General features: G+C 40.3%; 461 protein-coding genes, 7 tRNA genes, 2 other RNA genes and 6 pseudogenes (2 of these 476 only partly in view). 202 read left to right on the forward strand and 274 right to left on the reverse strand.

The window, feature by feature from the left end:
• The 10 genes from TES1_RS07805 to TES1_RS07850 form a co-directional block, all read right to left on the reverse strand.
• Positions 1–12, reverse strand: the 5' portion of a protein-coding gene (locus TES1_RS07805) for a proton-conducting transporter transmembrane domain-containing protein (RefSeq protein ID WP_042681683.1). 2,061 nt of this gene lie to the left of the window's left edge; only the first 12 of its 2,073 coding nucleotides appear in the window; the start codon lies at positions 10–12; the stop codon falls past the left edge of the window.
• A gap of 2 nt (positions 13–14) precedes the next feature.
• Positions 15–1,229 carry a complex I subunit 5 family protein gene (locus tag TES1_RS07810; RefSeq protein ID WP_042681685.1) on the reverse strand — a complete coding sequence of 405 codons (1,215 nt, stop codon included), beginning with the start codon at positions 1,227–1,229 and terminating at the stop codon, positions 15–17.
• Between the two features lie 6 nt (positions 1,230–1,235).
• Positions 1,236–2,687: a hydrogenase 4 subunit D gene (locus TES1_RS07815; protein ID WP_042681687.1), complete on the reverse strand. Its 1,452-nt coding sequence runs from the start codon at positions 2,685–2,687 to the stop codon at positions 1,236–1,238.
• A 10-nt stretch (positions 2,688–2,697) separates the two neighbouring features.
• A complete protein-coding gene (locus TES1_RS07820; RefSeq protein WP_042681689.1) occupies positions 2,698–3,198 on the reverse strand; it encodes a 4Fe-4S dicluster domain-containing protein in 501 nt (166 codons plus the stop codon).
• 5 nt (positions 3,199–3,203) lie between these two features.
• Entirely contained in the window at positions 3,204–5,339 is a 2,136-nt protein-coding gene (gene fdhF / locus TES1_RS07825) for a formate dehydrogenase subunit alpha (protein ID WP_042681691.1), read from the reverse strand.
• Between the two features lie 285 nt (positions 5,340–5,624).
• Positions 5,625–6,404, reverse strand: a complete 780-nt coding sequence (fdhD, locus tag TES1_RS07830; protein WP_042681693.1) for a formate dehydrogenase accessory sulfurtransferase FdhD — start codon at positions 6,402–6,404, stop codon at positions 5,625–5,627.
• 36 nt (positions 6,405–6,440) lie between these two features.
• The gene (locus TES1_RS07835; RefSeq protein WP_042681695.1) at positions 6,441–7,646 is read right to left on the reverse strand and encodes a nickel-dependent hydrogenase large subunit; all 1,206 of its coding nucleotides are present in this window, start codon (positions 7,644–7,646) and stop codon (positions 6,441–6,443) included.
• A 43-nt stretch (positions 7,647–7,689) separates the two neighbouring features.
• Entirely contained in the window at positions 7,690–8,523 is an 834-nt protein-coding gene (locus tag TES1_RS07840; RefSeq protein ID WP_042681697.1) for a Coenzyme F420 hydrogenase/dehydrogenase, beta subunit C-terminal domain, read from the reverse strand.
• Positions 8,520–9,197, reverse strand: a complete 678-nt coding sequence (locus TES1_RS07845) for an NADH-quinone oxidoreductase subunit B family protein (protein ID WP_042681699.1) — start codon at positions 9,195–9,197, stop codon at positions 8,520–8,522. Before TES1_RS07845 ends, TES1_RS07840 begins: the two co-directional genes overlap by 4 nt.
• Positions 9,198–9,202: 5 nt before the next feature.
• On the reverse strand, positions 9,203–10,423 hold the full coding sequence (locus TES1_RS07850) for a nickel-dependent hydrogenase large subunit (protein WP_227738478.1): 1,221 nt from the start codon (positions 10,421–10,423) through the stop codon (positions 9,203–9,205).
• Between the two features lie 279 nt (positions 10,424–10,702).
• On the opposite strand from TES1_RS07850, the gene TES1_RS07855 reads away from it, so the two are divergent.
• Entirely contained in the window at positions 10,703–10,930 is a 228-nt protein-coding gene (locus TES1_RS07855; protein WP_042681703.1) for a TRAM domain-containing protein, read from the forward strand.
• Here TES1_RS07855 and TES1_RS07860 read toward each other — a convergent pair.
• Entirely contained in the window at positions 10,923–11,660 is a 738-nt protein-coding gene (locus TES1_RS07860) for an ATPase domain-containing protein (RefSeq protein ID WP_042682810.1), read from the reverse strand. The genes TES1_RS07855 and TES1_RS07860 overlap by 8 nt on opposite strands.
• 133 nt (positions 11,661–11,793) lie before the next feature.
• On the opposite strand from TES1_RS07860, the gene TES1_RS07865 reads away from it, so the two are divergent.
• The 9 genes from TES1_RS07865 (at position 11,794) to TES1_RS07905 (ending at position 17,773) form a co-directional block, all read left to right on the forward strand.
• On the forward strand, positions 11,794–13,068 hold the full coding sequence (locus TES1_RS07865) for a tRNA (N(6)-L-threonylcarbamoyladenosine(37)-C(2))-methylthiotransferase (protein ID WP_042681706.1): 1,275 nt from the start codon (positions 11,794–11,796) through the stop codon (positions 13,066–13,068).
• Between the two features lie 375 nt (positions 13,069–13,443).
• The gene (locus TES1_RS07870) at positions 13,444–13,716 is read left to right on the forward strand and encodes a hypothetical protein (protein ID WP_042681708.1); all 273 of its coding nucleotides are present in this window, start codon (positions 13,444–13,446) and stop codon (positions 13,714–13,716) included.
• On the forward strand, positions 13,717–14,196 hold the full coding sequence (locus TES1_RS07875) for a DUF2178 domain-containing protein (protein WP_042681710.1): 480 nt from the start codon (positions 13,717–13,719) through the stop codon (positions 14,194–14,196).
• 42 nt (positions 14,197–14,238) lie between these two features.
• On the forward strand, positions 14,239–14,607 hold the full coding sequence (locus TES1_RS07880) for a hypothetical protein (protein ID WP_042681712.1): 369 nt from the start codon (positions 14,239–14,241) through the stop codon (positions 14,605–14,607).
• Positions 14,604–14,801 (forward strand): helix-turn-helix transcriptional regulator, encoded by a 198-nt coding sequence (locus TES1_RS07885; RefSeq protein WP_042681714.1) that lies wholly within the window; start codon positions 14,604–14,606, stop codon positions 14,799–14,801. Before TES1_RS07880 ends, TES1_RS07885 begins: the two co-directional genes overlap by 4 nt.
• A gap of 1 nt (position 14,802) precedes the next feature.
• A complete protein-coding gene (locus TES1_RS07890) occupies positions 14,803–14,985 on the forward strand; it encodes a hypothetical protein (protein ID WP_042681716.1) in 183 nt (60 codons plus the stop codon).
• A complete protein-coding gene (locus tag TES1_RS07895; protein WP_042681718.1) occupies positions 14,966–15,697 on the forward strand; it encodes an ABC transporter ATP-binding protein in 732 nt (243 codons plus the stop codon). Before TES1_RS07890 ends, TES1_RS07895 begins: the two co-directional genes overlap by 20 nt.
• On the forward strand, positions 15,694–16,986 hold the full coding sequence (locus tag TES1_RS07900; RefSeq protein ID WP_042681720.1) for an ABC transporter permease: 1,293 nt from the start codon (positions 15,694–15,696) through the stop codon (positions 16,984–16,986). Before TES1_RS07895 ends, TES1_RS07900 begins: the two co-directional genes overlap by 4 nt.
• Positions 16,970–17,773: a hypothetical protein gene (locus TES1_RS07905; RefSeq protein WP_042681722.1), complete on the forward strand. Its 804-nt coding sequence runs from the start codon at positions 16,970–16,972 to the stop codon at positions 17,771–17,773. Before TES1_RS07900 ends, TES1_RS07905 begins: the two co-directional genes overlap by 17 nt.
• Here the strand turns inward: TES1_RS07905 and TES1_RS07910 are convergent, their stop codons facing one another.
• Positions 17,774–18,181 (reverse strand): RNA-binding domain-containing protein, encoded by a 408-nt coding sequence (locus TES1_RS07910; protein WP_042681724.1) that lies wholly within the window; start codon positions 18,179–18,181, stop codon positions 17,774–17,776.
• A gap of 94 nt (positions 18,182–18,275) precedes the next feature.
• On the opposite strand from TES1_RS07910, the gene TES1_RS07915 reads away from it, so the two are divergent.
• Positions 18,276–19,085, forward strand: coding sequence for a ZIP family metal transporter (locus TES1_RS07915; protein ID WP_042681727.1), 810 nt, complete (start codon positions 18,276–18,278; stop codon positions 19,083–19,085).
• Here the strand turns inward: TES1_RS07915 and TES1_RS07920 are convergent.
• From TES1_RS07920 to TES1_RS11230, 4 genes and pseudogenes are all read right to left on the reverse strand, one after another.
• Entirely contained in the window at positions 19,071–19,631 is a 561-nt protein-coding gene (locus tag TES1_RS07920; protein ID WP_042681729.1) for a dephospho-CoA kinase, read from the reverse strand. The two genes, TES1_RS07915 and TES1_RS07920, sit on opposite strands and share 15 nt — an antisense overlap.
• Before the next feature lie 44 nt (positions 19,632–19,675).
• Positions 19,676–20,890, reverse strand: a pseudogene (locus TES1_RS11220) (helix-hairpin-helix domain-containing protein); the annotation flags it as partial.
• A gap of 180 nt (positions 20,891–21,070) precedes the next feature.
• Positions 21,071–21,751, reverse strand: a pseudogene (locus TES1_RS11225) (LAGLIDADG family homing endonuclease); the annotation flags it as partial.
• A gap of 309 nt (positions 21,752–22,060) precedes the next feature.
• Positions 22,061–23,098, reverse strand: a pseudogene (locus TES1_RS11230) (DEAD/DEAH box helicase); the annotation flags it as partial.
• A gap of 52 nt (positions 23,099–23,150) precedes the next feature.
• Here TES1_RS11230 and TES1_RS10995 point away from each other — a divergent pair.
• Positions 23,151–23,321: a hypothetical protein gene (locus TES1_RS10995; RefSeq protein WP_158505960.1), complete on the forward strand. Its 171-nt coding sequence runs from the start codon at positions 23,151–23,153 to the stop codon at positions 23,319–23,321.
• Between the two features lie 20 nt (positions 23,322–23,341).
• On the forward strand, positions 23,342–23,584 hold the full coding sequence (locus TES1_RS07935; protein ID WP_042681731.1) for an Lrp/AsnC family transcriptional regulator: 243 nt from the start codon (positions 23,342–23,344) through the stop codon (positions 23,582–23,584).
• On the opposite strand, the gene TES1_RS07940 is transcribed toward TES1_RS07935, so the two are convergent.
• A complete protein-coding gene (locus TES1_RS07940; RefSeq protein WP_042681733.1) occupies positions 23,585–23,896 on the reverse strand; it encodes a signal recognition particle protein Srp19 in 312 nt (103 codons plus the stop codon).
• A gap of 58 nt (positions 23,897–23,954) precedes the next feature.
• On the opposite strand from TES1_RS07940, the gene TES1_RS07945 reads away from it, so the two are divergent.
• The 4 genes from TES1_RS07945 to gltA all read left to right on the forward strand — a co-directional run bounded on the left by TES1_RS07945 (position 23,955) and on the right by gltA (position 27,883).
• The gene (locus tag TES1_RS07945; protein ID WP_042681735.1) at positions 23,955–24,581 is read left to right on the forward strand and encodes a DUF257 family protein; all 627 of its coding nucleotides are present in this window, start codon (positions 23,955–23,957) and stop codon (positions 24,579–24,581) included.
• A gap of 12 nt (positions 24,582–24,593) precedes the next feature.
• A complete protein-coding gene (locus TES1_RS07950) occupies positions 24,594–25,355 on the forward strand; it encodes a tRNA (adenine-N1)-methyltransferase (RefSeq protein WP_042681737.1) in 762 nt (253 codons plus the stop codon).
• 219 nt (positions 25,356–25,574) lie between these two features.
• The gene (locus TES1_RS07955) at positions 25,575–26,441 is read left to right on the forward strand and encodes a sulfide/dihydroorotate dehydrogenase-like FAD/NAD-binding protein (protein WP_042681738.1); all 867 of its coding nucleotides are present in this window, start codon (positions 25,575–25,577) and stop codon (positions 26,439–26,441) included.
• A complete protein-coding gene (gltA, locus tag TES1_RS07960; RefSeq protein ID WP_084340065.1) occupies positions 26,441–27,883 on the forward strand; it encodes an NADPH-dependent glutamate synthase in 1,443 nt (480 codons plus the stop codon). Before TES1_RS07955 ends, gltA begins: the two co-directional genes overlap by 1 nt.
• A gap of 134 nt (positions 27,884–28,017) precedes the next feature.
• Here gltA and TES1_RS07965 read toward each other — a convergent pair whose 3' ends face one another.
• From TES1_RS07965 to TES1_RS07975, 3 genes are read right to left on the reverse strand one after another with little or no spacing between them, the layout of a single operon-like run.
• Positions 28,018–28,359, reverse strand: coding sequence for a DUF7132 family protein (locus tag TES1_RS07965; RefSeq protein WP_042681742.1), 342 nt, complete (start codon positions 28,357–28,359; stop codon positions 28,018–28,020).
• A gap of 46 nt (positions 28,360–28,405) precedes the next feature.
• The gene (gene gcvH, locus TES1_RS07970) at positions 28,406–28,810 is read right to left on the reverse strand and encodes a glycine cleavage system protein GcvH (protein WP_042681744.1); all 405 of its coding nucleotides are present in this window, start codon (positions 28,808–28,810) and stop codon (positions 28,406–28,408) included.
• A 57-nt stretch (positions 28,811–28,867) separates the two neighbouring features.
• Positions 28,868–29,740 carry a DMT family transporter gene (locus tag TES1_RS07975; RefSeq protein ID WP_042681746.1) on the reverse strand — a complete coding sequence of 291 codons (873 nt, stop codon included), beginning with the start codon at positions 29,738–29,740 and terminating at the stop codon, positions 28,868–28,870.
• Positions 29,741–29,894: 154 nt separating this feature from the next.
• Between TES1_RS07975 and TES1_RS07980 the strand changes: the two genes are divergently transcribed.
• Positions 29,895–30,488, forward strand: coding sequence for a regulator of amino acid metabolism, contains ACT domain protein (locus tag TES1_RS07980; protein ID WP_042681748.1), 594 nt, complete (start codon positions 29,895–29,897; stop codon positions 30,486–30,488).
• Here the strand turns inward: TES1_RS07980 and TES1_RS07985 are convergent.
• Positions 30,485–30,760 (reverse strand): acylphosphatase, encoded by a 276-nt coding sequence (locus TES1_RS07985; protein ID WP_042681750.1) that lies wholly within the window; start codon positions 30,758–30,760, stop codon positions 30,485–30,487. The two genes, TES1_RS07980 and TES1_RS07985, sit on opposite strands and share 4 nt — an antisense overlap.
• An 81-nt stretch (positions 30,761–30,841) precedes the next feature.
• On the opposite strand from TES1_RS07985, the gene cutA reads away from it, so the two are divergent.
• From cutA to TES1_RS08005, 6 genes and pseudogenes are all read left to right on the forward strand, one after another.
• Positions 30,842–31,147: a divalent-cation tolerance protein CutA gene (gene cutA, locus TES1_RS07990; protein WP_042682816.1), complete on the forward strand. Its 306-nt coding sequence runs from the start codon at positions 30,842–30,844 to the stop codon at positions 31,145–31,147.
• Entirely contained in the window at positions 31,144–31,731 is a 588-nt protein-coding gene (locus TES1_RS07995; protein ID WP_042681751.1) for an endonuclease dU, read from the forward strand. Before cutA ends, TES1_RS07995 begins: the two co-directional genes overlap by 4 nt.
• Before the next feature lie 127 nt (positions 31,732–31,858).
• An RNA gene (gene ffs, locus TES1_RS10830) (signal recognition particle sRNA) lies at positions 31,859–32,171 on the forward strand.
• 71 nt (positions 32,172–32,242) lie between these two features.
• Positions 32,243–32,525 (forward strand): annotated as a pseudogene (locus tag TES1_RS11135) (dihydroorotate dehydrogenase); the annotation flags it as partial.
• A gap of 47 nt (positions 32,526–32,572) precedes the next feature.
• On the forward strand, positions 32,573–33,292 hold the full coding sequence (gene queC, locus TES1_RS08000; RefSeq protein ID WP_042681753.1) for a 7-cyano-7-deazaguanine synthase QueC: 720 nt from the start codon (positions 32,573–32,575) through the stop codon (positions 33,290–33,292).
• Between the two features lie 254 nt (positions 33,293–33,546).
• On the forward strand, positions 33,547–34,017 hold the full coding sequence (locus TES1_RS08005; RefSeq protein ID WP_042681755.1) for an Lrp/AsnC family transcriptional regulator: 471 nt from the start codon (positions 33,547–33,549) through the stop codon (positions 34,015–34,017).
• Here TES1_RS08005 and TES1_RS08010 read toward each other — a convergent pair.
• Positions 34,014–34,508: a THUMP domain-containing protein gene (locus TES1_RS08010; RefSeq protein ID WP_042681757.1), complete on the reverse strand. Its 495-nt coding sequence runs from the start codon at positions 34,506–34,508 to the stop codon at positions 34,014–34,016. The two genes, TES1_RS08005 and TES1_RS08010, sit on opposite strands and share 4 nt — an antisense overlap.
• 65 nt (positions 34,509–34,573) lie before the next feature.
• Between TES1_RS08010 and TES1_RS08015 the strand changes: the two genes are divergently transcribed.
• The 5 genes from TES1_RS08015 to TES1_RS08035 all read left to right on the forward strand — a co-directional run bounded on the left by TES1_RS08015 (position 34,574) and on the right by TES1_RS08035 (position 39,541).
• Positions 34,574–35,782 (forward strand): AAA family ATPase, encoded by a 1,209-nt coding sequence (locus TES1_RS08015; RefSeq protein WP_042681760.1) that lies wholly within the window; start codon positions 34,574–34,576, stop codon positions 35,780–35,782.
• Positions 35,779–36,309: a metal-dependent hydrolase gene (locus TES1_RS08020; protein ID WP_042681761.1), complete on the forward strand. Its 531-nt coding sequence runs from the start codon at positions 35,779–35,781 to the stop codon at positions 36,307–36,309. The genes TES1_RS08015 and TES1_RS08020 overlap by 4 nt, the downstream gene beginning before the upstream one ends.
• A gap of 73 nt (positions 36,310–36,382) precedes the next feature.
• A complete protein-coding gene (gene trxB / locus TES1_RS08025) occupies positions 36,383–37,372 on the forward strand; it encodes a thioredoxin-disulfide reductase (protein WP_042681763.1) in 990 nt (329 codons plus the stop codon).
• Positions 37,373–37,476: 104 nt separating this feature from the next.
• Positions 37,477–38,814, forward strand: a complete 1,338-nt coding sequence (locus tag TES1_RS08030; RefSeq protein ID WP_042681765.1) for an ornithine aminotransferase — start codon at positions 37,477–37,479, stop codon at positions 38,812–38,814.
• Positions 38,815–38,938: 124 nt separating this feature from the next.
• A complete protein-coding gene (locus TES1_RS08035) occupies positions 38,939–39,541 on the forward strand; it encodes an ECF transporter S component (protein WP_042681766.1) in 603 nt (200 codons plus the stop codon).
• 88 nt (positions 39,542–39,629) lie between these two features.
• Here the strand turns inward: TES1_RS08035 and deoC are convergent, their stop codons facing one another.
• From deoC to TES1_RS08050, 3 genes are all read right to left on the reverse strand, one after another.
• A complete protein-coding gene (gene deoC, locus TES1_RS08040; RefSeq protein ID WP_394296073.1) occupies positions 39,630–40,292 on the reverse strand; it encodes a deoxyribose-phosphate aldolase in 663 nt (220 codons plus the stop codon).
• 114 nt (positions 40,293–40,406) lie between these two features.
• Positions 40,407–41,363, reverse strand: a complete 957-nt coding sequence (locus tag TES1_RS08045) for a DUF4349 domain-containing protein (protein ID WP_042681770.1) — start codon at positions 41,361–41,363, stop codon at positions 40,407–40,409.
• Between the two features lie 83 nt (positions 41,364–41,446).
• The gene (locus tag TES1_RS08050) at positions 41,447–42,661 is read right to left on the reverse strand and encodes a CGP-CTERM-anchored Cys-rich protein (RefSeq protein WP_042681772.1); all 1,215 of its coding nucleotides are present in this window, start codon (positions 42,659–42,661) and stop codon (positions 41,447–41,449) included.
• A 119-nt stretch (positions 42,662–42,780) separates the two neighbouring features.
• Here TES1_RS08050 and eno point away from each other — a divergent pair, with 119 nt between their 5' ends.
• Both eno and TES1_RS08060 read left to right on the forward strand, forming a co-directional pair.
• Positions 42,781–44,073: a phosphopyruvate hydratase gene (gene eno, locus TES1_RS08055; protein WP_042681773.1), complete on the forward strand. Its 1,293-nt coding sequence runs from the start codon at positions 42,781–42,783 to the stop codon at positions 44,071–44,073.
• Positions 44,074–44,175: 102 nt separating this feature from the next.
• Positions 44,176–45,054, forward strand: a complete 879-nt coding sequence (locus TES1_RS08060) for an ADP-dependent ribose-1-phosphate kinase (protein ID WP_042681775.1) — start codon at positions 44,176–44,178, stop codon at positions 45,052–45,054.
• Here the strand turns inward: TES1_RS08060 and TES1_RS08065 are convergent.
• The 3 genes from TES1_RS08065 to TES1_RS08075 are packed head-to-tail and all read right to left on the reverse strand — an operon-like array spanning position 45,051 to position 47,639.
• Positions 45,051–45,872, reverse strand: a complete 822-nt coding sequence (locus TES1_RS08065; protein ID WP_042681777.1) for an ABC transporter permease — start codon at positions 45,870–45,872, stop codon at positions 45,051–45,053. The two genes, TES1_RS08060 and TES1_RS08065, sit on opposite strands and share 4 nt — an antisense overlap.
• Positions 45,859–46,662, reverse strand: a complete 804-nt coding sequence (locus TES1_RS08070) for an ABC transporter permease (RefSeq protein ID WP_042681778.1) — start codon at positions 46,660–46,662, stop codon at positions 45,859–45,861. The genes TES1_RS08065 and TES1_RS08070 overlap by 14 nt, the downstream gene beginning before the upstream one ends.
• Before the next feature lie 2 nt (positions 46,663–46,664).
• Positions 46,665–47,639, reverse strand: a complete 975-nt coding sequence (locus TES1_RS08075; RefSeq protein WP_042681780.1) for a daunorubicin resistance protein DrrA family ABC transporter ATP-binding protein — start codon at positions 47,637–47,639, stop codon at positions 46,665–46,667.
• A 160-nt stretch (positions 47,640–47,799) separates the two neighbouring features.
• On the opposite strand from TES1_RS08075, the gene TES1_RS08080 reads away from it, so the two are divergent.
• From TES1_RS08080 to TES1_RS08090, 3 genes are all read left to right on the forward strand, one after another.
• Positions 47,800–48,081 carry a hypothetical protein gene (locus TES1_RS08080; RefSeq protein ID WP_042681783.1) on the forward strand — a complete coding sequence of 94 codons (282 nt, stop codon included), beginning with the start codon at positions 47,800–47,802 and terminating at the stop codon, positions 48,079–48,081.
• 157 nt (positions 48,082–48,238) lie between these two features.
• On the forward strand, positions 48,239–48,754 hold the full coding sequence (gene tfe / locus TES1_RS08085) for a transcription factor E (protein ID WP_042681784.1): 516 nt from the start codon (positions 48,239–48,241) through the stop codon (positions 48,752–48,754).
• A gap of 40 nt (positions 48,755–48,794) precedes the next feature.
• Complete coding sequence (locus TES1_RS08090) at positions 48,795–49,526, forward strand: DUF2110 family protein (RefSeq protein ID WP_042681786.1); 732 nt, start codon at positions 48,795–48,797, stop codon at positions 49,524–49,526.
• Here the strand turns inward: TES1_RS08090 and TES1_RS08095 are convergent.
• The 9 genes from TES1_RS08095 to TES1_RS08135 all read right to left on the reverse strand — a co-directional run bounded on the left by TES1_RS08095 (position 49,513) and on the right by TES1_RS08135 (position 57,208).
• A complete protein-coding gene (locus tag TES1_RS08095) occupies positions 49,513–50,520 on the reverse strand; it encodes a hypothetical protein (protein ID WP_227738479.1) in 1,008 nt (335 codons plus the stop codon). The two genes, TES1_RS08090 and TES1_RS08095, sit on opposite strands and share 14 nt — an antisense overlap.
• Before the next feature lie 66 nt (positions 50,521–50,586).
• Positions 50,587–51,465, reverse strand: a complete 879-nt coding sequence (locus tag TES1_RS08100) for an Mrp/NBP35 family ATP-binding protein (protein WP_042681789.1) — start codon at positions 51,463–51,465, stop codon at positions 50,587–50,589.
• Positions 51,466–51,626: 161 nt separating this feature from the next.
• Positions 51,627–52,574, reverse strand: a complete 948-nt coding sequence (gene porB, locus TES1_RS08105; RefSeq protein ID WP_042681791.1) for a pyruvate synthase subunit PorB — start codon at positions 52,572–52,574, stop codon at positions 51,627–51,629.
• A 10-nt stretch (positions 52,575–52,584) separates the two neighbouring features.
• On the reverse strand, positions 52,585–53,769 hold the full coding sequence (gene porA / locus TES1_RS08110) for a pyruvate synthase subunit PorA (protein ID WP_042681793.1): 1,185 nt from the start codon (positions 53,767–53,769) through the stop codon (positions 52,585–52,587).
• A 10-nt stretch (positions 53,770–53,779) separates the two neighbouring features.
• Positions 53,780–54,097, reverse strand: coding sequence for a pyruvate synthase subunit PorD (gene porD, locus TES1_RS08115; protein ID WP_042681794.1), 318 nt, complete (start codon positions 54,095–54,097; stop codon positions 53,780–53,782).
• A 76-nt stretch (positions 54,098–54,173) separates the two neighbouring features.
• Entirely contained in the window at positions 54,174–55,109 is a 936-nt protein-coding gene (locus TES1_RS08120) for a 3-methyl-2-oxobutanoate dehydrogenase subunit beta (protein ID WP_042681796.1), read from the reverse strand.
• Between the two features lie 5 nt (positions 55,110–55,114).
• On the reverse strand, positions 55,115–56,287 hold the full coding sequence (gene porA, locus TES1_RS08125; protein WP_042681798.1) for a pyruvate ferredoxin oxidoreductase: 1,173 nt from the start codon (positions 56,285–56,287) through the stop codon (positions 55,115–55,117).
• Positions 56,288–56,297: 10 nt separating this feature from the next.
• A complete protein-coding gene (locus TES1_RS08130) occupies positions 56,298–56,615 on the reverse strand; it encodes a 3-methyl-2-oxobutanoate dehydrogenase subunit delta (protein WP_042681800.1) in 318 nt (105 codons plus the stop codon).
• A 35-nt stretch (positions 56,616–56,650) separates the two neighbouring features.
• Complete coding sequence (locus TES1_RS08135) at positions 56,651–57,208, reverse strand: pyruvate/ketoisovalerate ferredoxin oxidoreductase subunit gamma (RefSeq protein WP_042682818.1); 558 nt, start codon at positions 57,206–57,208, stop codon at positions 56,651–56,653.
• A gap of 319 nt (positions 57,209–57,527) precedes the next feature.
• Here TES1_RS08135 and TES1_RS08140 point away from each other — a divergent pair.
• A pseudogene (locus TES1_RS08140) lies at positions 57,528–58,489 on the forward strand (anion permease).
• On the opposite strand, the gene hflX reads toward TES1_RS08140, so the two are convergent.
• From hflX to TES1_RS08175, 7 genes are all read right to left on the reverse strand, one after another.
• Complete coding sequence (hflX, locus tag TES1_RS08145) at positions 58,486–59,784, reverse strand: GTPase HflX (protein ID WP_042681802.1); 1,299 nt, start codon at positions 59,782–59,784, stop codon at positions 58,486–58,488. The pseudogene TES1_RS08140 and the gene hflX overlap by 4 nt on opposite strands.
• A gap of 67 nt (positions 59,785–59,851) precedes the next feature.
• Positions 59,852–60,184 carry a nascent polypeptide-associated complex protein gene (locus TES1_RS08150; RefSeq protein ID WP_173391315.1) on the reverse strand — a complete coding sequence of 111 codons (333 nt, stop codon included), beginning with the start codon at positions 60,182–60,184 and terminating at the stop codon, positions 59,852–59,854.
• Positions 60,185–60,263: 79 nt separating this feature from the next.
• Positions 60,264–61,412 carry a cation:proton antiporter gene (locus tag TES1_RS08155; RefSeq protein WP_096325225.1) on the reverse strand — a complete coding sequence of 383 codons (1,149 nt, stop codon included), beginning with the start codon at positions 61,410–61,412 and terminating at the stop codon, positions 60,264–60,266.
• A 5-nt stretch (positions 61,413–61,417) separates the two neighbouring features.
• Positions 61,418–61,888 (reverse strand): CBS domain-containing protein, encoded by a 471-nt coding sequence (locus tag TES1_RS08160; RefSeq protein WP_227738480.1) that lies wholly within the window; start codon positions 61,886–61,888, stop codon positions 61,418–61,420.
• Positions 61,889–62,211: 323 nt separating this feature from the next.
• The gene (locus TES1_RS08165) at positions 62,212–63,243 is read right to left on the reverse strand and encodes a tetratricopeptide repeat protein (RefSeq protein WP_042681808.1); all 1,032 of its coding nucleotides are present in this window, start codon (positions 63,241–63,243) and stop codon (positions 62,212–62,214) included.
• Complete coding sequence (otg, locus tag TES1_RS08170; RefSeq protein WP_042681810.1) at positions 63,231–63,758, reverse strand: methylated-DNA--protein-cysteine methyltransferase; 528 nt, start codon at positions 63,756–63,758, stop codon at positions 63,231–63,233. The genes TES1_RS08165 and otg overlap by 13 nt, the downstream gene beginning before the upstream one ends.
• Positions 63,745–64,482, reverse strand: coding sequence for an RNA methyltransferase (locus tag TES1_RS08175; RefSeq protein WP_042681812.1), 738 nt, complete (start codon positions 64,480–64,482; stop codon positions 63,745–63,747). Before TES1_RS08175 ends, otg begins: the two co-directional genes overlap by 14 nt.
• A gap of 52 nt (positions 64,483–64,534) precedes the next feature.
• Between TES1_RS08175 and TES1_RS08180 the strand changes: the two genes are divergently transcribed.
• The 7 genes from TES1_RS08180 (at position 64,535) to TES1_RS08210 (ending at position 70,095) form a co-directional block, all read left to right on the forward strand.
• Positions 64,535–65,209, forward strand: coding sequence for a hypothetical protein (locus TES1_RS08180; RefSeq protein WP_042681814.1), 675 nt, complete (start codon positions 64,535–64,537; stop codon positions 65,207–65,209).
• Positions 65,210–65,213: 4 nt separating this feature from the next.
• Positions 65,214–66,119 (forward strand): 2-dehydropantoate 2-reductase, encoded by a 906-nt coding sequence (locus TES1_RS08185; protein ID WP_042681816.1) that lies wholly within the window; start codon positions 65,214–65,216, stop codon positions 66,117–66,119.
• Positions 66,120–66,153: 34 nt separating this feature from the next.
• Positions 66,154–66,801, forward strand: a complete 648-nt coding sequence (locus TES1_RS08190) for a TIGR00153 family protein (protein ID WP_042681817.1) — start codon at positions 66,154–66,156, stop codon at positions 66,799–66,801.
• A gap of 1 nt (position 66,802) precedes the next feature.
• On the forward strand, positions 66,803–67,726 hold the full coding sequence (locus tag TES1_RS08195) for a D-2-hydroxyacid dehydrogenase (RefSeq protein ID WP_042681819.1): 924 nt from the start codon (positions 66,803–66,805) through the stop codon (positions 67,724–67,726).
• Positions 67,727–67,804: 78 nt separating this feature from the next.
• A tRNA-Ala gene (locus TES1_RS08200) sits at positions 67,805–67,881 on the forward strand.
• Positions 67,882–68,061: 180 nt separating this feature from the next.
• Positions 68,062–69,165 carry a M20 family metallopeptidase gene (locus TES1_RS08205; RefSeq protein ID WP_042681821.1) on the forward strand — a complete coding sequence of 368 codons (1,104 nt, stop codon included), beginning with the start codon at positions 68,062–68,064 and terminating at the stop codon, positions 69,163–69,165.
• 66 nt (positions 69,166–69,231) lie between these two features.
• Positions 69,232–70,095, forward strand: coding sequence for a fumarate hydratase (locus tag TES1_RS08210; protein WP_042681823.1), 864 nt, complete (start codon positions 69,232–69,234; stop codon positions 70,093–70,095).
• Here TES1_RS08210 and TES1_RS08215 read toward each other — a convergent pair.
• From TES1_RS08215 to TES1_RS08225, 4 genes are all read right to left on the reverse strand, one after another.
• Entirely contained in the window at positions 70,079–72,355 is a 2,277-nt protein-coding gene (locus tag TES1_RS08215) for an NB-ARC domain-containing protein (protein ID WP_042681824.1), read from the reverse strand. The two genes, TES1_RS08210 and TES1_RS08215, sit on opposite strands and share 17 nt — an antisense overlap.
• Before the next feature lie 261 nt (positions 72,356–72,616).
• Positions 72,617–72,775: a hypothetical protein gene (locus tag TES1_RS11035; protein WP_173391297.1), complete on the reverse strand. Its 159-nt coding sequence runs from the start codon at positions 72,773–72,775 to the stop codon at positions 72,617–72,619.
• Positions 72,772–73,392, reverse strand: a complete 621-nt coding sequence (locus TES1_RS08220) for a hypothetical protein (RefSeq protein WP_042681826.1) — start codon at positions 73,390–73,392, stop codon at positions 72,772–72,774. Before TES1_RS08220 ends, TES1_RS11035 begins: the two co-directional genes overlap by 4 nt.
• Before the next feature lie 5 nt (positions 73,393–73,397).
• A complete protein-coding gene (locus tag TES1_RS08225; RefSeq protein WP_042681828.1) occupies positions 73,398–75,017 on the reverse strand; it encodes a cysteine protease in 1,620 nt (539 codons plus the stop codon).
• 112 nt (positions 75,018–75,129) lie between these two features.
• Between TES1_RS08225 and TES1_RS08230 the strand changes: the two genes are divergently transcribed.
• A complete protein-coding gene (locus TES1_RS08230; protein ID WP_042681830.1) occupies positions 75,130–75,654 on the forward strand; it encodes a FumA C-terminus/TtdB family hydratase beta subunit in 525 nt (174 codons plus the stop codon).
• Positions 75,655–75,736: 82 nt separating this feature from the next.
• Here TES1_RS08230 and TES1_RS08235 read toward each other — a convergent pair whose 3' ends face one another.
• Entirely contained in the window at positions 75,737–76,579 is an 843-nt protein-coding gene (locus TES1_RS08235; RefSeq protein ID WP_042681831.1) for a universal stress protein, read from the reverse strand.
• 85 nt (positions 76,580–76,664) lie between these two features.
• Between TES1_RS08235 and TES1_RS08240 the strand changes: the two genes are divergently transcribed.
• The 4 genes from TES1_RS08240 to gcvT are packed head-to-tail and all read left to right on the forward strand — an operon-like array spanning position 76,665 to position 81,658.
• Positions 76,665–77,360 carry an ABC transporter ATP-binding protein gene (locus TES1_RS08240; RefSeq protein WP_042681833.1) on the forward strand — a complete coding sequence of 232 codons (696 nt, stop codon included), beginning with the start codon at positions 76,665–76,667 and terminating at the stop codon, positions 77,358–77,360.
• Positions 77,357–79,207, forward strand: coding sequence for a COG1361 S-layer family protein (locus tag TES1_RS08245; RefSeq protein ID WP_042681835.1), 1,851 nt, complete (start codon positions 77,357–77,359; stop codon positions 79,205–79,207). The genes TES1_RS08240 and TES1_RS08245 overlap by 4 nt, the downstream gene beginning before the upstream one ends.
• Positions 79,197–80,420, forward strand: a complete 1,224-nt coding sequence (locus TES1_RS08250; protein ID WP_042681837.1) for an ABC transporter permease — start codon at positions 79,197–79,199, stop codon at positions 80,418–80,420. Before TES1_RS08245 ends, TES1_RS08250 begins: the two co-directional genes overlap by 11 nt.
• A gap of 41 nt (positions 80,421–80,461) precedes the next feature.
• The gene (gcvT, locus tag TES1_RS08255; RefSeq protein WP_042682821.1) at positions 80,462–81,658 is read left to right on the forward strand and encodes a glycine cleavage system aminomethyltransferase GcvT; all 1,197 of its coding nucleotides are present in this window, start codon (positions 80,462–80,464) and stop codon (positions 81,656–81,658) included.
• A gap of 49 nt (positions 81,659–81,707) precedes the next feature.
• Here gcvT and taw3 read toward each other — a convergent pair whose 3' ends face one another.
• Positions 81,708–82,325 (reverse strand): tRNA(Phe) 7-((3-amino-3-carboxypropyl)-4-demethylwyosine(37)-N(4))-methyltransferase Taw3, encoded by a 618-nt coding sequence (gene taw3, locus TES1_RS08260; RefSeq protein ID WP_042681839.1) that lies wholly within the window; start codon positions 82,323–82,325, stop codon positions 81,708–81,710.
• A 142-nt stretch (positions 82,326–82,467) separates the two neighbouring features.
• On the opposite strand from taw3, the gene TES1_RS08265 reads away from it, so the two are divergent.
• Positions 82,468–82,544: transfer RNA gene (locus TES1_RS08265), tRNA-His, on the forward strand.
• Between the two features lie 295 nt (positions 82,545–82,839).
• Here TES1_RS08265 and TES1_RS08270 read toward each other — a convergent pair.
• The 12 genes from TES1_RS08270 to TES1_RS08325 form a co-directional block, all read right to left on the reverse strand.
• A complete protein-coding gene (locus TES1_RS08270; protein WP_144080605.1) occupies positions 82,840–83,235 on the reverse strand; it encodes a hypothetical protein in 396 nt (131 codons plus the stop codon).
• Positions 83,236–83,760: 525 nt separating this feature from the next.
• Positions 83,761–84,192, reverse strand: coding sequence for an EVE domain-containing protein (locus TES1_RS08275; protein WP_042681842.1), 432 nt, complete (start codon positions 84,190–84,192; stop codon positions 83,761–83,763).
• 15 nt (positions 84,193–84,207) lie between these two features.
• Positions 84,208–85,272, reverse strand: coding sequence for a transglutaminase domain-containing protein (locus TES1_RS08280; RefSeq protein ID WP_042681844.1), 1,065 nt, complete (start codon positions 85,270–85,272; stop codon positions 84,208–84,210).
• A complete protein-coding gene (locus tag TES1_RS08285) occupies positions 85,232–85,768 on the reverse strand; it encodes a hypothetical protein (RefSeq protein ID WP_042681846.1) in 537 nt (178 codons plus the stop codon). The genes TES1_RS08280 and TES1_RS08285 overlap by 41 nt, the downstream gene beginning before the upstream one ends.
• Before the next feature lie 9 nt (positions 85,769–85,777).
• Positions 85,778–86,095, reverse strand: a complete 318-nt coding sequence (locus TES1_RS08290; RefSeq protein ID WP_042681848.1) for a M48 metallopeptidase family protein — start codon at positions 86,093–86,095, stop codon at positions 85,778–85,780.
• Positions 86,076–89,399, reverse strand: a complete 3,324-nt coding sequence (locus tag TES1_RS08295; protein ID WP_051408202.1) for a type I restriction endonuclease subunit R — start codon at positions 89,397–89,399, stop codon at positions 86,076–86,078. The genes TES1_RS08290 and TES1_RS08295 overlap by 20 nt, the downstream gene beginning before the upstream one ends.
• Entirely contained in the window at positions 89,383–89,592 is a 210-nt protein-coding gene (locus TES1_RS08300; RefSeq protein ID WP_042681849.1) for a hypothetical protein, read from the reverse strand. The genes TES1_RS08295 and TES1_RS08300 overlap by 17 nt, the downstream gene beginning before the upstream one ends.
• Positions 89,567–90,514 (reverse strand): MarR family winged helix-turn-helix transcriptional regulator, encoded by a 948-nt coding sequence (locus TES1_RS08305; RefSeq protein WP_042681851.1) that lies wholly within the window; start codon positions 90,512–90,514, stop codon positions 89,567–89,569. Before TES1_RS08305 ends, TES1_RS08300 begins: the two co-directional genes overlap by 26 nt.
• 116 nt (positions 90,515–90,630) lie before the next feature.
• Positions 90,631–91,974, reverse strand: coding sequence for a restriction endonuclease subunit S (locus TES1_RS08310; RefSeq protein ID WP_042681853.1), 1,344 nt, complete (start codon positions 91,972–91,974; stop codon positions 90,631–90,633).
• Complete coding sequence (locus TES1_RS08315; protein ID WP_227738482.1) at positions 91,967–93,826, reverse strand: HsdM family class I SAM-dependent methyltransferase; 1,860 nt, start codon at positions 93,824–93,826, stop codon at positions 91,967–91,969. Before TES1_RS08315 ends, TES1_RS08310 begins: the two co-directional genes overlap by 8 nt.
• 258 nt (positions 93,827–94,084) lie before the next feature.
• Positions 94,085–94,483, reverse strand: a complete 399-nt coding sequence (locus tag TES1_RS08320) for a hypothetical protein (RefSeq protein ID WP_042681854.1) — start codon at positions 94,481–94,483, stop codon at positions 94,085–94,087.
• Between the two features lie 401 nt (positions 94,484–94,884).
• Complete coding sequence (locus TES1_RS08325) at positions 94,885–98,220, reverse strand: bifunctional DNA primase/polymerase (protein WP_158505961.1); 3,336 nt, start codon at positions 98,218–98,220, stop codon at positions 94,885–94,887.
• A gap of 536 nt (positions 98,221–98,756) precedes the next feature.
• On the opposite strand from TES1_RS08325, the gene TES1_RS08330 reads away from it, so the two are divergent.
• Complete coding sequence (locus TES1_RS08330; protein WP_042681858.1) at positions 98,757–99,218, forward strand: hypothetical protein; 462 nt, start codon at positions 98,757–98,759, stop codon at positions 99,216–99,218.
• A 163-nt stretch (positions 99,219–99,381) separates the two neighbouring features.
• On the opposite strand, the gene TES1_RS08335 is transcribed toward TES1_RS08330, so the two are convergent.
• Positions 99,382–99,930, reverse strand: a complete 549-nt coding sequence (locus tag TES1_RS08335) for a site-specific integrase (protein WP_042681860.1) — start codon at positions 99,928–99,930, stop codon at positions 99,382–99,384.
• 162 nt (positions 99,931–100,092) lie between these two features.
• Here TES1_RS08335 and TES1_RS08340 point away from each other — a divergent pair, with 162 nt between their 5' ends.
• The 3 genes from TES1_RS08340 (at position 100,093) to TES1_RS08350 (ending at position 103,050) form a co-directional block, all read left to right on the forward strand.
• Complete coding sequence (locus tag TES1_RS08340) at positions 100,093–100,509, forward strand: hypothetical protein (protein WP_042681861.1); 417 nt, start codon at positions 100,093–100,095, stop codon at positions 100,507–100,509.
• Between the two features lie 161 nt (positions 100,510–100,670).
• The gene (locus TES1_RS08345) at positions 100,671–101,834 is read left to right on the forward strand and encodes a tyrosine-type recombinase/integrase (protein WP_042681863.1); all 1,164 of its coding nucleotides are present in this window, start codon (positions 100,671–100,673) and stop codon (positions 101,832–101,834) included.
• Between the two features lie 133 nt (positions 101,835–101,967).
• On the forward strand, positions 101,968–103,050 hold the full coding sequence (locus TES1_RS08350; RefSeq protein ID WP_042681865.1) for an AAA family ATPase: 1,083 nt from the start codon (positions 101,968–101,970) through the stop codon (positions 103,048–103,050).
• A 5-nt stretch (positions 103,051–103,055) separates the two neighbouring features.
• Here the strand turns inward: TES1_RS08350 and TES1_RS10750 are convergent, their stop codons facing one another.
• The 21 genes from TES1_RS10750 to TES1_RS08455 form a co-directional block, all read right to left on the reverse strand.
• Positions 103,056–103,979: a tyrosine-type recombinase/integrase gene (locus TES1_RS10750; protein WP_051408204.1), complete on the reverse strand. Its 924-nt coding sequence runs from the start codon at positions 103,977–103,979 to the stop codon at positions 103,056–103,058.
• Positions 103,980–104,418: 439 nt separating this feature from the next.
• The gene (locus TES1_RS08360; protein WP_042681868.1) at positions 104,419–104,628 is read right to left on the reverse strand and encodes a hypothetical protein; all 210 of its coding nucleotides are present in this window, start codon (positions 104,626–104,628) and stop codon (positions 104,419–104,421) included.
• A gap of 223 nt (positions 104,629–104,851) precedes the next feature.
• The gene (locus tag TES1_RS08365; RefSeq protein ID WP_042681869.1) at positions 104,852–105,682 is read right to left on the reverse strand and encodes a carbohydrate ABC transporter permease; all 831 of its coding nucleotides are present in this window, start codon (positions 105,680–105,682) and stop codon (positions 104,852–104,854) included.
• The gene (locus TES1_RS08370) at positions 105,679–106,557 is read right to left on the reverse strand and encodes a carbohydrate ABC transporter permease (protein ID WP_042681871.1); all 879 of its coding nucleotides are present in this window, start codon (positions 106,555–106,557) and stop codon (positions 105,679–105,681) included. The genes TES1_RS08365 and TES1_RS08370 overlap by 4 nt, the downstream gene beginning before the upstream one ends.
• A 14-nt stretch (positions 106,558–106,571) precedes the next feature.
• Entirely contained in the window at positions 106,572–107,885 is a 1,314-nt protein-coding gene (locus TES1_RS08375) for an ABC transporter substrate-binding protein (RefSeq protein ID WP_042682828.1), read from the reverse strand.
• Between the two features lie 326 nt (positions 107,886–108,211).
• Entirely contained in the window at positions 108,212–108,907 is a 696-nt protein-coding gene (locus TES1_RS08380; RefSeq protein WP_084340035.1) for a diacylglycerol/polyprenol kinase family protein, read from the reverse strand.
• A 57-nt stretch (positions 108,908–108,964) separates the two neighbouring features.
• Positions 108,965–110,017, reverse strand: a complete 1,053-nt coding sequence (locus tag TES1_RS08385) for a M29 family metallopeptidase (protein ID WP_042681873.1) — start codon at positions 110,015–110,017, stop codon at positions 108,965–108,967.
• A 12-nt stretch (positions 110,018–110,029) separates the two neighbouring features.
• Positions 110,030–110,707: an aspartate/glutamate racemase family protein gene (locus TES1_RS08390; protein WP_042681875.1), complete on the reverse strand. Its 678-nt coding sequence runs from the start codon at positions 110,705–110,707 to the stop codon at positions 110,030–110,032.
• A gap of 32 nt (positions 110,708–110,739) precedes the next feature.
• A complete protein-coding gene (locus tag TES1_RS08395) occupies positions 110,740–111,825 on the reverse strand; it encodes a DUF917 domain-containing protein (RefSeq protein ID WP_042681877.1) in 1,086 nt (361 codons plus the stop codon).
• A gap of 4 nt (positions 111,826–111,829) precedes the next feature.
• Positions 111,830–112,510: an aspartate/glutamate racemase family protein gene (locus TES1_RS08400; protein ID WP_042681879.1), complete on the reverse strand. Its 681-nt coding sequence runs from the start codon at positions 112,508–112,510 to the stop codon at positions 111,830–111,832.
• Positions 112,510–113,469, reverse strand: a complete 960-nt coding sequence (locus TES1_RS08405; RefSeq protein ID WP_084340036.1) for an ABC transporter ATP-binding protein — start codon at positions 113,467–113,469, stop codon at positions 112,510–112,512. The genes TES1_RS08400 and TES1_RS08405 overlap by 1 nt, the downstream gene beginning before the upstream one ends.
• The gene (locus TES1_RS08410; protein ID WP_042681882.1) at positions 113,462–114,430 is read right to left on the reverse strand and encodes an ABC transporter ATP-binding protein; all 969 of its coding nucleotides are present in this window, start codon (positions 114,428–114,430) and stop codon (positions 113,462–113,464) included. The genes TES1_RS08405 and TES1_RS08410 overlap by 8 nt, the downstream gene beginning before the upstream one ends.
• Positions 114,427–115,281 (reverse strand): nickel transporter permease, encoded by an 855-nt coding sequence (gene nikC, locus TES1_RS08415; RefSeq protein ID WP_051408249.1) that lies wholly within the window; start codon positions 115,279–115,281, stop codon positions 114,427–114,429. Before nikC ends, TES1_RS08410 begins: the two co-directional genes overlap by 4 nt.
• A 9-nt stretch (positions 115,282–115,290) precedes the next feature.
• Positions 115,291–116,310, reverse strand: a complete 1,020-nt coding sequence (locus TES1_RS08420) for an ABC transporter permease (RefSeq protein WP_042681885.1) — start codon at positions 116,308–116,310, stop codon at positions 115,291–115,293.
• A gap of 35 nt (positions 116,311–116,345) precedes the next feature.
• Positions 116,346–117,962: an ABC transporter substrate-binding protein gene (locus TES1_RS08425; protein WP_042681887.1), complete on the reverse strand. Its 1,617-nt coding sequence runs from the start codon at positions 117,960–117,962 to the stop codon at positions 116,346–116,348.
• Between the two features lie 337 nt (positions 117,963–118,299).
• Positions 118,300–118,860: an Lrp/AsnC family transcriptional regulator gene (locus TES1_RS08430; protein WP_051408206.1), complete on the reverse strand. Its 561-nt coding sequence runs from the start codon at positions 118,858–118,860 to the stop codon at positions 118,300–118,302.
• Between the two features lie 97 nt (positions 118,861–118,957).
• Complete coding sequence (locus TES1_RS08435) at positions 118,958–119,245, reverse strand: DUF6092 family protein (protein ID WP_084340037.1); 288 nt, start codon at positions 119,243–119,245, stop codon at positions 118,958–118,960.
• A complete protein-coding gene (locus TES1_RS08440; protein WP_227738484.1) occupies positions 119,223–119,741 on the reverse strand; it encodes a nitroreductase family protein in 519 nt (172 codons plus the stop codon). Before TES1_RS08440 ends, TES1_RS08435 begins: the two co-directional genes overlap by 23 nt.
• A 67-nt stretch (positions 119,742–119,808) precedes the next feature.
• A complete protein-coding gene (locus tag TES1_RS08445; RefSeq protein WP_051408207.1) occupies positions 119,809–121,122 on the reverse strand; it encodes an NAD(P)-dependent malic enzyme in 1,314 nt (437 codons plus the stop codon).
• A complete protein-coding gene (locus TES1_RS08450; protein ID WP_042681893.1) occupies positions 121,112–122,341 on the reverse strand; it encodes a M20 family metallopeptidase in 1,230 nt (409 codons plus the stop codon). The genes TES1_RS08445 and TES1_RS08450 overlap by 11 nt, the downstream gene beginning before the upstream one ends.
• Before the next feature lie 53 nt (positions 122,342–122,394).
• Positions 122,395–123,909 (reverse strand): DUF819 family protein, encoded by a 1,515-nt coding sequence (locus TES1_RS08455; RefSeq protein WP_042681895.1) that lies wholly within the window; start codon positions 123,907–123,909, stop codon positions 122,395–122,397.
• Between the two features lie 224 nt (positions 123,910–124,133).
• On the opposite strand from TES1_RS08455, the gene TES1_RS08460 reads away from it, so the two are divergent.
• From TES1_RS08460 to TES1_RS08480, 5 genes are all read left to right on the forward strand, one after another.
• Complete coding sequence (locus TES1_RS08460; protein ID WP_042681897.1) at positions 124,134–124,382, forward strand: hypothetical protein; 249 nt, start codon at positions 124,134–124,136, stop codon at positions 124,380–124,382.
• A gap of 2 nt (positions 124,383–124,384) precedes the next feature.
• On the forward strand, positions 124,385–125,740 hold the full coding sequence (locus TES1_RS08465) for a tripartite tricarboxylate transporter permease (protein ID WP_051408208.1): 1,356 nt from the start codon (positions 124,385–124,387) through the stop codon (positions 125,738–125,740).
• A gap of 262 nt (positions 125,741–126,002) precedes the next feature.
• Entirely contained in the window at positions 126,003–127,625 is a 1,623-nt protein-coding gene (locus TES1_RS08470; RefSeq protein ID WP_042681899.1) for an ABC transporter permease, read from the forward strand.
• On the forward strand, positions 127,619–128,620 hold the full coding sequence (locus TES1_RS08475) for an ABC transporter ATP-binding protein (protein ID WP_042681901.1): 1,002 nt from the start codon (positions 127,619–127,621) through the stop codon (positions 128,618–128,620). The genes TES1_RS08470 and TES1_RS08475 overlap by 7 nt, the downstream gene beginning before the upstream one ends.
• 137 nt (positions 128,621–128,757) lie before the next feature.
• Positions 128,758–130,122, forward strand: a complete 1,365-nt coding sequence (locus TES1_RS08480; protein WP_173391298.1) for an NCS2 family permease — start codon at positions 128,758–128,760, stop codon at positions 130,120–130,122.
• On the opposite strand, the gene TES1_RS08485 is transcribed toward TES1_RS08480, so the two are convergent.
• Positions 130,072–130,554, reverse strand: a complete 483-nt coding sequence (locus TES1_RS08485) for a metal-dependent transcriptional regulator (protein WP_042681903.1) — start codon at positions 130,552–130,554, stop codon at positions 130,072–130,074. The two genes, TES1_RS08480 and TES1_RS08485, sit on opposite strands and share 51 nt — an antisense overlap.
• 97 nt (positions 130,555–130,651) lie before the next feature.
• Between TES1_RS08485 and TES1_RS08490 the strand changes: the two genes are divergently transcribed.
• A complete protein-coding gene (locus TES1_RS08490) occupies positions 130,652–131,242 on the forward strand; it encodes a membrane protein (RefSeq protein ID WP_042681905.1) in 591 nt (196 codons plus the stop codon).
• Positions 131,239–131,835, forward strand: a complete 597-nt coding sequence (locus tag TES1_RS08495; protein ID WP_042681907.1) for an aldolase — start codon at positions 131,239–131,241, stop codon at positions 131,833–131,835. Before TES1_RS08490 ends, TES1_RS08495 begins: the two co-directional genes overlap by 4 nt.
• Here the strand turns inward: TES1_RS08495 and TES1_RS08500 are convergent.
• The 3 genes from TES1_RS08500 to TES1_RS08510 all read right to left on the reverse strand — a co-directional run bounded on the left by TES1_RS08500 (position 131,818) and on the right by TES1_RS08510 (position 134,426).
• The gene (locus TES1_RS08500; RefSeq protein ID WP_013467885.1) at positions 131,818–132,078 is read right to left on the reverse strand and encodes a UPF0147 family protein; all 261 of its coding nucleotides are present in this window, start codon (positions 132,076–132,078) and stop codon (positions 131,818–131,820) included. The two genes, TES1_RS08495 and TES1_RS08500, sit on opposite strands and share 18 nt — an antisense overlap.
• Before the next feature lie 89 nt (positions 132,079–132,167).
• A complete protein-coding gene (gene cobO / locus TES1_RS08505; RefSeq protein ID WP_042681911.1) occupies positions 132,168–132,701 on the reverse strand; it encodes a cob(I)yrinic acid a,c-diamide adenosyltransferase in 534 nt (177 codons plus the stop codon).
• A gap of 84 nt (positions 132,702–132,785) precedes the next feature.
• Entirely contained in the window at positions 132,786–134,426 is a 1,641-nt protein-coding gene (locus TES1_RS08510) for a DUF4932 domain-containing protein (protein ID WP_042681913.1), read from the reverse strand.
• A gap of 120 nt (positions 134,427–134,546) precedes the next feature.
• Here TES1_RS08510 and TES1_RS08515 point away from each other — a divergent pair, with 120 nt between their 5' ends.
• The gene (locus tag TES1_RS08515; protein ID WP_042681914.1) at positions 134,547–135,632 is read left to right on the forward strand and encodes a DmpA family aminopeptidase; all 1,086 of its coding nucleotides are present in this window, start codon (positions 134,547–134,549) and stop codon (positions 135,630–135,632) included.
• A gap of 117 nt (positions 135,633–135,749) precedes the next feature.
• Here TES1_RS08515 and TES1_RS08520 read toward each other — a convergent pair whose 3' ends face one another.
• The 4 genes from TES1_RS08520 to TES1_RS08535 are packed head-to-tail and all read right to left on the reverse strand — an operon-like array spanning position 135,750 to position 139,121.
• Positions 135,750–136,598: a deoxyribonuclease IV gene (locus TES1_RS08520; protein WP_042681916.1), complete on the reverse strand. Its 849-nt coding sequence runs from the start codon at positions 136,596–136,598 to the stop codon at positions 135,750–135,752.
• A 42-nt stretch (positions 136,599–136,640) separates the two neighbouring features.
• A complete protein-coding gene (locus tag TES1_RS08525) occupies positions 136,641–137,705 on the reverse strand; it encodes a hypothetical protein (RefSeq protein WP_042681918.1) in 1,065 nt (354 codons plus the stop codon).
• Positions 137,674–138,801: a DUF373 family protein gene (locus TES1_RS08530; RefSeq protein WP_084340066.1), complete on the reverse strand. Its 1,128-nt coding sequence runs from the start codon at positions 138,799–138,801 to the stop codon at positions 137,674–137,676. The genes TES1_RS08525 and TES1_RS08530 overlap by 32 nt, the downstream gene beginning before the upstream one ends.
• A 17-nt stretch (positions 138,802–138,818) precedes the next feature.
• Positions 138,819–139,121, reverse strand: coding sequence for an MTH1187 family thiamine-binding protein (locus TES1_RS08535; RefSeq protein ID WP_042681921.1), 303 nt, complete (start codon positions 139,119–139,121; stop codon positions 138,819–138,821).
• Between the two features lie 94 nt (positions 139,122–139,215).
• Between TES1_RS08535 and TES1_RS08540 the strand changes: the two genes are divergently transcribed.
• Positions 139,216–139,842 carry a TIGR00296 family protein gene (locus tag TES1_RS08540; RefSeq protein WP_042681923.1) on the forward strand — a complete coding sequence of 209 codons (627 nt, stop codon included), beginning with the start codon at positions 139,216–139,218 and terminating at the stop codon, positions 139,840–139,842.
• Between the two features lie 6 nt (positions 139,843–139,848).
• Here TES1_RS08540 and TES1_RS08545 read toward each other — a convergent pair whose 3' ends face one another.
• Complete coding sequence (locus TES1_RS08545; protein ID WP_042681925.1) at positions 139,849–141,204, reverse strand: RsmB/NOP family class I SAM-dependent RNA methyltransferase; 1,356 nt, start codon at positions 141,202–141,204, stop codon at positions 139,849–139,851.
• 82 nt (positions 141,205–141,286) lie between these two features.
• Between TES1_RS08545 and TES1_RS08550 the strand changes: the two genes are divergently transcribed.
• A complete protein-coding gene (locus tag TES1_RS08550; RefSeq protein WP_042681927.1) occupies positions 141,287–145,231 on the forward strand; it encodes a DNA polymerase domain-containing protein in 3,945 nt (1,314 codons plus the stop codon).
• 110 nt (positions 145,232–145,341) lie between these two features.
• Here the strand turns inward: TES1_RS08550 and TES1_RS08555 are convergent, their stop codons facing one another.
• The 3 genes from TES1_RS08555 to TES1_RS08565 are packed head-to-tail and all read right to left on the reverse strand — an operon-like array spanning position 145,342 to position 147,512.
• Positions 145,342–146,034: an HAD family hydrolase gene (locus tag TES1_RS08555; protein WP_042681929.1), complete on the reverse strand. Its 693-nt coding sequence runs from the start codon at positions 146,032–146,034 to the stop codon at positions 145,342–145,344.
• Positions 146,031–147,035, reverse strand: a complete 1,005-nt coding sequence (locus TES1_RS08560; protein WP_042681931.1) for a DUF3226 domain-containing protein — start codon at positions 147,033–147,035, stop codon at positions 146,031–146,033. The genes TES1_RS08555 and TES1_RS08560 overlap by 4 nt, the downstream gene beginning before the upstream one ends.
• Positions 147,036–147,512 carry a DUF2391 family protein gene (locus tag TES1_RS08565; protein WP_051408210.1) on the reverse strand — a complete coding sequence of 159 codons (477 nt, stop codon included), beginning with the start codon at positions 147,510–147,512 and terminating at the stop codon, positions 147,036–147,038. It abuts the gene before it with no gap.
• Positions 147,513–147,633: 121 nt separating this feature from the next.
• Here TES1_RS08565 and TES1_RS08570 point away from each other — a divergent pair, with 121 nt between their 5' ends.
• Positions 147,634–149,097 (forward strand): S-layer protein, encoded by a 1,464-nt coding sequence (locus tag TES1_RS08570; protein ID WP_042681933.1) that lies wholly within the window; start codon positions 147,634–147,636, stop codon positions 149,095–149,097.
• On the opposite strand, the gene TES1_RS08575 is transcribed toward TES1_RS08570, so the two are convergent.
• Positions 149,094–149,675 (reverse strand): DUF998 domain-containing protein, encoded by a 582-nt coding sequence (locus TES1_RS08575; protein ID WP_084340039.1) that lies wholly within the window; start codon positions 149,673–149,675, stop codon positions 149,094–149,096. The genes TES1_RS08570 and TES1_RS08575 overlap by 4 nt on opposite strands.
• A 223-nt stretch (positions 149,676–149,898) precedes the next feature.
• On the opposite strand from TES1_RS08575, the gene TES1_RS08580 reads away from it, so the two are divergent.
• The 4 genes from TES1_RS08580 to TES1_RS08595 are packed head-to-tail and all read left to right on the forward strand — an operon-like array spanning position 149,899 to position 154,828.
• Complete coding sequence (locus tag TES1_RS08580; RefSeq protein ID WP_042681937.1) at positions 149,899–151,092, forward strand: MFS transporter; 1,194 nt, start codon at positions 149,899–149,901, stop codon at positions 151,090–151,092.
• A gap of 22 nt (positions 151,093–151,114) precedes the next feature.
• Positions 151,115–152,308 carry an MFS transporter gene (locus TES1_RS08585; protein WP_042682840.1) on the forward strand — a complete coding sequence of 398 codons (1,194 nt, stop codon included), beginning with the start codon at positions 151,115–151,117 and terminating at the stop codon, positions 152,306–152,308.
• A 25-nt stretch (positions 152,309–152,333) separates the two neighbouring features.
• Positions 152,334–154,559: a DHH family phosphoesterase gene (locus TES1_RS08590; protein WP_042681939.1), complete on the forward strand. Its 2,226-nt coding sequence runs from the start codon at positions 152,334–152,336 to the stop codon at positions 154,557–154,559.
• 50 nt (positions 154,560–154,609) lie between these two features.
• The gene (locus TES1_RS08595; RefSeq protein WP_042681941.1) at positions 154,610–154,828 is read left to right on the forward strand and encodes a hypothetical protein; all 219 of its coding nucleotides are present in this window, start codon (positions 154,610–154,612) and stop codon (positions 154,826–154,828) included.
• A gap of 106 nt (positions 154,829–154,934) precedes the next feature.
• Here the strand turns inward: TES1_RS08595 and TES1_RS08600 are convergent, their stop codons facing one another.
• The 3 genes from TES1_RS08600 to TES1_RS08610 form a co-directional block, all read right to left on the reverse strand.
• Positions 154,935–156,113 carry an MFS transporter gene (locus TES1_RS08600; RefSeq protein WP_042681943.1) on the reverse strand — a complete coding sequence of 393 codons (1,179 nt, stop codon included), beginning with the start codon at positions 156,111–156,113 and terminating at the stop codon, positions 154,935–154,937.
• Positions 156,106–156,414 carry a PadR family transcriptional regulator gene (locus tag TES1_RS08605; protein ID WP_042681945.1) on the reverse strand — a complete coding sequence of 103 codons (309 nt, stop codon included), beginning with the start codon at positions 156,412–156,414 and terminating at the stop codon, positions 156,106–156,108. Before TES1_RS08605 ends, TES1_RS08600 begins: the two co-directional genes overlap by 8 nt.
• 75 nt (positions 156,415–156,489) lie before the next feature.
• Positions 156,490–156,879 (reverse strand): PaaI family thioesterase, encoded by a 390-nt coding sequence (locus tag TES1_RS08610; protein ID WP_042682841.1) that lies wholly within the window; start codon positions 156,877–156,879, stop codon positions 156,490–156,492.
• Between the two features lie 100 nt (positions 156,880–156,979).
• Between TES1_RS08610 and TES1_RS08615 the strand changes: the two genes are divergently transcribed.
• Genes TES1_RS08615 through TES1_RS08625 form a run of 3 tightly spaced genes read left to right on the forward strand, consistent with a single transcriptional unit; the run spans position 156,980 to position 158,599 of the window.
• A complete protein-coding gene (locus TES1_RS08615; RefSeq protein ID WP_042681947.1) occupies positions 156,980–157,615 on the forward strand; it encodes a hypothetical protein in 636 nt (211 codons plus the stop codon).
• Positions 157,616–157,660: 45 nt separating this feature from the next.
• Positions 157,661–158,059 carry a DUF2240 family protein gene (locus tag TES1_RS08620; protein ID WP_042681949.1) on the forward strand — a complete coding sequence of 133 codons (399 nt, stop codon included), beginning with the start codon at positions 157,661–157,663 and terminating at the stop codon, positions 158,057–158,059.
• A gap of 3 nt (positions 158,060–158,062) precedes the next feature.
• Positions 158,063–158,599, forward strand: a complete 537-nt coding sequence (locus TES1_RS08625) for a nicotinamidase (RefSeq protein WP_084340040.1) — start codon at positions 158,063–158,065, stop codon at positions 158,597–158,599.
• On the opposite strand, the gene TES1_RS08630 is transcribed toward TES1_RS08625, so the two are convergent.
• Positions 158,589–159,572, reverse strand: coding sequence for an AI-2E family transporter (locus TES1_RS08630; RefSeq protein ID WP_042681951.1), 984 nt, complete (start codon positions 159,570–159,572; stop codon positions 158,589–158,591). The two genes, TES1_RS08625 and TES1_RS08630, sit on opposite strands and share 11 nt — an antisense overlap.
• Positions 159,573–159,691: 119 nt before the next feature.
• Between TES1_RS08630 and TES1_RS08635 the strand changes: the two genes are divergently transcribed.
• Both TES1_RS08635 and TES1_RS08640 read left to right on the forward strand, forming a co-directional pair.
• Complete coding sequence (locus tag TES1_RS08635; RefSeq protein WP_042681954.1) at positions 159,692–160,009, forward strand: hypothetical protein; 318 nt, start codon at positions 159,692–159,694, stop codon at positions 160,007–160,009.
• A 141-nt stretch (positions 160,010–160,150) separates the two neighbouring features.
• On the forward strand, positions 160,151–160,834 hold the full coding sequence (locus TES1_RS08640; RefSeq protein ID WP_042681956.1) for a DUF4152 family protein: 684 nt from the start codon (positions 160,151–160,153) through the stop codon (positions 160,832–160,834).
• A 14-nt stretch (positions 160,835–160,848) separates the two neighbouring features.
• Here TES1_RS08640 and iorA read toward each other — a convergent pair whose 3' ends face one another.
• The 3 genes from iorA to TES1_RS08655 form a co-directional block, all read right to left on the reverse strand.
• Positions 160,849–162,693 (reverse strand): indolepyruvate ferredoxin oxidoreductase subunit alpha, encoded by a 1,845-nt coding sequence (iorA, locus tag TES1_RS08645; RefSeq protein WP_042681958.1) that lies wholly within the window; start codon positions 162,691–162,693, stop codon positions 160,849–160,851.
• 126 nt (positions 162,694–162,819) lie between these two features.
• Entirely contained in the window at positions 162,820–163,026 is a 207-nt protein-coding gene (locus TES1_RS08650; protein ID WP_051408212.1) for a hypothetical protein, read from the reverse strand.
• A gap of 6 nt (positions 163,027–163,032) precedes the next feature.
• Positions 163,033–163,302 (reverse strand): hypothetical protein, encoded by a 270-nt coding sequence (locus TES1_RS08655; RefSeq protein ID WP_320406862.1) that lies wholly within the window; start codon positions 163,300–163,302, stop codon positions 163,033–163,035.
• Positions 163,303–163,396: 94 nt separating this feature from the next.
• Here TES1_RS08655 and TES1_RS08660 point away from each other — a divergent pair, with 94 nt between their 5' ends.
• The gene (locus TES1_RS08660) at positions 163,397–163,684 is read left to right on the forward strand and encodes a hypothetical protein (RefSeq protein ID WP_042681962.1); all 288 of its coding nucleotides are present in this window, start codon (positions 163,397–163,399) and stop codon (positions 163,682–163,684) included.
• Positions 163,674–164,423, forward strand: a complete 750-nt coding sequence (locus TES1_RS08665) for a YbaK/EbsC family protein (RefSeq protein ID WP_042681963.1) — start codon at positions 163,674–163,676, stop codon at positions 164,421–164,423. The genes TES1_RS08660 and TES1_RS08665 overlap by 11 nt, the downstream gene beginning before the upstream one ends.
• Positions 164,424–164,430: 7 nt before the next feature.
• Here the strand turns inward: TES1_RS08665 and TES1_RS08670 are convergent, their stop codons facing one another.
• The 4 genes from TES1_RS08670 to trmBL1 all read right to left on the reverse strand — a co-directional run bounded on the left by TES1_RS08670 (position 164,431) and on the right by trmBL1 (position 167,821).
• On the reverse strand, positions 164,431–164,742 hold the full coding sequence (locus TES1_RS08670) for a hypothetical protein (protein ID WP_042681965.1): 312 nt from the start codon (positions 164,740–164,742) through the stop codon (positions 164,431–164,433).
• Between the two features lie 122 nt (positions 164,743–164,864).
• Positions 164,865–165,314, reverse strand: coding sequence for an HIT family protein (locus tag TES1_RS08675; RefSeq protein WP_042681967.1), 450 nt, complete (start codon positions 165,312–165,314; stop codon positions 164,865–164,867).
• Positions 165,315–165,417: 103 nt separating this feature from the next.
• Positions 165,418–166,788: a glycogen synthase gene (locus TES1_RS08680; protein WP_042681969.1), complete on the reverse strand. Its 1,371-nt coding sequence runs from the start codon at positions 166,786–166,788 to the stop codon at positions 165,418–165,420.
• Positions 166,789–166,798: 10 nt separating this feature from the next.
• Positions 166,799–167,821, reverse strand: a complete 1,023-nt coding sequence (trmBL1, locus tag TES1_RS08685; protein WP_042681971.1) for an HTH-type sugar sensing transcriptional regulator TrmBL1 — start codon at positions 167,819–167,821, stop codon at positions 166,799–166,801.
• A gap of 83 nt (positions 167,822–167,904) precedes the next feature.
• Here trmBL1 and TES1_RS08690 point away from each other — a divergent pair, with 83 nt between their 5' ends.
• The 8 genes from TES1_RS08690 to glmM all read left to right on the forward strand — a co-directional run bounded on the left by TES1_RS08690 (position 167,905) and on the right by glmM (position 180,654).
• Positions 167,905–169,869 carry an alpha amylase N-terminal ig-like domain-containing protein gene (locus TES1_RS08690; RefSeq protein ID WP_042681972.1) on the forward strand — a complete coding sequence of 655 codons (1,965 nt, stop codon included), beginning with the start codon at positions 167,905–167,907 and terminating at the stop codon, positions 169,867–169,869.
• 120 nt (positions 169,870–169,989) lie between these two features.
• Positions 169,990–171,330 carry an extracellular solute-binding protein gene (locus TES1_RS08695; RefSeq protein WP_042681974.1) on the forward strand — a complete coding sequence of 447 codons (1,341 nt, stop codon included), beginning with the start codon at positions 169,990–169,992 and terminating at the stop codon, positions 171,328–171,330.
• 40 nt (positions 171,331–171,370) lie between these two features.
• On the forward strand, positions 171,371–172,264 hold the full coding sequence (locus TES1_RS08700) for a carbohydrate ABC transporter permease (RefSeq protein WP_042681976.1): 894 nt from the start codon (positions 171,371–171,373) through the stop codon (positions 172,262–172,264).
• Positions 172,261–173,520, forward strand: a complete 1,260-nt coding sequence (locus tag TES1_RS08705) for an ABC transporter permease subunit (RefSeq protein WP_042681978.1) — start codon at positions 172,261–172,263, stop codon at positions 173,518–173,520. Before TES1_RS08700 ends, TES1_RS08705 begins: the two co-directional genes overlap by 4 nt.
• Positions 173,521–173,530: 10 nt before the next feature.
• A complete protein-coding gene (locus TES1_RS08710) occupies positions 173,531–177,586 on the forward strand; it encodes a glucodextranase DOMON-like domain-containing protein (RefSeq protein WP_042681980.1) in 4,056 nt (1,351 codons plus the stop codon).
• 110 nt (positions 177,587–177,696) lie between these two features.
• The gene (locus TES1_RS08715; protein ID WP_042681981.1) at positions 177,697–178,824 is read left to right on the forward strand and encodes an ABC transporter ATP-binding protein; all 1,128 of its coding nucleotides are present in this window, start codon (positions 177,697–177,699) and stop codon (positions 178,822–178,824) included.
• Between the two features lie 33 nt (positions 178,825–178,857).
• Complete coding sequence (locus TES1_RS08720; protein ID WP_042681983.1) at positions 178,858–179,265, forward strand: UPF0146 family protein; 408 nt, start codon at positions 178,858–178,860, stop codon at positions 179,263–179,265.
• A 30-nt stretch (positions 179,266–179,295) separates the two neighbouring features.
• Positions 179,296–180,654, forward strand: coding sequence for a phosphoglucosamine mutase (gene glmM, locus TES1_RS08725; protein ID WP_042681985.1), 1,359 nt, complete (start codon positions 179,296–179,298; stop codon positions 180,652–180,654).
• On the opposite strand, the gene TES1_RS08730 is transcribed toward glmM, so the two are convergent.
• Complete coding sequence (locus TES1_RS08730) at positions 180,641–181,453, reverse strand: MBL fold metallo-hydrolase (RefSeq protein WP_042681987.1); 813 nt, start codon at positions 181,451–181,453, stop codon at positions 180,641–180,643. The two genes, glmM and TES1_RS08730, sit on opposite strands and share 14 nt — an antisense overlap.
• 136 nt (positions 181,454–181,589) lie before the next feature.
• On the opposite strand from TES1_RS08730, the gene TES1_RS08735 reads away from it, so the two are divergent.
• Positions 181,590–182,837 (forward strand): M20 family metallo-hydrolase, encoded by a 1,248-nt coding sequence (locus tag TES1_RS08735; RefSeq protein WP_042681989.1) that lies wholly within the window; start codon positions 181,590–181,592, stop codon positions 182,835–182,837.
• A gap of 117 nt (positions 182,838–182,954) precedes the next feature.
• Positions 182,955–183,680 (forward strand): RlmF-related methyltransferase, encoded by a 726-nt coding sequence (locus TES1_RS08740; RefSeq protein ID WP_084340067.1) that lies wholly within the window; start codon positions 182,955–182,957, stop codon positions 183,678–183,680.
• A gap of 178 nt (positions 183,681–183,858) precedes the next feature.
• Here TES1_RS08740 and TES1_RS08745 read toward each other — a convergent pair whose 3' ends face one another.
• Positions 183,859–185,049, reverse strand: coding sequence for a class I SAM-dependent rRNA methyltransferase (locus tag TES1_RS08745; RefSeq protein ID WP_042681992.1), 1,191 nt, complete (start codon positions 185,047–185,049; stop codon positions 183,859–183,861).
• A 73-nt stretch (positions 185,050–185,122) separates the two neighbouring features.
• Here TES1_RS08745 and TES1_RS08750 point away from each other — a divergent pair, with 73 nt between their 5' ends.
• A complete protein-coding gene (locus TES1_RS08750; protein WP_042681994.1) occupies positions 185,123–185,431 on the forward strand; it encodes a DUF5748 family protein in 309 nt (102 codons plus the stop codon).
• 1 nt (position 185,432) lies between these two features.
• Here the strand turns inward: TES1_RS08750 and TES1_RS08755 are convergent, their stop codons facing one another.
• From TES1_RS08755 to TES1_RS08770, 4 genes are all read right to left on the reverse strand, one after another.
• The gene (locus TES1_RS08755) at positions 185,433–186,587 is read right to left on the reverse strand and encodes a tripartite tricarboxylate transporter permease (RefSeq protein WP_042681996.1); all 1,155 of its coding nucleotides are present in this window, start codon (positions 186,585–186,587) and stop codon (positions 185,433–185,435) included.
• Positions 186,557–187,762, reverse strand: coding sequence for a hypothetical protein (locus tag TES1_RS08760; RefSeq protein WP_042681997.1), 1,206 nt, complete (start codon positions 187,760–187,762; stop codon positions 186,557–186,559). The genes TES1_RS08755 and TES1_RS08760 overlap by 31 nt, the downstream gene beginning before the upstream one ends.
• 137 nt (positions 187,763–187,899) lie before the next feature.
• Complete coding sequence (locus tag TES1_RS08765) at positions 187,900–188,667, reverse strand: RAD55 family ATPase (protein WP_084340041.1); 768 nt, start codon at positions 188,665–188,667, stop codon at positions 187,900–187,902.
• Between the two features lie 27 nt (positions 188,668–188,694).
• Complete coding sequence (locus tag TES1_RS08770; RefSeq protein WP_042681999.1) at positions 188,695–189,444, reverse strand: ATPase domain-containing protein; 750 nt, start codon at positions 189,442–189,444, stop codon at positions 188,695–188,697.
• Between the two features lie 284 nt (positions 189,445–189,728).
• Here TES1_RS08770 and priL point away from each other — a divergent pair, with 284 nt between their 5' ends.
• Genes priL through TES1_RS08785 form a run of 3 tightly spaced genes read left to right on the forward strand, consistent with a single transcriptional unit; the run spans position 189,729 to position 192,818 of the window.
• Positions 189,729–190,925, forward strand: coding sequence for a DNA primase large subunit PriL (gene priL, locus TES1_RS08775; protein ID WP_042682001.1), 1,197 nt, complete (start codon positions 189,729–189,731; stop codon positions 190,923–190,925).
• Positions 190,918–191,955: a DNA primase catalytic subunit PriS gene (gene priS, locus TES1_RS08780; RefSeq protein ID WP_042682003.1), complete on the forward strand. Its 1,038-nt coding sequence runs from the start codon at positions 190,918–190,920 to the stop codon at positions 191,953–191,955. The genes priL and priS overlap by 8 nt, the downstream gene beginning before the upstream one ends.
• 2 nt (positions 191,956–191,957) lie before the next feature.
• On the forward strand, positions 191,958–192,818 hold the full coding sequence (locus TES1_RS08785; protein ID WP_042682004.1) for a DMT family transporter: 861 nt from the start codon (positions 191,958–191,960) through the stop codon (positions 192,816–192,818).
• On the opposite strand, the gene rnpB is transcribed toward TES1_RS08785, so the two are convergent.
• The 5 genes from rnpB to TES1_RS08805 form a co-directional block, all read right to left on the reverse strand.
• An RNA gene (rnpB, locus tag TES1_RS10770) (RNase P RNA component) lies at positions 192,819–193,143 on the reverse strand.
• Between the two features lie 58 nt (positions 193,144–193,201).
• On the reverse strand, positions 193,202–194,815 hold the full coding sequence (locus TES1_RS08790; protein ID WP_051408213.1) for a COG1361 family protein: 1,614 nt from the start codon (positions 194,813–194,815) through the stop codon (positions 193,202–193,204).
• A 42-nt stretch (positions 194,816–194,857) separates the two neighbouring features.
• On the reverse strand, positions 194,858–195,124 hold the full coding sequence (locus TES1_RS08795) for a hypothetical protein (RefSeq protein WP_042682008.1): 267 nt from the start codon (positions 195,122–195,124) through the stop codon (positions 194,858–194,860).
• 6 nt (positions 195,125–195,130) lie between these two features.
• Entirely contained in the window at positions 195,131–195,538 is a 408-nt protein-coding gene (locus TES1_RS08800) for a DUF61 family protein (protein WP_042682009.1), read from the reverse strand.
• Between the two features lie 36 nt (positions 195,539–195,574).
• Positions 195,575–196,531, reverse strand: coding sequence for an NAD-dependent epimerase/dehydratase family protein (locus TES1_RS08805; protein WP_042682011.1), 957 nt, complete (start codon positions 196,529–196,531; stop codon positions 195,575–195,577).
• Between the two features lie 299 nt (positions 196,532–196,830).
• On the opposite strand from TES1_RS08805, the gene glnA reads away from it, so the two are divergent.
• Positions 196,831–198,153 carry a type I glutamate--ammonia ligase gene (gene glnA, locus TES1_RS08810; RefSeq protein WP_051408214.1) on the forward strand — a complete coding sequence of 441 codons (1,323 nt, stop codon included), beginning with the start codon at positions 196,831–196,833 and terminating at the stop codon, positions 198,151–198,153.
• On the opposite strand, the gene TES1_RS08815 is transcribed toward glnA, so the two are convergent.
• The 8 genes from TES1_RS08815 to TES1_RS08850 form a co-directional block, all read right to left on the reverse strand.
• Complete coding sequence (locus TES1_RS08815; protein WP_042682013.1) at positions 198,150–198,998, reverse strand: EamA family transporter; 849 nt, start codon at positions 198,996–198,998, stop codon at positions 198,150–198,152. The genes glnA and TES1_RS08815 overlap by 4 nt on opposite strands.
• A 9-nt stretch (positions 198,999–199,007) precedes the next feature.
• Positions 199,008–199,772: an NAD+ synthase gene (locus TES1_RS08820; protein ID WP_042682015.1), complete on the reverse strand. Its 765-nt coding sequence runs from the start codon at positions 199,770–199,772 to the stop codon at positions 199,008–199,010.
• 5 nt (positions 199,773–199,777) lie between these two features.
• On the reverse strand, positions 199,778–200,266 hold the full coding sequence (locus TES1_RS08825) for a hypothetical protein (RefSeq protein WP_042682017.1): 489 nt from the start codon (positions 200,264–200,266) through the stop codon (positions 199,778–199,780).
• A gap of 38 nt (positions 200,267–200,304) precedes the next feature.
• Positions 200,305–201,312, reverse strand: a complete 1,008-nt coding sequence (locus TES1_RS08830) for an ABC transporter ATP-binding protein (RefSeq protein WP_042682018.1) — start codon at positions 201,310–201,312, stop codon at positions 200,305–200,307.
• Between the two features lie 10 nt (positions 201,313–201,322).
• Positions 201,323–202,282, reverse strand: coding sequence for an ABC transporter ATP-binding protein (locus TES1_RS08835; protein WP_042682020.1), 960 nt, complete (start codon positions 202,280–202,282; stop codon positions 201,323–201,325).
• 10 nt (positions 202,283–202,292) lie between these two features.
• Positions 202,293–203,735 carry an ABC transporter permease gene (locus tag TES1_RS08840; protein ID WP_042682022.1) on the reverse strand — a complete coding sequence of 481 codons (1,443 nt, stop codon included), beginning with the start codon at positions 203,733–203,735 and terminating at the stop codon, positions 202,293–202,295.
• A gap of 10 nt (positions 203,736–203,745) precedes the next feature.
• Positions 203,746–204,807, reverse strand: coding sequence for an ABC transporter permease (locus TES1_RS08845; RefSeq protein ID WP_042682024.1), 1,062 nt, complete (start codon positions 204,805–204,807; stop codon positions 203,746–203,748).
• A gap of 244 nt (positions 204,808–205,051) precedes the next feature.
• Positions 205,052–207,826, reverse strand: coding sequence for an ABC transporter substrate-binding protein (locus TES1_RS08850; RefSeq protein WP_042682026.1), 2,775 nt, complete (start codon positions 207,824–207,826; stop codon positions 205,052–205,054).
• A gap of 351 nt (positions 207,827–208,177) precedes the next feature.
• On the opposite strand from TES1_RS08850, the gene TES1_RS11190 reads away from it, so the two are divergent.
• The 5 genes from TES1_RS11190 to TES1_RS08870 all read left to right on the forward strand — a co-directional run bounded on the left by TES1_RS11190 (position 208,178) and on the right by TES1_RS08870 (position 211,348).
• On the forward strand, positions 208,178–208,300 hold the full coding sequence (locus tag TES1_RS11190) for a hypothetical protein (RefSeq protein WP_265100801.1): 123 nt from the start codon (positions 208,178–208,180) through the stop codon (positions 208,298–208,300).
• A 33-nt stretch (positions 208,301–208,333) separates the two neighbouring features.
• The gene (locus TES1_RS08855; protein WP_042682027.1) at positions 208,334–208,561 is read left to right on the forward strand and encodes an amidohydrolase family protein; all 228 of its coding nucleotides are present in this window, start codon (positions 208,334–208,336) and stop codon (positions 208,559–208,561) included.
• A gap of 336 nt (positions 208,562–208,897) precedes the next feature.
• Positions 208,898–209,800, forward strand: coding sequence for a radical SAM protein (locus TES1_RS08860; protein ID WP_051408250.1), 903 nt, complete (start codon positions 208,898–208,900; stop codon positions 209,798–209,800).
• 6 nt (positions 209,801–209,806) lie between these two features.
• Positions 209,807–210,493, forward strand: a complete 687-nt coding sequence (locus TES1_RS08865) for a hypothetical protein (protein WP_193789293.1) — start codon at positions 209,807–209,809, stop codon at positions 210,491–210,493.
• 30 nt (positions 210,494–210,523) lie between these two features.
• Entirely contained in the window at positions 210,524–211,348 is an 825-nt protein-coding gene (locus TES1_RS08870; RefSeq protein ID WP_042682031.1) for a 7-cyano-7-deazaguanine synthase, read from the forward strand.
• Here TES1_RS08870 and TES1_RS08875 read toward each other — a convergent pair.
• The 13 genes from TES1_RS08875 to TES1_RS08935 form a co-directional block, all read right to left on the reverse strand.
• Positions 211,325–212,551, reverse strand: a complete 1,227-nt coding sequence (locus TES1_RS08875) for an alanyl-tRNA editing protein (protein WP_042682033.1) — start codon at positions 212,549–212,551, stop codon at positions 211,325–211,327. The two genes, TES1_RS08870 and TES1_RS08875, sit on opposite strands and share 24 nt — an antisense overlap.
• Positions 212,552–212,610: 59 nt before the next feature.
• Positions 212,611–213,258, reverse strand: coding sequence for a V-type ATP synthase subunit D (locus tag TES1_RS08880; RefSeq protein WP_042682035.1), 648 nt, complete (start codon positions 213,256–213,258; stop codon positions 212,611–212,613).
• 28 nt (positions 213,259–213,286) lie between these two features.
• Positions 213,287–214,675 carry an ATP synthase subunit B gene (locus tag TES1_RS08885; protein ID WP_042682037.1) on the reverse strand — a complete coding sequence of 463 codons (1,389 nt, stop codon included), beginning with the start codon at positions 214,673–214,675 and terminating at the stop codon, positions 213,287–213,289.
• A 5-nt stretch (positions 214,676–214,680) separates the two neighbouring features.
• Positions 214,681–216,438, reverse strand: a complete 1,758-nt coding sequence (locus TES1_RS08890; protein WP_042682038.1) for an ATP synthase subunit A — start codon at positions 216,436–216,438, stop codon at positions 214,681–214,683.
• 5 nt (positions 216,439–216,443) lie between these two features.
• A complete protein-coding gene (locus tag TES1_RS08895) occupies positions 216,444–216,752 on the reverse strand; it encodes a V-type ATP synthase subunit F (RefSeq protein WP_042682040.1) in 309 nt (102 codons plus the stop codon).
• A complete protein-coding gene (locus TES1_RS08900; RefSeq protein ID WP_042682042.1) occupies positions 216,749–217,861 on the reverse strand; it encodes a V-type ATP synthase subunit C in 1,113 nt (370 codons plus the stop codon). Before TES1_RS08900 ends, TES1_RS08895 begins: the two co-directional genes overlap by 4 nt.
• 6 nt (positions 217,862–217,867) lie before the next feature.
• A complete protein-coding gene (locus tag TES1_RS08905; RefSeq protein WP_042682044.1) occupies positions 217,868–218,479 on the reverse strand; it encodes a V-type ATP synthase subunit E in 612 nt (203 codons plus the stop codon).
• 32 nt (positions 218,480–218,511) lie between these two features.
• Positions 218,512–218,997, reverse strand: coding sequence for an ATP synthase subunit K (locus TES1_RS08910; RefSeq protein WP_042682046.1), 486 nt, complete (start codon positions 218,995–218,997; stop codon positions 218,512–218,514).
• Between the two features lie 18 nt (positions 218,998–219,015).
• On the reverse strand, positions 219,016–220,986 hold the full coding sequence (locus TES1_RS08915) for a V-type ATP synthase subunit I (RefSeq protein ID WP_042682048.1): 1,971 nt from the start codon (positions 220,984–220,986) through the stop codon (positions 219,016–219,018).
• Between the two features lies 1 nt (position 220,987).
• Entirely contained in the window at positions 220,988–221,299 is a 312-nt protein-coding gene (locus TES1_RS08920) for a V-type ATP synthase subunit H (RefSeq protein ID WP_042682050.1), read from the reverse strand.
• Positions 221,300–221,427: 128 nt separating this feature from the next.
• On the reverse strand, positions 221,428–222,114 hold the full coding sequence (locus TES1_RS08925) for a potassium channel family protein (protein ID WP_042682051.1): 687 nt from the start codon (positions 222,112–222,114) through the stop codon (positions 221,428–221,430).
• A 5-nt stretch (positions 222,115–222,119) separates the two neighbouring features.
• Positions 222,120–223,643, reverse strand: a complete 1,524-nt coding sequence (locus TES1_RS08930) for a preprotein translocase subunit SecD (protein ID WP_042682053.1) — start codon at positions 223,641–223,643, stop codon at positions 222,120–222,122.
• Entirely contained in the window at positions 223,640–224,569 is a 930-nt protein-coding gene (locus TES1_RS08935; RefSeq protein WP_042682055.1) for a protein translocase subunit SecF, read from the reverse strand. The genes TES1_RS08930 and TES1_RS08935 overlap by 4 nt, the downstream gene beginning before the upstream one ends.
• A 152-nt stretch (positions 224,570–224,721) precedes the next feature.
• Here TES1_RS08935 and speD point away from each other — a divergent pair, with 152 nt between their 5' ends.
• Positions 224,722–225,138 carry an adenosylmethionine decarboxylase gene (speD, locus tag TES1_RS08940; RefSeq protein WP_042682056.1) on the forward strand — a complete coding sequence of 139 codons (417 nt, stop codon included), beginning with the start codon at positions 224,722–224,724 and terminating at the stop codon, positions 225,136–225,138.
• Between the two features lie 4 nt (positions 225,139–225,142).
• On the opposite strand, the gene TES1_RS08945 is transcribed toward speD, so the two are convergent.
• The 6 genes from TES1_RS08945 to TES1_RS08970 form a co-directional block, all read right to left on the reverse strand.
• Positions 225,143–226,093, reverse strand: a complete 951-nt coding sequence (locus TES1_RS08945; protein WP_042682058.1) for a transcriptional regulator — start codon at positions 226,091–226,093, stop codon at positions 225,143–225,145.
• Between the two features lie 13 nt (positions 226,094–226,106).
• On the reverse strand, positions 226,107–226,850 hold the full coding sequence (locus TES1_RS08950) for a KaiC domain-containing protein (RefSeq protein WP_042682060.1): 744 nt from the start codon (positions 226,848–226,850) through the stop codon (positions 226,107–226,109).
• 102 nt (positions 226,851–226,952) lie between these two features.
• Positions 226,953–227,465 (reverse strand): PUA domain-containing protein, encoded by a 513-nt coding sequence (locus TES1_RS08955; RefSeq protein WP_042682062.1) that lies wholly within the window; start codon positions 227,463–227,465, stop codon positions 226,953–226,955.
• 39 nt (positions 227,466–227,504) lie between these two features.
• Complete coding sequence (locus tag TES1_RS08960; protein WP_144080607.1) at positions 227,505–228,089, reverse strand: hypothetical protein; 585 nt, start codon at positions 228,087–228,089, stop codon at positions 227,505–227,507.
• Between the two features lie 27 nt (positions 228,090–228,116).
• A complete protein-coding gene (locus tag TES1_RS08965; RefSeq protein WP_042682066.1) occupies positions 228,117–228,626 on the reverse strand; it encodes a YkgJ family cysteine cluster protein in 510 nt (169 codons plus the stop codon).
• Positions 228,627–228,635: 9 nt separating this feature from the next.
• A complete protein-coding gene (locus tag TES1_RS08970) occupies positions 228,636–230,405 on the reverse strand; it encodes a tRNA uridine(34) 5-carboxymethylaminomethyl modification radical SAM/GNAT enzyme Elp3 (protein ID WP_042682068.1) in 1,770 nt (589 codons plus the stop codon).
• Between the two features lie 108 nt (positions 230,406–230,513).
• Here TES1_RS08970 and TES1_RS08975 point away from each other — a divergent pair, with 108 nt between their 5' ends.
• Positions 230,514–231,272: a Nif3-like dinuclear metal center hexameric protein gene (locus TES1_RS08975; protein WP_042682070.1), complete on the forward strand. Its 759-nt coding sequence runs from the start codon at positions 230,514–230,516 to the stop codon at positions 231,270–231,272.
• Here the strand turns inward: TES1_RS08975 and TES1_RS08980 are convergent.
• Together TES1_RS08980 and alaS are read right to left on the reverse strand one after the other, a co-directional pair.
• Complete coding sequence (locus TES1_RS08980) at positions 231,259–231,648, reverse strand: hypothetical protein (RefSeq protein WP_042682071.1); 390 nt, start codon at positions 231,646–231,648, stop codon at positions 231,259–231,261. The genes TES1_RS08975 and TES1_RS08980 overlap by 14 nt on opposite strands.
• A gap of 12 nt (positions 231,649–231,660) precedes the next feature.
• Positions 231,661–234,396, reverse strand: coding sequence for an alanine--tRNA ligase (alaS, locus tag TES1_RS08985; protein WP_042682073.1), 2,736 nt, complete (start codon positions 234,394–234,396; stop codon positions 231,661–231,663).
• Between the two features lie 585 nt (positions 234,397–234,981).
• Between alaS and TES1_RS08990 the strand changes: the two genes are divergently transcribed.
• The 4 genes from TES1_RS08990 to TES1_RS11195 all read left to right on the forward strand — a co-directional run bounded on the left by TES1_RS08990 (position 234,982) and on the right by TES1_RS11195 (position 239,028).
• Entirely contained in the window at positions 234,982–236,529 is a 1,548-nt protein-coding gene (locus TES1_RS08990; protein ID WP_042682075.1) for an alanine/glycine:cation symporter family protein, read from the forward strand.
• An 85-nt stretch (positions 236,530–236,614) separates the two neighbouring features.
• Positions 236,615–237,997, forward strand: a complete 1,383-nt coding sequence (locus tag TES1_RS08995) for an acetyl ornithine aminotransferase family protein (RefSeq protein WP_042682077.1) — start codon at positions 236,615–236,617, stop codon at positions 237,995–237,997.
• 47 nt (positions 237,998–238,044) lie between these two features.
• The gene (locus TES1_RS09000; RefSeq protein WP_051408215.1) at positions 238,045–238,866 is read left to right on the forward strand and encodes a phospholipase D-like domain-containing protein; all 822 of its coding nucleotides are present in this window, start codon (positions 238,045–238,047) and stop codon (positions 238,864–238,866) included.
• 33 nt (positions 238,867–238,899) lie between these two features.
• Entirely contained in the window at positions 238,900–239,028 is a 129-nt protein-coding gene (locus TES1_RS11195; RefSeq protein WP_265100812.1) for a hypothetical protein, read from the forward strand.
• A 2-nt stretch (positions 239,029–239,030) separates the two neighbouring features.
• Here the strand turns inward: TES1_RS11195 and TES1_RS09005 are convergent, their stop codons facing one another.
• The 6 genes from TES1_RS09005 to dph2 all read right to left on the reverse strand — a co-directional run bounded on the left by TES1_RS09005 (position 239,031) and on the right by dph2 (position 243,511).
• Positions 239,031–239,348 carry a hypothetical protein gene (locus TES1_RS09005; RefSeq protein ID WP_042682078.1) on the reverse strand — a complete coding sequence of 106 codons (318 nt, stop codon included), beginning with the start codon at positions 239,346–239,348 and terminating at the stop codon, positions 239,031–239,033.
• 56 nt (positions 239,349–239,404) lie between these two features.
• Complete coding sequence (gene hisS / locus TES1_RS09010) at positions 239,405–240,718, reverse strand: histidine--tRNA ligase (protein WP_042682080.1); 1,314 nt, start codon at positions 240,716–240,718, stop codon at positions 239,405–239,407.
• 52 nt (positions 240,719–240,770) lie between these two features.
• Positions 240,771–241,385, reverse strand: coding sequence for a MarC family protein (locus TES1_RS09015; RefSeq protein WP_042682082.1), 615 nt, complete (start codon positions 241,383–241,385; stop codon positions 240,771–240,773).
• Between the two features lie 74 nt (positions 241,386–241,459).
• Complete coding sequence (locus TES1_RS09020; protein WP_042682083.1) at positions 241,460–242,086, reverse strand: METTL5 family protein; 627 nt, start codon at positions 242,084–242,086, stop codon at positions 241,460–241,462.
• Between the two features lie 2 nt (positions 242,087–242,088).
• Entirely contained in the window at positions 242,089–242,466 is a 378-nt protein-coding gene (locus tag TES1_RS09025) for a hypothetical protein (RefSeq protein WP_042682085.1), read from the reverse strand.
• 4 nt (positions 242,467–242,470) lie between these two features.
• Positions 242,471–243,511 carry a diphthamide biosynthesis enzyme Dph2 gene (gene dph2, locus TES1_RS09030; protein WP_042682087.1) on the reverse strand — a complete coding sequence of 347 codons (1,041 nt, stop codon included), beginning with the start codon at positions 243,509–243,511 and terminating at the stop codon, positions 242,471–242,473.
• A gap of 165 nt (positions 243,512–243,676) precedes the next feature.
• Between dph2 and TES1_RS09035 the strand changes: the two genes are divergently transcribed.
• From TES1_RS09035 to TES1_RS09050, 4 genes are all read left to right on the forward strand, one after another.
• On the forward strand, positions 243,677–244,258 hold the full coding sequence (locus TES1_RS09035; RefSeq protein WP_042682088.1) for a YiiX/YebB-like N1pC/P60 family cysteine hydrolase: 582 nt from the start codon (positions 243,677–243,679) through the stop codon (positions 244,256–244,258).
• Positions 244,259–244,353: 95 nt separating this feature from the next.
• Positions 244,354–245,454 carry a DUF3887 domain-containing protein gene (locus TES1_RS09040; protein WP_042682090.1) on the forward strand — a complete coding sequence of 367 codons (1,101 nt, stop codon included), beginning with the start codon at positions 244,354–244,356 and terminating at the stop codon, positions 245,452–245,454.
• The gene (locus tag TES1_RS09045) at positions 245,444–245,815 is read left to right on the forward strand and encodes a PadR family transcriptional regulator (RefSeq protein ID WP_042682092.1); all 372 of its coding nucleotides are present in this window, start codon (positions 245,444–245,446) and stop codon (positions 245,813–245,815) included. The genes TES1_RS09040 and TES1_RS09045 overlap by 11 nt, the downstream gene beginning before the upstream one ends.
• Entirely contained in the window at positions 245,796–246,626 is an 831-nt protein-coding gene (locus TES1_RS09050; protein WP_084340042.1) for an SdpI family protein, read from the forward strand. The genes TES1_RS09045 and TES1_RS09050 overlap by 20 nt, the downstream gene beginning before the upstream one ends.
• A gap of 11 nt (positions 246,627–246,637) precedes the next feature.
• On the opposite strand, the gene TES1_RS09055 is transcribed toward TES1_RS09050, so the two are convergent.
• The gene (locus tag TES1_RS09055; RefSeq protein ID WP_042682093.1) at positions 246,638–247,432 is read right to left on the reverse strand and encodes a nitrilase; all 795 of its coding nucleotides are present in this window, start codon (positions 247,430–247,432) and stop codon (positions 246,638–246,640) included.
• Between the two features lie 58 nt (positions 247,433–247,490).
• On the opposite strand from TES1_RS09055, the gene TES1_RS09060 reads away from it, so the two are divergent.
• The 3 genes from TES1_RS09060 (at position 247,491) to TES1_RS09075 (ending at position 250,594) form a co-directional block, all read left to right on the forward strand.
• Positions 247,491–249,359 carry a COG1361 family protein gene (locus tag TES1_RS09060; RefSeq protein ID WP_042682095.1) on the forward strand — a complete coding sequence of 623 codons (1,869 nt, stop codon included), beginning with the start codon at positions 247,491–247,493 and terminating at the stop codon, positions 249,357–249,359.
• 189 nt (positions 249,360–249,548) lie between these two features.
• Positions 249,549–250,199, forward strand: a complete 651-nt coding sequence (locus TES1_RS09070) for a metallophosphoesterase (protein WP_042682099.1) — start codon at positions 249,549–249,551, stop codon at positions 250,197–250,199.
• A 56-nt stretch (positions 250,200–250,255) separates the two neighbouring features.
• Positions 250,256–250,594 (forward strand): transcriptional regulator, encoded by a 339-nt coding sequence (locus TES1_RS09075; RefSeq protein ID WP_042682100.1) that lies wholly within the window; start codon positions 250,256–250,258, stop codon positions 250,592–250,594.
• Here the strand turns inward: TES1_RS09075 and TES1_RS09080 are convergent.
• Complete coding sequence (locus TES1_RS09080) at positions 250,591–252,273, reverse strand: DUF4910 domain-containing protein (protein ID WP_042682102.1); 1,683 nt, start codon at positions 252,271–252,273, stop codon at positions 250,591–250,593. The genes TES1_RS09075 and TES1_RS09080 overlap by 4 nt on opposite strands.
• Positions 252,274–252,330: 57 nt before the next feature.
• Positions 252,331–253,395 (reverse strand): glycosyltransferase, encoded by a 1,065-nt coding sequence (locus tag TES1_RS09085; protein ID WP_042682104.1) that lies wholly within the window; start codon positions 253,393–253,395, stop codon positions 252,331–252,333.
• 73 nt (positions 253,396–253,468) lie between these two features.
• Here TES1_RS09085 and TES1_RS09090 point away from each other — a divergent pair.
• The 3 genes from TES1_RS09090 (at position 253,469) to TES1_RS09100 (ending at position 255,607) form a co-directional block, all read left to right on the forward strand.
• A tRNA-Pro gene (locus TES1_RS09090) sits at positions 253,469–253,546 on the forward strand.
• 428 nt (positions 253,547–253,974) lie between these two features.
• Positions 253,975–254,598 (forward strand): DUF257 family protein, encoded by a 624-nt coding sequence (locus tag TES1_RS09095; RefSeq protein WP_042682106.1) that lies wholly within the window; start codon positions 253,975–253,977, stop codon positions 254,596–254,598.
• A 262-nt stretch (positions 254,599–254,860) separates the two neighbouring features.
• Positions 254,861–255,607, forward strand: a complete 747-nt coding sequence (locus TES1_RS09100) for an ATPase domain-containing protein (protein WP_042682108.1) — start codon at positions 254,861–254,863, stop codon at positions 255,605–255,607.
• 440 nt (positions 255,608–256,047) lie between these two features.
• On the opposite strand, the gene TES1_RS09105 is transcribed toward TES1_RS09100, so the two are convergent.
• The 5 genes from TES1_RS09105 to TES1_RS09125 form a co-directional block, all read right to left on the reverse strand.
• A complete protein-coding gene (locus tag TES1_RS09105) occupies positions 256,048–257,124 on the reverse strand; it encodes a thiamine ABC transporter substrate-binding protein (RefSeq protein WP_042682110.1) in 1,077 nt (358 codons plus the stop codon).
• An 86-nt stretch (positions 257,125–257,210) separates the two neighbouring features.
• Positions 257,211–258,125, reverse strand: coding sequence for a calcium/sodium antiporter (locus tag TES1_RS09110; protein WP_042682112.1), 915 nt, complete (start codon positions 258,123–258,125; stop codon positions 257,211–257,213).
• 42 nt (positions 258,126–258,167) lie between these two features.
• Positions 258,168–258,695: a TIGR00288 family NYN domain-containing protein gene (locus TES1_RS09115; protein ID WP_042682113.1), complete on the reverse strand. Its 528-nt coding sequence runs from the start codon at positions 258,693–258,695 to the stop codon at positions 258,168–258,170.
• On the reverse strand, positions 258,646–259,203 hold the full coding sequence (locus TES1_RS09120; RefSeq protein WP_042682115.1) for a TIGR00288 family NYN domain-containing protein: 558 nt from the start codon (positions 259,201–259,203) through the stop codon (positions 258,646–258,648). The genes TES1_RS09115 and TES1_RS09120 overlap by 50 nt, the downstream gene beginning before the upstream one ends.
• Before the next feature lie 73 nt (positions 259,204–259,276).
• Positions 259,277–261,730 (reverse strand): tRNA(Met) cytidine acetyltransferase TmcA, encoded by a 2,454-nt coding sequence (locus tag TES1_RS09125; protein WP_042682117.1) that lies wholly within the window; start codon positions 261,728–261,730, stop codon positions 259,277–259,279.
• Between the two features lie 141 nt (positions 261,731–261,871).
• Here TES1_RS09125 and TES1_RS09130 point away from each other — a divergent pair, with 141 nt between their 5' ends.
• Entirely contained in the window at positions 261,872–263,797 is a 1,926-nt protein-coding gene (locus tag TES1_RS09130; RefSeq protein WP_042682119.1) for a S9 family peptidase, read from the forward strand.
• On the opposite strand, the gene TES1_RS09135 is transcribed toward TES1_RS09130, so the two are convergent.
• A complete protein-coding gene (locus TES1_RS09135; RefSeq protein ID WP_042682121.1) occupies positions 263,794–265,770 on the reverse strand; it encodes a TrlF family AAA-like ATPase in 1,977 nt (658 codons plus the stop codon). The genes TES1_RS09130 and TES1_RS09135 overlap by 4 nt on opposite strands.
• Complete coding sequence (locus TES1_RS09140) at positions 265,743–266,414, reverse strand: PHP domain-containing protein (protein ID WP_042682123.1); 672 nt, start codon at positions 266,412–266,414, stop codon at positions 265,743–265,745. Before TES1_RS09140 ends, TES1_RS09135 begins: the two co-directional genes overlap by 28 nt.
• 123 nt (positions 266,415–266,537) lie before the next feature.
• Here TES1_RS09140 and TES1_RS09145 point away from each other — a divergent pair, with 123 nt between their 5' ends.
• Complete coding sequence (locus TES1_RS09145; RefSeq protein WP_042682125.1) at positions 266,538–267,653, forward strand: hypothetical protein; 1,116 nt, start codon at positions 266,538–266,540, stop codon at positions 267,651–267,653.
• 49 nt (positions 267,654–267,702) lie between these two features.
• On the opposite strand, the gene TES1_RS09150 is transcribed toward TES1_RS09145, so the two are convergent.
• The 3 genes from TES1_RS09150 to ppcA are packed head-to-tail and all read right to left on the reverse strand — an operon-like array spanning position 267,703 to position 270,021.
• Positions 267,703–268,164 (reverse strand): DUF1931 family protein, encoded by a 462-nt coding sequence (locus tag TES1_RS09150; RefSeq protein WP_042682127.1) that lies wholly within the window; start codon positions 268,162–268,164, stop codon positions 267,703–267,705.
• A gap of 49 nt (positions 268,165–268,213) precedes the next feature.
• The gene (locus TES1_RS09155) at positions 268,214–268,552 is read right to left on the reverse strand and encodes a hypothetical protein (RefSeq protein WP_144080609.1); all 339 of its coding nucleotides are present in this window, start codon (positions 268,550–268,552) and stop codon (positions 268,214–268,216) included.
• A gap of 38 nt (positions 268,553–268,590) precedes the next feature.
• The gene (gene ppcA / locus TES1_RS09160) at positions 268,591–270,021 is read right to left on the reverse strand and encodes a phosphoenolpyruvate carboxylase (protein ID WP_042682131.1); all 1,431 of its coding nucleotides are present in this window, start codon (positions 270,019–270,021) and stop codon (positions 268,591–268,593) included.
• A gap of 113 nt (positions 270,022–270,134) precedes the next feature.
• On the opposite strand from ppcA, the gene mobA reads away from it, so the two are divergent.
• Entirely contained in the window at positions 270,135–270,740 is a 606-nt protein-coding gene (mobA, locus tag TES1_RS09165) for a molybdenum cofactor guanylyltransferase (protein ID WP_042682855.1), read from the forward strand.
• Here mobA and TES1_RS09170 read toward each other — a convergent pair.
• Positions 270,737–271,252, reverse strand: coding sequence for a biotin transporter BioY (locus tag TES1_RS09170; protein ID WP_042682134.1), 516 nt, complete (start codon positions 271,250–271,252; stop codon positions 270,737–270,739). The two genes, mobA and TES1_RS09170, sit on opposite strands and share 4 nt — an antisense overlap.
• Before the next feature lie 113 nt (positions 271,253–271,365).
• Between TES1_RS09170 and TES1_RS09175 the strand changes: the two genes are divergently transcribed.
• The 4 genes from TES1_RS09175 (at position 271,366) to TES1_RS09190 (ending at position 275,201) form a co-directional block, all read left to right on the forward strand.
• Positions 271,366–272,118 carry a biotin--[acetyl-CoA-carboxylase] ligase gene (locus TES1_RS09175; RefSeq protein ID WP_042682136.1) on the forward strand — a complete coding sequence of 251 codons (753 nt, stop codon included), beginning with the start codon at positions 271,366–271,368 and terminating at the stop codon, positions 272,116–272,118.
• A gap of 97 nt (positions 272,119–272,215) precedes the next feature.
• Positions 272,216–273,580 (forward strand): nuclear transport factor 2-like protein, encoded by a 1,365-nt coding sequence (locus TES1_RS10755; protein ID WP_051408217.1) that lies wholly within the window; start codon positions 272,216–272,218, stop codon positions 273,578–273,580.
• Between the two features lie 71 nt (positions 273,581–273,651).
• Positions 273,652–274,446, forward strand: a complete 795-nt coding sequence (locus TES1_RS09185; protein ID WP_042682138.1) for an energy-coupling factor ABC transporter ATP-binding protein — start codon at positions 273,652–273,654, stop codon at positions 274,444–274,446.
• The gene (locus TES1_RS09190) at positions 274,443–275,201 is read left to right on the forward strand and encodes an energy-coupling factor transporter transmembrane component T family protein (RefSeq protein ID WP_042682140.1); all 759 of its coding nucleotides are present in this window, start codon (positions 274,443–274,445) and stop codon (positions 275,199–275,201) included. Before TES1_RS09185 ends, TES1_RS09190 begins: the two co-directional genes overlap by 4 nt.
• Here TES1_RS09190 and TES1_RS09195 read toward each other — a convergent pair.
• Positions 275,193–275,843 carry a hypothetical protein gene (locus TES1_RS09195; RefSeq protein ID WP_227738486.1) on the reverse strand — a complete coding sequence of 217 codons (651 nt, stop codon included), beginning with the start codon at positions 275,841–275,843 and terminating at the stop codon, positions 275,193–275,195. The genes TES1_RS09190 and TES1_RS09195 overlap by 9 nt on opposite strands.
• Positions 275,844–275,906: 63 nt before the next feature.
• Positions 275,907–276,281, reverse strand: a complete 375-nt coding sequence (locus TES1_RS09200) for a hypothetical protein (protein ID WP_042682143.1) — start codon at positions 276,279–276,281, stop codon at positions 275,907–275,909.
• A gap of 118 nt (positions 276,282–276,399) precedes the next feature.
• Between TES1_RS09200 and TES1_RS09205 the strand changes: the two genes are divergently transcribed.
• Entirely contained in the window at positions 276,400–277,194 is a 795-nt protein-coding gene (locus TES1_RS09205; RefSeq protein WP_042682145.1) for a DUF63 family protein, read from the forward strand.
• On the opposite strand, the gene TES1_RS09210 is transcribed toward TES1_RS09205, so the two are convergent.
• From TES1_RS09210 to TES1_RS09230, 5 genes are all read right to left on the reverse strand, one after another.
• Entirely contained in the window at positions 277,191–279,695 is a 2,505-nt protein-coding gene (locus TES1_RS09210) for a DUF5814 domain-containing protein (protein ID WP_042682147.1), read from the reverse strand. The genes TES1_RS09205 and TES1_RS09210 overlap by 4 nt on opposite strands.
• Before the next feature lie 23 nt (positions 279,696–279,718).
• On the reverse strand, positions 279,719–280,210 hold the full coding sequence (locus TES1_RS09215) for an Lrp/AsnC family transcriptional regulator (protein ID WP_042682149.1): 492 nt from the start codon (positions 280,208–280,210) through the stop codon (positions 279,719–279,721).
• A 44-nt stretch (positions 280,211–280,254) separates the two neighbouring features.
• Positions 280,255–280,953 (reverse strand): uracil phosphoribosyltransferase, encoded by a 699-nt coding sequence (gene upp, locus TES1_RS09220; RefSeq protein ID WP_042682151.1) that lies wholly within the window; start codon positions 280,951–280,953, stop codon positions 280,255–280,257.
• A 5-nt stretch (positions 280,954–280,958) separates the two neighbouring features.
• Positions 280,959–282,230 carry a uracil-xanthine permease family protein gene (locus TES1_RS09225; protein WP_394296074.1) on the reverse strand — a complete coding sequence of 424 codons (1,272 nt, stop codon included), beginning with the start codon at positions 282,228–282,230 and terminating at the stop codon, positions 280,959–280,961.
• Between the two features lie 84 nt (positions 282,231–282,314).
• Positions 282,315–282,686 (reverse strand): cupin domain-containing protein, encoded by a 372-nt coding sequence (locus TES1_RS09230; RefSeq protein WP_042682155.1) that lies wholly within the window; start codon positions 282,684–282,686, stop codon positions 282,315–282,317.
• A 57-nt stretch (positions 282,687–282,743) separates the two neighbouring features.
• On the opposite strand from TES1_RS09230, the gene TES1_RS09235 reads away from it, so the two are divergent.
• The 4 genes from TES1_RS09235 to TES1_RS09245 all read left to right on the forward strand — a co-directional run bounded on the left by TES1_RS09235 (position 282,744) and on the right by TES1_RS09245 (position 286,661).
• Positions 282,744–284,408 carry a metallophosphoesterase family protein gene (locus TES1_RS09235; RefSeq protein ID WP_042682157.1) on the forward strand — a complete coding sequence of 555 codons (1,665 nt, stop codon included), beginning with the start codon at positions 282,744–282,746 and terminating at the stop codon, positions 284,406–284,408.
• A gap of 73 nt (positions 284,409–284,481) precedes the next feature.
• The gene (locus tag TES1_RS11040; RefSeq protein WP_167886323.1) at positions 284,482–284,646 is read left to right on the forward strand and encodes a hypothetical protein; all 165 of its coding nucleotides are present in this window, start codon (positions 284,482–284,484) and stop codon (positions 284,644–284,646) included.
• Between the two features lie 172 nt (positions 284,647–284,818).
• Positions 284,819–285,985 (forward strand): inorganic phosphate transporter, encoded by a 1,167-nt coding sequence (locus TES1_RS09240; RefSeq protein ID WP_051408253.1) that lies wholly within the window; start codon positions 284,819–284,821, stop codon positions 285,983–285,985.
• A 1-nt stretch (position 285,986) separates the two neighbouring features.
• Positions 285,987–286,661, forward strand: coding sequence for a TIGR00153 family protein (locus TES1_RS09245; RefSeq protein WP_042682162.1), 675 nt, complete (start codon positions 285,987–285,989; stop codon positions 286,659–286,661).
• Positions 286,662–286,673: 12 nt separating this feature from the next.
• Here the strand turns inward: TES1_RS09245 and TES1_RS09250 are convergent, their stop codons facing one another.
• Positions 286,674–286,901 carry an Lrp/AsnC family transcriptional regulator gene (locus tag TES1_RS09250; RefSeq protein WP_010884736.1) on the reverse strand — a complete coding sequence of 76 codons (228 nt, stop codon included), beginning with the start codon at positions 286,899–286,901 and terminating at the stop codon, positions 286,674–286,676.
• Between the two features lie 170 nt (positions 286,902–287,071).
• On the opposite strand from TES1_RS09250, the gene TES1_RS09255 reads away from it, so the two are divergent.
• Positions 287,072–287,722, forward strand: a complete 651-nt coding sequence (locus tag TES1_RS09255) for a serine/threonine protein kinase (protein ID WP_042682165.1) — start codon at positions 287,072–287,074, stop codon at positions 287,720–287,722.
• Here the strand turns inward: TES1_RS09255 and TES1_RS09260 are convergent.
• Positions 287,699–288,016: a hypothetical protein gene (locus TES1_RS09260; protein WP_042682167.1), complete on the reverse strand. Its 318-nt coding sequence runs from the start codon at positions 288,014–288,016 to the stop codon at positions 287,699–287,701. The two genes, TES1_RS09255 and TES1_RS09260, sit on opposite strands and share 24 nt — an antisense overlap.
• Before the next feature lie 74 nt (positions 288,017–288,090).
• Between TES1_RS09260 and TES1_RS09265 the strand changes: the two genes are divergently transcribed.
• Positions 288,091–289,989, forward strand: coding sequence for an alpha/beta hydrolase family protein (locus TES1_RS09265; RefSeq protein ID WP_042682169.1), 1,899 nt, complete (start codon positions 288,091–288,093; stop codon positions 289,987–289,989).
• Between the two features lie 2 nt (positions 289,990–289,991).
• Here TES1_RS09265 and TES1_RS09270 read toward each other — a convergent pair whose 3' ends face one another.
• Together TES1_RS09270 and TES1_RS09275 are read right to left on the reverse strand one after the other, a co-directional pair.
• The gene (locus TES1_RS09270; protein ID WP_042682171.1) at positions 289,992–290,843 is read right to left on the reverse strand and encodes a class I SAM-dependent methyltransferase; all 852 of its coding nucleotides are present in this window, start codon (positions 290,841–290,843) and stop codon (positions 289,992–289,994) included.
• A gap of 48 nt (positions 290,844–290,891) precedes the next feature.
• On the reverse strand, positions 290,892–291,827 hold the full coding sequence (locus tag TES1_RS09275; RefSeq protein WP_042682173.1) for a dipeptidase: 936 nt from the start codon (positions 291,825–291,827) through the stop codon (positions 290,892–290,894).
• Positions 291,828–291,978: 151 nt separating this feature from the next.
• Between TES1_RS09275 and TES1_RS09280 the strand changes: the two genes are divergently transcribed.
• The 5 genes from TES1_RS09280 (at position 291,979) to TES1_RS09300 (ending at position 295,374) form a co-directional block, all read left to right on the forward strand.
• On the forward strand, positions 291,979–292,521 hold the full coding sequence (locus tag TES1_RS09280; RefSeq protein WP_042682175.1) for a DUF531 domain-containing protein: 543 nt from the start codon (positions 291,979–291,981) through the stop codon (positions 292,519–292,521).
• Complete coding sequence (locus tag TES1_RS09285) at positions 292,506–292,979, forward strand: signal peptidase I (RefSeq protein ID WP_042682176.1); 474 nt, start codon at positions 292,506–292,508, stop codon at positions 292,977–292,979. The genes TES1_RS09280 and TES1_RS09285 overlap by 16 nt, the downstream gene beginning before the upstream one ends.
• A gap of 159 nt (positions 292,980–293,138) precedes the next feature.
• A complete protein-coding gene (locus tag TES1_RS09290; protein WP_042682178.1) occupies positions 293,139–293,888 on the forward strand; it encodes a lipoate--protein ligase family protein in 750 nt (249 codons plus the stop codon).
• A 13-nt stretch (positions 293,889–293,901) separates the two neighbouring features.
• A complete protein-coding gene (locus tag TES1_RS09295; RefSeq protein WP_042682180.1) occupies positions 293,902–294,729 on the forward strand; it encodes a radical SAM protein in 828 nt (275 codons plus the stop codon).
• Positions 294,730–294,741: 12 nt separating this feature from the next.
• On the forward strand, positions 294,742–295,374 hold the full coding sequence (locus tag TES1_RS09300) for a hypothetical protein (protein WP_042682181.1): 633 nt from the start codon (positions 294,742–294,744) through the stop codon (positions 295,372–295,374).
• Here TES1_RS09300 and TES1_RS09305 read toward each other — a convergent pair.
• Entirely contained in the window at positions 295,371–295,664 is a 294-nt protein-coding gene (locus tag TES1_RS09305; RefSeq protein ID WP_042682183.1) for a DUF2103 domain-containing protein, read from the reverse strand. The genes TES1_RS09300 and TES1_RS09305 overlap by 4 nt on opposite strands.
• Positions 295,665–295,758: 94 nt before the next feature.
• Between TES1_RS09305 and TES1_RS09310 the strand changes: the two genes are divergently transcribed.
• Positions 295,759–297,027: a PEGA domain-containing protein gene (locus TES1_RS09310; RefSeq protein ID WP_042682185.1), complete on the forward strand. Its 1,269-nt coding sequence runs from the start codon at positions 295,759–295,761 to the stop codon at positions 297,025–297,027.
• A 165-nt stretch (positions 297,028–297,192) separates the two neighbouring features.
• On the opposite strand, the gene TES1_RS09315 is transcribed toward TES1_RS09310, so the two are convergent.
• From TES1_RS09315 to coaD, 6 genes are all read right to left on the reverse strand, one after another.
• A complete protein-coding gene (locus TES1_RS09315; protein ID WP_042682187.1) occupies positions 297,193–298,302 on the reverse strand; it encodes a CGP-CTERM sorting domain-containing protein in 1,110 nt (369 codons plus the stop codon).
• A 133-nt stretch (positions 298,303–298,435) separates the two neighbouring features.
• A complete protein-coding gene (arcS, locus tag TES1_RS09320) occupies positions 298,436–300,145 on the reverse strand; it encodes an archaeosine synthase subunit alpha (protein WP_042682188.1) in 1,710 nt (569 codons plus the stop codon).
• A 3-nt stretch (positions 300,146–300,148) separates the two neighbouring features.
• Entirely contained in the window at positions 300,149–301,051 is a 903-nt protein-coding gene (locus tag TES1_RS09325) for a coiled-coil protein (protein ID WP_042682859.1), read from the reverse strand.
• 238 nt (positions 301,052–301,289) lie between these two features.
• Complete coding sequence (arcC, locus tag TES1_RS09330; protein ID WP_042682190.1) at positions 301,290–302,240, reverse strand: carbamate kinase; 951 nt, start codon at positions 302,238–302,240, stop codon at positions 301,290–301,292.
• Between the two features lie 120 nt (positions 302,241–302,360).
• Positions 302,361–303,620: a phytoene desaturase family protein gene (locus TES1_RS09335; RefSeq protein ID WP_042682191.1), complete on the reverse strand. Its 1,260-nt coding sequence runs from the start codon at positions 303,618–303,620 to the stop codon at positions 302,361–302,363.
• A gap of 4 nt (positions 303,621–303,624) precedes the next feature.
• Positions 303,625–304,095, reverse strand: a complete 471-nt coding sequence (coaD, locus tag TES1_RS09340) for a phosphopantetheine adenylyltransferase (RefSeq protein ID WP_042682193.1) — start codon at positions 304,093–304,095, stop codon at positions 303,625–303,627.
• Between the two features lie 65 nt (positions 304,096–304,160).
• Between coaD and TES1_RS09345 the strand changes: the two genes are divergently transcribed.
• From TES1_RS09345 to TES1_RS09355, 3 genes are read left to right on the forward strand one after another with little or no spacing between them, the layout of a single operon-like run.
• Positions 304,161–305,258, forward strand: a complete 1,098-nt coding sequence (locus TES1_RS09345; protein ID WP_042682195.1) for a CGP-CTERM sorting domain-containing protein — start codon at positions 304,161–304,163, stop codon at positions 305,256–305,258.
• A 4-nt stretch (positions 305,259–305,262) separates the two neighbouring features.
• Positions 305,263–306,594: an acetate--CoA ligase family protein gene (locus TES1_RS09350; RefSeq protein WP_042682196.1), complete on the forward strand. Its 1,332-nt coding sequence runs from the start codon at positions 305,263–305,265 to the stop codon at positions 306,592–306,594.
• A 36-nt stretch (positions 306,595–306,630) separates the two neighbouring features.
• Entirely contained in the window at positions 306,631–307,149 is a 519-nt protein-coding gene (locus TES1_RS09355) for a flavin reductase family protein (protein WP_042682198.1), read from the forward strand.
• Positions 307,150–307,152: 3 nt separating this feature from the next.
• Here TES1_RS09355 and TES1_RS09360 read toward each other — a convergent pair whose 3' ends face one another.
• Both TES1_RS09360 and TES1_RS09365 read right to left on the reverse strand, forming a co-directional pair.
• Positions 307,153–307,824 (reverse strand): DUF257 family protein, encoded by a 672-nt coding sequence (locus TES1_RS09360; RefSeq protein ID WP_042682200.1) that lies wholly within the window; start codon positions 307,822–307,824, stop codon positions 307,153–307,155.
• Positions 307,825–307,857: 33 nt separating this feature from the next.
• Entirely contained in the window at positions 307,858–308,529 is a 672-nt protein-coding gene (locus TES1_RS09365; RefSeq protein ID WP_158505962.1) for a DUF257 family protein, read from the reverse strand.
• Positions 308,530–308,728: 199 nt separating this feature from the next.
• On the opposite strand from TES1_RS09365, the gene TES1_RS09370 reads away from it, so the two are divergent.
• A complete protein-coding gene (locus TES1_RS09370; protein ID WP_042682203.1) occupies positions 308,729–309,703 on the forward strand; it encodes a bifunctional N(6)-L-threonylcarbamoyladenine synthase/serine/threonine protein kinase in 975 nt (324 codons plus the stop codon).
• The gene (locus tag TES1_RS09375; RefSeq protein ID WP_042682208.1) at positions 309,697–310,446 is read left to right on the forward strand and encodes a DUF835 domain-containing protein; all 750 of its coding nucleotides are present in this window, start codon (positions 309,697–309,699) and stop codon (positions 310,444–310,446) included. The genes TES1_RS09370 and TES1_RS09375 overlap by 7 nt, the downstream gene beginning before the upstream one ends.
• Positions 310,447–310,453: 7 nt before the next feature.
• Here TES1_RS09375 and TES1_RS09380 read toward each other — a convergent pair whose 3' ends face one another.
• The 8 genes from TES1_RS09380 to TES1_RS09410 all read right to left on the reverse strand — a co-directional run bounded on the left by TES1_RS09380 (position 310,454) and on the right by TES1_RS09410 (position 320,137).
• Positions 310,454–311,290: an NAD(+) kinase gene (locus TES1_RS09380; RefSeq protein WP_042682209.1), complete on the reverse strand. Its 837-nt coding sequence runs from the start codon at positions 311,288–311,290 to the stop codon at positions 310,454–310,456.
• Positions 311,259–311,447 carry a Trm112 family protein gene (locus TES1_RS11250; protein ID WP_394296075.1) on the reverse strand — a complete coding sequence of 63 codons (189 nt, stop codon included), beginning with the start codon at positions 311,445–311,447 and terminating at the stop codon, positions 311,259–311,261. The genes TES1_RS09380 and TES1_RS11250 overlap by 32 nt, the downstream gene beginning before the upstream one ends.
• Positions 311,413–312,438 carry a flippase-like domain-containing protein gene (locus TES1_RS09385; RefSeq protein ID WP_042682211.1) on the reverse strand — a complete coding sequence of 342 codons (1,026 nt, stop codon included), beginning with the start codon at positions 312,436–312,438 and terminating at the stop codon, positions 311,413–311,415. The genes TES1_RS11250 and TES1_RS09385 overlap by 35 nt, the downstream gene beginning before the upstream one ends.
• Positions 312,435–313,589 (reverse strand): RsmB/NOP family class I SAM-dependent RNA methyltransferase, encoded by a 1,155-nt coding sequence (locus TES1_RS09390; protein WP_042682213.1) that lies wholly within the window; start codon positions 313,587–313,589, stop codon positions 312,435–312,437. Before TES1_RS09390 ends, TES1_RS09385 begins: the two co-directional genes overlap by 4 nt.
• Before the next feature lie 9 nt (positions 313,590–313,598).
• Positions 313,599–314,111 (reverse strand): DUF3201 domain-containing protein, encoded by a 513-nt coding sequence (locus tag TES1_RS09395; protein WP_042682214.1) that lies wholly within the window; start codon positions 314,109–314,111, stop codon positions 313,599–313,601.
• 46 nt (positions 314,112–314,157) lie between these two features.
• Entirely contained in the window at positions 314,158–315,051 is an 894-nt protein-coding gene (locus tag TES1_RS09400) for an LEA type 2 family protein (protein ID WP_042682216.1), read from the reverse strand.
• A 68-nt stretch (positions 315,052–315,119) separates the two neighbouring features.
• Positions 315,120–317,879: a COG1361 S-layer family protein gene (locus tag TES1_RS09405; protein WP_042682218.1), complete on the reverse strand. Its 2,760-nt coding sequence runs from the start codon at positions 317,877–317,879 to the stop codon at positions 315,120–315,122.
• Positions 317,876–320,137 (reverse strand): hydrophobe/amphiphile efflux-3 (HAE3) family transporter, encoded by a 2,262-nt coding sequence (locus TES1_RS09410; protein WP_042682219.1) that lies wholly within the window; start codon positions 320,135–320,137, stop codon positions 317,876–317,878. The genes TES1_RS09405 and TES1_RS09410 overlap by 4 nt, the downstream gene beginning before the upstream one ends.
• Positions 320,138–320,212: 75 nt before the next feature.
• Here TES1_RS09410 and TES1_RS09415 point away from each other — a divergent pair, with 75 nt between their 5' ends.
• The 5 genes from TES1_RS09415 to TES1_RS09435 all read left to right on the forward strand — a co-directional run bounded on the left by TES1_RS09415 (position 320,213) and on the right by TES1_RS09435 (position 322,538).
• Complete coding sequence (locus TES1_RS09415; RefSeq protein ID WP_042682221.1) at positions 320,213–320,440, forward strand: Lrp/AsnC ligand binding domain-containing protein; 228 nt, start codon at positions 320,213–320,215, stop codon at positions 320,438–320,440.
• A 5-nt stretch (positions 320,441–320,445) separates the two neighbouring features.
• A complete protein-coding gene (locus TES1_RS09420) occupies positions 320,446–320,973 on the forward strand; it encodes a GbsR/MarR family transcriptional regulator (protein WP_042682223.1) in 528 nt (175 codons plus the stop codon).
• Positions 320,974–321,006: 33 nt separating this feature from the next.
• Complete coding sequence (locus tag TES1_RS09425) at positions 321,007–321,513, forward strand: CDP-2,3-bis-(O-geranylgeranyl)-sn-glycerol synthase (protein WP_042682225.1); 507 nt, start codon at positions 321,007–321,009, stop codon at positions 321,511–321,513.
• Positions 321,514–321,574: 61 nt separating this feature from the next.
• Positions 321,575–321,838 carry a ubiquitin-like small modifier protein 1 gene (locus TES1_RS09430; RefSeq protein ID WP_173391299.1) on the forward strand — a complete coding sequence of 88 codons (264 nt, stop codon included), beginning with the start codon at positions 321,575–321,577 and terminating at the stop codon, positions 321,836–321,838.
• A 1-nt stretch (position 321,839) separates the two neighbouring features.
• Complete coding sequence (locus TES1_RS09435) at positions 321,840–322,538, forward strand: ThiF family adenylyltransferase (protein WP_042682228.1); 699 nt, start codon at positions 321,840–321,842, stop codon at positions 322,536–322,538.
• Here the strand turns inward: TES1_RS09435 and TES1_RS09440 are convergent.
• From TES1_RS09440 to TES1_RS09465, 7 genes are all read right to left on the reverse strand, one after another.
• Positions 322,535–323,545, reverse strand: a complete 1,011-nt coding sequence (locus TES1_RS09440) for a hypothetical protein (protein WP_042682230.1) — start codon at positions 323,543–323,545, stop codon at positions 322,535–322,537. The genes TES1_RS09435 and TES1_RS09440 overlap by 4 nt on opposite strands.
• Positions 323,542–324,699, reverse strand: a complete 1,158-nt coding sequence (locus TES1_RS09445) for a M48 family metalloprotease (RefSeq protein WP_042682231.1) — start codon at positions 324,697–324,699, stop codon at positions 323,542–323,544. The genes TES1_RS09440 and TES1_RS09445 overlap by 4 nt, the downstream gene beginning before the upstream one ends.
• The gene (locus tag TES1_RS09450; protein WP_042682233.1) at positions 324,696–325,013 is read right to left on the reverse strand and encodes a hypothetical protein; all 318 of its coding nucleotides are present in this window, start codon (positions 325,011–325,013) and stop codon (positions 324,696–324,698) included. Before TES1_RS09450 ends, TES1_RS09445 begins: the two co-directional genes overlap by 4 nt.
• Positions 324,997–325,179, reverse strand: coding sequence for a hypothetical protein (locus tag TES1_RS10935; protein ID WP_144080611.1), 183 nt, complete (start codon positions 325,177–325,179; stop codon positions 324,997–324,999). The genes TES1_RS09450 and TES1_RS10935 overlap by 17 nt, the downstream gene beginning before the upstream one ends.
• Before the next feature lie 71 nt (positions 325,180–325,250).
• Positions 325,251–325,646, reverse strand: coding sequence for a helix-turn-helix domain-containing protein (locus TES1_RS09455; RefSeq protein ID WP_042682234.1), 396 nt, complete (start codon positions 325,644–325,646; stop codon positions 325,251–325,253).
• Positions 325,639–326,355, reverse strand: coding sequence for a hypothetical protein (locus TES1_RS09460; RefSeq protein ID WP_042682236.1), 717 nt, complete (start codon positions 326,353–326,355; stop codon positions 325,639–325,641). Before TES1_RS09460 ends, TES1_RS09455 begins: the two co-directional genes overlap by 8 nt.
• A 5-nt stretch (positions 326,356–326,360) precedes the next feature.
• Positions 326,361–327,041: a hypothetical protein gene (locus TES1_RS09465; RefSeq protein WP_144080612.1), complete on the reverse strand. Its 681-nt coding sequence runs from the start codon at positions 327,039–327,041 to the stop codon at positions 326,361–326,363.
• Between the two features lie 136 nt (positions 327,042–327,177).
• On the opposite strand from TES1_RS09465, the gene TES1_RS09470 reads away from it, so the two are divergent.
• The 3 genes from TES1_RS09470 to TES1_RS09480 all read left to right on the forward strand — a co-directional run bounded on the left by TES1_RS09470 (position 327,178) and on the right by TES1_RS09480 (position 329,477).
• On the forward strand, positions 327,178–327,996 hold the full coding sequence (locus TES1_RS09470) for an SAM-dependent methyltransferase (protein WP_042682240.1): 819 nt from the start codon (positions 327,178–327,180) through the stop codon (positions 327,994–327,996).
• 2 nt (positions 327,997–327,998) lie between these two features.
• The gene (locus TES1_RS09475) at positions 327,999–328,433 is read left to right on the forward strand and encodes a molybdenum cofactor biosynthesis protein MoaE (RefSeq protein ID WP_042682241.1); all 435 of its coding nucleotides are present in this window, start codon (positions 327,999–328,001) and stop codon (positions 328,431–328,433) included.
• A 114-nt stretch (positions 328,434–328,547) separates the two neighbouring features.
• A complete protein-coding gene (locus TES1_RS09480; RefSeq protein ID WP_042682242.1) occupies positions 328,548–329,477 on the forward strand; it encodes an SPASM domain-containing protein in 930 nt (309 codons plus the stop codon).
• Here the strand turns inward: TES1_RS09480 and TES1_RS09485 are convergent.
• Positions 329,474–330,376 (reverse strand): Lrp/AsnC family transcriptional regulator, encoded by a 903-nt coding sequence (locus TES1_RS09485; protein WP_042682244.1) that lies wholly within the window; start codon positions 330,374–330,376, stop codon positions 329,474–329,476. The genes TES1_RS09480 and TES1_RS09485 overlap by 4 nt on opposite strands.
• A 59-nt stretch (positions 330,377–330,435) precedes the next feature.
• Here TES1_RS09485 and TES1_RS09490 point away from each other — a divergent pair, with 59 nt between their 5' ends.
• The 3 genes from TES1_RS09490 to TES1_RS09500 all read left to right on the forward strand — a co-directional run bounded on the left by TES1_RS09490 (position 330,436) and on the right by TES1_RS09500 (position 332,168).
• The gene (locus tag TES1_RS09490; RefSeq protein WP_042682246.1) at positions 330,436–330,924 is read left to right on the forward strand and encodes an adenosine-specific kinase; all 489 of its coding nucleotides are present in this window, start codon (positions 330,436–330,438) and stop codon (positions 330,922–330,924) included.
• 172 nt (positions 330,925–331,096) lie between these two features.
• Entirely contained in the window at positions 331,097–331,651 is a 555-nt protein-coding gene (locus TES1_RS09495) for an XTP/dITP diphosphatase (RefSeq protein WP_042682247.1), read from the forward strand.
• Between the two features lie 64 nt (positions 331,652–331,715).
• Positions 331,716–332,168, forward strand: a complete 453-nt coding sequence (locus tag TES1_RS09500) for an Lrp/AsnC family transcriptional regulator (protein WP_042682249.1) — start codon at positions 331,716–331,718, stop codon at positions 332,166–332,168.
• A 271-nt stretch (positions 332,169–332,439) separates the two neighbouring features.
• Here TES1_RS09500 and TES1_RS09505 read toward each other — a convergent pair.
• Positions 332,440–332,580, reverse strand: a tRNA-Trp gene (locus TES1_RS09505).
• Positions 332,581–332,685: 105 nt separating this feature from the next.
• Between TES1_RS09505 and TES1_RS09510 the strand changes: the two genes are divergently transcribed.
• From TES1_RS09510 to tpiA, 4 genes are all read left to right on the forward strand, one after another.
• Positions 332,686–332,919, forward strand: a complete 234-nt coding sequence (locus TES1_RS09510; RefSeq protein ID WP_042682251.1) for a hypothetical protein — start codon at positions 332,686–332,688, stop codon at positions 332,917–332,919.
• A gap of 160 nt (positions 332,920–333,079) precedes the next feature.
• Positions 333,080–334,204 carry a fructose-1,6-bisphosphate aldolase/phosphatase gene (fbp, locus tag TES1_RS09515; RefSeq protein ID WP_042682253.1) on the forward strand — a complete coding sequence of 375 codons (1,125 nt, stop codon included), beginning with the start codon at positions 333,080–333,082 and terminating at the stop codon, positions 334,202–334,204.
• Between the two features lie 121 nt (positions 334,205–334,325).
• Complete coding sequence (gor, locus tag TES1_RS09520) at positions 334,326–336,284, forward strand: glyceraldehyde-3-phosphate:ferredoxin oxidoreductase (protein ID WP_042682255.1); 1,959 nt, start codon at positions 334,326–334,328, stop codon at positions 336,282–336,284.
• A 54-nt stretch (positions 336,285–336,338) separates the two neighbouring features.
• Positions 336,339–337,016 carry a triose-phosphate isomerase gene (gene tpiA, locus TES1_RS09525; RefSeq protein WP_042682257.1) on the forward strand — a complete coding sequence of 226 codons (678 nt, stop codon included), beginning with the start codon at positions 336,339–336,341 and terminating at the stop codon, positions 337,014–337,016.
• Positions 337,017–337,065: 49 nt separating this feature from the next.
• Here tpiA and TES1_RS09530 read toward each other — a convergent pair whose 3' ends face one another.
• The 7 genes from TES1_RS09530 to TES1_RS09560 form a co-directional block, all read right to left on the reverse strand.
• Positions 337,066–338,091 (reverse strand): TrmB family transcriptional regulator, encoded by a 1,026-nt coding sequence (locus tag TES1_RS09530; protein WP_042682259.1) that lies wholly within the window; start codon positions 338,089–338,091, stop codon positions 337,066–337,068.
• Positions 338,092–338,099: 8 nt separating this feature from the next.
• Positions 338,100–339,212, reverse strand: coding sequence for an ABC transporter ATP-binding protein (locus TES1_RS09535; protein ID WP_042682261.1), 1,113 nt, complete (start codon positions 339,210–339,212; stop codon positions 338,100–338,102).
• Positions 339,213–339,221: 9 nt separating this feature from the next.
• The gene (locus tag TES1_RS09540) at positions 339,222–340,055 is read right to left on the reverse strand and encodes a carbohydrate ABC transporter permease (RefSeq protein ID WP_042682263.1); all 834 of its coding nucleotides are present in this window, start codon (positions 340,053–340,055) and stop codon (positions 339,222–339,224) included.
• Positions 340,052–340,906: a carbohydrate ABC transporter permease gene (locus TES1_RS09545; protein ID WP_042682265.1), complete on the reverse strand. Its 855-nt coding sequence runs from the start codon at positions 340,904–340,906 to the stop codon at positions 340,052–340,054. The genes TES1_RS09540 and TES1_RS09545 overlap by 4 nt, the downstream gene beginning before the upstream one ends.
• A gap of 9 nt (positions 340,907–340,915) precedes the next feature.
• A complete protein-coding gene (locus TES1_RS09550) occupies positions 340,916–342,253 on the reverse strand; it encodes an ABC transporter substrate-binding protein (RefSeq protein WP_042682267.1) in 1,338 nt (445 codons plus the stop codon).
• Between the two features lie 122 nt (positions 342,254–342,375).
• Positions 342,376–343,380 carry a Gfo/Idh/MocA family protein gene (locus TES1_RS09555; RefSeq protein WP_042682268.1) on the reverse strand — a complete coding sequence of 335 codons (1,005 nt, stop codon included), beginning with the start codon at positions 343,378–343,380 and terminating at the stop codon, positions 342,376–342,378.
• The gene (locus TES1_RS09560) at positions 343,377–344,408 is read right to left on the reverse strand and encodes a Gfo/Idh/MocA family protein (protein ID WP_042682270.1); all 1,032 of its coding nucleotides are present in this window, start codon (positions 344,406–344,408) and stop codon (positions 343,377–343,379) included. Before TES1_RS09560 ends, TES1_RS09555 begins: the two co-directional genes overlap by 4 nt.
• A 92-nt stretch (positions 344,409–344,500) precedes the next feature.
• Here TES1_RS09560 and TES1_RS09565 point away from each other — a divergent pair, with 92 nt between their 5' ends.
• A complete protein-coding gene (locus tag TES1_RS09565) occupies positions 344,501–345,643 on the forward strand; it encodes a glycosyltransferase (RefSeq protein WP_042682272.1) in 1,143 nt (380 codons plus the stop codon).
• A 71-nt stretch (positions 345,644–345,714) separates the two neighbouring features.
• On the opposite strand, the gene TES1_RS09570 is transcribed toward TES1_RS09565, so the two are convergent.
• From TES1_RS09570 to TES1_RS09595, 6 genes are all read right to left on the reverse strand, one after another.
• Positions 345,715–345,790: transfer RNA gene (locus TES1_RS09570), tRNA-Gln, on the reverse strand.
• 90 nt (positions 345,791–345,880) lie between these two features.
• Positions 345,881–346,564: a hypothetical protein gene (locus TES1_RS09575; RefSeq protein WP_042682274.1), complete on the reverse strand. Its 684-nt coding sequence runs from the start codon at positions 346,562–346,564 to the stop codon at positions 345,881–345,883.
• A gap of 39 nt (positions 346,565–346,603) precedes the next feature.
• Positions 346,604–351,865: a DNA-directed DNA polymerase II large subunit gene (locus TES1_RS09580; protein WP_042682276.1), complete on the reverse strand. Its 5,262-nt coding sequence runs from the start codon at positions 351,863–351,865 to the stop codon at positions 346,604–346,606.
• A complete protein-coding gene (locus tag TES1_RS09585; RefSeq protein ID WP_042682278.1) occupies positions 351,862–353,895 on the reverse strand; it encodes a DNA-directed DNA polymerase II small subunit in 2,034 nt (677 codons plus the stop codon). The genes TES1_RS09580 and TES1_RS09585 overlap by 4 nt, the downstream gene beginning before the upstream one ends.
• Complete coding sequence (locus tag TES1_RS09590; protein ID WP_042682279.1) at positions 353,895–355,157, reverse strand: ORC1-type DNA replication protein; 1,263 nt, start codon at positions 355,155–355,157, stop codon at positions 353,895–353,897. The genes TES1_RS09585 and TES1_RS09590 overlap by 1 nt, the downstream gene beginning before the upstream one ends.
• Before the next feature lie 302 nt (positions 355,158–355,459).
• Positions 355,460–356,077, reverse strand: coding sequence for a hypothetical protein (locus tag TES1_RS09595; RefSeq protein WP_042682281.1), 618 nt, complete (start codon positions 356,075–356,077; stop codon positions 355,460–355,462).
• A 922-nt stretch (positions 356,078–356,999) separates the two neighbouring features.
• Here TES1_RS09595 and radA point away from each other — a divergent pair.
• Together radA and nucS are read left to right on the forward strand one after the other, a co-directional pair.
• Entirely contained in the window at positions 357,000–358,067 is a 1,068-nt protein-coding gene (radA, locus tag TES1_RS09600; protein ID WP_042682282.1) for a DNA repair and recombination protein RadA, read from the forward strand.
• 54 nt (positions 358,068–358,121) lie between these two features.
• Positions 358,122–358,883, forward strand: coding sequence for an endonuclease NucS (gene nucS / locus TES1_RS09605; protein WP_084340045.1), 762 nt, complete (start codon positions 358,122–358,124; stop codon positions 358,881–358,883).
• Here nucS and TES1_RS09610 read toward each other — a convergent pair.
• Together TES1_RS09610 and TES1_RS09615 are read right to left on the reverse strand one after the other, a co-directional pair.
• Positions 358,873–359,253 carry a DUF473 domain-containing protein gene (locus TES1_RS09610; RefSeq protein ID WP_042682286.1) on the reverse strand — a complete coding sequence of 127 codons (381 nt, stop codon included), beginning with the start codon at positions 359,251–359,253 and terminating at the stop codon, positions 358,873–358,875. The two genes, nucS and TES1_RS09610, sit on opposite strands and share 11 nt — an antisense overlap.
• A gap of 10 nt (positions 359,254–359,263) precedes the next feature.
• Positions 359,264–359,986 (reverse strand): proteasome assembly chaperone family protein, encoded by a 723-nt coding sequence (locus TES1_RS09615; protein ID WP_042682288.1) that lies wholly within the window; start codon positions 359,984–359,986, stop codon positions 359,264–359,266.
• A 118-nt stretch (positions 359,987–360,104) separates the two neighbouring features.
• Here TES1_RS09615 and TES1_RS09620 point away from each other — a divergent pair, with 118 nt between their 5' ends.
• The 4 genes from TES1_RS09620 (at position 360,105) to TES1_RS09635 (ending at position 364,302) form a co-directional block, all read left to right on the forward strand.
• Positions 360,105–360,878: an S-methyl-5'-thioadenosine phosphorylase gene (locus tag TES1_RS09620; RefSeq protein WP_042682290.1), complete on the forward strand. Its 774-nt coding sequence runs from the start codon at positions 360,105–360,107 to the stop codon at positions 360,876–360,878.
• An 80-nt stretch (positions 360,879–360,958) separates the two neighbouring features.
• Positions 360,959–362,236 (forward strand): amidohydrolase family protein, encoded by a 1,278-nt coding sequence (locus TES1_RS09625; protein ID WP_042682292.1) that lies wholly within the window; start codon positions 360,959–360,961, stop codon positions 362,234–362,236.
• A gap of 4 nt (positions 362,237–362,240) precedes the next feature.
• Positions 362,241–362,810 carry a [protein ADP-ribosylglutamate] hydrolase gene (locus TES1_RS09630; RefSeq protein ID WP_042682293.1) on the forward strand — a complete coding sequence of 190 codons (570 nt, stop codon included), beginning with the start codon at positions 362,241–362,243 and terminating at the stop codon, positions 362,808–362,810.
• Between the two features lie 49 nt (positions 362,811–362,859).
• Positions 362,860–364,302 (forward strand): bifunctional ADP-dependent NAD(P)H-hydrate dehydratase/NAD(P)H-hydrate epimerase, encoded by a 1,443-nt coding sequence (locus tag TES1_RS09635; protein ID WP_042682295.1) that lies wholly within the window; start codon positions 362,860–362,862, stop codon positions 364,300–364,302.
• Between the two features lie 12 nt (positions 364,303–364,314).
• Here the strand turns inward: TES1_RS09635 and TES1_RS09640 are convergent, their stop codons facing one another.
• The 3 genes from TES1_RS09640 to TES1_RS09650 are packed head-to-tail and all read right to left on the reverse strand — an operon-like array spanning position 364,315 to position 365,791.
• Positions 364,315–364,872, reverse strand: a complete 558-nt coding sequence (locus TES1_RS09640) for an ArsR/SmtB family transcription factor (protein ID WP_042682297.1) — start codon at positions 364,870–364,872, stop codon at positions 364,315–364,317.
• Positions 364,873–364,880: 8 nt separating this feature from the next.
• Positions 364,881–365,186: a DUF211 domain-containing protein gene (locus tag TES1_RS09645; RefSeq protein WP_013468156.1), complete on the reverse strand. Its 306-nt coding sequence runs from the start codon at positions 365,184–365,186 to the stop codon at positions 364,881–364,883.
• Positions 365,187–365,212: 26 nt separating this feature from the next.
• On the reverse strand, positions 365,213–365,791 hold the full coding sequence (locus TES1_RS09650) for a winged helix-turn-helix domain-containing protein (protein ID WP_042682299.1): 579 nt from the start codon (positions 365,789–365,791) through the stop codon (positions 365,213–365,215).
• A 154-nt stretch (positions 365,792–365,945) separates the two neighbouring features.
• On the opposite strand from TES1_RS09650, the gene TES1_RS09655 reads away from it, so the two are divergent.
• The 5 genes from TES1_RS09655 (at position 365,946) to TES1_RS09675 (ending at position 372,064) form a co-directional block, all read left to right on the forward strand.
• Positions 365,946–367,265 (forward strand): SLC13 family permease, encoded by a 1,320-nt coding sequence (locus TES1_RS09655; RefSeq protein WP_051408218.1) that lies wholly within the window; start codon positions 365,946–365,948, stop codon positions 367,263–367,265.
• 63 nt (positions 367,266–367,328) lie between these two features.
• A complete protein-coding gene (locus TES1_RS09660) occupies positions 367,329–368,720 on the forward strand; it encodes an acetate--CoA ligase family protein (protein ID WP_042682303.1) in 1,392 nt (463 codons plus the stop codon).
• Between the two features lie 148 nt (positions 368,721–368,868).
• Positions 368,869–370,026 (forward strand): tryptophan--tRNA ligase, encoded by a 1,158-nt coding sequence (locus TES1_RS09665; protein ID WP_173391316.1) that lies wholly within the window; start codon positions 368,869–368,871, stop codon positions 370,024–370,026.
• 127 nt (positions 370,027–370,153) lie between these two features.
• Positions 370,154–371,311 (forward strand): ATP-binding protein, encoded by a 1,158-nt coding sequence (locus TES1_RS09670; RefSeq protein WP_042682306.1) that lies wholly within the window; start codon positions 370,154–370,156, stop codon positions 371,309–371,311.
• 75 nt (positions 371,312–371,386) lie between these two features.
• Positions 371,387–372,064, forward strand: a complete 678-nt coding sequence (locus TES1_RS09675; RefSeq protein WP_042682308.1) for a fumarylacetoacetate hydrolase family protein — start codon at positions 371,387–371,389, stop codon at positions 372,062–372,064.
• Here the strand turns inward: TES1_RS09675 and TES1_RS09680 are convergent.
• From TES1_RS09680 to TES1_RS09695, 4 genes are read right to left on the reverse strand one after another with little or no spacing between them, the layout of a single operon-like run.
• Positions 372,050–372,442: a hypothetical protein gene (locus tag TES1_RS09680; RefSeq protein WP_042682310.1), complete on the reverse strand. Its 393-nt coding sequence runs from the start codon at positions 372,440–372,442 to the stop codon at positions 372,050–372,052. The two genes, TES1_RS09675 and TES1_RS09680, sit on opposite strands and share 15 nt — an antisense overlap.
• A gap of 40 nt (positions 372,443–372,482) precedes the next feature.
• Positions 372,483–373,580: a tRNA (guanine(6)-N2)-methyltransferase gene (gene trm14 / locus TES1_RS09685; protein ID WP_042682311.1), complete on the reverse strand. Its 1,098-nt coding sequence runs from the start codon at positions 373,578–373,580 to the stop codon at positions 372,483–372,485.
• A gap of 5 nt (positions 373,581–373,585) precedes the next feature.
• A complete protein-coding gene (locus TES1_RS09690; protein ID WP_042682313.1) occupies positions 373,586–374,656 on the reverse strand; it encodes a GTPase in 1,071 nt (356 codons plus the stop codon).
• Positions 374,610–374,945 (reverse strand): TIGR04076 family protein, encoded by a 336-nt coding sequence (locus TES1_RS09695; RefSeq protein WP_042682315.1) that lies wholly within the window; start codon positions 374,943–374,945, stop codon positions 374,610–374,612. The genes TES1_RS09690 and TES1_RS09695 overlap by 47 nt, the downstream gene beginning before the upstream one ends.
• A 105-nt stretch (positions 374,946–375,050) precedes the next feature.
• Between TES1_RS09695 and TES1_RS09700 the strand changes: the two genes are divergently transcribed.
• From TES1_RS09700 to TES1_RS09720, 5 genes are read left to right on the forward strand one after another with little or no spacing between them, the layout of a single operon-like run.
• Positions 375,051–376,472: a DUF515 domain-containing protein gene (locus tag TES1_RS09700; RefSeq protein ID WP_042682317.1), complete on the forward strand. Its 1,422-nt coding sequence runs from the start codon at positions 375,051–375,053 to the stop codon at positions 376,470–376,472.
• A gap of 6 nt (positions 376,473–376,478) precedes the next feature.
• Positions 376,479–377,342 (forward strand): hypothetical protein, encoded by an 864-nt coding sequence (locus TES1_RS09705; protein WP_042682318.1) that lies wholly within the window; start codon positions 376,479–376,481, stop codon positions 377,340–377,342.
• Positions 377,284–380,661, forward strand: a complete 3,378-nt coding sequence (locus TES1_RS09710) for an ATPase, T2SS/T4P/T4SS family (RefSeq protein ID WP_042682320.1) — start codon at positions 377,284–377,286, stop codon at positions 380,659–380,661. Before TES1_RS09705 ends, TES1_RS09710 begins: the two co-directional genes overlap by 59 nt.
• 17 nt (positions 380,662–380,678) lie before the next feature.
• The gene (locus tag TES1_RS09715; protein WP_227738487.1) at positions 380,679–381,740 is read left to right on the forward strand and encodes a type II secretion system F family protein; all 1,062 of its coding nucleotides are present in this window, start codon (positions 380,679–380,681) and stop codon (positions 381,738–381,740) included.
• Positions 381,741–381,747: 7 nt separating this feature from the next.
• Complete coding sequence (locus tag TES1_RS09720) at positions 381,748–382,665, forward strand: type II secretion system F family protein (protein WP_042682325.1); 918 nt, start codon at positions 381,748–381,750, stop codon at positions 382,663–382,665.
• Positions 382,666–382,712: 47 nt separating this feature from the next.
• Here the strand turns inward: TES1_RS09720 and TES1_RS09725 are convergent, their stop codons facing one another.
• On the reverse strand, positions 382,713–383,189 hold the full coding sequence (locus TES1_RS09725) for an FKBP-type peptidyl-prolyl cis-trans isomerase (RefSeq protein ID WP_042682327.1): 477 nt from the start codon (positions 383,187–383,189) through the stop codon (positions 382,713–382,715).
• A gap of 129 nt (positions 383,190–383,318) precedes the next feature.
• Between TES1_RS09725 and TES1_RS09730 the strand changes: the two genes are divergently transcribed.
• Complete coding sequence (locus tag TES1_RS09730; protein ID WP_042682329.1) at positions 383,319–383,615, forward strand: hypothetical protein; 297 nt, start codon at positions 383,319–383,321, stop codon at positions 383,613–383,615.
• Here the strand turns inward: TES1_RS09730 and TES1_RS09735 are convergent.
• A complete protein-coding gene (locus TES1_RS09735; protein ID WP_042682330.1) occupies positions 383,612–384,109 on the reverse strand; it encodes a DUF2118 family protein in 498 nt (165 codons plus the stop codon). The two genes, TES1_RS09730 and TES1_RS09735, sit on opposite strands and share 4 nt — an antisense overlap.
• A 73-nt stretch (positions 384,110–384,182) precedes the next feature.
• Between TES1_RS09735 and TES1_RS09740 the strand changes: the two genes are divergently transcribed.
• Genes TES1_RS09740 through TES1_RS09760 form a run of 5 tightly spaced genes read left to right on the forward strand, consistent with a single transcriptional unit; the run spans position 384,183 to position 388,043 of the window.
• A complete protein-coding gene (locus TES1_RS09740; RefSeq protein WP_227738521.1) occupies positions 384,183–385,022 on the forward strand; it encodes a DUF4129 domain-containing protein in 840 nt (279 codons plus the stop codon).
• A complete protein-coding gene (locus TES1_RS09745) occupies positions 385,012–385,446 on the forward strand; it encodes a hypothetical protein (protein WP_042682333.1) in 435 nt (144 codons plus the stop codon). The genes TES1_RS09740 and TES1_RS09745 overlap by 11 nt, the downstream gene beginning before the upstream one ends.
• Positions 385,424–386,377, forward strand: coding sequence for an AAA family ATPase (locus TES1_RS09750; RefSeq protein WP_042682337.1), 954 nt, complete (start codon positions 385,424–385,426; stop codon positions 386,375–386,377). Before TES1_RS09745 ends, TES1_RS09750 begins: the two co-directional genes overlap by 23 nt.
• Before the next feature lie 11 nt (positions 386,378–386,388).
• Complete coding sequence (locus tag TES1_RS09755) at positions 386,389–387,627, forward strand: DUF58 domain-containing protein (RefSeq protein ID WP_042682339.1); 1,239 nt, start codon at positions 386,389–386,391, stop codon at positions 387,625–387,627.
• Entirely contained in the window at positions 387,624–388,043 is a 420-nt protein-coding gene (locus TES1_RS09760) for a hypothetical protein (protein WP_042682341.1), read from the forward strand. Before TES1_RS09755 ends, TES1_RS09760 begins: the two co-directional genes overlap by 4 nt.
• Here TES1_RS09760 and TES1_RS09765 read toward each other — a convergent pair.
• A complete protein-coding gene (locus TES1_RS09765) occupies positions 388,040–388,870 on the reverse strand; it encodes a carbohydrate kinase family protein (protein ID WP_042682342.1) in 831 nt (276 codons plus the stop codon). The genes TES1_RS09760 and TES1_RS09765 overlap by 4 nt on opposite strands.
• A 150-nt stretch (positions 388,871–389,020) precedes the next feature.
• On the opposite strand from TES1_RS09765, the gene TES1_RS09770 reads away from it, so the two are divergent.
• Complete coding sequence (locus TES1_RS09770) at positions 389,021–390,517, forward strand: carboxypeptidase M32 (RefSeq protein WP_042682343.1); 1,497 nt, start codon at positions 389,021–389,023, stop codon at positions 390,515–390,517.
• A 178-nt stretch (positions 390,518–390,695) separates the two neighbouring features.
• Here TES1_RS09770 and TES1_RS09775 read toward each other — a convergent pair whose 3' ends face one another.
• From TES1_RS09775 to TES1_RS09785, 3 genes are all read right to left on the reverse strand, one after another.
• The gene (locus tag TES1_RS09775) at positions 390,696–391,643 is read right to left on the reverse strand and encodes a hypothetical protein (RefSeq protein WP_042682344.1); all 948 of its coding nucleotides are present in this window, start codon (positions 391,641–391,643) and stop codon (positions 390,696–390,698) included.
• A 214-nt stretch (positions 391,644–391,857) separates the two neighbouring features.
• Positions 391,858–392,184, reverse strand: coding sequence for an ASCH domain-containing protein (locus TES1_RS09780; protein ID WP_042682345.1), 327 nt, complete (start codon positions 392,182–392,184; stop codon positions 391,858–391,860).
• A gap of 11 nt (positions 392,185–392,195) precedes the next feature.
• Positions 392,196–393,311, reverse strand: a complete 1,116-nt coding sequence (locus TES1_RS09785) for a geranylgeranyl reductase family protein (protein WP_042682346.1) — start codon at positions 393,309–393,311, stop codon at positions 392,196–392,198.
• A gap of 63 nt (positions 393,312–393,374) precedes the next feature.
• Here TES1_RS09785 and pcp point away from each other — a divergent pair, with 63 nt between their 5' ends.
• Positions 393,375–393,974 carry a pyroglutamyl-peptidase I gene (gene pcp / locus TES1_RS09790; protein WP_042682347.1) on the forward strand — a complete coding sequence of 200 codons (600 nt, stop codon included), beginning with the start codon at positions 393,375–393,377 and terminating at the stop codon, positions 393,972–393,974.
• Between the two features lie 86 nt (positions 393,975–394,060).
• Positions 394,061–396,046 carry a DUF460 domain-containing protein gene (locus TES1_RS09795; protein ID WP_042682348.1) on the forward strand — a complete coding sequence of 662 codons (1,986 nt, stop codon included), beginning with the start codon at positions 394,061–394,063 and terminating at the stop codon, positions 396,044–396,046.
• Here TES1_RS09795 and TES1_RS09800 read toward each other — a convergent pair.
• A complete protein-coding gene (locus tag TES1_RS09800) occupies positions 396,043–396,336 on the reverse strand; it encodes a transcriptional regulator (protein WP_042682349.1) in 294 nt (97 codons plus the stop codon). The genes TES1_RS09795 and TES1_RS09800 overlap by 4 nt on opposite strands.
• 4 nt (positions 396,337–396,340) lie before the next feature.
• A complete protein-coding gene (locus TES1_RS09805; protein WP_051408219.1) occupies positions 396,341–396,949 on the reverse strand; it encodes a hypothetical protein in 609 nt (202 codons plus the stop codon).
• A 119-nt stretch (positions 396,950–397,068) separates the two neighbouring features.
• Here TES1_RS09805 and TES1_RS09810 point away from each other — a divergent pair, with 119 nt between their 5' ends.
• Complete coding sequence (locus TES1_RS09810; RefSeq protein WP_042682351.1) at positions 397,069–397,362, forward strand: hypothetical protein; 294 nt, start codon at positions 397,069–397,071, stop codon at positions 397,360–397,362.
• 269 nt (positions 397,363–397,631) lie between these two features.
• On the opposite strand, the gene TES1_RS09815 is transcribed toward TES1_RS09810, so the two are convergent.
• Entirely contained in the window at positions 397,632–398,597 is a 966-nt protein-coding gene (locus tag TES1_RS09815) for a TIGR00269 family protein (RefSeq protein ID WP_042682352.1), read from the reverse strand.
• Positions 398,598–398,733: 136 nt separating this feature from the next.
• On the opposite strand from TES1_RS09815, the gene TES1_RS09820 reads away from it, so the two are divergent.
• On the forward strand, positions 398,734–399,468 hold the full coding sequence (locus TES1_RS09820; RefSeq protein ID WP_042682354.1) for an RAD55 family ATPase: 735 nt from the start codon (positions 398,734–398,736) through the stop codon (positions 399,466–399,468).
• Here the strand turns inward: TES1_RS09820 and TES1_RS09825 are convergent.
• The 6 genes and pseudogenes from TES1_RS09825 to TES1_RS09850 all read right to left on the reverse strand — a co-directional run bounded on the left by TES1_RS09825 (position 399,465) and on the right by TES1_RS09850 (position 405,327).
• A pseudogene (locus TES1_RS09825) lies at positions 399,465–399,979 on the reverse strand (TIGR00725 family protein). The gene TES1_RS09820 and the pseudogene TES1_RS09825 overlap by 4 nt on opposite strands.
• A 4-nt stretch (positions 399,980–399,983) precedes the next feature.
• Positions 399,984–401,117, reverse strand: a complete 1,134-nt coding sequence (locus TES1_RS09830) for a site-2 protease family protein (RefSeq protein ID WP_042682356.1) — start codon at positions 401,115–401,117, stop codon at positions 399,984–399,986.
• 169 nt (positions 401,118–401,286) lie between these two features.
• Positions 401,287–402,633, reverse strand: a complete 1,347-nt coding sequence (locus tag TES1_RS09835; RefSeq protein WP_042682357.1) for a nucleotide sugar dehydrogenase — start codon at positions 402,631–402,633, stop codon at positions 401,287–401,289.
• A gap of 1 nt (position 402,634) precedes the next feature.
• Positions 402,635–403,585, reverse strand: coding sequence for a UDP-N-acetylglucosamine 3-dehydrogenase (locus TES1_RS09840; protein WP_042682358.1), 951 nt, complete (start codon positions 403,583–403,585; stop codon positions 402,635–402,637).
• A 22-nt stretch (positions 403,586–403,607) separates the two neighbouring features.
• The gene (locus TES1_RS09845) at positions 403,608–404,711 is read right to left on the reverse strand and encodes a DegT/DnrJ/EryC1/StrS family aminotransferase (RefSeq protein WP_042682360.1); all 1,104 of its coding nucleotides are present in this window, start codon (positions 404,709–404,711) and stop codon (positions 403,608–403,610) included.
• 10 nt (positions 404,712–404,721) lie between these two features.
• Positions 404,722–405,327, reverse strand: a complete 606-nt coding sequence (locus tag TES1_RS09850; RefSeq protein ID WP_173391301.1) for an acyltransferase — start codon at positions 405,325–405,327, stop codon at positions 404,722–404,724.
• Between the two features lie 60 nt (positions 405,328–405,387).
• Between TES1_RS09850 and TES1_RS09855 the strand changes: the two genes are divergently transcribed.
• Genes TES1_RS09855 through TES1_RS09875 form a run of 5 tightly spaced genes read left to right on the forward strand, consistent with a single transcriptional unit; the run spans position 405,388 to position 410,520 of the window.
• Complete coding sequence (locus TES1_RS09855) at positions 405,388–406,362, forward strand: glycosyltransferase (protein ID WP_042682364.1); 975 nt, start codon at positions 405,388–405,390, stop codon at positions 406,360–406,362.
• Positions 406,363–406,366: 4 nt separating this feature from the next.
• Positions 406,367–407,455 carry a glycosyltransferase family 4 protein gene (locus TES1_RS09860; RefSeq protein ID WP_042682366.1) on the forward strand — a complete coding sequence of 363 codons (1,089 nt, stop codon included), beginning with the start codon at positions 406,367–406,369 and terminating at the stop codon, positions 407,453–407,455.
• On the forward strand, positions 407,452–408,516 hold the full coding sequence (gene wecB, locus TES1_RS09865) for a non-hydrolyzing UDP-N-acetylglucosamine 2-epimerase (protein ID WP_042682367.1): 1,065 nt from the start codon (positions 407,452–407,454) through the stop codon (positions 408,514–408,516). The genes TES1_RS09860 and wecB overlap by 4 nt, the downstream gene beginning before the upstream one ends.
• Positions 408,517–408,533: 17 nt before the next feature.
• Positions 408,534–409,676 carry a glycosyltransferase gene (locus TES1_RS09870; RefSeq protein ID WP_042682368.1) on the forward strand — a complete coding sequence of 381 codons (1,143 nt, stop codon included), beginning with the start codon at positions 408,534–408,536 and terminating at the stop codon, positions 409,674–409,676.
• On the forward strand, positions 409,660–410,520 hold the full coding sequence (locus tag TES1_RS09875) for a class I SAM-dependent methyltransferase (RefSeq protein WP_042682370.1): 861 nt from the start codon (positions 409,660–409,662) through the stop codon (positions 410,518–410,520). Before TES1_RS09870 ends, TES1_RS09875 begins: the two co-directional genes overlap by 17 nt.
• On the opposite strand, the gene TES1_RS09880 is transcribed toward TES1_RS09875, so the two are convergent.
• A complete protein-coding gene (locus TES1_RS09880; protein ID WP_042682372.1) occupies positions 410,466–411,701 on the reverse strand; it encodes a flippase in 1,236 nt (411 codons plus the stop codon). The two genes, TES1_RS09875 and TES1_RS09880, sit on opposite strands and share 55 nt — an antisense overlap.
• Positions 411,702–411,945: 244 nt before the next feature.
• Here TES1_RS09880 and TES1_RS09885 point away from each other — a divergent pair, with 244 nt between their 5' ends.
• Positions 411,946–412,806 (forward strand): cation diffusion facilitator family transporter, encoded by an 861-nt coding sequence (locus TES1_RS09885; protein ID WP_042682374.1) that lies wholly within the window; start codon positions 411,946–411,948, stop codon positions 412,804–412,806.
• Here the strand turns inward: TES1_RS09885 and mfnA are convergent, their stop codons facing one another.
• Genes mfnA through TES1_RS09900 form a run of 3 tightly spaced genes read right to left on the reverse strand, consistent with a single transcriptional unit; the run spans position 412,807 to position 415,433 of the window.
• Positions 412,807–413,967, reverse strand: coding sequence for a tyrosine decarboxylase MfnA (gene mfnA, locus TES1_RS09890; RefSeq protein WP_042682376.1), 1,161 nt, complete (start codon positions 413,965–413,967; stop codon positions 412,807–412,809).
• Between the two features lie 34 nt (positions 413,968–414,001).
• Positions 414,002–415,186, reverse strand: coding sequence for a cation:proton antiporter (locus tag TES1_RS09895; RefSeq protein ID WP_042682378.1), 1,185 nt, complete (start codon positions 415,184–415,186; stop codon positions 414,002–414,004).
• Between the two features lies 1 nt (position 415,187).
• Positions 415,188–415,433, reverse strand: a complete 246-nt coding sequence (locus TES1_RS09900) for a TIGR00304 family membrane protein (protein WP_042682380.1) — start codon at positions 415,431–415,433, stop codon at positions 415,188–415,190.
• Positions 415,434–415,512: 79 nt separating this feature from the next.
• On the opposite strand from TES1_RS09900, the gene TES1_RS09905 reads away from it, so the two are divergent.
• Positions 415,513–416,205 (forward strand): HAD family hydrolase, encoded by a 693-nt coding sequence (locus tag TES1_RS09905; RefSeq protein ID WP_042682863.1) that lies wholly within the window; start codon positions 415,513–415,515, stop codon positions 416,203–416,205.
• Positions 416,183–416,803, forward strand: a complete 621-nt coding sequence (locus tag TES1_RS09910) for a diacylglycerol/polyprenol kinase family protein (protein WP_042682381.1) — start codon at positions 416,183–416,185, stop codon at positions 416,801–416,803. The genes TES1_RS09905 and TES1_RS09910 overlap by 23 nt, the downstream gene beginning before the upstream one ends.
• A gap of 28 nt (positions 416,804–416,831) precedes the next feature.
• Here the strand turns inward: TES1_RS09910 and TES1_RS10760 are convergent, their stop codons facing one another.
• Complete coding sequence (locus tag TES1_RS10760) at positions 416,832–418,592, reverse strand: CARDB domain-containing protein (RefSeq protein ID WP_051408220.1); 1,761 nt, start codon at positions 418,590–418,592, stop codon at positions 416,832–416,834.
• 74 nt (positions 418,593–418,666) lie between these two features.
• Positions 418,667–419,368: a DOMON domain-containing protein gene (locus TES1_RS11235; RefSeq protein ID WP_051408221.1), complete on the reverse strand. Its 702-nt coding sequence runs from the start codon at positions 419,366–419,368 to the stop codon at positions 418,667–418,669.
• Between the two features lie 111 nt (positions 419,369–419,479).
• On the opposite strand from TES1_RS11235, the gene jtg reads away from it, so the two are divergent.
• Positions 419,480–421,453 (forward strand): 4-alpha-glucanotransferase, encoded by a 1,974-nt coding sequence (jtg, locus tag TES1_RS09925; protein WP_042682382.1) that lies wholly within the window; start codon positions 419,480–419,482, stop codon positions 421,451–421,453.
• A 107-nt stretch (positions 421,454–421,560) separates the two neighbouring features.
• On the opposite strand, the gene TES1_RS09930 is transcribed toward jtg, so the two are convergent.
• The 4 genes from TES1_RS09930 to TES1_RS11200 all read right to left on the reverse strand — a co-directional run bounded on the left by TES1_RS09930 (position 421,561) and on the right by TES1_RS11200 (position 424,035).
• Positions 421,561–422,823, reverse strand: coding sequence for an RNA-guided endonuclease InsQ/TnpB family protein (locus TES1_RS09930; protein WP_051408222.1), 1,263 nt, complete (start codon positions 422,821–422,823; stop codon positions 421,561–421,563).
• On the reverse strand, positions 422,771–422,908 hold the full coding sequence (locus TES1_RS11045) for a DUF7557 family protein (RefSeq protein ID WP_173391302.1): 138 nt from the start codon (positions 422,906–422,908) through the stop codon (positions 422,771–422,773). The genes TES1_RS09930 and TES1_RS11045 overlap by 53 nt, the downstream gene beginning before the upstream one ends.
• An 83-nt stretch (positions 422,909–422,991) precedes the next feature.
• Positions 422,992–423,903 (reverse strand): tRNA-5-methyluridine(54) 2-sulfurtransferase, encoded by a 912-nt coding sequence (ttuA, locus tag TES1_RS09935; RefSeq protein ID WP_042682383.1) that lies wholly within the window; start codon positions 423,901–423,903, stop codon positions 422,992–422,994.
• A gap of 9 nt (positions 423,904–423,912) precedes the next feature.
• Positions 423,913–424,035: a hypothetical protein gene (locus tag TES1_RS11200; RefSeq protein WP_265100802.1), complete on the reverse strand. Its 123-nt coding sequence runs from the start codon at positions 424,033–424,035 to the stop codon at positions 423,913–423,915.
• A gap of 58 nt (positions 424,036–424,093) precedes the next feature.
• Here TES1_RS11200 and TES1_RS09940 point away from each other — a divergent pair, with 58 nt between their 5' ends.
• Positions 424,094–424,825, forward strand: a complete 732-nt coding sequence (locus TES1_RS09940; protein ID WP_042682384.1) for a hypothetical protein — start codon at positions 424,094–424,096, stop codon at positions 424,823–424,825.
• Positions 424,826–424,829: 4 nt separating this feature from the next.
• Here the strand turns inward: TES1_RS09940 and TES1_RS09945 are convergent, their stop codons facing one another.
• The gene (locus TES1_RS09945; protein WP_173391303.1) at positions 424,830–426,317 is read right to left on the reverse strand and encodes an NAD(P)/FAD-dependent oxidoreductase; all 1,488 of its coding nucleotides are present in this window, start codon (positions 426,315–426,317) and stop codon (positions 424,830–424,832) included.
• Between the two features lie 106 nt (positions 426,318–426,423).
• Here TES1_RS09945 and TES1_RS09950 point away from each other — a divergent pair, with 106 nt between their 5' ends.
• From TES1_RS09950 to TES1_RS09960, 3 genes are read left to right on the forward strand one after another with little or no spacing between them, the layout of a single operon-like run.
• The gene (locus TES1_RS09950) at positions 426,424–426,930 is read left to right on the forward strand and encodes a CBS domain-containing protein (RefSeq protein ID WP_051408254.1); all 507 of its coding nucleotides are present in this window, start codon (positions 426,424–426,426) and stop codon (positions 426,928–426,930) included.
• A 15-nt stretch (positions 426,931–426,945) separates the two neighbouring features.
• The gene (locus TES1_RS09955) at positions 426,946–428,088 is read left to right on the forward strand and encodes a cation:proton antiporter (RefSeq protein WP_042682869.1); all 1,143 of its coding nucleotides are present in this window, start codon (positions 426,946–426,948) and stop codon (positions 428,086–428,088) included.
• Position 428,089: 1 nt separating this feature from the next.
• Positions 428,090–429,217 (forward strand): cation:proton antiporter, encoded by a 1,128-nt coding sequence (locus TES1_RS09960; RefSeq protein WP_042682390.1) that lies wholly within the window; start codon positions 428,090–428,092, stop codon positions 429,215–429,217.
• A gap of 150 nt (positions 429,218–429,367) precedes the next feature.
• Here TES1_RS09960 and TES1_RS09965 read toward each other — a convergent pair.
• The 3 genes from TES1_RS09965 to rlmD form a co-directional block, all read right to left on the reverse strand.
• A tRNA-Gly gene (locus TES1_RS09965) sits at positions 429,368–429,445 on the reverse strand.
• Positions 429,446–429,480: 35 nt separating this feature from the next.
• Positions 429,481–429,906 (reverse strand): HTH-type transcriptional regulator LrpA, encoded by a 426-nt coding sequence (gene lrpA / locus TES1_RS09970; protein WP_042682392.1) that lies wholly within the window; start codon positions 429,904–429,906, stop codon positions 429,481–429,483.
• Between the two features lie 68 nt (positions 429,907–429,974).
• A complete protein-coding gene (gene rlmD, locus TES1_RS09975) occupies positions 429,975–431,228 on the reverse strand; it encodes a 23S rRNA (uracil(1939)-C(5))-methyltransferase RlmD (RefSeq protein ID WP_042682394.1) in 1,254 nt (417 codons plus the stop codon).
• 111 nt (positions 431,229–431,339) lie between these two features.
• Between rlmD and TES1_RS09980 the strand changes: the two genes are divergently transcribed.
• Complete coding sequence (locus TES1_RS09980) at positions 431,340–431,555, forward strand: helix-turn-helix domain-containing protein (RefSeq protein WP_042682396.1); 216 nt, start codon at positions 431,340–431,342, stop codon at positions 431,553–431,555.
• A 140-nt stretch (positions 431,556–431,695) separates the two neighbouring features.
• Here TES1_RS09980 and TES1_RS09985 read toward each other — a convergent pair whose 3' ends face one another.
• From TES1_RS09985 to TES1_RS10020, 8 genes are all read right to left on the reverse strand, one after another.
• Positions 431,696–433,381 (reverse strand): ATP-dependent DNA ligase, encoded by a 1,686-nt coding sequence (locus tag TES1_RS09985; protein WP_042682397.1) that lies wholly within the window; start codon positions 433,379–433,381, stop codon positions 431,696–431,698.
• Between the two features lie 41 nt (positions 433,382–433,422).
• Complete coding sequence (locus TES1_RS09990) at positions 433,423–434,328, reverse strand: pantoate kinase (protein WP_042682403.1); 906 nt, start codon at positions 434,326–434,328, stop codon at positions 433,423–433,425.
• Between the two features lie 4 nt (positions 434,329–434,332).
• On the reverse strand, positions 434,333–435,262 hold the full coding sequence (locus TES1_RS09995; protein ID WP_042682404.1) for a hypothetical protein: 930 nt from the start codon (positions 435,260–435,262) through the stop codon (positions 434,333–434,335).
• Positions 435,222–436,160, reverse strand: coding sequence for a DNA-methyltransferase (locus tag TES1_RS10000; protein WP_042682406.1), 939 nt, complete (start codon positions 436,158–436,160; stop codon positions 435,222–435,224). Before TES1_RS10000 ends, TES1_RS09995 begins: the two co-directional genes overlap by 41 nt.
• Complete coding sequence (locus TES1_RS10005; protein ID WP_144080613.1) at positions 436,150–436,425, reverse strand: hypothetical protein; 276 nt, start codon at positions 436,423–436,425, stop codon at positions 436,150–436,152. The genes TES1_RS10000 and TES1_RS10005 overlap by 11 nt, the downstream gene beginning before the upstream one ends.
• 139 nt (positions 436,426–436,564) lie before the next feature.
• Positions 436,565–438,157, reverse strand: a complete 1,593-nt coding sequence (locus TES1_RS10010; RefSeq protein WP_042682410.1) for a Na+/H+ antiporter NhaC family protein — start codon at positions 438,155–438,157, stop codon at positions 436,565–436,567.
• 319 nt (positions 438,158–438,476) lie between these two features.
• On the reverse strand, positions 438,477–439,061 hold the full coding sequence (udg, locus tag TES1_RS10015; protein ID WP_042682412.1) for a type-4 uracil-DNA glycosylase: 585 nt from the start codon (positions 439,059–439,061) through the stop codon (positions 438,477–438,479).
• On the reverse strand, positions 439,030–439,416 hold the full coding sequence (locus TES1_RS10020; RefSeq protein WP_042682413.1) for a hypothetical protein: 387 nt from the start codon (positions 439,414–439,416) through the stop codon (positions 439,030–439,032). Before TES1_RS10020 ends, udg begins: the two co-directional genes overlap by 32 nt.
• Positions 439,417–439,550: 134 nt before the next feature.
• Here TES1_RS10020 and tes point away from each other — a divergent pair, with 134 nt between their 5' ends.
• The 4 genes from tes (at position 439,551) to TES1_RS10040 (ending at position 442,293) form a co-directional block, all read left to right on the forward strand.
• Positions 439,551–441,302, forward strand: coding sequence for a tetraether lipid synthase Tes (tes, locus tag TES1_RS10025; RefSeq protein WP_042682415.1), 1,752 nt, complete (start codon positions 439,551–439,553; stop codon positions 441,300–441,302).
• 4 nt (positions 441,303–441,306) lie between these two features.
• On the forward strand, positions 441,307–441,609 hold the full coding sequence (locus TES1_RS10030; RefSeq protein ID WP_227738488.1) for a DUF3213 domain-containing protein: 303 nt from the start codon (positions 441,307–441,309) through the stop codon (positions 441,607–441,609).
• Between the two features lie 98 nt (positions 441,610–441,707).
• Entirely contained in the window at positions 441,708–442,013 is a 306-nt protein-coding gene (locus TES1_RS10035) for an ArsR/SmtB family transcription factor (protein ID WP_042682419.1), read from the forward strand.
• Complete coding sequence (locus tag TES1_RS10040) at positions 442,003–442,293, forward strand: hypothetical protein (protein WP_042682421.1); 291 nt, start codon at positions 442,003–442,005, stop codon at positions 442,291–442,293. The genes TES1_RS10035 and TES1_RS10040 overlap by 11 nt, the downstream gene beginning before the upstream one ends.
• On the opposite strand, the gene TES1_RS10045 is transcribed toward TES1_RS10040, so the two are convergent.
• From TES1_RS10045 to TES1_RS10070, 6 genes are read right to left on the reverse strand one after another with little or no spacing between them, the layout of a single operon-like run.
• Positions 442,294–443,235 carry a carbohydrate kinase family protein gene (locus tag TES1_RS10045; protein WP_042682423.1) on the reverse strand — a complete coding sequence of 314 codons (942 nt, stop codon included), beginning with the start codon at positions 443,233–443,235 and terminating at the stop codon, positions 442,294–442,296.
• Between the two features lie 58 nt (positions 443,236–443,293).
• Entirely contained in the window at positions 443,294–444,748 is a 1,455-nt protein-coding gene (locus TES1_RS10050; protein WP_042682424.1) for a DUF2139 domain-containing protein, read from the reverse strand.
• Positions 444,738–445,940, reverse strand: coding sequence for a glycoside hydrolase 5 family protein (locus TES1_RS10055; protein WP_042682426.1), 1,203 nt, complete (start codon positions 445,938–445,940; stop codon positions 444,738–444,740). The genes TES1_RS10050 and TES1_RS10055 overlap by 11 nt, the downstream gene beginning before the upstream one ends.
• Positions 445,941–445,972: 32 nt before the next feature.
• Positions 445,973–446,797: a carbohydrate ABC transporter permease gene (locus tag TES1_RS10060; RefSeq protein WP_042682428.1), complete on the reverse strand. Its 825-nt coding sequence runs from the start codon at positions 446,795–446,797 to the stop codon at positions 445,973–445,975.
• The gene (locus TES1_RS10065; protein WP_042682430.1) at positions 446,797–447,678 is read right to left on the reverse strand and encodes a carbohydrate ABC transporter permease; all 882 of its coding nucleotides are present in this window, start codon (positions 447,676–447,678) and stop codon (positions 446,797–446,799) included. The genes TES1_RS10060 and TES1_RS10065 overlap by 1 nt, the downstream gene beginning before the upstream one ends.
• Before the next feature lie 10 nt (positions 447,679–447,688).
• On the reverse strand, positions 447,689–449,008 hold the full coding sequence (locus TES1_RS10070; RefSeq protein ID WP_042682432.1) for an ABC transporter substrate-binding protein: 1,320 nt from the start codon (positions 449,006–449,008) through the stop codon (positions 447,689–447,691).
• 258 nt (positions 449,009–449,266) lie between these two features.
• On the opposite strand from TES1_RS10070, the gene treT reads away from it, so the two are divergent.
• From treT to TES1_RS10095, 5 genes are read left to right on the forward strand one after another with little or no spacing between them, the layout of a single operon-like run.
• Positions 449,267–450,505 (forward strand): trehalose synthase, encoded by a 1,239-nt coding sequence (gene treT / locus TES1_RS10075; protein WP_042682434.1) that lies wholly within the window; start codon positions 449,267–449,269, stop codon positions 450,503–450,505.
• Positions 450,506–450,514: 9 nt separating this feature from the next.
• Positions 450,515–451,534: an HTH-type sugar-sensing transcriptional regulator TrmB gene (gene trmB / locus TES1_RS10080; RefSeq protein WP_042682436.1), complete on the forward strand. Its 1,020-nt coding sequence runs from the start codon at positions 450,515–450,517 to the stop codon at positions 451,532–451,534.
• Positions 451,535–451,544: 10 nt separating this feature from the next.
• The gene (locus tag TES1_RS10085; protein ID WP_042682437.1) at positions 451,545–453,023 is read left to right on the forward strand and encodes an L-fucose/L-arabinose isomerase family protein; all 1,479 of its coding nucleotides are present in this window, start codon (positions 451,545–451,547) and stop codon (positions 453,021–453,023) included.
• A gap of 37 nt (positions 453,024–453,060) precedes the next feature.
• Positions 453,061–453,402, forward strand: a complete 342-nt coding sequence (locus TES1_RS10090) for a CidA/LrgA family protein (RefSeq protein ID WP_042682439.1) — start codon at positions 453,061–453,063, stop codon at positions 453,400–453,402.
• Positions 453,399–454,073, forward strand: a complete 675-nt coding sequence (locus TES1_RS10095; protein WP_042682440.1) for a CidB/LrgB family autolysis modulator — start codon at positions 453,399–453,401, stop codon at positions 454,071–454,073. Before TES1_RS10090 ends, TES1_RS10095 begins: the two co-directional genes overlap by 4 nt.
• Here TES1_RS10095 and TES1_RS10100 read toward each other — a convergent pair.
• Positions 454,017–454,472 carry a Tfx family DNA-binding protein gene (locus TES1_RS10100; RefSeq protein WP_042682442.1) on the reverse strand — a complete coding sequence of 152 codons (456 nt, stop codon included), beginning with the start codon at positions 454,470–454,472 and terminating at the stop codon, positions 454,017–454,019. The two genes, TES1_RS10095 and TES1_RS10100, sit on opposite strands and share 57 nt — an antisense overlap.
• 106 nt (positions 454,473–454,578) lie before the next feature.
• On the opposite strand from TES1_RS10100, the gene TES1_RS10105 reads away from it, so the two are divergent.
• Positions 454,579–456,261: a hypothetical protein gene (locus TES1_RS10105; protein WP_144080614.1), complete on the forward strand. Its 1,683-nt coding sequence runs from the start codon at positions 454,579–454,581 to the stop codon at positions 456,259–456,261.
• A gap of 106 nt (positions 456,262–456,367) precedes the next feature.
• Here TES1_RS10105 and TES1_RS10110 read toward each other — a convergent pair whose 3' ends face one another.
• The 3 genes from TES1_RS10110 to TES1_RS10120 all read right to left on the reverse strand — a co-directional run.
• A complete protein-coding gene (locus TES1_RS10110) occupies positions 456,368–457,066 on the reverse strand; it encodes a hypothetical protein (protein ID WP_042682445.1) in 699 nt (232 codons plus the stop codon).
• 170 nt (positions 457,067–457,236) lie between these two features.
• Positions 457,237–457,314: transfer RNA gene (locus tag TES1_RS10115), tRNA-Tyr, on the reverse strand.
• 83 nt (positions 457,315–457,397) lie between these two features.
• Positions 457,398–457,993, reverse strand: partial view of a mechanosensitive ion channel family protein gene (locus tag TES1_RS10120; RefSeq protein ID WP_173391304.1) — the 3' portion only. The gene runs 472 nt beyond the window's last position; 596 of the gene's 1,068 nt are visible here — the last part of the coding sequence; its start codon lies off the right edge, out of view — the gene reads right to left on this strand; it ends in the stop codon at positions 457,398–457,400.

A 457,993-nucleotide genomic window follows, 5' to 3' on the forward strand; every position in this document is an offset into this window, starting at 1 on the left:
CAGCTCCTTCATTTTCACCACCTCGCCCATATGAAGTCACACATGAATTGGCTTATCAATGAGAGCACAAGCAACACCACAATGCTGAAAGCCAAGCTTGCTGGTAATTTGCGCTTAACTTCTGGCTCTCCTTCGCTTATCACGTAAGCGTGGAATATCTTGAGGAAGATTATGAACGCTATGACCCATTCCACAGCAACGAATATGGCCAAGCCTTGACTGACCTCAAGCAGAGTTTTAATGATGTTGAGCTTGTTGAAGAACAAGTTGAACGGTGGCACACCTTCTAAGGCGAAGATTGATGCGGCAAAGAGTCCAGCGGTAAAGGCATCGCTGTTCATGAAGCCCTTCATCTTGCTCAAACTCTTGGTTCCAAAGACATAAAGCAAAGCTCCGGCTGATATGAAAGCTGCTGCTTTAGCCAACCCATGGGCTACCACATAATAGCTAATGTCCTTCTCAACTCCCGTAATTCCCAACAATCCCGCAAAGATTAGCAGAAACATCCATCCCATGTTGTCTATTGTCGACCAAGCAAACAGTCTCTTAACGTCGTCTTGAAGTGGATAGCTGAGTATAGCTGAGACCATACTAAGCATTGCCATTAAACCAATTGCATAAATTACCCAGCTTGAAACTCTCCAGTCAACCAAATCGAGAATTCTGATTGTTCCGTAAACACCAAGCTCAACCATTGCACCACTCAATATAGCAGAGACTGGACTTGGAGCCGCAGGGTGGGCATCAGGCAACCAGAAGTGCATTGGGAACAAACCACACTTTGTAGCAAATCCAAAGAACATCAAGAAGACTATAATGTCCTTATACTGTGTAAATTGAGTGAAGTTGAAAGTCCCGGTTACCGCATAGTATAGGACTATTGCAAAGATTAATGGTGTAGTATCAAAGAGGTGCATAGTTACAAAATACTTCCATCCAGCCTTCTTAGCACTCTCTTCAGGATAGTCATAGATAATCAAGAAGTAGGAAGCCAGAGTCATGACTTCCCAAAGGAACAGGAAGCTAAACCAATCTCTAACCATTGGTATTAACAACATTGAGATTATAAAGACAAGTAAGGTTGGATAGTAGGGAATTTTAGGCTTAAACTCATAGATGTCCATATACTTGAGTGAGGCTACTATCGCTGCTAGCCCAAGTATCCCTACGTTAAGAGCAAAGAGTAGTGAAACTTTATCGAGAGTGAGTGTGAAGTCAAAGGCGAACATTTCCTCTCACCACCCTATCTTAGTTATGAATGGGTATGATATGAGCGGAGCTATTATTCCAAGTATAAGCAGGAGAATCATTGAAAGCTTCATCAAGTCAGAGATATCGTATTTTTCGTTACATTCACAAACACTAAATGCCATGCCATGTATTCTCTTCAGTGCAACCATCAGGAAGACTCCAGCATCTATTAAAACCATGACAAGCAAAGCTAATGCTAGTGGGTTTCCTAATGCCCCCTTGATGTTCGTTAGTATTGCAAGCTTGCTGAAGAAGACTGCAAATGGTGGAACTCCAGCTAACCCTATCAATGCAAAAGTCCAGCTGTAAGCTGAAATTGGCAGTGATTTAATCAGACCCTTGATTTTATCCATTTCGAGAGTTCCAATAGCATAACTGAAAGTTCCCGCTGTGAGGAATGCCAAACCTTTGATGTACGCGTGATTGAAGAGCTGGAACATTGATGCTTGTAAGCCAGTCTTTAAGCCTAAAACGGCAAACGCTAAACCAACATACATTAAGCCAGATTCAGCGATTGTTGAATATGCTAAAAGTCTCTTTGCATCCTTCTGTAGAGGATACATGAATATACAAATTACCAACGTTGCCAGGAGCAATGACGCCATTACGTAAAATGCCTGAATCGGAAGTGGCTGCATAAATTGAATTGCCCTTGCTAAGAGATAGACACCCATCTCAACCATTGCTGCACCATGGAGGAAAGCAGACGCTGGAGTTGGGGCTACCATAGCATCCGGAAGCCAGGAGTAAAGCGGGAACTGAGCGCTCTTGGTGAAAGCAGCGATCATTATTGCAATGAAGACAATAAGTTTCATGTCCCCTGATAAGTTTGATAGTGCAAATAAGCTCAAGTCATGTAGCTTTGTTATGCCAATAGCAACTGCTGTATAAAGACCAACCATTGCACCAAAGTTAGTCACAATTAGAGCCTTGTAAGCTGAGCGCTCTGCTTTTTTGCCCCCATAATAGCTGACAACACCCCAACATGCAAGGCTCATAATTTCAAAGAATATTAGGAGTTGGAGTATTGATGAGGAGTATATGAAGGCCAAAGTTGCACCAATGAAGAGAACCATCCAGGCATAGAACCTTCCCTTATCAGAGTAGACAGGGTGCTCCTTATTTCTTGGACTCATGTAATCCTTAGCATATAACATGAAAAGCAAGCCAGCTGTTATAACAACAAATCCAACAGAAACGCTCATTGGGTCAATTATCAGACCATAAACCTCTCCAAAGGATTTTGTTTTAAAGAGAACCTTATGAATAGTTGGCATACCTGCTGTGTAATAACTCACAACACCTGCCAAATTTAAAATCGCTGCAATTATCACAGAGATGAGCATGACGTAATCAGCTCTTCTACCATCTAACCTAAACAATATCACGCCCGCAATTAAAGGAATTAAAAAAGAAAGGATAAAAAATTCTTTCATTTTAACCACCTCAAACCCCGAGGAGTGAGATCTTCTCAGCTTTTTTCGCAACTTCAATAGCTCTTTCTGTGAATTTCTCCCTTCTCTTCCTCTGTATCTCGTCAAAGTCACCAAAGATTAATGCATCAGTTGGACATGTTGCAGCACAAGCAGGCTCTTTTCCTTCAGCTCTCCTCTGAGCACATAGGTCACACTTACCCATTACTTTGTTAATTAAGTCAAGCTCTGGAATTCCAAAAGGACAGACTATCCCACACATGAGACAACCGATACATCTCTGAGGAGCCAAGATGACAGCGCCGTCTTTATCCCTGTAAAGAGCGTTAGTTGGACAGACTTCCACACATGGAGCAGTTTCACAGTGCCTACAGTTTAAGGCCATTGCGGCCATTTCTTGCCACTCAAAGACGTTAATGAAAGATTTACCATTGTGCTCTCTTTCACATGCTACTTCACAGGCTCTACACTCAATACATTTGGAAAAATCAATAAAGATAGTCTTGCGGGCCATTTAAATCACCCCTTAACAACCTCAATTCTTGGTACAATTGATGGTAATTTCTCCATGAGCTTCTTTGCCTCCTCTTCACTGATCTTTGCAACTCTACATGCACATGCTTTTGTCTCGGGTATCTTTGCTACTGGGTCGAGAGCATCGTTTGTGAGAACGTTAGCAGCCCAGTGCCATGGAACACCGACAACACCTTTCTTGATGGTTCTTGTGACCTTGACTTTGATTGGATAAACTCCTCTTCTTGTTTCAATCTTAATCCAGTCCCCTGTCTTTATGCCAAGCTTAGCGGCATCATCTGGGTGAATTTCAGCTAATGGCTCTGGCCATCTCTTATTCAATGCATCACTTCTTGCAGTCATTGTTAATGTGTGGTACATTCCAACGTATCTGTAGGTTGTGAGAAGGAATGGGTATTCTTCATCTGGTAATTCAACCGGACCCTTGTACTCTGGAACAGCTGCAAGGTGAGCTTTTCCATCCGGAGTCAAGAATCTCTCCTTGTAGAGGACTCTTGTTCCTGGGTGGTCTGGGCTTGGGCATGGCCAGTGAATTCCAGCCAAGTTAGCCTTGAGTCTCTCTGGGGTTATGCCCCTATATTGTGGGGTACATGCGTTGATTTCTCTAAGAACATCAGCTGCATCGTTGTAAATGAATCCCTTTGATCCATCCTTATCGAAGCCAACAGCTTTACCGATTTCACTGATAATCCACCAGTCAGGTCTTGCTTCTCCAGGTGGCTTAGCTGCTTGGAAGCTCCACTGCACTCTTCTCTCTGTGTTTGTAAGAGAACCCTCGTTCTCAAGCATTGCAGCTGCTGGCAGAACAATGTCAGCAAACTCCATTGTTGGTGTTGGAACTATGTCCTGAACAACCATAAATTCAAGCTTCTCTAAGACGTGCATTACGTGATTTGCATTTGCCTCACTGATAACTGGGTTCTCACCCATAACGTAATATGCTTTGACCTTTCCTTCATCCACTGCATAAGCTGCCTCAACTGTTGTAAGTCCAACTTCCCCGCTCAGTTCAACACCCCAGAATTCCTCAAAGAACTTTCTCTTCTCTTCGCTTGTAACTGCCTGGTAGCCTGGGAACACATTTGGCAGAGCTGCCATATCACATGCTCCCTGAACGTTGTTCTGTCCTCTCATTGGAGAACAACCAGCACCTTCTTTGCCCTGATATCCACAGATAGCTGCAAGTGTTCCGAGAAGCTTGACGTTTTCAGTTCCATGAGTGTGCTGAGTGAGACCCATTGCCCAGGTTATAACACCCTTTCCTGCTGTTGCAAATGTTCTTGCTGCCTCAACTATAAGCTCAGCTGGAACACCAGTTACCTTCTCGACAAACTCTGGTGTGAATTTCTCAACTGCCTTGACTACCTCATCGAAACCAACACACCTCTCCCTTACGAACTTTGGATCATAGAGCTTCTCTTTGATTATGACGTGAATGAGACCGTTTATCAGTGCAACATCACTTCCTGGATAGTGTTGAAGGAATATGTCAGCATGCCATGCTGTTCTTGTAAATCTCGGATCTGCAACAATAACCTTTGCTCCTCTCTCCTTAGCCTTGAGGACATATCTAAATCCAACTGGATGGGTTTCCGCATAGTTGTGGCCAATGATAAAGATGACATTCGCTTCTTCTATGTCCTTGTATGTGTTGGTCATTGCACCTGCTCCAAACACTTGCTTCAATCCAGTAACTGTTGGAGCATGACAGAGACGAGCACAGTGATCAACGTTGTTTGTGCCAAGCATTCTTGCAAGCTTTTGGATGAGGTAGTTTGGCTCGTTAAATGTTCTTGCAGAACCGAAGAACATCAATTGATTTGGATCATCCTTTGCATATGCCTTCAATCTCTCAGCAACTTCTTTAATCGCTTCACTCCAGCTAATTTCGACGAATTTTCCTTGCTCTTTAGCCTTTAATGGCTTCTTAAGCCTGTCCTTTGCTAAGAGGTATTCAACCGCTGCGTTTCCTTTTGGACAGAGCTTACCATTTTCATTTGATATTCCAGGTATGTCAGTTGCATACTCGATACCCACTGGATACCCATCTACGGTTTTGATATAGAACCTACATCCAACACCACAGTACGGACACACTACAGGCACTAATTTCTCCGCCAAGCGGAACACCTCCCAATGGTAGTGTACATATATGTTCTTTAATGCACTATTACATTTTGGTGCTCATGTCTGCTTCAAAAGTCCGTTAAACGATTTCCTTTAAAACCCTTTTCTTATAGCTTAGTTCTTAACAAAAGGTTGTAATCGTTGGGATATAGCAAAATAAAATGCTGAGAATCCTTTTTTTAAATTGTTTTGTATAATTTCTAAAAGAGAGTTTAAACAAACACACTTATAAATAAAATTGTTTAACATATTTGCTAACGTTAAAATAATAGTAAAGTGTTAAGTTCTGTTTTCAAATGATATTCTATGTTCACCGCTATATATATTAAACCTTTTTCCTCGAGCAAATCCAATCAATGTTATGTTGTATTTCCTTGCAAGCTCGACACCTTTGTCAGTTGGTGGGGACTTGGTTATCACAATAGGCATGCCTGCATTGACAACTTTTTTCACCATGCCGTAGGGCATTCTACCACTTGAGGCTAAAATTAACTCACTCAAGTTTAGTCCATTGAGAACTGCATAACCAACTACTTTATCAACGGCATTATGTCTGCCTATATCCTCACTAAACGCAACTATCTTGCCGTCTTTATCAAAAAGGGCTGCCCAGTGAGTTCCCCCAGTTTTTTTCCACGTTTCTGCAAGCTGAGTCATAGAGGAGGATATTCTCAAGATAAGCTCAGGATGGACTCTCATTTCTCCCGTTTTTCCCTCGATGACTTTACTCTCCCTAGCTTTATACGGATCCCCACAGGGGGTGTGCCTTATAGTCAGCTCACTTCCGAAGCGACCGATATCTGTATCTTTAACCTTTACGTAAATTTTCTTTCCCTCAATCCAGCTGTCAACAATCCTCTCGGCTTTCTCATATCCCTCACAAATAACGAAACCAACTCCAAGTTCTCTAAGTTGACTTGGTGAAGCTGGAAGCTCAGCAAGAAACTCTTCAAATTCATTATAAACGAGATAAACCTCAAATCTCTCTTCAATGCAGACATAATCCTCAATAGTTTTCAAACCGTTATCCCACTTGAAGATATTTATCTTTTTTATCATTTAACCACCAGAGTTAGAATATATAAGTAGTTTTTTTCAATTTTTCTGTATATGCTCCACATGAGTGGCACATGGTATGCATGGGTCAAACAGTCTAACAGCAGCTTCAGCAGCTTCAACCGTCAATCCCTTAACAGCATTTTCAATCACTGGGATATTAAACATTGTAGGAGTGACTATTTTTAGCCCACTAATCTTTCCTTCCTCATCAAGTTCTACATAGTGTAATAAAGTCCCTCTCGGAGCTTCATAAGCTCCAATACCTCTACCAGGTCCAAAGATAATGTTTTGCCTTCTAAAGGGTTCCTTTATGTTAATATTATTGAAAAGTTCTTTCATCCTTTCAAAGGCTAGCTCTATTTCTAGTATTCTCGCAGCATAGAGCCCAAATAGAGATATTCCCTTAAAGGGGGTGAGAAGTGTGAGCCTTGCCCTAGGGCCGACTTCAACTGGTTTTCCTTTGTAGAATGCAACCATAACTGTGGCTTCATTCACAAGCTTCCTTGGTTCTTCTCTATATTCCCAATAAGGAACAGTTTGAATTTCTTTAAAAGAAATTTTATACTTATCTCCAAAAAATAAGTCCGACGCTAGAAACTCATTTCTAACCATTTTTGCTCTTAGCTCATCTGCAATTTCTGTGAGATTATCTTCATCCAAGAGAGAATACCTAATATCTTCCCACTCTTTTTTAATTCTTGGGAGTTTTGCTTTTAAATGATTCCAGACACTCCATTTTGGCACCCTCGAAATGCCACCTATCGTTAAATAAGGTGGATGAGTTGCTCCTCCTCCCAATTTAAGTAGATAGTCACTGACTTTATCATACAACCTAATTAGGCAGAGAATTAACTCATTTCTCTTTTCCTTAACAATCATATCTGCACTAACCATAAGGAGGAGAAGAATATGCGTCTGAATCCTGTTCACCAAACCCAGCAACTCTCTTACCAATAAAGCGTTTCTTGGGGGAGAAATGCCAACTGCACTCTCTATAGCCTCAGCAGCAGCATTTGCATGAGCAACGTGACAAACACCACAAATCCTCATAACAGCTTTAATTGTAAAAAGTGAGTCTTTTCCAATGACTAGTTTTTCAAAACCCCTTAACGGAGCAGTTGATATAAAAAAAGCATCTTGAACTATGCCATCCTCCTGTTGGAAAACCAGCTTAGCTTCACCCATTATTCTTGTAATACTTTCAAGGGGTATGTAGTTTGGTGTACTCTTAAATTCATTCATGTCTTAAGATTTTGAAGCTAAAAATAAAAAACTTTCTAAAAAACTAAAGCAAATACATCATGTTTTGTTGAGCTCTTGCAAGTTTTTCCCTTGCCTTTTTCAAAACTTCTCCAATTAAATGAGAACCTTCTCTTAGTTCTAAATATCCCTCTTTCTCTGCATTTTTAATGAGTTCCTCAGCCTTAGGATTCCTCGCTATAAGGAGTGTCCATCCAGGTTCACTCTCTACAAAACCCGCTGAGATGTCGCTCCATGTTCCAGTGTAATCTGTACACACCAAACAGCCAGCTTGGAGATAGGAATAAACCTCCTCAATTGGTAAATCAAGCTTTGTGTCATTGTATACTATTTCAAGGAAATCTTTTTTAAGATGAATATCTTTTATTTGCTCTGCTTTTATCCCGTATTTCATTCTGAGGTAGTTTAGAAAAGCCTCAAAAGCAAATGTTCCCATACAGAACAGACTTACTATGTACTTTATTCTTTCACCGAAATCAGTCTCTAATAGAGGAAAATCCCTCATTTGGGCAAAAAACTGTGCCTGACATGGCAAACATACTAAAGCAACTCTTTTCAAATCTTCTTCCTCAATCTTTGCTTTCATTCTCGCTGCAAACGGGACTATGCTCCATTTGTTTCCTGCCGTTTCTAATAACTCCTCTTTATTATGAGCAACAATTGCCTGCCCTTCAAATCCTTTTGTTCTCTTTGCTGTAACAACGCCATCAACTATGCCCTTTTCAAGGGCATAAGTTAGTAAAGCCGTAACTGCTCCACCACTTGCAACTTTTCTCTTCCTTATCTCTTCGTCCTTGGCCCTTGCTAAATAAACTCCAAAGACAGTCCCTAAAAGGTTTTCTGATGGTAAACCAATCATATCCTACCCCCCATACAAAGCAGTTGAGATGCACGAGGACATCTCACATAGCACGTTCCACAGCGAATACATTTTTCAGCTATAAGGTTAGGCCTCTTATCTATCATTTTAATTGCTTGTGTTGGACATGATAGCTCACATGCACCACAGCCAATGCAGAGACCTGTTAAAACGATGTCATCAATCAAGTCGAAACCGCTGAGCTTCTTGATATCCGCACAAACTTTGAACAATCTGAGTCTCCTTTCATCACCCGCTATAAAGAACTTGAAGAATGATTGGACCATTTGAGGGGTTGGGGGACAACCAGGAATTGAATAATCAACCTTGACAACACTATTTATAGGCTGGAAGTTTCTGTGGTCTGGCCTAGGTTCTTGCCCACCCCTACAGAACCTTAAAATTCCTCCAAATGTTGCGCATGAACCAAAAGCAACGAGAGTGCTTGCCTTCTCTCTAAGACTTTTTACCTTTTCAATTATATGAGGTTCATTCATGCAAACTCCACCAGTTATTATGACAATGTCATATTTGTCTCCGGCACAGGTTTTCTTTGCTAAGTATTTCATGTCCAAATCAACGAACTCTTGAATATTTGGAAGTGCTCTTAAAATGCTAACATTACAGCCTTCACACCCTCCAATATCAACATGAAGGACCTTCAATTTCTCCATTTTACTCACCTCAACTCAACAACGTGGGTTGTACATGGTATACAAGGATCATATAAGCGCATAACAGCCTCTGCAGCTTGAATACTAAGTCCCTCCGCTGCTTTTTCCATAATTGGGATGTTAAACATCGTCGGAACCACTATCTTAAAGTCTTGAATTCTGCCCTCTTCTCCAAGCTCTACATAGTGGAACAACGTACCCCTTGGGGCTTCATAAACCCCAACTCCTCTCCCAGGTCCAAAGATTATGTTCTGAGTTCTGAAGGGTTCATTCATATTGATTTGGTCAAGAATTTCTTCCAGCCTTTCAAGTGCTATTGTTATTTCTTCAATCCTAGCCAAGTGAATACCAAAGAGAGAGTTGTCTCTGAAAGATCTATAAATGGCCATTCTTGCTCTGGGACCAACTTCAACCGCTTTTCCTTTATAAAATGCGACCTGTGTTGTAGCCTCTTTTGCTACATCTTCTTTCTCACCTTTGTAGTCCCAGTAAGGAACTGTCTTCACGGCATCTGGAGAAACATTATATTCATCACCATAGAACATGTGCGAAGCTAGATATTCGGGAGCGAACTTCTTTTCTTTAAGCTCCATAGCAATCTCAGTTAAGTACCCTTCATCCACTAAATAAGCCATTATCTCGGCCCAGAGTGACTTAAGCTCTGGGAGTCTTGCCTTAAGATTATTGAATACACTCCACTTTGGAACTCTTAAAAGACCACCAACCGTCAAATAGGGTGGATGTGTTGCAGCACCACCCAGCTTGAGCAAATAATCACTTATCTTTCCATGAAAGGTCATCAGCTTAAAGATGACTTCCATTCTCTTCTCTTCAATTATGAAGTCTCCCGCCATCATTGCCAATTGAAGAATGTGGCTCTGAATTCTGTTTATCAAGCCAAGTGCTTCTCTAATTAGTAAACCATTTCTAGGGGGCAAAATTCCTAAAGCATTCTCTATTGCCTCTGCAGTTGCGTTTCCATGTGATGCATGGCAAAGTCCACATATTCTCATGACTGCTTCAACAGCAAAGAGAGGATTTTTTCCTATGACTAATTTTTCAAATCCTCTCACTGGAGCAGTAGCAATGAAATTAGCTTGTTTAACTTCCCCATTTTCGTGATAAAGTACTAACTTAGCCTCACCAGCAATTCTGCAAAGCTCATCTATCTGAAGATACTCGCTCATTAATATCCCTCCCTCTCCAAACTTTCTTCTTGTTGTCACTAGGTTATTATGAAAACTAAAATAAAAGGGTTTTCTGAACCAAAAGTTTAGAACGTAAAAGTTTCGGATCAAAATGGCATCATCAGAAAGAAAAATGGCAAATAAACTGGTAGAATATTTTTAAGTGTTTCAAAGAATTCCCTACAATTTATTTTAAATTGTGAGTGCAGTTTTGCAGTATTCAAGAGCACTATGATGCAAAGCTTTATAAAGGCACAAGTATAGTAAGGATGACGCTCTTCTAAGGAGCGTTGAAATATTTGAAAGGAGATATTGAAAATGTATGGAGATAGATTTGGCGGAAATAGAGACAGATTTAGTGGAGTAGCCCCAGTTAAAGTTGGAGAAAGATACACTGTTAAAATCGAAAGTATAGGAAAAGGCGGAGACGGAATAGCTAGGATTAAGGGCTTTGTTGTGTTTGTTCCAAACACAAAAGTAGGTCAAGAAGTTGAGATCGTAATTAACTCTGTCAAGCGAAAATTCGCTTTTGGAGAGGTTATTTAATTAGACTACTCTCGAACATCACTACACCATTACTGTCAATTTCAAAGGGAATATATAAGAGTGAGTGTTTTGTTCCTCTCATTTTTCTTATTAAAGCTTCTCTACGATATTCCGTGACACCTCCCACGGATTTAACTTCTCTAATCCTCAACTCTATAATACCAGAAAATAAAAATTCGGCACCTATATCTGACAGCTTTCTAAAACTTGGAGATGAAATTACAAACGTCGTTATATTGAGTTTCTTAAGAAATACAATTAAGTTAAGCAGAGCATCTCTCATGTTGCTCTCTGTCAATCTAAACATTAAAAGTGGTAACGAATCTATCACCAATCTCTTAGCATTAACAAAAGATACTGCTCGATAAAGATACCGAAAGAAGGTTTCTAAGCTAAATTCCTTTTCCTCTATTATCAGCAAAGAGGTACCCAAAGGTAATCCCATGCCTACTGAAACACCATCAACAACTAAAAGCCTCCCAGCTTTCTCAAGTTTGTCAAAATCCCATCCAAAAGAGCGCATATACCTTTTAAACATCTGAGCAGGTTCTCTAAAGATAACATAAACTCCAGGCTCGCCATATTTAACAACACCATTGTACAAGAATTGTGCCGAAAGCACAGTCTTACCTGTACCACTCTCGCCAAGTATTAAAACTGTAGAGCCTTCGGGGATACCACCATGAAGTGCATCATCAAGAATTTTTAAGCCCGTCTTTACTCGTTTCATTATTTCCAATATAAATCTGCCAATATATAACCGTTTTCATTACTACAAGAGGTTTTTCTATAGTAACATTCGCCAGAAAAGGGCAGTTTCGTCCAATTAACTTTTTAAATTAATATCCTTAAGTTAGTTCGCAATGAAAATCCACATTGAAACGTATGGATGCACAAGAAATAAAGCAGATGCAGAAATTATGGAAGCCATTTTGGTTAGTGCAGGTTATGAGATAGCCGATTTGGATAGTGCAGAGTATATAATCGTGAACACTTGTGCTGTAAAAGATCCCACAGAAAAGCACATGAAAAAGAGAATTAAAGAACTCCTCGATTCTGGCAAAAAGGTTATTGTCACCGGCTGTTTGCCCCATATTAACATTGAAGCAATAGATGAAAGAGTATCAGCAATCTTAGGAGTTAAGAGCATAAATAGGATTGTTGAAGCTATTGAGCTAGCAGAAAGAGGGGTAAAGCTCATTGACGTGGAGCAGAGAAAGATAGACAAGCTTGAGCTTCCAAGAATGTGGAAGAGCAAAGTAGTTTTTGTTGTGCCAATTAGTGAGGGCTGTTTGAATGCGTGCACCTACTGTGCGACTCGCTTTGCAAGAGGAATTCTGAAGAGCTACTCCCCAGAGAAAATTGTCAGATGGGTTAAAGAGGCATTGGCTAAAGGATATAAGGAGATACAGCTCTCAAGCGAAGATACCGGCTGCTATGGTTTTGATATTGGGACAAACTTAGCTGAGCTTTTAGACGAACTCACGTCCATAGAAGGAGAGTTTAGAATTAGAGTCGGCATGATGAACCCAAATCATGTCATAAAGTTTCTCGATGAGCTCATTGATGCTTACAAAGATGAAAAGATTTACAAATTCTTGCATTTGCCCGTTCAGAGTGGAGATAATGAAATTCTAAGGAAAATGGGCAGGACGTACACAGTTGGAGATTTTGAGGAAATTGTAAATGCCTTCAGGAAAGAGTTCCCAGAGCTGAACTTAAATACAGATATAATTGTCGGGTTCCCTGGAGAAAGCGAAGAGGCTTTCCAGAATACTGTTGAGCTTATAAAGAGAGTCAAGCCAGATAAGATAAACGTTTCAAGATTCTCTCCGAGACCCGGAACTTTAGCGGCAAGAATGCCAAACCAGATAGTTGGCTGGCGTGTTAAAGAGCGCTCCCGCTATCTTCACCGCTTGAGGTTAGCCATAAGCTACGAGATAAATCAGAAATATGTTGGAAGAGAAGCCCTAGTTTTAACACATGGCGAAGGAAAGAAAGGAGGAATCGAAGGTAGAACAATGAACTATAAGGAAATAATTCTGCCAGAGGCCTCAATTGGGAAATTCGTGAAAGTAAAAGTCACAAAGGCAACTGCAACTTATCTGATGGGAGAGCTTGTTACATCCATTCTTTGAAAATACGAAAGCCGTATTAACTTTGGGAGATACTAATCCTCGGATGAAGAAAAAATGAAAGTATACTGCTTATTCAAGGTTTTAGAGGATGTGAGGGGCTTATTGATTACTATTTGAAAATACATAGTCTATCCCAAGAGATTTTTCTTGTTAAGGGTGAATACAATATCATTGCAGAAATCGAATATGAAGACTACGAGAGCTTCAAAAAGCTGGTTTCTGAACTCTGTAAACTTCATGAAATCTCCAAAATAACAATCCTAGATGTAAAAGGTATCTTCTAAATTTCAGATAGCAGTTTAGGCACAATCACAAAACTTATAAGTAATGTAAAGTAAACTTTACGTAAAGGAAACTTTACATGAGGGATTCACGATGGAGGTTGTTGGCATACTTGGAATGATAATAATTCTGAGTTATGTCTATCTAACCATAAAGTATGAAAATAGGGACGAGCGTTTCCATATGATAAATGTAAAGAGTCATGTATGGGCAGTGAGCTTCCTTCTCTTCGGAAATTTGCTTGTGCAGATTCTCAACTATCTTGGTAAAGTTGACAAGATGTTTACACTGGGATTTACAATTGCAATAATAACAGTGAGCCTAGGGTATATTCTAGGGTTTGTGTACTATTCAAAGGTGATGTAAATGAACGAGCTGATAGTTAATTTCCTTATCTGGGCACTAATCGTAGTTAGCCTCACATCCATTTGGCTGTATCTTTCGAAAAAATTTGGTGATGAGGAAAAGAAGAAAGCCCTAATTCCAGCTGTGATTGTAATCCTAACAATGGGTTACATCATGGGATGGGCAGTCAGTAAGGAGAACTTAGCTACAGCTTTTGCAACGTTGATAGTTGGTGCTTTGATTATTCAACTCTATTACAGCTCCTTGAGAAGGAAAGGATATGTTCTCGAAGATGAAAGAACTCTGAGAATCGAAGAGATTTCAGCAAGGAGAACCCTTCAAGTGTTCATAATAACCCTAGCTTTTATCGTGATTTATCTCTCGGTAGCCCAGCAGAGAAATCCAGCACTTAGGGATGCATTTATTTTGGCTGAAGTTTTGCTTGCAGCTGTGATGCTTCTCCACATGGCATTTAGAGCTTATTATAGCAGGGTGATGTAATGTGAATCCGCTGATAGTCTATTACTATGGGAGGGATCAGCTATGAACAGAAAAATATGGCTCATGGCAGTTACCCTCATGTTTCTCTTTGCCATGCTTTCGATACACTTCATAAAATCGGCTAATCCATATGGAGCATTAATCTCAGCTGGATTTGCAATCCTAACAATTCATGTTGGAATGAAACTTGCTGGAATTAAAGAAAGCGAAAAAGAGCTCAAAATTGCAGCAACGACCCTTTATATTTATGTTGTCTTCGCTATACTCTGGTTCGCTTGGAAGTTAGCAAAGCTCTATGGGAGCCAAGAGTTCAAACCGTTCGTATTGGAAGCTTCAAGGGTAATTACAATCGCAATCTCAATAAATCTTGGAGTTAGAGCTTATTATACACTTAAAGGTGATGTAACGTGAAAAACAAGCTGAGAGAGCTTAGAGAGGCAAGAGGATTGACTCAGGAAGAGCTGGCAAAAATATTAGGGGTTACAAGGCAGACGATAATAGCAATTGAAAAAGGTAAGTATGATCCCTCATTAAGGTTAGCATTCAAAATAGCCCGGTTCTTTGGGGTTAAGATCGAGGATATCTTCATCTATGAAGGTGATTAAGATGTTTAGGAACAAATACAGAGAAAAGGCTTGGTGGTCAATTTTTGTTGGACTTCTTTTTGCATTTTCTGGCGCTTATGTGAAGTTCAAGCCCATGACCATCGTTGGAATACTGTTTGCGACCTTTGGAGTTATACTCCTTGAATATGATCGGAGGGTTGCACATGACAGCGATAAAAGTTGAAAACCTTGAAAAAGACTATGGAAAAGTTAAAGCCCTAAAAGGAATAAGCTTTGAAGTTGAAGAGGGAGAGATTTTTGGCTTGATTGGACCTAACGGTGCTGGAAAGTCAACAACCCTCAAGATCTTGGCTACCCTTCTAATACCAACCGGAGGAAGAGCTGAGGTTTATGGGCATGACGTTGTGAGTGAGGCTGATGAAGTCAGAAAGCTCATCAGTTACCTCCCAGAAGAAGCTGGAGCATACAAAAATCTCACTGGATACGAATACCTTGAGTTCATGGCAAAGCTATACTCAAAGACTGGAAAAAGCGTTGAAGAAATGCTGAAGCTTGGCATTGAAATCGCTGGACTAGGGGAGAGAATTCACGACAAAGTTGCAACTTATTCAAAGGGTATGACAAGAAAACTTCTGCTTGCGAGGGCTTTAATGGTCATACCAAAGCTTGCAATTCTTGACGAGCCTGCAAGCGGTCTTGATATAGTGAATGCTTATGCAATTAGGCAGACAATCAAGAGATTTGCAAGAGATGAGGGCGTTACATTCCTAATTTCCAGCCACAACATGCTTGAGGTAGAGTTTCTGTGCGATAGGGTGGCTTTGATAAACAAGGGGATTATCATTGATATCGGAACACCAAAGGAACTGAAAGAGAAGTACAACGCTGAGAACCTCGAAGAAGTCTTTATGAAGGCTGTGGGGGTGAAATTATGAGTGACTTTTTTATAATAGTCATGAAAGAGCTCAAGGATTTAATGAGGAATAAGCAGATCATAGTTGGGATGATAATCGTCCCGCTCATTCTCTTTCCCGCTTTGGGGAAGATGATAAGCTTTGGAATAAGTGAAGCAAAGGAAGAAACTAAAGTCATCCTCGTTAACTTTGACGAGGGCAAATACGGTGATATTCTCATAAGCGCCCTTAAAGCCGCTCCAAACGTTACTGTTACCCTTATAGATGCCCAGACAGTGCAAGAGGCAATTCAAAAGGCTCAGACAGAAGGATATAATGTCGTCGTAATAATTCCAAAGGATTTCTCCAAAAACATTGAAGCAAACGAAAAGACGTATGTTGAGGTTTACGCTGTGTTTAAAGGAATAAGTGCAGGAATCAAAGAGAGCGTGAGCGAAGGCAGAATTAACGCTGTTCTACAAGTCCTTAATGAGGAGCTGGCAAAGCTGAAGATAAAAGAGGCAGTGAAAGGCAATCCCGAAGCAATTTTGCACCCAATAGATGCAAAAAGCTACTCGGTGATTCAAGGGAGAATTGTAAATGTCCCTCCCTCCGTCGTCTCTGGGATAATCTACTCCCAAGCATTCTCCATTCCACTGGTGCTCTTCATAATGATAAGCTATGTTTCCCAGATGGCTGCAACAACAATGGCGGCTGAAAAAGAGAACAAGACACTTGAAACACTTCTAACACTCCCAGTTAGAAGGGTAACAATAATAACCGGCAAAATGGTAGGAACAGCGATAATAGCCCTCATTGCATCAATTGCTTACATGATTGGTCTGAAATATTATATAAGCTCATTTTCCCCCGAAAATATGACTCAAATCGGAATTACCCTGAAAGACCTCGGACTTGAGATGACGCCCAAAGGAGCTCTGCTCTTCGGGATTTCACTGTTCCTAAGCATAGTCTTCGCCTTAAGCTTGGCAATGCTCATTTCAGTGTTTGCAGAGGACATAAGGAGTGCAGGAACAATGGTCAGCATGATTATGATGCCTCTCCTCTTCCCAATCTGGATTTTGATGTTCAAAGATGTCTCAACCCTTCCACCAGCCGTTAAATACTTCCTTTATGCAATTCCATTCAGCCACCCAGTAATAGCTTCAAGAGCCGTTCTTTTGAAGCAGTACGGAATAGTTTACGCTGGAATAGCTTATCTTCTATTCATCAGCGGAGCAATGCTCTACATAACTGCAAAATTCTTCTCAACGGAAAAAGTGCTTACGGCAAAGCTGAAGTGGGGGAAGAGGCGTGGAGCTGAGAAGTGAATTTGTTCTACTTCTTTTGCTTTTAGCACTCCTTTTATTTTCTGCTCTTTCAACTAATACACCAGAACAAAGAAAGAGAGACGTAAACATCACTATAGCGAATCTTACAATTATAAAAGCTCCTCTTCCAAAGTACTGTTCATACACTATTGAAGCAAAGGGCTTGTTCTGGGAAAACAGTCTTAACAACGTGAGCTTTAAAATCTTTGCAAACGGCACACTTGTCAAAAGCATCATCATGAACGGCATAAATGGCGAATATCTGTGCAAGGACAATAGAATTTTGCTCTACACATATTATCCCAGCGATGCATTGGGAGTCAGTAGATACATGCTTCTGGAAAACATGAGTGTCAAATGGGAAAAGGAGTTTCCAAGCTTTACATTACCAAAATTCTACATCAATGGAACTCTCATTCTCATCAAGCATGGAGATATGGAAAAGAATGTCGAGCCTTGCTTGATATGGCTTGACTTTGAAAGCGGAAAAGTTGGGAGGAAGTTCTGCCATGAGTTCCCAAGCGACATTCTTGACGTGAAGCTTACAAACAAAGGAGTTTACCTCACGACTTCTGATGGTTTTCTGATATGGATTCACAAAGAAGGTGTCAAACAGACTTTTGTGGATAGGATAGATGGAATTATACTCGGAGCGAGAATGCGGATTATAATTGAGAACAATCTAATCCATGTCTCATACAGCTTTGCAAACGAAAGAGGTGAATCTAAGAGAGGAGAGTGTATTTTCACTTCCAAATTGATAAAAATTAGATGCGAGAAAAGCTGATTACTCTATCGGAACTCCATCTTTTGTCCTCGGAGCGAGCCATTTCATAAGCCTTTGGGGGTCTTTAGTCCTTATTGTAATTGTTATTGGCCCCAGAGGGGACTCCTCGTTGAAGTTCACCTTTCCAGCATAAGCTACCTGCTTGTGGACTTTGATTATAATTTCCTCACCAAAGTAGCCGTCCTCAAGAAAAGCTCTCGCTGTGTCAAGAATAGCCTGTCCTCTAAAAAGCTCATACAACCTTTGTAAAGCTTTTTTGTTCTTTGTTTTCCCAACTAAAATTATGTAGTCCCCCTTATCAAACGCTTCAAACTCCAAACCGGGGATTAAATTCAACATAGCCTTCTTTACTTTCTCAATGTCCTCAGTGGGATAAACATAAGCTTCAACTTCAACTTCTTCAAACATCTCTCTCACCATTGCTGCTCTTCTCTATGGCGGTTTTAAAGTTTTGGGCAACGTTTATAAGTTTAGGAGAACCTAAAATATTTAGGTGTAGTGTATGCTAGAAAACTTCATTCAAAGTTTAGCAAGCTATATACTCTCAGCATCAAACGGAAACATCATTCTCATTGCATTCTATGCCGGGTTGTTCGTTGCTTTAATGACTTCTCTCGGTTCTTTAGTTGCAATATTTGCTAAAAACCTCCCAGAATGGAGCGTTGAGTTCAGCTTAAGCTTTGCCGCTGGAGTTATGATTGTTGCGAGCTTTACAAGCTTAATTTTGCCAGCGATAGAATCAACCAACAGCTTTACTCCAGCTGGGATTGGAATTCTCTTGGGAGTCATGCTGATTTGTATAGTAGACAAACTCATTCCACATGAACATATTGTCAAGGGATACGAAGGTCCAAAGGAGTTTAAAGATAAGTTAAAAGTGGTCTGGCTAATTGTTCTCGCTATGATAATTCACAACCTTCCAGAAGGTCTGGCTGTTGGAACTTCGATAGTTTACAATCTTGAGACAGGACTTATTACAGCTTTAGCGATAGGGATTCAGGATTTTCCAGAGGGTGTTGTTGTTGCCCTTCCTCTAGCAGTGCTTCAGAAGAAAAGGTTGCAGCCAATACTTATTGGAGTTCTGAGTGGAGTTGCTGAAATGATTATGACAGTTATTGGAGCACTGCTGTTTGTCAAACTTAACTGGCTTCTGCCCTATGGTCTGGGTTTAGCTGGAGGGGCAATGCTATATATTACAGTTAAAGAAATGATCCCCGAAATTTACAAAAAAGAGGAAAATGAAACCCTCATAACAATTGGCTTTTTCTTGGGCTTTTACGTGATGCTGTTCTTAGACTCAATGCTTGGCTAATCCAAGCCTTTTCGCTAATTCTTCAATCTCCTTTCTGTAATCATCAATGTGGTTGTCGTTCACTATCATGTAATCTGCAAGAGCTATAACATTCCCGATGCCAAATTTAAGCTCCTTCCAGTCTCTAGCTTCAAAGTCTGCCCAGGTTTTGGGATCGTCACTCCTGCCTCTCCGCTTTAAACGCTCAAATCTCTTCTTCGGAGATGAATGGACAGCTATTATTATAATCTCATGGTCTGGAAAAGCGTCTTTGAATGTCTGAATTTCATCCAAAGAACGGACGCCATCAATGATAACTGCCTTATGCTTCTTTAAAAGCTCTTTAACCCTTGGAACCGTCAGCTTTGCAACAGCGTTGTCTCCTAATTCCTGCCTTAGCTGAATGCTGATTTTATTCATTCCATCTGGAGTCCTTGGGATTCCTCTCTTATCTGCCTCTTCCCTCACAATATCTCCCATTGAAACGTGAGGAACGCCATATTTTGAGAAAATCCTCACAACTTCACCTTTACCAGAACCGGGCATACCTACTACACAGATTATCATTGCCCATCCTCAGCTAAATGTGGAGGGTTTAAAAGGTTAACTAATCACTTTAAAAAGTAGTCTAAAGTCCCCTTCTTTGGTTTGGATTTTGCTTCGGATTTCTTTTCCTCTGATTTGTCAGAATCTTTAATATTTTTCAACAATGGAAGCTCAACCCCAAAATGCTTGTAGATTCTCTCCAGAACTTTAACACCAATGCCTTCAACGGCTAAAAGCTCACTCGGCTTAGCCTTTACAATGTCATTAACGGTTTTAAAGCCCGCATTGTATAAAGCCCTTGCTCTCTTCCTTCCAATCATTGGAAGCTCTACCAGTTCCAACAGCTCTTCTCTAACGCCATGCTTAAGTCTCAGATGAAGCCTCCTGAGGTATTTAATCGTCTCACTGCTTGCATTGAGAACCTTCGCAAGCTCAATGAGAGAATACATTAACCAGTCTGCAAGCTCAATAATCCTATACAAGTCTCCAGTATCAATTCCATAAGCTTCAATCAGCTTTGCTTCACTCACTTCATTGATCCAATCCAAGAGCAGCTTGGCCGTCTTGATTTCACTCAAAAACTTTTGAAATTCGTAGTCCTCCCAGTAAGGAATTGAGCGGTACAAATAATCCTCCATCTCATAAGCATAATCGAGATAATCCTCCTGCTCCTTCCTCTTTATGCTGAGCGTTCCCATATCTGGAGTTGATGCCAAAAGCTGGAAGATGCCGAGAGGATTTGGATTTCCCTCTATCTGGGGCAGAGCGTCTTTGAATTTTTTAGCTGTGAGAGGGTCAAGATAGAGCTGGGAAGTTCTTATACCAAAGGGCAAGGCAATGAAGCGATCATTTAAGTCAATATCTATGAACTCGTTCTCAAGGAGGAAGTAGACTATGCTCTTCGCTTTGCCTTCAAGAATTTCCAAGTCTTTTCTCTGGTGATAATAGAAGGTCTTCTCCAAAAACCCTATCAACTCGCGGAAGCTTTCAACTCCAAAGTTTGTAATTAATGCTAAAACTTGGCTTCTAAAAGCGGCATCGTTGGAGAGCATCGAGAACAGCTTTTCAGGCTTTCCAAATATATATTTCTCCATGAGTTCTTCTAGCTTTTCTGTTTTTGCAACGATAATAGCCTCGCCTTCTTTGTCGTATTTAGGCCTTCCAGCCCTTCCCATCATCTGCTGGATTTCAAGAACAGGAATATCAGACCAGCCAAAAGTTGAGTACCTCTTTGTATCGCGGATTATAACCCTAAATGAGGGAAGATTTACACCTGCTGAATTATGAACAATGAAACCAACGCTGTAGCTTTCATTATCTTCAACTTCAAGATTAAAGACTTCTCCCTTATATTCCTGCTCTTCAATTCTCCGAACTTTCAGAAGGAGATATCCATTCCAAATCTTATTGACTTGATAAACTCTATTTCCTAGCTTTGGCAAGGGATAACCTAATTCTTCAAGAAGTGAGTAGTAGCTTTTTCCGCTTATTCTTACTTCATACAATCCTTTTCTGCTCCATCTTTTATCCTTTCTATTAAAATAACGAACACTAGAGACATACCCCAATGAAGCAAGTAAAAGTTGAAGTTGATAAGCAAGATGAGGAGAAACTGTAGAGTAGGTTATATAATTTGATCTGTCCCTCGCATTTATCCTTACATATCCATCGCCTTCTATTAATCCCTTTAATAACCCAAGTTTTACTTCCCTGTTTCCATTAAATAGGATTACTTCAGGTATTCTTTTATTATCTGCATGAGCCCCTATATTTTTCCTCAGCCATTCAGCAAATCTTTTGTTGCAGAATCTAATTCTACGCCTATTTCTCTCTTTATCTTCTACAACAATCTTAGCTTTTGGGAAATACTTAGATATCGTCTGAATTAGAAAACTGGTTATATCATCTTCATATGAAGCAATGTCAAAAAATATAGCGCCTGTTTTTGAAGTAGATCCCTCCGCAATCCATAAACCAATTAAACGTGCTGTTTCAAAATTCAATGGTAAAAATTCCGGAGTTTTCTCAAGTGCTGGATGATCCCTATTAGTAACTCCAAATTGATTAACTACTTTGGATGGTTTTCTGAGAGGTATTTTATCAACGGTAACAACAAGTTTAGGGATTGGTTGGAGTAGCATATATGAAATTTTTGGGTCATTATTCTGTTCTATGAGTTCCTTCAAATCTCTTGCAGTAACCCAAAATGGCCCTTCATACTCCCACCAAATTACTTGACGACCATTAGAATAGTGAGATTTGTGCCGAATCTGCTTTATAACAAAAACTTTATGTTCAGGCGTTATTTTTATAGGGACTGTTCCAAAAGCTTTGATCACAAGCAATTTACCTCTATACTGCCTCTTCAATGGCGTAATAACTTGCTTAAATTCTCCCGTATGGGTTAAAACAAAGTCTCCTCTTTTAAGTTCAGAAACCTTTTTCACACCATCTCTTGTTATAACCAGAGTATCTGGGTGCATACATAATGTCGGCGTCGCAGTTAAGACTTTTATCAATCCTTCCCTAAATGCATCCTCAATCAAAGTTCTCTCCGCTCTTCCTAATCCAGCATGATGAAATGCAGCACCGTTAACTAAAACCCCCTTAAGCTTATCATTGGTTGGATTGCTCTCCAATGACTCAGCCAGCTCTTTTAATCTTCTCGCCTCAGGTTTTGTTAAAAGTCGTCTAACTTTCTTGCCAAGCATTGCCGCTTCTTTTTCCGCTGACCTCCTAGTGTTTACAAAAACCAGAGATTGCTTGCCCCTTTTGACAGCATCAATTACGAGAGAGTCCCACTGGGCTGGAAACTTATCAATTTTACCATCTTCCCAAATCAGCTGACCGTGAGCAAAGACACCTTTCCTAAGTTTCACAGGGCGCCACTCGCTAACCACAAGCTTTGCGTTCAGCCATTCAGCTAACTCCTCAGCATTTCCAACGGTTGCGCTCAATCCCAAAATTTGGGCTTTGCCAAGCATATGTGATAATATCATCTCTAAAGTTGCTCCTCTATCATAAGAGCCGAGGAGGTGAATTTCATCCGCAACGATGAGCTTTACATCTTTAATCCATCTCGATTTATGCCTCAAAAGAGAATCGAATTTCTCTGATGTTGCTATGATTATGTCATATCTTCCAAGCCATTCTTCACTGCTGTCATAATCTCCAGTCGTTACAGCAACCCTAACCCCCAAGTCCTCCCATGTTTTGAACTCTCTGTATTTTTCTTCAGCCAAAGCCTTAAGAGGGACTAAATAAACTGCCTTCCCTCCTTCAGTAAAGAGCTTGTGGAGCATCACAATTTCAGCGACGAGGGTTTTTCCGCTCGCTGTTGGAATTGCCAAAAGCAAATTCTCTCCATTGAGAACACCGCTTTTCAAAGCCTCAGCTTGGGGGGGATACAACTCGCTAATGCCACGCTCTTTAATTTTCCTGACTATCCTTTCATCCACACCAAATCTTGAAAGCTCATCAACCTGCATTGCATATCCACTAAGGGAAAAGCGTTTATAGACTTTTGGTCTAGCTGATAGCATGAAAGTTGAGGTACCGTATTTAATCTTTGAGGTAAATGGAAAAGAGTACATGATTGATGCTTACTTTTCAAAGAAGCTTGAGCGGATTGAAAAACCTGTAAATACTGTTTTAGTTTTTAAATTTCCTACGAAAAACTTAAATGAGATGAAATGCAAGTACCATCTGTAAAAACTGCTCTGGTGGTGTAAATGGTTAGGGCTTATGTTTTATTGACGGTTGAAATTGGAAAAGTTGAGAAAGTTATAGAAGAGCTCAAAAAGATACCAGGAGTTACAAAAGCAGATGCTGTTACTGGACCATATGATGCAATAATACACATCGAAGCAACAGACCTCGGAGAGCTCACAAGAAAAATATTGCATGACATACATAACATTGACGGTGTAATTGACACAACAACAGCAATAGTAGTTGAATTAGAGGGAGAATAACTACTTTTTCCTCCTCCTAGACTTCCTAAGTTCCCTAATCTTTTGGGCAATTAATCTTAGGCTTTTTGACTTCCCATATTTGCTTTCAATAATGACCATTCCTCTCGTTTTAAGTGCTTCATCTAGTCCAGATAATCTCGGATTCAACTTGTTCCACTTAACTTCAACAACTTTCATACCAATAGTCTCAGCTGCTTCAATGATTTCATTAAGTTTGGGAGACTCAACTGCTAAATTTTTGGAAACCTCTCGTCCATATTTCCTTGATAACCTTGCATCCAGTTCACTTGTCCATACTACAAATTTCCTCATTCTCAACACCTAAAAGGTTTAAAAGCATAGGAATGTTAAAAATTCTTTGGTGGGTAGTATGAGAATTCACTCTATTGGGAAATTTCTAAAAAGTCAAGTGCGAGGAGGGGATGTTGTTTTAATAGAATATCCTAGTGCCTATCCTTTTGAAAATCTTGCATGGGGAGAGATTATTCCCGAGATTTCTCATGATACCCAGACAGTTGTTGATGACTTCTTTGGTATTGGGGATTTAAGCTTCAGGAATTACATTAGAAGAGTTTCTCCAAAAGAGTATAGAAAAATTATTGATATAACAAAGCATATAAAAGTAATTAAAATAGGCTCTGGAAGGGCCAGTTATGGCTCAATCGTAGATGAAATACCCTTAACATACGAAATATCTGAATTTATGAAAAACTACTACGATGCGATTAGAAAAGCTCTCGTAGACTCTATCAAGCCCCTATACTTTCTAAGCTTTGGATTAGCGGAGTACTTCTACTTTGGAAAGGAAAAAGCAATTCAGGCAATTCTCTTCAGCAGAAGCAATCTTCCAGTAGAGGACTGGACATCAATTTATCTGATAAACAAAACCTTAATAGAAGAGCCCCAATTAGCAGTTTTAGAGGACATTTCAGCGTGGATTCTTGATATAACCCAAGAAGAGGGAGAGTACATAATCAGACTCAAAAAAGGAAGCTGATGGTGAGAAGAAGTGATAACAGAAGGAGAAAAGGTTCTATTAGTTGATCCTAGGGGAAAGAGATATTTAATAACTGTGAAAAGAGACGAATTTCACACAGATTTAGGAAAGATAAACCTTGAGGATATAATTGGAAAGAATTTCGGAGATATTGTTGAATCTCACAAAGGGTATAAGTTCAAAATTCTAAAACCCAGAATAGTTGATTTCATTGATAAGATGAAGCGTGGTCCTCAGATAATCCATCCAAAAGATGCTGCTCAAATTGTGGCATTTGCTGGGATTTCTCCAGGAGATTTTATAGTTGAAGCAGGAGTTGGAAGTGGCGCACTAACTCTTTTCTTGGCAAATATAGTTGGACCTAACGGAAGGATAGTCAGTTATGAAGTTAGAGAAGATTTTGCAAAGCTTGCATGGAAAAACATTGAATGGGCAGGTTTTGATGATAGAGTTACTATAAAGCTCAAAAGCATTTACGACGGAATAGACGAGAAAGACGTTGATCACATAATTCTCGACTTGCCCCAGCCAGAGAGAGTTGTTGAGTATGCTATAGAAGCATTAAAACCCGGAGGATATTTTGTCGCTTATACCCCATGTATAAATCAAGTTGCTCGTCTTTATGAAAAGCTGAGAGAATTTAAGGAGCATTTTATGAGGCCTAAAACTATTGAATGTTTGGTTAGAGAGCAGGAAGTAAAGAGAGAGTGCATAAGGCCGAGAACTAGAATGATTGCACACACAGGCTATATCACATTTGCAAGGAAGATTTAATCAGCAGAGAGGGAGGTTCATCATCACCTCAGCGTACCGTGAGGCTCATCCCCAATTCTGAAATTTAGACTCCTCTTTTTAGGATTTTTGGTTAAGTGTTGCTGTTCTCAAATTTTTTTCGATGTTGTTAACCTTTGGTTAACAATACTTTTATAAATACTTAATGTTCAAAACCTTTGTAAATGCTCAAGAATGAGCACATGTACGGAGGTGTTCATTGTGTATAAGATACTCGAAAGGAAAGAAATCGCAATGAGAAATGTTTGGTTTAAAGTTTATGCTCCTCATGTAGTCAAAAAGCTCCAACCAGGACAGTTTGTGATTGTTAGAGCCTTTGAGAATGGCGAAAGGATCCCTCTGACCCCAGTAATGTGGGACAAAGAGGAAGGATGGATGGGACTTGTGGTATTCACAAGAGGAAAAACAACAATGCAGATAAATACTGAACTCAAAGAAGGGGATTACTTCCTTAATATTGCTGGTCCTCTTGGAAATCCGGCCCCAATGAAAAAATATGGAAAAATATTAGCCATAGGGCTGTACACTGGTATAGTTGAAGTGTTTCCAATAGCCAAAGCATGGCAAGAGATTGGAAACGAAGTTCACACCCTCCAAGTCACTTTTGAACCCATGATTATCTTAAAGGATGAACTTGAGAAGGCTGTTTCAAAACACACTGCTGTAGGTGTTCCAATTGATCCCGAAAAGAGCTTTCCCGAAAATATGAAAAATGTGACTGCTAAAGCCAGAGAAGTAGTTAGAGATATGATAAAGGAGATCAATCCTGATTTGGTATTTATGGTTGGGCCAGTTGGTGATCAAAAAGCAATTTTTGAAGTTGTCAGAGAATTCAACGTCCCAATGCTTGTTGATTTACATCCTATCATGGTTGACGGGACTGGTATGTGTGGCGCTTGTAGAGTAACAGTAGGAGGAAAGGTGAGATTTGCCTGTGTTGATGGCCCAACATTCAACGCATATGAGGTTGATTTTGACGAGCTGATCAAGAGGTCTAGCTATTATAGGGATTTGGAGATGAGAGCTATGCAAGAATATATGCAGAAGCTTCAAGGGGGTGCACAATGATGGCAAAAAGAAAGCTTATGAAAAATAGGGTTCCTACTCCAGAGAAACCAGTTTATGAGAGAATCAAGGGTTTTGAAGAAGTTAATCTTGGTTATGACTTTGAACTTGCTTTAATGGAAGCTGAACGCTGTTTGCAGTGTCCAGAGAATTATGCCCCATGTATCAAAGGCTGCCCCGTAAATATAAACATTCCCGGCTTCCTAGCTAAACTCAAAGAGCATAGAGACAATCCATACTTGGCAGTTAAAGAGGCTTTAAGAGTTATTTGGGCTTGTAATTCTTTGCCTGCTATTACTGGTAGGGTTTGTCCCCAAGAAGACCAATGTGAAGGAGTCTGCGTAATGGGCAAAGTAGGAGACCCAATAAACATAGGAAAACTAGAAAGATTCGTAGCAGACTACGCAAGACAACACGAAATAGACGATGAGCTTTTGATGGAGATTGTCCCCAAAATTGAAAAGAAAGAGCAAAAAGTAGCTGTTGTTGGAGCAGGCCCAGCGGGTCTAACATGCGCAGCAGAACTCGCAAAAATGGGCTACAATGTTACAGTATTTGAGGCTTTGCATTATCCCGGCGGAGTTCTCCTCTATGGTATTCCAGAGTTCAGACTTCCAAAAGAAATCGTGAAAAATGAACTTAAGAAACTTGAGCTTTTAGGTGTTGAGATAAAGACAGACCACATAGTTGGAAGAACGATCACAATTCCAGAACTTATTGAGGAATACGATGCAGTGTTTATTTCTACAGGAGCTGGAACACCCAAACTTCCAGAAGTGCCAGGAATAAATCTCAACGGAATTTACTCAGCCAACGAGTTTCTTACAAGAGTTAATTTGATGAAGGCATATAAGTTCCCAGAATACGACACTCCAATAAAACTCGGCAAGAAGACGATAGTGATTGGAGCTGGAAACACAGCAATGGATGCTGCAAGGACAGCTCTAAGACTGGGAAGTGAAGTTATAATAGCATACAGAAGGGGAGAGGAAGATATGACAGCAAGAATAGAAGAGATAGAGCACGCCAAAGAAGAGGGAGTTAAGTTCATGTTCTTTGTGAATCCCATCGAGTTCATCGGAGATGAAAACGGCAATGTCAAGGCTGTTAAGTTCATGAAAATGAAGGTTCTTAATGAGAGAGATTCCAATGGAAAGAGGAAGATCATTCCAACAGGTGAAACAATAACAGTCGAAGCTGATACAGTGATTATAGCAATTGGGCAGATTCCAAACAAGATAATCTGGAAGACAACACCAGGGTTAGAAGTTGGGAAAAATGGAACCATTGTTGTGGACGAGAATTTGATGACTTCGATTCCTGGGGTTTTTGCTGGTGGGGATGCAATAAGAGGAGAAGCAACCGTAATCCTAGCAATGGGAGACGGAAGAAAAGCCGCAAAAGCAATACACGAGTATCTCACAAAGAGAGAAAAGAATGCCTAACTTTCTCTTTTAATTCCTTGTTATCTATCACTCCAGAAGTTGACGGTAGATTTATGAAGACAATATATGTAATAAGGACACAAGCGATGACGAGCTCTAGGGTATCTGAAATGTGATGAAAAAAGAAAGCCGAGCTACTCCTTTTCCTCTTCTTCAATCTCCTCAAGGATATGTTCAAATTTCTTGAAGTCCTCGCTTTGTGCAACGAGAGTTATGAACTCGTCAATCTCCTCCTTCTCGAGGAATGAACCAACTAAGAGCCTTCCAGTGTAACGGTTGTTCTTAATCTCCCAGAACATGTAGAATTCAGGGAATTTGTTCTTGATTTTTCTATAAGCAACTCCATACTTAGAATCCTTAAGAGGATTCTGCTCAAGGAAGAAATGATTTTCAGAGAGCTCAATCTTATGGAGAATAGCTCCACGCTTAGTTCTCACAAGCTTAACCTTAACATCCCATTCCTTTAGGGTTTTCATAAATAGCACCTCCAACGAAATTATGAAAAAACAAACCCAAACAAAATCAGAGACTCTTCAAATACTCAGCATACTGCTCGGCAGTCATGAGATTATTTAAGTCCTCCTCAAGGTTTGATGGCTTAATCTTCGCAATCCATGCTCCATATGGATCCTCGTTGATTTTTTCTGGAGAATCCTCAAGCTCTCCATTAACTTCAACAATTTCACCGCTGACTGGAGCGTAAACTTCGCTCACAGCCTTGACGCTCTCAATTTCACAGAGAACATCACCCTGTGAGACCTCTTTTCCAACTTCTGGAAGCTCAACGTATGCAACATCGCCAAGCTCTTTTTGAGCATAATCGCTTATTCCAACAAGAACAGTTCCATCATCTAAAACTTGAACCCATTCATGCTCCTTTGTGTAGTATAGTCCTTCCTTAACCTTGTATTCGCCTACCTCAATCATGAGAACCACCAGAGTGTTTTACGGCTGAAAAACATTTAAACCTTTCTACATTTTTGGTTATCCTCTCCTAGTACCGCCATAAATAATTCCAGCCACTATTAAAGCAAGGCCGATTATTGTTGAAATCAAAATCTTCTCCCCCACTGCAAAGTGAATTATAATCAGAGAGATGAACGGGGTTAGGTAAACAAGGTTTGCTATTTGGGCTGTTGTTTCTGATAATTCCAGCGCTTTAAGCCACAAGAGAAAAGTAATGCCCATTTCAAAGGCACCTATGTAGACTGCACCAGCTAAGCCTTTGAGGGGAGGGGATGTAAGACCATGAACGAGGAGTACAAAAACTAAAGTGTAAATAAAACCAAAGACAAAGTTAAAGAACATTTTAATCACTGCCTCTCTTTCATCTTTCAGATTCAAAATCCAATAAGTTGCCCAAATCAGTGCGCTCATTAAACCCAAGAAAGCTCCGTAAGGATTAGCAAACTTAAGAGCTGTTATATTTCCCCGCGTAGAAATTATCAAGACCCCACAAAAGCTGATGAGAACACCTAAAAAGTTTCTAAGCCTAACTTTTTGTTTCAGTAGTGGAATTGAAAGCAAAGTCAGCATTATTGGCCAAGTATAGTTCAAAGCCTGAGCTTCCTGAGCTGGGAGGAGGGAATACGCTTTGAAAAGGACGAGATAGTAGAGGAAAGGGTTGATTAATCCGAGAACTGCCGAGTATCTGTGAGCAGACAAGTCTTTCAAGGCATGAACTTTTCCCTGAACTACAGTCAAAATAGAAAATATGAGAAGAGATGCTAGTGAGGCATAGAGCAGAAGATTTGCATAGTCAAGATATCTAAGGGAGAGCTTAAAAGCTGAGGCAACAGTTGACCACAGCAACACCGCAAGGAAGGCATAGAGATAAGCTGATTTTTGAGTGCTCATGCATGTTAATGCGTAGCGCAGAGTTATAAGGATTATCCGATGCTTATTCGACATTAAGAGAGCAAAACACACACTTAATCAAACTTTCCTAAAGTTTGGTAGAGAAAGGTTTAAATATGCATTTCTACACATTTATGAGTAAGAGGTGGCAAAAATGATGCTCATATTAGAAGCTTACTTTAAGAATTATCCGGCAAGAAGGAAAGTCGCAGAGTTTTTATTTGAGAACGGGCTGAGTGTTAAAAACGGAAAGATATATCTAAGAGACGTAGAGGTTCCAATAAGTGAATTATCAAGGGTCATCGGAGTAAATAGAAAGATAATCTACCATACTATTGAATACATCGAGAAAACCTACCCATTAAAGCTTATTTTCGAGCGATTGACTCCACTACCAAGCCTAATTGATGTTGCTCCAATAATGGGCTGGGAAGTTCTTGAGATAGAACTTGAGAAAGACCTTTATTCCCAAGCAATTTCAAGCGTTCTCCAGATTCTCTCAGGTAACAACGTTCCAATAATGGAGATTTTCAGCAGAAATTTGAGACAAGAAGACAGCAAAGCATACATAGTTATAGATGGGACTCTGCCAGTTGACGTATTTGTAAAAATCAAAGATATACCAGGATTCAAAAAGCTCATTCTCCACACGCCAGAGAAGAGAAAAGAAAACTTTGTATGTGCCTACTGTGAAGTTCGCTACTGTCCAAAAAAAGTGGTTTTAGAAAAGATTGGTTCAAAGGCTTAACCAACAACTTTAAATCCTTTTTCTCCTTTTGGATCTTCCCATTTTATCTCAACTCTTGTGACTCTTGCAAATGGAGGCCCTTGATGTGCCCAGCCGATTAATGCCTCAACCCTTTCCCTTTCTCCTTCTATTACAGCTTCAACACTCCCATCGGGTAAGTTCCTTACCCACCCATGCACTCCAAGCTTTCTTGCCTCTCTTTGCATGCTCCATCTAAAGCCAACACCCTGAACTCTGCCATAAATTCTCAGGTGTGCTCTTACAATTTCCATCTCAACCCCCAATAAAAATAACTCAACGTAAGATTTAAGTTTATCTTGTAGGAGGTTATAAATGGTGGTAGTATGAGTGAGATGATACTTGTTTATACAACATTTCCAGACTGGGAAAGCGCGGAAAGGATTGTCAAAGAGCTTTTAGAGAAGAAACTCATAGCGTGTGCTAATCTAAGAGAGCACAAAGCATTCTACTGGTGGAAAGGAAAAATAGAGGAAGATAACGAAATCGGCGCAATTCTTAAGACAAAAGTTGAGCTTTGGGACGAGCTTAAAAAGGAACTCAAGGAAAAGCACCCCTACACAGTTCCAGCAATAATCAGAATTGATGTTGATGCCGTAAATAAGGAATACCTCAAGTGGCTGTTAGAGGTTACAAAATGATTAGAAAGGTAAAACCGCAAATTAGAGTCATCGGTTTCGATGACGGTACTTTTTCTTTTAAATCCAAGATTGAAAGAGACAAAACTATTCTGATTGGAGTCATCATGAAGGGATCGCAGGATGTTGTTGGAATTTTGTCAAGATGGATCGAAGTTGATGGAATGGATGTAACAGAAAAGATGATTGATGCCGTTGTAAACTCCCGCTTTAAAGATCTTAGAGTCATAATGCTGAAGGGCATAACCTATGCTGGTTTTAATATTGTTGACATAGAAAAGCTCAGCAGAGAGACGGGTTTACCCGTGATTGTTGTTATTAGGAAGAAACCGGATTTAAGAGCCATGGAGGATGCCTTGAGAAAGCATTTCTCTGATGCTGAAGAGAGAATTAGGCTGCTGAGGAAGGGCGGAGAAATAAGAGAGTTAATACCCGAGAGGCTGTTCTATCAAACCTATGGAATTAAACCAAAAATAGCAGAGGAAATAATTAAAATAACCCAAAAAAGCTCTCTAATTCCAGAGCCTCTCAGATTAGCCCACATGATAGCTTCAGCAGTTATGACTGGGGAGTCGAAGAAGGAGTAGATCCTTTTCTCTTCATTGGTTGAATTTTTGTTCTAAATAGTCCTTCAATGGCTTCTTCTTAGTAAGGTTGTTGAAATCTTCTAGGATACCAAACCTTTATATAACCTTCATATCTATTTTTAAATGGCGGCGGACTAGGCCGGGGGGTTCGGCGTCCCCTGTAACCCGAAACCGTCGATATGCGGGGGCCGAAGCCCGAGGGGCGGTTCCTGAATCCAGCGGCAGAAGCCGGGGTAAACAATGAGCCCTCGTCCCACGGGGCCGGCGGTGGGCGAGGCGGAGCTGAAGGGCTCCGCTAACGCCCTTTGCCCGCCGAACCCCGCAAGGCCCGGAAGGGAGCAGCGGTAGGCGGGACGTTCGGCGCTCGTGGGGTAGCGGGGGCGAGGGAGTCCCGGTGGAAGTCGCTGGAGGAGGGTTCCCACCCTCGGGCGTGTCCGCCGCCGTAAGAATTCTCTTGCTTTACAATTAACGAGGCAAAACTTATTAAACAGTGAACCCCTTTTAGCACTTTATTGCAATTGATATCTATGCAAGAAGGCCAATTTCAAGCACAAGATTGGCAGTTATTCGAGGCTAGAAATTAAATCAGTTGCTTTAGGAGGTGTCTATGATCTAGCAAAAGTTCTGGACGTTGACCTCATCAGAATTGGAGAAATAACGACATGGTAAGATGCAGTTGAATTCCTAATAGCTAGTGCAAAGGCTATACAAATTGGGACTGCTGTCTCGTTGAGAGAATTTAAAGTTTTTAAAGAATCAGCGAAGGGATAGAGAGATTTTTAAAGGAAGAATAGTCTAATGGCATAGACGAGATAATAGGAATAGCTTTGGAGGGATAAAAATGAAAAGAGCAGTTGTCTTGTTTAGTGGTGGTTTGGACTCAACAGCTTGCCTATACTGGGCAAAGAAAAATTACGATGAAGTCATTATGCTCACTATAAACTATGGCAGCAATGAGGAAAAAGCAACAAACAAAGTAGCAGAATTCTTCTCAAAAGAGCTGAACGTTCCACTTAAAATTATTAAACTCGACTTTTTAGAAGAGTTCTCCAAGCTTAGAGGGACTACATTAGTTGGAGGAGAAACGCCAAAAGTCACAGCAAAGGAACTGGAAAACTTAGAGTACGCACAGGAAACAGCTAAAAGTGTCTGGGTTCCAGCAAGAAATGTTGTGTTAATTTCCATAGCTGCTTCACTTTTAGATGCCTTAGGAGGGGGAGAGATAATAGTCGGCTTCAATGCAGAGGAAGGAGTAACGTTTCCTGATAACACCCCAGAATTCGTTGAAAAAATGAACGAGATGCTGAAATATGGAACACTCAGTGATGTCAAAGTTGTTGCACCACTGATAAACCTTGATAAAAAGGGTATTGCAAAGCTTTTGAAAGAGCTAAATGCAAAGTATGAATACTCAAATTCATGTTACATGCCCAAAGGGTTTACAGAGGATGGAAAGCCAATTCACTGCGGAGAATGTGAGAGCTGCGTAAGGAGACACCGTGGACTAATCGAAGGGATTGGGGAAGACAAGACAGTTTATGCCATTGAGCCTAAGATTTGAATGCCCTCTTCTTCTGTTTTTTTAATATTTACGAAACTTGAAAAGGTTAACAAAACTATTTACAAACGCAAGTATTTACTTGCACAGTTCAAGGCATACAACTCAATTTACAAAAAAGGCATAACAAAGCTTTATTTTGCAATATTTCAAATATTTTAACCTTTTGTTAAAAACTAAGCTGTAAGAAAAGAGTTTTATACAAAAAACACTAGGATAATGTGAAAATAGTAATTTAACAAATCGGAGGTGAGAAAATGGAAGATGGTGTAAAGCTTACCTCAAAGCAAATTGAACTTTTAAGGAAGTTATACAATGAAGGAAAGCCTATCGAAGTCCATACAGTTGAAAAGAGCCAAGATGAACTTGCAAGAGAACTTAAAGTTACAAGACAAGCATTAAGCTTTCACTTAAAGACCCTCAAAGAAATGGGATATGTAAGAACTGGAAGAGGATTCATAGACCTAACCAAAAAGGCAATCGAGTTTCTTGAGAATGGCAAGAACAACAAAGCATTTATTTTTGTAAAGATTGATCCTACAAAAAGAAAAGAGGTATACGAAAAGATAAAGGAACTCAGTAGCATAAGGGCATATAGAGTTACAGGGAACATCGACATGGTAATTGAAGTCGATAGGACAAAATTTGAGGAGATTCTAGATAAGGTATCCTCAATTGATGGGGTTAAAGAAACAGTAACTCACTTTATAATCGAATCAGTTGCCTAAAGCCTAACTTCTTTTTTAATTATCTCTTCTGGCTTGATAACACTTATTGCTGTTCTGTTCCCCAAAACCTCAATCCACACATACCAGTCAGGGTCATCAAGATTAACCTTGGCATTTAAGCTCTCCTTAATCCTTGCGCCAAGCTCTATCTCTATCTCCTTGCTTGAACGTATCCAGTTTCCCCTTCTCTTACAACGAACAGCAAAACTTTCTCCTTCTTTAATCCTAGCCTTTGCAAGTTTGAGCCCTTCTTCAATAATCCTATCTTTTTTGCTCTTGACAAATTTCTCGAGAGGAACAATCTTGAAAATTGCAGTTGTCTCAAAGTCCTTTAAAACCCTCAAAGCTTCTTCTTTTGTCAAGTTAGTTCTAACGATTAAGACTCCTCGCCATCTCATCCTCCTAATTTTAACATCTCCTAGTGCCCACTCAAGCTCTAGACTAGCATCACCTTCTCTACCTGAAGGTACAGTGACGAGTAGTGTTACCATTTTTTCACCTCCCACGGACAAGCTTTTATATCTATACATTTCAAAATTTAAACTTGGTGGATGAAATGGAAAAGTCAAGCACACTTAAAGTTTATCCCTCTCCTTCCTATGAAGTCTATGGCCTATCGAGAAATCCCTTTGGAGAACTGGCAAGCGAAGGCATTGAAGACATAGAGAGTATTCATGTTTATCAAGAAATTGATATGAAATTATCGATGATGATCTCCGAAGTTATTGGAAATAAGAGCTCAATTGCTTTTTCTATTGTAGGACCTTTGGGAATGGGAAAAACTCAAAGGTTAAAGAGTATCGCCAAAGCTATAAGTGAGCAAGGAGGAAAGGCCATTTACGTTAAAGTTGACACCAATGACATTTTGAAAATTACACGTGACATTTTCAATTCAATAAAACCTCCAAAGAGCAAAACAAATATTTTCTTAGAAAATCTCTCAAGGAAACTCGGTTTCATAGATCGATTAGAAAAAATGTTATCTTCAACTCAAGAATATAAATCCAGAGACATAGCTGAAATGCTAACAAAAGAGCTAAATAGATATCCATATTCGGCTCTACTTTTGGATGAGCTTGAGAACATGCAAACTGCAAAAGAACAAGAAAAGATTCAGTTTTTTGAAATGCTAAGACATTTCATAAGCAACATGCCTCAAGGATGTATATTTGCATTCGCATGCATTCCAGAGGCATATGAAGAATATACAAAGATTTTCCCGGCATTTTTCATGCGTCTGCACTATGAATTTAAACTCAGACCTATGAGTCTTGAGGAGACATTTGAGCTCGTTAAGAAGAGATTAAACAAAGTTAGGATTAGAGATACTGACGACCCAATTTATCCTTTTACAGAGGGTGCAATAAAGCTTATTCATGAACTTGGAAAAGGAAATCCAAGACAGATTTTAAGATTACTCCATTACGTACTGAGTGAAGCCAGCAAACATAAGTTTGATCCAATCGATGATTACGTTGTTACGACAATTCTTGAAGAGCCAAAGAGCCTAGAAGAATATCTTATGAGAATTCCAAAGGACTATAGGGATTTAGTTGAAGCAATAGTTTACAAGTTTAACGGAGGACCAGTAAGTTATATCCAAATTGCAAAGGAAGTCAAAAAGCCAGGTATTCAGGTTTATGAACAGCTTGAAGAGCTTATAAGACTGGGATTCTTAATTGGTGATCCAAAAGGCAACTATAAAGTTCCAGATTATGTAAGAAAATTCTTAGAGGAGAGGAAACAAGAGGAGGAAAGTGAATGAACTATGATGAACATGTACTTGGAGGGATTATTACATATCCCCTCTCCATTTTAATTGCATCTCTTCTCAAATATTACTTGGCCGTTCCTTTTCAGCTTAGTTTTATAGCGATGATACTGGGATATGCTTTCTATGTTCTGGGAAGTGACTTACCAGACATGGATCATCCAGATGCTCTCATTCACCGAGGAACAAAGCCACTTGTGGCAGTTGCTATGGGCACTTCAGCTTTTCTGAAGTTTAGCGGAATTTCTATAACAGAGTATGAATGGGCAAATCTAACGATAGCATGGGGAATTGCTTCACTCTTTGCATTTGCTTCTTGGTACGTTTTCTCAGCAGTAATTCCCAAACACAGAGGTATAATCCACTCAGTAAGTTTTGCTATCATATACGGTTTACTAAGCTTTGCAATAACTGTTTATGGCCTAGGATTGAAGTTTGGAGAGGGTCTTTTTGTAGGATTTGCAGCATTCATGGGGTATCTGCTTCATTTAATCTTAGACAAACATATTAAACTAATCTAAGATAAAATCACCCAAATTTGTCCAATAATGCTTTTAAATTGTTCAATTAAGAAGCAGGTTGGAGGTGAGAAAGATGTTCAGCTTAACTGGATTTTCAAAAGGAAAAGAAGAAAAAACAACTTGGGATGTCATAATTATCGGCGCTGGACCAGCTGGATATACAGCGGCAATCTATGCAGCGAGATTTGGGCTTGAAACAATCATAATAAGCAGAGATTTAGGAGGAAATATGGCATTAACGGACTTAATCGAAAACTACCCAGGATTTCCAGAAGGAATAAGCGGTTCAGAGCTCAACAGAAGAATGTACGATCAAGTTAGAAAATACAATGTTGACATAGTTTTTGATGAGGTCGAGAGAATTGACAAAGGGGAGTGCCCATACTATGAGGGTAAGTGCTACTGGCTTGTTTACACCAAAAACGGGAAAGTTTACAAGGCAAAGACTGTTATCATAGCGGTTGGAGCAGAGCCGAGGAAGCTCAACGTCCCCGGAGAGAAAGAGCTTACAGGGAGAGGAGTAAGCTACTGTGCAACTTGTGACGGGCCCTTATTTGTTGGGAAAGAAGTGATAGTTGTCGGTGGTGGAAACACAGCACTTCAAGAAGCATTATATCTCCACAGCATTGGCGTTAAAGTTACACTGGTTCACAGGAGAGACAAGTTCAGAGCGGACAAGATTCTCCAAGATAGATTCAAAGAAGCCGGTATCCCAACGCTTTTAGACACTGTTGTAATTGAAATAAAAGGCAAAGAGAAGGTTGAGGCCGTTGTGCTTAAGAATGTAAAGACTGGGAAAGTCTTTGAGAAGAAAGTTGATGGTGTATTCATTTTCATTGGATATGAGCCAAAAACAGACTTTGTTAAGCATCTCGGCATTACAGATGAGTGGGGCTACATACCTGTGGACATGCACATGAGAACAAAGGCTCCGGGTATATTTGCCGCAGGAGATATAACAAACGTTTTCAAACAGATTGCTGTGGCAGTAGGTCAGGGGGCAATTGCAGCAAACTCTGCAAAAGAATTCATTGAGAGCTGGATAGAAAAGAACGGTGCCTAATTTCAACCTTTTTTACTTTTTCTCGAAACTTTTTCGAACAAAGCTGTTCACTAATGAGCATAGAATTATATAGCATAATTACAACTCTTCTTTGGTGAGCTAAAATGGTGAAGAGACCAGTTGTTAAAGAGCTTCCTGGACCGAAGGCAAAAGAAGTTATTGAGAGGAACTTTGAACTTTTAGCAGTTACAACCCAAGATCCAGAGGCATTGCCAATTGTTATCGAGAGAGGAGAAGGGATAATGGTTTACGACGTTGATGGCAACGCTTTCTATGACTTTGGAAGCGGTGTTGGTGTTCTTAATGTCGGTCACACACACCCAAGGGTTATTGAGGCCATAAAGAAACAAGCCGAGAAATTCACTCATTTCGCATTAAACGACTTCTTCTATGAGAACGCTGTAATCTTGGCCCAAAAGCTTGCTGAGCTTTCTCCAGGAGAGTTTCCAAAGAAGGTAGTTTACCAAAACAGCGGTGCTGAAGCTAACGAAGCTATGATGAAGCTCGTCAAGTACGGAACAGGAAGGAAGAGGTTCATAGCTTTCTACCATGCATTCCACGGAAGAACACAAGCTGTTCTTAGCTTAACAGCAAGCAAATGGGTTCAACAGGAGAGATTCTTCCCAACAATGCCAGGCGTTGAGCACGTTCCATATCCAAACCCATACAGAAACCCATGGCACATTGACGGTTATGCCGATCCAAAAGAGCTCGTGAACAGAGTCATTGAGTTCATTGAAGAGTATGTCTTCAGGCATGTTCCACCAGAGGAGGTTGGAGCAATTGTCTTTGAACCAATACAAGGTGAAGGAGGCTATGTAGTTCCACCAAAGGAGTTCTTCAAGGAGCTCAAGAAACTTGCAGACAAATACGGCATACTCTTGGCGGATGACGAAGTTCAGATGGGCGTTGGAAGAACTGGAAAGTTCTGGGCAATTGAGCACTTTGGCATCGCACCAGACACAATCCAGTTCGGTAAAGCTATTGGTGGAGGAATTCCATTAGCCGGTGTTGTGCACAGGGCTGACATAGCTTTTGACAAGCCAGGAAGACATGCATCAACATTCGGTGGAAACCCATTAGCAATCGCCGCTGCACTTGAAGTCGTTGAAATTGTCAAAGAGTTACTACCTCATGTCCAAGAAGTTGGTGATTATCTCCACAAGAGACTTAAGGAGTTTGAGGAGAAATATGAAGTTATCGGCGATGCAAGAGGTCTTGGCTTAGCTCAAGCAGTAGAATTCGTTAAGAACAAGGATACAAAGGAAAAGAACCCAGAGGTTAGGAACAAAGTTGTTAAGGAAGCCGCAAAGAGAGGACTAATCCTTCTCGGCTGTGGTGATAATTCACTGAGATTCATTCCACCACTGATCATTACCAAGGAAGAGATTGATATCGCCATGGAAATCTTTGAAGAAGCTCTCAAAGCCGCTCTTAAGTGATTTTTCTATTCCCTTTAGGTTTTATTAATTTCTTTCAAATTTTAAACTGCCACTTTTGCAAAAAGCTTTTAAACATCAATTTCAAGTTTTAACTTGAAATTAATGTAAAGTGGAGGTGCGAAATATGGAATTTGAGGCAATTGGAGCATATGCAAAACCAATACTAACGCTTGCTGTTTTGGTCTATCTCGTGTACATTTTCGTTATTAAAAAAGAGGAATTCAAAAAAGCTCAAGTTGTGGCAATCTCAGCAATTATGACAGCTCTGGTAACAGTCGCGACAATCGTGATTCAGGTTCCAACCCCCCCAACAAGAGGTTATATCAACCTTGGAGATACAATGGTTATGCTGAGCGGTGTGCTGTTTGGTCCTCTCGTTGGAGCGTTCGCTGGAGGTTTTGGTTCAGCTTTGGCTGATGCAATCACTGGCTATGCCCACTGGGCACCTTTTACATTGATAATCAAAGGTCTTGAAGGTTTAGTTGTTGGACATATAGCTTATAAGAGAGAGGACTTTACAGGAATACTCATAGGAACAATAATTGGTGGATTTATCATGGTCTTTGGCTACTTCCTTGTTGAAGTGTTCTTCTATGGATATCCAAGTGCAGTAGTCGAAATCCCAGGAAATACGCTCCAAGCAGTCAGCGGAATTATAGTTGGAGGAGGAGTAGGGTACATAATAAAGAAAAGATACCCAGACATAGTAAGCCTTATACAGACTTAAACTTTTTATATTTCTTCCCACACTTCCTTTCTTTTCATTTGAATATAGGAAATAGTAGACTTTGGAGATACTCCACAAACCTGCCTCCTCACTTTTTAGCACCTTCCACAATCTTTACCCCACTTGAAGTGCCAATTCTGTTTGCTCCTGCCTTAATCATTTCTAAAGCCTGCTCGTAACTCCTTATTCCTCCAGCAGCCTTAACTCCGAGCTTGTCTCCAACAACCCTTCTCATTAGCTTAACGTCCTCCACCGTGGCCCCTCCTGTTCCAAAGCCCGTTGAAGTCTTTACAAAGTCAGCTCCAGCTTCCATTGCCAATCTGCATGCTATTTCCTTCTCTTCATCTGTTAGGTAGCACGTTTCGATAATTACCTTCACTATTGCTCCTTTCTCGTGAGCTACTTTGACGACTTCTTCTATGTCCCTCTTGACATAGTCGTAATCCTTGTCTTTCAGTGCTCCAATGTTTATAACCATGTCAAGCTCATCAGCACCATCTTCAAGCGCTTTTTTTGCTTCAAAGACCTTAACCTCTGTAGGTGTTGCACCTAGCGGAAAGCCTATAACCGATGCGACCTTTATGTCTGTGCCTTTCAATTGCTCCTTTGCAAGCTTCACGCGGTAGGGATTAACACAGACAGCATAAAAGCCGTATTTCTTAGCTTCCTCACACAGCTTGATTATATCTTCCTTCGTTGCATAAGGCTTCAAATTGGTGTGATCAATGTACTTGGCAATATCAATTTTCATCCACATCACCAAAAACTAAGTATTCTCATCCTATATTTAGAGCTTTTCCCTAAGGATGGAGCAGTCTGATTGGGAAATTTAAGATTTCAAAAACAAGAAGAAAATGATAACATTTTATTCTTCCTTAGTTTCTACAACTTCTTTTAGAGGTTTCCCTCCATACTTTTTGTACAGCTTTCTTCCAACCAGATAAAGCACTGCAAACGGAGAGACTATTATGAGTAAAGCAATAATACCCCTAATTATCATGAGCAGTATTGTCACAGCTTGATATATTGTCTTTCTGAAGCCTAAATCAATCTCGAACACAGGCTTTTCTTTGCTCTCTATTGTGACGTGATAAGTTATATAATCCGTGACTTTCTCATAGTAATCCTTCTGAAAATACAAATAGTTTAAGCGGGAGTTTATGCTGCTTATTCTAGATTCAATTCTCATTAAATCATCGATATCCTTTGAAAGATTGTAGAATTCGAGGAGCTTATTTTTCTCAGCCTCAAGGCTTTCAATCTCAGCAAGAATCTGGTTGTATTTGCTTGTAACATCTTGGGTATCTAAGCGGAGGCTTTTGACGTTATATTTCTCCAGAAGTGTCCCAACTTTATTTTCATTTTCTGCCGTGTTTGGAATCCTAAACTCAATGTAATAAACAACCCTTTCTTCACTCTTGTCAAGATTTTCAGAAATCACGTATCCTCCTAATGAATAAATCTCAGCTTTTATTTCATTAGCAACCTTTTCTGGACTCTCATCTTGGATAACGACATAATAGTCCTTCTTTGGTCTCTGGACTACTCCCTTAGGCTTTTCATTATTTGCAAGTCCTGAGGAAGCTTGAGTAGCAGCAGTAACAGTTGGTCTTGTATAAGTCGGAGCATATGCCATTGTTTGGGTGTATGTAATCCTTTCAGCCTCAATGCCCCAGCCTTTCTCTTCATAAACCGAAGGCTGGTACTTTAGCTCATTCCCAACTCTAAAAGAAGCTCCGCTCTGAAAAATCTTTGAGACAACAAACCCAGCGACTATTATCACCACAACCAAAAGAACTATCCGAATATTTCTTTTATACATAGCCCTCACCAAAAATATTACTCATGATTACATTTAAGAGTTGTTAAAGCTTCAAAATGATTTGAAGTGAAAGAAAAATTAAGTCAATGTACTCTCCTCCAAATGAGAGGCAAAATAGACACTAGGCTTAAGAATGCAGGGCCGCAGATTGTTCTGGAAGAAGTGGTTGGTGACAATGGTGAATACTCCGAGGTTGTTGTAGTGGATGATGCTATCTTTACTGTTCCCTTCGGCAATCTATAAGCTAACGGCTCAGCAGTGCACTTTAAAAGCTTGGCATCTTTGCTCTCATAATAAGGAATCCACGCATACTTTCCATCTTTAGTCTCATACCATCCTATATGAGAGTTGTAACCAGCTTTTCCTCTTTCAGCGACTTTTACGATTTCTTCAATATCTTCATCGCTTATACCCAAAATTCCATTTTCTTTGAGCCATTCAATTTCAACTCTCAGCGCTTCTTTAAAGTTGAATGTATATGGATCAACAACTCCCTCCGGCATGCTGGTAACCCGCTTCTCAAACTTTATATTCTCCAAAACACAGCTTATCCCCAAAACTGAAAACAGCTCTTTTATCTCAGCTCTTTTTTCCTCACTTAATTCTTTTTGTCCATAAATTGCAATGTAAACATCTGCTTGTGGCATCTTTATAACTTTACTTGGATCAATTCCATGCTCCTTAAGGCATCGTTCAAAAGCATCATTCGGCTTCCAAGTGCACACACCATTCACACAGCCACAAGTTGTAAGCTTCAAACACTCATACCAGTCCTTATAAACACAAATTGAGATTACTTTTGTTGCGTTTTCTCTAGTTGTGCATATCTCTCCAGAACATCCTCCCGTAGCGCAGTCGGAATCTTTTGAACACTCTCTTCCCTTTTGAGGTGTTATCTGAACCAAAATGTTCTCTTTTCTGAAAGTATATTTTCCTTCAACTTTCCATCCAAGCTCTTTAGCTTTCTCGATGCTGTTTTCTAGGAGTATAATTGATGTTGTAAACTTTGCAGAGAGAACAGTTGAGTTCCAGCTTTTTACTGGGATTTCAATTCTTAAGTGAAGCCCTTTATTTTCCCAAAGCATGACGGCTACTCTCTCATCATAATGAGAGCGGTAAATTAGTCTTCCATTTTCAATTAAGACATTTTCCGCATTCTTAAGCGGTTCAAGATTGTACGCAATCCCAGGCTTGTTGAAGTAGACTTCAACAGCCAAGTTATCAGTTGGGCTAAAGCATGCCTGAGCGAAAGGGAGTAATGCTAAGATTAAAATGAAAATCATAGCATACCTTCTCATAATTCTCACCTAGTTCTAGTTAATGTTCCCAAAGTATTTATCTTTGCTCATAGCTTCAAACCAATTTGAAGTGCAAAAGCTTTAAGTTCTAAAAGTCAACATCACTCGAGGTGATTAAGATGGAGAACCCATTTGAAATTACTGCAATTGTAGCAAGAGAAATCTTAGACTCAAGAGGAAATCCAACTGTAGAGGTAGATGTCTACACCCCAGTTGCCATGGGAAGAGCCGCTGTGCCAAGTGGAGCATCAACAGGAACTCATGAAGCTTTAGAGCTTAGAGACGGCGGAAAGAGATTCCACGGAAAAGGAGTTAGGAGAGCTGTTGAGAACATCAACAAGATTATTGCTCCAGAACTCATTGGAATGGATGTAACATTACAGAGAGATATTGATATGCTCATGATTGAGCTTGACGGAACTGAGAATAAGTCAAACCTTGGAGCAAACGCTATTTTGGGGGTTTCACTTGCAGTTGCTAAGGCAGCTGCAAACAGCCTAGGTTTGCCACTTTACCAGTACATCGGTGGAACTAATGCTTATGTGTTGCCAGTTCCAATGAGCAACGTCATCAACGGTGGAGTTCACGCCGGAAATGATTTGGACTTCCAGGAGTTCATGATCATGCCTGTTGGTGCTAAGAGCTTTAAAGAAGGTATCCAGATGGTCAGTGAAACATACCACACACTCAAAAAGATTCTCATGGAGAAATACGGCAAGTTAGCAGTTAACGTAGGTGATGAAGGCGGATTTGCACCCCCAATGAAAGAGGTTACAGAGCCGCTGGAAGCTCTCGTCAAGGCAATTGAAGAGACAGGATACAAAGTTGGAGATGAAATCGCATTTGCATTAGATGCCGCATCTAGTGAGTTCTACAACGCTGAAAAGGACAGATATATTGTTGGAGGAAAAGAATACACAAGGGAAGAGCTCATTGACCTTTACAAAGAATTAGTCAGCACTTATCCAATAGTATCAATTGAGGACCCAATGCACGAGGAAGACTTTGAGGGCTTTGCAATGATAACAAAAGAGCTTGGAAAGAAGATACAGATTGTTGGCGACGACATCTTTGTTACAAACGTGAAAAGGCTAAAGAAGGGCATTGAAATGGGTGCAGCAAATGCTCTGCTCTTAAAAGTCAACCAGATCGGAACCTTAAGTGAAGCAATCGATGCAGCTTACTTAGCTTTCAGAGCTGGCTACGGAGTTGTCGTTTCACACCGCTCTGGAGAAACCGAAGATGCAACAATTGCAGACCTAGCGGTAGCAATAAACGCTGGGCAGATTAAGACAGGTGCTCCAGCAAGGAGTGACAGAAACGCAAAGTACAACCAGCTCATCAGAATTGAGGAAGAGCTTGAGGGCATAGCATATTATCCTGGAAGGAAGTTCAGAAACCCATTCTTCTGAACTTTCTTTTCTTTTCATTGATTCTAAGGTAAAAGTTGTGGGAAAATTTTAAAGACTTCTTCTTCGAAATCCAATAAAATAAAACCTACCGGAGGGATGGCAATGTTTGACGTGGTTGCAATAGGGAACCTCAACTACGACATAATAATGCTCGTTGACCGCTTTCCCGAATTCCATGAAAAGATACCAGCGAAAGATGCCTACTTTGGACTCGGAGGGGCAGCGGGAAATACAGCGACATGGTTAGCTAATATGGGCCTTAAAGTGGGATTTATAGGGGCTGTAGGGAAAGACGAAATTGGAGATGCCCACATAAACTTCTTCAAAAAAATTGGCGTGGACGTGGAAGGGATAAGAATCGTTGATGTTCCTTCAGGTGTTGCCGTGGCAATAATAAAGGGCGAAGACAAGAGAATCGTGAAGTATTTGGGAGCCAATGCATATAGAGAACTTGATTTTGAATATTTAGCTAAGACAAGACACATCCATCTTTCATCAAATCCGGAAAAGCTCATCATCGATGCAGTAAACTTTGCTTATGAGCGTGGAATTACAGTTTCACTCGATATCGGAGAGGCAAAAATCCCAGAGGAAATTGAAGAGAAAATAACATATCTGCTCATGAACGAGGATGAGTTTAAGAGAAAGTTCGGAAGCTTGGAGAAGATTACAGAAGTTAAAGCAAAAAACGTAATTGTGACATTAAATGGAGGAGGTGCTTTAGTTAGAGATGAAAGTAAGAATGTCTTTGAAGTAAGAGGCTTGAGTGCCGAAGTTATAGATTCTACAGGTGCTGGAGATTCCTTTGATGCTGGACTTATTTATGGAGTCCTCAACGGCTGGAGCTTAAAGGATGCTGCAAAGCTTGGAATGTTATTAGCTTATCTGACTGTTCAGAAAGTCGGTGCAAGGAGTGCCGTGGTTCCTCTTGAAGAGATAAAGAAGAAAGCAAAAGAATTAAACCTCAACCTGCCTTTCTAGTAGCTCTTTAACCCAACTATTTTTGCCTGCTTTTCACTCCATTTATACGCGAGATAGCCGAGAAGAGCATACAGTGTTGAGATAAAAACGAGGTAAGTAATCTCATTAGTCGCATTTGAGTATCCAAAAGCAACAACTTTTCTCACTGCTTCACTCGTTGGAGCATATGGCATTGCCTTGGCCAAAACTTGGAGGGGTTTTGGAAGGATTTTTATCGGATACATCGCTCCGCTCAAGGCAAAAACAAGCATTTCTAAGATGTTTATGAACGGCCCAGGGTCTTTTAAGTAGAGCACAATCCCAGCAGCTGTCATTCCAAGGCCGATCATTCCCACGGTTCCAAGGAGAAGAACTGGTATGCCTTTGAAAAAACCAACCGGGTCTATGTGAACGCCAAACACAAGGACAAAGAGCGGAATATAAACTGCCATATAAACGAACGATAGAAAAATTCTGACTAAAACGTTGCCCAAAAAGAATGTTATTCTCCTCATTGGAGCTGCAAAGGAATATTCAAGAGTTCCAGCATAGAGCTCATCAACAACGCTCCACACAAAGCCACTCATAAAAGTTAAGCCAAAGCCAAGAACCATGAACCCCAAAACGGCAAAAGTCAGATAGTCAGAATAGCCAGTCATCTGCTGCAAAGCTGGTGAGTTCCTCTGTCCCGTTAGTCCAATTCCTATTAGCAAAGCCTGTCCCACGAAGAAGAATCCAAGCATTATGTCGCTAATCATCCACAACTTGTAACTAAGGAAAATTCGCCAGCTCTTCACTGCAACTCCATAGAGCGCTCTCAGTTCCTCAGTAACCACCATAACCCATCACCTTTGTTATTCTCTCAGCCCATCTAAAGAGGATATAACCCACTAGCCAGTAAACGAGAACTAGAAGAAGAAGCCAAGTTATTGATGAAGCGATTTCAGCGTAGGTCTTTCCAACAAAAATGCCTCTAATGGCAGTTATTGAATGAGTCAAAGGAAGAATTTTAGAGAATTCTATTATTGCTCTAGGCATTACATTGAGCGGGAAGAAAACCCCAGAGAAGAAAAGCATTGCAAATTCAAAGATTTGGGCAAAGGGTCCTATGTGCTTGAGCATCATGACTAACCCAGCGAAAATAAAGCCGAAGCCCAAGAAAGCTAAGAAAGAAAGTAATAGAATGGGCAAAGACTTTAGCAGAATGGAGAATGTTAAAGAAATGTCAAAAATTAAAACTCCAAATGCAAAGACTATAACCATTAAAACAGAATCCATGATGAGCCAGCTCACAGCTAAGCCAAGTAAAAGCTCAGTAATTCTTATCGGAGCAGCTATGTTGGTTTCAAAAGTTCCTCTTTGGAGTTCTCTTCTAATTCCCCAGACATAAGCCTCCATCGGAGAAACAGACAGCCACCACAAAACATATCCTATTAGTGCATAAGTTGGATAGTCTCCAATTCCAGTTGAAGATGCTAAAAGCTGAGAATATCTTCCCCCAAGAACTGCCTGCCCAAAGAAAACAAACTGGATGAGAAAGATAATACCAACTAAAACTGCACTGAAAACCCTTAATGGATAGCGGAAGAACATTCTAAGCTCCTTCTCAATTATAGCAATAAGAGGCATCTTCAATCCCTCAACGCCCTACCTGTAAGTTTTATGAAAACATCCTCAAGAGTTGGCTCTTTTTGTTCAACGCTTAAGATCCTAGCGCCGTTCTTTACTAAAAGCTCAACAACTTTTGGCAAATCTTCTTCGGTAATCTGGCCTCTAAGTGTTGTTATTCCTCTCTCGGCATCTTCCTTTATGACGGCAAGCTTCCAAGGAAAGTTTTCCAGCTTTTGAACTGAAAAGTCTCTAACCTTTATTTCAACAACATCCTCTCCTTTTACAAGCCTTTTCAAGCCTTCTGGAGTGTCAAGGGCAATTATTTTCCCATGATCAATTATCGCAATTCTATCACAGAGCTCTTCAGCCTCAACCATATAATGGGTTGTCAAAAGAACAGTCTTTTTCTGCTCATCAACAAGCTTTCTTATGAATTCCCGCACAAAGATTGCACTTTGGACATCAAGTCCCAAAGTAGGTTCATCAAGAAAGAGAACTTCGGGGTCATTTATTAGAGCTTTTGCTATAGCTAGCCTTTGTTTCATTCCTCGAGAGTAGTTCATTACCAAATCATCTTTCCTCTCCCACAGTCCAACGAGCTTCAAAAGACTTTCAATTCTCTCTTTTTCCTCACTCTTGGGAACATAATAAATCCTCGCAAAATACTTCAAGTTTTCATATGCTGATAAGCGCCAGTAGAGAGTTCTCTCCCCTTCAGCAACCAAGTTAATTCTTTTCCTGATCTCTCTTGCATCTTTTCTAATATCATATCCGAGAATTTTTGCTGTTCCTCCGCTTGGCTCAAGGAGGGTTGTGAGCATTTTAATCGTGGTGGTTTTTCCAGCGCCGTTAGGTCCTAAAAGTCCGAAAAGCTCTCCCTTCTTGACCTTGAAGCTTATTCCTTTAACAGCCTCAATCCACTCAACTTTCCTGAAAGGCAAGGGGATTTTCTTGGGATAACTTTTTCTGAGTTCACTGACGTCAATTGCATACATTTTACTCACCTTAATTTTATAGCTCTGCTCAATTGATATAAACTTAGTGCTCACAACTTTTAAAAAGAGATTCACAAAGAAATACTTAAAAATCAAAAAACTAAAAAGATTTAGAATGACCAAAAATTTTTAAACTCTCAGCATTTCGGAGGTGGCTTCATTGGAAATCATAGTTGAGAAGTTTAAACCGAAAATAACGAGACCGTTCAAGAGAAAGAATGAGTACTGGGTCAAGCTCATTGATGAAAGTGGCGAGTATATTATGAAGTTTAAAAGCCCATTGGAAGCTGAGGATGCGATTTATGGTCTGCTAGATTTACAAGTTTATGGTGGCAAAGTGAAGCTCAGGCTTAGAGAAGGCAACGTTATTGAAGACATTGAGATTCTAGAGCTTTATAAGCCTTCAGCAAAAGAACTTGTTGATGAATATTTTACTGACTAATCTTCTCAATTTTCAATGTCCACTAATGTGCACTACTAAGCCAATTTTAACAAAAACATATATATATCACGGCAAACATAATACATTATTGAGAGACTTCCTCCCTGGATCACAGGAACTAAATTTTGCTAAAATAAGCTGCTAAGGAGGTTTTTTCATGCCAAGACGGAAAAACAAGGAGCTCATAGAACTTGCAATGGACATTGGAGGGGAAGAAGCCGTTGAGATAATTAAGGCTCTTGAGAAAAAAGGTGAAGCCACAGATGAAGAACTCGCTGAAATGACAGGCATAAGGGTAAATACAGTTCGCAAAATCCTCTATGCCCTTTATGATCATCAGCTTGCAGAGTTTAGGAGGACAAGGGACAAAGAGACCGGTTGGTACTACTATTATTGGCATCTAGAAACTAAGAGACTACCTGAAATAATAAGGACAAGAAAAATGCAAGAGCTCAAAAAACTCAAGCAGATGCTTGAAGAGGAAACAAGCGAGATTTATTATCACTGCGGTACCCCTGGGCATCCAAAGCTGACTTTTGATGAGGCTCTAGAATATGAATTTCAATGTCCAATATGTGGCAAAATGCTCCAACAGTACGACAATACCAAAATTGTAGAAGAACTTAAAAAGCGAATTGCACAGCTTGAGAAGGAGTTAGGAATTAAGAAATAGTTTTTGTGTTTATTGACTTATGAACTTCGGGGATGGTAAAATGCAAGAATTAGTGATTTTGGAGAAGATTTATGGAGATAGAAGTGGCTTTGAAAAGCTTAATCGAAAATTAAAATCATTAATTGGAGATTTAGAAGTTGAATGGAAAATAGGAATCACCCAGAAGCAATGGGTCAAGATTAGGCTTGAAGGAGAAGACGAGGAAATCTCTGCCAACCTAATAAGGGAGGAATTTGGAGAAGTTCCTTACAAGCTTAGCAGCGTAAAAGAAGGACAAATTTACAAGGGACGGTTTATTGACTTAGGAAAAGTTGGATATGGAGTTTATGTGGACATAGGAATCTTTTCTCCAACCCCTAAAGATGTCCTAGTCCCGCTCTACTACTTAAAGAAAGAATTTGGAGAAAAACCCGTGAGGCAGATGATTAGGGAGTTTGGATGGGTTGACTATCTACCTGTTGAAGTTAAAATTGAGAGAGTGGAATTTGGTGCAAGGGAAGTTGAAGCACACTTTACAGAAAAACAACTGAAGAGAATTAAATCATGGATAAGCGACGGATATGACAAGCTTTTCATTGTGGGAACAATAAGTGAAAAAGTTGAAGAAGCGCTGATAAAAACCGGACATTCAAGAGACATCAAAAGGCTAGAAGAACTTGGTCTTATGGAAACACTTCTAGTTCTGAAAAAAGGAACACAAGCACCAGGAATAATAAAGGAAATTGGACCATACATAAGGTCAGCAGTAATTGGGGCAATTAAGTTTGAGTAACTAGATAAAGCTTATGAGTCAACCTAATGGAGAGAGTGGACACAATAACAATAAGCGGGGCAAAAAGCGGGGAATAAATAGTTAAAAGTGGGAGATACACAACTGTTAAAATCAACAAAAATAGAATTTGCCCCCTCATTCTAATTGCTATTTTAAAATTAGTAACAAACAGATAGCAAAGAAGAACAAGCTGAACTAAACTTTCCTTTATAAATCTTGTCAACATAAATGGACTGTTTTTAGTGACTAATTTCGTTAAGGTAGACGCTCCAAATATATTTAACAGGACTATTGTCCCAATTACCATTAATCCAATGTAAATATAATCCTTCCTGTACCCTTTTGGAAGGGTAATTATAAATGCCAATAGAATTATTGAAGCATAAATATTCAGTGCAACAGTAACTGCGGCAAAAATATACAACAAAAATGTTTCTGAGGTTATTCTAGAAGTATTCAAAGTAAAAGAGAAGTTCATAATGACAGCTAAAGTTAATATAAAGAAAAAGAGAGCAAAGAAGTTTCTGTCAAAGGTTTTTATTGTTTCCCTGAAAGTTGGAGATGCAAAAGTTAATCCGTAAATTAAGAAACCAAACTCTCGGGATGGCTTCGGTGCAAGGTAGAAGACAAAACATGACAAAAGAAGCAAAAAGGAAAGATGAATTAGAGAAGAAGAATAAGAATCCAAAAAAACTAAACGTATAACAAATTCCTCCGAGTCAAAAAACCATAGGACACTCATGAAGAGCACTAAAAGATATAGGACAAAAGCATCGCGACTCTCTTTAAACAGATTGTAGATTAAGCCAGAGAGGATAAGGAATAGGATAAATAAAACAATAATACGTGCAGTAGCAGGATGAAGTTGAAGCCAACTAGATACAAATGGAAAAAGTTGACCTAGTGAAGTACTTACTTGAATACCCATCACCTTTCTGATTTTAATTTCAGCACCATTAAAAAAGTTATGTAGCCCGGTCCAGCGCGGCATCACAGTTACGGGTTCCCCCGACCTCAGCCGCGCATGCCATTAGAATATAAAGGAGAGAAAATTTAAGCTTTACCCCTCTTTTTTCATCTCTTCAAGCTTTTTCACAAACCTCTGGGTGATTTCCATAAATGCCTTAGCTGCTAGAGTGTCTTCATAAAGGACAATTGGAATTCCCAAATCACTTGCTTCCCTAGCTTTTAAGTCAATTGGAACTTTCCCAAGGAAGTCAACTCCTTCTTTCTGAGCTAACTTTTCTCCTCCACCTTCACCAAAGAGATCAATCTTGTTTCCGCAGTGTGGACAAATGAGGTAACTCATGTTCTCAACAACAGCAATGTAGGGCACTTCCATCTGTTTCATCATGTTTACAGCCTTCCCTGTATCTAGCAGAGCAACCTCTTGGGGAGTTGTAACAACAATAGCAGCATCAAGCTGAATAGTCTGGACTACCGTTAGGATCTGGTCTCCAGTTCCTGGAGGGAAGTCTATTATCATGAAGTCAAGCTCGCCCCATTTGACATCTCCCAAAAGCTGCTTGAGTGCTTTTGTAACCAATGCTCCTCTCCAAATGATTGGCTGATCTTCCGGAACCATCATACCCATGCTCATGACCTTAATCGGCGTCACCTGACCCATGAAATCTGCAGTTGGGGGTATCATTTCAAAGTGATCATCCACTTTTTCAGCTAGGATTTCAGCCTTCTCAACGCCAAGCATTTTGGCTATGTTTGGACCATGAACATCAGCATCCAGGACTCCAACAAAGTAGCCGAGCTTAGCTAAAGCTGCTGCCAGATTAACAGCGACTGTACTTTTTCCAACACCACCCTTACCACTGAGAACAGCTATCTTGTACTTCCATTTCTTTTCCTTCTCCTTAATTCTCTGGGTTAACGGATCAACACCCAACCCAGGCACATTAAATGAGGGAGGAGTTTTTATTGTCATCATCATCACCTCTTCAATTGTTAAAATTAGATTATCCTAACAACTTATAAGCTTTGTCATAAATAAATGCACTATTGGACAAAAATGTATAACAAGAAAAGCTTAGAATTCAGAGTACTAGAAATAATAACGACTTCATAGAAATAAAAACTTAAAAAGAATCAAGGAAGCTCAACTTCCTTTCCAAGAACTCTCCACATCTCCTTGATCTGCTCTTTTAACTCCTGTATTGCCTCTGGGTTCTTGAGTAAGTGCTTGAATCTTCCTTGCAACTTAAGGTATTCTTCAATTGGCTTCTTGAACTTTCCATCCTTGGGGAATCTCTGGAACTTGATGTTCCTGATGTCACCGTTTTCAATTTCAAACAGTGGCCAGACACCTGTCTCAATTGCCAATTTTGCAACTTCAACTGTCTTCTCTGGCGGAATACGCCATCCTGGGACACAAGGGCCATGTATCTGGAGGAATGCTGGACCATCGATCTTTGCTGCCTTCTTAACTTTCCTATAGAGGTCATATGGATCTGCAATGCTTGCCGTTGCGACGTATGGAATTTGGTGAGCGGCTGCAATTAGAGCAACCCACTTCTTCGGCTTGTCCTCACCGATTGAGTACTTTCCTGGTGGTGAAGTGGTTGTCCATGCTCCGTATGGTGTTGAACTTGATCTCTGAATACCAGTATTCATATAAGCCTCATTGTCATACATAATGTAAACGACGTTGTGCCTTCTTTCAAGCATTCCAGAGAGTGCTTGTAATCCTATATCAGCTGTACCACCATCTCCACCGAATGCAAGTATCTTTCCTTTGTAACCGAGCTTCTTCCATGCTGCCTCAACACCACTTGCAACAGCTGCGGCGTTTTCAAATGCCACATGGATCCATGGAGCCTTCCAAGCTGTGTATGGGAAGACTGCAGACACAACTTCCATACATCCAGTTGCATGAGCTATTGCGAAGGCATCTGGGTCGCCATATTTCTCTTCCATAGCTTCGCTAAATGCTTTGGTAGCCAAACGCATGATTATTGCACATCCACATCCAGCACATGCAGCGTGACCAGGTGCCCAGTACTCGCGAGTTGTGATAGGGGGTTTTCTTACGGCCATTTTAATCACCTCACAAAATCTCCTTCCTTAAGCCGATCCAATAAACATCCTCCTCGACACCCTCTTTTATGGCCTTCTCTGCAATGCCTAATGCCTCTTCAAGCTGCTCGAATGTGACGTCTCTTCCACCAAGACCGATTATGAAGTCGAGAATTATTGGCTTCTCCTTCTCGTTGATGAGTGATCTTGCAACATCAGCAAAGACTGCTCCACCTGAGCCAAAGCTGACATCCTTCTCAAGGATTGCCAAGACCTTTGCCTTCTTAGCCAGAGCCCTAATCTCCTCAATTGGGAATGGTCTGTAGACTGTAATCTTTGCAGCACCGATCTTAACTCCTTCTTCTCTCTTCTTATCAACGAATTCCTTGAGAGTTCCAGCGAGTGAACCCATTGTTATCATGATAATCTCAGCGTCATCAGTCTTGTACTCCTCAACCATCTGGTACTTTCTTCCGAACTTCTTCTCGAACTCCTCAAAGGCTTCCTTAATGACTTCTCTCGCATTTTCCATTGCTTCCCATACCTTATATCTTGCCTCCATGTAGTGAGCTGGGAATCCAAGTGTTCCCTGAGTGATGGGTCTCTTTGGATCGAGGTAGGCGTGCTTTGGCTTGTATTCGCCTAAGAATTCATCGACAAGTTCTTGGTCTGGGATTTCGACAGGCTCAACTGTGTGGGTCAGGATGAATGCATCGAATCCAGTCATTGCTGGAAGTAAAACCCTCTCATCCTCAGCAACCTTGAATGCAATTAAGATTAAGTCCAAAGCCTCTTGGTTGTTCTCAGCATAGAATTGAATCCATCCAGTGTCTCTCTCACTAATTGTGTCCTGCCAGTCATTCCAGATGTTAATTGGAGCTGAAAGTGCTCTGTTACCAATAGCCATAACGATTGGCAACCTCATACCAGCTGCAATGAAGAGGATCTCGTGCATTAAAGCTAAACCTTGTGAAGCTGTTGCTGTGAATGTTCTTACTCCAGCGGCTGAAGCACCAACACACGCTGAAATTGCAGAGTGCTCGCTCTCAACTTTGATGAATTCGGCATCTAATTCACCGTTGGCAACGAATTCACTAATCTTCTCTGGAACAAGAGTTGATGGTGTAATTGGGAATGCTGCAATGACTTTTGGCTTAGCCAACTTTGCAGCCCAAGCAGCTGCCTCATTACCTTTCATAACCTTTTTCATGGGCATCTAAATCACCTCACTTAACCTCTCTAACCATTGTGATTGCCTTAGTCGGACACTCATTCGCACAAATACCACAGCCCTTACAATAGTCGTAGTCAAAAACTGGGTAGTTTTCCTCATCCAAGTAGATTGCCGGCTCTGGACAGTATGTGTAGCACAAAAAGCATCTTACACACTTGTCCTTGTTGAACTCAGGCTTGAAGACTCTCCAAGAACCGGTCTTGTTTATTACGCTGCTTCCTGGGATGTATGCAATTGCTCCCGGTGTCATTTTTTCAGTCAGCTCCTTCTGGGCTCTTTCAATATCGGCCTTAAACGGACTCTCAGCCATATATATCACCTCAAGTGAGTTTTTATTCTGGGACTTTAAATTTTTTCAACACTCATCAAACAAAGGAAAGGGGAAATCAGCCAAAGATTTCGGCTTTTTTCTTAAGCTCCTCCCATTCTTTGAGTACCCACTCTTGAAGTATCTGGATATCTTCCTTAGTCATGTACTTGAATCTTCCCTGGAGCTTGAGGAACTCTTCAATTGGCTTTGGCTCTTTCTTTGGATTTGGCATGTTTATTTTGTACTTGCCGTTTTCATATTCGAAAAGCGGGAAGTATGCTGTCTGAACAGCCAACCTTGCAAGTTCAATGGACTTGTCAGTTGGACTTCTCCATCCAGTTGGACATGGAGCAAAGAGCTGGATAAAGCTTGGCCCTGGTATCTTTTGGGCTTTCTTGAGCTTCCTTATGAAGTCTTCTGGGAATGCAATGCTTGCCGTTGCTGCATAAGGTATTTTGTGAGCGATAACGATGTCAATAACCTTCTTCTTGTGTCTTTTCTCAACAAAGTGCTTCTTTCCACCAGGTGTATTGGTTGTCCATGCTCCATATGGTGTTGATGAAGACCTCTGAATACCAGTATTCATATAAGCCTCGTTGTCATACATAATGTATAATGCATCATGTCCTCTCTCAAGGAATCCGCTCAATGCCTGAAGTCCAATGTCAGCAGTCCCACCATCTCCAGCCCAACCTACGACCATTACTCCATCTTCGCCCTTGACCTTGTATCCCTTAGCCTTTAAAGCAGCCTCAATCCCGCTTATAACTGCACCTGTAGTCTCAAAAGCTGTATGGAATAGGTTAGCGTTAATAGCGGAGTATGGCCATGGACCAGCTATGATTGTTGAACAGCAAGCTGGAATTGCAAGGATTGTTTTCTTTCCATAGGCCTTAAGGACATATCTCAATCCAAGAGCAGCCCCACAACCTTGGCATGCAGTGTGTCCGGCAAAGAAGTTCTCCTCAAACGGTATGCTCAATCTTTTCTTAACATTCTCTGGAATCTCCATTCCTCTCACCTCTTGAGATGATACCATTCAATCTCTCTATCAAGCTTGCCTTTCTCGATTATTTCCTTCATGTTCTTAGCTATTATCTTGATATCGCTGACAGTAAAGTCCCTTCCACCAAGTCCAACGATGTAATTCTTCATTATTGGGTGAGCGTCAGTGTTGTATAAGACACCCTTGGCCTCGTTGAAGAGTATCCCCTCCTGTCCAAAGGAGAAGTTTCTGTCAAGGACTGCAATTCCTTCAACGTTCTTAGCCAATTCATAAAGCTCCTTCTTCGGGAAGGGTCTGAACCATCTCACTTTAGCTGCACCAACTTTGTATCCCTCTTTTCTGAGTAAATCAACAGCCTCTTTGACTGTTCCCATGAGTGAGCCCATTCCCATGAAGATGAACTCTGCGTCGTCTGTTTTGTAGAGTTCAATCATCTGAGAATAGTCCCTTCCAAATCTTTCACCAAACTCTTTACCTACTTCCTTGATAACCTTCCTTGCCTCTTCCATTGCCTTCTCAATCTTGTATCTGAATTCATAGTAATCAGCTGGAGTTCCCAAAGCTCCAACTGCTATTGGATTGTCAAAGTCTGTAAGTGTGTAAAGTGGCTTCCTTGGTGGTAAAAACTCGTCAATCTCTTCTTGTGGAGGCATATCCACAATGTCATAAGTGTGACTCAATATGAATGCACTTTCAACTATCATCGCTGGAAGATTAACTGTCTCAGCAATCTTAAACGCCATCAGAACTCCGTCGTAAACCTCTTGGTTGTTTTCAGCATAGAACTGCATCCAGCCAGTGTCTCTTTGAGATAAGCTGTCGGTCTGATCATCCCAAACGCTCCATGGTGGGGCCATTGCTCTGTTGACATCAACCATGACTACCGGCAATCTAGCTCCACTTGCCCAGTGAAGCATCTCATGCATTAAAGCTAAACCTTGAGCTGATGTGGCAGTGAAAGCTCTCGCACCGGTAGCGGCGGCACCTATACAAGCAGCCATAGCTGAGTGCTCGCTCTCAACAGGTACGTACTGTATTTCAGCTTCACCATTTGCAATGAACTCAGCAATCTTCTCAATTATTGATGTTTGTGGAGTAATTGGGTAAGCGGCAACAACTTCAACTCTCGCGTGTTTGGCTGCATAAGCAGCTGCATAGTTTCCACTCACAACTTTCTTCGGCATAATTATCACCTCACTTCTCTTCCCTTACCATTGTGATTGCCTTAGTCGGACACTCATTTGCACAAATACCACAGCCCTTACAATAGTCATAGTCTATTGCCACATAGCCATCCTCCTTGATGTAAATTGAAGGCTCTGGACAGAACTTCCAGCAGATATAACACTTGATACACTTGCTCTCATCCACTACTGGAATAAAGGTTCTCCAATCACCCGTGAAGTTTATTAAAGTGGTTCCAAGGCTTATTGGAGCCTCGGGATATTCATCAACAGATTTAAATACTAACTTCTCCGCTTTTGTCTTCTTCTCCCCAAATAAAGTGTTCAAAGTGTTCACCCCTAAAGGATTTTAAAGGAAAGAAATCAGAGCTCATAAACAACAGTTTTCTCAAAAGCTTCCCTTGCAGCTTTTGCGTTCTTCTCTCCGAGTTCCCCAGAGAACGTTTCCTTAATTGCTGTTTCAACGCTTTCAATTTTAACTATTCCTGTTGCCTTTGCGAAAGCCCCGAGAATAGAAGTGTTCGTAATTGGCAATCCAAGAATCTCAAGTGCTATTCCAGTTGCATCAACTAAAGCAAGTTTTGCTGGCTTCTTCTTGAGCTTTTCTAAAACCTCCTCTTTGCTCTTTTCTGTATTGACTATAACAATTCCACCCTCCTTGAGACCAGCTGTAACGTCAACGGTCTCCAGTAGTGATGGGTCCAAAACAACGACTATATCCGGCTCATAAATCTGGGTCTTTATCCTGATTGGCTTTTCATCAATTCTTGTGAATGCTGTAACTGGTGCTCCCCTTCTCTCAACACCGAAGAATGGGAATGCCTGCACATACTTGCCCTCTAAGAAAGCTGCCTCAGCCAAAATGTTTGCAGCAGTAACTGCACCTTGTCCACCTCTACCATGAAAACGAACTTCTATCATCATCTTTGCCCCCTAAAGTTTTTCGGTATTAGTTTTGAAAGAATGCATTTATTTAGTTTTCGGTATAGAAAGAAGAAGCTTTCACTAGGTGTCTTTGGGTAAGAATGAACACGCTTTGTGGTTGGTGTCTATAAAGGAACATCAAGCACCACTAAAATGATAGTTTACATTTGTAAAGATGTTGGAAGTTGAGGTTCCAATCTCTGTAGCTACGTAAACTTCACAGACTTTGATGAGGTCAGAAAGCAAAATCTTTTAAATAATCTGGAGTCTATATAGACTATATACTCTATAGATTCAGAGAGGTGGAGGTGACGACATGAATGGACTGGTGATAGCAGCATTGGCAGTTGGATTCTACATTGCATGGAATATTGGAGCAAATGATTCAGCCAACGCAATGGGAACAGCAGTTGGAGCTGGAGTTTTAAGCTTCAGACAGGCCACTTTTACAATTGCAGTGTTTGTTCTTCTGGGTGCTTACCTCAAAGGCTACAAAGTCATGAAAACAGTAGGAAAAGGAATTGTCCCTGAAGGATATCTAACGATTGAGATGGCCGTAATAGCCCTCTTAGCTGCTGGTGTTTGGGTAACTATTGCAACTATTAAGGGCTTGCCAGTTTCCACTACCCAAGCAATTGTTGGTGGAGTTGTGGGAGTTGGTTTGGCTATTCATGCTCCCATAAAGTGGTTCACCCTCTCTAAAATCGCCGCAGCATGGTAGTTTCACCCATCGTTGCTGGTATTCTTGCAATGATTTTGTACAAGTTTTATGGGTATCTCATAAATCAGATGAAGACTATCGGTCGTATTGAGCTTCTGTATAAGTGGTTGGCTGTTCTTGGTGGTTCTTACATGGCTTTCAACTTTGGAGCAAATGAGGTTGCAAATGCTACTGGACCACTAGTTGGAGCAGGGTTTTTGGAGCCAAAGGTTGCTGGTATTTTTGGTGCGATAAGCTTAGCTTTGGGATCATTAACGTTCAGTTATGCTGTGATGTACACCGTTGGAAAAAAGATAACCGCTTTAGGACCGGCTTCAGCTTTCGCTGCCCAGTTTGGCTCAGCTATTGCTGTAAGTTTAGCTAACATCCTAGGATTGCCTGTTAGTTCAAGTCAGGCAATTGTTGGTGGGGTCGTGGGGGTAGGTATAATAACAGGAGAAGGCATTGATAAATCGACTATAAAAGATATTATCTTCGGATGGGTTGCAACGCCAACGACGGCTATAATAATTGCACTTGGAATTTTCAAGCTGTTCTCTGTATTTGGATTGATTTAGCTTTCTACTTTACTCTCTTCTACTGGCGAATACCTCACCTCCACCCCTAACTTTGTTAGGCTCTTAATCATTCCCACCTGAATGTAAGCTAAAATCTTTGTAAATTCCCCATATTCAATATTGAGAACTTCTCCAATTGAGTTTATCAGAGCAACCACCTGGGGAACTTTATCCCTCTCCTTAACAACAATCTCAAAGGGCTTATACTTTGGCAGAGTTAGTATTGCCCTTTCAAGGGCATTGTAAAGCTCTTCCAACTGATTCAGCTTTGCTGATATGCTGATAACATCAAAAATAACCACTCCTCTCTTATCCGCAAGCTCTTTAATTGCCTTCTTTTTATCTTCAACGTCAACTTTTGTCGTTAAGTCCTGCTTATTCAAGACAACAATTATAGGCTTATCTAAAGCCCTAAGCTCTCTCAGAATTTTGAGAGAAGCCAAAAACTTTCGCTTAATTTCTCCCCAAGGTTCACTAACGTCCAAAACGAGAAGGATTATATCAGCTTTTGTTATCTCCTCAAGGGTTGAGTGAAAAGCTTCAACAATGAAAGGGGGTAAGTCATCTATAAACCCGACTGTATCAGTCACCAGAACCCTCTTTTGTCCAACTTTAAATCTCCTCGTTGTGGTGTCGAGGGTTGTGAACATCTGATCTTTGGCTGGGATTTCCTCTCTCGCTAAGGCATTCAAAAGCGTTGATTTTCCAGCATTGGTGTATCCAGCAAGGGCTATAAGGATAAATCCCACTTCCTCTCTCCTTTTTCTCTTAACCTCCCTATCCTCTCTAACTCTCTCAAGCTCTTTCCTTATTTTACCCATCCTATAGCGAATGTGCTTCAGATACTGGTGGATTTGATACTCACCCATACCCTTAAAACCTGGCTGCTCACCCATTTTAGTCCTTCTAATTGCTTCTCTAACGAGGGGTAGTTCATATCTCAAATTAGCAAGCTCGACTTGAAGCTTTGCCTCTTTAGAATGAGCTCTCTTTTCAAAAATCTCAAGGACGAGTTGCCACTTATCCATAATTTCAATTCGAAGCTCCTTCGCAATGTTAAAAGCTTGAGAGGGTGTAAGCTGGTTTGCAAAAATTATTTTATCTGGTTTAAGCTCCTTAATAAGCTCTTTGATCTGTTGAAGCTTTCCCGGACCGATGTTGTACTTTGGATGCTCCTCTCTAACCTGCTCAACTATTGCAAGAACTTCATAGCCTGCACTACGCAGAAGATCTTCAAACTCCGCTTTATTTACCCTTTTTCTGGGTGAATGTCTAATAACACCAATTACTTTCATCGGATTGAGCTAATGTATAGGGGTTTATATTCTTTTGGAAGAAAGAGAACATAAAGCAAAAGAGTGATTAAGCTTCCTGAAGTTTGAGGATAGCCTCTGCCAAATCTCCCTTTGCTTCTTCCAACGCTTTTTTAGCAGTTTCATAATCTACACCGGTCTGCTCCATGACGAGCTTAATGTCCTCCTCTGGAATGTTCAATATTTCCCTAACCTCCTCTTTGCCAACTATCTGATAGCTTTTCTCTCCCATTGCCTCAATTACTGTAACTATCGGCTCGCTGATTATAATCTCCTTGTTTTCAAAGCGTATTATGACTTCCTTAACCCCCTCAAGCTCCTCCATCTTAATTCCAAGTTGTTTCATCATTTTTTTCATCTGCTTTGGATTCATGCCCTTCATTGGAAACATTTACACCACCTACAAAAGCTCAGAGGTTTGGGGTATTTATAGTTAGCGTGAAAATTAGGATAAAAAGTGTCTAGGTTTCTTCCGAGTTCTCTCTGCTGAAGGACATCTTAAGGAGAGGCGGAGTGACAAGAGTGCTGAGGAATATCATGAGTACTATAACAACATAAGCATCTTCCCCGACTATGCCAGCATTCATGGCTATGGCAAGCATTGCAAGCTCAACTCCCATTCTTGGTATCATACCGATGCCTATTCTGAGTGACTGCCTTAAATTAAGTCCAGCAATAAACGCTCCAAGACCACAGCCAATTATTTTACTAACTATTGCTCCAACTGTAAAGATAAGGGCAAAGATTCCAACATGAGATATGTTTTTGAGCGGAATGTTCATTCCAACATCAACGAAAAATAGCGGGATAAATATTGAGTGCGCCACAATTCTTGTATGCTCGAATATTGGCTTCCTAAATTCAGTCTCACTTAAGGCCAAGCCAAAAAGGTATGCCCCAAGGATTGATGCAAGGTTCATGTGCTCAGCTAGATAAGCAAATGCAAAGAGAACTGCCATCGAAAGGGTTATAGTTGAATCAGCAAAGCCAAGACGAACGACCTTCCTGAGTAGCCAGTCAATTGCCGGCGGAGTTATATAGATGGATGCCACCAGAAAAGCCATAACTTTGAGCAATATAATCCCTATGCCAATGGAATTTGCCCCTCCTTGAACTAAGATTGAAATAACAACGCTGAGAATTATGATTCCAAGGATGTCATCAACTATTGCGGCAGTTATTATTGCATTACCCTCCACTGTCTTCAAAGCATCAAGCTCCATGAGGACCCTAACCGTTAAACTGACACTAGTTGGAGTTGTCAATGCACCGTAGAGAAGGGCCTGCTTAAAGCCCTTAAACGGGTATACAACAGCAAATCCGATTAAGAAAGCAACTACAACACCTACAACAGCCGTTAAAAATCCAACCTTACCAGCTTCTTTAAGTTCATCAACACTACTCTCAAGACCAGCCATGAAGAGAAGGAAAAGCACCCCCAGCATTGAAATGTCTATCACTTCAGTAGTTGGTGGGAAGAGCATCCCGAGAAGTATTCCACCGATTATCTGGCCTAAAACGATAGGCTGTCCTATTCTTGCAAATATCCACCCAAAGGTCTCAGCAGTCATCAACATAAGTGCTAAATAAAGTATAAGCTCCAGTTCCATCAAGATCACCGAGCGAAAATCCTGAGGAGCCTTATGACGTTTTGGGCAGAAAACGTTCCAACCACGATTTTATTCTTATCCACAATAGGAAACTGTCTGACACCAGTTTCAAGCATCATCTCAAGGGCATAGCCAAGACTGTCGTTGGGACTTAGGATTATTGGACGAGTGTTCATGATCTCTTTTACCGGCCTGTCCCAATCAAAGTGTGCCTCTTTAATTGCATCCAGACCAACGAGAATATAGTCGGAAGGCGGAAGCATAAAATTAATTATTTCATCAATCGAAATAAACCCAAGGAGCTTTCCTTTATCATCTGTAACAACAGCACAGGTTTCATGCTCAAGCTCCTTAATAAGCTTCTCAATCTTGTCTTCTGGAGAGAGTCTTAGAAAGTTCCTTTCCATTGCAAGTTTTATTGGCATCTTCGAGAGCTTAAACACGTTTAGCTTAGGTTTTTCCTTATCTTCCGGCAACGCCGACACCCTCCGCTCCTTAGTCTACGGTGGAGCTTCTTATAAAGGTTAAATCAAGCTGCTTTCATTGCTAGTGAAGACCTTTATACCTTTCAAGGATTTTAAATTTTATGATACGACACTCACAAAGCATTTTCGCCGGTTATAGATTTCATGTTATTCTTGGTTCTGCCTTCTGTTGCTACTCCGAACTTCTTACGAGCATCTCAAAAAAAGACCATTAAATCCGTTGTGATAGAGTCCAATTTCCTTCCATCCTAAAAGATGAGGCTTCCAGCCCACAAGAGAGATGTGAAAAGTGCTTTAAGAAGAAAAGAAAAAGTTCACTCGCTCTTCTCTTCTTTCGGCTCTGTCCAGGTCTCTTCGTTGGTCTGCATTATCTTTTTCCTATACTCCTCGTACTTTTTCCTAGCTTCTTCGGCCTTCTCCTTCTCACCCAAGTACTCGTAAGCCTCAGCCACATGTTTCCACCACATTGGATCCTCTTCTGCCTCTTTCAAGCAGTACTCAAGGAACTTCTGATATGCCTCTCTGGCAAGCTCTTCGTTGCCAAGTTTTCTCGCTATGTTTCCAACATCCTCCCAAAATACACCCTCCTCTTGAGCCTCTTTCATATAGTATTCCAAAGCCTTCTGCCATGCTTCTCTCGCTTTCTCTTCGTTGCCCAACTCCTCATAAAGCTTTGCAACATCCTCCCAGAACCAAGGTTCTTCTTCAGCGTAACGCTCCAAAGCCTTTGCAGCCCGCTCCATGTTCCCAGCTTTCTTCCAGTATTCATGAGCTTCTTTGAGATAGTATGTGTCCTTCTCCTTCTCATAGAGTTGCTCATAAATTTCAGCGGCTTTTTCATATTTCTCAGCTTTCTCATATGCCCATGCCGCACTTTCCATCCAGCCAAGCTTTTCATACATCTCAGCAGCCTTCAGATAGTTTCCTTTCTTTTCATACTTCCTTGCAGCTGCCTTATAGTTGCCTTCCCTTTCCAGCTTTTCAGCACTTTTAAAGCGGTCAATTAAGCCTAAGTCTGGCTCACTAATATACCATATTCCAAAAGCCAATCCTAAAATGAACAGAACTATTATTCCTCCAACAATCTTGAGCTTCTGCCAAGTTATGCTTAGGTAAGTCGCATAGGCACTGAGAGCTGTTGGGACTAATAGGTAAGCTGCATACTTCCAGCTCTCTGCATAGAGAGTCAGCACAAGGAAGAAGCCTAGCATCAAGGTTAGTCCCAAAAATCCTAGGCTTAGGACAATTCTAACAAGCATCCAAAAGCCCCATTTGTAGATTATCCCTCCAGCTATCGCAATTATTAGGGCCAAAAATCCTATGATATAAAGTTTCAACTTGTCCATACTTTCACCCCCTCTAGCTCAAGTAAAACCTTCTTGTACTCCTTTTTTGGTGTGTAGTTTCCTAGACCTGATTTTAAAACAACTCTATGACATGGAACAATTATTGGGTATGGATTTCTCCGCATTGCATTGCCTATAGCCCTCGGAGATGTCGATAACATCTTGGCAAGCTCTCCATAGGTTATAACGCTTCCTCTTTTAACCTTTTTTGTTAAAATTTCATAAACTTTCCTCTCAAAAGGAGTGATACCTCTGAAGCTTAGAAATTCCAAAGCATCTTCGTTTTCAATTCTACCAACCAGCGCATTATAAACAATCTCCGGGTAATCCGTTTTTTCTTCAACTAAATTTACCAAAACCTTTCTGTGCTCGAGAAGTGCTTTTAATGAGTTTATTCGCTCCTTGAGATATTCATATCCATCAAGAGAAAAAGTCAATCCATCAATTTTCTGCTCAAAAATTACAGCAATCCAGATTTCTCTTCCAAGAATTTCAAACTTTTCAATGCTTATCATTTTCACACCTCTTGATCTTTTCCATTGCCAGCCTTAAAGGTCCGTATAGGGAATAAATTTCCCTTGCATATATGAACGATCTACCAATGACACGGCGGAACATTATAGTATAGTATTTCCGCCTTATTGGGTCTTTTGGGTAGTTTAGAGTTTCCAAAAGCTCGCTCCAGTATCTAACTAAAATGTCTTTTTCTTCCCTAGTAGCTTTTCTTAAATGTCTGTTTTCTTCTGTGGAAGTTTCTGCTTTAATCTTCTGCTTGTAAACCTCATAGAGAACAACAGCAACAGCATGGCTTAGGTTCATTATTGGATACTCCTCACTTGTTGGAATTGTAACTGTAAAGTCCATTTTTTCCAGTTCATCATTGCTTAAGCCTTTACTCTCTCTGCCGAAGAAAATCCCAATTTTACCGCTGTAAAGAAAAGATCTCTTTGCAAATTCTTCAGGACTTATTGGTGTCCTCTCCGGAAGATAAACTTTCCCACTTACCCCAGTTGTTCCCACAGCCACATCAACCATTTTCAGCGCTTCATCCAGAGTTGTGACTATTTTCGCATTCTCTAGAACATCTTTGGCATGCATTGCAAATTTGTATGCCTCACCAGTAAGTTCTGGTGGATTAACTAATATTAATTCTCTAACACCAAAGTTTTTCATAACCCTTGCAACAAAACCAATGTTCATCTGATACTCCGGCTCCACTAAAACTACCGCAACTTTCATTTTTATCGGAAAGGATTTAAGGTAAGGGATTAAAAATGCTTGCGGTGGGAGAATGAAAAGAGAGAAGCTTGCATTATTCATTTACCTTTCAGCTTTTGTAATCCCGCTCTACATGATGCTTGGTATTGTGATGGTAATTCTAACAAATGAGGCAATAGTTTTGGGGAGAAGTGTAGAAGGAAATACCTTGCTCATGATGGAAGCACCAATTATCGCTTTAGTTCTCCTGTCTTTGGCATTCTTCAAGAGAAAAGCGAGGTTTTTTGCTAGTATCTCTCTCTTTTCAGCATTTGTCTTAATGATAGTTCAAAGAGCAGATATTACCATCTATGTGATTCCACTTGCTGGACTCGTGCTTTCTCTATTTGCACTCGTAGTTGGTTTTCCAAAAGATAAGCAGCAGGTCAGCCTAAATGAGAGGATAATAAATGCTGTCATAGGAGTAGCATCCATATTTGCACTAGCAGAGGCATGGAATTTTGTCTGGCCCAATAAGGTGAAGCTATTGATATTTCTACTCGGAGCAATTGGTGCTTTATTGATGTTCTCCAAGAACAGGGTAATAGCGAGCGGCGGAATTCCTCTCCTAGCAACGTTTTACTGCTCAGCCGCATACGCTCTATATGCTCTCAACTATAATCCACAAATAAGCTGGCAGACTTTTTGGGCAGCTTCAGTTGTTCTGATTACATATTCCCTAATTCCCTTAAGAAAGCTTTTGAGGTGAGAAAATGGAGATTTGCATACTTGGAGCTGGTTCAATTGGCTCCCTTTTCGGCGCTTTATTAGCGAAAGCTGGAAATGAAGTAACACTCATAGGAAGAGAAGAACACGTGAAGGCAATAAATGAGAAAGGACTCAGAATTGTTGGTGTTGAAGAGTTTACAGTTTATCCAAAAGCCGTAACTTATGCTCCCGAGAATGAGCCTGATTTGATAATACTGGCAACAAAATCATATTCAACAGCCCATGCTTTGAGCTGTGCCAAACACTGCATTGGAAAGAAAACTTGGATTTTGAGCATACAAAATGGACTTGGCAATGAAGACTTGGCATTAAAGTATACAAAAAATGTTCTTGGAGGAATAACTACAAACGGAGCAATGCTTGAGGAATGGGGAGTTGTTAGGTGGACGGGTAAGGGAATAACAAAAATTGGCGTCTATCCTAAGGGGAAGAATGAAATGGCTGAAAAAGTAGCCAGAGTATTTAATAATGCTGGCATTGAGACTCAGGTGAGTGAAAACATAATAAGCTGGAAGTGGGTTAAAGCACTGGTAAATTCAGCCATTAACCCTGTTGGGGCTTTGCTTGAAGTTAAAAACGGATTCCTGCTTGAAAATGAATATCTGCAGGCAATTTTGATGGAAATTGTAAAAGAAGGCTGTAGAGTCGCAATGCAGTGGGGGATTGAGTTCGAAGAGCATCCTCTTGAAGTTCTCATAGACACACTTGAGAGAACCAAAGACAATTACAATTCCATGCTTCAAGATTTGAAGAGGGGCAAAAAAACAGAGGTTGATTACATAAACGGCAAGATAGTTGAATATGCCGAGAATATTGGACTTTCAGCACCCATGAATAATTTGCTGTGGAGTTTAATAAAAGCGAAGGAACATCTGACGCAAAGTAAATAAAGCAACTAATGAATATTAATATGGGGGAATGAAGATGGCAATATTTGGAGGAAAAGAAAGCAATGTGTTTGAGACAATAAACAAACACTTAGAGATGGTAAAGCTTACATTGGAAAAATTCAAAGAAATGATGGAAGTTTACCTTGAAGGAGATTTTGAAAAAGCAGAAGGATTAATGAGAGAAGTTGAACAGTATGAAAGGGAAGCAGATCACCTCAGAAGAGAGATTGAAACAATGCTTTATCAAGGGGCATTTCTACCTGCAAACAGGGGAGATTACGTTAGACTTTCAGAACTTATAGATAATACAGCTGATGCAGCTGAAAGTGCAGCTCATGTGCTTATTTTGGCAAAACCAAGAGTTCCAAAGGAGCTCAAAGAGGAAATAATGCAGCTTGTTAATGAATCTCTTAAAACCTATGAACTAGTAAAGAAGGCAACAGAACTGTTGAATGAGGATGTAAATGAAGCTCTCGAGTATGCAAAGAGAACAGAGGAACAGGAAGAAGAAGCAGACAAGCTTGAGTATGATATACTCAAAAAGATATTTGAAAGCGAAAAAGTAACAACCTATGCAAAGCTAATTTGGAATCAAGTCATAACTAAAATCGGAGACATCGCAGATAGGGCTGAAGATGCCTCAGACCAAGTTATGTTGATGGCAATAAAGAGGAGGGGTTGATGTGAAAATCTTAGTTGCCGCACCATTGCACCCAAAGGCCATCGAACTTCTAAAGAGCGAAGGTTTTGAGGTTATCTATGAAGAATATCCGGATGAAGAGAGACTCATTGAACTTGCAAAGAACGTTGATGCTATAATCGTCAGAAGCAAGCCAAAAGTTACAAGAAAAGTAATTGAAGCCGCAGAGAAACTCAAGGTAATTGGAAGAGCTGGAGTTGGCTTGGATAACATTGACCTTGAAGCTGCAAAGGAAAAGGGAATTGAAGTCGTAAATTCACCAGCAGCATCAAGCAGGAGCGTTGCTGAGCTAACTTGGGCTTTAATTTTAGCAGTTGCAAGAAAAGTTGCCTTTGCCGACAGAAAGATGAGGGAAGGAGTTTGGGCAAAGAAGCAGTGCATGGGAATTGAGCTTGAAGGTAAGACGATTGGAATCATAGGATTTGGAAGAATTGGCTACAACGTTGCGAAAATAGCAAAGGGCTTCGGAATGAGAATTCTTCTCTACGATGTCATCAAGAACTATGAGAAAGCTGAAGAAGTTGGTGGAAAGTTCGTCGAGCTTGAGGAGCTTTTGAGAGAGAGTGATGTTATAACAATTCACGTTCCGCTCTTAGACAGCACGTACCATCTCATTAACGAGGAAAAGCTCAAGCTCATGAAGAAGAATGCAATTCTGATCAACCCAGCGAGAGGCCCAATAGTTGACACAGAAGCTCTGGTTAAGGCACTCAAAGAAGGCTGGATTTATGGTGCTGGATTGGATGTATTCGAGGAAGAACCACTTCCAAAAGACCATCCGCTAACAAAGCTTGACAATGTTGTCCTAACACCTCACATTGGAGCAAGCACCTGGGAGGCTCAAGAGAGAGCTGGCGTCCAAGTTGTAGAAAAGGTCATAGAGATCCTCAAGCAGAAAAAGGGATGATATTTTCTTAATTTTCTTTTTATACCCTTCCTCGGCGAAATATTTAAATAGCCAGTTTTGGTTTTCATCAATGGGTGTGGGCCGGTAGCTCAGCCTGGGAGAGCGCTGCCCTCGCAAGGCAGAGGCCGCGGGTTCAAATCCCGCCCGGTCCACCAATACTTTGTCTTTTCTGAAAATTCAAAAAGAAGAATTAGCCATAGATCATATCAACTTACTTTCCCAGCTGTATTGAATTTTAAAGTCTATTTCTTTGATCTCTGAGTCTAGTAGAGATGAAATAAAACATAGGACAAACGTTAATAAACTTAATAACGTAATAACACATGGTGATATTTGTGGAAGTTGAATTGTTGAAAAAACTTGTTTCTATACCATCCCACTTTGGTAAAGAAGAAAGGATTTCTGAATTCATAGCTTCGTTTCTTGAGCCTTATGCCAAAGTCGAAGTTCAAAAAGTCAATGGATTTGGGAACAATGTTATTGCATATTTAAAAGGTGTGAAAAATACAGTTGTGCTTAATGGTCATATGGATACGGTTGGATTGAGTAATGGATGGACAAAAAACCCATGGGGGCAAATTGAAGAGGACAGATTTTACGGCCTCGGAAGCGCTGACATGAAAGGAGGCTTAGCAGCATTAATGAGCGCTTTTGTTGAAATTGCAGAGCTTTCACGGCGTGAAAGACCCAATATAATATTTACTGCCGTCGTTGACGAAGAAGGTTATTCTCGAGGTGCTTGGGAATTGATCAAAAGTAAAAAACTTAACAAGGTGGATGTTGTTTTATTAGGAGAACCTACAAATGAAAAACTCATGTTAGGGGCAAGAGGAAGGTTTGTTATTCAAATTGAAGCATTTGGTAAGAAAGCTCATGCTGCAAGGCCTGATCAAGGTATCAACGCAATAGAAGAGCTTTCAAAGCTTCTAGCGAATTTAGGTAAGGCAAAACTAAAAAAGCATCGAAAACTGGGGGAAGGAGGTTTCTGCACACTTGAAATTGAAGGAAAAGCAGATGGACTAAGTGTTCCCGAATATGCAAAGGCAATAGTTGACAGGCATACGGTAGTTGGAGAAGACTGGGAATTTGTCAAGGGGACACTTGAAAAGCTTGCTCAGAAACTTAAAATAAAAGCCCAGCTGAAAATTGAGAAATTCAAGAGACCTACTCCAGAAATGCTACCCTACTATGTTAAAGAGAACCTTAAGATTGTAAAAACATTTAGGCGTATATTTAAACAGAAAACAGGCAGAGAAGTGGAAATAACCTATGGAAAGAGTGTTGGAGATTTTAACTACTTTGGCACTTATTTAGGAAAGCCGACGTTAGTTTTTGGCCCAATCGGAGGAAACTGGCACTCTGCCGACGAATGGGTCAGTATAAGCTCAGTGAAGAGAGTTAAGAAAATATATTTGAGCTTCTTGAAAGCCTTAGTTTGATCCCCTTCTTTGTCTTTCAAGAAGTTTATAACTGAAAGTTAGGAGCTTAATTATGGGTGTTAGATATTGGAAGAAAACCTTATCAAAGCAACTGTTGAAGCAATTCAGCTGGCTGTGACAAATCTTCCCAAAGACGTTGTTAACGCAATAAAAGAAGCATATGAAAGAGAAGAAAGCAAAATTGCAAAATTTAACCTCGAGAACATTCTTAAATCGATTGAAATCAGCAAATCCGAGAAAATTCCAATCTGCCAAGATACTGGAACGATAACTTTTTTCGTTGAAGCCGGGATCAAAAATCCGTATCTTAGCGAAATTAGAGAAATTTTAGTGGAAGCGACAAAACAGGCCACACAGAAAATTCCTTTAAGACCTAATGCTGTCGATATTCTCACAAACAAAAATTCCGGAGATAATACCGGTAGATTTACTCCAATACTCCACTGGGAACTTGTTGATGGAGATAAGATCAGAATCGCAGTTCTGCCTAAGGGTGGCGGGAGTGAAAACTGCTCCGCTTTGGCAATGTTGAACCCAGGTGAAGGCTTTGAAGGGGTTAAAAAGTTTGTTATAGAAAGAGTCAAAGAATGCGGAGGAAAACCATGTCCTCCAATTGTTTTAGGCATTGGAATCGGGGGAAGTGCAGATTTGGCTTTAAAGCTTGCTAAAAAATCACTTTTAAGACCTCTTGGAATAAGGCATGAGAATGAAAAAATTGCCCAATTGGAGAAAGAAATCCTGGAAGAGATTAATTCACTTGGAATTGGGCCGATGGGTATGGGAGGTAGAACAACGGCTTTGGACGTTAAGATAGAATACGCTCACAGACATCCAGCATCTCAGCCCGTTGGATTGATAGTTCAGTGCTGGGCTCACAGAAAAGCGTTCATAGAGATAGACAAAGAAGGGAGTACTAAGATCTGGCAGTAATTTTTGAGACATCAAATACCTTCCCAAGTTCCTCCAAAACAGCATCATAAAGCCAGGTGTACTCTTTCAATCTCTTCTTTCCAATTACAAAATACTCTTTTCCACCTTCTCCGTTAAGGTCCTTAACGGCACCTAAAAAGATGTACCCAGCCCAGCCAAGAGGATAATTCGTGCTTTGAGCAATTCTTATCATTTCTTCAGCATCTTTTTCAGCATCATCAAGCTTCCCTAGTGCTATGTAAGCAAGGCATCTATATGAAAGAGTATCAGCGGCCCTACGGTAGTTTCTGACTCTGATGAAATAATCCACAGCTTTCTTTCCATATTCAACAGCTCTTTCGTAGTCTTTGAGGAGGAAATAAGCTTTTATAAGTTCCATATAGGACATATGCTCCAAAAACAACAGATTGTATGCCCTTGCAACTTCCAGTGCCTGTAAGTAATACTTTAGCCCATCTTCAAGTTTTTCCATTTCTGTATAAATATCTCCGATATGAAGCAATACAACGGCTTCAAGTTCTGGATACAGCTCCATTTTCCTTATTATCTCAAGCTCTTTAAAAGCACTTTTGAAGGCATCTTCAAGCTTTTCCATATAGAAATAGAACTTCGTGAGTTGCACATAATACCAGAGCTCGATCTCTGCATCATCTATACCTTTTACAATGCTTTCAAGCTCTTTCAAGTATTTTTCCGCTTTCTTGAAGTCATTAAGCTCCATGTAAACATCCGCCAGGGAGCTTATGACATCTGCCCTGTGAATCCCATCAATATCATCCTCAATTTCAAGCCAGAGCTTGAGAGCTTTTTCAAAGAAGCCCTTCTGAAAGTATATATTCCCCAGTTCTTTTTTAGCGTAGGGATTATCTTTGATCTGAAAGAGAATCTTCATGTATGCATCAGGAAAATCTTGGACAACTCTCTTAAATTTCCTCACTCTCAACTCAGTCAGATCTTTAATTCTCTTTTCATCGCCAAGCTTAACCGCATATCTAAATGCCGTCAAGAAATTCTTGGCAGTATTCCTTTTCAGCAGATAATCTAAATACTCCAAATAGTATTCCTTTTCATCAATTTCTCTTAGTTCCCTTGCAAAACCTTTGAGCAAATCATGGAGAAAGTAAACTTCCCCTCTCTTTTCGATTATTCCTTTGTTCAACAAAGAATACAGGACAACAAATGAGTTCTTCTTTCCATATAGTGCCTTAATTGCCTCATATTCAAGAGGTTCATCAAACAAAGAAATTATCTGGAGCATTAGCTTTTCATCGGAGTTCAACTGCTGATATACCTCACTGAAGAGGAAATCAAAAACGTTGTCTGCTTTTATTCTTTTATTTTCTTTATATGCTTCCCCAAAGAGAGTTAGAGCCAGAGGGTGGCCCTTCTTTAAATTGTAAATCTCAACGAAGTCAGATACATCAAGATTCAAGCCCTTCGCTCTTAAGAGGGTATACGCATCCTTAAGACCGAGACCCTTTAAGTGGAAATACAAAATATTTTCACTAGCACCAAGATGTAACCTTTCTCTGGATATCAAAACAAGCCTTCCCTTTCTTATCCTCAGAGCTAAAAATGAAAGTAACTTGAGTATCTTTTCATCAGAGCACTTATACACATCATCAACGACAATTTTGGCTTTTGTATTTTCCACCCCTTCCAGCATCAGCTCAAATATATCCCTTTCCTCCTTACCTCCACTCCTCAAGTACTCCAAAAGCAGAGAATAATCAAGGGTGTTTAAAAACAAACCAATTTGCCAGACAAAATAATCAAAACTATCAATCTCGCTCATCTGGTACCAGAAAGCGTCTCCAAAAACTTTTGCTGCCAAAGTCGTTTTTCCAATTCCTGCTATTCCGTAAATCACTATTACAGATTTTTCTGAGGATAACAATGTCTCTACCTCAGTCTTTCTTCCGAAGAATTTCTCCACATTTGGTATCTTGCTTTCAAGGAGGGACACTTCATAGCTTTTATTCTCAGAAGTTTTGATTATCACTTCTCCAGGTTCAAAGCTAATTTTAACTTCCCTAACTTTTAAGGAGTAAACTCTGATATTCTTTCCCCTAACTCTCGTCCATTTGCCTTGAACAAATCCCAGTCTCTCTAGCATCTTTAAACGTCTTGAAATGTCAGTCTCATCCTTTTGAAGAATCCTGGCAAGTTCTCTGGGGTTGAATGATCCAGATTTAAGAATAGACAAAATCTGGAGATTTACTTCACTGGAGAGAACTTTCATTAGTTGAGGAGTGTCCATTACCTACACCTTTCCTTGTTTAATTATGCATTATTATGTTTTTATATTCATCGCTGGATAATTTGAAACATACATTGAATTAAACCTTTCATAAATTACATTCAGAATTGCTAAAGCTAAAAAAGTTGAGGAAGAGGAAAAAATAAAAACCACGTTTGGAAGGTTTGAATCATCTCCATAGTTGGTTTATATAGATTTACACTTTCTTATATGTATCAGTTCTTGATATCTAGTTGATTACATATGCCACCATGCCAAAATTTAAAGAGGAGGAGAACCGTTTTTCTTTTCAAGAGCCTTTTTAATCTGCATCATGAAAAAAGCTTCTTCAGCCCTCAGTACCTCAATAACAGTCCTCTTATCGACCCCCGTACTTCTGCTTATGTACTCCACAAGCTCCTTCTTTATCTCCCTGATCATTGCTTTTCCCTCTTCAGAGGAATATTGAGAATTACAAGACCAGCTATTGCAAGCCCAGCAAGGGCCAAGAAAACAGGATTCTTGCTGCTCTCATTGTATGGGAGTTCATACTTAATGACCCCATTTTCAAAGCGAATGTTCTTTGCATCCTCAGGCAGGACGATTGTGATTGTCTCAACCAGTCTTCCCTGCCCTCCAAAGAGCGGCTGAACTGCTGTGAGAACAACGGTGTTTCCAGTTTGCGTTGAAAGGGTCAAGTCACTTTCTCCAAGCTTGAACTCCCAATATGAGCCTTTATTTACAGCTGCTCCAAGCATTACATAGCTTGCTTTAATCTGATTGTTTGAATCATCCCACTCAATCTTCATATTCTTGTACTCTGTGTCGCTTCTCTTGTTTTCAAACTCCCTCCTCAGCATGTATGTAGTTGGATAAGCTTGCTTCATCTGGAGGTAAAGGTTTGGGGTGAACTTCCACATCTCAGTAACGTGGGCATTACCAACCTTATCAACCGTGACCTTCATTGTTCCATCAATTTTGTACTCAACAATCTTAATCTCCTGAGCCACAGCGAGAGGAAGGAGCAGGAGGAAGAATAAAACCAGGACCTTCCTCATTTTCATCACCCCAGCTTAAAGGTACTCACAATGTACTCACCCAGCTGGTTGTACTCACTGTTGCCAGCCGGGAAGTCGTAAACAACCGCAAATCCCATTCCATTCGCTGTGAAGTACCTTGCAACTGCTGAGTAGTCCCCATAACCTGTGTCAATTGTGTAAAGAACTGTGTAAACTGTTTGACCAGCTATGCTTGCCTGAGTTTCCTGCCTATCTTTTATCGTTGCTCCTATATCAGCTAAGCTCTGCTCAAATGCATAAACCATGTCCTGAACACTTGCCCCATGAGAGTAAAGCACCATGAACTCAAACTCCCCATCAGGGCTCATCAGATAGACGTAGCCGCCATAATCTTCAGGAGCATCCCAGTTGGCTGGATAGTCAAAGGAGAAGTAGTCGCTAAGATAGGTGTTCCATTGGGTCTGTGTGCCTCCACTAGTTTCTCCGCCCGTTCCGCCTCCTGTACCTCCAGTACCCCCAGTTACACCACCAGTTGTCCCTCCCGTAGCTCCTCCACCAGCAGGCTGCAGTGTTATCCCCCACCTGCTGAGGATATCAGCTGGCAGCTGTGGAAGCTCCGGGGGTACTATGCCTTCACTGTGAAGCTTAGCTATGTCGATTATTATGTGGGGTCCGCTCATGGCCTCCTGCCAGGTCTTTTGTATGCCAACTTGAACAGCTTGCTGGAATGAAACGCCCGCGTTTATCGCCGTTGCTTCAACAGGAATTATTGCTCCACTGGGCAGCTCTATCAGAGGGAAGGCATGCCCTGGCATCAGGACTATGTATGCCTTAAGTCCCTGGGACATGGCCAAAGAAGCAAACCACAGTGCTAGATCAATGCATGTCCCGCTCTTATCCCTGATTACGTCACGTGGAAACATTACGTGCTGGGAAGCTTTGCCTGTCCAGTATCCTGTGGGCTCTGTCTTGTAGGAGAAGCCGTTCATCACCGCTAGAGCCCACATGCCGCTGAGGCTTTTGATGGCTTCTTCATCACTTAAACTTGCACCTGCTCCTCCAGCCAGTTTATTACCCATATCAGCGAACTCTCTAACGATGGGATCACTCGGCGTCACCCATGCCGTCAAAAGCGGAGCGTTGCTGAAGGTGTCATAAAAGCTACCGGTGCTTTCCTCCGGACTGAGTGAAGAGAACACAAAGTCGTTAACTCCCAGTATGTTCAAAGGCTTTGTTATACTCTCCTCTTTGATCTCTCCGTTCACTTCGTAGGTTATGGTTATCCTGAGATTCGATGGGGTCGCCGCTGTCAGTTTTGTAACCTCACTTGAGAGAATCGGATAGTAAAGATCAACTATCGTCCCGTTGGGCACAAGAATTGGGTAACTTTTCTCAGTCTCCGAAGCATAGTTGTCAATAAAGTACCTTATTTTTATGTTCTTTATCGCACCGTTTCCTGAATTGTGAAGAACGATCTTTGCAACCCAAAAGCCGAGTTTTGGATTGCCGTAGACTTTGTATGCTCCAGACATTATTTGCTCCTTTGAGTAAACTTTGTACTCAAGCTTTCCTTCTCCTCCGCCTCCAAATGCTCCGACGTAACCCGCTATGGAAAACACAAGCAGTGCAACGAGAACTCCCGAACCAATAATTTTGGCATTCATGGTATCACCTACGTTAAATTGCCTAAACTGGTACTTACGAGCTGGGTTTGAAAGAATTAGTCAAACCCAAAAAAGCTTTAAGGTTGGAGTTAAACCTTATTATGGTGATGTCATGAAGCTAAAAGTCCCTTTGAGCGAGAAAGATGTCCTAAAACTTAAAACTGGCGACATCGTTCATCTTTCTGGAATCATATACACGGCAAGGGATTTAGCCCACAGAAAGATCATCGAGCTTGCTAAACGAGATGAACTGCCCTTTAACTTAGAAGGCACTGTTATTTACCACTGCGGACCTGTTGTCCGAAAAAATGAGGGAGAATTTGAAATAGTCTCAGCTGGCCCAACAACAAGTGCAAGGATGAACTACTATCTCGACGAAATTCTGTCCTTGGGAGTTAAGGGAGTTATCGGGAAGGGAGGAATGAACCCAGAGCCTTTCAAAAGACACAAAGCCGTTTACTTTGCCTTCACAGGCGGAGCTGGATCTTTAGCAGCCAAAAGTATTAAGAGAATCCTAGATGTTTACTGGCTCGATGAACTTGGCATCCCTGAGGCAGTTTGGGTTTTAGAGGTTGAAAAGTTTCCGCTTTTAGTTGCCATTGATTCACATGGAAATTCGATCTACAAAAAGAGTTAAAAGCTAAACAAAGCTATTCACTATAGCCGATGATGGCAACAGGGTAGCTGCCGATTGATGACGAAGCCGTTCCAGTCTGAGGCTATTCGCACGGCACCAAAAGCACAGGCAGCTTTGAATCTCTTATGACCCTTTCTGCCGTGCTTCCAAGGAGCAAATCTTTAATGATGCTTCGCCCCTTCTTGCCCATTACAATAAGCGTTGCACCTTTTGCTATTGAGAATCCAATTATTCCCTGAGATGCGACGCCAGCAAAGACCTCCCTTTCAACCGGGAACTTCACGATTTTTGCATATTTCTCAAGGTTCTGCTTAGCCTTTGCTATATTTTCTTCAAGCTCCTCAGCTTTACCATAATCAACAATATGAAGAAGGATTCCTTCCTTAACAAGCTCCTCAAACTTCTTAACAGCCTCCATTATCCGTATTGAACATGGTGAGAAATCCAAAGCCACCAGTGGTTTGTCAAAAATTTTCTCGCAGTCACTCAGACACTTTATCCTCTTCTCTTCCTCATCCCATTCGTATCTAATTAAGAGAACAGGCTTTTTAGTTGCCCTTACAAGATTTGAGGCAGTACTGCCTAAAAACATCTGGCGCAAGATGTTTTCTCCTTTTGAGGGGCTTATAATAAGATCAACATTCTTTTCTTTGGCAATCTCCGCTATCTCCAATGAAGGAATTCCAAGCTTTACAATTGGTTCAACTTCTATTCCTCTCCCTCTAAGCTCATCCGCCAAGTTGTTTAGTTGTTCCTCATCAATCTTCATAAGCTCAAGAGCTTCAATATCGGTTGCAGTAATATCAACTATGTGTACAAGGTAGAGCTTTTTAGCTCCAAGCTCAAAGAACTTTGGGACACAGTTCCTTAAAGCATGTAAGGACACTTCAGAAAAATCCGTTGGGAAAAGTATCTTCTCAAACATCGGATTCACCATAATATTTTATGCTGTTGAAGTATTTAGGTGTTGCCGAAGGGAATATAAACACTCACACGTATTATCCTTTGTAATGGAGCGAAGAGTCGTCTTAGAGACCGTCAATCTTGTTAAGAATTATTACATTGGGAGAAAGATAGTGGTTCCAGCTCTTAGAGGGGTTAGTCTAAAGATTTATGAAGGAGAATTTGTTGCAATAATTGGACCCAGCGGAAGCGGAAAAACTACACTTCTTAATATGCTCGGCCTATTAGACAGACCCACAAGCGGAAAAGTGTATATTGATGGAATTGATGTTAGCAATCTTAACGATAATCAGCTTTCTGAAATCAGATTGAGGAAAATTGGCTTTGTTTTCCAATATTACAACTTGGTTCCCATTTTGACAGCATTAGAAAACGTTGAGCTACCAATGCTTCTAGCAGGAATCCCAAAGAAGAAGAGGATCAAAAGAGCAAAAGAGCTTCTCAAATCCGTTGGATTGGAAAAGTTCATGCATCACAAACCAAATGAAATGAGCGGAGGACAACAACAAAGAGTTGCTATTGCAAGAGCTTTAGCTAATAATCCAAGCATAGTCTTAGCAGATGAACCAACTGGAAATCTTGACACCCAGACATCGAAAGAGATAATAGCTTTAATGAAGAAAATAAATCAAGAGAAAGGAACAACCTTCGTAATAGTGACTCACGATGTTGAGATCGCAAAAGAAGCAGAAAGAATTCTTCAAATAAGAGATGGGAAGATTAGTGGGGTGGAAAAGTTATGAAAAAGATCACCATCATGCTGTTAATATTCATGTTAACTGTATCAAGCATAATCAATGCCCAGCGTCAAGAAGAAGATGGAGAGGAATATTTACTGACCTTTTCTGGTTATTTAGGAATCGGAGATGTCTTAACTTTCGGGAACTACACCTTGACTGTTATAGACGTACTCTCCAGCCCCAAAACTGGAGTTGCCAGTAGTGTTTTGTTTAAGCTTAGAGATAATACTGCGTTTGAGGAGACCACATTCTCCCTTAAAGAAGGTGAAGAGTATCAGTACAAAGACGTGAAGATTAAGCTCGTTGTTATAACTCTTGAGGATAATCCCAGGGCATTAATCAGAATTTACTCAAAAGCCGTTGATGTGTTTTATGGAGATGCCTACGAGAGGTCAATCTTTAGATACGGGCCTATAAAGTTCATAATCCTTGAAATAGAAAATGAAACATTTCTGGCGAGATATGAGAAGAAGGGAGAGGCCGACTACCGTTATTTTGGAACTGGTTATTACTACTGGAATGATCTTTCCATCTATGTGGAAAACATAACAAACAAGACAGTGAGACTGAAAATTAGAGCACCAAAATATGCCCAGTATGCAATTATCAGAGGAGCGGAAATAACTATTGAGAAAGTTGATTTTGGAGAGGTTGAAATAGGTTCACCCTTTAAGCTGACTATAACGCTGAGAAATGTAGGGAACAAAAACGCCCGATTCATAAGCATCTATTTGTATTCCAAAGAGCAGATCCAAGAAGAACAAGTCCAAACGATTCTCCCAACAATCACGATTCCCCAATTTGAATCTTCTTTGCCCTTCGCTGCCTACAGAGAAAGTCCAATTAAATATCTCGAAGTTTTAGCTCCAGGAGATGAGAAGACAATTGTTTTCACATTAATTTCCTCAAAGAACCTCAAAGAAGATGTTTATCCACTTTACATTAGGATTGAATACCAAGACGAAGATGGAGCAAAGAAAAGCAAGGAAGTTCAGGTGGGAATTCCGGTTGAGGACAAGATAAGACCAAAAGTCATTATCGAGGAGTTTAAAGTAATTCCGTCTGTTGTTCAGCCCGATTCAAACTTCACAGTTAGAATAAAGCTCAGAAATATTGGAAATTCAATTGCTAAGCATGTTAAAGTCAAAGTTACGAGTGAAAAGCCGGAAGAAGAAAGGCAGGTAACCTATCCATACTTCCCCTCCAGCGAAGGAACAGTGCAGCAAGAGATTGACATATTCCCCATAAGCAGACAAAACCTCCTTTACTTCTCTGAAGTCAATACGACCGCTGAAGGGGAACTATACTTCAAGATAAAGCAGGTTCAGAGAGGGATCTATCCCCTCTATGTCACAATCACCTACGAAGATGAAAATGGTGTTATCTATAAGGAAAAAACTATGTTTGGGGTTGAGGTGAGTGCCTATCCTCTTCTCGACCTTTATATAGGGAACATCTGGGAGAGTGGCGGAAGATATAACTTTGAAGTTTATGTTGTCAATGAAGGCAAAGACGTTGCAAGAGGGGTAACTCTTGATGTCACTTCAGAGCAGCTTGAGCTGTTTCCAGTTGGTCAAAGATACGTGGGGAGTATTGCTGGATTGGACTACGACAGTGTAAACTTCCAAATTCTAAACAGGACTATTCCGAAGGGAGAATACGTTATTCATGCCAAGGTATATTATAAAGACGAAAAAGGTCAGGAAAAGAGTTTCGAAAAAGATTTAGTCATTAGAATCCCCGAAACTTTAACATATTCAGAGAAAAAGCCCTATGAGTACTACATCGGTGGAGGAATTCTATTGCTGCTCATAATAATCCTTCTGTGGAGGAGAAAAGGTGTGGAGTGAGCTAGTTAAAATTGCAGTTAGAAACTTAACAAGAAGAAAGCTTAGAACACTCTTCACAATGTTAGGAATTATAATAGCCGTTGGCTCAGTTACTGCCTTAGTTTCCATAACTCAAGGTTCTCGAATGGCAATAGAGCAGGAACTTGAGAGCACAAGCAATGTTCTCATGGTGATGCCCGGAGTGAGTGTTTCCATAATTAGAGCAGCAACTAGTACAATGAGCGAGGACATAGTGAAGAAAATAGAAAAAATCGACCATGTCGAAGCTGTAAACCCCGCTTTAATAAAGTTTACGACGATTAAGTATGATGACTGGATTCTTGAGCTCACAATCATGGGAGTTGATCCAAAGCGGGCAGAGAAGTTTTTCGCTCTCCGTGGACTTCACTTAGAGAGGGGTGTATTTTTGAGGAAAAACGATAGATACAAGGCTATTCTCGGCTATCTGTTAGCTCATGGGAAGTTCGCAACTTTTGACGGAGAACCTGTTAACTGGGACATCATGCCCGGACAGAGAATAATAATCTACGATGACCAGGGGAATGCATACGAGTTTAAGGTTATTGGAAACTTTGAGGAGAGCGGACAGTCTTTCTTAGCGGGTTTCTTGGATATGATGGTAGTTGTTCCGTTAGATACACTTCAAGAAATGTTCCATGAAGAAGGAAAAGTCAGCATAGTTGATGTATGGGTTGATGACGTTACGTTCATTGATGAAGTTAAGAAAGAAATTGAAAAAGAAGTCCCCGGGGTTACAGTCATCACGGCAAGGCAGAGCGTTCAAATGGTTCTTATGATTCAAAAAATGATGCACAATCTTTTGATTGGAATTGGTAGCATTGCTCTATTTGTAGGGGCCCTTGGAGTTATGAACACGCTTTTAACTTCAGTAATGGAGAGGACAAGGGAGATTGGAACTTATAGGGCAATTGGGGCAAAGAAGAGCTTTATCCTAAAAATGATTTTCATTGAGGGAATAATATTGACAAGCATTGGTGGCATTTTGGGCTTTTTCTTTGGAATTGGGGCTGCGAAAATGGTGGTCTTCATCTTCAGGCAGAGAGGCCAGTTGTTACCTGATCCAATAATTGACATGAATGTCATTGCAATAGCTTTTGTAATAACAATCCTAATTGGAATAATCTCAAGTCTGTATCCAGCAAAGAAGGCATCAGACCTGAGCCCAGTTGAGGCTTTGAGGTATGTTGAATGAAAAGGATTATATTCTCATCGAAGCAATTCAATTTGGGTGGTATCATGAAGAGGGTTCACCTTTTTGACTGGCATAAGGAGCATGCAAAGAAGGTTGAGGAGTTTGCTGGTTGGGAAATGCCAATCTGGTATTCAAGCATAAAAGAGGAGCACTTGGCTGTTAGAAATGGTGTTGGAATTTTTGATGTCTCCCACATGGGAGAGATATTCTTCCGTGGTAAAGATGCCTTAAAGTTTTTGCAATATGTTACAACAAACGATATCTCAAGACCTCCAGCGATAAGCGGAACTTACACACTTGTTTTAAATGAGAGAGGAGCTGTTAAGGATGAGACTTTGGTTTTCAATATGGGTAACGATACATACATGATGGTCTGTGACAGTGATGCCTTTGAAAAGCTCTATGCGTGGTTTGTCTCAATAAAAGGGGCAATTGAGCAGTACACCGAGCTGGATTTGGAGATAGAGAATAAAACCTATGACATGGCAATGTTTTCAATCCAAGGGCCTAAAGCAGGAGATGTAGCTATGGAGCTCTTTGGAATTGACATAAACGAGCTCTGGTGGTTCCAGGCTAAAGAGGTTGAGCTTGATGGAATAAAGATGATTCTCTCAAGGAGCGGGTACACTGGAGAGAACGGATTTGAGGTTTACTTTGAGGATGCAAATCCATACCATCCTGATCCAGAGAAGAGAGGAAAGCCAGAGAAGGCTCTCTATGTCTGGGAGAAAATCCTTGAAGTTGGCAAGAAGTACGGAATAAAGCCAGCTGGCCTTGGAGCAAGAGATACACTTAGATTGGAAGCTGGCTATACACTCTATGGAAACGAGACGAAGGAATTGCAGCTTTTGAGCACTGACATTGATGAGGTAACACCTCTGCAAGCTAACCTCGAATTTGCAATCTTCTGGGACAAGGAGTTCATAGGAAAAGAGGCCTTACTCAAGCAGAAAGAGAGAGGGTTGCCGAGCAAGATGGTGCATTTCAAGATGGTAGACAAGGGCATTCCAAGGGCTGGCTATAAGGTTTACAAAGACGGAAAAGAGATCGGAGAAGTCACAAGCGGTACAATGTCTCCGCTCTTGGGCATTGGAATTGGTATAGCTTTTGTTAAGCCAGAGTATGCTGTTCCTGGAGTTGAGATTGAAGTCGAAATTAGAGGTCAGAAGAAGAAAGCAATAACAGTTAACCCACCGTTCTATGACCCGAAGAAGTACGGAGCATTTAGAGAAGAGTGAGGACGGAGGTTTCTTTTTCCTTCTTTTTCTGCCACTAAACATTTGTTAACTAAGTCAAAAACTTCCTTTTAACCTCATAAAACAGCTCATCCTCGCCAAGTTCATCTTTCAGCTTTTTAAAGTTCTCTTTAAGTCTCGGAAGACGAGATTTTGCTCTCATAAGCATTGTATTGCCCAACTCAACGGCAAACTTTAGGTATTCATCATCAACCAGAATTTTGCCATCTTTTCCTAAAGGCGCTGTTAGATACTCAGTTCCGTTTATCTCGACGAGAATTCTCTCTTTCACAGCTTTGAATGTTGTGTACTTGAAGCCGGAGGCTAAGCCAAGTTCATGGAGCTTTTTAGCTACATCAAAGCTCTCCGCAACTATATGGAAAATTGGGGGTTGGGATTTTAAGAAGATGAATCCCCTTTGAGCTTTCTTTAGACTCTCTTTTGCCTCTTCAAATGTTATTGGTCTGTGCTCTTTTATGAGCCATCTTGAGAGGGGCTTTGCACCTAAATCTGGCTCTTCGATAATTCCTATTCTTCCTGAGCATGAGCTTGTGGTGTAAACGCCTTTGATTGAGTTGATAAGCATGAGAAGGTCAACAATGTCCTCATCAACTTTTTTCTCTCTTATCGCTGTGAACAGGCTTTGGAGTGCTTCTCTCTTGGCTTTCATTGCAATTTCACCCCTAACAGCTCGACTGATTTAAAACTCCACAAATTCTGGGTTAAACTGGATTAAATGCTCTGAGATTTGTTCTTTGATGTATTTTGGCGAAAACTTTATAAAGATATCCCAAAAAGTTAAGCTGGAAGTGGCCGGGGTGGTGTAGCCTGGTTAGCACAGGGGACTGTGGATCCCCTAGCCCGGGTTCAAATCCCGGCCCCGGCCCCAGAATTATTGTTCTCCCAGAATAAAAAGCTTCCAAAGCCAACTCCAGCAAACGCGACATGTTAATGCCCTCTTTCCTTGCAAACTCAACCAAATCAGCCCGGATTCTCAGCGTTACATTACGCGTCTCTGAACGCTTCCGTACATCACCCGTGCAAATGCACGTGTATTTACACGTGTTTGGTCCCATAGCCTGACACCAAAAAGAGTGAAGAACCCCGATTTAAACAACTTTCGCACGCAGAAACCGGTGTAAGGCAAATGCCTTACACTGAAAGCCAAAAAATAATAAAGGGCATTAATCCACCTCGCCGTAAGCGAGAATGAAGAACGCCTCAAGGGCGGTGACGGAAGGAACCCTCACACAGTCCTGCCTCCTTGGGAACAGCACGTGCTCGAAGTACTCAACGAATATCCGAAGCTTAAGAGCACTCTTTAAATCAACCAACCCCCGCTCAACAAAGTCGTCGAGGACGTGATTGAAGAGGTTCCTGGCATCAAGGAGAGCCTCACGGTCTGCATAAGTCCCAATCAGCAGGGAGTAAACCTCCCGCCAGAACTCTTTTGGCACGTCAAGTTCGCTCAAACGCTCAACCAGTGCCCCAGCCACCTTCTCATGGACCTCCTCAAGGTTTAGGCTTCCAATTTCCTGGAAGAGTTTGGATACAACCACTCCGACCGCTTCCATCGCCAACCACCAACACCCGCCCCTCAAGATGAGCAATTAAACATAACTCTTGACCACTGAGTGAAGTCATTAAGAAATCCCCTTTGGCTCGAGTTATCAAATTTGATAACTCGGAAGCCCCCCGAGTTTCATTTTTTGCAACTCGTGAAGTGTAAAAGAAGAGCGGAGAGGGCCTCTTTTCATTGGGCTGTTTTCATTAATTTTTGCATTTGAATGCGAGTTGCAAAAAATGCAACGCATAAACTTGTACATTCACTAAATCACGTCCAAAAAAGAAGGCACGAGAAGGCTTGAATTAGCTGAAAAACGATGCTAAAACAAAAAGTCTCACGAAAGGTGCGATACAGCGTTTTCCCATAATTTCCGGGCAACCCCCTTGGGCGGTTTGTGGCGCGACAATGGGGTGGACGAGCCCTCAGAAAACCCCGTTTTCATGTGGGTGTACAGAAATGTGCTCTTAGAGATGCCGGTGTAAGGCGTTTGCCTTACACCGAACCGTTCGCAAAAAAGTTGGTGAAGAAATCTGGGGGTTCAAAGAAGGCCTTCAATCAGCTTGTAATCCTCTTCCGGGATTTCTCTCATTGCCTTGCCCATCAGGTGGCCGCTCCAGCGCTTCTTGTTGGTGATGAACTTCAGCTTTGGAATGAGGGGCTTGAAGTCAAGTTCGCCGAGCTTTAGGGGCTTGATCTTAATCCTAAGTGGATAAGTCTCGTTGAGGTGAGGCGGGCTCTTGAAGATTCTGCTTGAGTCGGTGTAAGGCTCGCTAACGACCTCAAAGATGCCGACGATTTTGGGTTCGAGAACTTCTTTGTTCTTCCTTTCCTGCTTGACGTAAAAGACGAGCCTGTCGCCAGGTTTAACCTTGGCGATGGTGTTCTTGTGTCTCTTAGCCACGCCCCAGACGTTCTTCTTTTTGACAACCTCCCAGTTGTCGCGATTGGTGATGCAGAGCCAGTACTTCATTTCAAACCACCGCTTTTACTGTTGTCTTTGATACACATATCTTTTGTGGATTACCACCACAAGGACTCCAGTGGGAATAATTATCAGAGCCCACAATATCACAGTTGTTACGTAATCAACTCCCAGTTCAAGCTTCGCATAAGTTGTGGAGCCAGCAATGACTTTTCCGGTGCTTTCTCCCTTCCAACATACGGGAAAAGAACATTTTTTGCCCACAATCTGGTATTCCTTCGGACCAAGTTTAAACTGAGTTGTCCCCTCTTTTCCAGTCTCATTAGCCACAACACGCCGGGGTGCATCATACCTTTCGGGGAACCTTTCCATAAGATAAGTGCTCAGCACCTCCACGGTTGCACCTGAAACAGGCTCGTTGCCTTTAACGACTTTAACAACAAGCGTTCCCCTTTCGATGTACTCGTCTGAGACATCTTCCTTGTGATCGGGATTTGCGAGATCATAAGCCTCGACATATGAGAAATTCTTAAGCTGGCCAAACTGCTTGGGATTCACGATGACAGGATTCTTGGGATTGCTTGGGTCGAATATTATTTTATAATTTCCGACATAATACTCAGCCCAGCTGTGATCTTCTCCAGGGGCTCTTACGATTCTCGCCTTAACTCCCTCTTGGTTCATTAGGTACACAAAGACCTTGGCGTACTCTTCACAGTTTGCGAGTTTTGAATGGAGAACCCACTGAGGGGGAACGGGAAAAGAGTTAAAGGGTCTGAACAGGTGAAGTTCACCCTGATTATTATGATAAAAACCGTATCCAGCCAATAACTTCTCAATGAGCGACATATTCTCAGGTTGTACAAAGTAAGGATTCGCAAAGTTTTGCTGTTCCCACGAGTATATTCTCAAAGCAAGTTCGTTTGGGTTCGTTGTGTTTAGACCAATTTGATCGAGGACTTCACTCATTATTTTGTCTCCTCTGATAAATTTGTAAGCTTGTGGAATGGTGATAAGTACCAAAGATATGACCACATATGCCATAAGGGTTTTCATGATCACTCTTGTGATTTTCTTCAGAGCATATTTAAGAGTGACTTTCCGGATGTCTGGCTCCTTTGAATCCATTTTTACGCTCTTCCCCCTTTTCTTTCTCCTCCTTTTCTTGTGGGGGCTTGTCTCTTCGTTTCTCGAAGGCGTAATACACGAGGCTGTTTAACAGCGTAACTCCAACAATTGATCCAAACGCTAATTCAACAGACCAAACTTTGATGTCATATATCTTCCTCTCAATATTCACAAGAGACATGTTAAGTTGCTGTATCTGCTGGTTGAGAATCGTTATATTCTGCTTTATTTGGATAAGCTCCAAGTTTGTGACGTTTACAGTTACATTCTCATAGAGGGTTTTGTAATAATCCCTTTCTCTGGTGACGTTTTCAAGAGTCTGATTCAGTCCCTGTAATTGTTGCTGAAGGAGAGATAAATTCGCTTCACACTCTGCAAGCTCATTGTTTGATGTCTGAGAGGTCTGTTGTGGAGAAGTTTGCGGGTCACCCGCCAAAACAAAGGATACAAAGAGGAGTAAAATCAAAAACGTCAGGGATACCATCCTTTTCTCCATCCCATCACCTCATACCATTTTCCTGTGGAGTTTCATCATTACATTGTCTTCCAATTCTTTGGCCCTCTCCCTTGGAAATGCCTTTTCAACTTCCATCCAGAAGGCGGAGGAATGATACGTCGTCTCTGCCTTCAAGTGTGCAAGTTCATGGACGAGCACGTAAAGTATCTCTTCCTCCTCCAGCTTAAGGACCGAAGGGTCGAGGGTAATTGTGCCATACCTGAATGAAACCCTGGCGATTGAGGTTTTCAATGGCCTAACCTTGACCTTCACGTCCCTCTGGCAGTCCAAAAGTTCTCTGGCACGCTCAAGCAGCTCCTCCAACATGCCTGCGCACCTCTGGAACAACGGATTCCTCCACGAGCCTGTCAATCTCCTTAGAAAGTTCCCGGTATTTCTCGAGGTCGTCCCCTGTAACGGCCTCCATAATGTCCTCAAAGAGGGCACTTGAGAGTCTTCTAACCGTTCTCGGATTCAGCTTTCTGAGACGCTTGAGCTCCCTCTGGAACCTCTTAAGCTCAACGTTCTCAAGCCCCAGATAATTTGAGGCGTAGAACTTAACCGACTCAACGAGGGACTCCTGCCATGTTCTTCCTGCCTTCTTCTTTTCATACTCCTCGGCCTGCTCCTCAAGGAGCTTCACCTGCTTTGCAAGGGCCTTAAGGTCCATATTCCTGTTGAGCCACTCCTCAAGGAGACGGTTGAGCCTCTCAAGGATGGCCTTGTAAACGGGGTCGTGGGCGTTGTCTTCCGCCTGATAATACAGCTTATAGAAGCGCGCAACAATCTCGAAGGACGCCTCTTTTCCAGAAAGCTCGCCGAGCCTCACCTTAACAAGCTCCCTCATCGGCCCGACTTCCATATGCTCGTGGACGAAGCGGAGCAAATCGTCCCAGAACTTGCTCTTTTTACCCGTGAATCCAACGAGGCGGACGAAGGCAGAGTAAACCGCACCAACCGCCACCATGTCGTCCATGTAAGCGAGCCTCGCCGGGTGTGCCCCAAGGGAGCGGTACATTGAAACAACTTCACGCAAGTCGTTGAAGAGCCTCACGGCCCTTGGCTCGTTGCCCTTGAAGTCGAGTGCGATCGGTGCGAGTATATTACGAACCCTGTCCATCTCCCCCTCAAGCTCCTTCCACCTGCCCTGTTTCCGGAAGGCCTTGAGAACATCGACCTCGATACCAATCCTTGAGAGCTCTTCCTTAACGCTCTGGAGTTTGTCCTCGAACTCCTTCACCTTCTCTTCAATGCTCCTCGCAAAGTTGCGCTGGAAGTCCTCAAGCACCTTGGGATCCTGCTTTGCCAGCATCTCGTAAATGCTCTTCACGCGGATTACCGCGGGCAAGAGGCCAACGCCGTCCACCACCACCCCAGTCTCTTTGTTTGGGTAAGGCCGGTTCACCCTCGTGACCGCCTGAAGGAGCCTGTGCTCGAATATCGGCTTGTAAAGGTACATTACTCTTAGAATCGGCGCATCGAAGCCCGTTAGGAGCATGTCGGTAACGATGAGAACCTTGGGATAATCCTCCTCTTGGAACCGCTCAACGATGAGCCTGTTAATGGTGTCATAATCTTTCTTTTGGAATTCTCTTCTCGTCTTGAGCCACCTCTTGAACTCCTCGATTACTTCGCTCGTCTCGTTGTGCTGGTAGGTCATGACGACCTCGGAAAGCCTTTCAGCGTTCTCGCAGAGCTCTCTGAAGTGCTCGGCAACCTCAACTTTCCCCTCCTTTTCGAGCTCCCTAACCCTGGAGCAGAAGTATTCCCTAAACGCCCTGTCGAGGGCTTTCTTGAAGTGCACGCAGGCCTCCCTGTTCACAGCAACAACCATCGCCTTGAAGCTGAAACCCATTGTGTCGTCATAAATCCTCTTGGCGATGTATTCGGCAAAGCGCTCGATTTCCCTGGGGCTCTCAAGGAAGACCCTCGACTTTCTGAGCTCTTCGGCGAGTTCCCTTGAGCTCATCTTCAGGCCCTTCTTTCGGCCCATGAGGAAGGCCTCGACCTCCTCGGGGTCGTTGAGCTGGTAAGCATTGATGAACGCCTTGAGCTTGTTCTCGTCGAGGGCAATTGAGACGCCTTCCTCCTCGATGACCTCATGGGTTATGTCGAGGGTGAAGCCGTCCCTGATGGAGTCGCTTATGAAGTAAACGTCGAGGAAGTACTCGCCGTCTTTGGGGTAAGCGAACTCCTGGAAGGTGTTTCTGCTCCTCTTGAATATCGGCGTCCCCGTGAATCCGAAGAACATCGCCCTCGGGAAGAGAGCCCTCATAACCGCGGCAAGCCGGCCATACTGGGTTCTGTGGGCCTCGTCGATGAGGAAGAGGACCTCAGGCTTTTTAACGGCCTTCTCGGCCTCGAACTTCTCCTCACCTTTGACTTTCCTCACCCTTACCAGGTCCTTGAACTTGCCGTACTGGAACTTCTGAATCGTTGTTATGTGCAAACCGGTGGGGATAACCCTTCCGGTTTCCTCGCTCTTCATCATCTCCTCGATGCGCTTCCTCAGTTCGGAGATGTTCTTTATGACATCAAAGTGTTCCCTGAACTCCCTGTCCTCAACCGCCTCGAAAACACCGGAGTGTTGCTCCTTGAGGTCGGTCCTGTCCACGACGAAGAACACAACGGGGTTCCGCCCTTTGTACCTGTTGAGAAACCAGTTCGCCACGAAGAACATTATGAACGTCTTCCCGCTCCCCTGCCACTGCCAGACAAGGCCGTTCCTCTTCCCGTCGCTTTGGGAGAGGTATTCCTCGATTCTCTCGATAATCCTCTTCGTTGCCCTGTACTGGTTCCACCTCGCGATGACCTTAATCCTTTTCGCGCCCCTCTCGTTCTTCCTGAAGAAGAAGGTGTAATACCTTAACACGTCGAGGAGCCTTTCGGGGGAGAGGAGGTCGAAGACATCGGGCCTTTCCTCGTTCGGATACCTCCACTCGAAGGCCGGGGCACCCCCGGATTCCCTCGGCATCGTGGGGGTGTAAAGCTGCTTATCACCGTATGCCACTCCAAGCTGGACGAATCGGAAGAGTGGCTTGGAATATCTCTCATACCTCCTTATCTGGGTTAAGGCCTCCTCTTCCGTGCCATGAACCTTCGACCACCTTCTCCAGTCGATGTCCTCAAGCTCGATGATGCCCTTGGCCTTCGCCTCGATGATGACGACTGGAATGCCGTTTATGAAGAGAGTAAAGTCGGGCTTGATGTTCTCGGGAAAGCCCGGATACTTGGCTTCATGAAGGAAGAAAAAGACGTTGTTGGCTGGATTGTCGTAATCAATGAGAATAACCCTGTCGTGCCTGCCCAGGGACGTGAGCGGAAGACCGTACTTGATGTATTCCAGCATCTCAACCTCGTCGGCCTTTTCGAGGTTGCCCCTTATCTCCTCCCAGACCTTCTCCTCTTCCTCCTCAGTCAGGTTGGCAAAGAAGCCCCTGTTGAGCTCGCGTATCTTCTCTTCAAGGACGTTCCAGAGAAGGAAGCTTCCGAGCGAGCCTTCAAGCCCGCTGTACTTTGAAACCATCTTGTGCTCCTCAATTCCAAACTTTTCATTGCCGTCCTCCCAGCCGATTCGGAGAAGATTCTCCTTTATCTCCCGATGAACGGCGGACTCAGGTATCAGAGCCATACCCTTTCACCTCTGATCCAGATAACAACTCCTCAAGGGAACTAATAAACTTATCCAGACCTGAACTCCTCAGGCCCTTCAAAGCGAGGTTTCCGCTCCCGATGGGGTAAAGGCGAATCACCTCCGAGCCCATGAGCCGGGCCTTCTCATCGAGCAGGGCAAACTCTTCAAGCAGTCTCTCCCTTGTTATCATCGCGGGAACCTCCAAAGTATTGACGGCAGAGCTCTTCGACCTCCTCGCGAGAGGGGAACGGATACGGCTTATCCACACCGCTGAGGTATTCAAGCAGTTCCCCAACGATATCGGAGACATCGAATTTGGCCGCGAGCCTCTTGAGTTTGCGCTCATCAAAGCCCTTTCCCCTGAGGAGAACGATGGAGTAAAGCAGTCCCCTCGCGTCCCGGCCAAGCTTCAACGCATGAACGATGACCTCTTCGAGGCTGAGCTTTTGCCCGGGCCAGTAATAATGATAAACCCCCGATGAGATTAGCGGTAGCCCAAAGTCCGCGAACCGAGCCAGACCGGTGAGCTGAAACTCGCCGACGCTTTTTCCTTTAAAGGAGCTTGTGGCAAGGATCAGCTCTTCAACACCACTCCAGACGACGGAGGCGTTTGGGTCGAGTTCTTTCGCCTTAATCGAGTTCTGGAGGTAAAAGTATTCATCCGCGAAGGCCTTGAAGGGGGCAAAGCGCTCGCTTACGAAGTAACCCTCCTTTTTCCTTCCCACAACCAGCGGTTCCATGAGCCCGTTGAGAACCCTGTGAAGCGTTGCCCTGCTCACGTTGGCCTTCAGCTGAATGAGCCAAAGGGGCTGAGGTTTTTCAACTTCGAGGGTCGAAAGGACTTTGAGACGGCTTCCGGTTAGAATGTCCTCCATTTTGACGTGGGGGTACTCCAGCTTTATGCTTCTGAGGAGGTGGTTCACCCTGTTCTCAGCGGGCTTAACAACCATCGGCTTCTTCCCTTCAAGCTCGACGAGACCCTTCCCCTCAAGGGAGTGCAGGAGGGCGGAGAGCGTGCCCTTCGAGAGGCTGAGCTTATTGGCTAACTCGGTCATTGTGATTGGTTCTTCAATTGAGAGGAGGACCCTAAGCTCGGCCTTCGTGAGTGTCATGTCTCAAACTTCCGAACGATTTTATAAAAATGTTTGGGTTTTTGAGACAGGACAATGTATTAATATTCCACGCTGAAACATTAAAGGAATGAAGGTGGGGGTTGCCCGCCCGACCTTCACCTCACCCTCACCTCGCCGGTGAGGAGCTTCTCCATGACGGCCCTCTTCATGCGTTCGAGCTTCTCCCGCTTTTCCCTCTTTGCCTCGATGGCCCCGTCGATGGTTCTGAGGATTTCGGCGATTTTCTTCTGCTCTTCGATGGGGGGGAGGGGGATTTTGAGTTTCATGAATTTATTTGGGTTAATTCTTTGTCTGCTGGGAGTACTTCCTGTTACAACCTGTTGGGAAATCTGGATGAAGTATTTGTCTTGAAGTGCATAATAAAGGAATTCAGACTTTAAATTTCTGACTGGTTTCAGAGGTATAAACTCTGTTGAGGATATTTTTTTGTAGTCGCTCTCTCCAGTAACAAGCCATATTTTTGGTATCCTTGGGTTAAGCTTTCCGAAAAGAACAACTCCCACATCTATAACAAATTTTGTGCTTTTTATAGAACTTCCTTTCACGATTTCAGGTTTTCCTGTTTCGTGAAATGCTGGAATGCTGTAAAGTTCAAATAACTCGTTCGGGAGCTTCTGTGGATCAATTGACTTTTTTATTCTCTCGGCGACTTCTCCAAGTTCAACAACCTCCCACTCCTCCGGGATCTCGACCTTCCGCCCGTTCAGCTCGACGGTCTTGAAGCGGGTGTGGTTTATGCCCCTCGTTAAAAGCGTCTCCATCGTCCCCTTCTTGAGCCTCTCCAGCTTGGCGATGCTCTCCTCGATTGCCTGAATCGCCTCGTCAATCGAGCGGAGCACCCCGGCGATTTTCTTCTGCTCTTCGAGGGGTGGGAGAACCACTTTTACAGTTTTAACCAGATCGTGGTTAAGATGTTGTACATTAAGACCTTGAGAGAATGCTTTCATTATTGTCCTCACTGTGCCCCAAGAGAGCCAGTAAAAGAGGAAATGACTGTTGATATTCTCCTTGTCAAAGATTAATTTGGTGAGATCCATTGAGAATACTGCAATCCCATCCTCTGGAATAAGGTCGGAAGTTATAATCAGTGGGGCTCCGATGATAAATCCCTTTGTCATGTCTGTATTCGCGATTAAAATGTCTCCAGGGGAAAGGATGAATCTCTCTTTAACTTGAACAGACTCCTTAAGGTATATCCTTTCCGCAGTTCGCTTTACTCCACCCTCCTTCTCAAGGTCATTTATCGTGATGAACCTCTTTGAGGTTCTTGTCTCTGAAAGATCTGCCCTCCGATATGAGTACCCCCTCTGAAACTTTGCAATCTCTCCAAGCTCAACAACCTCCCACTCCTCAGGAATCCTCACCTTCCTGCCGTTCAGCTCGACCTCCTTGAGCCTCGTCTCCCTGTAAAACTGGAAAGCTGGGAGGGCCTCACTCATCGCCCATCACCCTGATTATGCCCTCAATGTAGGTTTTGGCCTTCTCCACTAACTCCTTCTCCCTCTCCTCGATTTCCCTGAAATCCTTGAACTCCTTGGCTAAGTCGATGTGCTCCCTCTCGTCCTCTGGGAAGACGTAGAGGCTGACGTTGAGGTTGTAGTCGTTCTTTCTTATCTCATCAAGGGCCACAACCCTCGAAAAGCCTTCCACCTCCTTGAACTCCCTGTAAGCCTTCACGATTTTCTCGATATGCTCCGGAGCGAGCTGGTTGAGCTTCCTGACCTCGGGGTGCTTCCTGAACTCCTTCGAGGCGTTGATGAAGAGTATCTTGCCCTTCCGCTCCTCGGGCTTGTTCGGGTTGAGCACCATTATGATTCCCGGCGCGCCGGTGTTGTAAAACAGCTTCTCTGGAAGGAGAACAACGGCCTCGATGAGGTCGTCCTCGACGATTCCCTGCCTTATGGCCTTCTCGGCCCCGCCCCTGAAGAGGGCCCCGCTGTCGAGGACGATGCCGACCTTTCTCCGGGCGTAGTAGAGCATCAGCTGGACCCACGCCCAGTCCGCGGACTGCTTGGTCGTGTACCCGTACCTGTAAATGTGCTTTATCCTCCTGTCGCTTAGACGGGCTTCATCGTAGCCGTCCTGGTTCCAGGGCGGGTTGGCAATGACGTAATCAACCTTTCCGTCCTCGACCCCGTTCTCCCTGAGCTCCTCCTCCCACCGGGGGTTTACGAGGCTGTCGGCGCCTTCGAATATCCTGAACTCCTGAATGCCGTGCAGGATGAGGTTGAGCTTTGACAGCGCCGCGGTGGTCTCGTTGAGCTCCTGGCCGTAGAGCATTATCGCGGGCTCACCGTCGAGGCCTTCCCTTTCGAGTTTCTCCTTGACGTACCTGTACGCCTCGATGAGCATTCCGCCGGAACCGCTGGCCGGGTCGAGGACGTCGCTCCCGTCTTCAATGTCGAGCAACTCGACGAGGAGCCTTATCACTTCCCTCGGCGTGTAAACCTCCCCCTCCTTGGCCTTCTGGGGTGCGAAGTACGAGAGGATCCACTCGTATGCATCGCCCAGTATGTCGCTGTCGAACTCCGCAAAATCAACGCGGTTGAATATCTTGACGATCTCCTCAAGCTTGTGGAGGTTGTCCTCCTTGATGAAGCCGATAAGGCCGAGAACCTCGACGAGCTTCTTGAGGTCGCTTAGCTCTTCGTTCATCTCCGAGATCTTTATGAGTGCATTTGCCATCTCCTTGATGCTTTCCCTGCTCTTCACAACCTCGTGCCAGGTGTAAAGTTTTCCAGTCTCCTCGTCGAAGAGTTTGTAATACCTCTTGTTTGTGATGATGTAAGCCTGAACCTTGGGTTTGCCTTCCTTCATGAGATCCTGGGCAATTTTCATCCAGCGGTCGCTGATTGCCTTGTAAAACAGGAACACGAGCAAAGCTTTGTAATCGAGGCCGCCCCTTATCTGGTCGGCCGCGGCCTTGAGGAGTGAGATGAGCCTGTCGCGGGTGATTTTGCTCTCAGCCGGGAACTTCAGGCGGTAATATGTCCTTCTGAAGTCGTACACGTCTTTCCTGGCCGTTATCAGGCCGGCCTTTCTTAGGATTGAGAGAACTTCACCCACGTTTTTAGTCGTGAATTTTGGTTCTTTGATGCCCTTCTCCATGAGTTCCTTTCTCTTTTCCTCAAAGAGCTTTTCCACGTCTTCCTGGGTGAATTCTTTGTCCCTGAATGCGTCTTTTATCAGAAGGTATCTTTCGCGAACCCAGGACTGGAGTTCTTCGAGAATCGCCCACTCGTCGGCACCGTTTTTAACACCGTTCTTGGTCTTTGCCTTTGACCTCGGCATGGGTGTCACCAAAGTAATTAATGTCGTTATCGCTTAAAAGCTTTTTGGTTTTAGTTTAGCTTAATTGATAAGTTAAAATCATTTAACTTAATTATTCTCTGGTCTTTGAAGAACCCCAAACGCTGCGAACAATCATTATTGATTCCAGTGTCAGGCGATTACTTGACACTGAGGAGCTCATATTTAGCACCAGCCGATGCACTCTGAGGCTGAAGAATTCTCAAACCTCAATCTTCCCCTCATAGTGTATTCTATCAGTTATGAACTTTTTCTGAGATCCATGAGGAGCCGATAAAGACCAATGAGAAGCTCCTCCATGTCTTCTCCATATATTCTCCTCAGCTCTTCTGCGAGCTCAGGCATGGTCTTGGTGCCCCAAGGCTTGACGTCCTCGATTCTGACGAGGTCACCGTCCACAATGTACGCGTCGCGGGTCTCAAGATAATCCAAAAGGTGGATGAGGTATCTGCGTATGATGTGAGGCGACTTGTATGGAAGGTATGTCGCTGAGAGGGAGAGAGCAACGCGGTCAAGGTCTTCGGGGAAGTTGACGATATAGCGGTCTTCTTCGGTCCTGAGGTCGAAGGCCCACAGCCCGTGAGGAGTGAGGGACACAATCACTGGCATGACGTCACGGAACTTTGTCCGTGGTTTCATTTTCTCACCCCCACGATGGCCACTTCCACAGGCTCGGCGATTAACTCGTTTTTAAACACCCCAAACTCCATATCCACACCCCTTGGTGTTATTTTGCGGAGAAGGAAAAACGAAAAGTTCACAGGGCGGGAAAAGGGTTTTATGTGGTGTTGATTTGGTGTTGTATGTGTGTCCCCCATACATAGCAATCCCGTCAACAAAAATGTAGGATTTTTGCAAAGGGCTTAAGGCCTCGGTGGTGGTTACTGGGGAGGGGTGTTGGGTGTATGTGGTGTTTCCATACATAGTAAAATTCGAAACAAAAATACAAGATTTTTGCAAAGCCTTAGGGCACTTAAGGGTTCGGATTGTGTGGGCGTTTGACGTTAGCAGAAGAAAGAAAAAGGTGTTGGTTTGAGATATCATCCTGGGGCGGCTTGATTCGCTGTTCCCGGGGCTCTCTTACTGATAAATGTTTCCACAATGTTAAACCCAGCCTCTTTGGCCTTCTTTTCATTGAGCTTGTACCTGCCCTCTTTTGGGAGCACGATTCCATTATCAATGAGCCATCTGACAGTCTTTGAAAGCTCTTCTTCTGGGGCATTGATTCGTTCAATGAGCTCGTCAAAGGTCAGATTTGGCTCCATGGAGAGCACGTTAACGACCTCATCTGCCAGTTTAAGGCCGATCTCGCCATCTTCTGTAATGTGCCCGTTGATTACCTCGTTAATGATCTCCCAGGGGAGTATTACCCCGTAAACCTGCTTCTTGAGCTCGGGAACATACACTCCTTTCTGGGGCAGGATTTCTTCCAGCTTGTATCCCATACCCTCAAGGTACTTTGCAACGATTCTTGGCTTGCGTGGGATTTTCCATCCTGGATAATCTTTTCTGAGTTCTGCGAGAGTTTTGGTCGATATTAAAAGGCCCCTCTCAAGGATTATGCCTTTCTTCTCGATGGAAACGGCCTGAATGAGGTCTTCAAGCTCCGGCGGAATGCGAGTTTCTCTTTCGTGGAACACTTTAGAGATATGCCGCGCCGCTTCCCCAATATCGAACTCAAGGCCGTGCCTGTGAAGGAGTGCGGCGAGGAGCTCCGCACCGACCATGAGAGTCGCAAACTTCTCTGGATCACGGCCCTCGATTATGTTGTTTTGGACTGCATAATCGTACCACCTTCTAAACCTTCCCTTGATGAAGTGCTTTCCACCCAGATCGTTGGCGACATCAACGAGTTGTTTAACGAAGTACGGAGCATAAACAATGCCTCGTGTAATTCCGACAGGCCCGTCGAGTTCTTGGCGGTATCTCTGCTTCTTCTTGTTATCGAGGGGAGTGTTGAGCTCAAGTATTATCAGCCTGTCCATTAGTGCGGTGTCGTTTTCGAATTCTGGGACGAGCTTGTTTGCCGTGAACACGGGCACAGCAGTAAGTTCGTAAAGCTTAACGCTTGCGATTCCACGACCTCTGAAGCTCTTCGCGTTTGAGGTGAGGATTGCCTTAAGGTCCGCGAGTTTCTTTGAGTTATATTCGTGAATGTCATCGAGAAGCACGGGGAAGGTTGAGGCGCTGAAAAGCTCGTCGAATCTGAAATCCGAACGGTATGCTGAGGACTCCCAGACGTATGAGCCGTAAGCGTTTACTGCGATGAACTGGGCGATGTGGCTCTTGCCGGTTCCTGCCGTTCTTCCAAGGAAGAGCAGTGCTGGCTTTATGCCCGTGAGGTCGATTATCGCGGAGAGGAACCCAGCAATGCCCATATAGGCCATTGAGGCATAGTAAACGTGAGGCGGCAGGAATTCCCGATACTTAATTATTCCTTCAAGGAACTCTTCGTACTCTTCCTCTGTAATTTTCAGGCTCCATTCTTTTAGCTTATCCGTTACTTCTGCTGCAAGTGGAGAGTTTGGCAGGAGAACATCGGTTGTGTTTGGAAGTGCAGCGACAAAATTCCCATGATTCGCCTCATAAATTCCCGGAGCAAAATAAGCGTGCCCATTGTGTATCTGGCTCAGCCATGTGAAGTACTTCTTTAGAAGTTCCTTTTCGTGGCTCGTTGTTATTCCATTCCTCGCGAGATCCTCGACAACTTTCTCGACAGAGCCCTCAATTACAGCTCCTCCCACATAAAGCTTGATAAAAGTCATGCCCCGGTAAAATATTGCCTTGATGAGTTCGATGGGTTTGGACGTCAGAGGAGTTTCAGTTATGAGCTCTGAGTCAAAAATTTCCCACGGGCGTTCTTCATATTTAAAATAATACAGCTTCTTCTTCCCTTTCCACACAATGCCCTTCTTGTCTTGGAATATTACCCTCTGAACCCTAATTTTGAAATAAAGGTTCTTCAGAGCTCTTGGGGGAACTGGAAGATCGGGATCAATCAGTTCTAATTTGTGAGCTAGGAAGCCAAAGAGATCGCTCCGGGGGGAGATATGTCGTTCATTCAAAACCCCCATCACATATACTCGCGTATTGCGGGCAAACTGTTCGACTTTTCTCCTGGCAGGCTTCACAGCAGATATAATACGGCGAACAATCCTTGATGCCTCCTCCTTGGCCATTTCGGGACTTACTGACTTTCCCTCCTGCTCATACCTGCGCTGTATTGCGTCTGCAATCATCTCTGTGAGAGCAGGTATTCCCCTTAAACGTTCTCGGGAGCCCGAATTCGGTGCATACCACCAGTCCTGCCGAATCGAGTCGGTAAATAATTCAGAGCGCTCTTTCAGAAGGGTTATGAACTCGTTTTTAATTTCAGGGAAGTCCTCTTCAAGGGATTTTCCACGAAGTGTTATCCAAGCGTTATTGTACGCGTATACCCATGCCTGAACCCTTTTCTTCGCCTCCTGTGATGGCTGGCCGTCGCTGGGGCTTCTCTTTCTGGTAAATTCGGGATCGTCAAGGAGGTTGGCAAGGATCTCGGCAGATTTGAGTGGGTGGAGTCCCAGCCGGGCAAGTGCTGATGCGAGAGTTAATGTGAAATCCTGACGAGGTAAGTATTTGAGATATTGCCGAACAAGTTCGGCGATTGTCGCTGAGTTGACATCCTCTGTAACGGGAAGCTTCGCGTAAAATCTTTCAGATATCTGGGGGATTTCCGAGGGCTTTCGTGGAGGCTGAAGTTCAATTTCCTGATATGACGGATAAAGCTCAGAGAGAATACCATGAAGCTCCTCGAACTTTATGGATGTTATATCTCCAGTTTTTGCATACGTGTAAAGAAGAATGGCGTATTCTCTTGAAGTTATGGTTCTAATGGGGAGGTACGGCCCCAGAATAAATTTATATCGAGTCCCGCTGGGATGTACGCTGGGAGGAGCAACGACGAGGGCCCCCTCTCCCCGTATCTCAAGCGACGAGAAGAATTTCCCGAGGCTTATGGTCTTCATCATCACCGAGGCATTTGGGTCTTTCCAGTCAACTAAAAAGTAAACATGGACACCTTTTCCGGTTTCAACGATCCAAGTCTCAAAGAGCTCTGTGAGCCCGTATTCTTCGAGAACAACATAATGCTCTGAAATGGCCTCTTGGCTTTCATAATCGAATACGATTAATCCTCCGCTTTTCTTACCGCAAAGGATACCGATGTTCCAAGGGCCGTCTTCAAGCTGTTCGGAGAAATTCTTGCGGGTTATTGTGGCACTTTCCCAGGGCCCAGCAGGGGCCTTGTCTCTGAATTTGACCTTTATGGGGGTTAAACCCATCTTGAGATAATGCTCGGTGTACTCCTTGAGCTCTGTGATGAACTCCTCCATCATTCCTTTCACCCAGCGATTGGATGAGAAGGGGGAATTAAACATAACGCCTTTGAGCAGATTGTGAGGACCATGGTGAATGTTCTGGAAGTTCTTGGGGGAATTATGGAAAGCACCAAGTGTGTACATCGATGGTTCTCCCGCCTTTCGCAGGGAATAAAGGTGTTTGGGAAGCCTTTGGATTTTATGGAAAACACGGAATGTATTCCCCACCCTCTTTAATTCCCCTCATGAAGGTTGTCATGTGCTCCCTTGATTTCTTTCCACAATCTCCATAAATTCCAAGCCACAGTTCATGAACCTTAATAACTTAATAACACGTTATGGAACATTTATTAGAACATGACATTAATTGGAAAACATGATGTCGCAATCTGCTCGTCTCATGGGAATCACGGAAAACTGGGAATGCTAATTTTCCTGAAACCAGCAGAAAGAAGGTAAGCCAAAAGAACAATCAGTGTAAGGCAGGAGCCTGACGCAGTTCTTTTAAACTTCAGCCTCCCACAGTCTTCTTCGGGGTCGTGAAGGTGGTGCCGATGGACGAGGAGAACTTAACTCCCTCCGAGATTGTGGTCAAACTAATCAAAGATAACCCGGACTTGAAACTCGAAGAAGCACAGCCAGGGGACATTGGTATTGACCCAATCGCCGATGGATACTTCTCGCCCGATCTCGACGTCAGCATCAATATCAAAAAAGTCAAAATATTTAAAGTTCACAACGGAGAAGACGTTAAGGCATTTTGGATTAACGGTTTTATGTTAATTTCCCGAGGAATGGTTATACGGAATCATAAAACGGGTGCAATTGCAGATTTGATTCTCATTAAACTCTCCAAGGACAGGGTTCTCCTAAAGGGAGCACTTAACGGGAAGCCCATTATGGCATACTTCGAGGTCGAGCCGAGCGAGTGGTTCATCGACGCGCTCATCCACGCGGCTGGAATACTCCTCAAAGATTACGGCGAGAGGAGTCTCACGCCCGTTCGAGATGGTTGAAATCCCCTTGTGCATTTTGTTTCATTTTCGAACCCAATAAGCGGGATTGCTCTGGCCCAATTTGTCAAATTGTGTTAAGTAAAAAATCCTTTACTGGTGTAAGGCAAATGCCTTACACTGAATTAACACTTGTGTAAGTATTCTTTGGAATTGTCCGGAGGACTTAGATCGAATCTAATCTCAGGAGCAGTTCGTGGGCGGCCTTCTCCTGCGTGTAATGCAGGATATAATCTAGCCTTTTGTGGCCAGTTATTTTGGCAATGAGTTGGGGTGGATACTTTTTTTCTGCTAAGTAACCCACGAACGCGTATCTTAGGCTGTGGGTGTTGAAGCCGTATGTTTTCTTCACCCACGTTGATATTTTGATGACGACTCCTTTCTTACCATGCTTCTGAAGTTCCCGTTCAAGGAGCCCCTCGAGGGCCAATAAATCCGCTTTTTTGACCTCTCTGGGCAAGATCATCAATCGTTGATATCCGTCTCGCCGTTTCTCAACTGTAATGAATGCTTCCCGTGAGTATTCTCTTGAGACCTTGGAGATGAATTCAATTGCCTCTCCAATTCGTGAACCGTTTCTAAGCTGTGTCAAAAGTATCACTAAGTACATTCTTCTCTTGAGTGCCTTTACACCTTCCTTCTTTCTTGCCTCTCTGAGATCTTTGAGCAGAAGCCGATAAGTCTCTTCGTAATCCAGGCCTTGGTCCCAGCCCATGATGGCCACCTAATTGTGTTTTTTGTTTAACTTAAATGCAAATTTTGCTTATAAGTTTTACTTTTTGGTGGCAATTTGTTGAGCTTAGGGTCGTAAGTTAAACACAGAAGTGATCCGTTAGTTTTAACTCCCCACCCCCCGCTCGGAGCCGAGGTGTTAGACATGATGAGGCAGGTTCGGAAAATCGGCTCCCTAACCATCGAACTCGAACCTGAACCCACTGCAGTGCTGAAGGCAACTGACCTGCCAAAATACTTCGGAGGGGTAACCACCCTGCACCTGCCCCCAGAATCCGTAACCGCTTTAGCCAGTGCCATTCAGGATAAAGAGTTCGATACCTTCTTCATATATGTCGATACATTCAGGGTTGATACCCGCATTGAGGCAAGAATATGGAAGGTCCAGGGTACCAAGGATGGTCACAATCGACGACGAAACATCCTGATAAAAGCTCCCGAAGCTAGGAACATCATCCAGCTAACCCTGCACCTAAGCGATGGCAACCGGGAGAAGGTCTTCTTGAAGATGCTCAATTACGCCACGAAGGGCCTGGAGTTTAAGCTCCTTACCAAATTTTAATTTTTTAGTGAAGAGCAGGCCCCCTGAAGTTCATGTACCTTTTCATTCGTCGGTTTACCCTCAACTTCTCGCTGTCCATTTCCATATGACATCTTCTTCATTCAATCGGGGGAGTTATATTTAATTGCCCACTCCCAACTTCAGATTTTGGGTGGATTTGTATGGCAGAGGCGATGGTGAAAAGTGTATACGAGGCCCAGCTTCCAGCCGGAATCCAAATCGTCCAGAGGACACGCGGGGAAAGATACGGAATACCAGCCAGCGAAATCGAGAGGTACCTCAACGAGCTGGAGCTCAAAGACATCAGTGAGAAGCACAAGAAAAAGCAAATCCAGTTCCTCAAAGAGTTTCTCTCAGTCCTGCCCGTGCTCGGCCAGTCATCGGAGCAGATTTACGTTGTAAGTGCTGTGACCATCGAAGAGTACCTGGAATACCTGGACTCCCTCAAGGGCAAGGACGGCCAGAATCTCGGATACAAGGTGAAAAAGGACAGAATCGCGACTGTGAGAAGGTTCTTGACGGCAGTTGGTATCAACGACCCTGAGATAATAAACAGGCTCAAAGCCGTGGAAACAGAGCTCAGGAGAAAGTGGAAGATGCACGTTGCAATGAACACCAAAACGGTCACCAAGGAAGACATTGACAACCTCTTTCGGGCCCTCGAAGACCTCTTTGAGGATTATGAAATAAAGGAGGAGCAGTACTGCAAGACGCTCGCGTTCCTGCTGTTGCTGGCAACGACGGGCAGAAGGAAAGAAGAAATCGCGAGGGCGCACATTAGCTGGTTCGACTTTGAGCACAACATAATCAGACTTCCCCACTCAGCGACTAAAGTCGGCAGACAGTTGAAGGAAGTGGAAGGCTTCGAGATTCTCCCGTTGCATCCGGAGGCAAGGGCCTGCCTCAAAATGTACACAACCAAATTCAAATACGCTGTCGAAGCGAACGATGGATACCTCTTCGCCGTGCCGACAAGAAAATCCGAGAACCCGACGTTCTTCGATGCACTCATCAAAAAGCACAAGAGCCTGAGGGTGAAGCTCATTTACAGCCCGGGGACGCTCACGGCGGGCATGTTCAGGAAGTTCTTCATCCAATATTGGTATGAAAAGGGCGGAAACGAGCTCATACTCAAAAAACTCGTCGGGCACTCGCCGAGCACGGTTCACGAGCTCCATTATGCAAGGGGATTGCACCACAAGAAGCTCTTTGAGGAATACAACAGGGTCTTCGGCAACGTCCAATTCCTGACGAAGAAACAGCGGGCGATGGTTTCACGGTATCTCCCCAAAAAGGGCAAAAGAAAGCGCAGGAGAAGAAGGTGAGATTTCCTGTGTCTTTCTTTTTTCTTGGTTCCAAAGTTGGGCTTAGTTCGCTTTTCATGTCTCAGGGTGTCAAAGACTTCTGCATGGAAACCTTTAAAAGTGACGGCCCGTCACTAGTGATGGGGTGTTCACTTTGTTCAGCACGCGCCCGATAAGGGATGAGAAAAACCTCCATGGAGAAGCACACAGGAGGGCGGTTAGGGAACTCAAAAATGCTGTTGATGAAGGCGACTTTGTGGCGATTTTGGGTTCGAGGAGGGTCGGCAAAACCAGCGTCATCAACGTCTTTCTCAACAAGCACCGCTCGAAATACAATTACCTTTATTATGACCTGGCCTTTGGAATGGGGCGTGAGGCAATAAGTTACACCGAACTCGTCCCCGTTTCGACGAACATACCAGAAGAGCTAGAATACTCCGCCACACTGAGCCTCGGAGTCGTGAAGATGGATGTTAAGCCAAAGGGAATCGCCGAGTTCCAGAATGCGTTTCTGAACCTCCTCAGGCACCTGAACAGGTCGGGAAAAAAGACGGTGGTGGTATTTGATGAAGCCCAGGTCCTTCCGAGGTTCGCTCCACTGAACATGCTCGGCATGCTTCAGACGATTTCAGACGGCTTTGAGAATGTAACGGTTGTCCTCTCTGGCTCGATGCCTGGCCTTCTGGAGAGGATAATAAACCCCTCAGGAGATAAGCCATTCTTCGCGAGATACGTTGAGAAAATTCACATCTCTAGGTGGACGGTTGAGGAAAGTGTTGAGTACTTGAGGAAGGGTCTTCCAGATGCCCCAGAGGAGGAGCTTTATGAGGCCGCCCGGGAGCTTTCAAATGTTCCAGGTTTTCTGGCGTATTACGGTAAGCTGAGGGTTAAGGTGGATTCCCACAGGGAAGCGTTGGCGAGGACGATTCATCACGCTGTCAGGCTTTGGAAGAAGGATTTGAGAGACTTCATCAGGATATACAGGTCTCCCGCGTATATAATCGCCCTGAAAAGGATCGCCAAGGGGCCCTCGTATGGCGTGACGACCGAGGAAGTCCTTACTGAAATAACGTCCGTTGTGGGAATCTCCGAAAGACGGGCAAAGGAGGTCCTCAAGAACCTCGTTGATGGGGGTTTCTTAGTAAAACCCAAGCGGGGCGTTTACCAGATTCCAGAGCGTCCCTTACGGCAGGCGATTCTCGAAACGAGATTGGAAGAAATTGAGAAATCCATCTAAGGCACTCATACGAGCTTTGCCCCGAATTTCAATTTTTTGAAGACTTTATCGTAAACGCTCTGAAGGCTCTCCGTTGTGTGGTGGGAGTAATGGAGCGCGTTTATATCGCCCCTGATTGAGTGCCCCATGAGAAGCTTCTTAACCGTTGCATTGCCGTTCCGCCTGTCCCATTCCTGCGAGAAGAATTTCCTCATGTGCTTGGGCCGGATCGGCTGGTTGGCCAGCTCTTCCTTTCGAATGAATGGTTTTTCGAGGCTGAAGTAAGAGATGACTGGCTTATCGGGGTTTGGGCTGTATCTCTCGACATACTGCTTCAGCAGGCTCTGAACTTCCTTTGTTATGAACGTTACCCGCGCCTGGCCCGTTTTGGCGACGTTTGGTGGCACTTTGATGAGTCCTCGGTCAATGTCAATATACAAAAGGGGTAATTTTGTGAGCTCATACACTCTAAGACCGCTCGTCGCCATTATTAAGAGGCCCAGCATGATTTTGTTGGCAATTCTTCCGGAGACTTCTTCCCTTTTCGCAAACTGAACCCTGTGTATTACCTTTAGGAGGGTTTGGACGTCCTGAACGGTGATGACTGTCATGTCCACTCCAACATATCTCGGGCTTTTGAGGTTGTGTTCAAGCGGAATGCCGGCGATTCTGAAGAGCTTTTTGAGATATGTGATGTGCTTGCGATACATGGAGGGGGAATACTGTTTCTGAAGGTTCTGGAGGTGTGAAATCAAGTCTTCGACCGTGAACGACCAGTAATCGCCATGTTGGGTTGTTTTGTCCAGGAATTTATGAACCACACGGTTCACGAACTTTAGATGGTGTTCAGCAACGTTGTTGGCCTTTAGTTCGAGTAAAAGAATGTCGAGGTGTCTTTTTGTTATTATGTACTGGTTGTCGTCCGCTCGTTCATGTACAAATGCTGGCATGGCGACGTTTTGTCCTTCAAAATTTTCTGCTGTCTCCGTCCTTCTTTTGGCGAATAAAGCCCTTTCAGGCTGTGGATCCCCTACCCGGGTTCAAATCCCGGCCCCGGCCCCATAACAGCCCTTGCTTCCGCAAGCGCTGGCGGAAAGTTTCTAACTGCTTTTAAAATACTGATTTTTTGAGATGCACATCTCAAAAGGAGTGTTTTTGTGCTGGATTTCCTCTCAATTCGCTGCTCTTCAGCGAGTCCCTCCAAGTATAATACCTTTTGGGCATTAAAAAGAAGAAGGACTCAAGATTAGAAAGCTGGATATTTTTGTGAAAACCACACATAACAGGCAGAACTGGCAGACACACTCTTAAAATGACTAATCTATCAGGCAATCTGGACCAAAGCTCATAAACTCCTTATTTGTGAATTAACTCCCCAGACTAATAGTCTCAATGCTTCACAGCCCTAACCAACGTATAAATCCCAGCCTCTTCTTTTATGAGCCCTCTCTCTTTGGCAATCTCCAGCAAGGGTTTCAAATCAAGGAGAGGAATCCCATACTTGTTGCAATTATTCACAAGGACTGGCCAAGAAGCACTACCACCAAAGTCCCTAATCATTTTCAACAACGCTCTCAACTCAGAAGCTTCCCCACTCATAGTCTCACCTCCCCATAAGTCTGATTTAAAGAAAAGACAAGATAAAGTTGGCAAAAGTTGTATTTATATGTTATTATAACACAAGCGAATTACCTCTGAATCCTACATTCATAGCAAGCAGATTTTGTTTTATTTGTCGAAGATTTTACCAAGTTTCTGACTAAATGGTCATAAAGACGATAAACAGAACATAAAAGACCCAAAAATTAGAATTTAAAGAGGCTCATCCCTTGATTGCACCGCTCGTGTATCCTCTTATGAGATATTTACCTAAAGCTATCATAATGATCAGCGTGGGGAGAGCAACCATTAGAGCTCCAGCCATTTGAACGTTCCAGTTTGCAACAAAGCTTCCCTTAAGGTTTGCAAGCATAACAGTCGCTGGCATTGCTTCTTCTCCTCTTGTAAGCACAACTCCGAAGAGATAGTCATTCCAAATGCTTGTGAATTGATAGATAGCAGTAACGACAAATGCTGGCATTGAGAGAGGTAGAATAATCTTTGTATAGATTCCAGCAGCACTTGCTCCATCAACTTTTGCAGCCTCAACGAGCTCATCTGGGATCTCATAGTAATAGTTTGTGAAGAGCAAAGTGGTTATTGGGATTCCATATGCGGTATGAGTTAGAACAAGTCCTGGAATAGTATTGTAGAGGCCAAGGCTCGAAATTAGCCTTACTAAGGGTATCAGGATTGACTGATATGGTAAGAATACACCGAATGTTATTAAAATTAACAATTTTCTTGAAACACTACCTCTTATGAGTTTTGCCAATGTAAAGCCAGCTAAAGACCCAAGCACAGTTGAAAAAATAGTTGCAAGGGTAGTAAAGATTAAACTGTTTATAATAGGTCTCTTGAGATTTTCAAAGGCAATTTTATATGCTCCAAAATATGGAGGAAGAACAAGCTGTATTGGAGTGGTTAAAGCGACTTGTTCCCCTGTTTTTGTTGAGGTTGTTATAGCACTCCAAATTGGAAGAAGATACCCAAAAGCAAGGAGGATTAAGATCATGTACATAAGAACCCTCACTGGTGTTAGTTTTACCTTCATTCTTTTTCACCCCTGTAACTCCAGTACAAATAGGGCAACACAACAGCAAGCGCCATTAAAAGGAGAATTGTTGCTATTGCAGCTCCATATGCAAAGTTCGTCTTTGCAAAGGTCTCTTTATACATCTGAATAGCCAAGATAAATGTCGAGGTTCCAGGCCCTCCACGAGTGAGCACCCAGATAAAGTCGAACGCTTTCAAGGAAAACACCATGAGGACTACGAAAGCACTAAGCGTTGGTTTAACTAGCTGAGGAATCACAACATATCTGTAAACCTGCCACGTACTTGCACCATCTATTACAGCGGCCTCATAGTGATCTATCGGAATAGATCTTATTCCCGCCAAATAAATTATCATTGTATAACCCGAAAACTGCCAGATTAAAGCTATTATTATGCAGTACATAGCAATATTCGGGTCAGTTATCCATCTACTTTTCAAAAATTCCAAGTGTAACTTTCCAAAAAGAGTATTCAGTACACCGCTAGATGGATCATACATCCATGCCCATAGAGTTGCAGTAACTACAAATGACAGAGCAAAAGGAAGGGCATAAATTGTCCTAAATCCTCCCTCAAATTTAATCTTTCTGTCAAGCATGATCGCAAGGATAAGACCCATTAAAATTGAACCCGGCACAAAGAGAAGTAACAGTAGGATGTTATTTTTCAGAGAAGTCCAGAAAACAGGATCATGAAAGAGCTGTTTGTATTGAAGGAGACCAACGAAACGATAAGAGGGAAGTAGGCCTCTCCAATCTGTGAGAGAGATGTATATATTCCACAAAACAGCAACATACACAAAAACTCCCACAAGAATTACTGCGGGCCCCAAAAATAAAAGAATATAAGGAAGATCGGGGGATTTTCGCATTAATCTCCCCCCGATCAGCTGAGCTTCCACTCTTTTATCTTGTTTGGAATCAAGTCCTTCTTCATGGCATTGACGATTTCTGTCATTGCTTTGTTCACATCTTTGCTTGTTGCAAGTTCGGAGATTATATCATTAAGATCAGCTGCAAATGCCTCTGGAACTGCACTTCCGTGAGCGATACTTGGGATCATCTTTGTATTCGGTGACTTAAGTTCTTCCATGAAAGACTTCTGAATTGGATCATATGGATCGGCAGGGGCATCCATCCTTGGTGGTATTGATCCCTTTATTGGGTTGAAGGTGTTCTGAGCCTCAACAGTCCCTATAAAGCTGAGCCACTTCTTAGCAGCATCAGGATGAGCAGCCTTTGCTGGCAGGACAAATGTGTCTATAACAAGGTCATAGACTCCAGCTGGTATTGGAATAGCCCCATAGTCAACGTTTGGCTTCCAGCCCTTTGCTTTGAAGTAACCGTTTGCCCAATCACCCATGAGAGTCATGGCAGCTTCTCCCTTGTAAACCATTGCACATGCTTCATCCCATGTTTTTGCCGCATGGTCCGGATTTGAATACTCAACGTACTTTACAAAATACTCAAGAACCTTTTTGAGAGTTGGATCGTTATCACTTATCTCGCCGTTTATGAACTTCTGATAGTAATCAATTCCTCCCACTGCAACAAGCATGACCTCAAAGACCTGAGTTGCTGGCCACTTATTTCTATCTCCGAGTGCAAATGGCGTGACACCATTCTCCTTAAGCTTCTCAGCAACAGCAAAGAGATCATCAATGGTCTTTATGCTCGCAGGGTCAATTCCATATTTCTCAAATATCTTTTTGTTGTACCAGATGACATTTGCCCTGTGAACGTTAATTGGAACAGCATAATAGTGGTTGTTGAAAATCACCATTTGCTCAATCACATCTGGATAATTCTTTTTCATATCATCTGTCCAGATGTCATCAATTGGAGAAAGCTGGTCAGCTTTAATGTATCTCGCCATCTCATAACCTGCGTGAACCTGGAATGTGTCAGGGGGCTTTCCAGCGAGCATTAAAGACTGAAGAATCATTTTCATGTTAACTCCAGCACCACCACTTACAGGATTTGCCTTTATCTCAATGTTGGGATACTTCTCTTGGAATTTCTTGGCAATAGCATCAAAAGCCTCTTTTTCACCACCAGCAGTCCACCAGTGGTAAATTTCAAGAACTTCTTTTTGGGCTTGAGTTGCAGTAGGTGTTGTTGTTTCTTTTTGGGAGACACATCCAGAAACTATTGCAGCCGCCAAAATTCCAATTAGCAAATATACAAAGAGTTGTCTCATTTTGGGCACAGATAGCACCCCCACGGGGGTTCTTCATAACTTATACGGATGTAAAACTTAAATACTTATCGGTAAAGCAAGTAAAAATATTCCTATATCTCAATTTATACTCTTTTACATTGAGCTTAAGCTAAATTGTAACATAACGTATTCTCAATTTTTGCTCCTTCTCTTATTTTAAATGACACAGTGTTTTACAATCCCATCAAGTATGGTGCTATATCAAACTGTACAGAATCAAACAATTAGTCATTATGTCCCAAATCTTGGAATTATCTGCAAGTTCACCATCTTTTGCAAAGTGTTTAAAAAGCAAACAGAACTCATCACCACACCACACTTAATAACTCACCACCATAAAACAGCCACAGCAAGACAGCAGTGCTCATTGGAACTGTGAACTCATCCCAAGCGGAGTAAATGGGTAAACTCTCCATGAATGTAGCAACTGAGGCGACGAATGCCAAGAGCCCAAGCCCATAAGAAGCTCCAACCACCTTGTGAGCAGCTATCAATGCAAAGATTGACACAACAAACATCGTTAAGCTGCCAATTACTGTTTTATTCTTGTTCCACGGGATTCTAACTCCACCGATTGCTTGTCCAACAATGGCGTTGAAGCAGTCACCAAACGTGGAGACCCAAAGAGCTGCTAAAGCTATAAGCTTTGGGAAAACTGTGCATATCATTCCCATAGTTACCCAAAAGAGAAAGCTCCCCATGTAGTGATTTCCCTTGAGCTCATCTTCTCTCGCCATCTGCCTGTAGCTAATCTCAGCAATCGGAACCTTAATTTTCCAACCCCTTCTCAGCTTAAGATGCTGCAAGGTGTAGATGAATGCTAAGAACCAGACAACAAAGAGAGTAACATATTTTGGTGTGAAAAGTATTATCGGTGCTCCTAAAATGCCGGGAGAAATGTGCCAAGCCTTTCTAATTAATTCACGCTTGCTAATTCTGTTCTCAATTTTACTGAAAATCTTTGATTTAAATTCCATCTGATACGTCCTTTCTGCCTCCATGGAGAAAAGTTAGAAGAAAAAGAATATTTAAAGTTTTCTGCAAATGTCAACACAGCTTTATACAGTTGTCGAATCTATCAGATCCTCCCCAAGCTTCTTCAGTTTTGGATGCACGTATTCTCCGTCTTTTAGAATATACCCCCCATCTCCTTTAACTGTTGCGTTCAAACATATCCCATCAGTATGACTTTTTGCAGAGCCAACTTTTCCCCTAAAGCTCTCCGCTTGATTTCCAAGACCCCATTCCACAGCTCCCCATACCCTCTCATCCTCCAAGATGTTGCCAGTTAACTTTGCTCCCGGATTGCATCCGTAAGACAAATGAGCAATTCGGAACATGTTTAGGTCATTAAAGCTCTTCAGCCATCTTTCAAATCTCTTCGCCTCCCATGCACCCCTTATTTTCGTAACTGTCCCATTCTCAACTTCCAGCACAATTGGATTCTTTAAAATCCCAAGTTCCTGTGGAGGCCATACAGAGCCATCAAATACAATAGTTCCATTAATCGTTTCCTCAATTGGGGCCCAATCCACTTGTCCCACCAGCATGTAATCCCCCGGCCCTTTTACGTCTCCTTCTGTAAAAATTGGTCTCTCTGGGTCATTTTCAAACTCAACATCAGTTCCTGCTGGAGTGGTTATTCGCATTTTTCTGCTTTCTCTAGTAATTTCAGCGAGAAGTTCTTGAAATTCAAGCAGTTTTGGGATATTTATTCTGCCTATAGTTCTTACAAGCATCTCTGAGTCCATGCCAACAAGACAGATATACCTAACTGTTCCTTGTTCCATAACCCTATCCCATGGCGTTGAATATAAAAGCCAGCTTTTGTTGAATTCTACCCATACATCAGCGTTCTTTAACGCCGCCTCCAGTGGTTTCATTGGCAGATAAGGGTCTGCAGCTTTTCCTACATGAGGGGGCATGGGATACCACAGGAGTAAAGGTTTTGCCTTCAGAAGCTTTGCCGCCTGAACTGTTGCCTCAATAACTTGCCAATCACTTCCGGTATCAGCTGTAATTACTACAGTTTCGCCTTGTTGAACCTTCATTATCTCTTTCAATAGTTTATGAGCACTTTCTAAAACTTCAGCAGAGTATAAGCCGGGCATTATACACCACCATTAACCAAAATACCTCTTTCTGCTGTGCATTAAGCCTAAGGATACAAGAGCCTCTGCAACCTTAATTGCAACTCCCGCGGGATCAATTACTGGGATACCAACTTCTTGTTCAATCTCCTTTGCAAGCCCAGCAAATCCGATACATCCAAGAAGAACAACATCTGCTCCTTCTTCTTCAGCTTTTTTGCACTCTTTGATAAGTAATGCCTTGGTTCTCCCCAAATCTTTATCAATTTCTGGAACTGAAAGCTCTATCGCCCTAATTGATGTAACAAGTTTATCAAACTTGTATTTCAAAACAAGCTCTTCAAATATGGGAATTCCGGTTTTTGAGACAGTAACTATGGCTAGTTTCTTTCCAAGGAGTGATGCAAGTGCAAGTGATGCCTCACAAGGCCCTATTACCGGTTTATCAAGCAACGTCCTCAAAACGTCAACGGCAGGGTCTGCACAACAATTCACGATAATAGCGTCATACTCCTCATGAAGCTCCAATGCAAGCTCAACTATCTTTGGAACTGCAATAGCTTCAGAGTACCTTGTTTCTATAGAAATCGGACCATCTTCCAAGCTTACAACGTCAATTTTAGTATCTCCCGAGGCAAAGCTTTCATAAATTTTCTTGTCACTCTCATTCCATACATCCGTCCCAACCGGGTTTATCACCAAAATTTTCATTGTCAGCACCTTACAAAGAAATAATATAAAAATCACCGAGAGAACTTCCTTTCAATTGGAGTGTAGGGAATGTTTAAACCGAGATAAGCTGGTCCAAACACCTCAAGACCTTTTGGGGTCCTCCAAAGCTCTGGAGCAGGGAAACCAACAACAATGTATTCCTTTCCTTCTTTGACGTGTGGATTCGTTACTGGGTATCCTTCGGGAGTCAGGACTGAAATCAAATCTGGTATAGTTACATCAATTTCGCCGTTTCTCCATGATATTAAGTTCTCATTTTTGAACCATACCCTATAGGTTTCCCCTTTAAACTCTTCAATGCCCTCAAGTTCAAATTCGCCTATTGTGAAACCATTTTTGTCTTCCCATGTTGATTTCACGGCAATTCCCTTGAACAATAGGAATCCATTACCCGCTTCGAGTAAGGCGTTTATGGGATCTGTCCCTTCTTCCCTTGCTGTCCTAAGGGCTCTACCAAGTGATAAGGCATAACTTATTGCATTTTTCACAACAGAGTTTCTCAACTCTTTTCCCCGAATTGGATGTGATGTAACTCCAACATTTGTTCTTAGAGATGCTGCTATCGATCTCACAATTTTCTCTGCTTGAAAGTCATCTTTAACCTTCGAAACAATCATCTCATCCCCGAATGGTGTAACAACTGAAAATGGGGCAATATTAATTCCAACAATATAATAAGTCGTGTGTTGTAATTCTGGAACAGACCTTCCAGCTGGATCACCATCAACTATTGGTTTTCCAAGTCTTGCAGCTGTTGCCAAGGCTACAGCTGTGTTTGCACCACCGAGTTCTGTTGAAATTACCCCAGCAAACTCTTTTCTCATAAATTCTTCCAGAAGTCTGTAGGATCTAACAGCTTCTCCCTCTTCATAAACCGATTTTACTTTTTCATCAGAAAGAGAGCCTACGAAATACGGCATTGGGACGATACCGTTGTCGGGGATTTCTTCTAGACTAACGAGTTTAAACTCCCTCCCTGCTTTTAGCTCCCTTTCAATAAGTTCCCATCCCTCTTTTGGTTCACCCCCTCCACCGGTTCCTAAAACAGTGCATCCTTCAATCAAATCTTTTAAGTCCTGTTCAGTCAGCACTCTCATCTTTTCACCTCCCAGAAAACAATCCTTTCTTTCCGTGTTTGACAATATTAAACAAGGAGCGTGCAACGGAGTAAGTCGTCAAAAGAGGTTCTAAAACGGGAACTTTGTATTCATCCCAAATCTCTTTTCTTAAATTCTCTGCAATTACGCTAAACCCCGTACATCCCAGAACAACTACATCTGCCCCATCTTCGATAACTCTTTCGCATGCTTTCTTCGTTTCTTCATATAACTCACTGCTATTCTCCAAAATATCTTCGACAGAGAATTTTATCCTCCTGATTGATATGAGTTTGTCAAATACTCCATATTCCCTTGCCTGCATTCTTGTCCATGATATCAAGTTATCTCCGGGACCAATAACTGAAAATTCCCCGAGCATTGCTGCGATATGCATCGTTGTTTCTCCGGCTCCAAAAACTGGAATATCGAGGTTCTCCCTCAGTTCAAATAAACAAGGATCAGCAAAGCAATCTATCACAATTGCAGATGAATTTTTAAGTTCATCAAGGATTTTTAGAACTTTTGAGCATGCAAAGGTTTTATCTGTGAAGTTTTCTATAGTTTTAGGACCATCTTTAAGTGTTATGACTCTGAACTCATCTTTCGGGAAATATTTCTTTAGATAATCCCTTACGATTTTCTCGAACTCTTTCCCCTTTATTGGATCCAAAATCGTCAACATTATAACTCACCTGCAAAGTGGCACTTAACTAAGTGTCCTCTTTCAACTTCACTCATTTCAGGCTCTTTGGCATCACAAACCCCGGGTTTATAGAAAGGACATCTGGGATGGAATTTACAGCCTTTTGGTGGGTTAAGCGGACTGGGGATTTCCCCAATAACGACACCTTTCTTGAGTGATCTCGCTTTTGGGTCTGGAATTGGAATTGAACTTAGGAGCATTCTCGTATATGGATGCATGGGATTGTCAAAAACCTGATCCAATGTTCCCACTTCAACAAGGTTTCCAAGATACATAACACCAACCTTATCTGCTAGATACCTCACAACACCCAAATCATGGGAAATAAAGAGGTACGTCAAATTCATCTCCTTCTGCAAGCTATCTAACAGGTTGAGAACCTGAGCCTGAACAGAGACATCTAAAGCTGATGTTGGTTCATCTAAAACTAAGAACTCTGGATCCAATGCTAGGGCCCTTGCTATTGCCACCCTCTGACACTGTCCACCGCTCAATTCATCAGGATACTTCTTTGCATGCTCTTCACTGAGTCCAACTGCTTCAAGAAGTTCAAGAACCCTGTCCTCAATGTTCTCATGACCATATTCTCTCAATGGTTCAGCAATTATGTCGAAGATCGTTAATCTCGGATTCAAAGAAGAATAGGGGTCCTGATAGATTATTTGCATTTTAGGCCTTATTCTCTTTAGCTCCTCTTTGGATAAAGCCGTGATTTCGATGTCATTAAAATAAACCTTTCCTCCCGTTGGTTCGTATAATCTCAAAATCGTTCTTCCCGTTGTGGATTTACCGCTTCCACTCTCACCTACGAGTCCAAAAGTTTCACCATCTTGAATTTCAAAAGATACATCATCCACAGCTTTGAGCCAAAGAACCTTTTTTCGCAGAAATCCTTGAGTTACGGGGAAATACTTTTTGAGATGTTCAACTTTAATCATCCAAATCCCCTCCATAAAGGTGACATGCAACAAAATGCCCCGAAGAATACTCTATGAGTTCAGGTTTTGCTTTTTTGCAGATGTCCTTCATATGGTCACATCTAGGATGAAACCTGCATCCACTTGGCGGATTTATTAAGCTTGGAACGCTTCCTCTGAGAGGCTTAAGTGGTTTCTTCTGTCTTGGATCTGGAACAACCGAAAGCAATCCCTTGGTGTATGGATGAAGTGGGTTTTCAAAGAGCTCCTCGGTTTCTGTAATTTCCACTATGTTTCCGGCGTACATGACGCCAACCCTATCACATACTTCAGCGACGACTCCTAAATCGTGAGTTATCAGCAAAACCGAGAAGTTGTACTGATTTTTCAAGTCTAAAATTAACTCAAGAATTTGCTTTTGAATTGTAACATCCAAAGCTGTTGTTGGTTCATCAGCTATCAGAAGTGAGGGATTGGAGGAAAGTGCCATTGCAATCATTACTCTCTGTCTCATTCCACCACTGAGCTCATGAGGATAAGAATTTAACACTCTATCTGCCGGTAGACCAACTGCTTTAAGAAGTTTCTTCGCATGCTCAATTGCCCGCTCTTTTTCAAGACCTTCATGAAGCATTATCACGTCAATCATTTGATCTTTTATTTTGAAAAGAGGATTTAGAGATGTCATTGGGTCTTGGAAGATTATCGAGATTTCTTTGCCCCTTATCTTCCTCATTTCTTCTTCTGATTTCTCAAGTAAGTTTTCCCCCTTGAACAGTATTTTACCAGAAACCTCTGCATTTGATGGCAAGAGTCGTAAGATGCTAAGTGCAGTAACACTCTTTCCACATCCAGTTTCTCCAACAAGGCCAAAGACTTCTCCCTTATGTATTGTCAGATTCACACCATTAAGGACCTTTGCGATTCCCCAAAGGGTTCTAAAGTTAACATATAGGTCTTTTATCTGGAGGAGCTCTTTCATAGGAATCTCCTCCTGAGCCTTGGATCAATAACTTCCCTAACTGCGTCACCCAGCAAGTTGAATGCAATAACTGTAATGAATATTGCCAAACCTGGGAAAACAGGATACCACCAATAGTTGAGGAAGTAATCCTTTCCTTCGCTTACCATAAGCCCCCAATCTGGTGTTGGTGGCTGGACACCCAAACCAAGGAAGCTCAATGCTGCAGCTTCAAGTATAGCTGATCCCATGTCCATCGTTGCTTGGACTATAACAGGAGAAATGGAGTTCGGCAATATATGCCTAAGCATTATTTTCCAATCAGCAATTCCCATTGCCTTTGCAGCTTCGACATATGGTCTTTCCTTAACTGATATTGCCATCCCCCTAGCAAGTCTCGTATACCATGGCCACCAGCTTATTGCCAAAGCCAAGATTGCATTGACCATTCCTCTTCCTAGAGTTGTGGCTATTAACAATGCCAAGAGAAGCGGTGGAAACGCCAAGAATATGTCAGTTATACGCATTACTGCCAAATCTACTTTGCCACCAAAGTACCCTGCTATTAGTCCCAGAGGCACTCCAATTAACAGGGCAAGAGCTACAACAGAAAATCCTATTATCAAAGATGTTCTTGTACCATAAATAACCCTACTTAACACATCTCTCCCTAGGTGATCTGTCCCAAATGGATGTTTCCAGCTTGGAGGCTGCAAACGCTCCTTTAAATTAGGCTCACCCAAAGCTTGTTCTGGATATGGGGCCAATATTGGAGCAAGAATGGCTATTAAAACCAATGCAATAATTATGGATAACCCTAAAATTGAAAGCTTATTCCTGAACAGGATTTTAAGCATTTCTTCCTTTCTCATTTCCATCCCTCACAGCTTTATTCTTGGATCAAGATAAACTTGGACTATGTCAACAATCAGGTTAATGAAGACATAAGCAGTTGCCGCAACAATTGTAACTCCAAGAACAGCTGGATAATCCATGCTGAGAATTGAATATGCTGCATACCTTCCAAGTCCTGGCCAATTGAATATCAGCTCTACCAGAAATGCTCCAACAAGTGTATATGCAAAGGATAATCCAATGGTTATCAACGCTGGAGCTATTGCATTTTTAAGGGCATATTTAAAATATATCCTTCTTGGTGGAATTCCATATGCCCAAGCCGTCCTTATGTAATTTTCTTGGAGAACCTCAATCATCATTGAGCGAACTTGTCTAGTTATTAATCCGATAGGATACATTGCCAAAGTAATTGCCGGTAATATAATATGCTTCAGTGCATCTATAAATACCGGAATGTTTCCTGTTATCAAAGAATCAATGAGATAAAATCCAGTTATAACTTTGAGGGGATGTTGCAAAAGTACAACTGTATCAACTCTACCAGCCAGAGGGAGCAACTGCAGGTGTTTGAAAAATATCAGCTGAAGAACAATTCCAAACCAAAATGCAGGTAAAGAGACGCCACTTATCGCAAAAAGCCTGCTAAGATTATCTAACCAAGAATCCTTTTTAACAGCCGAGTAAACGCCAAGGGGAATTCCAATGAGTATTGCAATAAATTCCGCAACAAGGATAAGCTCAAACGTTGCAGTAAAAGCTGATTTTAAATCTTGAACAACAGGATTATGAGTTCTTATTGAAATCCCCAAATCTCCATGAAGAAGTGACCAGAGATAATAAGCGTATTGTTTTATCAGAGGGTCATTTAAATGAAGCTGTTCCCTTGCTTTCTCTATAGCTTCTGGGGTTGGGTGGGCACCAACATATAACGCTGCTGGGTCTGAGGGGATTACTCTAGATACAAAGAACACAAGTGTAACAACACCAATAATGACAAAAATCGCCAACACGAGTCTATAGGCAACATATTCCCTGAACTTCATTTTATCACCCTCTTAAATTAGAAAAAAGAAAGGAGCTAAGCCTTATGCAGTTCATAGAAGAACACAACTTGTGGATATCCTGGGTTGTCCTTGAATCCCTTTATGCTCTTGTGATAGACATAGACATCGTCAGGGTAGTAGAGGAATATCGCAGGGGCATCTTCAATCAGTATCTTTTCAGCCTTCTTGTAAAGCTCAGCAGCTTTTTCTGGTTGGGTTCCTTCCAATGTAACTGCCTCATCAATGAGCTTGTCAAACTCTGAATTACAGTAGTAACAGAGGTTGAAGTTTATCTCCTCTTCACAATGGAACATGTTAAAGAGGAAGTCATAGGGGGTTGGATATGTTGGCCACCAATACATCATGAATATGTCTTGGGCTTTCGCTGGGTCACTTTTTGCTAAAGCCCATTGTTGCTCCCAGTTCATTGGTCTTATTTCAACTTCAATACCAAGCTTTTTCCACTCTGCTTTGATTATCTCAGCAACTTTTGCTTCCGCCTCATCACCTTGAGTGTATGTGAGAACTAGTTTAAAGCCTCCATTTGGATATCCAGCTTTTGCTAAAAGTTCTTTCGCTTTGTTGAGGTCATAATGATAAGTTGGCAAGTCCTCAAAGTAGCCAAACATTCCCTTTGGTATCGGACCCTTTGCTACCTCACCATATCCATGTAGGACATACTGAACGATATCCTGGTAAGGAACAGCATAGCTTAGGGCTTGTCTAACGAGTTTGTTGTCTAAAGGTGGTTTCTTTGTGTTGAAGAATGCATACAGTTCTTGATAAGAAGGCGTTTGGTCAACGACAACATTTGGGTTCTCCTTAAGCTTGGGTATATCATCAAGAGGCAGGTCTCTTGTAATTTGGATTTCACCACTAACTACCATTTGTTCTCTCAGTGATGCGTCTGGAACAATTTTTATTATCGCCACATCGAACTGGTCATCACTCCATCCTCCCCAGTATTCAGGGAATTTCTTCAAAATGACCTCCGTCTTTGGATCGTACTTATCTATCATATATGGTCCAGTTCCTGCATCATGTCCCTTGTTCAACCAGTCGGCGATTGCATTATCATCACCAAGTTTTGATAGATATTTGCTATCCATTATGTAGGCTCCATATGCGGATGAAGCTATTAATGGGAGATTTGCGGGATATTTTAGGTAGAATTTGATAGTATACTCATCGACAATTTCAATTTTCTTTACAGGATCCCAGATAAATGCTGGTCCAAGTCCCATTCTAATTGTTCTCTCAATTGACCACTTGACGTCTTCAGCTGTCATTTCATTACCTGTGTGGAATTTAACTCCCTTCCTTAAATGAAACGTCCAGACTGTTCCATTTTCGTTGCTTTCCCAAGATGTGGCAAGCCAGGGTTTTAATCCCTCTGGAGTATATTTCACAAGACACTCATAGACATTTGCAAGAACCACTATTGAATTTGAAAATTCTGTGCTTGGATCCAAAGTTATCATTTCACTTCCATATCCATAAATTACAACATTTGTTGTTTCACTCGTTGATTGTGCAGAGGAAGTTGCGGGTTTTTGTGTTTGAGTTGTTGATGTTTCCCCTCCAATACATCCACTTGCAATCACTCCAAATATAATAACGGCTACTACCAAGATAGCAAACTCTTTTTTCACATATACCACCTCGTTTGTTTACACATGCAACTCTTCGTAAATCTTTCACATTTTTTTAAATTTTTTCAAAAATTCTTTGTCATTTTGTTAATTTCTTGAAAATATCTGTTAGGTCTTTCTGAATTTTTGAACTATCTTGATAATTTAAAGTTTAGTCAGAAATAATTAAAGATTTAATAATATTTAACATTATCTGTTCAATTTTTTCAACATATATTGACAAGATTGTTCACAACATGATTTTACTAATATTAACTGCTATGGAGTTATAACTTTATCATCTCTGAAAAGTTAAGAACATAGATGTACTATAACGAAATTTATAGTTGATAAATGTTCATCGAGCATGTTTGTATTTCATAGGCTTTGTAAAGAGCTTCGGACTTGATACTGCTGGTAAAATGAGGCTTTTTTGAATTATCTTACGTCCCGTGATAAAATTCTCTATTGTTTTCTTGAGCTCTTTAAAATCCTTATCGAAAAATTTTATAACAATATCATACTCCCCTATATATTCATCTATTTCAAAGACCTTAGGATTTTCAATTGCCTCCTGTATAAAGGCCTCAATTTCTTCTTTCTCGGCATCTTCCCTAAACTTCAAAATAACATCAGCAGATGCTAGTCCAAATTCTTCAAAAATTAACATGCCCATTACTTGAAGATAGCCTTTTTCTTGAAGAGCAATTCTGTGTCTTCTTGCCGTTGGAACAGAAACTCCAAGCATTCTTGCTAATTCTGTATCCGGTATTCTACCATTTTCTCTCAGGGCTAGATATATCATAACATCAATATCACTTAACTCCCCCTTGCTCATATGTTTCCAAAATTCAATCTCCTCTTTACTCCATTTAATAACTCCTCTTCTATTTCTACTTTTGTCATTTCTATTTTTCATCTTTATCACCTAATTCCCATAGCTATTTTAATTTAGTTAAAAATTCCTTATAACTTTTAAAGAATAAACCAAAACAAGAGTAATGGAATTAAAAACTCTATTCACTTTTGAGTATCTTTGCAAGCTCTTTAGAGAGCTCATCAAGGAACTCTATGAACATTTCTTCATCATACATTACTAGATCCATTTTCTCTTTAATCATCTTTTGGAGCTTTATTATTTGTTCATTGACTTTCCCTTCTTTCCTCATAATTTCAATTAGTCTTGAGGCTGCATCCACTAACCTCAATGGGCCATAAAGCGGAGGTTCATCAACACATCCTCTTGCACTAGTTATTAAAAATGCCAACAACTTGAAATGATCATCCTTTAAAATGTCTTCCATATCTTTCAACGTGCACTACCTCCTCCAGAGGTCTTCTTTTGGGAGGTTTAGGCCAAAACTTAGGATAACCCAAGCTTAATATCAAAACCGGCTCGACGTGTTCTGGAATACCTATCAGCTCTTTCCATGCTGATTTGCTGAAAGATACTATTGGACATGAGCCAATACCCATTGAATATGCAATCAGCATCATGTTTTGAGCTGCCATCGAAATATCCATCAATGCAGTAATTCCACCAAGTCTCCCACCTCTTTTAGCCCTTTCCCTATTAATGCATAAAACAACAATGGCAGTTGGATTCCCAAACAAACCCGGAGAAATTAGTTTTATCTTTTCTATCATAGCCTTTTCTGTCACAAGTATGAATTCCCAAGGCTGAATATTGCTCCCACTTGGTGCCCAAATTCCAGCCTCTAAAATAGCCATTAGTTTTTCTTTAGGAATTTCCTTATCCCTAAAATCTCTAACGGCTCTCCTACCCTTAATTATTTCCATTAAATCCACTCCTTGTTCCTCCTAACTTATATCCTTGACCAAAATATACAAAAAAGATAAAGAAAAATTATTTAGCTGACCATTTCTTCCTCTCCTCATTTATTGGAGCTATGTACCTCTGATAGAACTCCCTGAGCTTCCTTGTATGCTCCTCAACCCATTCTCCGCTAACCTTCCTTCTTGCCACCCCATCCTTGATCGCCTGTTCTGCCACGGCCCTAGCTTCTTTTGGATAAACATCCGGGTGAAGAGGCGTTGGGATTATGTAATCTTCGCTAAGCTCATCATCACTCACACAGCTTGCTATAGCCTCAGCGGCTGCAATGTTCATGTTCAATGTTATGTCGCTCGCTCTCACATCCAATGCCCCTCTGAATATTCCTGGAAAACCAAGAACGTTGTTTATTTGATTCGGAAAGTCGCTCCTACCTGTTGCTACAATTCTTGCTCCCGCTTCTTTTGCATCATCTGGCATTATTTCCGGAACCGGATTTGCCATGGCGAAGACTATTGCATCATCTGCCATTCTGGCAACCATCTCTTTACTAACTATTCCTGCAACACTAACTCCAATAAAAACGTCTGCCCCTTCCATTGCCTTTGCAAGATTACCCTGAATGCCGTGAATATTGAACTTTGCAATCTCTTCTTTGTACGGATTCATGTTTTCCTTCCTTCCCTCATAGATTATTCCAGCTCTATCGACTACTATGATTTCTTTAACGCCAACATGATGCAAAAGCTTAGCTATTGCAATTCCAGCGGCACCAGCTCCACTTATAGTAACTTTAATTTCTGTAAACTTCTTCCCTACAAGCTTTAGAGCATTTATGAGACCAGCTAAAGTCACCACAGCAGTTCCATGCTGATCATCATGGAAAACTGGGATATCTAACTCTTTTTTCAAACGTTCCTCTATTGCAAAGCATCTCGGAGCACTTATGTCTTCTAGGTTTATTCCCCCAAACCCCTTAGCGATGAGTTTTATCGTATTCACAATCTCATCAACGTCTTTTGAATCTATGAGGATTGGAAAGGCATCAACCCCCGCTAATGCCTTAAAGAGAACGCATTTTCCCTCCATAACCGGCATTCCAGCCAAGATCCCAATGTTACCCAAACCCAAAATTGCCGTTCCATCTGTAACGACTGCCACAGTGTTCGGAATTATTGTGTATTCTTCATAACTCTCTCCACTTGCTATGGCTTTACAAGGCTCCGCAACACCAGGAGTATAGGCCAAGCTCAGGTCGTAAAAGTCTTTGAGCTTAACTTTTGGAATAACCTCAATCTTGCCATTTCCGGGGAAGTTATTCTTGTGATAAAGCAAGGCATCTTCTTTCAGTCTTTTTCTTTGCTCTTCAGTAAGTTTAGCCTTCATGCCCAACACCTCCAAACAATTTGATGATTTCAACGTACACATTTAACACTTTCTCAATCTCATCTACTGTTGTGTATTCATTAACAGCATGAGCTTGTCCCCCAACACCGGGACCATAAGCAATGCCTTCAACCCCCACACGCCTGTAATAGACCAAGTCATATCTGCCGGCATTCAGCATCAAAGTGGGTTCTATGCCGAGGACATTTTTGACTGCTCTTTTTGTTATCTGAACTATTTTAGACTCAATAGGTGTTGCAGAAGCTTCTATTAGGCTTTTAACAATAATTTCAATATCAACATTGACTTTTGAGGCGAAGTTTCTTAGATATTCCTCGAGTTCCCTAACAACTTCCTCAGCATCTTCTTCGGGAATTATCCTCCTGTCAAAGCTGAAATAAAATTCTCCTGGAATTATGTTGTCCTTCTTTGCTGGACTTTCAGCATAGCCTCCCAATGCAATGGATGGATATGCAGAATTCTCGTCCTCAACAGGGAAGCAAGTCTTCCTATTTTTCAATAAGTTCCAATAGCTTGGGAGGAAGTTAGCAACAAGCTCGCAAGCTTTTTCAAACGCATTCACAGCTTTCCACGGCCTGCTCGCATGCCCTTGCCTGCCTATAACTCTAACGATTCCCCTCGCAAAGCCCTTGTGCCCTATTCCAATGAGTCTGTGACTTGTGGGCTCTGGTATTATAACATAATCGGGTTTTACTTTCACTTCTTCGATCAGATATTTTGTCCCCATGCCACCACTTTCCTCATCCGGAACAAAAGCAACTTCAATCTTACAGTTAATGAGATTATTTTCAACCACATATTTCAGGGCAGCAAGTGTTGTAGCGATGCCTCCTTTCATATCTGTCGTTCCTCTGCCATAAATTTTGTTCCCCTCAATCGTTGGACTGAAGGGATTATGTCTCCACCCTTTTCCCGGAGGAACGACGTCATAATGTCCATTGAAATGCAAGGATTCACCTTTTCCAATCTTGCCATAAACTATGAACCTTGGCTTCCCTTTATGTTGAGGCGAATAAGGGTAAGTTTTATCAAGGTATTCCTCTAGAACTTCAATTAGCTCTGTGTCAAAACCTATATTCTCGAGCTCTTTTTGTAAGAATTTTGCAATTCTTTCATAATTTTCACCTGGAGGATTTACTGTAGGAATTTTCACAAGCTCAAAGAGAGTTCTCAGAGCATAATTTAGGTATTCCTTCATTTTTCACCACCTACTTAAGCTTAAGGGAAAAAGGAAAAAAGGAAAAGAATAGGTTACAATCCCAAAGCTGCCAGAGCTCCGGGGGCCCAGAGCTTTAAGAATAGCAGACCAACGTAATAGCCCATATAGTTCGCTATTGCATATCCAATTGATGCCATTATGACACCCAAAGGAACGAGTTCCTCAACACCGTAGGCAGTTGCACATAATGGCGCTGTAACTCCACCACCAATGTTTGCGACACTTGCTATCGCAGCGGTTGCCCAGTCAACCTTTACTGCCCTTGCACCAAGGAGGACTATGACGAGGTGTATTGCGAGCATTATGAAGAATATCACCATGAGTATGAGAACTATGTGAGCAGCACCCGCAATCTTTGCAAAGTCTGTCTTCTGGGCAATGTAGACAAATATTGTCAGGTATAGGAAGTACATGCCTATGGGTCTCAACAAGGGCAAGTCTCTGACTTTCGTATATGCACCGACTATCAGCGCTATGGTTGTTGCAACGATGACTGTTGGCAACAGTGAGCCAACTTTGAGGCCAAAGATTCTCTTTGAGCCGAACCATGCCTCAAATGCAAATGCAAGCATGACTATTACCAAAGCTGACATGCCAATTATGAACAAATCCCTCTCCTTCAGCTTTGGTGGCAGTTTCTTCTCTCCAACCTCCGCCTTGTACTGCTCAGCTATTACCTTTGCATTGTATTCCGGCTTGATGAAGCTGTTTATTCTGTTTACAAGTGCTTCGCTACCACCAATGCTGAACATGAAAGTGATGTAAAGTGCATATGGTAGAACTCCAGCAAGAGTGTAGTAGGAGTAGAAGTCTCCACTCATTTTCAATGCAGAGACACCGACGGCAGCTGAGTTTTCGCTTCCACCAATCCAAGCTGCAATCTTTGCCGTTATTGCTTTTAATGCCTCAGCTTTTGTCGTTGGATCACCAAATATCGTTGCAACAAGGAATGCACCAACAAAACCAGCTACAACTGTTCCTAGGCTACCAATGAAGAACATTGCAAATGGTCTTCCTCCAATTGATTTCTTGATAGCTTTTAGATCTATCTCTAGCAGAAGGAACGTTATTGAGAGAGGAATACCAATCTCAACGAGTATTTTCTGCAGAGATAATGCCTTTTTACCAACAACAACATAATTTATACCAGCTTTGGTTAAGTTTGAAACAACAGGCTTAGCCAATCCAGCACTTGATGCTTTTGTAACAAAGTCAAGGTATATTGTTCTTGGGATTATATAACAGTTTGTTGAGAGTATTGCAAGAATTAATGCCCATGTAAAGGGCCCAGCTTTTTTCATCCACTTGACCCTTGGGGTGAGCCATAGGACTATTGCGAGCTCAAGGTTAATTATTGCGAAATAGCCAACGATTAAGAATACCTTTTGGGTCTTACCAAGGCTGCCCTTGAGCGATGCTTTTCCAAGCCACTCAAGCAGTGTAATCCCTGTAACATGGTGGATCAAAAGTCCACCAATATGCAAAATTGCCAATACCAAAAAGGCATAGGTAATAAGTTTCTGCTCGTTTATCTTCCCTTCCCCCAAGCTAATCACCTCCTAAAATGCAAATTATTGTTGAATAGTTGAACTATATAATCATTTTGATTGATATTAGCGTAAAATTTTATCGAATAAGTCTAAAATATTAACGTTAAAATTAATATTTGAGCCTTACAAAATGTATCATTATATCGGCAATTGTCTATACATTTAGTTCCAATTAACGTAAATATTAAATACAAAACAGACTATTCTTTTAAGGTGATACCATGGCAGAGGGTCAGCTCTATGAAATCTTTGGAGAAGTTATCTCTTCGAGGCATTTCTTGAAAGCATTCATAATAACTGCAACAGCAACATTCCTTATGTACTTTGCCGCTCCAACCATAGTAAAAGCACTCGGCAAGGAAGATTTCTTGAAGGCTTTGAGAGTAACTTTAAGCGCTTTGGGGGCTTTTGTGGGCTTCATAATCTCCAGCGCAATAATTGAGCCAAAAAGAATAGTGGAGGAGGAGTAAAAATGGATATTGGCATCTTACTGCTCCAGGCCACATTCTTAACAATTCTCTCAGTTCTCATGTACATCATAATTGGGATGATCCCTGGAACTGACGAAACTGCTACCATAGCGCCAATAACTTTGGCTCTTCTTGCGGCAGGTTTTGATCCGTTATTGGTTTTAGCCTGGTTCATGGGGACGATAGTTGCATTTAAAGCTGCAGATGCTGTTCCTACAGCCTTAGCGGCAATACCAGGTGGAGTTATGGCGGTCCCACAAGTTCCAGATGCATTAGTTGCAAGAAAATACGGTTATTCTGAGATAGTTTTGAGAAAAGGTATAACAGCAAGCGTGATTGGAACAGTTGTCGCTATAGTAATTGCTCTACCCCTATCATTCTACTTAACACCGTTGGGAGATCTGCTCAAAACACAGATGGGGCCCTTAAACTGGCCAGGATGGGTTTATATAATAGTTGCTGGAATAATTGTGCTTGCCGTAATGTCAAAAGCAAAAATCTTGGCATTACTTGCAATATTTCCATTTGCAATGCTTGTTCAAGGAATTAGAGCAGTTTATGGAAAACCAGTCTTCATAAGCATTTTCTTGGCAATCACAATTGGTCCAATACTCTATGAGCTTCTCACACTAATTTCTCCACACAATCACCACTTAAAGCGCGATAGCTATGCAAGAATAAAGCTTGTAAAAACCGACAAAATAACCCTAAACCCACTCCATCATTTGGACAAGCTTGAAGTTACATTATCTTCAATTTTTGCTGGAATAAGCAGCATCCTCTCAGCCTTCATGAGTCCAGTTGGATTAACAATCCTCTTTGGAGATCTCATAAAAGAGGCAGAAAAAGACGAGCTTAAAGGGTCTTTAAGGGCATATGCAGTTAGAGATGCAATAAAGAACGCCACTTACATAGGAGGAACACTCATTCCGCTGATAGCAATTGGAGTTCCAACTGGACCAATGTCCGCTGGTCCAGCGGCACCATTCTTTGCAAAGCTCGATGCCTTTAATGGACTAAGTCCAAGGGATGTGCTCCTACAGAGGTATTCAACCCCCACAATAATGCTGGTAATAGCCTATGTCACACTGTTAGCAGCACTGCTAACTTATGTAATCTTGATAAAATATTCAAAGCCACTAACTCGCTTTGTATTCAAAAAGATACCAGCTGAGGCCTTATACAGCACATTTTTAGCAATAGTCCTAGTTCTATCATACATGGAGGCCGGAATTGCCGGAATCTTTGGTTCAATACTTGTGGGGTTAATTTCAGCAACCTTTGCAAGGAACGGTGTTTCAATAGGTGTTTTATTCATGGTTCTAGTTGCAGCTCCATATTTGGTAGCCTTGCTCTGATTATTCTTTACATTTTAATTTTTCCACTCCAACCATTTTAGCTATCTGGTTCAACTCCTTCGAGACTTTCTTGTAAATTGGTATGCCAATCTTTAAGCGAGTTTCCTGAGTTAAGAAGCCTTTTTCTCCATAAATCCAAATCCCATCAAAATCCTTATGCCTCTCCGAACTTTTCAGTTCTTCAATATATTTATTTGGACTTTGTGGGTTAAACGCTTTGTGCTAATCAAAGTTTATAAAAGAGCAAAACTAAGTTTTGAGCATGAGAACAAAACTCATCCTGATAATCCCCATAACATTCCTGATTCTCTTCTTCTACCTTCCTCTCATCAGCATAATTCATGAAGGACTCTGGGACAATGGATTCACACTCAAATACCTCAAAGCTGTTTTATCCAATAGCTATCACAGAAGAATAATTTTCTTTACAATTGAACAGGCTTTAGCTTCAACCTTGCTCACTTTAGCTTTAGGTCTGCCTGGAGCTTATATTTTTGCAAAATACGACTTTCCAGGAAAGAGCTTTGTGAAGGCAATTCTCACTGTCCCCTTCGTGATGCCAAGCATAATGGTCGCTCTTGGTTTTATCCTGCTCTTTGGAAAGCAGGGCTTCTTTACACAGCTCATTGGAAGGGACTTAGGAATCCTCTACTCTTGGAAAGCCATTTTAATAGCCCATGCTTTTTACAACTTTCCAGTTGTCGTCAGAATGGTATCCTACCTTTGGCAGCGCATAAACCCCCATTATGAGGAGGTTGCAATGAGCCTTGGAGCTAAGGGATTCACGCTTTTTAGAAAAGTTACTTTGCCGATGCTTTTGCCCGGAATCTTCGCCTCCTCCATGCTCACGTTCATCTTCTGCTTCCTTAGCTTTTCAATTCCCCTTATTTTAGGAGGCTACAAGTACGCCACAATTGAAGTCGACATCTTTACCTCAATCATGACTCTGCTGGACTTCAAAATCGGCTCCGCCTTGGCTATAATCCAAATCATCCTAAGCTTTGCATTCATGTACATCTACATTAAAAGCCTCGACATGTATGCAAAAGCCGAAGAGCAGAGAATATTTAGAAAACCCCAACAGCTGACGTTGAGAGAGCTGGCGAGCTTAAAAGGCTTATTGATCGGAATTTACTCCCTGATTGTCTTTATTTTCATAATCTCACCTCTCTTAGCAGTCCTCTATGACTCCTTAATTTTCCAAGGAAAATTCAGTCTTGAGTGGTATAGGAGAGTATTCAGTGCAAAATACAACCCAATCTTTGGAGCTAACACTTTAATTGCAATCAAAAACTCGCTCCTTTTCGGGTTTTCATCTGTTCTGCTTTCAACAACAATCGCTTTAATCATAGCCTATGCCTTACATAGATGGCAGTTTAAAGGCAAAAACATCTTTGAGGCTTTGGTAATGCTCCCCCTTGGCTCTTCGGCCATAACTTTAGGTCTAGGCTATATAAGAACTTTCCACAAGCCCCCACTTGAGCTTTTGGGCACTTGGTACATCATCGTTTTTGCTCACACAATTATAGCTTATCCTTTCGTTTTAAGAGCAATCTCAGCTGTGCTGAAAAAGATAAAGCCAAACCTAAAAGAAGCAGCATTAAGCTTAGGAGCAAAAGAGTGGCAAGCATTTCTTAAAGTCGAGTTGCCTTTAGCTTTAGGAGGAATAATCGTTGGAGCAATTTTCGCCTTTGCAATGAGCATAGCAGAACTGGGAGCAACATATATGCTTTATCAACCTGAATATACGACGATAACCATAGCAGTCTATAGATTTTTGAGTGCAAGACAGTGGGGAAGTGCATCTGCTCTATCTGTCATTTTGATGATTGTCTCCGCAGTAAGCTTTATGATAATTGAGAGGATTGGTGAAGAGATATGGTGAGCGTTGAGCTTAGAGAAATCCTCAAGATACTTGGAGATTTCAGGCTTGAAATAGAAAGCTTAAAAGCTAAGGAAGGAGAATTTCTGACGCTTCTCGGCCCTTCTGGATGTGGAAAGACAACGACTCTTAGAATAATAGCAGGTTTTGAAAAACCAGACAGAGGCGAAGTTCTATTTAACAGCAAAGTCATGAATGAAATTCCACCATATGAGAGGAATATTGGGATAGTTTTCCAAGACTATGCACTCTTCCCACACATGACTGTTTTTAAGAACATTGCTTTTGGTTTAGAGCTTAGAAAGCTCCCAAGAGAAGAGATAGAGAAAAAAGTCCGCTGGGCCCTAAAGTTAGTCGGCTTGGAAGGATTCGAGAACCGCTATCCAGAGCAGCTCAGTGGAGGGCAACAGCAGAGGGTCGCACTTGCAAGGGCTCTGGTAATTGAGCCAGAAGTTCTGCTTTTGGATGAACCTCTCTCAAATCTTGATGCAAAGATTAGGGAGAGGCTGAGAGGGGAAATAAAGCGCATTCAAAAGGAGCTCAGCATAACGACGATTTATGTTACTCATGATCAAGAAGAAGCAATGGCAATAAGCGACAGAATTGCAGTAATGAATGATGGCAGAATTGAACAAGTTGGGAAGCCCTTGGAACTCTATTATACCCCAAAAACAGAGTTCGTTGCAAAGTTTTTAGGATTGTCAAATATCATTGAGCTTGAAGCTGAAAATGGAAAAGCTCGTCTCGGAAAGCTGTGCTTCAATGTTAGCAAAGATGGGAAAGTTAGGATATTCTTCAGGCCTGAAAGTGTTTACATAACTGAAGGAGATTTCGCTGAAATTGTTAGCTATGAACTATTGCCTGGAAGGATAAGATTGAGGCTTTCCATTGAAGGAAAAGAGATAATTGCCGAGCGCTTTTTAGACGAACTGCCCTTTAAAGTCGAAAATATGCCAAAAAAGGTTGGTGTGCAGGTAAAATCATTTGCTCTCCTTTAATTTTTAGATTTCATAACATTCACCCTCTAGCATATTATCCCTCTGCTCCATTGTTTAACATTTTTTTGTTGAAAAACTTTAAATATTATACAGATTTTTAACAAATTGATGCAAATTAATCGCTCAAGGTGATTTGGATGGACGCCGTTAGGGATGTAGAAATTGGAATGAGGAAGAACAAAAACTGGTTTGAGGAGTACTTTGATTTTGCATACCACAACACTGACCTTAGAACAGAGATTCTAGCTGGAATAACAACCTTCATGACCATGGCCTACATCCTCTTCGTTAATCCAGCGATTTTAAGCGATGCCATTGGTAAAGATGCTATTCCTTCACTGGTCACAGCAACAGCTCTCTCAGCTGGCCTGGCAACTATCCTCATGGGTTTATACGCAAAGAAGCCATTTGCATTGGCTCCGGGAATGGGACTCAATGCTTACTTCACCTACGGTGTTGTTCTCGGAATGGGTTACTCATGGCAAGTGGCTTTGGCTGCCGTTTTTGTGGAGGGTCTAATATTCATTGCACTAACCCTTACAAAAGTGAGAAGCGCTATTATACACGCAATTCCACTTTCACAGAAATATGCAATTGGTGCTGGAATTGGTCTGTTTCTGACAATCATTGGAATGCAAGAGGCTGGTTTTGTGGTTGACAGCCCAGCAACTCTTATAACTTTCGGCGCTCAGAACGTTGCAAAGCCAGAGTTCTGGTTAGCTTTGTTCGGCCTCTTTTTGGCAGCAGTCCTCATCTCAAGAGGCATCAAAGGGGCTTTGCTAATCTCAATCCTTACAACAACAGTAATTGGAATTGCTCTAGGCATAACACCAGCTCCCGATAAGTTATTTGCAATGCCAACACTCAGCCACACATTCCTCCAAATGGATTTGAAAGGTCTCTTAAGTGTTGGAGCCATTGGTGTTGTCTTTGCATTCTTCATGGTGGACTTCTTCGACACATTAGGTACGATTACTGGATTAAGTGCAAAAGCTGGCTTCCTGACAAAGGACGGAAAAGTCCCAGATGCTGAGAAGGTTTTGCTAACAGACGCAATAGGAACAACAGTTGGTGCTGTCTTGGGAACATCAACAGTCACAACATATATTGAGAGCGCCGCAGGTATAGAGGAGGGCGGAAGAACAGGAATGACAGCTCTAGTCACTGGAGCACTGTTCTTGATTGTTGGTCTCTTCATTTCCCCAATTGCAGGGGTTATTCCAGCCTACGCAACTGCTCCTGCATTGATCATAGTCGGCTATTATATGCTGAGCGCCATCAGAGGAGTTGACTTCAGTGATCCAACAGAAGCAATTCCAGCATTCATGGTCCTCGTTACAATCCCATTTACATACTCAATAGCGGATGGAATAGGCATGGGCTTCATAAGCTATGCAATTGTGAAAACATTAAGCGGAAGATACAAAGAAGTACACCCGCTGTTATACATCTTAGCTGGTGTGTTTGTCTTCTATTTCCTCTACCTCGGAGGCGTCCTTTGATTTCCTTTCTCCCTTTTCTATATGCTCCTTTATGAACTGCTTGATTACATAAGGACACTGCTCTTGAATGTACTTTGCAAATTCTCTGATTCTCTCTGCTGTAATCTCGTGGACATAGTGCTCGAATTGACAAGCATCTTCTTCAGCTATCTCTGGAGGAATGCCAAGAATGTTTATAAAAAACTCTGTTAGCAACAAATGCTTAGAATAAGTCTTTTCTGCAATTTCCTTTCCTCTTTCAGTTAGCAAAATTCTATCATACTTTTCATATTCAACTAAACCTTTCTCGCTGAGCTTTTTAAGAGCATCAACAACACTTGGAGGCCTTACCCTAAGCTTTTTGGCAATATCCTTAACTCTTATTACACCCTTTTTCTTATAAAGCAGATACATTGCCTCAAGATACTCTTCTTCTCTTTTGCTAATCTCCACCGAACTCACCTAAATTAGATTTACCTAAAGAATTTAAGTGCTTTTTGGTAACGCAGAGATTAAAAACTCCAAAGCAAAATTCTAAATGGTGGTGTGTATGAAAATTTATGAACCACTAATGCTGGCAATGCCTTTGGCAAAATGGATGGGCGAGTTTATAATTGAAAACAAAAAGCTCCCCACGGGAGACGATGTTAGAAAGTTCTTGAGAGAGAACAAGCTTGAGGAAATTTGTTTAGATGAAGGATTAGCTCTTCACAGGGGAAAATTCGTTCTAACATTAACTTTCCCGGCAAAAGAGCATATAATCGTTGATATAATTTCATCAAGCGGAGAGCTGAGCGATGCCCTTGAGGTAATAGCTTACCATGACAGAAAGCTTGAAGCTTATGTTATTGAAATCATTCCAGCGAATGAGCTTGAATTTGAAGGCAACATTGGGCTTGAACCTGTAATCATTGATGAAGAAAGTTTTGAGCTAAAGAGCTATCCCGTTCTTGGACATTTTGAGGAGGAAAAAGATGGAGTGTTTCTGGTTATTGACAATAAAACGTATCAGATATGGAAAGAGAACGGAAAACTTAATATCTGTCCAATATGCGGTGCTGAAGGATTAGCATGGAGAAAAAATGAAGCTTACTGTGATTCATGTGGATTTGGGATTAAAGTTGAGGGGGAAAGGCAATGAGCCAGCTCATAAAATCCATTCTCGTCAAGTATTCACACTTAGCTCACGAGAGAGGGTTAACTGTAGCTTTCGGTGGAAATCTGAGCATTCTCTTTAATGGAAAAATTTTCATAAAAGCTACTGGAGCTGTTATGGACACCATGACAGAGCAGCAAGTGGCAGTTATTGACCTAAATGGAAAGCAAATCTCAGCTGTTAAGCCTTCATCAGAATGGAGGCTTCACTTGTTTATTTACCGCGAAAGAGAAGATATCAAAGCAATAGCTCATCTTCATCCGCCATATTCCATCGTTGCTTCAACCATTTTGAAAGATGAACTTCCGATAATAACTCCAGAAGCGGAAATTTATCTCAAGAAAATCCCAATTGCAGAGTTTAAGCCAGCAGGAAGTGAAGAACTCGCAAGAGAGATTGCAAAATACGCCAAAAAGTATGATGCCGTTTTAATGGAGAGACACGGAATTGTTACAGTGGGAAAAAGTCTAAAAGAAGCATTCTACAAAGCAGAACTTGTCGAAGAAAGTGCAAAGCTGTGGTATTTAATAGAAGGCAAAAGTGAGCATAAAAAACAAAATTCACTGAATCTGCTCTAGAGCACCCAAAACCTCCCAGATTATAGTTCTTGTGTGGAGAGGCATGTTTGGATCTTCACTAATTTCCTCAAGAATTGCAATAGCGTCAGCTGCCCTAACAGCGGGCTCTTTACTTCTATCCATCAAGTGCTCAATTGCCTCCTCAGCGGCCCTTCTAATATTTCTTGGGACGATTGTGTCCTGAACAACTTGTTCCTTAAGAACTTGGATAATCTGGTTGATTCTCTCCTCGACATCGCTCATTTGCATCACCCCCTTTTACTAAGAATTGGTAACTAAAAATTTTCCAGTGGTATATTGCACTTTTGTAACTAAAAAGTTTTCGGTTACTATCAAAGCTCAACACCTTTCCTAGCTGTGATTCCTTTCTGGTAGGGATGCTTTATTTCCCTCATTTCAGTCACATAGTCTGCCAGCTCAAAGAGCTCTTCCGGACAATAACGACCCGTTAAAACAAGCTCAGTATTCGGAGCTTTGCTTTTTATCAGTTCCTTAACTTCCTCAACGTCAAGCATTCCAAAGCCGAGAGCAACACATATTTCATCCAAAATTACCAAATCCCACTCACCGCTTTTAACAACCTCCTTAGCCCTCTCTAAAGCTCTCCTTGCTGCCTGAATATCATCTTCTTCTGGCTTTCCATGAACAAATTTTGGCAGACCATAGGACTCAATTATATAACCACACTTCTCAGCCATGAAGTATTCTCCATAAACCTTTGGAGATTTCATGAACTGGATTATAATTACTCTCCCCCCATTGCCGAGCATTCTCAAAGCCAAACCCAAAGCCGCTGTGGTTTTTCCCTTCCCGTTGCCTGTGTATATGTGAACTAATCCAAGCTTTTTCTTCCAGCTTTCACTCATTTAAATCACCAAAGAGAGTTCACTTTGGAGTATTTATCCATTTTGTTGAGTTTCCTCAGAAACTAAACTAAAAAGAGAAGGGATTTATATCCCAACTTTCACTACCATCTTATCTTCTAAGTATCCTATATCCCTCCAGTTGCCATTATAGATGCAATAATGGAGTATATCAGGGGTGTAAGGAACAAAAGTTCCGTCCCTAGTAATTCCTGCAATCAAAATCATGAGCTTGCTTTTATTCCAAGGATTCCTCACAATTTCAAAAACTCCTACATCCTCAGAGAAATATGTCCTGTTAGTATATTCACTATAAAGCACATATTCTCCATTCTTTTTTATGAATCTAACTTTTAGGAGATCATTAACGTGTCTCGTAACGTTATTAGCTACCGGACCCCCAATCAAAATTAAGTAAGACTTTAGATCCTTCTCTGTAACGTTTATATCAGCCCTTACAGTTACGTTATAGCCCCTATGGGCGAGACTTCTCCAAATAAGCTCAGCAAGCTGCTTGTCATGTTCGTTGCCACTCCTATCAGGGTTTATTGTCCCATAAACTATAACAATCCTGCCGCTTTTTGAATGCTTCATAAAACTGTACACATAGTCCCCATTTTCAAGCTCATTTATCTTATCTCCAAAAGTCCTATTGTAAACACCTCTAATAACTTCAGCAAGCTCTGGCATGAAGTCTTCAAAAGTCTTATATCTATCCCTATTCTCACAATACCTAAGGTATGCATCATAGATATCGTGGATAAAGTAGAATCCTAATGCTCTCTGTTGGGCAAGAAATCTACGAGCAGAAAAATCTCCCTTCGTCATATTGATATAGTATGCCTCAAATGCTCTGACAAAAGTCTCATCCAACATAACTTTCCAATTACCATATGCCATTCTTCCCATTTTAGGCCAAACAGGTTCATAAAGAAGGGAATAGTTTTCAAACAAATCAAAATATCTCTCAACAGTAGGATTTACAAAAGAATGGGCAAACTCATGAACTAAAGCTCTGCAGAACTCTGGAGTGCTGTCATATATAATCCCACAAACTCCCAAGAGACCATAAACAATTTTTCCATCTGGAGTATCAAAATGAGACCCATAGCTGTGACCCCACTGGGAAAACTGAAGAACTATGCACCATTCTTTAACGTTCTCACCAAAAAATTGCTCCTCAGTTTTTGTTATATTTTCTAGATTTACCGAGCTTAAATAATTGCTAATTGCCCTCTCATAAAGAGATTTATGATTTTTGTAAAACTCCCAAAAATTACTCTCCTCTGCAAAATCTCTAACTGCCTCTGCAAGCTCATTTAAGAGAGTTACATTTCCACCAACCCTTGAAATTATATAATCGTCCCATGGCTTGGCTTTCTCAAATGTTTCCCTGTCCAAGAAAAGAGCAAAGTAAGGAATTGCATCATATGCCATTCCACTCTCAAAAGCTTTTTGAGCCAACTTTACAGCTCTGTGAAATCTATATTTTGAAAGACAGGCATTTATGTCTTCCAAGTACCTGTACCCCTGTTCATATCCAATAGGAAAACCTTGCATCTTTCCCCAATCTGTAAAGTAGAAAATTATCTCAACTAGCTCTACTCTCGGATCAACTTCAACAAAGATATTGGAAGTTACTTTTTGAGAAATCTCCCCCGCAATTACAAATGAATTCGATATTGTGGCAAAAATGAGCAACATCATAAGGAGTAATGTTCTTTTCATAATAGTTCACCATAATAGAAAACTTTCTATCAGAATTTAAGATTTACGAATAAATAAAGTTACCCGACAAAGCAAATGTTTTTACCATCCTAAAATGCACAAAATAATTAGGTGTTTACAATGAAAGCTCCAGACCTAGGAATTAAAATTGGATTTTATGAGCATGGAAAAAGGAACTCAATAACTGACGTTAAAGGCATTAAAGTTGGCCATGTAACTCTAATTAGGGGAGAAGGAAAGCTCATTCCTGGAAAAGGTCCAGTCAGAACAGGAGTTACGGTTATTCTACCACATGAAGGGAATATCTTCAAAGAGAAGCTCTTAGCAAATGTCTTTGTAATGAATGGCTATGCAAAGCCCGTAGGACTGACTCAAATTAGAGAACTTGGTACAATTGAGACTCCAATAGCTTTGACAAATACTTTAAGCGTTTATACTGTTGCTGATGCCTTAACAGACTTTATGCTTGAGCAGAATGAAGATATAGGAGTTACAACTGGTTCAGTTAATCCCGTCGTTTTAGAGTGCAACGATTCCTATTTGAACGACCTCAGAGGAAAGCACGTGAAAAAAGAGCATGTCTTTGAAGCAATAAAAAACGCAAGTAAAGATTTTGAAGAAGGCTCAGTAGGGGCAGGAACAGGAATGAGCTCATTTGAATTTAAAGGCGGAATAGGTTCTTCTTCAAGAGTCGTTGAGATTGAGGGTAAGAAATACACAGTGGGTGCTTTGGTTTTGAACAATTTTGGGAAGAGAGAGGATTTAACAATTGCCGGAGTTCCTGTCGGCTGGGAGCTTAAAGACTACCCCGGAAGAGGAAAGCCAAGCAAAGGGAGCATCATAATGATTCTCGCAACAGATGCTCCTCTGACAGCAAGGCAGCTCTACAGGTTGGCTAAGAGGGCTGTAGTCGGCTTAGCGAGGACTGGAGGCTACGCCTATCATGGAAGTGGTGATATAGCCCTAGCATTTTCAACAGCTCAAAGGATAAAGCACTATCAAAGAGAGGAGTTTGAAATAAAAATGCTCCCCGATGCAAGGCTCAACAGACTGTTTAAAGCAGCTGCTGAAGTAACTGAAGAAGCGATAATCAATTCTCTCCTCCAAGCAAAGACAATGACTGGAAGAGATAACCATATTCGCTATGCTCTTCCCCATGATAAGCTGATTGAAATTATGAAAAAGTACGGGAGATTAGAAAGGTGAACTTCATACTCTACGCAATCTCGGCTGCAGTGCTTATAGCAGTCCTCTATGCAACAAAAAAAGAAAAGAACTTTCAGAATTTACAAACAGAATTTTAAAGCTAGTATTCAAGCTTAATTAGACTTTTATCTGCTCATATTTCTTTTTCATCAAAATTGCATCCCCTTCAATATTGGGACTTTCACTTATAACGACACCCTTCACCTTGAACTCTTTCAGTACTTTAAGTAAGTCCTCCCACCTCAAATCGCTCTCCTGAAGGTTCAAATGATGCTTTTCTCCCTTCTCTGTATAGTGAATTCCACTTACATGGATGTGCATGTTGTCTAAAGCTTCTCGCCCGAGTTCATGTTCAATCAGGGCAAGCATTTCACGCCACTCTTCTGCTGTATTGAGCTTTCCTTTGTGTCTTGCATGTGCATGTGCAAAGTCTATAGCCGGCAATACCATCTCTACATCCTGACTCAGCCTTATCAGCTCTCTGAGCTCACCAAACTGAGTTGGCTTTCCTGTGAGTTCTGGCCTTATCCAAATCTTTATTCCTTTGTCTTGGAGTTGCCTGACAATATCCTTAATTTCATTTTTAATCTTTTCATACACCGTCTCCGGAGGTTGTTTGAGATAGTAACCAGCATGGAACACAACACTCCAACCTCCAGCTTCATGCAAACGTTCGGCACTTTGAATAATCCTCTTCTTGCTTGCCTCAACCTTGCTTTTCTCTGCAGCGTTGAGGTTTATGTAGTAGGGAGCATGAGCCGTTAAAAGAATATCGTGCTTCTGAGCAACATACTTTATCTTCTTCGCCAGTTCGGGGGAAATGTTCACTCCTCTCACAAACTCAAGTTCCATTGCATCCAGGCCAAGCTCTCTAACTCTTTGAATTCCAGTAATAGTTGAAGGTTTTGGTGTTGAGAGCGGAATCCCAGCTGTCCCAAACCTTAGTCTGTCTATCTTAATCTTCATCTCTCACCACCAATAGAAAATTAGGCTTTCCTAATTATAAATTTATGGTTTATCTATGCTCGTGTTTAGGATTTTCTCAAGTTTTGAAAGTGATTCGTCCAATTCTTTCTCAAGCTCAAGTAACTTCTCCTTTAACTTCCTAATCCTTGCTTCTTTCTCAAGAATACGCTTTCTAATCCTTTCAATTTCATTCTCAATTTCTTTCTTTTCTTGAAGAATCTCCTCTCTCTTATGCTCAAGTCCCTCTAACTTCTTCTTTCTCTCCTGAATTTCTCTAGATTTAGACTCCAAATTTTCAATAATCCAGTCTGCAGTTTGCTTATATTTCCCTTCCAGCTGTCCTCTAATTTTAATCAAAAAGCTTAAAAACTCTTCTGGATGCTCAATTCCATACGAACTGTCCTTTAAAATTTCATTAGCTGTTTTCTCACCTGTACGCATTCTCTTTATTGGTTTCTGGAGCTTTGAAATCTTCGAGCGGATTTCAATCTCATCTTTTGCAATCGAGGATTTGAGAGTTTTAATCTCAGATTCAATTTCTTCAAGTTCTTTGCTGAACTTCGCAGTTTTAAATTCCTTTTCTTTCTCTTTTAGCTCGGCTTTCAATGCCGATAAATCTCTTTCCTCCTTTTCAAGCTGCTTTTTAGTTACTTCAATGCTATTCAAAATAGAATCAAATTCAATTGAATCAATGCTGATTTCCGCTGTTCTCTTAATGTATTCTGTGTACTCCTCAGAAATTTCTTTTAGGATTTTGTTTATTGCATAAACTTCTTTTTCAAAGACTAGGAGGAGATACTTTCCGTGAGAAACATGGAACTTGGAGAGCTCAGGGAGAAACCTACCCAATTCATCAATGCTTTCAATTCTTTCAAGCGTTCTTCTCAATGTATCTACATAGCTCTTTCTTTCTCCCTCTACAACTTTCTTAATCCTGTCGTCGATCTTCTTGGGAATTTCTTTTCTTTCAAGCTTTTCAAGATTTTTCAAAATCTCACGTTTCTTTTTTAAAAATTTAGATGTATATTTTTCCTCAAGCTTCTTTCGTTCTTCTTCAACTTTCTTTTTTCTTTTCTCATACTCCTTCAACGCTTTCTCCAATTTCAATTTTCTCCCATCCTTTAACTTTCTCCCTAAGGTAAATTCCAATTAAAGTTCCGACAACAACATCAGCTATTGCCATCACGACTTTTTTGATAAAGAATTGGAGCAAATATGGAGATACTGTGGACATTGCATAAAGGGTCGTTAAGTCAATAGTAATCCACAAAGCTGGAAGTAAAAGCAAACCAGTGATGTAGTACCAAATGTGAGAGTCTTTTCTTAGATATGCCTGTAAAATTCTTCCTAAAACCATTACGCCTAATCCAGTGACAAATGGGGTCTTTAATATATTCAGATAGAGTAGGGCTGCGATTAATTGAGTACCAGGCAAACCACCAAGCTCTTCCATTGCTACATACTCCAAATTAAGGTACGCATTTATGGCACCTGCCACCATTATCAACAAACCTGCTATAATTGATATGAACTCAATAAAACCTTTTGTTATTGTTTCTTTCAGAGAGACACGTATCCTAAAGCCCTTCGTAAAGAAATAGAAACCAACTATGAAGAGAATTGTGCCTGTAACTGTTGCTGAAACAATTTGAATGCTCTGGGGATACTTAACTGAGATAAGCTTAGCTATTCCATACAGAAGTAGAATTAAGCCGGGAATTCCTAAGACCACTTTAGCAACTTCTGGATCGCTGAGAATTTCCCTCAGGTATCTATATATTATGTAATAAGTAGTCTCAATGCTCTCACTCTGCTTAACAACAATTCTACGTGAACTTATTATTGGGACTCTAGAGCTTAAAATTGGAAAAATCTGCTCATCTTCAGCCCCATCTGTGACGGGAATAACACCATCAGCAGGAAAGACCTTCAGAACTTCATCAAGCTGTTTACTTAATTCTAAATCACTCTTTACCCCAACGTCATGATGACCAGTAATGAGAGCAACCTCAACGTCCTCAAATTCACTGCTCTCTTTAAGCTCATCACGGAGCTTAACAGCAGCGTAAACAACGTTGGCATCGCTGTCCTCAGGGTCAGCTAAGCTGAGCTTGAGAGCAGCATCTATACATGCATCTCGCCCAATAACCGGTCCTTTTACCCCGGCCTTAACACCAAAATCATCATCTCTATCAATTGCCAAAACTAAAACCCTAATATTCAACCCTCCTGAGCTTTCTCTAACACTGACTTCACTTTATCTTCCATTTTAACCTTTTTATCTCTTCTGTCATCAATTCGAATTGTTGTTGAGACCCTTTTTGCCCCAAGCTTAAACATGAGCTCATGAGCCTCCTCAATTATTCTAAGACCTTCTGAAACTGTAGGAACTTCAATTATAGTCCCCATAGGTGTCAGTTGATACTTTACACCCTTCTTCTCTAAAAGCTTTACTACTTCAGCAACGTACTTGCTCAGACTAAGCTCTCCAAGGGGTACTATGACGAACTCTATGATTGCCATTTTCGACACCCAACTAAGTTAGGCTCGACAATTTTTTAAGCTTTGCGCAACACCTTAAAATACTCCAAAGACGTAAGAAAATGTGGTGAGGAATATGTACAAAATCAAAGATGAGTGGGGAGAGTTTCTAGTTAAGCTCGCAAGGAGAGCAATTGAAGAGTATTTAAAGAGTGGAAAAATTATTAAACCTCCAAAAGACACTCCAGAAGATCTTTGGGAAAAGATGGGAGTTTTTGTCACTCTCAATCGTTATGGTGTTCCAAAGCAGACGGCACTCAGGGGATGTATTGGATTTCCCTTGCCAATCTATCCCCTCGTTGAAGCTACAATAAAAGCGGCTATATATGCAGCTGTTGAAGACCCTCGCTTTCCTCCGGTAACTTTGGACGAGATGGACAACATAACAGTTGAAGTCAGTGTTTTAACTCCTCCCGAGTTAATTGAAGGGCCTCCAGAAGAAAGACCAAAGAAAATTAAAGTGGGACGAGATGGTTTGATAATTGAAAAGGGCATCTATTCAGGACTTTTGCTACCCCAAGTACCTATTGAATGGGGCTGGGATGAGGAAGAATTTTTAGCAGAAACCTGCTGGAAGGCTGGTCTGCCTCCAGACTGCTGGCTTGATCCAGATACAAAGGTTTACAAATTCACAGCGGAGATATTTGAGGAGGAATACCCAAGAGGTCCCGTGAAGAGGAAGCCATTAGTCCCTGAGGAGTAATTTGCGTTATTCTTTCTTCAATTTCGCAATGAAAAAGCTGTTGCAGTCGTGCAGATGAGTCCAAGCTCTGAAAACTTTATCTCCAATCTCTAAAAAGCCCCTTTCACCCCAGCTAAAGGGATAATTGACCAACTCAAAACCCACCTTGTTTATTGCATATTTAACGTTCTCTTCATTTTCATCAATTCTGATTGAGCAGGTTGAGTAAGTCATCTCCCCACCAACCCTTAGGTTGCGATAAGCATTCCTCAGCATCGCTTTCTGCACTTGGATAACCCTCTGGATTTTCTTCTCATCAAAGCGCCACTTCACCTCTGGGAACTGTCTGTAAGTGCCCGAACTTGAGCACGGAGCATCAAGGATAATTTTATCAAACTCCTCTTTATCCTTGAATTTCATCCCATCAGCATGAACAAGCTTAACATTTGTAACTCCCAGGATCTTCATCTTCTCACGCATTTTGTTGAGCCTTTCTAAAGAATAATCAACAGCTATTATCTCCCCCGTGTTTTCCATCAGGTGAGCAACATGGAATGTTTTGCTACCTGGAGCAGCTGCCAAATCCAAAATCTTCTCACCTTTTTCTGGGCTTAAAACATGAGCAACATAAGCTGAAGCTAAGTCTTGAATGACAAAGTAGCCTTGCTTGTACCATTCAAGCCTCGTAATTGGAGTCTTGTATTCTAAAATCTTGAGAACGTCATCAACTGGAGTTCTAGCAACCCTAACATTGTGCTCCTGCAAATAATCAGCTAAGCTATCAATATCAGTCTTGAGAGGATTCACCCTCACATAGTAGCGCTGAGCTCTGTTATTGCTCAACATCAGTCTTACTGCATCTTCATAGCCAAGCAACTCAATTGCATATTCAACGTACCATCTTGGATGGGAGAACTTAACACTTAAATACTCAATCCTGTCCTTCTCTTTCAGCTTTTTCAAAGCTTTTTCGAGATTAAAATTCTCCACTTCTCTAAGCAAAGCATTCACAAACTTAGCCTTTGCCAAATCATACTTCTCCTTAACAGCCCTAACAACGGAATCAGTAGCAATGGCAGGATTAACTCCCTTGAACTTCATTTCAAAAACGCCGATTCTGATTAAATTGGCCAAATAAAGATCCAAATCCTCAATTTTTGAGCCTTTGAGAACAGAGTTCACTATGAAGTCAATTTTCTTTCTCCATTTTTCAATTTCAAATACATAAGCATGAGCCAGTCCGCGGGCTTTTTCCCTATCTCTTCCGCTAACTCGCTTAAAAACCCTCTCAAGAGCATTTTTTGAAGAGAGCTCACGCTCATCAATTAATGTTAGTATGTCAGCTATGAGCTCGTGAAGAGTTATGCGATAAAACAGCTCCATGCTCTTAGCTTCGATGGAGAGTTTAAAAATTTGGTGGAAAATTTTATCTAAAATGGGCATGTATTTTTAAAAGGGTGAAATTATGATTCTCGATACTGACTACATCACGAAAGATGGAAAGCCAATAATCAGAATTTTCAAGAAGGAAAATGGTGAGTTTAAAATAGAGCTTGATAGGGACTTCCAGCCTTACATTTACGCTCTTCTTGAAGATGATGAGGCTATTGAAGAGGTTAAAAAGATAACAACAAAGAGAGGAAATAAAATTGTCAGAGTTTTGAAAGCTGAAAAAGTTCAGAAGAAATTTTTGGGAAGACCAATAGAGGCGTGGAAACTAATTTTTGAGCATCCACAAGACGTTCCAGCGATTAGAGAAAAAATAAGGGAGCATCCAAAAGTAATCGACATTTTTGAGTATGACATTCCTTTTGCAAAGCGCTATCTCATTGATAAGGGCTTAATCCCGATGGAAGGAGAGGAAGAACTTAAACTTCTTGCCTTCGATATAGAAACATTTTACCACGAAGGAGAGCAGTTTGGAGAAGGGGAAATAATAATGATTAGCTATGCTGACGAGAACGAAGCAAAAGTAATTACTTGGAAAAAGATTGATCTGCCATATGTCGAGGTTGTTTCCAGCGAGAGGGAGATGATAAAGCGCTTTATTCAAATTATCAGAGAGAAAGATCCAGATGTTCTCATAACTTATAACGGAGACAACTTTGATCTGCCGTATTTAATCAAGAGGGCCCAGAAATTAGGACTGAGACTGTTCATTTCAAGGGATAAGGAACATCCAGAACCAAAAATACAGAGAATGGGTGACAGGTTCGCTGTTGAAATCAAGGGAAGAATACACTTCGACCTCTTTCCAGTTGTAAGGAGAACAATAAACTTGCCAACATACACCCTAGAGGCAGTGTATGAAGCAGTCTTAGGAAAGAAGAAAACCAAACTTGAGGCTGCTGAGATAACTGCAATCTGGGAAAGCGAGGAAGGAATGAAAGAGCTTGCAAAATACTCAATGGAAGATGCTAAAGCAACCTATGAACTGGGTAAAGAGTTTTTCCCAATGGAAGCAGAGTTAGCGAGGTTAATCGGGCAAAGTGTTTGGGATGTTTCCCGTTCGAGCACAGGCAACTTGGTTGAGTGGTTTTTACTCAGGATTGCCTATCAGAGAAACGAACTTGCTCCGAACAAGCCAAGTGACGAGGAGTATCAGAGAAGATTGAGGACAACATATCTCGGGGGCTACGTTAAAGAGCCTGAAAGAGGACTATGGGGAAACATCGTATATTTAGATTTCAAAGCTCTATACCCCTCAATCATAGTTACACATAACGTTTCGCCTGATACCCTCCAAAGAGAAGGTTGTAAAAACTATGATGTTGCTCCGATTGTTGGGTATAAGTTCTGCAAAGATTTCAAAGGCTTCATACCATCTATCCTTGAAGAGCTCATCGAAACAAGAACAAAGATAAAGAAGGAGATGAAAGCTACAATTGATCCAGTAAAAAAGAAGATGCTTGATTACAGACAGAAGGCAGTGAAGCTTTTAGCAAACAGCATACTTCCAAATGAATGGATTTTTGTACTTGAAAACGGTCACCCAAGATTCCTCCCCATTGGGGAGCTTGTCGACAGGAGGATGGAAGCCAATTCCGAAAAAGTAAAGATAGTCGATGGAAGTGAAGTTCTCGAAGTTTCAAGCCTCTGGACAATCTCATTTGATAGGAGTTCCAAAAAAGCCCGTCTCTCAAAGATTAAAGCGATGATAAGACACAGGTACAAAGGAAAGGCATACAAGATAACGCTCAGCTCAGGAAGGAGCATCAAGATAACTCAAGGACACAGTCTATTTACGGTTAAAGGAAGTGAAATCAGGGAGGTAACTGGAGATGAACTTAAAGAGGGGGATGTGATCATCATTCCTAAGAGGTTCAAGGTCAATGGGAGAGAGATGTTCGTAATTCTGCCTCGTTTATTTGCTTTGCTTCCATCCGAAGATACGGAAGATATAATTCTCACAATTCCTGCCAAAGGCAGAAAGAACTTCTTCAGAGGAATGCTCAGAGCTTTGAGGTGGATTTTTGGTGAAGAAGAAAAAAGGATTAGAACGTTCAATCGCTATCTGTTTCACCTTGAAGAACTTGGCTTCGTAACGATTAAGCCGAGAGGATTCGAAGTAATTAACTGGGAAGGATTAAAGAAGTACAAAAGGTTATATGAAATACTGAACCAGAAAGCAAAATACAACGGCAATAAGGGTGAGTACTTCATAAGATTCAACGATTTGAGAGATGTCATTGAAGAGTTCCCGCTTGAAGAGCTTGCTGAATGGAAGATTGGAACTTTAAACGGCTTCCGAATGAAGAGTATAGTAAAACTTGACAAGCACTTTGCAAGATTTTTGGGATACTACGTGAGTGAAGGATCAGCAAGGATGCAAAGAAACCAGAGAGGAGGATTCAGCTATACCGTGAGACTCTACAACGAAAATGAAGAAATTCTGAGGGATATGGAACACGTCTCTAAAGTTCTCTTTGGTGAAGTCAAGAAGACTGAGAAATATGTGGAGATTTCAAAGAAAGTCGTGTACTTAATTGTCAAAGCTATGTGCGGAATTGGTGCAGAAAATAAGAGAATACCAGAGCCAATCTTCCTTGCACCAGAAGAGCTAAGATGGGAGTTCTTGCATGCGTATTTCCTTGGTGACGGAGATGTCCATCCAAGCAAAAGACTAAGGCTGTCCACAAAAAGTGAGCTCTTAGCCAATCAGCTTGTGTTTCTCCTCAACAGTCTTGGAATTTCATCAATAAAGCTCGGTTTTGACAGCGGAGTTTACAGAATTTACATCAATGAAGACCTGCCATTCCTGAGAACTGGAAGACAGAAAAACAGCTATTACTCAAACCTAATTCCAAAAGAAGTTTTGGAGGCAGTGTTTGGAAAGAGATTTCAGAAGAACATGAGCTTTGCAAAATTCAAGGAGTTAGTTGAAAAAGGAGAACTTGATTGGGAGAAAGCAAGGCTTATAGAGTGGCTCATTGAGGGTGATCTAGCATTAGATAGGGTAGAAAGTGTTGAGGAATTCCCCTATGAGGGATACGTCTACGATTTGAGTGTCGAAGAGGATGAAAACTTTTTAGCAGGTTTTGGCTGGCTCTATGCCCACAACAGCTTCTACGGTTATATGGGCTATCCAAAGGCAAGATGGTATTCAAAAGAGTGTGCTGAGAGCGTAACGGCATGGGGAAGAACATACATAGAAATGACGATTAAAGAAATAGAAGAAAAATTCGGGTTTAAAGTTCTATATGCAGACACAGATGGTTTATACGCCACAATACCTGGCACCAATGCCGAAACTATCAAAAAGAAGGCTAAAGAATTCTTAAAATACATCAACTCTAAACTCCCTGGATTGCTAGAGCTTGAGTATGAAGGATTTTACGTGAGAGGATTCTTCGTTACAAAGAAGAGGTATGCGCTGATAGACGAAGAAGGTAAGATAATCACAAGGGGACTCGAGGTTGTGAGAAGGGACTGGAGCGAGATAGCAAAGGAAACCCAAGCCAAAGTTTTAGAGGCAATTCTGAAGGATGGTAGTATTGAGAAAGCTGTTGAAATAGTCAAGAAGGTGGTCGAGGATTTAGCAAAATACAAAGTTCCGCTTGAAAAGCTCGTGATACACGAGCAGATAACAAAAAGTTTAGATGAATATAAAGCCACTGGACCACATGTGGCAGTTGCAAAGAGGCTCAAAGCCAGAGGGGTTAAAGTGAGACCAGGAATGATAATCAGCTATATAATCCTCAAGGGAGACAAAAAGATAAGCGAAAGAGCCATTCTGCTGAGTGAGTACGATCCAAAGAAGCACAAGTACGACCCAGATTATTACATCGAACACCAAGTTCTGCCAGCAGTTTTGAGGATTTTGGAAGCTTTCGGATATAGGAAGGAGGATTTAAGATATCAGAAGACTAAGCAGCTTGGATTGGGAGCTTGGCTGAATGTTAAGAAATGAGGTGATTCAATGAAGGAGGATGAGCAGAGAAAAAGAGAATTAAAGATTCCAAAGAGTTCTTCAGCCTACACTTTTTATCGCCCTAAAGTAAACTACTGAGAATTCAGAACTCATCGGACTAACTCAAAAACTTCCCCTAACTCCCCAGCATTCCTCACCACAAAGCCCTTCTCTGCTATCCTTTCAACTTTTTCAGCATCCGAATTAATCCAGACCGCCCATAATCCTGCACTCAAAGCTCCTTCAAAGTCCTCTGCATAGGTGTCGCCTATGTGGAGTGCTTCTTCTGGATTAACTCCAAAATACTCCAACGGCTTCAGGAAGACTTCTTTCATAGGCTTGTAAGCTTTGAGCTCGTCAGAATAAAACTGCTTATCAATAAAGTCCGCCAACACAAACCTCTCAAGAATTAAGCGCGTATAAGCGGAAGGCCAGAACATGACATTGCCAGTTGTGACTATAATTAAACCTCTTTCTTTTGCTGCTTTCAAGCCTTCAACTGCTCCTTTAATGACAATCCTCTCATTAACTCTAAGGGTTGCTTTAGCAGCCGCCCTCTTGATGATTTCAACATCACAGCCAAGCTTTTTCGCAAGGATTTCTTGACTCTCTTCGAGAGCTTTCTCTGGATTTCCTCTTTTGCTCTTTCTCAGCTCCTTGATTTCTCCTCTTGCTTCTATGGCTTTTTCAAAAACCTCTTTATACTCTTTCTTTGTCATCTCAGCCAAGGCTTTTGTCAGTTCCTCCAGCATAATGTTGATATCCAAGAGGGTGTTCCAGACATCAAAGCTCACAAGCTTCATTCGATCACCTCCGCCAGCTTATCCAAAAGTCCAGCACTGCGGAGGATTTCCTCAAGGTTATCCTTCCTCGAACGCATCACAAACATTTCATAGAACCCCTCGAGATTTCCCCAGAAGCCATAGGAAGCCAAGGCTAAATAAATTACCTCTTTAGGTTTCAGCTTTCTCTTTAAATCAATGCGCAGAATGTTTATTGCCCTTTCAATTTTCCTCAACACTCCTTGCTTTTCCAAAAGCTTAAGCATCAAATCCTCAACAGTTGGCTTTTTCCATTCCACGCATGGGTGCCTAAAGTGATAACCAATTAAAAGCGGGATTATAACAACATCTCCAACTCTAAAATTCTCTCCCTCTCTTGTGAATTTGAGTGAAGAAAGCTTGCCTGTTATTGATTCCATTACCCTCTCAGCACTTTCATCAATATCAATAGCCAATCCTATCTTGTCAACTTTGAACTCAAAAACATCCATAGCTTTCAAAAAGTTTCCTAGGTTCCTTATAACCCCAGCATTACCCTCACTTGGGATTATTGCCAAGAATACATCGTCTTTTCTCAAAAGCTCAAAGTTGTCTCTCTCAAAAACTTTTTCTATTAGCTTTAAATTTTCAGGTATTATTCTGCTTTCTTTAAATCCGAACAGCTTTTTGTAAACCCCTTTGAAAAATTTTGAGTCAGTTTTGCCCTCACAGAAGATAATGCTAACTTTGGAAAATTCACCAAATGCCGCACCTCTCAGGTCAAAATCTAGGTATTTTCTGAGTTCATAAGCTTCTTTCAAAGTCAAGCTTTTCATTGTGTTAGAATACACAAGCTCTCCACTTTCCGTTCTCTTAAACCGCTCCAAGATAAGGTCCATCAACTCTAAGCTTGCTGTAACCACCGTCTCTTTTCCTTCAAGTGAGTCCACAAACTTTTTTAGCTCTTCTCTGTTCTTCCCGTACTCTGGGAAAAGTATTGCATCTTCAAAATTTTCATAATGCTTTCCTGTTACAATTTTCATTCACTTCACCATGTCAACCGCTATAGCCCCAATTACAGCAAAAGTGCTTATTATGATGGTCGCACTTATATACTGAGCCAAAGAAAACTCAGCAAGTCTGTTTATACCATATAAATAAATCAAGCCCGCAGAAGTTAGATATGAAATTAAAACTACCGTCAAAAGACGTTTTGGTATATGGAACAGTTCCTCCCTTTCAATATTCGAAATTTTTGCCTTTGCAATAAAGAGATAAGCAATTGAAAGAGTCAGAATTAAAATTCCGGCTGCTCGTTCCATTGTTAGAGACTTTGCTATACTCCAAATCTCTTCGGTAAAGAGGAAAGGCAGAGCAAAGGTTAACGCACCAATAATCTCTTGAGCTATGTCATCCCATCCAAGCTTGTCAGGTTTTTTCTCTAATTTCTTCTCTAACCCACCAATTTGTTCTGAGAGCCTTTTAAACCGCTCATTAAGTTGTTTTAACTCCTCACTCATTTTGCTCAGCCACTCTGGGGTCAATCATCAGTTCAGCATTGGATTCACTCATCATCGCACATTTAAAAATCTTGGGACAAAGTTATAAACTTTGAGGATAACAAAATTTAGGTGAGTAACTATGAGAAAAGTTCTAAGCGTAATGATGTCTTTTTTGTTTTTAGTATCTATTGCAGGGGCTGTGCAAGGTTTTAACTTTATGATAAACTCAGCAAATGCAGTAATTGTTCTACCAACAACAAAGATAGTCAATGGACAGCCACTCCATATAGGAGAAGACGCAATAACTGGATCTAGACTTGGAGCCTTACTTGTGCTGAAAGGAATTAGGCAAATGATATTCTCCACATATGTTGATGTGCCAATTGAGTACCACAGTATTCTAATTGATGATAACGACCAATATTACAAATTAAACAGCATTGATATGCCAGATGTAGGAGTTAATGTTGGAGATTCTCCTGTGGGAGATGCGATTGTAGTTGCAGTCAACTTTTCAAGAATTCTGTACAACGACACAATCAAAGAAGCACAGTTCAACGATAGGAGTATTGAGATTATATTTAACGAAAACACAACTCCACTAAACCTTGGGGAAGAAACAAACAAGATGATTTCTACTGTAGTTGATGGAAAAGACACCCTCTACATATATTCCTATGAAGAGAATTCTGGATCAAAAGCACTGGGAGAAATACTAACTATAGGTGGTTGGAAAATCAAATTCATTGACATCGATACAGAGCAAGAAAAAACCCTCGTGGATATCATGTTCCCAAGTGGATTTTCAAAAACCGAAACACTCCACAAGGATAAGTATTATATCCTCTATGTTGATGCAAACGACGACGAAGATTTCGAACCATTTGATGCATATCCCTCAGCAAGAATCCAAGAACTCCTACAAAGTGGGGTTAAAAAAATATTCATATTTTCACCAACAGATTTCTTCGTTGGAATTGGCGGGACAAGACAAGTAACATACAAGTACGAGTACTATGAAAAGATCAGGATGTATCAAGACGGGGAAATTTATGAAGGACAATGGGTTTGGGATATTGACCCAGAAAACAACCTGTTCACTCTTTACCTCCATGTTGATTCAGAAAATGACTTTCCAAAAGTCACACTTGGAGAGGGTGAGATATTAAAGCTTCCAGTTGATGGACTCAACATACAGCCTGTGTTTACAAAAGACGAGAACGGAGAGATAACGGGAATTGAAGGCTACAGATTTGTCAGGATAGACACAATAAAGAAAAAGGTGACGATACCAACAGTAAAAGCAGATGTTACCAGTGACGTAAACAAGCTCATAATTGAAGACACACAACCTACAGAGTTACCCACTGACAAACATGTGATAATTGTGGGTGGATGGGTCAGCAACAAGGCATGGAAACTGCTAGAGCAAGTTTATGGTTCAAGCACAATCCAGAGCATAAAAGATGAAATAATGAACAAGGGATACGTAATTGAGATACTTGACAACCCATACAATCCCCAATACAAAGTCATAATACTTGCGGGTAAAGATTATACATTAACGAGAAAAGCTGTTGAGGAGTTTATGACCGAGATTTAATCCTTTTCTCTTATCTCTTTTAGCATTTTATAACTAACTGCAACGATCCAAGAAAGAATAAAAACAGCACCTATCATTTCTGGAATCGCTAGACCCATTTTTCCAATGGTTAAAATCATGAGAACAAACGTAACAACACTGCCCACAATACTAATGATTGAAAACCATAATTCTCCCCGCTTTTTAAGAAGAATCCCAGCATAAAATATTCCAACAAGGGAAAAGATGTAAAACAATGTCGCAGGAATCGAGTGTATTTTGCCGTATTCTTCTGGAAAAATCCCCACTGCAATTAAAAATATCATTGCAACTGTAAAGGTATACATGACAGTGGATTCAAAATATTTAACAGTAGCTAGTGAAAAAAGAATGCCAAATAATCCCATTAGAATTAACCCACAATTAAAAACATATCTAGTCGGGACTTTAAGAGAACCCAAGTCGCTAAGGGCATTTCTATAAAAAGAGAACCATGGGTTTAAGAAGATAGCAAGTGTCAGTATAATACCAAATAGCACTGGTAATGCAATACCAGAAACAGCTCCAAATTTTAGAATTTTGTTAGATTTCATGACCATATAATGTTTAAGCAAGGTGATTATTTTTAAAATTTTTGAGAATAGAGCTTATTCAAGCCCTTCTGATTTGACCTAATTAGCAGATCATTATCTGATTTTAACACTTAGTAATGCTTTTTACCTTTGGTTAATAAATTTTATGGTTCATACATGTAACTATTAGTTATATTCTCATTAGCTTCGTTTCGACAAATTTATAAACGCTAAGATGTTAAGTTTAACCATGTTCCAAAAATTCAACAGAGATGCCAAGATACTAATAGCATTAAACGCTGTAGGTCAGCTATTCCTCCAGTTTTCTTTCTTTATAATGCCCTTCTATCTGAGAGCGATTGGATACTCTATGGCGGATATGGGAACATTTTTCTCACTAAGAACATTTGTTGGTGCCCTGTTCTTCTTATTCGCTGGCCAGATTTCATTGAAAATAGGCTACAAAAAGTCTCTCCTCCTTGGAGCAGTTTTAGGCTTTATAGGGAGAATACTCCAAGTTACAGCCCTAAATTACTACTTCCTTCTACTTGGATTTCTCCTTGTTGGGGTCAACATGGGAATAAGACAGCCGAACTTCTCTGCTCTCCTGAGTGAAGAAGTAGGGGATAAGCTCAGGCATCACGCATTTTCAATAAGCTTTGGTCTTGGAACAATGTTCAATGCTGTGGGAGTTCTGTTAGCTGGATTTATGCCGAATTTCTTAGAGGATATTTTTGGAGTTACCCCCCAATTAGCTTATAGATTAGTTTTAGCGTTTTCATTTCTGCAGTTTTTAATCACTATTCCTGCACTTTTAATAATCAAAGACGTCCCAGTGGAGAATCCAAAAATACAGTGGAGAAGAGAGCTGATAGTGAAGATCCTTAAGTTTTCAGTTCCCTCAGCAATAATAGGCCTTGGTGCAGGTATAACAATCCCATATATGCAGCTTTACTTTGATATGCGCTTTGGAGTCACTTTAGCAGCTATAAGTGGTGTTTTCTTCTTCCAGCAGCTGGTCATGGGACTTGGATCATTTATACTTCCAAAGCTTGTAGATAGAATAGGCCCAGTAAAAACAATAACACTTTTTCAAAGCTCTGCAGCTCTGCTTTTTGCTGTCTTTCCATCAATCAATATATTTACATTAGCCGCTTTCTTCTACATCATAAGGAGCATATTAATGAACATCGTCTGGCCAATTAATGATTCTTTCATGCTTGGATTTTTCTCAGCTGAAGAGAAAGCCACAGCTGTTGGAATTAGAAGAGCATTTTCAACCTTCATGCGTGGAATAGGAAACTATATAGGTGGATTTCTCTTTGGAATATCCCTCAGCTATCCCTTTTATACAACCGCAACTTTGTACATAATTGCTACCTTTGTATTCTACTTTTTCTTTGCTAAGTACAACAAATGTTTAAGCGCTTCGACATGCTTATAAATGGATGCTCCAACTCTCAACCATGAGCCTTGAAAAATACAAGGGGTTTAGCAAGGATGCAAAGTTAGTTGTAGCTTATTCGTTCTTCGGCTGGCTAGGTGGAAATATAGTGTGGTTTATCTTACCCTTTTACCTCAAATCCCTTGGAATGGGCTTTACAGAAATTGGAACCCTCTTTTCAATTTCAACGATAGTTCAGGCAACTCTTTTACTAGTTTCTGGACAGGTTAGTGTTAAGCTTGGCTATAAGAGAACAATCTTACTTGCATTATCCTTATTTTTCGTCGCTCGCTTGATTCAGGTTTTTGTCCCAATATTCTGGGCCTTAGCATTGTCTTCCGTAATTGTTGGAATAGCTATGGCACTTGAATGGCCTTCTTTGATTGCCTTGCTTAGCGGAGAGGTAAGCGAAGAAAAGCGGCACTATTTGTTCACTCTAAACAGTGCTCTTGGAACAGCAGGAGCCGCTTTTGGAATGCTTTTAGGCGGAATACTGCCAAAAATCCTTGACGGGATAAACCCCTATAGAAGAACTCTGTTCTTTGCAGCTCTTCTGATTTTGATTCAAATAGCCTTGATATCTTTCGTCTCTCCAGTACTTGGAAAAGAAGAAAAGAAGCTTAAGCTTAGAAAAGACTTGCTGATGAAGATAGCAAAGTTTTCACTTCCTTCAGCTTTAATTGGTTTAGGTGCTGGAGTAACAATTCCATATATGGGACTCTACTTCAACTTGAAGTTTGGAACGAGTTTAGAAAACATAGGTGGACTCTTTGCACTGCAGCAGCTTGTCATGGCAGTAGGAATGTTCTCCATGCCAATCCTAGCTGACAGAATTGGAAGTGTGAAAACAATAGTGAGCTTTAATGGAAGTGCCACAGCCCTAATAATTGCTCTTCCCTTTGCCCCAAGCTTTCTGATAGCTTCAGTCATTTACATAGTTAGAACAATCCTCATGAATATCGTCAACCCAATATGGGATGCTTTTATGATGAAGTTCTTCACAAAGGAAGAGAGGGCGACTTCAATAGCATTGAGGAGTTTCGCTTGGACATCAACATTTGGAATCGGGCAATATTTGGGAGGAATCATCTTCGATAGATCGTTAGTGCTCCCGTTCCTTATAACCGGTTTTCTCTATGCAGCATCTATAGTCATGTTCTGGATGTTCTTTGCTGGATATGAAGAAAGAGTTATAAGCAACGGTACATCTTTTTAAATGACTGTTCTAAGGGGTGAGCGAGATGGCAGTTAAGGATTGTCCAGAGTGTCATGGAACTGGAAAAGTAAAAGCAGGCGAGAAGGAGTGTGAGGTCTGCAACGGATGGGGTTATGTACCAGCCGATTTCAAGCTTGATGAGCATCTGAAAGGTTACAAAAACCTTGATTACTTTGGTGTTGATGAAGATGTGGATGAAATACCTTGTCCTGAGTGTCACGGAAAAGGTGTCGTGCCAGTTTATGACATATGCCCAAACTGCGGAGGGACTGGGAGAGTTTTAGCTTGTGACATATGTGGAAAAGTAAAAGAACCCTGGGAACCGGGCATGGAAACGACTTGGGTCTGCCCAGAATGTGAGAGGAAATTTAAGATTGTCTACATCCTTGATAAGACATGTGACTATGAAGATGTTGAAATCGGAAAGATTTACAAGGGTGTTATTGACAGAGTGGAGCGCTTTGGTGTTTTTGTTAAGCTCAATCCTCATGTTGTGGGTTTAATCAAACGTAAAGATCTACTTGGAGGCAAGGAATACAAGCCTGGAATGGAAATTCTAGTGCAAGTTTTAGATGTTAGACCCGAGAAAAGGGAGATAGACTTTATAGAATCAGCATTAAGACAGTACAAGGAAGTAGCCGTAAGGAAAGAGCTCCCTGTTACCCCAATTGAAGAGCTCAGCGAAGAATTAGCCGGAAAGACAGTGAGAATAAGGGGCAAGATAATACAGGTTCAAGTCACGGGTGGCCCAACAGTTTTCACAATAACTGATGGAACTGGCATAACATGGGCAGCTGCCTTTGAAGCCCCAGGTGTGAGAGCTTATCCGAACATAAACGTTGGGGATATAGTTGAAATAATAGGAAAAGTGTCATTTCATGCTGGTGAAATTCAGATAGAGATAAGCGATATGTCAAGACTGTGGGGACCTGAGGCAGCTGAAGTCAAGAAGAGAATTGAGGAGGAGCTTGACAAAAAAGCACAGCCGGAAGATGTGGGCTTCTTGGTTGAGAGCGAAGTTCTTGAAAAGCTTAAACCAAAAATAATGAAGGCTGCTTTCATTATCAGGAGAGCAATCTATGAAGGAAGACCTATTCTGCTTAGGCACCACGCAGATACAGATGGTTATGTCTCTGGATTAGCTTTGGAGAGTGCTATAGTTCCTCTCTTAAAGGAGGTATCACCAGACCCAGAGGCCGAGTGGCACCTCTTCAAGAGAAGACCATCAAGAGCACCGTTCTATGAGCTTGAGGACGTTTTGAAAGACATAATCTTTGCTGTCGAGGATTCGATGAAGTTCGGTGAACCTTTGCCGTTAGTTGTGATAGTTGACAACGGAGGAACAACAGAAGACATTCCAGCATACAGGAGGTTAAAGGCATATGGAGTTCCAATCGTTGTCGTTGATCACCACGACCCGAGAGATTTCATAAGTGAAGACAAAGCGGCAGTTGATGAGTGGGTTGACGTTCATATCAATCCCCATCTTGTCAAGAGAGGTTACTATGAGCTGACAGCTGGAATGCTAGCAACTGAGCTTGCGAGATTCATAAACCCGAAAGTAGAAGACAAGATAAAGCACCTTCCAGCCATAGCTGGAACCGGAGATAGGAGCAAGGCTCCAGAATTTGAACAGTATTTGAAGATTGCAAAAGAGGCAAAAGGGTTGGAAGAGGAAGACTTAAAGAAGATTGCTGAAGTCATTGATCATGAGGCATATTACTGGAAGTTCATGGATGGAAGGGGAATAATTGAAGAGATTCTTCTCCTCACTGGAAATCTCCAGAGGCATAGAAAGCTAATTGATGCAATCTATCCGGAGGTCAAGGCAAAACAAGAAAAAGCACTCAAAGCTTCTCTGCCGCATGTAAAGAGCATTGTTTTGCCAAATGGAATAAGATTCAACACAATTGATATTGAGCTTTATGCCCCAAAGTTCGAGTATCCATCACCAGGAAAACTGAGCGGTTTAATTCACGACTACTTCAAGGAGAAATATGGTGAAGATTCGCCGATATTAACTCTAGCTTATGGTCCAGACTTTGCAGTGATTAGGGCGAGTGATGGAATGGCAGCTTATGGATTCGACCTCAACGAAATTATCAAGGTTCTTCAGGAGAAGCTTCCAGATGCGGGAGTAGAAGGTGGGGGACACAGCTACGCCGGTTCAATAAAGTTCTTTGAAGGCAAGAGAAAAGAAGTTCTTGAGGAGTTTGCAAAGCAGGTTGTTAAGTTGAAGAAAAATGCTTAACTTCCTTAACTCTTTTATACCTTCACTCATAATTTTCTCTGGTGATGACAATGTTCATGGCGGAGTTCAAGCTTAGATACGGTTCTATGAAATGGTATGTCAGAAGGATTGTTGAGGCTAAAACTCTTGAAGAAGCAAAGGAGCTGGCAGAGAGATATGTAAAGGCAATAAACAAGGGAGAAGTTAAGTGGGAGTTGAACGATATTTATGAAGTTGACAAACCGCTTACAATAACGAAGGAAATGGTGGAGAAGCTCGAAAAAGCTTAGCAAAGTTTTAGTGCTCTCATCTTTTGCTCTCCTATCATCTCCGTACTTCTTCTGTAGGTTCACTAAGAAGATAGAAGAGTAAACATTACACAAAAAACATTACTCCTCACTCCTCCTTAACTAACATCATCAACATCATAGCCAATGCACTCATTGCTGCTGCATAAAGAAAGCTGTATTTCAGCGAATAGCTCTGCCACAGCCAGCCTGCAATTACCGATGCCGGAAAGACAAAGAACCCAAAGACTGTATGATATGCTCCAATTATAGTTCCTTTCTCAAAGTCCTTAGCTAAATCTGCCATGTAAGCCCTTGGAATAGTGTCCTCAATAGCCAGATAGACACCATAAAGAATAAATCCAACTAAGAGCATCCACAAAGTTTTTGCATATGCAAATGTTAAAGCTGCCAATGTTGCAACACCAAATCCAGCTGTTATAACTGCTTTTTTGCTAACTTTGTCCGAGTAAACACCTATCGGGTAAGCTGACAACGCATAAATAGCATTAAAGAGAGCATAAAAGCCCAAGCTTTGAACAACCGAGTAGCCAAGCTCCTGAGCTTTCCACATTGTAAAGGCATAGCTGTATCTTCCAAGAGCTCCGATAGCAACTACAAGCAAAAATAACTTCAAATTTCTGCTCTTCAATGCTGAAATTCCTTTGATTTTCTTCTTAACTTCTGCCCCAGTGTCCTTTATAAGGAAGATTATTATCAAGATGCTCAACGCACCAGGAAGAGCTGATAAAAGGAAAATCCTTCTGTAGGCAACGTCAATTGGATACTTAGAGAATAAAGCCAAAAGTCCAATGGCAACTAACGGCCCAGCAAAGGCTCCCATGGTGTCCATCATCCTATGAAAGCCGAAGGATTTACCCGTCTTTCCCTTTTCAGTTGACTCAGCTATCAAAGCATCTCTTGGAGCTGTCCTGATACCTTTTCCCACCCTATCAATAATTCTTAAGCCTAAAAAATCCCACCATGAGTGTGTAAAAGCCAGAGCACCTTTCGAGATTGTTGAAAGAGTGTAGCCTAGAATCACAAAAACCTTCCTCTGCCTGAATTTATCACTGATATACCCAAAAATAACCTTAAAGAGAGAGCTTAAGCTCTCAATGAGACCCATTATAGAACCACTCGCAAGCTTCCCAATCTTCAAAACTTCAGTTAAATATGCCGGAACAATCGGTGCAATCATCTCGCTGCTCATATCATTGAGAAAGCTAACAATACCTAACAGAAATACATTCCAGCTTATTCCAAAGATTTTCTTCTCTTTATTCATCGCAATCACCCAAGATTTCGTTGCAGAGCTCTTTAACTTTTTTCTTACCCTCTTCCAAAACTTCTAAGCCCTTTGGGGTTATTTCATAGAGTCGGACTCTTTTCCCATTCCTAACTTCCCATCTGCTCTTTAAAAGCCCAGAAACTTCCATCTTATGTAAGAGCGGATATATCGTTCCAGGGCTAACTTCATAGCCATGCCTTCTCAGCTCTTCAATCATGAACACGCCAGTTATCGGTTCTTTGCTTGCATGATGCAGTATGTGCAACCCCATGAAGCCAAGCAAGATGCGTCGTATCATATCGAACACCGATATCGAATTTCGATATTAGAGTTAAAAACATTTTCCCTCTGAGTATAAAACAAATAAAGAGGATCAAGGCTCAAGCACATGCTTCTCTAAAACGTAGCAGTGAAATTTCCCTTCCAGCACTTTCTCGTTTCTCTGATTGAAAACTTCAACGTGGACTACTTTCTTTCTGCCTAAATCCTCCACAAGTTTTGCTTTAGCTAAAAGTTCATCTCCAACTTTTACGGGCTTTGTGAACTTTACTTCAGCCTTTCCCAAAACAACTGTTGGCTCATTTACAGCAAGCATTGCAGCGTAGTCTGCCAACCCAAAGGTAAAGCCGCCGTGAACTAATCCATATTCATCAACTTTCATCTCATCAATAGTCTTCAGCTTAACTTCTGCATATCCCTCTTCAATCTTTATAGGCTCCCCAACCAATCGTTTAGAAGTCAAGTTATGGGTTCTCTGCATTATGCTCACCAGTGTAACATGATATGCATGAAAATATAAACTTTTACATACATGAAAAACTTTAAATATTCAACTTGAAACTTTTATTACAGGTGGTTGGAAAATGGCATACTATGAGCACGCTCCCGAATATGGGGCTTATATCCTTATGATGCTCTGCTACTTCATTTTCTCATGGGTGATAATAGTTCTTGGAGCCTATATCAACAGAGAAGCATTAATAAAGAATCCTAGCTTTGGAGAAATTCCTCACGGAAAGAAGGTATTTCTTAAAAAATGGGCTCCTTGGCTCTTAATTGGCCTTTTGTTATGGTCTTTCTCAACCTTCAAGCTCACTGATTATTACCTTTCAACCTACTCCTTTGAAATGACTGGAACCCATTTTACAGCCTCTTCACTCCTTGAGGACATGAAAAGCAACGAAAGATACAGATTTGATGTTGAAGGAATTCAAAAACTCGGAATACCCCACTATGGACTGCTCAAAGGATACAAGCTTCAAGATTCTGTGAGAGAAGGTCTAATAACAAAACGAGTTGGCCAAATTGTAATTCTTCAAGGATATCCACTTGTTCCTGTAGTAAAGCTATACATCTACGAGGTGAACGGGAGGCAAGTCAAATCGCTAAGGACAGCGTACATATTCTTCCCACAATCCCCAGGAGGAAGGCTATCCGCGATATTCAACTTCCCATTCGAAATGTTCTTCTGGCAAGCTGGAGGGGGACCTGGAGCTTAGTAAAGCTTTTCTACTTCTTTTGCCTAATTTTAATTGGTGAACTAGGTGAAAGAGCTAAAAAATGCCATCCTCTATAAGGGTTCAAATGAATTTACAAAGCAAGAGTTAATTGGGATTCTCGTTGTTAGGCTCAGGCTAATGGGGGTTAAAGAAGCTAAAGAACTCATAGAAAATGCCCTTGAGAAAGGTATTATTGAAGAAAAAGATGGAAAACTCATAATTAATGAAGAAGTTCTTGAAAAGGAAGAGAGGGAAGAGGATTTGTTTGGAAAAATGGTAGCATACATTGCGCGAAAATTGGGCTGGAGTGAATTTGAAGTTCTTGAAGATATAAAGAAATTCTCGGAGAGATACGGGAATTTGGATAAAAAAATTGTGGCTTATCTTTATGGAATTGACAAAGGAATTGATATGTCTAAATTTAAGGACAAACTGGAGGTGTGAGAAGTGGAAGCCCTAATAATTGTTGACATGCAAAAGGATTTTATGCCCGGTGGAGCCTTACCAGTCCCAGATGGGGACAAAATAATCCCAAAGGTTGAGGAATATATAAAGAAATTTAAAGAGAAAGGAGCGCTAATTGTTGCTACAAGAGACTGGCATCCTCCAAATCACATAAGCTTTAAGGAACAAGGTGGTCCCTGGCCAAGGCACTGTGTTCAGAATACAGAGGGAGCCAAATTTGTAGTAAAGCTTCCAGAAGATGCAATAATAATTTCAAAAGCTGATAAACCTGACAAAGAGGCATATTCAGGTTTTGAAGGAACAAATTTGGCAGAAATGCTGAAAGAAAATGGCATAAGAAAAGTCTACATTTGTGGAGTTGCAACGGAATACTGTGTTAGAGCAACAGCATTAGATGCTCTAAGATATGGATTTGAAGTATATATCTTAAAAGACGCCATTAAAGGCATAAACCCAGAAGATGAGGAGAAAGTCCTCAAAGAACTTGAAAAGAAGGGGGCAAAAATAATCACTTTGTAACTTTTCTCCATTCTTTTAATAGTGCCACCACCAAGTTCAACACGATTGGGCCTATTATCAAACCTTTGACTCCAAAGCTCCATGCACCACCAATCATTCCTACGAGAACCATGACTTCATCAAGTTGTGCCTCTTTTGCGACAAGTTTCGGTCTTATTGTGAAATCTGGAACTGGAGATACAAAGATGAAGCCGTAAACTGCCAAGAGAATCGCTGTTAGTATATTCCCACTCCTAAAGAGGTATATCGCACCAGCCAACCATATCATCCAGCCTTCAAAGAGCGGAACAAAACTAAAGAGAATTGTCAAAAATCCTGCGATTATTGCTGTTGGAAAATCTGAGACCCTGAATATGATGAATCCAATTGTCATTAAAATTCCCTTGGCTATGTTAAGAAGAAGCCATGCTCTAACTAAAGCTTGGAGGGTTACATCTGCTCTCTTCAATAATTTTTCTGCCAATTCTTTGTTTTCCCTAGGTAAAAGTAGAAAAATCTGGTTTTTAATTGCTTCAGAGTTCACAAGAAAGTAGTAGAACATGACAACAAATATAACAAGCTGGAGGAGGTACCTTGGAATTGAAAATGTATATGAAAGGATGTATTCAGAGAACTTAGGAGTGAACTGTGCATAGAATTTTTGGATTACATTAGTTAGCCCAAAGGGAAGAGTAAGAGTCTGACTCCAAGATATAAAAGCAATAACATCCTCATAGAATGACATTAAAACAGTTTTGAATATTAAAATCAACTCAATTGTTATACCAGTTACGATAAGGATTAAGAGAATAGTCAATATTAGCGCTGATTTTTTGGTGCTGAGTTTATTTGAAAGGCATTTATGGATAGGATAAATGGCATATGTGATAATTGCAGCAAAGAAAATTGGGGATAACAATTGTGAAACTGTACTCCATGCTAGGTAAAGAATTGCTATAACAATACTCCCCCAAACTAAAAATTCTGCTTTCATAAAGCCCACCAATAAAATTATTATTGTCTCGGAACTTTTTAACTTTTAGCTCCTCCAAAGATAATCAAAGATAATAATTATATTCCCAAGCACCTATTTTATTAGTGAGGGGATAACGGATGGAAGAAGAGATGCTCAGGAAAATTAATGAGTACATAGAATCAGGGGACGAATACTTTAAAGAAGGAGACTATAGACTGGCATTTAGGTCTTATCTTGAGGCTATGTACAGCATAAGTGTTTATCTAATTTATAGAGACTTAGGAATGTTGCTACCACCAAGTGGTGCTCTGGGAATGGTTAAGATTAGGTATCCAGATATATATGAAGTTGTAGAAAAGTACCTTCCATATGAGACTAGAATAACAAGTGTTGATGAAGCTGTTGTAAAAAGCATTAGAGAAGACCTCATAAAGGTTTATAAGGAAAATATTTAAGGATTTAAAGTCAAAGGGATAATATAAGGAGTAGGAGTCTTATGTATTTCACCATTTTTCTCTATCAACTATCTCCCTTTAAATACATTGCTTCCACTACTTCTTACATCTAGGTTAATGAGAAATTAATGAGGTGAAAGCATGAGGATAGTTTCAGCTGACACTGGAGGGGCTGTGCTGGATGAGGACTATGAACCAATAGGACTGATAGCAACCGCCGCTGTGCTCGTTGAAAAACCCTACAAAACAGCAACAATGAGCATAGTGAAATACGCTGATCCATTTAACTATGACCTAAGTGGAAGAGAGGCAATTAAAGATGAAGTATTTCTAGCCATGAAGCTCGCTAAAAAAGTTAAACCAGATGTGATTCATTTAGATTCAAGCTTGGGCGGAATAGAACTCAGAAAACTTGATGACCCAACAATAGACGCATTAAGAATCTCAGATAGAGGCAAAGCAATATGGCATGAGCTGAGTAAAGACTTGCAGCCTTTAGCAAAGCGATTTTGGGAAGATACCGGGATAGAGATTTTGGCAATTGGAAAAGACAGCGTAGCTGTTAGGATTGCAGAAATTTACGCTGGAATTTATTCAGCAAAATGGGCAGTTGAGCATGCAAAGAAAGAGGGCAACATAAAGATAGGTCTCCCGAGGTACATGAGAGTTGAAATCCATGAAAGCAGAATTTACGGTGAAAGCTTAGATCCCAGAGAAGGTGGATTGTATGGAGAGATAGAGTCGAATAATGAAGGAATTGGCTGGGAGCTTTATCCCAACCCAGTAGCTAGGACTTTCATGGTTTTAGAGATATGGAAAGAATAAAAGAAAGCTTACTCTTATTTCTCTATTTCACTTGGAAATTTAATTGCATCAAACGGACAAAGCTGGTTGCAGATTCCACAGCCTGTACAGATTAACGGGTCGATTTTGACTTTGTTGATCTCTGGATCATAAACCAGTGCAGGACAGCCTGTCAGAAGAATGCACGCCTTACAGCCAACACATTTGTCCTCAATCACGATAGGCAGTTCTCCTATCTCACCTCTCCTAATCACTGGAATTATGCACTCTCTCTTAGCTATAATAACCGCTGGTCCCTTAATCTGCATCGCTTCTTTTATTGCTTCTCTCGTTGCCTTCAAATCATACGGATCAACTGTTTTGACGTATTTGACCCCTAAAGCTTTGACTAATGCCTCAATGTCAATCTCATTGAATTTTCTCCCCGTTTCACTTTCACCAGTTCCGGGATGGGGCTGATGTCCAGTCATTGCCGTTGTTCTGTTATCAAGAATCATCACAAGAACATCAAGATTCTTGTAAACAGCATCCACCAGGGGCTGTATTCCGTTGTGAAAGAACGTGGAATCACCAATTGTGGCAACAATTTTCTTGTCAAAAGCTATGCTCTGGCCGTTTGCTAGGCTTATGCTTGCACCCATGACGTATTCCGTCCAAATGGCCTCGAGAGGAGGTAGCAATGAGAGGGCATAGCACCCAATATCTCCATGAATTGGAATTTCATCTTTTTTGAATTTGAGTTCTCTGAGAGCATCGAGCAGAGCCCTATAAGAGCCGCGGTGAGGACAGCCTGGACACATGGTTGGGGGTCTTGAGGGTGCCAATTTCTCTGCTTCCTCCACTTCCTTAGGCTTTTCGTAGCTTTGGGCTTCCTTTCCAAGAAGTCTCAAAAGGGCGTTTCTAACCAAGCTCGGCGTTAACTCTCCTTCAAGAGGCAAATTACCGGTTCTCTTCCCATATATTGGAACGCTAAGCCCTTCTTCATACGCTACAATTTTAACCTCTTCCTCTAAGAAAGGTGCTCCATCCTCAACAACTATCGCCATGTCAACGCTCTTAAGAAAATCGACTACCAGTTTCCTTGGAAGAGGATGTGGAGTTGAGAGCTTTAAGATTTTAAAGTTTTCATCAATCTTTGGAACAACCTCTTTTACGTAGTTGTATGGAGCTCCTTCAGCAATAATTCCTATTCTTCCGTCACCTTCAACCCAGTTGAATTCTAAAGTCTCAAATTCTTTTTCAATTTCTCTAAGCGTCTTGTTCAGCCATTTATGTCTTTCTAAGTTGCCTTTCATTGAGGCTCTCACATACCTCTGTATGTCCTTCTTGAACTCCGGCTTTCTATCAAGCTTAACAAACTCGCCAACTTCAACGTCAGCAGTTGTATGATTTACCCTAGTCGTAGTTCTGAATAGTACAGGGACTTTGTATTTTTCACTAAGCTCATAGGCATATTTGATTAAATCATGAGCTTCCTGCGGATCATAAGGCTCAAGAACCGGTAAAAGGGAGAGCTTTCCGTAATATCTGTCATCTTGCTCTGTTTGAGAAGTATGAGGCCCAGGGTCATCTGCAACCAAAATTACTAGACCTCCCTCAACACCAGAATAAGCCAAGCTCATGAGAGGGTCAGCGGCAACGTTTAAGCCAACACACTTCATAGTTACCAAACTTCTAAGCCCAGCATAAGAAACGCCAGCTGCTTCTTCTAAAGCCACTTTCTCATTGGGTGCCCATTCGGCAAAAACCTCGGGGTTAAGACGTGCTATCGTTTCGATGACCTCGGTTGATGGAGTTCCAGGATAACCAGTTGCAAAAGAAATTCCGCTCTCCAAAGCTCCATAAGCGATGGCTTCATTACCCATCAAAAGTTTCCTCATTCTCACCACCAAAAATCAATCGAGCTTCATGTTAAAAATCCGTATTTCGGAAAGATAGCAGGCAGAACGAAAAAGATTCAAAAGAGAGAGGAGAATTTAAATTAAATTTCAAAGGTATATTTTCACTTAGCTTTCTTGTTCTCCTAATCTAAAAACAATTATCAAAAGCACAACTATAACTAAAAATGCACCTCCAGCTTCTAAACCAAGTGCCTTGATAAGGCCAAAAACATCAGAAACCACAGCCCATCCTATAAATGCTGTTATCATGAGAACCATCAGAGCAAGGAGAATCTTGTATCCATAGCGCTCCATGAAAAGCGCAAAATCCAAAGAGAATCACCTCCTCTTGTACCACTTGTCATCATAGAAGTACTTTCCATGTGCTTGAGCATAAGCATCCATGACCTTTCTCCTAACGGCAAAGGCATAAGCCAACACTATTATAAGCATTAACCCTCCGATCTCCCAGCTGTATCTCTTGAGGAAGTATAGGTAGCCAAGTATTGGTATTCCCACAACCACTATTATTGCGAGTGCCATCAATCCGAGAAGTAACTTATATCCATACCTCTCCATGAAAAGGGCAAAATCCATAAACATCACCATGGTAAATTTTTCACTAAAGTTTAAAAGTTTTTCATTTATCTCAGTTGCCGAGCATCTTAAATATCATCACAGCAATTAATCAATGGTGCTAGAAATGAAAATTAAAGAGCTTTTAGAACTTGTTGAAGAAGCAATAGCAAACGTCAAAGTTGCAATCGTTGTTAGCAGGCAGAGAATTTTTGAAAGCCCTCATACAAGCTGGGAGTTTACTCAGCGCTCTTTAGAGTTGCAAGACGAACTCGATAGATTGAACAGGATAAAAAGTTACCTCCTAAAATTTGACCCAGAAGAGGATGCTGAGAAAAGATTCTCAAAAGAAGAGCTTGAGGAACTTTTGGAATATCTATCAACGATAAGGGAGATGAAGGAACATGAATTTTAAAGAGCTTGAGGAAAGAGCAGTTAAGTTTCGAGACGAAAGACTATGGAAGAAATATCACACGCCAAAAAACCTCGCCATTTCAATAGCCGTAGAGGTCGGAGAGCTTTTAGAGCATTTCCAGTGGGGTACAAACGAAGGAATTCTTGAGAAAGTTAAGAATCCAGAAATTAAAGAAGAGATTGGAGATGAAATTGCTGATATAATAATCTACCTCACGCTTTTGGCCCATGAGCTCGGCATTGACTTAGATGAAGCTGTTGAAAGAAAGCTGAAGAAAAATGAGGAAAAGTATCCAGCAAAGGAAATAAGACTTCAAGAAATCGTTGAAGAGCTTGGAGGGGAAATAATTGAAGTTGGAAAAGAGGTTAGGAGCGTCAAACAGGTTACAAAGCTCCTAGGAGTCAAGCCAGAGCAAGTTGTTAAATCTCTAGTCTTCATAACTGAAAAGGAGCCAATTTTAGTCATAGTTGATGGAAAGTCTAAAGCTAGCCTAGAAAAGCTCGCAAAATACTTTAGGAAAGTTAGAATGGCAAGCAAAGAGGAAGTTGAGAAAATTACAGGATATAAAGTCGGAGAAGTTCCACCAGTTGGGGTTTCAATTAGAACGGTGATTGACAAGGAAGTCCTTGAAAAAGAAATCGTAATAGCCGGCGGTGGAAGAATTGACCGCCTAATAAAGATAAAGCCAGAGAAGATAGTTGAGTTCCAAAAGGCCGAAGTTCTAGACATTGCGGAATAAAAAGAAATCAGAGAGCACCATAGGCCTTAAGCTCCTCAGCAAGCTTTTTATAGTCTTCAGCTTCCATCACTTTTTCTGCCATCTTTGTTAGGAGAAAATAAAGAGTTGCAATGTTATTTTTAGTGAGCTTAATCCTCACGTCAATTCCAAATCCATGAATCTCAACATAATCATCTTTGAATACAACGTAATAAGTTGCCTTTTGGGAGTCATTATATTCGTCTTCAGAAGGCTGCTCATCAGTGGGAAAAAGAACCAGCGGTTCTTTGAGGATGTCAAGCTCCATTTCATAATATTCAAACTTTCTCATACTAATCATGGCTAACCACCAACTAGAAGAGCATACAGCCACACAATTGCTACCTAATCCTTTGTTCCTGCTCTTTAAAAGCTTTTTTATTCGACGATTTGCAAAGAGATTTTAGACAAAAAAGGTAAAAATCAACTCTTAAATGCAGTTCTAAGCTTTTCAGTTTCCTCTTCACTCATCCTGTTCCTAATCCATCGTTCTTTTAGCTCTAAGTTCTCGTCTTCAATATCAAGGACAGCCTTTCTGACACCTCCTCTCGGAAAGTTCGTATCTCCTTCATACCTCGGAATTACATGAATGTGGAGATGGGGAACAGTCTGCCCAGCGGCTTTTCCCAAATTTATACCAACATTAAAGCCATCTGGATTTAAAGTCAGCTTCAACTTCTCCATTGCAAGTTCAATTCCTCTAAGCAAGGCAACTTTCTCCTCAAAGCTCAGCTCCTCCCATTTTTCCACATGTCTCTTTGGGACAACCAATAGATGACCTTTATTGGCTGGATAAGAGTCAATAAGGATCCTAATTAGGTCATCTTCATAAAGCAGCACTTCAGGATTTGCATTGCAGAAGGGGCATTTCATTTAACCACCTCCAAAATTATAAAGAGGAAGAAAATAAAAAGCTATGGCAGATGATGAGCTTGGCCGCTCCTGAGTGATGAGGACAAACCTCGGTCCTGATGCCTCATCCTATGAAGCTTACTGCCTTGTCTATGTCATTTTTGTAAGCTCTGAGATATCTCTTACATGCGTTCTCCCATGTAAAGACGTTTTTTGCTCTCTTCTTTCCATTGGACCTCATTCTCTCTAGTAGCTCCGGATTTTCCTCCCTAAGCTTCGCCATCCTGAGCATTGCCTGAGCCAAAGCGAAGGCATCCCTTGGAGGAACTAACAGACCAGTTGCATTTTCTTCATCCTCATCCAAGCTCACTATGGTATCCTTAATGCCTCCAACCGCTGAACCGATTGGAACTGCTCCTAAGCACATTGCTTCCATCTGTACAAGACCAAAGGGCTCAAAGTATGAAGGAACTACAACAAAATCCACACTACCGTAGAGCTCTCTCGTAAATTCTCTTTTGAGCATCTTGGTGATAACCTTCACATTGCTCGGATATTTGCTCTCCATTGCATGTGCCCAGTTCTCAAGCTCTGGGTCTCCTTTTCCAATGATAATGAACCTCATCCTTGAGAACTCTTGAGGATAGCTCTCTGCTAAAATTTCGATGGCTCTTAAAAGGGTATCAACTCCCTTCTGTGCCCTATCAAATCTGCCTATGAACATAAAAGCAATCCCATCGCTTAAGCCTAAGCTTTCAAGTATCTTTTTCCTCCTCTCTTCTCTTGGCAAATCCTTGTTTTCCAAAAATTCTTCGTTCCAGAAGTAGGAAGCTATGCCATTGAAGACATGAGTAACTTTGCCCTCAAACATGCCGAAGAATACCCATTCCTCCCAGAGATAACTTCTGCTGACTGTTGTAACGAGATCCGCGATGTAGCAGAGTGTATGTTCTGGATCTATATCTGGATAAGGAGCTAATTCCCCTAAGTTAGCCATGTGGAAATAATATGCTGGAACTTTAGATTTGTTCAAGCGGTGAATGGTTGCAACAAGAGGTATTTGGAAATATTTTTTCAAAAGACCCGCAGCAAAGACAGTGTGCCAGTCGTGAGCATGGAGCACTTCAGGTTTTCCTTCTTTCTCTATAATTTTGTTCAACAGCCCCACACTTGCTTTTCCAAAGTGAACAGCCTTGCTCAGCATACCCTCCCATCCAGGACCATAAACATCAGGGTTGTCTAATAGAGGGTCGCTGATTGAAAAAACTCTGACTTCATTCTGCTTTCTCTCATAAATTTTAACCTCCCAAGTATGACCCGAAACGTCTATTTTAAAGCTTGTATATTCTTTTCCTTCTTTAAAGCCATGTGAAGGTGTAAAAACAGTAACCTCATTACCAAGTTCTGCCAATGTCTCGGCTATGCTGGTTATTGCCTCAGCCAGTCCACCAACTTTTATTGGTAGATACTCAAATCCAAGCATTAAAATTTTCATTTTTTGCACCTCAGTCTAAGAGTATGAACTTCTCTCCCTCAATGTCCTCGAAGTAGCTTCCTAATCCACCAACTTTCCACTTTTTCTTTCCATCATCAACAGCTATGCTAGCTGTTAATGGAGTGTACTCAAACTCCATGACTTTTCCCCTCAGCGTTACTGCCTCCTTATTTTCCACGAGCTTTCCAATAATCTCAATTTCTCTTGGTAGAGTTATCTGCTTAAGGAGAGTTATTAGGGTTCTAATGTTAACAAGTTGAAGCGGCTTTTTCAGCTTACCATAGTTTATCGGCTTGATTATTGTGCTGTTATCGAGATAAATAGTGTAGAACCAGTGCATGTAGTTTTGGATAAGCTTCGCTGACTTTGCCCAGAAGGAGTAGAACTTCTCTTTCCTTCTGTCCCTTGGGAGGGCTCCGAAGAAAAGTGCATAATCAATGTCTCCTATAATCCAGCTTGCCATTAGCCATGGTGCACCTCCACTCCTTGCAAGAATGATATTATCCCTCTTGAGCCACTCTGGAACCTCTTCAAAGTTGCTGATTATTACAAAAATAACATCCTTTCTCTTCTTAATTTCTTCCTTAAGCAAGGAGAGAAATTCAAATGGTGTGTTTATTAAAACTTCATACTTTGCAGTTCTTATTATATATTCAGCTCTTTCAAGGGTATTATCAAAGCCGTGAATTGTCCAAATCTCTGGGAGCTCTTCCCCATGAACAGACTTGTAAAGTTCCAGAAAAGCCTTTTTAAGCTCTTCAATGTCTGTTATTAGATCTTCCTTAATTTTTTCAAGGACAACCTCAGGATTCACTGGCTTGTATAAACGGGGAGTACCATGCATTATATCAACGAATCCTTTTCTGTGAAGAGAACTTAAAACATCATAAACTCTCGTGTGTGGAATGCCACTTTCCTTTGTTATATCCGTTGCTTTGCTCGGACCAAGTTTGAGTAGAGTTATATATGCCAAGCTTTCATATTTTGTCAAACCGAACTTCTGAAGTTTTTCAATTATCTCCTCTTCCTTCATTTGTCAAACCCCCAACTTTTTTAAGCTTTCACTGGATAAAGTTTAATCATCATCAGTGATATAATCTTAGTAGGGTGTTCTATATGTATAAGATTTTCGGCTTTAAAAATGATAAATATCTTGGCAAAGTCGCAGAAGTGGAATTCAGCATGCTCAAGAGAGGAAGCTATGCCTATCTCCTGGGAAATTTCAACGCATTTAATGAGGGAAGCTTTCGCATGAGAGAAAAAGGTGACAGATGGAGTATAAAAATTGAGCTTCCAGAAGGAGTTTGGTACTATGCTTTCTCCATTGATGGAGACCTTATGTTAGATCCAGAGAACCGTGAAAAGACCACATATAAGAGGCATTCATATAAATTTAGGCGGACTGTTAATGTTGCTAAAATCTTCTCAGGAGAGGAATTTTACCATTACCCCTCTTTGATTTATGCATATTCTTTGGGAGACTTAGCTTATATTCGCTTTAGAGCCATAAAAGGAACTGTCAAAAAGGTATTTTTAATCTCAGATCAAAAATATGAAATGAGAAAAAAAGCACGAGATGACCTCTTTGAGTATTTTGAAGCAGTTTTGCCCAAAAAAGAAGAACTTGAATATTATTTCGAAATCCATACAGCAGATGAGATTATCAATTATGGAGACTTTAAGGTAGATTTTAACGAGCAAAAAGAGATGTTTAAACCACCCACTTGGATTTTTGAGAGAATCTTTTATCAAATAATGCCCGACCGCTTTGCCAATGGGAATCCAGAAAACGATCCACACGATTGTATTGAGCTTGGTATTAGTCATCACGGCGGTGATCTTGAGGGGATCATAGAAAAGCTTGACTACATTGAGGAACTCGGAGTTAATGCTCTTTATCTAACACCAATCTTTGAGTCCATGACATATCACGGCTATGATATCATTGACTATTTCCATGTTGCTAAGAAGTTTGGAGGAGACAAGGCACTTAAGCAACTGGTTAATGAGTTGAAAAAGAGAGATATCAAGTTGATCCTCGATGGGGTCTTTCACCATACAAGCTTTTTCCATCCCTACTTCCAAGATATTCTTAAAAAAGGAAAAGAAAGCAAGTACAGGAACTTCTATCGCATCTTTGGCTTCCCTGTAATTTCCAAGGAATTTTCAAAGCTTTTACACTCCAATGAACCTTGGATTGAAAAGTACCAAAAACTTAGGAAACTTAAATGGAACTATGAAAGCTTCTTCTCAGTCTGGTTAATGCCTCGTTTAAATCACGAAAATCCAGAGGTTAAAGAGTTTATACGCACCGTGATGAAATACTGGCTTGAGAGAGGAGCAGATGGATGGAGACTAGATGTCGCTCACGGCGTTCCACCCGATGTCTGGCGAGAGATTAGGAAAGATATCCCAGATGATGCATATCTTTTAGGAGAGGTCATGGATGATGCTCGTTTATGGCTCTTTGACAAATTCCATGGAACAATGAACTATCCATTGTATGAGGCTCTTTTGAGGTTCTTCGTTTACAATGAAATTACTGCCGAAGAATTTCTCAACTGGCTTGAGCTTTTGAGTGTTTATTATGGACCGGCAGAATATACCATGTACAACTTCCTTGACAATCATGACGTGGAGCGTTTTTTGGGACTCGTTAGAGATAAGAGAAAATATCTCTGTGCTCTAACATTTCTAATGACTTACAAAGGAATCCCAGCCATATACTACGGCGATGAAGTTGGATTAGAAAACATGGATGTTCCCTCTATGGAATGCTCGAGAGTTCCAATGGAGTGGAATGAAAAGAAATGGGACAAAGAAATCCTTAAGATCACAAAAGAACTAATAGATCTGAGGAGGAGAAGCAAAGCTCTACAAAGAGGAACATTTGTTCCAATATTTTTTGAGGATAAGCTCCTCATATACGAGAGAGTTTCTAAAGGAGAGAGGATACTGATTGGAATTAATTACTCAGAAAAGGAAGCAAAAATTAAGTTGCCAGAAAAGGTCAAGATTCTTCTAGGTCAACTTCATGGGGAAAGATTACCTCCTTTCTCATTCTTCATTTCTTCGTTATGATTTCTGATGAACTTCTTTGAGCAAGATGTATAAAAGGAACACTCATGGACAAAATCGTAAGGTATATATATCACTGGCGATGATACTTTCATGACAACAACTAATGCAAGGTGAACCCCTATGAAGAAAAGTTTGTTGGCACTATTTTTGATTGGTGTTTTGGCATTTAGCGTAGTCGCTAGCGGTTGTATCGGCGGAGAAAAGACAACAACCCCAACTGCAACTCAAACAACTTCTTCTCCAAGTCCCACAGAGACAACAACCTCATCTCCCACGACTACAACAACCACTACAACAACATCTACTGAAACCGAAAAGGTTCCAAGTGGAAAAGTCGTGATATGGCACGCCATGCAACCAAATGAACTACAAGTCTTTGAGTCAATAATTGAGGAATTCATGGCTGAGTATCCAAGCATCGAGATAGTTCTTGAGCAGAAGCCAAACCTCGAAGATGCTCTTAAGGCAGCAATTCCAGCTGGCCAAGGTCCAGACTTATTCATCTGGGCTCATGACTGGATTGGAAAGTTTGCCGAGGCTGGTTTACTTGAGCCAATTGATGAGTACGTAACCCCAGATATCCTTGACAAATTCAGCGGAATGGCAAAGGGAGCAATTGACTATGGTGGACACTACTATGCAATGCCATTCGCAGCTGAAACAGTTGCAATCATATACAATAAGAATATGATCAGCGAGCCACCAAAGACATTTGACGAGATGAAGGCAATCATGGAGAAATACTACAAGCCAAACGAGGAGAAATACGGAATTGCATATCCAATCAATGCCTACTTCATCTCAGCTTGGGCTCATGCATTTGGAGGCTACTACTTCGATGACAAGACAAAGAAACCAGGATTAGACAAACCAGAGACAATCAAGGGATTTGAGTTCTTCTTCAAAGAAATCTTCCCATACATGGCACCAACAGGCGACTACAACACCCAGCAGGCTATATTCCTTGAGGGAAGAGCTCCAATGATGGTCAACGGTCCATGGAGCATTGGAAGCGTTAAAGATGCTGGGATTGACTTTGGTGTTGCTCCATTGCCACCAATAATTGAAGACGGAAAGAAGTACTATCCAAGGCCATACGGTGGAGTTAAGCTCATTTACTTTGCAAAAGGTGTAAAGAATAAGGATGCAGCATGGTTCTTTGTCAAGTGGTTCACAACAAATCCAAAAGTCGCCAAAACCTTAGCAAAAGAACTCGGTTACATCCCAGTCCTTAAGGAAGTTCTGAACGACCCAGAGATACAGAACGATCCAGTATTGTACGGATTTGGTAGGGCCGTTGAATACGCAATCCCAATGCCAAAGAGTCCAGAAATGGGAAGCGTCTGGGGACCAGTTGACACTGCAATTACAGAGATTCTCAAAGATCCACAAAACGCTGATATAGCTGCAATACTGAAGGCCCAAAATGAAGAGATACTGAAAGCAATTAGCGGAGGCTGATACTTTTCTTTTCCCTTTTGATTTTCAAGAGGTGAAAGGGATGAAAAAGACAACATTGGTTGCACTGTTCTTAATTCTTCCCGGAATAGTTGCATTTTTGACTTTCAATTTATGGCCAATAGTTTATTCAATTTACATAGCATTTACAAATGCACAGCTAGGAAACTTCCCAATTGAATCAACAAAGCAACTGCAATTTGTCGGACTCGAAAATTTTAAATGGGCGTTGAGCGATGAAAAATTTAGAAGAGCTTTTCTATGGACTTGGATATTTGTGCTGACAAGCGTGACTTTGAAGGTATTTTCCGGAATATTCTTGAGTATTCTATACAACAATAAGTACGTAAAAGGTAAACTTTTGTATAGATCTCTACTTATAATTCCCTGGGCATTACCTTTGCTGTTTTCAATCACAGTTTGGAGATTCATGTTTGACCCCGTTTTTGGTCCGATAAATATTGTCCTCAAATCACTTGGAGTTTCAACTCCACCGAACTGGATTAATGACCCTCTTTGGGGATTTATTGCGCTTAACGTAATCGAAGTGTGGTTGGCTTATCCATTTATGATGACCGTAATCACAGCAGCACTGCAATCAGTTCCAGACACTCTAATTGAAGCCGCAATAATTGATGGAGCAACATACTGGCAGCGTTTGAGGCATGTTGTAATCCCAATAGTTAGCAAACCCATAGCATTCGCCACAATTCTGACATCAGCAGCAAGCTTTCAGTATTTTATGGTGCCGTATCTGTACAACGCTGGACTCTTTGAGGACAAGTTCATCTTGCTGTACGGTTTCAGAAGGGCTTTCGGAGCTTCACCACATTACGGAAGGGCAGCGGCGATAATGGTGATTGCGACCCTTGTCTTGGCAGTTTACATGTACATCAACGTCAAGATAACAAAGCTCCAGGAGGGTGCTAAAGGATGAGGATTGAGTTGCCAAGAAGAAAAGGTGAGATTGTCAAAGCATTTGTCGTTACTCTCTTGGCAGTCCTCATAATGTTCATTATCCTTTTCCCAGTCTACTACATCTTTACAGTCTCCATTAAGCCAGTATCAACTCTAGCAACAACAGAGTTGACCTTAATTCCGAGGAATATAACCGCCGAGGCCTATAAAGAGGTTTTATTTGGATTTGAAGGGAGCAAAATATCAGCAAACTTTACTGGAAGCATTGAAGGATTAGGGAGACTTGATGGGGATACACTGTACGTAACAGACGGAAAAATAACGGGAGTCGTAAAAGCGGGACCATTTACAGCGCTGAGGTTCGAGATTCCATTTAAAGAAGTGAGGTTCAAAGTTGACCAAAGCGGCTCAAAAGAGGGGCAATTTACTGGGGAAATATCCGGAGCTTTCCGTCTGACGAGAATCAACAAAGATGGTTCAATTGGTTTCGCAGTTGTGAAGAACGTTGAGCTGAAAAAAGGAGAACTCGATGGAATTACAATGAGCGGGGTCATGGAGAAGTACATAGTTGCAAGAAATATTGGAAGTATAGAGGTAACAGCAGTTGGAAAGTTTGTAAACTCAATATTCTTTGCACATCTTAAGAACAGCCTCTTTATAGCAGGTTTAACGGTGATACTGACGCTAATCTTTGTGATTCCAGCAGCATATGCATTTTCAAGATTGAAGTTCTTTGGAAGAGATCACATCTTATACTTCTACCTCATGTTCACACAGGTAGCAGGTGGTCTTGGAATAGCAGGATTAATAGCATTGTATGGTATGATTGTCAAGCTTGGACTATATGACAAACTGCCAGTGCTATCCCTAATCTACGCCGCTGGAAGTGTTCCATTCAATACTTGGCTTCTTAAGGGATACATAGACTCAATTTCACCTGACTTTGATGAAGCAGCACTAGTTGATGGAGCAAGCTATTTGCAGATCATCAGATATGTCTTGCTACCAATGGCTCTCCCAGGAATAGCAACCGTTGCAATATTCGCCTTCATTGGGGGATGGACAGAGTTCATTCTCGCTAATCTACTGCTTACAGAAGCAAATCAGCCTCTATCAGTTTGGATATACCTCCTTATGGGTGGAATAGGAAGAGGAATCGACTGGAACTATTTTGCAGCTGCAGCACTGCTGTTTGCTCTACCTGTATTCATAATGTTCATGCTTGCCCAAAATTATGTTAGAAGTGGTTTAACAGTTGGAGGATTGAAGGAATGAGGTGAACGAAATGAGGAAGTTGCTTTCTCTATTTGCAATTTTTTTAATTCTCTTCAGCACTTTAGCAGTTCCAGCAAGAGCTGAAGAACCAAAGCCGTTGAATGTCATAATTGTATGGCATCAACATCAGCCATATTATTATGATCCAATCCAAGATGTATATACAAGGCCATGGGTTAGACTTCATGCGGCAAACAACTATTGGAAGATGGCATATTATCTAAGCAAATATCCCGAAGTACATGCCACAATTGATTTATCCGGTTCTTTGATTGCTCAGTTAGCAGACTACATGAACGGCAAGAAGGACACATATCAGATAATCACTGAAAAAATAGCAAATGGAGAACCTCTGACAGTTGACGACAAGTGGTTCATGCTCCAAGCTCCGGGAGGATTCTTTGACCACACAATTCCATGGAACGGAGAGCCAGTTACAGACAAGAATGGAAACCCAATAAGGAGCTTCTGGAAGCGCTATACCGAGCTTAAAGACAAAAGGAACAAAGCATTCGCCATGTATGGGGGGTTACCATTAGAGGAGCGGAAGAAAAAGATTACTGCTGAATTTACAGAGCAAGATTACATTGACTTGGCAGTTCTCTTCAACTTGGCTTGGATTGACTACAACTACATAATGATGCACGATGACCTAAAAGCAATCTACGAAAAGAGAAACACTGGTGGATATACAAGGGATGACGTCAAAACAGTTTTGCAACACCAGATGTGGCTTCTCAACCACACATTTGAGGAGCACGAAAAGATAAACCTCCTTTTGGGCAATGGAAATGTTGAGGTTACAGTAGTTCCATACGCTCACCCAATTGGTCCAATTCTGAATGATTTTGGCTGGGAGAGAGACTTTGATGCCCACGTCAAGAAAGCTAATGAGCTGTATAAGGAGTACTTGGGTGGAGGAAAAGTTGAGCCAAAGGGTGGATGGGCAGCTGAGAGTGCTTTAAACGATAAAACACTTGAGATTTTGGCAGAAAACGGCTGGCAGTGGGTCATGACAGACCAACTCGTTCTTGAAAGGATGGGAATTCCATACAGCATTGAGAACTACTACAAACCTTGGGTTGCTGAATTCAATGGAAAGAAGATTTATCTCTTCCCAAGAAACCACGACTTAAGCGACAGGGTTGGTTTCAGATACAGCGGAATGAACCAGTATGATGCTGTTGAAGACTTCGTCAACGAGCTCTTGAAGATCCAGAAGCAGAACTATGATGGAAGCTTGGTTTACGTCATAACACTTGACGGAGAAAACCCATGGGAGCATTACCCATATGACGGAAAGATTTTCCTTGAGCAGCTTTACAAGAGGCTTACTGAGCTGCAAGAGCAAGGGTTGATTAGAACGCTGACGCCGAGCGAATACATACAGCTCTATGGAGATAAAGCAAACAAACTCACTCCAAAGGAGTTTGAACGCTTAGATTTGTCAACAGAGGACAAAGTGAAGAAGCTCCTCGAGGCAAAGAGCCTAAATGAACTCTATGACATGGTCGGCGTTAAGGAGCCACAGCAGTGGATTGAATCAAGCTGGGTTGATGGAACACTTTCAACATGGATAGGCGAGCCTCAGGAGAATATAGGATGGTACTGGCTCTATTTAGCGAGAAAAGCCCTATTTGAAAACAAAGACAAGATGTCCCAAGAGGAGTGGAACAAAGCCTATGAGTACTTGCTGAGAGCTGAAGCGAGCGATTGGTTCTGGTGGTATGGAAGCGATCAGTTTGTAAGTGGTGAAGAAGCCTTTGACAGATATCTGAAAATTTATCTCTACGAAATGTATAAATTCGCAAAAATCGAACCCCCAAGCTACCTCTACGGAAACTACTTCCCAGATGGACAACCATACAGAGTTAGGGCTATAGAGGGACTTGGAGAAGGGGAAAAGAAGAGCTACACAAGCCAGTCAACAATGGCTGGAGGAGTTGAGATTTATTTCGATGGCGAAGGAATGCACTTCATAGTAAAGAACGCTCCAGAGCAGTTTGAAATCAGCATTTATGAGAAAGATAAAATATTTGGAAATACATTCACACTGCTCCAAGAAAAGCCAAAGGAGTTCAGATACGAGCTATTCCCATACAATAAAGACAGCATTGGAATCATGATCACCAAGCACGTTGTGTATAAAGATGGAAAGGCTGAAATTTATGAAGCCAAGGACTACGAGACGAGTGAGAAGATTGGAGAAGCTACTGTAAAGGTTGAGAACGGCAATGTTGAGATAATTGTACCATTTGATTACATTGAGAGCCCAGACGACTTCTACTTCGCAGTATCAACTGTAAAAGACGGGGAGCTTGAGACAATAACACTTCCAATCGAGCTGAAGCTCCCAATGGAAGTTAAGGGAGTTCCAATCATTGACATGGTTGATGTTGAAGGAGATGACCATGGACCAGGAACTTACACATATGCGACAAATAAAGTATTCGTTCCTCATCACTTAGACTTGCTCAGATTCAGAATGCTTGAACAAACGGATGCATATGTTATGGAATTTTACTTTAAGGAACTTGGGGATAATCCATGGAACGGGCCAAATGGATTTAGCCTACAGATAATTGAAGTTTACTTTGACTTTAAAGAAGGAGGAAACACATCAGCAATCAAAATGTTCCCAGACGGACCAGGAAGCAACGTACAGCTCGATCCAGAACATCCATGGGACGTTGCCTTCAGAATAGCCGGATGGGATTATGGAAACTTAATTGTCCTCCCAGACGGAACTGCAATCCAAGGAGAGCTTCAAATTTCAGCTGACCCAGTTAAGAACGCAATAATTGTGAGAGTACCTAAGAAGTACATACAAATCAACGAGGATTACGGACTTTACGGTGCTGTATTAGTTGGTTCTCAAGATGGATATGGTCCAGATAAGTGGAGACCTGTTGCTGTCGAAGCTGAAGAGTGGAAAGGCGGTGGAGCGGAACCTGATGCGGTAATAAACAACGTTGCACCAAGAGTTTACGATTTACTCGCCCCACCAGGATACAAGCCGACACAAGAAGAAATGCTCAGCAGCTATGACGCAAAGAACATCAAGCTCGCCACAGTTAAGATGCTCCCAATGCTCAAGACCGGAATAGTCATCAAAGACCCAGAAGGCGATGATCATGGTCCAGGAACATATACCTACGCCCTGAACAAAGTGTTCGTTCCACACCACTTAGACCTCCTCAAGTTCAAGATGACGGAAGAGAATGACTACTGGAAGCTTGAGTTCTATTTCAAGGAGCTTGGGGATAATCCATGGAACGGACCAAATGGATTCAGCTTGCAAATCATTGAAGTCTACTTCGACTTTAAAGAAGGAGGAAACACATCAGCAATCAAAATGTTCCCAGACGGACCAGGAAGCAACGTACAGCTCGATCCAGAACATCCATGGGACGTTGCACTGAGGATTGCCGGCTGGGACTATGGAAATATCATCGTTGTGCCCGGAGAGAAGCCAATTCAAGGAGAAATGAAGATATCAGCAGATCCGACGAGAAATACAATTATTGTTGAACTGCCTAAGAAGTATCTCCAGATTAATGAAGAGTACGGACTCTATGGAGCCGTGCTTGTAGGCTCTCAGGACGGCTATGGTCCAGACAAATGGAGGCCAGTTGCTGTCCAAGCTGAAGAGTGGAAAGGCGGTGGAGCAGAGCCAGAAGCAGTAATAAACAACGTTGCCCCAAGAGTTTATGATCTCCTAGTTCCAGAAGGATTCAAACCAACACAAGAAGAGATGCTTAGTAGCTATGACGCAAAAGCTGGAAAGAGAGCTGTTGTTCTCATGATTCCGATAATAGAGGGAGCCAAAGCAGAAGAAAAGCCAACACCAACTGAAACAGAAACAACCACCAAAGAAACTACCACCACAACACAAACCACAACTATAAAGGAAACAACCACAACTACAACAACAAGCACTCCAAGTGAAACTACAGCTACTCCATCAAGTCCAAGTGAAACTTCACCAACTGAAACTGGAATCTGTGGACCAGCACTAATTATCGGACTTGCATTATTACCAGTGTTGCTGAGGAAAAGAAAATGATATTCCCCCTTCTCTATATTTTTAATGAAGTTTTAGTTTTATATCAAAACTTATTTATACCATGAAATCCTGATGTTTACTAAAAGTAAACACAAATTGAGGTGGACTTGATGGCAGAGGTCAAGTTGATAAATGTGTGGAAAAAGTTCGGTGAAGTAGTTGCGGTTCAGGATATGAACCTCCACATAAAAGATGGGGAATTTATGATTCTTCTTGGTCCCAGTGGTTGTGGAAAGACTACAACACTCAGAATGATTGCAGGATTAGAAGAACCAACAAAGGGCCAAATATACGTGGGAGACAAATTGGTTGCTGATCCCGAAAAAGGTGTCTTTGTTCCTCCAAAAGATAGGGATATTGCAATGGTCTTTCAGAGCTATGCTCTCTATCCCCACATGACAGTTTATGATAACATAGCCTTCCCTCTCAAGCTCAGAAAAGTTCCAAAACAAGAGATAGACAAAAGAGTAAGAGAAGTTGCAGAAATGCTTGGCTTAACTGAATTGTTAAAGAGAAAGCCGAGAGAACTTTCTGGTGGGCAGAGACAGAGAGTTGCCTTGGGAAGAGCTATTGTGAGAAAGCCACAAGTCTTCCTCATGGATGAGCCTCTATCAAACCTTGATGCAAAGCTTAGGGTAAAGATGAGAGCAGAGTTAAAGAAACTACAAAGACAATTGGGCGTTACTACAATCTATGTTACCCACGATCAGGTTGAAGCAATGACAATGGGTGACAGAATTGCCGTTATAAATCAAGGTGTCTTACAGCAAGTTGGAACACCAGACGAAGTTTACAACAAGCCAGCAAACGTTTTCGTTGGTGGCTTTATTGGCTCACCTGCAATGAACTTCCTTGATGCTTCAATTGTTGAAGATGAAAAAGGAGTTTGGGTTGACTTTGGTGAGTTTAGACTTAAGCTTCTCGAAGATCAGGCAGAGGTTCTAAAGGAACTCAATTACATTGGCAAGGAAGTTATTTTTGGTATAAGACCAGAAGACATCTATGACGCAATATTTGCACAAGTCAAAATCCCAGGAGAAAACATGGTCAAAGCTGTTGTAGATATAGTAGAAAACCTGGGCAGTGAAAGGATTGTCCACTTAAGGGTGGGGGATCTAACTTTTGTCGGGGCATTCCATGCTGAATCAATGGTAAAAGAAGGTCAGAAAGTCGATGTGGTCTTTGATATGAGAAAAGTACATATCTTTGATAAAAAGACTGAGAAAGCAATTTTCTAAAGATTTTTAAGCTCTTTTTCTTTTCCCTTTATCATGCATGAAAAACTTGCAGAATATCTTTCACAAAAAATTAAGAAAGGAAGAATCATTGAAATCGGAGTTGGCTTTAATTTTAAAACTGCATTAAAGTTAAAAGAGTTGGGCTTTGATATTCTCGTTGTAGACTGGAATCCAAAAGCTGTTGAAAGAGCAAAAGAATTGAAATTAAACGCTGTTATTGATAACATCTTTAATCCTCAACTTGAAATTTATAATGGCGCAAGTGCAATTTATTCTATTCGACCGACACCGGAGATGATGCCATATCTTCTGAAGCTTGCCCGAATCATTAAAGCCCCCCTCTACATAGTTCCATTCTCAACAGATGCCGTGCCAAAAGGTATGAAACTCGAAAATTACAAGGGACTAGTAATTTACAAGTTGAAAGCTAAAGATATATAAAGTAAAGCCATACATTAACTTGGTGGTGTTATGAAGCTCTTTGGAACAGCAGGAATTAGAGGTCCTATTGATTCTAAGGTAACCCCAGAATTAGCGCTGAAGGTTGGAAAAGCCTTAGGAACGTACATTAATTCTGGAAAGGTTACCGTTGCAAGGGATGCGAGGACTTCAAGCATTATGCTTGAAGCTGCCCTAATAAGCGGGCTGTTGAGTACGGGAAGTGATGTCATAGAGCTTGGGTTGATACCGACCCCGATGCTCGCATGGGCTACCAACAAGCTGAGTGATGCAGGAGTTATGATAACCGCCTCCCACAACCCACCAACGGACAACGGAATCAAGGTGTTTAATGAGAACGGCATTGAATTTTATCTTGAGCAGGAGGAAGAGCTCGAAAAGATAATCTTTTCTCAAAGCTATAAAAAGGCAAATTGGGACGAAATAGGGAAAGTTGAAAGACGTGACTTAAAGAATGAGTACATCAATGCAGTCTTAGACTTCGTAAATCATGAAACAAGTCTCAGGATTTTATATGATGGAGCAAACGGCGCCGGTAGTGTGATAGCCCCATATCTCCTCAGAGAGATGGGCGCAAAAGTGATTTCGATTAATGCTCATTTGGATGGACACTTTCCAGGTAGGAAACCAGAGCCAAGATATGAAAATATAGCATACCTCAGGGATCTTGTTAGAGAACTGGGAGTAGATTTAGCAATAGCCCAAGATGGTGACGCTGATAGGATAGCGGTTTTTGACGAAAAGGGCAACTATATTCCCGAGGACACCTTAATTGCTCTTTTCGCAAAGCTTTATGTAAAAGAGAACAATGGGGGGATTGTTGTTACCTCTATAAATACTAGCTTCAGAATTGACAAAGTTGTTCAAGATGCAGGTGGAAAAGTCTATCGTGTACCTTTAGGCCAGCTCCACGATGGCATAAAGAAGTACCATGCAATTTTTGCTGCCGAGCCTTGGAAGTTCATTCATCCAAGATTTGGAATGTGGATTGACAGTTTTGTAACAATGGGGCTTTTAATTAAACTTATTGACGAAGAAGGAAAGCCACTATCTGAGATCGTTAAAGAGATACCTCAATATCCGCTCATAAAGAAAAACGTCAAATGTCCAGATGAACTGAAGCCAAAAGTTATGGAAATTGCAAAAAATGAGCTCGAGGAAAAGCTGAAGAATGAAATTAAAGAAGTTCTCACAATTTCTGGAATAAGGCTCAACCTCAACGACGGCTCATGGGTTTTAGTAAGACCTTCAGGAACAGAGCCAAAGATTAGAGTTGTTGTGGAGGGACAAACAGAAAAGAGAATGAAAGAACTATTTGAACTAGCATATGGTATAGTTTCAAAGGCCGTCGAAAGTCTTAAATCCACCTAGCCGGTCTCAATGTTTTCAATCTTATTTCTTTTCCAATTGTGACTCTGAAGCCTTCTTTTGCAACCAAAGTTTTTACCCCAGTAACATTTTCAATAAATTTTGCCTCCTTGTATGGGTTAGCAAAGTGCATCTTCATGCCTATGTGATTCATAATCAGCAATTCAGGCTTTTCTTTCATTTCCTTCAGCATATAAACTACATCTTCAGTGCATAAATGGTATGGGATTCTCATGTCCTTTGGTCGGGTTATAGCCGCTATCATGACTCTTGTTCCTTCATGCCATTCTTTCAGCTCATCAAAATACTGAGTATCTGGAATGTAAGAGATGTCCCCATACTTAGTCTTAAGCCGAAAACCAATAGTCGTGGGGTCTGCATGCACTGCTGGTGTTATTATCATTTCCTCATCTCCAAGAATGAACTTATCTCCGGGATTAGGGGTATGGATTTCTTCTAAAGAATCAAGATGATACTTTGAAACTGCGGGTGTGTGATTTTCATCTCCATGAACAACGCTTTTAGATGCTATTAGAATCCCCCTTTTTTTCGTAACGCCCATAGTTATGCCCTCAAGCATAACTTCCACGTCATTGCAATGATCAGTGTGCCTGTGAGAGACAAAGAGAACATCAATACGTCTTGGATCAATTTTGTATCGCCACGCTCTTACAAGTGCTCCCGGTCCAGGATCGACATAAATTTTCTTGCTTGCTTTTATGAAGAATCCTCCTGTAGAACGAGTCTGTGTTATTGTTATGAATCTGCCTCCCCCGCTGCCTAGAAATGTTATCTCTATCATGCTCTTACCTCCAATTCTTTTTTCAGATGTTAAAATTTTACACACAGCAGTATATAAGGCATTTGGCTAACAGAATTTTACTAACCTAACCAAAAATGGTTTAAGAGATCAAGGATAAGTCATGGTGGTGAGGTTTATGGAAGAGATCATCAAAAAAGTTTCTAAAGAAGTTGAAAAATTTAGAGATAATATGATTCAAACGTTAGTTGAACTTATCAAAATCCCAGCAATAAGCCCCGATTACGGATATGAGGGAGAATACGATAAGGCGGAAAAGCTTTTGGAGATTATAAATGACTGGGGCTTTGATAAGATTGAGCGTTATGATGCCCCAGATAAGAGGGCTAAAAACGGTGTGAGGCCGAACATTTTAGCTTATTACTATGGAGAAAAAGGGGAAGAAAGTCCACGCTTGTGGATTCTAACTCACCTAGATGTAGTTCCGCCCGGAGATTTAAGCAAATGGACTGTAACGGAACCTTTTAAGCCAATTATTAAAGAGGGGAAAATCTACGGAAGAGGCAGCGAGGACAATGGGCAAAGCTTGGTAGCATCACTGTATGCAGTGAAGGCATTAATGAATCTCGGCATAAGGCCAAAAAGGACAGTAATCCTCGCATTTGTAAGTGACGAGGAAACTGGTAGTGACTATGGAATAAAATGGCTCATGAAGAACCATCCAGGACTTTTCAGAAAAGACGACCTTGTATTGGTTCCAGACGGCGGAAACGAAGAAGGAACATTCATTGAAATAGCAGAAAAGAGCATACTTTGGATAAAGATTAAGTTTAAAGGAAAGCAAGTTCACGCGAGCATGCCAGATAAAGGGCTCAATGCTCACCGTGTTGCTTTAGAATATGGGTACAAGCTGGACAAACTTCTCCATGAGAAATATGATGCAAAGGATGAAATTTTTGACCCACCTGAGAGCACTTTTGAACCAACAATGGGCGGAAATCCATCCGATGCTCCAAACATAGCTCCAGGAGAGCATGAGATAGTATTTGATTGTAGGGTTCTGCCAAAATACAAACTTGACGATATTCTAAACGATGCAAAAGAACTCGCAAAAGAAATGGAAGAAAAGTACAGAGGAGCAAAAATTGAGATTGAAGTGATGCAGAGGGTTGATGCTCCAGAACCAACTCCAAAAGACAGTGAAATAGTAAAACTCCTCCAGAATGCAATTAAGATTTTGAGAAACAAAGAAGCTAAAGTTGGAGGAATTGGCGGAGGAACTTTTGCAGCTTACTTCAGAATGCTTGGAATTCCAGCAGTTGTGTGGTGCACATGTGATGAAACTGCTCACCAACCAAACGAGTATGCAAGAATAGACAACATGGTAGAGGATGCAAAAGTCATGGCGATTTTAGCCCTTTTATGATTTCCCCTTTTAGATATCATTTCATCGATTGATAAAGCAGTACACACATTAATAACAAGGCATAACTTTTGATGAATCTGAAACAAAATTTTTATGCAAACTCATGAAATAAAAAGCATGAGAATGATAGGGCTAAAAATAGAGGATGCTCTGAAAATGTTCCCTGAGCTTCAAAAATACATAAAAAATGGCAAGCTTGATTTTGGCAACAGAAAAGCAAGGATTTTATACAATAAGGCTGTTGCAAAAGCTGTTTTTGACATTGAGGTGGAGTATCATCCAAGGGGCCTAATAACTCCTCCGATTTCACGATACATTTTTCTAAAGACATTTTTGCGAGGTGGAGAAAAAGTCCTCGAAATTGGGACAGGTCATTCTGCGTTGATGGCGATTATGGCAGCTAAGTTGCTTAACTGCGAAGTTTGGGCTACAGAGATTAATGAAGAATTTTTTGAGTATGCAAAAAGGAATATTAAGCGCAACAAAGTTCAAGTTAAGCTCATAAAAAGCAAAGGAGAAATCATAAAAGGCTTAATTCCAGAGGAAGAAGAATTTGATGTTATATTCTCAGCTCCTCCTTATTATGAGAAACCCACAAAGGGAGTTTTAACCCCTATTGAAGCCGTTGGTGGAGGAAAATATGGAGAGGAGTTTTCAATAAAGCTGTTAAATGAAGCCAGAGAATACTTGAAGCCTCTCGGAAAAGTTGCCCTCTTTTTACCAGATAAGAAACCTCTGCTGAAGGTTATAACAGAAAAAGCTGAAGAACTTGGATATACAGTCAAAGACATAAAATTTAAAGCAGGGACAAGAGTTAGACACTCTTTAATTTTCACTCTATAGCGTCAGACCGTGGGCGTATCTTCATTGCAGTGCTCAGAGGAGGTGCTTTCTCTTCATTCGCTAAAGAAAGTACGATCCTTTAATTTATAAGGTTAAGTCTCTGTATGAAGTACCATTATCAACATAAGATACTAGCTATAAAACATCTAATGAAATGCAGAAAGAGAAAAACAAATCATCACTTCATATCCTCAACATATAAGAACAGACATTTAAGATATTCAGTATCCTTTGAAGCCATCAGTATTGGATGATCTGGAGCTTGTGTTCTGTAGGGTTCAAGCATCTTGAGGAATTTGCCAGCTTTTGCTGCAGCCGCAATTATCATATCCTTAAACGCCTGCAAATCAACATGCTGGGAGCATGAGCAAGTTACTAAGATTCCCCCATCCTTTACAAGCTTAAGTCCTTGATAGTTCACATTGAAATAAGCTCTTAATCCTCTCTTTAAGTCCTTCTCATGCTGGACGAATGCAGGAGGATCGAGGATTACTATATCAAACTTTTCTCCTTTCTTCTGGAGCTTTTCCATTTCAGGAAATGCTGAACCCACTATGAACTCCATCTTGTCCTCAACACCATTGAGCTTTGCATTCTCCTTTGCCATCTCTATCGCTTTTGGAGATTTGTCAATGGCTATCACTTTTTCAGCTCCAGCAACTGCAGCATGGATTGCAAAGCCCCCCGTGTAAGTGAAAACATCAAGAACCTTTTCACCGCCTTTAATGTATTTTTCAAGAGCTATTCTGTTTTCTCTCTGGTCGAGGAAAAATCCAGTCTTTTGTCCACGCATGTCAACTATGAATTTAGCCCTCCCCTCTTCAATTATCGTTCTATATTTTTCTTTACCAAGCAATACACGCTCAATCTCTGGTAATCCTTCCCTTCTCCTTGATCTCCCCGTATTCTTTTCAAAAACGGTCTCTATTTCTGGCTCAACTTCCATTATCGCTTCAGCAACGTCAAGCTTAAATCGCTCCATACCAGCGCTTGAAATTTGGAGGGCGGCTATATCATTGAAGCGATCAACAATTAATCCCGGCAAATAATCTGCCTCACCATAGACCATCCTGTAAACGTTGCCATAACGAAGAACTTTCTTCCTATATTCGTTTGCTTTTCTGATTCTCTCTTTGAAGAGTTCTTTGTTAATTTCCACATCTTTCTCTTTTGTTAGCAAACGAACCATTATATTCGAGTTTGGATTTGCAAACCCTTTACCTAAGAACTTTCCTCCACGAGAATACACCTCAACAATATCTCCTGGTTTTATCTCCCCCTCAGTTCTAATAACCCCCTTTTTGAAAATAATCATCGCACCTTTTTGAAGTGCTCGTGAAGCCTGAGCATCAACATAAACTCTCGCCATTTTCACCACCTACCAAATAGTTAAAGCGATAGATATTTAACTCTTGAGATGAAATTATATAATGGTGAGTTCTATGAACTTAGAAGTTATAAAAGAGTTTCTAGAAGATATTGGAGCAGACTATACAGAAATTGAGGGAGAAATTCACCTCGCCCCAGAGGTGTTCTATGAGGTTTGGAAGTATGTAGGACAACCTGATTTAAAAACATATGTTATTGAGGACGAGATTGTTGAACCCGGTTCTTATGATCCCCCTGAAATGAAATATACAACTGCCAAGAAGGTTAAAATCAAAAAAATCTACTTTGAGACTCTTGACAATGTGAAAATAGTCACAGATTATGCCGAGTTCCAGAGGATTTTGAAGGAAAAATCCGTTTAATTTATCTTCCCACTATTATTTTTACCATTAAAACTCCCATACAGTTTGTTCTTTTTACATTAAACAAGAGTGCAAGGGAGCCTATCAATGATGCTGTTGTTAGAACCAAGATACCAAGAATTCCATCAAAATAAAAAGACAGAACAACGACAAAAGTTATGACTAAAAGATTTAAGAGCCTATAATTTACCTTAAAGAAAACATTGCCAATTATTTTAGCTGTTTTCAGCCCGTAGAGGTTTATAATCAAAGCTGCGGCAATAGTAAGTAGTGTTAAAATTAAAACTTCACGTGAACTCAATAGATAATACCTCCCTTTAATTAAGACCATTATCCCATTCCTTGTCCTCCCTGTTAAGTAGAAATTAAAAAGTGAAAAGAAAAAATTTGAGGTATTCACTGAAAATGCAACAGTTAAAAATGACCTCTCATCCTTCGAAAAGAAGCTTCCGATTAATGCAGCTTGAGAAGAAGTAAACGCTGGAAGGAGTGATGCAAACATTCCTAAAACAGTGCCAAGAAAAGAAAATTTCAGTAAAGAGACATGAGACATTTTAATCATACTATCCCCAATCTCAATATTACCCACACTACTGCGAAGAGAATACATTATTGTGGGAATTCCAAACAAACCGACAAAGATGTGGAAACAAGGCTCATGAAGAGGCAAGTAATCAATTAAAATTCCCAAAATTCCAGAGAGCAAGATAACAGCTAAAGCGAAAATTTTCTTCATACCTTTTTCTGTTAGAATCAAAAAGCAAACCAAAAAGAATACAAAGACTCTGCCAAATTCAGGAACGTACTTGGGTGTTAAGAAGAAATAGATGGGTAAAAGAGGAAGAGCAAAAATTACTGCTAAAAGACTTGCCTTTAGAGAAATATTAATTACTTCAAAAGCTCTCCCCTCAAGAACTAATCTGTGGGCTGGCAAGATATTTAGCGCTGTATCTTCATCAGGAATACCAAGAAATGTCGAAGGTATAGAATCCAAAAATGTGTGAGTTAAGCCCATGATATAAATCAGAATTATGAATCCAAAATCAGATTTACTATTTAATGCATTTAACAGTGATGCCAAAGTGTTGACATGAAGAGCGGGTGTTATTCCAGTTAAGGTTCCAGCTAAGAGCCCAAGCAGGAATTCTCTAAACATACATCCTCCCTCGAATACACTTCAAGAGCGGGTTTCCCTCTATAAGTAGTGTAAACTCCAAAAGCCGTAACTGTTTGATTCTCCTTAAACTCAAGATTTAATGACTTTTTAAGCTTCACCAAAATCCAGCAATCACCATTTGTAATATTCGCCAATCCAAAACCGTTTTTATAGATTTTGACCCAAGAAACGTTTCCTTCAATTTTGATTATTCCTGCTCGTTCTGGACTGCATATTGAATTTTCAAGTTTTTCTCTTGGAAGCTCAACCAAACAGTTTAGGCACACAAGGGAGCTTTCCCTTCTAAGAGCTTCAAATTTTATTATATCCCCAATTCTTGCAGAGAATGAATATAATTTTAGACCAGTACAATTTAAACCCAAACTTCTACCAGATTTGACAACCTGACAACTTCCGTAAGCTATATCACCAACATTTTCTTCTCCAAGAGGTTTCCTTTTGGCTTTCCCAATTAATTTAATATCATCTGGACTGTTTACATAAAGAGTAAGTGTGGAATAAAGCCGTACAATTCCTAAGATTTCCACTTTATCTCCAAGATCCAGATGAAACTTATATGGAAGATAAACCCTAATCTTTTCTTTTCCGTTCCATATCACTGTTGGCGTTCCGTTGTTTATAACTATCCCCTCAACCCTATAAGGAAAACCATCCTTTGGTTCTGTCAAAAAATTCCCTACTTCAAAGCTGAGAACGTAAAATGTATTCCCGTAAAACACACCTTCAGCATTCACTTCAACTCCTTTTTGGATGTTTAAGCATCTGTTAAGCTTCACTTTTTGAGGAATTAGGATGTAGCAGTTGTAATCCATCCAATAAACTCCAGATAAATTGGAAATAAGGAGCTCTTCAGCACTTCCATTTTCAATCTCTAGTGGATATAAAGCTCGCCTCTCTTTGTCAGTTAATTTTCCTTTGATAGCGTAAACTCTGCCCTCTGTTAAATTTCTGTAAATCATGACAGTTTCATACCCATTCGTAAGTATACTAAAATCACCTTTAGAGTAGACACAAAGACCAGTAAAGACTACTGTATCTCCCTTTTGAGCATTTTTAAGGCTTGTATACTCATCATGTCCAATAACATATACAGCACCCAGCATAATTAGAGAAGCCAATATTACTACCATAACATGTGTTTTTTGTTTAACCATGATAATAAGTAAATACATAACTTTAAAAAGTTTTTTCCAATAGTGGTGTTGACAGTAAGATTGGCAGTAACTTGAAGATGATTAACAGTGAGGCCCAATAAAGGTGAATACACAGCATTATTAATAAAGCAGAAAAATCAGAGTTGGAGCTTAATTCCAGACTCCGTTATTTCATAAGGCACCCAAGATAGAACGTGTTTGGTTCTCCTCATTCCATAGACTCTTAGATATCTCCTAAGAGTCATGTTTTCCTCTATTAACCTCATTTCAATTATACCATCAACTATTGCCTTAACCATCATCTCAACATGAGGCTTTTCGATTCCAGAATTCATTTCCAGCAACCAAACTTGCTTATTTCTGTGAGCAAGTTCTTTCAAATCCTCCAAAAATTTGTATATTTGCTTTTTATCTGTTTCAAAGAATATAGGAGTTAGAGAAGATATTACTCCAGTTATCATTGGGGGATTCTTTTCAGACAAAATCTTTAGGGTTACATCTTTTATAGCTTCAATGAGCTGAGTAGTGTCTGTAATGTCAGTGACAACATTTTCATCAAAAGAAAATCTTGGAGTACCCCTTAATCTGGCACTATAAGCATCAAGTACAAAAAAGTTTTCATTAAGATACGGCATAAAGTCCCATCCAAAGTCGAGAGCATTACTCATGAATTCGTATTTTGACACATCTACCAGAATACCAATTGTGGAATATCCCATAGTTAAATGTGTGTGAATAAACTGACTGATAAAAGTTGTTTTCCCCGATTTTGGGTCACCAATCAGCAAAACTACACTTCCCTTAGGGATGCCCCCCATTATAAGATCATCTATTATTCCTGTTGGTACTCTCTCTACACGTCTTTCAATTTCCTCTTCACGCGCTTCAAAGAGATTTTGGATCAAAGTAAGACACCTCTCGAGAAACTAGATTTAATAGATTTCTCCACTTGGGTAAACAACTATTCCATGGTTGGTTATTTCAAAGGGATATTTTCTCATTGAATGTTTCGTTTCACGCATTTTCCTAATGAGAAGATACCGTTTTAGCTCAATATTTTTCTCTTGAAGGTCAAGAATAACAACACCTCTTGCTATGTATTCCTCAATTCCATATCTGCTAATTCTTCCAGCAGTTGGATCAGGAGCTTCAGTTGTTAGAATCGTTGTAACACCCATCTCTAGGAGTATTGTATTTAATTTTAGAAGGACTTCTCTAATTTCTTTCTCTTCCTTAAGCCTAAAAGCTATTGATGGAATAGAGTCAATTACCAATCGTTTTGCGTTTATGTTCTTAACCACTCTATAAACATATCTTAGGAAATGGTCAATATTGAATTTATCCTCAAGGGCAAATCTTTCTTCTGATGGTAAACCCACACTCGAACTAACGCCATCAACAATAGCAATTAGTCCCTGCTCTTCATATTTCTTAAAATCCCATCCAAAAGAACGCATTTCTCTTCTAAGGTCTTTTGCTCTTTCTTCCAGAGTAACAAAAACGCCTGGTTCTCCGTATTCCTCTGCACCTTTGTATATGAACTGTGCTGCAAAAGTAGTTTTACCAGTACCCGTGCCACCTGTTACTAGAACAGTCGTATTTTCGGGAAATCCCCCCTCAATTAACTCGTCAAATCCAGGAATGCCACTTTTAACTCTTTTTACTATATAAGGTTCAGCCATCTTAATCACCTGATGATATTGATACTACAACATTCGGCTCTTATTAAGTTTATCTTTTCTCTACCTTAGTTATTCATGTACTATTTATTTTTGGACTATTGAGTAATATAAAATTTTTGGAGTGAAGTTTTAAATTTTCTGCACTTTCTGCAAGCTCCATTGGTGATTTTACAAATTTAAGAAATATACACAAAAAGGAAGGCAACAAAAAGCACCATAATGTAACTCATTTAAACAGCATAAGAGTTTTATGTCCAAACCAACAACCTCCTTAAGGTGAGGGCATGCTAGATCCCTTTGGAAAAAGAGCCAGGGAGATATTAAAAGAATTTGAAAACATCAATAACTTCTTAGAAATTATCCCCACATATTTGGATATAAATTTAGCCTTGGAACGAATTATATGGCTAAAAAGTGATGTTATCCCAGGATATATTCTAAATGCTGATGATCTAAAAGATTTAATGGGATTCTACGCCCTTCTCGGTGCTCTTGCATTTTCTCCATATGGGTTTGAAATGGAGCTTGTAAAAGAAGCTAACTTAAGAATTTATCTTGCCAGAATTGAGAGAACCAAAAATTTTGAAGAGCTATCACTTTCTATTGAATTAGCACCAGAAAATGAAATACCCCAAAGAGATCTGACAATAATTGAAAAAAGACTCCACAGTGAAATTTCCCCAGAAGAGAGAGATAGAATTGCCCTCAAATATAAAATCAAGCTAAAAGATTTTCTCAGTTTAAATGAAGGAAGTTTAAAAAGTGTGTATATTAAAAATGGATATGTCTATTTAACCAGAAATCAAGTCATAGAACTCTGGAAGAAATCATTCGAGAGAAATCTTGAAAGAGCCGTAAATTTATTATATGAGCTCAGAGATGAACTTCCACAATATTACCTCCAGCTTTACAACAGATTAAGTGAGATTGCAAGAGAACACTTTAAGAAAAGGTTTGAGAAAGTTGAAAAAGCCAGCGCTCAGCCGTTAAGATTTGACTTGTTCCCTCCATGTATTAAAATGGCCCTCGGAGGAGTTCCTAGTGGATTGAGAAACTATGCTATAACTGTTCTGTTAACATCATTTCTAAGCTATGCTAGAATATGCCCCAACCCCCCAAGCAAAAATGTAAGAATCAAGGACTGTATAAAGGATTTGAGTATAATTGAAAAAGAAATCCTGCCAGTGATAATCGAAGCAGGAAACCGCTGCTCTCCCCCGCTTTTTGAAGACCAGCCAAACGAAATCAAAAATATATGGTACCACCTCGGATTTGGTTATACCTCAAAGCCCAGATTGGAAGACAGCGGCACCTCCACTTGGTATTTCCCACCAAACTGCTCAAAAATTAGGGCAAATGCACCCCAGCTCTGCAAACCAGATAAGGATTGTAAATACATTAAGAACCCTCTCACCTACTATCTGAGAAAGCTATACCTAGAGAACAAGAAAGAGAGTCAAGGAGAGGATAGGAATGAGTGAGCTTTTCAGGGAAGTTACAAAGAAGGAGAGACAGTTCTACTACACAAAGGAGTGGAGCGCTAAAAAACTCCCATCATTTATTGTGGAGACTCTTGAAAATAGAGAGTTCGGCTTTGACCATACAGGGGAAGGCCCAAGTGATAGAAAAAATGTATTCCATGACGTTAGGGATTTAGAAGACTACGTTAGAGCAACTGCACCTTATGCAATGTTCTCAAGTGTTGCACTTTATGAAGAACCCAAGGAAATGAGCGGATGGCTTGGGGCAGAACTTGTTTTTGATATAGATGCCAAAGACTTACCTTTGAGAAGATGTAACCATGAAAGTGGAACTGTTTGTCCAATTTGCCTAGAAGATGCTAAAGAGCTCGCAAAGGATACACTAATTGTTTTAAAGGAGGATTTTGGATTTGAAGATATTCACATTGTGTACTCCGGTAGGGGATATCATATAAGAGTACTTGATAAATGGGCTCTTGAACTTGATTCCAAGGCAAGGGAGAAAATTTTAGCATATATATCTTCAGCAGAAGAGATTACATTTGAGGATATTCAAAGCAAGAGGATAATGCTGTCCTCTGGCTACTTCAGGGTGTTCCGTCTTCGCTTTGGATATTTTATAATGCGTGTTAGATACAATCATCTCAAAAATATTGGATTAAACAAAAAGCAGATTGGTCTAATTCTAAACAACAGAGAAAACATCTACCAAGGATTTGTTAGAGAAGCCAGACTTACAGCCTTTCCGCAAGGTATAGGATATAAAACACTCCTTAGGCTTTTTGCGTTGTCAACCACATTCTCAAAAGCATACTTTGATGGTAGAGTTACTGTTGACGTTAAAAGAATCCTCAGAGTTCCCTCAAGCCTTCATTCCAAAGTTGGGTTTATCACAACATATATCGGGGGCAACGAAAAAGAGCTTGAAAAGTTTAATCCCTTTAGAGATGCTGTGCCAAAGTTCAGAAAAGAAGAGGTCAAACAAGCGTATGAAGAATGGCTCGAGAACAATGAGCTGAAGAGTGAGTAAAAATGGAAATTTCAGGGAGAGTTAAAATAATCTTCTCAATGCTAATCTGGGGAAGTGTTGGGATTTTTGCAAGGTTTACAAATCTAAATGGATTAGGGATCGCATTTTTTAGGGTCGCATTAGGGGCTTTAATTTTAGCGCTGTTGTTTAGTATAAGGGACACATCTTGGTTCCAAAAGGTTAGTGACATCACTAGACAGAATTTCAAATGGGCATTCTTGCTTGGAACTGCACTTGCCCTAAACTGGGTGTTTTTATTTACAGCCTTTTTGTACACCTCAATAGCAAGGGCCGTCCTTGTTTATTATTTGGCTCCTGTTTTTGCAGTGCTAATTTCAGCTAAGTTCCTTAAAGAAAGAATTTCAAAATCTCAAATTTCGCTACTTCTAATAGCCTTTCTAGGCTTGATTATAATAATGAGTGAACAAAAAATAGATTTAACAAATAGAAACTTTGCTGGGATTGTATTTGCTCTCATAGCAGCATTTTTCTATGCATTAATTCCTAATTTGGGCAGATTTTTAAAGGACGTAAAAAGCGATGTGCTGACATTTACCCAGCTGAGTATAGCATCTATAATCTTGTTTCCTTTTGTTCTTTTCGGTAAAATATCTGTCGGAAGAATTAATTGGTTTGCCGTTGGAATTTTAGTAGCTGTGCACACTGTTTTTGCCCTCTTCTTGTATATGGACGGATTAAAAAGCATTAAAGTTAATGAAGCCGCTTTACTCAGCTATCTTGATCCTCTAAGTGCAGTGGTTTACGCGTTTTTAATATTCGGAGAATCCCCCACTTTAAGAACAATTATTGGTGGATTCTTAATATTATCAGCATCCCTTTTGGATATATTAAAGAGAAGATAGGCGAGAGGGCTATAGCCCGCCTTCTGTATTAAGGGAGCATTCGACTAAGCGGCCAACCACGGGACTCACACCGGGAACTCATCGTCCCTCTTTCGGCCTTGCACCCCGCGGGACGGCCGTTTCACCGATCCCCCCGAGGTCGTCTGCGGGTTAGCTCGGGAGCTGTCACCAGCCCCCTTCACCGCTTTCATTCCCATCCCTCGGAGGACGTGTCGTTTCTGCGCCGTTGCCCTCCCTCTCGGGAGGTGCCTTACGGCACCGCGGCCCCGGTGCGGTGGGCGGAACTTCCTCGGGCATAAAGCCCGGCAGCCCCCAGCCCTCTCGCCTAGAAAAGATTTAGAATAAAGAGATTATAAAGATTTGGTTATTCTTTTTTGAAGCTTTCATCTCCTTATAAATCCTAACATTTTTGACTTCTTGTATTTACCCAGAGGCGATTTCCTCTTAGGCTTTGGTCTTTCTCTTCTCTTTCTTTTCCTGGGTTTTCTTATTCTCATAATTGCCACTATTAAGATGATTACAGTTAATGCTGTAACAAAATATAATGCCCATTTCTCTATTTTTTTCATTTCATCCTTTTTTACGCTTTCTGTTTGAGAAGAAATTGTTTCTTTTGTTGTAATTTTGGCAGAAGTGGAAGTTAATGAGCTTTGTGTTGGGGTTGGTTTCTTAATATAAATTGTTCCTTCTCTCACATTTTGCCTATTAAATGCAGAAAGTACAAACTGATACTTCACTTCCCCTTCTGGAAGCTGGAATTCAAGCTGAATTTCATTTCTTCCAGGAGATAATACTATTTCTCTTAAACCCTTGTAAAGAGTCCCATTTGCTATAGCTATTTTGTAACTTATAGTACCTTCAATTTTCTCCTGATTCTCATTCATGATCACGACCACAAACTCGACTCTCCCGTCATTTAACATATGATAAATTACGCTATCTATTCTTGGATACGCTATAACGTAATATGTTGTTGATTTTTCTCCGACCAATACACCATCATAAGTTACTTTCACAAGAACTTTAACTTCACCGGGAGACGCTGATGGGAGTGTAAAGCGAACTATGTTTGTGCCCTTTTGAAGTTGAACTGTCTTGGTGTATTTATGAAGCAACTCATTATTTTTATCATACGTCACAAGTGTAACATTGACTTTGATGTCTCGTTCAGAGGTTAACGTAACATAAACTTCATTTTGAGAATCCTCCATAACTTGGGTGTTTTTTAAAGCCAATGTGGATAACTCAACACCAAATTGAACGTAATATTCCTTTGAAAAACTGTAAGTTCCCCCGGGATACTCCAGAAGGTATACAAGTTTGTAGTTCCCGGATGGTAGATTATAAGGAACCGATAGTTCAAATCGAACTACATTATCCCCTTTTGTCAGATTAACAACTTTTTTCATAAGTAAATACTTCTTTCCGTTTCTCTCAAGATATGCAGAAGCTTTCAAAGGAATTACCTTGTTTTTTAGATTTTCAACATGGGAATAAACAACTATTGTTTCTCCATTAAGCACATAATTAGAGCTGAAAGGCCTCTCTTTCACATAAGTTATAGCTTCCTTAAAGATTAAAGGCTTGTCAAGAACTTTTACTGGAACTTTTGCTGTTATTATATAGATATCTCCGGATTCTAAAAATCCCCAAAAAGTTAAAACAATTTGATAGTTCCCCGGTTTAACACTTTCATTCACAAAAAGCTTGTAGCTTATTTCTCTGCTTTCTCCAGATGCCCACTTATTGTAAATTGTTCTTTGAAGTTCTAATCTAAATCCTCCAACTTCATTAAGCTTCTCATCTAAAATTACATACTTACGAAAGCTTACGACCTTAAAATTAAGATCTTGGTCATTTTTTAGGATAAAAGTACCTTCTGTGTAATCTCCAGCAAGTACTAGAATCTCTCCCTGAGATGAAAAAAATACAAATTGTGCTGATGCAAGAGGTAACAGAAGCAATACTATAGCAATGACAGTTGCTACTCTTTTCATCAGCATTCCCCCAAATATTTTTGCATTTAGGCAATATAAACTTCATGTTAAGAGAAGAACTACTCCCAATAGTGTAAAGCCAAAAAAGACTATTAGACTTAGCTTGTAAAGGATAAGCTTTGAAAAATGAGTTCTAACCATGAGAGCGAGTATTGTAAGCATGCTACCATAAAAGACAGCGAAAATACCAAGAGCTTTCTTTATGTCGATCTTTAAGAGCAGAAGTAATCCGAGAACTGCTCCAGCCAATACAGTTATGTGTGGCACTGTGAACAGATAGTAATTAAGCAAAACTCTGTTTTCGTCCATTGGTTCTCACTCCATAATGAATGCATAAGTTGTCGTTGTGGGCAAAGTTTTTCTTATTTTTGACAGCAAGTATCGAGGGAGAGTAATTTCTTTTTTTTCCTCCAGTATATTGTATATTCCAAGTATTTTTTCAATGACTTTTATCTCAATTTCCCCCCTAACTCTGAAGTACCCATGCCATGCAGTCGTTATCTCCAGCACAATTGGAAGATTGAGCTTTTCAAGCTCCCATTCCTCTAGGAGAGACTTCAAGTATTCAAGCTCTTCCCTCTTGAAATAGTGGAAACTCCCATCTCTAAGCTGTACTTTTGGAGTATCCTCGTTTAAAAGCTTCACTAAGCTCTTTCTCGCTCTAGGTAAGTGGAGGTTAATGCGTGAAATTTCTTTGTTTATTATTTCATCCGGCTGAGACATGAATTAAATTAAGATACAGGAAAGATAAAAAGCTTTTCACTTCAATGTTCTTAAGAGCTCTTGAACAGTCCTTCTTACAGCTTCATAACTGTTCATTTTTGGCTTCCATCCTTTGCTTTTGGCTTTTTCAATGCTCAAGCGCATGAATTTCACATCCCCTTTCCATCCTCTTCCTCCATCAACTCCACCTGTAAAATAGAATTCTGGATTAAGCCCCATCTCTTTGCTAACTATTTCTGCAATTTCTCTAACGGTAATCCAATCATCACTGCCAAGATTATAAACATCATAAACCTTTTCTTCCTCTATAAACTTTTCAAAAAGGTACAGCATTCCTTCGACTGTATCGCTCACGTGAAGATAACTCTTTCTTTGAGTTCCATCTCCAAGAATTTCTAAACGATTTGGGTCTGCCTTCAGTTTATTTATGAAGTCATAAATAACTCCATGATTTGAGCGCTCTCCTATTATGTTCGCCAATCTAAACACTAGACTCCTTATATCAAAAGTGTGAGCATAGCCACTTATCAAAGCTTCAGCTGCAAGCTTTGCTCCCCCATAAACACTTATAGGTTCAAGAGGAGCATAATCTTCCGGAGTTGGAATAATTTTAGCATCTCCATAAACTGTTGATGATGATGTAAAAACTAAATACTTGACTTTTTCCTTTTTCATTGCTTCAAGGAGATTATACGTTATTAGAACATTTGTTTCGTATAAAAGTTCTGGACTCTGTGCTCCGATTCTAACTTCTGGATTTGCTGCTAGGTGAAAGACAACTTCAGCCCCTTTAACTGCCTCTTCAGCGACTTCTAGGTCTCTTAAATCACCCTTAATGAACTCAAAATTTTCACTATTAAGCCATCTCTCAATATTCTTTAAGTCTCCAGCACTTAAATCGTCAACAACTCTGACATCATAACCTTGCTCCATTAATCTGTCAACTAAGTGAGAACCTATGAAGCCCGCTCCCCCTGTGACTAAAACTCTCATTCTTGTCACCCTTCAAATTGTCCAAACATCAAGTATATATTCTTTTTGTAGTCAGGTAATTACAATTCAAAAAGTTTGTATATGCACCATTGAAAATCTGAATCCTAGTGAGTTACATTTGTTAATTTTGAAATAATACCATAATAACTTTAAACATATTTTTGTGTTTTGTCATGACGATAAAGCCATTTTAGAAGTTTGTCAAAATGCCAACTGTTCAAGCAAAAACTTTATATTGTAAATATTGTTCAGAATAAAAGCGTTTATGTTGAACATTAGAACAACAAATGGTGGTTAAAATGAACGAGATAAAAAGTATGCCAACAACAGAGAGAAAGAAAATAAAGTTCCTCCAGCTCATTTTCGTTGACATAAACGGTGTTCCAAAAGGTATGGAAGTTCCAATAGAAAGATATGAGGAAGCAATAAGTGATGGCATCTCCTTTGATGGTTCATCTATCCCCGGATTTCAGGAAATAGAAGACAGCGACTTAATCTTTAAAGCAGACCCTTCGACATATGCAGAAGTTCCATGGGATGGAATAGCAAGAGTTTATGGGTTCATATACAAAGATGATAAACCATACCATGCGGACCCAAGAGGAATCCTAAAGAGCATAACCCAAGAACTTGCAAAGAAAGGGTTAAGAATCTACATTGGATCTGAACCGGAGTTTTATCTTTTTAAGAAAAACGGAACATGGGAACTTCAATTACCAGATGTGGGTGGATATTTCGACCTAGTAAACTTAGACAAAGCCAAAGACGTCAAAAGAGAAATCGCACTTTACATGCCATATTTTGGCTTAACCCCAGAAGTTTTACACCATGAAGTTGGCGCTGGACAGCACGAAATAGACTTTAAGTTTTCAGATGCGCTAGGAACTGCAGATAACATTGTAAGCTTTAAGTATATTGTTAAGGCCGTTGCCGAGAGTTATGGGCTATATGCAACATTTATGCCAAAGCCGATTTATGGAATGCCAGGTAATGGAATGCACCTTCATATAAGCCTATGGAAAGATGAAGAGAATTTATTTGTTGGAGAGGATGGACTAAGTGAAACAGCGCTATATTTCATTGGTGGCATATTAAAGCACTCAAAGGCCTTAGCAGCGTTAACAAACCCAACAGTAAACAGCTATAAACGTTTAGTTCCAGGATATGAGGCACCAGTTTATGTGAGCTGGGGATACAGGAATAGGAGTGCATTGATTAGAGTTCCATCATATAAAGGAAAAGGCGCAAGAATTGAATACCGCTGTCCCGACCCAAGTGCAAATCCATACCTAGCATTTGCGGCAATAATTAAAGCTGGACTGGATGGGATAAAGCACAAAGTTGAGCCGTTCGCATATGTTGAAGAAAACGTCTATGAGATGGACGAAGAGAAGAGGAATAAACTCGATATCGAAACTCTACCCTCAAGCTTGAGAGAGGCTTTAGATGAGCTTGAGAAGGATAAGGTCGTTAAAGATGCCCTTGGAAAAGCTTACAGGAACTTCAAAGAGTACAAGGAAAGAGAGTGGGAAGAGTACACTGAATATCTCGAAAAGAAAGACATTCCACTGGAAACTAAAAAAGTCACAGAGTGGGAACTTGAGAGATACTTCTATATTTAGCCTCTTTTCTCAATTATTTCATCTAGGTGAACAAGCATCGAGCCTCCAATTATTAAAGCTGCCCCAAACAGCTGTTTTAAGGTTAGGGTCTCGTTGAAAATTAGATATGCCAAAACCAGAGCCACAACTGGTTCTATTGTTGCTATGATTGAGGCTTTGCTTACTTCAACTTCTTTAAGAGCTGTATTGTATAAAATATACGCTAGGAACGTCGGGAAAAAAGCGAGTGCAAAGAGATAAGAAACAGCATTTAATGGAACTCCAAAATCTGAAAATGGTAGTAGAAACAAAGCTCCAAACCCAATAGTGTACAGCAAGGCTTCTTCTGGCCTTTCATTCCTAACTGCTATTTTACCTAAAATGCCATATAAGGCATAAGTAAATCCAGACAAAAGTCCTAATGCTACTGCAAGAGCACTTACCTCTTCATTATTGGGATTTACAACAAACAGCACTCCAACGACCGCCATTATCAACGCTGTTGATTTTATTAAAGTTATCCTTTCCTTGAAAATGAAGTATCCCAGTATTGTAGAGTGTATCGGGGCAGTATATAGAAGCAAAACTGCCAAAGACACTGAGGATATTTTCACAGTATAAAAATACAGCACATAAAACAAGAAAATGCTAAAAAATCCATAAAATGCATAAAACGGCAGGCGCTCTTTTTTAATTTTTAGACCTTTTGAGAAATTGTAAACCAAGAGGAGAAAAAACGCAATCAGCACACGATAAAATACCACTGTAAAAGTATCTAGATTAAACTGATACAGCAATTTGGCAAATATTCCAAGGGTGCCCCACATGCTAGCAGCTAAAAAAACTAAAAGATGCCCCTTTTTCAAACTCTCACCTCAAATCTCCGGTCCTGTTGGTAGTTTTCTTTTGTGTTTGCTCTTCTGTACTAGGTTTTCAACGTATTCAACCTTTTCAAGCGGAATACCCACTTCTTCGGCAATTTTCTCCTTGGGCATTTTCAAGTCAACTAATCTGTAAAGAATCTCGTCCAAGAGTTTGTAACTTATGCCAAGCTCGTTTTCATCAGTTTGTCCAATCCAAAGCCCAGCAGTGGGCTTCTTCTTAATAATCCTTTCTGGAACGCCCAACCTCTTGGCAATCTCCCAAACTTCCGTCTTGTAAAGGTTTATCAATGGGGCATAATCACTCGCACCATCACCCCACTTAGTATAATAACCCGTTAAAAGCTCACTCTTATTGCTTGTCCCCAAGACGAGGAAGTTATACTGGTTTGCATGAGCGTATAGAAGAATCATTCTTGCCCTAACCATTATATTGCCTTTGGTAATTTTGTCTGGTTCAAAATCAAGGCTTTCCTCAAAAGCATCAACAATTGGCTTGATGTTGATGATTTTGTAGTTAATTCCAAGAGTCTCACAAACTAATTTCGCATCTTCTACATCTTGATTCTCGTAGTATGGCATTATCAAGCCAAGAACTTTCTCCCTCCCCAAAGCCTTCACTGCCAAAAAAGCTGTTGTTGCACTATCAACACCACCACTAATTCCAATCACAACACCATTCACATTCGCCTCATCAACCCTCTCCCGAATAAAAGAGACAATTTTCTCGATAACTTTCCCATAATCTAGAGTCCTCATAAAAATCACCTTCTCCTTTTCCTTGCTTCTTTCACAGCACCCTCCATGAATCTAATATACCCATACATGCTTAAGGCGCCTCCTACAATCATGAAAACGAAAGCCAAAAGTGATAAGAGAGAGTATGGATAATCAACACCATAAACCCTATACGAATAGCTCACATTGCCACTCTTAACACTTATCTCAGGCTGAGAAGTTGGATTTAAATTAACAGACTGATTCCTGAGAATGTAAGAATTAATTTTTCCCTTTTGAATAACAATAACACTTGCATTTTGAGATGAAAGGATTAAAGTTCTGTTTGTAATGAAATACTTGTTTTCAAAGTTTTCATCCCCAATAATATGATGTCCTATGCCTAGAGTTCCCTCAGAAGAATATGATTTCTCAACACTATACATTGATACGAAAGATAGCAGAAGAGCGAGTGCCAAAAACATCAACCCACCTTTTATTAGTGGATAATTAAGAGCTTTTCTAAATGTTGTCATGGTATCACATCCAAAGGATAGAAATAAAAGAAGGAAAATCAGATTTTACCAGCTAACCAGCACTCGACCCAGTGGTTGTGTTCATACTCAACCAATTGTGGATGTTTGACATCACAGAGTCCTTTCTCCATGTAGATACATCTTGGGTGGAATCTGCATCCTGGTGGAATATTGACAGCGCTTGGAACTTCACCCTTGATTGGTAATTCTTTAATGATGTTTCTTCTCTCTGGAATTGGCTCTGGGACTGCAGCCAAGAGAGCCCTAGTATATGGATGTATTGGATTATCAATAACTACTTTAGCTGGACCCATTTCAACTATTCTTCCCAAGTACATAACTGCTATCCAGTCGGCGAAGTATCTTGCTGTTGAAAGGTCGTGGGTAATGTAGAGGTATGTAACACCCATCTTCTCCTTGAGTTCTTTCATCAACTCAAGTATTTCTGCTCTAATTGAAACGTCAAGCATCGAAACAGGCTCATCTGCAACGATAAATGTTGGATTTAAGATGAGTGCTCTTGCAATAGCAACTCTCTGTCTCTGACCACCTGAAAGCATGTGTGGGTGTCTTCCAACATAATCTTCTGGTGGGACAATCTTAACCATCTCTAATGCCTTGTGAATCAACTCTTCTCTTTCTGCTCTTGTCTCACCTATTCCGTGAATTAAGAGAGGTTCCTCAAGAACGTCGTATATTCTGAATCTCGGGTTCATTGATGAGAAAGGATCTTGGAATATCATCTGAACTTTTCTTCTGTATGCCTTGATTTCTTCTTGGGTTTTAAGGTCAGTAACATCTTTCCCTTCCAGATATATTCTACCATCCGTAGGCTCAAGGAGCTTCATGACGAGCTTTCCTGTTGTTGTCTTACCACAGCCGCTCTCACCAACTAGAGCAAAGACCTCTTGCTTGTGCACTTCAAAGCTAACTCCGTCCACAGCTCTAACGAACTTTGGAGGTTCTCCCCTCAAAGCTCCTAATAAACCTCTCTTAACTGGGAAATACTTCTTAAGATTTTCAACTTTTAAAATTGGCTCAGCCATCTTTCATCCCTCACAACAGCCAGCATGCTGCGTAGTGGTCTTTATCAATCTCCTTCAGCTCTGGCTCCTGCTCTCTACATACCTGCATTGCATATGGACATCTTGGATGGAATCTACAACCGCTTGGTGGTTTAATGAGGTTCGGTGGTTGTCCCGGGATGAATTCAAGCTTTTCAACATCTTCATGTAATCTTGGGATTGCCGCAAGGAGCTTTTGTGTGTATGGGTGAGCTGGCTCATAGTAAATCTTCTGACTGTCACCAATCTCGATTATCTTTCCAGCATACATAACTGCTACTCTGTCACTAATCTCTGCAAGAATGCTCAAGTCGTGTGTAATGAATATCATTGAGAGCCCAAGCTCTTTCTTGAGCTTCTTCATCAAGTTAATGATCTGCGCTTGAACAACGACATCAAGAGCTGTTGTTGGCTCATCAGCAATAACAACATCTGGCTCAAGTATTAATGCTGTTGCAATGACAACTCTCTGTTTCATTCCACCACTCAATTCATGTGGATACCTGTAGACAATCTCCGGAGAAAGACCAACTAGCTCAAGGTATTTCATTGCTCTGTCTAAAGCTTCTTCTTTTTCCATACCTCTGTGATAAATAAGAGGCTCAATCATCTGGTAACCAATTGTGTAAACTGGGTTCAAAGCGTTCATTGCACCTTGGAATATCATTGAAATTTTTTGCCATCTGATTTCCTTTCTCAAAACATCTTCTGGAAGTCCAACGATCTCTCTGCCATCAATTTTAACACTACCGCCAACTATCTTTCCTGGGGGAGTTGGCATTCCCATTAAAGTAAAACCAAGGGAGGACTTGCCACATCCACTCTCTCCGGCAAGTCCCAAGACTTCTCCCTTTTTAAGTTCAAAGCTGACGTTGTCTACAGCTCTGACGACACCTCTGGATGTGAAGTAATACATCTTAAGATCTTTAACTTCAAGGACAGTTCTAGCCATTTTTCACACCTCACAACCTCTTGAGTCTTGGGTTTAACACTCTATCCAATGCTACACCAATAAGCACGAATGTCAATGCAACTAATGAAATTGCTAATCCTGGTGGGATAACCCACCACCAGTATCCGTTAATTGTTGCGCTGTTTGTCTGGGCATCATAGAGGATTTGTCCCCACGTAACTGCTGTTGGATCACCAAGTCCAAGGAAGCTGAGTGATGCCTCAGTAAGAACTGCACCAGGAACGCTCAGAGCCATGACAGCGAATGCATATGGCATGATCTGTGGCATGATGTGTTTGAAGATAATTCTTCCAGTTCCAGCACCCAGCGCTTTTGCCGCTTCCACATAAGTTTGCTCTTTAATCTGAAGTGCCATACTTCTGGCAACCTTAGCAATTCCTGTCCAACCGAACATTACCAACAGGAAGACTATTGTCCACAGTGTAACGTGTCCCTTGAATGCTGCACCTAAGAGGATAAGGATTGGTAACGTTGGTATTGAAGCCACGAACTCGTTTACTCTCTGCATGAACTCATCTTTCCAGCCACCAAGGTATGCACTTGTAACACCGTAAGCAATTCCAATTAAAACGCTCAGGACTGCAACTGATACACCAACCACAAGGGAAACCCTTGTTCCCCAGATGAGTCCCGCCCAGAGGTCTCTTCCTTTATAGTCTGTTCCCATAAGCCCATATGTTCTTCCAGTTAGAATAACTTGGATTGGCTTTAAGTCAAGCTTATCCCCCTCATTGAATGTAAATATTTCAACTTGGAACTTGTAGTCTCCATGAAGTGGTTGTGGATTTACAAGTATCCCTGGTTCAGCTTTTGCAAATATAATCGCCATGACATCCATTGTACTCTTTATCGTCTCCACCCTGCCCTGGAGGTTCTTTGGATCCTCAAACTGTGAGGCCCAGTTGAACACATTGTTCCTAACTGTACCCATCTTTGCAATTTGATAGATTGAACCTTCCACTAAATCGGCACTCAAGAGTTCAATTTTTTGGCCATCGGGTCTGAAAACAGTAATAACTATCTGAGCTGGTGAATTCAAATCAGCAAGCTTAATATTAATGTTCTTTATTATCAAGTCTTTTGGAGGCAAATCATATCTGTTGTTGTAGTCAAATTCAAATGCATAATATCTTATTCCCCCTCCTAAATCCTCCCCCTCATTTATAATTTTTACATCCTTGTAAGTTAGAACTTCATGAGCTGCAAGTTTCTTAGTTGTAAAGTAGTTATACCAAACTGGAGGAACATTAGTAGGATTGCCCTCCCAGTATGTGGTCCACTTCTTTGGAATGTCTGGTTCGGTAAGATATGGTGCAGCTAAAGCCGTGAAAACTAAGAGAACGAGTAAGAATATTCCAAGCAATCCACCCTTTTGTCTTTTGAATTCAAACCAAAAGTCTTTAAGGCTCTCTTTTACATCAACCCATCTCATTTACCTCACCTCATGTTTGCTGAGATGCACCAACTTTGACTCTTGGGTCAAGGTAACCATAAGCTAAGTCTGCAAGTATCATGCTTATCAGATACAGAGCAACTGTAACGAATGTAACACCCATAAGGAGTCTTGTCTCGTTTTGCTGCAAAGCAGTCCAGTAGAGTCTTCCCATTCCTGGCCAGTTGAAGACACCCTCTGTAATTATTGCACCACCTAATGAACCAAGCAAACTGAAGATTGTCATTGTAATGATTGGCGGAGCAGCTGCTCTCAAAGCGTGACCATAAATAACTTTTCTTTCTGGAACACCTTTAGCTCTTGCAGCCATGATAAAGTCTTCCTGCATTGTACCGATCATGATATTTCTTGTTGTCCACGCCCAACCACCAAAGAGAACGAACACGATTGTTCCAACTGGAAGCACCATGTGATACAGAATGTCAGTATAATACGCAAATCCTTCTTTAGGCGGAGTGGATGTCATACCACCACTTGGGAACCAACCTAATTTGAATGAGAATATTAGAATTGCAATCATTCCAAACCACCACATTGGTATACTGCTCGTAAGCATTGCGATGATAGAAACTGCTCTGTCCAATGCACTTCCTGCAACTTGCGCTGCTTTAACACCTAAGAGGAGACCAATTAAAATAACAATTATTTGGGCTGTTGTGAAAAGTAAAACTGTTCTTGGAATTGCCGCAGCAATGATCTTTTTCACATTTGTTTCACCGAATATTGGAGTCTTTGTATTTCCAAAGTTTAGTAATAAAGTATCCTTAGTTCTCTCCAAAACTCTAACCCAGAATGGTTTATCTAATCCATATGCATGAATTAATCTATTATACTCCCTTTGATACCATTCCTGAAGTTTTTCTGGCTCAGCAGCCAAAGCCTTTTGCAGTTCAGGATTTGCTCTTAGTTTCATATTTATCTGCTCTTGTATGCTTGATTTCAAGTCTTCCTCCGCGACCTTTGTAAACAGAACTGAAACAAGTAGCGTTACTAATGCCAGCACTAAAAGTGCATTCAGTAGTCTAATTGCCAAATAACGACCATATCCCAAACCTCACACCTCCCTGTTCACATGTGTTCATTCGAGATATTTCTCATTCATCAACATTTTCAATCTTGTAAAACTTTTATATATTTTTCTATAACAATCGACTGACCAACATAGTTTAGGTCAAAAACGTTCAGTAGTAATCTGGAAATATAAGAACCGTAATATATACCCACAGCAGCTTTGGCTTAGAATCACAAGTTGCAGAACAAAATTAAATTTAATGAAGAAAAGAAGGAAAGAAAATTCACTTTCTTCTTCTCAAGAGCAGTGGAATCAATGCAAGTCCAAGGAGAGCTGCTGGACCACAGACCCCAGTCTTGGTTGGTGAAGTTTCGCTTGTTGTTGGTGAGCTTGTTGTTGGGCTTGGTGATGAGGTTGTTGGTGATGGGCTTGGTGAGCTTGTTGTTGGTGATGTGACTTGCTTCTTGATTACAACGACTGTCTTCTTCTCTGTGAATGAAGTGACTCCCTCAATGAGTCCACCCTTGACGTAGATGTCATATCTTCCTGCCTCCCAGTTTGCTGTCTTTGCTCCTGGAACTACAAGTTCAAATACTCCAGCCTTTGTAAGTTTAGCTTTTTCTGGACCAAAGACAATGTTACCTTTTTCATCTCTTACCTCAATGTACACGAATCCTCTGTCCGCTGGCTGTGTTCCTTCTGTTGGATACTCAACGACCATATTAGCCTTGACTTCGATCTTCAAGTCATCTCCTGTGAAGACTCTTGTTGGAACATTAATGCCAGCAAGTTCAAGCTTTGCAAGGATAAGCTTCTGCTTCCAGTAGTCTGGACCGAATGGATATGTTGGGTCTCTGAATGCTTTAAGCTCGACGAAGATTTTGTCTGGATCGTATCTTTCGATATAGAATGGACCGTTGCTAACTACAGCGTGACCGTGAGCGTCAATCCACTTGATGAGTGCGTCATAGCCTGGTGTTGGGTCTTTGACATCGTCAGCAATTGCAGCTGGAACAGCCTTCTTGGCCTTGAGTGCCTCAAGGACCTTCTTCAAGTCTGCAACGTGATCCTTGATGAGTAAGTCGAGTTGTGCAACACCCTCTGCCTCTTCACTGAATGAGTACTTCTGTGAAGCCCCATATTCCTGTCCCTTTGCAACAAGCTCACCCATTGCATAAAGGAGCTGCCATGGAAGTGATGGCCAGACAGCATTGTTTGCAGCAATCACGTCATCAGCTACTGGGTGGATGAAGTCAGTGTAGACTTCAATAGTGTCCTCATCAACGAACCTGTAACCCTTGATTTGTGCCAAAGTCTCAGCTGCTGAAGCGACCTTCTCATCGTAGTATGGATCGTTGTCTCCATCTTTGTGTGCCCACTCATAAGTGAATGCAATTGAGTACTTGAAGTCGGCCATTGTCATTGGTTGTCCATCATGCCAGTTGCTCAACTTACAGTCGTATGTGACCTTGGCCTTAGCCTCTTCACCAGCGTGAGCAGCAACCCACTTGTCAAGTGTTGAGTTGTAGATGACAGCATCATCTGGAACCTTAACTGGTCCTCTCTCAACTTTGAACTCACACCTAACTGGTATATAAGTACCTGTTGAGAGGTCAGTGTAAACTGGAGTATCCCTAACTACTCTCCAGATTGCACTTGCATAAACGTCGTCAATACCACCAATTGGGTTGAATGCGCTCATGAAGAGTGCACCAGTTGCTGAGAATTCAGCAACGTTAAGAACCTTATCTGGAGTCTCAGCTGTAATCAAGCTCCATCTTGTCCATAGACCGCTTGAAACGTCTCTTGCAATTGACTTAACTCTGTTCTTGTTAACTGGGAAGTACTCCCAACACTCTGCTACGAAGACCTTCTGTGAGTCCATTATACCAAGACCCATTGAGATCTTCTGGAGGTCCCAGTATTGGTCAACGTTACCCTCTTCAAGAACATACTTCTTGCCGTTAACTTCAACGTTGTTGAGGACGAGTAACTTAGTAACCTCCTCGACTGTCCAGTCATAAATCTCCTTAAGCTTGTCACCAACATAGTACTTGAGACCAAGCTTCTCAACTGCCTCATCTGGACCGCCAATGTAGTCAATGAAGTCTTTAACTGTGAGTGTTGGTTTCATCTCCCATCCGACTGGGGCTGGAAGCCATCCATACCATGAAGCATACCACCAAGCAGTGTAGTCATCTGGCCACTTAAGGTTAGCCATACTAACCCAACCAGCAGTGTAGAGGTTCCACTCATAGTTCTTTGGATCGCTTAAGTAGACTGTTGATGAAGCCTTTCTTCTGTCCCAGAGAAGTCTCTCAACCTTGAAGTGGAAGAACTTCTCAATTAAGTCTGCAACATAGAGACCCTCATCCTTTCTTTCATCCTCAATTCTAATGATGAACTTGACTGTGACAGGCTCACCATCGAAGTACCACCACTGCTTGCCCTCTGCATCTGTCTTGAGCTCAAGCTTGTGGCCTTGCTTTGCTAACTCATCAGCAGCCTTCTTCATAGCCTCTTCAACCATCTTTTGAGCCTTGGCAACATCAGCTGTGGCTGAAATACCAAGGGCTTTGTAAACTGGCTCGAAGTATGGGTTTGCACCTGTGCTTGGTCTAATACCACCAAGCATTGGAGCACCGCTACCTTGGAGGATATTTTGAACAACATATTGTCTGCTGATCAACCAGTTCATTGCAAATCTAACTTCCCTAATTGCAAATGGGTTGAAATACTTCTTGTCACCAACTGTGACAAGATATGGGTTATCGTCATCGTGAACTGGGTTCATTTCAATGTCGTAGTAACTACTTGCGGTCTTTATCAGTCTCAAGTTGTTTAAAACATCTTGTGGAAGATCCTTGAATGAACCACCTGATACTGACCAGAGGAATATGTCCAAGTCCCCCTTTGCAACATCAGTAATACCAGTTTCCTGGTTAGTCCTAATTGAGATATAGATTATGTCAGGAGCTGGTCCCTGTTCTGCTGCGGCTAGTGGACTTAAAAGCATTGCAAAAACAAACAATAAGGCCAAAATTCCAGACCTCTTCATGGTTTAGTCCTCCTTCATTTTTTTAAACACTACTGCATTCCTTAGTGTATAAAGGCATAAGATTATACATACAATCCCTATTTAAGAGTTACGTTTTTGTAAAACTTTGGCAACATTTATTGGAAGTTTATGAACTGTTAGACCAAACACAAGTATAACAGCCATTAATTTCAACAATGCGACATAATGTATTTATAGAACAAAAAATACAGCACAATTTACTCAAATTTTCCAAAATATGCTTTGAAAAATTCTGAAGAAAGCCCAGAAAATCATTTGAAACCTTGTTTTATAAGGATTATGGCAAAAAACTTAAAAAGATTTGACATTTGATGCTCAAGCGGACGTTTTATGCGTGAGTTAGTTCTGAAGGGCAAGTTCTTTATTGAAAATCAAGTTGTAAATGGATACATTGGAGTTGATAATGGTAAAATCGCAGAATTTTCGAAAAGTTCTCTTAGGGTAGAAAAATAATCGAAGTGAAAATTCCAATTGTTCCAAGTGGCCATGTTTCTCACATTTTGTAATGAAAAAGAAGATGGTGCAACTGGATTACCTGGATTGGAAACTGAATTATCACTTCTCCTGATGGCGTACAACAAGGACATGATTCCTCTTTGGGATATAATTGGAAAGACCTCCCCAAACCCAGCTAAAATTTTTGGAGTAAAGAACAAAGGTTTCGAAGTTGGGAAAGACGCTGATTTAATAGTCGTGAAATTAAAAGAAGAGTGAAAAGTTAACCTGAAGAGTTTTATACACGAGCAGAATGGAGCTCATTTAAAGGGTGGAACTGAAAAAAGGTTAAAATAACTCTGTTTAAGGTAAAGTGTTGTTATAAAAGACAATGAAAATTGTAAGAAAGTCATATGAAGAGAATTGTTATTGAGAGACGGATCTGTGTTTTATGGAGAACAGCTCAAGAACACAGAGCTTGGAAAATTCAAGAGACTGCCAGATGGGATGATTGCCAAGCTAACTATTTTTGTCCAATTAACTTTTTAACACCATCACAAAATCTCTTTTAAGGTGAGAAAAGTGAAATACACTTGGGAAGAATTCGCGAGAAAAATGGGGATTGAAGTCGAGAGACTGGAGAATAAAGAAGCTAGAGAGCTAAAGAAGTTTGTCAATGAGCTGATAGCTCCAACTCACTGTCAGTTCTGTCAAGGGCTTGATTTAAGCATTGAAAACCCAGTCCATCATCCTTCTTACGAGCTGACTCCAGCATGCAACCATGACTGCATTTTCTGCTATTCAAATGTGGCTGTAAAATTGGGAAAAGCACCAAAGCCCGGTTACTATGGCTGGGAAAATCCAAAGGCAATAACAATTTCCCAATATGGAGAACCTTTGCTTTCACCAAGGATTGTTGAGGTCAATAAGATGCTCCGTAAAAGATTTCCAGAGGCCAGGTTGGACTTACAGACAAACGGAAGCCTTTTAACAGAGGAGCTCTGGCAAAAGCTTGATTTTGATTTAGTTATGATAAGCTTGGATGCAGCGAGCAGAAAAAAGCACAAGATGATTACGAATGCAGACACTTTTGATAAAGTTGTGAATGCGCTCAAAATAGTTGGCGCTGATAAAAGCGTTCGTTCAATTGTGAGGACAATCTTTATGCCAGGAATAAATGATGAAGATATTCCAAAGATTGCAGAGCTTGCTGCTTCACTAGGAATTGACGAGATGATGCTCCAGCCCCTAACAATTCATAAACTCAATGAAGAGCGGCTTAGAAGAGCAGGATTGGATTTTGAGAGAGCCGAGAGTATCAGAGAGTTACTCAAGGTAGCAATAGAAGCTAAAAAATACATAGATGTGAGAATAAGCGGCTGTTTGCTAGTTCAGCTCAAGAGAATGGATGCCCTAACGCTCTATAACGTTTACAAAGTTTCAAGAGAAGTCGCACCTTTGGTTAAAAGAAAGAAGCTTGATGAAATTGAAAAAGTAATACATAAGTTGGCTCTCTGAGTGGTGATGATTATGGATTTAGCCCGCTTGTTTGTATACATCCTTTTGATACCATTTATTCTAATGAACATAATGATTTCAGCAACTGGATTCTTCTTTTCAACTGCTGGAAAGCTTATAGCAAAACTCTTCAAACCCCAAATTCCCAAAAATGAAAAAAGAGGTTATGAAATTCTCTTTACAACTGCATGGTTATTGGCTGGAATCTATGCTCTGAAAAGGCTTGAAAATACAAATATGCTTTTAGCGGCTTTAACGTTCCTGACATTTAGAAATGGAGCAACTATAACCAAAAGGTTCATCTATGGTATCCATGACGCTAAAATAGTTAAAAAAAGCACAAAAGATAGAAAGCTCACAGGCTTGGTAAGCAAGGCAGTGGTACTTGGCATATTAGCTGAGGTTTTATTTTTGTTTATCTGGGCCCTCTCTTACAATGCCATAACAGCAGGAATGACAACTCTTCTAAGGGTAGAACTTAATAGGCTTGTACTGTATCTATGGATTGCTGGAGCAGTTTTTGGAGCGGCATTTGGAGCATTTATCTCACACAACAATCGCGGAATTCTTTTGCAGAATGAGATTGCACTTATGCTTTTGTTCACTGGAAAGCGAAGTCTCGAGGTCTCTGTAAAGCTGAAAAATAAAGCAGGAAAGAAAACCAAGCACATTTTTCAACAGCTTAGAAGATAACCTTTTAAACTCCTATTCCTTCTTCCTATCATGCTCACATGCTCACTCTGCATAAACAACGAAAAAACTTCAAAAATTGAAATTATTGCTGGAAAACCCATCTGCAAAGAATGCTTAGTTTATCTCAAGCACAAGCCAGATAGGGGTAAAATTAGGGCTGAGTTAGATAAGCTTATGAAGAGTGTTGATAAAGCAATTGTGGCTTTTTCTGGCGGAAAAGACAGCACAGTTGCGCTTTATTTAGCCAAAGATGTTTACAAGGTTCCAGAGCTTGAAGCAGTTATGATTGACCACGGCTTTATGGCAAAGGAAGCAATTGAAAATGCTAAAAGGATAGCAGAATATCTGGATGTGCAATTTACAATTCTGCGATATGACTATTCAGACATCTTCCGTGAAGCTCTCTTAAAGGCCCAATCTCCATGTAGGAGATGCTCAAAGAGGACCATGGAAAAGCTGAGAAAGTATGCACTGAAGAAAGAGGTTAAATACATAATCACGGGTCATGAATTACCTTTCGGCCATCATCCCTACCGCTTAATGTCTGACGGGATAGTTCAGATTAGACTTTTGAGCCTGATGAGCGAAAGTGAGAGATTTGAAATTCTGAAAAAGCTACCTTTTGAGTTTCCCAAGTTAGCTGGATATACAACGAACTGCCTCATCTTAGGTCCAGCCTTGGAGAGGTACTATGAAAAACATGGCTTCAGCTTTGAGCATAGGAGAATAGCAGCTTTGGTTAGGTATGGGCTTTTAGACAAAGAGAAAGCTTTGGAAAAAGTGAAAAAGCCAGAGATTCCAGAAGAGGTAAAGAGAGAGGTTTATGAGCGTTTAAACTTGAAGGAGCCGCTTTAATTTTTCCTTAGCAATTTCAAGCACTTTCTCCGGCTCAACTCTAAATCCTCCACCTTTAGCTAAAACTTTACTGCCCCCTCCACCGCCGCCCGTCTCCTTGAGGACTTCTGTCAAAAGCTCCCGCATTGAAATACCCTCAACTTCCCTGTTCTTTGCAAATATCACATAGTTCCTCCCAACAACTAAAGCAATCGTATTTGGATTCTTATCTACCAAATAAACCACAAAAGCTTGGGCATCTTTCATATCAAGCTCCTCAACCGTGCTAACGATTTTAATTCCCTCAACTTCTTCAGATTCGTTTAAAAGTGCTTTAGCCTTCCACTCCCACAGCTCTAGTCTTAAAGCCTTCTTCTCCTCTTCAAGCTTCTCAATCTCGTTTTTAAGGTCTTTAACCCTCTCAACTAGGGGCCTGTTTTTATTTGGCATCTCATCTAAACTCTTCCAGTAATCCTCCAAAAGTTCATTCAAATACCTCAAAGCTCTATTCCCACAGACAAACTCAATGCGCCAAATATTTTTGCTCTTCTTGTAGAAGTTCACAACTTTAATAAAGCCGACCTCTCCCGTGCTTTTTACATGAGTTCCTCCACAAGGGATTACATCAACGCCTGGAATTCTAACAATCCTTATTGGGGGCTTGACCTTATCAGAAAGGTCTTTTCGGAGCTGATTTCTTAAATCCTCCGGCAGTTCATTGTAAAACTCAATTTCAACAGGTAAGTCTTTGCTAACAATTTCATTGGCCCTAATTTCAGCCTTTAAAATATGTTCCCAAGTCAGCTTTCCATCAAAATCAATTTCAATCTTGTTGTAGTTTTCAAAAATTTGGAAGCCTGTCGTGTTGCTGTCATACAAATCTTTTAGAACTGCTGAGAGAATGTGCTGACCCGTATGCTGCTTCATGTTTTCGTATCTCCACTCCCAGTCAAGCTCAAGCTCAACTTCTTCTCCAGCCTTTGGTTCCCTGCCTTTTAAAGTTCCCTCGTGCCAGATCTCATCTTTGCCATAGACCTTTTCTACTTTAATTTCAAAGCCCTCTCCTCTGATAATTCCCCTATCACTCGGCTGACCGCCGCCTTCTGGATAAAAAATTGTTCTGTCGAGCTTGAGCTTGATTCTATCCCCCTTAAATTCAAGAGCGTCAACTCTTGCTTTTGCTTCCTTGAGATAAGCGTCATCATAAAAGAGCTTAGTTGTCATGTAATCACCTAACAGAAAATAGAAAACGGGCAATATAAAAATGTTATCAGACGCAAAGCTCACTCAGCCTCAGCTCTTGCTTCAAGGATTGCTTTAACCCTCTTAAGCCTGAAGAAGTTCTCTCTCTCCATCTCATCCAAGTGTTGACTAATGAACTTCACAGTGTTCTTCATTCTCGGAATTATGATGTACTCAAGAGCATTTACTCTCCTCTTCGTCTTCTCAATTTCCTTCGCTAATCTTTTGAGAGTCTCTTCCACTTCAGCTAAGCGAACCGCTAACTCCAAAACTTCTTCAAACTTCTCCGCTGCTAAATCAACTCTTGGAGAGCTTGCAACAAATGTGTATCCTCTTTCGTCTGGCTTTCTCTTGAAGGATTCTGCCTCAATCAGCGGCACTGAAACTCCCATGATGTTTCTCTTCCTTATCTCAACTTCCTTGTTTGGTTTAACACCGAGAGCAATTTCCTTAAGTCTGAGTAAACCAACATCAATCTCAGCTAAGCGTAAGGTTTCAAAGGCTTCTTCTATCTTTTGGTTAAGCTCTCTCCTCAAGTTCAACGCTTCCTCATAAATTGTAAAAAACTCCATAATTAGGGCATCTTGCTTCTCCTTGAGGAGCTTATGTCCCTTCTCTGCAAGCTTAATGCGCCTTTTTAGTTTGAGCAACTCCATACGGGTTGGCTTGACTTTAAGTATCCCTGACATCTTGGTTCACCCCGAGAAAATAATAGAATCAAGAGGAACGCCTGTACTTTGGATGATACTTCTTGATGTACTTTGGCTCAATTCTCTTAAGCTCACTTTCTGGAAGCATTGCAAGTAATTCCCAACCAAGGTCAAGTGTTTCCTCAATGCTTCTGTCTTCATCGTATGCCTGGGCAACAAATTCCCTTTCAAATCTGTCTGCAAATGCTAAGTACTTTCTATCGGTCTCAGATAATGCTTCTTCACCAACGACAGCCACTAAATCTCTTAGGCTTCTACCTTCAGCGTAAGCTGCATAGAGCTGCTGTGAAAGCTGTGGATGATCTTCTCTTGTTCTTCCCTTACCGATACCATCCTTCATCAATCTGCTCAATGATGGCAGAACGTCAATTGGTGGGTAGATACCTTTTCTGTGCAGGTCTCTGCTGAGAACTATCTGTCCTTCTGTAATATAACCCGTTAAGTCTGGAATTGGGTGAGTTATATCGTCGTCGGGCATTGTGAGAATTGGCATCTGGGTAATGCTTCCCTTCTTTCCTCTAACTCTACCTGCTCTTTCGTAAATTGTTGCTAAGTCAGTGTAGAGGTAACCTGGATAACCTCTTCTCCCTGGAACCTCTTCTCTTGCTGCTGAAATTTCACGCAGAGCCTCACAGTAGTTGGTCATGTCTGTAAGGATTACCAAAACCTGCATGTCATAGTCGAAAGCTAAATATTCGGCAACTGTAAGGGCCATTCTTGGAGTAATTATACGCTCGATAGCTGGGTCATCTGCTAAGTTGAGGAACAACACAGCTCTCTCAATTGCACCTGTCTCTTCAAAGCTCTTTTTGAAGAAGTTAGCTTCCTCATATGTGATACCCATTGCAGCGAAGACGACAGCGAACTGCTCCTCCTCACCTAAAACCTTTGCCTGCCTTGCTATCTGGGCAGCTAATTTGTTGTGTGGTAAACCGCTACCGCTGAAGATTGGCAACTTTTGACCTCTAACGAGTGTGTTCATTCCGTCTATAGCAGAAACACCTGTTTGAATGAAGTCTCTTGGATAAGCTCTCGCGACTGGATTGAGAGGAGCACCGTGAACGTCTCTCCTATCCTCTGGAATTATCTCTGGACCTCCATCAATGGGCTTACCAATACCGTTGAATATTCTACCGAGCATGTCCATTGAAACTGGGACTTTCAGCGTTTCGCCAGTGAACCTTACGCGGGTTGTCTTAACGTCCAAATCTCTTGTTCCCTCGAAAACCTGAACAATTGCCATATCTTCCCTTGCTTCCAGCACTTGACCTTTTCTCTTTTCCCCGCTCTCTGTCTCTATCTCAACGACTTCACCGTAAGCTACTCCTTTAACTCCCTGAACAATCATGAGAGGACCGTAAATCTTGCTAATTGTTGAGTACTCCTTTCCTGACATCTTAATCACGCTCCATATTTCTTAAAGAGTTCTCCAAACTGCTCTTTTGTCTCATCTATAAGCTTGGCAATCTCATCAACGTTAGGTTCAAACTTCATTCTACCGATTTTCTCTCTTACTGGAAGCTTTGCAATCTCTTCAACCGGTATTCCTCTGTCAATTGCCTGCATGGTGTAGTCGTAGAAGTTGAGTATAACGCGCATCATTGTAACCTGCTTCTTTGGTGGACAGTAGGTATCAACCTCATGAAAGGCATCCTGCTGGAGGTAATCCTCCCTGAGCATCCTTGCAACCAGTAAAATGGCTCTCTCCCTGTCTGGCAGAGCATCTGGACCTACAATTCTGACAATCTCCTGAAGTTCAGCCTCCTTCTGGAGGAGCTTCATTGCAGTGTCTCTCATCTCTTTCCACTCTGGGTCAACATTCTGGTGCCACCAGTCTTTGATCGAGTCAACATAAAGTGAGTAGCTCATAAGCCAGTTGATTGCTGGGAAGTGTCTTCTTCTAGCTAAGTCAGCATCCAGTGCCCAGAAGACTTTGACAACTCTCAATGTGTTCTGGACTACTGGCTCTGAAAAGTCACCGCCAGGTGGTGAGACAGCTCCGATAACCGAAACGCTTCCAACCCTGTAGTCGCTTCCCAGTGTGACAACTCTACCTGCTCTCTCATAAAATTCAGCAATTTTTGAGGCTAAATATGCTGGATAACCCTCCTCACCAGGCATTTCTTCCAATCTACCGGAGATTTCTCTCAAAGCCTCAGCCCATCTTGAAGTTGAGTCTGCCATCAAAGCAACGTCATAACCCATGTCTCTGAAGTACTCTGCGATTGTAATTCCAGTGTAAATTGAAGCCTCTCTAGCTGCGACAGGCATGTTTGAAGTGTTTGCAATTAAAACCGTTCTTTCCATCAATGGCTTTCCACTTCTTGGGTCTTTGAGCTTTGGAAACTCTTCAAGAACATCTGTCATCTCGTTACCTCTCTCACCACAACCGATATAAACTACAACCTGAGCATCACTCCACTTTGCTAGCTGGTGCTGTGTAACGGTCTTACCTGAACCGAAAGGACCAGGAATTGCCGCAGTTCCACCCTTGGCTTGTGGGAAGAATGTGTCAATTGTTCTCTGACCAGTAATGAGCGGAACCTCTGGAGGAAGCTTTTCTTTGTAGGGCCTCTTCTTTCTGACGGGCCACTTCTGGTACATCTTAAGCTCCTTAATCTCTCCACCAGGTGTCTTCACCTTTGCAATAACTTCCTCAATCGTATACTCTCCTTCCTCAGCAATCTCAACAATCTCTCCTTCAATCCCAGGAGGAACCATTATTTTGTGGACGATTAAGCTCGTCTCTGGAACTTCACCGATAATATCTCCACCAACTACTTTATCACCAACCTTAACTCTTGGAGTGAAGTGCCACTTCTTGTCCCTTGGTAAGGCTGGAGCTGTCAAACCTCTTGCAATGAAATCACCACTTTTCTCTCTAAGAACTTCAAGTGGTCTCTGAATACCATCATAAATCGAAGTCAGCAAACCAGGGCCAAGTTCAACACTAAGTGAAGCTCCCGTTCCAATAACGGGTTCTCCAGGTTTAAGGCCTGCAGTTTCCTCATAAACCTGAATGACAGCTTTATCGCCCTCTAAACGAATGATTTCTCCTATCAGGCCAAGTTCACCAACTCTAACTACCTCATACATCCTTGCTCCTCTCATGTCATCAGCAACGACCAGAGGTCCGGTAACTCTAATTATCCTTCCCATTTTCTTCACCTCTTTAGCTCAACACCAATTGCTTTTCTTACAATTTCCCTCAGCTGTTCTTCACCAAAGACTGAACCAAACTTATCGGGAATTTGAAGGATGATTGGAAACGTCACATCGGGAATTCCAATTCTCTGAGCCAAGCGCTCAGTAATCAATACTATACCGACATCTTCCCTCTCTATAAGCTCTTTCAACTTATTCTTCGCTCTTTCATTTTCTAGTGGAGTTTCTTCAAAAGAATAAACTTCATGAACTCCAGCAAGCTTAAAACCCAATGCAGTGTCTCTATCACCCATTAAAACTATCTTCATGGCAGTTCACCCACAATAGCTTTTATGTCCTCTGGCTTGATTCTGTCTTCAATAAGCTTTGCTATTGCCTTGAGCTTTCTTATTTCGCTCTCCTTTGCGAGGATGTAGTTTAGCGGAATTGCAACGCTTAATGGGTAGAATCTTGTCAATTCGTTGATTTTCCTCTTTATGTATCTTTCAAATGCTTTGTTAAATGAGTCCAAGTCGCCACTCTCAAGACCTTCCCTTACCTCCCTGAGAACTTCATTATATTTCGTTGAATCAAGCTCAGCCAATGCCATACTAAGGTCTTCAACGTGCATTAGAGTATCCAGAGTTCTTTGGTTTAAGCTACCTCCCGGAATTAGGAAAGGCCTTATTTTATCAGCACCCAAACCATGAAGCTTTGCTCTCAAAATTGTCATCAAGTTTATCTTGTCAATTTTGAGCTTAACGAATTCCTCAAAGATTTTTCTCTCTTCATCTTTTCTTGACTGTGCATATCTCAGCAACTTTGCATAATGCATTTTGTAAAGCTCTGTTTCAAACTCTTCGATAGTAATTTCTTTTAGGAGAAGTCTCTGATAAATTTCCTCATATTCTGTTCCCTCAAGGATGACAAGGATTTCCTCCATGGTTTTGGCTTCAGCCATTGCTTTAATTCTCTCGACCATGGTTCCAAGCTCTGCTATGTAATCCCTTGCAACCTCACCATAGAGCTTGGCCTTAACAATAACGGCTATATTTCTAATGTCCCACTCTTCAAGGAGGAACCTAAAGAAGGGATTAACTCTTTTAGGCAAAATCTTAAACATTAAATTGTAAGTATCTGCAAGGGCCTCATCAAATGCCCTATCAATTGTTTCAACAGTATATACCGAGAGCCTACCCAAATAGGGCTTATAGTCGCTATCTTCAAGGTTCATTACAAAATTGTTCAGGGTTTTTGATTCTGCGAGCTCACTAAAACGCTGCTCAGTAAATAGTCTTGCCTCCATAGCCCTAATCCTTGCATTTGGATAGGAATATGGAGTGTATTTGTAGATAATTGAGCCTGTTTTGTAGGTTATCCACGTAAAGATAACGGCAAGTGTTGTGTCCAAGATGCCAGTTATTGTGCTGATCTCCACTTTCCATCACCCAAAGAGCAATTTAGCAATTCTTGACCTAAGCTCACTTTCTAAACGCTCAATTCTAGCCTCAAATGTGTTGTCAACTCTGATTGTCCTATCAGCATTCTCAACCAAAACTCCACCTATGGTTTCAATTTTGTCTCCAAGTTCAATGCTTATTTCTATGCCTGCCTTCTCATTCAAAAATGTCTTAATCTCGTCGATTTTCTCAGCTATTAACTGCAAAGTTGCTTCGTTTGAGCTAACTCTAATCTTATCTTCGCCAAGTTCCTTAACAGCCTGAAGCATTAGGTTCTTGACAATCTCAAAGTACTCATCCTTTGGAAGGGCTACCAGTCTCTCTTTGAGGCTCTTAAGAACTTCGTTCATCAACTCCTCTTGAAGAGCCAGCCTTTTCTTTCTAATTTCGAGCTTAGCATTCGCTATAATCCTCTGCTTTTCTATTTCAGCTTGTGTTTGTGCTTTTCTCAAAATCCACTCTGCTTTAGCTCTAGCTCTTTTTTCCGCTTCTGCTTTAATTTCCTCAGCTTGCTTCTCTGCTTCGCTTAAAATATACTTTATCTTCTGCTCTGCCTCTCTGTTTATTTCCTCGATGATCAGCTTTGCTCCTTCCATTGCTCTGCCTCCCTAAAGGAAAGTTAAAGGGCTCAGAAGCCCACTCCTGTAACTATCAATATCAGCGCACCGACGAGACCGAAGATTGCCATTGTCTCAGCCATAGCGGCAAAGATGATGCCCTGTGTGAAAGTCTTGGGGTTCTTTGCAACTGCACCAATACCTGCTGAGGCTATAATACCCTGTGGAATAGCTGAAAGACCTGTGAGACCAACTGTAAGACCAGCTCCTAAGAGAATTGCGCTCTTAATGATGTTTTCCTGAGTTGCCGCGGCAAATTTGAAGCTTCCACCAAGTATTCCTGAGACTAGTGCTATGAGGAACAGTGTAATCAAACCGTAAATGCTCTGTGTCATTGGAAGACCTTCAAGTATCAAAGCATTTTTGAAGTTCTTTTCATCCTCTGCAACTGCACCGGCTGCAGCAGCACCAGCTATACCAACACCGAAGGATGATGCTGCACCAGCTATACCTGCTGCCAATGCCATTCCCAAAGCAACATAAACTATTGGATCCATTTTTCAACACCTCCTATCTCAAATTTCAAGTTCTGAAACTTGCCTTCTTGATTTGAAAGGTTCAAACCTTTTGCCTTCTCCAGAGTAGAATGTTCCGAAAAATTCAACATAGTGCAAACGAAGAGCGTGAACGAAAGCACCTAAAGCGTTTATTGCGGTTGAGAATATCTGGCCACCGATGAAAACGACCAGACCAACAGCAATGCCGAGAGAAACTGGACCTATCTTCAGACCCCATATCATCTGAACAATTATGTTGATGACCATGGCAATTCCTGATGTTGCCAAAGCTAACGCCATTAATCTTGCATAGCTGAGCCAGTTTCCGACAAAGCCGAAGAAGTCAGAGATTATCATTAATATTGCCAAAGCTCCGTTTCTAAGCTCACTGAGAACAAACAACACCAGTCCAATGCCAAATAATGCTTCAGCTGCAATTAATGGAACTATTCCTGCCAAGGAAAGTGCAAATAATGCCGTACCAAGGATTATAAACATCCAAGTGAGTTGATCGAGTACTGCATCTTTTATTTCACCGTTTTTGATTTTGACCATGAAGCCCACTGTGTATCCTATGAACAAGTGCATGAGACCTATTGCTAAAGAAATTTCAAGGACCATTAATGCATCTCTCATTGCATCGAGTTTGCGCCATACATGGAATCCTGCAAGGTCAAGAGCGTTTCCAAAGTAACTACCAAAGAATATTCCCATGAGCATAGTGAAGAAGGAACTCCAAAGCAGGATATTTGCAAATTTCCAGGTTCCATCTTGGAGATGCTTGTGGCCTTTGACTAACAACGCGGCTATTATTCCTATTAACAGACCATACATAAAGTCCGTGAGCATAAAACCGAAGAAGAAGGAATATGTAAAGGCTAAAATCGGTGTTGGATCAATTTCATTGTACTTCGGAACTCCGAACATCTCTGTGAGCATCTCAAAAGGTGCTATAAGCTTTGGATTTTTGAGTTTGATTGGAATGTTATCAAGCTCTTCTTTAGTTGGCTCCTTGATGTTGATATAAACTTTTCCTTCTGTAACTCTCTTTATGCCTTCCACGACCCTTGGAACGTCTTTCCTTGGAAGCCAGCCAAGCAAAGCAAATGTCATGTTGGTTCTGGCAAGATGACTAAGAATGTTTGCTTTGTCTCTTTCATTTTCCATTAGTTCCTGATAGAAAACTATATCGTCATAGTACTTTCTCGCAAGCTCTTTTGCTTCTTTCTCTGCCTCTGCTAACTCTTTCTCTTTTTCAACTAACTGATGTTTGTATTCCCTTATGGCCTCTCCCGGAGTACCTTTTCCTTCTGGAACCTCTATACGCTCAAAAGCATACTTAGCTAACACTGGGTTTGCTCTATCATAATCCTTCTTGAGGATCGCAAACACAACCAAATACCTAGCTTTAAACTCCTTTGAAATGTAAGCAACTTTGCCTTCAAGGGTTTTCGTCAATTCTTCTATCAGCGGAGAATACTTATCTCTATCAACAAAGCCAACAACGATTTCAATCCTCTCGGTAGATCTCAGATATGAGACATCAATGTTCAAAGCGGATAAAAGCTCAAGAACTGCTATATTGTTCTTTATTCTCTCTATCTCAGTGTTAATCGAGCTTATCTTGCCCTCAACTTGCTTGATTTGAGGCTCAACTTCCTCTAAAAACTTTTCAACTTCTTTCACAAGGTCTTCAATGCTCCTGTACTTGTATTTCCTCTTTGATATCATCGGCGGAAAGAAGAATTCCTTAATACCGCCTTTTTTCTCTTCCCTGTATCCTTTGAGAAACTCAACTAGACGAGATATTCCAATGCTGTAAGAAGTTGCTTTACGATAAAACTCATTGGGGACATCTTTTTGAGCGATTCTAACATCAAGTTCCCTTATTTCCACCACACCTTCTTCATGAAGGTACGTCAAAAGCCTATCCTTATACCTATTAATGCTTATAAGTTCAATTTTAACCATCTCTTCGGGCTTAAACATTTCAGCCCCCTCTTATGAGTTTTATACTCTCATCAATGGCTTTTTCGAAATTTTCAGTAGCTTTAACTTTGAGCTCTTCAAGCTCCTTAGTTCCCTTCTCAATAAGCCTATTAGCTTCAATTTCTCCCTCTCTCTTTTTCTTTTCAATGATCTCTCTTGCTTTCTCTTCAGCCTCAGCAATTATTTTGCTCTCCAGATCTCTTGCTTCTTCCTTTGCTTTTTGAACAATGAGCTTTGCCTCCTCCTTTGCTTTTTCAATTCTCTCCTCTGCTTTCTTTTCAGCTTCAACGATTTGCTTAATTACTTCCTCCATGAGCATCATCTCCCGATGATGGGTGAAAATGAGGTTCATTTTTGGCTAGTCTAATTGGTTTAAATAGTTTATGCTCGTAGGATATGACAATATGCCGAAAAAAGAAAGGAAAATTTAAGAATAATACTCTATTCCTCACTCTTTTTCTTTTCAAGAAGAGATTTGATATCTTTAAGAGCACTATTTTTGGCAAATATAATGATTTGTCCCTTTTTTGGAAGCTTAGTGTCACCAGATGGGATAATTAGATTGCCTTTCTCATCGTAAATTGCCACTATAAGGGAATCTTTTGGAAGGCCAAGGTCTTTCACAACTTTTTCAGCAACTTCACTATTTTCATCAATTCGGAATTGGACAATTTCCGCCCCTTCCTTTGGGAATAAAACTCTATCGAATCCTGGAGTGACTATGCTCCTGAAAATGTAGTTCGCTGCTATCTCCTCTGGGCTTATAACAAAGTCAAAGTACCTCTTTAAATCCTCTACTTTCTCAAAGACTTCCTTATTCTTTGGATTGCTGACTCTCAAAATTGTGGTAACTTTTGGATTCAAATGCTTTGCTAAAATACAAGCAAGGAGATTTGCATCATCTCTTCCAGTTAAAGCCGCAAACGCATCAGCTTGCTTTATATTCGCCTCCTCAAGGGTTTTTTGGTTAGTTGCATCACCTTCAATAACGAGACCATTGATTAAAAGAGAGAGCTCTTTGGCTCTCTCTTTGTCCATTTCAATTATTGTAACATCATGACCTTCTGCCTCGAGCATTTTTGCAACTAAATATCCAACTCTGCCTGCCCCCATTATTACAACGAACATCCAAGTCACCTCTTCTCCCCTATGAGGAATTTTGCTATCTCAGCATAGGCAGGCCTTGTAATTGAAATTCCAATTATGACACCGAGGATTGTTGTGAATGCAAATCCTCTCAGCCCTCCAACGAAGAACTTGAAGAGAAAGCTCATTGCAACAACTGTTGTCGTTGCTGATGCCAAGATAACAAAGAATGCCCTTCCCATTCTCTTAAGTATGCTGCTCCTTTTCACAATTTTTTCTCTCTTGCTCCTTCCTAAAAGCTCATCAGTGATGACTATCTGCTGGTCAACTCCCGTTCCTATTGCTGCTATGATTCCCGCAATACTTGGCAAATCCAAGTTCCACTTAATTAATGCAGCAATTCCGAGGATTATGATGACTTCACTTAGACTTGTAAATGTTACAGGTATCGCAATCCTAAGCTTTCTGTAGTGGAACCAAATTACTAGACCAACGACAATTAGAGCTGCTATCCCCGCTATTAGAACTTGCCTCTTAAAGTTCTCTCCGAGCTCTGGCGAAATGTATTGGGAACCTTCAACATAAACTTTGACAGGCAAAGACCCACTGCTCAAAACGACCGCTATAACTTGTGCCTCTTGCTGGGCAATGTATTGATTTGGAGCAGTTCCAGTTATTCTTACATCGGTTTGAGGAATTCCCTGAGCAAGCCCAGAACCAAGTGAATATGGACCATACAATCCTAAAGCTCTTGTTATTAGGCTCTTTAGGTCTTCACCTTGCTGTGGCTCAAAATATCTAACTGTTATCCCTTTTGCTTCAAGCTGGTCTCTTAGGTTTTTATCAACACTAACTAAAACAACAAGTTTCTTATCCTTGGCAAGATTTACTATCTCGTCAATGCTTTGGTTTGTATATGCAATTGTATCAATGTTGAACGCTTTCTTAATCCTCTCAGTTAAGGGCATTGCATCTGGGGCTTCTCCTTTAAAGTCAGTAATCATTAAATTATAGCCCTCTTGAGGAACTACGAAGAGAGAATTCACAGGTGGGTCGAGGAACATGTCAACAGGGTAGCCTGCTTTGTCTTTAGCTAACTGAGCAAACTTCTCTGCCGCTTGTTTTGAGATTCTAAATGGAACAGACCATTCATAATATGTGCCCTTAGGCTCGATTTGTATCGGGAACACCTGAACAATGTCTTCACCAGTTGCAAAAATTACCCCTTCAAATTCCGCATAGAATACACCCTGTCTTTCAATAGTTTCTTTCACGCTTCTTGCTTCTTCTTCTGTAACACCAGCGACTTTAACAATTATGTATTGATCACCCCAAGGCTCGACTTTAATATCTTTAACACCAAGCTGATTCAATCTTTTTTCTAGGGAAACCTTTACTTGCTCCATTGTATTTTGATCAACTGGATGTTCAAGCTTGACAGTAATAGCAGTTCCACCGCTTATGTCAAGACCAAAAGTTAAGCCGTAAGTGAGCAATGATGCAATTGAACCAATGATAAAGATTGTGAGCAATAAGACTCTCCAATTAAAAAGAAGCTTTTTCCAGTTCATTTCCTACCCCCCTTTTTCTTCTTAGAAGCTTTTGATGACATGGATGTTTTTTTAGAGGTTTTACTTTTCTCTCTTTCTTCTTTCTTTGCTATGAACCATCTTAAGACACCAGCATTCAAAATCCATGTGTTCATGAAATCCGCCAGCAAACCAAAGATTAGGACTATCGCAATTTCATCAATAACCTTAGCTGTCGAGAACAACCAAAGCGAAGCCAAAGCTCCCAAGGTTGTTGTGCTCATTGTAAAACCAGTTGACACTGCAGAGAAATATGCCTCCTCAACAGTATCTTCCTTTCTCTTAAGAAGCTTTGTAGTCAGAAGGATGTTACTATCAACCGAGTAACCTATAAGCATTAACAGAGCTGCAATCGTCGCTTGGCTTAACTCGATGCCGAAGATGCTCATTAAGGCCAAAGCTATCACCATGTCCGAGAAAGCTGAGAATATAACTGTAAATGACGGAACTGGGACTCTGAAGAACAGAAAGACAACAACTGCCATTCCAAGGAATGCTAAGGAAATTGCTTTTATTCCTTGTTCCCTTGCCATTGCTCCAAAAGTGGGTCGAACTTCAGATATTGCATACTTTGCATCTGGGAAGCGTTGCTTGAGAGCTTCCCTTATTTTTTCAGGATCAACATCCGCCGGTGCGTAAACATTTATTCCACTGCTCTCTTTTCCAATTCCTGTGAATTTCTCTACTCTAACATCTATATTAAGCTGTTGAGAAAGATATTTAGCAACCTCATCAGGATTTGCATCCACGCCGTAGGCAGTTACAACCACTCCACCCTTGAGGTCAATTCCAAGCTGGGGGAAATGAACTGCCAGAATTAAGAGCGATACAAAGAAAACTATCAAGGGGTAAATTATCATTTTTTTAGTCTCAATTTCTGTGAGCTTTTTAAGTTTGTCTTTGATCATTCTTTCCACCTCTAAGCAATTTTAAAGGTGTTCAATTAAACTCTTTTCCATTATTTCGGCGAAAGTATTTTAAAAGTATGTGGTATTTAAGTTTGCCTTCGAGCACTCAATTTTAAAAGGTAAAAGCTTAAAGGTTATGATAGGTGAGGATCATGGACACCATAGGATATCATTATGTGGTCGAAGCTTCAGGCTGTGATCCTGAGATTCTGAGTGATGCTAACAAAATAAGAGAGATCTTCCTCAAAGCTGCAGAAGCTGGAAATATGGAAGTTAAAGCAAGCTACTTTTTCAAATTCTCTCCAACAGGTGTCAGCGGCATGGTTATTGTTGCAGAATCACACATATCAATCCACACATGGCCCGAGAAAGGCTATGCCGCCATAGACGTTTACACTTGTGGAGAAAAAGCTGACCCAGAAAAGGCAGTTGATTACATCCTTGATGCAATAAAAGCAGAGTACGCCCACGTCTCAGAAGTCAAGAGGGGCATTGAAGAGGAAGACAACACATTTACACACATGATTCTGACATGGGAAGAAAAGCTTGATAGGAAAAACAAAGGATAAGAAGTCACTCTAAGAGCTTTTCAATCTCTTCTTTTAGTCTTTCAATCTTTTCTTTGAGTTCTTCAAACTTAATCTTATACGGCTCAAGCTCATCAACTCTCTTTTTGAGTTCTTCATTTTCCCTGCTTAGCTCTTCAACTTTTTTCTCAAGCTCCTCCTTTTCTCCCCTGAGTTCATCAGCTAGGTGTTTTAACTCCTCTACCTTCTTTTCGAGTTCCTCTTTTGCTAATGTTAGCTCCTTGACAACTTTTTCTAACTTTTCTACTTCCTCTTCCTTGGCTTTAAGCTTCTCTTCAAGTTCCTTGATTTTAGTCTCGTCAACTTTCTTCGCTTGCAACTCCATAAGCTTAATTTTTGTCTCACTCAGCTCCTTTTCCAGCTCTTTCTTTTCCTTTTTAACTTTCTCAAGCTCTGCCTTTGTCTCCTCAAGCTCTTTCTTTAATTTTTCAATTTCTTCTCTTGCCTTCTCTAAGCTCTCAAGCTCCACTGTCTGCTTCATCTTCTCAAGCTCTTCCTTAACCCTCTCGTACTCAAGCTTAAGCTTCTCGTATTCTTTCATCAGCTTTTCATACTCTTCCTTAGCTATTACTTCTTTAAGCCCACCTCTCTCAATCATTTCAATTGTCTTAATGAGCTCGTCGAGCTTTCCTTGCTTGATTAATTCATATGTCTCTCTAACTAACTGTCCAGCTTTGCTTTCACCCTTGAGGTGCTTCCTAATTGTTTGTTCAGTCCTTCCTAATTCTCTTGCAATCTCGCTAACCGTCATTCCAGCCTTTTCTCTTGCAATAGCACCTGCGGCAACTGCTAAGCTGTCAACCCATGTCAATCTTTCGGCTGGGTCTTTAATGAGTTCAATTACCTCTGGCCTGAAAAGCGTTGCAAATAGGAGAACGCTCTCAAGCTGATGAATCTCTTGTCTTCCAAGGGGGTTGAGTGGAACCTCAATTGTCATTTCCATCACCTCCTCACAACTCTAAAACTCTACCTCTCTTCAGCACTTTGTCGTGATAAACAATTATCCCCTTGTCAGTAATGTCAAATGGGTGTCTCCTCATTGAGTGTGATGTCCCTCTCATCTTCCAGACGATTAAGGAACGCTTGAGCTCACCATCAATCTCATCAAGGTCGAGCCTTATGATGCCATCAACACCATGTTCAACTCCCGGTCCACCGAATCCCCTCTCCCCAACACTGATCTGGCTCACAAAGATTGATGTACATCCTGTTCCGGCTAAAACTCTCTTGAGCTGTAAGATTATACTTCTCGCCATGGCGGGCTTGTTTATGTAGAGTGTTGTAACTGAGTCAACAACAACTCTCTTCGCTCCAATATCTTTAATTGCCTGCCTTAAAACGTCAATGAACTCCCTCAAATCTGTTAAGTCGTGGACGATGTACTTTTCATATTCTTTTGACTTCCCAATTCCAGCTGTGAAGGCATCAACCATTGCAAACATACCTTCCTCCTCATATTTTTTAACATCCCAACCAAATTGGGCCATGTTCTGCCTCACTTGGACTGGATGCTCCTCTAAAGCAACATATATGCCCGGTTCACCCATTTGGAGGCCGTTCCATAAGAACTGCTGACTGAAAATTGTCTTACCAGTTCCCGGCCCACCGCTTAGTAAAACGACATTCCTCTCTGGTATACCCCCGTGAAGTATCTCATCCATCCCCGGAATTCCCGTCTTAACCCGCTTAACCATCCCCACCACCTCCATCATCAAAATTAGATTATTTTAACATAATTAGAAAAAGCCCTGATTTTAATTACCGAAAGATACTATAAATGTAGAGGTATATAAAAGTTACGCTTTTCTGTGCCGCCGTATAAACTCGCCAACATCTGTAATGTTCTTGATGAACGCTCTCTCACTGTTGGACTGAATTCTGCCAATTCCCAAAATCACTCCATTCTCATCGAAGAGAACAAGCTTTTTTGTACCTTCCCAGTTGTATTCTTTAATGCCTCTTTTTGGAACATCTTTGCCCGTTGTGAAAAGGAAAGCAGCCTTTGGCTTCAAGATGGTATAGTTCTTTTTAATATTAACGAAGTAGAAGAACTCAATGTTCGGATAGAATTTTTCCACTAAATTTTCATCAACTTTTATCGTTCCAACAAAAGTCCCAAAGGAATAGGGCTTGAGCTTTAGATTTTCAATCTCTCTCCAAACTTCCTCGTTCACAGCATAAACATCTCTGAATTTGCCCTCAACAACTGCAAAAAAGCTGTGCTTAAGTTCGCCATACTTTTCTGCTTCTCTCAAAATTAAGTCAAACTCCCATGAAGAAACTCTTCGATATCTAATCTTCTGCCCCATTTTCACTCAAAATTAACTAACACAATGTCCCTTAAAAGGTTAGCTCGAGGTTGTGGTATTTGGAGGAGGCACCTGTTCCGGATAAGCCACAATTATCGTGGCATTCTTGGGCATGTTCTCCTCCATCTTCACATGAACATAGTAGTCACTCACCAGCCACTGGGCAGAAAAGGCGCTGAGAAAAGCTGAAGCACTTAGGAGAGTAATCGCTATGACGGAGGGAGCAGGATGCACAGAGACTCCCTTTCCTTTCAGAAAGATTATTAGCCCCACCAGAGAAGACGATGCCCATGTCCCGAGAACAGCGAACAGTACGGGAGTCTCCACAGGGGTTCTCATGAAATAAAGAAGTGCCCAGAGCGATCCAAGTAAGCCAAATACAAAGTAAACTCCTCCAAACTTTTTTGCTCTTTTGAAATTCGTAGCAATCCCCAAGTAGTAAAGCGAAATTGTCCCCAAAGCAAAGTAACCGAGTATAAGAAATGGTACAGCCCATGCAACATGACGATAGGCAGAACTTGGAACGATGCTGAAAAACATAACTGGCACAAAACCGTAGAACGCAAGGTTAACCACAGCCTGAACCATAAAACATGCCAACAGGATACCGGACTTCCATCTCATAATTAAAATTATGACGTAGTGTTATATTTACTTTTCGGCTTCGTCTAAAATCCTACTCAGCCCATCCAAATCAGTCTTATCAAACTCCTCCCTGAATTTCAAACCAAGCTCGGCTATCTCTTCTCTTGTGATGATTTCTTTTCCTTCCCCTATTCCTGGACAGCTTTCATCATAATACAGCCAGAGCTTTTCTCCTTTGTATTCAAAAGACTCTTCCCCTTCAACGCCCAGAGGTTTGTGAGAGACCATAAATGGGTAAATCTGACAGACTAATGGATTGTAGTCATGGATTTTGCATTTGCCCGTCTCTGGGTCATGAAAGACGCAACCCAAATCCCACTCCCTGTAAGCCAAGACAAACCTGATTTTCCCGTTTTCAGCTGTGAAGAGAACGAAATCTTGAGGATCATGGTCATGCTCGGCTATCCTTTTGATGTCGTAAAGTGTGAGGTAGATAAACCTCCCACGGCAGCAATCTATACAGAATTTGCACTCAAATTTAACATCACTTTTGAGAGGTTTGGGTTTGAATCTCATTGACTCACCTCAGGTATTCAAATGTGCATCAAACTCTTTGCTCTTTCCAAAGTCAGCATAGCTTTTATCCAGGCGCTTGCTCACATAAGGACCGTCTTTTCTATAACCGAACTTTCTGTAATATTCTCTAACACCAACGCCGCTGATGACAAGCATCTTCTTGACATCAAACTCCTCTCTCGCTATTCTCTCCGCCTCTGCCAAAAGCTCCCTTCCATATCCTCTGTGTTGCCACTCGTATTTAGGTTTGCCTCCAATTGGCACCAGCGGACCGTAAACGTGAAGCTCTCTAACAATTGCTGATGGTACTCTGTTGATTTCTTTACGGTGAGCTTTTTCGCTTGGAATCCTCAACCTAAGGAAGCCTATGAGAATGTCATTCTTAACATCCTCAAAGCTGAGGAAAATTTCTCTGCCCTCGCTTGCCTCATAGTCCTCTCTCAAAAGCTTTATATGCTCAACTTCTGGCTGAATTCCAAACTTCTGCATCACATGACCGACTTCTCTGAATCTAATCTCTCTTGGCCTTATGCCTCTCTTGATGAGCTCGTTGAAGACGAGCTGTCCTAAGTTGGAGTGCTTAACCCCAGCAGCAATTAGAGGAACGGGGATGTCTCTTTGGATTCTCATAACGCGAACCCACTTTGGAATTATCTTGTAAACCTCAACAAGGAGCTCAACTGCTTCTTCAGTAGTGTATGGCCTATACTTGCCTTCTTTGTACCACTTGTACAGGATTGTATCCTCCGTTACAAGCGTCGGATAAATCTTCAGCATATCTGGTTTAAAGCGAGAATCTTCAAAGATTATCTGGAAGGCCTTTAAATCTCTCTCAAAGTTGCTTCCCGGCAACCCGGGCATCATATGGTAGTTTATTTTAAGTCCAGCATCCTTCAAAAGCTGAGTCGCTCTAACAACGTCTTCAACAGTATGCCCTCTCTTAACTCTCTCATATATGAAGTTGAAAACAGTTTGAACACCAAGCTCTACTCTTGTAGTACCAAAGGCGAGCATTCTATCAATGTGTCTCTCAAAAGACCAATCTGGACGAGTTTCAATAGTCAAGCCGACCATTCTGACCTTTGCCTTCTCATTCTTTCTCTGCTCGTCTTCGAGGTAATAGTACTTTTTCTTATGAGTTCTCTCCCAAGCGGCTTTAAACTTCGGGTCTTCATCAAATACCGAGTAGTCTTTTTTAACTAAAACCCTAATCAGCTTTTCCTCAAGGTTCTCTATGTCCTTAAAGTAAGGAAAGTCATTCATTGCCTTAAATGCATTTTTTATGAACCATTCTTGATAATCCAAGTCCATTGCTGGAAATGTTCCGCCTTGAATAATCACTTCAACCTTATCAATGTCATGTCCTATGTCATAGAGTTGCTTTAAACGGCGGAGCATGATTATGTAAGGGTGATAAGCACTTTGAATTGCTCTCAAAGCTGACGGTTCTTTTCCAGTGTAGCTCTGCGGCGAACCTTCAGTAGGGCCTCCAGGACAATAAATGCATCTGCCATGAGGACATGGAAAAGGCTTTGTCATCATTGCAACAACTGCAACACCGCTTATTGTTCTCGTGGGCTTCTTCTTAAGGAAATCTTTGAACTTCTCCCTATCCTCCTTGGTCATAACTCTCAAGATGTCAGCGTTACCGGGAAGCTTGCTCAAATGATATTTTCTCGCAACTCTAACCTTAACCTTGTTTAATTCCTCTCTGCTTTTAATCTCACCCGAAATTATCATCTGAGCGATTTCCTCGCAGGCTTTTCTGTAAGCATCCATTATCCTCACACCTCTAAAGTCTCACCCTTTGGTTTAAGGAAAGCGAGTTAGCTTAAAAAGGTTGTCAGTTTATATCCACTTAGTAAATAATTTGGCTGGTGAATGAAAATGGCGAGCAGAGACGAGATTGTAAGCTTTCTCGATGAGTATTTGAACATAAAAGCCTTCCCGGACAAATCAAAAAACGGTCTCCAGGTTGAAGGGAAGAGCGAAGTTAACACAATAGCCTTTGCCGTCGATGCATGCTTAGATACTTTTGTAAAAGCAAAAGCATTCAAGGCTGACATGATAATAGTCCATCACGGCATAGTCTGGGGAGGAGTTGATTATATAACGGGACTCATTCAGAAGAGGCTCAAGTTCCTCCTCGAGAATGATATAAACCTCTACGTTGCCCATGTTCCCTTAGATGCCCACCCAGAAGTTGGAAACAACGCCCAACTTTTAAAGCTCCTCGATTTAGAGCCTAAAGAGCCTTTCGGAGACTATGGAGGTGTTACAATCGGATTTATCGGCGAATTTGAAGAGCCAAAGCCTCTGCCGCTGATAGCTCAAATTTTGGTGGAAAAACTAAAAATTGACTATGTGAAGAGCTATGAGTTCGGAAGGCAGGAAATCAAAAGGGTAGGAGTCATAAGCGGAGCTGGAGGATTTGCAATTGAAGAAGCTGTGAAAAAGAATGTTGATTTGTTCATAACGGGCGAGTTCACTCATGGAAACTACAGAACAGCTGAAGACCTAAGGCTGAGTGTTCTCGCAGCTGGACATTATGCAACAGAAACTTTAGGTGTTAAGGCACTAATGCCCCTCCTAAGAGAAAAGTTTGAAGTTAAGACAGTCTTCATTGATAATCCTACTGGTCTTTGACTTTTAAACTTTCTTTTAATGTTGAGAGAAAGCCATCAGGCTTAACAAGAATTAGTTCAACCCCTAATTCATCTTTAACATATTCTTCAACCCAGCTTCTACTTAAAGGGTCATTGTTAAAAGGATAAACTATCACAAGCCTATTAAATCCAGCTCTTTTAGCTTTCACAGCATTGTATAGGATGCGCTGCTTTATCCACTTATAGGAGTTTTCGAATTCGACTGCTAGGACTTTTCCATCCTCCTTGAGAATTACCAAGTCAATCCTGCTTCCATCTTTACTTCGAAACTCTCTAACTGCTCTGAACCCATGGAGAGCACAGAGTTCCTCAGCTTCTTTTAGAAGAGATTTAACTTTAATTTCTAAAACCTCCAAAATAAAGATAAATCAAGAGGAGAGCCTCTTCTTAAGCCCCTCCAAAGCTTCTCTTGCCTTTCTTACATCCTTTATCTTTCCTTGGGCTAAGTCCTTCTTTCCTCCACCGCCACCACCAGCGATTGAAGTTATAACCCTTATAAGCTCGCCAGCTTTGAAGTCAAGAACATCGCCAACTGCAACGACCACAGCGTTCGTGTCTTCGCTTATAATTGCAATCACTCTATTGGGTTTCTTTAACTTAAGTGCTGCTTCTCTTAAGTGGTCTAAGTCCCCCTCAACAATATCTCCGATGAACTCAATTTCGCCAATCTTCTCAACTTTGCTCTCAAGCTCGTAAACGAGAAGCTTAGCCAATTCTTTCTTGAGCTTTTCAACCTCTTTCCTAGCCTGCTTCCATTCCTCAAAGAACTTCTCAGCTGTTTCCGGCAGCTTTTCAGGCGGAACTCTGAAGACTTCACTCGTCTTCTTTATTATGTCCCTCTCCTTCTGCCACTCTTTTATCGCAGCTTCACCGCATGCGAAGATAATTCTTTCAACCCCATCTTGAATCCTCTCAGTTCTAAGTATCTTTATTGGACCGACTAAGCCAGTACTTGGCAAGTGAGTTCCACCACATGCCTGAACATCCCAATCTTCAATCTTAAGAACCCTAATGACTCTTCCCGGCACAACTCCACCTTGATAAAGCCTAAAGCCGTACTTCTGTTCTGCCTCTGTTCTCGGTAACCATTCCCAAGTGACTTTTCTGTCCTCCATGACAACCTTATTAGCAAGCCTCTCTATTTCCTTCAGCTCCTCTTCACTAATGCGCTTGTAGTGAGAAATATCCAACCTCGCCCAATCTGTGCTCAGCTGTGAACCGGCTTGCCAGACGTGCCTGCCAAGAACCCTCACCAAAGCTCCCATCAGAACGTGGGTTCCAGTATGGTGTCTCATATGCTGGATTCTTCTCTCCCAGTCGATTTTTCCGTGAACTGTCATTCCTTCTTTAAACTTCTCTGGCTCCTTAACTCTGTGGAGTATCACCTTTCCAACTTTCTGAACCTCAAAGACTTCGACACCGTTAAGCTCACCAGTGTCATACGGCTGGCCTCCACCCTCTGGATAGAATGCCGTTTTATCAAGAACGACCCACTCATCAATGACCTTGAGAACTTTAGCATCAAACTCCTTCATGAACGGGTCTTCATAGTAAAGCGTTCTCGTATCTGGCAAATCCCTCACAAGCTCAAAATCAACGATTTGCTCCTCTTTTTCCTCTTTTGCCGTCTTTTCTGCTTCCTTTGCTACTAAGCTATAGAAGTTGTCGGGTATGTGAACCTTTATACCCTCTTTCTCTGCTATCTCCTTAACAATCTCTGGCGTTAAGCCGTGGCTCTCGTAGAACAGTATGAGCTTCTCCAGTGGAATTTCGTCTTTGCCTTCTTTCCTAAGCTTCTTAATTTCTCTTCTGACCAAATCGGAGCCTCTCTTAAGGGTTTCTTGATATCTCTTCTCTTCCACGTTAATCATGTCCAAAATGACATCTTTCATCTCCTTGAACTCTGGGAATGTTTTGTGAAGGGCTTTTATGTGCATGGCAACGATTTCGCTGAGCGGAATCTCCAAGCCAAGCTCTCTTAAATGCCTGATGCTCTTTCTTATCAACAAACGAGCAAGGTAACCAGCTTTAACGTTTGAAGGAACAACTCCATCAGCCAGCATGAAAGTTAAGGCCTTTGTGTGGTCAGCTATTGCATAGATAAGCTCGTAGGGTCTTATAAGCCTTTCAAGTTCCTCAACGCTTATCCCAACTCTGCTCGCAACTTCTCTTCTCAAAACTTTGAGGTCACCCATGTCCTCGATGTCAAACATTCCAGCCAGCCTTGAATTTTCCATTAAAATCCTGTCGTCAATTTTCTCAATGCCAGCCATTCTCTTGAGGGGTTCAATGACATAACCTAAGACAGCATCGTAAGCCGTTGGAGTACCTTGACTCATCCAAACCAATCTTTCAAGACCGTAACCTGTATCAACGACCTTAGTATCCATTGGAACATATCTATCGCCTTTGATGATTACAACTTGGTCATCCGGAGTTCCAGGAGGTGCTAGCTTATACTGCATAAACACAAGAGTAGCAACCTCTAAACCTCTATAAAGGACTTCAAAAGCTGGTCCAGCGTTTCCTCCACCTGCCCATGGGTTCTCTTTGAAAGTTATGTCTTCAGGCTTCATCTTCAGATCCTTGGTGAAGAACTTGAAAGCAAGTTCGACAGTCTCATCCATCCAGTATACCGGCTTGCCTGGATAGTTGAAGGCATGATGTGCCATCATCTCAAATATCGTAAAGTGTCTCCCGGTTATTCCAACGTTATCAATGTCTGTGAACCTTATTGAAGGCTGGGAAATTGTGAGCGGATTTGCTGGAGGATCAGCTTCTCCGCTGATGACCCAAGGTTGGAAGTCCATAATGCTTGCCCCAACAAGGAGAACATCATCTCTCCATCTAGGCAGAACTGGATATCTCTTAACCCTTCCGTGCCCATGTCTCTCGAAAAAGCTCAAGAATGCCTCTCTCATTTCATCAAGCGTGTATTTCTTTGGAATGCCCGGCTTTCCTATGAACTGATACTCATCACACGGAGGATCTCCACAGGTCTCTCTGTCTGGATCGAGCGTCCAGAAAGGTTTTCCACAGACTTTACAGGTCTTCCTTATCCATCCTTCCTCTTTAAACATCCTCGTTGTCATATCCATTGACATTTTAATCACCCTTCCAAAATTAACAATAAAAAGTACTCACCTTAAAAACAACAGAAAAGTGGAGTTATATTAAGTTTACTCATTTCTGTTCTCAATTATTATGATAATTAGGAACTTCATATTTTTGAACATCTCTGTGAGTTGTTTGGTTTTCAATGATGAGCTTATAAATCTTTATCCTAACTCTTAGCTGGGTATTAAGTTCTATTATTCCAATTTCCTCAACAAATTCTTTGCATAATCCCTTCTTTTAAGGCATGAATAAAATCGGTCAGACCCGCGAAACTTCATCACTAATTCAGGGGGCTCCAGACTCATCATTCCTTGTATCCTCCATTTGTGTGATTGTCCTTATATATTAACTTTGTTCCTCGTTTCATTTTTCACATAATTAAAAATTAAAATAAAACTTGCCATATACAAAGCAATGTAAAAATTACTTGAGTTAAACTTCAACAATTAGCCAAAATCCTTAAATATTTTGCCGATACTAATATAGTTCCGTAAAGTACATTAGTGCAGTAATACTCTACTTTATAGTACAGTATAGTTCAGAAGAAACCTAAATAGTTTGGAGGTGTCTATATGGGAGCCATAATGGAATTTATTAATTGGCTGGATGGCATGGTTTGGGGTCCTCCCATAATGATTTTGCTTGTTGGTACAGGGCTCTTCCTCACTATAGTCCTAAAGGGAATTCAGTTTCGCAGACTTGGATGGTCAATTAGATTTACCCTCTTTGAGGGGAGAAAAAAGCAAGGTGAAGGTGACATTACACCATTCCAAGCATTAATGGCAACTATAGCTGGAACAGTAGGTATTGGAAACATAGCCGGTGTCGCAACTGCAATTCACCTTGGTGGTCCTGGAGCACTGTTCTGGATGTGGGTTACAGCATTGGTCGGTATGGCAACCAGATACTCAGAGGGTCTCTTGGGTGTTGCATTCAGAAGCAAGCTGCCAGATGGGACAATGATAGGTGGAACTTTCAACTTCCTTGAGAGAGGTCTTGCAGAAGAAAAAATATCACCAACAGCAAGATATCTTGCCGCAGGATTTACATTGCTATTTGCGATCTTCATTGGCTACGAAGCTCTTAGACTAGGTGGAGGTCTCAAGATTTTAGCAATAATAATTGCACTGCTCTTTGCACTGTTGGCACTAGCCCTCTTGAATGAAAACTCACTTCCAAAGCTTGGAAAGACCCTTGCAATATTATTTGCACTATTTGCTGCAATCTCAGCATTTGGTATTGGTAACATGACACAGGCAAACTCACTGGCATTGGGAATGAAGGTTGCATTTAACGTTCCAGAATGGGCAAGTGGAGCATTCTTCGCGTTCCTGACGTTCATAGTTATCGTTGGTGGAATTAAGAGAATTGGTGAGGTTGCAGAGGCTTTAGTTCCATTTATGGCAATAATCTACTTCCTCTTCGCAATTGGAGTCTGGATTAAGTTTGCGGGACAATTGCCAAGTGCAATTGCTCTAATCTTCAAGGACGCATTCACTGGAAGCGCAGTGGCTGGTGGTGCAGTTGGTACAACCATAAGGTGGGGTGTGGCAAGAGGTCTGTTCTCCAACGAGGCTGGACTTGGTACGGCAACACTTGCCCACGCAGCTGCAAGAACAGATCACCCATCAAGACAGGCTCACGTTGCCATGCTTGGACCGTTCATTGACACGCTCATTATCTGTTCACTTACCGGAATTTCAATCGTAGCAACAGGTGCTTGGCAAACGGACAAGACAAGTACAGCATTGACACAGGAAGCATTTGCAAGAGCCTTTGGACACATCGGTGAGATAATGGTTGTTATCGGTGTCATACTCTTCGCATATTCAACAGTCTTAGCATGGTCATTCTACGGAAGGCAGAACATCATGTATCTAGCTAAGTGGATTGAAGGCGATCCAGAGAAGTTCGCAAAGCTTTATCCAAAACTTCACCTAGTATACAACCTGCTCTTCGTTGTGTTCATATACATCGGTGCAACAACAGTCCTAGAAAACGTCTGGACATTCTCGGATATGATGAACGGTCTGATGGCAATACCAAACTTAATCGGTCTAATACTGCTTTACACAGTCATTAAGAGGTATACCGACGAGTTCGTCACAGCGAATCCATGAACTTAGTTTTCCATTTTTCTTCTTTTTGATTTTTAGTTTTAACCCAGAAAAGCTTGGATTGGAAATACAAATTTGAGGTGATTTTATGACTTTTAATGAATTTCCAAAGATAGTTGTTAAACCTCCGGGACCAAAGGCAAAAGAGCTGATTGAGAGGGAAAAGAAGGTTATCTCTTCTGGCCTCGGTGTTAAACTTTTTCCCGTTGTACCAGAGAGAGGACATGGAGCATTAATAGAGGATGTTGATGGGAATGTTTTCATTGACTTCTTAGCTGGAGCCGCTGCAGCTTCAACAGGCTATGCTCATCCCAAGCTTGTAAATGAAGTTCAAGAGCAGGTAGCAAAGATTCAGCACTCCATGATAGGCTATACTTACAGCAAAAGAGCTATTGAAGTTGCCGAAATTTTAGCAGAAAAAGCTCCAATTGAAAATCCAAAGATACTCTTTGGCCTGAGCGGGAGTGACGCAATGGATTTGACTATGAAGGTTGCCCGCTTTGCCACAAGGAAGCCATGGTTCATAGCATTCATTGGAGCTTATCATGGGCAAACTTATGGAGCCACATCAATAGCCGCATTCCAGAGCTCCCAGAAGAGGGGATTCTCACCTCTAGTACCTAATGTCGTGTGGATTCCATATCCCAATCCATATCGTAACATTTGGGGAATTAATGGGTATGAAGAGCCCGATGAACTAATAAACCACTTTTTGGATTATCTTGAGAACTACGTTTTAGCCCATGTAGTTCCTCCAGATGAAGTTGCTGTTCTAATAGCGGAGCCAATTCAAGGCGATGCCGGGATAGTTGTTCCACCGGAGAACTTTTTCAAAGAGCTGAAGAAAGTTTTAGATGAACACGGCATTCTCTTGGCGATGGATGAAGTTCAAACGGGCATCGGAAGGACTGGAAAATGGTTTGCAACAGAGTGGTTTAAGATAAAGCCTGACTTCATTTCCTTTGGAAAGGGAGTTGCCAGTGGAATGGGGCTGAGCGGAGTTATAGGGAAGGCTGAGCTAATGGATATGACAAGCGGTTCTGCTTTGCTCACACCAGCAGCAAATCCAGTGATTTCAGCGGCAGCCTATGCTACGTTGAAAATAATTGAGGAAGAAAAGGTTATTGAGAACGCTCAAAAGGTTGGAGCATTCATAATGAAACGCTTAAAAGAGATGCAGGAAAAGTATGATGTTATTGGCGACGTTAGAGGAAAAGGACTGATGATTGGCGTTGAAATCGTTAAGCCAGATGACAAACCAGACCCGGAGCTAACTGGGAAGATATGCTGGAGAGCCTTTGAACTCGGCTTAATTCTGCCGAGCTATGGAATGTTTGGAAATGTCATCAGAATTACACCTCCACTAGTTATAACCGAAGGAGTAGCAGAGAAAGGATTAGAGATTATGGAGCAAGCTTTGAAAGATGCATTGGCCGGAAAAGTTACTCACAAAGTTGTTACTTGGCACTGAAGCGATTTCTTTTTAAGCTTTCTTCCTTCTATTTTTAAGGTGAAACCATGAGAAAGACTGCATTGTTGCTGATTTTTATCATCTTTTCAGCTGGGTGTTTGGGAGGACAAAAATATACAAGCACAACGGTTACAGAGACTGTTAAAGAAACCGTGACCGAAACTACAACCAAAACTGTAAGAGAAACAACAACTGAGACAGAGACAAAAACTATGACCGAGACCTTCACACCTATTGAAAAACTCAAACAGCTTAATTCTACTATAAAAGAGTTGAATCAAACTGTTGTTCGGTTGAATCAAAGCTTAACTTCTTGCCTCTCAATATTAAGCTCCCAAAACGAGACAATAATAGAGCAGAAGGAAAAGATAAACCAGCTTGAAAGTGCTTATTTATCCTGTTTGCTTCAGAAAAGCACACAACAAAACTCTGAGTTTAGAGTGCTTTTTGGCAGAGAATATTATTACGAGGTCTTGAAGACAATAGAGGAAGCAAACGAAAGCATATACATAGCTATGTTCCTCATGAAATACGATGCAGGCGACTCCTTTGACTGGGCTAATGACTTAAGTAGGGCATTGGTTAGGGCAAAGAAGAGAGGACTTAACATTTATGTTGTTTTAGAAAATTCCGTTGAGATTAATCAAGCTGCTTACAGCTATTTAAGAACTAATGGCATTAAAGTTCGCTTTGATTCTCCAGACAGAACTCTTCACGCAAAGATTGTCGTCATTGATGGAAAAGTTGCATTCATTGGAAGCCATAACTGGAGCGAGAGCGGTCTTTACTGGAATAATGAAGTCAGCGTTGAGATCAAATCCAAAGAAGTTGCTCAAGAAGTGATAAGCTACATAATGAGCATCCAATAAACCTTTAAACTTTTCATTTAAACTTTTATTCAGGTGAAAAGCATGGGGCTTAAAGAATTCTTTGCAGAATGGAAGAGAAGATGTCCATTCATAAGAGCAATTGAAAAATGGCGCTTTGAAAGGAAGAAAAACAAGTTTGAAATTAAAAGGAAGAACACTTGAAGTCACGAGTTTTGGGAATACGCTATAGCAAACTTAATACCCACGAACAAGGGAGTTATTAGGAAAAGAGCGGCATTTTTAAGCTGAGCATTCAGGAGGTAGTAAAATTCAATTCCAAGAGACAGTAAAAGCAACAGCAAAAACATTCCGTAAATTTCTGCCTTCTTAACGTCGTAGAGATGCAGACCAAAGATGAGAAAAGCTGAAAAGAGAATTGGATTAACTGGAGTTGGCGGATAAAATCCGGGATACAGTAGAGTTGCCATTATCCCTACTGCTCCAGTAAAGATATAGAGGAAGGCAAAAATTTTCCTGTTCATGTTAATCCCGTCAGCTAGTCAGTCCTCTCATCACCTGTCAGCAACGGGTTTAATCATCACCCAAGCATTTCCTTAACTTCCTCAACTATCTTTTCAATTGCAACGCTCTTCTGTTCTCCAGTTGCCATATCCCTAATCGTGACTTTTCCTTCAGCCAAATCCCTCTTTCCAAGTATTATAACAACGGGTATTTCAAGCTTATCAGCATACTCCAAAGCTTTCCTCAGCTTTCTGCCCTGCAGATCATACTCCGCTTTTATTCCAGCTTTCCTAAGGGCTTGGGTTATCTCTATCGCCTTAGCCCTGACTTCAAACTCCTTTCCAATATAAATCACAAAGACATCTGGGCTTAACCTAAAGCTGGGCAAAAGACCTTTGCTTTCTAAGATTGGGATCAACCTTTCAATTCCAATAGCGAATCCTGTGGCTGGTGTTGGTTTTCCACCGAAGACCTCTATTAAGTTGTCATACCTCCCACCGCCCCCGATGGAACCTATTCCCAGCTCGTTAGGAGCTATCGCTTCAAATACAATGCTCGTGTAATAGTCAAAGCCTCTTGCGATTCCAAAGTCAATTAAAGCGTAATCATAAACACCATAAGCCTTTAGGAGTTCAAATAACTCCTCAATCTTTTTAAGCTCTTCTTTAGCCTTATCACTCTTGAAAAGCTCATAAGCCTTTGGCAAAATCTCGTCAGGCTTTCCTTTAAGCTCAATCAAAAAGAGAACTTTGTCAATAGCATCATCGCTCAGTCCAAAGTCCTTGAGTGAAGCAATAAAATCTTCTCTGCTCATCTTGTCTTTCTTATCAATCAAGCGCATTAAGCCAATATCATCTTCAACGCCTAACATTTTAGCAAACTCATCTAAAAGAACTCTATCACCTATATTAACGGTGAACTCCTTAAGATCTGTTGCAAGATAGCTCTCAATCATTAGGGCTATTACCTCGGCATCAGCCTCGATGTTCGCTGAACCTATCAGCTCAACGCCAGCCTGCCAGAACTCCCTCAAGCGGCCGCTTTGAGGTTCTTCATAGCGAAACATGTTAGTTATGTAGTACCACTTCACAGGCTTTGGAGCATTCTGGAATTTATTAACAAATAAGCGAGCTACGCTTGAGGTCAGATCAGGTCTCAAAGAGATGTCTCTTCCACCTTTGTCCTTAAATGCATAGAGCTGCTTCACAACTTCCTCTCCGCTCCTAAGCTGAAAGAGTTTGGTGTACTCAAAGGTTGGGGTGAGGATTTCTTTAAAGCCATAAACCTCAAAGACCTCTCTTATTCTCTCAAACACCCATCTCCTTTTAGCCATGTCCTCTGGAAGCAAATCTCTCGTTCCTTTTACCCTCTCAATTCTCTCCTTTACCATTTTATCACCTTCCTGCCATTAAGAATGCAAAAAACCTTAAAAGTTATTTGCTTCAGGCAGTTGAGCTTTGAAGCAGTCTGAGGAAAATCCCACCAACGCCTTCAACCATCATTTGTGCACCAATTGCCATCGTAAAGAGACCTATTATCCTAATGAAAACACCCAAGGTCGTTTTATTGATGTTCTGAATCATGTAGAGCGTTACAAACATCAGCAGAGCAGTTAGCAAAATCGCTATTGAGATAGCCGAGGCAGAGATCTTTATCCCATACTCAGCTGTCAGGGTAATTGCAGTTGTTATTGCAGCAGGTCCTGCTATAAGAGGAGTTGCAACCGGAACGGCAGCCAAGGCTAAGATGTTCTTCTCCTTCTTGAGCGTTACCATACCACCGCCTTCCAGTGCCTCAAGACCTATTTTAAACAGAACAAATCCTCCAGCAATCTTCAAGGCATTCAAATCAATGTGAAAAATATCCTGCAGAATTATTTTACCAGCTACGGCAAAGATTATGAGCAGGATAAAACCGATTAAGTTTGCTCTAATGATGAGCTGCTTTATGTCTTCTATATGAAAGTCCTCCCTAAGTAAGCTAACCAAGAGTATCTTATCGCTCGGATCAATCATGATTAGCATCAGCAGTGAAGCGCTAAGGATTTCTCCAATCATTGGCATCAACCTTTTGAACGATGGACAGCTTATAAAGTTATGCGATGATGACACCGGCACTGGATGATTGGTGATTAGCGCTCGGTTGGCTGAGCCCTCTCAAAACGGTATATGTCAACCTTTATCCTCTCCAACCTCTTTCGATGAAAGAAGAACTGAGCCGGAATTTCAAAGTCAACTGTTAGTCGGTGTGTTATTATAAAGCCATTATCCCTCACAAAAGCCTCAATGAATTTCCTAACTTCAGGCTTTGCCAGATGTATTGAGTAAATAACTTTACTTATCTCAAAAGCCTTGAGGAGAAAAGGTCTGTCTGCTTTTGGATTTTGAGAGCCAAATGGTGGATTCATAATGACAGTATTAACCCGCTTATCAAAAAAGCTCACATCGGACAAAATTAGCTCAACACAGGTTTCTACACCCAAAGCCTTTACATTTTCTTCTGCTATTCTCAAAGCATTCTCATCTATCTCAACAGCATAGACCTTTTCTGCACCTAGGAGACAAGCCCCTATACTTAAAACTCCAGTGCCAGCGCCTAAATCAGCTATAACTTTGTCTTCAACGTCGTCCAAAGAATAAGCTAACCATAAAAGCTCAGCTGCAACATTTCCAGGTGTTCTATACTGCTCCAGCTCTGATTTAGGATTTTCAAACCCCCTGAGTTTTGATAGAATCATTGCGAGATGTTTCTTCTTCATGATTAACCCCTCATGTAGCGAAGTAACTCCTCAAAGCGCATCTCAAACCTGAAGCCCGGAATATTATACATTGTGCCAATTGTCGTTAAGATAAACATCACAACAACAAGGGCTATTATAAAGCCAAACTCCGCTGTTAAAGCTGATACTATCGCTTCCCTTGAGTTTAAACCTGTGATAATCAGCATAATGAAAAGGAAGAAAAAGCCGAGGAAGATATCAATGTAAAGAGAAATAAAAACACCAAATATTGAAATGGTTAGGAGCAGAAGCTTTCTTGGCTTCTCGTACGTAAAAACCTCTATAGCAGTCTTCAAGAAGCTGTAGTAAATGAAAATTAGCAAAACGTGAAGGGTTGAGTCCAATATAAGTCTAAGCATCTTTTCACCTCTTTGGAAGCTTTAAGCTTATTCCCAAAGGCTCATCCTTCCCTCTTTTCCCTCCAAGAATTTCATCAAACTCATACCCTTCTCTCAAGCCGAGCAACAGTTTGACCTCTGGAGGAGTTAGCACAGGCTTTCTCCACCTCTCTGCATCGTCTATTGGAACCCTCGGACAGGCAACAACAACGTAAGCATCAAAATCAAAGCCATCCAAAGCTTCTGGACTTATGTAGTTCATTGCTATCAGCTGGGCTTCTCTCCCATGCTCTTTCAAAAGTTTCATTATTCTCTTAGCTTCCCCCAAGCGCAGTTGTCCCTTCTTTGTGCTTATTATTATGCCAAATTTCTTAGCATCATAAGCCCTAGCAATCATCCCCCACCTTTTTCTCACAATCTTTTCTACTTCCTTGTCCATCCAAGCGAAGTCTCCACTGTAAGGGTTGATAGCTAAAGTTGGCTTTTTTGTGGCTAAAGCAACGCCAATTGGGTGAAAATAGCCAGCGCCAATGAATAAAATCCCATCAACCTCTTCTCCAACCTTTGCCGTTGTAAAGTTGCACCCCAAAACCTGTCCAGAGAATGAAACTCTGTTATCTCCTTCACCAATAAAAACTTGAAAGCCCTTCTCTTCTAAAAATGCTTTTGCTCTTTCCAAATCCCTTATGTGCTGAACTGTGGTTACAAGAGCAATTTTCTTGCCAAGCTTTTTGATTTCATCGAGGTTTTTCTCAAGGACTTTCACAACATCAACTTTGGCAAAAGCTGGTACAAATATAGTTGGGACTTCCAGGTTAAGCTGCATGTAAGAATGACCTAAGTGAATCAGAACATCACAGCCGAGCATCTTAGCTTCTTTATCTGCTAAATCGCAAGCTCCATAATTTATATCACCACTTATTATTACTTCAATCCCATTTTTCTCTAAAAATTCGGCCAAAGCCTGTGCTTCTCTCTTTAACCCCTCTGGAGTTTGAATAAGGACTTTTTTAGCAATTAGTTCTCTAAGATTCTGTAGTATTTCCTCAAAGGGTATCTCGTGCATTCCATCACCGGAGTATAGTTTGGGGGATTCCTTTATATCTGCATCGGATGTTTGCAAAATAGTTCAACAGTTTGACATCTTAACATGATATTGTGGCAAATCACAAAAATTATTAATGTGCTTTAATGTATATTTATAGACACTAACTTTCCTGGGGGTGCCATAATGAGGAAAAGTGCTATAATATTAGCCATGCTTATGGTATTTACTATGATAGGAAGTCCAGTTTCAGCATCAAGTCTTGGAAGCGGTACCTATTACCACCCATACCCAACCGGAGTAATCCCCGGCGACATTGTCATTGGTCACAATCCAACCAGTGATCTAATTATTCCAGGATACTGGACACACACTGGAATGATAGCGTACTATGACTACTCGCTTGGAGAGTGGATAGTAGTCGAAGCAACGTTTGACGGGGTTGTACTTCATACTCTATCAGAATTCCTAGCTAGATACGACACAGTTGCAGTCCTTAGAGTAAACACAAACGATTATGTAAGGCAGAACGCTGTCCAGTTTGCTCTTGCTCAGCTTGGAAAGCCATATGACTATGCATGGTACACAAAACAAGTTTATGGAGATTCTTACTACTGTTCAGAGCTTGTATGGGCATCATATATCGCAGCTGGTGGTCCAGACATTGACGCTAATCCAGGATGGAGCTGGACATACGCATACGGAGTTGCTCCACAGGAAGTTTATGACGACAGTGATACCTATGTAATTTACTACCACTCTGCCTGATCTCTTTCTTATTTTCCTGCCTCGTATGCACCAAAATATTTATAACAAACTTTTCTCTATTATACATCGAAGTCCGAGGTATTGGTGATGGAAAAATGAGAAAGGTTGTGTTAGTTTTTATCGTAACAATGCTCGCTCTCAATGTCCTTGCTCAACAACCCTATGATGAGATCGCAAAAGCAGTTTTTGAAAGCCTAAAAACTGGAAGCTACTCAATTCTCGAGCCATATTTGGACGAAAGGATGAAAGAGGCCTTTAATGAAAAAGCCTTCAATGCTTTAAGAGAGCAGATGATTTCAAAATATGGCAATCTCGAAAGCTTTGAATTTGTTGAAGAAGGAAAAACAGAAAAATTCATTCTAAGGCATTATCGTTTTGAATTCGAAAAAGCTGATGTTACACTAAAGCTTGTTTTTAGAGAAGCCAATGGTGAATACAAGCTTTCTGGACTCTGGATTCAGAAAGTTATCTGGAAGGAAAAAGGGATTACCCTTCCACTGGCAGTCGGTTTACCTATTTTGGGTGGAATTTTAGCTCTGTTAACATTCTACACTGCTGGATTCAAAAAAATCAAAGGAGCAGAATTAATTTTAGGCGTCTTTTTGGTTGCAATAACACTTTTCATTCAGCCAATAATTCAGCAAGCTCCATTCTTGGCTCTGGGAATTAAATCAAATGATGATGTAGTCGCCAAGGGATTCAGTTTCATCGTTATCACAGCGATTTGGCTTGGATTTGTTGCCGGATTCTTCCAAGAGGGATTGAAGTATGCCTTTGTGAGAAACAAGACACTTAAAGAAGCACTCTTTGTTGGAATCGGATTTGGACTTGGTGAAGCAGTTTTAATGCCGTTGCTTCAAGTAGTCCAAAGCTTTATTCTAGGAGGTTTACCTCCAATCCAGCTAAGGCAGGCACTGCTAGGATTATTTGAAAGATACATAGCAACACTTTTCCATGCGGGAACTACTGTAATATTAGCGTACGCTTATAAGAATGGATTTGGAAGGAAAGCGTTAGTTATCCTAAGCGTTGTTCACGGCGTTATTGATGCATTTGCCGCATACTATCAGCTCACGAGCTCCCGGATAAGCTTAATAACAACCTATGGGGTTATCATGGTGACAACATTTGTACTGCTATGGTATTGTATTCCAAAAGCGAAATTAGAGAGGGAGGAAGAAAAGGTTGTTTGGTGATCCGAAAGAGAAAGCCCTAAAAAAGCTGAGAAAGGAGCTTAGGGCTGGCACTTACTCCTTTATCATTCTATCTATCCTTGAGGATAAAGGGGATATGCACGGTTATGCAATCAGGAAGGAGTTTGAAAAATTGAGCGATGGAAAGATTGTGCCAAGTGAGGGGACTCTCTATGACCTACTCAAGAGTTTGGAGAAATACAAGCTAATTGAAGGTTTTTGGGCTGAGGTTGGGGGAAGGGCCAGGAAATATTACCGGATAACTCCCCTTGGAAAGAAGGTTCTTGGAGAGCTTAGAAAGGAGGTAGAATTTGTTAATCGCATTATGAAAAAGCTGATGGGTGATGAATTTGGATGGAATTGAGATAATGAACATGATGTTTGAAATGTTCCTTGCTGTCACGATGTTTATAGCCGGCCTGCTGACTTATCTCTTCAGAAACGAGCCAAACAAAGCAATAGGCTTTCGCTTTGGTTACACTTTTGCATCCAAAGAGGCATGGGTAAAGGTAAACACCTTCGGCGGAAAAGCTTTCATAGCTTTTGGTATTCTGCTTTTCATTCTGAGCCTTAAAATCCATAATATACTCATTTTTACCATAATAGCAGTGGCAGGGATTTTGCTGATAACTGCTGTAGGATATAAGATGGCCAAGGAAATCGTTGAGAAGGAAAGTATCATAGAGCCAGCAATTGGAGAGCCAAAGCCTATTGAAGGAATAGATGTGAAGCCATATCTTCTGATTCAGATAAGTATTTTAGCTCTCAGCCTTGGATTCTTAGCATTCAGCTGGAATAAGCTCCCTGATACAGTTGCAATTCACTTCAACATAGCAGGCGAACCTGACAACTTCGCCCAGAAGACACTCGGAGTCTTTCTGTTTCCTTTGGCAATGTCTCTGCTTCCAATTGCTCTTACCTACTTGGCCAAAGACCCCATGATAATAAGAGTAGCTCCAAAAACAAGCAAAAAAGCACTGAAAGTCTTTGCTGAAATGATGACACTTGTTGAAGTGATGCTGGTGTGGGCAAATGTCTACATAATCCTATACAACGCATACGGCTTTCACTCGAATACATTACTCTCCACAACTATTTTTAGTGGAATCGCACTATTGTTTATTGAAACTTTCAGACTGCTACTTGCTGCTGGAACTCTCGAACAGGAAAAATAAATGAAAGAGGATTAGACAAAATAATACTTAGGCCGTCTGTCCTTGAAAATATCGTTGTAGTCATTTATTTTTTTATTCCTTGCTTCTTCTATGTTTATATCCACAACTCCCACTTCTTCTTTGTCTTCGCTAGCTCTAAGCAAGATCTCAGCCTTTGGCGAATTGATTTGGCTCATTCCAATGAACTTGAGCCCTCTCTCTTCTCCGATCCTGTTAGCTGTAATTGAAAAAACTCTGTTTTCTAAGCTCCTAATCGGCATTGCCCTTGGAGCATAAGGCATCACAAGATTCGCTGGATGAGCAACTATGTCGGCACCTTTTAACGCTAAAGTTCGCATAGCTTCTGGGAAGAACCAGTCAAAGCAAATCATTATACCTACTTTTGCCATTCCTATGTTGAATACATGGAATCCCAAATTTCCTGGCTCAAAGAACAGCTTTTCTCTGTAGAATAGGTGGATCTTGCGGTATTTCCCTATGTATCCCCACCCAATTGGTCCTACGAGAACAGCAGAATTGTAAAGTTTACCTTTTTCATCTTTTTCCGCAGTCCCCGCAACAATAAACATTTCATGCTCTTTTGCCTGCTCAATTAAGAACTGTGTCGTCTCTCCATCAGGTATTTGTTGTGCAATTTCTTCCACTTCTTCCTTACTTTTAAAGTTGTAACCAGTGTCAAAGAGTTCAGGAAGAACAACCAACTGAGCCTCTTGCCTTGCTGCTTCTTTTAGAAGCTTCTCAGCTTTGCTTAAATTAGCGTTTAGATCTAAAAGTTTAGGTTCCATTTGAATAAACCCTACTTTCATAGCTAATCACCGGCAAAGAATTAATAAGCATTGAACCTAAATAAGATTGGTGGTGAAAGTGAGAAAAATCGTGATTCTCTTCACATTATTCTTGTTATTCTCTATTCCAGTGAGTGCCCAAAACGAGGGCAAAATTTTTGTATGGCTTAAAATTGGAGAAAGCGCTACTATTGGTACTTATACCATAAAAGTTGTTGATATTGACAAAGATTTTACAAGAGTTCTGATTCAAGTATATAGATATGGTATGCTTTACAGAATGGGAACAATTTCTCTCAATGAAGGGCTGATGGTTGATGATATCCAAATCTATTTGCAAGACTCGTTTAAGTCTGAGATTTATCCAGCAGTTCTTCTTGAGATTGATGTTCCATATTTCAAAGCTGGAGAAACTCTAGTTCTCAAGAACAAGCAGATTGAAGTTATTAAAGCTAATGAAAGTTATGCAGAGCTTAATTTAGGATACACGAATGTAACTCTTTCCAAAGAGAGAACATACTACAGGGACAAAAACTTTGAAATAAAGCTGAATCCCCTCGATTATCTGTTCAGAGAGTACATATACAAAGACCAAAGCGGAGATATTATATACAAAGGTATTAGCAATGGAAAAGCTCTTCTAGTCGTTAAGAACGAAACATACGAGCTTTCTAAAGGCGAAAAAATATATGTAGATGACGTAACGTTATTAACTTTGCTTGAATTTGATGAAAATCGTGCATTAGTTCGTTTGGATTTAGTAAATGCAACGTATTTAACAATTAAGGAACTGCCCTATTTTGAAGGATTTATTGCTGAACATGAGAAGGTCAGACTCTCAAAGCTCTATGAACTTGAAGTTTCAGACTTCATTGATGAGAACCAAGTTGAAGTAACTCTTTACAAAGCGGGAAACATAGTTGAGAAAAAAGTTTTAAGCTCTGATAATCCCTATATGGTATACTACCCATTAGCAATAAAGTTCAAATACGGATTTGAAGGTGTTGAAAATAATCTTGCATATTTTGTTGTATTTGCAGACGAAGAAGCTTTGAAAAAAGAAGAAGCAAACCTTACAATCCCGATATTAGACATCAAAGTCAATCTTCCAGAGGAAGTTCATCTTGGAGAGAATGTACCGCTCAACTTAGCTGTAAAGAATGTCGGAGATGCTCCTGCTAAAAACCTGGAGATATTGATATTCACAGATGATATGAAACATAAGAAGTTTGAGCCCCTATTTTCTCCAAACGCCACTATTACTGACAACTCCACGATCACAATTGAAAAGAAAAACCAGACTATAACAATTGAAGTTCTCTACGACTATAATGGAGAAGCATACCGCAGGATTATTAGGCACAGATTTAAGGTCTTAGAACCCGAGATTACTTTTTCTGCAAAACTTAATACTCCAGATAACGCAACGTTGGGAGTTCCATTTAACATCACGATAGCCTATAAAGCGAATACAAGTTATCCAGGCTCTTTCATTTTGACAATAACGGGAGAAGGAGTTACTTATTTATCATCTCCGACAATGATAACAGAGAGTCCCTCAGAAGGGACTTTTACAGTAGAAATAGTTCCAGTAAAAACTGGAAACCTAACATTGAAGCTTGAGAGCTCATTTCCAAAGAAACAGCTCCTCGATACTGCTATGATTTCCGTTTACCAATCTAAAAAAGTTCAGATAGTCGAAAAAATTGTTGAAAAATACATAAACTGTGAAAACATAACTCAGAACATCACAACACCAGTTACACCCACAATCCAGTGTCCAAATGAGACAAAGATCGTTTATGCACCAGTAGAAAAAATAGTTGAAAAGGAAGTGCTTCCAATTGATAAAGCAAGCCTAATAGCGATAATCTCACTCCTTTTGGGCATTGTTATTGGCTCATTGCTTTTAGGGGAAAAGCTTAAAAATATACTTGAGAGAGCTTAGAGCGGAGCGATCATAGGAGGGATCATCATGAAGAGGAGACCAAGGAAGTGGAAAAAGAAGGGCAGGATGAGGTGGAAGTGGATCAAGAAGAGGATTAGGAGACTCAAGAGGCAGAGAAAGAAGGAAAGAGGATTAATCTGATACCTTCAGTTCTTTTCTATCCCTTTCATTATCTGGAGGTTCTCCAACTTGGATGTTGAAAGAATCTTTGAGAATCTTTCTATTGAACTTGAAACATCAAGAGGAAAAGTTTTGATGTTTGCTGACCCACACATAGCTTTTGAACTTTCAAGGGGATTAAGGATAAGAACAAAATTTGAAAAAAAGCTTGCTGAGTTTGTAAAGCTCAAAAATCCTGATGTTGTAATAATTTTAGGCGACGTCAAAGAACCTCTTGGAATCAATACCTTTACAAGAAAGCTTCTCATAGAGTTCTTCTCTGAGCTTAGAGACTTTGAGATAATAATAACAAGAGGAAATCATGATGGAAAAATTGAAGAAGCTTTGAGGAATTTTGAAAACGTTAAAGTAGTTGGATATCACGTAATAGATAATCTCCTTTTCCTTCACGGCCATCAAAATCTCCCAGATATAAAATTTGAAAAAGCTTTTCTCGGACACATTCATCCAGCAATTACAATAAAATTTGGGAGTATTGCAAAAAAAGTAAAATGTTTTTTGAGAATCGAAAATTTCCTAATTCTCCCTACGATAAACCCCCACATAGAGGGATTTAACGTAAAAGAAGGAATTAGGATGATCCCATTCTTGAAAAATAGTAAAGAAGGAAATGTATATTTACCGGATGGAACCTACATTGGTAGAATAAATTTCATTTAGAACCGCAATCTTTATGAAGTTTGGATATGAAGATAAATTTGCAGAGGTGTGAGAAAATGAGTGAAATACATGAAAAGCTTGAAAGCTTGTTAAGGTCATTGGGTGTTAAAAAAACTGAAATCAGAATTTATCGATTACTTCTGGAGAAAAAAGTCCCCATGAGAATTACAGAGATTCAAAGAGAGTTAGGCATAAGCGAGAGAAGTGTGAGAGAACATGTACTGAACTTATACAGAAAAGGACTCCTGAAGAGAGAGCTAATCCAGAAAGGATGGCTTGGTTACGTTTACACTGCAACATCACCAACAGAACTCCTTGAAAAGCTGAAAGAGAACATTGTTAAAAAAATAAACGAGCTAGAAAAAGAATTGAAAGAGAAGGAGAAGGAAATCTAATAACTAACGAATCCCACCTTTTTCAAAATTTTGAAAGCTTCATTGAGCTTTTCTTTGTCAATTTTTCCAAATTCCTCTTCTAGAGCTTTAAACGCCTCTTCCTCTGGTAAGATTTCTCCCAACATTAGAAGCTCATGCAGATGGATTGAGAACTTTTTGTTTTCCATAAACTTCTCAAGCTCTTCTGCTGCCTTTTCATCAAACTCCCTAATTGTTCTAACTGAGACTAAGCCTTTTTTCTTCCACTTTATCCAAGCCTCAAATTCAAAATCATGACCTATGTCAATTCCCAAGAACTTTCCATCCCTCGCAAGACCTTTCATAACAAGCTTTTCCGCAACCTCAATTTCTCTATCCATGCTAAGTTCTCCAAGGTACTTCATCGCATATCCTCTTGCAAACCTCTGGAACTCCTCTTTCTCAGCTTTCGCTAGCGCTAATGCAGTGGCTAAAACTGCTTTTCCAATTACTTCGAGGGAGTCTTTGCTTATCTTTTCTATGCTGTCCTCGCTTGAGTGATAAAACTTGTCAGGCCAAGTTATTGGCATAACTCCAGGAACTCCAAAGAAGTTGAAGATGTCGTGGTCGCTTCCCATCTGATAAGAGTAGCTTTTAACTTTCAGCTTGGGCATTCCCTCGCCACCAAAGCTCTCACCTTGTGAGTTCGCCAGATTGAGGTAGTACTCCAAAAGCCCACTTACAATTGAGAACCTTGATAGTGGTGTCCTTACAATCATTATGGTTGAAGAGGAGCGATCTTCACTTCCACCAACCATATCGAGGTTTATCACCACATAATAGTTCTCAAGCTCAGCGAACTTTTCAATGAATGCTTGTGTCCCATGATATTCGGGAATCCATAAGAATGCAAAGCCAAATCTGAAATCTTCTATGTATTTTTCTTTCAATACCTTTGCCAGCTCTATGAGCATTGCTGAACCGCTTGCGTTGTCATTTGCCCCTGGCTTTGGATGACAGATGTGAGCTGTGAAGAGAATATACGGTGGCTTTCCAATTTTTGCATAAACCATTGGTAAAATCTGTTTATCCTTGATCTCTGCTTGAACTTTTATTTTAGCTTTTACGCTCTCTCCCTTCTTTAACTTACCAATTATTTTATTCGCAATCCCTTCACTCACAGCAACCGCTGGAATCTTTGCCCACTCTAAATCCTTCTTTGAAAGAAACAATCCCATATAGGGAAAAGCTTTGCCTGTTCCTTTGCGATAGGCTATAAAACCAATGGCACCGTTTTTGTTAGCTCTTTCATAATTTTTCTTCCATTTCTTGTCAATTAAGACTATTTTTCCCTCTGCTTTCTCCCAGTCCTCTTCTCTTTCAATGTAAATTATCTCTCCTTCAGCTTCTCCGCTTGGAGAATGTGCCATTACAACGAGAGGAATTTCCTTAGTTGTAAATTTTTGGTCAAAAATCTCAATTTCACCATAAATTAAGTCCCATGCAATTGGAGATCTCAATGTTAGATGCCAAGTTTCTCCATCATAGACATCTTCCAAAAGCTGAGCGTCAATTCCAGCTTTTTTGAGCTCTCCGAGAATATACTCCGCCGCATCAACAATTTCTTTTGAACCTTGAATTCTGTGGAACTGGGATATATTCATTATATGTCTTAAAATTTCGTCCACATTTATTTTTGCTTCTTTAAGAAACTCCCTCATAATACCACCAAAAGAAATTTGGAAAGAACTATTTAAGTTACTCGTTTAATTGTAGCGTTAGCCCCAAGTAATATGTCTGTTAACTAAGAACCTAACGATGAACGAAAACCCAATTCCGATTAAGTTCGCTATTAGATAATGCATGCCAAGATAAACAAGGGCTCCAAATATTACCCACTGGACAACAGCTCCAGTTAAAGCGGCCAAGTGGAAGCTGAAGAGCCTCTTGTAAATAGGTTTGTTCTTCAAATCTTTAAACGTCCACAAATCATTCCATGTGAAATTGTTAAGAATCGCAAGCTCAGTCGCAAGAATGTTAGCAAGCATTAAATTAGTAATACCTCCACCGAGAATATTTGCAAAAAGCCACAAGAAAAACTGATTTACAACTATTCCACTCATTCCCACAATTGAAAACTTAATCAAACGGTCAATCTCGCCCTCCCACTTCATTAAACGATAGAGATGCCTCAAATAGTTGAAAATCTGCTTTTGGCTCAACTTACTCTCCCCACTCTTTCTTAAGCCAAATGTGTACGGAACCTCAACGACCTTGCTGTATTTCCCCTTTATGAGAACCTCAAGGAGAATTTTAAAGCCCACTGGGTTCAGCTCAACATTTTCAACAACCTCTCTTCTGAGGGCAAAGAATCCACTCACCGGGTCTTTTATGTTCCTAATTTTTGGCAACGCAACACGACCGATCATTATTGCACCTTTTGAGATTAACTTCCTCCACCAGTACCAGTTCTCAACCTTTCCACCCTTTACATAGCGGGAACCAATTGCAATGTCAGCTCCACTCTCAATTGCCTCAATGAGCCTTGGAATTACCTCCGGAGGATGCTGCAAATCAGCATCCATAACAACAAAAATATCGCCCTTAGCCTCTTTAAACCCCCTAATCACGGCAGAAGACAATCCTTTCTCCTCTGTCCTTCTAATCACTCTAACTGGGTATTTTTGCGCTAATTCCTGTGCTTTTTCCCACGTTTTATCTGGAGAATCATCATCAACGATTATAATTTCAAACTCATAACCTTTCAATGCTTTGCTTATTCTACTCACGAGCTCCTCAAGATTTTCCCGCTCGTTGTACGTTGGTACTATAATTGAGATCATGGCAATCCCTTCCTAATTTTTCATCTTTTTACTGCGAAATCTTTATAACAATTTCCTTGAAGTTCATTCTCGAGGGGCCGTGGGGTAGCTTGGCCTATCCTTCCGGCTTCGGGAGCCGGGGACCCGGGTTCAAATCCCGGCGGCCCCACCATCTTAAGTTTTCTGATAAGTTCTGGCGGTTCTTCATCAAAGAAAACTCATCTCGCCATTTGATTGAAAATTTAGACTTGTTAATGGCTAAGGCGTTCATAGCATTGACTACTGAAGGTCGAAAGACCATTATAAATTTCGTCGTGACTTATACAATGGCTTAGATTACTTTAACTTGAAGGTTAGCATTCTTAAGTCTCTATACGATGAACAATAGCACGAACACTTTCTTAACAATAACTCTTCTCACTATAATATATGGATACTTTACATTATCGTAGATTTTCTAAAATATTTTTTGGAAAATTAGCGAAAGTTTGTAAGTCTTACAAAATATAACTGTGGAATATTCTAATGGTTTTACAATAACAATTACATACGTAAAATATTTTAGGAGTTAGTGTGAAGGCATTACTTGGAGGGTCCCACATGAAGGGAGTTATTGATAGAATTTGGAGTAGTCTTAAGTTTGGGGAGACTGTTTTAATAGAGCATGACCCACACACTAGTCCAGCGTTAGGAGTTTATCATTTGGTAAAATGGGCTAAAGAAAAAGGCTACAATGTGCTTGTAGATGATATTTTGGACACCCTCTACGTGTATAAGGCCCATCTAAAGTTAGCTGGACTTGATCCGGATATTTTAAGTGATGTCAAAGTCATAAAACTTGGTGGAAGATTAAATGTTGGACAAGTTGTTGGTCACCTTCACATTAAAGAGCCAATAATCCGAGAGAGCGAGTACAGAACACTCTTAGATTCATTATCAAAGGAGCGGGTAATAAACCCTGTTTTGGGCTTTGAGAAACTCTTCCTATTGGTTGAATCCGAGAGAGAATTGTTTGAACTTGTAAATTCGATTTTTTCTTTTATTGACGACGAGAGAAGGATTGCATTTTATTTCATCAACACAGACTTGTTAAAAAAGAAGTCACATGTTTTATCATTGCTTGAGGAGCTTGCAACTACAGTAGTTAGGGTAACCAAGCACGGAAAAAGTTTTTCCATGAAAGTCGTGAGGTCAGTGAACGATGAAATCGACGGAGTAGAGTGAACATCTGACCTCTTTCCTGCCCTAAAGAGTAGGACTTTCAAAAGAAAAAGCAATTTTCAAATCTTTCTCTATCTATATTATAACAATTAACAGTGTCTGCTATTAGTAATTGTGATTTTTCTGAGAGTTAGGTACTCATGAAATCCCACTTTGTAGTTTTGTTATTTTTTAGAAATCTTAGAATTGTTGCAATTTTTTGAAAATTGGTAATAAATAAATTTTTATTAATCATGCCATAATAAGTAACAAGAGGTGATTTAAAATGGTGAGCGAAGTTATTAAGACGGGAATACGTGAGATAGATGAAGCCTTGGGAGGAGGGCTAATTAACCGTGGAACTTTGCTAATCTCCTACGACAAGAGGTCTTTAGGATGGGTAATTGCAGGAAGGGTACTCAAAAACTTGATGAAGTATGATGCAGTTGGTGTGATATTCAACGTTACTTTACCTCTCTCAAAACTTATGTTGAGGGCAAAGTATCTTGGCATAGACATTGATGAGGAGGGAGAAAAAGGGAATCTCTACATAGTTGATCTTTTTGGGTCAAAACATGGGATTTTATATGATAAGCAATACGTTTACCAAATAACTGATTGGCATGATGAAACAGCACTTCCGAAGTTGATAAGATTAAGCCAAGAAATCTTTTCTAGGATACCCAAAAATAAGCTAATTGTTGTTATTGTAGTCACTTTGGAGGGGTTATACCATGAGTTTGGAGAAGAGTTCATGAATAATGCAATCAAAGCTGCATTTGCAGGTTTCGAGAAAGGACAACTTGACGGGCTAAACATGGTTATGATTTCACTTTTAAACAGAGAAGCGGTTCCTGATACTATCAACGCATGGCTTTATACTATCAATGATCAAGTTATAGAGTTCACATCACATCTAACTCCCGAGGGATTCGAAGAAACTATCCTAATACCTAAGTCCTCGATTCCTGGCTTTAAGGTAAAATGCTATACAACGAAAATTGCAGAAAAAGAAGACATTAACATCTTCTGAATTTTCCCTATTTTAGAATGATTTAGGCTATTCAAGTACAGAGCCCCTTATCCTTCCCCAACACTTATTGGAACCCTTTTCTCATTACGGACAAAGATCCCAAGAACAGACTTTCAATTCTTTAAGTCTTATTGAAATCAAGATAATTTCGCCCATTTCACCAATAAGGCCATAAAAGCGCTTAATTATACAAAGTTTTTTGCTGAAGGGGTGATAGAAAAGATGAAATAGATCTTCAAGTCATGGTATTTCTACGCCTTGTTAACCAACCAATGCTTGTAATCAATTTTAATCGACGTATAATGATGTTTCCATGGGAAAACAAGTAATTACTAAAAAACTTCCAAAGAACTCGCAAACCATTATTTTGAGAGTAGCCAACTTTAACAGTCAAGAACTGCAAAATAGAAAAATAAGCAAGAATCGAAAAATCTTCAGAATCATCCTTGCCTCTCTTTAATTATCTCTTCCGGAGTTTTGCCCTCGATCATGAGCTTTGTCCACTCTTCGAGCCATCTTGAGTAGTTCTGCTCAATTTCTTTTGGATCAAGAGTTACAAGCTTATCTGGCTTAACTGCATACTTGAAAACATCTGGAAGCTGGACGTTCTTGTTCACTGGGAACATCCAGTTTGTGAGTGGAATCTCCTTCTGGAAGTCCTCACTGAGAACAAACTCAATGAACTTCTTGGCCAAATCTGGGTGCTTTGCTCCTTTAACAAGACCAATTCCCTCAATCTGTGGGTAACCTCCTTCCTTAAAGATTATTGCCCCAATGTCTGGCTCTTTTCCTGACGAATAAGCGGAATATGCTGGGTCTGTTGCATAGCTGACAAACAGCGGAGCTTCGCCTTTGTCCCACATCTCCCATCCGGCGTCCCAGCCCTTGGTTATTTGATAGATGTTCGGCTTAAGCTTTTCCCAGAAGTAGAGCCATCCTGGGTCTCCATAGACAGCAATTGTCCACAGCAAGAATGCCGCTCCTGTTGAACTTGTTCTCGGGTCTTCGACAATCAAGCTCTTTTTCCATTCAGGCTTTGTTAGGTCATCAAAGCTCTGTGGTGGATTTGAAACCTCACTCTTTTTGTACACAACTGCAATGAATCCATAGTCAAATGGGACCACGTGATACGTTGGATCAAGTGCGTCTATTAGATCTTTTGGAACGACATCAATGTTCTTTGGTTTGTAGGGTTCAAGAACCCCAGCTTCAATTGCTTTCGCTATAAGGTTGTTGTCAATCCCAATGACAACATCTGCCCTTGGATTGTCTTTTTCTAAAATGAGTCTGTTCAAAACCTCTCCAGCATCTCCAACTGTGATTATCTTAACTTTGACGTTGTATATCTTCTCAAACTTTGGTATCGTTGCATTTGCCAATCCCCAGCTGACGAAGCTGTCATAAGCGTAAACAACAAGCTCTGGGGTTTCTGTTGTTGTTTGTTCTTTATTATTGCTGATGCATCCCAATCCACCGACTATGATCATCAAAGCTAAAATTAAAGCAACCTTTTTCATAATTCACCACCTACAACTTATTTTTGAACTTTCATAAGTTAGTAATAAAAGAGGGTTTAAAACTTTATTGGGACAAAAATGAGAAATTATAATTGAGAATAGAGGAAATACGCGTAGATCATCAATAGAACAGCACTTGTTCCTCTGCTCACCTTATTCGTTAATCTAAGAGATAAAGTCAGGATCCCCATAACCAACAATGTGAGAGGCATAGTAAATGAGAATATGCTCTCATCAACTGTTATTGGTCGTATTATCGAGGCTATTCCAATGACCATAAGAATATCGAGAATATTTGCCCCAACAATGTTTCCAACACTTATATTGGGTATCTTCTTTAATGTTGCAGTCAGAGAGTTTGCAAGCTCTGGAAGAGATGTTCCAATAGAGACCAATGTCAAACCAATAACAACTTCTGGAATTTCCAAGGTCCTCGCTATAGTAACAGCACTTGTAACAACCATTCTCGCACCAACTACAACGACAATACCGCTTAAAAATAGGATTACAACATCTCTCTTTACGTTTTTACCATTGCTCCTTCCAACTTCTTCGAGGGCGATGTGCTTTTTATAGAGATAGTAAAGGAAGATAAGATAAATCATGATCAGTGAAAATCCCTCAAATCTTGAAATTGTCATATCTCTCATCAAAAACCAAGCGTAAAAAGTCACAGCAAGCATGAAGAGGGAATTCCTCCAAGCTATTTCATCAACCTTGAGAGGCATAATCATTGCAGAAACTCCCAAAATTAACGCTATATTTGCCAATGCACTACCAACAGCATTTCCCAAAGCAATCCCACTATTACCTTCATAAGCAGCAATTGCAGACACTGTAACCTCTGGAAGAGTCGTCGCTATGCTCGCTAACACAAGAGCTATTAAGAATTCACTGACACCAAAACCTTTAGCAACTCTACTTCCAGCTTCAACGAACTCGTCGCTACCTTTGATTAGCAATGTCAGACCTATTATGAACATAATGAACTCTTGTATCATTGTCATCGCCGGTATTCTGTAAAAATTGTAGGATTTAAAAAGCTATGCTTTATGTTCTCTATGGTCTTTCTCGTAGCCTACTCCTTCCCCTCTACCTTCCATCCTAATTACATAATCTGCTGCATTCTGCAAAGCAACACTGAAGCCTGGTTCAATACCAACTACAATAGTCTCTTTACCCCTTCTCTTGGCCTCGCTGATTATTGGGAGAAAATCGGCATCTCTTGTTGCTATTGCAATTATATCCACATCAGAGTTATATATTAGTTCCATCGCCTCTATGGCAATCCTAACATCGGTATCTCCAGCCACAATGATTGGCTCAAAACCCTGATTCACAACAGCCTCAATAAGCCCTTGAGGGGCATATTGATTTAGAACAACTTTTGCAACCCTAATCTTCCCAATCCTCTCAAGAGCTTCCTTTATATCCTCTAATCTAATCCCGAATTCTTTTCTAAGAATGTTTGGTCCATCAATGATGAGTCCAATTGTTTTTCTAGGTTCTTCACCCTTTTCCTTAGCCTCTCTTTCCTCTCTTTTTAGAATTCTGAATATCTTTTCTTTCACCACTCTCTCCACCCCGTGGGGTCAAAATGATAACGTAATCAGCCCCATGCTTCAAAGCAGCACTAAATCCCGGCTCAACCCCAATTATCACAGTTTCCTTACCCTTCTCTTTTGCTTTGAGAATTATAGGCAAAAATTCAGCGTTTCTTGTTGCCAAAGCAATTATGTCAATGTTTGGATTATATATCTCACGCATAGCCTCAACTGCCAGCTTAACTCCCGTTTCTCCGGGAACAATTATCGGTTCAAAACCTTGATTAGCTACAGCTTCAATTAAACCTTGAGGAGCATATTGATTAAGAATAACTTTGGCAACTCTAATATTTCCAAGTTGCTCAAGCGCTTCAACAATATCCTCAAGGTGGATGTTGAACTCTTTCCTCAAAATGTTGGGACCATCAATCAGAAGAGCAATCCTTTTGCCCCTCCGCATTTTGCGCTTCATCATTGCTATACTTCGCATTCCCTCCTTTGTAATCGCCATTATCCTCTCCCAATTGCTGGGCATTCCAATCACCATCGATGTAATGCAGCATCGTTAAGATTCCTAGTTTATAAAATGCACTTAAAGTATAAAAAAGTTAGCTGGAAAAGCCCTTGATTATGTGCTTATAGTAATACCAGAGCCCTCTGATTATGTCCCTCACTTCTATCATTGTGAAGAGAGGAGTTCTGTCAATGAACTTAGCAGTTTCTTCCCAAGTGTGAGCCTGAAGAACACGGTAAATCAAGAGTAAAATTTGACGTTCATCCAAATAGGGTCTCATCCAGCCATCAAGGAAGTAGAGCTTCACTATTGGCTTCACTGCATCAACAACAGTATCATAGGTAAGGACTTTACCAACAAACATTTCCAGTCTTCTTATCTGAGTTTTTGTCAGATGTACTGGATAATCAACCGCCTCACCAAAGGGACTCTCAAAGAGCCATCTTGCAATCTCTGGCTCCAAATCTCTGTGAGTGTCTCCCAGCCAGTCTAACAGTCTAATCCTGAACTCTGCATTTGCCTGCTTCACTATCTGCTTGGCCTTTTCACTTATGGGCTTAATTACTATTGCCGTATATTCACCGCTAACTGGGTTTCTTGAAGGACTCAGGTGAACGACAGCAAAGCCGTTTCTAATCCAGAACCTAATCAGCTCTTCACTAGCCCCAAAGCCTGAGCCAACCCAGTCGTAGCCTTTCTCTTCAGCTTCTTTTATGAGTAGCTCGAGAGCTTTGCTTCCAAGCCCCATGTCCATAGCGTCTGGATGCGTAGCAATTCTCACGACTCTGTATCCTTTGAGCTTTGCAAATTCTTTGGCATAGTGGTGCTTGACCATCATATCTGGGATTATGTTTCCTCTCGGCTTGTAGCCCTTTGCCATCTTTTCAATTACACCCTTCGGAATTCCTCCCTCTTTTGCAATTTGAATGGCACACACTATCTTGCCATTTTTCAATCTCAGTACACGAGCCTCATGGTGCGGAGCATCTGCAAGTAAAGCTACATCGCTTGGTCTGTTGCGGTAGTGAGCTAGAACATAAATCCCGACGAAGTGCTTCAAATCCTCCCTGTCATTCTCGAACCAGTCATCTAAATCTGGCTCCTCGAAGTAAACTTCCTTTTTTCTAATCAGCTCATAATCCTCTTCCGTTAACGGCACTGGCTCAGCATCCAGCAAAAGTACATCAAAGAGCCACTTTTCAATTGGGTCTCCGCTGGAGTATCTGATTGGAACTGACAAGTGGATTTCTCTAAATTCTCGCTTTTCCTTCGCTTTCTTTAGGAATTTAACAGAGAAGCCCCTTCCTGCACCCTCGTAACCATGAATGGTTGAGGAATAAATAACTTTTGGCTTTTCAAGATATTTGTGAAGAATTGGAACGTGAATACCAGCGGCTTCGTCAAGAACGTAAACATCAGCATTTTTCTTGTATCCTTGAGTTGGTGGATAGTATCTCAACCCAATGCCTTTGGCATAGAGCTCCTTTATGAGGTTCTTCTCCGTAACGACTTTGACTTTATAGCCAAGAATTTCCAAGCTCTTCTTTGCAAATCTGAATAAGCTCTGCACGTTCTCCAATTCGGGAGCTGTTATTACTGCCCTGAATCTCCTCCTCTTTGAAGACAAGGCTAAGCCGACAACACCAATACCAACGCTCACACTTTTTCCTCTTCCTCTATCAGCTGTGAGAACGACCATGCCATCATTTTCTATTAGCTCCTCAAGATTCCTGAGAACCTCAACTTGGCCATTTGTGAGGCACAGTTCATAAAGCTCTCTTGGAAATCTAGTCTCTTCTGGGATCTCAATTTTTTCCCTCTCTGGAAGCTTTGCCTGGCTCTTGTTTTTCTCTGGCTTCTTCAGAAGCTTTTGATTTTCAGCATTCACTATGTATATTCCCTCATGCTCCTCAAATTTTCTGATTAATCTCCTATTAAAGCGCTTCTTGACATCATCAATGGTGTATGGAGGGGTTACGAGGTTCTTGTGGAAGCCAGTCCACATATTTTTCCATTTTTCAAACGGATTAGTGAGAACGAAGATTAGCCCTCCTCCCCTAACGGTCTCAATTATCCTGCCCAAATCGTTGGGAGAGAAGTCATAACTCAAATCGAGAATTAGCAAATCAAACGTCCTGCCGAGAATATCGCTCGTATATTTGAACGTGACCTTTGTAAGTTCAGCATTCTCACCAGCCAAGATGTCAAAATGCTTCCTGAACTCCTCATAGCGGGCTCTTCCAAACGTTCCTTCTCCAAGAGCATCAGTAGCATATAAAACCTCAACCTTCCCCTCGCTCTCATCTCTCAGCTTTCTCGCGATTAATTCATCAATCAGGGAAGATAAAACCTTTGCAGAGGCTCCAGCCAAAATTCCAGCCAGCTTTGCTTTGTTCATGCTCTCTCCTTGAAGAACAATCATCCTCCTGTGAAAGTTCTCCAATGCCTCAGCCAAAGCCGTTTCAGTGAGTTTTAAAAGTGAATCTTTGACCTTCTCTCCCTTTGCATACTCTCTCACTTCTTTGTCAAATCTAATTTTTACCGTCATTCTCTCACCTCCGTAAAAAGATGGAAAGGAAGTTTAAAAAGTTGTTTAGATCATGCAATTTTAATTGGTTAGCTCATTTTAAGACAAATATCGAAGCGCTAAAGTTTTATATAAACGAACCCAAGTTTTTGCGGTGATTTTATGAAAAAGATTGATATTAAAGATTTGGGAAAATTCAAACTCGTTGGTGGACTGGATGTTTACAAAAGCAAAACAGCTTTCACAGTTACAGAGATAAGCCTTGAAAAAGACGACTATTTTTCAAGAATCTATCTCTATGATGGCAGAAAAGTTTTGCAATTCACTTCTGGACCTAAAGATTCAAATCCAAAGTCCTCGCCAGACGGAAAGTTCATAGCATTCACTTCAAAGAGAGACAAAGAGAGCAAAGAGGTCGAGCTTTACTTGATTCCAACGACAGGCGGAGAAGCTAAGCTTTTAACTAGGTTTAAATATGGAATCAACGACTTTGAATTCTCTCCCGATGGGAAAGCTCTCGCCGTTATTTCACCAGTAGAGGTTGAAAGAGAACGCAAAAAGGAAAAGGATGATGTCCACATAATCAAAGAGATACCATTCTGGTTCAACGGGATAGGCTGGATTTACGGAAAGAGAGCTCAAATTTTCTTAGTTAACACAGAGAGCGGGCGAAAGAGAAAGCTAATTAAGGGAAAGCTAAACATCCTAACTCTCAAGTGGAGCGACGATGGAAGTAAAATCTACTTTGTTGCTCAAGAAGACAGAGAAAGGAAGCCAATGATAAGCGACCTTTACGTTTTAGATGTTAAGAGCAAGAAGATTGAAAAGCTCACCGATTCTAAGTGGCGCATTGGAGACTTTGTGATAATTGATGAAAAGCACTTTGTTTTAAGAATGAGCACCCTTGAGCGCGGTATTGCTACAAACATGCACCTCTACCTCTTTAACGTCAAGACAAAGGGGATTAAAAAGCTCACCGAAAAGCTCGATCGCTCAGCATACAACTCACTTAACTGCGATGTGAGAGGAAAGTCAAGAAATCCGCTGATTTACAAGGATGGCTGGGTTTACTACATAGCAACAGATGGACCGAGGGCGAACCTCTTTAGAGTAGATTTGGAAGGAAACATTGAGCGTGTTATTGCCGGTGATAGGAGTATTGAAACTTTTGGAATTGGAAACTACATAGCGTTTATTGCTCAAGATGCAGTAACTCCAACAGAACTGTACATTCTAAGAGACGGCAAAGAGAAGAAGGTTACGAACTTCAACGAGTGGATCAAGGAGTATAAGCTTTCAAAACCTGAGCACTTCAAAGTTAAGGCAAGCGATGGCGTAGAAATTGATGCATGGATAATGAGACCAGTGGACTTTAAAGAAGGCAAAAAGTATCCTGCCATTCTCGAAATCCATGGAGGTCCAAAGACGGCCTATGGCTACTCCTTCATGCATGAGTTCCACGTTTTAACCTCTAGAGGGTTTGTAGTAATATTCAGCAATCCAAAAGGAAGCGACGGCTACGGGGAGGAGTTTGCAGACATTAGGGAGCACTACGGCGAAAGGGACTATCAAGATTTAATGGAAGTTGTGGATGAAGCCTTGAAGCGCTTTGACTTCATTGATGCTGAAAGAATTGGAGTTACCGGCGGTTCTTATGGCGGCTTCATGACGAACTGGATAGTTGGACACACGAATAGATTTAAGGCAGCAGTAACCCAGCGCTCCATTTCCAACTGGGTGAGCTTCTTTGGAACGACTGATATAGGCTACTACTTCGCTCCAGATCAAATCGGAGAAGACCCATGGAGCAATTTTGAAGGGTACTGGGAGAAATCGCCTCTAAAATATGCTCCCAACGTTGAAACACCGCTTTTGATAATCCACTCAGTTGAGGACTACCGCTGCTGGCTTCCAGAGGCATTGCAGCTTTTCACAGCACTAAAGTATTTTGGAAAAACTGTTGAGCTGGCAGTCTTTCCAAGAGAAAATCATGACTTATCAAGGAGTGGAAAGCCGAAACATAGAGTCAAGAGGCTTGAGCTAATTGTTGGGTGGTTTGAGAGATGGCTCAAAAAAGGAAAGAATTAAGCTTCCCAAATGTTATATATGCGTTTTCTATTTTCAAACGCTTCTTTCCCACCTTCCATTATATTAACAATCTGTTTTTGAATTTCTTTTTTATCTATACTACCTTGATCAGGGTAGAAACTGTTATCCTCATTTTTACATATAATGACATTATCACTGTCTCCCAAAACCACTATATTGGAATTATGGGTGGCAAAAATGAATTGCTGAGTTTGTTTCTTTTCTAATACTTTTTTTATAATGGCATCATAAATGGTATTATTGTCAATGTCATCCTCTGGCTGATCGATGATAACTGGTGAATTGCTTTCTAACAGTACTAAAGATAATAATGCTGTCGCTCTTTGGCCTATGGAGAGTTTTTCAATGTTCTTAAACTTCCCATCACTAGTCTTGTATTCTATTACAACTTTATCCGGAGGTTGATACGTAAGAAGTTTAAAAAGTGCTTCGTTATCCTCGAGCTTCTTTTTTAATTTAGATAACTCGTTTTGCGTCAGGATGGATTTAATTCTGTCAGTTTCATTTATAAGTGAATTACAGAGAGACCTTCCATCCTTGAATTGTTCAACAAGTACCATTCTTTTTGATTCACGCAAGCCTGTACCTCTAAAGAGGTCTTCAACAAATCTACTAAAGCTTACCTTGTCCCCTTTATGCTCAACTGAAATCCTAATAACGGAAATACTCTCGTTAATTTTTGATGAATATTCCTTTCTAAGTTTGTATATTTCCCAACGGATATTAGCTAGTTCATCAAGTTTCTTATTAAGCTCTTCACTTAACTGGCGTTTCTCTTGTAATTTAGCTTCTAAATCGTTAATTTTCGTGCCTATACGTTCTAGTTCCCGCTCTAGATCCAAATAATAGTTGGTATCAATATCCTCAGCATCAAGAGATTTTTTAATCTCATGAAGCTCTTCTCGTATTTTCATGAATTCTCTATTGAACTGTGCAAACTCTTCTGTTTCTATACTCTTTTGTATTGCTTCAATCTCATTTAGAATTTCATCTAATTTCAGGAGAACAATTTCCCTGAGTTTTGAATACTTTTCCTTCCAAGTAGGTCTGAACTTTGTTAATTCAGACCCAAGTATACGATCAAATGTGTCCTTTACATTAGTTTTGATATCTAGTATATTATCCCTAATCTTTTGTACCATTCTAGTTATGCTCCTAAATCTCTCATCCTCTCTTTCATAAACAGCTTGCTGCTCTAATTTTTCACTAACTCCCCTCTGGTCAAAAAATTTTTTCCTCTCTTCTAACTTGGCTTTTTCCTGTTTTAATTCATTTAGTTCCCCCTCCACATTTTTGAGTTCTTGTAGTTTTTTGACAAGCTCCTTTACTTCCTTTAACTTTGCTTGTTCCTTAGAGCGTAATTTAATAAGCTCTGTGCCAATGAAATTATCAATAAGTTCAACTAATTTTTGCGGATTTTGTCCATAATAGGACAAATCATTTTGTCCGTAATAATAGACATCAAATATTCCGCCCAGATCTCGTAATTCCGTTAGTCTACCAGTATAATCATAAACATAAAGCGTATTGTCTTCAATGCTTTTCTCTATTAAATATTTCTGACCGTTATTACCCACTAGCTCAACTTGAACTTTACCAGTGTTTCCAAGCACGTATTTGATAATATTCTGTTTATACTGATCATCACTAATAGGTGATTTCCCAAGAACCCACCGAATTATCTCAATCAATGCCGATTTTCCACTGCCTCTTACGCCTATTATTGAGTTCAATCCCTCATTAAAGTATATTTCAGTGTTTTTGAAAAACTTTCCGTCTCTAACCTTAATACTCAGTATCCTTGGGTGAGTATATTCAATAGGTTCTAACTTTATTCTGATTTCATGCATTTGAAATGCTAGTTTAAGAGCTCTAAAATCATAGTCTCCAATTTTTATGAATGTCTTCCTTTTTCCAATTTCATCTATACATTTAGGATCTGAAAAGGACACGTATGCAGGAAGATACTTCCAATATCCATCCTTAAAACGTTGTCTAAGTCCATCCTCAAACTGTCTCTAAAATAATCGTTTATGTCCTGGAATGCAATTATCTTCTCTCTCAATAATCGTCGTTCTGCAAGATTAACAATCCTTCCAATCTTAAAAGACTTAAAAAGGCCTTTGTTGTTACTCACGTGTGCCATTATCAGGAGATATTCCTTGCCAAATTTATCAAGTTTCTCAATTAATTGTTCCAAGTTAACTGCACTAGGCTTGGGACGTCCTTCATCATCGAATCGTTCTCTTCCCTCAAAGCATAGCGTGATAAAGTCAGATACAAAATCTCTTGCTGTAATCTCGCTATCATCAAAGATTATTAACGCATGAATACCCTCTTTCCCATCATTCACAGATAATTCAACTCCAGGCAACAACCATATCCCCCTTTTACTCGCCAAATGGCGTAACCTAAGAAATTCATTATAATTAAACTTGTTGTGATTAGTTATTGCGGCAATTTTTATATTTTCATCTTCAAGCTTTTTGATGAAGTCTTCTTCAAAATTTGTTCCAGAATACTTAAACTCTCTATCAGATACTGTGTGGAGGTGGAGATCTATCCTAACCCACTGACTTCCTTTGTAGAATTCCATAGTATCACCATCTATAGTTTGACAGTAATATTTAAAAAACAGTAATATTTAAAAATTTCTTCTATTATAAAACATAATTACTTAGACTATAGACTAATTGAGTTATCTAAAGAGGGGATACCTATGAACCCAGAAATATTAGAGGTCTTATATAGATACACCCAGATAGCATTGACAGATGAATTTCAAAAACATGTTCATAAGCTTTCTGAAAGATTAGAAAAAGGTATTAAAAGGGGATATTCAAAAAAGAAAAGAGAGGAGAAAATAGTGAGTATGATAGAAAACATAGTAAATTCTATTGGCAGTTTTAGTACTACTGGTCATGAGCCTAATTCATTTTTGATAAGCACAGAATCAATATTTATACATGGGCAAAAGTCAATAGTAGAATTTGATTATTATGGGAATAGGACACAGAGAGAATTCGGTGACATAATTTTCATAGTATCTGTAGTATACAAAAACAAAAAGTTTTTTGAAAAAATGACAATAAACCAAGTCAAAAAAGCAAATAAGAATCCGTCGTCTTGGAGTTTTTCAAGTAAGGAAAATCTTGAACAACTATATCTTCTTTCAAGATTCCCTCCATTTAAAGGTGTTTCAGGGATAATTCCGAAGAAAAAAATCTGGCTACCTAACTACTCAAAATGTCTGGGTACTCATGGTCTATTATATCCTCCTGGAGATTTTGCAGTAATAAGTTCAAGGTTATTAGAGAGAATAATACCTTCAAAGAGAACTATAAAATTAGCAGACCTAGTTAATTTACATAGAGTCGAACTTTATTCACCCATAGGCTTTAATAATTGTATAGATGACTGGATAGAACTTTGTATCCATTTATGCCTTAAAGGATGCCTCCCTACCCTCTGTTCTTCTAACTGTTGGGGCAGGCTTCCAGTCTTGAGTTCTTCCTGTATAGCTTACAACATACTAGAATTTGCTGAAAAATATTTACTGTCTCTCATCGGAGAGCTGATATATGGTTATAGCATCAACTACAATAAACAGGCCTTTGAATTTTTGCATTCTATAATGAGTACTATCAAAACCCTCGCGAGTAAAGAGGACACATGGGGAAAGTACAGCCAGTTAGTAGACCTATTTTATAAGTACAAATATGCCAAGAATAATGGTATTAATCCCGACCCGAATATCCAGTTTAATGACTTACCCATAGATGGTGGAGGCATAGGAATAGTTTACACAACAATAAGCCTAGGAAGAGAATTATAATTGCTTAAATTTTCTATTTTTCAAATGATAGGTAAAGAGCGAGAGGGCATCAAAGCGTATAATCCAGAACCTTTCCAGCCTCTTCAATGTGCTCTGGGTAAACATTCTTAACCTCTGGGTGCAAAGCCTTGATAACTCTTCCAACAAGTACAAACAGCGTTCCTGTTATAATGGGCAACTCGTTAACAACCTCCTCGTCAAGCGGCAGATCAGAGGGTATCTTCTTAAGAACAAACTTCCTTATCGGCTCAATTTCAACTTTCTCATCCTCAATGACAGCTCTAAAGAGATTCATTGAATTCTTGAATCCTTTTGTTAGCGGAAGGTGTCTGAGCTTTATTATTCCAGTATTCTCCGCTTTTGCGTTCTCATAGGCTACTTCAAAGAGATCACTGAGCTTCTTCTCAACTATCTCCATCATCTCCTCCGCTCTTGGCTTTATTACTGCCAACTCACATGTTCTCTCAAGAATCTTCTTGAGTTGAGGATATGGTATTATCATCTCTGCCATCGCTCTCACCTCCGACAATATTTTAGTAACTATAAGTATATAAAATTTTCTACCCTAAGAAAAAGAGGACAACAATCAACAACGCCGCAAAGATGAGTGGACCAAAAAGGAACATCGCAATGGCGCTCTCCTTGGTGGGCTTTTCTGGTCCCACTTTCTGAACAAACCAGAGACTGAACGGGAAGCCGACGATAGCGCCGAGGAACCAACCAAGGAGCTCACCGAGGCGGTACCTCGCGTAGTTCAAGGTTATCATGGCCAAGAACAGTATGGTCACTCCCAAAGTAGCCTTCCAGATGCTCTTCTGCTTCTCCACGATCACAAAAAAGCCCGCCCATATCAAGGTGAAAAGGAAACCTACTGTAAACTCCGCCAACATGACATTCACCTAATCTAATTACGATGGGAAGTATAAAAGCTTGATGATCACCCCAAGAATCCCCTAATGCTCGCTGCTTTGATTATTAACTCTTCATTAATCTCACCATGCAAGATTTTGCTTGTAATTTCACAGTGTTCCTCATTTCTCTCAAATTCAAACAATTGGCTCATTTTCAGAATGTCCCTTAGGAATTTAAATTTCTCAGCTGATTTAGGGTTGAAATAACTGAATGCGAAGCTTAAATCTTTGTAAATGCCCTTGTAAACTTCTCCCACAACTTCAATGTCCTTTTCGCTAAGTGCATTTAATCCAAGAACCTCTGGAGGTATGCCAAGGGAATAAAGAGATGCAGTGAACTTTATTGCTCTTGGAAGTGCAAAACCATTAACGTCCCTAGCATAACCAAATAGTCCAATGTGGAGCTTTCTCTTTCTCCTAGAGGGAACAAACTTAGCAACCTCTCTTATCAACATTGCCAAAGCTTTAATCTGCTTGGAATATTCAATTTCATATTTTCGGAGAATTGAGAGGATTTGCTCATCAATTGGCTCAGCTTCTTTTCTCTTTGAGCTTTTAATTTTCTCAACGGCTTTTATGACTTCCTTTGGTGGATTATCATACTTAAATGAACTTTGAATTGTAAACGTCTGAGCCCCTCTATACTCTTCCAGAACATTGTCAACATTTTCAGGGACAAGATGACCTCTAAAAGGCGCACTGCCAACACCAATTATCGGATAAATATCAACACTCTCCTCATCTTCAAGCTTCTGAAGCTTAAAGAGAGCATATTTATCATAGATAACGGCGCTTAACAGGCCATAGTTCATGGCAGGATCACTTCTTGCCAGGAAAACACGCTGGTATTCAAAGTCCTTCCCATACAAGTACTCTCTCAATATTTCAGCTGAGTTTAGTATTGCCTCTTTTGTTTCAAAGAGAGGTATTACATTAATCTCCCCAGGAAAGAATTCCCCAATCCACTCGTAGAGCTTTATGTCGTAGATCCTCTTGTACTGCTTTCCAACAATATAACGTTTGTACAGCTCGTAGACTCTGTTAATTTCGTTTGCTGAAGTTGTCATTGGAAGGATAACTTCAAATATCGGAGCAGTCTCCTCTTCGTAAAATATCTTCGAATAATCAGCTGAACGGGGAATACTTTCGAGTGTTTCAAGCAAAAGCTTTGCTTCGGCTTTCTCAACACTTGGATTTGGGACTCTTGGAGTTAACCTAAAATCCCTTCCAAGCTTGTGCTTTCGGAAGAAGTGAGGGTATCTCTCCAGAAGCTTTTTAACAACAAACTCGTCAACCTCTTTTCCTTCGAAGTCCCACATTTGTTCTTCTATTCCTAGAACACTGAAAGCATAAAACGCTTCAATTATTTCATCCTCACCACTTAATTGAGGCTCCTGAGCAAAGAAAGGTATATACACATTGTCAGGATGTTGAGTGCTCATAGTTCTTGGTATCATTTTGCCCACCAAAAATGCACAAATGTGACTAATTTAAGTTTTTTGTAAAAATTTTTGATTAAATGACGAAAACTGACAAAAATCTTTTTAAATTCTCATTATATCCGTATTTCATGCGCGCTTATATTTTAGCATTCCCAGAAAGAAGATGGGACAACTATCTGATACCTTTAGCTGAGGAACCTCTAGTTAGAATAGTTGAGCAAAGGCTTAGAATGACAAAGAGGATTGATGGAGTTTACACAATAATAAGAAAAGGACAGTTGAGAAGATTCTCCCTCCACATCTCAAATCCCGTTGAAGTTAAAGCGAAGAACAAAATTGAAGCACTTTACAAAGTTTTACCAACTTCTGAAGAGCTATTCCTTGTTGAAGGAAATATGCCGCTAGTAATGCCTTTCCTAGTGAATTATCTCTCAACACTGTTTTTAGATTCAGATGCCGATGCATTAATTCCTTCATGGAGCGATGGAACATTAGAGGTTACACATGCGTTTTATGATGCAAAGGCATTAAAGAGTGCACTAGAAGCTTGCTTGGCAGAAAACGAGAGAAAGCTGAGCTGTATTGCAAAGTATTTAGACTATGAAACAATTAGCATCGAGGAGCTAGCTAAGAGAAATCCCAAAGTAACGCTAAGCTTCTTTAAAATTAAGAGCAGCTTTGATTTGAGATTCGCTGAAGAAACACTCAAAAAACTTGAAAGAAAAGAGCTTTAAATAACCCCAGATTTTTTCACCCTGTCCGCAACCACCACAGCAATCCCAGCTTTTATCAGGTCGATTATTATAAATGGTGCAACACCCACTACAAAGGCTTTTTCAAAGTTTCTTCCGAAGTAGAGACCCAGTCTAAGCCAACCAAGGAAGTAAATTACTGAAATTCCAACTATTGAGGCAATTACATAACCAATTATGTCATTTTTATTCTCACTTATCAAGCCAACCAAAAATGCAGCTACTGGGAAGGCTATTAGATATCCTCCCGTTGGACCATAGAGATAAACAAACCCACCTTTAAGTCCCGCAAAAACAGGCAGTCCAATAGCACCCATCAGAAGATATATCACCTGACTTAGAAAACCTAAACGCGCTCCTAAAATCAATCCGCTGAGCAAAACAAAGAGAACCTGCAAAGTTACCGGCACTTCTCCAATTGGAATGCTTATTTGAGCTCCAACTGCAGTTAAGGCAGCGAATAAAGCTGAGTAAGCAATCTCCCTTGCCTTCATTTTAATTGCCTCCACTGTTTTTATGGCCTAATTCGTTTGGTTAACTTTAAAATTTTTATGGTTAACGAAAATGCTTTTTAACGCTTGAAGCATAGTAAAATCACGTGAGAAAGATGCCAAGAAAAGTGCTCAAAGATAGCAGAATAAAAAGAGAGCTCTTAAAGACTCTTCGCGAAGGTGACGTTGTCTCAGGCGATGAAATAGGGGAAACGCTCAGCATCTCACGAGTTGCTGTGTGGAAGCACGTGAGAGAACTTATTGAGCTTGGCTATGAGATAGAATCGACACCAAAGGGATATAAACTTCTGAAAGAGCCTAATAAACCATATCCCTGGGAGCTAGATGTCAAAGCCTACTATTACTTAAGCGTTAATTCAACCATGAACGTTGCCAAAGAGCTCGCTGAAAAAGGAGAAGAGGAGTGGACCTTTATAATTGCAGAAGAACAAACTGCCGGAAGAGGGAGACTAAAAAGGTCATGGGTATCTCAAAAAGGGGGCTTATACTTCTCTGTAATCTTAAGACCAAAGATTAAGCTCACAGAGATTGAGAAGATTTTAATACCATCATCCCTCGCAGTTGCCAGGACTATTCAAGAATATGGATTAACTCCTCAAGTTAGTCAAGCCGGGGATGTTTTTATCAATGGAAAAAAGGTTTCTGGGTTATTGGTCGAAGCTGAAGGGGAACTTGATATGGTTGATTTTCTCATACTTGGGATAGGTGTGAATGTTAATAATGAAGTCCCAGGGGAGTTTAATGCAACTTCTTTAAAAAGAGAACTTGGAAAAGAAATTAATCTTCTTGAATTTTCGCGGAAATTATTTGCTAATCTTAGAAGAGAGCTGAAAGAACATGATCTCTGACCCTCTAACATTTGGTAATCTGTCATTACTAAAATAGATTGAGAGCATAGAATAAAGCAATATAACTGCTTTAGCAGTTGAAATTGGAGGGAGATTTATGAAAAAAATAGTAAGTTTAGCGATTATATTTTTATTTCTAGCGAGCAGCATCGGATTTGTTAGTTTTTCGGAAGTTTCTGCCCAGAGCAAAATAAGAATCCTCTGGTTTGCTGCATACACTAGAGAAGGAGGGTTTACAGGAGGAATAACAGCAAGTAGGCTACTTCCGAACTCTTCGATATTAGCTCAGTATCCTAATTTTGAAGTAACCATTGTAACAGATGCTAGCAATCTTCCAAGTGACTGGTATGAATATGATATCTTGCTTATTGCAGATACTGGATTTCCAGAGAACTTAACTGAATTTAAAGGCAAACTTTTAATAACCCTAGATTCAGCTATTGCACCGTTCTTTTATTGGTTTACCGGAAGTAATCAATATAGAGTACTATGGGACTATACATCACGCTCCCCTCAGAAATGGATTTCTCCGTATACTGACATTGAAGTTGTCACATCAGGTGATTCAGTTATATATAAGGAGAAAATTGAAGAAATTAGTTGGCTTAAGACTCGCTTTGATGTTGCGTATGCAGTATTAGTTGAGAACGAAAGCAAAATAACTGTTGCTCTGTTTGAAGTCAACAAAAGTAATATTAAATTCTATTGGCTTCACATGGGGCCTTATGACGCTTGGCATTCAGAAACCCCCAATAGACAGACATTCCTAAGCATGGAGCTCTCAGAAATAGTTCTGAAATTATCAGCTAAGAAAAAAGTTGAGTATTTTGACTACGCTATGATGAATTACATCTGGTACATGCTTTACAACAAATACACCGAAAAATTCGATGAAATGTACGAGAGTGTTGCTCAGTACAACATAACAAATGCAACAATGCCTCAAGTGAGAGAATACAAGTCATTGGCAGAATATCACTACCAAAAAGGCTGGCAGTACGGACATCCGATTAGGGGACGCATACAGGCTTTGCCACATATGAGGAGGGCTTACATAAATGTAAAGAAAGCCTATGTTCTGCTTGATTATTCATTAAGAGGCCTTAAACACTGGCAGGCGTTGGAAGACAATGATTTAGCGGCTTTAATGCAACAGAATGCTGAGAATTCAACCCTCTACTGGATAGGAGGACCGCTCAACGGTACATACAATGGAGTAAGCGAGATAGAGGCAACATGGAGCAAATTCTTTGCAGGGACCAATGTAATAGATGTTGGAATATACAATATAACGCTCGCAAAAAGCGAAGAGGGCATGACAGGAATAAAAGCAATTGTCATAGTAACAACACAAGAAGGAAAACAAATCCCATTGAGATACGAGATTTACTTCAAAGGTGACGAGATAATTGAAGAATGGTGGACAATTGACCTATCAGTGCTCAAAACCATAAGCGGTTGATTCTTTGCTTCTTTTCTCTTTTTGTTAATCCTTAGTCACTTTTTTAAGCTCTCAGCTCAAATGCAGATACGATGATTGAAGTCAGAAATCTTTGGCACATTTACGAAGGCAGAAAAATTGCCCTGAGAGATGTTAGCCTTACTATTGAAAATGAAATCCTTGCCCTAGTTGGTCCTAACGGTTCTGGAAAAACAACTTTAGCAAAGCATCTCAATGGACTTTTAAAGCCAACGAAGGGAGAAATAATTGTTGATGGGATAAATACCAAAGAAGCTAGTGTTGCTGAGCTTTCCAGAATTGTTGGTTATGTTTTTCAAAATCCTGAGCACATGTTCTTTGAAGAAAACGTTTTCAAAGAAGTTGCATTTGGTCCTAAAAACTTAGGATTAAGCAAAGAGGAAATTGAAGAAAGGGTAAGATGGGCATTAAAATCCGTAAATTTGGAAGGTTATGAAGACAGAAGTCCATATTCTTTAAGCGGAGGCGAAAAACAGCGCCTAGCGATTGCATGCGTACTGGCAATGAAGCCAAAGTACCTTATCCTAGATGAACCAACCACTGGTTTAGATGAAAAAAGCGCTGAAAGTGTAAAGGAAGTCATCAGAAAGTTGAGGAGAGAAGGTCATGGAATAATGCTGATAACTCATGATATGGAGCTTGTCCTAGAATTAGCGGAGAGAGTTGTTCTGCTTTACGATGGAACTAAAGTTTTTGACGGTTCTGTTGATGAATTCTTCCGGCTTAATTTGAGAAATTACGACTTAGAAAAGCCTGAACTTCTTAGGATCAGCGAATCCCTTGGCATCGGCCTTGTGAGAAGTGTTGATGAGTTCGTGAATTCGCTCTTAGAGAGGGTGAGAACATGATGTACAACCTCTATATTGAGAGGGATTCATTCCTCCACCGCTTAGATCCAAGGGTCAAAATAATTTCCTCACTTCTAGGCATTCTAGCCATGATTCTCTTTAATTCTCCGTATCTGCTCTTCATACTCTTTGCCCTGCTTTCCCTTTCTCTCAAATTCCTTGGAAAAATTAGCTTTAAGGAGCAGATAAAGGTGTTGAAGCCACTAACTCCTCTGATAATCATAACAATCGTGATCTGGCCTTTTATTTTAGAACCAAAGACATTTGGACTCTTTATTGGCTTGGGATACGCTTTAAGATTAGCTTCAATGGCCATGATAACTTTTGGCCTTTTAATGACAACAACCCAGAGAGAGCTGATCTTAGGCTTCATAAAGCTTAAAATGCCCTATGAGATTGGACTAACCCTCACAATAGCTCTGAGATACATCCCAACTCTTTTTAACTTAGCCCAGACAATAATTGATGCACAAAAATCAAGAGGCCTTGAGCTAGAAAAGGGTAGCTTTTTCTCAAGGATTAGGAAGACAGTACCCATCTTAATTCCTTTGATAATTGCATCAATAAAAACAGCCCACGAGCTGAGCATAGCTTTAGAAAGCAGAGCATTTGGGGCGAATAAAGAGAGAACTTTCTTATACACAATCGAGATGAATAGAAAAGACTATGTGGCACTGATTATTGTGTTTCTGCTGTTTGGCTTAGCCTTATATGCAAGATACCAGCTTGGAATTGGATATGTGAAGCTATACTAAAAAGAGCTTAGCTTTTTTGTCAATTGGAATGCTGTGCTCCCCAATATTTTTCACAAATTCCAGTGGAGCTTTAAGGACGCTGATATTCATTCGGTAATGTCCCCTATATCCACTTGTCCTCAAAACCAAGAGATGTTCAAACAGCTCGGGAATGCTGAACAGCCTTCTGAATTCAGAATTTAGGTCTAGTTCGTTTATTTCAAGGGTATTATGTGACAAAACTAAGAATAACCCCTTTTCATCAACTGTCTTTCTCATCTTAATCAGCTTTTCCTTTGACTGATTCTCAAGAATTGAGAAATTTGAGACAAAGACAAATGAATTATCCTCAACAAGCTCCAAAGCGGAGGATAGCTCATCTAAAGTGTAAATTTTGCCCAGGAATAAGTTCTCAGTGTTTTCAGAAAGCTTACTCAGAAGTTTCAAGGAGAACCCGTTGGTTGGCTCAAGATAGTAAGCAGTTATTCCAGAGTTAAGAGCATTTGCAAGAGAAGAATACTGGAGAATTGTCTGTGCAAGAGCATCAGTAGTTACTACAGCCGCCATGCTCCCTTCTTCTAGCTCACCAACTAATGGTGAAAGCTCTTCAATGAGACCCACTCTTTTCTTATCTTCACCAGCTGGCTTGAAGAACATTGGCATCAAAGGATTAATTCTAAATTCAAATATTTATAATTTGCGAAAATAGTGAAAAAATAAAAAGTTTCAAAGAGCGGCTAAAAGAGAAAGGCCAACTATTACACCAATTATTATCATTAGGATTATGGCTATCACTATTGCAAAGAGCCATGCTATTATCGCTTTGCCCCAATCTGTATTAAAAACTGTTTTAACAATCCAGAGGAATGCTATTAATCCAAGCAGTCCTCCAATATAGGGGATTACTGCACCAACAATGGCTGAAACTATGAACCCACCAAGTGTTGCAATGAAAGCTTTTCCAAAGCTTGCATCTTCGATTTTTGCAAACTTAGCACCCAACCAAAGGAAGACTGAGTCTATTGCTATCACAACCAAAAATACAACTATTGCCATAGCTCCAAGAGCTCCAAACATTGCCATTGGTCCAGCTGGTGGCATCATAAATCACCTTATTTTGAAATAAACACTTCAAAGTTTATTAAGGTTTTTAATTTTCCAAAGAAACTTTCTGCGAAAAAGCTTTAAGCATTCTTCCTTAGGTGTTGAGGGGATTAAAATGCTCGAATCAATTAGGGAATTTTTATGGATTTACTTCATAAGGCCTATGTACACAAGGGAAGGATACAATCCATACAACACCCTCGTCTACGCAATTCTTCTAGGCTTAGGTGTCATATATTCCTATAAGTATATAATCAAACCTCTCAAGATTAAAGTTGATGAAAAGCTCTTCTGGGCTGTTACTCCCATGGTCGTCTTTGGAGCAACTGTCAGAGCGTTAGTTGATGGTGGAGTGCTGAAGCCAAATCCTCTGATTTTAACACCTGGGATATTCTTCACAGCATTTTTCCTGATTGTTCCTGCTTTGATAGCTGATGCAAAACTGAAAACATACCCAAAAGTCACAATAGCTTGGGGCACAATTTTGGCATTGTATGCAAACTATCTCCTTGTAACACACGTTAAAAGCTGGAAGCCTTATGAGCTTACAATTTTCTGGACGATAGTTTTTGTGCTCCCAGTTCTTGTTTTCTACAAGTTTAAGCCCTTTGAGAAGCTTTACCTATACCCTGTCTTAGCTCACCTCTTTGACATAGGTTCAACAGTTGTGGCAATACACTATTACGGCTACAGAGAAGTACACTGGCTTGAAAATATCCTCGTTACAAAATTTGGGGCATTCATTTACTACCCATGGATACTCTTTATCCTAATAGTCGTTTATTATGGGCTCAAGTGGCTTGTACCAGATGGGGAAGAAAGGAGATACTGGTATCTGGCAATTTACATTCTCGGCCTAGGCCCAGCAATAAGAGACCCAGCACAGATGATTTTACAGCTTGCAGGTTAGTCTTTTCTTAACTTTCTCCCCTCTTCTAGCTCTCTTCTCAAAGTCCTTGCCTCAAACTCTGCATTCTTAACCCTAAACACCTTTGCAATTCTCTCGACTGCTTCAAGCTTTCTAATTATGCCATCAAGCCACGTAAAGATGTCCCCGGGATAAAGAATCAGACCATATATCTTTCTGAAATACTCACTTATCTGAGTTGGATGCTTCCCTTCTCTCCTCAGCTCTATGATGCGGTCGCTTATTCTATGCATCGCATACTCAGTGCACTCTTTTTCTTCACACATAAAGAAATCTTGATAAATCGTGAAGAGCCTCTCTTGAGCATTTGGACTCAGCTCTGGGATAACTTTTTCAAGCTCCTCTAAAATCGAAGCAAAGCTTGGAGAAAAGATGTTAGCACTCAGCCTTCCTCTAACCGCCCCTTCCAGTTCTCTTTGCAAAGTTCCGCTTAAATAGACATTTTCAAAAGGCAAAAGCGTGATTGCAATCTCTCTTGGACTTTTCTTAGCTAAGTTTTCTCTAATGAACTGAGCTTCACTTGGCAGTAAAAAGCTCATGCTGACAGCTCTTCCGTAAGGTGTAACATTCACGAGCTTACCTCTGAGTTTAACAAAATCATACTCCTCAAGCTTTTCCAAAACCTTTTCAGCGCTTTGATTTGCGCCCAAACATTTGTTTTGAACTTCTTCTATATCATCCAAATATGAAAAAACACATGAGTGTGCCAAGACCTGATCCTGCTCAAGCTCATCGCTCCACTCAACATAAACAGGTTCAATAGGTGCTGTTAACAGCTTAAATGCAACTTCATCTTCCGTGCTTTCCATTTGAGCTGAGTATTTCTTCCCAGGCTCAATTATGAGATAAACCTTGCCCTTTTCATGATAGAGAGGTCTCCCAGCTCTTCCAAGCATCTGGTGAAACTCTCTAACGCTCAGCCACTTATTGCCCATTGCCAGGCTTTCAAAGATTACCTGACTCGCTGGAAAATCAACCCCAGCTCCTAAAGCCGCTGTAGTTACAACAACATCAAGCATCTGAGCTTGAAACTCCATCTCTGTGAGCTTTCTTTGATGATAAGGCAAGCCAGAGTGATAGGGTTTTGCTTTCAATCCTCTGCTTGTTAAAAATGCAGCTAGCTCATGGCATCTCTTCCTTGAAAAGGTGAAAACTATAGTCTGGCCTTTATAGCCCTGCTTCGACTTTCTCATAGCCTCAGCTTTAGCCAATTGGGCTATGTAGCGCCATTTTTCACTTTCATTTCTCGCTAAAATGACGTGCCTCTCTAAAGCCACTGGTCTCTCATCATAGACAACTAACTTAAGCCCAAGCTCCTTTGAAAGTTCTTCAGGATTTCCAATTGTAGCACTCAGCCCAATGAACTGAGCTTTTGGATAGAGCTTTCTTAATCTCGCTATGAGGCCATCCAATCTTGCTCCTCTCTCCTCGTCATCAATCATGTGAATTTCATCAATGACAATAGTCCCAACTTTTCCAATTTTTCTGCCAGCTCTCAATAAGTAGTCGATTCCCTCATAAGTTCCAACAATTATGTCGGCATCAATTCCCGTATCCACAACGACGAGCTCGTCTTTAGTCTTAATTCTGCTCATACCAACTCTAATCGCCACTCTTAAGCCAAGCTTAGAATATCTCCTTTTGAAATCCTCATATTTTTGATTTGCCAAGGCCACAAGGGGAACCAAAAAAAGCATTTTCTCTCCTTTTAACGCCTTAGTAACTCCAGCTAGTTCCCCTATAAGGGTTTTCCCGCTCGCTGTGGCTGAAACAATAAGAAGGTTCTCTCCTTTTAACAGACCATGCTGAATAGCTAAGCTCTGAACTGGTATAAGCTCCTTTACACCTTCTTTCTTCAACACATCTTTGAACTCTTCTGGAATTTTAAGCTCGTCAATACTTAGCTTTTTGACTTTAATTCTCTTCGGCTTAAGCTCATCCCATTTTGTAACTTCAGGATTTTTAGTTGGGTCAAATCTTGGATCAAAAACCATCAAAACTTTATCCAAATCCCTAAATCGTTGCAAAAGCTTCTTTGCTTGGTCAAACATTCCTAAACTCCTAAAGCGATACCGGAGCTCATTTTTAAGCTCTTCCTCTGCACACTTCTCACATATGTACTCGCTATGGAATTTTATTCTATTTCCTTCAGTTAATACCGTTATCTTTCCGTTAAGGAGGCAAAAACGGCAGAGGTGAGCTTTTTCGACCCTCTTATTTTGAAGCCTTACTCTAAAATATCCCTCCCACTCATCTGCATCTACTAAAACAATTCTCGCCTGTCTAAGCAGCTTTTCAATCTCTTTAGGATTTCTATATTGGCTTCCCTCAAGAACTTTAAACAAACGGTTGTCTCTCATAATTAACCGATAAATCCTATCAGCTTTCAAATTCTGCATTTGAGAAAGTTTCTCGGGTTCTTTCGCAATGTAATATGCTTCAAGCTCATTCTTTTTCCTGCCTTTTCTGATTACAAACAGCATTGAAATCACCTGAACTTATTGCACTACCTTCTCCTTCTTGAACGCCTTTCCTTATACAGGACAACCCCATTCTCCTTAAAAGCATCTATGATAACTGAGACTTTAGCCCTTTTCATGTTCTTTCCAAGGTATTTCGCAGAAAGATTCCTTACAAACTCTTTAAGCTGAGGGACGTCTTTAAAGTTTGCCCTTATTAAAATTTGGAATTCTCCAGTTTTTCTATAAACTCCAACAACATTGTCAAGCTGACTTATGTTGTATAACATTTTATCGACAGTTTCATTATCAACGAGAAGCTCAACTTCAATTATTGCCTGAACAAATTCGTTCAAAAAGGTTGGATCAACTATTGCAGAATACCCCTTAATAGCACCCAAATTCTCAAGTTTTTCTATTCTGTTCTTTATACTTGCCGGTGAAAGTCCAATTTTTCTTCCTAGCTCTGTCAGAGTAGCTCTGCCATTCTTCCGGAGCTCCCTGAGAATTTCTTCATCTTTTTCGTCTATGCCTACCATTTTCACCCAAACAAAATAGAAAGAGAAAGGTTATTATTTTTTCGCTATTCGATTGTATGGACTTGAGGTAAAGTAGAGAGTTTAATGGGAGCACCGAAAGCCCTGTCACCAGCATCTCCTAAGCCAGGCAAGATGTAGCCGTGGTCATTTAATTCCCTATCAATCTTTGCTACAAATATTTCTACCTCAGGATATGCTTCTTTAATCCTGCTTATTCCCTCTGGTGCTGCTAGAACTCCGAGAACAATCAAGCGCTTTGGAGTCCCGTACTTTTTAATCTCTTCAATTACCTTAAGCAAGGTTGAACCAGTTGCAATCATTGGATCAGTTATTATAACCGTGTCCTCTGGTTTTATCTGGGGTATCTTAACGTAGTTCATCTCTATCTCAAACTTTGGTGCCTTACCTCTTGATGCTGAAATTATACCAACTCTAGCATGTTCAAAAACCTTTATCAGCCCCTCCATAAGTGGAATTGCTGCTCTCAAGACCGTAACAATTACAACGTTCTTTCTATCCTTAACAATGATACCTTCCGTCTCTTCAAGAGGAGTTTCAACTTTAATTTTCTCTACTTCCATTGTTTTCGTTAATTCGTATCCCATGTACCTTCCTAGTTTTACTAATCCTTTTCTAAATGCTATTGAGTCCGTGTTTTTATCCCTAAGCTCTGTAAGAACCTCCATCAAAAAGGAGGAGTCCTCAAATGAGTAAACACCACTCCATCTTTTGTCCTCAATCATTACCCTCACCCCAAAACTTGATCTAAGATTATAGCAGTTAGAGCCCCAACGGCCATGCCGGATTCCAAAATGCTGGCTATGATTTTAGGGAAGTGCTCCAAAAATTCCGGAGGCAATTGAGGAGCACCCAATCCAACTATTAAAGCACTTGCAATTATGAGCATATTCCTATCATTTAACTCAACCTTATCCTTTATTAGCCTAAGCCCAGTAACGCTTATCATTCCGTACAACGCTATGGTTAATCCTCCTAAAACTGGTGCTGGAATTGAAGCTAAAATTCCCGAAAACTTTGGAATCAACGAGAGTAAGATTAGTATTAATCCGCCAATTTGAACAACCTGCCTGCTTGCCACTTTGGTTAAGGCAACCAAACCAATGTTCTCTGAGTAGCTCGTGGTTCCACATGCTCCTAAAAGACCAGCAATTGAACACGCTATGCCCTCGCTCATTATTCCCATATTGATGTTTTTGTTTGTTATGGGAGCTTCGCTTATGGCTGAGATTGCATGGTAATCTCCAACACTCTCGATTATGCTGACCATGAAGGCAAAGAGTAGTGTAACCACTGCAGTTATGTCGAAGACTGGAGCACCCCAAGGCAAAGGCTTTGGAATGCTGAAGAGTGGAAGCTCCTTTACCAAGCTTAGGTCAGCCATTCCCAACGCCAGACTTACTGAATAGCCAACGAGAGCTCCGACTATAACTGGCATTGCTCTCAGGGAACCTTTAGCCTTTAGAGCAACGTAAACTGTGGTTGCAAAGGTTATTAAGGCCACTAAGAAAGCCTTTGGAACGCTTTGCCCAGAGGGATCTGCAAAGTAGTTGAAAGTATATTTTACTGCAACATGAGCCAAGCTGAAGCCTATGAGCATTATTGTAACCCCTGTAACTACTGGAGAGAAGAGCCTCTTAATTCTCCCAACTATGCCCAAGCCACCAATTAATGCTTCTATAATCCCCCCAACAATCAATGCACCTTCCACAGCTGCTAGGCCTAAGCTCTTGCCAATGCTTATAATCCCTGGGATGAAGGCAAAGCTTGAGCCCTGAACAATTGGATATCTTGAACCTATTGTTGTTTGTAGGAGTGTTGCTATACCCATTGCCAAAAGAACCGCTTGTATCATCAGTGCAATTTCCTCAACGCTGAGCCCTATTGCAGTTCCAACAACAAGGGGCACTGTAACAGTTGCTCCAAACATTGCAAGAACGTGCTGGAAGCCCAAAAGAACTGCCCTCTTAGTCTCAACCTTCTCCTTAATACCAACTCTCATTCCATCCCCCATAAAAGCCCGCTCAATCTGTGTATGATTTTGTTTAAAAAGTTTTCGGATAATAAAAAAATTAACAAAAATATGTCAATCTCCTCTTTCCTCCGGAGGAACACTCTTCTCGGTTACAGGGATTATGCAGAGAAACTCAAAGGTCTCTGAATCTGGATTCTCATATCCGTGAGGCTCATTTGGAGGTATATACAGAAAGCTGCCCGGGACAACTTTCACTGTCTTTCTGCCGTTTGTTATGTAACCTTCCCCCTTAACTACAAATATTTCATGCTCCCATGGATGTTGATGAATAGGTATCCTTCCATCCTTCTTAATTACAAAATACCTCATTGCAAAGTTCTTTGCTCCAACTTTCGGAGAAACGAGCCATCTAATTGTTGTTTTCTCAACCCCTTCTATTGTAACTTCCTTTTCTTCCACATCAAGATAATGCCCAACGAACATTTCTGTCACCCAAAGGTCTTTAAGTTTTGAACTACTTAAGGGTTTTTGGTGAAAAACATGAGAAAGCTTTTCGTGTTGCTTTTAATAGGACTAATTATCTTCTCAGCAGGATGTACCCAGAAAGGAACAACTTCAACAGAGACTACTCAAATTGCAACCCAAGAAAAGTCAAGTGAGACACAAATAACAACTTCCACACCAACACAGACTCAAGCTCAAGGAATTAACTTCAAAGAGTACAAGCGTGGTGAGATAATCGGAAATTGGTGGAAGCTTTTTGATACAAGTGTAGTTTATGTCAGCAAGGGATATGAAGACTTAGCAAAGCACTACTTTCCAAATGCTCAAATAAAACCTGCAAGTGAGTTTGATAAAGGAATTGCAATTTTAAGCCCAAAAGATGCAAGAGAGCTTTTGAGAGGAAAGCCAATGCTGATTACAATCAACGACTATTTCGGCTATGTCCTTTACAAAGTTGGATACAAGTTCGTTGGACAGGATATGGGGATGATTGTGGCATACAAAGAAGACAACAAAGACAGGCTAATCTTTACAGGTAATGGAAAAGCCGGAACTGGAGCAGCATTGAAATATGCACTCGAAATTAAAGATGGAAAAAGAGAGCCAAAGGCAACATATATTCTGAGAAGGGGAGATTTTGAGGGCGTTGTGCTGAAAGAAATAGGCGACAACAACTGGAATGGAATTCCGGAAAGTGGAGAATACTGGATAATCAACGAAATTTACTTTAAGGAGCCATTTATTTACAACTGGCGCATTGTTAATGGGAAAAATGTAACGGTTAGTGGAGGATTCATCAGATACGTTAACGGCTCAAGAGTTTACATCTACGCTTTGAGCTTTAATGTGAGTGTTGAAGTTAAAAACGGAAATGGAGCAGAGATAACTTACGTTATCGAAAACATAAACCCAAGTATTATGGAGATTCCAGAGAATGCAGAAACTGGGAATACTTGGATTAAGTTCACTACAAATGAGGAACACTTTGTAATTCAAGCAAAGAATCTCGAAAACTTCACCTTCTTTGCTTTTGGTGACCACAGGCCTGGAAGTGGAAAGAAAGTCCCAGAGATGTTCTTGAAGGTTAGAGATGCCATGAACAATGACAGTGGGATATTCATAATTGACGGCGGAGACTTAATTTATTCCGGAAAAGTTGAGGAGTGGGGAGAGCTGTTTAAAGCTTGGAAGTTCAATAAACCCGTTTTCATAGCAGTAGGCAACCACGAGTACCAGGGAGAAGGAGTTAACATATACCACAAATACTTTGGACCAACAGATTATTCCTTTATCCTTGGAAACTACTACTTCATTTTCATGAACAATGTTCAAAATGGATACTCCCTGAGTGCTTCTCAGTGGAAATGGCTCGAAAATGAGCTTGAAAAAGCAAAGAAACTTAACAAGAAGCCAATAATTGTTATGCATACACCTCCAGTTGACCCAAGACCCGGAGGAGACCATTCAATGAAGCCAAGTGAGGGGGAGAAGTTACTTAATCTTATGAAAGAATACAACGCCTTTGGAATATTCAGCCACATTCACATCTACTGGTACGGAGAAAAGAACGGGGTCTACTTTGTAGTAACCGGTGGGGGTGGAGCTCCGCCATATGCTAAGCCTGACGAGGGAGGATTCTACCATTATGTCAAGATTTCTGTGGATGGGGGAATCCAGGTTGAACCTATAAAGGTCAGCTGATCCTTTTCCTATTTTTATTAACGAAAAGTTCTTAAAGTCATAATGCAGAAAAACAATAGGAGGAGGTGGGAATATGCAACCTCCAAAGAAAAAGAAAGTTGAAGAGATAGAGGAAGAAGAGTTCTTCGAGGAAGAGGAATTTGAAGATTGGGAAGAGGACTGGGAAGAAGAGTGGGAAGAGGAAGAATGGGAGGAGGATTGGGAAGAGGAGGAAGAGTGGGAAGAAGAGGAATGGTGAGCTTTTTATTTTTGCACCTTTTCTATATAGTCTATATAGATGAGTGTATTTAGCTATATTCTATTTCGACAACCTATTTATATGCTCCAACTGACGGTTTCTTGGGTGGGGATAAGTGCTCGAGACCCTTACAGATCCATGGCTTTTTATCACGATCGCTGTTGGTCTTTTCATGGCCTGGGCAATAGGCGCAAATGATGCTGCAAATTCCATGAGCACTGCTGTTGGAGCTGGAGCAATAACCCCAAAGCAGGCGGTCATAATTGCTGGGATTTTAGAGTTCACTGGAGCTTATTTCTTTGGAAAGAGCGTTACAGAAACTATAAGAAAAGGTATAATCGACCTCTCCCAAATAACAGAGCCAACCGTTCTAATCTACGGTTCGATAGCAGCTTTGCTTGCAGCTGCTTTGTGGCTTCTCATAGCAACAAAATTCGGGTTGCCAGTATCAACAACACACTCTATCATTGGTGGAATAGTTGGATATGGGATTGTATATGCAGGTCTGGGGATAGTCAATTGGGGCAAGATGGCTCAAGTGGTTGCCAGCTGGATTCTCTCGCCAGTTTTTGGAGCAATAATGGCATTTGTAGTCTTTAAAGCGATCTCAAAGACAATCCTCCAAAGCTCTACTCCAGTAAAAAGTGCCAAAACCCACTCTCCAATCTGGATTGGGTTAGCGTTCGTTGTGATTGGGGCAATGTTCTACATAAAAGTTATGCATGGGAAATCCTTGCTGACAGCAATCGTAAAGTTTGGAATTCCAGCAGGATTTGTAGCATTTATCATAAGTTTTGTGGTTTTAAGACGGAATTTCAAATCTGATGATCCATATATTGGAGTTGAGATGATATTTAAGAAAGTCCAAGTTCTAACATCAGCTTATGTTGCTCTATCCCACGGAGCCAATGACGTTGCCAACGCAATCGGCCCAGTGGCAGCTGTTTATGCTGTCGCCACAATGGGGCTAGCTGGAATGAAAGTCCCAGTGCCGAGATGGATTCTGGCAATGGGTGGTTTAGGAATTGCGGTTGGTGTTGCTACATACGGTTACAGAGTCATGGAAACTGTAGGGAAGAAAATTACAGAGCTGACAAATACAAGAGGATTCAGCATTGACTTCTCAGCAGCAACTGTCGTTTTAATTGCATCATGGCTTGGACTTCCAATTTCAACCACACACACAGTAGTTGGAGCAGTCATTGGTGTAGGGTTAGCAAGGGGAGTAAAAGCAATAAACAAGGACATTGTTAAAGATATAATAATTTCATGGTTTGTAACTGTGCCAATAGCCGCTATTGTCAGCGGGATAATATTTAAGATTTTGATGGTGATGTAAAATGCAAGTTTGGACTAAGCTCTTTGCGAAAAGCCCGTTTAAGCCTTTAATAAAGCACGCTGAAGTCGTGTTAGATACCGTGGAAACTCTTGAGAGAGCTCTTGAACTGTGGTATGATAAAAAATATGACGAAATGGAAAAAGTAGCGATTGAAGTTGACAACTTGGAAGATATTGCAGATAGGATTAAAGAAGAAATTAGAGACAGCTTAACAACAAAGCTCTTCATGCCAGTAAACAGAAATGACATTCTTGAGTATCTTCACATGCAAGATAAAATAGCAGATGCTGCTGAAGACACTGCAAAGTGGTTGCTCATAAAAAGGCCCAAAGAGATCCCAGAAGAAATCAAAGAAATTATCTTGAAGATGGGAAAGGAAAGCATTAAAGCTGCAAAGCTCGTCCACAAAGCAATAGTCCAGATGGATACTGTAATTGAGAGCGGGTTTAGTGAAAAAGAAATCGAAAAGGAATATGAGCTGATAAAGGAGATAGAAAGTGTTGAGAACAAAATAGATGGGCTTGACACAAAGCTCATGAAACTGGTTTTTGAGAACGAAGATAAACTCAGCTGGGGGGATGGGTTTTACATCTTAAATATAGCAAGAACGCTCAGCAACATCTCAGATAAGGCCAAGGACTCAGCAGAGAGAATAAGGCTTATGATGAACAAATGAAGAAGGAAAGCATCAGATTGCAATCATTGTTGACGTCATCTGTATTTCAGGCATTTTTCTTATTTTTTCTGTTATGAACTGGTCTAAGTCCTTGAGTGTGTCTGTCTCAACTTTAACAATCAAATCGTACTCTCCGTAAACCACGTAAGCTTCTTTAACTTCGGGCATTGCCAAAAGTTTCTCCATAACTTCTCTTTCCTTTCCAGCGGCTGTCACCATTAAAATAAATGCTGTCACCATGTCTACCACCAATTTATAGTTTGTTTCCTGAGATATTTAAGGCTATCGGAAAAGTGAATACAGATTTATGAATCGTGTCAAAATTTAGCTGAATTCTTTAAAAATAGTACTAATTTAAGTCCAAAGATATATATTTCAAACCTAACTATCTACTGAAAATGGGAAGTGCCATGATTGAGCATCTGATCAGCGGAGAAGAACTACAAGAGTTTGGGTATTTCATGAGAAAAAAAGGAATAGAAGAACTCATCTTTTATTCAAAGGGAACCACAAGCCTAGTTTTTCTTGGAAAATTCCAAGGAAAGAAGGTTGTTGTGAAGCTTGAGAGAGAAGACACTCCACGCAAGAATTTCAAAAGAGAGGCAGAGATCCTGAAATTGCTTGAGGGACATGACATAACTCCAGAACTTATAGACTACGGAATCTTTAGGGGAAAGGAATACTTGGTGAGAGAGTTCGCTGAGGGAGAACCCCTCCTATATGCAGATGTTGAAAAACACCATTTAATCGAAATTGCAAAGAAAACCCACAAGCTCGATGTTCTTGGTATAGATCATGGCCAAATTCAGGGGGGAAAGCATATTATAATTGGGAACGCTGTGTGGATAATTGACTTTGAAAAAGCCAGCACGAGGAGAAAGCCCAAGAACTTAACATCTGCCATGGCAATGCTGTTTTTGAATGAAAATGTTATATCAAAGAGAATTCGAGAGAAATTCAGGATAAATGATGAATTCCTAGTAGAATTGAAAAAAGCTTTGAAGGAATACAAAGAAAGCAAAAATGTCAAAAAGATTTTAACTCTTATTTCCAGCCTTTAATCTGTCAACACCATATATTGCTAGAGGAATAACAACAGCCATTGCAATCAAACCTATTCTGGGATCTGCAAAATACTCAAAAGCCAATATTACGAAAACTGTTAACCCCATCATTAAGAATAAATCCTTGTCAAACAGCCTTGACTTAGCCAAGATGTTCTGTTCCCTTGCTATATATGCTAGATAAAATGGAATCCCTAGAGCAGCAATGACAATTCCAGCATATGTTCTCAAGATTACCGAAACTATAAGACCAATGAATAGGATTAAACCAATTCTATATTCTACCTTCATATTTTTTCCACCTCACAAAAAATGGTTAAATTTTAAATACTTTTAAAGATTCCCTAAATATAGGTGGTAACGTTATGAGTAAAATCGAATGGAATGAGAAAACTTTTGCTAAGTTCTCTTATTTGAGCGATGTAAGAATCTCAAAGGACGGAAAGCAGATAGCATATGTTCTTACAAAAGCAAACCTCAAAGACAACAAATATGAGAACACAATCGTCATTGAAGACCTTGAAAGTGGAGTTAGAAAGTTTGTAGAAGATGCGTCAATACCTCGCTTCTCTCCAAGCGGGACAAAGATGAGCTTTGTAAGACCTAATGAAGAGAAAAAGATAAGCGAACTATGGCTTGTTGATTTAAGATCAATGAGCGCCAAGAAGCTCATGGAGGTTAAGAATATCCTCAACGTAAGCTGGAGCGACGATGATAGGCGTTTGCTAATTACCGGCTTCAAGAGGAGAGAAGATGAGGACTTTATATTTGAGGATGACGTTCCAGTGTGGTTTGACAGTAAGGGCTTCTTCGATGGCGAAAAAACAACTTTCTGGATTTATGACACTGAAGGAGAAGAGATTTTAGACGAGTTCACAACTGATAAATTCTCCTCTGCAATCTGGCATGGAGATGAGATAATCTACAACGTTCCTCACAGAGAAAACAACAAGCCTCAGTTCTTCAAGTTCTACGACATATACCGCTATAAAGATGGAGAGAGGGAAACGATATTCGAAAAAGTTTCATTTGCAGCAATTGACTCCAATGGAAAAGAAGTTTTGCTCATAGGGAAGCCAAGGAAGGAAAAAATCAGTGAGCATGATTACCTCTACCTTTGGGATGGTAAAGAAGTCAAGCCATTGACAGAGCGCTTTATTTACAACAACTGGGACGGAAAGCTCGATGCTGAAGGAAACCTCTACTTCTTGAGTCCAAGAGAGGGGAGGGTTTCATTATATAAGCTCAGTGATGATGAGCTAACTCCAATAGTTGATGAGAACGCTTGGGTCATGCAGTTTGATGTGAGCAACGATGGAAAAGTTGTTCTTCTAAAGCAGACAGACACAAAGCTCAGCGAAGTGTTCCTCTGGGACGGAGAGCTCAAGCAAATAACTGATTACAATGGTCCAATTTTATCGAAGCTCAAAACGAGACCAATAAGGCACTTCCGCTTTAAGTCCCTTGATTTGGAGCTTGATGGATGGTATATCAAGCCTGACATCAAAGAAGGTGAAAAAGCTCCTGTTATAGTGTTCGTTCACGGCGGTCCAAAGGGGATGTACGGCTATTACTTCAAATACGAAATGCAGTTAATGGCTGACAAAGGCTACTACATAGTTTTCGTCAACCCAAGAGGAAGTAACGGTTACGATGAAGATTTTGCCTTGAGAGTTCTCGAAAGGACAGGCTTAGAGGACTTTCAGGATATAATGAATGGAATTGAGGAATTCTTCAAACTTGAGCTCCAAGCTGACAAAGAGAGAGTAGGAATCACGGGAATAAGCTACGGCGGCTTTATGACGAACTGGGCATTAACCCAGAGCGATTTGTTCAAAGCAGGAATAAGTGAAAACGGCATAAGCTACTGGTTGACAAGCTATGCCTTCTCAGACATAGGCTTATGGTTCGACAAGGAAGTTATCGGCGACAATCCACTCGAAAACGAGAACTACAAAAAGCTCAGCCCATTGTTCTATGCACAAAACGTTAAAGCACCAATACTAATCATCCACAGCCTCGAGGACTATCGCTGCCCACTCGACCAGTCGGTGATGTTTTATCATGTGCTTAAGGACTTGGGAAAAGAGGCTTACATTGCAATCTTCAAGAGAGGCGCTCATGGGCATAGCATAAGAGGTTCACCAAGACACAGGGCAAAGAGATACAAACTCTTCATGGAGTTCTTTGAGAGAAAGCTGAAGAAATATGAGGAAGGCTTCGACGTCGAGAAGATTTTGAAGGAAGAGAAGGGAGAGAATTGATATCACCCAAATTTCCTCCCCACAACGCCCAAAGCTTCCTCTACCCTCTTCACATTTTTGAAGCCAACTTTTCTCAACCTTTCCATAACTCCTCTCTGCAAATCTTTTCTCCTAAATTTCTTTCCGGGGTTGCCGACATAGTGGAAAATCCTTCCTCCAGGCTTAAGAACTCTAAAGAGTTCAGCATAAAACTCCTCACTGTAAAGCTCACCAGCCAATGAAAATCGCGGCGGATCGTGGATAATCACATCAAACGTCTCATCCTTAAACTTTCTGATAACCTCAAAAACATCTCCTTGAATTACTTGAATGTTTTGGGAGTGAAAGACCTCATAGCTCCAAGGATTTAGCTTAGCAAGCTCAATAACGTTTGGGTCTTTTTCTACAGTTATCACATAAGCCCCCCTCTTTGCGCTCTCTATTGCTGTGTAGCCCAATCCCATGCAGGTGTCAAGGACAAATTCGTCTTCCTTTGGCTCAACAGCTTTAATTTTAGCCCTTGTATCCCAAAGAGGATTTGTATCCTTAGTGCGATGCATCCTTATTCCATTAATCTCTATCGTTGGCGGGATCGTTGGAACAAGCTTGTAGAAGTGCTCGCCAGCAATAGCAGCTTTAAAAACATGTCCATTCTTCACGAAATAAACTGTGCCATCATCTTTTGCTATCTTCTCGATGATTTCCTTCTCAACTTCACTCCCATCAGGAAAAATTATCCTGTCTTCTTCAACTTTTATGACAAAAGTTCTGTTTGTTTTCCTCAAATCGAGGTTTAACCTAACCTCGCCCTTTGAGAGCAGAAGCCTACGTGCCTCCCTAAATGTTAAAAAATAGGCTTGAAACTCAGGCTTCAAGTAAATCACCTTAGAAAAACAAAAGAGGGGAAGTTTAAAAATCCATCCCTAACCAACAACCCTTTCAAAAACCCTCTCGAAGTTCTTGAAAGCTATTGCTTCAATTTCCTTTTTGCTGAACCTCTCATTCAACTTTTCCAAAAGTACCGGGATTTTACTCTCATTCTCAAATCCTTCAACGCTCTCTCCTTTCCAGCCTTTCAGATAATACACAAAGTCAAAGCCCAGGCCAACATGCTTGTATCCGGCTAAATCAACCATGTAAGCGATGTGCTCAACATATTTATCAAGCGTTGGCTTTTCTTTGTCAACAAAGCTTGGAATCGCCACAGCTCCGATGACTCCGTCTCTCTCAGCTATCGCCTTAATCTGCTCATCTGTCAAATTCCTCTTATTGTTACAGAGAGCTTTTGCATTTGAATGAGAAGCTATAACTGGAAAGGCTGTCGTTTCAAGAGCATCCCAGAAGCCCTTCTCGTTTATGTGGCTTAAATCGATCACTATTCCAAGCTCCTCGGCTTTTCCAAGAACTTCAACTCCAAAGTTAGTCAAGCCACCGTTAGTTCTCTCAAAGACACCATCCCCTATTGCATTTCTTAAGCTCCATGTTAATGTTAGAACCCTCAATCCAAGCTCGTAAAATATCTCAAGCAAGTCCAAGCTGTCTTCTATTGGCTCTCCACCCTCCAAGCCAAGCCATAGAGCAACCCTACCGTTTTTTATGGCATTTCTCATCTCTTCAACAGTGGTTACAACTGCAAACTTTTCGCTTTCAAGGACATCTTTGTAGAGCTGGTTTATAACCTCAAGTCCATATCTCAAAGCTTGATGCCTTCTATCTGGTCTTGTCCAAACTGCCATAACACGAGCTTTTATATGATCTCCAAAGAACTTCCCGAATTCACTATCAAGAACTCTATTCTTTCCTTCTTTTCGCATATCATAAATATAAGTGGGCAAATCAGAATGGGCATCAAAGATCATGCTATCACCAAGAGAAGAACGAGTTTGAAATATTTAACACTATACCTACAAAAGCAGCGATACCAATAAACCACCACTCCTAAACACTCTTATAAACCCCTCAAAACTAATAGTATTTCCGAACACATCTAGCTGATAAACGGTGATAAAAATGCTCACCTTAGCGTTATACAACTCATATGACCCTAAGAGACTCCATGAGGCACATTTAAGGGCAATTGCCAGAGCAGCTCCAATTTGCTATGCATTCGATTTTCACTTAGCACTGGTTGGATTCCCATTTAATGAGAAACCTCTCGACTTGGCAGAGAGAATATCTGAAAATACAACAATTGGAGAAGGAGGAAAATACCTTCTTGAGCTTGCTAAGAAAAATAAGTTCCATCTGTTAGAATTTCCAAAAAGAGGGTTTCCACCCCAATTTGGCAATATAATAGCAACAACCAGAAAGCCCAATGAGGATAAAGAAATAACTGCCATAGAAGTTGCTAAAAGAGCCCTAAAAGGAGAGAGCTTTATGTTGATTGTCGGCCTGGGAAGACACGGACTTCCAAAGGAAATCTTTAAGTTAGCCGAGTACCACTTGGATATAACAGATGGCAGAAGAATAAGCCTAGAAACATGCACTGCCATAGGAGCAATCCCGACTAAAATTAGAACCTTAATGGAGGCGCTAAAATGGATGAAAAGATAAAAAACTGGAAAAATGACCTTGCATTCATTATAATCTCACTAATTGTTGTATTTGCAATACATAACGGACTAAAAATAGTCCTGCACACCGATTCACCCCTTGTCATAGTTGTAAGCGGTTCAATGGAGCCCGTGTTTTATAGGGGCGATGTCGTGCTTCTCAAAGGGGTTAAGCCAGAGGATATAAAAATCGGTGATGTAGTTGTGTACAAAAGGCCATACACTAAGTATCCTATAATCCACAGGGTTAGGGCAATTGAAAAGCTTGTGTTGAATGGTAAGGAAGAGCTTTGTTTTGTTACTTGGGGAGACAACAACCCTGCACCTGATCCGTATCCATATGGTGGAAAAATTCTGCCGTGTGTTCCACAGGAGGCCGTTGAGGCAAAAGCTCTGCTCGTCTTTCCAAAGATTGGTCTGATTCCGCTGGAAATCAGGGAAAGGCTAGGCTTAACTTGAATATTTCGGGATGATGTGAGGGTAGGTAGCTGAGCTGTGATGACCTAATCGGCCCCTGACCGCTCAGTGGTGACCGCTTTCATCACCCTTCAGAAGGGCTTAGGCTTCATCATCGCACATCTTTTTAAGCTCTAAATTCTTTTTAATTTTGGTGATATAATGAGGTTCATTCCACTAATTATCGCCCGTCCTGAAGTTCAAATGGCAATTGACGAAGCCATAATGAGAGCCCGCATAGAAGGAAGAGTCGAAGACACTGTTAGATTGTATGTTTTCAAGCCAAGCTCAATAACTATCGGCAGATTTCAGAGTGTTGAGCATGATGTTAACTTAGAGAAATGCCAAGAGCTTAACATTCCAGTTGTGAGGAGGATAACCGGCGGAGGGAGTGTTTTCCACGACGCTTATGGAGAGATAACTTACAGTGTTGTAGTTAGCGAGGATTTGCATTCAGATTTAAGAGATATATACAAAAGCTATCGCTTGCTAGCTTCTCCCTTAGTTGAAGCTTTGAAGGAACTTGGAGTTAAAGCTGAGTTTTCTGGATTGAATGACATAACAGCAAATGGGAAGAAAATCAGCGGTTCTGCACAAACGAGGAGAAAAGGAGTCATTCTGCAGCATGGAACCTTTATGTATGCAACGAGGCTTGATATTCTAGCCTCAGTGCTGAAAGTCTCAAAGAAAAAGCTTGCCGATAAAGGAGTAAAGAGTATCTGGGAGAGGGTTACGACGCTTGAGAGGGAAGGGATAAAGCTCAGCAGAAACGATGCTTATGAGCTTTTAAAGGAGAAGTTTTTCGAAGAATTTCCGCTTGAAGAAGGTGAACTTACAGATTATGAGCTTGAACTCGCTGAAAAACTGATTGAAGAGCGTTATGGGAGAGATGAGTGGAACTTCATGAAATAAAGAGGTATGCTCCATGAAAAAGCTCAAAATTTACATTCCGGGCATTAAATTTCCCTCAATTTCACTCACTGGAAACTATTGTTCATTAAACTGTGCCCATTGCGGGAAACATTACTTGGAGGGAATGCTGAAGGTTACCCGCTCATCTTTAGTTGAATACTGCAAAAGCCTGGAAAGAGAAGGCTATGTAGGCTGTCTTCTCAGCGGAGGGCTTGATAATAGATTAAAAGTCCCCCTTGACAAGTTTGCTGAGGAGATAAAAGCTGTTAAGAAGAAAACCAAATTAAAACTCAATGCTCACGTTGGCTTCATTGATGAAAAAGATTTAGAGTGGATTAAATACGTTGATGCAGTCTCTCTGGATTTCGTCGGGGCTGATGAAGTGATAAAAAGAGTATACAAAATTGACAAAACTGTCAAAGATTATCTCAAAATTTTAGACATCTTAACAGAAAACGACGTTAGAGTTGCACCGCATATAACCATCGGACTCGACTTTGGAAAAATTTGGTGGGAGTATAAAGCAATAGACATGCTCGCTGAATATCCAATAGATGTCCTCGTTTTGGATGTGCTGATTCCAACGAAAGGAAGTGAAATGAAAAACGTTGAAAAGCCAAGCGTTGAAGAGAGTTTAAAAGTTGTTAAGTATGCAAGGGAAAAGTTTGATGGAGAGCTAAGCATCGGCTGCATGCGCCCTCTTGGAAAATGGCGCTTAGAGTTCGACAAAGGTGCAATTTCAGCCGGAATTGATAGAATAACGAATCCTCCGAGAAAAGTTATTGAATGGGCTAAAACCATTAGAGATGTTGAGATAATCTACGAATGTTGCGTGATGTAGGAGGTGAAAAACATGCCCTACCTAATCATTGAGCATCTTGAGGAGATAAGCGAGTGGCTCTGGCTTGAATACAAGCATGTAAGCGAGTGGTGGAAGGACAAGCTGATATTCACCAATGTTAGAGAAGATGAGAGGGAAAAGCTCGCAAAATTGGGAAGTGTTTTGACAGAAAGCGTTACAAAATTTCCCTTTGATAGGTCAAAGATTATAGTTCTGGATTTGCAGGCAGAGGAAGAGCTCAAGCCCGAAGATATAGAAGAGGACACAATAATCGTTGTCGGAGGGATTCTAGGAGATGCAGTACCGAGGGGAAGGACAAAGGAGTTCATAACTTCAAAGATGGAAGGCGTGAAAGTCAGACACATCGGAAAGCCGCAGTATTCAATTGATGGAGCTTCAATAGTTGCAAAGCTGATTGCTGAGGGGAAAAGACTTGAAGAGATTGAATACAAGGAAAATCCAACGATAAAGCTTGATGAATTCAGTGAAATCACTCTGCATTATGCCGTCCCAAAGCTGAATGGAAAGCTTTTGCTTACGCCGGGGTTGATAGAGCTACAAAAGAGGGAACTTGGATATTTTGATGAAGAAGAAATTAGCGACGAGGAGCTTGAGGAGTTCTTTGAAGGGAAGAGAGAGCTTTAAGATTTCTTCCACTTCTCACTAATCCTCTCTATCTCCTCACTAACCCTTTTTCTGTCTTTCTTATCAACAACCAAGAAAATTTCCTGAACACTGCCATCGCTCTTCGCTAAAAGCTTTAATCCTGTCAGTGTTTCTCTGACAACCTTAATCTCAAAGCCCCGAGAATCACTTGCGTAGATTCTCCCCGGGATTACTTTCTTAACTCCCTCTATCTCTGCAATCTCTTCCAGGACCGGCAGAATACCTTTGAGGAGATGATGTTCAAGCTTTACCTTGAACTTTCTTCCCATTTTGCACCCTCCAATAGTAAATATGTTTTAAATTAATTTGAAATTGACGACACTTTTATAAAGGATAAGTGGAGTCATTTTTATGGTGGTGTGAATGTTCCAAAAAAGGCATGTGTTCACCACATTAATAATGTTTCTGCTTGCACTATCTGCAATTCCTGGTGTGAATGCCTTTAACGGCAATACCATAATGCTCAAGATAGAGTCTAAGCCCAGCAATGCAGTTGTTATTATTGAAGGCATTAACAAAACGTTTAAGACCCCAGCAGTAATCGAGCTTCCAGCAAGAAGCTGGATAATAAAGATCTCCAGTGGCAATTATACTGTTTTGTACAATTTAACCCCATCTCGGGGTGAAAGGTTCATTAAGATGGTCGTTTATTTCGGAAGGATAGATTTAGCAGTAAAAGGCCCTTTTAAAAATATAACCGTAAAATACGGCTTCAACATAACAGTGCCAACAAAAGAGGAGGAATATGTACCTCCAGTTGCTGCCCCATTTTGGGATGAAGAGGTATGCGGTGGAATAATAATGTTCGGGCCGAGGAATCCCCCCATGGTCATATACAAATATGACAACAGAGATCCATATTATCAGCTCTTCCTCAATAGCACTCCTTCAATTGAAGAGTACAGAGGGAGAAAAGGCTGCAAAATGATAGAGATGATATACTACTTCGGCAATGACAGCGCGATGGCAAGAGGCTTTCCTTACCGCAAGGCAAGTTTCATAGTGCACAATTCTTTACTCTCCATAGACACTCAACCTGAAAATGCCACCGCATATATCTTTGACTTTCATCGATTTGGAGAGTGGTTCACTCCTTTTGATGTTTTAGTTCCTGTGATAATGGAGCCACAGCGGAATGTTAGCCTAGTTCACTACGACTTTGAACTTAGAAACCTCACCACCACTGTAATCCCCCACATCCCTGAACTCCACACCTACAAGATTTCCCTAGGCCACAATGGTTATCCTTTCTTTGAGGGATGGGTCGAACTAAGGCCTGACCAAAGCTATAACATAGGCGTAAACTTCAACATCCTTAAGTCCGCTCTAACTGTGAATGGAAACGAAGTGGAGATGCAGGTCCCAAAAACGAAGAAAATCAAATACTACCTCCCAAACACTACTCTGCTGGTTATTAATTCCACCGTCGCATTGGACGTATATATTGACGGAAGCTACGTCGGAAAAACACCATTTAAAGATGAAGTTCCCAGCGGAGAACACGATATACTCCTAAAATTTGGAAGCTACGTAGTATACCACAAGAAACTTAATATCGGTTATGGAGGGCGGTTCAGGCTAACGGTTTACACGGCTTACCTAGAGAGAGCCTTGAAGATAGTGCCATCATGATATTCATAAGAAAACCGTCGTGCTTTGCCTTCTTTTTGTTAATTTTGTCCAAGCCAGCCACAATGAGGCCAAATCTATTAGAGTTGGACGTGGAGAGGAATTCTACAACCAACGTACTCTTCTCTTTTAATAAAGGTCAAAGACATACTAAAAATTTAAAGGCTTTTATTGTTTTCTTTTCAAAATCAAGAGACTCAGAAAAAGTAGCAAACCCGGACCGCATATTTTGTTGTTCGCACGAGAGGCATTTGCTTCTGAGGAAGTTCTGACTGGACATGGACATTCGCTCTTGATGACAACTTTTGGAGCCAATGGCTTGAAGTATTTCCCATCTGGGAGAAAAAGAGGAATTGGCTTGAGGGTTCCATTGTACAGGAATGCATAGACTGGTTTAAACTCGCTCAGCTTGAAGTCATAGACCACGAATTCCGAGTTGGACAAGGGGGAGGTGAAGCTTAGTTTGCTTGAAAACGTGCCGTTGTAAATGCAGTATTCATAATTCATCGTTGGAGGAAGAATTAGCAGAGCATCTTTCATGAAGACGCCAGTTAAAAACTTCAACTCCTTAGAATCGTAAAGATAGGGCAAAAGTTCTTTGGAAGGTATTTTATAAGTTCTGCTACCATTCGAAAACACCAGTATATCGTTCTCAAGCTTTCCCTGAGTTACAGACGGTCGTTTGGTTCCCAATACAACCCATCTTTTCACAACAGGAACCTCAATCATTTCCGAATCGCTTAAAGCGAACCTCCTCGTCCCGTTGGGACAGCTGACTATAAGGTTTCTTGAGCTCAAGTCAAACGTGCACTTTGATGTTACAGGTACTTCTCCGATTTTTCTCATGGTGCAGCCCAGATGGTAAATGGTAAGTTTATTTGATGTCATGGTAGCAATGTATGGAAAAACGAACTTAGACTTCCCTGGTACATCCCCGAGCCTTTGAAAGCAGCCATTGTATGCCCTATAAATCACACCCGAGAATAGATACGTCCCATTTTCAGAGGCAAAAGCCTTGACATTGTAAGCATATGTCACGTAGTAGACACCACTGTCGTTTGCATAGAAAACGATGTAGTGGCAACAGTCCTCTGGAACCTCATTGTAGCAGCAAGGCTGGGGAGCACACAGAGGGTCTATCATGGTCGGAGTCCACTCAATGAGGATTATAACATCGTTACCAGTTCCCACAATTGAGGAATACACATAAGAAAAGCCGTCAGCTGAGGACAGCGGAACTATAAGAAGAACGAGCAGAGTAGGAACTAATCTATTCATGTTACCACCATTCGGCATTGAAGTATAGCATAGGTTAAAAATTTTGGTAAAAAGGTAGGTAGTCAACATACTCAAACATTCAAATTCTGCCTCAGAGATATTCTTAACTTACATTTCTTTTCAGCAAAGAGCACTAGGCCCTCTTCTTTACCTTTACTGCAACTCCTCTTCTCGCTTTAACCATCTCTTCACCGCTTAGAACAGCCTTTCCAACTGCAACAACCTGTTCATCTCTCACAACAGCAACCAAATCATCCGGTCTTATTTTGCTATCAGCCTCATTCACACCAACGGCAAACACGTCTCCCCTCAAATCGAAGTCAATCCTAACATAATAGCTCTTTGTCGCATCATATATCCTTTGCATTCCATAAGGAGCTATGCTTATCACACCATCTTGGAATGTTCCAGTTTGCCTGCCCTCGACGAAAATCCTCAGCATCCTTGAGCCTTTAATTTGAGCATCATCTGGAAGAACAGCAGCTCCAGCCCCAATACCGAAGTAGAAGTCAAAGATCTTCCTAATGTTCTCATAGAACCGATAAGTTCTATCTTCTTTTCCAGCCTTTAAATCTAAGCCGAGTTCTTCAAGGGTTTTCTTCAAAGCATTTAGACTTTCTCTTGACGTTGTGCCATTTTTAACGGGGACAAAAATTATTTCCTTTCCGCTCATTTCGCTTGCTCTCTTTGCAATCTCAACGTAAGCCTCATCGAGGTGAGCAACTATTGGAATATCAGGATACTTCTCAAGGGTTTTCGCCAAAAGCTCTGCTGCTGAGCTTATCTCTTCCTCACTCCAGTGCCCAGTGACAACTATATCGTACTTAGCTAGCCACTCCCACTCCCTTGGAACAACGCCGAAAGGACTCGTCAAGATGAGCTCGTGAATTTTATAAATTCCAGAACCTAAAGCCTCTTGTAGAGCTTTTCTGTATAGAGTGTGGCTCCTTGACCTTGAATAAGGCTTTTTAGCCGAGCATGGGAACAAAAGCAGAAGCTCAGCTTTTGGAGGGTAAAATCTTTCTATCACTCTCTGGTGCCACCTTTTAACTTCGGGTCTGCTTTGAGAAGCATCACTGATAAAATAGACAGTTTCCTTTTGAATTGGGGTGTACTTTTCGAGATAGTCGCTATGCTCTTTATCAGCTATCCTTAAAATTCCTGCATGGCTTTGGGTGTAGAAGAAGTTCTCAACTAAATATCTCAGCTTGCCTTCTTCAAGGGCTTTTCTCACAAGGGATATAACTTTTTCAGCAAACTCTAAAGAATTTTCCCCTTCTTCCCAGAGCAAAGGTGAATACATAGTGAAAGCTTTTTTGTGAAAATCATACAGCTTTAGAGAGCGGGTGTCAAAGGCATCAACACCAAGATAAACTGCCAAAGGATAAAAGAAAGGTTCTAAATCAGTGATTATCATTAAATTAGGATCTTTTTCCCTAATCATCCTCAAAGTCTGCACAAATCTGCGGTAGTCTTTAACCAAAATCTTTGAATTGCCCAAATAGACGGCGTCAAAGCTGTTGTTAGCTAAAATTTCATCTAAAAACCTCTCAAGCCTTTCAACATCTCTAATCGCTGGGAGATAAAAAGCGTTGAAGTTTGAATAATCAATGTTAGTTAAACGAGAAAACGCTTTTTCCACAATCTCGCTTGGCGTGTAAAAGCTTATCGGAATGGAAGGGGCTAGGTTGAAGTCATATTCAGAAAAGTCTTTCGGATAGAAGTAGGAATTGAAGGGAGATAATGTAAAGTCTACATTCACCAAAGCAGGTGTTCTGAAAGATTTATCCTTTAACCTAACTAACCCTAACCTTCCAGGACCTTCGTGTTTGAGGATTTCCATGAATCACACCAAGTTGTATCTCTGCAGCAGCAGAATTTCATCCAACGTGAGCTTTTCACCGCGCTTGAACTTCTCCAATGCCTCAACGGCTTTCTCGAATGTTGCGTCTCTCTTTGCTCTCATTCTTGCAACGAGCTTGTAAGCAATTAATTCCTTGTGCTTTTCATCGTATTCCATTATCCTTCTTTCGACTTCTCTGAGCTGTCTTCTGATTTCTCTTATTTTCTCTCTAAGTTCAACAACCTTCTGGTGGTATTCATCTGCTTCCTTCTTTATCTCATCTGCTTGCTGATAAGCTTTAATCATCTGCTCATGGAACTGCTGGCTTTGATTTGCTAGTTTCTGGATCTCCAAGCTTATTGCTCTTCTTGCCTTCTTCAAGCTCTCAACTTTTTTCCTAGTCTCCTGAAGCTTCTGATGAAATCTCTCAGCTTGCTGGATTATCTCAAGCTCCGTCGCTAAAACCTGAATCTGATCAACAATCTGCTTTTCTCTCTCGGGAGTTATGTTGGGATTAGTTTGCAACTCCCATTCGAGCTTCTCAATTCTCTCCTCAATTTTCTCCTTGGGCATTCTAAGCCTTCTCAGCTGATTATATTCATCTCTCTTAGTTCTATACTCAAGGATCTCCTGATAAAGAAGGTCAAGCTTTGCATTGATTTCTTCCCTGTTCTTCTTAAGCTCTTGTATCTGTTTGTTTACTTCATCTCTCTTTTGCTTGTATTCTCTAGCCTTTTGTCTAAGCTGCTTAACCTCATTATTCTTTTCATCTCTCTTCTGTATCCAAATATTCAACTCCTTTTGAAGCTCCTCAAGCTTGGCTTGAATTTCTCTCTTCTCCTTTTCAAGAGCTTCAATCTCTGCTTTTATTCTCTTAATTTCCTCTGGATCTACTTTTACTTGCATGGTATCTTCCCCTTCCCCAATTTTAGAACAGTTACTCATTCTCTCACCCTTATTTAAGCCTCGCTATGTGAAAAGTAAGAAGTAAATAAAAACTTTTTGGCTCCAAATGGAGAGTTTATAAATTTGGTTAATCTAAAACTGCCAGAGTAAGGTTTATTTTATATTATTTACACTGAGCTTTCTGTTGTTAAAGAATAAGCAGAAGTAATGCTTTAAAAAGTTAAAAGCGCTAAAAAGCTCACTCTTTGACAATTTGAGTTCCAGTTTTGCCCTCCAATGCTTCAACTGCTTTATCAAGTGCAGCAATGACAGCTCTTTCACCGCCCCATTCTACAAATCTTATTGCTGCAAGAACTTTAGGCCCCATACTGCCCTTCTTGAAGTGTCCCTCTTCATAATACTTTTTGAGCTCATCAACTGTAACTTTATGGAGCCATTTTTCATTCGGCTTTCCATAGTTTATTGCTGCCCCATTCACATCCGTGAGAATCATGAAGATATCGGCATTAACAACCTCAGCCAACTTTTCTCCTGCCAAATCCTTATCAATTACAGCCTCAACACCTTTGAGCTGTCCGTTTTCCTCTATGACAGGAATTCCTCCACCACCGGAGGCTATGACAATGAAACCCTTTTTGACCAAATCTCTGATTATGTCCTTCTCAATTATATCCTTGGGATCCGGTGATGGAACAACCCTTCTCCATCCCCTACCAGCATCTTCTACAATAACCCATCCCTTCTCTTTGGCAAGCTTTCTGGCTGTTTCCTCATCGTAGAATGGCCCAACTGGCTTAGAGGGGTTTTGGAAAGCCGGATCGTTTTTATCAACCAAAACCTGGGTTACAACTGTTGCAACAGGCTTGTAAATCCCTCTCCGCTTAAGCTCGTTGGTTATAGCCTGTTGTATCATATAACCTATCTGCCCCTGAGTCATAGCCCCAGCAACATCCATTGGCTGAGCCGGAATTCCATACAGTTGTTGCCCAGCATCCATGTGGAGAAGCAAAGCCCCAACCTGAGGACCGTTCCCATGAGTGATTACAACCTCATAATTGTTGTCAAGAATTATATCAACAATCTGCTTTGCAGTTTTTCTTACATTTTCCATTTGTTCTTCATAAGTTCCCTTTTGACCCCTCTGAAGAATAGCGTTTCCGCCTAGTGCGATGACGACTCTCTTTCTCATAATACTCACCTCTGAATAGATTTTCAAAATATTTGATAAAAGAGTTTGTTAGCGATAAAATGTTTCATTTAGAAAAAAGTTCGAAAAATTTGCAGAAAGCTTTACAAAGGTTAAGAAAATTCAGAGGTACCATTCATCGAATCTTCCAACCCCAAGCTTTTGAAGAACTCTCATGACCCCCAAAGCTATTCCTTCAACTTCTATTCCGCCATCACCTTTGTTGGCATCCCCAACGATGTAAACATTCTCCATTGGAAAGTCTAAATGCTGACCAGATGCTACTCTGTTGACAGGGTTTCTATCAAGATAAGTCTGTATGAGCAGAATCTCTCCCTCCCTGTCAAGCTCCGAGAAGAGGTAATATACGTCTTCAATGCCTAGCTTTTGCTCTTTCTTTATGTTTCTGCTTTTTAAAGCTTGGTGAGTCATGATCAGGGTGTAGTCTTCCTTAGTCAGTTCTGGACTTAAAGCTGAAGGCTCATTGTAACCATTAATTCTCTTTGTATCAAGGGTGAACACTACTGTATTTCCAATCCTTGGCTTTCCTTTCAGTGCAACGTTAATTTTAATTCCTTCAGCAGGCCTTAAAGAATCGAGCTTTTTGAGGTATTCCTTATCAAAGTTCTCTCTTCCAAAGAGTTCAACCGTCTCTTTAATTCCAATGTTCGAAATTAGGATGTCATAAGAGTACTCTTCACCATCGGCTGTAACAACTTTATTGTCTTCAGCCTCAACGACCTTTTTTCTCATTATTATCTCGCCGCCATTTTCCCTAACAATCCTAGCTAACTCATCCGTCACAGCTTTACAGCCGCCCTTTATCAGCCCCGGTCCTCCCCACTTGAGTGTAGCCTTAATCTCTTTAGCCAGTTCAATCGCCGGAACTTCCTCTGGGGTTAAGCTCACAGCCCATCCGAGAAAACTCTTTATGAAGAGATAAACAAATTCATTCTCCCCAATTTTATTGCTCAGCCACTCCCAAGCATTCATCTGGGCCTCTTCTCCTTTTGGCAGGCGGTTTGCCCTTATCTCCGCCAGAAGCTTCATTGCTTTGGCTTTCTCCTTAAAGCTGAGATACTTCCACCCTTCTCTGTAGTGATAGAGCTTTCCATCAATAAAGAATCTTCCTTTTGGGTTTGAGTTCACTATTTCCACATTGGCATTAAGGAGTCTGAGGAGATGAGCTAACGGTCCGTCCTCACCGTGAGGAACCATATGCAAAGCTCCAGTTGAGAGCTGAAAACCCTTGTACGGTAAGTTCGTGAATCTACCCCCAATAAAAGATGATTTCTCTAGGACAATTACCTCATGACCAGCTTTTGCTAAAAATGCTGAAGTTAAAAGACCTCCAAGACCAGCACCAACTGTTACAACTCTCATTTTATCACCTCTTGGGATTTCCAAATGGATCAATAAGACCTGCCCTTATGAGGGATGAACTTATTTTGCACCCTAATCGGCTCTTAACTATCCCTATTTTTACGATTGCTAAAGGCTTTAATCCTTTTTCTTCTCTCGCTTTATTAACTATCAGCGCACCCTTATAGGTTTCTTCACTAACGACAATTGCTTCTAAGCTTTTCAGCTTGTCAGCAAATCCTATCGCATTGTTAATTTTTATTATGCGATAATTTCTGTACCCATTAACTTCAAAGAACTTAATCAAATCTCTCAAGCGAATTTCATAAGGAAGAATTTTTTCAGCATAAGGCTTATTTTTAATCATCTCATCAGATGTTAAACCAATGTAGACATATTTTCCAACTTCAAAGGCTTTCCTAAGTAAAGCTTTATGCCCCAAATGCAATCTATCGAAAGTCCCGCCAACTACAACTTTTTTGTATCTCATGTTCATCCCTTCAACATTTGAACCAATAAATTTTTGTATCCACTTACAAAAAGTTTAGGGAGGTGAGAAAAATGAGAAAGAGCATTGTGCTTGTTCTAATGTTCATCACTGCACTGAGTTTTGCAAATCAAGCTTTTGCTTACGAACCGCAAAGGCTTTTTGATATAGAGATGTACATAACAGTTTATCCTAGCGGAACTGCAATGGTTAAAATAAACGCTAAGCTGATAGACCCCGCATTTATTGCATATTTTACTAATTTAAACAATTCAAATCCCCAAAATGCTAACAATGAGTTCCGAAAGATGGTCTACTCTCTCATTTATGGAAACTTCAAAAGAGAAGTGGAAAAAAAATCCAAAGAGGCTATGATTGTCATCCCAGAGGTAGGTTTTATTAAAATTGGCAAGAACTGGACCGCAGTTGTGAATTTCAAAATATACAATTTCCTCGTTGAGAAAAACCAAACACTTCAGAGCTCCGTATATGGTCCAATGAGCTTCTTATTCAAAAACCATGTCTTTGAATACACATGGAAAAAGCTGACACTTGTATTTCCAAAAGACATGTATGTTGTAAATCTAGCCCCAGCTCCAAAAGAGCTAACAGAAAATGTTGCAGTTTGGGAAAATGGAAACTATCTCCCGATAATCGTGCTCACATTTAATGAGACAGTATTCCAGCAAGAGAGAACGAAAAAGACTAAAATAATTCCATTCGAAGAGTTCTTGAACAACAGTACTAAACTCATATACCTAACATATGACCCATTTGCTGGAACGGTAACATTTAATGGAAGTATCACTGGAGTAAAACCGGAGCAGTATCACATTGCAAAGATCATTGACGAATTTAACAGAACAATGGATTTAATAAAATTTGATATAAAAAGCACCGAAAATGGTGTGACTTTTTCTGGAGAAGCAAAGCCAATGCTTCAGTATAAAGAAACATTGACAAAAAAGATGTGGAACGTTACAATAAAACTGCCATTCAGGTTTGACAAAGTTAATATTGAATCGCCAAAGGGACAGAATGTTGAAATGATATATAGCAAAACCGATGGAACCGCTGTAAACATGGTGTTTGAGGAAAAGAAAATCTGTGGGCCGGGAATTATTGTGGGATTGGCTATACTTCCACTGCTTCTGAAGAAACGTAGGAGGTGAATTAATGAATTTAGACTTTTTCTTTTATCCTTCTTCTGTCGCTGTATTCGGTTCTTTCAAAAAAGGGGCAATAGCTTATGAGATTTTAAAAAACATTGTTGAAGGAGGTTTTGAAGGAAGAATAATGCCTATTAACCCAAGGGGAGGAGAAGTAGAAATTTCTGGAAAAAAATTTGAGATAAAGAAAAAACTCGACGAACAAGTGGATGTAGCGATAATAGCAATACCCGCAAAGCTTGTTCCGAGTTTAATTGAAGAGATTGGAGACAAAATTAAAGGTGCCGTTGTTATTTCTGCCGGTTTTAGTGAAGTCGGCAATATTGAGCTTGAGAGAGAATTAGTTAAAAAAGCAAGAGAGAAGGAAGTTAGAATTATAGGCCCCAACTGTGCTGGAATCTTTGGAGTTCATGGCAAATTCTTCGGTTCCTTTGAGATTAGGGTTAAAAAAGGAGGCTTAGCTTTAATTTCTCAAAGCGGAGCCTTTGGTGGGGCAGCCTTAGCAATGGGAAATGAAGAAGGAATCGGATTCTCCGCTTTTGTATCTTACGGAAACGCAGCAGATTTAACAGAGAGTGACTTTCTAAGATACTTCGCTGATGACGAAAATACTAGGATAATAGCTCTGTACATTGAAGGAGTGAAAGATGGAAGAACTTTTATTGAAGCTTTGAAATATGCCACATCCAAGAAACCTGTGGTAATTTTAAAAGCTGGAAAGAGCGAGAGCGGTTCAAAGGCTGCTCAGAGTCATACCGGTTCATTAGCTGGCAGTTATGAAATTTACAAAGCAGCATTTAACCAGTTTGGTGCAATAGAAGTTGAAGAGATGGAAGAGCTTTTTGATGCTGCTAAGGCCTTTGAGATGTATGAGAAAGCTGGAAAGAGGATAGCGATTATAACAAATTCCGGTGGACCAGGAGTTTTAGCAACGGACAAAGCTGAACGCCTAGGCTTAGAGATTGCAAAGCTTAGTGAAGAAACTATAAAAGCTCTCAGAGAATTTCTACCACCTCAGTGTTCCGTTAAGAATCCAATAGACTTAATCGCAGATGCAGATTATGAGAGATACAAGAGAACAGTTGAGATCGTTGGAAAAGATGAAAACGTTGATGCCCTGCTTGTAATCTGTGTGCCCCCAATTTTCATCCCAAGTGAAGAGATAGCGAAAGCTGTAATTGATGCAAAATGCGAGAAGCCAATAATAGTGAACTTCATGGCTGGAGAGCTCGTTAGAGAAGGAGTTAAGCTTCTGGCAGAGAGAGGAATTAAGAACTTTCCAACACCCGAAAGGGCGGCAAAAGCACTGTATTGGCTCAGCTTGAGGGAAAAGATTTAATTACTGGCTTTTCTTTATTCTTACTTGGTGATGAGAATGAATGCATATAGGTTATTGTATCCGATGAGAACTTATCTAGTAGTCTCAGGTCATGGCGAGGAAGCAAATGTTATGGCAGCTGATTGGGTAACCATACTATCACACGAACCATTTATGGTGGGGGTAGCTGTTTCGCCAAGGAGATACACTCACAGACTAATCAGCAAATATAAAGAGTTCGTTATAAGCGTTCCAAGCTTGGATATGCTTAGAGATGTTTGGATTGCCGGAACAAAGAGTGGCCCATCAAAGCTTAAGGACATGAACATTACTTTAGTGCCCTCAATGAAAACAGAAACACCCAGCATAAGGGAAGCATTGGCAAACATTGAGTGCAGAGTTGTCGATGCTAGGGATTACGGAGACCACACATGGTTTGTTGGTGAAGTTGTCGGATGGAGCTACAACGGAGAAGCATTCAAAAATGGCAAGCCAAATTTGAAGTTCAAATTCCTAGCCCATGCAGCATGGACGGACTTTGTGACCTTTGAGGATAAGATTTACAAAACAGAATAAAACTCAAAAATAAATGACATCTGTATTTTTAAACTCCGGGTATATTGTTTTCTTTATGCGGATCCTATTAGAACCAATGACATCACCAATAAAAAGCACGAGTTCCTCAAAGTAACTTGGAACGAAAGGTTTCAGCTGATTCCAAAGTTCTGAGTTCACGAACAGTAAATGCCTAATATCAATCCCTGAAGCCGTAAAGTACTTGATTATATCATGGATTGCTTGCAACCTCTCTTTATGATTTATCATTCCCAAATACTTCTCGACCCCCAGATAAACATTAAATACCGGCTTTTCTTCATAAACTTGAAAGATTACCTTTTTAAATCCTTTGTATGCCTTCTTTTTATCTATTGAATAAACCAATGAGACTTCAATCGTCTTAACAACATTCCCAATCTTAGCTTTCCCACTAACTTTTAAAACAGGAACGTCTTTTAAAATTCTCTTAGTGTCTATGTTGAAACTCCTAGCTTGGTAATCCATTATAACTAAAGTATCAAAAACATCAATAAGGACAACTTCAACGTCTCCTTTGATATCCTTTAATTTTTCTAAGAGCCCAAAAAGTATAACTCCTGGATGAAAGTATGAGGAATATCTAATGAGCCCTATCGTCTTTGGAATAAACAAGTTAATAACCTCTTCCATAGAAACTTCTTGAAAAGTGTCCATTTTAACCACCAAGCCATACTTCTGCTGAGTTCCCTAGAAGTGGATCACCTTTCCAACTAGTTCCTTATCAATTGCCTTTAAGACCTTTACATTGGTTGAATCAATCATCTCACCTATGAAGAGCATAACCTCCTCAAAGCACTCTGGAACATAGGGCTTCAATTGAGTCCAAAGTGTTGTGTTTATCACCCAAATATCTCTAATATCAAAAGTCTTTGTCGTCACGTAATTTATGATGTCATGAACTTGAACGAGCCTTTCTCTCTCATCAAGAAGCATTAAAAATTTATCCAATCCAATGTGGATTACAACTATAAATTCTCTATCTGAAAATTCAGACAAGACTTTTTCTAAAGCAACGTTGAATTTTCCCCTATGAATCACATAAGCACCAGAAAGCCCTATCTTTGCTTTTACATCCCCAACATCCAATGAGCCACCGACTTTCAAAATTTTTACACCATTTAGTACAGAATTAAAGTCAAATCCACAAGCTTCAACTTGGTATTGTATTATACCCAAATTGTCAAGCATATCTATAATCACAACACCAACTCTTTCATTATAGTAATGCTTTATTTTCCTTAAGAATTCGTAAACTAAAATTCCAGGGTGATTGTAGCTTGAATATTTTAGCATCATCGTTTCCTTTGGTCTTACTCTCATAATGATATCCTTCACAGTAACAACCTCAATCCCTTTCATTCTCATCCCATCCATCGTCCTATTGGATAGTTTCGGTTATTTATCGAGATTATTAAATGTTTTTTAACAATATATCAAGAATTCAGAAAAAAACTAACATAAGTAGCATAAAATTTCTAAAAATTGACACCATTGCAGACAAGAATTGGCCCCAAGATTAAACCCAATGCTTTTAAAACAAACTTTAGAATGATAAATGATGATCGCATTAGGCATTGAGGGAACAGCACACACTTTAGGGATAGGGATTGTAACTGAAAAGAAAGTTTTAGCCAATGTATTTGATACTCTCACAACTGAAAAAGGCGGTATTCATCCCAAAGAAGCTGCCGAGCATCACGCAAAGCTCATGAAACCTCTTCTAAAGAAAGCTCTTCAAGAAGCCAATATCTCAATTGAAGATGTTGATGTTATAGCTTTTTCTCAGGGTCCCGGGTTAGGGCCTTGTTTGAGAGTAGTTGCCACAGCAGCAAGGGCTCTAGCGATAAAATACAACAGGCCAATTGTAGGTGTAAACCATTGCATTGCACATGTTGAGATAACGAAGATGTTTGGGATTAAAGACCCTGTCGGCTTGTATGTAAGCGGTGGAAACACTCAAGTTTTAGCCCTCGAAGGTAAAAGATATAGGGTCTTTGGAGAGACTTTGGACATCGGAATCGGAAATGCCCTCGACACTTTTGCAAGGGAGATTGGGTTGGGCTTTCCAGGTGGGCCTAAAATTGAAAAGCTTGCGAGAAATGGTAAAAAATACATAGAGTTGCCCTATGCCGTCAAAGGTATGGACTTAAGTTTCTCGGGTCTTTTAACTGAAGCTGTTAGAAAGTTCAAAAGCGGGAAATATAGAATCGAAGACATAGCTTATTCATTTCAAGAAACAGCATTTGCTGCACTGGTTGAGGTTACTGAAAGAGCAGTGGCACATACAGAAAAAGAAGAAGTCGTTTTGGTTGGTGGAGTTGCAGCAAACAACCGTTTAAGGGAAATGTTAAAGATAATGGCCGAGGACAGGGGAGTCAAGTTCTTTGTTCCGCCTTACGATTTGTGTCGTGATAATGGAGCAATGATAGCCTACACTGGTCTGCTGATGTACAAAGCTGGTATAACATTTAAAATTGAAGATACAATTGTTAATCAGAGATTTAGAACAGATGAGGTTGAGGTGACATGGTAGATATAGTTGGTCTTTTTTATAGAGTCTTTATGTTCATCATGATACTGTCCTTAACAATTTTTATCAGTCTTCGAGTCAAGAGATACCCAAAGAATCTCAGACACTTAATGTTATTAGCGGCAATTTTCTCTGGAATAGGTACTTTTGGCAGGTTTATAGATATATTAGTCTTATTCGTCCCGGTACCATTTGCTCCTGAAATTCACATTATAACTCACATTGTTTCAGTTGGAGGAATAATTTGGGTATTTATTTTAATAATGTTATCTCTAGAAACTTATTATATTCCCCTCACTTCCATTGTACAGACTAAGGGAAAGAAAAAAGCTGGAGCCTCATATCTTGTATTATCATCGAACATAATCCATGATGTTATAGAGTTTCTTCAGGACATCAATGAGCCAGTATTAATCTTTACACGATATCCCCATCTCTACGAAAATGAAAATATTAAGAAGATATGGGTGACTACAGCGGATTCTAATGGAGTCTCACCCACTGCACTTCATGTTCTTCAAGATATAGCAATAAAATTTGCATCAGAAAATGAAGGTTCCATTATTATTTTAGACTGCGTGGAGTATCTAGTTATCTACAATGGCTTTAAGAGTGTTTTTAAACTCCTTGTGAGCCTAAAAGATCATCTAATGGTACGAGGTGCAACCCTCATAATATTCGCTGATCCCACAGCATTAGATGAGTCAGAAATTGCACTCCTAAAAAGAGAATTTCACTCTCTGTAATAATATCTCAAAACTTCTTTTTGATTTTCAAAGTGTACTTTGGATATATCTCCCTAGAAAAGCGAACAAATTTAGTTTTTCTTGGAGACTTTTTAATGGTTATTTCAACTTCTGGGCTTAAGTAGGTATAAAATTGACCATCAATTGCCAAAATGACATTCCTAGTCAGTGTCATTATTCTAATATCAATTTTGGACGTTGCTGGAACTACCATCGGGCGAGAACTTAACGCTATAGGTGCCAAGGGAGCTATAATAACGCCATCAATTCGTGGGTCCAAGAAAGGCCCACCTGCAGACATTGCATAACCAGTTGAACCAGTTGGTGTTGAAATTATCAGACCATCAGAACGAACTTCATCTGCCAATCCATCATCAACATAGTATTTTAGGTGAACAATTTTGCCGGGAATTCCAGTCAAAATCGCAACTTCATTTAACGCATCAGGAACTGTGTTTTCTCCATTTAAATAGGTTCTTAACTTTATCCTTTCATCAATATAATAATCACCCTCAATCAGCTTATTTATCGCAAAAAATGCTTCATTGGGCTCAACCTCAGTTAAAAAGCCCAGTGTTCCCATATTAATCCCCAAAATAGGGATATCCTTTTTGGTGCGGTGCTCAATTCTTAGGATAGTCCCATCTCCTCCAATGGCAATTATAAAATCAACATCCATATTTTCAAGCGGAATAACGTCTTCCTCATTAAAATAGGGAAAGTGTTTATGGGTTTCAGTATCTACAAAAACCTCAAATCCACTAACCCTAAGGAAATCGTAAACCCTATATGCCAACTTTAATGCTGCTTCTTTATCTCTTCTCGCTACAACACCAAACTTCATTAACACTCACCACAAGCTGAGGAATACCATCAATGAGGGGATATTTTAGATTACAGCGTTCACAAAATAAATAGTTTTCTTTAAGGTCTAGCTTACCGCCACAGCAAGGACAGGCTAGGATGTTAAGATTTTTCTTTAGTACCTCCACTTTTAACACCCAAATAAATGCTTAAAGCTCCACCTGCTATGCTTGGAAGCCAGAAGGAGATAAATCTATCAATTACTGTTGCAGTAACAGCTAAACTCTTATTTATGCTCAAGCTTAAGTAGAGAGCCGAATTTACTGTCTCCGTTATACCAATTCCTCCAGGAAGAATGCTTATCATTCCCAAGGCGATTCCAGCCATTTGAACCATTAGAATCTTGTAAAGCTCAAGAGGATATCCTATGCTCTCAAAGACAAAATACGTTCTGAGAATCATAAAACCCCAGACAGCAAATGAGTAAAACAGCGTCTTTATCAAAACTACTTTGTCTGTTGATAGCTCCATTAATGTTTCTCTGAATTCAAATATTGACTTTTTAAGCTTCTCCTCAAGCTTCTCTTCTATGTTCTCAAACTTCTTGGGGAAAACTCTTTTTAAAATGCCTATGATCCACTTAAGGAACTTCATAGCAAGCTTCTCATTGAAGGACAGAAGAATTGAAACAGTTAGAATTATCATTAGTGAAACTGTCGAGATTGAAAGAACTAAAAGCAAAATGTGTATCTTCAAGCTTAAGGCATATTTAAAAGCTATAAACGTAAACACCATGACTGGAATGACATCAAGAATTCTGTCTGCCATTATAGTTGCAAAAACTTGCCCATAACCACTTTTAGATTTAGCTTTTTTGCTAATAACAACCATTCTTGCAGGTTCCCCACCAGCTCTCGCTCCAGGGGTTATGTTGTTGAAAAACACACCAATAAAAGTGGCTATAAGTATCTGACCAAATCCAATTTCAACGCCCGCTTTCTTGAGAAATACCCTCCATCTCAAAGCCCATGCCAGAGTAGCCAAGAGTTGCATCACCAAAGCTAGGAGAAGATAGTTAATATCAGCACCCCTCACTAACCTTATAGTTTCATCTATCCCTGCCCACCAGATGAGAGCAAATATCAGCAGAATTCCAAGAACTATCATTGGAATCCTTTTTTTCTTCATTCTCTCACCTTCCTCAGCTTTGCTATGAAAAACCCTTGCGTCAAATGTTTGTGAGGATAAAAGCGCTGTACCTCCTTGATACCTATTCCTGGAGAGCCTATAAAGATTGATTGCTTTTCAAGCTTCAATCCCTTTTTGAGCATATATTTAACGTTCCCCTCGTTCTCCTCATAGCTAAGAGTGCATGTTGAATATACTAAAATCCCATTTTTCCTTAAGCTCTTTATTGCAGCATTTATAAAGTGCCTCTGATAGCGAGCTGTTGCCATTATATCTTTTGGCGTTCTAGTTTCCCAGAGCTTGGGTCTAACCCCTAAAGCTGTGCACGGAGCATCTAGCAAAATCTTGTCAGCTTTTAAGCCAAGCTCCGGCAAATTCCTCGAGTCCATGTGAACTAATTTAACATTCTTAACCCCCAACCGCTTTAAGGTTTCCTCCATTTTCTTAAGCCTATTTTTGGATTTATCAATTGCAATGATTTCTCCCCTGTTCTGCATAAGCTGAGATAAATGAGTGGTTTTACCGCCCGGAGCAGCTGCCATGTCGATGATTAAATCATCTTCATTAGGTTCAAGAATCCTAGCTGTTATCATGGATGGCAAGCTTTGAGGATAGAAATAACCTTTCTCAAAGCTTTTAAGCTCACTCAAGCTTGGAAGCTTGAACTTGGGCAAAGTTACTTCAACAGCAACCCCTCTGGTAGCTTTTATCATCTCCTTTGCGTTCATCTTTGCTATCCCAATTCCAACCAAAAGGCCCTTTGGATCTCTTATCTGGACTTCGTCACCTTCTTTAATACTCTTATCTGCTTTGAGAACGCCAGGAGCATAGAGCATAGCACCTTGATACACACTTTCAGAGGCATACTTGTTTGCAACAACAATTGGGAGATTTGGGTTGTAATCATCAGAAAAATTTGGACCTTCTCTCTCAAAATAAATGGCCTCTTCAAGATAAGGACTTCTCTTGGGTTTAAGTCCATCCCTCCGAAGTTCTTCAATCAATTTATCTCTGCTGATCTTAAGCGTATTAACCCTTATGTAATATTTTTCAACGGGTTCTCTGAGCTTCTGCATTATTATCTCAGCTTCTTCTCCAAAGAGCTTTCTGTAATACTCTTGGAGTTCTTCTGGAAATGCCTCAAGATACATGATATCACCTTAAAGATCAAAGAGACGGTATTTTTTGACAAGCTCAATAAAATCAAAGAGATACCTTTCTAGTTCTTTAACGGTCAGCTCACCAACTTCGAAGTTTATAAGCTCTTCTTCACTCCCTTTTATTTCCTCAAACACTCTATCTGGCTCTTTCGGATGTTGATAGTTGTAAAAATCTTCAAGGAAATTCTCGCTTCCATAGATGTAGGATTTTTTGAATTTTTGGATAAATTCTTCCACAAACTCCTCGGTTATCTTCTCTTTAAGAATGCCAAACACAAAGTAAAATCCCTGCAGAGTGGCCCCAACTTCCCCTCCAGGCTTTATCTCAAATGCGGGATGAGGATATAGCATCTCTCTCCATTCCCCATCGAGGTAAATGTAAGCGTTGAAAACTTCCTCAACCGGCTCAACTTTAAACCCGAGAGGCTTGAGCTTTCTCGCAAGCTCTTCATTAATTCTGAGAGTCTCACCCCAGATAAAGTTGAGTAAGTTGTGAACATCAAGTAAATTCATAACCTCCACCCCCCCAGAAAAGAAAAAGGTAAAAGAAATTTAAAGTTTAGCTTTTAAGTTTAAGCATTGAATTGAGTTGATCAATGATATCTGTCTTAATTTTCTCATGGACATCTGCTACTTTAATCTTAAGCTCTTTGTTAAGTATGTTAGCTTTCAAGTACATCGTAATTCCCAAATCACTCTCCTCTCCACGTTTTATATGCTCAGCCCAAACCTTTGGCAGAACTGCAGTGTCAATGAGAGTTTTAACTTTTACAATTCCATAGCCATTTGCTGGAATTACTGTATTCTCAATGAGTTCTCCAGAGGCAACTTGATTTTCATTTATGTTAATATTAAACTGTATTCCAGACACTGGAATTGGGAAATTGTTTGGATTGTATAGCTTGACATCACTATATACTGTAATGTAATCATCGGTTATTGGTCCCCATCTTGAGGAAATCCCCTCAATTGCAGGCGTTTTAACTAAATCTCCACTACTCTCTGTTTTTATGTTAAAATAAGACAAAATATTTGTCTCAACTTCTTGAGTAAACTCTCTCTTGAACACTCGTATTCCAAAGATTGATGCTTGAACACTTATCTTTGCATAGCTTTTCTCTCCATTCTTTATGTGATTTTTCAAAGCTTCAATTGCTTTGTAGTTGTCAAGAACTAAAACACCATCGACTCTATCCTGCATAAAGCCAAGCTTCATGTTTTCAATTCTTCCAATTTTAACTCCAGCCCACTCAATTGTCACGTCATTAACACTAACTGAAATTGGGAGACTTCCGCCCAAATAAATGTGCAACCATATCTCAGTTGTTTTGTCGTCAATATGACCCCATTCAGCAGTTATTTTTGGTTTTAAGTTCATGGCAGCATACCCTAAATATCCAAGCCACACTATCAAAATAAGTAATACTGCAAGTACTATCTTAACAATTCTCATTGTCTTCACCTACAAACATAATCATCACTAAGATCGTTTAAAGTTTTCTAAAAAGGAAAATGAAGAAATTACTCCCTTCTCTTTAGATAGGTAATAACAACCGCCAAAACCACCAATATACCCACACCGATACCAAGATACTTTAATGTGTGTGCTTGCTTTGTATTTTCCTGAACTGGTATTTTTACGCTATCTTCAAAAACATAAACGTTGTCATCTCCACTTTCTTTATCTCCGACCGCTCTCATCCTAATTTGGACAACATAAGTCTTTGGTACTGCATCTCTGTCTATGCTTAGCTCTATAACGCCTTCTCCGCTTTGTCCAGGTTTTAGATTTCCAATGTAATCAGTCCTCTTTGTCAATGTGAAAGGCTGTGATGACTTCACGACACCTTCAATCATCACATTTTCTGCTTTTTCTCCCCCAATGTTTTTCACTGTAATGTAAACTCTCACTTCTTCGCCCTGCATTGGGGTCTTGTCAAAGCGAACATTTTCAACAACAAGCTTTGGCTTTTCGTGAATTATTATTGGAACATTCAGCATGATTTTCTGGCTGTTTCCAAGAGAGTCTTTATACTGAATCTCCACGGGGATTTTATAACTCCCACCTTTTGCATCCTCATTAACGTTGATCCTAAAGACAGCGTTTGCTGAATCTCCTTGCCTCAGCGTCCCAAGGTTTATTATCTGCTCGCTTGTATCGCTAAGCTCAAACGGGCTTTGAGGCTTCGGAATAAGTAGCACATACTTAGCCTCTCCGCTCCCAATGTTTTCAACACTTAAACTAATTTCAACATTGTGCGTTCCTGGGTAAACTCTGCTCGGCGAAGTTGAGACTTTTGAAATTATGAGTTGCTCCTTTCCGAGAACATTGATGCCAATCAAGCGCTCATCGCTAATTTTTGAATCATCTGGAGATGAAAGGTACTCAATACCTATTCTTAATGGATAAATTCCACTTTCAAGCCTGTTGTTTGCCTTTAGATGGAATGTCAACGTTACCTCTTGATTTGGAGCAATCTCTGGAACATACTTAACATTATCCTCTCCAATAGGTAAGAATGCATCAACATTTCTCTTTGCAAGCTCTTTTAATATTTGGTTTAATGCCTCCTGGAGGTTCTCACTTATAGATTGGCTACCTTGAATCGGCAGATTTTGAAGCGATGAAAGGTCAACTTTTTTAATTTCTCCTTGAACTGGAACTCGGGTGGGAATTATTTTCAGTGCAAATGCCCTCGCATTTTCTTCTCCAACATTTCTGAGTTTTAAAGTAAGGGTAAACTCGTCTCCAGGTTCAACTTTCTTTGGATCCATCTCAATGCTCTCAATTTCTATGAATGCCTCTCTTTTTCTAAGCACTTGAACTGAGAACTCAAAACTTTGGCTCTTTGACTCCTTTGAATCTCCACTGTAGTAGGTGAGCTTTAGGGTTACAGGATAGCTACCAGTCTCTGCATCTTCGCTCACATGAAGCCTAAAAGTAAGTTCAACCTCGTCATTCGGCCTAACAATTGCCCTATAGTATTGATCGGTCTCATTAGCCACAAGAATTGGTGTTTTTGTCTCCATTGGTAAATTATTCCCAGAGAGCTGAGCATTTTGAATCTGCTGCTCTTCGATATTTAAAGACCCTTTAGGCTCAATGGTTGCTAAAAAGTCTTTGGCAGTATCTCCTCCCATGTTCCTAAGTCTTATTTTAACTTCAAAGTCTTCACCAGGATGAACTATTTTTGGCTTTTCAATACTCTCAATTACGAACGATGCATCGCTATCTCTAGCCACCGTAATTCCAACAAAGTTGAAGCTCTGCATCTGCTGAACATCTTGTCCTACACCGAAGAAATAAATTACAGTTACATATAGGGGATAAACACCAGGCTGGGCATTCTCATTAGCTTTGAACTTAAATTCCAGTGTTGCACTTTCCTTTCCATCAAGATATTCGATGTATTTCATTGAGGTATTTACTGGCATTAAAGCAGACTGTACAACTCCACTTTGGCTTAAAGTCTGGGCTAAAGCTTGTCCAGTTGAACTTTGGGAGTCCTGATTCTCACTACTTCCAACATCCAGCATAACCGGAGAGACCATAACAGTTATATATTTTGCTTTCAGCGCACCTTCATTCTTCAAGTGAACTTTTACAATAAATTCTTGTCCCGGATTCACACTTTTAGGAGCTTCTATACTTGTGGTTATAAGCGCAGGTATCACAGACACTTTCCAATCATAAGGACCGCTTATGCTTATCCTAACCCCATTTGGATATATTTCAAGCGCAGTTATGGTAACTTTTTGCCCATCAACATTAAGTTCAATTGTCTCATTCTCGCTTATGTACGTGAATTCTGGAACTCGTATTGGCATTAAAAGATCTTCTTTGTTTATACCTAACTCTGGATGTTCATTAATTGTTTCAAAGACTGCATCTGCAATTTCTTCGGGTGAAGCTGTAGCTAGCCAAGCCAAAAACTGAGCATACGAAAGTGGGTCAGTAGTGTTATATCCCAATGTCTCTGCCATTGCATTAAGGAAAGCTGGATCAGCTAAAAGTTCCTGTATTTTGCTGGGGTTTGGTATATAAATCACAGTGTAGTTAGCGTTGAGTATTTTCCCATCTTTCATTATCACAAACATTGCTTTGTACTGATTCGTAAGATAGTCCTTTTGAACATCGTTCAGCGTGATTATAATGGGACCAACTAAGATTGTATCCCCCTTATTCAGATATCCCTCAAAGAGCAAAGCATCTTGAGCCAAGGCTATATTAAAACTCGCCATGATAATCATTACACCCAATAACATTCCAAACTTCTTCATTCCTCTTCACCCCTTCTCTTTATTTGTTTACCATAAAATATCTGAAGCAAAGCTGGAGTAACAAGATATGACGCCAGCATTGAGGCGAATATTCCAAATGCAAGAGTTTTTCCAAAATCATGCATAGGTGTGAGCTCACCAAAGAGTAAAGCCAAAAATCCTCCAGCTGTTGTTAGTGCGCCAATGAAAATACCGGGACCTACACTTTTAACAGCCGTAACAATTGGGTATGGATTACCTTCCTCGAGCTCCTCCATAAATCTGTGAGTAAGATGCATCCCATAATCAACACCCAAACCAACAATCATTGAAATAGTTCCAGCCAGAACTTGGCTGAAGGGGATTCCAGCCCAACCCATAAAGCCAATTGTCCACAAAGCTCCGAGGAACATGGGAGTTGCCATTGCAATTGATAGCTTTGCACTTCTAAAGAGTAGTATCACTATAAGCACTACGAGGAGTGTTCCATAGGTAGAGATTCTTTGAAGTTCAGTGTTTGTAAGCTTGTCAAGTGCATAATTAAGGTATGTATCTCCAGCTAATGAGACCTCAACTCCTGGAGGAAATTCTGCATTCTGGATTTCTTCCTCAAAAGCCCGTATAATTTTCCTGAACTCATCTTGACTAACGCCCATGAAGTTCCCTTTAAAGCGGATTAATGTCATAGAGTAATCAGAGCTAACAAGAGGTGTTCCTTGGTATTCCTCGAGAGCTTGTTGTATTTTTTCTTTATCCTCTGGAATGTAGCCGTATTTCTTGATTACAATATCAGCTATGCTCTCTGCCTCTACGGCATTATTATAATATGAATCCGCTAGAATACTTTGCTCAAACACATAAATTGCTCTTACAACATTCGGATCCCTAACATCATCAGCAGCCTTTACGAGAACATCAAGCTCATCTTCACCTCCAAATTCATATCTAACATCATTCATGACCTGGATTTCTGGAATATTCTGAGGTATCATTTTTTCAAATCTCACTTCTGTTGTTACCATTGTGAGGCCATAACCAAAGAACAGTGTTATAACAAAGACTAAAGCTAAAAACTTCCATGGGTTATCTCTAACTGTTTTCCCCATTAATTCAAATGCCTGTGCTATAAATCCAGAGTGAGATCTTGTTTCTGGCATTTCATAGTGTCCAGTAATCAGTTTTCTCAAGTCCTCTTCAAGGATTATGATTGCAGGAGTTATAACCACAGCATTAAGGGCCGCAAGCCCCAGACCCATAATGAGGGCTAAGCTGAGTCTCCTAAGTCCAGGAAGAACTGAAATGCTGAGAGCAGAAAACCCAGCAATTGTTGTAAGAGCTGCCCCAAGTAGGGCTTTACCGGTCTCAGCTATAGACTCTTCCGCAGCTTCCTCTATACTCCTTCCTTTTTTCCTTTCCTCATAATATCTGTTAGTTACATGAACTCCGTAATCAATACCCATACCAACCAGCATTGCTCCGACAGTTGTGGTTTCAATATCAAGAGGAACTCCCAAAATTCCCATGAATCCAAGGGTCATTATAACCCCAAATATCAAAGGTATTAACGGAATAACCGCTTTTACAGAAGAACGATAGAAATAAAGGAGTAAGGAAGCAACAAAGAGGAATGCTATCGCCATAGTCAAATACATATCATGCTGCATGAATAGGAGGAATTTATACAATATCCCAACCATTCCAGTCTGGACAACTTCGACATTTTGGGGAAATTTAACACTATCAATATCATCTTGAATTTCATTGTAAACCCTAACTAAAGCTTGGGTATTCTTCTCTCTGTTCATTGTAGCAATTATCAGGGTAGTGGTGTAGTCTGAGCTTATAAGCTGATTTCTGACATCCTCGGGAAGCATATTAAGAACGAATTTGGACTCTTCCATACTCTTCGGTAACCTTCCAAGAACATTTATGTAAACATCAGCAATGCTCATTGTGTTAGTTATATACTCATGCTGTCTCAATTTTTGCTCAAGATCATAGATTCCCTGGATAACCTGTGGATCTCTAATATCATAAACTCCTCCTTCTTTAATATCCTTAACCTTGACAACAACTATCAAAACCTCATTGCTTTGAAACTCATTCTGAACAGTGAAATAATCTTGAACAGCTGGCAAATTTTCAGGAAGTTGATTTGCTAGGTTAGTTTCAAATTTAAGCTGGGTTATGCCATAGAGGGAAACAATTAAGAGAAATATTGCTACTAATCCAAAGGCAACTCTGTATTCTACTATTATCTTTGCAAGTTTCTTGAGCATCTCTCTCACCAACTTTCGGAAATTTCCGAAAGTTTTATATATACGGAAATTTAAAAACCTTTTGGTAATCATGACATGATTGCCTTTATCTTAATCACAATCCAAAATGGAAGAGAAAATGAAATTGCAGAGAATCTCAAGAAAATTCCAGAGGTTAAAGAGGCATACACTCTTTATGGAGACTATGATGTCATTGCCAAAGTGGAAGTTGAAAATTTGCAAAGATTAAACGAGCTTAGGAACGAAATCTTAAAAGAGAATAAGGGCATTTTATATACCGAAACTCTAATCTGTGCGAGGTGATTGTGTTGGGAATTGAAGAGGCAAGAAGGATTATGATGAATCACTTTGCAAATGCCGCAAGAAGGTTTGGATTAAGCGAGCTCTATGGATATATCTATGGTGTCTTGTTCTTCGCAGATGAGCCGTTAAGCCTAGGCGAGATTGCAGAGAAAACAGGATACTCAATTTCTCATGTAAGCTCTGCTTTAAAGCTCCTTGAAAGTGTTGGTTTAGTTACAAGGATTAAAAAGCCGGGAGATAAAAAAGCATACTTTACAGCAATAAAAAATCTAAAAGAATGGAGAAAAGCTGCCTATTATAACAAGCTTCTTGAAGATGTCCAACAAACAAGAATAAATGTTCAAAAAGCTCTTGAAGAGATTGAGAAGGATAAAAGTGAAGAAGCAGAGAAAATACGGGAAAAACTTAAATTTATGCTCAAAAGAAATGAAATAACAGAGAGAATTATAAAATTGCTCATAAAAAGCGATGAGGAAAAGCTCCTCGAAAAACTAATCCTCTGCTTAGATGAACTTGAAAAGGAAAGAGCTTAAAAAGGAAAGTAAGTAAACCATGAAGGTGATTAAATGAATCCTCTGCTTGAAGCACTTTGGTACATTCTCCCGGCATACTTCGCAAATGCTTCCCCAGTGATATTTAAAGGAAAGACTCCAATGGACTTTGGGAAAAAGTTTAAAGATGGCAGACGAATTTTAGGTGATGGAAAAACTTGGAGGGGATTCTTCGGAGGACTGCTCGCAGGAACCCTTGTTGCTGTTATCCAGTATTATTTAACCCCCAATTTCTATGGCTCCCTTGCTATGGCATTAAAATTGGGATTTGCTCTTTCTTTGGGAGCTCTTCTTGGTGATTTAATTGGAAGTTTTATAAAGAGAAGAGTGGGAATGCCCCGTGGTTATCCCGCTGTAGGATTAGACCAGTGGGGATTCATAATTACAGCACTACTTCTTGCATATCCCATAAAAGCGCTCTCAACCGGCCAAGTTCTATTTTTGCTGGTGGTTACACCATTCATTCATTGGGGAGCAAATATATTTGCATATAAAATGGGATGGAAGAGCGTTCCTTGGTAAACATTCACACTTTGCACAAACCTTTTTTAAAGTATAAAGCGTTAAATTTCTTGGTGATATCATGAAGATTAAGGTAAAATATTTTGCCCGCTTCAGAGAGCTGGCTGGGGTTAGTGAGGAGATTATAGAGCTTCCCAATGGGAGCAGAGTGAGTGATTTAATTGAAATCATAAAAGAGAGACATCCAAAGTTCAAAAATGAAGTTTTTGCCCAGAATGAAGACGCTGATGTTAATGTGTCAAGAAATGGAAGTTATGTGAGCTTTGATGAAGAACTAAAAGATGGAGACGTTGTTGCCCTCTTCCCGCCAGCGAGTGGTGGTTGAGATGCTAACTGAGAGAGATCTTGAGAGGTATGATAGACAGATTAGAATTTTTGGAGTAGAGGGTCAAGAAAAGCTCAAAAAAGCCAAGGTAGCTGTCGTTGGGGTTGGCGGACTTGGAAGCCCAGTTGCCTATTATTTAGCGGCTGCTGGAGTTGGAACCTTACTTCTAATTGATGAGCAAACACCAGAGTTGAGCAATTTAAACAGGCAGATACTTCACTGGGAGGAGGACATAGATAAGAATCCAAAGCCAATATCAGCCAAGTGGAAGCTTGAGAGATTCAATTCAGACATAAAAGTTGAGACATTTGTGGGAAGGCTTACAGAAGAGAATATTGAAGAAGTTCTGGATGATGTAGACGTTATAGTTGATTGTTTGGACAATTTCGACACAAGGTATCTTTTAGATAAGTTCGCACACAAAAGAGGAATTCCTCTGGTTCATGGGGCCGTTGAGGGCATGTTTGGACAAGTTACAACAATAATCCCCGGAAAGACAAAATGTTTGAGGGAAGTATTTCCAAAACCCCCAAAGAAAAAAGAGAAGTTCCCGATTTTAGGAGCAACAGCTGGAGTCATTGGAACCATCCAAGCAGCTGAAGTCATTAAGCTGATTACGGGTTATGGGGAAGTGCTAGCAAACAAGCTGTTGATAGTCGATTTAGCCCATGGAAGCTTTGAGATTGTTGAGCTTATCTAAGCCTTGACTTCCCCCTTTGGAGCTTCAACTTTCTTCCTCACATTAACTTCTTTTATCACAAATTCGTCGTACTCCTTACCTATCTCAATGATTTCCATCGGCTTTCCTTCTAAGTCTTGTGTTTTTATTCTAATCTCCATGTTGTACATCAACCTTCCACCGTAAAGCTGTCCATTCTTAAAGACTATCTCCATTATTCCGTTGCTGAAGCTTATTGTCATGTTTTCATTTTCAACAGTTCCGAGGAATGCCTCAATAATATACTTTAAGTCCTCATCACTTATGTTGTAGTAGAAAATCTGGCTTCCGTTAACGATGGTTGTATTTTGAGGTTCTTTTTGTAAGTAGAGCTTAACAAGGCTCACGAGATTGTACTTCCAAGTTAAATTGAGCAAATTCTCTGGAGGCATTCCAAGGGTTTCGTTAGTGAGCTTTTGCCACATTCCGTTGGCATAAAGGTAAATTTCTCCATCTTTTATTATCTCCCTCGTAAAGCTTGAGCCCCCTCCAGGAAAAGTTCTTGTCGTCGTGTTTATATCTGCCTCATACGCTTCTAAATCAATGTAGCCGACTTTCTTTGCAATTATACTCACTTCACCAGCATTAATTGTGGTGTTTCCTTGCTCTATTTTCACATCAAATGTTACACTTGTGTTCTCCAAGTACGTGAAGCTCTTTATCTTTTCCAAGTTTTTCAAGAGTTCCTCTCTCGTGTAAATCTTTGGCTTAGATTTGGTTTGTGTTTGAGTTGGAGTTTGGGATTGGGTCTCCGTTGGAGTTGATGTTTTAGTTGGTGTTGCGGTTGTTGATGTTTTTGTGACGGTGGACGTTGTTGAAGATGTCATTGTTTCTGATGTCTCTGAATGGGTTGTTGAAGTTACCTGAGTTGAGTGTGTTGGAGTTTGAGTAACCGTTGATGTTGTGGAAGTTGATTCTTTTTCCCCAATACAACCAGCAACTAAACCAACTAAAAGTATTCCAACCAGCAAAATTCCCAACTTTCTCATTCCTCTACCTCCTCAAGGTGTTTTATTCGTTCTTCTATTGATGGGTGAAAGCTCAAAACGTTGAACCATTTACCCGTTCTCTCAGGCGTTAGATTGAAGTCTGCCAGCTTCCTTAAAGCTTTAATCATTGTGTCTTTCCCACTAACTTTTGCGGCGAACTCATCTGCCTTGAACTCGTTCCTTTGGATTATCCATGATTCGATTCCAAAGAGCCAGAAAAAGAATGGAAAGAAATAGATGCCAAAGAAGACCCATGATGAGGAAAAGACCTTAATGCCGAACTTGTGAAGGACATAAACAATTCCAATCCAGAAAACAAACCAACTAATGCTCAAAGCCGCGTTTATCCAGAGGTGTTTTCCTTTTATGTGCCCTATCTCATGCGCCAGAACCGCTTTAATCTCGTCCTCTTCGAAGTTATCAACCAGATAGCGGGTTAAAACAACGTAACGGTAGCGGGGAATTATACCCGTGACCATGGCGTTGGCAAGCTTTTGGCCGGGCTTTCCTTTAACGATGATGTCCCTGACTTTAACTCCCTGCTCCTCACAGAACCTCATGAGTTCGGCCTTAAGTTCGGGGTCGAACTCACTCTTTGTCCCGACCCTAATTAGGATGAGCGGGAAAAGTGCAAAGAAAGCAAGTATTAGAATTGAGTACATGAGCAGGTCAAACCACCACTTTGAGGTCAAAGTGCTTGGTAGGTAAAGCATCAGGAGTTGCCAGATAAAGGCAAAGCCAACAATTGAACCGAGAATTATTGCGAGAGCTTTTAGAACCTCTTTTTTTGGATTTTCAATCTTCTCTTCCGTGATATTCACTCTAAGTTTAACAATTTCGTACATTATCAGGAAGATTGAGATGAGAAGCGGGGATATGATAATCGCTGCAAATACAAACGCTAGCAATATTGGGGGCAGAGGTAGCTTGTCCACTATATCCAATGCCCAGTCAAGGATTTCAAGTGCCATCGTTCCTAGAAGATAGACAAAAAATGCCCCTAAAATACAGATAACGCCAAGCTTCTGAAGCTGATAGTTCTTTTCCTTTTTGGAGATACTTCTCTTGAGGATTTTTCTCCCCCAGTGCCGCATTATTAGAGGTGGAACGACAATCGTCACGAGCCAGAGGATGAGTATAAGAATAGTCTTCATATGCTCTCACTCTCGTTGGGTTTTCTAGTTAGGAACATTATTCCAATGTTCAACATGATTATGCTGAACACAAATGAATAAGTGTTCCTTCCATCTGCACTAATGATAAGCATTATTATCCCCCCGAAGAGAATACCAAAAGCTCCAAACTTCCTGCAGAAAGCCATGCGCTCGGTAAGAGCCATAGCAATGAATATCTGGAAAAGCCCCCATCCAATGAACTCCCATCTGTGCAACAACAGGGCAACCACAAACATAAGAAGCCCGCTGAGAACAAGCATAAAAGCCCCAAGAGGCTTAATCTTTTTCATCATTATCAAATTCCCCCGTCAACAGCACTATCATTATCACCATGAAGACGCCCGTCCAGATTACTGTCTTGTTCCAAGACAGGACACCTAAGACTATCATAAACAGCCCCATTAAAAGGAAAGGATTTTCTTCAATCTCCTCTAGGAACTCATCCCAGTTCACCTTCACCACCCTTAAGAGCTTTTAGGTGATTTGCTTCTATTGAGGATAAAGCATTATGAATGAAACCCAATTCATACTTACTCCTCCAGTCTCCGGAGAAGCTCCTCTCTATTTAAGTTTTTCGCTAGTCCAAGCCCCAATGCATGTTTGAGTAAATATTCTGGGAATTCAGAATCTTCAAAGAATGCTCTAACCCCCATTTTAGGAATATAGAAAAAGTAAACCCTTTTTACTTCTTGTCCTATTTTTGCATTTGCCACCATGAAGCCTTTCTCAACGTTAACCCTCACCACTTCAAAGCCAAAAACTTCAGCCAAACTGAAAAACATCTCGAAGAGCTTTGCTTTGGCATCTCTTACGGCTTTATTCACTGCCTGTCGTGAAATTCCCAAGGTATCAGCTATCTCAATCTCTCTGAGACCCTTAGCCTTCATGAGCCAGATTCTCTCCATCCCTTCGGGTAGTTTAAACATTTTGAGCCACCTTCAGAAGAGCTTTAATAATCTCATCGGCACTTTTCGTAGTTAAAAGGTACAGTTTTTTAGGAGTTCTTATCACAACATATTCAACACTATATGCTTCCCAGAGAGCTACTGTAAGGACAAATGCAGTGCTTATGAGCACAAAAACATCATCTGCTGTAATGTTTCCAGTTTTTAAGTGGAGTATAAAGACTTCAAGAGGGATAAGAGAGTATGTAAAGATCACAATAATCCATTTTTTTGAAAACGGTACAGTGAACACAGATATATAAAATAGTCCAAATATTATAAGCCCAATATCCCCAAAATAATACCCCCTTAGAAGTCCACGTGGTAGAATTATTAAGTCAAAGAGGGCATAGATCACAAATATCGTGAACAGGAATATTTCCCACTTAAAATATTTAGCAATAGTGCCTTTCTGAAGCTTGTTAAGTGTTGTTATCTCCTCAATCTCACTGAAGGGTATCCTTATCTTCAACTTTCCAAAGACGTACTTTAGCACAATTGAATCTCCTTCAATCTCAGCTCCTGTTCCCCAAGATGCGAACAGAATTACCCAACCCAGAATCCATAATGGCCAGTACCTCTCAGGCATTGTTACTGCTTTAGGGAGAATGACGATAAGAGAGAACGCTACAACAACAAGAGCGAAAGGAATTCCGCTAAAATTCATGGGTCTTACGTTTTCAAGCTTCACCCCTCTTACCCCCCCAATGCTGCTAAAAGAGATTTGATGTCATTCTCATCACTATATGTTAAAAGATAGTTCCCATCTTTTGTGACCAAAATTAAATAGTTCGACCCAATAGCCCCCTCATACCATATAACACCCGCCATTATTCCACCAATGAGGGTAATCTGAAACAATGCCATTCTAAGTCTAATGGAATATGCATAGACTACAATAAATGCTGTGACTAAAAGAACAAAAACTAAAGCTTTGTTTTTTTCCGCTTTTGAAAAAACATGACCTGCCAATTGAAAAACTCCAAAGAGCAACCATCCAAATGCCGCAAATTTATAGGAGGTAAATAAAAGAATCCATACACCTACAATTATCATTCCTAACGGCACCAAAAGAAGCCATGGCATATATTTTGCCAAAATCACATGGCGAGCTCTTGAGGCACCTATGACATCCACGACATCTTCAGCTGTGATTACCTTTTTGAGCTCTCTAAGATATCCCCACTTTAAAATTATCCTTCCAGGTTCGAGTTCAACTTTTTTGCCCGCAAATACAAAAAGTGTTAAAGCCAAAGCTAAGAAAACCAGCCATATCATTACTTCACTTAGATAATACACTCCAACTGTAAACAAAACTAACTCTACAGAAAGTGCTATTTGAAGTTCTTTTGTGATGCCACTGCGGAGCATAGTCATCACGTCAACCTTTGTAGGTTGACAAAATATTTAAATTTTTCGATTGATCAGCATAATACCATAATTCTCTGAAGTGGTGGATCAGATTAGTAAGGCTTAAAGTCTTCATTAGAAACTACTTGGTGAGGAACCGAAAATGAACCTTGAAAAGCTTTATGAATTTCTTCACTGGCCCATGCATCCAGATGATGAAGCCACAAAGATAAGATTTGAAAGAATTGTGAGAGTTTTTGACAGGTTAATTGAAGAGAGAATTATCGAGAGCAAAGAAAAAATCACAATTCTGGACTTAGCGGCTGGAACTGGAATTGCTGGTGCTGCATTAACTAAGGCCTTTAGTAATAAAGGAGTTAAAGTTGAGCTGACTGCTGTCGATCTAAGAGAAAAAGACCTGCACCTCATTGATGAGTGGATTAAATCATACAGTGTTAATGCAGAGGCAAACATTGTTGTAGCAGATATAAGAGAACTCCACAGGTATTTTGAAGAAGCCCACTATGACATTGTCATACTCTGGGGATTAACAATGCCCCACTTTGACCCCTTTGATACGGTAAGGATTTTTGCCAACGTCTCTTATGTTCTTAAAGAAGATGGGATTTTCCTAATGGAGGAATCAGACAGAGTGTTCGGTATTCTCTATAACACAGGCTACAAAGATTTCCTTATTGAAACCAAGACAGAGGATTACACACTGGTTTCAATTCATGAAGGCTACAACCTAAAGAGAGGCATGTTCAAGAGAACATACTACAAACTACCTGGTTTTGAAAAAATTGCTGAGGAAGAACACAGATTATGGGACATAGCCGGAATACTGGGAATAGGGGGCATTTTCTTTAAAGACTTCAAATTAATAACCAAAGGGCAACATGAAGTTTTGGGAGTTGCAGACGTTTTGGTCTTCAAAAATCCACGAAAGAATATGCCACTTAATGAATTTGTGGAGGGTTAAAAATGCTCGCAAAGCTGTTTAAGAAGCCAGATGATTTTGACGTTGATAAAGCTATTGAGTTAGTTTCCTCAAGAAAAACTGGAGGCATTGCAATCTTTTTGGGCAAAGTTAGAGAAGAAAGCCATGGACGAAAAGTAAAGAAGCTAATTTATGAAGCCTACGAAGAGATGGCTCTCAAGGAAATGGAAAAAATCAGGAAAGAAGCAAAAGAAAAATTTCCAATTGAAGAAATCCTGATTTGGCACCGCTACGGCGAACTTGAAGTTGGAGAGAACACAATACTAATAGTAGCAGCTGGAAAGCATAGAAAAGAGGCATTTGAAGCATGTATATGGGCAGTAGACGAAGTCAAAAAAAGGGTTCCCATTTGGAAGAAGGAGGTAACCGATAAGGGCGAATTCTGGATAGAGGGGGATAAAATAATACCAGCAGACTAATTGCTGTACATTTTTGTACTCTTCATTTTTTGCAAACTAAATACAGTAGTAATAAAAATCCGCATAGAAAAAGTATATATAGCTCTTCTCCACTTCTATCTTTGGTGGAGCTAAATGGAGAATGTCATAAGCACCACTGTTTCCCATGTGGGTATTAGAGGAAGTTTAAATATTGCAGCCATAGGAAAGCCCCCATGGAGCAATTATTCTCACTCAGGAAAGCTTGAAAGATTAATTTTACAGTTAGGACAGGGAAAAGGTAAATTTTCTGAAGTTACAGGGATTCCAAGGTCTCTTGGATGTATTGGAAACAATGAATTCATACTTAGAAGAGAACCATTAAGCGTTGAAAGAGTTAAAGAAATTGTCAAAGAGTTCTACTTTACCAAAGGTAGGGAGCTTTATTTAACTAACTATGATAGCCCCGAATACCTAGTCAGAATTGCAAGATACGCAGCAGCACTTGGAATTAAAGAGGTTTATGCCATCATTAGATTAGAAGATGTTGAAAAGATATCCCCAGAGGAAGATATTAACTTTATAGTAGAACTTGAGTATTCTCCAGAAAATTTCAAAAAGCTTGAAAAACTAAAATGGGTTTACGGAGCTCTTATAATGATGACATACAGAGAGTATCAAAAATTCCTTAAGCATCCACCCCAGTTCCATGGGGAGATGTACATCGATATACTATATCCCGGTTCACTAAGATATGTCAATTTCAACCTTATTGAAATGAGGAGAATCCATTCTCCAACTACTGATACTTACCATGATTGTCTCGCTGGGACATTAGCAATAACTGCAGATGGATACGCTCTACCTTGCCCACTCTTAAGAAATTTTGTCGTTGGAGACGCTAAAAGCGAGAGCATAAAACAACTCCTGAGAAAAAAGAGGCTCAAAAACTTCTGGAAATTAACTAAAGATAACATTGAAGGCTGCAGTACTTGCCCATTTAAGTACCTCTGCCATGACTGCAGAGCCCTTGAATATCAAGCAAGTGGTGACATTTTTGGAGTTGAATATTGCAACATAGGCTAGAACTCTAAAATCGATCTATACCCGCTTCCATCCCTTTTTACTCTCTCTGCAAATTTATAATTTGGTTCAATTCCCTCCAATAGGTCAAAATAATAAATTGCGAACTTTTTGACATACCTACTAAACTCAAATATCTTAGCTCCAATGTCTTCCTTTGATGAAAAATACCATTCGATAAGATATCCTTGAGGTTTTAAAACTCCAAGGTGAATCTCATAATTCCTAAACTTCCCAAGGATTTTCTCAGAAAGCTCATCGGTTATACCACAGAAACCCCTGTTATATGCAGTCATGTCAACCAACGCATAATATTTTCGAATTATTCCCGTTTCTTCAAGTCTTCTAATCATGTAGCTAATTGTGGGTCTGGATTTCCCTAAAAGCTCAGACATTTTTGTCGGGCTAGTTCTAGCATCATATTTCAGTATGTCCATTAAGACAGCATAATCATAACTCAAATTCCAATCTCCAAATTCCTTGGGCTTCTCTGGATAAGCTCTCACTTCATAATATTCGTAATCATCGGAATACCTTGATAGGAGTTCGTCAATTAGATTCGTTTGTTCTTTTGGGACATGGAGAACAGCAGAAATTCCATTTTTAAATCCAAACATTGCGGCTATTGATGGAATAAATGGGTTTCTTGCCATTTGAAGTGCAACTCTCCTTATATCTTCTCTAGGAACAGACAAAAATGCCACATAGCTCTTCAATCCAAGCTTTGCAATATCATATATAGCAGAAACATGGACATATTTGCCATAATACTTGTCATAAAGCCTTTTGAGTTTATAGTAATCTATACCTTCCTCTTTTGCTATTTTTAAAAGACTTCCCCTCGGAGATTTCTCCAAGATTTCAGCAAGATACTCAACTTCCTCAATTTTTACTTCGTTCATTTGACCCCACTAAGAAAAAGTTTTATGCAATCAGAATTAAATTATTTTTGGTGATGGTTATGGTTAAGATTGAGGTTGTTGATATTGAAAAACCAGAAGGAGTTGAGTGCATTATTGGACAAGGCAATTTCTCAATCTTCACAATTGATGACTTAGCGAGAGCACTACTAACAACTGTTCCAGGGATCAAATTTGGGATAGCTATGAATGAGGCAAAACCACAGCTGACAAGATACACCGGGAATGACAAAGAACTAGAGGAGCTTGCTGCAAAGAATGCCGTAAAAATTGGTGCTGGGCATGTGTTTGTAATTCTTATGAGAAATGCATTTCCAATAAACGTCCTTAACACAGTTAAAAACCATCCAGCAGTTGCTATGGTCTACGGGGCAAGTGAGAATCCAATGCAGGTTATAGTTGCAGAAACAGAACTAGGAAGATCAGTTCTTGGAATAGTTGATGGCAAAGCTGCAAACAAAATTGAGACAGAAGAACAGAAAAAAGAGAGAAGAGAACTCGTTGAAAAGATTGGCTACACTATTGACTGAAACAGAATAATATAACGTTTGCTACACTTTTGTTCACTTTTGTTTATTATACTTAGACTTTAATTGTTAATCCATATTTAAAGGCCTTTTAGAGTTGCATTGTGATTAGTAAAATTTATATAAAGGTTTCATAGCCCTTAGAGAGATAAAAACTTACTTATCGGTGATAAACGTGGAGATAGTATTCATAACTTCAAACAAAGGTAAAGTCGAAGAAGCTCAAAAATATTTCACCCCTTTAGGAATCAAAATTATCCAACAAAAAATTGAATACCCTGAAGTTCAGGCAAAAGAGCTGGAGGAAGTTGTTGAATTTGCCATTAAATGGCTCAAAGACAAGATTGATAAACCATTTTTCATAGATGATTCAGGACTGTTTATCGAGGCATTAAACGGATTTCCAGGAGTTTATTCTGCATATGTATTCAAAACTCTTGGAAATGAAGGTATTCTAAAGCTTATGGATGGAGTTGAAAATAGAAAGGCATATTTCAAGAGTGTTATCGGATATTATGATGGAGAGATACACATTTTCAAAGGAATAGTAAATGGAAGAATTGGATACAAAAAAAGAGGAAGCTTAGGTTTTGGATTCGATCCGATATTCATTCCCGAGGGATTTAACAAAACTTTTGCCGAAATGACAACTGAAGAAAAGAATAAGATATCACATAGAGGCAAGGCTTTAATGGCATTCTCAAAATGGCTAAAAGAAAACCTTATATAATGGTTAAACGACAAAGAAGATGGGTCATAAGTTGAAGAAATGACAACAAGGTGAGGGACCTAGAATGGGGGAGATCCTAGATAGAATTGATTTAAGGCTCCTTGAAGAGCTAAAGGAAAACGCGAGAGAGAACATAGCAACACTCAGCAAAAAGTTAGGCATACCCAGGACAACCGTTCACTACCGCATAAAAAAGCTTGTTGAAGAAGGAATTATAGAGAAATTCACAATAAAGCCAAATTACAAAAAGCTTAACTTAGGAACAACAGCTTTCATTTTGGCACGTTATGATCCAGATTCGGGATTAACTCAAAGAGAGGTTGCAGAAAAAGTAGCTAGAATTAATGGTGTCTACGAAGTACACATTATAGCTGGAGAATGGGATCTGCTTATAAAAGTTAGAGCCTCTTCAGCTGAAGACATTGGGAAGATAGTTATTGATAAGTTACGGGAGATAAAGGGCATTGATCAAACCGTAACAATGGTATCATTTGTTACTGTGAAAGAAGATGTTTGATTGATTAGGGCGATGATTACCGTTCTCCTTCCTGATTTTATGATGATGCGAGGAGTTAGATGAGCCCTTCATGAGGTTTGCTCTAGCTAAGCTAATTTTAAGAGTAAAAGCTTATTTGATTAAAGCCTTGTAATCTTCGAGTGCATTCCCCAGATTGATGGCACTTCTGTTCACTCTTAATAATAGACACTTTGTAGAAACTTGTAAAACATACTATGTAGCAGACTTTTACTCAAAAATCAGCACTCTCAAACAAAAGAACTTGTTAAAATGGTGGGGGCGCGGGGATTTGAACCCCGGTCCGCGGGTTTCTCCGGGTCAGAGCTCCAAAGGCTCATCCCCAAATCAGCAAACCCGCCTGTCTTCACACCTCTGGAGCCCGCGATGATGGACCAGGCTACACCACGCCCCCACGTTCAATACTCCTTAGATGTTGATCAGCTTATAAGCTTTATCCTTCCTAATTTTGCGGAAAGTTTTATTAACTTTAACTTACAAAAATATTTTGGTGAGTGTCATGACTGCAATAATGATCGGACAAGACAAATTCAAGATTAGTGAAGATGAAGTAGCTAAAAGGGAACTTAAGGTCACAAAGGTTAGTGATGATGTCATACAAGTACAAGAAGAAATTCACGGGATTATAGCCCTTGTAGGAGCAACAAGCAGTGTGAACATCAAAAAAGAAGAGCTTAAAAACCTGATCAAAGTTGTTAAAGAAGAGTTTGGTTGGACTGATATCTGTGAATGATAAATATAAAAGAACCCTTTCCTTTTCCTTTATATTTTAAAAGTAAATGTTTTCACAAATCAGCAACTTTTTTCGAGTTTTTGTATCATTTGTAGTGATACATTTTTGCTTAACAAAATTTTATAAGGCTAAAATAACATATGGTTATTTGGTGACGAAAATGGCAATTGGAGAGAAAATAACAATTAGCGTTATAAAAGCAGATATCGGAGGCTGGCCAGGACATCACAAAGTTCATCCAGCCTTGATAGAAAGAGCAAAGGAAGTTCTTTCAAAAGCAAAAGAAGAGGGAACAATCATCGACTTCCATGTCACATACTGTGGCGATGATTTGCAACTGATAATGACGCACAAGAAAGGAGTTGACAGTCCAGATATCCACGGCTTGGCTTGGAACGCATTTAAAGAGGCAACTGAAGTAGCTAAAGAGCTTGGCCTTTATGGAGCTGGGCAAGACTTGCTTAAAGACGCATTCAGCGGAAACATTAGAGGAATGGGTCCGGGAGCTGCTGAAATGGAAATCACTCTAAGAAAAAGCGAGCCAATAGTGACGTTCCATATGGACAAAACTGAGCCAGGAGCATTCAATCTGCCAATCTTCAGAATGTTTGCTGACCCATTCAACACAGCTGGACTTGTAATTGATCCAAACATGCACATGGGATTCCGCTTCGAGATTTGGGACATACTGGAGCACAAGAGAGTTATAATGAGCTCTCCAGAGGAGCTCTACGACATCTTAGCATTAATCGGAGCAAAATCAAGATATGTCATAAAAAGTGTCTATCCAAAAGAGGGTCACAAGATACCAAAGGATGAACCTGTTGCTGTCATTTCTACAGAAAAGCTCTTTGAAATTGCCGGCGAGTACGTAGGAAAAGATGATCCAGTTGCAATAGTAAGAGCCCAAAGCGGTTTGCCAGCTCTTGGAGAGGTCTTAGAGCCATTTGCATTCCCACACTTGGTAAGCGGTTGGATGAGGGGTTCACACAACGGACCAATAATGCCCGTACCACTCAAATATGCAACACCCTCAAGATTCGACGGACCTCCAAGAGTTGTTGCATTAGGATGGCAGATAAGCCCAGAAGGGAAGCTCATAGGGCCAGTTGACCTCTTTGATGATCCAGCATTTGATTGGGCAAGACAGAAGGCGTTGGAGATTACAGACTACATGAGAAGACACGGCCCATTTGAGCCACACCGCCTACCACTTGAAGACATGGAGTACACTACATTGCCAGGAATTCTTGAAAGACTCAAAGATAGATTTAAGCCTCTCTAAAGCCTCTATTCTTTTTAATTTTCACGTACTTATTTGTACATGTTCTTGGGAGCTTTCTCATTCAAAAACCTTAAATAATTCTTTTCTAAACTAACACTCAGAGTGATATGGAGGGATCAGCATGAAATTCACAGTCCTCAAAATTAAGCTGGACAGTGAAGAAATCAAAATGGAAAGCGTGGAGAAGGAAGGGATATATGGAATCATAGACTACGCTCTTTACCTTCATGATGAGGTTTACAAAACATACGAAGTTGATCCTTATGACCCAATGAATGTCACAGTTTTCGGAAAAGGTCCATTTGCCGGTTCTGTTCTTCCAGGAGCACACAGATTGATGTTTGTCTTTCGCTCACCACTCTACGGAGTCATCTTTCCTTCAGCGATGGGTGGAGCAGCATATCAGTTCCAGAGAGTTGGAGTGGACTTTGTAGTTCTTGAAGGTAAGAGAGAGAAGCCAACCATAATTCTTCTACAAGGAGATGGAGAAAACATCAACGTTGAGTTGCATGAAATAGAGTTGGAAAAAGTTATCGAAATCTGGAAGGGATACAAGGGAGAAGAAGGCGTCTATGCCCTAACTGAATATCTCATAGATAACTTCAAGGATAAATTTGACAGTGAATTTAGAATTGCCTGTGTTGGTCCAGCTTCACTCAACTCGAACTTTGGGGCCATCTTCTCACAGACGTTAAAGAATGGAAAGCGTGTAGAAGGAAGCGAGGACTGGGCAGCAAGAGGAGGAAGCGGAAGCGTCTTGATGAGAGCTCATAACGTTGTTGCGATAATCTTTGGAGGAAAAGCAAAGAAAAAATTCCCCAAAGAGAACATTGGGGACATAAAAGTCGCAAGACCTATAGTTGAGGGGGTTCACAAAAAACCAATGTTCCAAATTATCAGTGAAAAGACTACAAAGTATAAATACAATCCAAAGCTGAAGACTGGTGGAACTTTTGGTGGAAACTATCCAGCTGAAGGCGACTTCGTGCCAATTCTAAACTGGCAGATGCCCTACATTAACAAAGAGGAGAGAATCAAGATTCACGAGAACATAATGAAGCACTACTGGGAGCCTTTCAACAAGGAAGCTATTGAAACTAAGAACTGGACGACTTGTGGTGAACCGTGTCCTGTCGTCTGTAAGAAGTTCCGTAGAGGTCACCACGTCGAGTATGAGCCTTATGAAGCTAACGGACCATTAAGCGGAAGCATAGCACTTAGGGCAAGCGATATAAGTGTTCACGCTGTTGATGCAATGGGCTTTGATGCAATAGAATTCGGTGGTCTAGCTGCATGGGTTCTTGAGCTCGTTTACAGAGGACTTCTCAAGCCAGAAGAAGTTGGCTTAAGCGATAAGCCAGAGTTCAACAAAGATGCCCTAATTCTGAAACCTGTTGAAGCGAGCGAAAAGAATGCAAAGCTTGTTGCAGAATTAGCCCATAAAGTGGCTTTTGCAGAAACTGAAATTGCCAAGATTTTAGGCTTGGGAAAGAGAAAAGCAAGCGCAATTCTTGATGAGAAGTTCAAGGATAGATTAAACTATGGCGAGAGCTTCAAAGACTATGCAGTCTTTACACCTCTTGGTGAAGATGGAGAAATCTGTCCAACAATGTATTGGGCAATAGGAAATTACATTCCGTTGCCAATTCAAGGAAGATACTGGACATTCTACCAGTTTGGAGTTTTCCTTGAGCCCGAAGAGCTTGCCCAGAAGATAGTGGCAAGCGCCTTATGGGAGTTCTGGTATGACAATGTTGGGTGGTGTAGATTCCATAGAGGTTGGATGAAACCAGTTCTCAAAGCTCTCTTCCTCGAAGCCTATGGTGAGAATGTCGACATGGAAGAACACGCAAAGAAAGTCATAAGAAAGCTCATAAACTATGCAAAGAAAGCGGGTTATGAGCCTGTATTCTGGGACAGCATGAGAGTCATTGATTTAGTTGTTGCAGGTGCGGAAGAGTTTGGAAATGAGAAGTGGGCAGAGAAGTTCAAGGAGGACAAAGTTGGCACTGCAAAAGAATACCTCAAGAGAGTGCTCGATGCTTACAGTGAAATTTTAGGAGTTGATTGGACAATTTAAATTTTCCTTCTTACTTATCTACATATCCAAAAATAAAAATTCGAGGTGATATCTATGAAATTGAAAGAGCCAATTATTGCAATTAATTTTAAGACGTATGCCCAAGCTACTGGAGAAGGAGCTTTGAGAATTGCCAAAGCCGCTGAAAAGGTTTATAAGGAGACGGGGATAACAATTGTAGTTGCTCCGCAGTTAGCTGACCTCTACAGAATAGCTCAAGAGGTTGAGATTCCAGTCTTTGCCCAGCATATTGACCCAATAAAGCCTGGCAGTCATACAGGCCACGTTCTGCCAGAGGCTGTTAAAGAGGCTGGAGCTGTTGGAACCCTTTTGAACCACTCAGAGAACAGAATGCTTTTGGCTGATTTAGAGGCTGCAATCAGGAGAGCTGAAGAAGTTGGCTTAATGACAATGGTCTGTTCAAACAATCCAAAGGTTTCAGCAGCTGTTGCTGCCTTAGACCCAGATTATGTTGCCGTTGAGCCTCCTGAGCTTATTGGAACCGGCATACCTGTGAGTAAAGCAAAACCAGAAGTTATTACAGACACTGTCGAGCTGGTTAAGAAAGTCAATCCTAATGTGAAAGTCCTCTGTGGTGCTGGAATTTCAACTGGAGAAGACGTAAAGAAGGCATTAGAACTTGGAACAGTTGGTGTCCTCTTAGCGAGCGGAGTTACAAAAGCAAAAGACCCAGAAAAAGCAATTTGGAATTTAGTTTCCCTGATTGTTTGAATTCTCAATTCCCTTTAAATTTTTCTGACTAAAGTTATATAACGGGAATCTATGCCTTCTCAATAACTATTAGATCGGCCTCGATATCTTCAAGAGAAGAATTCCAGCCACCGACAACATACCTTTTTCCGTCTTCAGTCTCAACAGTGATATTTGAAATAACCTTAGCTTTATCTTCGTAGTAGTCCACTATCCTACCCTCAATTTCTACAGGTTCTTTGCTTTTAACGAACTTCCCTATGACTCTAACTTTTGAATTCATTAAGTTAAAGAGCCGTATATCCCTAACTAACTTTCTTATGTGAATATACTCTTTTGGAAGAATCAACTTCCTTTCTTCCTCATACACAGTCTTTCCGGTAGGCCAGAGGGCATGATAGAAATATCGGTCAAACATGAACAGTAAATTTTCATCTTTAATTATCATTGCGTAGCCGTGAAGACTTGAAGTTCCTGACATCAGGGCTTCACTCGGTGCATAAATTCCCATCTCTTTATCTTGGATCAAAATAAATGGATCTGGAACCTCCCTAATCTTGATTTTATGAGCAACTGGGGGAACTTTGCCTGTTCCATATACAAATAAATCTATCTCGACACCCATCTTTTTCTTCTTCATGAGGTCATCTTGAATTTTCCTCAAGAAAGAGAGAGGAAGAGCCAAAGATATATGCCTCTTGGCATTTTTGATGGCATCTTTTACATATTTTTCAAAGGTTATCTTGCTTTTCACTACGATTATATTCCCTATCTCACCCTCTCCCGGGTTGTAAAGCTCCTTCAGCATTTCTTTTACCAAATTAACTTTTCTGACATATTTACGCTCGATTTCAGAGAAAACTTTTTCTGGATTAACTGCAACTACCTTTTTAGGTCTACCACCGATTGTTATTACAAATCCTTTGCCCATAAGAGTTCTAATTACGTCGTATATCCTTGGCTGAGGAACTTTTGAGAGAGTTGCCAATTCACCAGCTGTTAAAGGTCCTTCCTTGATTAGGGTAAGGTATGCACTAACCTCATACTCATTGAATCCTAGCTCCTTGAGGAGTTCTTTAAGTTCTTTTTCGCTCATATTATCCCTCAGATTATCGCTTTTTCGGTGCTCTTATCAAAGACATGAATATTGTCAAGGTCTATGATTATGCTAATTTCTTTCTTTAACTCTACTGCTACATGACCAGGTATTTTAACTTTTATGATTTTACTCCCCACTCTTGCATGGATTATTGTATCAGTTCCCAGCGCTTCTACAAAATCAACCACACCTTTAATCTTTGCCTTTCTTTTGACGTGCAGAAATTCAGAGATGCCCTCAACAGTCATGTGCTCCGGCCTTATTCCAAACACAACAGTTTTGTTAATGTAATCTCTAAGGAGTTCCCCCAACTCCTCAGGGAGAGGCACTTCAAATCCTTCTCCCTCTAAAACAACACCTTTATCAGTTTCTTTGACAGTAACATCAACAATGTTCATCTCTGGGGCCCCTATGAAAGTTGCAACAAAGATTGAATTTGGCTTCGAGTAAACTTCCACTGGTGGCCCTACTTGTAGGACTTTTCCTTGCCTCATCACAGCAATTCTGTCACCCATTGTCATTGCCTCAACCTGATCGTGGGTAACATAAATCGTCGTGACCTTAAGCTGAGCTTGAAGCTTTTTAATTTCAGCACGCATCATGACTCTGAGCTTTGCATCTAAATTTGAGAGAGGTTCGTCCATTAAGAGAACATCAGGCTCAACAACAATAGCCCTAGCAACTGCAACTCTTTGCCTCTGACCACCACTTAGCTGGGCAGGATATCTGTCCAAAAGCTCCTCTATCTGCAAAAGCTCAGCAACCCACTTGACTTTTTTTCTAATTTCATTTTCTGGGTATTTCTTTATCCTCAATGGAAACGCTATGTTGTCGTAGACTTTCATATGCGGCCATACTGCATAGCTCTGGAAGACCATCGAAATGTTTCTGTCCTTTGGGGGCAGATATGTTACGTCTCTATCCCCAAACCATATCTTTCCCGCTGTTGGTATTTCTAGTCCAGAGATCATTCTAAGTGTTGTTGTTTTCCCACAGCCACTCGGCCCTAAAAGAACCAAAAATTCACCATCTTTTATCGTTAGGTTTATTCCATCAACTGCTTTTACCCTTCCCTTGTCAAAATACTTCTTGAGGTTTTCAAGTCTAACTTCAACCATGTTAACACCTCACTTGAGTGTTATACCCCACATTGTGATTAAATACTTCCTTGCGAAGAAGACGAACAGCATAGCTGGGAGCATCATTATAAATGCAGCAGCAAATTTGTAATAATCAGGTGCAGCTCCACCACTAGCCCCTGCCATTATCGATAATATTTGGGCAGGCAGAGTTCTGTGCTGAAGAGTTAAAACCGATGCAACAAAGACCTCGTTCCACGACATGACAAAGGTAAACATTGCAGCTGCTGCCAATCCTGGAAGGGCCAATGGAAGAGTTATCCTAAGAAATGCCCCAAGTCTCGTTAATCCAAAGACCATTGCAGCCTCTTCAAGCTCAGTGGAAACTCCAGCAAAGATGCTTGAAGTTATGAGAACAACAAAGGGAAGAGCCATTGCAGTGTGAGCCAATGCAACACCAAGCAGAGTATCTATGAGATTCAGCCTGATGTAAAGCACAACCAGAGGTATTGCCATGACGGGAATTGGAAACATCCTCAGTGCAACTATCGAGAGTTTTATGGTGTCCTTTGCTGGGAAGATGAACTTTGCTATTGCGTAACCTGCGGGAATTCCAAGAGCGAAGCTTATAATTATTGTCAAAACTGCCACGATAATGCTGTTTTTAATAGCATCAAGAGCCCTAAGTGTAAATAGCAAAGTATAAACCCACTGCTTTGTATAGTGAAAGGGAATTATCTTGCTAGGATCATAGTAATCAAGCTTTGATGAAAATGCATAAAGGGTCACTACTATCAATGGCACAACTATCCAAGCAACGACCGTAAAAACGAACGTGTAAAAGGCTATTTGCTTAAGCATGAACTTTGTCTTCTCATTCATTCTTTCACCTCCAAATACTCAGCTTTCATGAACTTGATGTACATGGCTCCAAGAACAATTGAAAGCGCAGCAATTGTCAATGCATAGATTGAAGCAACACCATAGTCCTTAATCTCGGTGAGCTGATAGAAACCTTCTCCAGCCAAAATTGGGATATCCCTCCCTGCCAAGATCCAGACGATACCGAAGACCTGCATTGCAAAGAGCGTTCTTATTATTAGGGCACTCTGGATACTTGGTTTCAATAGTGGAATCACTATTTTCCTTAACTTTGTCCAATAATCCGCCCCAAACACTTCTGCTGCTTCCAAGTACTCCGGACTTATCATCTGCAAACCGGCTAGGATAATAACGAATACAATTGCAGTCGCTCTCCAAAGCTCCGCTAGGACTATTGCTAAAAATTCCATATGCCTAAATTGATAACCAAAGAAATAAACCGGATTATCAATTAATCCAATGTTCAGAAATAGCTTATTCAAAAATCCGCTTGGAGAAAGCATGGCATACCAAATCAGACCTGCAGCAACATCGCTAATCGTGAGGGGAATTATTAAAGCATAAAGCGCTAAATCTTTACCTTTAAATGCCCTGTTCATAACCAGGGCTAAAACTAATGCCAAACCAACTTGAGTAGGCACAATAACGGCAGCTAAACCGATAGTATATTTAAGAGCATCCCAAAAACGGGGATCACTAATCGTTCTATTAACAGTTGCAAGAGAAAAAGCACCATTCTCAGTGAAAGCTAAATACAGAGCTTGAATAAGGGGATAACCAACAAAAAACATCAGATATGCAAAAGCCGGCAAAATTAAAAGATAGGGAAGATAGGAGGCCTTAACCTTCATATTCCTCCCTCATGGAACTTCTACGCCTTGCTCCTCAAAGAGTCCAATAAGCTTTGGCTTAAGCTCTTTTGTGACTGCCGCTGGATCTTCGCCCTTAAGAACTATTCTCTCAAATGCTGTTCTGTAAATGTCCTTGAATTCACCACCTTTTGCTCCAAGGTTTGGAATCATTGCAACAACTGCATCTGGTGTTGCGGACTGTACAGCAACACCTTCAGCCAGAATCTTAAGTGGTCCTTCTGGTAATACACCACTTGCTTCTTTGACTGTTGGGAAGAATCCAACCTTCTCAAGGACTTTAACCTGTGTCTCTGGTCTTGTGAGGTAATCAATTAACTTCCATGCTTCCTCTGGGTGTGGAGCGCCCTTTGGAATTGCCAATCCTGCAACTACTAAGATAAATCCTCTTCCCTTTGGTCCTCTTGGAACAGGAACAACTACGAATTGATCTGGACTTGTCTCAATTGCGTTTTTAATTCTTGCAGTGTGATCCCAAGCAATAAGAACCTCTCCTCTTAAGAGCGGCTCAGCCATTGCATCCCAAGTTGTGCTTGCTGGGTTTACATACGGCCAGAGCTCCTTGAGGTAGTTCCACATTGTAACTGCCTCTGGGCTGTCAAATGCCTTTGTTTGGTAACCAGTGAATGATGGATAGATGTACCCGTGGAGGAATCTTACAAAGAGTCCTTTTGGTCCAGCTGGAAATCCGACTTGTGGCTTTCCTGTTGCCTCTTTAAGCTTCTTGGCCCAAGCTAAGAATGCATCGTAAGTCCACTTGTCAGTTCCCTTCATAACATCCTCCTTTGTAAGTCCATCTGGCAAGTACTCAAATGCCTTCTTGTTGATTACCATAACGTATGTAGCACTCATCCATGGAACGTAAACCTTCTTTCCTCCAATTGTTGCATATTTCTCAAAGGTTGTTATGAAAGTTCTTCCCTCAAGCTTCGGCATTCCGCTTAAGTCCATGAGCCAGCCTTTTGAGTTAAAGTAATCTAGACCACCATGCAAGTCACCGATGAGATCAATAGTAACTTTTCCAGCTTTTTCCTCAGCCTCAAGTCTTGTAGCCATGTCAGAATAGCTTATGGGTATGAAATCAACATCAATTCCCGTCTCTTTCTTAAATCCGCTCAGGAGCTCTTCTTGAACAAAAACTCTCTCCTCTGGTGGATTTAGCTGTGTTGAGAGCCAAATAAGCTTTACTGCTTCTTTTGGCTGCTCAGTAGTTGTTGGCTGTTCAGAAGTAGTCGGTGTTGTTGTCTTTTCGCCACCTATGCACCCACTTACTATCGCTCCTAAAAGAACGAAAACCAAAAGCCCCACAATTTTTGCTTTTCGGTTCATTAACCCTCACCTCAGTGCAGTAAGTCACTAAAATCTACTTCAAGGAGATATATAAACATTATGATAAAACCACTTTTAGTTGTTGTATTTTGTAAAGGAAACCAAAAAAAGAAGAGGAGAAATTAGAGTTTTACAATCTTTCCAGTTCTAGAAGACTCGTAAGCTGCCAAAACTATCTCCAAGTTTTTCTTTGCATCTTCCCCAGTTATTGGGGGTTCTTTATCCTCAAGTATGGATTCTATAAAGTATTTAACAATGTTTTCGACATCTGGCCTCTCCCAGTAAATCTTTTCAGCCCTGTCTTGGTACACTGTGAAATCGGGATACGCTGTTCTTATATCCAAAAAGCCGTCCTTACCAAGGATATAGTATTTCATTTCAAGCCCATAGGGATAGCCTCTTGGGTTGCCCCAGCCAGCATTTAACACCGCAGTGACACCATTCCTGAATTCTAAAACTGCAGTCCCAATGTCATCAACTGGAAATCCATAAATCTTCGAACCAATATCGGCGTAAACCCTCTTAACATCGCTCTCTGTCAACCAGAGGAGAGAATCAATTCCATGTGGTGCAGTGTCCATAAATCCTCCTCCACCAGACTTTCTAACATCGAGGAACCAAGTCATATCCAAGCCTTCAAGGAATATTGGTGGCTTAACATACTCTGAAATTGCATAGATGTATTCCAACTTTCCTATTTCTCCGTTTTCAATCATGCTCTTTGCTTTCCTAAGAGGAATTGTGAATCTTGGATTGAAAGGAACCATTAGTTTAACCCCAGCCTTCTTGGCTGCTTTGATAATTTCGTCAGCATCTTCAAGAGTCAAAGCAATTGGCTTTTCTAGGAGAAGATGTTTCCCCTCTTCAATAACTCTAAGGGCAACTTCCTTATGGCGGTAAGTCTCAATTGCGACATAAACAGCATCAACTTTTTTATCCTTCAGCAAGTCTTCATAGTTCTTATAGAATTTAGCCTTAAGTCTCTGAGCTTCCCTTTTAGCAACATCAGAATTAGAACCATCTCCGGAAATTGCATACAGCTTAGCTTTTGGATTGGAAGCAAAAGTTGATCCATACCTGATGGCATGAGGATGAGCATAGCTTATAATTCCAATGTTAATTTTCATACTACCACCCCCTTGAGGTTAACAGGTTCCTCTTTGTGAGCTGATTCAATGGCCTTTTCAGCGATTTGAAGTGCTATCAATGCATCTCTCGCTGTAATCACTGGCTCTTCTTTTCCAAGAATTACACGGAAGAAGTGCCTCAATTCTCTTTCGAATGCATCTGGAAATGTTGAGAGCATTGGGGAAAATCTAGGCATTTCAAAGTGACTCTTAATGACACCAACAACTGGAGTGTCCATTGGAGTGTAGCGAATCCTTCCATTTTTGCCAAGAATATCGAGATGATGGTAGAACACACCATAACGAGCTGGATACGAATATGCCCAGCTCACCTCAGCTATTCCAGTCTTTCCCCCCTCAAACTGTATCATCATGACAAAGTGATCGTATGTGTTGTTAACCCTCGCTTCCTTCCTTATCTCTTTTCCAATTCCAAGAACCCTAACAGGCTCGCTCTCAAAGAACCACCTCAAGAAATCAGTGACATGGACTCCTAAATCAATTGCAACTCCCCCACCTTTATGAGGCTTCCAGTACCATGCACTTTCTGGAAAAGGAAGTCTTTGAACCTCTGCTTTTCTAATTTGCATTGGTAAGATGTTTCTCTTTTTGATAATTTCTTTTATCTGCATCCATCTCTTATCAAATCTCCTCGTGTGTCCAACCAAAAGCCACAATCCTTCTTTTTCTGCTGTCTTTATCATTTTTTCTGCTTCTTCACTTCTTAAGGCGATTGGTTTTTCAACAATGACATGCTTGCCAGCTTTCAGTGCTTTAATTGCAATCTCAGCATGAGTATAAGTTGGGGTTAGAATTTCAACAACATCCAAATCTAAGTCAAGAAATTCATCCAAATTTGTAAAATACTTAGCATTAAACTCTTTTGCGGCTTCTCTTGCTTTCTTTTCTTTAATATCCATAAAGGCCACAACTTTTATTATTTCAATGTTTTTAAGGGCGTTCTTATGGGCCAAATTGAATATATTTCCACAACCTACAACGCCTACTCTTAGCTTCCGCTCAGGCATATGGCATCACTAATAGTAACCGACAAACAAAAAGTATATAACATTTTTCATTATAAACCACTTTAGATGGTTGTATTTTTCAGGTGATGAAAATGAAAGTTATGGTGGGAATACCCAGCTACAACAATGCTGACACCATAGGCTTTGTAGTTAAGCAAGCAGCTGAAGGATTGAAAAAATATTTTGGTGGAGGAATAATAGCTAATGCCGATGGTGGGAGCAGTGATGGAACGAGAGAAGTAGTCATGAAGACCAAAGTTCCGGAAGGAGTGGAAGTAATGAGCTTCGTTTATAAATGGCCAATTCCCGGCAAAGGTAGCGCAATGAAAGAGCTTATGGAACTTGCAAGGGAAAAAGGTGTTGATGTTCTTGTTTTTGTTGACAGCGATTTGAGAAGTATAACTCCAGAATGGATTTACAAATTTGCTAAGCCTATCGAGGATGGTTATGATTTCGTTGCTCCGCTCTATATAAGGCACAAATATGACGGGACAATAACAAACAACATCGCTTATCCAATGACCGCATCTCTGTATGGCTACAATGTTAGGCAACCAATTGGAGGAGATTTCGGGATTAGTGCAGAGCTGATTGATGTTTATTTAGCGGATGAAGAGACTTGGAAAACAGATGTTGCAAGATTTGGTGTTGATATCTTTTTAACCACAACAGCCCTAGCTGAGGGATTCAGAGTAATTCAAACAGCCCTTGGCTTGAAGATACACAATCCAAAGGATCCAGCTGCTTCACTTGGCCCAATGTTCAACCAAGTCGTGGGAACTTTGTTCATGTTAATGAAGAAATATGAGGAGAAGTGGAAGCCAGTTAAGGAAATTAAAAAAGTTAAAACTTTCGGGAGCATTAAATGGCAAGAGCCAGAAGAAGTAAAAGTTACACTTAAACTGCTTAAAGAAAAAGCAAGAGAACTCTTCAACGAAAATAAAGCAATCTTAAAGAAAGCTTTAGCTGAAGAAACATTTGCCCAAGTTACTAAGGCCCTTGAAACCTTTGAACTTGATGATGTCCTTTGGAGTCATGTTCTTTTTGATGGTGCTGTTGCATACAAGAAGGGAATTCTCAAAAATGCCGAACCACTAATTCCGCTCTACTTTGCAAAGACTGCTGATTTCGTTGAAAAGACGAAAGAGTTAACAACGGCAGAAGCAGAGAAGATAATCCAGGAGAGAGCAAAGATTTTCTTGGAGGAAAAAGACTACCTGCTTGAGAAGTGGTGAGCTTTTGTTCCTTTCCTTTTTAAAGTTTTCAAAAGAACATTAAGAGGAATAAAATCTGGAGCCCGGGGGTTTGGTAGCCCCGCGGGGATTCGAACCCCGGTCGCGGGATCCAAAGTCCCGCATGCTTGGCCGCTACACCACGGGGCTGCCCGATAGATTGAACTGAGGGTGAATTTATAAACTTTACCTTTATTCTAAAAATATCCAAAACTCAGCCATTAATACCTTAGCTTAAGTTCAAAAGATAATCTCTTCTTCTCCAACTTCCAAAGAGAACTCTGAAAGCACTTTATCAAAGTCACTCTCCGCTGTGAATATGAATCCACAAGTATCACATTTCAATGCAAGACCCTCTACTCTAAGCGGAGAAAAGCAAACGGGACATCTATACTCTTTCTCCTCTAGCTCTCTAAAGATCTCATCAAGCATGACCAAAATCCTCAGGTCATTTTCCCAATCCTCATGAACCATTCCCCAATACGGGAGTGAAATTGGAACTCCATCTTCCAAAATCAATGCATTTATTCCAATGCTCCTAATTTTTGGAGGCAATTTTTGTGCAGGCTCAATTGAAACAACATCTTGACCATAAAATTCAATGTGCTGAGCTCGAATTGTTATACCCGAAGAGAGCCTTTTGGTCAAAGGATAAAGCTGAATAAATACAGCATTCTCTGGCTCAAAATACGCAGTTAAGCCGAGGTTTTTCTTTGTGAAGAAATAGACATAAGTTTCGTCATCAACACTTTCTCCAGCCCATGAAAAGCCCAGTTTAGCCAAAGCTCTTTTCAAGAAGAGGGGCTTTGGAAAAGAACCTTTAATCAAGAGATGCTCACCTATCCAGCCAGCTAAGGGCATTGAGTAGCCTATAAAATACTGCCTCTGAACGCGAAGATAAGCAATACTAGGGATTAACTTCATAACAAAAATAAAAAGGTGTTAAACTTTATAGCACTTTCGCTAAGCTCCAAAGAACTCATCCAAACTGACAACTTTCTTTTTCTTCTTAGGTTTGGGCTTCTCAGACTTTTCAGACTTATGAGTTTGTGTTTTAGCAGAGTCTACTCTTTTTTCAACTGTTTTCGGCGTTTCTACCTTCTTCTTTCCGTTTCCATTGAACTTATCAAGATAGCCGTTCTTAGCAACAACTTTTCCTGTCCTCTCAGCAATCATTCTGTCACAGATGTCATTTGTGTTTAACGCCAACAGAGTTCTCTGAGTTTCGGGGAAGACATTTGTAAATAGAGTTTTAATGTCTTTCTCCGTTAAGCATATCCTCTGCCTCGTGTAATTGAGCACATCATAGTTCGCAACCAACAGTTTTGCTGTCGGAAGATATTTTTCAATAGCACCCTTGCTGACTGTTAGGACTATCTTTCCACCACACTTTGGACATTTTCCACTCAAAGGAGGTCTTCTGTACTTAGTATTGCACTTTACACATCTAAATTCCTGCCTTGTAAAGCTCCTCAAGTTACCTCTCAAGTCTGGAATTAGATGAGAGTTAATTATCGTCTCAGCAACGTGATGCTCATTAACAGCCCTAATTTTCTCAGCCAAAGCTAATTGCTGCCTAACTTTTTCCTCCATATCTCCCAACTGCTTGTACTTGCTCAGCTTTGGTCCAAGAGCAATGTCATCGGTGTCATGGGTGAACTTTAAGCCTTCATACATCTCCGGCTTCCCTAATCTATCCTCAACCCTTTCAACAACCCCAACAAGTTCCTTCGGAGATTTAAGTTCATACGTTGCTTCATAGAATTCGAGCGGATAATAACGGGCAATGTCCATATTGTGGACTTCGCTGTCAACTTCTCTTGGATCAAGCCTTGTAGTTACAACGAGAGGAGCATCCATTTTTCCTCCACGCTTCTCGGGCAGATAATAACGGGAGAAGTTCAATAATGCATCAAGGAGGAGCATGACAGCATCCTCGTCGCCATCACATTGAGATGTTACAATATTTTCATTTATTATGACATTATGATATATTTTAGCATTTAGAGAAAACACAAAGTCATCAATTGATTTGACATACTCGACACGCTTAACCTTTAGGAGCCATCCATTTTCAGTGAAGTGCTTATCCTTAACGCGATTTCTAGTCTTGTGTAAGTCATAAACAGAGTTCTTACGCTCACTAATGAAGCCAATCTCCTCAAAGAACCTGTCATAGTGTTCACCAGCTATGTTGAGAGCATATACCTTAGATACTGGCGGCTCGTTTCCACGCTCAATATGATAGAGCCTTCCGCGAGCGTTGCCTCTGTTGGCATTCTTGTCCATAGTGTAATATCCTCTGATACCAAACTTGGACAGAAGCAAAGTTTCAATATCCTCAAGGAGGGGCTTGTTAACGCTATAAACAACTACACGAGCAGCTGTTTTCAAGGCACTCCCATCTCCCTCGAAATACGCCTGAAGCAAGTGCCTAACCTTCTCCTTTGGAAGCTTGAAGACAAATGCCGGGACCCTTTTATCCTTAGCTCCTTTTCCAATCTTTAGAACTCTAGTGAAAAGCAGATAGATAACCCTTGAGCCAACAGTTATTTTCTCCCCACGCTCGTAGATTCCAAAGCCATCTCCGAAGGCTTTCCTAAGGGCACGTTTAATGTCCTCTCTAACATCCTCATCTCCGTTTGAGAAGCTTATCTGATAGACACTGTCACTCTCTCTTGCGTAACCTTCTGCTAAATAGTAGCCTATAAGCCTAAGGAGAGGCTCTATTGGAATGAAGCGCTTGATTTTTACGTGGTCGCGCTTAAAGCCAATGTAACAGTCAGGCACATCCTTAATCGAGAGACCCTTTTCTTTCAAAACCTCAAGGAGAACTGCCAAGGGTATGGAATTTCTTCTTATGTAGTCAGGGTTAACTTCAGCACCAATTTCAATTAGCCATTCAGCTATTCCGCGAACCATTATCCCCTCATGAAGCTCCTCAAACTCGTCTTTTGAGAATTCCTCGAGCAAATCTATGCTGTCAATATCATCTTCTGGAAACTCAATCTTAGGTACAAGAATCAAGTCACCTTCCTTTACTTCAAAAGCTCTCTTCTTAATGAACCCCCCATTTTCGTAGACGAGCACCGGATGATCAACCGTCGTTTTAAAACTCCTACCCAGCTCAAGCTCGAACCTTATGATGTGATCAGTTGAAGGCAGTTTAATCACGTCTTCAATGTCAGTTAAAACTACTTTTCCGCTCTCTTCGTCAAAGGAATAAACTTTGATATCTACTTTTGGCTTCTTTCTTACATATGCCATGTTTTCATAGCTTTCTTCTTCAAATAGCTCATACAGCTCTCTGAGCGTTATCCTCTGAGGCATTCCGTTGATCTGAACAAGTATTCTAGTATCACCAGGGAAGCAGTTCCTCCTCTTTGCAGCATGATAATACGGATGAGCGTAGCCCACAAGAGCATCAACAAATCCTATAATCCTTCCAATGATTCCAGCGGATGTGTGCGGAGCTAAGCCTATGACAAGATGACCAATCAAATCCTCCATCTTCTCGACATTGTAGAACCTTGGCAGACCATAAAACCTCTCAAGCAGGTCATCTATAAACTTTGCAACCCTTACAAGATACTTTCCAGCCTCTTTAGAAAGGATAATATCTTGAACTTTGAGCTCAACTATCTGATCTTCATTCACCAAAGGCTTTCCTTCAAAGTCATGGGTATAGCCCAATTCACGGAGCTTCTCAACGCTTACTCCAATCTCTCTCGGCTTGAAATGAGTTATTGGTGCATCTGTTGCATCAAAACGAATTGTACCATCCTTGAACACATACACATCATTCTTAGCCCTCAGTATTCCCTTCTCTAATGGCTCTGGCACTTTGTGGGCTGAAGTCATACCCATAACGCCTTTGAGCTTATCAAGAGTATTCACTCTCACATTTTGCATTGCCTGTTTTACAAGTTGAGAGGGGTTTATTGTCCTTTTGACATAAGCCCTCATCTCAATGCCGCACTTTGAACAGATCGTTTCCTCGGTTGACTGATAACCACACTTTGGACATCTATACAACAGCTTAGCCTCAGCTCCACACACGGGACAAGTTGGAAAGATATCAACATGACCGCAGTTGGTGCACTTGAACTGGGCGATCTCAACCTCGGCGAGCTTTCCTTCCTGTGCAGCTTTGTAAATATCTCTCGAGCTACCTCCGGCCAAACCAATCGGGAAGAGGACGTGAACTGGTGGCTTCATTTTTCTCTCTTTAGCTTTTTCCGGTCTTCCCATTCTCGCACCAATCCAGCTTATTCCTCTGTCCCTAAGCTTTACCTCACTGATTTCATTGATTATGTCCATGGAAGTGTGGAATTCCTTTGGCTCAAATCTTTTCTCCAAGTTAGCTAAGGGAGTTAGCAAAGCGGCGCTCCAAGGATACTCAATGATTACGCTTCCATCTTCAACCCTGTGAGGCAAGCCGAGCAGTTCAAGGTAGCGCTTGCCTGTTCTTCTAAGCACTTCCAAGCTTATTACAATCTTCTTGGCATACTTTGTTCCAAGATATTTGTCCCACTCAATCTCAGCATTGACGAGGAGATTCTGCAGTTCAGCGACTTCCTCTGGCTTAAGGGTGTTCCAGTAGAGAGTGTAGTATGGGTGAAGGGGAATCCCAAGGACTTTTGATAGATGGATTGCCTCTTCAACTTTTGGTCTAACTCTCATTGGGTCTCTCAAAAGCTCTGCCAAAAATTCAGGCTTTAAGTCAAGGTAATCCGCGGCTTCTTCAACTGCCTCTTTATCATTTTCAGCAAAGGGCTTGAGAGAAACTTCATATATGTCTTCAACTGCTTTCACAAACTCTTGAATCCACCATTCTTCAACATAATTAGCTGGAAGTAAGGTTTGATTGTTCTCCACAAAGTCTCCAAACGCTATAATTGCATCACCCAAGTAGAGAATTTCCTCGACTTGATCCCTAATCTTTAAAGCAAGATAGTAATCGTCAACCCTAATGACAGAGCCATCTTTGAGCTTGACAATTGGGCCTTCAGCTGTTGTAGCAGGAGTAACGATACAGCCCTTTCCAGGCCTTTCAGTCTTCATTTGCGTTCCTACAGCTAAGAATTCATCAACGAGAATCATGACTGCCGGGTTTATACTCCAAGTTGCGAATCCACTTACTCTTGAGCGACCGTACCTCAAACGGAAGCCACCATTTTCAGATGGCTCTGCAAATAATGGTCTTCCCCCAATGATTTCCTTTGTGTATTTGTTATTTGGAGCAATATTAGCCCTGAATTTTTCATAAAGTTCATAATAGAAGCCTTTTTTAACTTTTACAGAAGTCCTTATCTCAGCTTCTTCTGCTTTTGAGTCCTCAGCTTTCTCTTCTGTCTCTTCTTCCGTTTTGCCCCTCTCCTTTGCTTCAACAAATTCCTTAAGCCAGTCCCAGCCCTCAATACCCATTTTATCAATATATTTAACCAGCTTTTTCGCCTTTTGAAGAACACCTTCTGCCAAAACGAGAATTGCTCCACCTCTTAGCTGATTAGTCTCAACTCCCGGAACGTCTCTATGAGAAACTTCAACGTCATCAGTCGCTTCACCAGTTATCTCAACTGGAATATTTTGCATAGCCAGTCTCACTTCATCTGCTGATGGATGATACTGCAAGCGAGTAACGGCTCTGTGATACAAATCAACTTCTTCAACCATTCTCTCTATGTGTTTCTCTGTGGGCTTAAAGCGATCCAATCCAAGCTTTTTCCTAACGTAATCACCAACGAGAACACTCAATGCCTGAGCAGTTCCACCAGAACTTCTGATTGGGCCAGCGTAGTAGAGAGCCAAATACTCAGTTCCATCAAGATTCTTCTTGATTTTAACCTGAGCTATACCTTCAATTGGAGCAGAAACTATACCCTCCGTCAGAATAGCCAATGCCGTTCTAACAGCCTGCTCCGCCAGCTTTTCTTTACTATCAAACTCTCCAAATTTGCCTTCAATGATTTCATCAACAATTTTAAGAGCAGCAAGCTCTTTGCCATACTCCTTTGCGAGCTCCCTAATTCTTTTGGCAACACCTTTTGGACCAACCAAGCTTTCGACACGACCCGCCATGTCTGTTGCTTGAGGAATTTCAACATCTCTGACAGGATCTTTTCCCTGAGCTCTCGCTTTCTTGGCTATCTCATAAGCCTTATCAATTTCTTTCTGCAACATTTCAAAATAAGCTTTCATTTCATCGCTGTAAAGCTCGCTCATTCACACCACCTGCTGAAATCAACAACTGTCTTTAACCTTGCAGTTTCGATATCAATTATCGGAACTCTCGCTGGAGTTGGAACAATATTAACCATCTTCTGGAACTCAGTTTGGGCTTGCCAAGTAGCTGAGTTAATCAAAAACACACCGCGATAGATCTGGTAATCCAGAACATGAACGTGACCCATCTGAACCAAATCTGGGACTTCCTCAATGACAAGCAAATCCTCTGGGTCTGGCGCAATTGGAACTTTTCCACCAAATGTAGGTGCGACGTGCCTGAGCTTTAGCAGTTCAATCATCGGCTCAACAGGACGGAGATGACTCTTACCAGGGATATAACTCACAACGTCCTCAATGCCTCTTCCATGAACAACCAGGAAGTCTCTACCATGGAGGTTAATAACGGCTGGATTACTTATGATTACTGCGTTTTTTAAATCGTAAAGCGGCTTTGCATACTCTCTATAGAATTCAGGCTGAGGGAGAGCAGTTCTCGCAGCATCGTGATTGCCTGGACCGATGAACATAGTTATATGATCTGGGACATTTGCCAATAGATTTGCTAAGGCTTCATACTGGTCAAATATATCTGGAATTGAAAGCTCATTGTACTGACCTGGATAGATACCAATGCCATCAACAACATCTCCAGCAATTATCATGTACTTTATCCTGCTTACAATTTCCTCCTCTTCTTTGCTTTCAACGTTGCCGTTAAGCCATTCAAGGAATTTCATAAATGCTTTTTCACAGAATTTTGTACTTCCAACGTGAATGTCACTGATCAAAACAGCATAGACTTTTTCTTCAAGAGGTGGCTTTTCTCGCTTGTAGAGTGGAACATCAGGCAAATGAAGCTTGTTCGCAAATAAAATCCCACGCTTTGAGTAATATCCTCTAAAAGCAACGACACTATCTGGGAGAATTTCAAATGCCTTCTTGTAATCTTCATTATCTCTTCCCAAGAAAACCTTGACAATACCCGTCATATCCTCCACTTCAAAAATAAAGCCCTTCTTTGTTTCTCTCTTTGAGTTGACAAGGCCAATAATCGTAACTTCCCCATCTGGGTTCACATAGCTAAGCTTCCCTATATCCACAACCCCACTAACTTCAGGATTCTCCCTTAAGATTCTTCTTAATTTCTTCAGTCTGCTCTTAAAGTAGTTCTCATAAACTTTAACTATTATTTCTCCCTCTTTACCATTTGCGTTCTTAGCTTTTGGGGGCTTTAACTTGACTTTCCTTACGTCAAATTTGATTTCATACTCGGATTTTATCCTCTTTGCGATAAATTCAAAGCTTTCATTTGGTTCAACCCTAAAGTCTTCATAAATTGAATATGCTCTCTTTTCTTCAACTGGAATTTCCTCCTCTTCCAGTGGAACCAAGACTCCGTAATCACCATAAACTGCCCTTACTCTACCCCCGTTTTCTTCATCACCGTTACCATTGTACTCTTCACTAACAGAAGTTCCAGTGGAAATGAAACTCTCCTCCCTTTCAATTGTGGGTTCTTCTTCCACTATTTCTTCAGAAATAGTTTCAGAGGCCACATTTTCAATAGGTTTTCCAGTGGAAACAAAGGTCTCTTCTTCAGAGGACATTTCTTGAATTTCATGAGTTATTTTAGCAGGAACAGCTGTTTGGGATTGAATTTCAGCATTTTCTAAAACCTCCAATGTTGTTTCATTACCTATAGTCCTTTGGATTGAGATTTCTTCTGAGCCTTCATTGGTGCTGATTTCCATTGGAACTTCAGCTGTAGCTGTTATGGGCTCTGCCTTATTTTCCACTGGAGCCTTTGGGATATATTTCGTGAAATTTTCCAATGGAGATGATAACCCTTTAAATTCAAGAAACTCTTTAGCAAGCTTTTCATCAATTACAAATGTATTCTTTGCCCGTGCAAATTTTACAAGCTCTGCCAAAGTGAAGTTCTTTTTGTAATATTCAGAAAGAATAAAGTATGCCGATGGAGTAATGAGATAGCGATTAGAAAGCAAATCCCTTATCAGCTCGCTCATCAAAACAACCTCCTCTGTGTGACAATATTTATGGTGAGGAGAGGTTGGAGGGAATAATCAAAGCGGTAAATATTTTTGACCTTATATGGTGTAACGTTCAGCCTTATTTCTTTTGTCCTTCCATATCTTCCCTTGCTGACAACCTTAGCATTAATGATGCCCAGCATGTCGAGCTCATTTATTAAGTCACTAACCCTTCTCTGGGTTAGGGGTTCAATATCCATATAATCACAGAGCTCTTTATACACTGAGTAAACATCACCAGTGTTGGCTGGCAGATCACCGTTCTCATCAAGGAGCACTATAGCATAGAGGAGAATTTTTGAGTGTAAGGGAAGAGTCTTAATAACCTCTTCCATTGTATCTTGCTCAATCTTTTCCTGAGCTTTCCACACATGTTTTTCGGTAACTTTTGATGCCCCTTCTCTTTCAGCAATTTCACCACTTACTCTAAGCAAATCCAAGGCTCTTCTAGCATCACCATGTTCCCTTGCTGCTAAAGCAGCACAGAGCGGAACAACTGCCTCATCCAGAACATCTGGATAAAATGCTTCTTGAGCTCTTTGCATTAAAATATCTCTCAGCTGATTTGCATCATATGGTGGGAAAACCACTTCTTCTTCACTGAGACTTGAAAGAACCCTAGGATCAAGATACTCTTTGAATTTCAGATCATTTGAAATTCCTATGATACTCACCTTCGCATTCCTTAATTCAGTATTTATACGGGTCAAGCTGTAAAGGATGTCATCCCCACTTTTCTTAATTAGCTTATCAATTTCGTCAAGAACTATTATAACGAATCTCTCTTTTGCATCAATAACCTCCTTAAGCTTTGTATAAACTTCATCAGTGGGCCATCCAACCAATGGGACTTCGAAACCACTTTCATGCTTGAAGTGATTCACAATGTTTGCTAAAACTCTATACTGAGTATCGACGATTTCACAGTTGAGATAAATAACATCCACTGGAATGTTATACTTGCGGGAAATTTTCTTCAACTCCTCAGTAACAAATTTTACGGTAACAGTTTTTCCAGTACCAGTTTTTCCATAAACAAATACATTAGAAGGAGTTTCACCCCTCAAGACAGGAACCAGAATATGTGCCAATGCCTCTATCTGCTCCCTTCTGTGAGGCAATTCCTTAGGGGTATAACTGTGCCTAAGTACTTCTTTGTTCTTGAAAATTTTACGTGCCTTTAGGTACTTTTCAAAAATTGAATCGAGGTAAGTCTGCTCCTTTTCTTTTCTTTCCATCCTTGACCCTCCACTGGAAACATAACCCTTGTTTATAAAGGCATTTGTTATTTAAAGTACATATTTTTTGCGTTCTGTTATAAGATTTATACATAATTATAACATAATATCCCATTAGATTTCTAAGGTTATCAATATTAATATTGGCTCCACAGGAAACATAAGATGCAGAGGAAGCAATAGGATAATACCCGCTAGGGTATATATGCTTTATTGGGCAAGTTCATGTAAAAGTTTTAAAGAATGTCCTAAAAAATTCAAATACATAATTCGCGTTTAAAAGTCAAAAAGAAGTTAAAATCTCAGAAGTAGCCAACATCAGCAGATTCCTTCGATAGACCTTGTGACTTTAGAATATCATCTATGAACTTCTCAGCTTCTTCTTTGGGCATCCCTACTTTTACAATCAAAAATTTAATGAGTTCTTCCCTCGTAGCACCGCTTTCAAGTCTTTCAAGTATCATAAGTACAACCCTCTCAAAAACAGCTTTTGCAAAGTCTTCCTCTAGACCCAACGCTTTTACAAGTTCGTTCATTCCTATCAGAAGAGCCACTAATGCATCATTAAATTCAGCTTTTCCAAGCGTTTTCTTGTCTAAATCCACCCTTAAGACAACTTCATCGTTGATTCCACTTAAGGTGAACTTTAATAAGTTTATTCGATCATTCAAAACCAGCATTGTATGATATATCTTCAGCCTTTCTTCCAAAGGCAAGACTATTGTCTCTACCCCAAATGGCACCATTAAGTGAACAAATCCTTCACTGAATAAGATATTCAAGATAAAGGGCATCTTAGGATGTTCGGCAATGTAAAAATGTTCACTTTGTTTTTTAACTATCCATGGCAAATCTACAATATCTTGAGCATCGTCACGTCCATCTTTTAACCATTGAACAACTTGTTCTTCAACTTCCACAGGAAATCACCAACAAATATTGGCGTTTGTCCTTTAAAATGTCATCGTTCCACAGGAAACATAAGGAACAATTGTACAGTAATATACATTTATTGTTGATATTTGTAAACGTCGGAATGATGACATTTGTCTATTTCAAGTGGAGTTAAAATACACACAAATGTTCATGAAAATATGTTCATTAGTGAAAATATATGAGCATTAAGCTAAACATAATAACTTAACAAATATACAAAAGTTTAACAGAACATAGCACCCTGAGAGTTTTATTTCCACTGGAGTTGGGCGTAAACACCCAGAATATTTTCCATTTCTTTGGTGATAAACACTCCCACTTTCTATACTCATTCTAGTATATAAAATTATCTATGAACATTGTTCAAAAGTTCGAATAAAAAATAGTATAAACATACAGAGATATGGCCTTCTACTTAAAAATACATGAACATATGATTAATTTACTACGTAAAGACTTTTTTCAGAATTTGTTAACGCCATATGTTTTCGTTATCGTCACTTGATCTCCAAAAGTAAGTTCCAGTGGAAATAAAACTCTGGGAGGTCATTTCGATAGACATCTTAAAAGACCTTTATTTCCAGTGGAACTTTTTGATGTTTACTGTCCATGGTTATTCACTGTTGGGTGTTTTAGATTTATGTCATAATGTCACTCACTTAGATTCGCAGCTTTCATAGAAACTTAAAAATAATAATGACTATAAGAGTTTCTTCATAGCATTAATTGGGTGGGTTCCATTTCCACTGGAAATTTTAGTGTATATTGGTTTATTTGTCAAAAATCAGCCTTACTTATCTTGTATTTTTAATTTTGGATTATATGCAGCTTTTTTCCCGAAAAGAGAAAAATATATAACCCCTAGAATCAAACACTTACCAGCAATTATGCTTATGGGTGGTACTGATGGCGAGAAAGAAAAAGGTTGAAATTCCTGAAGATGAAATAAAAGAACTTGATGAGTTTGAAGAGCTCTCAATTGATGCTGAAGTCACTGAAACATCAAAGAAAAAGAAGAAGGAAATCAAAACACTTGAAGATCTCCCGGGAGTTGGTCCAGCTACAGCTGAAAAGCTTAGAGAGGCAGGTTATGATAGCTTGGAGGCAATTGCTGTTGCATCTCCGATAGAGCTCAAGGAAATTGCTGGAATAAGTGAAGGTGCTGCCTTAAAGATAATCCAAGCTGCTAGAGAGGCAGCCAACATTGGAACGTTCATAAGGGCTGATGAATACCTCCAGAGGAGGCAGACCATAGGCAGGATTTCCACTGGAAGCAAATCTCTTGATAAGCTCCTTGGTGGTGGGATAGAAACACAGGCAATTACTGAGGTTTTCGGTGAGTTTGGTAGTGGAAAGACTCAAATAGCCCATACTTTAGCTGTCATGGTTCAACTTCCTCCAGAGGAAGGAGGTTTACACGGAAGCGTCATCTGGATTGATACTGAAAACACATTCAGACCGGAGAGAATAAGACAGATTGCTGAAAACAGAGGCTTAGACCCAGATGAAGTTCTCAAGAACATCTATGTTGCAAGGGCTTACAATACAAATCACCAAATGCTCCTTGTTGAGAAAGCCGAGGAAATAATCAAGGAGAAGCTCAACACTGACAAGCCTGTTAAGCTTTTAGTCGTTGACTCTTTAACAAGTCACTTCCGTTCTGAATACGTTGGTAGAGGGGCTTTAGCAGAGAGACAGCAAAAGTTAGGAAAGCATTTGGCGGATTTACACCGTTTGGCAAACCTATATGACATTGCAATATTTGTTACAAACCAAGTTCAAGCAAGGCCAGATGCATTCTTTGGCGACCCAACGAGACCAATCGGTGGGCATATCTTGGCTCACTCGGCCACACTTAGAGTATACCTCAGAAAAGGCAAAGCTGGAAAGAGAATTGCAAGGCTCATTGATTCACCACATCTACCAGAAGGAGAGGCAACCTTTAGAATCACGGACAAAGGTATTGAAGATTGATCTTTTCCCTTCTTAATCCTTTTAAACGGCACAATTTATTCTTAGTTGATGAGCATGAAAGTGGAAGCTAAAGTTGACCCATCTCATGAAGAGATGGTTGAAATTTTGGATAAAGCTCTTTCCACTGATGCAATCATCACTCTCTTTGCTTATTGTAGAGTGTTTTATGAGGGAAGAGCCAAGAGCGAGTTAGGTCCAGGAGATAGAGTCATTATAATCAAACCAGATGGTTCTTTTTTAATCCACCAGAAGAACAAGAGAGAGCCCGTTAACTGGCAGCCACCGGGAAGTGCTGTTAGCATTGTTCTTGAAGATGGAAAGATAATGCTGAGAAGTGTTAGAAGGAAGCCAAAAGAAACTCTTGAAGTTGAGCTCATTAAAACTTATCTTGTAAGTTATTTCCAAGCAGAGGATTATGAAGAGCTGGCATTGACTGGAAGTGAAGCAGAGATGGCTGATTTGATCTTTGAGAATCCTTCGTTAATCGAAGAGGGATTTAAACCGCTTTTTAAGGAAAAACCAATTAAACATGGGATAGTTGACGTGCTTGGAAGAGACAAACATGGTAATTTGGTTGTTCTTGAGCTTAAGCGCAGAAGAGCAGATCTGCATGCAGTTAGTCAGCTTAAAAGATATGTTGATGCCCTAAGAGAAGAGCATAAAAATGTTCGTGGGATTTTGGTTGCTCCATCTATTACGGCAGGAGCTAAAAAATTACTTGAAAAAGAAGGGCTGGAATTTAAAAAGCTAAACCCTCCAAAGCGTGAAAAGAAGAAAAAAGGCAAGCAAAAAACTCTTGATTTCCTTAGCCCATAACCATTTCGTGAGGAAGCATTTCTCTGACTTTTGCTTTGACTAAATCTCCTTCCCTTCTAATTTCAATGACTTTTCCAAGCCCTATCAAGCGAAGCTGAACTCTGCACACCATTTGCTCCCTTTCATCACTTTCTTCCCACAAAATCCTCTGTTCCATCTTTTCCATCCTTAATATCTTGGCTATTATTCCCTCAGTTCCCTTTGTTATGTCTTGCAGGGTTTCGTATGTTAGGAATACTTTATCACCTTCTCTAAGATGTTCAAGAACGAATACATTGCTCGCACTCCTAAATTCCAATGTGCGGTATGGATTTCTCAATAACTGATCAAGGGTTCGTCTTGTAATTCCTGTCAAAATTAGAACCTCCATAGGCATCACCTCACAAGTAGATGCTCTCATATTGCTTCTCTGCTTTCTTTCTTGCCATTTCCATCTGTTCGTGCATCTTCCTAAGCTGCTCTTCAATCATCTCTGCTTCCTTTATGAGCGGCTCTGTGGATATTTCAATTGGTGTGAGCTTCTTGATAACTTCAATTACATTTGCTGCTGCTCTTGGATCGGGTCTGTCCCCAAAAGTCTCACCCAGTAAAACATATCCGTTAATCTTCTCTTTTGAGGCCTCCCATAAGAGCTTCCCGCTCATGCCCATTATTGAGCCATATTGAAGTATTTTAACTCCTAAATCTTCAAGCTCTTTGTTGAGCCCTTCATTTGCCCCAACGCCCCACACTTCCATCTGTTCCTTGAAAAAGCCAATTCCCATTCCACCAATGGAAATGAGTTTTTGAGCATTTGTCTCTTTTAGATAACTGACAATCTCCTTTGCAATCTCATTAACTAGGGTTGGTGGGACGTAGATGTCAGCAATGGCTATGATAATGTTATCTTTTCCATAAAATCTCAAAGGTGGGTTGGGTTTTCCTTCGAGGATCAAGCTCATTGGCGGTATGAATGGACTTTCGATATAGCCAATCATATCCATGTTTAGCTCTTTTGCCAAGAAGTTAGCGGCAATGTGTCCAACAAGCCCAATTCCTGGGTAACCTTCGATGAAAATTGGATTTTCTATCTTTGGGAGAACTAACCTCACTGGCTTTTCCATCTTCTCACCTCAAAGCTTAGTTTAGCTTTTGAAGGTAATTAAGTTTTTGCCACTATCTTGTAAATGTTAAAGTTAAAGCTTAAATAATTTTAAATCGAATATTTACAAGGTGATGTCCATGCCAAAGATTGGAATTATTGGTGGTTCTGGTGTTTATGGTGTCTTTGAACCAAAAGAGACGATAAAGGTTCACACACCTTATGGAAGACCATCAGCACCCGTGGAAATAGGAGAAGTTGAAGGCGTTGAAGTAGCTTTCATCCCGAGACACGGCAAAAACCATGAGTTTCCACCACATGAAGTGCCATATAGGGCGAACATCTGGGCTCTTCATGAGCTTGGTGTCGAGAGAGTCATAGGGATCACAGCCGTTGGCTCCCTCAGAGAGGAGTATAAACCCGGAGACATTGTAATTACCGACCAGTTCATTGACTTCACAAAGAAAAGGGAATACACCTTCTACAACGGTCCGAGAGTTGCTCACATAAGTATGGCTGACCCATTCTGTCCAGAAATGAGAAAGATATTCTATGAAACTGCCAAAGAGCTGAACTTTGAAGTTCATGAGAAGGGAACCTATGTCTGTATTGAAGGGCCAAGATTCTCAACAAGGGCTGAATCCGCAATGTTTAGGCAGTTTGCCCACATAATTGGGATGACTCTCGTTCCCGAGGTAGTTTTAGCAAGGGAGCTCGGAATGTGCTATGTTAATATCGCAACAATTACGGACTATGATGTCTGGGCTGACAAGCCAGTTGATGCTCAGGAAGTGCTTAGAGTTATGAAGGAAAACAACTATAAAGTGCAGGAAATCCTTAAGAAGGGCATTCCAAGGATCCCTGAGGAAAGAAAGTGTGGCTGTGCCGATGTTTTAAAGAATGCTTTTGTTTGACTTCTTTTCTCTTTCCTTACTGGCAAAAGGCTTATAATTTCCCTTTCTTAGACCCTGTTTAAAAAGGAAAAGGTGATACTATGGGGATACTAATCAAAAATGGCTATGTGGTTTATGGTGAGAACCTTGAAGTCTTAAAAGCCGATATTTACATTGAGGACAACAAAATAACTAAAATCGGTAAAAATCTCAACATTTCAGCAGATTATGTAATAGATGCAAAAGGAAAAGTGGTTTCCCCCGGGTTCATAAATCTGCACACTCATTCCCCAATGGGACTCTTCAGAGGGTTAGCTGATGATCTGCCCCTCATGGACTGGCTTAAAAATCATATATGGCCTAAAGAAGCAAAGCTTACTAGAGAGATCACTAAAGTGGGAGCATATCTTGGAGCATTAGAAATGATTAAAACAGGGACTACGGCGTTTTTGGATATGTATTTTTACATGGATGCCGTTGCAGAAGTTGTTCTTGAATCTGGACTTAGAGGATATCTCAGCTATGGAATGATTGATTTAGGTGAGCCTGACAAGACAGAAAAAGAGATTAAAGTGGCTTTAGAAACAATGGAGTTCATTGAAAAGCTGAACTCTGAGAGAGTTCAGCTTGTATTTGGTCCGCATGCACCTTACACTTGCTCAATAGCTCTTCTCAAGAAGGTTAGAGAGCTTGCTAATGAACACAAAAAGCTCATAACAATTCATGTAGCTGAGACAATGACTGAAATAGGTCAGATAGCTGAACGTTATGGAAAGAGCCCTGTTGTTCTGCTCGATGATATTGGCTTCCTAGCTGATGACGTTATAATAGCTCACGGCGTATGGCTTGACAGTAGAGATATACACATTTTGGCAAGATATCGCGTGAGCATCGCCCACAATCCAGCTTCAAACATGAAACTTGCGAGTGGTGTTATGCCCATTGAGAGACTTTTGAATGCTGGAGTAAACATAGGTCTCGGTACTGATGGAAGTGCAAGCAACAACAACTTGGACATGCTTGAGGAGATGAAAATCGCCGCATTGCTTCACAAAGTTCATAACTTGGATCCAACAGTTGCAGATGCAAAGACAATATTTAAAATGGCAACCCAGAATGGTGCAAAAGCTTTGCACTTGAATGCTGGTGTGATAAAAGAAGGTGCTTTGGCTGATTTGGTGATTATAGACTTTAACCAGCCTCACTTGAGACCAATTAACAACGTTATAAGCCACCTTGTTTACTCGGCAAACGGCAACGATGTGGAAACAACGATAGTTGATGGAAAGATTTTGATGCTCGATAGAGAAGTTCTCACATTGGATGAGGAGAAAATTTTGAAAAAAGCTGAAGAGGTTGTGGAAAAGCTTGCGGGGTGAAGTTATGGAACTCCGCTTTGGAAATTTAATTTTTAAGATTGCTCAGGGGGATATAACCCGTTTTAAAGCGGAAGCCATTGTAAATGCCGCCAACAAGTATTTGGAGCACGGTGGTGGAGTTGCTTATGCGATAGCAAAAGCTGCTTCTGGAAACGTTCGGGAGTATATAAGGATAAGCAAGGAAGCTATGATGGAGCAGATTGGAAGGGACTGGATTGAACATGGTGAAGTCGTTGTAACTCCAGCTTTAAGGTTGGAGCAGTATGGGATTAAATATGTCATCCACACAGTTGGTCCTTACTGCGGCGGCAGATGGGATGAGGATAAGAAGGAGAAGCTCAAGAAAGCCATTCTTGGAGCTTTGAGAAAAGCTGATGAGCTAAAAGTTAGAAGCATAGCTTTTCCAGCCATAAGTGCTGGAATCTATGGCTGTCCTTTTGAGGAAGTTGTGAGAACGTTCCTTGAAACAGTTGAAGAGTTTTCAAGGGGAACAGAGAACGTGAGGGAAGTCTATTTGGTGCTTTATTCAAGGACGGATTATGAGAGGGCTTTGGAGGTGCTGGAAGAAAATTAAAGAGAAAAGCCCTTAACTCTCTTTTCCCAATTTTCTCATGGTGATGCTTATGAAAATTGAAGATGTCTACATTTGGGATATCAACGCTAAGTGGCTTGGCATCTCACCATTTCAGCTCATGGAAAATGCGGGGGCTGGAGTGGCAAGAGCAATAGAAGAAAATTTCGGAAAAGGACTTAAAGTGGCAATATTCTGTGGAACTGGAAACAATGGTGGGGATGGCTTTGTTGTTGCTAGGCATCTTAGCTTTGAGAATGATGTAACTGTTTTTTTGGTTGGTGATGAAATAAAAATCAGAAGTGAGGAAGCTAGGCACAACTGGGAATTACTAAAGAAGCTTGACTTTGTAAAAATTAAAATCCTTAAGGACTCAAGCCAGATAAAGGTCCTCAATCTTGAAGGTTATGATGTTATTGTTGATGCCCTTCTCGGTGCTGGAACTAAGGGAGAGCCGAGGGAGCCTATACGCTCAGCGATTGAAAAAATCAATGAATATTCTGGAAAAGCTAAGATTGTGAGTGTTGACCTGCCAAGTGGCTATCCTTCAAAAGTTCAAGTCAAATGTGACTTTGCCGTAACTTTCCAGTGGGACAAAGAAGAGTTTGAAGGTTTTGAAAGAATTGTTGCCAAAATTGGTTATCCAAAGGAGCTTTACCACTTAGTCGGCCCGGGAGATGCAAAGTTTGCCCTGAAAAAGAAGGGAGAACATAAAGGACAGAACGGAAGGCTTTTGATAATTGGGGGAAGTGAGGATTACTTTGGCGCTCCCTACTTAGCGGCAAAAGCTGCCAGTTATATCGTTGATTTAGTATATTTGGTGATGCCAGAATACTCAGCGAAGCGCATAACTGACCCAGACATGATTTTGAGACCCGTTGAAGGAAAGAACTTCACAAGAGAACATCTTGAAGAAGTTTTGGCCTTGGTAGAGAAAGTCGATGCAGTCATCATAGGCCCGGGTATTGGACTCAAGGATGAAACCAAGGAGTTTGTTAGAGAATTTGTAAAGCGCTGTGAAAAGCCTTTAGTTATAGATGCTGACGGATTAAAAGCCATAGCTGAAGATTTAAGCGTCCTCAATGGTAAAACATTCGTCTTAACACCACATGCTGGGGAATTCAAAACGCTCTTTGGAGGGAAGCCAGAAGGCTCTCTGCAGGAGAAAGCTGAGCTTGTCATAGAGAAAGCAAAAGAAATTGGTGGGGTAATTCTCCTTAAAGGGGTTTACGACATCATCAGCGATGGAAAAGTCTGGAAATATAATAAAACGGGAAACAAGGGAATGACGACTGGAGGAACCGGTGACGTTTTAGCCGGTATTGTTGGAGCGTTGTTAGCTCTTGGAAATTCTTCCCTTGGGGCAGCTTCAGTTGGGGCTTTCCTCAATGGATTGGCTGGGGATTGGGTAAAAGAAGAAAAAGGTGAAAACTATACAGCCCTAGAAGTTGCGAGAAAAGTTCCTTATGTTGTTAAATGGGTTTTGGAGTTTTAGCATATTCAAAATTTAAAACTCTAGCAGTTTCTTCATTTTTTCTGCTTTTTCACAGAGTTCACATGATTGAAGAAACACAAGCAAATTTAACAGATGAAAAAGTTCAACTTCTTTTAAATCTAAATCTGCTTGGGAAATTTTTTGAAGAATTGGCCTAGAGTTGTCTTCTATTTCTTTTAAGATTTCCTCTACTAATCTGACGAATTGTTCTTCATTATTTATCTTAATCCCAGATTTTTTAAGGATCTCCATTAGCCTAGATGCCTCTATCCTAAGATATTGCCTTCTGAATTCCTCTATGCCTTCATCAGGTTCAACTTTGAGAAGAAACAATCTTGCTGTTCTAGCATATATTTTTTCATTTCCTTCATGTCCAATTTCCTCAACAAATCCCGCCTTTTCGAGAGCTTTAACATGCCTATACACTGTGGAGCGATCTTTCTTTAGGAATGTACTTAGTTCAGTGATGCTCATGGGATGCATTCTGAGTAGCTCAAGTATTTTGAACCTTGTGGGCTCTGCAAGAATTTTCATTTTATCTAGTTCAGTTATTATAATAACTTCTCTCATTGTTATCACTAGAATTCATCTAATTTGTCTTGTGGGGTTTCGCTCTCCTCAATTATTCTTTTTCCAGCCGCAACCATGTCAATGCTGTGCACGACACCGCCAAACTCTTCGATGGTTCTGACGATCTCATCGTAGTCTAAGTTATCACCAACTATTGTTATTTTTATATTCTCTGTTTCTTTATCGATTTCCACAAGTGTAATGTTAACTCCCTCAACACCACGGATTTCGCTCAATCCTAGAGCCAGTTCAGTTACCATGGGCTGATGTGGTTTAAGAACATCCAGCACAAGCAGTCTGATACCTCTTGCCATTTTCTCTCCCCTTTGCCCTTTGGAGTCTACTTTTTAAGTATTTCCCCCAACTTTTTCAAAAGCTTCAATGCTTCTTCATCTCTTCCCAGCTCAGCCATGCTGAGCCATTCAATCGCATGGATTATGTCCTCATTTGAGAAATCCTTTAAAAGTTCTTCCTTTTCTTCGATCTCCTTTGAAATTTTCATCTTATACTCATGTTCTTTTTCGAGAATTTTGTCCATGGTATTTAGAAGCTCTTCATCATCAAATTTGTATCCAAGGGCTTTGAATATGTCCAATTTTGTTTTGAGTCTTGATCTCGCTAAATACCTCAGCTCTTCATCTCCGAGGTATAGGTTTATGTAAAAGGCATCTGCAGTTCGTCCATAGTATTTTTCAACTAGATTTCCTTTCATCTCTGTTCTTTTAACCTCCACTAAGCCCGCCTCTTTGAGCTTTTCTATGTGGTGGTAAACTGTTTGTGGCGTTTTGCCAAGAATTTCACTCAGCTGAGAAATCGTCATTTCTCTGTTCCTTAAAAGCTGGAGTATTTTTCTCCTTGTGTCTTCAAGCATAAGCTTGATGACCTTTGGATCAGTAATCACTTTGACTTTTTTACTCATTTCGATCACCTAATTTTAACGTTTTAATTTTTATTTGAACGTTCTGTAATATAACTTTTTCGGGTTTTTATATCCAATGAGCTTTACAAAAGACAAAAAGGTTTATAAATGTAAAGGTTCACAAAGTTGGATAAATTATCCAAGAGGTGATATGATGAAGCTCAAAAATGAGAAGCTTCGGGATGGTATAATAGCGTTGATTATTACTTTGTTTTATATCTTGAGCTTTCATTTAAGCCAAGCAATGCTGACGCTTTTGCTTTTGGTTGTCGCTTTTGTGTTGTTTTTCACAGAGCTGATTCCCATAGCGTTTACAGCTTTAATGGTTCCGGTAGTCCTTTCAATAACCAGGATTCTAGATGCTAGCTCTGCTTTCTTGTACTTTGGCTATAAATGGGTCATTGTTTTTCTTTTCATGTTTATGGTTGGTGAAGGTCTGTTTAGAACAGGTGCCGCCCAGAAAATTGGTGGAATTATTGTCAGAGTTGCAGGAAAGAGTGAAATCAAGCTAATGCTTTTGATTATGATAGTTGCAGCCGTAATGTCTGGCTTTTTAAGTAATACCGCCACGACAGTGGCTTTAATACCAATTGTGGTTGCCTCTGCTTACTCTGCAGGAATAAGCTCAAAAAGATTATTACTTCCATTGGCTTGGGCTGCTTCTCTCGGAGGAACTTTAACTGTCATTGGAACTCCTCCAAATGGAATAGTCAACAGCATTCTTGAGGAACTCAATATGAAACCGTTTGGTTTCTTTGAATTTGGCAAGATAGGTCTTCCGTTGGTTGTTATTGGGATAGCTTTATCTGTTACAGTCGGCAGAAAATTTCTCCCAAGTGTAGAGACTAAATTTGAAGGAAAGAGCTTTGAAGATGTTGAGGAATTAAGAACAGAAAAGATGTGGCTCGCTGTTGTCATCTTCATTTTAACGATTGCTTCGATGATGCTGAAGCTTCTGCCTTACCAGACGGCAGCAGCGTTAGGTGCTTTGCTGATGGTGGCTTTTGGAATAATAACTCCTAAAGAGGCGTTAAATTCTGTAAGCTGGACGACTGTTTTTCTCTTCGCTGGGATGCTACCGTTGAGTAAAGCTATGGAAACCACAAAAGCGGCTGAAATGATTGGAAATAGTGTTGTTTCTCATGTAAACAATCCGTATTTAATTCTGCTCTCTGTGATGTTCATAGCTTTCATTTTGGGCAATTCCATGTCTCACACAGCAACGACTGCAATACTGTCACCTCTTGCAGTCAGCATTGCCCAAGCTGGAAACATTAGTCCTTATCCTCTCCTGATGGCTATTGCCATGACTTCTTCTATAGGCTTCTGGACGCCAATCTCAACGCCGCCAAACACTATAGTCTTCGGTTCTGGGGGGTATACATTTATGGACTACATAAAAGCTGGGGCTGTCATTGAAATAATCTTATTTGCCATGCTCTTCATTTTGATTCCAATGTTTTACCCATTTTGATTTTATTTTGACCTAAGTAAAGTTTAAATTTGAAAGGAAAGAAAGCAAAATGGAGGTGAAAAAATGAACTTGGACTTTTTATTTTATCCGAAGAGTGTTGCGGTTATAGGAGCATCACATGTTTCTGGCAAGATAGGAAATGCAATAATGAGGTCAATAACAAGGCAGTTCAATGGGAAAATCTATGCTGTTAACGTTAAGGGAGGAGAAATTGAAGTTAATGGGAAAAAGTTCAAGGTTTACAAGAGCATTCTTGACGTTCCAGATGAGGTTGATGTTGCTGTCATAGCTGTTCCAGCAAAGTTCGTCCCAGATGTCATAGATGAGTGTGGGCAAAAGGGAGTTAAGGGAGCAATAGTTATCTCGGCTGGCTTTAAAGAAGCTGGAAGAGCTGATTTGGAAGAAGAGCTTGTAAAGAGAGCAAGAAAATGGGGTATCCATGTAGTGGGTCCCAACTGTCTCGGTGTTACAAACCTTGAGAACGGCTTTGACTGTAACTTCAACCCACCAGAAAGACAGGCAAGACCAAAATTCGGTGGTATTGCTTTCATGAGCCAGAGTGGGGCATTTGGAGCTGCAATTCTTGACTGGGCTGCAAGGCATGAGGTGGGAATGAGCAAATTCATCAGCTTAGGAAACATGGCTGACTTGGATGAGAGCGACTTTATGAGCTATTTAAAGGATGATCCCAAGACAAAAGTCATAACTGCCTATCTTGAAGGTGTCAAAGATGGCAGGAAATTCTTCAACATCGCAAAGGAGACAACTAAAGTTAAGCCTGTAATAGTTTTAAAGGCTGGAAGAACAGAGGCCGGAGCAAAAGCAGCAGCATCTCATACTGGCTCACTTGCGGGAAGTTATGCAATTTATGAAGCAGCATTTGAACAGACTGGTGTTTTGAGTGCAAAGAGCATGAGACAGCTCTTCAACTATGCAAAAGCCTTGGCCATGCAGAAGCCAGCAAAAGGGGACAGAGTTGCCATAGTCACAAACGGCGGCGGCGCTGGAGTTATGATGAGTGATGGATTGCTCGAGAAAGGGCTTAAGCTCGCTCAGCTCAGCGATGAGACTAATGAGAAGTTTGCAAAAGCCATAGAGGAAGGAAAGCTGCCTCATCACATGAGCTATAAAAACCCAATTGACGTCATTGGAGATGCTCCATCAAAGAGGTATGAGCTGGCAATGCGCTATGCTTTGGAGGATCCAAATGTTGACGTTCTTGTCGTCATTGCTCTGTTCCAGAGCCCAGCATTGGATGAAGGTATCGTTGATGTTATGGAAAAAGTGCAAGAGTATGGAAAGCCGATAGTCTTCGTCGCTCCCGGTGGAGAATATCCGGAAAAAATGGCGCGCAGAATTGAGGAGAAAGGAGTTCCAGTGTTTGAGACTGTCGAAGATGGAGTAGATGCAGTTTATGCTCTGGTTAAATATGGAAAGTATTTGAGTGGGGTTTGAGTTTCTTTATTCTTTTAACAGAAAACTTTAAATTCTCCTCTTGCATTTTCTAAACCATGTTCGGTGATTGTTTTTGGCTTTGGTACTGATGAAATCAAAACTCTTTTACTTGGGTTAGTCTATTTTATCAAAGCTTTTGGAGGTGCTTTTGATGGCTGAATTCAAGGTTACACCATGGGATGTCGAAGGAATGGTGGATTATGACAAGCTGATAAAGGAATTCGGAACACAACCGCTAACAGACGATCTTTTGGAAAAGACAGCCGTGCTAACAAAGAGTGAACTTCCAATTTACTTCAGGAGGAGATTCTTCTTCTCTCACAGAGACTACGACTTAGTCCTTAAAGACTACGAAGAGGGGAAGGGTTTCTTCCTTTACACTGGAAGAGGTCCGAGCGGGCCTATGCATATCGGACATATCATTCCATTCTTCGCGACTAAATGGCTCCAAGAGAAGTTTGGAGTTAATTTGTATGTCCAAATCACAGATGATGAGAAGTTCCTATTTAAGCCAAATCTAAGCTTTGAAGACACCAAGAAGTGGGCTTATGATAACATTTTGGACATAATTGCAGTTGGCTTTGATCCAGATAAGACTTTCATATTCCAAGATAGCGAATTCACGAAGATTTATGAAATGGCTATTCCAATAGCGAAAAAAGTGACATACTCAATGGCTAAAGCTGTTTTTGGCTTCACAGAGCAGAGCAAGATTGGAATGATTTTTTACCCAGCAATTCAAGCTGCTCCAACGTTCTTTGAAAAGAGGAGATGTCTAATTCCAGCGGCAATTGATCAAGACCCGTACTGGAGAATTCAGCGCGACTTTGCCGAGAGCTTGGGTTACTATAAAACTGCCGCACTTCACAGCAAGTTCGTTCCTCCTTTGACTGGATTGGAAGGAAAGATGAGCGCATCAAAGCCTGAAACAGCTGTTTATTTAACGGATGATCCGGAAGAAGCTGGCAAAAAGATCTGGAAGTTTGCCTTAACCGGCGGTCAGCCAACGCTGAAAGAGCAGAGAGAAAAAGGTGGAAATCCTGAGAAGTGCGTTGTTTTCAAGTGGCTCGAGATATTCTTTGAACCAGATGATAAGGCTTTGCTTGAGAGATACCACGCATGTAAGAGCGGTGCTCTGACATGTGGAGAATGCAAGCGCTACCTTATAAAGAAAGTTCGGGAGTTCCTTAAAGAGCACCAGAAGAGAAGGGAGAAAGCTAAAGATGAGATTGAGAAGTTTAAATACACTGGAAAATTGGCTCAAGAGAAGTGGAACGAGGCAATCCCAGAGCCTCTGAGGAGGTGATCTTTCTTTTGTTTTATGTTTTAATGTAGTTTATAACAGCGTGAGAATTTTAAATCCTCAAGATTTATAAATCGTTGAGAAATATAAATTCGCAACCTTTATAAATATATGAGAACTAACAATTCTCATGATTGAGGAAGTTGCCAAGTTTAACCCATGGTGGGAAGATAGAGAGGATTATCACGTCAGGCTGTGGAGGGCTCAAAGGTATAGATGGAGACCGAACTGGATTGATGAGCTTTCTTTGGAACCTTTTTCTCTCAATTTTGTCCTTGGGCCGAGACAAGTTGGGAAGACAACAGGGATAAAAATTTTGATTTCAGAGCTTATTAAAAAAATTGAACCTGAGAGAATTCTTTATCTCAACTGTGAAATTTTTCCTGACTTTATAACACTTAGAAAGCTCATTGAAGAATTCCTCAAAGAGGAAAAAGAACCCTTTGTATTCCTTGATGAGGTCACAAGCCTAAGAGAATGGTGGAAGGCAGTCAAACCATTGATAGACGCTGGTGAGCTTGAAAATGCCGTTATTACAGTGACTGGTTCAAGTGCTTTGAAGGTTAGGCGAGATATGGAACTGTTTCCGGGGCGGAGAGGGAAAGGGAAGACTGTTGAAGTCCTGCCCCTCACCTTTAGGGGGTTTGTTGAGGTTTATGGAATTAAAAAGTGGAGACTTCGCTATGATGAGGTGCTGGAGCTTTTTAATAAGTATCTTGAAATTGGCGGCTTTCCTGGAAGCATAAATGGCATGCCAGTTGATGATATTCTGGGTTCATATGTAGGGGAATTTGTTCGCTTTGATAAGAGCTTGGAAATAATGAAAGAAGTGTTCTCCTCTTTAATGCTTACTATTCCCTCTGCAACGAGCTTTCGTTCTTTGGCTGAAAAAACCTCAGGATACTCATACAAAGTCGTGCAGGATTATCTCGAATTTCTCAGAGATTTATATGTTCTTGAGTTTGCTTATCTCAAAGGAGGTTCCCGGGTTCTGTACAAAAGAGAAAAGAAGATATTCTTCAGAGACCCTCTTCTCCTAAGGCTGTTTTCTTTATGGAGTGGAACTAAGCCTGTAGAATCTGCGATTTATGAAAATATAGTTCAAGAACATCTATACAGGAAATTTGGTGAAATTTACTATTACAGAAATAGGTATGAGATTGATGCCATTGCTGATGGACTTAGGGTTGAGGTTAAGGCTGGAAAAGCCCATCGCAAGTATCCACGAACCGTCGTTGTGCTTGAGAAAGAAGACATCCCGAGATTCTTGATTGAACTTTTCTCCTGAGCAAAAACTTTTTATTTGAGCAGTAGATTCCTAAGAAGTTATAAACACAGATTCCAACTATGAAGCGGTGGTTCCATGATTCGCTTGCCTTTTAGAGATGGCTTTTATGAAGTTAATCCGAGCAAGATAATATCCCTTGGGAGGAATTATGCTGAACACGCAAAGGAGTTAGGTCATGAGGTTCCAAAAGAACCAGTAATTTTCTTAAAGCCTCCTTCCACTTTGATAGGGCCTAATCAAATTATAATCTTGCCACGGAAGAACAAAGAAATTCACCACGAAGTTGAGCTTGCCGTTATTATAGGGAAGAGGGGGAAGAACATCCCGAAAGAAAGAGCTATGGATTATGTGCTGGGCTATACAATTCTGCTCGACATCACCGCTAGAGACCTGCAGTGGGAAGCTAAGAGAAAGGGTCTCCCTTGGACAGTTGCTAAAGGCTTTGACACCTTTGCACCTATTGGACCAAGAATTGTCCCAAAAGAAGAGCTTGATCCGAGCGATCTTGAGATAGGACTGAAGGTTAACGGAGAAGTTAGGCAGCTCTCAAGGACAAGCAAGATGATTTTTAAGATTCCGGAGATAATCGAGTACATCTCAAGCATAATGACGCTTGAAAAGGGCGACATAATTGCAACGGGAACTCCAGAAGGCGTTGGTCCCCTAAGGCATGGCGACACGGTTGAGGCGTGGATTGAGGGTATAGGAACGTTAAAAGAAGAAGTATTGGCGGAGAGGTCAATATTGTGCTGATTTCTTTTCTCTCAGCTTCACAGAAATCCACTTCATCTTATTTTCTTCATTTTTAACAACCAAAATGTAGTCTCCTTGTGGAATCTTGACATCGTTGAACTCAACTGTTTTCACATGTTTCCAAGCTTTGTAATACTCAAAATGCTCTTCTTGCTTCATTTTCTCAAAGTTTTCTTTGGTTAGAATGTAAATGCTTATCTCTCCATCAGCTTTTATGTACCCGCTCAGTGTTGAGCTGCCAAGAAGGTGATATACCTTATATTCATTGAGGTTTGTTTTCCACTGGTATGTATAGCTCCCGTAGTGGGAAACTACACCATAAACTACAATTCCGATTATGATTAGCATTGCTAATGTTGCTACAATACCTCTTCTCATGCTATCACCGAAAAGAGTAAAGAAAATCGGTTTAAAAGTTTTATTGTATAATGTAGAGATGAACTCTCAATCCACCATGTCCCACTAATCGGTGATGTAGGATTCTAAATCCATTCTCTGCAAATGCCTCTTCAATCGCTCTTTTTTCTGTTGTTAGAAAAACTCCTCTCTTCTCTAAAACTTTTGACAGCTGAGAGAAGAAGTCCATGTAAAGCTTCGGGATTAGGCTTTTCTTACCTATTTTTAGACCGTAGGGTAAATTGCTTATGGCAAAATCAACGCTGTCAACGTATTGAGTCAGCTTTGTGGCATCTCCTTGAATGAACTCAATCTTACCCAAAACCCCAGCCGCTAAAGCATTCATTCTGGCTCCTCTTAAGTGCTTTTTGTACTTCTCAATTCCTATTATTCTCCCTTCATAGCCCTTCAAAGCCAGCTCAATTAATATAGTCCCGCTTCCACACATTGGGTCAATAACGGAGCCACCATCTAACTCAGCAAGCTCAATCATTGCATTTGCTATTGAAGCTTTCAGATGAGCTGGATGGTCATAGACACGCCAAGACCTCTTGTGCAAAGAAGAATCTCCAGTTGTGTCAATTCCTAAGAAAAATGTATCATCAATGAGTTCAGCCCTAAAAATCACGCTTGGATGATCTAAATTCACTTTAGGCTTTCCATATCTGCTGAGTCTGTCATAAATTGCACTCCCAACTGTTTTTGCAATATCAACGCTTGTAAACTCATGCTCGCCTTTTCTGAAAGGTCTCACAGCAAAGCTTTCTGTTATTTTCACATAGTTTTCAATTGGAAGAGAATACACGAAATTGTAAATCTCTTTGAGTGCTTTTTCTGGTTCTTGGCTTTCAATTCCTTTAAATTTTAACGATGCTATCTCAACTATTACACGATGCAAAAGTCGGGAATTCTCGTTGAGGAAAGTTGCTGGGTTGAATTCTCTCTTTTTGCCTTTCTCATCGGTGTAAAAACTCTCCTCAACTTCTGCAATTAAGCGACCTTCAACTCCAAAGGGCTTTTCCTCGACACTAACTTTGATTTCTTTGCTCTCAAATAATCTTTCAACTTCTTTTTTGGCTAAATCTTCAATTCCTTGTGAAGTAGTCAATAAGAGCCTCATCTTAATCACTCCAAAATTACTATAACTCCCTTCCACTTCTTTCCAAAGCATTCACTCGCTATGACTTTCTTTCCAGTTAGCTTTTCCAAAAGCTTAATTCCACCATCGCACTTCTTAAACCCTGTTGCTATACCCACAGTAAAGCCTTCAATTTCCTTAATCCCAACCCTCTTCACATTGCTTGGTTCAATCTTCTCTCTAAACTTCCAGAGTATTCTCCTTGGATCTAGCAAAAGTTCTCGCTCAATTTCCTCAAGGATATCACTGTATGCCCACTGGAATTCTTCTTCTCTCTTTTCTTCCCTCCCAAAAAGAGTAAACTTTCCAGTCTGCCATTCTCTGAGGAAATACCTTGCTGCTTCCTCAATGTCAACTTCTCCTCCCTTTCTAAGTAAACCTTTCTTTCTGCCAATTGCCTCTAAAATCTGCTCCTCACTTTCAAACTCTTGGATGTCATATTTCTCAGTCAAAGCTTCTTTTCTAGTCTCAAGAATGTGTTTAATGAGCTTTAACGCTGGCTTTACTGGATCCTCTATTTTGTCCGCTGGAAAGCCTCCTCTAATGACAAGCTCATCAAAATCATCTATCGGCACAACACCTGGGGAATCAATCAGCCAAATTTTCTTACTGAGCCTTATGAGCTGTTTCCCTTTTGTGTATCCTGGAATTGGGGCAACACCAACAGCGTGTTTACCTTTGAGAACATTAATTATCGTGCTCTTTCCGACATTTGGATAGCCAACCAATGCAACTTTAACTTTTTCTTTTCCTTCATCAAACAGCCCTTTTGCTATCTTTTTGATCTCTTTCCTTAGTATTCCTGTCCCCTTTCTCTTTCTTGCACTGATAAAAACCATCGGAACATCGCTTTTTCTCTTATACTCCTCAGCCCACTCTTTAGGAACTAAATCTGCCTTGTTCATGACTATGAGTAGTTTTTTCCCGCTTTCCTTAACTAGCCTCTCAACCTTTAAATTTCTCGTTCCAATTGGATCTCTTGCATCTACTACTTCAACTACAATATCAGCCTCATCTATTACTTCTCTCACTACTCTCCATGCCTTTTTCTGCTTCATCTCGCACCACCGTTATCTCAAATATCACAGTCCCCCCATCTGTGTAAGGCGGTCCGGGATCAAGGCATTGCACATATGCTTTATCTCCTTTTCCTAGACCAATCTCACTCGGCTTAACTCCTTTTCTAAGTGCTACTATATAAGGGATCAGTGAAGCAAATGCATGAGTGCATATTGCATCTGTTTCTTCTAACTTCACTTGTGGCCCTTCAATAACTATTTTGTCCCCAACTTTAAACACTGGGCACTTTCCTTTAATTTTTATAGCTCTTATGACCAGTTTCTCCATATCCACCACCGAAATGTAAATAAGATTTGAAATTAAAAATTACTTCGAATATACTGAGAGGGTAGTGTGGGAATTTAATGGAATAACTTTATGGTGGTGCTCATTGTGGCTGAGGACATTGAAGAAAAGATCAGAAAACTTAGAGAGTTAGGTAGGGCTCCAATTCAGCGAGAGACAAAACCTACAAAACCTATTTTACCTGCTGAACCTCAAAGAAAAATTTCCAAGATTGGAACATTAAGAGAAAAGGAAAGAAAGAAGAGGGTATTAATTGGAGCATTCGTTGTAATTGTGATTATATTGATTGCTTCTTTTGGTGTCTACACTTTTATCCAAAGACAACAATTAAAAAAACTTGAAGCAGCAAAACAAGCAAAAATAGCAGAAGTTAACGCGTATTTTAAAGGTGAACTTGCAAATGATTCTGTAAAAATTGAGTTGATTAAACGAATAGAATCTGCAAAGAGCATTGAAGAGCTTAATAATATTAATGTAAAAGCAGCATATGAGAAAAGATTAGCTGAAATACAAAAACAAAAAGAATTAGAAGAACAAAAGAAAGCACTTGAGGAATTGAATAAATTAAAAAGCCAGCAAATCGTGGTGATTACCCAAGCATTTGATCAGCTATTATCTCAACCACTTCCTGAAGATATTAGGACTGAAGCTATTAACACTCTAAATGAGCTTAAACAGAGAGTTAATGAGGCTAAAACTCAGGAGGAAGTTCTTTCTGTTGATCCAACCCCCTATTTAACCACTCTTTGGAGAAGGTATTACTTTTACTTGATTGATTCAATTCCAACACAGCGGGTTATTCTTAGGAAGAATGGTGAGGCTCATATCTATACAAAACTTGAAGCTAAGCAAGTTTTAGGAAAAATTACTGATTATCGTGAATTAATGAAATATACTGTTGAAAAAGTTGAGTTAGTTAAAATGGCATTAGTAGTAAAGCGAGAAAACGTTGTAGGAGCGTTTTTATCCTCAGGAGATAAAATAAAAATTTATGCCAGAAACCAAACAACTGGAAAGTACTTTGAAATTGCTGATGAGGGTTATTTAGATTTGATATTACTTCCAACGTCAGTTGGCCAAATATCACTAAGTGAATCTCAGGGAGAAGGAAGTTCAATTTCGTCTTCTTCCTCAACTAGTTATACTACTTCCCAATCAACATCATATAATGTTGGAGAAGAATCTCTTTCAAATTCTCAATCGAGTACTGATCAATATTCCACAACCCAATCAAGTAGTGAGACCTCAAATGCATATTACAATTACAATGTTAACCTCGCTGAAGTTTTAAAAGCGATAGCCGCTGGAAAAATTAATGCACCTGAAGAAGTCAAAGAGCAACTTTCCAAGTATGGATGGAAAGTTCTTGATTTAGAGAAAGATACAAGAATGCTCGTAGTTGATCCAAGTACTGAAGTACTTGTTATCTTTGAAGTTCCCTCAGATTTTGTTCCAAAGATATTGGAGTATAAAGACGCAATATATATCGTAAAAATTGAAACAGGGTGACAGAGTATGAAAAAACTTCTGGGTCTGTTGCCTTTATTATTACTAATTGGGTTGATTTCTCCAATGGTAAAGGGAAGTCCTACCGGTGATTTACTAATAGACTTAAATGTTACTTTGGTAAATCCCACTCCATTTCCAAAATTTGTAGTTGTAAATCCCCAATATAACTACACTGTATATAGAGAGCCTTATAACGAAATAGGAAAATTAAATTCTTTGCCTGGCTTCTGGATAAACCCATATGAGAGTTTAAAAGTTAATGTTGTGATAAATGATACAATATTAATCCCGGCAAACTACACATCCAAAAATACCAACATCTTCCAAGGAATAGTATATCCGAAACTCGTTGTATTGCCAAAATTATTCAAAATTAATGATGTTATTATGGGAGACATTATGATTGTGGAATACCATGGAAATGTCAAAATGAGGGTTAAAAATTCACCTTATGATGGAAGATATGTTTTTGCAGTAGGCATGCCTGTGATTTTTATGGGAGCAACACATTATGATTTTGTTCCAAAATATACCATGTGGTTTAGGGATTATTTTGAATTTTTGAAATCGTATCTCCCGCTTAAAACTTATAACAACGAGTCTACAAGAGTTTTAAACATTACTAAGAAAAATTCTGTATTATTCTCCCTCTCTGATAGATTGATTACTGGAAAAACCCTAAAGAAGAACCAAATTATTAATAACGAGGAACATAAACTTGATTTTCCAATATGGATTGTATGGCTTGGAGAGGGTAGTATTGAAATAAGTTACCAAGTAAAATGGGAGAATATGGAGAAGGTGAACTCCAGTGGAGGAAAAGAAAAAGAAAAAATCTGGTTTATTTTGGATAAACGAGATATTGAATGAGGGAGCGACCCCATTAGAAGACCTTCTTAAAGAAGAGGAATCTGGCGAAGAAGTTGGGGAGAGTGAGAAGAATATTTTATCATTTCTCCATGAAGAAAGTCCCGAAGAACCCACATCGAACACACTGTTAAAATCTACTTCTGAGGCTTCACCTGCACTTCAACAAATTTTGGGGGGGACCCTATCTCAACAAAGGAAATTACCTTTCTTGGCTCCTGAAAGTGAAATGGAAGTCTTAGCAGAGTACGGGAATGTTAGGATAATAAAGGTTAAATGGGAACCAGTACCTGTTTATGAGCTCAAATTGCCTGAGCTTAGTAACGAAGAAAAGAAGCTGCTTAATATGATTAAGGATAGGGCAGTCGTACAAATTCGAATAAATCCTGAGAGTATTCCTGATATTGAGGAAAGAAGAAGGATATTTTTCAAAGCAGTAAAACAGCTAGCTAAAGAAATGGCACCAACATTCTCTGAAGGAAAAATTGAATTATTTGCCCAATTAATTGTTCAAGACATGATTGGTTATGGAAGAATAGATCCTTTGGTGAGAGATGATAATTTAGAAGAAATTATGGTCATTGGGGTTAGAAAGCCAGTATATGTGTGGCATAGGAAGTTTAATATGTGTAAAACTAATATTGTTTTTGATAATGAAAGGGAACTTCTAAATATCATAGAAAGGATTGCGAGAGAAGTTGGCAGAAGGATTGATCAGCAAAGTCCACTTTTGGATGCTCGTTTATCAGATGGGAGCAGAGTAAATGCTACAATCCCACCTATAAGCTTAGATGGCCCTACCTTAACAATTAGAAAGTTCAAAAAGGATAAATTAACTATTATCGATTTAATTCGATATGGCACATTTAGCTTGGATATTGCTGCATTACTGTGGATTTTTGTTGATGGATTAGGAGTTAAGCCCGCAAACATTCTTGTAGCTGGTGGAACTGGTTCAGGTAAAACAACCACACTGAACTCTCTTGCAATGTTTATTCCACCTAATGAAAGGGTTATTAGTATAGAGGATACAGCAGAATTGCAGTTACCCATTGAACATTGGGTTAGACTAGAAACGAGACCCCCAAATATTGAAGGAAAGGGAGAAATTACAATGGATGATTTAGTTAAGAATACCTTGCGTATGAGACCGGATAGAATTATTGTTGGTGAGGTCAGAGGACCCGAAGCGAGGACAATGTTTACCGCGATGAACACAGGACATAATGGAGCGTTATATGATTTCTCAATAATACAGCTTTCTGATGGGAGATTTGAATTAATTGGCACGCTTTGTAACAAATTATTTGAGAAATACAAGGAGAGAATAAAAACATACAAAGATTTGGAGTACATTGAGTTGGAGGAAGAGGATCGCTTTAATGTTGTTAGCGTTGGACCTGATTTAAAGTCTGGCACTCATACGGTCTCAAAGATATGGAGAAGGAAAGTAAGAGAAGGAGAGAAGCTTGTGAAAATTACAACAAGGACAGGCAATGAAGTCATCCTTACAAAAACTCATCCATTCTTTGTATTCTCTGATGGTGATGTCGTTAGAAAAGAGGCAGGAAGGCTCAAAGTTGGAGATAGAGTTGCAGTAATGATGAGACCTCCAGAGGTGCCAAATAGGAATTATAAAGTCCCTCTAGAGCTATATTCAGGGATAAGTAGCTACTATCTTGTTCCGAATGAAAAGGGAGATATTCGAATTCTAGGAAAGAGATACAAGAAAGTGAAAAACAATGGATTACCTCCAGAGGATGCTGAATATCTGATGTCAATAAATTCAGCACCTGTAAGAATTGTTAGAGAGCTTGATGACAAGCTTTCATATATCGCTGGTGTTATTCTTGGAGATGGATACATATCCTCAAATGGATATTATATATCTGCAACATTTGATGATGAAAGATATATGAGTGCGTTCATAAATGCCGTAAAGGAATATCTTCCAAATTCAGAACCAGTTATAAAGGACAATGGAACGAGCAAAGTCGTAACCTTTGGTTCCAAAATATTTGCTGAGATGTTATCAAGGATATTCTCAATTCCAAAGGGCAAAAAATCAGATAGCTGGGATGTACCTGATGCTGTGTTACACAGTGAGGATTTTATAAAGCATTTTATAGCTGGTCTCTTTGATGCTGATGCCTATGTTGATAGCAAAGGTCCTTCAATAATGCTAATAACAAAAAGCGAAAGTGGTGCAAGAAAGATATGGTATGCCCTCCAGAGGCTTGGTATTATAAGTACGGTATCAAAACAAAAGAATAGAGGCTTCAAAGAAGGCTATATCTTTAGAGTCATAGTAAGAGGTATTGAAGACTTGAAAAAGTTCTATGAGCTAATTCCTCTTCAAAATGCCAAGCGTAAAGAAGAGCTTCGGAAGATTATAGAGAACAAGAAAAGCTATCGCGGAAATCATGTTTATCGCATACCAATTTCCGGCAAGATGATAAAGCCGCTGAGGGAAAAATTGAACTTAACTGTGACAGAGCTCTCTAAACTGGCTTCAACTTATGCAGGAGAGAAAGTTTCGGAAAGCTTAATCAGGCATATTGAACATAACAGAGCATCTGAAATCAGACGCTCAGCTCTTAAAGGAATAGCACTAGCTTTTCAGAGGGTTGCTCAGGATATTAACGACTCAGAAGCATGGGTATTTGCAAAGAAACTAGAGCTCCTTGCTGATGGAGATGTTTACTGGGATGAAGTTGTTAGTGTCGAAGAAGTTGATCCAAAGGAACTCGGCATAGAGTACCTCTATGATCTTACGGTTGAGGAAGATCATAACTATGTTGCAAATGGTATTTTGGTATCTAATTGTATGGGTACTATCCACTCAAATTCAGCGAGAGAAACAATTGTTAGACTTGAAAGTCCCCCAATGAATGTCCCGAGGATTATGATACCTGCATTGGATATTATCATAATGCAAGTAAGATATCACAGCAGAAAAAGAGGGACTTTAAGAAGGATAACTGAAATTGCTGAAGTTTCTGGAATTGAAGGGGACAGTGTTCAGCTTAATACACTATATAAATATGATCCAGCAAAGGACATGCTTGTCTCAACAGGAGTACCTAGTAGGTTCATGAACACACTTTCTCAGTTCTCTGGTCTTACTTTAAAAGAATTAGAGTTTGAAAAGGAAAAAAGAAAGCTGGTATTGCAATGGTTGTTAGAAAAAGGAATCAGGTCACTACCAGAGGTTGGGCAATACATACGGCATTTTTACATTGATCCTGATGAAGTGCTGAAAACAATTGAACGAGAAGCCTCGTCTATGGAACTTGCGAACAAAGTTAAGGAGTTCATATAGCGGTTATGGTGGTAGCATTGGACATCAAGGCTAAATTAATTCATATTCTCGAAAAAATTGGAGCAAAAACTATAGAAGTTAGTGAAAAGCCTATTAGAAGGGTTCCCAAGGGTAGAACCCTTCAAGAGCAGATAGCTCTCTTGAGGCAACTAAAAAGAGAGATTGAAAAAGGAGAAAAAGAAGAGGAAGAAATACCCCTTGAAGAAATACTAGAGATAAGACTGGAAGAAATCCAAAGTCCTTTATCTAGGAGACTGACGGATGCCGTTTTAAAATATTTCAGAGGTCCAGTTGAAATCCTAACAAAATCGCTCAAAGGCCTTGATCAAGATCTATATAGGGCAAATATGAGAATTTTTAAGGAAAGATATGTGGCATTAATGTTGATATTATCCTTCTTGGCAGGAATTTTTTCCTTTGTTTTTGCGACACTCATCATGATGCCAATTTCTATAGCTTTTATGTTTGGTACATTGGGCTTTATTCTCACCTTTGTGTACATGCGTCATTATCCTAGGATTGTCTGGAGAAATAGGGTAGCTGAAGTTGAAAAGGCACTTCCTTATGTATTAAGACACATGGCTGCACTGTTAAGTGCTGGAGTAGGTATAGCAGAGGTCTTGGTTTCGGTTGCTCGCGCTGATTATGGTGTTGCCTCTGAAGAGTTTGCAATCGTTGTAAGAGAAATGCAAACAGGTTCGTCATTTGAGGAGGCACTAACAAACTTTGAAAAAAGAATGAATTCAGAAAATGTTAGTAGGGTTATAAAGCAAATTTTGAGAGCAATAAAATTTGGTGGTAATCTGGCTGAAATTCTTTACAAAATGGCCGAAGATTTTTCTTTTGAATATAGAATGAAGCTAGTTGATTATGTTCAGAAAGTTGCCGGAGTGGCCTTTATATATATGTTTATTACAATCGTTATGCCAACGATGTTAATTGTAGCAATTCTAGCAGCGTCTATAATGGCAAAGAGACTTGTGTTGCCAATTTCGGGTTTAGCTGCATTGTTACTTTTTGGCTTTCCCATGTTAGCATTTTTAATGATTGTTATGATAAAACGTAGGGAGCCGAGGTGAGTATTCAATGAGAAGATACCCACCACGTCGATGGAGAGTCATTGTTAATTTAGTTTCGAGAATAATCCCTGAAAAAATTTTAAAGAAATACGAGTTTTTGCTTTACTCTGCAGGAATAAAGTTTTTGGCCTCTGAATATCTAACGATTTCAATTTTGTCTTCTTTTGGTGTGTTAATTGCCATGTACATTCTCACTAAAAATCCTCTCTATACTCTTATTGGAGTTGTAGCAGTGTTGACTTTCCTCCTTATAATATATCCAAACTGGAAAATTTCAAAAAGGGTAGCCGAAATGGAGCAAATGTTGCCTGATGCATTCTTCTATCTAGCTAGCATTCTTAGAGCTGGAGTCTCTTTTCCAGAAGCATTAGAAGATATTACAGAGACAAAATTTGGGGCATTGACTGAAGAGTTCAGGAGAACAGTTGAAGAGATGAGAAAAGGGAAATCAACCATTGAGGCATTAAGGGCATTTGCTCTTAGAAATAAGAGATCTCCAATTATTTATCGTTCAATGATGATTATAATTGAATCAATGGAAAGAGGAGCACCTATGGCGGATGTATTAGTCTCGGTGGCTAATGATGTAAGGGAGATACTTAGAATAAAAAGAGAAAGAAAAGCATCAACAGGAATGCAAGCAATGTTTTTCATAGCATCTAGTGGTTTTGTGGGTCCCTTAATAATTGGGATGGTTTCTCAGCTTGCTGCTGGGTTAAGTGGTCCACAAACTGGAATAGAATTACCTGTAGATGAGCTGAAAACAGTTCTAATGCTTTTCGTCATAATTCAGGCCATAATTTCGGGAATAGGGATTGGTGTTATAAGAGAAGGCAACTACTCCAGTGGAGTTAAATATAGTGTACTTTTAGCCATAATGGCGGGTATTATATTTAGTCTCGCATCTAGATTAAAGCTAATTTAAATGGCCCCGAAAAGTGGAGATTTAAACTGAAAAAGATTATAAAATATTCAAGTCCCTTGTTTTTCTGCCTTTTGTATGTCAACTATTTCCACTTCGAATATCAACGTTTTTCCCGCCAATGGGTGATTGAAATCTAAAGTGACCTCCTCTTCTCCAACTTTTGTAATTTTTGCTATTCCACTGTCTGTCATGACATACATATCTTTAACTGGCTCTATTCCAGCGTTTTCAAAATCTGAACGAGGAACATTGATAATGAGGTCCTCTTTGGGCATTCCATACCCAAGCTCTGGGGGAATAGTTATGATTTTCTTTTCTCCTACCCTCATGCCAATTAATGCCTCATCCAGTCCAGGAATTAGTTCGCCAACTCCAATATTAGCGCCTATAGGTCCGTATTTGCGATCTTCAACGTAAATACCGGCTTCTTTGGCAATATCCTCATAACTTGTACCAAAAACTTCTCCATCCTCAAATTTTCCAATGTAGTTAAAAACCACAAAATCCCCTTTTTCAATTTTCATTTTCTTCACCAAACTTACCTTGATAATCCCCATAGTAGCCGTACCTTTATAACGTTTTTGGTCAATATTATACAACTTTGGGAAAAAGTATATATACAATGCTGACAACTAATATTTGGAGGCTACATTATGGGATACTTTGCGGAAATGCTTAAAAGAGAGTTTAAAGAGCTTGACGTTAAGGATATCTACACCACTAAGCTCGGAAGTAGGGATATAGAGATTCTGGAAGCCACTGCTCATGACACTAAGTTTCCAGCCATGTTTCAAAGTGAGGAGAAAAAGTATGGGATTTATCTTTGGTCACTAATAATAACCAGTACAAACAATACCAGAACAATTCGAGGTTTGGACAAGCTTGATACTCTAAAAATGAGGATTAAAGAAAATGTAAGGGCAATAGTGGAAGGAATGGAAAAGGATTAGTCCTCTGGAAGCAGGTAGTAGAGATAGTGTGGTCTATTAGTGAATTCATCTATAAAGACTACGACACCACTTTTTGGTGGTTTTAGATAGTGAACCTCACCTTTTTTTGTTGTTACAGCAGCAAATGCATCGCTTTTTCTTACTCTATTGCCAACACCAGCAATTAAAGTTGATACATAGCCCTCAACAGGAAGAATCATTAGTTCATCGCCCTTATATAATCTAATTTCTGTTCTTCTATCAGGTAAAACAATTATAGCATCGCAGAGCATCTTGTGCTCATATTTATCAACATAGAAATGGAATCTATCATACACCTCTTTTCTCAAAATTTTTGCTTTTTCTCTGTCTATAAACTCTGGAATTCTCTCTCCCTTTTTGAGCCTCACTTCAATGTTATCCTGAATAATTATGCAGTCAACTTTAGCTTTCCCATCTTTATCAAAGCACTCCTCATACGAAGATTCCACATATAGCTGAGGTATCCTTTCCATACATCACTCACCTAACTTTTTCAACAATGTAAAACTTTTTAAGTTTATCCGTCATAACTATTTTTTGGTCAAAATGAAAAGAAAAGGCCTAGCATTGTTCTTAGTGCTGTTTCTCCTAATGGCGCTGATAATGAGTGGCCAGGCCAAAATAGAGGAGATTCCAAAGGGTTCACAAAATTATTATTGGATTGGTCTGTTGTTTGGAATTATCGTGATAGCTGCGGGCTTTATTATTATCCAGATACTTTTAAGTTGGCAAGATCTGCCTACAAAGGGCAGAGCTGATAATATTAATTGGCAAATAATAGTTGCAATTTTTACTGGAACGTTGATGCTTTCTTTACCCTTGCTTTTTATGGTTTCTAAAGCTCAGTTCTCTCCGATAACAGCAAATAATACCACCACACAAGGGGTGTATGTTGTTAACGGAAGCTATCATGTAACGTATTACGAAAAATACTTTAGGAATCCAGTTTTTCTCGGAAATCCTAGCACAAAAATTATTCTCTATGGATTTTTCGGCATAATATCAGCAGCTTTGATATATCTCTCGATAGCATTCTACAGAGACTTAAGTACTAGGAGAAGGGTAAAGAAGCTTAGGGAAGAAATTCAAGAGTTTGATAAAAGGCTTAAGGAAGACGGGATTTCATTCATCGGAGACCCCAAAGATATTGTCATTAAGCTATACAAAAACGCCGTGATATGGCTTGAAATTTTGGGAATTCCCTACAGGGAAAGCTGGACTCACTGGGAGCATGCAGAGAGAGTAAAATACAAACATGATGCATATGTTGAACTTGCACAGCTTTTTGAAAAAGCCAAGTATGCTCCAGAAAAAGTAACTATGGAAGATGCTAAAAGGGCTTATGAGCTTTACCTAATAATTAAGGGTGATGAGCATGAGAGTTAGTAAGGCACTATTTCTTGCAGCCCCATTTGCTTTAATGGCGTTTTTAGCTGGTTCTTATTTGGTAAGATGGTTGGGTGTTATGATAGCGGGAGTTATTCTAATTGTGGTTCTCTTTGGTTTGGAAATTCAAAGTGATTACGTTCCGAGAAGAAAGCGAAACTTGATTTCCGGAAAGAATGAGCTTGAGAGATTGACCTCTGTTGTAAAGCGAGCTAGAAAAGGCAAGATGGCAAGAGAAATTATTGCTGAGGAAATTAGGGGAATTTACGCTCTTCTCTCTGATGAATATACATATTTTGATCTTAAATCAAATCCTAATGAGGCGCTAAGGCTTCTCTACTCTGAAGGGGACTTTTATGAAAATCTGAAAAAAGCTCTAGAAATCGTGGAGGCGGATTTGAATGAAGATAGAAGAGGTGCATGAAAAGGGAAAAAGGATATTAAATGAAGCTGGAAAAGCGATAGTTGGCAAAGAGGAAGTTCTTAAGCTCATATTAACAACAATCCTTGCAGATGGGCATATTTTGATTGAAGACTTGCCAGGATTGGCAAAAACACTTATGGCAAAGAGCTTTGCAACAGCCTTGGGAGTTAAGTTCAGAAGAGTTCAGTTTACACCTGATTTATTACCCTCAGACATTTTGGGTGTAAGTGTCTTCAACCAGAAAACATTGGAATTTGAATTCAGGAAGGGTCCAATTTTCACAAACATATTATTGGCCGATGAGATTAATAGAGCTCCACCAAAGACTCAATCCGCACTATTGGAGGCAATGCAGGAGAGACAGGTGACGATTGAGGGTAAAACGTACTATCTGGAGAGGCCTTTTATTGTTATTGCAACCCAAAACCCAATAGAGCAGGAAGGAACTTATCCATTACCGGAGGCTCAGCTCGACCGTTTCCTTGTTAGGCTTAGAGTTGGCTATCCAACCAAGCAGGAAGAAATTGAGATCCTCAAGAGGAGAATTGAGAGAAAGAAGGAGGAAGTTGACATAAATCCAATAGTTACTCCAGAAGATGTCGTTAAAATGCAGAGAGCTGTTGAAGATGTCTACGTTAGCGATGCAATTTTGGAATACATAACCGACATTGTCAAAGCCACAAGGGAAAGCAAGAGAGAGATTGATATTGGAGCTTCTCCGAGAGGAAGCTTAGCTTTACTTAAGCTATCAAGAGCGTATGCTGCTTTGGAAGGCAGAGACTACGTCATTCCAGATGATGTTAAGAAAGTTGCAGTGCCTGCTTTAAGTCATCGTTTGATACTAAAGAGAGAGCTCTGGTATACGAGAGTCAGCCAGGAGAGCGTCATGGAGAGGATTTTGGAGAAAGTCCCTGTTCCGAAGTTTGAGTAAAGGGGATTCCTATGGAAAAGAAGTTCCAGCCTACAGGAAAGGCAGAGCAGCTGTTGCTTGCCTTGTGGCTTTCAGTAATGGTAGCTTTCTTCATGCTACGCTGGGATATGATTTACCTTACACTACCCATCCTATGGCTTTTCTTTGTTGCAATAACTTTCTTCAAGCCAAGACTTGACGTAGAAATCCAGAGGGTTTTACCTCACGACAGAATTCTTGAAGGGACTGAAGTGGAGATAAAGCTGAAGATTAAGGCAAATGAGAGGATACCAAGCTTAAAAATTATTGACGATCTTCCAAAGGGTCTTGAACTTATTGGGGACAGAAATGAGTTTTTGCTGTCCTTTACAAGAGGTGAAGAAAAAGAAGTTTCTTACAAAGTCAAAGTCAAACGCGGCATTCATGAGTTCAATTTTGTTAAACTCAGCTATCAAGACCCATTTGGCTTTTTCAAGATAGAGAAAACAATTGATTTGTATGATGAGCTTATCGGAGTTCCCACAATTGAAGACGTTGTAACACCTTATTCAACTAAGGGCACAAAGGTTACAGTTGGACCTCTACCTTCTCCGAGAGTAGGTGAGGGAGTTGAGTTTCACGCGATCAGAGAATATCAGCCCGGTGATCCATTAAAGATAATCAACTGGAAAGCGACTGCAAAGACTGGAAAAATAATGAGCAACGAGTATGAAAGCGAGAGAAAAGTTGATGTAATCCTAATCGTTGATGCAACATATAAAGGCGAGAGCATCTTTGATAATCTAATAAGAGCTACTGCATCATTTATGCTGGACTGCCTCAACAACGGAACGAGCTTTGGGCTTTTGCTAGCTGAAGATGTCCCCTTATGGATTAGAGTAGATTACGGAAAGAGGCACTTCTTCAAATGCATTGATTTCTTAAGCATAGCAAAGCCAGATAAGAACAACATGATAGCCTACCAAGTTGAGCATTTGGTTAGGAGTAGGTTTCCAGCGAGGGCACAGATACTTTACTTCTCACCACTTATAACTGAAGAAGGAAGGGAAGCTTTGAGAGTGTTATACCGCTATGGTTACAAGGTTGTAGTCATAAGCCCAAACCCTTACTCGGTAGTTAAACCCAAGAGCGAGGAGGAAGCTTTAGCTCTAAAGATACTTCAGCTCAAGAGAAAAGCCTATTTAAGGAAGCTTGCTGCATATGGGATAATAATAGATTGGGATATTAACAAACCCCTTAAAACAGCGGTAGCGGAGGTAGTTAAGATATGAAAAAGCCGAGGATAAGATTTTCGCCGATACCTTTAATCATTTTAGCATTCCTCTTGCTCAGCTACCCCAAGCTTCTGCCCGTTTTAGTCTTGGCTTTACCAGCGTTTTTATCGTACTTTCTTGGAATGTTCTTTTTGGTGGCTTTCATAATTTTGCTCCTTTACTATAAAATTGGGGATATATTTGGTGTCCTTTTAGTTGCTCTAGCTCTGCTCTTTGTGGAATCTGCATACTTGGATAGGGAAAAAGCTCCGAAAGAGCATTATTTAATTTTGACGGTTTCAGTCCTCTTAGCCCTGCCGACTTATTTGTTCATCAGAACTCTGGCAGTAGCAATGCCCCGTTTTGAAGTTACGGCGATAGCGATGCTGATACTCCTTACCCTCTATGCCTTTTCGAAAGTTGTGACTGATTAGATGCTCCAGCTCCCCTTTTTCTTCAGCACTTCCCTTGCTCTAAAGAGACCTTGGGCAACACATTCTTCCAAGGACTTTCTTTTTGAATAATACGCTAAAAATCCACCAGCAAAGGCATCGCCTGCTCCAGTTGGGTCAACGATTTTGTCTATGGGCAGAGCTTTGAATTCTGCAAACTTCTCTCCATCATAGACGAGAATTCCCTTTTCTCCTCTTGTTATCACAACGATTTTAGCTCCCCATTCATGAAGAACTTCCGCTGCTTCTTTGATGTCCTCTGTTTTTGTTATCACTCTTGCTTCTCTTTCGTTTGGGAAAATTATCTCTGCATTTTCCACTATCTTTTTTAAAAGCTCAGTTTTTGTTTTATAGTCCCCCATATATGTTGGATTAAAATCGAGGCTTATTCTCTTGCCCTTTAGGCGTTTAACTAATTTTAGCTGCTCTTCTGGTGGAATTGGTGCTATGTGGAAAACCTCGGCACTCATGTATTCCTCCGGAATTTCAATTTCACCCATCCTTTGAGCAACGCCCATATCAACGGGAGCGTCAACACTTCCATCCTCATGATATATCATGTAAATGTGAATTGTCCTCCCTTCGAGGATGTGAACTCCTCTAATATCCAAAATTTCGCTCAGCTTTTTTAACCACTCTTCTGGAAAATCCCTGCCGACCTTAGTAACCAATCCAACTTTTGCGCCGCTTAGGGCTGCTGAGGTTGCAACGGCAGCGGCAGCTCCTCCCGGTTGCAGAATCTCTTCTCTTTTGGGGAACCTGATATGGTCTATTGAAACATGGCCAATGACTACCAAATCTAACTCCATATCGCCCTCCCCTAACTTGACAGATTGCTTTATTTATCTTTTGGCTGTTGAGTAATCCTTTTCTACTCCTCTTATTCCGTTTAGATGAACATCGAAAAGATTTAAAAGGCTGAAAAAGAATCTTAAAACAAAGCTTAATGGGTGATTAAAATGGAAGAAGTCTTCCAAAACGAGATTATAAAACAAATTTTGCTGAAATACAGGACGATATGGGCAATTGGACACGCTCAAAGTGTTCTTGGTTGGGATATGGAGGTAAACATGCCAAAAGAGGGTATAACTGAGAGGAGTGTTGCTCAAGGAGAACTTTCAGTGTTGAGTCAGAAGCTAATTTTGGATAAAAAATTTGTTGAACTCGTTGAGAAAGCAGACGGAGAAGACCTTAACGATTATGAAAGAGGTGTTGTGAGGGTTCTTAAGCGCTCAATTAAGATAGCAAAGGCCTTTCCTCCAGAATTTGTTAGAGAGATAAGTGAAGTTAGGAGCAAAGCAACGATGGCATGGACAGAAGCAAAGCAAAAGAACGATTTCAAACTCTTTGAGCCTTATCTTGACAAAATCATAGAACTTTCAAGGAAAGCTGCTGACTACCTTGGCTATGATGAGTATCCATACGATGCTTTACTCGACCTGTACGAAGAAGGATTGAGGATCAGGGACTTAGACCCAATATTTGAGAAACTCGAAAAAGAGCTCAAGCCTATTCTTGATAGAATTCTTGAGGAAGGGAAATTCCCAAAAGAACATCCACTTGAAAAAGAGAAGTACGATATTGAAGCGATGAAAAAGGTAAATCTCGAGATACTCAAGCTTTTTGGCTATCCTCTAGGGACAAGAGGCCGCTTAGATGTTTCGCCCCATCCATTTACAACAGAATTTGGAATAAAAGATGTTAGAATAACAACGAGATATGAGGGTTTTGACTTTAAGAGAACTCTATTGGCAGTAGTCCATGAATTTGGACATGCCCTCTATGAACTTCAGCAGGATGAAAGGTTCATGTTCTCTCCAATAGCGGGTGGGGTTTCACTTGGAATCCACGAGAGCCAGAGCAGATTCTGGGAAAACATCATCGGCCGCTCAAGAGAATTTGCAGAGTTAATTTATCCACTTCTCAGGGATAATCTTCCGTTTATCTCAAACTATACTCCAGAAGATCTCTATTATTACTTCAACACTGTTAGACCAGATTTCATTAGAGTTGAGGCTGATGAAGTAACTTACAACATGCACATCCTCTTGAGATACAAGCTTGAAAAGCTCATGATAAACGAAGGTTTAAATGCGAGTGAAGTTGCAGAACTTTGGAACGATGAGATGGAGCGCTTGTTGGGAATTAGACCAAAAACCTACAACGAGGGAGTTCTTCAGGATATACACTGGGCTCATGCAACAATTGGCTACTTCCCAACATACACATTGGGAACACTTCTGGCAACCCAGATTAGGGCATACATCACTAAGGACATTCCAGACTTCTATGAGAAAGTTCAGAGAGGGGAATTCGAACCAATAAAAGAATGGTTGAGGGAAAAAGTGCACAAGTATGGCTCAGTATACCCACCAAAAGAATTGTTAGAGAGAAGCTTTGGAGAGGGCGTAAATCCAGAATACTTCATTGAGTATTCGAAGGAGAAGTATCTTTAACTCTTTTCTTCTATTCTAAAATTGTTAACCTTAAGAGCATCTCTTGTGGTTTGTGCATAGTGTTTAAGTTCTTTAGTTAGGATAGTATATTGCAGAGTTTAACACATAACAAAAGCTGATTCAGAGGAGAGACGGAGAACACCCCAAAAATACTTCCAAGCTAATTAAACCTTGTAAGTTAGTCATCTCCCTGAAGGGTTCGTTGTTTTTGTTTTGGCTTGAGATTATAGCTGATTATCTGTACCTCTTTTAGAGGGATGTAATCCTCAATTGGGATGTATAATACCAAGAGTTCAATAGAATCGAGCGAGCTTAGCCTTCTCATAAGCACTCTTTGGTTCTTGGTAAGAGTGGCTTCTCTCCCGACTTTTCCACTCTTAACTTCCACAAGAATGATTCTCTCGATTTTTAGAACTGGTAATTCGAAACTTTTTTCCTTCATTTCTTCAGAGATAACATTCAGTCTTTGCTTTCCTACATTGTTAGCAGTTAAAATCACGTAATCTGGCTTATACCCTATGTTCTCTAACACTTTACGCAACATTACAAGCTTTTCAACTTCATCCAAAGACATAAAGCAGGCTATTGACAAATATCTTACCAAATGGGCCATCCTTTCTTGAAACTCATCACGAGTGCCACCAAGAAAATTAATGCTACTCACTACGTTCAGACTTTCATCCATTATATGGATATAACTATCAAAATGATTTTCCTTCCACTCTGTCCATTTAACTTCAATAAGTACTCGATTGAAATTTGGGAGTAAGACTAAGCGTTTTAGCATGCCTCCAGCGGTACTTAGCTTCTTTAACAGTTCGGGAGGGTAGCTCGATGGGCCTTTATGACGATATTCATAATGGGATGAAAATTCCGGATACTCGAGCAAATATTTATCTACAGACTTTCCTCCTTTATAATCTCGATATCTTCCTCTGATATAATTAGGCGTAAAAACTCGGATATAATCATAATGCTTCTCAAAATCAGGAATTACTCTATAACTTAAGTAAGCTTCCGCAATTTTTTCTGCAAATTGTCCCTTTAAGTTATTCGCTACGCTTAGGGGAATCTCAAAGACTTCCTCGCTGGTTTTGTTTCTCTCTATGTGCAATGGAAATTTCATTTGGGCCCACCTAAAAGATTAAGTTTCCAAAATACTTAACTCTTGCTGGAATAACCTAAAACATTGGTGAGAAATTATGCGTCTCTGGTTTCTGCATCCGAAAAGGGAATCTTAAAAGATATAAAGAACCCAGAGCCTTGAGATTGGAGGAGAGAGGTAAACCCAGTCTTCTATGTGGTATCAGGTGCCAAGGGAGAATAAGAAAAAGGGTAGTTTACTCTAGCGGCTCCACCTCTATCGCAACAACGCCCCATTTTTTCTCTTCTTCTTCGCTGTAAAACTGTCTGTAAATTTTAACTCCTTCCTCTATGCTTTTAATCCCTGGTAAAACGTTCTCCAAGCCTTCTTTTTTGAGCATTTCTTTAAAGGAAGGGTAAACCCTAATGTCCTTAACTTTGACTTTAAGCTTTCCCTCGAAGATTATGATGTCTCCTGGCTTAATTTGTCTGCGCTTTTCGTCATATAACCTTCCCTCTATCCTTTTCTTTCCTTCAGCAATTAGTTTGAGGTACTCTTCTTGGAGCCCCATTTCCCATTCCATGAAATCACCTCTCAGAGTATATATCGTATTACCATAGGCGTAACTTTCAATGCTCTAGCTAAAAGCTTTGGATGCTTGATTAATGCTTTTATTGTCTTTGCATGCTCATCAAATTCTGCCGTGTTTTCAATAACCTCTATTGCCTCCCTACTTGATAGAAGCTCGAAGAGCTTTTCAACCTGCTCTTGGCTGAGATTCTTGAAGAGTCTTCTCACTTTCAATCCAAAGGAGATCTCACGTTTTATCTCCTTACAGAGTCTTTCATACTCCCAAGGCTTCCTATTAATGATGGAATATGCTAGAGCATACGCACAGTACATTCCGTATGCGATTCCTCCAGCGGTTAAAGGCTTAATTTGGAGTGCAGCATCTCCCACCAATGCAACGTTCCCTTTAATCCATGGCTTTCTAACGCCTAATGCAACATTTCCAGCCTTAAACTCTATAATATTAGTTTCTTTTAACATCCTGATCTTTATAAAGTTGAAGAGAGTGTCTGGCCTTCCAAAGGTTCCAACTCTTGCTAGGCTTTCATTTATTGGGGCAACCCAGAAGAAAAAGTCTTTATTGAGTTCTTTATTTATCCAAAGCTCAACAAAGTCTGGTTTTTCAAATTCTCCAACGATCTCAACTTCATAACCACTTAAGAATTCTGCATTAGTTTTTGCACCAATTTCTTGGGCTACTTTGCTATTTACACCATCCGCTCCAATGTAAAAGTAAGCACTTATCTCAAATCTATTATTAAACCTCTGAAGAACGGCTTTCCCATTTTTGAAGCCCAGAAATCTTGTATTCATGTAGTACTCAGCTCCTCTCTTCACTGCCATCTCTGCTAAGCTTTTTTCAAGAATCTTTCTACCAACCATGTACGCTTGAGGTTCTTTTCTTTTAATCTCAAAACTCTGTATCTTCGAGTAGAAAACTGCTCCTCTCAGCTTGTTGATTATGGCCTTTTTTGGAAGTTTTAACTCCTCATAACTTCTTGCCCCAATAATTCCAGTGCATGCCTTTCCACCAAAAGAGCTCTTTGCCTCAATTACAGCCACTTTGTAATGTCTCGCAAGCAAAGTTGCTAAATAATTGCCAACTGGACCTCCACCAATGATTGCAATATCGTATTTCATCTCTCTCCCTCAACTTAGATGGGCTTTTAAACCCTATAAAGTTTAGCTTTAGTAGGTGATAACATGAAGGTTCTAGTCACTGGCTTTGAGCCATTTGGGGGAGAAAAGGTAAATCCCTCATGGGAAGCTGTCAAAATGCTTCCGGATGTGATAGGGAATGCTGAAATTGTCAAATATCAGCTCCCAGTCAGCTTCAAAAAAGTTAGGGAGCTTTTGCCGGATATCATCTCAAAGGAGAAGCCAGAGGTTATAATATTAACAGGCCAAGCCGGAGGAAGAGTAAACATAACAGTTGAGCGGGTTGCAATAAATGTCATGGATTCAACGAAAGAGGACAACGACGGATATAAACCAGAAGATGAGCCAATCTTTGAAGATGCTCCAGTAGCTTACTTCTCAACTTTGCCGATAAAACGAATTATAAAAGCTTTAAGGGAAAATAGAATACCAGCAATGGTCTCAAATACTGCCGGAACTTATGTGTGCAACACTGCAATGTTTACCGCTCTACACTACGTTGCTATAAATAAGCTAAATGCCAAAGCGGGGTTTATTCATGTTCCCTACATTCCAGAGCAAGTGTTGGAGAAAAATGCTCCATCAATGCCATTAGAAATGATAAAGAGAGCAATAGAAATTGCTATTATGGAAAGTATCGGTTAATCTTTCTTTTCATTTTTAGGCAATGTTTTTAAGATGTATTCCTAACTATCACTCAAGGCGAGACTATAAAACCTTGTGAGAAGGTGATGCCTATTCTCATACTTGGGGTTGATATAATCAGCGAGAACCCAAAGAGGTTTGCTGTGGTTAGTTGGTTCAATGGAAAGCTTGAGAAAAAAGGTGAGTTCACATTCTATAGATTAGTCCGTTTTATTCGAGCAAAGAGGCCGGATATAATTGCAATGGACAACATCCATGAGCTTGGTGATGATCTAAAGAAGTTTTTAAGGGCTCTGCCTCAAGGAACTAAGCTCGTTCAGGTTACTGGAAGACCAGGGGAGCAGAAGTCTCTTTGGAGCTTAGCAAAGGAGAATGGAATTAGAGTTGGTGATAAGTTTGACCCATATGAGGAAGCTAAGGTATGTGCTCTATTGGCCTCTAAAGGAGTTGGTTATGAGGTTTTAGCCTTTGAGGATGAGGTTATAATAAAGGTCTCTAGAGGTAGAAGTCAGGGAAAAGGCGGCTGGAGCCAGGATAGGTATAGGAGAAGGGTTCACAACTTAATTCAGAATAAAGTCAGAGAAATTGAGGAAACACTAAGGAGAGCAGACATTCCTTTTGATTTGGAAGTTGAAGAGAAGGATTATGGTTTAGCCAGGGGAGAGTTTAAGGTCTATGCTTCAAGAGAGGAATTGGTAGGACTTATAAAACCTATGCACGGTGGAGATGTTGAGATAAGGATAAAACCCGTGGAAAGAAAGAGCTTGGAGTTTGTGCCGTTAAAGAGTGAAAAAGCCATTCAAGTGAGGAAAAGCGTTATAATTGGCCTTGATCCAGGAATAACTGTGGGCATAGCGGCTCTTGACTTGGATGGGAATATTGTGGCAGTTTACAGCGAAAGGAACATGGCAGTGAGCGATATTGTTAGGTTTATATCCGATGTGGGACATCCAATAATTGTTGCAACTGACGTTAATCCCGCTCCAGGTTTGGTTGAAAAGATTGCCCGTTCATTTAAGGCTATCCTCTATGTCCCAAGAGAGAGCTTGCGTGTAGAGGAAAAGAATGAGCTTTTGAGAAGCCTAGGTATTAGCGTTGATGATGATCATCAAAGAGATGCTTTGGCAGCTGCTTATAAGGCGTATCTGAGATTGAAGCCAAAGCTCGATCATGTTGATGCAAAGCTCAGAGAACTCGGCTTAATGAAGAAAAGCAATGAGATTAAAGCTCTGGTTATTCAGGGATACAACCTCGGAGAGGCTATAATGAGAGTTAAACTGAGAGAGAAGCCAAAAGAAGAAATTAAGGTCCTCCCGGAGGAAGAAAGCGTTGATGTAACGCCTTATATTGAGAAAATCAAGGAACTTGAGAAAACGATTAAAATGCTTGAGAGGGAAAATCAGGAGCTTAGAGCTATAATCGAGGAGCAAAAGAAAAGAATTGAAAAGCTTGGGGATAAGCTGGCATACTACGATGAAGAAGTTAGAGCCAAAGTTATCAGGAGTAAAGAGATTGAGATTAGGGATAAGAGAATTGCATATCTTGAAAAAGAACTCAAAGAAGCAAAAGCAATAATTGAAAAGCTCAGCAGGGACTTAGTTTTGGCAAAGAGAATGCACCTCCTTGAACTTAAAGGTTCTGCAGTTCCTCTTAAAGTCCTTGAGAGCTTAACATGGAAGGAGATAGAGAAACTTGAGCGCTCTGCAAGGATTAAAAAAGACGATGTAATCTATGTTATTAATCCTTCGGGAGCTGGGAAGAGCATAGCTGAGTATTTGGTCGAAAAGGAGATTAAAGCATTAATAAGTGCAAAAACTCTGCCGAATAACGTCTATGAGGTGCTTAGAGAGAATAAAGTTCCAGTGTTTTATGAGGACGAAATTAAGGTTAAAAGAGTTGATGAGTTTGCAATAGTTGATAGGGAAGAACTTGAGAAGGCAATAGAGCAGAGGTTAGCACAGTGGGAAGAAGAGGACAGAGAGAAGGAAATTCAAGAGTTCTTAAGATTGGTTGAGGAATATAGAATTGAAAGGATTAAAGAGCTTAAAAAGAAGGCTGAGGAGGAGAGCTAAATCTGATTCAGCAATTCTTTCAGCATTCTCAAGTATTTTCCAGTCTCTTCAGCCCCATTATCTGTTATTTCAACAGCAGTCCTTGGCCTGTCTGCGAAGACTTTTGTTAGCTTTACATAGCCAGCTTTCTCCAGTGTCTTTAGATGGGAGTCTAAATTGCCGGGAGTTACATCTAAAACTTTTTGCAGTTCCTTAAACAGAACCTTTCCTCTCGGCAGGAGATACAGCATGATGCCTAACCTAATGGGATTCCCAAGCACATGGTTTTTCACCAGCTTCCGTAGTTCCATGGGATCACCCTAAACTCTTAAATGCTGAGTAGATGTATGCTAGCACCGTTAACCCGAATGCAAACACTACAACGAATCCTGCGTAAATCATTGCAGCTTTGGCAACTTTTGGAATCAGAGGAATAGCGAGTGCTGGAATCAAGAATGCTGGGATCATCTCCTTCTCTAGGCTTTTTCCGAAGTACCAGAATGCTAGGAACATTCCGAAGACTGACCAGCTTATGAAGACTAAGTATCCAATCCCCAATGCTACTAGAGGTTCAAATGTTCCTAGACACCTTGGTATGATGATCCACCCAAGTATTGTTCCTGATATCCATGAAAATGCTATTGCCCATCCAAACGCTGAAAAGCTTACTATTTTTCTGCCTGCGCTCAAGTATAGCTTTACTAACCGTTTCCAAATTATCTTCGTAAAGTATGCAAACACTACGAACGCTGAAGTCCAGTATATGGCTGTTAACTGCCATGGAATTGTCTTTAAAGGTCCAATTATTATGTAATAGAGTGTCGCTATCACTATCCAGACTTGAAACTGCATTGCTGCGTATATCTTCTCTGCGGCAATGAGCTTTTCCTCAACCTTCTCCAACACAGTTTTCAGATCTTCCATGGTTTTCACCGATACTAAATATAACTTTGAGGTATTTAACCCAATAAGAATTTCTGAAATTCAGAACAAAAACGAAAATCTTATCTAAACTTCTTTAGAATTTATAGAATGGTGGAAGCATGGATGTCAGGCTTCTATTAGCAGTAATCTTAGTTTTTGGTATTGGGTCTGGCGTTAGAAAGCTTGTTGAGAAGCTTATTGGAAATGTGGACGATTTTGAAGTGGTGATGTTTAGCATAGGAGTAAGTCTAACTTTATTTTGGATTGTCTCAAAAATCTTCCTAAAAGAGGAATTTATACCGCTCGGGTTGGCTCTCTTTTCCTTAGTATTGGGAACTGCTATGTTGATTGACAAACTGTTCCTGTCAAAAACCTTAGGCCTTCAAAAGTCAAATCAGAATAACGAAAATTGAAGAACTTTAATCAGAAAGAGGATAACAAAATTAGATACCTTGTTTGTGAGTTAGAGTAAAGATATTTGGGACTTATTATCCAGAATGTGGAAAAACTCATCGTTCGATTCGGCTGTAAGGTTGTTGAATAGAATCTGCCAAAAGACAATAGATGTCCAAGATGTGGGAAGAATATTCCAATTTATGGAAATCCTAACATAAGCTCTTGAATGCCTCGGTCAGCCATCCTCTCATCACATATCAGCTAACAGCTCTTTCCTCATCGGCTTTTACTCCACTCTAAACGTCAGCCCCAGCTCCTTAGCTTTTTTCTGCACCTGCAGTTTAAACTGACATGCCTTGCATATCTCTCCAGTCGTCGGCTGTCCGCAAATCTTACACCGGTTCAGCTTTCTCTTCACATAGTGCTTTGCTAAAATCGGGAAGAGCTTGTCGTAGCTCCTTAAAATTTGGTATTTCGTTCCGGGGTGCTTCTCTTCCATCTCATTCAACCAGTCCCTTATTTCAGCTCTAAATGCCTCAACAGCATAGGGACATTCACTGAAGTCAACCTCAATGTTGTTGAGAACAGCATAAAGAACTATTTCCTTCTCTGGCACCTCTCTCAAGGGCTTAATTCTTGGAACTAAGTCCTCGTGAATGACCTCATAATACGGCCCAGTTCTTCCTAATCTTGCAATGTCTCCGCGCATTATGTTCATCAAAAACACTTGTGCTTCATCATCTAAATTTAAGCCGATGGCTAATTTATCTGCCCCAACATCTTGAGCTGCATAGTTGAGTAGCCATCTCCTCCATACGCCGCAATAAGAGCAAGCCCCGACTCGCTCCCCCTTTTCAAAGCTTCCCATAATTTGAACTGTTTCATCAAGTGTGAAGCCGATATATTCCTTAAAGGAGTAGATGTGATACTCTATTCCTAAAAGCTCTGCATTCTTCTTTGCTATCTCGACACTCGGCGGTCTATAACCTGCAATTCCCTCATCTATTGTTATAGCAACAATTTCAAAAGGGAACTTCTTCTTAAGCTTGGCTAAAAGATGCAAGAGAACAACACTGTCCTTTCCGCCACTTACTCCAACGGCTATCCTCTCGCTGCGCTTAATCATTTTATACTTTCTCACAGTCTGCTTTACTTTTTTCTCAACCATTTCATTGAAGTGTTTGTGACAGTAGTACTTGCCCTCATAACGAGCGTGATAAACAGCTTCTCTCCCACATTTTGAACATTTCATGACCTCACCTAACTTTCAGAAGAAGCTTGGTTTTAAAAGGATTTAGGTTGAGTATCAGTGAATTATATTGGTCATAAACGCTCGTTATCGAAAACTTTTTTATGAATAAAACCTTTTCTTTACACGGGGGATACTTGTGGAACTCCTTAAGACAGGTATTAGAAAATTAGATGAAGTTATTGGTGGTGGACTATTGGAAGATTCTGTTCTACTGATAATCTATGACACCTATTCTCTCGGTTGGACATTGGGAGTTAAAATCCTCAAAAACAGAATAAACAGTGGGGATTTTGGAGTTATAATAAACACTGTTCTACCTGTATCTTCTCTCTCAATGGAATTTAAAATTGCAAATTTTGAACTAGAAAAAATGGCTAGAGAAGGCAATTTGGGTATAATCGATATATTCGCCTCTTTTAATAAAATACAATATGACGACCCATTCATTTATTACACTGATATGGATACCTCAACGTTTTTGCCCAAATTCACAACTATGTACAGGAAGATGCTTAGTGAAATTATCAAAGACAAGCGGCCTATTGGCCTCACTGTTACTATGGACGGTCTTGCATTCCTGTTAGGAGAAGAGCAGTACATTAAAATACTCCAGAGGAACTTGGCCATAAAAGAAACTGCTAGAATTAAAGAAAGTAGGAAAAGACCATTAAACGTGTTCTTGCTGAATAGAGATAGAGTGTCAAAGAGATTTATCTCGTGGCTGGCTTTATACAGTCAGTATATTGTTGAATTTTATTCTTTAGAAGAGGGAAACGAAGAAAAAATGATTGTAAGGAAATCACCTCTTCCAGAATTTGAGCCTAAAACCTATCGTTTCAAATTGAAAAAAGGCCAAGTGAAGATCTTTTAGTCTTTTTTAAAGCTTAAAGCTAGTTTCACTGCTTCCTTTGGATTATTTACAAAATGAACCTTTACAATCTTTTTGTGATCAAAGTAGCCGTCTTTGGCTAATAATTCAAGCCTATCGCTTGCATATCCAGTGTCTGTAAGAATTATCAAAGGTTTTCCATAGTCATAGGCCATCAATGCTTCGACCATAGTTCCGATTCCACCACCTAAAACAACTAAAACATCAGCTGAGTTTATCATTACAGCACTCCTTTCTGCAAAGTCCATTCCGGTTTTTATCCTTATCGTGTTGAATTCATTGCCTTCCTGTCTCTCTGGAAGTATTCCAACTACAATCCCCCGGCTTTTCTGAATTCTTCGCTGACAATTCTCATAATTCCGCCTCTACCACCAGTTAATAAAGCAACTTCATCTTTATATTTCCCAAGCTCTCTCGCAAACTCTCTTGCCTTTCTCTCTGCTTTTTTCAGAGGTTTTTCATCACTTGAACCTGCTATTGCTATTTGAATCATAGAATCACCCTATCAGATTCCTTATAGCTGGAATTAGATTTATTGCAAGTAGTATAATACCAATACCAAGGAAGGCAAAGCTTATTGGCTTTGCAATTTTTTCTGGGAGGAATTCCTTAAGGGTTTCATCAAGTATCCTGCCACCATCAAGAGGTATTAGTGGAAAAAGGTTCATTAGACCAATTCCGAGGTTTAAGATGTAAATCCAATACAGAGCAAAGGCTAATGGTAGGACGATTTCTTCATGTCCTATTGTTGATACTACATGCTGGGAGGGATAGACTCCTAAATACCCCTTTCCTGGGTTGTTTGGGTTTTCTCCGAGAGGTATTTTAACACTGATCTTTTCACCATTTCGTAGAACTTCCAGAGTTATGAGTTGTCCAGGCTTTGTTGTGTTCATGAAGTTTAAGAAGTCTTCAACAGTCTTTATATGCTCTCCATTTATTCCAATTATTATATCTCCCTCGTGGAGATAGTTTATAGCTGGACCCTTAGGATCAAATTGAACTATTTCAACACCAGCATGCTGAAGGACAGGAGCTAAGGCATAGTTAAGGAGCATGAGAGCGAGTAAAGCTGTAACAATGTTGGCCATTGAACCAGCACCATAGACTCTGAGCCTTTTAATGAGCGGAACTTTTTTCAGCTCATCTTCATCTGGTTCAACAAAAGCCCCAGGAATCACAAAGAACAGCACAAGTCCAACAGATTTTAAAGGCAAATCCTCAGCTCTCGCAACAACTCCATGGCTCAATTCATGGACAACCATTACAACGATTAAACCAATCAAACCATACCACAGAGGTATTGTAACGCCGGGAATTACGAGCTGAACTCCAGCAACTTGAGCTTTGGCCCTTATTGCGATAAGGGCAGATCTTATCAACATGTAGAAGACAAACACCATCCCCCCAAACCCTACAATAATTCCAACTGTCCCATAGACTTTCCAGAAACGCTTATACTTTTGAGCAATTTTATCTATAAATCCAAGAAGTTTTTTTGTACGCCACATTATTATGAACATATCAACTGCTAGACCTTCCTCATTTTCCTCTTCTTCTTTTCTTCCAAAGAGAATGTAGAGAATTCCCCAGAACGCAATGAGAATAATTATGAGTGTCCAAAGATTCATTTTTAACACCTCTTTAACAACACTATTTTGTCTCCTTTATAAAGTTTAATTTTAATTAAGAATTTTGCTAATTTCTGATAATTTTCCTCTTTTGTGCTTTTGATGTTACTTATTCCCAATATCTCTTTAAGGTTAAAGGTTATGTAAGAAAAATAGGTACAAAGATAATCTATATTACTCGTCCAACACGGTAATAAATGAATCCATTTTTTTCGACTTTTTTTGCATCTAAAATATTCCTCCCATCTATTATTATCTTGTTGTTCATATCTTTTGCTATTTTGTCTAAATCTAGGTTTTTGAATTCTTTGTGGTCGGTTACTATGATTATTGCGTCTATGTTTTTGAAGTCTTTTTTCCATTCTGCTCCGAAGCGTTTTGCGTCCTCTGGAGTACACAATGGATCATAAGCGTAAACTTTAGCTCCCCATTCTTTGAGCTCTTTGATTATTGGAATTGCTGGACTCTTCATGAATTCCCTAACTCCACCTCTGAATGTTAGTCCCAAAACTAAGACATTGCTCCCCTTCAATGATTTTCCAACCTCATTGAGAGCCTTTATAGTAAGCTCAACTATATGATGGGGCATCGAGTCGTTAATCTCTCTAGCCGTCTTAATCAAGTGTGGGTTCGTCTTTTTGGCTAAGTTGATAACGAACCATGGGTAGATTGGAATGCAGTGCCCGCCAACTCCAGCCCCAGGCATGTGGAGGTGACAGTAGGGCTGAGTATTTGCCGCCCTAAACACTTCAAGGGCGTCCAAGCCATGCTCTTCGCACCATAATGCTAATTCATTAGCCAGGGCAATGTTAACGTCTCTGTAAATGCCCTCAAAGACTTTAACGGCCTCGGCCGCTTTTATGGAACTAACTGGAATGACTCCCTTTTTGTTTATTGTCTCGTATATTCCGATAACTGCTTCGAGGGTTTTCTCGTCACTTGCCCCGACTATTTTAGGATACTGGCCAGTAATATCTCTAATTGCAGTTCCGGTCATTGTTCGCTCGGGAGCGTGAGCAAGGCCAAACTCACCAAGCTTTAAACCAGATTTCTCAAGAATTGGAATTAGGCTTTCTGTAGTTCCGGGAGGCATTGTTGCCTCCGTAATTACAATATCTCCCTTTTCCAAACCCTGAGAAATCTTCTCGGCGACATCATAGACTGGATCAAGCTTTAGATTGCCTTTCTCATCTGCAAGGGTGGGGACAATAATAATCATAACATCAGCCTGTTTTGCCGCCCAAGCCCCATCAGTTGTAGCTCTTAACCGCCCCGCCTCAACGTTCTTCTTGACTAATTCGGATAAACCCGGCTCTTCTTTAACGTGATTCTCTCCCATATTTACCATTTCAACGATTTTCTCGTTAATATCAACGCCGATTACATCGGCACCATGATCAGCAAAAACAGCTGCTAGGGGAAGACCCATCTTCCCGAGACCATAAACAGCAATCGTAACTTTGCCCTCTTTGAAAACTTGCTTAACCTCATCCCTCTTCAAACCAAGAAGCTTCATCTCAATCAACCTCCAATACTTCATCTCTTTTTGCACTTTCTAAAGCTTTCAAAGCAACCTTAAGAGCATGCAAGCCATCCTCACCAGAGATTAGAGGTCTTTTACCTTCCTTGACGCATTCTATAAAGTGCACAAGTTCATTCCTTAAAGGTTCTCTCTTGTTTATCTTAGCATCTTTTTCCCATTCATCATTGTAGATTGTAAGCTTTTGTTGGATGTAATCTAAGTACGCTATGCCGTTAGTCCCGACAGCTGTCAGGGTTCTTGTCTTATGAGGCGTTAGCCAATTAGTTTCCACAATCCCGCTTTTACCATTAGAAAAACCAAGCATTATTAATGCATGATCTTCAACGCCGGCAGGATGTTTTACATTTCCAGCCCGAGCATACACTTTTTTCACTTTGTCATCAAATAGGAAACTAATAACATCGATGTCATGGACACCTAAATCAATAATAATCCCAACATCCCTAATTCTAACAGCCATTGGTCCCACTCTTTTAGCACTGATTGATACTACCTCCCCTAAAAGCCCCTCTCGTATGCTCTCTTTCAGCTTAAGTACCGCCGGATTAAACCTCTCAATGTGTCCAACCATTAGAATGACGTTATTTGCTTTTGCTGCTTTAATGATTTCTTGAGCGCTCTCAATGCTCTCTGCTATAGGTTTTTCAATCAAAACATGAATACCTTTTTCAATGAACTCCAAAGCAACTTGCTTGTGAAGAGAAGTAGGAACTGCAATGCTAACGGCATCCAACTCCTCCTTAGCAAGCTCCCTATAATCAGCAAAGGGCTTAGTGTTGAATTTCTTAGCAACTTCTTTTGCACGCTCAAAATCTGCATCAGCAACTCCAACGAGTTCGACTTTTCCTTCTTTTGCTAATTCTGAATAAACTCTCGCATGATGGAATCCCATGTTTCCGACGCCAACAACGCCAACGCGAAGCATTTTGATCACCTTAAAAGCGAGATTAAGAGGAAAGATCTTTGAGTGTTTGGATTATGTAAGCTATATCTTCTTTACTTACTGCTGGATGGACTGGAAGGCTCAAGACTTTTTTTGATGCCTCAACAGCATTTGGACAGCATTCTTTTGAATAACCAAGCTTTTGATACAAAGGCTGCCAATGAACAGGCATTGGATAGTGAATCCCTGTCCCGATTCCTCTTCCTCTGAGTTTTTGAGCTAATTCGTCTCTATTTAGTGGAAAGCCATCTTCGACTCTGATGACATACTGGTGGAAGACGTGTTTGACTCTAGGATCGACATAAGGTGGTGTTAGGCCTTTAATCTTGCCTATCCCTTCAGTTAAAAGCTTGGCATTTTCGATTCTCTTAGCATTCCATTCGTCAAGCTTTTTAAGCTGGATTCTGCCGATTGCTGCGGCAATGTTAGTCATTCTCAAATTGTAGCCGAGTTCTTCATGCAAATACTTCTTAGTTTGCCCGTGATTTATCAAAAGCTCGGCTCTCCTAGCTAATTCTTCGTTGTTTGTAACCACTATTCCTCCTTCTCCAGTGGTCATGTTTTTGGTTGGGTAAAAGCTGAAGGCTGCAATGTCTCCAAAAGTGCCAACTTTTTGGCCTTCAAACTCAGCACCATGAGCTTGTGCACAATCCTCAATAAGGTAAAGCTTGTAATCTTCGGCAATCTCTTTGAAAGCCTTCATGTCGGCAGGCTGCCCATAAAGGTGAACCACAAGAATTGCCCTCGTTTTATTGTTAATTTTCTCCAGAACGTCATCAGGATCAAGGTTGAATGTTTTTGGATCAATGTCAGCAAAAACGGGCTTTGCTCCTTGGAAGAGTATTGAGTTAGCAGAGGCAATGAAAGTGAAGGGGGTTGTAATTACTTCATCTCCCTCCTTAATTTTCAAAGCTTTAAGTGCAACATCTAGAGCAGTTGTTCCGTTGCAAGTTGCAATTCCGTATTTTGCACCTAAATACTCGGCAAATTCTCTCTCAAAAGCTTCAACTTCTTTTCCGCTTGCAAGCATTCCGCTTTTTAAAACTTCAATAACAGCGTTTATCTCCTCGTCTCCGATTAAAGGCTTGGCAATTGGAATTTGTCTCATTTTAACCGCCTCACAAGTCTTCTTCCTTTAGATATCTTTCGTAATCTTCTTTTCTTATTTTAACTTCTCTCCCACAGTGGGAGCATTTGAAGATTATGTGGTTTTCATTCTCGCCAATTTTTTCTTTTAATTTTCTACCACAATAGCATACAAAACCCTTTAAGCGGGCGGGATTTCCATAAACTAGGCCAAATGGTGGCACGTCTTTTGTGACAACGGCTCCAGCGCCGATCATTGCATACTCGCCAATTGTTACGCCACAAACTATTGTGGCGTGGGCTCCGATGCTTGCTCCTTTCTTAACCAAAGTTGGCACAAGCTCCCAGTCCTCGTTAAAGGCTCTCGGGTAAAGGTCGTTTGTAAAAGTCATGTGTGGGCCGAGGAAAACGTCATCCTCGACTTTTACTCCACGATAAACGCTTACTCCATTTTGGATTTTTACGTTGTTTCCGATTTCTACTCCTACGTCAATGTAAACGTCTTTTCCAATGTTGCAGTTCTTTCCAATTTTGGCACCCTTTCTTACGTGTGCAAAATGCCAAATCCTCGTTCCCTCACCAATCTCAACCTCTTCCTCAACAACAGCAGTCGGATGGACGAAATATTTTTGAGCCATGGATAACACCTAAGAGTTTAGTGGAGTACTCCAGATATAAGGTTTGCCTATGGTGAGAATATGAATTATCCCTTTGTTAGTGTAATAATCCCAGCATATAATGAAGAGAGATACATAGCTAAATGTCTAGAGGAGTGGGTTAATCAGAACTATCCAAAGGATCACTATGAAATACTGGTCTACGATGGGATGAGCACGGATAGAACAGCGGAGATAGTGAAGAATTTTGAAGAGCGTTATCCGGGACTTGTGTACTACAAACTTAATCCAAAGCGAAAGCAGGTGTTTGCTTTTAACATGGGAATAAGAGAGGCGAAAGGGGAGTATTTTATAATCTTTGGTGCACATGCATACCCTGAGAGGAATTTTTTGAAAAAGAGTGTTGAAACATTCCTGGAAGTTAAAAAAAGTGAACCTAAGCTGGCTGGAGTTGGAGGGAAGATAATAAAGCTCTTTGAGAATCGTTTGGCAAAACTTGTGGCATTAATATATTCCTCTCCTCTTTCTGGAGCAAGTACATTTTGGTATGAGGAGAGGCCCCACTTTGCTAAAACTATTGCGTTTGCGTTGTATGATAAAAAGATAGTGGAAGAGATTGGGGGATTTGATGAAGATATGTTCATCGGAGACGATTTTGAGTTCAACCTTAGGATAAACAAGCGGGGATATAGGCTGTTCTTTAATCCAGAAATCAAAAGCTACTACTTCGCTCGCTCGACATGGAAAGGCTTCTTAAAGCAGACGTTTAACTATGGGGCCGTTAAGGCGATGGCAGTTAGAAAGGGTTATTTCTCACCAATGTGGTTGTTTCCTCTAGCGTTTTTGGGCTTTGAGATAAGTATGATTGTATTGCGTCCCTTAATTTGGATTTTCGTGCTTTATTGGTTAGCTCTCTTGGGGGAAGCTATGAGATTAGGAGTTAAAACAAGAAATTGGGATGCTGTTATTATGCCACCCATGATGTTCATCTTTCACAATCTAATCTCAATTGGGTTCGTTGTCGGGTTGGTTGTTGGGAAACGGGCATACAGGTGAGTATATGAAGATCGTAATGATAGTTTCTAACCCTTTCAAGCCGGATCCACGCGTGTATAAAGAGGCAAAGAGCCTTGTCAAACACGGGCATAAAGTTACGGTTATCGCATGGGACAGGGAAGGAGAGTATCCCAAAGAAGAAAGCATTGATGGAATAAGGGTTCTTAGAATTAAAGTTAAGTCTAAATACGGGAATTTTTTTGACTTTCTTCTAAAGCTACCATTTTTTTACTTGAAATCCCTTAAGCTTCTCCTAAAAGAGGACTTCGATGTCATACATACCCATGATTTTGATACAGCGATTTTAGGTCTTTTAATTAGGAGGCTTAAAGATATTAGGTGGATCTATGATGTACATGATCTTTATGAGAGCTTAGTTGAAAAAGAGAACTCAAGAGCTGCTAAAGTTATATCAAAACTCGAGAGGATTATTATTGATCTCCCTGATTATGTAATCGTCGTTAACGATGCATTTATACGACTCATGAGGGAAAGAGGAAGGACTAAGCCGATCTTAGTTATAATGAACACGATAGAACCAATTAAAGTGGAAAAACAAAAATCTAAGAGATTCACACTTTTCTATGCTGGCGTTTTGTCTTCTGGAAGGTTCATCCTTGAAATGATCGACATTGCAAAAGAACTAAGAATAAGACTTAAAATTGCAGGCTCTGGAAAATTAGAACATGAAGTAAAAAAGCGATGCCATGATAGCTGTTTGTTTTTGGGTTATATACCGCACAGAAAGGCACTTGAAGAGCTATCTAAATCACATGCGACATTTGCCATCTACACTCCTAAAATACTCAACAACCTCCTTGCAGCACCGAATAAATTATTTGAGGCAATGTGTCTAAAGGTTCCAATAATTGCCGTGAAAGGCTCAGTCATGAGCAAAATAGTCGAGCGGCATAGATGCGGGGTCACAGTGGAATATGAAAAAAAGGATGTTAAGGAAAAGGTGCGTCACATCATGGAGAATCCGAAGTTGATTAAAAAGATGGGTCATAACGGAAGAAAAGGATTTTTAAAGGAGTATACTTGGAGAAATATGGAGGAAAAGCTGGTAAAGTTATATGAGGGATTAAAATGAAAGTTGTTACGGTTGTTGGTGCTCGTCCACAATTCATTAAAATGGCTCCTGTCTCGAGGGAGTTGAGGAAGTATTTTGATGAAATTATAGTCCATACGGGCCAGCATTATGATTATGAGATGGATAGAATTTTCTTTGAGGAGTTGAGTATTCCGGAACCCGATTATCATCTTGGCGTCGGCTCTGGGAGTCATGGTTATCAAACAGGAGAGATGCTTAAGAAGATTGAAGAAGTTTTGATAAAGGAGAAGCCGGATCTAGTCTTAGTTTATGGTGATACTAATTCAACTCTTGCTGGTGCTTTAGCCGCAGTAAAGCTTCACATTAAAGTTGCCCATGTTGAGGCTGGCTTGAGGAGTTTTGACAAAAGAATGCCTGAGGAAGTTAATAGGGTTTTGACTGACCACGTTAGTGATTACCTCTTTGCACCAACAGAGACAGCAGTTGAAAACCTGTACAATGAAGGAATTAGAAAGGGAGTATACTTAACAGGGGATGTAATGTATGATGCCTTGCTAAGCAATATAAAAATAGCTCAAAAGAAGTCTAGGATACTTGAAGAGCTAGGATTAAAGTCCAAAAAATACTTACTAGCAACAGTTCACAGGGCTGAAAATACTGACAACAGGAAAAACTTGGAAAACATTATTGAAGCCTTCATCGAGAGCAATGAGTTAATAGTTTTCCCAGCCCATCCAAGGACCCAAAAATACTTAAAAGCTTATAATCTGATTGAAAAAGTTAAAAAAGCAGAGAATATTCTGCTAATCAATCCCGTTGGCTACTTGGACATGCTTGTCCTAGAGGAAAACGCCAGAAAAATTCTCACTGATTCTGGTGGCGTTCAAAAAGAAGCTTATTTCCTTAAGGTTCCATGCATTACACTAAGAGAAAAAACAGAATGGGTGGAAACTGTTGAAGATGGATGGAACATTCTAGTTGGAGCTGATAAGGAGAAAATAATCAAAGCAATCAGACAGTTCGAGCCTGCTGGAGAGACATACACTTACAAATTCGGAAACGGAAAAGCAAGTAAAAAAATAGTAAAGATATTGATTTAATTGGGGGGTAAAATCACATGAACACTAGAGTTTTGATGATCCTTAACAATCATTATACTCATGACCCTCGTGTGACTACCGAGGTTGAAAGTTTAGTTAAACATAGTTATGAAGTTAAAGTTATAGCTTGGGACAGGAAAAGGAAGTATCCTACTCATGAAACTGCTAATAATGTTGAAGTTATTCGGATAAGAATTCCACAAATCATAGACAAGTTAATTCCTTTTGAGATACTAAAAGTTCCAATATGGCAAGTTCTAGCCTATAGAAGGGCATTGCAACTCTATAAAACCTGGAAGTTTGGGATCGTTCATGTTCACGATTGGCCGGATTTGCCTGTTGGCGTGTGGCTTAAACGCAAGCTTAAGATTAAGCTCGTTTATGATTCACATGAGGTCTGGAATTACATGGTCTTCACAAACAAGCTTCCGGAGTGGTTGTGGGAGGCAATATGGAGGGAGAGAAAACTCCTGCAAGCTGTTGACGCCTTTATAACTGTAGGAAGAGGTTACAAGAGGTATTTCATTAGGTATGTGAAAAGCGTGAAGCTTGTTATGAATGCCAAGCTGCCCCTAACTCAATGGAAAAAGCCAAAAACAAATCCTTTGGTGGTCGTGTATATTGGAGGGTTCCATAGGGCGAGGTGTATAGAAGAACTCGTCTCTGCAACCTGTGAGGTTAAAAGGGTATTCACAGTAATTGCAGGGCCGGAAATTCCGGAGTACAAAAAGCTCTTTGAAAACTCAAGGAGCTGTGGTCTGAAATATTTGGGGTTTATACCAAAATCGAGAGTTATTCCTCTCACCAGAGAGGCTAGTGTTGTGTACTATGTGTTTGACCCCAGCCATCCGTTATACAAAATAGGTATGCCGAACAAATTGTTTGAAGCTATTGCAACCGGAAGGGCATCTTTAGCGTGCAAAGGAACAGCAAGTGGAAAATTTGTAGAGGAATATAAGATTGGTTTAGTTGTTAACTGCAATGTTGAGGAAATTAAAAAAGCTCTAATTACTTTTATTGAGAATCCAAAATTGATAATTAAGTTTGGAAGAAGAGCATATTCAATTGGCAGTAAATATAATTTGGAAAGAGAGTCTAAGAAACTGTTGGAAATTTATAAACGTTTGCTTGGAGGGACCCCCCATGACGATGCTGGATGATATACTTAAGGATATCCAGAATATGGACATTCCAAATATAGAACATATAATACCCAGTATTGGTTTTTATGTATCTGCTATTCAAATGGCTCTCAAATATAAAAAGAATACAAGTTCCTTAACAGTACTAGACATAGGTTGTTCAAGGGGATATGGCATTTATATTATGAACAAACTATGTCCAAATTGTCAGTTTGTTGGAGTGGATTTAGATGAAAGAAACATTAATATAGCCAATAAAGTACTGTCGGGATTATCTAATGCTACTTGTGTGTTGGGAGATATAATTGATGAACGCACTAGAGAATATCTTCATTTAAAATATGGATTTTTTGATGTTATAACTTGTTTTGAAGTCTACGAGCATGTTCCACCAAAAAACGCTGAGATTCTTCTTAAAAATATAAGGTTTCTTCTGAAACCTGGGGGATTTCTCTTTATTTCGACTCCAAATAAGCGTGTATACGATATTGATGCATACACTGTAGACCATATAAACGAAGTATATCCACAGGAGTTCATAAGGAAATTAGAGTTAGCGGGTTTTTCTATCATAAAGGTCTTTGGATCTTATACCCAGAATCCTATCCTTATACGAGCATTGGAAAGATTAAATTTAGTAGCGAGGATTGGTGATAGAAGGAATGAGCTATCTTTTGCTAAAAAACTGGTTAGGTATCTTCTAGTTTCTGTTCTCTCTCCTTCTAGGATGTATGGTGAGATTATAAAAAGGATTTCGTATAGAAAATACCTCCAGTTTAAGGCTAAAAAAGCAAGACTAAGTGATAACTACTTGAACTCATCCCTCATCTTGATTATCGCCAGAAAAGATGCAAAAAATTGACTAACTACCGTCGCAATTGCTGCTCCATAATAGCTGTAACTCTGGATTAAAAAGTAATTTAGCACAACATTGATCAAAGCTGTGAATGCTGTTATTTTTGTAAAAGTTAGCTCTCTTCCGGTAGCATTTAAAAAGCTCCCAAAGAGCGAATTCAGAAACATAAACGGCACAGCAAAGCCAAGAACTTTCAGTACTCCAACACTTTCTCTAAACCCGCTTCCAAAAACTATATTTATTGCTAAATCAGAAAAGAAAAAGAATCCCAAGGTTCCAGCTATTCCCAAAATTAGGAGCATCTGGAAGCTTTTCTTAAACAAAATGTCTAAGGTTTTTCTGTCTTCCCTCCAGAGCCTTGCCATTGAAGGCAAAGTTGTTGAAACAACAATGGACGGAATGAATATCGGCACTTCAATCAAAGTATAGGCACCCCTATAAATACCGACATCATAATCGTTCTTCATTAGTCCAAGCATGACTATATCAGTTCGGTAGTAAATCATTGTGAAAATTCCAATGAGCCAGAAGGGGTATGAATGCTTTAGGATGTTAAGCCAGATCTTTATGTTAACTCTCATGCTCAACTTTTCTAAGAATTTTGAGCCCCAATAGATACGTAGGAACTCTCTAACAAAGTATCCAACCACGAGAGTTACTACAAAAGGTGCAAGCTCTCTCTTTAAGTATAAAACTGCACCGCCAATAAAAAACGCCCAAACTCTCTCCAATGTCTTCGCAATAGCTTCGTACTTTGTGACCTCATAAGCAAACATTATGTATGTAAATAAGTTAACAGTTCTAAAGAACATGTTCTCAAACGCAACTAAAACTATTAGCCATTTCATCCAGTTTGGCTTATCAAGTTGCATTGTTAAAAACACAATTACTCCAAAATTAATCAGTGCCAATATGATTTTAAACCCTAAAGCATAGGGAAACAGCCATTCTTTTTTGCTCTTGTCTCTTGCTATCTCTCTCATGACATAGAAGCTAACCCCTAAGTCAGAAAAGATTGAAGTCAGGGCAACAAATGAAAATATGAAAGAGTACTGTCCCAATCCTTCTTCTCCTAAAGTTCTTCCCAAGAGGATGATTAAACCATAAGCTAATATCTTTGAAATTACTTCGGCACTAAAAAGCCATCCTGCATTCTTTATTAGTTTCAATTTCAGGCTTCCGGCCATAGTCTCTCATGAGTAAAAGGAGGAAAGGCCTTAAAAAGTTCACCTCTTATTTTCATTGTGCAATGATGAGTGATGGGCGATCTGAAAAGTGATGAAGGTAAGGTGATCGCTGAGCACAAATATTATAAGTTCAACTTTAAAAGCACCTTTGAAAGATGATGATTTCAGCCTTGCCTGAGATGTGATGAGGGAGTGACGGACTGATTTCGTTAAATTTTTAAGACTTCTCTCCTTTCTTCTAACTATGCAAGAGGTTTACAAACCGATATTTGTGAGTGTCATAGGCAACATTCTTCTGGCACTGCTTAAAATTGCCGTTGGACTTGCTTATTCAAGTTTGGCACTGATTTCTGATGGCGTTCATTCTCTTTCTGATGTAATTACAAGTGTTATTGGATTTGTGGGGATTAAGATAGCATCAAAGCCTCCTGATAAGTCTCATCCATTTGGACATTCACGTTTTGAACCACTTTTTGCCTTTTTTATTGGTTTGGCTTTATTTTTGGTTGCTTATGAAATTGCGAGAGACTCTATAACCAGATTATTAGCTGGGATTTCAATTGAAGTAAATTCCATAATGCTTGGTGTTGCAGTTATTTCGATCCTCGTTAAAGAAGCTATGACCCAATATACCCTTTGGATAGGGAAGAAGCTCAACAATCAGATTCTGATTGCAGATGCGTACCACCACAGGAGTGATGTTTTGAGCAGTTTGGCTGTTTTAGCTGGTCTCTTACTCCAAGAGTTTGGTTTTACGTATGGAGATGCTCTCGCTGGGTTTATAGTGGCGCTGTTTATAGGGAAAGTTGCCATTGAAATTATTCTTCAAAATGTAAACTATCTTACCGGAACCTCACCACCCTTTGAGGTCTGTGAAAAGATTAAGGGAACAGCTCTGAGTGTTGAGAACGTTTTGGGGGTTCATGATTTAAGGGCCCATTATTTGGGTCCCAAGCTTCACGTCGAACTTCATATAGAAGTTCCACCAAATTTGACACTTAAAGAGGCTCACGATATTAGTGAAGAAGTGAAGAAGCGCATAGAAGAACTTGAAGAGGTTGAGAGAGCTTTTGTACATGTTGATATTAAGGGTGTTACTAAATGATCAAACAACTTTCAAGATCTCCTTTAAGTCTCTTAAAAACTCCTCTAAGTGTATTTTTTTGACATGAGGCATCATAACAATCCTGATGTATCCTCTGTGAGCACTGATTCCCCAGCCTCTCATTTTAAGCTCCTTCTCAACCTTTTCCAGCTCTTTAGTTCCAAAGGACACTATGTTGAGCATGGGCTCCCTGATAAGATATGCTCCATTTAAAGTCTTTATCTGCCCTGCAAACCATCTTGAGAGCTCCATTGCTTCTTTGACAATCTTTTTGTATCCTTCAAAGCCCAAGTGCTTTAAAAGAGTCCATACTGCCAGAGCATTTGCTCCCGGTCTTGTTCCTGTTATTGTCGCTTGGAATATTTGCCCTCCCGCTAAATAAGGAGCAGGAACACTTATTGCATCAATGAACTTCTTTTTTCTGAATATTATTCCTCCAGCGGGAATTGGTGCCATGCCCATTTTGTGGGGGTCAATTGTTATGCTCTGTACACCTTTAAGCTTGAAGTCAAAATCAGGCAAATCATAACCTAAAGCTTTTGCAAAGGGTATTACGAAACCTCCAAAGGCAGCGTCAACGTGAAGAGGAAGTCCGTAATCTTGGGCTAAATCTGAAAGCGCTGGAATGTCATCTACAACTCCAAGACCCGTTGTTCCTGCTATTCCCACAATTCCTATTGTGTTATCTGTGATTTTGTTCTCAACGTCTCTAACATTAACAGAGTAATCGTCATTCAGCTCGGCCCACACCAGCTTTACTTTTAGCATTTCACTCGCCTTAAGAAATGAGAAATGTGCACTCTCTGGCAGAATCAGCTCTGGATTTTCAACATCAGCTATGTTGCGAAAGGCTCTCACCGCTAAGATGTTTGCCTCTGTTCCTCCAGAGACTATATTGCCGTAAGCCTTGTTTAAGTGTAGCAAATTTCCGAGCATCTGCACAGTTTCTTCCTCAATTTTTCTGCTTCCAACGTGTAGTCCGGGATCTCCAAGATTTCTATCAATATAGAGAGATATTATCTTTTGAGCAAGGGGGTGTGGATAAGTGCACATTGATCCAAGGATTTTACCCGAATCAAAAGTTAAATCCTCACTTAGCCGCTTTTCAAGTTCGTTAAGCACTTCCTCTTCACTCATCCCTTTTTCTGGAAAAGTTGTCATTACTCTCACCTGCATAGAGTTGTTCATTATGCGTTTAAGCTTTATCCTTCCTAATTTTTCCTAAATATAGTTTGAAGAGCTGGGGTGTGGTTATCGCTGTGAGCATTGAAACAATGACTATGCTTGCAAACAGGCTTTGATCAATTAGTCCTTTTTCCAGTCCGAATTTTAAAATTGCAAACTCTAAACTGCCTCTCCCTCCCATACCGATTCCAACTAGGAACGCTTTTTTCCAATCAAATCCAAAGATTTTCATACCTAAAGAACAACCTATAAGCTTTCCAAAAACTGCTGCCAAGTAGAGAAGTGCAATCATGAGTACGCTTATTTCGCTCATTGCTGGATTGAACATCAATCCCACATAGATGAAAAATAAGGGGATAAAGAATTCTGTCAGTACAACTTGTAGGTCTTCAATCAGCTCATTGAGCTTTATTCTGCTTATAACGAGTGGATCTTTTCTTTCTCTCAGGCGGCTTATTGTTAATCCAGCTAAATACGCCCCGATTATCTGATGAAGACCTACTTCCTCAGCTATGATTGCGAGAAGGAAAGTTAAGACAAGTGTGAATGTGAAGAAAACATTTAAGTTACGCAGTATTCCGTAAAATCTCTTGGAGCGCTTGAATACAAACTCGGAAATTAACAATACAGCAACTATAAACGCAGCTATCTTGGCTGTCAAAATTGCAAGTGGAACAAAGCTGAACTCTCCTCTTGCAAGTGCTGTAATGATACCAATTAAATAAACAGCTATGATATCATCGGCAAAAGCGGCTCCCATGAGAATTGAGGATATTTCCCTCTTGACTCTTTCTCTAACAATTACACCGCTTGTAACTTCAATTGCAGTGTTTCCCAAGGTTACGCCTACAAATATAGCAGCTGCTAGTCCTTTTCCAAAAGCTATCACTGTTAGAAAGCCCAGGATAAACGAGAAAGCCACACCTAAAATTGCGACGACCGTGGCTTTTAATTTATTTGTAGCTATAGCAGAAAAGCTGCTTGTCAAACCCATGTATAACATCATCATCAAAAGTCCAAACTCTGAAAGAACCTTGAGAGGCTCAGACGGAGAAATTATGTTGAGAACAAATGGACCTAGAATTATTCCTGTTAAGATGTGTGCTATTATTGGATGGATTTCCCTCTTTTCAAAGAGCCACTCTAAGGTTTTTGCTGTTACTAAAAGAATGGATAGATCCAGAATATATTCCAACTTAGACCCTCCTACTCAGCAGAGCCATGAAAATCCAGAGGAGCATTAGAATTATTGCAAGGATCATGGCTAAAGTTGCACCTCTCTGAGTTCCAAAGACTATTGGGATTGGTCCTATCATTATGACTCCTCCACCTTCAACTTCAGCCTCTCCGCCTGTTGCTGCCATTAATGTCCCTATGAACACTAGGAGAAAGCCTATGAAAATCATTGCTATTCCAGCTATTATTAGAAGCTCTCCTCTCATAGCCATCATGAAATTGTATTTTTGCAACTTTTTAAAGCTTAACCTAAAAATTATTAAAGCAAAGTCTAAAAGGTCTATTATGCTGGTAATGGTAGACCTTGATGATACTCTCTGCAACACTTGGGAAGCTGGAAAATATACCATAATCAGGCTTCTTCCCCACCTTATTAGAAAACGAAAATTCAAGGCAATGTTTTACATCTTAACTGCCCGCTATAGAGAGCTGGAGCAGTCAAGAGAACTTTTAGTATTGGATTTGGACAAAATGCTTCAGAAGATTATGGAGAGAGTTTACCGGAAGATAAAAGATAAGGATTTGGAAGAAATGGTCCAGTTAGTTGATAGAACATTTTTTTCAAACCTCAAACTTTTTCCTGATGCTAAACCTTTCTTGGAAGAGCTGAAAAGAATGGGTGCAAAAATAGTTCTTGTAACTGATTCATCAACGTATTGGCAGAGAAAAAAGCTTGAATATCTTGGAATAAAAGACTATTTTGATGGAATAATAATCAGCGGAGAAACAGGACACAGCAAACTTGACCCCCACAACTTCTTACTTGCGAGAAGGATGTTTCCAAATGAGACTGAAGTTTACATGGTTGGAGATAGGGATGACACTGATATGAAAGGAGGTAAAGCTGTTGGAGCAACAACGATATTAGTGAAGAGAGGCTATTTTAAGGGCAGGAGAGCGAAGTATGCAGATTACATTGTCAAAAATTTAACTGAGGCACTAGAGGTGATTAAGCGTGAGCATGAAAAGCGAGCTTAAGAGAAAAGCTCTTCATCTCACAGGCTTAACAGTTCCACTCGTTTACATTCTTCTTGGAAAGAAAGTTGCGTTGATATTTGTTGGCCTATCTTTTGCGGTCTTCGTAGCCCTTGAGCCTCTTAGGATAGTAGAACATTTGAGGGATAAATTAAAGAAAAAGCTTGGCCTTTATGTTGATAGGCAGTTAATTGAGATTGTAGAAAGGGAAATAGACACAATAGCGAGAGAACATGAAAAGAGAAGTATTGGTGCCCACATATACTTTACCTTGGCAGCATTTATAATTGTCTACTTCTTTCCGAAGGACATTGCCATCGGTTCAATTGCTGTTGCGACTTTAGGAGATGCTATCGCAGCTATAATTGGAAAGCCTTTTGGAAAGCACCGCTTTAAGAACGGTAAAAGCATTGAAGGAAGCTTAGCTTATTTCTTAACTGCTCTGCTGATTTTAATTCCTTTAATAGACGTTCCCCATGCAGTAATTGGGGCATTAGCTGGAACTTTGGCGGAATTTTATGAACTGCCGCCAGATGATAATTTTTCAAACCAACTAGCCATTGCTGTCACGCTATATCTCTTCAGAAAAATTGCATTTTGAAATAAAGGATAAAAGAAGAAAAGATAGATCAGCTAATTTTTACTTCAGCAAATGTGCTGATTGTATCTGCATCTGTCCATTCTTGTCCTGGGTCAAGATCGTGAACTGCCGGATCATCTGGTAGTGTCTCTACAGCGGAGTCACCGGCATTTGCACCGGTTATCCATGTAACGATTGCTATCTTCTCTGGTTTTCCTCCAAGTGCATCCCACGGCACTGCAATTTCAAGTGTCTGCAGACCGTTTGTACTTCCGGTCCATGCTGCAAATCCGACATCTTGGAGATCATAGTATTCCCATCCAGTGCCATTCCAGAGTATTAACTGCATTGTTTCAATCTTGTCAGTTCCCTTCTCGCCGAAGAACTCGCCGAACCACCAGAAGTACAACTCTGCGTCAACGCCTCTTGTGAAGCTGATTTTTCTTCCCCATGCATCAGTATCTCCAGTGTATCCTCCATCTTTATAATCCAAGGCAAATCCATATGCAATTCTCCATGAGGCTTTGTTTTCAGTTGTCAATGCGATGTAGAGGAAGTTGTCATCATAATCAACGTATAGTGCTTTGAGATTTGCTCCCTGCTGTCCAAAGCCTGTTGTGTCCTCGTAAACTAAAGTTTCTGGACTCCAGTCATCCAAGTTGCCATCAATATTTTTCGTAAGTTTAGCAGATAGGAGTTCATCTTGTACTGCTTCAAGGAATTTCTCAATCTCTCTCTGAATCCTTAATAGTCTTGAATATGCTCCGAATATCTTTAGACTTCCTCTGAGTTCTAGGTTCTGTATTTCTATCATGTCTTTTCCTTCATTGAACAATTTAATGCTTTCATTTAGCTTCATTTGGAATTTGGTAATGTTTTCTTGGTACTTAAGCGGAACTTTTGCCTTTGTTAGATTCTGGAGGAGCTCTTCAACTATCGGGTACTTCTTTTCATAGAGTCTTGGCCACACATATTTACCAAGGTTTACCATATCGCTTTGAGCTTTTACTGTCTTTCCTACTTCGAGTTCCAACGATGCAACGTTGTTCTCTTCATTGACTTCTTCGATAGTATTATCCGGATCTACAACTGCCTTAAATACATGGATGCCCCATGAACCAGGATATTCATAGGTATATACCAGGCTAACTGAGGCCTCTGCGGAAACGTTTACAATCCATGAGCTGAGAAGTTCGTCGTTGTCATAAAGGACTACTTTAACATTCTTTGCGTCAACTTTGCCCAAGTTCTTTACTTCAACTGTTATGTTTGCTGGTTGCCATGGCTCTATATCTAAGACATTTGAGCTTAATTTTACAGTTAATTCAGGCTTTGGAATTGGAATTTCGATTACTGCAAGTTCTGAGAATGTGTCGCTATCTCCCCATTCATTTTCGCTATCTGCCACAACAGTACTTTCCGGAAGTACATCAACTGCAGAACCGCTTCCTCCTGTTACCCAGGCAATAATGGCTAATTTATTTGTTCTCCCACCTAATGCCTCCCATGGTATGCGAATTTCAATTGTTTGGAGTCCTACGGAGGTATTTCCGGTATATTTTACGAGATAGCCGGGAAAATTGTTTTGCCAGTCATATATCCAACCATTATTATACTTTATTAATTGCATGCCTTCACTGGCACCGAAGTTAAACTCAAGCCTTCCATTTGCATCATTCCACCAACCATAGAGTTCATAATCTATAGCATACCCGTTTTTGAAGCTTATACTTCTTCCCCATGCATCAGTATCTCCAGTGTATCCATTCCCAGTTCCTGGATCAATGTCAATTCCTATTCCATAGGCCATTCCCCAATTGGCTTTATTATTCACTTTTAGCCCTAAGTACAAATATTGATTGTCGTATGATACGTAGAGAGCAGTTAAATTCCCGCCATCGACACCATAGCCGGACTATCTCCATTGAACCAGCTGGCATACGGTGCATCTAGGCTCTCCATTGCTGGGTCCCATGGCACGGAGCTGACTGCTGAGGAATCTCCTCCACCTGCAATCCAAGCTATCAGTGCGAGCTTTTCTGGTTTCCCACCAAGTGCTGTCCAAGGTATCTTGATTTCCAACGTCTGAAGACCGGTTGAAGTGTCTCCAGTATAAGCAAAGCTTGCTCCTACGTCTGCTAACCCTTTATAATCCCATCCGCTTCCGGTCCAGGTGATGAAATTGTCAGACCCCATACCGGTATTCCAGCCCCACCAGAAGTAAATCTCGTAGTCAATGGCATATCCGTTTCCAAAGCCAATACGTCTTCCCCAGGCATCCGTATCTCCAGTGTATCCATTCCCAGTTCCTGGATCAACATCAATACCAATACCATAGGCAACATCCCAACTCTGAGTATTCCTTGTGGTTATCATTATGTAGAGGTATTCTTCATCCCATGCAACATACAGATTATTTAGATTTGCTCCTGGAAGACCATTGTCTTTGGCAGTTGCTATATAGTCAAGTGTTCCCCAGTCGCCTAAATCTCCATCGAGCACTTTAGTTCCATAAAGTCCGCTTACTGCTGGCGTCAAACTAAGCACAAGCAATACAACAATAGCCAAACTCAAGCCTTTTTTCATTTTGAGTCACCCCGGGTGATAAGTGTTCACCCTTGTTGATATATGGGCATAAAATATTTATATACCTTTTTGAATATCACTGTTAGTGATAATAACAATGGAGGTGCAGCGATGATAAACTTCATTTTTGGCATTCACAATCATCAGCCCCTTGGAAACTTTGGATGGGTTTTTGAAGATGCCTATAATAAATCGTACAGGCCATTTATGGAGATTCTTGAGGAGTTTCCTTCGATGAAAGTTGCTGTTCATTTCAGCGGTCCTCTACTTGAATGGATAGATGAGAACCATCCCGAGTATATCGGCCTCTTAAGAAAGCTTGTAAAAAGAGGCCAGCTTGAAATAGTAGTTGCAGGATTTTACGAGCCAGTTTTAGCAGCGATACCAAAGGAGGACAGAATTGAGCAAATAAAGCTTCTCAAAGAATTCGCTAAAAAACTTGGCTATGATGCAAAGGGTGTATGGCTTACAGAAAGAGTCTGGCAGCCGGAATTGGTAAAAACTCTCAGGGAGAGCGGAATTGAGTATGTTATAGTGGATGATTATCATTTCATGAGCGCTGGACTAAGCAAGGATGAGCTTTACTGGCCATACTACACAGAAGATGACGGGGAAGTTATAGCTGTATTTCCGATTGATGAAAAGCTCCGATATTTAATTCCCTTCCGTCCCGTTGAGAAAACAATAAAGTATTTAGAAAGCTTAGCTGATAGCGATCCTTCAAAAGTTGCTGTTTTCCATGATGATGGTGAAAAATTTGGAGTCTGGCCTGGGACTTATGAGTGGGTTTATCAGAAAGGCTGGCTTAGGAAATTCTTTGATGCCATCACAAGCAACGAGAAAATAAATCTCATGCTCTATTCCGAATACTTATCAAAGTTCACTCCGAAAGGGCTGGTTTATCTGCCGATAGCCTCTTACTTCGAGATGAGCGAGTGGTCACTTCCAGCAAAGCAGGCAAAGCTCTTTGTTGAGTTTGTTGAAAAGCTAAAAGAAAGAGAGGAGTTTGAAAAGTACAGAGTGTTTGTTAGAGGTGGCATCTGGAAGAACTTCTTCTACAAGTATCCAGAGAGCAATTTCATGCACAAGAGAATGCTCTATGTGAGTAAACTTGTCAGAAATATCCCAGAGGCAAGAAAATACATACTCAAAGCTCAGTGCAACGATGCTTACTGGCATGGCGTCTTTGGTGGTGTTTACTTGCCTCATTTAAGAAGAACAGTTTGGGAGAACATAATAAGAGCGCAAAGTTTCGTTTCCACTGGAAATAGAGTTTTTGATGTGGATTTTGATGGAAAAAGTGAAGTGATGCTTGAAAATGAAAGCTTCATAGCTACTATTAAACCACACTATGGTGGATCGATTTTTGAGCTGAGTTCAAAGAGAAAAGCTGTTAACTACAATGATGTTTTAGCAAGAAGATGGGAGCACTACCATGAAGTTTCTGAAGCAGCAACCCCAGAAGAAAAGGAAAGCGAAGGGGTTGCGAGCATTCATGAGTTTGGCAAGAAAATTCCCGAGGAAATTAAGCGCGAACTAGCTTATGACTGGCAGCTTAGAGCTATTTTGCAAGACCACTTCATACCAACCACAGAGACGCTTGACACTTACCGCTTAGTAAAACATCGCGAACTTGGAGATTTCGTTAATCAGCCATATGAATTTGAGCTTTATGACAACGGTGTAAAGCTTTGGCGCAATGGTGGAATTTATGCTGAGAAAAAAGTCCCAGCAAATGTTGAGAAAAGGATAGAGCTTACAAACGATGGTTTTCTTGCAAAATACAAGGTTTCACTTAACGAACCTTACAAAGCTCTCTTCGGAGTTGAAATAAACTTGGCTGTTCACAGTGTCATGGAGAGTTCAGAAGAGTTCGAAGCCAATAGAATACTTGTGAACGACACTTATGGTATTGGAAAAGTTGAGATAGGCCTAGACAGAAAAGTTAAGGTCTGGAAATTCCCAATTAAAACCCTCTCACAGTCAGAGAGCGGCTGGGACTTCATTCAGCAAGGAGTAAGCTATACTCTGTTGTTCCCAATAGAGAAGGAGCTTGAGTTTGAAATTAAGTTTAGGGAGCTCTGATTTTCTTTAAAACTTTTAAATTTTAAAACCAAGAATAAATTGCCGATGATGGCTGTCTTTCGGGCCCTGACCTTATGATGAAGGCCCTCCTATCTGAGGGGTTTTCCCTACGGGGGTGTTAGTGTAATTTCATGGAATTTTATCCCAATTCTTTGTTTTTCTATTGCCATGACCCCGTAGGGATTGGTCTTCATTGGCCCGTCATTGGCGAAAGCCTCGAAGCCTCCAACCCCTTCGGGGGAACCCCTAACGCCCCACATCCGAAGGTTCAAAACAGCAATAAAATCCCTATCCTCAACAAGACCACAAGAGCATTTCATTAACCGTCCCTCTTGGGGTATTAACTGACCCCCGCATGCCGGGCAAACTCGAGAAGAATTCTTCGGATTAACGTAAATGACTGGAATATCAAACCACTTTGCCTTGTATTCAATTATCCTCTGCAGTTCGCGAGCATTCCACTTTGACAGTTTTCTATTCAATTCTTTCGAACTATTCACGACCCTCTCTTTTATTCTATTCAAATCCTCCAAAATTATGCCCATTCGCCTTTCTTTTGCAATTTCAACGATTTTGTTTGCAAGCTTGTGCAGGAAGTCTTTCACCCTATTCCTCTCCCTCTCTGAATACTTTTTCAGCAGTTCTTCGCTCAACTTTTTGTTCCACGCTGAAATCTTTTGGATTTTCTGCCTCTTCAACTCATAAACACGGTGGATATGGTACAATTCACAAGTGTCAAACCTGTAAACTGTCAGTCCAGCGAGGACAGTAACGTTCGTCAGGTTTATGTCAATACTCATCCAGTCTTTCACGTCAATGAATTCCACGCTTTTTACGAAATTCAGGATTAACCTATCGGGGAACAAGAATAATCCGCCAAGTTTGAGTCTTCCAGCCCAAACTTCTTTTAAGAATGGTAGAATATGTGGACAATTTGCCAGATTAACCTCCAAGTAATGTTTTCTTGGAATTATTGTTATCCTCAGCGTGGAGCCCTTGAGGCTGAAGAGTGTTGATTTCACGTAGACAAACTTTTTCCTCAACCTCGGCCTTCGAGCCTTCTTGCCCTTCTTGAGTTTCCGCCTGTAGGATTTTACTAGACTGAGCATTTGGTTTATTGCCGAATCAACATAATGGCTTGCATAATTCCAGTCTTTGAGGAGTTTATCACGCAATTGTTTCCTCTCAACCCTCGTGAACTTTCTAGCACCGAGGATTTCCTGTAATGCAGACCTTGCTAGTTTGTGGTATTCTTCAATAAACTCTAGAATAACCTCGTCAACTCGGATTGGGATTGAATATGCTCTAACGACGGTTTCATTCTTTGCTCTTCTCGTAGTGCTCGACGAGTCTCCAGATGATTTCCTCATACGTTTCCCCCTTCTTGCCAAGTTCTTTGAGTTTATCCCTCAACCTCACCGAGACTTGAATAGTCGTCCTGTCTTCATTTTTCATCATAATCACCATAACAATTATACTTAATTTTGGTTCACAAAAATCTACAATTCCCTACAAACTTCCATAAAAAAGAGAACAGTTCAAAACAGATTTATTTTAAAGTCTATTGGTTTCTCCAGCCTCCAAACCTTACAGAAGGAGCACTTCTCACCTAAAGCTGGCATTCCGCATACTTTGCACTCTTTGAGTTCTACTTCTTCAATTTCCTGCTCAAAGAGGTATCTCTTTCTTAAGTAGCCTTTCACGAAATTTATCTTTGTTCCTGGCCTTTTTTCTTCCATTTGGTTTAGAACTTCTTTATAGCTCAAAGTGGTCGCTCCTCTTGCATGTGGACATTCTTCAATCATGTAATCTATGCCAACCGCTAAAGCATATGCAACAACCTCTCTTTCTGTAACTTCATAAAGTGGCTTGACCTTCTTTACGAATTTACCTTCTCCTGGCAAAATAGGTCCTTGCTTGGCTAAATATTGAGTGTTCCAGTTCATCATGTTGCCAAAGATAAATGAGGCCTCGTCATCTAAGTTGTGCCCTGTAACGATAACATCAAAGCCGCTATCATAAGCAAATTTGTTGAAGATGTATCTTTTGGTTATTCCACAGTAAGAACATGTGGGACGAGCGGTTTTAAGCTCACCAATTCCAGCTCCTAAGAGCTCTTTAACCCTAACTATGTGGAGAGGAGCGTTTATCATCTCGCACTGCTTTTTAGCATATTCTTCACTTTTAGCTGAATACTCTCCAATTCCGAGGTTAATATAAAGGCACTCGATATCATAGCCGAGTTTTTTGAGCACGTAAGAAACAACAGCTGAGTCTTTGCCTCCGCTCACAACTACCAAAATCCTCTCATCCTTTCTCAAAAGCTTGTACTTCTCGATGGTTCTCTTAACCTTTTTCTCAAAATACTCTATGAAATGATCCCTGCATAGATACATTTTTGGGTAGTGGAGCTTAATATAGGCTCTTTTCTCACAGAATTTGCATCTCATTCTCTCACCTTAAAGGAAAAATAGTGTAAATGAATTTAAACATTTTGACTTAGCTTTTGGAATCTTTTGATATTTCATGCTGATCTTAGCAACACCATTTCGAGCATGGTCATAATATATCCATCGTGCCATTGTGATGGACAAAAAAGATATATAAATTTTTAGAGGAGAAATAATGTGGTGATGAATTGTGGAGGTTTATCCTGTTTCTTCTGCTCTTGACAAGTATTTGGGTGGTGGAGTTGTAAAGGATGGGATACTTCTAATTGCTTATGATCAATTCTCCAATGGATGGGAACTTGGAATGAGGATATTTGATAAAATTCTCCAACAGGGCGTTAAGGGTATTTTCTTCAATGTTTCAACGCCTCTAAGGCGATCCCTGTATAGAATGAAGTTTGCAGAAGTTGATTTGGAAAAGTATATGCGAAAGAGCCGCTTGGCAGTTTTGGATCTCTATGCCTCTAAGTACAATCTGCCGGAGTTGAATGAGCACGTTTATATCATTCGACCATGCAGTCCGGAGAGTTTTCCTATGAAGTTTAGGGAAGTAAAGAGAAAGATTGCACAAAACCTTAAGGTGGAGAACATAAAGGAGAAAGGTGAAGTTGGTCTAGTTGAAACTTTGGATAGCTTTTATCATGAGTTTGGAGAAGACCATGCTAAATGGCTTGTAAATGGATTATTGGCGGCATCAGAGAGAGGAAAGCTAAATGTGCTGGGAATCTTCTTGCTTGACATGAACAATGTTCCAGGAGAGTTTTTCAACTACGTTTATCACATTGCTGACCAAGTAATAATAATAGAAAGTGAGCTCATCAAAGTAATGTCAAAGTTTAAGAGGAGAGTCTTTTTTGCTAAGTCACTCCTGAAGGGTTTTGAACCTAAAATGGTGCCTTATGAGGAGATTAAGATTATCTAGAATGTCAATCCTTCATCGATTCAATAATCTTTCTCCAGTTACCTGGTTTCTTGAAATCTTTATTAGTGTACAATCCTTCCTTTTTCAGTATTCCCCTTGCTGCTAAAAGCCCCGTTGCGGCTGCGTTCACTATATCCCTTGAAAGGCCTGCACCGTCACCAGCAGCAAATATGTTTTCTATGCTCGTCTCCAAATCTTCATTTACTTCAGCCCTCATTGCATAGTATTTGATTTCTGGAGCATATAGCAAGGTATGATCACTTGCAACTCCCGGAATTACTTTATCCAGCTTTTCTAGACCCTCTATTATATTTGTAACAACTCTGTGCGGCAAAGCCATGGCTATATCTCCGGGAGTGACATGCTTCAGTGTTGGTTCAACATTGCTCTTTCTTATCCTTGCCCATGTGCTCCTCCTTCCTCTCCTTAAGTCACCTAAACGCTGTAAAATTGGCTTCCCTCCTCCAATAGTCGTTGCCAGCTGTGCGATGCTCTTTCCATAAGCTGTGGTATCTTCAACTGGCTCTGTAAGTTCTATTCTGCTTAGAAAAGCAAAGTTTGTGTTGTTGCTCTTTTTATCCCTCATAGAGTGTCCGTTTACACCAACATAGCCATCATATCTTTCTTCAACAACAAAGCCGTATGGATTTGTGCAGAATGTTCTGACAAAATCATCATATGTGTCAGTGTAAATGTGGAACTTTGGGTCATGGTTTATGCTTGTTATAGGCTCCATCACTATAGCAGGAACTTCAACTCTAACCCCTACATCTATTGGCCCATGTTTGGCTTTTAGTCCAATTTTCTGAGCAATTTCGTGGAACCAGTCTGCTCCTCCTCTCCCGGGAGCAACAATTATGTATCTGGTTTTAATTGTGAAGAGTCTATTCCTTCTTCTCGCTATGACTTCACCTTGCTTAAATTCCTCAACTTTTGTCCAGAGAATGAACTTCACTCCTCTGCTTTCGAGGTAATCTTTAATCGATTTTATTACTTCTTTCGTGTGGTCTGAACCAATGTGCCTCTGGATTATTGGAATGAACTTCACTCCTGCCTGAGCAGCCCTTCTTTCCCATTTTCGTATTTGTTCCTCGTTTCCTTTGTAGAGTCTTCTTGGTGCCCCATGTTTTAGAAAAATTTGGTCAACTTCCCAGACAAGCTGCCAAGAATAGTTTTCATCGTGAGTGAGCTCGGTCAAATCACCACCGATATCTGGCCTTAGGTTTATTGTTCCGTCGCTTAATCCACCAGCTCCACCAACACCGCTCATTATGTGACATGGCTTGCATCCGACACAATAGCCAAGCTCATACATCGGGCAGACTCTCTGATCAATATCTCCTCCTTCGTCTATTACTGCTATCTTAAAATTACTCTTCTCCGCAAGCTCATACGCGGCAAAAAGACCTGCTGGACCAGCTCCTATTATGACAACGTCAAATTTTTCCTCAGAAGAACCCATATATCCCTTACCAAGGTTTGCCATGTTCATACTTATAAAATTTGTGCTCTATTTTAGAGAAACATTTAAACACGAGTTTGTATAAAATAGTATGGTGGCGTGAGTGAAGGAAGCTGGGAAATTGAAGAAAAAGAAGATGTGTATCGTGGTTGGAAAAAGAAGGCATCTTCAGATGCAAAGAAAGAAAGAGTTGAGTCATAACATTCGCTACATCTCGAAAGTTCCTGTAAGGATTGTTATGGATAGAGAATTCCTAAAAGTTCATCCAGAAGATTCACTCATAACTTTAATAGAGAACCTCAGGGAAGAGGAAACCTCTGCAGTTGTTGTTGATGATGAAGGCAGGCTTTTGGGATTCATTACAATGAAGGATTTGCTTCATTTCTTTAGTCCACCGAGAAGATACTCTATTGTTGGTCTGGGGCTTTTGAAGAAGTATACACTCAACAGAGCATCGCGTGTTGAGGACATAATGGTCACAAAGCCTATAACTATACACATTAGTGACAACTTGGGTCATGCAATAAAATTGATGATTGAGACTGGAAAGCATCATCTCCCAGTTGTTGATGACGAGAGAAAAGTTCATGGGATCTTAGAGGTGAAAGATATCATACGCCTAATTAGGATAGTATCGCTTTAGCAGGAGAGGATGAAATTGGACGTATTCCTTGAACTTGCTGTAATACTTATAACAGCAAAGCTCTTTGGATACTTAAGCTCACGCTTTGGACTGCCAGCTGCCCTAGGTCAAATAATTGGTGGTATCATTTTCGGTCCATCCCTTCTTAATCTCATCACATATGACGAAGGAATCAGGTTAATAGCTGATCTTGGCGTGATAATGCTCCTCTTTTTGGCTGGTCTTGAAACAGATATTGATGAGTTTAAGAACGTTGGGTTTCCTTCCTTTGTAATAGCAACTTTAGGAGTTGTGATTCCTTTCTTGTTAGGATACCTGATAGCAATTAAGTGGGGATATCCCAAAATGCAGGCACTTTTTCTTGGTGGTGTCATGACGGCAACAAGTGTTAGCTTAACAGCTAATGTTCTCATTGAACTTAAGAAGTTGCGTACTCGTGTTGGAGCTGCAATTCTGGCAGCAGCTGTCGTTGATGATGTTCTCGGTATAATAATCCTGACGATTCTTGTGGCTATAAACACGAAAGGAAGTGTTTATCTTGAGGATATGGCAATACTTCTTGTCGAGATATTTGCCTTTTTTGTTCTTAGTGTATTGATTGGAAATAAAGCCATTAGGCGTGTTTTGAGAACCTCTCATAGGATAAACTTGCCGGAAACTGTGACAACTATAGCATTGGCTATAATGTTAATATTCGCTTATCTAGCTGAACATTTCCAGATAGCTGCTATAACTGGAGCCTATTTGGCTGGAATACTCGTTGCAGGCACAGAGGATGCACGAAAGATAACTGACAAAATAGTTACCATCGGCTACTCATTTTTCATCCCGATATTTCTCGTTGGTGTTGGGGCTGAAACAAACGCTCGTGTTGTCATTACTGCAGGGACATTTGCTCTGCTTTACTCTCTTCTTGCAATCCTAGGGAAAATTGTTGGATGTGGAGCTGGAGCTTTACTGGTTAAATTCAAACCAAAGGAAGCTTTTCAGATTGGGGTTGGAATGATTCCTAGAATGGAAGTTGGTTTGATAATGGCAAACATAGGATTGGCTGAAGGGGTTCTCGATAGGGGAGCATTTTCAATTGCAGTAGCGATGGTCATGATAACTACTCTTGTAACGCCTCCATTGCTTAAATGGGCATTTACGAGGGAGTAAAATGGAGACGCTACTAATAATAGCACTAATGCTTGCTACTGCAAAACTTTTCGGGTGGATATTTGAAAAGCTGGGCCAACCGGTTGTACTTGGTCAGGTTCTTGGGGGCCTTGTAATTGGAATCTTTGCTGAGAGTAATGAAATAATTCGTGAATTTGCGAACCTTGGAGTTCTTCTCCTTCTGTTCTTAGCAGGTATTGAGAGTGATTTAAGTGAATTTAAAAGAGTTGGGAAGCCAAGTATGTTCGTTGCAGGAGTAGGAGTGGCTGTTGCGTTCCTATTTGGATTTCTTGTGGCTCTTCCTTTTGTTGAATTTCATGAAGCTCTTTTATACGGCGCAATAATGACTCCCACTAGTGTTAGCATAACCGTTAGAGTCTTAATGGAGCTAAGAAGACTGAGAACAAAAGAGGGTACAACTATTTTAGCGGCAGCTGTTGTTGATGATGTTTTGGGAATACTAATTTTAACTATTATCATCTCCTTATTGAGGGAGGGTAGCATCCATTATGATGCAATCGTTGAGATTCTCATTGAAGTTACTGGATTTCTTGCAGTTTTCTTGTATTTAGGACCTGTGCTGGCAGAAAAAGTTTTTAGAAAGATCTCTCGCATAGACTTGCCAGAGGCCACGACAACTTTTGCAATCGTTTTCTTGATACTCTTCGCTTATTTAGCTGAGCATTTGAATTTGGCCTCTATTCTTGGAGCATATATGGTTGGCCTTACTATTGGACAAACGAATTATAGGAAACAGGTGGAAAATCCAGTTAATACCCTAGGATACTCCTTGTTCATACCTTTATTCTTTGTAGAGGTTGGTATGAGAATTGATCTGGGCTATATAATTCACGCTGGATTTTTTGCTGTAATTTATTCAGTTGCAGCTATCCTTAGCAAAATTCTTGGATGTGGCCTTGGTGCTTATTTAGGCGGCTTTGACCCGAAGGCTTCTTTAAGAATCGGAGTTGGCATGATTCCAAGATTGGGGGTTGAGCTGGCTATGTTGGCAATAGCAATGACAAGCGGTGTAATTGGTGCAGATGCATTAACAGTTGCAATTTTTATGGTGTTCGTGACGACCATAATAACCCCACCGTTGTTGAAGTGGGTTTACAGCAGAGAATGAAACAAATTTTAGAAAGTCTGATTGAGTGATAATTAGTTTAAGTCTCTTAATGTGGTTTCTGTTCTTTTTGCTCTTGTTAAGAATCCACTCTCAAGAAAAGCACTGAAAAAAGGATAAACGAACTTTGATTAAACTTTTTAGAAAAGTTTGTGGTGCGGTGGCCGGGATTTGAACCCGGGTCACCGGCTTGGGAGGCCGGTGTCCTAGACCAGGCTAGACTACCACCGCTCAACAATAAATAAAGAAAAGGGTATTTAAAAGCTTTACTTAAGCTTCTCTAAAATAATTGCAGGACAGACTTTTACAACACCATCGATTTTGCCTATTTTGTTTGAAATTATATCAGCCAAATCTTCTCCATCCTTTGCCCATATTTCTGCCATTATCATGTGGTCTCCACTGGTTAAGTAGAGCTCTTTGACGAAGTCAAATTCTTTGAGTTTGTTTGCAACCTCAAATATCTTTTCAGGGCGTGTATCAACCCCAGTTATGCTGACCAAGCTGTATCCCAGCTTAGCCGGATCAACTTTAACTGTGTAGCCTTTAATGATTCCCGCTTCCTCCAAAGCCTTAACTCTTTTTCTCACAGCAGTCTCGCTAATCCCAAGGACTTTTGCAATTTCGGTAAATGGTGTTCTTGCATCCTTAGTAAGCATTTCTATTATAATTCTATCTCTTTCATCTATCAACTTTCCTCACCTCATGATTAATTTAACAAATCTAACATATTAACTTTTTGAACTTTTTGGTTTCAAAATCAAACATTTAATTTTAATTTTGTTACTACCTCTATGTGGGGAGTATGGGGAAACATGTCGAGGCCAATTATTTCCTCGATTTTATAGGCTTCATTAAGCTCTTCTAGGTTTTTAGCGAGTGTTTTAGGATTGCATGAAACATAAACAATTGTTTCTGGCTTATCTCTGAGTATCTTCCGTATGAGCTTTGGATGAAGCCCTGCTCTTGGGGGATCTACTATTAGAGTATCGTATTCTTTGAGATTCTCAACATCTTTGTCTTCCCCAACATAAAACCTAGCATTAACATTGTTAATCTCAACATTTCGTTTTGCCATTTCAACTGCAAATGGATTAATTTCGATTCCTTCGACATTAAATCCCCTTTTTGCCAAATAAATCCCAAACGTTCCAACGCCAGAATATAGATCAAGCACCTTTTCACCATCTGCAAATTCGGCTACTTTTTTTACAAGAGTTACAGCCTGATAGGAATTTGTTTGGAAAAAGCTGTTTGGATGGATGAGATATACAACATCGTCAAGCTTCTCTCTTATGAACTCATTGCCCCAGAACTTTCTTGGTTCTCCATAAGAAACATCGCTTTTTAACGCATTAATGCTCCAGTATATTGAATCTGCAAAGTCAAAATACTCTGATACTTCTTCTGGGAGAGATCCTTCATTTGTGACGAGATTCACCATAAATTCACTCGTGAATTTGCCCTCTCTCATAACGATGTACCTCATGAACCCTTCACTTTTTTCTAAGTTCCATGGTTCAAGATTATAATCTTCTATGAACTCTCTTAACGCCTTTAGTGCCCTTTCACTTTTATCTCCAAAGACTTCGCATTTTTCTATATCAATAACATCCCACCAAGTGCCTTTTCTTCTAAACCCTATTCCTCTTGTAGAAATGACAACATCAATTCTGTTTCTGTGTCCATAAATCTTTGGAGAAGGCAGTACTTCAATATGAAATCCGAGAATTTTCTCTAGTTTTTCTTCCTTGAACTTTATTTGCTCCTTATATGCTAGGTGCTGTAATATACAGCCTCCGCATTTTCCAAAGTACTTACATTTTGGTTCAACTCTTAAGGGAGAAAATTCAATTATATCATAATCATGGGCAATAAACATTTTCTTTTTTCTGTGCCACTTTCTGATTTCAACTACATCGCCAACAGCCGTAAAAGGAACGTAGATTTTTCTTTTACCGACTCTTGCAACTCCAAATCCCTCTTCACTCAGCTTTTTGATTTCTGTTCTCATGAATGTGGCTCAGTTGTGCGGTTTTATAAATCTTTGTTTTTGAATGATTGGCGAATTTTGTCCAGTAATCTTTATTAGAATGGTGTGCAGAAAATAATATGGTGTTTCTGTATGCGTAGGAGGGATTATATATACAAGCTTTTAGTTGTGAAGAAAAAAGCCGTAACTTTGCAAAAATTAAGTGAAGAGTTGGAGACACCCATGCCCAAACTTCTTCAGACTCTTAAAAGCTTAGAATCTGATGGATTGGTAGAGGTTTTCTATGGCCAAGAAAAGGCTACAATCATGGTTAGAGCTAAAACCCTTGATGATTACATTGAAACTTAATCCTTACCCTTCCGTTTTTAAATTATTCTTTGCTAGCTATTTGATAAAAGCAAATTGGGACTGCACCAAGTTTAGGGTCATCAACTTTGTCAAATTGAAAAAACTTTTAAAAAGAATTAAACAAAAAAGCGTTTAAAAGCCTAACGCTTTCCAGCTTTCATTCTCTCTTGTAACTCATATAGCTGTGCAATCCTTTCTAAAGTGTCAGCATCTTCTGGGCTTTTATCATCTCTCAAGGCAACATATCTCGGAAATCTCAGTGCAAAGCCGCTCTCGTACTTTGGGCTCTTTTGAATCTCTTGATATGTAACTTCAATTACTACTTTGGGCTCTATTTCCACGAATTTTCCTTTCTCTTTCTTTATGAGAGGCTTAAGCATTTTTGTGAACTCAATTAAGTCTTCATCTGTAAATCCGCTACCCACTTTTCCAACTGGGACGAAAGTCCCAGTGCCAGGGTCGTAAGCACCAAGTAGGAAAGAGCTTAAGACATGTGCTCTTCTTCCTTCTCCCCATTCTGCTCCAATGATTACTAAATCAAGGTTTTCCATGGTTGGTTTGATCTTGAGCCACTTTTTACCTCTGTTACCTGGCTCGTAAACAGCATCTAAACGCTTAGCCATCAAGCCTTCATGTCCCATGTCGAGGGCTTTATGATAAAATTCCTCAGCTTCCTCTGGGCTTTTGGTTATCAAGTTCTCTGCAACTTTAATCCACTGATTAGCTTCAACTATGCTCTCCAATTTCTTGCGGCGCTCGATAAAAGGAGTATCAATTAAGCTCTCTCCATCAACATAAAGAACGTCGAACAAGTTAAGCTCCAGCGGTATTTTCTCAATCATCTCTTGGATGTTGTATTTTCTCCTGAATCTTCTCAAGACGTACTGGAACGGTCTTGGCCTTCCTCCCTCTCCAACTGCTACAAGTTCTCCTTCAACTATGGCTTTTTCTGGTTTTATGCTCTTCCTTATCCTCTCAACGACTTCTGGAATCGACTTTGTAACGTTCTCCAGTCTTCTGGAATAGATAATCACTTTATCTCCATCTTTGTGGACCTGAACTCTCGCGCCGTCATATTTAATTTCAAACTCTGCTTCGCCTCCCATCTCGATTAAAGCTTCTCTAACACTAGCAGCCATCTGGGCAAGCATCGGCTTTATTGGCTTTCCAATCTGGATTGTGACCTTGGATAATCCTTCATTTCCCTCAAGCCTGGCTATTTTTGTAACAAACCCAAAGTCGCTTGTTAGCATGTAAGCTCTCTCAACAAGCTCTGGCTTCACTCTAAATGCTTCGGCTATTGCATCCCTCAAAAGTCCTTCTGCAACACCTGTTCTCATTGTTCCGAGGATTGTCCTTGCCAAATACTTTCCTTCAATCGGTTCAGCATCCATGAAGAGGTTTGCAAGATATTTAAGCTTCCTATCTTGGCTTCCTTCCCCTGTAGTTTCTGCAACTTTTACAAGAGTTTTGTAAACTCTCTTTATTGTCAAAGGCTGTCCAAAAAAGCTCTTCTGTTTTCTTTTTTGAAGGGCTAACGCAACGCTCTCACCCAAATCACCAGTGTCTTTTACTGAATTCTCTATCCACTCCGCATTAATGCCGGTTGCCATTGCGACTGCTTTAATAAGAAGCTTTTCACCAACACCTAATTCTCTTTCGTCCCAATCTGGAAAAACCTTTCCTAGAATGAGATAGGGCACAATCTCTAAGAGCTCCTCATCTTCAACTTTCTTGAGAAAATCAGCGACAAACCTTGTTTTTAAAGTTTTGAGTGTTGTTTTTTCCAGTCTTCTATATAGCTCGGCCAACTCTTTGTACAGCATAACTCACCACCATAAAAAATAGGGAGTTGATGGATAAAAGCTTACCCTATCCATCTCCCAACCTTTGGCTTTTCATTGTAAATTCCGCAGATGGGGTAGTTGTCTATAGAGAGATCTCTAAGTTTTTCTTGAACTCTAGGCAGTTCTTCTTCCCTTAAAAGGGCAAAAAGACTTTTTCCAAGCATAACCATGGAAGAAGGCAGTTTTATCAACTTGTCAATTTCTTTTGCTATCTCTAGCAGTTCCCCGTTTAGAAGACCTGTATTTTCGGCAAAGTCCCTTGCGAGATGCATAAGGTTTTCGGGAGTGGGGTTTTTGAGGAGTTTTCCTAGGGCTTTTTGCCCTTCTTTTTCTATTGCCTTTACAACATCACTATCGAGAACTTCTCTTGTCGATAATCTTCCAAGAGGAATTGTGAGAACTTTGTATTCCTCGGAAAATATATTATCGACAACACCAATTCCAGGAGCTCCGGCTTTTATCCTAATCTCAATTCCTCCATGTACTTGAGCAATTACATCCCCTAAGCCACCCTTATTAAGGACTTCGTGCTTGTGGGCTATTTGTGCCGCTTGAAGGAATGTTTTATTCTTGAAATAGTATCCCAAAGCTAAAGCTGTTCCCAAAGCTCCACCAGCGCTGTTGCCGAAGCCATGTCCATTCGGGAAGTCAAAATACTGCCAGATTTCTACATCTCCCTCGAATTCTTGGGGGATTATCTCTTCAGCGACAGAATAACTGATGAATGCTTGTTCTTTTTTAACTGGTTCCCCATTGAATGCAACGTGAATATGCCTCTCTAATCCGCTTTCGATGCTCACAAAAACATTGGTGCCTTTTGTCAAGTTAATCCCCGCTCCAAGAGAGCCAGCAAAAAGGGGATTTTCATTGAACCTAGGCACAAAGAACGCTGTTATATGTGCTGGAATGAAAGCTCTAATTAGCATGGGCTCACCTCACTCTGTAGCTAAACACGAGGAATTCTCCATCATTCTGGTGATTTATTGTGAAGATTTTTATTGGCAACTTGCTTTCTTCTATAATTTCCCTTGTAATTTTTGATTCGCTGTCAGCTTTAATAACCAAATTCAGTGTCCTTGAAGGTATATTGTATTTCTCCCAATGAGGATTGCCCTCATTTTTAGCTTCTGCCATTATCCTCAATCTTGGTTTTATTGAAGCTTTAGGTATATCTTGAGAAAACGAAATCAAGCTGTGGTCTGTTAGATATTGAAACACTTGACTGGCATTTTCTTTGACTGTATCTGGAATATGGTATTCTTTAGCATGTTTGTTGAAGATATTCTGGAACATTAATGAAATTAACTTCTCTTCGGGAATCGTTTCAAAAAATGCTCCATCAACGATAGAAACTTTGATTTTGCTTTTATCTGTCTTATGTGTCCTTATTAGATAGAAACATTTTCGTTTGTATGTTTTCCACAGTGGATCACTTGAATTTTTATCAAATATTTCTGCGATTTTTATCACTATCTTGCCTTTTGAACCATTTAATCTTTCGATTTCTTTCAATGTTTTGTATTCTGTTGGAATTGTGGAATTAAAAGAGGCAATACCCCCTCCTTTGCTATCCTTTAGCTCTAATATCTCTCCTCCTATAAGCTGATTATCTTGGGATATAGATTTGAACATAAAGTCTGGGAATGCTTGTGAGTCAGTGTAAAGGTCTTTAATTTTTAGTTTTCTCTTTAGTACCTCTTCAGAATATATTTGCTTCAAATCCTGCCAGATGTCAAAACCAAGTTTATTTGCGGTTTTTCTTCCATCAACATAAGCTAAATTAGAAAAAGAAGATGTAAGAACAATTTTTTCCAACTCATCATATAAGCTGATTTTCTTCGATTCTAGTAACTCTACCATCTTTAAGAACGTTCTTACTATGTTGGGATAACTCAACATCAAAGAGTGTTTTTTGTTTAGGGATTTTTAAAGGTTTTTCAGGCATTGGCCAGATTTTGTCTAAATTTTCCGTAAATCTGTAGTACTCTCTGTATCTGCTTACATCATCAGCTTTTCTAAGCTTTGCAAGTCTCTTCTTAATGACTTCTACATAATGAGGATCGATTTCAATCCCAACATAGTGTCTTTTAAGTTGCTTTGCGACAACTAACGTTGTTCCTGTTCCTGCAAATGGATCCAGAACTAAATCTCCAGGCATTGTTGAAGATAAGATAATCCTTAAAAGTAACGCCACTGGAGACTGTTGTAAATGAATTCTCTTTCCACTTTCATCTCTAAGAGGTTCATCACCAGCAAAATATCCAGATGTGAGTTCTCTTATGTCATCCCAAACGTCTGTAAGATACATACCATTTTCTCTTGGATATTTGTGCCATGGGGCTAGTGGATAGTCAACTCTCAGCTTGTTGAATACTCTCGGCTTTTTTCCTTTAGTGGCAAATGCTATTATCTGATATGCTTTATTGAACCGGTATCTTTGTGGTACCGCAGATGCCATTTTTTTCCATATTATCAAGTTCTGAAGAGTCCAACCTGTTTCTCTAAGAATTCTCAAGACCCATTCCGTGTTTTTCTCTCTTTGCATGAAATAAATTGCTCCCCCTTTTTCAGTGACGTTGTAGATTTCTCTTACAACTTCCTTCATCCAGTTCCAATATTCTTCTTCGCTTAAATTATCATTAAAGAAGCGGTATTCTTTCCCCTGATTAAATGGGGGATCGAGAAAGCTTAAATGAACTCCTTTAAGTTTGGGTATCCATTCCAAGCAATCTCCCAGAATTATCTCATCAATGATCATTGCTATCACCCATTTCATCTAATAATTCAAAAAACTCTTTATCATATTGGGGATTAAATTCCGGGTATGTTTCTCGAACAACTTTGATTGCATATTTTAGGCACTCTTCTTTGTTCTTAAATTTTGGCTTTTTCCCTAAACTGTTAAGTCTAGCATTCCAGTAGATCATTCTTAGCATATTTTGAGCCTCATCTCCTCGTGGTATATGCTTCAATTCTTCTTTCACTATCTCTCTTATCTCCTTGAGTTTTTGCACTCCGTTCATGGTAGATAGATAGGTAGGTAGATATATAAATCTTTTGGAAATATGAGGAAGGGCGTGGGAGACGTAGTTTCCCCAGTAGTAGAAAAGAAGGGGAGAAAGTCAGAGAGAAGGAGGGGAATTCTTTCCCCTCCGTCTTCTATCACTCTTCAACTACATATATTGGCACTTTTCCATGTGGGATACCATACTTCTTGCCGTACCATTCGCTGAGGAACCAGTGTGATGCTACGAGCAACACAAGACCTATTGGGAGGAGGACTATCCAAGTCCTAACTCCTATAGCGAAGAGAATGTACAGTATAATTCCAACGCTTGCTGCTGTTACTGCATATGGGATTTGGGTTGTAACGTGGTCAATGTGATCGCTTCCAGAGAACATTGAACTCATGATTGTTGTATCGCTAATTGGCGAACAGTGGTCACCGAAGATACCTCCAGCGAAGACTGCACCAATTGAGGCCCAAAGCACTGGTCCCGCTTCTCCACTTATGTGATAAGCTAGTGGGATAGCTATTGGCATCATAATTGAGAAGGTTCCCCATGATGTTCCAGTTGTAAATGAGATGAACATTGCAATGAGGAATATAACCAGTGGCACTATTCCTGGTGAGAGTACTCCAGAGGCAATTCCAACTACGTAATCCGCTGTTCCTACTGCATCAGTTGCACTCTTAATGCTCCAGGCTAAGAGCAATATGGTGTTCGCAATAATCATCTGCTTCATACCTTGAATTATTGCTGTTTCTGCTTCTTCTACTGTCATTATTTTCATTCCAACGACGAGGAAGAACGCTACAACGACCATTGCAAATGAACCCCAAAGCAAGGCCAAAGCTGGGTCAGAGTTTGAAAGTACACCCATTATCCCGTCTGAAGCAAAAGTTTCACTACCTCCGCCAGTAACCCACATCCCGTAGAGTGTGACAAAGACGAGTGTTAATATTGGCCATATGAATGTGTGAACATTTCCACCTTCTTTTGGCGCTCCTAAGTCAATTTCAGTAGTCATCAATGGTTTTGCACCATCGCGGAGAACTTTTCCAGTTGTTCTTGCTCTGTATTCAGCGTGAAGCATTGCTCCGTAGTGCCTGTGGGTATAGGCAACGAGGAACACTAATATTATTGCAAATATTGAGTAGAATCTGTATGGAACGCTTGAGAGCCAAGCAGCATAAGGTCCTAAAGTTATTCCAAGGTCTTTGAATGAATCTCCAATTAGACCAACTTCATAACCAATCCATGTTGAAACAAGTGCTAAACCTGCTACCGGGGCAGCAGTAGAATCATCGATATAGGCTAACATTTCTCTTGAAACCCTTGTCTTGTCAGTTATTGGTCTCATAGTGTTACCAACGATAATTGTGTTTGTATAATCATCGAAGAACACTAGAATACCTAAAAGCCAGCCCATAAGTGATGCAGCCCTGCTTGTTCTTACTGTTTTAGTTAAGGCTTTTGCAATTGCTATGGCACCACCGGATTTGTAAATTAATCCCACACCTGCACCAATCAGAAAGTCAAAGAGCAATATCTTTGCGTTCCAGTCGTCAATGGCGTTTCCGACTATCCAATCCAATGTCTGGGTAGTTCCTGTTATCGGATTCCATCCTGAGACCATCACTCCACCAATCCAGACACCTGCAAATAGAGCTAACAATACTCTTTTTGTCCAAATAGCCAATATAATAGCCACAAGTGGTGGTAGTAGGGATAAAACTCCAAAGTCCGACATGAACTAACACCTCCTATCTAATTTGTAGACATTCGTTATTTGGTCCGCTTATAAAGTTTTTGGAAATATTTTTGTCATCCTGATTGTTATCGAAATTTTATCGAAAATTATTTAAGATTTTTGAATGTTCTATGGTGAACTTTCTTGGACGTTTGTGAATGTCTATGTAGTATAATGTAACATCAGTAACATTAGCATCTTCCGTTTATAAAAATCTTTCTCTAAAAGGCTATATGGAATTAGACAAATAACGAAAAAAAAGTTTAAAGCAAGTGTTTAACAAAGAAAAGTATTCAAGGATATTTGACAAAAGCAAACCCTAAACATTATCCAGAATTTCCCTCAGCTTTTTGAAGTCCTTCCTAAGTTCCTCTTTGAGCTGGGGCTTATATAAAGCAACTGCCGGATGATACATTGGCATTATTATAATTTTTCCAAAAAGAGTCCTTGCCTCAAATGTTCTCCCGTGAATTTTGCTTATCGGTTCTACCTCAAATCCAAATTTTTTGAGAATGTAGCTCATGGAGTGTCTTCCTAAGGGAACGATTATTTTGGGTCTAATTATGTCAATCTGTCTATCTAAATAGGGCGAACACGCTTTAATCTCATCTTCACTCGGGTCTCTGTTATTGGGGGGGCGGCATTTTACTATATTTGTTATGTACACATTCTCTCTTTTTAGGCCAATTTCGGCTAAAAGTTCATCCAAAACTTTTCCAGCTCTCCCTACGAATGGTAGTCCTTTTTGATCTTCCCAATATCCGGGAGCTTCGCCAACAAACATTATCTTTGCATCATAACTCCCATTACCAGGGACAGCGTTTGTTCTCAACATTCCTAGTGGGCATTTTTTGCAGCTTTTTATTTTCTCTTCAAGCTTTTTCATTAGCTCCTCTTTTGCCACGCCTAACACCTAAAGTCTTTTGTGTAAGGTAAGCTCTCAAGAATTCAATCCATGCTGTGTAATAGCCTTTCTCATACTCATCCCTGAACTCATGCTTTAGAATTCCCTCAAAATGCTCTAAGAGCTGCTTGGCTTTCTCATGGTCAACTTCTTTTACGAGCTGGACTATTAGTGCATCAGTGTCATTGTCTTTTAAAGCTGATATAAATCCATTTATTGCTCTTGAATACCCTCTCCCCCATTCATCGTTACCTACCATCTTTTCAAGCTTCTCAAGGTGTGATTTTGCTTTGTTGAAGTCCCTCCGCATTAATGCCCTTAGGAACATTTCCATTCTCATTTCTCTAGCTGGCATTTTTATCCCCCAACTTTGACTGCTCTTGGATGTATTTAACTCTTAGCCTGCCATACCTATGCAAGTAAATCTGCATATTTACGCAAAAGTTTTTATACCATATCGGGTAATTCAATACTAGAGAGGTGACTAAAATGGCTGAAGTTGTAGATGAAATTCCAAGTGGTGAGAAGGAGTTCAGCGAGCTAACTAAGAAAGTTCGCGATCTTATTGAATATCCTGAATTGAGTGAGGAGGAATTTCAAGAACTTCTCACAAAGGCAAGCAGGGGTTATGGCGGTTCACTGCCACATAAGACTTATTCTCTTTGCCCAGAAACAAGGAGAATTGTGCCAGCAGTAGTTTGGGAAAAGGATGGAAAAGTATGGATAACAAAAAAGTGTCCGGAGGGTTTAATCACAGATGTGTATTATGAAGATGTCGAGATGTATTATCGCTTTAAGGAGTGGAGATTTGAAGAAAAGAAATTAGCGAGCTTTAATGTAGAAAACAGTGGTGTTAACTGTCCTTTTGACTGTGGTCTCTGTCCAAGACACCGTTCACACACTAATCTGCTCAATATAGTCTTAACTAACCGCTGTAATTTGAGCTGTTGGTACTGCTTCTTCTATGCCAAAGAAGGACAGCCAATTTACGAGCCTACGCTTGAACAGATTAGAATGATGCTCCGCAATGCTAAAAAAGAGATCCCTATTGGAGCAACTGCTGTTCAATTTACTGGTGGAGAGCCTACACTCAGAGAAGACTTAATTGAGATAATTAAGATTGCAAAGGAAGAAGGTTATGACCACATTCAGCTAAACACCGATGGAATTAAGTTAGCTTTTGAACCAGAGCTAGTTAGGAAGATTAGGGAGGCTGGAGTTAACACTCTCTATCTAAGCTATGACGGTATGACTCCACAGACAAACTGGAAGAACCACTGGGAAATTCCGCTCATCTTTGAGAATGTCAGAAAAGCTGGTGGACCAGGAATTGTTCTCGTGCCAACAACGATTAGGAATGTAAACGACCACGAGCTTGGAGCTATAATTAACTTTGGTCTTAACCATCTTGACATTGTTAGAGGAGTCAACTTCCAGCCTATCTCTCTCGTTGGTAGAGTCCCGAAAAAGGAGAGGCAGAGGTTTAGGATTACAATTCCCGGAGCAATAAAGAAAATTGAAGAGCAGACGAATGGTGCAATAGCAAAGGAGGACTGGTATCCAATTCCAATAGCTGGGCATATAGCAAAGTTCTTTGAGGCATTTACCGGAAGCAAATACTATATGACCTCTCACTTTGGCTGTGGTGCTGCAACTTACGTCTTCCTTGATGAAGACAGAGTAATTCCGATATCAAGATTCCTTGATGTTGAGGGCTTCGTAGAGTTCCTTGAAGAGAAAGCAGAGGAACTTGAAAAATGGAAGAGACTTGGAAGACTTCAGAAACTAAAGATTGGTGCTGAGATATTCCTCAAGTTCAAGAGCTTCTATGATGAAAAATACGCTCCAAAGAGCTTTGATGTTCTTGACATAATAAAGAATGCCTTCGCTCATGGAACATACGAAGCGTTGGGAGAGTTCCACTACAAAACATTATTCCTTGGAATGATGCACTTCATGGATGAATACAACTACGATGTTGAGAGAGTTGAGAGGTGTGTAATCCACTATGCAATGCCAGATGGAAGAATAGTACCCTTCTGTACTTTTAACGTAATCCCAGAGCTTTATAGAGATAAAGTACAGGCACAGTTCAGCTACAGCTGGGAAGAGTGGAAAGCCATGCATCCAGATTGGGAGTACAAGAAGGACAAGTATATCAGAACTAAAGAGTTTGTTGAAAAGATGAAAAACAGCGAACTTTACAGGAAGACATACATCGACATCAAACAATACTTCTGAGGTGATGCCAATGGAGAGAAAGCTTAAGTTTATTAAACTTAAATTTAGCAAAATTGCTCCTCAAGACGCTATGGATTTACAGTACAAGCTGAGCGTTAATTCAGCAACTTATAGGGTTTTCATTAATGGATATTCAAAAACAGGAATGATTGTGTTTGATGAGGGAAAGCTTCCAAAAGAAGAGCTCTTGAGAATGTTTAGCTCTCATGAGCCAGAGATTACAGAGGAAAAAGAAATAACAATAGAAGAGCTCATAAACTCGAGCATGAGCTGGAAGAATGTCATGGGAGAAATTTTATCCCAGTGACTTTCTTTTCTTGCCTTTTTTGTAAATACTGCTTAGCTTTTCCTAATCGAAAAATTTAAGTAATCATTTGATTACATGTAATTTGGGGATAACAATACATGATGCAGGATATTGAAGAAGTTGCCAAAAAGCTTGATGCACTAGGACATCCAATTAGGCTCAGGATAGTGATGCTTCTCGCAAAAGAGAGCAGAGCGATGTATCTAAATGAAATTGCAAAACGCCTAGATATAACGAGAGCCTTAGCAAAAGTTCATTTAAAAAAGCTTGAAGCAGCGGGGATAGTAAAGAGCAAGATCATTTTAGTTGAAGGAGAAGCAAGAGCATTGAGATATTATGAATTGCAAGATTTTGAGATTCATCTTTCCCCCAAAATTCTGAGGGGTGAGAAGGGTGAAGTCTAAAAATGTCGTACTTGCTGGAAGTTGGTTAGCGACAACATTAATTTCAGTTGTAGTTTTGTGGAAAGGTGGGACAACAATCTGGAACTATGTATTTGTGGGAATTTTGCTTTTCATGGCAACAGGCCTATCCTTTTCCATTGGATATACGCTGGAAGATAAAGAGGAAATCAAAGTGGCAAGAGAATTGTCTTCAATTAGTTCTAAGATTGAAAAGATAGAAGCAAAGATTGAAAAGATTGAAGAAGCAGTTGAAGAAATAAGAAGAGTTCTTGAGGAGTAATCAGCTGAGTATTGATTTTGCCTCTTCATACTTCTTTAATTCCTCAATCCTTGGAACGCTCCATGCTCCCCTTTTAAGTGTTGAGAGAGCAGCGATTAAATTGGCAAATTTTCCAATTTTTAAGAGCTCTTCTCTGGTGAATTCAAGATTAGTAAGCTTGTCCATATGCCATAGTGCTGATAAAAGTGCTGCCATAAAAGCGTCTCCAGCTCCCGTTGTATCCACGGGTTTAACTTTGTGAGCTGGGACTTCAATTTTTATATCTCTATGGATTATCTCGCTGCCTTTTTCTCCTTTGGTTATAGCCAAAAGCTCGAAGTCGAAGTTCTCGATGTCAATTCCATACTCCTTTAAGAATTCAAGTTCTCCATCGCCGATTTTTATTATGTCAGCAAGTCCAAGTCCTTCTTGTATATCCCTGAGCATTTCTTCTTCTCTTCCTTTCCACAAGTCAAGCCTGATGTTCACGTCATAGCTTATTGGAATCTTTCCTTTCGCTTTTTTGAGGACTTTAAAAACTGTGCTCCTCGAAGGTTCTCTTGCAAATAACACACTTCCAAAGTGAAGCAAAGAGGCTCTTTCGAGGAAAGAAAAATCTATGTCGTCAATTTTTAGATTAAAATACGCAACTCCATCGTAGAGGATGAATTCTGGCTTAGCTCCAATTAGTTGAACAAAAACAACCCCAGTGTGCTTTTCTCTATCAAATTTTATGTACTCTGTGTTTACTCCTTCTCTCTTTAGCTGTTCAACTAAGAATTCACCAAAAGAGTCCACTCCAACTTTGCTTATCAGTGCTGATGGTGTCTTTAATCTTGATAATCCAACAACTACATTAGCTGGAGCCCCACCAGCATGTTTTTCAAAAGTCTTAACGTCCTTTAACGGCAGTTCTTCTTTTGCTATAAAGTCAATTAAGACTTCTCCAATGGCGAATATCATCGTACACCACCTATAAAAAATTTTGAGAAATTATTTATTGGGCAGGTGTTTGCCCATCTCATCTAAGCTCAATCCTCGCTTTGCCTTTTAGATCCTGTTCCTCAATCTTGAAAGATACTATACCGGTAAAAGAGCTTAGATCAATTACATTCCTGCCCTTTTTTACATCAAAGCTTTCTGAATATGCTTCATCGATGGGTAGCTTGATGTCATACTCGAAAATCTCAAGTCTATTGTCTTTGCTTAGATGCAAGATAAGTCTTGGGTTCTTGTAGCCTTCAAGGGGTACTCCACCAAAAGGTTGTTTGGTCACTGAGGGGTATTCAAGTGAGAAGGAAAAGCTAGTCGCTGGAGGATTTTCTTGTAGGATTTTCTCATCAAGTACAATTATGTCCCTTTGTCCAGTATCAAAGGGCGTTGCAACTAATGCACCTGTGTTTGGAGTTGTGTTTGCGGCAATTAACAGCTTTCCATCAACTTTTTCGATGCTTGTTATTCTTGCACCGAAGGTTCCAACTATCTTTACCATGGGTGGAACTATGTAAACGAGAACACTTGGCCCGCTTATCGTGTTTGTAAATGTTGCGTTCAGCTTTTCCTCCTCGGTTTTTGGCTGATACACTGCATCATGATGGGCATTGTATGCGACTAAAATTCCGCCTCCAACAGGAAGTGCATTGACCCTAATTGGAGCATAGAAATTGTAGAAGTCAAAGAGCCTAACGAATGAAATATCTTCTCCATTGAGAGGATTTCCAACAAAGAGTCCTCCTCTAACAAAAGCAAAAAAACGGTTGTATGCTGACTCCATGTCTCCCAACACAGGTCTTATAAAAGCCCCTCCATCAATACTCCTAACATTACTTAAGCTGAACTTTGTCCACCTCTTTGTTATCAAGTCATATGCATGTATCTCCTTTATTCCCTCTCCAAAGTTCTTGCCAATTCCAAAAAATGCCGTATCATGAACTATGGTTCCTTTTAAGCTTGGTTCCGGATTTACTTGTCTTATTTTTCTACTCCTCCTGTCAAGCTCATAAATCCCCAAGTTTGCATGACCGTCTTCCCTTGCTAGGAGAAGTTCGTCAGAATAAGGGTTGTATATAATGTCGCTAACCTCCCCAGTCCACTCCGTTGGATGATGGATTGATTCTTTCCAAAGTAGTCTTATTGAGTCATTTTCTGTGTCATATTCATGAACATGGGAATATTTATTGACGAAGCTTATTGTTGATTTTTCATTTTTCCCCTCATATATAGCTGGTGCATGAACCCAGCCACCAAAGTAAATGAATTCATCGACAACTTCAACGGCGTTATAGGTGTCTCCACCAGATGTTGGTCTGGACCCAACCAGCTCAAATTCATAAATCTTTTCTTTGCGGTCTCTGATAAAATGGGCTTCTCCTTCAAATGCAACTGTAAAATAAAGGGTGTCATTGTGGTATCTGAGACCAAATATTCCTCCACTTCCCCATTCTGGACCATATCTGGGGGGAAACCTATAGTTCATTATGCTCACCACACACTTTGTTGAGGAATTCACTATATAATTTGATCAAGTTCTCTTTAGGTTTTTCGTAATAGTCTGGGGGAACATTAATGTAGACTTCTCTTCTTTTTAGCTCTTTTATTTTGTTTTTAAAGTCCTTAAGCACAAATGCCGTTGGTTTTAGACTTCCGTCACTTCTGAGAAGTCCAAAGAACCTTTCATGTATTGCCTTATCAAAGGGAGGCTTGTCCCAGAGGCTCTCGTGGTAATCTGCAAAGTTCCAGTATAGGGCGCCAATTGTTCCAAATTCATAAAGGTGCTTTAATGTCTTTTCAAGCCATTTTGCTGCCTCTTCTTCATTTATGAGATAGTGTTCTAGGATATCTTTTCCAGTAGCAGATTTTATTTTCTTGGTTTCTCCTTGAGTAGTTGGCATTCCAAACTCTTCCATTAAAACGTTCTTTTTACCAAGAGCTTTTGTTAAAACACAAGCAAAAGACACAAAATAGGGATCAAGGGGATCTGTGAAATCCGTATAAACAGAATAAGCATGCATACAAAGGAAATCATTGTAAAGAGCAACATCTTGAACTCTAAAGTTTTTGTTTCTGTCTATGTCCTCCTGATGAATGCCAAAAGTCACTGGTCTACTATCATTAGATTTTATCGTTTCATAAACAAATTTCAGCCACCTTTTTGCAACTTCCGGTGTTCTTGGTATCCTAACGTTGTCTATTTCATTTGAGATATCCCAGCCATAGATTTGAGGGGAGTCACTGAATTCTGATGTGATTGTGTCCAATAACAATTCCTCAGCTTTCAGAATCTCTTTGTCTTCATAGATGTCCCTTGCTCTCCTATCAACAACTTTTCCATTTGAATATGTGAGAAATCTCTCGTGTGGTTTATCTTCCAGCAACCATTCCGGAAGCCAGTTTATTCCACTCATATGTCCTACAAAGAAAGTTGGGATTACCTTGAGCTCTAGGTCATTAGCAATGTCAAGAACTTTTCCGAGATTCTTCAGGCTTTTCTCATTAACCTTGTCAATTTTTGGTTGGAAATCCTCCCAAAGCAGGAAAATCCTAACAACATCGAGATTTAGGTCTTTAATGATTGAAAATTCTTCTTTGACTTCTTTCTCCTCAAACTCTTTCCACCAGAACATAGCCTTTTTTCTGGGCCAGTAGTTGACTCCTAAAACAAAATTCATTTTTATCCCTCCAAATAAAGTTTAAGAAGGAATTAGCCCTTTATACCTCCTGAAACGCCTTTCATATAGTACTTCTGCAGTGCAATGTAAACGAGTAACGGTACTAAGATTGTTAGAACACCTGCAGCTGTCAGTTGACCCCAATTTGGGTTGTATCTGCTGACGAATTTTGTTATTCCTGCTGAAGCTGGCCAGTTCTCTGGTCTCAGCAGAGTGATTGCAAAGAATAAATCTTGCCATGCAAAGATGAACTGGACGACAGCAACGCTTATTATTGCTGGCAAAGCTATTGGGAGGATTATTCTGAAATATATTCCAACACTACTGAGTCCGTCAATTTTTGCAGCTTCCTCATAATCTTTTGGGATACTCATGAAGAAGTTCCTAAGGAAAAATATAGTCCAGGGCAAAGCAAAGGCTGAGTGCACGAGGATTATGCCATACATGTGGTTATATAACCCCAAATCCCTGAAGAGCTTTAGGAGGGGAATTATAACCGCCTGCTGAGGAACTACCTGAATAGCAACTAAAGTTAAAAAGAGCATCGTCTTGACTGGAAAGCTAAATGATGTGAATCCATATGCGGCCATTCCTGACACTAGTAGAGGCAAGATTGTTGCAAAGCCTGCGATTATTATTGAATTTAAAATGTTTCTCGCAAAACCTCTATTGAGGACATCAATGTAGTTTTCTAAGGTAAAGTGGGCATTCTTTAAAATCCACCATCCAGAGACAACTTCGCTAAATGGTCTGATAGAGGCCATTATCAAACCAAAGAGTGGAATTAGAAGCATTATGCCAATCATCCAAGCGACTATGTTTATAGTTACCTTGTATTTCATACTGACCTTGACCATTACTCAACCCTCCTCTCCTGTATCATTCTCTTTAGCATGCCTATTGAGAACACAAACACTGCCACTGTGAGGAATGTAGCAACAGCTGCTGCGAATCCCCATCTGTATCTAAAGAACGCTTCGTAGTACACCAAATAAGCGAGCACTGATAAATAGAGCGGAGGAGATTCTGCTGACAACACAAATATAAGGTCAAAGACCTTTAGGATGTAGATTGAACTCATCGTGACGACGACTATTAAAGCTGGTTTCAAGAGAGGTAGGAGGACATATCTAAACTTCTGCCAAGGATTTGCTCCATCAATTATTGCAGCTTCAAGAATTTCTTTGTCAATCCCCTCAAGCCCAGCGAGAAATACTGTAGTTGAAAAACCCAACCAAGCCCAAAGAGAACCTAACAGAACAAAATATATTGCAGTTGAGGGGTCTTGTATCCAAGCCCTAGGAGAACCTCCTAGGAGCTCAATAATTTTATTAATAATTCCAGAACGAGGATCGAGCAAAAGCATCCAAACTATACCAACAACTGTTAGTGGCATAACCATACCGAGCATAACAATTCCTCTCAAGACATTTCTCCCTACAACTTCCTTATTGTGGAGAAGGATCGAGAATGCTAAGCCTAAGAGCGTGACTAAAGGCAAGAATGTGATGAACAGAAACACGTTATTCTTAATTGATGTTCTGAAAAGTTCATAATCAAACATTTTTTCATAATTTTGAAGTCCAACAAACTGAGGTGGAGTAAAACCGTCCCACTTAAAGAAGCTCAAGTAAAATGTGTTTAATATTGGATACACGATAAAAATAAAGAGGAGTATAAAGGCGGGCGTCATCAGGATGAAAAAGTCTTTAGTTAAGTAATCCTTCCTTCCGCCCATTTATCCCACCTCAGCTTGAGTAATAGTCTTTTGCTTGCTTCTCAAGGTCTTCGGCAATCTTCTGGTAGTCATCTGGGTTGGCCCATAATCTGAAGAGTGCGTCCCAGATTACAGGCTGGAATCCACTTGGTACATTGTCATCCAAGTCTGGCACTACAACTGAATTCTTCATAATCTCAACAACTCTGTAATCTGCTGGGTCGTATGCCTCTTTTGGAACTGCTAAGTTTGGTGCAAGATAACCTTTTTGTCTTACCATAATCTCTTGATATTGTGCTCCAGCAAACCATTCTGCAACTTTTAAGGCTACCTCTTTGTGTGGAGCATTCTTTGGAACTATAATCCAGTCGCCACCAGCAACTATTGCAGGCTTAACATTTGGATTGATCGTTGGGAATGGAATTAAGTCATAGTCAACACCTGGCTTATATCCTTCACTCTGGAGCATTAAGTTAATCCAGTTGCCCATGAAGTACATGGCAACTTCTCCCTTTCCTAATCTTGCTACTTGAGCTTCCCACTTCTCACCAATTGCAACCTTGGGATCACCATAGCAACCTTGCTTGAGGAGGTCGCTTATGATCTTAAATGCCTCAATAACTTGCGGGTCTGTCCACTTTATTTCGTGTCTCATAAGCTTCTGGTGGAGCTCTGGGCCACCGACTCTAAGAAGGACAGCCTCAAAGATATCACTCAGTGGCCACTTATCAGCGGCACCGCTTGCCATTGGCTGAATTCCTTTGCTCTTCAACACGTTACAAACTTGTTTGAGGTCATCTAAGGTCTTTGGCGGTTCAAGATTGTTGTCTTTAAAGACATGGACGTTATACCAAATACCTGGCTTTGCCCATGCTTTAATTGGGATTCCATAATAAACACCATTCAGATTAACAGGATCAAGTAGATTTTGCATAATTTGTCCAGAATATTTCTTTGCTATTGGGGTTAAATCTTCAAGTTGGCCTTTTTGACCAAGTTCCTTTATCAGTGCGGGCCATGGGAGGATTGCAATATCGAAGTTTGGTGAACCAGCCGCTAATTCACTTAAAACGGCATCTCTAAGTTTTGATTGTTGAACATATTTAATCTGTATGTCTTTGTGGGCTTTATTGAACTCTTCAATGGCCTTCATAAAGGCCTCTCCTTCGCTACCACCCCACTGGCCATAGACTATTACCTCAACAGGCTTAGCTTCTGTGGGTTTTTCTGTTGTTGTAGGGGCTGCTGTAGGACTCGTAGTTGTCTCCTTTTGAGAGATACATCCAGCAACTATGGCACCTAACAAAAACAGGCTTAAAAGCAATGCAGCTTTTTTAACACCACGCTTCATTTATGGGCACCTCTTCACAATTGTTCATTGGTGTGTTTACTTTTAGTATATTTATATTTTTCGGAGCATACATCTTACACTTATGTACATTATTGCTTTTTAATTCTTGATAAACTTCAAGATTTTTCTGATAAATTTTCAATATTAATGAATTCATCATATGGCTCAAAGAAGCAGATTTCTGCAAAAAACTTTTTATACAACTGATACTAAAAATGTCTGTAATGTTATATACTAAAAGTAAAAAGGTGACAGCTTATGTTTGAAGTTGAGAATCTCAAGAAAAAAACGATCAATGACTATTTCCCTATTGTTGGTAAAGATACAATAGATAGGATAAAAAGGAAAGCCGAGAAATTTGAAGGCTCTGCCATTGCTAATGTAAATTCAACAGCTTATGGTGGGGGGGTTGCAGAAATACTCCACAGCTTAATACCTCTGATGAGAAGCCTTGGAATTGAGACAAGATGGTTCGTGATTGAGGGAACAGATGAATTTTTTAAGGTTACTAAATCTTTCCACAATGCTCTTCAGGGAAACAAAGAACTCAAGCTTACAGAGGATATGAAAAAACTTTATCTTGACATCAACAAAAAGAACTCAGAGGATTTTGATTTGAGTGTTTTTGACTATGTTGTTGTTCACGATCCACAGCCAGCTCCCTTAATAGAGTTCTATGAGAAAAAGAAGCCTTGGATTTGGCGCTGTCATATCGATTTAAGCGACCCAAACATGGAATTCTGGGGCTTTTTAAGACAGTTTGTTGAAAAATACGATCGCTATATCTTCCACATGCCAGAGTATGTACAGAGTGATCTCGATAAAAACAAAGTTGTCATAATGCCCCCTTCAATAGACCCTCTTAGTGAAAAGAACATCGAATTAAAGGATAGTGAAATTGTAAAAATCTTAGAAAAGTTTGACATTGATCCAGACAGGCCAAAGATAACCCAAGTTGCAAGATTTGATCCGTGGAAAGGAGTATTTGATGCAATTGAAGTTTACAGAAAAGTCAAGGGAAAAATACCTGATGTTCAACTATTACTTGTCAGTGCAATGGCACATGATGATCCTGAAGGCTGGATATATTTTGAGAAAGTCCTTAGAAAAGTTGGAGAGGACTATGACGTCAAAATTCTGACGAATTTAATTGGAGTTCATGCTAGGGAAGTAAACGCCTTTCAAAGGGCAAGCGATGTCGTTCTCCAAATGTCAACAAGAGAGGGATTCGGATTAACTGTTAGCGAGGCAATGTGGAAGGGGAAGCCAGTAATAGGTAGGGCAGTAGGCGGAATTAAGCTCCAAGTAGTTGATGGAGAAACAGGATTTTTAATTAAGACAGTTGACGAAGCAGTAGAAAAAACGCTTTATCTGCTTAAACACCCAGGAGTTGCGAGGGAAATGGGTAAAAAAGCTAAAGAACGGGTTAAGGAGAACTTCCTCATAACACGGCATTTAGAAAGGTATTTAGACCTCTTCAGTTCATTTATTCAATAGTGATGGAAAATGGAGATAAGTGAAAAGGTCTTGGCAATGCTCACAAGACTTGGCTTCACAAAATATGAAGTTCTCACATATTGGACATTGCTAGTCTATGGTCCAAGCACTGCAAAGGAAATCTCAGAGAGAAGTGGAATTCCATACAACAGGGTTTATGACACAATAGCTTCGTTAAAAGCTAGGGGGTTTGTGAGTGAGGTAGAGAGTTCTCCAAGAGTTTACGTTGCTTTTTCTCCTTCAATAGCTTTCCTCAAATTCAAAAAAGAAGTTGATGACATTAAAAGACAGCTTGAAAAGGAGCTAAAAAAAGTCAAAGTAAAAGAAGAGGAAAGACCGGGAATTTGGAGAACTAAGGATTTGGATGAGGCCGTGGAAATGGTTAAAGAATCACTGGACATCTCGGAGTATGAAGTAATCCTTGTAGCTCCTGAAAAATTTTTAGAAAAACTTGAAGACAATATTAAAAATGCCCTGAAAAAAGGTGTCACAGTGTCTCTTTATACCGAGGAAAGGATAGATTTGTCTGATTTCACTAAAATTGGAAACTTATTTGTAAGGAAATTCCACAAGCTTAACCACTTCATTGGAATGTTTGATGGTAGAGAAGTCATAGATATCCAAAATATAGGCTTTAGACCTAGAAATCCGCCAAGCTTTAAGGCAACTTATCCAGAGATTATATTCTCCCAATATAGTTTCATCCGGGAGGCTTTTAAGGAATCAACCTTGATACTCGAGAGTATAAACCGCAAAGATGATTTACGCTTTTTCACGACTTTTCATGCCGTGGACTTGATAAGACGGCACTTAAACGATAGCAACATCTATGCAGAGATTATAGCTAAGAACCTGACAACAGGCGAGATTGAAGAGCTTAGAGGAAGGGTAGTTGGGTATACCGTAGCGATGGAAGAGGGCATAGATAATTTTGATTTGGAAACTGATAAAGGAATATTCAAGATTGGTGGAATGTTTGCAGTTTTAGAGGATTATGAGACTACAAGAATTAGACTTATACTGACCTAAGGTGGTGTATATGATAGCTGTTGCAACTTTTACAGATCCTCGACCAACTGCTCTTTCAGAAGAACGTGAAAGGGCTTTGATGGAAAAGCACAAAGCTTTGATTGAAGCTTTGAAAGAATTTGAGGTTTTAGATATTAATGCAGAGCTAGGGAAATACGAGGCACTTAAAAAAGGAGAGAATTTTGGAATTGACGATAAGGAGGAAGTTCTTGAGGCAGCAAAAATAATAAGCTCAAAAGATGTGAGTGGAATAATTCTAGGCTTGTGGCACTGGACCGAGAGTAATCTCATAACCCTTTTGGCTAAAGAGACGAACAAGCCTTTGCTTTTATATGCAGATGACGATCCAGCATGGGCTGGAACGACTTGCATAACCTCTGTTGGAGCCTCGCTCTGGGAAAGTGCTGTAAACTACTATGCTCTTCATCACACGAGACTGAAAGGCGATGTTGAAAAAGTCAAGGCATGGGTTAAAGCAGTTGAGGCAGTATCAAAGCTCTCCAAAAAGTCCCTCCTCATCTGGGGTGCTCCTTATACATTGGGAATGGAACACTTAATGGACGATTTGCCGAGACTAAAGCGCTTTATCGGAGATTTCTTGATGTTTGATCAGTACTTAATTGTCAGAAAAGCCGATGAGATGCTAAGCGATGAGAAACTTAGGATTAAAGTAGAGGAATTCTACGACTGGCTCACTTCAAAAGCTAAAGTAAAGTTTGACAACGTTATGTTGACCCCAGAAGCTCTGAGGAGGCAGATAGCTATCTATCTGGCAGCAAAAGACATTTGGGAACAATATAAAAATGAGGTTGCGGGAGTTTCAATTAAATGTCAGCCAGAGCTGAGTGAGATTTATGGAGTTACTGCATGTTTAATCCCAGCGCTGTTTCCATTCAACTTAGATGCAAAAGGAGAGAAGCCAATAATTCCGGCCACTTGTGAAGGAGACATTAAGGGAACTATAAGCTCAATTCTGCTGTTCTACTTGAGCAGAAAGCCGCCTCTTTTTGGGGACATAAAGTATGTGGACGATGAGCTCGTTCTTATAGCAAACTGTGGAGCCTCTTCGCTTTATTATGCAAAGCTAAGCGAAAATCCAGAGGAAAATCTAAATGCAACGACAATACAAGGACAGTGCCAGGGAAAGAGCGGAGGTGCGTTGACATACAGAACTCCAAAGACAACTCTTACGATTGCAAGGCTTGTTAGGATTGATGGAGAATATTACCTGCTTTACTTCTTAGGTGAAGGGATCGAAATAACTGAAGAAATTGAGAAAAAGCTTAAATGGGGCAAGCAGTGGCCTCATACAGCTGTGAAAAACCCTCTTGACAAGGAGAAATTCATTGCAGTTATAGGTGCAAATCACCTCTCTGCTGTTCCGGGGGACTACACTACTGAGCTTAGATTCATAGCTAAGCTTTGGGGAATCAAAGCTGTTAACTTAGCAGACGAGAAAGATGTCAAAGAGCTTTTGGAAAAGGTATGATTTTTATATCCCCTTTCTTAATTTATTCTGATGAGCCATGTATAAGGGGTTGGCTATAATTTTTGGCTTTCTCTTTTTAGGCGAAGCTCTGGTTAGAATGTTGGGTCTTCCGATTCCTGGCAATGTTGTAGGGATGATTCTCCTAACTTTAGCGTTGGTTTTCAACGTTGTTAAGCTTGAAGATGTTGAGAAAGAGGCGGAGCTGTTAGTGAGGAACATGAGCGTAATGTTCATTCCTCCTGGAGTCGGTATAGTTTTGTATTGGGGCTTAATCAAAAGCCAGGCAATGCCAATTTTTGTAGCTTTAATAGTGAGCTTCTTCGTAACAATGGTTCTGACAGCTAAGTTTGTTGAATTCTTAAGGAGGGGAAGAGGATGAACAGCTTTGGCGTCTTTTTAACCTTGGCCTTATTCTACCTGTTCTCAAAGCTCTATCAGAAAAAGAGGGCTTTCTACTTGAATCCTGTTCTTCTCTCAATACTCTCAATTGCCATAATTTTAAGGACTTTTAACATAAGCTATCAGACTTACATGGAAAGCGCACAAATACTGAGTTTCCTTCTTGGCCCAGCGGTTGTTAGCTTAGCTATTCCCTTATACAAACAACGGGAGGTTATTAAGACCTATTCAAAGGAAATTGTTCTAGGGATATCATTTGGGGGAACTCTGGCAATTTTGAGCGCATTTTATGTTGCAAAGCTTTTAGGGGCGGAAAAAATAGTTCTGCTTAGCATTGCTCCTAAGAGCATAACCACAGCAATAGCAATTGGGGTTAGTGAGAAAATAGGAGGTATACCAGCTTTAACAGCTGTTCTCGTTATTTTAACTGGAATAATGGGGAATGCCATTGGTGTTGAGGTGTTGAATCTTGCCAGAATTAAAGATAAAGTTGCTAGAGGGTTGGCCATGGGGGTTACTTCTCATGGCTTGGGAACTGCTAGGATAATTCTCGATGATGAGCTTGCAGGAGCAGTCAGCGGATTGGCAATGGCATTAAATGGGATTTTCACTTCTATTGTTCTTCCTTATCTCATCAATATCCTCAAGTAAGCACTCGCTTATTTTAAGTCTATCCTGGGCATCTAGGAAAAGTGTGAAGTCTCTCTTTGCGACTCTGTCATCTAAAGGGGCATGCTCAACAAGAAAAGCTATTATCTCGGCTGTGCTATAAGGGACTTTGATTTTAAGTTCATCAGCTTTTTTGAATAGTTTGTCCGGGATTGTGAAGATGTCTTCGCCTTTTTTCACTTCAATGCTAATCTTTGAATTTATTTGTTCCCAAATGAGAAGAGTGTTTTTGGCTTTTTCAATCTTTTCTAGGGCTCTATGCTCAAGAATACTTACATTGGCCCTACTTGTGCCTAAAAGCTCGGCTATTTCACTCTGCTTTAATCCTTTAGCTCTGAGCTGCAATATTCTAATCTGTTGTTCAGTGAGGAAGCTCTTCATTTTTAAACACCTTAATTTAACATTATATTAACTATTAAAAATTTTTTGGATATGCTCAAAATATTTATATCCCTCTATCAATATAGTTTAAAAGGGGAATCCCTCTATGAACAAAGCAAGAAACCCCATATTCTTTATCGTTATTTTGATAATCCTAATTTTGAATTTAGGATGTATTAACATGCGATCTTCTCAATCTACGCCCTCACTAACAAATACTATTTCACACCATACAATGGTAAAAAATGTTGGGCCTCATATAAGTGATTTCAATGTTATGGCAGAATACGATGAGGAGGGCAATGTTTTAATAATACTTGTAGAAGTGAGAAATGAAACCAACTATTTAAGGGTCGATGGAGTATTAAACTTAAGAATCGTTGACAAATTTGGGGTGCCAATATACAATGGAACAATTAAAATTAAAAAAACAGACTTCAGAGTATATGAAATCAACAACACAACGGCTTACAGGGCTCAATACATAATAGAGAGTTCAAAATTTGAGAAGGGGTTATCTAATGTGGGACGTGTTTATGCTGTTTTGGAAGTTGGTAATCAAAGCTTAGAGAGAACATTTCTTTCATATAAACTACCAGAAATGAACAGAGAAAAGAAAAGAGTATACCTTGAGAAAATTTATCTTAGAAATGCTTACCAATCAAACACAACTCAAATTATTGAAAATCTAACAGTGAAAGTAATTCGGTACGGAATTTATATTAATCCAGACGATTTAAGGAAGTATTTGAGGTTTGATGTAGTCCTTAGGAACAATAGAAAAAATGAAGTTAAAATTATTGGAGAGAGAGCAGTGTTATTTGTTAATAGCTACCCAGTTGAGGGATACAGCATTGGATGTGAATATCCTTTAAGGCTCAAGCCAAACAGTTCAATAACAAAAAGCATTTTCTTTCCCTTAGAGTTTGTGGACACTAGTACTGGAGAAATTTTCCTTAAACTAGAGGAAATAGAGGAGTCCCCTGAAAAATTGCTAAATGTTAGACTGCCAAAACTTAACCGTGCTATCACTTATATCCCAATTAATATTACAAAAAATGCAGAAAAGTTTTCTATTACAATAACAATTGAGAAGTACGCGTCGTTTGTCTATGAAACACTCGAAGGTTCCGATAAGGGTGTACAAGTTGTTCTAAAACTGAAAAATACAGGAGCTAATGAAATCATAATAGATCCACAAAGTATTGAATTAATAGTTAATGGAACAAGTTTTGCACCAATCCAAACAGAGGATATATTCATTAGACTAATGCCGAACTCAGAAAAAGAGACATGGTTGCTTTATCCATATGCAGAGGGAAAAGGGGTACTAAAACTTCATTTAATTGACTGGAATAGGGAGGAATTCCTTGAATTTCCTCTTGGAACAATTGAAAAGCCAAATGTCACCAAAGTTGTTATGAACAAAACAATGGTGGTATATCCCTTTGTCATCAAGCTGTTAGAAATTGAAAAGCTCCCGTATCTTGAAATAGACAAAATGGAAACAATGGTAAGGATTAAGGTTGAAATTAAAAACATTGGAGAAATTGAACACATAGCTGGATTTGAAAGGTGGGCACTAGCAACCCAAGAACGAATAGCTTATATAAATCCCGTCTTAAGTCAGATCGGAGAAGTTATCATCTTACCCGGGGCATCTACAATAGGTATGGTCGCTTTTACTGGTGTTCCAGATGTGGAAGAATATAAGTTGAAAATACCAATCCCAAGATGTCAAAAGACTGTGGTATTTAAGTTGAATTTAACTGTACACTCGAAATCTTGAAGAGGATGCAACTGCTCGGTATACACAGCGTGTAGATAGATACGCGAACTTGAGAACTCTGTGAAAAAATACATAAAACCTGGTTATTTCCAAAATAAAGAAAGAATTATTTGCGTGCATACTTGTAGAACATTTCAAAAAACTCAAAGACGTTGTTCGAGCTTTGAATAATTTTGTCTAAATCCTGTCTCAATTGATTGTTCCTATATATATCTAATATATTATCGACAATGTGTGTCAATATGCGTTTAAACTCGTCTTTATCCTTTTCGTTGTGCACTGCATATGTTCTAAATTCTGTTACTTTGTAATAATCTACCGCAACAAACACATTGAATATGTCTTTATCCTTCAGAGACTCTGTTGTTGCTTGGAACTGAAATGCTACATTATTTGCAATTGTACGCAACACATTGTCACAATTAATAAAACTGAATTCACAATGTTTATGTGAATATTCTATAAACTCATCAAACAATTTTTTAACATCCAAGTTTGTCTTTAACATCAGGTCTATTATGTCTTTTGTTGTTTTGGCGAAACCTTTTTTAAACAGTGAATGTACAAAAAGTGGGTGGTATGCCTCTAATAGTGCATTTTCTTCGCCTACACGTGTTATTTTGAAAATGATTGCTTCGTTCTCATCTTGTGCACCAAGAACAACTTTAATATCGTGAAGATAGGCAACAAAAGCATCATCAACGCATTTTGTCGTATCACATGTTCTAAAAGCAGTGTCTATAAAATTACGCACTGCTTTGAGACTTTTTTTTTTGATTAAGGCCTTTTCTTCGAATAAATTCACGTGATACCACCATAGTACATATGATACGATAACAAATTAAATGTTTTGTTTCCAAATTAAGGAAAGGAGTTTTTATAATCTTTGAAAATTAGTTCCTTTTGAGTGAGTTCCTAGAACGTGCTGCCGCGTTTTGGTTAAAACATGAGCAAGAATTTTAAAAGAGTTTTTGGTGGTCCCGCGGCCCGGATTTGAACCGGGGACCTGCGGATCTACAGTCCGCCGCCACTCCCAGGCTAGGCTACCGCGGGACCCTACAGCCCAGCCCTTCGTTATGTAGTCCATGTAGTGGATTTATAAATTTTTCCCTAAAGAAATTGGAAAAAGACAAGAATTAGTCTTTCTCAACTTTTACTCTAAGTTCCTCTGCAAACCAGTTGACACGTTGTGGGAATGGAATCTCAATTCCTTCCTTATCGAGAGCTTCCTTAAGCTTCTGTAAGATTGTACTTCTTACGTCAAACCACTTCTCACTTGGGGCCCATGCTTTGACATATATATTGACACTGCTTTCTGCGAGTTCATTAACGTATACCATTGGCTCCGGTTCTGCCAAAACGAGAGGCATCTCTTCCAACGTTTTCTTTATAACCTCAATGGCTCTGCTTATGTCTTCTTTGTATGCTATTCCTATCAGTACATCAACTCTCCTTGCTGGATATTTCTGAAGATTTCTTATCTCACTGTTGAACACTTTTTCATTTGGGATTCTAACTAAAGTTCCGTCCCAAGTCCTTATCCTCGTAGAGAGAATTCTTATGTCATTGACAATCCCAGAATAGCCAGCAACTTCAACAGGGTCGCCAATTTTAAGTGGCTTGTCAAAATACATAAATATGCCGGAGATAAAGTTTGCTATTACAGTTTGAGCAGAAAAACCTAAGACTATACCAGTTATTCCACCTGCAACTACTAGTGTTGTAAGTTTTC

The organism is Thermococcus paralvinellae, from assembly GCF_000517445.1.
GTDB classification, from domain to species: Archaea; Methanobacteriota_B; Thermococci; order Thermococcales; family Thermococcaceae; genus Thermococcus_B; species Thermococcus_B paralvinellae.

What these genes read in the sequence shown, in the direction of transcription:
- TES1_RS08245 (WP_042681835.1), top strand. Translation starts at nt 77,357, where the DNA reads ATGAAAAAGATCACCATCATGCTGTTAATATTCATGTTAACTGTATCA.
- TES1_RS10050 (WP_042682424.1), bottom strand. Translation starts at nt 444,748, where the DNA reads ATGAACTATAGGTTTCCCCCCAGATATGGTCCAGAATGGGGAAGTGGA.
- TES1_RS09625 (WP_042682292.1), top strand. Translation starts at nt 360,959, where the DNA reads ATGGGGATACTAATCAAAAATGGCTATGTGGTTTATGGTGAGAACCTT.
- TES1_RS09350 (WP_042682196.1), top strand. Translation starts at nt 305,263, where the DNA reads ATGAATTTAGACTTTTTCTTTTATCCTTCTTCTGTCGCTGTATTCGGT.
- TES1_RS08880 (WP_042682035.1), bottom strand. Translation starts at nt 213,258, where the DNA reads ATGTCAGGGATACTTAAAGTCAAGCCAACCCGTATGGAGTTGCTCAAA.
- TES1_RS08190 (WP_042681817.1), top strand. Translation starts at nt 66,154, where the DNA reads ATGGCAATATTTGGAGGAAAAGAAAGCAATGTGTTTGAGACAATAAAC.
- TES1_RS08440 (WP_227738484.1), bottom strand. Translation starts at nt 119,741, where the DNA reads ATGGAAATAATTAAGGGTAGGAGAGCCGTTAGAGATTTTAGGGATAAG.
- TES1_RS09040 (WP_042682090.1), top strand. Translation starts at nt 244,354, where the DNA reads ATGAGAAAGGTTGTGTTAGTTTTTATCGTAACAATGCTCGCTCTCAAT.
- TES1_RS08575 (WP_084340039.1), bottom strand. Translation starts at nt 149,675, where the DNA reads ATGGTCATGAAATCTAACAAAATTCTAAAATTTGGAGCTGTTTCTGGT.
- TES1_RS09120 (WP_042682115.1), bottom strand. Translation starts at nt 259,203, where the DNA reads ATGCCCAGCAATTGGGAGAGGATAATGGCGATTACAAAGGAGGGAATG.
- TES1_RS09770 (WP_042682343.1), top strand. Translation starts at nt 389,021, where the DNA reads ATGGAAGAAGTCTTCCAAAACGAGATTATAAAACAAATTTTGCTGAAA.
- TES1_RS09580 (WP_042682276.1), bottom strand. Translation starts at nt 351,865, where the DNA reads ATGAGCGAGCTTTACAGCGATGAAATGAAAGCTTATTTTGAAATGTTG.
- TES1_RS09530 (WP_042682259.1), bottom strand. Translation starts at nt 338,091, where the DNA reads ATGAGCGAAAAAGAACTTAAAGAACTCCTCAAGGAGCTAGGATTCAAT.
- TES1_RS10045 (WP_042682423.1), bottom strand. Translation starts at nt 443,235, where the DNA reads ATGATATTCGCCATTGGAGAAGTCTTAATTGACTTTATAGCAAAAGAA.
- TES1_RS08790 (WP_051408213.1), bottom strand. Translation starts at nt 194,815, where the DNA reads ATGAAAAGAGTAGCAACTGTCATTGCTATAGTATTGCTTCTGTTACCT.
- TES1_RS09480 (WP_042682242.1), top strand. Translation starts at nt 328,548, where the DNA reads ATGGAGAATGTCATAAGCACCACTGTTTCCCATGTGGGTATTAGAGGA.
- TES1_RS09235 (WP_042682157.1), top strand. Translation starts at nt 282,744, where the DNA reads ATGAGAAAGCTTTTCGTGTTGCTTTTAATAGGACTAATTATCTTCTCA.
- mobA (WP_042682855.1), top strand. Translation starts at nt 270,135, where the DNA reads ATGCGCGCTTATATTTTAGCATTCCCAGAAAGAAGATGGGACAACTAT.
- TES1_RS09345 (WP_042682195.1), top strand. Translation starts at nt 304,161, where the DNA reads ATGAGAAAGAGCATTGTGCTTGTTCTAATGTTCATCACTGCACTGAGT.
- gltA (WP_084340065.1), top strand. Translation starts at nt 26,441, where the DNA reads ATGGCAAAAAGAAAGCTTATGAAAAATAGGGTTCCTACTCCAGAGAAA.
- TES1_RS10060 (WP_042682428.1), bottom strand. Translation starts at nt 446,797, where the DNA reads ATGGTCAAGGTCAGTATGAAATACAAGGTAACTATAAACATAGTCGCT.
- TES1_RS08230 (WP_042681830.1), top strand. Translation starts at nt 75,130, where the DNA reads ATGAAGCTAAAAGTCCCTTTGAGCGAGAAAGATGTCCTAAAACTTAAA.
- TES1_RS08375 (WP_042682828.1), bottom strand. Translation starts at nt 107,885, where the DNA reads ATGAGACAACTCTTTGTATATTTGCTAATTGGAATTTTGGCGGCTGCA.
- TES1_RS08345 (WP_042681863.1), top strand. Translation starts at nt 100,671, where the DNA reads ATGGCAGAGGCGATGGTGAAAAGTGTATACGAGGCCCAGCTTCCAGCC.
- TES1_RS07900 (WP_042681720.1), top strand. Translation starts at nt 15,694, where the DNA reads ATGAGTGACTTTTTTATAATAGTCATGAAAGAGCTCAAGGATTTAATG.
- TES1_RS09885 (WP_042682374.1), top strand. Translation starts at nt 411,946, where the DNA reads ATGCAAGAGGTTTACAAACCGATATTTGTGAGTGTCATAGGCAACATT.
- TES1_RS08300 (WP_042681849.1), bottom strand. Translation starts at nt 89,592, where the DNA reads ATGATAACAAGGGAGAGACTGCTTGAAGAGTTTGCCCTGCTCGATGAG.
- TES1_RS08290 (WP_042681848.1), bottom strand. Translation starts at nt 86,095, where the DNA reads ATGTTGGAGGAGCTGCTTGAGCGTGCCAGAGAACTTTTGGACTGCCAG.
- cobO (WP_042681911.1), bottom strand. Translation starts at nt 132,701, where the DNA reads ATGAGTGAAAGCTGGAAGAAAAAGCTTGGATTAGTTCACATATACACA.
- TES1_RS08365 (WP_042681869.1), bottom strand. Translation starts at nt 105,682, where the DNA reads ATGAAGGTAAAACTAACACCAGTGAGGGTTCTTATGTACATGATCTTA.
- TES1_RS08830 (WP_042682018.1), bottom strand. Translation starts at nt 201,312, where the DNA reads ATGGCTGAGCCAATTTTAAAAGTTGAAAATCTTAAGAAGTATTTCCCA.
- TES1_RS11045 (WP_173391302.1), bottom strand. Translation starts at nt 422,908, where the DNA reads ATGAAAAATGAAGACAGGACGACTATTCAAGTCTCGGTGAGGTTGAGG.
- TES1_RS09500 (WP_042682249.1), top strand. Translation starts at nt 331,716, where the DNA reads ATGGGGGAGATCCTAGATAGAATTGATTTAAGGCTCCTTGAAGAGCTA.
- TES1_RS08960 (WP_144080607.1), bottom strand. Translation starts at nt 228,089, where the DNA reads ATGAGATGGAAGTCCGGTATCCTGTTGGCATGTTTTATGGTTCAGGCT.
- TES1_RS09585 (WP_042682278.1), bottom strand. Translation starts at nt 353,895, where the DNA reads ATGAGCGAGCTGATAAGGGATTTGCTTTCTAATCGCTATCTCATTACT.
- TES1_RS09755 (WP_042682339.1), top strand. Translation starts at nt 386,389, where the DNA reads ATGGAAAAGAAGTTCCAGCCTACAGGAAAGGCAGAGCAGCTGTTGCTT.
- TES1_RS11040 (WP_167886323.1), top strand. Translation starts at nt 284,482, where the DNA reads ATGCAACCTCCAAAGAAAAAGAAAGTTGAAGAGATAGAGGAAGAAGAG.
- TES1_RS08480 (WP_173391298.1), top strand. Translation starts at nt 128,758, where the DNA reads ATGGACGCCGTTAGGGATGTAGAAATTGGAATGAGGAAGAACAAAAAC.
- TES1_RS09375 (WP_042682208.1), top strand. Translation starts at nt 309,697, where the DNA reads ATGGTAGATATAGTTGGTCTTTTTTATAGAGTCTTTATGTTCATCATG.
- TES1_RS08690 (WP_042681972.1), top strand. Translation starts at nt 167,905, where the DNA reads ATGTATAAGATTTTCGGCTTTAAAAATGATAAATATCTTGGCAAAGTC.
- TES1_RS07875 (WP_042681710.1), top strand. Translation starts at nt 13,717, where the DNA reads ATGAACGAGCTGATAGTTAATTTCCTTATCTGGGCACTAATCGTAGTT.
- TES1_RS10100 (WP_042682442.1), bottom strand. Translation starts at nt 454,472, where the DNA reads ATGAAGAGCTTCCTCACTGAACAACAGATTAGAATATTGCAGCTCAGA.
- TES1_RS08540 (WP_042681923.1), top strand. Translation starts at nt 139,216, where the DNA reads ATGTACAAAATCAAAGATGAGTGGGGAGAGTTTCTAGTTAAGCTCGCA.
- TES1_RS09230 (WP_042682155.1), bottom strand. Translation starts at nt 282,686, where the DNA reads ATGTTCGTTGGGCATTATCTTGATGTGGAAGAAAAGGAAGTTACAATA.
- TES1_RS09980 (WP_042682396.1), top strand. Translation starts at nt 431,340, where the DNA reads ATGCGTAGGAGGGATTATATATACAAGCTTTTAGTTGTGAAGAAAAAA.
- dph2 (WP_042682087.1), bottom strand. Translation starts at nt 243,511, where the DNA reads ATGCACGAGATACCCTTTGAGGAAATACTACAGAATCTTAGAGAACTA.
- TES1_RS07820 (WP_042681689.1), bottom strand. Translation starts at nt 3,198, where the DNA reads ATGGCCCGCAAGACTATCTTTATTGATTTTTCCAAATGTATTGAGTGT.
- TES1_RS09110 (WP_042682112.1), bottom strand. Translation starts at nt 258,125, where the DNA reads ATGATACAAGAGTTCATTATGTTCATAATAGGTCTGACATTGCTAATC.
- TES1_RS09450 (WP_042682233.1), bottom strand. Translation starts at nt 325,013, where the DNA reads ATGATGAAAAAGATTAAGCCTCTTGGGGCTTTTATGCTTGTTCTCAGC.
- TES1_RS09870 (WP_042682368.1), top strand. Translation starts at nt 408,534, where the DNA reads ATGAACACTAGAGTTTTGATGATCCTTAACAATCATTATACTCATGAC.
- TES1_RS09630 (WP_042682293.1), top strand. Translation starts at nt 362,241, where the DNA reads ATGGAACTCCGCTTTGGAAATTTAATTTTTAAGATTGCTCAGGGGGAT.
- TES1_RS10755 (WP_051408217.1), top strand. Translation starts at nt 272,216, where the DNA reads ATGAAAAAAATAGTAAGTTTAGCGATTATATTTTTATTTCTAGCGAGC.
- TES1_RS09225 (WP_394296074.1), bottom strand. Translation starts at nt 282,230, where the DNA reads ATGAGAGTTGGTATTAAGGAGAAGGTTGAGACTAAGAGGGCAGTTCTT.
- TES1_RS08910 (WP_042682046.1), bottom strand. Translation starts at nt 218,997, where the DNA reads ATGGATCCAATAGTTTATGTTGCTTTGGGAATGGCATTGGCAGCAGGT.
- TES1_RS09590 (WP_042682279.1), bottom strand. Translation starts at nt 355,157, where the DNA reads ATGGAAAGAAAAGAAAAGGAGCAGACTTACCTCGATTCAATTTTTGAA.
- TES1_RS09360 (WP_042682200.1), bottom strand. Translation starts at nt 307,824, where the DNA reads ATGGACACTTTTCAAGAAGTTTCTATGGAAGAGGTTATTAACTTGTTT.
- mfnA (WP_042682376.1), bottom strand. Translation starts at nt 413,967, where the DNA reads ATGACAACTTTTCCAGAAAAAGGGATGAGTGAAGAGGAAGTGCTTAAC.
- TES1_RS08995 (WP_042682077.1), top strand. Translation starts at nt 236,615, where the DNA reads ATGACTTTTAATGAATTTCCAAAGATAGTTGTTAAACCTCCGGGACCA.
- TES1_RS08340 (WP_042681861.1), top strand. Translation starts at nt 100,093, where the DNA reads ATGATGAGGCAGGTTCGGAAAATCGGCTCCCTAACCATCGAACTCGAA.
- TES1_RS09650 (WP_042682299.1), bottom strand. Translation starts at nt 365,791, where the DNA reads ATGAGTAAAAAAGTCAAAGTGATTACTGATCCAAAGGTCATCAAGCTT.
- tpiA (WP_042682257.1), top strand. Translation starts at nt 336,339, where the DNA reads ATGAAATTGAAAGAGCCAATTATTGCAATTAATTTTAAGACGTATGCC.
- TES1_RS09255 (WP_042682165.1), top strand. Translation starts at nt 287,072, where the DNA reads ATGATTGAGCATCTGATCAGCGGAGAAGAACTACAAGAGTTTGGGTAT.
- TES1_RS09945 (WP_173391303.1), bottom strand. Translation starts at nt 426,317, where the DNA reads ATGAACATGGCAAACCTTGGTAAGGGATATATGGGTTCTTCTGAGGAA.
- TES1_RS08895 (WP_042682040.1), bottom strand. Translation starts at nt 216,752, where the DNA reads ATGAAGATAGTTTTAATGGGTGATAGAGACACTGCATTGGGTTTTAAG.
- TES1_RS09355 (WP_042682198.1), top strand. Translation starts at nt 306,631, where the DNA reads ATGAATGCATATAGGTTATTGTATCCGATGAGAACTTATCTAGTAGTC.
- tes (WP_042682415.1), top strand. Translation starts at nt 439,551, where the DNA reads ATGGCTGAAGTTGTAGATGAAATTCCAAGTGGTGAGAAGGAGTTCAGC.
- TES1_RS09405 (WP_042682218.1), bottom strand. Translation starts at nt 317,879, where the DNA reads ATGAAGAAGTTTGGAATGTTATTGGGTGTAATGATTATCATGGCGAGT.
- TES1_RS09130 (WP_042682119.1), top strand. Translation starts at nt 261,872, where the DNA reads ATGAAAAAGATTGATATTAAAGATTTGGGAAAATTCAAACTCGTTGGT.
- pcp (WP_042682347.1), top strand. Translation starts at nt 393,375, where the DNA reads ATGAAGGTTCTAGTCACTGGCTTTGAGCCATTTGGGGGAGAAAAGGTA.
- TES1_RS09690 (WP_042682313.1), bottom strand. Translation starts at nt 374,656, where the DNA reads ATGAAGCAGAAAAAGGCATGGAGAGTAGTGAGAGAAGTAATAGATGAG.
- TES1_RS09810 (WP_042682351.1), top strand. Translation starts at nt 397,069, where the DNA reads ATGGATGTCAGGCTTCTATTAGCAGTAATCTTAGTTTTTGGTATTGGG.
- TES1_RS08600 (WP_042681943.1), bottom strand. Translation starts at nt 156,113, where the DNA reads ATGAATAAAGAGAAGAAAATCTTTGGAATAAGCTGGAATGTATTTCTG.
- otg (WP_042681810.1), bottom strand. Translation starts at nt 63,758, where the DNA reads ATGATAAGCATTGAAAAGTTTGAAATTCTTGGAAGAGAAATCTGGATT.
- TES1_RS08630 (WP_042681951.1), bottom strand. Translation starts at nt 159,572, where the DNA reads ATGAAAGCAGAATTTTTAGTTTGGGGGAGTATTGTTATAGCAATTCTT.
- TES1_RS08180 (WP_042681814.1), top strand. Translation starts at nt 64,535, where the DNA reads ATGAAAAGAGAGAAGCTTGCATTATTCATTTACCTTTCAGCTTTTGTA.
- TES1_RS09290 (WP_042682178.1), top strand. Translation starts at nt 293,139, where the DNA reads ATGAGGTTCATTCCACTAATTATCGCCCGTCCTGAAGTTCAAATGGCA.
- TES1_RS09835 (WP_042682357.1), bottom strand. Translation starts at nt 402,633, where the DNA reads ATGAAGCTTCTTGGTTTGAAGAGGGATGAGGTTAAGCAAGTTTTCAAA.
- TES1_RS08325 (WP_158505961.1), bottom strand. Translation starts at nt 98,220, where the DNA reads ATGATGGAGGAGTTCATCACAGAGCTCAAGGAGTACACCGAGCATTAT.
- TES1_RS09535 (WP_042682261.1), bottom strand. Translation starts at nt 339,212, where the DNA reads ATGGTTGAAGTTAGACTTGAAAACCTCAAGAAGTATTTTGACAAGGGA.
- TES1_RS09995 (WP_042682404.1), bottom strand. Translation starts at nt 435,262, where the DNA reads ATGGTAGAGTTACTAGAATCGAAGAAAATCAGCTTATATGATGAGTTG.
- TES1_RS10020 (WP_042682413.1), bottom strand. Translation starts at nt 439,416, where the DNA reads ATGCCAGCTAGAGAAATGAGAATGGAAATGTTCCTAAGGGCATTAATG.
- TES1_RS08965 (WP_042682066.1), bottom strand. Translation starts at nt 228,626, where the DNA reads ATGAGATTCAAACCCAAACCTCTCAAAAGTGATGTTAAATTTGAGTGC.
- TES1_RS08330 (WP_042681858.1), top strand. Translation starts at nt 98,757, where the DNA reads ATGGACGAGGAGAACTTAACTCCCTCCGAGATTGTGGTCAAACTAATC.
- gcvH (WP_042681744.1), bottom strand. Translation starts at nt 28,810, where the DNA reads ATGATTGAGGTAGGCGAATACAAGGTTAAGGAAGGACTATACTACACA.
- nikC (WP_051408249.1), bottom strand. Translation starts at nt 115,281, where the DNA reads ATGAGAAAGGAAGAAATGCTTAAAATCCTGTTCAGGAATAAGCTTTCA.
- TES1_RS08745 (WP_042681992.1), bottom strand. Translation starts at nt 185,049, where the DNA reads ATGGCGAGAGTTTATGTTGATGCTCAGGCTTCACGAGCACTTCAAAAA.
- TES1_RS09275 (WP_042682173.1), bottom strand. Translation starts at nt 291,827, where the DNA reads ATGATCTTTGATGCCCATTCTGATTTGCCCACTTATATTTATGATATG.
- cutA (WP_042682816.1), top strand. Translation starts at nt 30,842, where the DNA reads ATGATACTTGTTTATACAACATTTCCAGACTGGGAAAGCGCGGAAAGG.
- TES1_RS09015 (WP_042682082.1), bottom strand. Translation starts at nt 241,385, where the DNA reads ATGATTGGAGAAATCCTTAGCGCTTCACTGCTGATGCTAATCATGATT.
- TES1_RS09175 (WP_042682136.1), top strand. Translation starts at nt 271,366, where the DNA reads ATGCCAAGAAAAGTGCTCAAAGATAGCAGAATAAAAAGAGAGCTCTTA.
- TES1_RS10750 (WP_051408204.1), bottom strand. Translation starts at nt 103,979, where the DNA reads ATGCCAGCATTTGTACATGAACGAGCGGACGACAACCAGTACATAATA.
- TES1_RS09310 (WP_042682185.1), top strand. Translation starts at nt 295,759, where the DNA reads ATGTTCCAAAAAAGGCATGTGTTCACCACATTAATAATGTTTCTGCTT.
- TES1_RS07855 (WP_042681703.1), top strand. Translation starts at nt 10,703, where the DNA reads ATGTATGGAGATAGATTTGGCGGAAATAGAGACAGATTTAGTGGAGTA.
- TES1_RS09295 (WP_042682180.1), top strand. Translation starts at nt 293,902, where the DNA reads ATGAAAAAGCTCAAAATTTACATTCCGGGCATTAAATTTCCCTCAATT.
- TES1_RS08710 (WP_042681980.1), top strand. Translation starts at nt 173,531, where the DNA reads ATGAGGAAGTTGCTTTCTCTATTTGCAATTTTTTTAATTCTCTTCAGC.
- TES1_RS07810 (WP_042681685.1), bottom strand. Translation starts at nt 1,229, where the DNA reads ATGTTCGCCTTTGACTTCACACTCACTCTCGATAAAGTTTCACTACTC.
- TES1_RS09205 (WP_042682145.1), top strand. Translation starts at nt 276,400, where the DNA reads ATGCTCGAATCAATTAGGGAATTTTTATGGATTTACTTCATAAGGCCT.
- TES1_RS08755 (WP_042681996.1), bottom strand. Translation starts at nt 186,587, where the DNA reads ATGTTTAGAGAATTCCTGCTTGGGCTCTTAGCTGGAACCTTAACTGGA.
- TES1_RS09105 (WP_042682110.1), bottom strand. Translation starts at nt 257,124, where the DNA reads ATGAAAAAGGTTGCTTTAATTTTAGCTTTGATGATCATAGTCGGTGGA.
- TES1_RS09190 (WP_042682140.1), top strand. Translation starts at nt 274,443, where the DNA reads ATGATGTACAACCTCTATATTGAGAGGGATTCATTCCTCCACCGCTTA.
- TES1_RS10055 (WP_042682426.1), bottom strand. Translation starts at nt 445,940, where the DNA reads ATGAATTTTGTTTTAGGAGTCAACTACTGGCCCAGAAAAAAGGCTATG.
- TES1_RS09020 (WP_042682083.1), bottom strand. Translation starts at nt 242,086, where the DNA reads ATGAAGAAGAAACATCTCGCAATGATTCTATCAAAACTCAGGGGGTTT.
- TES1_RS08670 (WP_042681965.1), bottom strand. Translation starts at nt 164,742, where the DNA reads ATGATTAGTATGAGAAAGTTTGAATATTATGAAATGGAGCTTGACATC.
- TES1_RS08075 (WP_042681780.1), bottom strand. Translation starts at nt 47,639, where the DNA reads ATGTATGCAATTGACGTCAGTGAACTCAGAAAAAGTTATCCCAAGAAA.
- TES1_RS08120 (WP_042681796.1), bottom strand. Translation starts at nt 55,109, where the DNA reads ATGGAGATTCCAGAGAATGTTAAGAAAAGATTGAGCATACCGTTTGAG.
- TES1_RS09325 (WP_042682859.1), bottom strand. Translation starts at nt 301,051, where the DNA reads ATGCAAGTAAAAGTAGATCCAGAGGAAATTAAGAGAATAAAAGCAGAG.
- TES1_RS07980 (WP_042681748.1), top strand. Translation starts at nt 29,895, where the DNA reads ATGATGCTCATATTAGAAGCTTACTTTAAGAATTATCCGGCAAGAAGG.
- TES1_RS09815 (WP_042682352.1), bottom strand. Translation starts at nt 398,597, where the DNA reads ATGAAATGTTCAAAATGTGGGAGAGAAGCTGTTTATCACGCTCGTTAT.
- glmM (WP_042681985.1), top strand. Translation starts at nt 179,296, where the DNA reads ATGAAGCTCTTTGGAACAGCAGGAATTAGAGGTCCTATTGATTCTAAG.
- TES1_RS09055 (WP_042682093.1), bottom strand. Translation starts at nt 247,432, where the DNA reads ATGAAAGTAGGGTTTATTCAAATGGAACCTAAACTTTTAGATCTAAAC.
- TES1_RS09305 (WP_042682183.1), bottom strand. Translation starts at nt 295,664, where the DNA reads ATGGGAAGAAAGTTCAAGGTAAAGCTTGAACATCATCTCCTCAAAGGT.
- TES1_RS08855 (WP_042682027.1), top strand. Translation starts at nt 208,334, where the DNA reads ATGTTTCTCACATTTTGTAATGAAAAAGAAGATGGTGCAACTGGATTA.
- TES1_RS07890 (WP_042681716.1), top strand. Translation starts at nt 14,803, where the DNA reads ATGTTTAGGAACAAATACAGAGAAAAGGCTTGGTGGTCAATTTTTGTT.
- TES1_RS11235 (WP_051408221.1), bottom strand. Translation starts at nt 419,368, where the DNA reads ATGAAAAAAGGCTTGAGTTTGGCTATTGTTGTATTGCTTGTGCTTAGT.
- TES1_RS09795 (WP_042682348.1), top strand. Translation starts at nt 394,061, where the DNA reads ATGCCTATTCTCATACTTGGGGTTGATATAATCAGCGAGAACCCAAAG.
- TES1_RS08410 (WP_042681882.1), bottom strand. Translation starts at nt 114,430, where the DNA reads ATGAAAGAGCTCCTCCAGATAAAAGACCTATATGTTAACTTTAGAACC.
- TES1_RS09855 (WP_042682364.1), top strand. Translation starts at nt 405,388, where the DNA reads ATGAATTATCCCTTTGTTAGTGTAATAATCCCAGCATATAATGAAGAG.
- TES1_RS09780 (WP_042682345.1), bottom strand. Translation starts at nt 392,184, where the DNA reads ATGGAATGGGAAATGGGGCTCCAAGAAGAGTACCTCAAACTAATTGCT.
- TES1_RS09260 (WP_042682167.1), bottom strand. Translation starts at nt 288,016, where the DNA reads ATGAAGGTAGAATATAGAATTGGTTTAATCCTATTCATTGGTCTTATA.
- TES1_RS08555 (WP_042681929.1), bottom strand. Translation starts at nt 146,034, where the DNA reads ATGAAGCTTGTGAGCTTTGATGTCTGGAACACCCTCTTGGATATCAAC.
- TES1_RS08615 (WP_042681947.1), top strand. Translation starts at nt 156,980, where the DNA reads ATGGCATACTATGAGCACGCTCCCGAATATGGGGCTTATATCCTTATG.
- TES1_RS10065 (WP_042682430.1), bottom strand. Translation starts at nt 447,678, where the DNA reads ATGGGCGGAAGGAAGGATTACTTAACTAAAGACTTTTTCATCCTGATG.
- TES1_RS08215 (WP_042681824.1), bottom strand. Translation starts at nt 72,355, where the DNA reads ATGGACACTCCTCAACTAATGAAAGTTCTCTCCAGTGAAGTAAATCTC.
- TES1_RS08945 (WP_042682058.1), bottom strand. Translation starts at nt 226,093, where the DNA reads ATGACAATTGAGGTTCCACTCAACCCCCTTGGAAGACAAGAGATTCAT.
- TES1_RS09085 (WP_042682104.1), bottom strand. Translation starts at nt 253,395, where the DNA reads ATGATCTCAATTATAGTACCAACGTACAACGAGCGGGAAAATCTTGAG.
- TES1_RS08400 (WP_042681879.1), bottom strand. Translation starts at nt 112,510, where the DNA reads ATGTTGACGATTTTGGATCCAATAAAGGGGAAAGAGTTCGAGAAAATC.
- TES1_RS09145 (WP_042682125.1), top strand. Translation starts at nt 266,538, where the DNA reads ATGAACCCAGAAATATTAGAGGTCTTATATAGATACACCCAGATAGCA.
- TES1_RS10105 (WP_144080614.1), top strand. Translation starts at nt 454,579, where the DNA reads ATGAACAAAGCAAGAAACCCCATATTCTTTATCGTTATTTTGATAATC.
- TES1_RS07835 (WP_042681695.1), bottom strand. Translation starts at nt 7,646, where the DNA reads ATGAATGAATTTAAGAGTACACCAAACTACATACCCCTTGAAAGTATT.
- TES1_RS09200 (WP_042682143.1), bottom strand. Translation starts at nt 276,281, where the DNA reads ATGCCACCAGCTGGACCAATGGCAATGTTTGGAGCTCTTGGAGCTATG.
- TES1_RS09185 (WP_042682138.1), top strand. Translation starts at nt 273,652, where the DNA reads ATGATTGAAGTCAGAAATCTTTGGCACATTTACGAAGGCAGAAAAATT.
- TES1_RS09840 (WP_042682358.1), bottom strand. Translation starts at nt 403,585, where the DNA reads ATGCTTCGCGTTGGCGTTGTTGGCGTCGGAAACATGGGATTCCATCAT.
- TES1_RS08225 (WP_042681828.1), bottom strand. Translation starts at nt 75,017, where the DNA reads ATGAATGCCAAAATTATTGGTTCGGGAGTTCTCGTTGCACTGCTTGTG.
- TES1_RS08495 (WP_042681907.1), top strand. Translation starts at nt 131,239, where the DNA reads ATGAGCCAGCTCATAAAATCCATTCTCGTCAAGTATTCACACTTAGCT.
- TES1_RS08050 (WP_042681772.1), bottom strand. Translation starts at nt 42,661, where the DNA reads ATGAGAAGGTATGCTATGATTTTCATTTTAATCTTAGCATTACTCCCT.
- TES1_RS08675 (WP_042681967.1), bottom strand. Translation starts at nt 165,314, where the DNA reads ATGAAATGCCCCTTCTGCAATGCAAATCCTGAAGTGCTGCTTTATGAA.
- TES1_RS09730 (WP_042682329.1), top strand. Translation starts at nt 383,319, where the DNA reads ATGGGATACTTTGCGGAAATGCTTAAAAGAGAGTTTAAAGAGCTTGAC.
- TES1_RS09750 (WP_042682337.1), top strand. Translation starts at nt 385,424, where the DNA reads ATGAAGATAGAAGAGGTGCATGAAAAGGGAAAAAGGATATTAAATGAA.
- TES1_RS08805 (WP_042682011.1), bottom strand. Translation starts at nt 196,531, where the DNA reads ATGAGAGTTTTAGTCACAGGGGGAGCGGGCTTCATAGGTTCTCACTTA.
- nucS (WP_084340045.1), top strand. Translation starts at nt 358,122, where the DNA reads ATGAAAGTGGAAGCTAAAGTTGACCCATCTCATGAAGAGATGGTTGAA.
- TES1_RS09430 (WP_173391299.1), top strand. Translation starts at nt 321,575, where the DNA reads ATGAAGATTAAGGTAAAATATTTTGCCCGCTTCAGAGAGCTGGCTGGG.
- TES1_RS08015 (WP_042681760.1), top strand. Translation starts at nt 34,574, where the DNA reads ATGGAAAAGTCAAGCACACTTAAAGTTTATCCCTCTCCTTCCTATGAA.
- TES1_RS09485 (WP_042682244.1), bottom strand. Translation starts at nt 330,376, where the DNA reads ATGAACGAAGTAAAAATTGAGGAAGTTGAGTATCTTGCTGAAATCTTG.
- TES1_RS09445 (WP_042682231.1), bottom strand. Translation starts at nt 324,699, where the DNA reads ATGAAGACTATTCTTATACTCATCCTCTGGCTCGTGACGATTGTCGTT.
- TES1_RS08475 (WP_042681901.1), top strand. Translation starts at nt 127,619, where the DNA reads ATGGTGAGCGTTGAGCTTAGAGAAATCCTCAAGATACTTGGAGATTTC.
- TES1_RS09395 (WP_042682214.1), bottom strand. Translation starts at nt 314,111, where the DNA reads ATGAATTTACTTGATGTTCACAACTTACTCAACTTTATCTGGGGTGAG.
- taw3 (WP_042681839.1), bottom strand. Translation starts at nt 82,325, where the DNA reads ATGAAAGCCAAGAGAGAAGCACTCCAAAGCCTGTTCACAGCGATAAGA.
- TES1_RS09365 (WP_158505962.1), bottom strand. Translation starts at nt 308,529, where the DNA reads ATGAAAGGGATTGAGGTTGTTACTGTGAAGGATATCATTATGAGAGTA.
- TES1_RS08285 (WP_042681846.1), bottom strand. Translation starts at nt 85,768, where the DNA reads ATGGAGAAAAGGATGGTATCCCTGACGTTTTTGATTTTACTCCTCTTT.
- TES1_RS08165 (WP_042681808.1), bottom strand. Translation starts at nt 63,243, where the DNA reads ATGGACAAGTTGAAACTTTATATCATAGGATTTTTGGCCCTAATAATT.
- jtg (WP_042682382.1), top strand. Translation starts at nt 419,480, where the DNA reads ATGATAAACTTCATTTTTGGCATTCACAATCATCAGCCCCTTGGAAAC.
- TES1_RS09830 (WP_042682356.1), bottom strand. Translation starts at nt 401,117, where the DNA reads ATGAATCTTTGGACACTCATAATTATTCTCATTGCGTTCTGGGGAATT.
- TES1_RS08500 (WP_013467885.1), bottom strand. Translation starts at nt 132,078, where the DNA reads ATGAGCGATGTCGAGGAGAGAATCAACCAGATTATCCAAGTTCTTAAG.
- coaD (WP_042682193.1), bottom strand. Translation starts at nt 304,095, where the DNA reads ATGAACATGAGATACAAAAAAGTTGTAGTTGGCGGGACTTTCGATAGA.
- TES1_RS08590 (WP_042681939.1), top strand. Translation starts at nt 152,334, where the DNA reads ATGGCAGTTAAGGATTGTCCAGAGTGTCATGGAACTGGAAAAGTAAAA.
- TES1_RS10995 (WP_158505960.1), top strand. Translation starts at nt 23,151, where the DNA reads ATGAAAGTTGAGGTACCGTATTTAATCTTTGAGGTAAATGGAAAAGAG.
- TES1_RS09150 (WP_042682127.1), bottom strand. Translation starts at nt 268,164, where the DNA reads ATGGCAGAGATGATAATACCATATCCTCAACTCAAGAAGATTCTTGAG.
- TES1_RS09250 (WP_010884736.1), bottom strand. Translation starts at nt 286,901, where the DNA reads ATGGTGACAGCATTTATTTTAATGGTGACAGCCGCTGGAAAGGAAAGA.
- TES1_RS09490 (WP_042682246.1), top strand. Translation starts at nt 330,436, where the DNA reads ATGGTTAAGATTGAGGTTGTTGATATTGAAAAACCAGAAGGAGTTGAG.
- TES1_RS08565 (WP_051408210.1), bottom strand. Translation starts at nt 147,512, where the DNA reads ATGAGTGAGGAGTTAAAACAACTTAATGAGCGGTTTAAAAGGCTCTCA.
- TES1_RS08070 (WP_042681778.1), bottom strand. Translation starts at nt 46,662, where the DNA reads ATGCCTCTTATTGCTATAATTGAGAAGGAGCTTAGAATGTTCTTCCGC.
- TES1_RS07910 (WP_042681724.1), bottom strand. Translation starts at nt 18,181, where the DNA reads ATGTTTGAAGAAGTTGAAGTTGAAGCTTATGTTTATCCCACTGAGGAC.
- TES1_RS08175 (WP_042681812.1), bottom strand. Translation starts at nt 64,482, where the DNA reads ATGAAAGTTGCGGTAGTTTTAGTGGAGCCGGAGTATCAGATGAACATT.
- trmBL1 (WP_042681971.1), bottom strand. Translation starts at nt 167,821, where the DNA reads ATGAAGGAAGAGGAGATAATTGAAAAACTTCAGAAGTTCGGTTTGACA.
- TES1_RS09675 (WP_042682308.1), top strand. Translation starts at nt 371,387, where the DNA reads ATGATTCGCTTGCCTTTTAGAGATGGCTTTTATGAAGTTAATCCGAGC.
- TES1_RS09455 (WP_042682234.1), bottom strand. Translation starts at nt 325,646, where the DNA reads ATGTTTAAACTACCCGAAGGGATGGAGAGAATCTGGCTCATGAAGGCT.
- TES1_RS08315 (WP_227738482.1), bottom strand. Translation starts at nt 93,826, where the DNA reads ATGCCGAGGTCAAAGGCAAAGACCAAGAACGGTGTTAAAAACGGTGCC.
- TES1_RS09440 (WP_042682230.1), bottom strand. Translation starts at nt 323,545, where the DNA reads ATGAGAAAGTTGGGAATTTTGCTGGTTGGAATACTTTTAGTTGGTTTA.
- porA (WP_042681793.1), bottom strand. Translation starts at nt 53,769, where the DNA reads ATGCCCATGAAAAAGGTTATGAAAGGTAATGAGGCAGCTGCTTGGGCT.
- radA (WP_042682282.1), top strand. Translation starts at nt 357,000, where the DNA reads ATGGCGAGAAAGAAAAAGGTTGAAATTCCTGAAGATGAAATAAAAGAA.
- TES1_RS09465 (WP_144080612.1), bottom strand. Translation starts at nt 327,041, where the DNA reads ATGACTATGCTCCGCAGTGGCATCACAAAAGAACTTCAAATAGCACTT.
- TES1_RS08865 (WP_193789293.1), top strand. Translation starts at nt 209,807, where the DNA reads ATGATTATGGATTTAGCCCGCTTGTTTGTATACATCCTTTTGATACCA.
- TES1_RS09210 (WP_042682147.1), bottom strand. Translation starts at nt 279,695, where the DNA reads ATGCTGTTTGTAATCAGAAAAGGCAGGAAAAAGAATGAGCTTGAAGCA.
- treT (WP_042682434.1), top strand. Translation starts at nt 449,267, where the DNA reads ATGTTTGAAGTTGAGAATCTCAAGAAAAAAACGATCAATGACTATTTC.
- TES1_RS08305 (WP_042681851.1), bottom strand. Translation starts at nt 90,514, where the DNA reads ATGACACTCACGAAGGCCGAGCTTAGGGTCCTCCTCTCAATTGAAGAA.
- TES1_RS09615 (WP_042682288.1), bottom strand. Translation starts at nt 359,986, where the DNA reads ATGGAAAAGCCAGTGAGGTTAGTTCTCCCAAAGATAGAAAATCCAATT.
- TES1_RS07920 (WP_042681729.1), bottom strand. Translation starts at nt 19,631, where the DNA reads ATGATAATCTGTGTAGTAGGTATGCCCGGTTCTGGTAAAGGTGAAGTT.
- TES1_RS08950 (WP_042682060.1), bottom strand. Translation starts at nt 226,850, where the DNA reads ATGGTTAAGCGGGTTAAGACGGGAATTCCGGGGATGGATGAGATACTT.
- TES1_RS09740 (WP_227738521.1), top strand. Translation starts at nt 384,183, where the DNA reads ATGAAAAGAAAAGGCCTAGCATTGTTCTTAGTGCTGTTTCTCCTAATG.
- TES1_RS08700 (WP_042681976.1), top strand. Translation starts at nt 171,371, where the DNA reads ATGAAAAAGACAACATTGGTTGCACTGTTCTTAATTCTTCCCGGAATA.
- TES1_RS08100 (WP_042681789.1), bottom strand. Translation starts at nt 51,465, where the DNA reads ATGACAATAAAAACTCCTCCCTCATTTAATGTGCCTGGGTTGGGTGTT.
- arcS (WP_042682188.1), bottom strand. Translation starts at nt 300,145, where the DNA reads ATGGAAATCCTCAAACACGAAGGTCCTGGAAGGTTAGGGTTAGTTAGG.
- priS (WP_042682003.1), top strand. Translation starts at nt 190,918, where the DNA reads ATGAGTGAGCTTTTCAGGGAAGTTACAAAGAAGGAGAGACAGTTCTAC.
- TES1_RS08990 (WP_042682075.1), top strand. Translation starts at nt 234,982, where the DNA reads ATGGGAGCCATAATGGAATTTATTAATTGGCTGGATGGCATGGTTTGG.
- TES1_RS09745 (WP_042682333.1), top strand. Translation starts at nt 385,012, where the DNA reads ATGAGAGTTAGTAAGGCACTATTTCTTGCAGCCCCATTTGCTTTAATG.
- TES1_RS10010 (WP_042682410.1), bottom strand. Translation starts at nt 438,157, where the DNA reads ATGTCGGACTTTGGAGTTTTATCCCTACTACCACCACTTGTGGCTATT.
- tfe (WP_042681784.1), top strand. Translation starts at nt 48,239, where the DNA reads ATGCCAAGACGGAAAAACAAGGAGCTCATAGAACTTGCAATGGACATT.
- TES1_RS08595 (WP_042681941.1), top strand. Translation starts at nt 154,610, where the DNA reads ATGTTCATGGCGGAGTTCAAGCTTAGATACGGTTCTATGAAATGGTAT.
- TES1_RS09550 (WP_042682267.1), bottom strand. Translation starts at nt 342,253, where the DNA reads ATGAACCGAAAAGCAAAAATTGTGGGGCTTTTGGTTTTCGTTCTTTTA.
- TES1_RS09195 (WP_227738486.1), bottom strand. Translation starts at nt 275,843, where the DNA reads ATGCCAATGTTCTTCAAGCCAGCTGGTGAAGATAAGAAAAGAGTGGGT.
- TES1_RS08800 (WP_042682009.1), bottom strand. Translation starts at nt 195,538, where the DNA reads ATGTCTCAGCCGGATGAAATAATAAACAAAGAAATTTCACGCATTAAC.
- TES1_RS09080 (WP_042682102.1), bottom strand. Translation starts at nt 252,273, where the DNA reads ATGAGGGAGTTTCTTAAAGAAGCAAAAATAAATGTGGACGAAATTTTA.
- TES1_RS08275 (WP_042681842.1), bottom strand. Translation starts at nt 84,192, where the DNA reads ATGAAGTACTGGCTCTGCATCACCAATCGCGACAACTGGGAGGTTGTC.
- TES1_RS08925 (WP_042682051.1), bottom strand. Translation starts at nt 222,114, where the DNA reads ATGTTCGTTGTAATAATGGGGGCAGGCAGAGTTGGATATTTAGTTGCA.
- TES1_RS09545 (WP_042682265.1), bottom strand. Translation starts at nt 340,906, where the DNA reads ATGAAGGTTAAGGCCTCCTATCTTCCCTATCTTTTAATTTTGCCGGCT.
- TES1_RS08665 (WP_042681963.1), top strand. Translation starts at nt 163,674, where the DNA reads ATGAATTTTAAAGAGCTTGAGGAAAGAGCAGTTAAGTTTCGAGACGAA.
- arcC (WP_042682190.1), bottom strand. Translation starts at nt 302,240, where the DNA reads ATGAGAAAGAGAGTCGTCATCGCACTAGGCGGAAACGCTATTCTTCAG.
- porB (WP_042681791.1), bottom strand. Translation starts at nt 52,574, where the DNA reads ATGGCCGTAAGAAAACCCCCTATCACAACTCGCGAGTACTGGGCACCT.
- trm14 (WP_042682311.1), bottom strand. Translation starts at nt 373,580, where the DNA reads ATGAGGCTCTTATTGACTACTTCACAAGGAATTGAAGATTTAGCCAAA.
- TES1_RS09475 (WP_042682241.1), top strand. Translation starts at nt 327,999, where the DNA reads ATGCTCGCAAAGCTGTTTAAGAAGCCAGATGATTTTGACGTTGATAAA.
- TES1_RS09005 (WP_042682078.1), bottom strand. Translation starts at nt 239,348, where the DNA reads ATGAACAGGAAAATTTTTGCCTTCCTCTATATCTTTACTGGAGCAGTA.
- TES1_RS08770 (WP_042681999.1), bottom strand. Translation starts at nt 189,444, where the DNA reads ATGGCTGAACCTTATATAGTAAAAAGAGTTAAAAGTGGCATTCCTGGA.
- TES1_RS07840 (WP_042681697.1), bottom strand. Translation starts at nt 8,523, where the DNA reads ATGATTGGTTTACCATCAGAAAACCTTTTAGGGACTGTCTTTGGAGTT.
- TES1_RS09140 (WP_042682123.1), bottom strand. Translation starts at nt 266,414, where the DNA reads ATGGAATTCTACAAAGGAAGTCAGTGGGTTAGGATAGATCTCCACCTC.
- TES1_RS08185 (WP_042681816.1), top strand. Translation starts at nt 65,214, where the DNA reads ATGGAGATTTGCATACTTGGAGCTGGTTCAATTGGCTCCCTTTTCGGC.
- TES1_RS09670 (WP_042682306.1), top strand. Translation starts at nt 370,154, where the DNA reads ATGATTGAGGAAGTTGCCAAGTTTAACCCATGGTGGGAAGATAGAGAG.
- TES1_RS09075 (WP_042682100.1), top strand. Translation starts at nt 250,256, where the DNA reads ATGAGTGAAATACATGAAAAGCTTGAAAGCTTGTTAAGGTCATTGGGT.
- TES1_RS08750 (WP_042681994.1), top strand. Translation starts at nt 185,123, where the DNA reads ATGAACTTAGAAGTTATAAAAGAGTTTCTAGAAGATATTGGAGCAGAC.
- TES1_RS10085 (WP_042682437.1), top strand. Translation starts at nt 451,545, where the DNA reads ATGATAGCTGTTGCAACTTTTACAGATCCTCGACCAACTGCTCTTTCA.
- TES1_RS08005 (WP_042681755.1), top strand. Translation starts at nt 33,547, where the DNA reads ATGGAAGATGGTGTAAAGCTTACCTCAAAGCAAATTGAACTTTTAAGG.
- TES1_RS08030 (WP_042681765.1), top strand. Translation starts at nt 37,477, where the DNA reads ATGGTGAAGAGACCAGTTGTTAAAGAGCTTCCTGGACCGAAGGCAAAA.
- TES1_RS09725 (WP_042682327.1), bottom strand. Translation starts at nt 383,189, where the DNA reads ATGAAAATTGAAAAAGGGGATTTTGTGGTTTTTAACTACATTGGAAAA.
- TES1_RS08515 (WP_042681914.1), top strand. Translation starts at nt 134,547, where the DNA reads ATGAAAGCTCCAGACCTAGGAATTAAAATTGGATTTTATGAGCATGGA.
- TES1_RS08890 (WP_042682038.1), bottom strand. Translation starts at nt 216,438, where the DNA reads ATGGGAAGGATAATTAGAGTTACCGGACCTCTGGTCGTTGCTGATGAC.
- TES1_RS08905 (WP_042682044.1), bottom strand. Translation starts at nt 218,479, where the DNA reads ATGGAAGGAGCAAAGCTGATCATCGAGGAAATAAACAGAGAGGCAGAG.
- TES1_RS07935 (WP_042681731.1), top strand. Translation starts at nt 23,342, where the DNA reads ATGGTTAGGGCTTATGTTTTATTGACGGTTGAAATTGGAAAAGTTGAG.
- TES1_RS10760 (WP_051408220.1), bottom strand. Translation starts at nt 418,592, where the DNA reads ATGGCCTATGGAATAGGAATTGACATTGATCCAGGAACTGGGAATGGA.
- queC (WP_042681753.1), top strand. Translation starts at nt 32,573, where the DNA reads ATGAAAAGAGCAGTTGTCTTGTTTAGTGGTGGTTTGGACTCAACAGCT.
- TES1_RS08060 (WP_042681775.1), top strand. Translation starts at nt 44,176, where the DNA reads ATGTTTGACGTGGTTGCAATAGGGAACCTCAACTACGACATAATAATG.
- priL (WP_042682001.1), top strand. Translation starts at nt 189,729, where the DNA reads ATGCTAGATCCCTTTGGAAAAAGAGCCAGGGAGATATTAAAAGAATTT.
- TES1_RS07915 (WP_042681727.1), top strand. Translation starts at nt 18,276, where the DNA reads ATGCTAGAAAACTTCATTCAAAGTTTAGCAAGCTATATACTCTCAGCA.
- glnA (WP_051408214.1), top strand. Translation starts at nt 196,831, where the DNA reads ATGAACGAGATAAAAAGTATGCCAACAACAGAGAGAAAGAAAATAAAG.
- TES1_RS08420 (WP_042681885.1), bottom strand. Translation starts at nt 116,310, where the DNA reads ATGAAGTTCAGGGAATATGTTGCCTATAGACTCGTGTTGGCGATTTTT.
- TES1_RS11200 (WP_265100802.1), bottom strand. Translation starts at nt 424,035, where the DNA reads ATGGCACGATGGATATATTATGACCATGCTCGAAATGGTGTTGCTAAG.
- TES1_RS09930 (WP_051408222.1), bottom strand. Translation starts at nt 422,823, where the DNA reads ATGAGGAAATCATCTGGAGACTCGTCGAGCACTACGAGAAGAGCAAAG.
- trmB (WP_042682436.1), top strand. Translation starts at nt 450,515, where the DNA reads ATGGAGATAAGTGAAAAGGTCTTGGCAATGCTCACAAGACTTGGCTTC.
- TES1_RS08390 (WP_042681875.1), bottom strand. Translation starts at nt 110,707, where the DNA reads ATGAAAATTTTGGTGATAAACCCGGTTGGGACGGATGTATGGAATGAG.
- TES1_RS09265 (WP_042682169.1), top strand. Translation starts at nt 288,091, where the DNA reads ATGAGTAAAATCGAATGGAATGAGAAAACTTTTGCTAAGTTCTCTTAT.
- TES1_RS08430 (WP_051408206.1), bottom strand. Translation starts at nt 118,860, where the DNA reads ATGAAAAATAGAAATGACAAAAGTAGAAATAGAAGAGGAGTTATTAAA.
- gor (WP_042682255.1), top strand. Translation starts at nt 334,326, where the DNA reads ATGAAATTCACAGTCCTCAAAATTAAGCTGGACAGTGAAGAAATCAAA.
- TES1_RS07895 (WP_042681718.1), top strand. Translation starts at nt 14,966, where the DNA reads ATGACAGCGATAAAAGTTGAAAACCTTGAAAAAGACTATGGAAAAGTT.
- TES1_RS09380 (WP_042682209.1), bottom strand. Translation starts at nt 311,290, where the DNA reads ATGAAGTTTGGTGTTGTAGCGAGAAGAGATAAAGAAGCAGCATTAAAG.
- TES1_RS08465 (WP_051408208.1), top strand. Translation starts at nt 124,385, where the DNA reads ATGGATATTGGCATCTTACTGCTCCAGGCCACATTCTTAACAATTCTC.
- alaS (WP_042682073.1), bottom strand. Translation starts at nt 234,396, where the DNA reads ATGTCAATGGATATGACAACGAGGATGTTTAAAGAGGAAGGATGGATA.
- fbp (WP_042682253.1), top strand. Translation starts at nt 333,080, where the DNA reads ATGGCAATTGGAGAGAAAATAACAATTAGCGTTATAAAAGCAGATATC.
- TES1_RS08220 (WP_042681826.1), bottom strand. Translation starts at nt 73,392, where the DNA reads ATGAGGAAGGTCCTGGTTTTATTCTTCCTCCTGCTCCTTCCTCTCGCT.
- ttuA (WP_042682383.1), bottom strand. Translation starts at nt 423,903, where the DNA reads ATGAGATGCAAATTCTGTGAGAAAAGAGCCTATATTAAGCTCCACTAC.
- TES1_RS08460 (WP_042681897.1), top strand. Translation starts at nt 124,134, where the DNA reads ATGGCAGAGGGTCAGCTCTATGAAATCTTTGGAGAAGTTATCTCTTCG.
- TES1_RS09640 (WP_042682297.1), bottom strand. Translation starts at nt 364,872, where the DNA reads ATGAGAGAAGTTATTATAATAACTGAACTAGATAAAATGAAAATTCTT.
- TES1_RS09425 (WP_042682225.1), top strand. Translation starts at nt 321,007, where the DNA reads ATGAATCCTCTGCTTGAAGCACTTTGGTACATTCTCCCGGCATACTTC.
- TES1_RS09390 (WP_042682213.1), bottom strand. Translation starts at nt 313,589, where the DNA reads ATGTATCTTGAGGCATTTCCAGAAGAACTCCAAGAGTATTACAGAAAG.
- TES1_RS08395 (WP_042681877.1), bottom strand. Translation starts at nt 111,825, where the DNA reads ATGAGAGTGCTGACTGAACAGGACTTAAAAGATTTGATTGAAGGATGC.
- TES1_RS08585 (WP_042682840.1), top strand. Translation starts at nt 151,115, where the DNA reads ATGAGCCTTGAAAAATACAAGGGGTTTAGCAAGGATGCAAAGTTAGTT.
- TES1_RS08955 (WP_042682062.1), bottom strand. Translation starts at nt 227,465, where the DNA reads ATGGGGCAGAAGATTAGATATCGAAGAGTTTCTTCATGGGAGTTTGAC.
- TES1_RS08680 (WP_042681969.1), bottom strand. Translation starts at nt 166,788, where the DNA reads ATGAAAATTTTAATGCTTGGATTTGAGTATCTACCAATAAAAGTTGGT.
- TES1_RS09900 (WP_042682380.1), bottom strand. Translation starts at nt 415,433, where the DNA reads ATGAGAGGAGAGCTTCTAATAATAGCTGGAATAGCAATGATTTTCATA.
- TES1_RS09610 (WP_042682286.1), bottom strand. Translation starts at nt 359,253, where the DNA reads ATGGAGGTTCTAATTTTGACAGGAATTACAAGACGAACCCTTGATCAG.
- TES1_RS09025 (WP_042682085.1), bottom strand. Translation starts at nt 242,466, where the DNA reads ATGCTTAGACTTATATTGGACTCAACCCTTCACGTTTTGCTAATTTTC.
- TES1_RS09560 (WP_042682270.1), bottom strand. Translation starts at nt 344,408, where the DNA reads ATGCCTGAGCGGAAGCTAAGAGTAGGCGTTGTAGGTTGTGGAAATATA.
- TES1_RS09100 (WP_042682108.1), top strand. Translation starts at nt 254,861, where the DNA reads ATGGTGAGCGAAGTTATTAAGACGGGAATACGTGAGATAGATGAAGCC.
- TES1_RS09985 (WP_042682397.1), bottom strand. Translation starts at nt 433,381, where the DNA reads ATGCTGTACAAAGAGTTGGCCGAGCTATATAGAAGACTGGAAAAAACA.
- TES1_RS09705 (WP_042682318.1), top strand. Translation starts at nt 376,479, where the DNA reads ATGAAAAAACTTCTGGGTCTGTTGCCTTTATTATTACTAATTGGGTTG.
- TES1_RS09645 (WP_013468156.1), bottom strand. Translation starts at nt 365,186, where the DNA reads ATGGCAAGAGGTATCAGACTGCTTGTGCTGGATGTTCTTAAACCACAT.
- TES1_RS09880 (WP_042682372.1), bottom strand. Translation starts at nt 411,701, where the DNA reads ATGGCCGGAAGCCTGAAATTGAAACTAATAAAGAATGCAGGATGGCTT.
- TES1_RS08380 (WP_084340035.1), bottom strand. Translation starts at nt 108,907, where the DNA reads ATGGAGGCAGAAAGGACGTATCAGATGGAATTTAAATCAAAGATTTTC.
- TES1_RS10090 (WP_042682439.1), top strand. Translation starts at nt 453,061, where the DNA reads ATGTATAAGGGGTTGGCTATAATTTTTGGCTTTCTCTTTTTAGGCGAA.
- TES1_RS08450 (WP_042681893.1), bottom strand. Translation starts at nt 122,341, where the DNA reads ATGAAGGAATACCTAAATTATGCTCTGAGAACTCTCTTTGAGCTTGTG.
- TES1_RS08930 (WP_042682053.1), bottom strand. Translation starts at nt 223,643, where the DNA reads ATGAACTGGAAAAAGCTTCTTTTTAATTGGAGAGTCTTATTGCTCACA.
- iorA (WP_042681958.1), bottom strand. Translation starts at nt 162,693, where the DNA reads ATGAGGAAACTTTTGATGGGTAATGAAGCCATCGCTTATGGAGCTTTG.
- rlmD (WP_042682394.1), bottom strand. Translation starts at nt 431,228, where the DNA reads ATGAGAACAGAAATCAAAAAGCTGAGTGAAGAGGGATTTGGAGTTGCA.
- TES1_RS08360 (WP_042681868.1), bottom strand. Translation starts at nt 104,628, where the DNA reads ATGAGTGGGGAAGCTTCTGAGTTGAGAGCGTTGTTGAAAATGATTAGG.
- TES1_RS07945 (WP_042681735.1), top strand. Translation starts at nt 23,955, where the DNA reads ATGAGAATTCACTCTATTGGGAAATTTCTAAAAAGTCAAGTGCGAGGA.
- TES1_RS10005 (WP_144080613.1), bottom strand. Translation starts at nt 436,425, where the DNA reads ATGAACGGAGTGCAAAAACTCAAGGAGATAAGAGAGATAGTGAAAGAA.
- TES1_RS11035 (WP_173391297.1), bottom strand. Translation starts at nt 72,775, where the DNA reads ATGATCAGGGAGATAAAGAAGGAGCTTGTGGAGTACATAAGCAGAAGT.
- TES1_RS08660 (WP_042681962.1), top strand. Translation starts at nt 163,397, where the DNA reads ATGAAAATTAAAGAGCTTTTAGAACTTGTTGAAGAAGCAATAGCAAAC.
- TES1_RS08820 (WP_042682015.1), bottom strand. Translation starts at nt 199,772, where the DNA reads ATGAGGACTCTAGATTATGGGAAAGTTATCGAGAAAATTGTCTCTTTT.
- TES1_RS09695 (WP_042682315.1), bottom strand. Translation starts at nt 374,945, where the DNA reads ATGGAGAAACTGGTCATAAGAGCTATAAAAATTAAAGGAAAGTGCCCA.
- TES1_RS08875 (WP_042682033.1), bottom strand. Translation starts at nt 212,551, where the DNA reads ATGACAACTAAGCTCTTTTATGATGACGCTTATCTCAAGGAAGCAAAA.
- TES1_RS09775 (WP_042682344.1), bottom strand. Translation starts at nt 391,643, where the DNA reads ATGAAATTTCCATTGCACATAGAGAGAAACAAAACCAGCGAGGAAGTC.
- TES1_RS09300 (WP_042682181.1), top strand. Translation starts at nt 294,742, where the DNA reads ATGCCCTACCTAATCATTGAGCATCTTGAGGAGATAAGCGAGTGGCTC.
- TES1_RS08020 (WP_042681761.1), top strand. Translation starts at nt 35,779, where the DNA reads ATGAACTATGATGAACATGTACTTGGAGGGATTATTACATATCCCCTC.
- TES1_RS08090 (WP_042681786.1), top strand. Translation starts at nt 48,795, where the DNA reads ATGCAAGAATTAGTGATTTTGGAGAAGATTTATGGAGATAGAAGTGGC.
- TES1_RS08835 (WP_042682020.1), bottom strand. Translation starts at nt 202,282, where the DNA reads ATGGCTAGAACTGTCCTTGAAGTTAAAGATCTTAAGATGTATTACTTC.
- eno (WP_042681773.1), top strand. Translation starts at nt 42,781, where the DNA reads ATGGAGAACCCATTTGAAATTACTGCAATTGTAGCAAGAGAAATCTTA.
- TES1_RS08335 (WP_042681860.1), bottom strand. Translation starts at nt 99,930, where the DNA reads ATGGGCTGGGACCAAGGCCTGGATTACGAAGAGACTTATCGGCTTCTG.
- TES1_RS08760 (WP_042681997.1), bottom strand. Translation starts at nt 187,762, where the DNA reads ATGGTTAAACAAAAAACACATGTTATGGTAGTAATATTGGCTTCTCTA.
- TES1_RS09575 (WP_042682274.1), bottom strand. Translation starts at nt 346,564, where the DNA reads ATGAAGTTAATCCCTAGTATTGCTTATCTTCGCGTTCAGAGGCAGTAT.
- TES1_RS09095 (WP_042682106.1), top strand. Translation starts at nt 253,975, where the DNA reads ATGAAGGGAGTTATTGATAGAATTTGGAGTAGTCTTAAGTTTGGGGAG.
- TES1_RS08370 (WP_042681871.1), bottom strand. Translation starts at nt 106,557, where the DNA reads ATGCGAAAATCCCCCGATCTTCCTTATATTCTTTTATTTTTGGGGCCC.
- TES1_RS09000 (WP_051408215.1), top strand. Translation starts at nt 238,045, where the DNA reads ATGAGAAAGACTGCATTGTTGCTGATTTTTATCATCTTTTCAGCTGGG.
- TES1_RS09735 (WP_042682330.1), bottom strand. Translation starts at nt 384,109, where the DNA reads ATGGAAAGGATACCTCAGCTATATGTGGAATCTTCGTATGAGGAGTGC.
- TES1_RS08385 (WP_042681873.1), bottom strand. Translation starts at nt 110,017, where the DNA reads ATGCCCGGCTTATACTCTGCTGAAGTTTTAGAAAGTGCTCATAAACTA.
- TES1_RS09875 (WP_042682370.1), top strand. Translation starts at nt 409,660, where the DNA reads ATGACGATGCTGGATGATATACTTAAGGATATCCAGAATATGGACATT.
- TES1_RS08445 (WP_051408207.1), bottom strand. Translation starts at nt 121,122, where the DNA reads ATGAAGGCTAAACTTACTGAAGAGCAAAGAAAAAGACTGAAAGAAGAT.
- TES1_RS09280 (WP_042682175.1), top strand. Translation starts at nt 291,979, where the DNA reads ATGCTCACCTTAGCGTTATACAACTCATATGACCCTAAGAGACTCCAT.
- fdhD (WP_042681693.1), bottom strand. Translation starts at nt 6,404, where the DNA reads ATGATAAAAAAGATAAATATCTTCAAGTGGGATAACGGTTTGAAAACT.
- TES1_RS08915 (WP_042682048.1), bottom strand. Translation starts at nt 220,986, where the DNA reads ATGTTTAAGCCCGAAGAGATGGTTAAAATTGAACTTATAAGCATTAAT.
- TES1_RS10000 (WP_042682406.1), bottom strand. Translation starts at nt 436,160, where the DNA reads ATGATCATTGATGAGATAATTCTGGGAGATTGCTTGGAATGGATACCC.
- TES1_RS08935 (WP_042682055.1), bottom strand. Translation starts at nt 224,569, where the DNA reads ATGATCAAAGACAAACTTAAAAAGCTCACAGAAATTGAGACTAAAAAA.
- TES1_RS09720 (WP_042682325.1), top strand. Translation starts at nt 381,748, where the DNA reads ATGAGAAGATACCCACCACGTCGATGGAGAGTCATTGTTAATTTAGTT.
- speD (WP_042682056.1), top strand. Translation starts at nt 224,722, where the DNA reads ATGGACACCATAGGATATCATTATGTGGTCGAAGCTTCAGGCTGTGAT.
- TES1_RS09285 (WP_042682176.1), top strand. Translation starts at nt 292,506, where the DNA reads ATGGATGAAAAGATAAAAAACTGGAAAAATGACCTTGCATTCATTATA.
- TES1_RS08150 (WP_173391315.1), bottom strand. Translation starts at nt 60,184, where the DNA reads ATGAAGGGCATGAATCCAAAGCAGATGAAAAAAATGATGAAACAACTT.
- TES1_RS09680 (WP_042682310.1), bottom strand. Translation starts at nt 372,442, where the DNA reads ATGAGAAGAGGTATTGTAGCAACATTAGCAATGCTAATCATAATCGGA.
- TES1_RS08720 (WP_042681983.1), top strand. Translation starts at nt 178,858, where the DNA reads ATGCATGAAAAACTTGCAGAATATCTTTCACAAAAAATTAAGAAAGGA.
- TES1_RS08240 (WP_042681833.1), top strand. Translation starts at nt 76,665, where the DNA reads ATGGAGCGAAGAGTCGTCTTAGAGACCGTCAATCTTGTTAAGAATTAT.
- TES1_RS09950 (WP_051408254.1), top strand. Translation starts at nt 426,424, where the DNA reads ATGTGTATCGTGGTTGGAAAAAGAAGGCATCTTCAGATGCAAAGAAAG.
- TES1_RS08850 (WP_042682026.1), bottom strand. Translation starts at nt 207,826, where the DNA reads ATGAAGAGGTCTGGAATTTTGGCCTTATTGTTTGTTTTTGCAATGCTT.
- TES1_RS07870 (WP_042681708.1), top strand. Translation starts at nt 13,444, where the DNA reads ATGGAGGTTGTTGGCATACTTGGAATGATAATAATTCTGAGTTATGTC.
- TES1_RS09400 (WP_042682216.1), bottom strand. Translation starts at nt 315,051, where the DNA reads ATGAGAATTGTTAAGATAGTACTTGCAGTATTACTTATTTTGATAGTG.
- TES1_RS09555 (WP_042682268.1), bottom strand. Translation starts at nt 343,380, where the DNA reads ATGAAAATTAACATTGGAATTATAAGCTATGCTCATCCTCATGCCATC.
- TES1_RS09245 (WP_042682162.1), top strand. Translation starts at nt 285,987, where the DNA reads ATGCAAGTTTGGACTAAGCTCTTTGCGAAAAGCCCGTTTAAGCCTTTA.
- TES1_RS07815 (WP_042681687.1), bottom strand. Translation starts at nt 2,687, where the DNA reads ATGAAAGAATTTTTTATCCTTTCTTTTTTAATTCCTTTAATTGCGGGC.
- deoC (WP_394296073.1), bottom strand. Translation starts at nt 40,292, where the DNA reads ATGAAAATTGATATTGCCAAGTACATTGATCACACCAATTTGAAGCCT.
- hisS (WP_042682080.1), bottom strand. Translation starts at nt 240,718, where the DNA reads ATGGTAAAGGAGAGAATTGAGAGGGTAAAAGGAACGAGAGATTTGCTT.
- TES1_RS09335 (WP_042682191.1), bottom strand. Translation starts at nt 303,620, where the DNA reads ATGAGAGTTGTAACAGTTGGTGCTGGTCTTGGAGGTCTTTTAACTTCA.
- TES1_RS08560 (WP_042681931.1), bottom strand. Translation starts at nt 147,035, where the DNA reads ATGAAAATTGTAACAGGAAAGCATTATGAAAATTTTGAAGATGCAATA.
- TES1_RS09760 (WP_042682341.1), top strand. Translation starts at nt 387,624, where the DNA reads ATGAAAAAGCCGAGGATAAGATTTTCGCCGATACCTTTAATCATTTTA.
- TES1_RS08605 (WP_042681945.1), bottom strand. Translation starts at nt 156,414, where the DNA reads ATGATACGACGCATCTTGCTTGGCTTCATGGGGTTGCACATACTGCAT.
- TES1_RS09410 (WP_042682219.1), bottom strand. Translation starts at nt 320,137, where the DNA reads ATGCTCAAGAAACTTGCAAAGATAATAGTAGAATACAGAGTTGCCTTT.
- TES1_RS08545 (WP_042681925.1), bottom strand. Translation starts at nt 141,204, where the DNA reads ATGGAGCTGTTTTATCGCATAACTCTTCACGAGCTCATAGCTGACATA.
- TES1_RS09655 (WP_051408218.1), top strand. Translation starts at nt 365,946, where the DNA reads ATGAAGCTCAAAAATGAGAAGCTTCGGGATGGTATAATAGCGTTGATT.
- TES1_RS08535 (WP_042681921.1), bottom strand. Translation starts at nt 139,121, where the DNA reads ATGGCAATCATAGAGTTCGTCATAGTACCCCTTGGAGAGCTTAGTCTG.
- TES1_RS09850 (WP_173391301.1), bottom strand. Translation starts at nt 405,327, where the DNA reads ATGGCTCAAAAATATTTCGTCCATCCGACTGCTGTTGTTGAGGAAGAG.
- TES1_RS08280 (WP_042681844.1), bottom strand. Translation starts at nt 85,272, where the DNA reads ATGGATTCAAAGGAGCCAGACATCCGGAAAGTCACTCTTAAATATGCT.
- TES1_RS08510 (WP_042681913.1), bottom strand. Translation starts at nt 134,426, where the DNA reads ATGAAAAGAACATTACTCCTTATGATGTTGCTCATTTTTGCCACAATA.
- TES1_RS07995 (WP_042681751.1), top strand. Translation starts at nt 31,144, where the DNA reads ATGATTAGAAAGGTAAAACCGCAAATTAGAGTCATCGGTTTCGATGAC.
- hflX (WP_042681802.1), bottom strand. Translation starts at nt 59,784, where the DNA reads ATGAAAGTAATTGGTGTTATTAGACATTCACCCAGAAAAAGGGTAAAT.
- TES1_RS09415 (WP_042682221.1), top strand. Translation starts at nt 320,213, where the DNA reads ATGATTGCCTTTATCTTAATCACAATCCAAAATGGAAGAGAAAATGAA.
- ppcA (WP_042682131.1), bottom strand. Translation starts at nt 270,021, where the DNA reads ATGATACCAAGAACTATGAGCACTCAACATCCTGACAATGTGTATATA.
- TES1_RS08550 (WP_042681927.1), top strand. Translation starts at nt 141,287, where the DNA reads ATGATTCTCGATACTGACTACATCACGAAAGATGGAAAGCCAATAATC.
- TES1_RS08490 (WP_042681905.1), top strand. Translation starts at nt 130,652, where the DNA reads ATGAAAATTTATGAACCACTAATGCTGGCAATGCCTTTGGCAAAATGG.
- TES1_RS09215 (WP_042682149.1), bottom strand. Translation starts at nt 280,210, where the DNA reads ATGGTAGGCATAGACGAAAAAGATGAAGAAATTCTCAGGGAGCTCCGG.
- TES1_RS08715 (WP_042681981.1), top strand. Translation starts at nt 177,697, where the DNA reads ATGGCAGAGGTCAAGTTGATAAATGTGTGGAAAAAGTTCGGTGAAGTA.
- TES1_RS08405 (WP_084340036.1), bottom strand. Translation starts at nt 113,469, where the DNA reads ATGATTAAAGTTGAACATCTCAAAAAGTATTTCCCCGTAACTCAAGGA.
- TES1_RS10035 (WP_042682419.1), top strand. Translation starts at nt 441,708, where the DNA reads ATGATGCAGGATATTGAAGAAGTTGCCAAAAAGCTTGATGCACTAGGA.
- TES1_RS08010 (WP_042681757.1), bottom strand. Translation starts at nt 34,508, where the DNA reads ATGGTAACACTACTCGTCACTGTACCTTCAGGTAGAGAAGGTGATGCT.
- TES1_RS08235 (WP_042681831.1), bottom strand. Translation starts at nt 76,579, where the DNA reads ATGTTTGAGAAGATACTTTTCCCAACGGATTTTTCTGAAGTGTCCTTA.
- TES1_RS08730 (WP_042681987.1), bottom strand. Translation starts at nt 181,453, where the DNA reads ATGATAGAGATAACATTTCTAGGCAGCGGGGGAGGCAGATTCATAACA.
- TES1_RS08520 (WP_042681916.1), bottom strand. Translation starts at nt 136,598, where the DNA reads ATGAAGATTAAGATAGACAGACTAAGGTTTGGGACAGCTGGGATTCCG.
- TES1_RS08975 (WP_042682070.1), top strand. Translation starts at nt 230,514, where the DNA reads ATGGCGAGCAGAGACGAGATTGTAAGCTTTCTCGATGAGTATTTGAAC.
- TES1_RS09785 (WP_042682346.1), bottom strand. Translation starts at nt 393,311, where the DNA reads ATGAAATACGATATTGCAATCATTGGTGGAGGTCCAGTTGGCAATTAT.
- TES1_RS08470 (WP_042681899.1), top strand. Translation starts at nt 126,003, where the DNA reads ATGAGAACAAAACTCATCCTGATAATCCCCATAACATTCCTGATTCTC.
- TES1_RS08295 (WP_051408202.1), bottom strand. Translation starts at nt 89,399, where the DNA reads ATGGCTCTGATACCTGAGTCCGCCGTTCATCGGGAGATAAAGGAGAAT.
- TES1_RS09035 (WP_042682088.1), top strand. Translation starts at nt 243,677, where the DNA reads ATGAGGAAAAGTGCTATAATATTAGCCATGCTTATGGTATTTACTATG.
- porA (WP_042681798.1), bottom strand. Translation starts at nt 56,287, where the DNA reads ATGCCGAAGAAAGTTGTGAGTGGAAACTATGCAGCTGCTTATGCAGCC.
- TES1_RS08310 (WP_042681853.1), bottom strand. Translation starts at nt 91,974, where the DNA reads ATGAGTGAGGCCCTCCCAGCTTTCCAGTTTTACAGGGAGACGAGGCTC.
- TES1_RS08035 (WP_042681766.1), top strand. Translation starts at nt 38,939, where the DNA reads ATGGAATTTGAGGCAATTGGAGCATATGCAAAACCAATACTAACGCTT.
- TES1_RS07985 (WP_042681750.1), bottom strand. Translation starts at nt 30,760, where the DNA reads ATGGAAATTGTAAGAGCACACCTGAGAATTTATGGCAGAGTTCAGGGT.
- TES1_RS09385 (WP_042682211.1), bottom strand. Translation starts at nt 312,438, where the DNA reads ATGAAGAAAAAAAGGATTCCAATGATAGTTCTTGGAATTCTGCTGATA.
- trxB (WP_042681763.1), top strand. Translation starts at nt 36,383, where the DNA reads ATGTTCAGCTTAACTGGATTTTCAAAAGGAAAAGAAGAAAAAACAACT.
- TES1_RS08870 (WP_042682031.1), top strand. Translation starts at nt 210,524, where the DNA reads ATGCTCACATGCTCACTCTGCATAAACAACGAAAAAACTTCAAAAATT.
- TES1_RS09565 (WP_042682272.1), top strand. Translation starts at nt 344,501, where the DNA reads ATGAAAGTTATGGTGGGAATACCCAGCTACAACAATGCTGACACCATA.
- TES1_RS09370 (WP_042682203.1), top strand. Translation starts at nt 308,729, where the DNA reads ATGATCGCATTAGGCATTGAGGGAACAGCACACACTTTAGGGATAGGG.
- TES1_RS07865 (WP_042681706.1), top strand. Translation starts at nt 11,794, where the DNA reads ATGAAAATCCACATTGAAACGTATGGATGCACAAGAAATAAAGCAGAT.
- TES1_RS09125 (WP_042682117.1), bottom strand. Translation starts at nt 261,730, where the DNA reads ATGACGGTAAAAATTAGATTTGACAAAGAAGTGAGAGAGTATGCAAAG.
- TES1_RS08435 (WP_084340037.1), bottom strand. Translation starts at nt 119,245, where the DNA reads ATGGAAGACATTTTAAAGGATGATCATTTCAAGTTGTTGGCATTTTTA.
- TES1_RS08695 (WP_042681974.1), top strand. Translation starts at nt 169,990, where the DNA reads ATGAAGAAAAGTTTGTTGGCACTATTTTTGATTGGTGTTTTGGCATTT.
- TES1_RS09905 (WP_042682863.1), top strand. Translation starts at nt 415,513, where the DNA reads ATGCTGGTAATGGTAGACCTTGATGATACTCTCTGCAACACTTGGGAA.
- TES1_RS08885 (WP_042682037.1), bottom strand. Translation starts at nt 214,675, where the DNA reads ATGTCAGGAAAGGAGTACTCAACAATTAGCAAGATTTACGGTCCTCTC.
- TES1_RS09805 (WP_051408219.1), bottom strand. Translation starts at nt 396,949, where the DNA reads ATGGAAGATCTGAAAACTGTGTTGGAGAAGGTTGAGGAAAAGCTCATT.
- TES1_RS07975 (WP_042681746.1), bottom strand. Translation starts at nt 29,740, where the DNA reads ATGAGCACTCAAAAATCAGCTTATCTCTATGCCTTCCTTGCGGTGTTG.
- TES1_RS10030 (WP_227738488.1), top strand. Translation starts at nt 441,307, where the DNA reads ATGCCAATGGAGAGAAAGCTTAAGTTTATTAAACTTAAATTTAGCAAA.
- TES1_RS09765 (WP_042682342.1), bottom strand. Translation starts at nt 388,870, where the DNA reads ATGGAGTTAGATTTGGTAGTCATTGGCCATGTTTCAATAGACCATATC.
- TES1_RS08970 (WP_042682068.1), bottom strand. Translation starts at nt 230,405, where the DNA reads ATGGATGCTTACAGAAAAGCCTGCGAGGAAATCGCTCAGATGATAATT.
- TES1_RS07860 (WP_042682810.1), bottom strand. Translation starts at nt 11,660, where the DNA reads ATGAAACGAGTAAAGACGGGCTTAAAAATTCTTGATGATGCACTTCAT.
- TES1_RS10070 (WP_042682432.1), bottom strand. Translation starts at nt 449,008, where the DNA reads ATGAAGCGTGGTGTTAAAAAAGCTGCATTGCTTTTAAGCCTGTTTTTG.
- TES1_RS09635 (WP_042682295.1), top strand. Translation starts at nt 362,860, where the DNA reads ATGAAAATTGAAGATGTCTACATTTGGGATATCAACGCTAAGTGGCTT.
- TES1_RS09800 (WP_042682349.1), bottom strand. Translation starts at nt 396,336, where the DNA reads ATGGAACTACGGAAGCTGGTGAAAAACCATGTGCTTGGGAATCCCATT.
- TES1_RS08920 (WP_042682050.1), bottom strand. Translation starts at nt 221,299, where the DNA reads ATGGAGGAAGTAATTAAGCAAATCGTTGAAGCTGAAAAGAAAGCAGAG.
- TES1_RS08795 (WP_042682008.1), bottom strand. Translation starts at nt 195,124, where the DNA reads ATGGACGAAAACAGAGTTTTGCTTAATTACTATCTGTTCACAGTGCCA.
- TES1_RS11190 (WP_265100801.1), top strand. Translation starts at nt 208,178, where the DNA reads ATGCGTGAGTTAGTTCTGAAGGGCAAGTTCTTTATTGAAAATCAAGTT.
- TES1_RS08135 (WP_042682818.1), bottom strand. Translation starts at nt 57,208, where the DNA reads ATGATAGAAGTTCGTTTTCATGGTAGAGGTGGACAAGGTGCAGTTACT.
- wecB (WP_042682367.1), top strand. Translation starts at nt 407,452, where the DNA reads ATGAAAGTTGTTACGGTTGTTGGTGCTCGTCCACAATTCATTAAAATG.
- TES1_RS09050 (WP_084340042.1), top strand. Translation starts at nt 245,796, where the DNA reads ATGAATTTGGATGGAATTGAGATAATGAACATGATGTTTGAAATGTTC.
- TES1_RS08785 (WP_042682004.1), top strand. Translation starts at nt 191,958, where the DNA reads ATGGAAATTTCAGGGAGAGTTAAAATAATCTTCTCAATGCTAATCTGG.
- TES1_RS09540 (WP_042682263.1), bottom strand. Translation starts at nt 340,055, where the DNA reads ATGAATGAGAAGACAAAGTTCATGCTTAAGCAAATAGCCTTTTACACG.
- TES1_RS08155 (WP_096325225.1), bottom strand. Translation starts at nt 61,412, where the DNA reads ATGGAACTGGAGCTTATACTTTATTTAGCACTTATGTTGATGACTGCT.
- TES1_RS08570 (WP_042681933.1), top strand. Translation starts at nt 147,634, where the DNA reads ATGAGAAAAGTTCTAAGCGTAATGATGTCTTTTTTGTTTTTAGTATCT.
- TES1_RS10095 (WP_042682440.1), top strand. Translation starts at nt 453,399, where the DNA reads ATGAACAGCTTTGGCGTCTTTTTAACCTTGGCCTTATTCTACCTGTTC.
- upp (WP_042682151.1), bottom strand. Translation starts at nt 280,953, where the DNA reads ATGATTGAGGACAAAAGATGGAGTGGTGTTTACTCATTTGAGGACTCC.
- TES1_RS08825 (WP_042682017.1), bottom strand. Translation starts at nt 200,266, where the DNA reads ATGACAACATTTAGAAAAGCTCTTAATTATCCACTAATAAAAGGTGGG.
- TES1_RS07845 (WP_042681699.1), bottom strand. Translation starts at nt 9,197, where the DNA reads ATGGAGAAATTGAAGGTCCTTCATGTTGATATTGGAGGGTGTGAAGGC.
- TES1_RS08735 (WP_042681989.1), top strand. Translation starts at nt 181,590, where the DNA reads ATGGAAGAGATCATCAAAAAAGTTTCTAAAGAAGTTGAAAAATTTAGA.
- TES1_RS07940 (WP_042681733.1), bottom strand. Translation starts at nt 23,896, where the DNA reads ATGAGGAAATTTGTAGTATGGACAAGTGAACTGGATGCAAGGTTATCA.
- TES1_RS09240 (WP_051408253.1), top strand. Translation starts at nt 284,819, where the DNA reads ATGGCCTGGGCAATAGGCGCAAATGATGCTGCAAATTCCATGAGCACT.
- TES1_RS08635 (WP_042681954.1), top strand. Translation starts at nt 159,692, where the DNA reads ATGGAAGAAGAGATGCTCAGGAAAATTAATGAGTACATAGAATCAGGG.
- TES1_RS07880 (WP_042681712.1), top strand. Translation starts at nt 14,239, where the DNA reads ATGAACAGAAAAATATGGCTCATGGCAGTTACCCTCATGTTTCTCTTT.
- TES1_RS09435 (WP_042682228.1), top strand. Translation starts at nt 321,840, where the DNA reads ATGCTAACTGAGAGAGATCTTGAGAGGTATGATAGACAGATTAGAATT.
- TES1_RS09860 (WP_042682366.1), top strand. Translation starts at nt 406,367, where the DNA reads ATGAAGATCGTAATGATAGTTTCTAACCCTTTCAAGCCGGATCCACGC.
- TES1_RS09620 (WP_042682290.1), top strand. Translation starts at nt 360,105, where the DNA reads ATGCCAAAGATTGGAATTATTGGTGGTTCTGGTGTTTATGGTGTCTTT.
- TES1_RS08045 (WP_042681770.1), bottom strand. Translation starts at nt 41,363, where the DNA reads ATGTATAAAAGAAATATTCGGATAGTTCTTTTGGTTGTGGTGATAATA.
- TES1_RS09510 (WP_042682251.1), top strand. Translation starts at nt 332,686, where the DNA reads ATGACTGCAATAATGATCGGACAAGACAAATTCAAGATTAGTGAAGAT.
- TES1_RS09170 (WP_042682134.1), bottom strand. Translation starts at nt 271,252, where the DNA reads ATGAAGGCAAGGGAGATTGCTTACTCAGCTTTATTCGCTGCCTTAACT.
- TES1_RS09990 (WP_042682403.1), bottom strand. Translation starts at nt 434,328, where the DNA reads ATGCTAATTAGAGCTTTCATTCCAGCACATATAACAGCGTTCTTTGTG.
- TES1_RS08740 (WP_084340067.1), top strand. Translation starts at nt 182,955, where the DNA reads ATGAGAATGATAGGGCTAAAAATAGAGGATGCTCTGAAAATGTTCCCT.
- porD (WP_042681794.1), bottom strand. Translation starts at nt 54,097, where the DNA reads ATGGCTGAGAGTCCGTTTAAGGCCGATATTGAAAGAGCCCAGAAGGAG.
- TES1_RS09470 (WP_042682240.1), top strand. Translation starts at nt 327,178, where the DNA reads ATGAACCTTGAAAAGCTTTATGAATTTCTTCACTGGCCCATGCATCCA.
- TES1_RS08840 (WP_042682022.1), bottom strand. Translation starts at nt 203,735, where the DNA reads ATGAGATGGGTTGATGTAAAAGAGAGCCTTAAAGACTTTTGGTTTGAA.
- TES1_RS08065 (WP_042681777.1), bottom strand. Translation starts at nt 45,872, where the DNA reads ATGGTGGTTACTGAGGAACTGAGAGCGCTCTATGGAGTTGCAGTGAAG.
- TES1_RS08640 (WP_042681956.1), top strand. Translation starts at nt 160,151, where the DNA reads ATGAGGATAGTTTCAGCTGACACTGGAGGGGCTGTGCTGGATGAGGAC.
- TES1_RS08705 (WP_042681978.1), top strand. Translation starts at nt 172,261, where the DNA reads ATGAGGATTGAGTTGCCAAGAAGAAAAGGTGAGATTGTCAAAGCATTT.
- TES1_RS09315 (WP_042682187.1), bottom strand. Translation starts at nt 298,302, where the DNA reads ATGAATAGATTAGTTCCTACTCTGCTCGTTCTTCTTATAGTTCCGCTG.
- TES1_RS08580 (WP_042681937.1), top strand. Translation starts at nt 149,899, where the DNA reads ATGTTCCAAAAATTCAACAGAGATGCCAAGATACTAATAGCATTAAAC.
- TES1_RS07965 (WP_042681742.1), bottom strand. Translation starts at nt 28,359, where the DNA reads ATGAAAACCCTAAAGGAATGGGATGTTAAGGTTAAGCTTGTGAGAACT.
- TES1_RS08320 (WP_042681854.1), bottom strand. Translation starts at nt 94,483, where the DNA reads ATGAAACCACGGACAAAGTTCCGTGACGTCATGCCAGTGATTGTGTCC.
- TES1_RS09960 (WP_042682390.1), top strand. Translation starts at nt 428,090, where the DNA reads ATGGAGACGCTACTAATAATAGCACTAATGCTTGCTACTGCAAAACTT.
- TES1_RS09845 (WP_042682360.1), bottom strand. Translation starts at nt 404,711, where the DNA reads ATGAGACAAATTCCAATTGCCAAGCCTTTAATCGGAGACGAGGAGATA.
- TES1_RS08655 (WP_320406862.1), bottom strand. Translation starts at nt 163,302, where the DNA reads ATGGTGATGTTTATGGATTTTGCCCTTTTCATGGAGAGGTATGGATAT.
- TES1_RS08860 (WP_051408250.1), top strand. Translation starts at nt 208,898, where the DNA reads ATGGGGATTGAAGTCGAGAGACTGGAGAATAAAGAAGCTAGAGAGCTA.
- TES1_RS09660 (WP_042682303.1), top strand. Translation starts at nt 367,329, where the DNA reads ATGAACTTGGACTTTTTATTTTATCCGAAGAGTGTTGCGGTTATAGGA.